Source organism: Lentzea sp. CA-135723 (genome assembly GCF_050936595.1).
In the GTDB taxonomy this organism is placed as follows: Bacteria; Actinomycetota; Actinomycetes; order Mycobacteriales; family Pseudonocardiaceae; genus Lentzea.
This window is the reverse complement of record NZ_JBNJMK010000001.1, coordinates 1,431,650-1,886,960: the sequence shown is the minus strand read 5'-3', so window position 1 is coordinate 1,886,960 and position 455,311 is coordinate 1,431,650. Positions and strand designations below refer to the sequence as shown.

398 protein-coding genes, 1 tRNA gene and 1 pseudogene (2 of these 400 cut by a window edge) are annotated in these 455,311 nt (G+C 70.9%); 241 read left to right on the top strand and 159 right to left on the bottom strand.

Translation table 11 applies throughout. From position 1 onward, the window contains the following. Positions 1-610, bottom strand: partial view of a crotonase/enoyl-CoA hydratase family protein gene (locus ACQEU1_RS08210; protein ID WP_433197920.1) — the 5' portion only. Its footprint begins 167 nt before the window's first position; the window shows 610 of its 777 coding nt (coding positions 1-610); its start codon is at positions 608-610; its stop codon lies off the left edge, out of view. Between the two features lie 56 nt (positions 611-666). On the opposite strand from ACQEU1_RS08210, the gene ACQEU1_RS08205 reads away from it, so the two are divergent. From ACQEU1_RS08205 to ACQEU1_RS08190, 4 genes are read left to right on the top strand one after another with little or no spacing between them, the layout of a single operon-like run. Continuing rightward, positions 667-1,266, top strand: a complete 600-nt coding sequence (locus ACQEU1_RS08205) for a sulfite oxidase-like oxidoreductase (RefSeq protein WP_433197918.1) — start codon at positions 667-669, stop codon at positions 1,264-1,266. Next, positions 1,236-1,976: a ferredoxin reductase gene (locus ACQEU1_RS08200; RefSeq protein ID WP_433197916.1), complete on the top strand. Its 741-nt coding sequence runs from the start codon at positions 1,236-1,238 to the stop codon at positions 1,974-1,976. The genes ACQEU1_RS08205 and ACQEU1_RS08200 overlap by 31 nt, the downstream gene beginning before the upstream one ends. A gap of 13 nt (positions 1,977-1,989) precedes the next feature. Next, complete coding sequence (locus ACQEU1_RS08195; protein ID WP_433197914.1) at positions 1,990-2,250, top strand: DUF6510 family protein; 261 nt, start codon at positions 1,990-1,992, stop codon at positions 2,248-2,250. A gap of 23 nt (positions 2,251-2,273) precedes the next feature. Beyond that, positions 2,274-2,921, top strand: a complete 648-nt coding sequence (locus ACQEU1_RS08190; protein ID WP_433197912.1) for an HAD-IA family hydrolase — start codon at positions 2,274-2,276, stop codon at positions 2,919-2,921. An 83-nt stretch (positions 2,922-3,004) separates the two neighbouring features. Here the strand turns inward: ACQEU1_RS08190 and ACQEU1_RS08185 are convergent, their stop codons facing one another. Continuing rightward, complete coding sequence (locus ACQEU1_RS08185) at positions 3,005-3,412, bottom strand: cupin domain-containing protein (RefSeq protein WP_433197910.1); 408 nt, start codon at positions 3,410-3,412, stop codon at positions 3,005-3,007. 241 nt (positions 3,413-3,653) lie between these two features. Here ACQEU1_RS08185 and ACQEU1_RS08180 point away from each other — a divergent pair, with 241 nt between their 5' ends. The 8 genes from ACQEU1_RS08180 to ACQEU1_RS08145 are packed head-to-tail and all read left to right on the top strand — an operon-like array spanning position 3,654 to position 12,423. Further along, positions 3,654-4,670: a LacI family DNA-binding transcriptional regulator gene (locus tag ACQEU1_RS08180; protein WP_433197908.1), complete on the top strand. Its 1,017-nt coding sequence runs from the start codon at positions 3,654-3,656 to the stop codon at positions 4,668-4,670. 46 nt (positions 4,671-4,716) lie between these two features. Continuing rightward, positions 4,717-5,991: a sugar ABC transporter substrate-binding protein gene (locus ACQEU1_RS08175; protein ID WP_433197906.1), complete on the top strand. Its 1,275-nt coding sequence runs from the start codon at positions 4,717-4,719 to the stop codon at positions 5,989-5,991. Further along, the gene (locus tag ACQEU1_RS08170; protein WP_433197904.1) at positions 5,988-6,881 is read left to right on the top strand and encodes a carbohydrate ABC transporter permease; all 894 of its coding nucleotides are present in this window, start codon (positions 5,988-5,990) and stop codon (positions 6,879-6,881) included. The genes ACQEU1_RS08175 and ACQEU1_RS08170 overlap by 4 nt, the downstream gene beginning before the upstream one ends. Before the next feature lies 1 nt (position 6,882). Further along, positions 6,883-7,695 (top strand): carbohydrate ABC transporter permease, encoded by an 813-nt coding sequence (locus ACQEU1_RS08165; RefSeq protein ID WP_433197902.1) that lies wholly within the window; start codon positions 6,883-6,885, stop codon positions 7,693-7,695. Positions 7,696-7,715: 20 nt separating this feature from the next. Continuing rightward, the gene (locus ACQEU1_RS08160) at positions 7,716-9,284 is read left to right on the top strand and encodes a glucoamylase family protein (protein ID WP_433197900.1); all 1,569 of its coding nucleotides are present in this window, start codon (positions 7,716-7,718) and stop codon (positions 9,282-9,284) included. 20 nt (positions 9,285-9,304) lie between these two features. Continuing rightward, the gene (locus tag ACQEU1_RS08155; RefSeq protein WP_433197898.1) at positions 9,305-11,119 is read left to right on the top strand and encodes a glycoside hydrolase family 3 protein; all 1,815 of its coding nucleotides are present in this window, start codon (positions 9,305-9,307) and stop codon (positions 11,117-11,119) included. A gap of 23 nt (positions 11,120-11,142) precedes the next feature. Next, on the top strand, positions 11,143-11,643 hold the full coding sequence (locus tag ACQEU1_RS08150) for a methylated-DNA--[protein]-cysteine S-methyltransferase (RefSeq protein ID WP_433197896.1): 501 nt from the start codon (positions 11,143-11,145) through the stop codon (positions 11,641-11,643). 15 nt (positions 11,644-11,658) lie between these two features. Next, complete coding sequence (locus ACQEU1_RS08145; protein WP_433197894.1) at positions 11,659-12,423, top strand: SDR family NAD(P)-dependent oxidoreductase; 765 nt, start codon at positions 11,659-11,661, stop codon at positions 12,421-12,423. 1 nt (position 12,424) lies between these two features. On the opposite strand, the gene ACQEU1_RS08140 is transcribed toward ACQEU1_RS08145, so the two are convergent. Further along, positions 12,425-15,133, bottom strand: a complete 2,709-nt coding sequence (locus tag ACQEU1_RS08140) for an EAL domain-containing protein (RefSeq protein ID WP_433197892.1) — start codon at positions 15,131-15,133, stop codon at positions 12,425-12,427. Between the two features lie 195 nt (positions 15,134-15,328). Between ACQEU1_RS08140 and ACQEU1_RS08135 the strand changes: the two genes are divergently transcribed. Then, a complete protein-coding gene (locus ACQEU1_RS08135; RefSeq protein ID WP_433197890.1) occupies positions 15,329-16,489 on the top strand; it encodes a beta-ketoacyl synthase N-terminal-like domain-containing protein in 1,161 nt (386 codons plus the stop codon). On the opposite strand, the gene ACQEU1_RS08130 is transcribed toward ACQEU1_RS08135, so the two are convergent. Continuing rightward, positions 16,490-17,275, bottom strand: a complete 786-nt coding sequence (locus ACQEU1_RS08130; protein WP_433197888.1) for an endonuclease/exonuclease/phosphatase family protein — start codon at positions 17,273-17,275, stop codon at positions 16,490-16,492. Positions 17,276-17,417: 142 nt separating this feature from the next. Between ACQEU1_RS08130 and ACQEU1_RS08125 the strand changes: the two genes are divergently transcribed. Together ACQEU1_RS08125 and ACQEU1_RS08120 are read left to right on the top strand one after the other, a co-directional pair. Further along, positions 17,418-17,615, top strand: a complete 198-nt coding sequence (locus ACQEU1_RS08125) for a hypothetical protein (protein ID WP_433197886.1) — start codon at positions 17,418-17,420, stop codon at positions 17,613-17,615. After that, entirely contained in the window at positions 17,615-18,703 is a 1,089-nt protein-coding gene (locus ACQEU1_RS08120) for a YeiH family protein (RefSeq protein ID WP_433197884.1), read from the top strand. The genes ACQEU1_RS08125 and ACQEU1_RS08120 overlap by 1 nt, the downstream gene beginning before the upstream one ends. Here ACQEU1_RS08120 and ACQEU1_RS08115 read toward each other — a convergent pair. Beyond that, positions 18,693-19,583 (bottom strand): LysR family transcriptional regulator, encoded by an 891-nt coding sequence (locus tag ACQEU1_RS08115; RefSeq protein WP_433211386.1) that lies wholly within the window; start codon positions 19,581-19,583, stop codon positions 18,693-18,695. The genes ACQEU1_RS08120 and ACQEU1_RS08115 overlap by 11 nt on opposite strands. A gap of 82 nt (positions 19,584-19,665) precedes the next feature. Between ACQEU1_RS08115 and ACQEU1_RS08110 the strand changes: the two genes are divergently transcribed. Both ACQEU1_RS08110 and ACQEU1_RS08105 read left to right on the top strand, forming a co-directional pair. Continuing rightward, the gene (locus tag ACQEU1_RS08110) at positions 19,666-20,307 is read left to right on the top strand and encodes a LysE family translocator (RefSeq protein WP_433197882.1); all 642 of its coding nucleotides are present in this window, start codon (positions 19,666-19,668) and stop codon (positions 20,305-20,307) included. A gap of 34 nt (positions 20,308-20,341) precedes the next feature. Continuing rightward, on the top strand, positions 20,342-20,848 hold the full coding sequence (locus tag ACQEU1_RS08105) for an SMI1/KNR4 family protein (protein WP_433197880.1): 507 nt from the start codon (positions 20,342-20,344) through the stop codon (positions 20,846-20,848). A gap of 168 nt (positions 20,849-21,016) precedes the next feature. On the opposite strand, the gene ACQEU1_RS08100 is transcribed toward ACQEU1_RS08105, so the two are convergent. Together ACQEU1_RS08100 and ACQEU1_RS08095 are read right to left on the bottom strand one after the other, a co-directional pair. Then, positions 21,017-21,637: an ankyrin repeat domain-containing protein gene (locus ACQEU1_RS08100; RefSeq protein ID WP_433197878.1), complete on the bottom strand. Its 621-nt coding sequence runs from the start codon at positions 21,635-21,637 to the stop codon at positions 21,017-21,019. 14 nt (positions 21,638-21,651) lie between these two features. Then, positions 21,652-23,040: a carotenoid oxygenase family protein gene (locus ACQEU1_RS08095; RefSeq protein WP_433197876.1), complete on the bottom strand. Its 1,389-nt coding sequence runs from the start codon at positions 23,038-23,040 to the stop codon at positions 21,652-21,654. 119 nt (positions 23,041-23,159) lie between these two features. Between ACQEU1_RS08095 and ACQEU1_RS08090 the strand changes: the two genes are divergently transcribed. Next, positions 23,160-23,747, top strand: coding sequence for a TetR/AcrR family transcriptional regulator (locus tag ACQEU1_RS08090; RefSeq protein ID WP_433197874.1), 588 nt, complete (start codon positions 23,160-23,162; stop codon positions 23,745-23,747). On the opposite strand, the gene ACQEU1_RS08085 is transcribed toward ACQEU1_RS08090, so the two are convergent. Further along, positions 23,744-24,697 (bottom strand): threonine ammonia-lyase, encoded by a 954-nt coding sequence (locus ACQEU1_RS08085; protein ID WP_433197872.1) that lies wholly within the window; start codon positions 24,695-24,697, stop codon positions 23,744-23,746. The two genes, ACQEU1_RS08090 and ACQEU1_RS08085, sit on opposite strands and share 4 nt — an antisense overlap. A 9-nt stretch (positions 24,698-24,706) precedes the next feature. After that, entirely contained in the window at positions 24,707-25,180 is a 474-nt protein-coding gene (locus ACQEU1_RS08080; protein ID WP_433197870.1) for a molybdopterin-binding protein, read from the bottom strand. A 132-nt stretch (positions 25,181-25,312) separates the two neighbouring features. On the opposite strand from ACQEU1_RS08080, the gene ACQEU1_RS08075 reads away from it, so the two are divergent. The 10 genes from ACQEU1_RS08075 (at position 25,313) to ACQEU1_RS08030 (ending at position 35,869) form a co-directional block, all read left to right on the top strand. Beyond that, entirely contained in the window at positions 25,313-25,711 is a 399-nt protein-coding gene (locus ACQEU1_RS08075; RefSeq protein WP_433197868.1) for a TOBE domain-containing protein, read from the top strand. Positions 25,712-25,716: 5 nt separating this feature from the next. Further along, the gene (gene modA, locus ACQEU1_RS08070) at positions 25,717-26,511 is read left to right on the top strand and encodes a molybdate ABC transporter substrate-binding protein (protein ID WP_433197866.1); all 795 of its coding nucleotides are present in this window, start codon (positions 25,717-25,719) and stop codon (positions 26,509-26,511) included. Next, positions 26,508-27,308 (top strand): molybdate ABC transporter permease subunit, encoded by an 801-nt coding sequence (modB, locus tag ACQEU1_RS08065; protein WP_433197864.1) that lies wholly within the window; start codon positions 26,508-26,510, stop codon positions 27,306-27,308. Before modA ends, modB begins: the two co-directional genes overlap by 4 nt. Next, complete coding sequence (locus ACQEU1_RS08060) at positions 27,305-28,351, top strand: ABC transporter ATP-binding protein (protein ID WP_433197862.1); 1,047 nt, start codon at positions 27,305-27,307, stop codon at positions 28,349-28,351. Before modB ends, ACQEU1_RS08060 begins: the two co-directional genes overlap by 4 nt. Before the next feature lie 612 nt (positions 28,352-28,963). Next, positions 28,964-29,173, top strand: a complete 210-nt coding sequence (locus tag ACQEU1_RS08055; RefSeq protein WP_433197860.1) for a TOBE domain-containing protein — start codon at positions 28,964-28,966, stop codon at positions 29,171-29,173. An 89-nt stretch (positions 29,174-29,262) separates the two neighbouring features. Beyond that, positions 29,263-29,889: a hypothetical protein gene (locus ACQEU1_RS08050; protein WP_433197858.1), complete on the top strand. Its 627-nt coding sequence runs from the start codon at positions 29,263-29,265 to the stop codon at positions 29,887-29,889. Next, positions 29,886-31,052, top strand: coding sequence for a PrsW family intramembrane metalloprotease (locus ACQEU1_RS08045; protein ID WP_433197856.1), 1,167 nt, complete (start codon positions 29,886-29,888; stop codon positions 31,050-31,052). Before ACQEU1_RS08050 ends, ACQEU1_RS08045 begins: the two co-directional genes overlap by 4 nt. Before the next feature lie 57 nt (positions 31,053-31,109). Continuing rightward, on the top strand, positions 31,110-34,010 hold the full coding sequence (locus tag ACQEU1_RS08040) for a tetratricopeptide repeat protein (protein WP_433197854.1): 2,901 nt from the start codon (positions 31,110-31,112) through the stop codon (positions 34,008-34,010). A gap of 17 nt (positions 34,011-34,027) precedes the next feature. Continuing rightward, complete coding sequence (locus tag ACQEU1_RS08035) at positions 34,028-34,801, top strand: three-helix bundle dimerization domain-containing protein (protein ID WP_433197852.1); 774 nt, start codon at positions 34,028-34,030, stop codon at positions 34,799-34,801. Between the two features lie 45 nt (positions 34,802-34,846). Beyond that, entirely contained in the window at positions 34,847-35,869 is a 1,023-nt protein-coding gene (locus ACQEU1_RS08030; protein WP_433197850.1) for an LLM class flavin-dependent oxidoreductase, read from the top strand. A gap of 10 nt (positions 35,870-35,879) precedes the next feature. Here the strand turns inward: ACQEU1_RS08030 and ACQEU1_RS08025 are convergent, their stop codons facing one another. From ACQEU1_RS08025 to ACQEU1_RS08015, 3 genes are read right to left on the bottom strand one after another with little or no spacing between them, the layout of a single operon-like run. Then, positions 35,880-36,641: an NYN domain-containing protein gene (locus ACQEU1_RS08025; protein WP_382442691.1), complete on the bottom strand. Its 762-nt coding sequence runs from the start codon at positions 36,639-36,641 to the stop codon at positions 35,880-35,882. Positions 36,642-36,662: 21 nt separating this feature from the next. Further along, complete coding sequence (locus ACQEU1_RS08020; RefSeq protein ID WP_433197848.1) at positions 36,663-37,478, bottom strand: RNA polymerase sigma factor; 816 nt, start codon at positions 37,476-37,478, stop codon at positions 36,663-36,665. Next, positions 37,475-38,323 carry a haloalkane dehalogenase gene (locus ACQEU1_RS08015; RefSeq protein WP_433197846.1) on the bottom strand — a complete coding sequence of 283 codons (849 nt, stop codon included), beginning with the start codon at positions 38,321-38,323 and terminating at the stop codon, positions 37,475-37,477. Before ACQEU1_RS08015 ends, ACQEU1_RS08020 begins: the two co-directional genes overlap by 4 nt. Positions 38,324-38,477: 154 nt before the next feature. Between ACQEU1_RS08015 and ACQEU1_RS08010 the strand changes: the two genes are divergently transcribed. From ACQEU1_RS08010 to ACQEU1_RS07990, 5 genes are all read left to right on the top strand, one after another. After that, positions 38,478-38,870 (top strand): hypothetical protein, encoded by a 393-nt coding sequence (locus tag ACQEU1_RS08010; protein ID WP_433197844.1) that lies wholly within the window; start codon positions 38,478-38,480, stop codon positions 38,868-38,870. Between the two features lie 13 nt (positions 38,871-38,883). After that, positions 38,884-39,729, top strand: a complete 846-nt coding sequence (locus ACQEU1_RS08005) for a hypothetical protein (RefSeq protein WP_433197842.1) — start codon at positions 38,884-38,886, stop codon at positions 39,727-39,729. A 67-nt stretch (positions 39,730-39,796) separates the two neighbouring features. Next, positions 39,797-41,185 (top strand): flavin monoamine oxidase family protein, encoded by a 1,389-nt coding sequence (locus ACQEU1_RS08000; protein ID WP_433197840.1) that lies wholly within the window; start codon positions 39,797-39,799, stop codon positions 41,183-41,185. A gap of 29 nt (positions 41,186-41,214) precedes the next feature. Next, entirely contained in the window at positions 41,215-42,060 is an 846-nt protein-coding gene (locus ACQEU1_RS07995; protein WP_433197838.1) for a TetR/AcrR family transcriptional regulator, read from the top strand. Between the two features lie 45 nt (positions 42,061-42,105). After that, positions 42,106-42,585 (top strand): RrF2 family transcriptional regulator, encoded by a 480-nt coding sequence (locus ACQEU1_RS07990; protein WP_433211383.1) that lies wholly within the window; start codon positions 42,106-42,108, stop codon positions 42,583-42,585. Between the two features lie 75 nt (positions 42,586-42,660). Here the strand turns inward: ACQEU1_RS07990 and ACQEU1_RS07985 are convergent, their stop codons facing one another. Next, positions 42,661-43,329, bottom strand: a complete 669-nt coding sequence (locus ACQEU1_RS07985; protein ID WP_433197836.1) for an epimerase — start codon at positions 43,327-43,329, stop codon at positions 42,661-42,663. A 104-nt stretch (positions 43,330-43,433) separates the two neighbouring features. Here ACQEU1_RS07985 and ACQEU1_RS07980 point away from each other — a divergent pair, with 104 nt between their 5' ends. Continuing rightward, a complete protein-coding gene (locus tag ACQEU1_RS07980) occupies positions 43,434-44,027 on the top strand; it encodes a DedA family protein (RefSeq protein ID WP_433197834.1) in 594 nt (197 codons plus the stop codon). Between the two features lie 4 nt (positions 44,028-44,031). Here ACQEU1_RS07980 and ACQEU1_RS07975 read toward each other — a convergent pair whose 3' ends face one another. Continuing rightward, entirely contained in the window at positions 44,032-44,964 is a 933-nt protein-coding gene (locus ACQEU1_RS07975) for an EamA family transporter (protein ID WP_433211380.1), read from the bottom strand. An 89-nt stretch (positions 44,965-45,053) separates the two neighbouring features. Between ACQEU1_RS07975 and ACQEU1_RS07970 the strand changes: the two genes are divergently transcribed. Beyond that, positions 45,054-45,608: a CGNR zinc finger domain-containing protein gene (locus ACQEU1_RS07970; protein ID WP_433197832.1), complete on the top strand. Its 555-nt coding sequence runs from the start codon at positions 45,054-45,056 to the stop codon at positions 45,606-45,608. 72 nt (positions 45,609-45,680) lie between these two features. Here ACQEU1_RS07970 and ACQEU1_RS07965 read toward each other — a convergent pair whose 3' ends face one another. Further along, positions 45,681-47,096 carry an aldehyde dehydrogenase family protein gene (locus tag ACQEU1_RS07965; RefSeq protein WP_433197830.1) on the bottom strand — a complete coding sequence of 472 codons (1,416 nt, stop codon included), beginning with the start codon at positions 47,094-47,096 and terminating at the stop codon, positions 45,681-45,683. Positions 47,097-47,162: 66 nt separating this feature from the next. On the opposite strand from ACQEU1_RS07965, the gene ACQEU1_RS07960 reads away from it, so the two are divergent. From ACQEU1_RS07960 to ACQEU1_RS07910, 11 genes are all read left to right on the top strand, one after another. Beyond that, positions 47,163-47,759 carry a TetR/AcrR family transcriptional regulator gene (locus ACQEU1_RS07960; protein WP_433197828.1) on the top strand — a complete coding sequence of 199 codons (597 nt, stop codon included), beginning with the start codon at positions 47,163-47,165 and terminating at the stop codon, positions 47,757-47,759. A gap of 100 nt (positions 47,760-47,859) precedes the next feature. Then, positions 47,860-49,071 (top strand): cytochrome P450, encoded by a 1,212-nt coding sequence (locus ACQEU1_RS07955; protein ID WP_433197826.1) that lies wholly within the window; start codon positions 47,860-47,862, stop codon positions 49,069-49,071. Positions 49,072-49,100: 29 nt separating this feature from the next. Then, a complete protein-coding gene (locus ACQEU1_RS07950) occupies positions 49,101-49,928 on the top strand; it encodes an SAM-dependent methyltransferase (RefSeq protein WP_433197824.1) in 828 nt (275 codons plus the stop codon). A 95-nt stretch (positions 49,929-50,023) separates the two neighbouring features. Beyond that, complete coding sequence (locus ACQEU1_RS07945) at positions 50,024-50,794, top strand: hypothetical protein (RefSeq protein ID WP_433197822.1); 771 nt, start codon at positions 50,024-50,026, stop codon at positions 50,792-50,794. Positions 50,795-50,814: 20 nt separating this feature from the next. Then, positions 50,815-51,072 (top strand): acyl carrier protein, encoded by a 258-nt coding sequence (locus tag ACQEU1_RS07940; protein ID WP_433197820.1) that lies wholly within the window; start codon positions 50,815-50,817, stop codon positions 51,070-51,072. After that, positions 51,069-52,163 (top strand): SDR family oxidoreductase, encoded by a 1,095-nt coding sequence (locus ACQEU1_RS07935; protein ID WP_433197818.1) that lies wholly within the window; start codon positions 51,069-51,071, stop codon positions 52,161-52,163. Before ACQEU1_RS07940 ends, ACQEU1_RS07935 begins: the two co-directional genes overlap by 4 nt. Next, on the top strand, positions 52,160-52,927 hold the full coding sequence (locus tag ACQEU1_RS07930) for a hypothetical protein (RefSeq protein WP_433197816.1): 768 nt from the start codon (positions 52,160-52,162) through the stop codon (positions 52,925-52,927). Before ACQEU1_RS07935 ends, ACQEU1_RS07930 begins: the two co-directional genes overlap by 4 nt. Next, on the top strand, positions 52,924-55,554 hold the full coding sequence (locus ACQEU1_RS07925; protein ID WP_433197814.1) for a phosphoenolpyruvate synthase: 2,631 nt from the start codon (positions 52,924-52,926) through the stop codon (positions 55,552-55,554). The genes ACQEU1_RS07930 and ACQEU1_RS07925 overlap by 4 nt, the downstream gene beginning before the upstream one ends. Then, positions 55,551-57,263 (top strand): hypothetical protein, encoded by a 1,713-nt coding sequence (locus ACQEU1_RS07920; RefSeq protein WP_433197812.1) that lies wholly within the window; start codon positions 55,551-55,553, stop codon positions 57,261-57,263. The genes ACQEU1_RS07925 and ACQEU1_RS07920 overlap by 4 nt, the downstream gene beginning before the upstream one ends. Beyond that, positions 57,254-57,931, top strand: a complete 678-nt coding sequence (locus ACQEU1_RS07915) for a dTMP kinase (RefSeq protein ID WP_433197810.1) — start codon at positions 57,254-57,256, stop codon at positions 57,929-57,931. The genes ACQEU1_RS07920 and ACQEU1_RS07915 overlap by 10 nt, the downstream gene beginning before the upstream one ends. Continuing rightward, positions 57,928-59,043: an acyl-CoA dehydrogenase family protein gene (locus ACQEU1_RS07910; RefSeq protein WP_433197808.1), complete on the top strand. Its 1,116-nt coding sequence runs from the start codon at positions 57,928-57,930 to the stop codon at positions 59,041-59,043. Before ACQEU1_RS07915 ends, ACQEU1_RS07910 begins: the two co-directional genes overlap by 4 nt. A 35-nt stretch (positions 59,044-59,078) precedes the next feature. On the opposite strand, the gene ACQEU1_RS07905 is transcribed toward ACQEU1_RS07910, so the two are convergent. The 4 genes from ACQEU1_RS07905 to selD all read right to left on the bottom strand — a co-directional run bounded on the left by ACQEU1_RS07905 (position 59,079) and on the right by selD (position 61,843). Next, positions 59,079-59,465, bottom strand: coding sequence for a VOC family protein (locus ACQEU1_RS07905; RefSeq protein WP_433197806.1), 387 nt, complete (start codon positions 59,463-59,465; stop codon positions 59,079-59,081). A gap of 15 nt (positions 59,466-59,480) precedes the next feature. Beyond that, positions 59,481-60,197 carry an SRPBCC family protein gene (locus ACQEU1_RS07900; RefSeq protein ID WP_433197804.1) on the bottom strand — a complete coding sequence of 239 codons (717 nt, stop codon included), beginning with the start codon at positions 60,195-60,197 and terminating at the stop codon, positions 59,481-59,483. After that, a complete protein-coding gene (locus ACQEU1_RS07895; RefSeq protein WP_433197802.1) occupies positions 60,194-60,802 on the bottom strand; it encodes a helix-turn-helix domain-containing protein in 609 nt (202 codons plus the stop codon). Before ACQEU1_RS07895 ends, ACQEU1_RS07900 begins: the two co-directional genes overlap by 4 nt. A 75-nt stretch (positions 60,803-60,877) precedes the next feature. Beyond that, complete coding sequence (selD, locus tag ACQEU1_RS07890; protein WP_433197800.1) at positions 60,878-61,843, bottom strand: selenide, water dikinase SelD; 966 nt, start codon at positions 61,841-61,843, stop codon at positions 60,878-60,880. 66 nt (positions 61,844-61,909) lie between these two features. Between selD and ACQEU1_RS07885 the strand changes: the two genes are divergently transcribed. The 4 genes from ACQEU1_RS07885 (at position 61,910) to ACQEU1_RS07870 (ending at position 66,512) form a co-directional block, all read left to right on the top strand. Continuing rightward, a tRNA-Sec gene (locus tag ACQEU1_RS07885) sits at positions 61,910-62,004 on the top strand. Positions 62,005-62,026: 22 nt separating this feature from the next. After that, on the top strand, positions 62,027-63,295 hold the full coding sequence (gene selA, locus ACQEU1_RS07880; RefSeq protein ID WP_433197798.1) for an L-seryl-tRNA(Sec) selenium transferase: 1,269 nt from the start codon (positions 62,027-62,029) through the stop codon (positions 63,293-63,295). Then, entirely contained in the window at positions 63,286-65,040 is a 1,755-nt protein-coding gene (locus ACQEU1_RS07875; protein ID WP_433197796.1) for a SelB domain-containing protein, read from the top strand. The genes selA and ACQEU1_RS07875 overlap by 10 nt, the downstream gene beginning before the upstream one ends. A gap of 254 nt (positions 65,041-65,294) precedes the next feature. Beyond that, positions 65,295-66,512 (top strand): HEAT repeat domain-containing protein, encoded by a 1,218-nt coding sequence (locus tag ACQEU1_RS07870; RefSeq protein WP_433197794.1) that lies wholly within the window; start codon positions 65,295-65,297, stop codon positions 66,510-66,512. A 112-nt stretch (positions 66,513-66,624) separates the two neighbouring features. Here the strand turns inward: ACQEU1_RS07870 and ACQEU1_RS07865 are convergent, their stop codons facing one another. The 6 genes from ACQEU1_RS07865 to ACQEU1_RS07840 form a co-directional block, all read right to left on the bottom strand. Continuing rightward, positions 66,625-67,383 carry a helix-turn-helix transcriptional regulator gene (locus tag ACQEU1_RS07865; RefSeq protein WP_382442662.1) on the bottom strand — a complete coding sequence of 253 codons (759 nt, stop codon included), beginning with the start codon at positions 67,381-67,383 and terminating at the stop codon, positions 66,625-66,627. Between the two features lie 651 nt (positions 67,384-68,034). Further along, positions 68,035-69,921: an FG-GAP repeat domain-containing protein gene (locus tag ACQEU1_RS07860; protein WP_433197791.1), complete on the bottom strand. Its 1,887-nt coding sequence runs from the start codon at positions 69,919-69,921 to the stop codon at positions 68,035-68,037. 27 nt (positions 69,922-69,948) lie between these two features. After that, positions 69,949-70,878, bottom strand: coding sequence for a DUF1702 family protein (locus ACQEU1_RS07855; protein ID WP_433197789.1), 930 nt, complete (start codon positions 70,876-70,878; stop codon positions 69,949-69,951). Next, positions 70,875-71,069 carry a hypothetical protein gene (locus tag ACQEU1_RS07850; protein ID WP_433197787.1) on the bottom strand — a complete coding sequence of 65 codons (195 nt, stop codon included), beginning with the start codon at positions 71,067-71,069 and terminating at the stop codon, positions 70,875-70,877. Before ACQEU1_RS07850 ends, ACQEU1_RS07855 begins: the two co-directional genes overlap by 4 nt. After that, complete coding sequence (locus ACQEU1_RS07845) at positions 71,069-71,917, bottom strand: class I SAM-dependent methyltransferase (protein ID WP_433197785.1); 849 nt, start codon at positions 71,915-71,917, stop codon at positions 71,069-71,071. The genes ACQEU1_RS07850 and ACQEU1_RS07845 overlap by 1 nt, the downstream gene beginning before the upstream one ends. A 65-nt stretch (positions 71,918-71,982) precedes the next feature. Next, positions 71,983-73,758 carry a hypothetical protein gene (locus tag ACQEU1_RS07840; RefSeq protein ID WP_433197783.1) on the bottom strand — a complete coding sequence of 592 codons (1,776 nt, stop codon included), beginning with the start codon at positions 73,756-73,758 and terminating at the stop codon, positions 71,983-71,985. A gap of 188 nt (positions 73,759-73,946) precedes the next feature. Between ACQEU1_RS07840 and ACQEU1_RS07835 the strand changes: the two genes are divergently transcribed. From ACQEU1_RS07835 to ACQEU1_RS07810, 6 genes are all read left to right on the top strand, one after another. Then, the gene (locus ACQEU1_RS07835; RefSeq protein WP_382442656.1) at positions 73,947-74,663 is read left to right on the top strand and encodes a nuclear transport factor 2 family protein; all 717 of its coding nucleotides are present in this window, start codon (positions 73,947-73,949) and stop codon (positions 74,661-74,663) included. Between the two features lie 36 nt (positions 74,664-74,699). Then, a complete protein-coding gene (locus ACQEU1_RS07830) occupies positions 74,700-76,196 on the top strand; it encodes a vanadium-dependent haloperoxidase (RefSeq protein WP_433197781.1) in 1,497 nt (498 codons plus the stop codon). Between the two features lie 139 nt (positions 76,197-76,335). Then, a complete protein-coding gene (locus tag ACQEU1_RS07825) occupies positions 76,336-77,289 on the top strand; it encodes an enediyne biosynthesis protein UnbU (protein WP_433197779.1) in 954 nt (317 codons plus the stop codon). Beyond that, positions 77,286-82,667: an SDR family NAD(P)-dependent oxidoreductase gene (locus ACQEU1_RS07820; protein ID WP_433197777.1), complete on the top strand. Its 5,382-nt coding sequence runs from the start codon at positions 77,286-77,288 to the stop codon at positions 82,665-82,667. Before ACQEU1_RS07825 ends, ACQEU1_RS07820 begins: the two co-directional genes overlap by 4 nt. Beyond that, positions 82,660-83,076, top strand: a complete 417-nt coding sequence (locus tag ACQEU1_RS07815) for an acyl-CoA thioesterase (protein WP_433197775.1) — start codon at positions 82,660-82,662, stop codon at positions 83,074-83,076. The genes ACQEU1_RS07820 and ACQEU1_RS07815 overlap by 8 nt, the downstream gene beginning before the upstream one ends. Before the next feature lie 32 nt (positions 83,077-83,108). Beyond that, entirely contained in the window at positions 83,109-83,846 is a 738-nt protein-coding gene (locus ACQEU1_RS07810; protein WP_433197773.1) for an SRPBCC family protein, read from the top strand. A gap of 78 nt (positions 83,847-83,924) precedes the next feature. Here the strand turns inward: ACQEU1_RS07810 and ACQEU1_RS07805 are convergent, their stop codons facing one another. From ACQEU1_RS07805 to ACQEU1_RS07795, 3 genes are all read right to left on the bottom strand, one after another. Beyond that, positions 83,925-84,527 (bottom strand): winged helix-turn-helix domain-containing protein, encoded by a 603-nt coding sequence (locus ACQEU1_RS07805; protein WP_382442726.1) that lies wholly within the window; start codon positions 84,525-84,527, stop codon positions 83,925-83,927. Positions 84,528-84,643: 116 nt separating this feature from the next. Next, positions 84,644-85,141 (bottom strand): DoxX family membrane protein, encoded by a 498-nt coding sequence (locus tag ACQEU1_RS07800; protein WP_433197771.1) that lies wholly within the window; start codon positions 85,139-85,141, stop codon positions 84,644-84,646. Between the two features lie 108 nt (positions 85,142-85,249). Further along, positions 85,250-85,681 (bottom strand): ester cyclase, encoded by a 432-nt coding sequence (locus tag ACQEU1_RS07795; RefSeq protein ID WP_433197769.1) that lies wholly within the window; start codon positions 85,679-85,681, stop codon positions 85,250-85,252. Between the two features lie 152 nt (positions 85,682-85,833). Between ACQEU1_RS07795 and ACQEU1_RS07790 the strand changes: the two genes are divergently transcribed. Then, positions 85,834-86,682, top strand: a complete 849-nt coding sequence (locus ACQEU1_RS07790) for an SRPBCC domain-containing protein (protein ID WP_433197767.1) — start codon at positions 85,834-85,836, stop codon at positions 86,680-86,682. Here the strand turns inward: ACQEU1_RS07790 and ACQEU1_RS07785 are convergent, their stop codons facing one another. Continuing rightward, on the bottom strand, positions 86,683-87,189 hold the full coding sequence (locus tag ACQEU1_RS07785) for an SRPBCC family protein (RefSeq protein ID WP_433197765.1): 507 nt from the start codon (positions 87,187-87,189) through the stop codon (positions 86,683-86,685). It lies immediately after the preceding gene. A gap of 104 nt (positions 87,190-87,293) precedes the next feature. Between ACQEU1_RS07785 and ACQEU1_RS07780 the strand changes: the two genes are divergently transcribed. From ACQEU1_RS07780 to ACQEU1_RS07760, 5 genes are read left to right on the top strand one after another with little or no spacing between them, the layout of a single operon-like run. Beyond that, on the top strand, positions 87,294-88,553 hold the full coding sequence (locus tag ACQEU1_RS07780) for an ABC1 kinase family protein (RefSeq protein WP_433197763.1): 1,260 nt from the start codon (positions 87,294-87,296) through the stop codon (positions 88,551-88,553). A gap of 32 nt (positions 88,554-88,585) precedes the next feature. Beyond that, positions 88,586-89,503, top strand: a complete 918-nt coding sequence (locus tag ACQEU1_RS07775; RefSeq protein ID WP_433197761.1) for a hypothetical protein — start codon at positions 88,586-88,588, stop codon at positions 89,501-89,503. Then, positions 89,500-89,718, top strand: coding sequence for a hypothetical protein (locus tag ACQEU1_RS07770; protein ID WP_433197759.1), 219 nt, complete (start codon positions 89,500-89,502; stop codon positions 89,716-89,718). The genes ACQEU1_RS07775 and ACQEU1_RS07770 overlap by 4 nt, the downstream gene beginning before the upstream one ends. Then, entirely contained in the window at positions 89,718-90,245 is a 528-nt protein-coding gene (locus tag ACQEU1_RS07765) for a nitroreductase family protein (RefSeq protein WP_433197757.1), read from the top strand. The genes ACQEU1_RS07770 and ACQEU1_RS07765 overlap by 1 nt, the downstream gene beginning before the upstream one ends. 40 nt (positions 90,246-90,285) lie before the next feature. Then, complete coding sequence (locus ACQEU1_RS07760) at positions 90,286-90,774, top strand: hypothetical protein (RefSeq protein WP_433197755.1); 489 nt, start codon at positions 90,286-90,288, stop codon at positions 90,772-90,774. A gap of 303 nt (positions 90,775-91,077) precedes the next feature. Here ACQEU1_RS07760 and ACQEU1_RS07755 read toward each other — a convergent pair whose 3' ends face one another. After that, the gene (locus tag ACQEU1_RS07755) at positions 91,078-91,662 is read right to left on the bottom strand and encodes a PadR family transcriptional regulator (protein ID WP_433197753.1); all 585 of its coding nucleotides are present in this window, start codon (positions 91,660-91,662) and stop codon (positions 91,078-91,080) included. Positions 91,663-91,836: 174 nt separating this feature from the next. Here ACQEU1_RS07755 and ACQEU1_RS07750 point away from each other — a divergent pair, with 174 nt between their 5' ends. Continuing rightward, complete coding sequence (locus tag ACQEU1_RS07750; RefSeq protein WP_433197751.1) at positions 91,837-93,024, top strand: FG-GAP repeat domain-containing protein; 1,188 nt, start codon at positions 91,837-91,839, stop codon at positions 93,022-93,024. 10 nt (positions 93,025-93,034) lie between these two features. On the opposite strand, the gene ACQEU1_RS07745 is transcribed toward ACQEU1_RS07750, so the two are convergent. Next, positions 93,035-93,424 carry a VOC family protein gene (locus ACQEU1_RS07745; RefSeq protein WP_433197749.1) on the bottom strand — a complete coding sequence of 130 codons (390 nt, stop codon included), beginning with the start codon at positions 93,422-93,424 and terminating at the stop codon, positions 93,035-93,037. 157 nt (positions 93,425-93,581) lie between these two features. Between ACQEU1_RS07745 and ACQEU1_RS07740 the strand changes: the two genes are divergently transcribed. Both ACQEU1_RS07740 and ACQEU1_RS07735 read left to right on the top strand, forming a co-directional pair. Next, positions 93,582-94,586 (top strand): ATP-binding cassette domain-containing protein, encoded by a 1,005-nt coding sequence (locus ACQEU1_RS07740; protein WP_433211376.1) that lies wholly within the window; start codon positions 93,582-93,584, stop codon positions 94,584-94,586. After that, on the top strand, positions 94,583-95,386 hold the full coding sequence (locus ACQEU1_RS07735; RefSeq protein WP_382442637.1) for an ABC transporter permease: 804 nt from the start codon (positions 94,583-94,585) through the stop codon (positions 95,384-95,386). The genes ACQEU1_RS07740 and ACQEU1_RS07735 overlap by 4 nt, the downstream gene beginning before the upstream one ends. A 54-nt stretch (positions 95,387-95,440) precedes the next feature. Here the strand turns inward: ACQEU1_RS07735 and ACQEU1_RS07730 are convergent, their stop codons facing one another. Next, positions 95,441-95,953 (bottom strand): ester cyclase, encoded by a 513-nt coding sequence (locus ACQEU1_RS07730; protein WP_433197746.1) that lies wholly within the window; start codon positions 95,951-95,953, stop codon positions 95,441-95,443. A gap of 180 nt (positions 95,954-96,133) precedes the next feature. Between ACQEU1_RS07730 and ACQEU1_RS07725 the strand changes: the two genes are divergently transcribed. The 6 genes from ACQEU1_RS07725 (at position 96,134) to ACQEU1_RS07700 (ending at position 101,353) form a co-directional block, all read left to right on the top strand. After that, positions 96,134-97,357: an FG-GAP repeat domain-containing protein gene (locus tag ACQEU1_RS07725; RefSeq protein WP_433197744.1), complete on the top strand. Its 1,224-nt coding sequence runs from the start codon at positions 96,134-96,136 to the stop codon at positions 97,355-97,357. A 241-nt stretch (positions 97,358-97,598) separates the two neighbouring features. Then, positions 97,599-98,504 (top strand): YncE family protein, encoded by a 906-nt coding sequence (locus ACQEU1_RS07720; protein WP_433197742.1) that lies wholly within the window; start codon positions 97,599-97,601, stop codon positions 98,502-98,504. 160 nt (positions 98,505-98,664) lie between these two features. After that, positions 98,665-99,210 (top strand): hypothetical protein, encoded by a 546-nt coding sequence (locus tag ACQEU1_RS07715; RefSeq protein ID WP_433197740.1) that lies wholly within the window; start codon positions 98,665-98,667, stop codon positions 99,208-99,210. 1 nt (position 99,211) lies between these two features. Further along, on the top strand, positions 99,212-99,736 hold the full coding sequence (locus tag ACQEU1_RS07710) for a DUF6239 family natural product biosynthesis protein (protein WP_433197738.1): 525 nt from the start codon (positions 99,212-99,214) through the stop codon (positions 99,734-99,736). Between the two features lie 136 nt (positions 99,737-99,872). After that, on the top strand, positions 99,873-100,937 hold the full coding sequence (locus ACQEU1_RS07705) for a cobalamin-independent methionine synthase II family protein (protein ID WP_433197736.1): 1,065 nt from the start codon (positions 99,873-99,875) through the stop codon (positions 100,935-100,937). A gap of 29 nt (positions 100,938-100,966) precedes the next feature. Next, entirely contained in the window at positions 100,967-101,353 is a 387-nt protein-coding gene (locus ACQEU1_RS07700; RefSeq protein ID WP_433197734.1) for an EamA family transporter, read from the top strand. On the opposite strand, the gene ACQEU1_RS07695 is transcribed toward ACQEU1_RS07700, so the two are convergent. After that, entirely contained in the window at positions 101,322-102,536 is a 1,215-nt protein-coding gene (locus tag ACQEU1_RS07695) for a putative glycoside hydrolase (RefSeq protein ID WP_433197732.1), read from the bottom strand. The two genes, ACQEU1_RS07700 and ACQEU1_RS07695, sit on opposite strands and share 32 nt — an antisense overlap. A gap of 165 nt (positions 102,537-102,701) precedes the next feature. Here ACQEU1_RS07695 and ACQEU1_RS07690 point away from each other — a divergent pair, with 165 nt between their 5' ends. Continuing rightward, positions 102,702-103,259 carry a TetR/AcrR family transcriptional regulator gene (locus tag ACQEU1_RS07690; RefSeq protein ID WP_433197730.1) on the top strand — a complete coding sequence of 186 codons (558 nt, stop codon included), beginning with the start codon at positions 102,702-102,704 and terminating at the stop codon, positions 103,257-103,259. Between the two features lie 16 nt (positions 103,260-103,275). Here the strand turns inward: ACQEU1_RS07690 and ACQEU1_RS07685 are convergent, their stop codons facing one another. Next, complete coding sequence (locus ACQEU1_RS07685; protein WP_433197728.1) at positions 103,276-104,184, bottom strand: PDR/VanB family oxidoreductase; 909 nt, start codon at positions 104,182-104,184, stop codon at positions 103,276-103,278. Between the two features lie 149 nt (positions 104,185-104,333). Between ACQEU1_RS07685 and ACQEU1_RS07680 the strand changes: the two genes are divergently transcribed. Then, positions 104,334-104,714 (top strand): hypothetical protein, encoded by a 381-nt coding sequence (locus tag ACQEU1_RS07680; protein WP_433197726.1) that lies wholly within the window; start codon positions 104,334-104,336, stop codon positions 104,712-104,714. A 5-nt stretch (positions 104,715-104,719) separates the two neighbouring features. Then, positions 104,720-105,619 carry a pyridoxamine 5'-phosphate oxidase family protein gene (locus tag ACQEU1_RS07675; protein WP_433197724.1) on the top strand — a complete coding sequence of 300 codons (900 nt, stop codon included), beginning with the start codon at positions 104,720-104,722 and terminating at the stop codon, positions 105,617-105,619. Here ACQEU1_RS07675 and ACQEU1_RS07670 read toward each other — a convergent pair. Continuing rightward, positions 105,616-105,969, bottom strand: a complete 354-nt coding sequence (locus ACQEU1_RS07670) for a MerR family transcriptional regulator (protein WP_433197722.1) — start codon at positions 105,967-105,969, stop codon at positions 105,616-105,618. The two genes, ACQEU1_RS07675 and ACQEU1_RS07670, sit on opposite strands and share 4 nt — an antisense overlap. 93 nt (positions 105,970-106,062) lie before the next feature. Here ACQEU1_RS07670 and ACQEU1_RS07665 point away from each other — a divergent pair, with 93 nt between their 5' ends. Both ACQEU1_RS07665 and ACQEU1_RS07660 read left to right on the top strand, forming a co-directional pair. Further along, on the top strand, positions 106,063-107,247 hold the full coding sequence (locus ACQEU1_RS07665) for an MFS transporter (protein WP_433197720.1): 1,185 nt from the start codon (positions 106,063-106,065) through the stop codon (positions 107,245-107,247). Between the two features lie 74 nt (positions 107,248-107,321). Then, positions 107,322-107,990, top strand: a complete 669-nt coding sequence (locus ACQEU1_RS07660; protein ID WP_433211373.1) for a mycothiol-dependent nitroreductase Rv2466c family protein — start codon at positions 107,322-107,324, stop codon at positions 107,988-107,990. 53 nt (positions 107,991-108,043) lie between these two features. Here ACQEU1_RS07660 and ACQEU1_RS07655 read toward each other — a convergent pair whose 3' ends face one another. Beyond that, positions 108,044-108,499 (bottom strand): hypothetical protein, encoded by a 456-nt coding sequence (locus tag ACQEU1_RS07655; RefSeq protein ID WP_433197718.1) that lies wholly within the window; start codon positions 108,497-108,499, stop codon positions 108,044-108,046. A 142-nt stretch (positions 108,500-108,641) separates the two neighbouring features. Between ACQEU1_RS07655 and ACQEU1_RS07650 the strand changes: the two genes are divergently transcribed. The 3 genes from ACQEU1_RS07650 to ACQEU1_RS07640 all read left to right on the top strand — a co-directional run bounded on the left by ACQEU1_RS07650 (position 108,642) and on the right by ACQEU1_RS07640 (position 112,337). Beyond that, a complete protein-coding gene (locus ACQEU1_RS07650) occupies positions 108,642-109,583 on the top strand; it encodes a hypothetical protein (RefSeq protein WP_433197716.1) in 942 nt (313 codons plus the stop codon). A 141-nt stretch (positions 109,584-109,724) separates the two neighbouring features. Then, positions 109,725-111,050, top strand: a complete 1,326-nt coding sequence (locus tag ACQEU1_RS07645) for a hypothetical protein (RefSeq protein ID WP_433197714.1) — start codon at positions 109,725-109,727, stop codon at positions 111,048-111,050. A 210-nt stretch (positions 111,051-111,260) separates the two neighbouring features. Then, the gene (locus ACQEU1_RS07640; RefSeq protein WP_433197712.1) at positions 111,261-112,337 is read left to right on the top strand and encodes a BtrH N-terminal domain-containing protein; all 1,077 of its coding nucleotides are present in this window, start codon (positions 111,261-111,263) and stop codon (positions 112,335-112,337) included. A 36-nt stretch (positions 112,338-112,373) separates the two neighbouring features. Here ACQEU1_RS07640 and ACQEU1_RS07635 read toward each other — a convergent pair whose 3' ends face one another. Both ACQEU1_RS07635 and ACQEU1_RS07630 read right to left on the bottom strand, forming a co-directional pair. Next, complete coding sequence (locus tag ACQEU1_RS07635) at positions 112,374-112,805, bottom strand: hypothetical protein (protein WP_433197710.1); 432 nt, start codon at positions 112,803-112,805, stop codon at positions 112,374-112,376. 41 nt (positions 112,806-112,846) lie between these two features. Next, positions 112,847-113,869, bottom strand: a complete 1,023-nt coding sequence (locus ACQEU1_RS07630) for a LacI family DNA-binding transcriptional regulator (protein WP_433197708.1) — start codon at positions 113,867-113,869, stop codon at positions 112,847-112,849. 175 nt (positions 113,870-114,044) lie between these two features. Between ACQEU1_RS07630 and ACQEU1_RS07625 the strand changes: the two genes are divergently transcribed. From ACQEU1_RS07625 to ACQEU1_RS07605, 5 genes are all read left to right on the top strand, one after another. After that, complete coding sequence (locus tag ACQEU1_RS07625; protein WP_433197706.1) at positions 114,045-115,328, top strand: ABC transporter substrate-binding protein; 1,284 nt, start codon at positions 114,045-114,047, stop codon at positions 115,326-115,328. Positions 115,329-115,408: 80 nt separating this feature from the next. After that, entirely contained in the window at positions 115,409-116,353 is a 945-nt protein-coding gene (locus tag ACQEU1_RS07620) for a carbohydrate ABC transporter permease (RefSeq protein ID WP_433197704.1), read from the top strand. Beyond that, positions 116,353-117,192 carry a carbohydrate ABC transporter permease gene (locus ACQEU1_RS07615; RefSeq protein ID WP_433197702.1) on the top strand — a complete coding sequence of 280 codons (840 nt, stop codon included), beginning with the start codon at positions 116,353-116,355 and terminating at the stop codon, positions 117,190-117,192. Before ACQEU1_RS07620 ends, ACQEU1_RS07615 begins: the two co-directional genes overlap by 1 nt. Further along, a complete protein-coding gene (locus ACQEU1_RS07610) occupies positions 117,189-118,778 on the top strand; it encodes a glycoside hydrolase family 43 protein (protein ID WP_433197700.1) in 1,590 nt (529 codons plus the stop codon). Before ACQEU1_RS07615 ends, ACQEU1_RS07610 begins: the two co-directional genes overlap by 4 nt. Before the next feature lie 28 nt (positions 118,779-118,806). After that, positions 118,807-121,185 carry a hypothetical protein gene (locus ACQEU1_RS07605; RefSeq protein ID WP_433197698.1) on the top strand — a complete coding sequence of 793 codons (2,379 nt, stop codon included), beginning with the start codon at positions 118,807-118,809 and terminating at the stop codon, positions 121,183-121,185. Here the strand turns inward: ACQEU1_RS07605 and ACQEU1_RS07600 are convergent. Next, positions 121,166-121,735 (bottom strand): TetR/AcrR family transcriptional regulator, encoded by a 570-nt coding sequence (locus ACQEU1_RS07600; protein ID WP_433197696.1) that lies wholly within the window; start codon positions 121,733-121,735, stop codon positions 121,166-121,168. The genes ACQEU1_RS07605 and ACQEU1_RS07600 overlap by 20 nt on opposite strands. A 99-nt stretch (positions 121,736-121,834) precedes the next feature. Here ACQEU1_RS07600 and ACQEU1_RS07595 point away from each other — a divergent pair, with 99 nt between their 5' ends. The 3 genes from ACQEU1_RS07595 (at position 121,835) to ACQEU1_RS07585 (ending at position 126,595) form a co-directional block, all read left to right on the top strand. Next, complete coding sequence (locus ACQEU1_RS07595) at positions 121,835-122,602, top strand: SDR family oxidoreductase (protein WP_433197694.1); 768 nt, start codon at positions 121,835-121,837, stop codon at positions 122,600-122,602. 88 nt (positions 122,603-122,690) lie between these two features. After that, complete coding sequence (locus tag ACQEU1_RS07590; RefSeq protein ID WP_433197692.1) at positions 122,691-125,201, top strand: glycosyltransferase; 2,511 nt, start codon at positions 122,691-122,693, stop codon at positions 125,199-125,201. Further along, the gene (locus ACQEU1_RS07585) at positions 125,201-126,595 is read left to right on the top strand and encodes a radical SAM protein (RefSeq protein ID WP_433197690.1); all 1,395 of its coding nucleotides are present in this window, start codon (positions 125,201-125,203) and stop codon (positions 126,593-126,595) included. The genes ACQEU1_RS07590 and ACQEU1_RS07585 overlap by 1 nt, the downstream gene beginning before the upstream one ends. A 40-nt stretch (positions 126,596-126,635) precedes the next feature. Here ACQEU1_RS07585 and ACQEU1_RS07580 read toward each other — a convergent pair whose 3' ends face one another. Next, the gene (locus ACQEU1_RS07580; protein WP_433197688.1) at positions 126,636-127,472 is read right to left on the bottom strand and encodes an endo alpha-1,4 polygalactosaminidase; all 837 of its coding nucleotides are present in this window, start codon (positions 127,470-127,472) and stop codon (positions 126,636-126,638) included. A 176-nt stretch (positions 127,473-127,648) separates the two neighbouring features. On the opposite strand from ACQEU1_RS07580, the gene ACQEU1_RS07575 reads away from it, so the two are divergent. The 9 genes from ACQEU1_RS07575 to ACQEU1_RS07535 are packed head-to-tail and all read left to right on the top strand — an operon-like array spanning position 127,649 to position 136,320. Then, positions 127,649-128,917 carry an ABC transporter substrate-binding protein gene (locus tag ACQEU1_RS07575; protein WP_433197686.1) on the top strand — a complete coding sequence of 423 codons (1,269 nt, stop codon included), beginning with the start codon at positions 127,649-127,651 and terminating at the stop codon, positions 128,915-128,917. Continuing rightward, positions 128,914-129,846: a carbohydrate ABC transporter permease gene (locus tag ACQEU1_RS07570; RefSeq protein WP_433197684.1), complete on the top strand. Its 933-nt coding sequence runs from the start codon at positions 128,914-128,916 to the stop codon at positions 129,844-129,846. Before ACQEU1_RS07575 ends, ACQEU1_RS07570 begins: the two co-directional genes overlap by 4 nt. Beyond that, complete coding sequence (locus ACQEU1_RS07565; protein ID WP_433197682.1) at positions 129,843-130,649, top strand: carbohydrate ABC transporter permease; 807 nt, start codon at positions 129,843-129,845, stop codon at positions 130,647-130,649. The genes ACQEU1_RS07570 and ACQEU1_RS07565 overlap by 4 nt, the downstream gene beginning before the upstream one ends. A gap of 23 nt (positions 130,650-130,672) precedes the next feature. Continuing rightward, a complete protein-coding gene (locus ACQEU1_RS07560) occupies positions 130,673-131,575 on the top strand; it encodes an SIS domain-containing protein (RefSeq protein WP_433197680.1) in 903 nt (300 codons plus the stop codon). Next, entirely contained in the window at positions 131,572-132,462 is an 891-nt protein-coding gene (locus tag ACQEU1_RS07555; RefSeq protein WP_433197678.1) for a 1-phosphofructokinase family hexose kinase, read from the top strand. Before ACQEU1_RS07560 ends, ACQEU1_RS07555 begins: the two co-directional genes overlap by 4 nt. Positions 132,463-132,476: 14 nt before the next feature. Then, on the top strand, positions 132,477-133,298 hold the full coding sequence (locus ACQEU1_RS07550) for a class II fructose-bisphosphate aldolase (RefSeq protein WP_433197676.1): 822 nt from the start codon (positions 132,477-132,479) through the stop codon (positions 133,296-133,298). Positions 133,299-133,301: 3 nt separating this feature from the next. Then, positions 133,302-134,588, top strand: coding sequence for an alpha-glucosidase/alpha-galactosidase (locus tag ACQEU1_RS07545; protein ID WP_433197674.1), 1,287 nt, complete (start codon positions 133,302-133,304; stop codon positions 134,586-134,588). Beyond that, on the top strand, positions 134,588-135,508 hold the full coding sequence (locus tag ACQEU1_RS07540) for a carbohydrate kinase family protein (RefSeq protein WP_433197672.1): 921 nt from the start codon (positions 134,588-134,590) through the stop codon (positions 135,506-135,508). Before ACQEU1_RS07545 ends, ACQEU1_RS07540 begins: the two co-directional genes overlap by 1 nt. A gap of 53 nt (positions 135,509-135,561) precedes the next feature. Beyond that, positions 135,562-136,320 carry a DeoR/GlpR family DNA-binding transcription regulator gene (locus ACQEU1_RS07535; RefSeq protein ID WP_433197670.1) on the top strand — a complete coding sequence of 253 codons (759 nt, stop codon included), beginning with the start codon at positions 135,562-135,564 and terminating at the stop codon, positions 136,318-136,320. A 1-nt stretch (position 136,321) separates the two neighbouring features. Here ACQEU1_RS07535 and ACQEU1_RS07530 read toward each other — a convergent pair whose 3' ends face one another. Both ACQEU1_RS07530 and ACQEU1_RS07525 read right to left on the bottom strand, forming a co-directional pair. Further along, positions 136,322-136,747, bottom strand: a complete 426-nt coding sequence (locus tag ACQEU1_RS07530; RefSeq protein WP_433197668.1) for a nitroreductase family deazaflavin-dependent oxidoreductase — start codon at positions 136,745-136,747, stop codon at positions 136,322-136,324. A 29-nt stretch (positions 136,748-136,776) separates the two neighbouring features. Beyond that, the gene (locus ACQEU1_RS07525) at positions 136,777-137,361 is read right to left on the bottom strand and encodes a TetR family transcriptional regulator (RefSeq protein WP_433197666.1); all 585 of its coding nucleotides are present in this window, start codon (positions 137,359-137,361) and stop codon (positions 136,777-136,779) included. A 42-nt stretch (positions 137,362-137,403) separates the two neighbouring features. Here ACQEU1_RS07525 and ACQEU1_RS07520 point away from each other — a divergent pair, with 42 nt between their 5' ends. Both ACQEU1_RS07520 and ACQEU1_RS07515 read left to right on the top strand, forming a co-directional pair. Further along, on the top strand, positions 137,404-138,177 hold the full coding sequence (locus ACQEU1_RS07520) for a class I SAM-dependent methyltransferase (RefSeq protein WP_433197664.1): 774 nt from the start codon (positions 137,404-137,406) through the stop codon (positions 138,175-138,177). A gap of 105 nt (positions 138,178-138,282) precedes the next feature. Beyond that, positions 138,283-138,576 (top strand): DUF4342 domain-containing protein, encoded by a 294-nt coding sequence (locus ACQEU1_RS07515; protein WP_433197662.1) that lies wholly within the window; start codon positions 138,283-138,285, stop codon positions 138,574-138,576. A 52-nt stretch (positions 138,577-138,628) separates the two neighbouring features. On the opposite strand, the gene ACQEU1_RS07510 is transcribed toward ACQEU1_RS07515, so the two are convergent. Genes ACQEU1_RS07510 through ACQEU1_RS07500 form a run of 3 tightly spaced genes read right to left on the bottom strand, consistent with a single transcriptional unit; the run spans position 138,629 to position 140,590 of the window. Then, on the bottom strand, positions 138,629-139,381 hold the full coding sequence (locus ACQEU1_RS07510) for an IclR family transcriptional regulator (RefSeq protein ID WP_433197660.1): 753 nt from the start codon (positions 139,379-139,381) through the stop codon (positions 138,629-138,631). 37 nt (positions 139,382-139,418) lie between these two features. Then, complete coding sequence (locus tag ACQEU1_RS07505) at positions 139,419-139,796, bottom strand: PPOX class F420-dependent oxidoreductase (protein WP_433197658.1); 378 nt, start codon at positions 139,794-139,796, stop codon at positions 139,419-139,421. Continuing rightward, positions 139,793-140,590, bottom strand: a complete 798-nt coding sequence (locus tag ACQEU1_RS07500) for an SDR family NAD(P)-dependent oxidoreductase (RefSeq protein WP_433197656.1) — start codon at positions 140,588-140,590, stop codon at positions 139,793-139,795. The genes ACQEU1_RS07505 and ACQEU1_RS07500 overlap by 4 nt, the downstream gene beginning before the upstream one ends. Positions 140,591-140,748: 158 nt before the next feature. On the opposite strand from ACQEU1_RS07500, the gene ACQEU1_RS07495 reads away from it, so the two are divergent. After that, complete coding sequence (locus ACQEU1_RS07495) at positions 140,749-140,979, top strand: hypothetical protein (RefSeq protein WP_433197654.1); 231 nt, start codon at positions 140,749-140,751, stop codon at positions 140,977-140,979. Here the strand turns inward: ACQEU1_RS07495 and ACQEU1_RS07490 are convergent. Continuing rightward, entirely contained in the window at positions 140,959-141,978 is a 1,020-nt protein-coding gene (locus tag ACQEU1_RS07490) for a LacI family DNA-binding transcriptional regulator (protein ID WP_433197652.1), read from the bottom strand. The genes ACQEU1_RS07495 and ACQEU1_RS07490 overlap by 21 nt on opposite strands. A 146-nt stretch (positions 141,979-142,124) precedes the next feature. Between ACQEU1_RS07490 and ACQEU1_RS07485 the strand changes: the two genes are divergently transcribed. Genes ACQEU1_RS07485 through ACQEU1_RS07465 form a run of 5 tightly spaced genes read left to right on the top strand, consistent with a single transcriptional unit; the run spans position 142,125 to position 149,812 of the window. Beyond that, complete coding sequence (locus ACQEU1_RS07485) at positions 142,125-143,762, top strand: alpha-amylase family glycosyl hydrolase (protein ID WP_433197650.1); 1,638 nt, start codon at positions 142,125-142,127, stop codon at positions 143,760-143,762. Positions 143,763-143,778: 16 nt separating this feature from the next. Then, a complete protein-coding gene (locus ACQEU1_RS07480; RefSeq protein ID WP_433197648.1) occupies positions 143,779-145,131 on the top strand; it encodes an ABC transporter substrate-binding protein in 1,353 nt (450 codons plus the stop codon). 4 nt (positions 145,132-145,135) lie between these two features. Next, the gene (locus ACQEU1_RS07475; protein WP_433197646.1) at positions 145,136-146,023 is read left to right on the top strand and encodes a carbohydrate ABC transporter permease; all 888 of its coding nucleotides are present in this window, start codon (positions 145,136-145,138) and stop codon (positions 146,021-146,023) included. Further along, positions 146,020-146,880, top strand: a complete 861-nt coding sequence (locus tag ACQEU1_RS07470; RefSeq protein WP_433197644.1) for a carbohydrate ABC transporter permease — start codon at positions 146,020-146,022, stop codon at positions 146,878-146,880. The genes ACQEU1_RS07475 and ACQEU1_RS07470 overlap by 4 nt, the downstream gene beginning before the upstream one ends. A gap of 34 nt (positions 146,881-146,914) precedes the next feature. Continuing rightward, positions 146,915-149,812, top strand: coding sequence for a carbohydrate-binding protein (locus ACQEU1_RS07465; RefSeq protein ID WP_433197642.1), 2,898 nt, complete (start codon positions 146,915-146,917; stop codon positions 149,810-149,812). A 33-nt stretch (positions 149,813-149,845) separates the two neighbouring features. Here ACQEU1_RS07465 and ACQEU1_RS07460 read toward each other — a convergent pair whose 3' ends face one another. From ACQEU1_RS07460 to ACQEU1_RS07435, 6 genes are all read right to left on the bottom strand, one after another. Then, on the bottom strand, positions 149,846-151,417 hold the full coding sequence (locus ACQEU1_RS07460) for a hypothetical protein (RefSeq protein WP_433197640.1): 1,572 nt from the start codon (positions 151,415-151,417) through the stop codon (positions 149,846-149,848). After that, complete coding sequence (locus ACQEU1_RS07455; RefSeq protein WP_433197638.1) at positions 151,414-151,749, bottom strand: type VII secretion target; 336 nt, start codon at positions 151,747-151,749, stop codon at positions 151,414-151,416. The genes ACQEU1_RS07460 and ACQEU1_RS07455 overlap by 4 nt, the downstream gene beginning before the upstream one ends. 107 nt (positions 151,750-151,856) lie before the next feature. Beyond that, positions 151,857-152,294 carry a YbaB/EbfC family nucleoid-associated protein gene (locus tag ACQEU1_RS07450; RefSeq protein ID WP_433197636.1) on the bottom strand — a complete coding sequence of 146 codons (438 nt, stop codon included), beginning with the start codon at positions 152,292-152,294 and terminating at the stop codon, positions 151,857-151,859. Between the two features lie 94 nt (positions 152,295-152,388). Then, positions 152,389-152,799 carry a UBP-type zinc finger domain-containing protein gene (locus ACQEU1_RS07445; RefSeq protein WP_433197634.1) on the bottom strand — a complete coding sequence of 137 codons (411 nt, stop codon included), beginning with the start codon at positions 152,797-152,799 and terminating at the stop codon, positions 152,389-152,391. 252 nt (positions 152,800-153,051) lie between these two features. Next, a complete protein-coding gene (locus ACQEU1_RS07440) occupies positions 153,052-153,492 on the bottom strand; it encodes a hypothetical protein (RefSeq protein ID WP_433197632.1) in 441 nt (146 codons plus the stop codon). 71 nt (positions 153,493-153,563) lie between these two features. Next, positions 153,564-154,154 carry a TetR/AcrR family transcriptional regulator gene (locus ACQEU1_RS07435; RefSeq protein ID WP_433197630.1) on the bottom strand — a complete coding sequence of 197 codons (591 nt, stop codon included), beginning with the start codon at positions 154,152-154,154 and terminating at the stop codon, positions 153,564-153,566. A gap of 129 nt (positions 154,155-154,283) precedes the next feature. On the opposite strand from ACQEU1_RS07435, the gene ACQEU1_RS07430 reads away from it, so the two are divergent. After that, positions 154,284-155,084: an SDR family NAD(P)-dependent oxidoreductase gene (locus tag ACQEU1_RS07430; protein ID WP_433197628.1), complete on the top strand. Its 801-nt coding sequence runs from the start codon at positions 154,284-154,286 to the stop codon at positions 155,082-155,084. 4 nt (positions 155,085-155,088) lie between these two features. Here ACQEU1_RS07430 and ACQEU1_RS07425 read toward each other — a convergent pair whose 3' ends face one another. Continuing rightward, positions 155,089-156,744 (bottom strand): hypothetical protein, encoded by a 1,656-nt coding sequence (locus ACQEU1_RS07425; protein WP_433197626.1) that lies wholly within the window; start codon positions 156,742-156,744, stop codon positions 155,089-155,091. A 52-nt stretch (positions 156,745-156,796) separates the two neighbouring features. On the opposite strand from ACQEU1_RS07425, the gene ACQEU1_RS07420 reads away from it, so the two are divergent. The 4 genes from ACQEU1_RS07420 (at position 156,797) to ACQEU1_RS07405 (ending at position 161,697) form a co-directional block, all read left to right on the top strand. Further along, entirely contained in the window at positions 156,797-157,240 is a 444-nt protein-coding gene (locus ACQEU1_RS07420) for a YdeI/OmpD-associated family protein (RefSeq protein WP_433197624.1), read from the top strand. Positions 157,241-157,259: 19 nt separating this feature from the next. Then, positions 157,260-157,613, top strand: coding sequence for a hypothetical protein (locus ACQEU1_RS07415; protein ID WP_433197622.1), 354 nt, complete (start codon positions 157,260-157,262; stop codon positions 157,611-157,613). A 53-nt stretch (positions 157,614-157,666) separates the two neighbouring features. After that, entirely contained in the window at positions 157,667-158,350 is a 684-nt protein-coding gene (locus ACQEU1_RS07410) for a DsbA family protein (protein ID WP_433197620.1), read from the top strand. Positions 158,351-158,526: 176 nt separating this feature from the next. Continuing rightward, positions 158,527-161,697 (top strand): S8 family serine peptidase, encoded by a 3,171-nt coding sequence (locus ACQEU1_RS07405; protein ID WP_433197618.1) that lies wholly within the window; start codon positions 158,527-158,529, stop codon positions 161,695-161,697. Positions 161,698-161,796: 99 nt separating this feature from the next. On the opposite strand, the gene ACQEU1_RS07400 is transcribed toward ACQEU1_RS07405, so the two are convergent. Beyond that, complete coding sequence (locus ACQEU1_RS07400; protein WP_433197616.1) at positions 161,797-162,243, bottom strand: MarR family winged helix-turn-helix transcriptional regulator; 447 nt, start codon at positions 162,241-162,243, stop codon at positions 161,797-161,799. Positions 162,244-162,298: 55 nt separating this feature from the next. Between ACQEU1_RS07400 and ACQEU1_RS07395 the strand changes: the two genes are divergently transcribed. Next, entirely contained in the window at positions 162,299-163,507 is a 1,209-nt protein-coding gene (locus ACQEU1_RS07395; protein WP_433197614.1) for a multidrug effflux MFS transporter, read from the top strand. Here the strand turns inward: ACQEU1_RS07395 and ACQEU1_RS07390 are convergent. Next, the gene (locus ACQEU1_RS07390; RefSeq protein ID WP_433197612.1) at positions 163,497-164,159 is read right to left on the bottom strand and encodes a response regulator; all 663 of its coding nucleotides are present in this window, start codon (positions 164,157-164,159) and stop codon (positions 163,497-163,499) included. The genes ACQEU1_RS07395 and ACQEU1_RS07390 overlap by 11 nt on opposite strands. Further along, entirely contained in the window at positions 164,156-165,307 is a 1,152-nt protein-coding gene (locus ACQEU1_RS07385) for a sensor histidine kinase (protein WP_433197610.1), read from the bottom strand. The genes ACQEU1_RS07390 and ACQEU1_RS07385 overlap by 4 nt, the downstream gene beginning before the upstream one ends. A gap of 149 nt (positions 165,308-165,456) precedes the next feature. Between ACQEU1_RS07385 and ACQEU1_RS07380 the strand changes: the two genes are divergently transcribed. The 11 genes from ACQEU1_RS07380 (at position 165,457) to ACQEU1_RS07330 (ending at position 176,279) form a co-directional block, all read left to right on the top strand. Beyond that, positions 165,457-166,203, top strand: a complete 747-nt coding sequence (locus tag ACQEU1_RS07380) for an ABC transporter ATP-binding protein (RefSeq protein WP_433197608.1) — start codon at positions 165,457-165,459, stop codon at positions 166,201-166,203. Positions 166,204-166,223: 20 nt separating this feature from the next. Next, positions 166,224-168,605 carry an ABC transporter permease gene (locus tag ACQEU1_RS07375; protein WP_433197605.1) on the top strand — a complete coding sequence of 794 codons (2,382 nt, stop codon included), beginning with the start codon at positions 166,224-166,226 and terminating at the stop codon, positions 168,603-168,605. A 78-nt stretch (positions 168,606-168,683) separates the two neighbouring features. Then, on the top strand, positions 168,684-169,868 hold the full coding sequence (locus tag ACQEU1_RS07370) for a trans-sulfuration enzyme family protein (protein WP_433197603.1): 1,185 nt from the start codon (positions 168,684-168,686) through the stop codon (positions 169,866-169,868). A 438-nt stretch (positions 169,869-170,306) separates the two neighbouring features. After that, positions 170,307-171,356, top strand: a complete 1,050-nt coding sequence (locus ACQEU1_RS07365) for a lysyl oxidase family protein (protein WP_433197601.1) — start codon at positions 170,307-170,309, stop codon at positions 171,354-171,356. 97 nt (positions 171,357-171,453) lie between these two features. After that, positions 171,454-172,617, top strand: coding sequence for an LLM class flavin-dependent oxidoreductase (locus tag ACQEU1_RS07360; protein WP_433197599.1), 1,164 nt, complete (start codon positions 171,454-171,456; stop codon positions 172,615-172,617). A 145-nt stretch (positions 172,618-172,762) separates the two neighbouring features. Next, positions 172,763-173,023 (top strand): Sec-independent protein translocase subunit TatA, encoded by a 261-nt coding sequence (tatA, locus tag ACQEU1_RS07355; protein WP_433197597.1) that lies wholly within the window; start codon positions 172,763-172,765, stop codon positions 173,021-173,023. 24 nt (positions 173,024-173,047) lie between these two features. Beyond that, positions 173,048-173,521 carry a YbaB/EbfC family nucleoid-associated protein gene (locus ACQEU1_RS07350; protein ID WP_433197595.1) on the top strand — a complete coding sequence of 158 codons (474 nt, stop codon included), beginning with the start codon at positions 173,048-173,050 and terminating at the stop codon, positions 173,519-173,521. A gap of 10 nt (positions 173,522-173,531) precedes the next feature. After that, positions 173,532-173,855 carry a hypothetical protein gene (locus ACQEU1_RS07345; RefSeq protein ID WP_433197593.1) on the top strand — a complete coding sequence of 108 codons (324 nt, stop codon included), beginning with the start codon at positions 173,532-173,534 and terminating at the stop codon, positions 173,853-173,855. After that, positions 173,852-174,988, top strand: coding sequence for a WXG100 family type VII secretion target (locus ACQEU1_RS07340; RefSeq protein ID WP_433197591.1), 1,137 nt, complete (start codon positions 173,852-173,854; stop codon positions 174,986-174,988). The genes ACQEU1_RS07345 and ACQEU1_RS07340 overlap by 4 nt, the downstream gene beginning before the upstream one ends. Next, positions 174,985-175,671: a hypothetical protein gene (locus ACQEU1_RS07335; protein ID WP_433197589.1), complete on the top strand. Its 687-nt coding sequence runs from the start codon at positions 174,985-174,987 to the stop codon at positions 175,669-175,671. The genes ACQEU1_RS07340 and ACQEU1_RS07335 overlap by 4 nt, the downstream gene beginning before the upstream one ends. 2 nt (positions 175,672-175,673) lie before the next feature. Further along, positions 175,674-176,279, top strand: a complete 606-nt coding sequence (locus tag ACQEU1_RS07330) for a hypothetical protein (RefSeq protein WP_433197587.1) — start codon at positions 175,674-175,676, stop codon at positions 176,277-176,279. 52 nt (positions 176,280-176,331) lie between these two features. On the opposite strand, the gene ACQEU1_RS07325 is transcribed toward ACQEU1_RS07330, so the two are convergent. Further along, positions 176,332-177,678 carry an FG-GAP-like repeat-containing protein gene (locus ACQEU1_RS07325; protein WP_433197585.1) on the bottom strand — a complete coding sequence of 449 codons (1,347 nt, stop codon included), beginning with the start codon at positions 177,676-177,678 and terminating at the stop codon, positions 176,332-176,334. Positions 177,679-177,914: 236 nt separating this feature from the next. On the opposite strand from ACQEU1_RS07325, the gene ACQEU1_RS07320 reads away from it, so the two are divergent. Continuing rightward, entirely contained in the window at positions 177,915-178,478 is a 564-nt protein-coding gene (locus tag ACQEU1_RS07320; RefSeq protein ID WP_433197583.1) for a M15 family metallopeptidase, read from the top strand. Between the two features lie 41 nt (positions 178,479-178,519). Beyond that, complete coding sequence (locus ACQEU1_RS07315; RefSeq protein ID WP_433197581.1) at positions 178,520-181,528, top strand: BTAD domain-containing putative transcriptional regulator; 3,009 nt, start codon at positions 178,520-178,522, stop codon at positions 181,526-181,528. On the opposite strand, the gene ACQEU1_RS07310 is transcribed toward ACQEU1_RS07315, so the two are convergent. Further along, positions 181,529-182,941 (bottom strand): ATP-binding protein, encoded by a 1,413-nt coding sequence (locus ACQEU1_RS07310; protein WP_433197579.1) that lies wholly within the window; start codon positions 182,939-182,941, stop codon positions 181,529-181,531. Continuing rightward, positions 182,941-184,608 carry an FAD-dependent oxidoreductase gene (locus ACQEU1_RS07305; RefSeq protein ID WP_433197577.1) on the bottom strand — a complete coding sequence of 556 codons (1,668 nt, stop codon included), beginning with the start codon at positions 184,606-184,608 and terminating at the stop codon, positions 182,941-182,943. Before ACQEU1_RS07305 ends, ACQEU1_RS07310 begins: the two co-directional genes overlap by 1 nt. Positions 184,609-184,664: 56 nt before the next feature. Between ACQEU1_RS07305 and ACQEU1_RS07300 the strand changes: the two genes are divergently transcribed. The 4 genes from ACQEU1_RS07300 to ACQEU1_RS07285 all read left to right on the top strand — a co-directional run bounded on the left by ACQEU1_RS07300 (position 184,665) and on the right by ACQEU1_RS07285 (position 187,331). Next, positions 184,665-184,931 carry a UBP-type zinc finger domain-containing protein gene (locus ACQEU1_RS07300; protein WP_433197575.1) on the top strand — a complete coding sequence of 89 codons (267 nt, stop codon included), beginning with the start codon at positions 184,665-184,667 and terminating at the stop codon, positions 184,929-184,931. A gap of 125 nt (positions 184,932-185,056) precedes the next feature. Next, the gene (locus ACQEU1_RS07295) at positions 185,057-186,217 is read left to right on the top strand and encodes an NAD-dependent formate dehydrogenase (protein ID WP_433197573.1); all 1,161 of its coding nucleotides are present in this window, start codon (positions 185,057-185,059) and stop codon (positions 186,215-186,217) included. Further along, the gene (cynS, locus tag ACQEU1_RS07290; RefSeq protein WP_433197571.1) at positions 186,217-186,660 is read left to right on the top strand and encodes a cyanase; all 444 of its coding nucleotides are present in this window, start codon (positions 186,217-186,219) and stop codon (positions 186,658-186,660) included. The genes ACQEU1_RS07295 and cynS overlap by 1 nt, the downstream gene beginning before the upstream one ends. A 56-nt stretch (positions 186,661-186,716) precedes the next feature. Further along, complete coding sequence (locus tag ACQEU1_RS07285; protein ID WP_433197569.1) at positions 186,717-187,331, top strand: cysteine hydrolase; 615 nt, start codon at positions 186,717-186,719, stop codon at positions 187,329-187,331. Here the strand turns inward: ACQEU1_RS07285 and ACQEU1_RS07280 are convergent. The 7 genes from ACQEU1_RS07280 to ACQEU1_RS07250 form a co-directional block, all read right to left on the bottom strand. Beyond that, positions 187,274-189,961, bottom strand: coding sequence for a molybdopterin-dependent oxidoreductase (locus tag ACQEU1_RS07280; protein ID WP_433197567.1), 2,688 nt, complete (start codon positions 189,959-189,961; stop codon positions 187,274-187,276). The two genes, ACQEU1_RS07285 and ACQEU1_RS07280, sit on opposite strands and share 58 nt — an antisense overlap. Next, positions 189,958-190,707, bottom strand: coding sequence for an FAD binding domain-containing protein (locus ACQEU1_RS07275; protein WP_433197565.1), 750 nt, complete (start codon positions 190,705-190,707; stop codon positions 189,958-189,960). Before ACQEU1_RS07275 ends, ACQEU1_RS07280 begins: the two co-directional genes overlap by 4 nt. A 110-nt stretch (positions 190,708-190,817) precedes the next feature. Further along, the gene (locus tag ACQEU1_RS07270) at positions 190,818-191,816 is read right to left on the bottom strand and encodes a LacI family DNA-binding transcriptional regulator (protein ID WP_433197563.1); all 999 of its coding nucleotides are present in this window, start codon (positions 191,814-191,816) and stop codon (positions 190,818-190,820) included. A gap of 56 nt (positions 191,817-191,872) precedes the next feature. Continuing rightward, on the bottom strand, positions 191,873-193,192 hold the full coding sequence (locus ACQEU1_RS07265; protein WP_433197561.1) for a GH1 family beta-glucosidase: 1,320 nt from the start codon (positions 193,190-193,192) through the stop codon (positions 191,873-191,875). Then, a complete protein-coding gene (locus ACQEU1_RS07260; RefSeq protein ID WP_433197559.1) occupies positions 193,189-194,010 on the bottom strand; it encodes a carbohydrate ABC transporter permease in 822 nt (273 codons plus the stop codon). The genes ACQEU1_RS07265 and ACQEU1_RS07260 overlap by 4 nt, the downstream gene beginning before the upstream one ends. Positions 194,011-194,012: 2 nt before the next feature. Continuing rightward, positions 194,013-194,972 carry a carbohydrate ABC transporter permease gene (locus ACQEU1_RS07255; protein ID WP_433197557.1) on the bottom strand — a complete coding sequence of 320 codons (960 nt, stop codon included), beginning with the start codon at positions 194,970-194,972 and terminating at the stop codon, positions 194,013-194,015. Next, positions 194,969-196,252 carry an ABC transporter substrate-binding protein gene (locus ACQEU1_RS07250; RefSeq protein ID WP_433197555.1) on the bottom strand — a complete coding sequence of 428 codons (1,284 nt, stop codon included), beginning with the start codon at positions 196,250-196,252 and terminating at the stop codon, positions 194,969-194,971. Before ACQEU1_RS07250 ends, ACQEU1_RS07255 begins: the two co-directional genes overlap by 4 nt. Before the next feature lie 310 nt (positions 196,253-196,562). On the opposite strand from ACQEU1_RS07250, the gene ACQEU1_RS07245 reads away from it, so the two are divergent. Both ACQEU1_RS07245 and ACQEU1_RS07240 read left to right on the top strand, forming a co-directional pair. After that, entirely contained in the window at positions 196,563-198,776 is a 2,214-nt protein-coding gene (locus ACQEU1_RS07245; protein ID WP_433197553.1) for a glycoside hydrolase family 9 protein, read from the top strand. A 28-nt stretch (positions 198,777-198,804) separates the two neighbouring features. Then, positions 198,805-199,752: a glycoside hydrolase family 6 protein gene (locus ACQEU1_RS07240; protein ID WP_433197551.1), complete on the top strand. Its 948-nt coding sequence runs from the start codon at positions 198,805-198,807 to the stop codon at positions 199,750-199,752. Here ACQEU1_RS07240 and ACQEU1_RS07235 read toward each other — a convergent pair. The 6 genes from ACQEU1_RS07235 to ACQEU1_RS07210 all read right to left on the bottom strand — a co-directional run bounded on the left by ACQEU1_RS07235 (position 199,739) and on the right by ACQEU1_RS07210 (position 203,408). Next, positions 199,739-200,314, bottom strand: coding sequence for a dihydrofolate reductase family protein (locus ACQEU1_RS07235; protein WP_433197549.1), 576 nt, complete (start codon positions 200,312-200,314; stop codon positions 199,739-199,741). The genes ACQEU1_RS07240 and ACQEU1_RS07235 overlap by 14 nt on opposite strands. Positions 200,315-200,379: 65 nt before the next feature. After that, entirely contained in the window at positions 200,380-201,318 is a 939-nt protein-coding gene (locus ACQEU1_RS07230) for an acyltransferase domain-containing protein (protein WP_433197547.1), read from the bottom strand. A 14-nt stretch (positions 201,319-201,332) separates the two neighbouring features. Next, on the bottom strand, positions 201,333-201,776 hold the full coding sequence (locus ACQEU1_RS07225) for a hypothetical protein (RefSeq protein ID WP_433197545.1): 444 nt from the start codon (positions 201,774-201,776) through the stop codon (positions 201,333-201,335). After that, on the bottom strand, positions 201,773-202,654 hold the full coding sequence (locus ACQEU1_RS07220; RefSeq protein ID WP_433197543.1) for a WXG100 family type VII secretion target: 882 nt from the start codon (positions 202,652-202,654) through the stop codon (positions 201,773-201,775). Before ACQEU1_RS07220 ends, ACQEU1_RS07225 begins: the two co-directional genes overlap by 4 nt. Further along, on the bottom strand, positions 202,651-203,007 hold the full coding sequence (locus ACQEU1_RS07215; RefSeq protein WP_433197541.1) for a hypothetical protein: 357 nt from the start codon (positions 203,005-203,007) through the stop codon (positions 202,651-202,653). The genes ACQEU1_RS07220 and ACQEU1_RS07215 overlap by 4 nt, the downstream gene beginning before the upstream one ends. A gap of 53 nt (positions 203,008-203,060) precedes the next feature. Next, positions 203,061-203,408 (bottom strand): nuclear transport factor 2 family protein, encoded by a 348-nt coding sequence (locus tag ACQEU1_RS07210; RefSeq protein WP_433197539.1) that lies wholly within the window; start codon positions 203,406-203,408, stop codon positions 203,061-203,063. A gap of 94 nt (positions 203,409-203,502) precedes the next feature. Here ACQEU1_RS07210 and ACQEU1_RS07205 point away from each other — a divergent pair, with 94 nt between their 5' ends. Beyond that, positions 203,503-204,480 (top strand): helix-turn-helix transcriptional regulator, encoded by a 978-nt coding sequence (locus ACQEU1_RS07205; RefSeq protein WP_433197537.1) that lies wholly within the window; start codon positions 203,503-203,505, stop codon positions 204,478-204,480. On the opposite strand, the gene ACQEU1_RS07200 is transcribed toward ACQEU1_RS07205, so the two are convergent. The 6 genes from ACQEU1_RS07200 to ACQEU1_RS07175 form a co-directional block, all read right to left on the bottom strand. Then, positions 204,456-206,243, bottom strand: a complete 1,788-nt coding sequence (locus ACQEU1_RS07200) for a BTAD domain-containing putative transcriptional regulator (RefSeq protein ID WP_433197535.1) — start codon at positions 206,241-206,243, stop codon at positions 204,456-204,458. The two genes, ACQEU1_RS07205 and ACQEU1_RS07200, sit on opposite strands and share 25 nt — an antisense overlap. Before the next feature lie 36 nt (positions 206,244-206,279). Then, positions 206,280-206,843, bottom strand: a complete 564-nt coding sequence (locus ACQEU1_RS07195) for a CE1759 family FMN reductase (RefSeq protein ID WP_433197533.1) — start codon at positions 206,841-206,843, stop codon at positions 206,280-206,282. Continuing rightward, entirely contained in the window at positions 206,840-207,907 is a 1,068-nt protein-coding gene (locus ACQEU1_RS07190; protein WP_433197531.1) for a CE1758 family FMN-dependent luciferase-like monooxygenase, read from the bottom strand. The genes ACQEU1_RS07195 and ACQEU1_RS07190 overlap by 4 nt, the downstream gene beginning before the upstream one ends. After that, a complete protein-coding gene (locus ACQEU1_RS07185) occupies positions 207,904-208,842 on the bottom strand; it encodes an NmrA/HSCARG family protein (protein WP_433197529.1) in 939 nt (312 codons plus the stop codon). Before ACQEU1_RS07185 ends, ACQEU1_RS07190 begins: the two co-directional genes overlap by 4 nt. An 85-nt stretch (positions 208,843-208,927) precedes the next feature. Next, the gene (locus ACQEU1_RS07180) at positions 208,928-210,874 is read right to left on the bottom strand and encodes an ABC transporter ATP-binding protein (protein ID WP_433211370.1); all 1,947 of its coding nucleotides are present in this window, start codon (positions 210,872-210,874) and stop codon (positions 208,928-208,930) included. A gap of 14 nt (positions 210,875-210,888) precedes the next feature. Beyond that, positions 210,889-211,458, bottom strand: coding sequence for a TetR/AcrR family transcriptional regulator (locus ACQEU1_RS07175; protein ID WP_433211367.1), 570 nt, complete (start codon positions 211,456-211,458; stop codon positions 210,889-210,891). 235 nt (positions 211,459-211,693) lie between these two features. Here ACQEU1_RS07175 and ACQEU1_RS07170 point away from each other — a divergent pair, with 235 nt between their 5' ends. Genes ACQEU1_RS07170 through ACQEU1_RS07140 form a run of 7 tightly spaced genes read left to right on the top strand, consistent with a single transcriptional unit; the run spans position 211,694 to position 218,002 of the window. Next, positions 211,694-212,545, top strand: a complete 852-nt coding sequence (locus tag ACQEU1_RS07170) for an STAS domain-containing protein (protein ID WP_433197527.1) — start codon at positions 211,694-211,696, stop codon at positions 212,543-212,545. After that, positions 212,545-212,910 carry an STAS domain-containing protein gene (locus ACQEU1_RS07165; protein WP_433197525.1) on the top strand — a complete coding sequence of 122 codons (366 nt, stop codon included), beginning with the start codon at positions 212,545-212,547 and terminating at the stop codon, positions 212,908-212,910. Before ACQEU1_RS07170 ends, ACQEU1_RS07165 begins: the two co-directional genes overlap by 1 nt. Then, positions 212,910-213,323 (top strand): anti-sigma regulatory factor, encoded by a 414-nt coding sequence (locus ACQEU1_RS07160; protein ID WP_433197523.1) that lies wholly within the window; start codon positions 212,910-212,912, stop codon positions 213,321-213,323. The genes ACQEU1_RS07165 and ACQEU1_RS07160 overlap by 1 nt, the downstream gene beginning before the upstream one ends. Continuing rightward, on the top strand, positions 213,311-214,348 hold the full coding sequence (locus ACQEU1_RS07155; protein ID WP_433197521.1) for an ATP-binding protein: 1,038 nt from the start codon (positions 213,311-213,313) through the stop codon (positions 214,346-214,348). The genes ACQEU1_RS07160 and ACQEU1_RS07155 overlap by 13 nt, the downstream gene beginning before the upstream one ends. After that, a complete protein-coding gene (locus ACQEU1_RS07150; protein ID WP_433197519.1) occupies positions 214,345-216,069 on the top strand; it encodes an ATP-binding protein in 1,725 nt (574 codons plus the stop codon). The genes ACQEU1_RS07155 and ACQEU1_RS07150 overlap by 4 nt, the downstream gene beginning before the upstream one ends. Continuing rightward, positions 216,066-217,625, top strand: a complete 1,560-nt coding sequence (locus tag ACQEU1_RS07145) for a SpoIIE family protein phosphatase (protein ID WP_433197517.1) — start codon at positions 216,066-216,068, stop codon at positions 217,623-217,625. Before ACQEU1_RS07150 ends, ACQEU1_RS07145 begins: the two co-directional genes overlap by 4 nt. Next, on the top strand, positions 217,622-218,002 hold the full coding sequence (locus ACQEU1_RS07140; protein ID WP_433197515.1) for an ATP-binding protein: 381 nt from the start codon (positions 217,622-217,624) through the stop codon (positions 218,000-218,002). The genes ACQEU1_RS07145 and ACQEU1_RS07140 overlap by 4 nt, the downstream gene beginning before the upstream one ends. Here the strand turns inward: ACQEU1_RS07140 and ACQEU1_RS07135 are convergent. Further along, positions 217,995-218,561 (bottom strand): dihydrofolate reductase family protein, encoded by a 567-nt coding sequence (locus ACQEU1_RS07135; RefSeq protein WP_433197513.1) that lies wholly within the window; start codon positions 218,559-218,561, stop codon positions 217,995-217,997. The two genes, ACQEU1_RS07140 and ACQEU1_RS07135, sit on opposite strands and share 8 nt — an antisense overlap. Positions 218,562-218,644: 83 nt before the next feature. Between ACQEU1_RS07135 and ACQEU1_RS07130 the strand changes: the two genes are divergently transcribed. The 3 genes from ACQEU1_RS07130 to ACQEU1_RS07120 all read left to right on the top strand — a co-directional run bounded on the left by ACQEU1_RS07130 (position 218,645) and on the right by ACQEU1_RS07120 (position 220,899). After that, entirely contained in the window at positions 218,645-219,535 is an 891-nt protein-coding gene (locus ACQEU1_RS07130) for an oxidoreductase (RefSeq protein ID WP_433197511.1), read from the top strand. 76 nt (positions 219,536-219,611) lie between these two features. Continuing rightward, a complete protein-coding gene (locus ACQEU1_RS07125) occupies positions 219,612-220,700 on the top strand; it encodes an anion permease (protein ID WP_433197509.1) in 1,089 nt (362 codons plus the stop codon). A 10-nt stretch (positions 220,701-220,710) separates the two neighbouring features. Then, on the top strand, positions 220,711-220,899 hold the full coding sequence (locus ACQEU1_RS07120; protein ID WP_433197507.1) for a hypothetical protein: 189 nt from the start codon (positions 220,711-220,713) through the stop codon (positions 220,897-220,899). 40 nt (positions 220,900-220,939) lie between these two features. Here ACQEU1_RS07120 and ACQEU1_RS07115 read toward each other — a convergent pair whose 3' ends face one another. From ACQEU1_RS07115 to ACQEU1_RS07075, 9 genes are all read right to left on the bottom strand, one after another. After that, positions 220,940-222,529, bottom strand: coding sequence for a substrate-binding domain-containing protein (locus ACQEU1_RS07115; RefSeq protein WP_433197505.1), 1,590 nt, complete (start codon positions 222,527-222,529; stop codon positions 220,940-220,942). After that, entirely contained in the window at positions 222,517-223,575 is a 1,059-nt protein-coding gene (locus ACQEU1_RS07110) for a hypothetical protein (protein WP_433197503.1), read from the bottom strand. Before ACQEU1_RS07110 ends, ACQEU1_RS07115 begins: the two co-directional genes overlap by 13 nt. A gap of 115 nt (positions 223,576-223,690) precedes the next feature. Further along, positions 223,691-224,773 carry a serine/threonine-protein kinase gene (locus tag ACQEU1_RS07105; protein ID WP_433197501.1) on the bottom strand — a complete coding sequence of 361 codons (1,083 nt, stop codon included), beginning with the start codon at positions 224,771-224,773 and terminating at the stop codon, positions 223,691-223,693. Positions 224,774-224,868: 95 nt separating this feature from the next. Next, a complete protein-coding gene (locus tag ACQEU1_RS07100) occupies positions 224,869-225,126 on the bottom strand; it encodes a helix-turn-helix domain-containing protein (RefSeq protein WP_433197499.1) in 258 nt (85 codons plus the stop codon). 14 nt (positions 225,127-225,140) lie between these two features. After that, a complete protein-coding gene (locus ACQEU1_RS07095) occupies positions 225,141-225,482 on the bottom strand; it encodes a hypothetical protein (protein ID WP_433197497.1) in 342 nt (113 codons plus the stop codon). A gap of 48 nt (positions 225,483-225,530) precedes the next feature. Next, on the bottom strand, positions 225,531-226,481 hold the full coding sequence (locus ACQEU1_RS07090) for a PfkB family carbohydrate kinase (RefSeq protein WP_433197495.1): 951 nt from the start codon (positions 226,479-226,481) through the stop codon (positions 225,531-225,533). Further along, positions 226,474-227,850 (bottom strand): purine-cytosine permease family protein, encoded by a 1,377-nt coding sequence (locus ACQEU1_RS07085; protein WP_433197493.1) that lies wholly within the window; start codon positions 227,848-227,850, stop codon positions 226,474-226,476. The genes ACQEU1_RS07090 and ACQEU1_RS07085 overlap by 8 nt, the downstream gene beginning before the upstream one ends. 44 nt (positions 227,851-227,894) lie before the next feature. After that, positions 227,895-228,899, bottom strand: coding sequence for an ADP-ribosylglycohydrolase family protein (locus ACQEU1_RS07080; protein WP_433197491.1), 1,005 nt, complete (start codon positions 228,897-228,899; stop codon positions 227,895-227,897). A gap of 1 nt (position 228,900) precedes the next feature. Continuing rightward, on the bottom strand, positions 228,901-229,626 hold the full coding sequence (locus ACQEU1_RS07075; protein WP_433197489.1) for a GntR family transcriptional regulator: 726 nt from the start codon (positions 229,624-229,626) through the stop codon (positions 228,901-228,903). A gap of 174 nt (positions 229,627-229,800) precedes the next feature. On the opposite strand from ACQEU1_RS07075, the gene ACQEU1_RS07070 reads away from it, so the two are divergent. From ACQEU1_RS07070 to ACQEU1_RS07025, 10 genes are all read left to right on the top strand, one after another. Continuing rightward, the gene (locus ACQEU1_RS07070) at positions 229,801-231,780 is read left to right on the top strand and encodes an amino acid transporter (protein WP_433197487.1); all 1,980 of its coding nucleotides are present in this window, start codon (positions 229,801-229,803) and stop codon (positions 231,778-231,780) included. Between the two features lie 994 nt (positions 231,781-232,774). Further along, complete coding sequence (gene kdpF, locus ACQEU1_RS07065) at positions 232,775-232,873, top strand: K(+)-transporting ATPase subunit F (RefSeq protein WP_433197485.1); 99 nt, start codon at positions 232,775-232,777, stop codon at positions 232,871-232,873. After that, on the top strand, positions 232,873-234,510 hold the full coding sequence (gene kdpA / locus ACQEU1_RS07060) for a potassium-transporting ATPase subunit KdpA (RefSeq protein WP_433197483.1): 1,638 nt from the start codon (positions 232,873-232,875) through the stop codon (positions 234,508-234,510). Before kdpF ends, kdpA begins: the two co-directional genes overlap by 1 nt. Further along, on the top strand, positions 234,507-236,552 hold the full coding sequence (kdpB, locus tag ACQEU1_RS07055) for a potassium-transporting ATPase subunit KdpB (RefSeq protein WP_433197481.1): 2,046 nt from the start codon (positions 234,507-234,509) through the stop codon (positions 236,550-236,552). Before kdpA ends, kdpB begins: the two co-directional genes overlap by 4 nt. 3 nt (positions 236,553-236,555) lie before the next feature. Then, positions 236,556-237,080 carry a potassium-transporting ATPase subunit C gene (locus tag ACQEU1_RS07050; protein WP_433197479.1) on the top strand — a complete coding sequence of 175 codons (525 nt, stop codon included), beginning with the start codon at positions 236,556-236,558 and terminating at the stop codon, positions 237,078-237,080. Continuing rightward, positions 237,061-239,631: a DUF4118 domain-containing protein gene (locus ACQEU1_RS07045; protein WP_433197477.1), complete on the top strand. Its 2,571-nt coding sequence runs from the start codon at positions 237,061-237,063 to the stop codon at positions 239,629-239,631. The genes ACQEU1_RS07050 and ACQEU1_RS07045 overlap by 20 nt, the downstream gene beginning before the upstream one ends. After that, positions 239,628-240,311 carry a response regulator gene (locus ACQEU1_RS07040; RefSeq protein WP_433197475.1) on the top strand — a complete coding sequence of 228 codons (684 nt, stop codon included), beginning with the start codon at positions 239,628-239,630 and terminating at the stop codon, positions 240,309-240,311. The genes ACQEU1_RS07045 and ACQEU1_RS07040 overlap by 4 nt, the downstream gene beginning before the upstream one ends. Positions 240,312-240,324: 13 nt before the next feature. Next, positions 240,325-241,203 (top strand): aminoglycoside phosphotransferase family protein, encoded by an 879-nt coding sequence (locus ACQEU1_RS07035; RefSeq protein WP_433197473.1) that lies wholly within the window; start codon positions 240,325-240,327, stop codon positions 241,201-241,203. Between the two features lie 187 nt (positions 241,204-241,390). Next, positions 241,391-241,597: a hypothetical protein gene (locus ACQEU1_RS07030; RefSeq protein ID WP_433197471.1), complete on the top strand. Its 207-nt coding sequence runs from the start codon at positions 241,391-241,393 to the stop codon at positions 241,595-241,597. Positions 241,598-241,668: 71 nt separating this feature from the next. Continuing rightward, the gene (locus ACQEU1_RS07025; RefSeq protein ID WP_433197469.1) at positions 241,669-241,950 is read left to right on the top strand and encodes a DUF3040 domain-containing protein; all 282 of its coding nucleotides are present in this window, start codon (positions 241,669-241,671) and stop codon (positions 241,948-241,950) included. On the opposite strand, the gene ACQEU1_RS07020 is transcribed toward ACQEU1_RS07025, so the two are convergent. Together ACQEU1_RS07020 and ACQEU1_RS07015 are read right to left on the bottom strand one after the other, a co-directional pair. Continuing rightward, positions 241,947-242,285 (bottom strand): MmcQ/YjbR family DNA-binding protein, encoded by a 339-nt coding sequence (locus ACQEU1_RS07020; protein WP_433197467.1) that lies wholly within the window; start codon positions 242,283-242,285, stop codon positions 241,947-241,949. The two genes, ACQEU1_RS07025 and ACQEU1_RS07020, sit on opposite strands and share 4 nt — an antisense overlap. 52 nt (positions 242,286-242,337) lie before the next feature. Next, positions 242,338-244,623 carry an ATP-binding protein gene (locus ACQEU1_RS07015; protein ID WP_433197465.1) on the bottom strand — a complete coding sequence of 762 codons (2,286 nt, stop codon included), beginning with the start codon at positions 244,621-244,623 and terminating at the stop codon, positions 242,338-242,340. 48 nt (positions 244,624-244,671) lie between these two features. Between ACQEU1_RS07015 and ACQEU1_RS07010 the strand changes: the two genes are divergently transcribed. From ACQEU1_RS07010 to ACQEU1_RS07000, 3 genes are read left to right on the top strand one after another with little or no spacing between them, the layout of a single operon-like run. After that, positions 244,672-246,585, top strand: a complete 1,914-nt coding sequence (locus ACQEU1_RS07010) for a PP2C family protein-serine/threonine phosphatase (protein WP_433197463.1) — start codon at positions 244,672-244,674, stop codon at positions 246,583-246,585. Beyond that, entirely contained in the window at positions 246,582-247,019 is a 438-nt protein-coding gene (locus ACQEU1_RS07005) for a response regulator (RefSeq protein WP_433197461.1), read from the top strand. The genes ACQEU1_RS07010 and ACQEU1_RS07005 overlap by 4 nt, the downstream gene beginning before the upstream one ends. After that, positions 247,019-247,588, top strand: coding sequence for a biliverdin-producing heme oxygenase (locus ACQEU1_RS07000; protein WP_433197459.1), 570 nt, complete (start codon positions 247,019-247,021; stop codon positions 247,586-247,588). Before ACQEU1_RS07005 ends, ACQEU1_RS07000 begins: the two co-directional genes overlap by 1 nt. Here ACQEU1_RS07000 and ACQEU1_RS06995 read toward each other — a convergent pair. From ACQEU1_RS06995 to ACQEU1_RS06975, 5 genes are read right to left on the bottom strand one after another with little or no spacing between them, the layout of a single operon-like run. Next, positions 247,550-248,539, bottom strand: coding sequence for an ABC transporter ATP-binding protein (locus ACQEU1_RS06995; RefSeq protein ID WP_433197457.1), 990 nt, complete (start codon positions 248,537-248,539; stop codon positions 247,550-247,552). The genes ACQEU1_RS07000 and ACQEU1_RS06995 overlap by 39 nt on opposite strands. Next, complete coding sequence (locus tag ACQEU1_RS06990) at positions 248,536-249,429, bottom strand: ABC transporter permease (RefSeq protein WP_433197455.1); 894 nt, start codon at positions 249,427-249,429, stop codon at positions 248,536-248,538. The genes ACQEU1_RS06995 and ACQEU1_RS06990 overlap by 4 nt, the downstream gene beginning before the upstream one ends. Further along, complete coding sequence (locus tag ACQEU1_RS06985; RefSeq protein ID WP_433197453.1) at positions 249,429-250,409, bottom strand: ABC transporter permease; 981 nt, start codon at positions 250,407-250,409, stop codon at positions 249,429-249,431. The genes ACQEU1_RS06990 and ACQEU1_RS06985 overlap by 1 nt, the downstream gene beginning before the upstream one ends. Further along, on the bottom strand, positions 250,406-251,449 hold the full coding sequence (locus ACQEU1_RS06980; protein WP_433197451.1) for an ABC transporter ATP-binding protein: 1,044 nt from the start codon (positions 251,447-251,449) through the stop codon (positions 250,406-250,408). The genes ACQEU1_RS06985 and ACQEU1_RS06980 overlap by 4 nt, the downstream gene beginning before the upstream one ends. Beyond that, entirely contained in the window at positions 251,446-253,098 is a 1,653-nt protein-coding gene (locus ACQEU1_RS06975) for an ABC transporter substrate-binding protein (protein WP_433197449.1), read from the bottom strand. Before ACQEU1_RS06975 ends, ACQEU1_RS06980 begins: the two co-directional genes overlap by 4 nt. A gap of 203 nt (positions 253,099-253,301) precedes the next feature. On the opposite strand from ACQEU1_RS06975, the gene ACQEU1_RS06970 reads away from it, so the two are divergent. From ACQEU1_RS06970 to ACQEU1_RS06950, 5 genes are all read left to right on the top strand, one after another. Continuing rightward, positions 253,302-254,498, top strand: a complete 1,197-nt coding sequence (locus tag ACQEU1_RS06970; protein ID WP_433197447.1) for an ROK family protein — start codon at positions 253,302-253,304, stop codon at positions 254,496-254,498. Between the two features lie 76 nt (positions 254,499-254,574). Then, on the top strand, positions 254,575-256,986 hold the full coding sequence (locus tag ACQEU1_RS06965; protein ID WP_433197445.1) for a glycoside hydrolase family 3 C-terminal domain-containing protein: 2,412 nt from the start codon (positions 254,575-254,577) through the stop codon (positions 256,984-256,986). Positions 256,987-256,990: 4 nt separating this feature from the next. Further along, positions 256,991-258,004, top strand: a complete 1,014-nt coding sequence (locus tag ACQEU1_RS06960) for a LacI family DNA-binding transcriptional regulator (RefSeq protein WP_433197443.1) — start codon at positions 256,991-256,993, stop codon at positions 258,002-258,004. 164 nt (positions 258,005-258,168) lie between these two features. After that, a complete protein-coding gene (locus ACQEU1_RS06955) occupies positions 258,169-260,310 on the top strand; it encodes a discoidin domain-containing protein (protein WP_433197441.1) in 2,142 nt (713 codons plus the stop codon). Further along, positions 260,307-261,047 (top strand): substrate-binding domain-containing protein, encoded by a 741-nt coding sequence (locus ACQEU1_RS06950; protein ID WP_433197439.1) that lies wholly within the window; start codon positions 260,307-260,309, stop codon positions 261,045-261,047. The genes ACQEU1_RS06955 and ACQEU1_RS06950 overlap by 4 nt, the downstream gene beginning before the upstream one ends. A gap of 2 nt (positions 261,048-261,049) precedes the next feature. Here the strand turns inward: ACQEU1_RS06950 and ACQEU1_RS06945 are convergent, their stop codons facing one another. After that, the gene (locus ACQEU1_RS06945; RefSeq protein ID WP_433197437.1) at positions 261,050-261,958 is read right to left on the bottom strand and encodes a DUF1996 domain-containing protein; all 909 of its coding nucleotides are present in this window, start codon (positions 261,956-261,958) and stop codon (positions 261,050-261,052) included. Positions 261,959-262,143: 185 nt separating this feature from the next. On the opposite strand from ACQEU1_RS06945, the gene ACQEU1_RS06940 reads away from it, so the two are divergent. After that, on the top strand, positions 262,144-264,264 hold the full coding sequence (locus ACQEU1_RS06940) for a discoidin domain-containing protein (protein WP_433197435.1): 2,121 nt from the start codon (positions 262,144-262,146) through the stop codon (positions 264,262-264,264). Between the two features lie 82 nt (positions 264,265-264,346). After that, on the top strand, positions 264,347-265,708 hold the full coding sequence (locus ACQEU1_RS06935) for an oxygenase MpaB family protein (RefSeq protein ID WP_433197433.1): 1,362 nt from the start codon (positions 264,347-264,349) through the stop codon (positions 265,706-265,708). On the opposite strand, the gene ACQEU1_RS06930 is transcribed toward ACQEU1_RS06935, so the two are convergent. The 4 genes from ACQEU1_RS06930 to ACQEU1_RS06915 are packed head-to-tail and all read right to left on the bottom strand — an operon-like array spanning position 265,705 to position 267,487. Beyond that, on the bottom strand, positions 265,705-266,007 hold the full coding sequence (locus ACQEU1_RS06930) for a hypothetical protein (protein WP_433197431.1): 303 nt from the start codon (positions 266,005-266,007) through the stop codon (positions 265,705-265,707). The two genes, ACQEU1_RS06935 and ACQEU1_RS06930, sit on opposite strands and share 4 nt — an antisense overlap. A gap of 4 nt (positions 266,008-266,011) precedes the next feature. Next, the gene (locus ACQEU1_RS06925) at positions 266,012-266,269 is read right to left on the bottom strand and encodes a hypothetical protein (RefSeq protein ID WP_382441901.1); all 258 of its coding nucleotides are present in this window, start codon (positions 266,267-266,269) and stop codon (positions 266,012-266,014) included. Between the two features lie 13 nt (positions 266,270-266,282). Further along, a complete protein-coding gene (locus tag ACQEU1_RS06920; protein WP_433197429.1) occupies positions 266,283-266,420 on the bottom strand; it encodes a hypothetical protein in 138 nt (45 codons plus the stop codon). 11 nt (positions 266,421-266,431) lie between these two features. Beyond that, the gene (locus ACQEU1_RS06915; protein ID WP_433197427.1) at positions 266,432-267,487 is read right to left on the bottom strand and encodes a M12 family metallopeptidase; all 1,056 of its coding nucleotides are present in this window, start codon (positions 267,485-267,487) and stop codon (positions 266,432-266,434) included. A 243-nt stretch (positions 267,488-267,730) separates the two neighbouring features. Between ACQEU1_RS06915 and ACQEU1_RS06910 the strand changes: the two genes are divergently transcribed. Next, the gene (locus ACQEU1_RS06910) at positions 267,731-267,934 is read left to right on the top strand and encodes a hypothetical protein (protein WP_433197425.1); all 204 of its coding nucleotides are present in this window, start codon (positions 267,731-267,733) and stop codon (positions 267,932-267,934) included. On the opposite strand, the gene ACQEU1_RS06905 is transcribed toward ACQEU1_RS06910, so the two are convergent. From ACQEU1_RS06905 to ACQEU1_RS06895, 3 genes are read right to left on the bottom strand one after another with little or no spacing between them, the layout of a single operon-like run. Then, positions 267,909-268,979 (bottom strand): sensor histidine kinase, encoded by a 1,071-nt coding sequence (locus tag ACQEU1_RS06905; protein ID WP_433197423.1) that lies wholly within the window; start codon positions 268,977-268,979, stop codon positions 267,909-267,911. The genes ACQEU1_RS06910 and ACQEU1_RS06905 overlap by 26 nt on opposite strands. Then, positions 268,972-269,637 (bottom strand): response regulator transcription factor, encoded by a 666-nt coding sequence (locus ACQEU1_RS06900; protein ID WP_433197421.1) that lies wholly within the window; start codon positions 269,635-269,637, stop codon positions 268,972-268,974. Before ACQEU1_RS06900 ends, ACQEU1_RS06905 begins: the two co-directional genes overlap by 8 nt. A gap of 39 nt (positions 269,638-269,676) precedes the next feature. Further along, positions 269,677-270,234, bottom strand: coding sequence for a VanZ family protein (locus ACQEU1_RS06895; protein WP_433197419.1), 558 nt, complete (start codon positions 270,232-270,234; stop codon positions 269,677-269,679). Between the two features lie 104 nt (positions 270,235-270,338). Here ACQEU1_RS06895 and ACQEU1_RS06890 point away from each other — a divergent pair, with 104 nt between their 5' ends. From ACQEU1_RS06890 to ACQEU1_RS06875, 4 genes are all read left to right on the top strand, one after another. Next, positions 270,339-271,346, top strand: coding sequence for a sensor histidine kinase (locus tag ACQEU1_RS06890; RefSeq protein WP_433197417.1), 1,008 nt, complete (start codon positions 270,339-270,341; stop codon positions 271,344-271,346). Then, on the top strand, positions 271,339-272,394 hold the full coding sequence (locus ACQEU1_RS06885) for a hypothetical protein (RefSeq protein WP_433197415.1): 1,056 nt from the start codon (positions 271,339-271,341) through the stop codon (positions 272,392-272,394). The genes ACQEU1_RS06890 and ACQEU1_RS06885 overlap by 8 nt, the downstream gene beginning before the upstream one ends. Continuing rightward, positions 272,379-273,023, top strand: a complete 645-nt coding sequence (locus ACQEU1_RS06880; protein ID WP_433197412.1) for a response regulator — start codon at positions 272,379-272,381, stop codon at positions 273,021-273,023. Before ACQEU1_RS06885 ends, ACQEU1_RS06880 begins: the two co-directional genes overlap by 16 nt. Before the next feature lie 96 nt (positions 273,024-273,119). Beyond that, positions 273,120-273,746: a hypothetical protein gene (locus ACQEU1_RS06875; protein WP_433197409.1), complete on the top strand. Its 627-nt coding sequence runs from the start codon at positions 273,120-273,122 to the stop codon at positions 273,744-273,746. 31 nt (positions 273,747-273,777) lie between these two features. On the opposite strand, the gene ACQEU1_RS06870 is transcribed toward ACQEU1_RS06875, so the two are convergent. Further along, entirely contained in the window at positions 273,778-274,434 is a 657-nt protein-coding gene (locus ACQEU1_RS06870; protein ID WP_433197407.1) for a response regulator, read from the bottom strand. Continuing rightward, the gene (locus tag ACQEU1_RS06865; RefSeq protein ID WP_433197404.1) at positions 274,431-275,564 is read right to left on the bottom strand and encodes a sensor histidine kinase; all 1,134 of its coding nucleotides are present in this window, start codon (positions 275,562-275,564) and stop codon (positions 274,431-274,433) included. Before ACQEU1_RS06865 ends, ACQEU1_RS06870 begins: the two co-directional genes overlap by 4 nt. Positions 275,565-275,699: 135 nt before the next feature. On the opposite strand from ACQEU1_RS06865, the gene ACQEU1_RS06860 reads away from it, so the two are divergent. The 6 genes from ACQEU1_RS06860 (at position 275,700) to ACQEU1_RS06835 (ending at position 280,486) form a co-directional block, all read left to right on the top strand. Next, the gene (locus tag ACQEU1_RS06860; RefSeq protein WP_433197401.1) at positions 275,700-277,034 is read left to right on the top strand and encodes a hypothetical protein; all 1,335 of its coding nucleotides are present in this window, start codon (positions 275,700-275,702) and stop codon (positions 277,032-277,034) included. After that, positions 277,031-277,417: a FixH family protein gene (locus ACQEU1_RS06855; protein WP_433197399.1), complete on the top strand. Its 387-nt coding sequence runs from the start codon at positions 277,031-277,033 to the stop codon at positions 277,415-277,417. The genes ACQEU1_RS06860 and ACQEU1_RS06855 overlap by 4 nt, the downstream gene beginning before the upstream one ends. Before the next feature lie 16 nt (positions 277,418-277,433). Further along, positions 277,434-278,540 (top strand): hypothetical protein, encoded by a 1,107-nt coding sequence (locus ACQEU1_RS06850; protein WP_433197396.1) that lies wholly within the window; start codon positions 277,434-277,436, stop codon positions 278,538-278,540. Beyond that, a complete protein-coding gene (locus ACQEU1_RS06845) occupies positions 278,533-279,051 on the top strand; it encodes a hypothetical protein (RefSeq protein WP_433197394.1) in 519 nt (172 codons plus the stop codon). The genes ACQEU1_RS06850 and ACQEU1_RS06845 overlap by 8 nt, the downstream gene beginning before the upstream one ends. A gap of 139 nt (positions 279,052-279,190) precedes the next feature. After that, positions 279,191-280,117, top strand: coding sequence for a hypothetical protein (locus ACQEU1_RS06840; protein WP_433197391.1), 927 nt, complete (start codon positions 279,191-279,193; stop codon positions 280,115-280,117). Between the two features lie 9 nt (positions 280,118-280,126). Beyond that, a complete protein-coding gene (locus tag ACQEU1_RS06835) occupies positions 280,127-280,486 on the top strand; it encodes a sunset domain-containing protein (protein WP_433197388.1) in 360 nt (119 codons plus the stop codon). Here the strand turns inward: ACQEU1_RS06835 and ACQEU1_RS06830 are convergent. Genes ACQEU1_RS06830 through ACQEU1_RS06815 form a run of 4 tightly spaced genes read right to left on the bottom strand, consistent with a single transcriptional unit; the run spans position 280,476 to position 284,603 of the window. Next, a complete protein-coding gene (locus ACQEU1_RS06830) occupies positions 280,476-281,924 on the bottom strand; it encodes a beta-N-acetylhexosaminidase (RefSeq protein ID WP_433197386.1) in 1,449 nt (482 codons plus the stop codon). The genes ACQEU1_RS06835 and ACQEU1_RS06830 overlap by 11 nt on opposite strands. Continuing rightward, positions 281,921-282,715, bottom strand: a complete 795-nt coding sequence (locus tag ACQEU1_RS06825; protein ID WP_433197384.1) for a Gfo/Idh/MocA family protein — start codon at positions 282,713-282,715, stop codon at positions 281,921-281,923. The genes ACQEU1_RS06830 and ACQEU1_RS06825 overlap by 4 nt, the downstream gene beginning before the upstream one ends. Then, a complete protein-coding gene (locus ACQEU1_RS06820) occupies positions 282,715-283,653 on the bottom strand; it encodes a Gfo/Idh/MocA family protein (RefSeq protein WP_433197382.1) in 939 nt (312 codons plus the stop codon). Before ACQEU1_RS06820 ends, ACQEU1_RS06825 begins: the two co-directional genes overlap by 1 nt. Next, the gene (locus ACQEU1_RS06815) at positions 283,641-284,603 is read right to left on the bottom strand and encodes a Gfo/Idh/MocA family protein (RefSeq protein ID WP_433197380.1); all 963 of its coding nucleotides are present in this window, start codon (positions 284,601-284,603) and stop codon (positions 283,641-283,643) included. Before ACQEU1_RS06815 ends, ACQEU1_RS06820 begins: the two co-directional genes overlap by 13 nt. A 253-nt stretch (positions 284,604-284,856) precedes the next feature. Between ACQEU1_RS06815 and ACQEU1_RS06810 the strand changes: the two genes are divergently transcribed. Genes ACQEU1_RS06810 through ACQEU1_RS06795 form a run of 4 tightly spaced genes read left to right on the top strand, consistent with a single transcriptional unit; the run spans position 284,857 to position 289,031 of the window. After that, complete coding sequence (locus ACQEU1_RS06810; protein WP_433197378.1) at positions 284,857-285,819, top strand: acyltransferase domain-containing protein; 963 nt, start codon at positions 284,857-284,859, stop codon at positions 285,817-285,819. A 25-nt stretch (positions 285,820-285,844) separates the two neighbouring features. Beyond that, positions 285,845-287,248, top strand: coding sequence for an N-acetylglucosamine/diacetylchitobiose ABC transporter substrate-binding protein (ngcE, locus tag ACQEU1_RS06805; protein WP_433197375.1), 1,404 nt, complete (start codon positions 285,845-285,847; stop codon positions 287,246-287,248). Beyond that, complete coding sequence (locus ACQEU1_RS06800; RefSeq protein ID WP_433197373.1) at positions 287,245-288,219, top strand: carbohydrate ABC transporter permease; 975 nt, start codon at positions 287,245-287,247, stop codon at positions 288,217-288,219. Before ngcE ends, ACQEU1_RS06800 begins: the two co-directional genes overlap by 4 nt. After that, positions 288,216-289,031: a carbohydrate ABC transporter permease gene (locus tag ACQEU1_RS06795; RefSeq protein WP_433197371.1), complete on the top strand. Its 816-nt coding sequence runs from the start codon at positions 288,216-288,218 to the stop codon at positions 289,029-289,031. The genes ACQEU1_RS06800 and ACQEU1_RS06795 overlap by 4 nt, the downstream gene beginning before the upstream one ends. On the opposite strand, the gene ACQEU1_RS06790 is transcribed toward ACQEU1_RS06795, so the two are convergent. Genes ACQEU1_RS06790 through ACQEU1_RS06780 form a run of 3 tightly spaced genes read right to left on the bottom strand, consistent with a single transcriptional unit; the run spans position 288,992 to position 291,391 of the window. Beyond that, complete coding sequence (locus tag ACQEU1_RS06790) at positions 288,992-289,378, bottom strand: glycoside hydrolase family 20 zincin-like fold domain-containing protein (protein ID WP_433197369.1); 387 nt, start codon at positions 289,376-289,378, stop codon at positions 288,992-288,994. The two genes, ACQEU1_RS06795 and ACQEU1_RS06790, sit on opposite strands and share 40 nt — an antisense overlap. A gap of 1 nt (position 289,379) precedes the next feature. After that, a complete protein-coding gene (locus ACQEU1_RS06785) occupies positions 289,380-290,396 on the bottom strand; it encodes a dihydrodipicolinate synthase family protein (RefSeq protein ID WP_433197367.1) in 1,017 nt (338 codons plus the stop codon). Beyond that, positions 290,396-291,391, bottom strand: a complete 996-nt coding sequence (locus tag ACQEU1_RS06780) for an NAD-dependent epimerase/dehydratase family protein (protein WP_433197365.1) — start codon at positions 291,389-291,391, stop codon at positions 290,396-290,398. The genes ACQEU1_RS06785 and ACQEU1_RS06780 overlap by 1 nt, the downstream gene beginning before the upstream one ends. A gap of 131 nt (positions 291,392-291,522) precedes the next feature. Between ACQEU1_RS06780 and ACQEU1_RS06775 the strand changes: the two genes are divergently transcribed. Then, entirely contained in the window at positions 291,523-292,653 is a 1,131-nt protein-coding gene (locus tag ACQEU1_RS06775; RefSeq protein WP_433197363.1) for a GntR family transcriptional regulator, read from the top strand. Beyond that, positions 292,650-293,651, top strand: a complete 1,002-nt coding sequence (locus ACQEU1_RS06770) for a Gfo/Idh/MocA family protein (protein ID WP_433197361.1) — start codon at positions 292,650-292,652, stop codon at positions 293,649-293,651. Before ACQEU1_RS06775 ends, ACQEU1_RS06770 begins: the two co-directional genes overlap by 4 nt. A 53-nt stretch (positions 293,652-293,704) precedes the next feature. Here the strand turns inward: ACQEU1_RS06770 and ACQEU1_RS06765 are convergent, their stop codons facing one another. After that, the gene (locus ACQEU1_RS06765; protein ID WP_433197359.1) at positions 293,705-294,547 is read right to left on the bottom strand and encodes a polysaccharide lyase; all 843 of its coding nucleotides are present in this window, start codon (positions 294,545-294,547) and stop codon (positions 293,705-293,707) included. A gap of 203 nt (positions 294,548-294,750) precedes the next feature. On the opposite strand from ACQEU1_RS06765, the gene ACQEU1_RS06760 reads away from it, so the two are divergent. Next, entirely contained in the window at positions 294,751-299,190 is a 4,440-nt protein-coding gene (locus tag ACQEU1_RS06760; protein WP_433197357.1) for an alginate lyase family protein, read from the top strand. 465 nt (positions 299,191-299,655) lie between these two features. Here ACQEU1_RS06760 and ACQEU1_RS06755 read toward each other — a convergent pair whose 3' ends face one another. Continuing rightward, on the bottom strand, positions 299,656-300,519 hold the full coding sequence (locus ACQEU1_RS06755; protein WP_433197355.1) for an alpha/beta fold hydrolase: 864 nt from the start codon (positions 300,517-300,519) through the stop codon (positions 299,656-299,658). Between the two features lie 41 nt (positions 300,520-300,560). Here ACQEU1_RS06755 and ACQEU1_RS06750 point away from each other — a divergent pair, with 41 nt between their 5' ends. Next, positions 300,561-303,542: a BTAD domain-containing putative transcriptional regulator gene (locus ACQEU1_RS06750; protein WP_433197353.1), complete on the top strand. Its 2,982-nt coding sequence runs from the start codon at positions 300,561-300,563 to the stop codon at positions 303,540-303,542. Here the strand turns inward: ACQEU1_RS06750 and ACQEU1_RS06745 are convergent. Further along, a complete protein-coding gene (locus ACQEU1_RS06745) occupies positions 303,531-304,298 on the bottom strand; it encodes an SDR family NAD(P)-dependent oxidoreductase (RefSeq protein WP_433197351.1) in 768 nt (255 codons plus the stop codon). The two genes, ACQEU1_RS06750 and ACQEU1_RS06745, sit on opposite strands and share 12 nt — an antisense overlap. A gap of 118 nt (positions 304,299-304,416) precedes the next feature. On the opposite strand from ACQEU1_RS06745, the gene ACQEU1_RS06740 reads away from it, so the two are divergent. After that, complete coding sequence (locus ACQEU1_RS06740; RefSeq protein ID WP_433197349.1) at positions 304,417-305,028, top strand: TetR/AcrR family transcriptional regulator; 612 nt, start codon at positions 304,417-304,419, stop codon at positions 305,026-305,028. On the opposite strand, the gene ACQEU1_RS06735 is transcribed toward ACQEU1_RS06740, so the two are convergent. The 5 genes from ACQEU1_RS06735 to ACQEU1_RS06715 are packed head-to-tail and all read right to left on the bottom strand — an operon-like array spanning position 304,997 to position 309,906. Next, positions 304,997-306,433, bottom strand: coding sequence for an acyl-CoA synthetase (locus ACQEU1_RS06735; RefSeq protein WP_433197347.1), 1,437 nt, complete (start codon positions 306,431-306,433; stop codon positions 304,997-304,999). The genes ACQEU1_RS06740 and ACQEU1_RS06735 overlap by 32 nt on opposite strands. Then, positions 306,372-307,688 carry an MFS transporter gene (locus tag ACQEU1_RS06730; protein ID WP_433197345.1) on the bottom strand — a complete coding sequence of 439 codons (1,317 nt, stop codon included), beginning with the start codon at positions 307,686-307,688 and terminating at the stop codon, positions 306,372-306,374. The genes ACQEU1_RS06735 and ACQEU1_RS06730 overlap by 62 nt, the downstream gene beginning before the upstream one ends. 12 nt (positions 307,689-307,700) lie before the next feature. Beyond that, positions 307,701-308,159, bottom strand: coding sequence for a MaoC family dehydratase (locus ACQEU1_RS06725; RefSeq protein WP_433197343.1), 459 nt, complete (start codon positions 308,157-308,159; stop codon positions 307,701-307,703). Further along, complete coding sequence (locus ACQEU1_RS06720; protein ID WP_433197341.1) at positions 308,156-309,031, bottom strand: amidohydrolase family protein; 876 nt, start codon at positions 309,029-309,031, stop codon at positions 308,156-308,158. The genes ACQEU1_RS06725 and ACQEU1_RS06720 overlap by 4 nt, the downstream gene beginning before the upstream one ends. Next, positions 309,028-309,906: an SDR family NAD(P)-dependent oxidoreductase gene (locus tag ACQEU1_RS06715; RefSeq protein WP_433197339.1), complete on the bottom strand. Its 879-nt coding sequence runs from the start codon at positions 309,904-309,906 to the stop codon at positions 309,028-309,030. The genes ACQEU1_RS06720 and ACQEU1_RS06715 overlap by 4 nt, the downstream gene beginning before the upstream one ends. A 90-nt stretch (positions 309,907-309,996) precedes the next feature. On the opposite strand from ACQEU1_RS06715, the gene ACQEU1_RS06710 reads away from it, so the two are divergent. From ACQEU1_RS06710 to ACQEU1_RS06700, 3 genes are all read left to right on the top strand, one after another. Further along, complete coding sequence (locus ACQEU1_RS06710) at positions 309,997-310,779, top strand: PaaX family transcriptional regulator (protein WP_433197337.1); 783 nt, start codon at positions 309,997-309,999, stop codon at positions 310,777-310,779. A gap of 82 nt (positions 310,780-310,861) precedes the next feature. Next, positions 310,862-311,476, top strand: a complete 615-nt coding sequence (locus ACQEU1_RS06705) for an ester cyclase (protein ID WP_433197335.1) — start codon at positions 310,862-310,864, stop codon at positions 311,474-311,476. A 111-nt stretch (positions 311,477-311,587) separates the two neighbouring features. Next, positions 311,588-313,135, top strand: a complete 1,548-nt coding sequence (locus ACQEU1_RS06700) for a substrate-binding and VWA domain-containing protein (RefSeq protein ID WP_433197333.1) — start codon at positions 311,588-311,590, stop codon at positions 313,133-313,135. A 5-nt stretch (positions 313,136-313,140) separates the two neighbouring features. Here the strand turns inward: ACQEU1_RS06700 and ACQEU1_RS06695 are convergent, their stop codons facing one another. Beyond that, positions 313,141-313,851, bottom strand: coding sequence for a class I SAM-dependent methyltransferase (locus ACQEU1_RS06695; protein WP_433197331.1), 711 nt, complete (start codon positions 313,849-313,851; stop codon positions 313,141-313,143). On the opposite strand from ACQEU1_RS06695, the gene ACQEU1_RS06690 reads away from it, so the two are divergent. Next, positions 313,835-317,980 carry an alpha-(1->3)-arabinofuranosyltransferase gene (locus ACQEU1_RS06690; RefSeq protein ID WP_433197329.1) on the top strand — a complete coding sequence of 1,382 codons (4,146 nt, stop codon included), beginning with the start codon at positions 313,835-313,837 and terminating at the stop codon, positions 317,978-317,980. The two genes, ACQEU1_RS06695 and ACQEU1_RS06690, sit on opposite strands and share 17 nt — an antisense overlap. Here ACQEU1_RS06690 and ACQEU1_RS06685 read toward each other — a convergent pair whose 3' ends face one another. After that, positions 317,981-319,156 carry a polysaccharide biosynthesis protein gene (locus ACQEU1_RS06685; RefSeq protein WP_433197327.1) on the bottom strand — a complete coding sequence of 392 codons (1,176 nt, stop codon included), beginning with the start codon at positions 319,154-319,156 and terminating at the stop codon, positions 317,981-317,983. A gap of 95 nt (positions 319,157-319,251) precedes the next feature. Between ACQEU1_RS06685 and ACQEU1_RS06680 the strand changes: the two genes are divergently transcribed. From ACQEU1_RS06680 to ACQEU1_RS06670, 3 genes are read left to right on the top strand one after another with little or no spacing between them, the layout of a single operon-like run. Continuing rightward, positions 319,252-320,856 (top strand): hypothetical protein, encoded by a 1,605-nt coding sequence (locus ACQEU1_RS06680; protein WP_433197325.1) that lies wholly within the window; start codon positions 319,252-319,254, stop codon positions 320,854-320,856. Between the two features lie 2 nt (positions 320,857-320,858). Continuing rightward, positions 320,859-321,026: a hypothetical protein gene (locus ACQEU1_RS06675; RefSeq protein WP_433197323.1), complete on the top strand. Its 168-nt coding sequence runs from the start codon at positions 320,859-320,861 to the stop codon at positions 321,024-321,026. A 4-nt stretch (positions 321,027-321,030) separates the two neighbouring features. After that, positions 321,031-322,053 carry a hypothetical protein gene (locus tag ACQEU1_RS06670; RefSeq protein WP_433197321.1) on the top strand — a complete coding sequence of 341 codons (1,023 nt, stop codon included), beginning with the start codon at positions 321,031-321,033 and terminating at the stop codon, positions 322,051-322,053. Here ACQEU1_RS06670 and ACQEU1_RS06665 read toward each other — a convergent pair. Beyond that, a complete protein-coding gene (locus ACQEU1_RS06665; protein ID WP_433197319.1) occupies positions 322,028-323,125 on the bottom strand; it encodes a glycosyltransferase family 4 protein in 1,098 nt (365 codons plus the stop codon). The genes ACQEU1_RS06670 and ACQEU1_RS06665 overlap by 26 nt on opposite strands. A gap of 138 nt (positions 323,126-323,263) precedes the next feature. On the opposite strand from ACQEU1_RS06665, the gene ACQEU1_RS06660 reads away from it, so the two are divergent. Further along, positions 323,264-323,989, top strand: a complete 726-nt coding sequence (locus ACQEU1_RS06660; RefSeq protein ID WP_433197317.1) for a class I SAM-dependent methyltransferase — start codon at positions 323,264-323,266, stop codon at positions 323,987-323,989. Here ACQEU1_RS06660 and ACQEU1_RS06655 read toward each other — a convergent pair. After that, the gene (locus tag ACQEU1_RS06655) at positions 323,973-324,929 is read right to left on the bottom strand and encodes a DUF3068 domain-containing protein (protein ID WP_433197315.1); all 957 of its coding nucleotides are present in this window, start codon (positions 324,927-324,929) and stop codon (positions 323,973-323,975) included. The two genes, ACQEU1_RS06660 and ACQEU1_RS06655, sit on opposite strands and share 17 nt — an antisense overlap. 249 nt (positions 324,930-325,178) lie before the next feature. Here ACQEU1_RS06655 and ACQEU1_RS06650 point away from each other — a divergent pair, with 249 nt between their 5' ends. Next, on the top strand, positions 325,179-326,306 hold the full coding sequence (locus ACQEU1_RS06650; RefSeq protein ID WP_433197313.1) for a hypothetical protein: 1,128 nt from the start codon (positions 325,179-325,181) through the stop codon (positions 326,304-326,306). Here ACQEU1_RS06650 and ACQEU1_RS06645 read toward each other — a convergent pair. Further along, positions 326,291-327,403, bottom strand: coding sequence for a DUF3068 domain-containing protein (locus ACQEU1_RS06645; protein WP_433197311.1), 1,113 nt, complete (start codon positions 327,401-327,403; stop codon positions 326,291-326,293). The two genes, ACQEU1_RS06650 and ACQEU1_RS06645, sit on opposite strands and share 16 nt — an antisense overlap. A gap of 262 nt (positions 327,404-327,665) precedes the next feature. Here ACQEU1_RS06645 and ACQEU1_RS06640 point away from each other — a divergent pair, with 262 nt between their 5' ends. The 6 genes from ACQEU1_RS06640 (at position 327,666) to ACQEU1_RS06615 (ending at position 365,262) form a co-directional block, all read left to right on the top strand. Next, positions 327,666-328,799, top strand: a complete 1,134-nt coding sequence (locus ACQEU1_RS06640; RefSeq protein ID WP_433197309.1) for a WD40/YVTN/BNR-like repeat-containing protein — start codon at positions 327,666-327,668, stop codon at positions 328,797-328,799. 393 nt (positions 328,800-329,192) lie between these two features. Further along, positions 329,193-329,384: an MbtH family protein gene (locus tag ACQEU1_RS06635; RefSeq protein ID WP_433211364.1), complete on the top strand. Its 192-nt coding sequence runs from the start codon at positions 329,193-329,195 to the stop codon at positions 329,382-329,384. A gap of 398 nt (positions 329,385-329,782) precedes the next feature. After that, positions 329,783-331,093: a serine hydrolase domain-containing protein gene (locus ACQEU1_RS06630; protein WP_433197307.1), complete on the top strand. Its 1,311-nt coding sequence runs from the start codon at positions 329,783-329,785 to the stop codon at positions 331,091-331,093. A gap of 100 nt (positions 331,094-331,193) precedes the next feature. Then, positions 331,194-344,648 (top strand): amino acid adenylation domain-containing protein, encoded by a 13,455-nt coding sequence (locus ACQEU1_RS06625; protein ID WP_433211361.1) that lies wholly within the window; start codon positions 331,194-331,196, stop codon positions 344,646-344,648. A gap of 14 nt (positions 344,649-344,662) precedes the next feature. Further along, positions 344,663-364,036, top strand: coding sequence for a non-ribosomal peptide synthase/polyketide synthase (locus ACQEU1_RS06620; protein ID WP_433197305.1), 19,374 nt, complete (start codon positions 344,663-344,665; stop codon positions 364,034-364,036). Then, the gene (locus ACQEU1_RS06615; protein ID WP_433197303.1) at positions 364,033-365,262 is read left to right on the top strand and encodes an MFS transporter; all 1,230 of its coding nucleotides are present in this window, start codon (positions 364,033-364,035) and stop codon (positions 365,260-365,262) included. The genes ACQEU1_RS06620 and ACQEU1_RS06615 overlap by 4 nt, the downstream gene beginning before the upstream one ends. A 104-nt stretch (positions 365,263-365,366) precedes the next feature. On the opposite strand, the gene ACQEU1_RS06610 is transcribed toward ACQEU1_RS06615, so the two are convergent. The 3 genes from ACQEU1_RS06610 to ACQEU1_RS06600 form a co-directional block, all read right to left on the bottom strand. Next, positions 365,367-369,242 carry a trypsin-like peptidase domain-containing protein gene (locus tag ACQEU1_RS06610; protein WP_433197301.1) on the bottom strand — a complete coding sequence of 1,292 codons (3,876 nt, stop codon included), beginning with the start codon at positions 369,240-369,242 and terminating at the stop codon, positions 365,367-365,369. Beyond that, positions 369,239-369,565, bottom strand: a complete 327-nt coding sequence (locus ACQEU1_RS06605; protein WP_433197299.1) for a CU044_2847 family protein — start codon at positions 369,563-369,565, stop codon at positions 369,239-369,241. The genes ACQEU1_RS06610 and ACQEU1_RS06605 overlap by 4 nt, the downstream gene beginning before the upstream one ends. 729 nt (positions 369,566-370,294) lie before the next feature. After that, complete coding sequence (locus tag ACQEU1_RS06600; protein ID WP_433197297.1) at positions 370,295-371,386, bottom strand: nucleotide disphospho-sugar-binding domain-containing protein; 1,092 nt, start codon at positions 371,384-371,386, stop codon at positions 370,295-370,297. Positions 371,387-371,532: 146 nt separating this feature from the next. Between ACQEU1_RS06600 and ACQEU1_RS06595 the strand changes: the two genes are divergently transcribed. Then, positions 371,533-372,360, top strand: coding sequence for a transposase (locus ACQEU1_RS06595; protein ID WP_433197295.1), 828 nt, complete (start codon positions 371,533-371,535; stop codon positions 372,358-372,360). A gap of 393 nt (positions 372,361-372,753) precedes the next feature. On the opposite strand, the gene ACQEU1_RS06590 is transcribed toward ACQEU1_RS06595, so the two are convergent. The 3 genes from ACQEU1_RS06590 to ACQEU1_RS06580 all read right to left on the bottom strand — a co-directional run bounded on the left by ACQEU1_RS06590 (position 372,754) and on the right by ACQEU1_RS06580 (position 375,406). Further along, positions 372,754-373,572: an SDR family oxidoreductase gene (locus ACQEU1_RS06590; RefSeq protein WP_433197293.1), complete on the bottom strand. Its 819-nt coding sequence runs from the start codon at positions 373,570-373,572 to the stop codon at positions 372,754-372,756. Between the two features lie 61 nt (positions 373,573-373,633). Further along, positions 373,634-374,221: a TetR family transcriptional regulator gene (locus tag ACQEU1_RS06585; protein WP_433197291.1), complete on the bottom strand. Its 588-nt coding sequence runs from the start codon at positions 374,219-374,221 to the stop codon at positions 373,634-373,636. Between the two features lie 198 nt (positions 374,222-374,419). Then, positions 374,420-375,406: a zinc-binding dehydrogenase gene (locus tag ACQEU1_RS06580; RefSeq protein WP_433197289.1), complete on the bottom strand. Its 987-nt coding sequence runs from the start codon at positions 375,404-375,406 to the stop codon at positions 374,420-374,422. 53 nt (positions 375,407-375,459) lie between these two features. Here ACQEU1_RS06580 and ACQEU1_RS06575 point away from each other — a divergent pair, with 53 nt between their 5' ends. Beyond that, a complete protein-coding gene (locus tag ACQEU1_RS06575) occupies positions 375,460-375,768 on the top strand; it encodes an ArsR/SmtB family transcription factor (RefSeq protein WP_433197287.1) in 309 nt (102 codons plus the stop codon). Between the two features lie 335 nt (positions 375,769-376,103). On the opposite strand, the gene ACQEU1_RS06570 is transcribed toward ACQEU1_RS06575, so the two are convergent. The 5 genes from ACQEU1_RS06570 to ACQEU1_RS06550 form a co-directional block, all read right to left on the bottom strand. After that, the gene (locus ACQEU1_RS06570; RefSeq protein ID WP_433197285.1) at positions 376,104-377,252 is read right to left on the bottom strand and encodes an MFS transporter; all 1,149 of its coding nucleotides are present in this window, start codon (positions 377,250-377,252) and stop codon (positions 376,104-376,106) included. After that, positions 377,249-378,604: an aldehyde dehydrogenase family protein gene (locus ACQEU1_RS06565; RefSeq protein ID WP_433197283.1), complete on the bottom strand. Its 1,356-nt coding sequence runs from the start codon at positions 378,602-378,604 to the stop codon at positions 377,249-377,251. The genes ACQEU1_RS06570 and ACQEU1_RS06565 overlap by 4 nt, the downstream gene beginning before the upstream one ends. Before the next feature lie 15 nt (positions 378,605-378,619). After that, positions 378,620-378,922: a putative quinol monooxygenase gene (locus ACQEU1_RS06560; RefSeq protein ID WP_433197281.1), complete on the bottom strand. Its 303-nt coding sequence runs from the start codon at positions 378,920-378,922 to the stop codon at positions 378,620-378,622. An 8-nt stretch (positions 378,923-378,930) separates the two neighbouring features. After that, a complete protein-coding gene (locus tag ACQEU1_RS06555) occupies positions 378,931-380,289 on the bottom strand; it encodes a CitMHS family transporter (RefSeq protein ID WP_433197279.1) in 1,359 nt (452 codons plus the stop codon). Between the two features lie 205 nt (positions 380,290-380,494). After that, entirely contained in the window at positions 380,495-381,370 is an 876-nt protein-coding gene (locus ACQEU1_RS06550; RefSeq protein WP_433197277.1) for a GntR family transcriptional regulator, read from the bottom strand. 148 nt (positions 381,371-381,518) lie between these two features. On the opposite strand from ACQEU1_RS06550, the gene ACQEU1_RS06545 reads away from it, so the two are divergent. Genes ACQEU1_RS06545 through rraA form a run of 6 tightly spaced genes read left to right on the top strand, consistent with a single transcriptional unit; the run spans position 381,519 to position 385,980 of the window. Beyond that, positions 381,519-381,929, top strand: coding sequence for a cupin domain-containing protein (locus ACQEU1_RS06545; RefSeq protein ID WP_433197275.1), 411 nt, complete (start codon positions 381,519-381,521; stop codon positions 381,927-381,929). Between the two features lie 19 nt (positions 381,930-381,948). After that, a complete protein-coding gene (locus tag ACQEU1_RS06540; RefSeq protein WP_433197273.1) occupies positions 381,949-383,025 on the top strand; it encodes an isocitrate/isopropylmalate dehydrogenase family protein in 1,077 nt (358 codons plus the stop codon). A gap of 1 nt (position 383,026) precedes the next feature. Continuing rightward, positions 383,027-383,674, top strand: a complete 648-nt coding sequence (locus ACQEU1_RS06535; protein ID WP_433197271.1) for a hypothetical protein — start codon at positions 383,027-383,029, stop codon at positions 383,672-383,674. Beyond that, complete coding sequence (gene otnK / locus ACQEU1_RS06530; protein WP_433197269.1) at positions 383,671-384,906, top strand: 3-oxo-tetronate kinase; 1,236 nt, start codon at positions 383,671-383,673, stop codon at positions 384,904-384,906. The genes ACQEU1_RS06535 and otnK overlap by 4 nt, the downstream gene beginning before the upstream one ends. Continuing rightward, the gene (locus ACQEU1_RS06525) at positions 384,903-385,532 is read left to right on the top strand and encodes a class II aldolase/adducin family protein (protein WP_433197267.1); all 630 of its coding nucleotides are present in this window, start codon (positions 384,903-384,905) and stop codon (positions 385,530-385,532) included. Before otnK ends, ACQEU1_RS06525 begins: the two co-directional genes overlap by 4 nt. Further along, positions 385,507-385,980, top strand: a complete 474-nt coding sequence (gene rraA, locus ACQEU1_RS06520) for a ribonuclease E activity regulator RraA (protein ID WP_433197265.1) — start codon at positions 385,507-385,509, stop codon at positions 385,978-385,980. Before ACQEU1_RS06525 ends, rraA begins: the two co-directional genes overlap by 26 nt. Positions 385,981-386,214: 234 nt before the next feature. Here the strand turns inward: rraA and ACQEU1_RS06515 are convergent, their stop codons facing one another. After that, entirely contained in the window at positions 386,215-386,712 is a 498-nt protein-coding gene (locus ACQEU1_RS06515; RefSeq protein WP_433197263.1) for a CHAP domain-containing protein, read from the bottom strand. 218 nt (positions 386,713-386,930) lie between these two features. On the opposite strand from ACQEU1_RS06515, the pseudogene ACQEU1_RS06510 reads away from it, so the two are divergent. The 7 genes and pseudogenes from ACQEU1_RS06510 to ACQEU1_RS06480 form a co-directional block, all read left to right on the top strand. Next, positions 386,931-387,308: pseudogene (locus ACQEU1_RS06510) on the top strand (adenylyltransferase/cytidyltransferase family protein); the annotation flags it as partial. Further along, complete coding sequence (locus ACQEU1_RS06505; RefSeq protein ID WP_433197261.1) at positions 387,308-387,979, top strand: SDR family oxidoreductase; 672 nt, start codon at positions 387,308-387,310, stop codon at positions 387,977-387,979. The pseudogene ACQEU1_RS06510 and the gene ACQEU1_RS06505, both read left to right, overlap by 1 nt. Before the next feature lie 56 nt (positions 387,980-388,035). After that, the gene (locus ACQEU1_RS06500; RefSeq protein WP_433197259.1) at positions 388,036-388,431 is read left to right on the top strand and encodes a hypothetical protein; all 396 of its coding nucleotides are present in this window, start codon (positions 388,036-388,038) and stop codon (positions 388,429-388,431) included. Next, the gene (locus ACQEU1_RS06495; RefSeq protein ID WP_433197257.1) at positions 388,428-389,657 is read left to right on the top strand and encodes an NRAMP family divalent metal transporter; all 1,230 of its coding nucleotides are present in this window, start codon (positions 388,428-388,430) and stop codon (positions 389,655-389,657) included. The genes ACQEU1_RS06500 and ACQEU1_RS06495 overlap by 4 nt, the downstream gene beginning before the upstream one ends. Beyond that, on the top strand, positions 389,654-390,034 hold the full coding sequence (locus tag ACQEU1_RS06490) for a hypothetical protein (protein WP_433197255.1): 381 nt from the start codon (positions 389,654-389,656) through the stop codon (positions 390,032-390,034). The genes ACQEU1_RS06495 and ACQEU1_RS06490 overlap by 4 nt, the downstream gene beginning before the upstream one ends. Next, positions 390,021-390,284, top strand: a complete 264-nt coding sequence (locus ACQEU1_RS06485) for a PRC-barrel domain-containing protein (protein WP_433197253.1) — start codon at positions 390,021-390,023, stop codon at positions 390,282-390,284. The genes ACQEU1_RS06490 and ACQEU1_RS06485 overlap by 14 nt, the downstream gene beginning before the upstream one ends. 115 nt (positions 390,285-390,399) lie before the next feature. After that, on the top strand, positions 390,400-390,627 hold the full coding sequence (locus ACQEU1_RS06480; protein WP_433197251.1) for a hypothetical protein: 228 nt from the start codon (positions 390,400-390,402) through the stop codon (positions 390,625-390,627). 199 nt (positions 390,628-390,826) lie between these two features. On the opposite strand, the gene ACQEU1_RS06475 is transcribed toward ACQEU1_RS06480, so the two are convergent. Both ACQEU1_RS06475 and ACQEU1_RS06470 read right to left on the bottom strand, forming a co-directional pair. Continuing rightward, on the bottom strand, positions 390,827-392,815 hold the full coding sequence (locus ACQEU1_RS06475) for a SpoIIE family protein phosphatase (RefSeq protein WP_433197249.1): 1,989 nt from the start codon (positions 392,813-392,815) through the stop codon (positions 390,827-390,829). A 61-nt stretch (positions 392,816-392,876) separates the two neighbouring features. Continuing rightward, the gene (locus ACQEU1_RS06470; protein WP_433197247.1) at positions 392,877-395,981 is read right to left on the bottom strand and encodes a BTAD domain-containing putative transcriptional regulator; all 3,105 of its coding nucleotides are present in this window, start codon (positions 395,979-395,981) and stop codon (positions 392,877-392,879) included. Positions 395,982-396,231: 250 nt separating this feature from the next. On the opposite strand from ACQEU1_RS06470, the gene ACQEU1_RS06465 reads away from it, so the two are divergent. Beyond that, entirely contained in the window at positions 396,232-396,702 is a 471-nt protein-coding gene (locus ACQEU1_RS06465) for a hypothetical protein (RefSeq protein WP_433197245.1), read from the top strand. 114 nt (positions 396,703-396,816) lie between these two features. On the opposite strand, the gene ACQEU1_RS06460 is transcribed toward ACQEU1_RS06465, so the two are convergent. Further along, positions 396,817-397,389: a hypothetical protein gene (locus ACQEU1_RS06460; RefSeq protein ID WP_433197243.1), complete on the bottom strand. Its 573-nt coding sequence runs from the start codon at positions 397,387-397,389 to the stop codon at positions 396,817-396,819. 409 nt (positions 397,390-397,798) lie between these two features. Between ACQEU1_RS06460 and ACQEU1_RS06455 the strand changes: the two genes are divergently transcribed. Both ACQEU1_RS06455 and ACQEU1_RS06450 read left to right on the top strand, forming a co-directional pair. Continuing rightward, on the top strand, positions 397,799-398,728 hold the full coding sequence (locus tag ACQEU1_RS06455) for a DUF6461 domain-containing protein (RefSeq protein WP_433197241.1): 930 nt from the start codon (positions 397,799-397,801) through the stop codon (positions 398,726-398,728). 16 nt (positions 398,729-398,744) lie between these two features. Further along, a complete protein-coding gene (locus ACQEU1_RS06450; protein WP_433197239.1) occupies positions 398,745-399,638 on the top strand; it encodes an SAM-dependent methyltransferase in 894 nt (297 codons plus the stop codon). A 24-nt stretch (positions 399,639-399,662) separates the two neighbouring features. Here ACQEU1_RS06450 and ACQEU1_RS06445 read toward each other — a convergent pair whose 3' ends face one another. Then, positions 399,663-401,756, bottom strand: a complete 2,094-nt coding sequence (locus tag ACQEU1_RS06445) for a transglycosylase domain-containing protein (protein ID WP_433197237.1) — start codon at positions 401,754-401,756, stop codon at positions 399,663-399,665. 253 nt (positions 401,757-402,009) lie between these two features. Here ACQEU1_RS06445 and ACQEU1_RS06440 point away from each other — a divergent pair, with 253 nt between their 5' ends. Continuing rightward, positions 402,010-402,582, top strand: coding sequence for an RNA polymerase sigma factor (locus ACQEU1_RS06440; RefSeq protein ID WP_433197235.1), 573 nt, complete (start codon positions 402,010-402,012; stop codon positions 402,580-402,582). 10 nt (positions 402,583-402,592) lie between these two features. Next, positions 402,593-403,603 carry a hypothetical protein gene (locus ACQEU1_RS06435; RefSeq protein WP_433197233.1) on the top strand — a complete coding sequence of 337 codons (1,011 nt, stop codon included), beginning with the start codon at positions 402,593-402,595 and terminating at the stop codon, positions 403,601-403,603. Between the two features lie 72 nt (positions 403,604-403,675). On the opposite strand, the gene ACQEU1_RS06430 is transcribed toward ACQEU1_RS06435, so the two are convergent. Together ACQEU1_RS06430 and ACQEU1_RS06425 are read right to left on the bottom strand one after the other, a co-directional pair. Beyond that, a complete protein-coding gene (locus tag ACQEU1_RS06430; RefSeq protein ID WP_433197231.1) occupies positions 403,676-403,978 on the bottom strand; it encodes a hypothetical protein in 303 nt (100 codons plus the stop codon). Beyond that, positions 403,978-404,283, bottom strand: a complete 306-nt coding sequence (locus tag ACQEU1_RS06425; protein ID WP_433197229.1) for a hypothetical protein — start codon at positions 404,281-404,283, stop codon at positions 403,978-403,980. Before ACQEU1_RS06425 ends, ACQEU1_RS06430 begins: the two co-directional genes overlap by 1 nt. Positions 404,284-404,364: 81 nt before the next feature. Between ACQEU1_RS06425 and ACQEU1_RS06420 the strand changes: the two genes are divergently transcribed. The 4 genes from ACQEU1_RS06420 to ACQEU1_RS06405 all read left to right on the top strand — a co-directional run bounded on the left by ACQEU1_RS06420 (position 404,365) and on the right by ACQEU1_RS06405 (position 409,409). Further along, positions 404,365-406,491, top strand: coding sequence for an ATP-binding protein (locus tag ACQEU1_RS06420; RefSeq protein ID WP_433197227.1), 2,127 nt, complete (start codon positions 404,365-404,367; stop codon positions 406,489-406,491). A 67-nt stretch (positions 406,492-406,558) separates the two neighbouring features. Beyond that, a complete protein-coding gene (locus ACQEU1_RS06415; RefSeq protein ID WP_433197225.1) occupies positions 406,559-406,960 on the top strand; it encodes an MmcQ/YjbR family DNA-binding protein in 402 nt (133 codons plus the stop codon). After that, positions 406,957-407,142: a hypothetical protein gene (locus ACQEU1_RS06410; protein WP_433197223.1), complete on the top strand. Its 186-nt coding sequence runs from the start codon at positions 406,957-406,959 to the stop codon at positions 407,140-407,142. Before ACQEU1_RS06415 ends, ACQEU1_RS06410 begins: the two co-directional genes overlap by 4 nt. 101 nt (positions 407,143-407,243) lie before the next feature. Further along, on the top strand, positions 407,244-409,409 hold the full coding sequence (locus tag ACQEU1_RS06405; RefSeq protein WP_433197221.1) for a M20/M25/M40 family metallo-hydrolase: 2,166 nt from the start codon (positions 407,244-407,246) through the stop codon (positions 409,407-409,409). Positions 409,410-409,427: 18 nt separating this feature from the next. On the opposite strand, the gene ACQEU1_RS06400 is transcribed toward ACQEU1_RS06405, so the two are convergent. Next, positions 409,428-409,739, bottom strand: coding sequence for a hypothetical protein (locus ACQEU1_RS06400; protein ID WP_433197219.1), 312 nt, complete (start codon positions 409,737-409,739; stop codon positions 409,428-409,430). Between the two features lie 111 nt (positions 409,740-409,850). Further along, positions 409,851-410,240, bottom strand: a complete 390-nt coding sequence (locus ACQEU1_RS06395; protein WP_433197217.1) for an HPF/RaiA family ribosome-associated protein — start codon at positions 410,238-410,240, stop codon at positions 409,851-409,853. 106 nt (positions 410,241-410,346) lie between these two features. Between ACQEU1_RS06395 and ACQEU1_RS06390 the strand changes: the two genes are divergently transcribed. After that, the gene (locus ACQEU1_RS06390; protein ID WP_433197215.1) at positions 410,347-413,283 is read left to right on the top strand and encodes a hypothetical protein; all 2,937 of its coding nucleotides are present in this window, start codon (positions 410,347-410,349) and stop codon (positions 413,281-413,283) included. Here ACQEU1_RS06390 and ACQEU1_RS06385 read toward each other — a convergent pair. Continuing rightward, positions 413,255-414,727, bottom strand: coding sequence for an AAA family ATPase (locus ACQEU1_RS06385; protein ID WP_433197213.1), 1,473 nt, complete (start codon positions 414,725-414,727; stop codon positions 413,255-413,257). The two genes, ACQEU1_RS06390 and ACQEU1_RS06385, sit on opposite strands and share 29 nt — an antisense overlap. Positions 414,728-414,888: 161 nt before the next feature. On the opposite strand from ACQEU1_RS06385, the gene ACQEU1_RS06380 reads away from it, so the two are divergent. Beyond that, complete coding sequence (locus ACQEU1_RS06380) at positions 414,889-415,113, top strand: hypothetical protein (RefSeq protein WP_433197211.1); 225 nt, start codon at positions 414,889-414,891, stop codon at positions 415,111-415,113. Then, a complete protein-coding gene (locus ACQEU1_RS06375; RefSeq protein WP_433197209.1) occupies positions 415,110-415,289 on the top strand; it encodes a hypothetical protein in 180 nt (59 codons plus the stop codon). Before ACQEU1_RS06380 ends, ACQEU1_RS06375 begins: the two co-directional genes overlap by 4 nt. A gap of 18 nt (positions 415,290-415,307) precedes the next feature. Here the strand turns inward: ACQEU1_RS06375 and ACQEU1_RS06370 are convergent, their stop codons facing one another. After that, complete coding sequence (locus ACQEU1_RS06370; protein ID WP_433197207.1) at positions 415,308-416,855, bottom strand: ATP-binding protein; 1,548 nt, start codon at positions 416,853-416,855, stop codon at positions 415,308-415,310. Positions 416,856-417,107: 252 nt separating this feature from the next. Between ACQEU1_RS06370 and ACQEU1_RS06365 the strand changes: the two genes are divergently transcribed. Continuing rightward, on the top strand, positions 417,108-417,386 hold the full coding sequence (locus ACQEU1_RS06365; protein ID WP_433197205.1) for an isoamylase: 279 nt from the start codon (positions 417,108-417,110) through the stop codon (positions 417,384-417,386). Here ACQEU1_RS06365 and ACQEU1_RS06360 read toward each other — a convergent pair. After that, positions 417,376-418,689, bottom strand: a complete 1,314-nt coding sequence (locus tag ACQEU1_RS06360) for a hypothetical protein (RefSeq protein WP_433197203.1) — start codon at positions 418,687-418,689, stop codon at positions 417,376-417,378. The genes ACQEU1_RS06365 and ACQEU1_RS06360 overlap by 11 nt on opposite strands. A gap of 57 nt (positions 418,690-418,746) precedes the next feature. Here ACQEU1_RS06360 and ppk2 point away from each other — a divergent pair, with 57 nt between their 5' ends. Then, on the top strand, positions 418,747-419,706 hold the full coding sequence (ppk2, locus tag ACQEU1_RS06355; RefSeq protein ID WP_433197201.1) for a polyphosphate kinase 2: 960 nt from the start codon (positions 418,747-418,749) through the stop codon (positions 419,704-419,706). Positions 419,707-419,851: 145 nt separating this feature from the next. Here ppk2 and ACQEU1_RS06350 read toward each other — a convergent pair whose 3' ends face one another. Then, the gene (locus ACQEU1_RS06350) at positions 419,852-420,247 is read right to left on the bottom strand and encodes a RidA family protein (RefSeq protein WP_433211358.1); all 396 of its coding nucleotides are present in this window, start codon (positions 420,245-420,247) and stop codon (positions 419,852-419,854) included. A gap of 91 nt (positions 420,248-420,338) precedes the next feature. On the opposite strand from ACQEU1_RS06350, the gene ACQEU1_RS06345 reads away from it, so the two are divergent. Together ACQEU1_RS06345 and ACQEU1_RS06340 are read left to right on the top strand one after the other, a co-directional pair. After that, entirely contained in the window at positions 420,339-421,304 is a 966-nt protein-coding gene (locus ACQEU1_RS06345) for a helix-turn-helix transcriptional regulator (protein WP_433197199.1), read from the top strand. Next, positions 421,294-422,496, top strand: coding sequence for an MFS transporter (locus tag ACQEU1_RS06340; RefSeq protein WP_433197197.1), 1,203 nt, complete (start codon positions 421,294-421,296; stop codon positions 422,494-422,496). The genes ACQEU1_RS06345 and ACQEU1_RS06340 overlap by 11 nt, the downstream gene beginning before the upstream one ends. On the opposite strand, the gene ACQEU1_RS06335 is transcribed toward ACQEU1_RS06340, so the two are convergent. Both ACQEU1_RS06335 and ACQEU1_RS06330 read right to left on the bottom strand, forming a co-directional pair. After that, complete coding sequence (locus tag ACQEU1_RS06335; RefSeq protein WP_433197195.1) at positions 422,497-423,780, bottom strand: SLC13 family permease; 1,284 nt, start codon at positions 423,778-423,780, stop codon at positions 422,497-422,499. It lies immediately after the preceding gene. Positions 423,781-423,863: 83 nt separating this feature from the next. Continuing rightward, on the bottom strand, positions 423,864-424,367 hold the full coding sequence (locus ACQEU1_RS06330; RefSeq protein WP_433197193.1) for a CBS domain-containing protein: 504 nt from the start codon (positions 424,365-424,367) through the stop codon (positions 423,864-423,866). Positions 424,368-424,877: 510 nt separating this feature from the next. On the opposite strand from ACQEU1_RS06330, the gene ACQEU1_RS06325 reads away from it, so the two are divergent. Together ACQEU1_RS06325 and ACQEU1_RS06320 are read left to right on the top strand one after the other, a co-directional pair. Beyond that, positions 424,878-426,731 carry an acyltransferase family protein gene (locus ACQEU1_RS06325; protein ID WP_433211355.1) on the top strand — a complete coding sequence of 618 codons (1,854 nt, stop codon included), beginning with the start codon at positions 424,878-424,880 and terminating at the stop codon, positions 426,729-426,731. A gap of 80 nt (positions 426,732-426,811) precedes the next feature. Next, positions 426,812-430,393, top strand: a complete 3,582-nt coding sequence (locus ACQEU1_RS06320; RefSeq protein ID WP_433197191.1) for a S8 family peptidase — start codon at positions 426,812-426,814, stop codon at positions 430,391-430,393. Positions 430,394-430,448: 55 nt separating this feature from the next. Here the strand turns inward: ACQEU1_RS06320 and ACQEU1_RS06315 are convergent, their stop codons facing one another. Beyond that, positions 430,449-432,245 carry an NAD(P)-binding domain-containing protein gene (locus tag ACQEU1_RS06315; RefSeq protein WP_433197189.1) on the bottom strand — a complete coding sequence of 599 codons (1,797 nt, stop codon included), beginning with the start codon at positions 432,243-432,245 and terminating at the stop codon, positions 430,449-430,451. 98 nt (positions 432,246-432,343) lie between these two features. Between ACQEU1_RS06315 and ACQEU1_RS06310 the strand changes: the two genes are divergently transcribed. Continuing rightward, positions 432,344-433,516 (top strand): transcriptional regulator, encoded by a 1,173-nt coding sequence (locus ACQEU1_RS06310; RefSeq protein WP_433197187.1) that lies wholly within the window; start codon positions 432,344-432,346, stop codon positions 433,514-433,516. Between the two features lie 53 nt (positions 433,517-433,569). Here ACQEU1_RS06310 and bdeA read toward each other — a convergent pair whose 3' ends face one another. After that, positions 433,570-434,412, bottom strand: a complete 843-nt coding sequence (gene bdeA, locus ACQEU1_RS06305; protein WP_433211352.1) for a bis(hydroxyethyl) terephthalate hydrolase — start codon at positions 434,410-434,412, stop codon at positions 433,570-433,572. Positions 434,413-434,613: 201 nt separating this feature from the next. On the opposite strand from bdeA, the gene ACQEU1_RS06300 reads away from it, so the two are divergent. The 4 genes from ACQEU1_RS06300 to ACQEU1_RS06285 all read left to right on the top strand — a co-directional run bounded on the left by ACQEU1_RS06300 (position 434,614) and on the right by ACQEU1_RS06285 (position 439,838). Continuing rightward, entirely contained in the window at positions 434,614-436,986 is a 2,373-nt protein-coding gene (locus ACQEU1_RS06300; protein ID WP_433197185.1) for a LuxR C-terminal-related transcriptional regulator, read from the top strand. After that, positions 436,979-437,410 (top strand): acyl-CoA thioesterase, encoded by a 432-nt coding sequence (locus tag ACQEU1_RS06295; protein WP_433197183.1) that lies wholly within the window; start codon positions 436,979-436,981, stop codon positions 437,408-437,410. Before ACQEU1_RS06300 ends, ACQEU1_RS06295 begins: the two co-directional genes overlap by 8 nt. Next, complete coding sequence (locus ACQEU1_RS06290; protein ID WP_433197181.1) at positions 437,407-438,504, top strand: zinc-binding dehydrogenase; 1,098 nt, start codon at positions 437,407-437,409, stop codon at positions 438,502-438,504. The genes ACQEU1_RS06295 and ACQEU1_RS06290 overlap by 4 nt, the downstream gene beginning before the upstream one ends. A gap of 200 nt (positions 438,505-438,704) precedes the next feature. Continuing rightward, positions 438,705-439,838: a S1 family peptidase gene (locus tag ACQEU1_RS06285; RefSeq protein ID WP_433197179.1), complete on the top strand. Its 1,134-nt coding sequence runs from the start codon at positions 438,705-438,707 to the stop codon at positions 439,836-439,838. A gap of 51 nt (positions 439,839-439,889) precedes the next feature. Here the strand turns inward: ACQEU1_RS06285 and ACQEU1_RS06280 are convergent, their stop codons facing one another. Continuing rightward, positions 439,890-441,251: an alpha-amylase gene (locus ACQEU1_RS06280; RefSeq protein ID WP_433197177.1), complete on the bottom strand. Its 1,362-nt coding sequence runs from the start codon at positions 441,249-441,251 to the stop codon at positions 439,890-439,892. A gap of 90 nt (positions 441,252-441,341) precedes the next feature. Beyond that, positions 441,342-442,760 (bottom strand): MFS transporter, encoded by a 1,419-nt coding sequence (locus tag ACQEU1_RS06275; protein ID WP_433197175.1) that lies wholly within the window; start codon positions 442,758-442,760, stop codon positions 441,342-441,344. A gap of 53 nt (positions 442,761-442,813) precedes the next feature. Here ACQEU1_RS06275 and ACQEU1_RS06270 point away from each other — a divergent pair, with 53 nt between their 5' ends. The 3 genes from ACQEU1_RS06270 to ACQEU1_RS06260 all read left to right on the top strand — a co-directional run bounded on the left by ACQEU1_RS06270 (position 442,814) and on the right by ACQEU1_RS06260 (position 445,458). Beyond that, entirely contained in the window at positions 442,814-443,488 is a 675-nt protein-coding gene (locus ACQEU1_RS06270; protein ID WP_433197173.1) for a TetR/AcrR family transcriptional regulator, read from the top strand. Positions 443,489-443,528: 40 nt separating this feature from the next. Next, positions 443,529-444,047, top strand: a complete 519-nt coding sequence (locus ACQEU1_RS06265) for a hypothetical protein (RefSeq protein ID WP_433197171.1) — start codon at positions 443,529-443,531, stop codon at positions 444,045-444,047. Between the two features lie 952 nt (positions 444,048-444,999). Beyond that, positions 445,000-445,458 carry a glycine-rich domain-containing protein gene (locus tag ACQEU1_RS06260; protein ID WP_433197169.1) on the top strand — a complete coding sequence of 153 codons (459 nt, stop codon included), beginning with the start codon at positions 445,000-445,002 and terminating at the stop codon, positions 445,456-445,458. Positions 445,459-445,648: 190 nt separating this feature from the next. Here ACQEU1_RS06260 and ACQEU1_RS06255 read toward each other — a convergent pair whose 3' ends face one another. Beyond that, positions 445,649-446,641, bottom strand: a complete 993-nt coding sequence (locus ACQEU1_RS06255; RefSeq protein ID WP_433197167.1) for a hypothetical protein — start codon at positions 446,639-446,641, stop codon at positions 445,649-445,651. Positions 446,642-447,107: 466 nt separating this feature from the next. Here ACQEU1_RS06255 and cmtR point away from each other — a divergent pair, with 466 nt between their 5' ends. The 3 genes from cmtR to ACQEU1_RS06240 all read left to right on the top strand — a co-directional run bounded on the left by cmtR (position 447,108) and on the right by ACQEU1_RS06240 (position 450,893). Beyond that, positions 447,108-447,425, top strand: coding sequence for a Cd(II)/Pb(II)-sensing metalloregulatory transcriptional regulator CmtR (gene cmtR, locus ACQEU1_RS06250; protein WP_433197165.1), 318 nt, complete (start codon positions 447,108-447,110; stop codon positions 447,423-447,425). Beyond that, positions 447,418-448,044 (top strand): cation transporter, encoded by a 627-nt coding sequence (locus ACQEU1_RS06245; RefSeq protein ID WP_433197163.1) that lies wholly within the window; start codon positions 447,418-447,420, stop codon positions 448,042-448,044. Before cmtR ends, ACQEU1_RS06245 begins: the two co-directional genes overlap by 8 nt. A 65-nt stretch (positions 448,045-448,109) precedes the next feature. Beyond that, positions 448,110-450,893 (top strand): BTAD domain-containing putative transcriptional regulator, encoded by a 2,784-nt coding sequence (locus ACQEU1_RS06240; protein ID WP_433197161.1) that lies wholly within the window; start codon positions 448,110-448,112, stop codon positions 450,891-450,893. On the opposite strand, the gene ACQEU1_RS06235 is transcribed toward ACQEU1_RS06240, so the two are convergent. The 3 genes from ACQEU1_RS06235 to ACQEU1_RS06225 all read right to left on the bottom strand — a co-directional run bounded on the left by ACQEU1_RS06235 (position 450,871) and on the right by ACQEU1_RS06225 (position 453,277). After that, complete coding sequence (locus ACQEU1_RS06235) at positions 450,871-451,281, bottom strand: Calx-beta domain-containing protein (protein WP_433197159.1); 411 nt, start codon at positions 451,279-451,281, stop codon at positions 450,871-450,873. The two genes, ACQEU1_RS06240 and ACQEU1_RS06235, sit on opposite strands and share 23 nt — an antisense overlap. Before the next feature lie 61 nt (positions 451,282-451,342). After that, the gene (locus ACQEU1_RS06230; protein ID WP_433197157.1) at positions 451,343-452,284 is read right to left on the bottom strand and encodes a hypothetical protein; all 942 of its coding nucleotides are present in this window, start codon (positions 452,282-452,284) and stop codon (positions 451,343-451,345) included. Between the two features lie 84 nt (positions 452,285-452,368). Then, on the bottom strand, positions 452,369-453,277 hold the full coding sequence (locus ACQEU1_RS06225; protein ID WP_433197155.1) for a DUF6891 domain-containing protein: 909 nt from the start codon (positions 453,275-453,277) through the stop codon (positions 452,369-452,371). A 90-nt stretch (positions 453,278-453,367) separates the two neighbouring features. On the opposite strand from ACQEU1_RS06225, the gene ACQEU1_RS06220 reads away from it, so the two are divergent. Further along, positions 453,368-454,693 (top strand): TrkH family potassium uptake protein, encoded by a 1,326-nt coding sequence (locus ACQEU1_RS06220; RefSeq protein ID WP_433197153.1) that lies wholly within the window; start codon positions 453,368-453,370, stop codon positions 454,691-454,693. Further along, positions 454,683-455,311, top strand: partial view of a potassium channel family protein gene (locus ACQEU1_RS06215; protein WP_433197151.1) — the 5' portion only. 34 nt of this gene lie beyond the right edge of the window; only the first 629 of its 663 coding nucleotides appear in the window; it begins with the start codon at positions 454,683-454,685; its stop codon lies beyond the right edge, outside the window. Before ACQEU1_RS06220 ends, ACQEU1_RS06215 begins: the two co-directional genes overlap by 11 nt.

Below are 455,311 nucleotides of genomic sequence, written 5' to 3'. Positions count from 1 at the left end.
GCACGCACTCGAACGGGAACCCGGCGATCTGCTCGGCCAGTTCCAGCGCGGCCTCCAGGGCCTTGCCCGGCTCGACCACCCGGTTCGCCAGCCCGATGGCCAGAGCCTCCTCGGCGTGCACCGGGCGTCCGGTCAGGATCAGGTCCAGCGCCCGGCCCAGGCCGACGATCCTGGGCAGCCGCACGGTTCCGCCGTCGATCAGCGGCACACCCCACCTGCGGCAGAACACCCCGAACACCGCGTCGCTCTCGACGACCCGCAGGTCCGCCAGCAGCGCGAGCTCCAGCCCGCCCGCCACCGCGTACCCGCTGACCGCCGCGATCACCGGCTTGCTCAGCGCGAGCCGCGTCGGTCCCATCGGGCCGGCACCGCCGCCGGACGGGTCGAGCTCGTTGCGGCGCTCCGGATCGCCGACGGACGTCAGGTCGGCGCCCGCGCAGAACGTTCCGCCCTCGCCGGTGAGCACCGCGACCCGTTGCTCTGACGCCTCGAACTCCAGGAACGCGTCTTTGAGGGCCGCGGCCATCGGCCCGTCGACCGCGTTGCGGCGGTCCGGGCGGTTCATCCGGATCACCGTCACCACGCCGACGGTCTCGACCAGCACGTCCAATGTGACCTCCGTGATCAGCAGTGGCGTTCGGCGCGCCGCTGTCGTCTACTGACACGATGCCAATCGTCTCTCCCGGTTTCACCGGGCGGCGCCAGTCACCGGACGTGCAGTTGCCGCCCGGCCAGTACCTGGCAGAGGACTTCCCGGTCCTCACGGCGGGCCCCACGCCGCGCGTGACGACCGACCGGTGGCAGTTCACGATCAACACCGAGGCGGGTCAGCGCTACGACTGGTCGTGGCAGCAGCTGATCGAGCTGCCCGCGGAGAAGATCACCACGGACATCCACTGCGTCACCAAGTGGTCGAAGCTCGGCACCCGCTGGAAGGGCGTGTCGCTCGACGTGCTGCTGGAGGACGTGGAGACGGCCGCGGACTATGCGCTCGTGCAGTCCTACGGCGGCTACACCACGAACCTGCCGCTCGAGGACCTGATCGACGGCCAGGCGTGGGTCGCCTACCGCTACGACGGCGAGGAGCTCACGCCCGAGCACGGCGGCCCGGCGCGGCTGCTGGTGCCGCACCTGTACTTCTGGAAGTCGGCGAAGTGGGTCCGCGGGATCCAGTTGCTGCTGGAGGACGAACCCGGCTTCTGGGAGAGCGCGGGCTACCACGACTACGGAGACCCATGGCGCGAGCAGCGGTATCAGGGCGACTGACCTGGCGGGTGGCCGAACTGGCCGAGGCCACCGACATCACGGCGAGTGCCCGGAGCCTCGTGTTCGACGTGCCCGGCTGGCCGGGACACCTGCCGGGCCAGCACGTCGACGTGCGGCTGACCGCGGAGGACGGCTACTCGGTGCAGCGCAGCTATTCGATCTCCTCCGCGCCGGACGGGGAGCGGTTCGAGCTGAGCGTGCAACGGGTCGACGGCGGCGAGGTGTCGCCGTACCTGTGCGACGTGCTGCCGGTCGGCGCCTCGGTCGAACTGCGCGGCCCTGTCGGTGGCTGGTTCGTGTGGCGCGCAGCTGATGCGGCGCCGGTGACGCTGGTGGCCGGCGGGTCGGGCATCGCGCCGCTGATGGCCATGATCCGTACGCGTTCTTTTGAGGGCAGCCGGGTGCCGTTCCGGTTGATCTACTCGGTGCGCACGCCTGAAGACGTCTACTACGCCGACGAGCTACGCCGTCGTGCCCGTGAGGACGCCGGGCTGGACGTCCAGTTCGTGTACACGCGGTCGGTGCCGGAGGGATGGGCTGCGCCGCCGGGGCGGCTCGGGCTGGCCGGGGTGAACACCTACGCGTGGCCCGCCGACTTCGAGCCCCAGGTGTTCGTGTGCGGGCCCACCGGGTTCGTCGAGACCGTGTCCGACATCTTCGTGGCGCTCGGCCATGATCCTCGCCGCGTGCGCACCGAGCGCTTTGGCTGACAGGAGAGCACCGATGACCCACGTGGACGGGAACGCGCTGGCCGGCGACCTGCGGGAGATCTTCGCCGTGGACCTGACCGTCGCTGTTGGACAGTGCTCGGGCTGCGGCTACCGCGGTTCGGTCGCGTCGCTGCACGTCTACCACAACGCGCCGGGCGTTGTCGCGCGGTGCCCGCACTGCTCGGAGGTGGTCCTGCGGCTGGTGCGCGGGCGTGACCGGGCGTGGCTGGATCTGCGCGGCACCGTGAGCCTGGAGATTCCGCTGCCTTCTTGAGGGTTCGTGTTCGAGGGAGAACGATGAAGCTGGGCTGTGAGGCTGTCCTGTTCGACATGGACGGCGTGTTGACCGACTCGACCGTGGCGGCCGAGCGGGCCTGGACCCAGTGGGCTTCCGAGTACGGGGTCGATCCGGCTCTTGTGCTGTCCGGGTTGCACGGGCGCCGGGCTGCGGACACGGTTCGGATGCACGTGGCCGCCGAGCTGTGGGATTCGGCGTTGCAGCGGATCAACGCGATCGAGTTGGCCGATTCTGGTGCTACCGAGGCGATTCCCGGTGCGGTTGCGTTGGTGGAGTCGTTGGGGGCCGGTTGGGCGTTGGTGACTTCGGCGCCGGTTTCGTTGCTGGAGGCTCGGTTGGCGGCGGTGGGGATTCCGCTGCCTGGTGTGGTGATCAGCGGGGATTCTGTCTCGGCCGGGAAGCCCAGTCCTGAGGGGTATTTGACGGCGGCTTCGAAGCTCGGGGTGCCGATTTCCCGGTGTGTGGTGTTCGAGGACAGCGGGAACGGGGTGGCGGCTGGGATCGCGGCCTCGCCTGCTGGTGTGGTGGGGGTCGGGGTGGGGGCGCTGGAGACTCCTGCCGAGGTCGTGGTGGCGGATTTGCGGGCTGTGTCGTGGGGTGGGGACGGGGTTTCGATTTCTGGGGCGTTGCGGGTGCCGGCTTCGTAGGTCGTGACGACGCCTGGTGGTGGCGATTGGCATGCTTGACGGTGCCCGGTGGATTCGGGGCCGATGAGGTGCACTTGGTCACGTCAGGTGGTGGGGGACTGAACCCGCAGGTGGGAGCGGGCGGCGATCTCGTCGGCGTCCAGGTACGTCATCATCGGGACGTCGGGGGCGCAGAGCATGAACACGAGGAACCTGCTCTCGACGTCGGTGCGCAGGTTGGCGGCCTGGTAGTGCACCACGTCGCCGCCGGGCTCCCAGAACGCCTCGCCGGCTCGGTATACGCGGGGTTCCTCGCCTTCGAGCTCGAAGAGGATCTCGCCCTGCAGGACGTAGCCGAAGACGGGGCCGGAGTGCCGGTGCGGGCCTGAGCCGGGGTCGCCGGGCGGGATCGTGACGGTGGCGACCATGCCCGCGGAGCCCTGGGGGATGGCGGGGGAATGGTGCAGCAGGACGTCCAGTGAGTTCGTGGACGAGGGTCCGATGACTGTCATGGATCATGACGTTAGTGACGGATTGGTCCGCGTCCGTGGTCCAGTTCCGGACCGATTTCGTGGGCATTTGACGTGCTCAGCGGCGTCGAATCGGCGGTTCTGAGCGGCGTTGGCCTTGTGCCGGTCCGCGTCACGTGCCTATATTTGCCGAAACAGCCGTATGTAAGCGCTTACATCACAAAAGGTGACATGTAAGCGCTTACATAACAGTCAGCGACGACAGAGGCGGCAGGCAGCGCGTATGGGCAAGCAGCAGGTCTCGGCCGAGGCCAGGTCCGCGGGGGCGACCATCTACTCGGTCGCCGAGCACGCCGGCGTCAGCATCGCCACCGTCTCGCGGGTGTTGCAGGGTGCGACGGTCGTGGCCGAGGCCACGAAGCAGAAGGTGCTCGCCGCCGTCGAGGAGCTCGGGTACGTGCCGCTCGGCGCCGCGCGCAGCCTCGCGGTCCGCCATCACGAGGCGCACGGGCTGGTGCTGCCGGAGCTGTCCGGTCCCTACTACGCCGAGCTGCTCATGGGGTTCGAGGCGCGGGCCGCCGAGCTGGCGCAGTCCGTCGTGCTCGTGCTCACCAACAGCCGCACCGATCTGCCCGCGGCCGTGCGGCAGCTCGCGACGCGGGTGGACGCCATCGCGGTGTTCGGGTCGGCGGCCTCGGGTGACGTGGTGCGGTTGTTGCGCGCCAAGAAACCCGTCGTCGTCATCGCCGGCGAGGCGAGCGACGGGGTCGAGGCGGTGTCGGCGGAGAACCTGGAGAGCGCGCGGGAGCTCGCCGGGCACCTGCTCGGCCACGGACGGCGGCAGGTCCTGTTCGTCGGCGACCCGGACAGCGGGCCCGACATCCGCGACCGGTACGCGGGATTCGTTGCCGCCCATCAGGATCGCGGGCTCCACGCCGTCGAACCCGTGCGCGTCGCGTTGAACGAGGCCGACGGTCTTGTGGTCGCGCGGCAGCTGCTCGACGGCGCACTCCAGGCGGACGCGCTGATGTGCGCCAACGACGAGCTGGCGCTGTCGGTCATGACCGCGTTGCAGGACGCCGGGCGCACGGTGCCCGGCGACGTGGCGGTGGTCGGCTGGGACGACGTCATGACCTCGCGGTACGTCCGGCCGGGGCTGACGACGGTGCGGCAGCCCGTGCACGAGCTCGGCGCGCTGGCGGCCACCAGGCTGCACGAGCTGGTCGGTGGTGAGGCGGCGCGGTCGCACGCGCAGACGCTGTCCACGCAGCTCGTGGTGCGCTCTTCCTGCGGCTGCTGAAGCCGCAGTCCACTTGAGACCAACTCCGAGAGGAAGCGAGAAGCCGATGGCGCGCAGCACTTCCAAGATGCTCGCGAGCGTGTCAGCCCTGGTGCTGGTGCTCTCCGCCTGCGGGCGCGGGGACGAGCAGGGCGGTGGTCAGACGGGCGCGGAGATCGGCTCTGGGCCCGCCGCCGGGACGATCACCGTGTGGGCCATGGGAGCGGAGGGCGAGAAGCTCCCGGCGCTCGCCAAGGAGTTCGAGGACGCGAACCCCGGCGTCGACGTGCAGGTGACCGCGATCCCGTGGGACTCCGCGCACAACAAGTTCACCTCCGCGATCACGGCCGGGCAGGCGCCGGACGCCGCCATGGTCGGGTCGACGTGGATGGGTGAGTTCGCCGGCATGGGCGCGCTCGACCCGACGCCGCCGTCGATCGACAAGGGCGCGTTCTTCGAGGGCGCGCAGAAGACGACCGAGGTCGGCGGGACGTCGTTCGGCATCCCCTGGTACGTCGAGACCCGGCTGCTCTACTACCGCAAGGACCTCGCCAAGACGGCCGGGTTCGAGACGCCGCCGAAGGACTGGGCGGGCGTCAAGGAGATGGCCAAGGCGTTGCAGGCCAAGGCAGGCGCCAAGTGGGGCATCGGACTGCAGCCCGGCGGCACCGGGTCGTGGCAGTCGCTGCTGCCGTTCGCCTGGTCCAACGGCGCCGAGCTGACCAAGGACGACGGCAAGGCCTACAACTTCGACAGCCCCGAGATGAAGGAGACGCTGGAGTACTACGGCTCCTTCTTCTCGGAAGGCATCGCGGACAAGGAAGCGCCCGCGCAGCCCACGACCGAACCCGACTTCGCGAGCGGCCGCGTGCCGATGTTCATCTCCGGTCCCTGGATGATGTCCGCGGTCGAGAAGGTCGGCGGCGAGGGCTTCAAGGACAGGTACGACGTCATGCCGATGCCGACCAAGAAGACGTCGTCGAGCTTCGTCGGCGGCTCGAACTTCGTGGTGTTCAAGGAGAGCAAGAACCGCGACTCCGCCTGGAAGTTCGTGCAGTGGCTCGCCGACGCCAAGACGCAGGTCAAGTGGTACCAGTCCTCGACCGACCTGCCGTCGGTGAAGAGCGCCTGGCAGGACCCGGTGCTGACCGCCGACAAGAAGCTCGCGACGTTCGGCAAGCAGCTCGACACCGCGCAGTCGCCGCCCACCTTCGCCACCTGGGAGCAGGCGATCACCGCGCTCGACACCGAGGTCGAGAAGGTGGCCAGGTCCGGTTCCGACGCGGGCACGGCGCTCAAGGCGGCGCAGGCGTCCGCGGACTCCATCGGTACCGGCAAGTGAGCTCGACAGCGGTGCGCCGCCGCGGGGCAGAACGGGCGGCGTGGTTGCTGATCCTCCCGTTCTGCCTGCTGTTCGCGGTGTTCACGGCCTGGCCGGTGGTGCAGTCGCTGTTCATGAGCTTCACCGACACCCGCAACCGCGACCTGCGCACGCCGTTCGCGGTGGAGTTCGTCGGGCTCGACAACTACGTCCAGGCGTTCAGCGACCCGCTGTTCCGCACGGCCGCGGGGAACACCGCGTACTTCGTGCTGGTCGGCGTGCCGCTCACGCTGCTCATCGCGCTCACCGCCGCCGTGGTGCTGGACAAGGGCATCAACCGGTTCCGCGCGTTCTTCCGGCTCGGCTTCTACACGCCGGTGATCACGTCGATCGTCGCGATCGCGGTGGTGTGGCGGTTCCTGCTGCAGGACGAGTACGGGCTGATCAACACCATGCTCGGCTGGGTCGGCATCGACGGGCCGAACTGGCTCGGCGACCCGGACTGGGCGATGCCGGCGATGATCCTCATGGCCGCGTGGCGCAACTTCGGCACCGCGATGATCATCTTCCTGGCCGGCCTGCAGGCGGTGCCGCAGTCGTTGCACGAGGCCGCGTCGATCGACGGCGCGGGCGCGGTGTCGCGGTTCTGGTACATCACGCTGCCGTTGCTGCGCCCCACGTTGCTGTTCGTCTCGGTGACGACGGCGATCGGGTACCTCCAGTTCTTCGAGGAGCCGTTCGTGATGACCAACGGCGGCCCGCTCAACTCGACCATCTCCGCGACGATGTACACCTACAAGCAGTTCGGGTTCGGCAACTACGGCTTCGCCTCCGCCATGAGCTACCTGATCTTCGTCGTCATCGCGATCGTCACCGCGCTGCAGTTCCGGCTGCTGCGGGAGAGGAGCTGACGTGAAGAACCGCTGGTGGCTCTACGTTCCGCTCACGGTCGCGTTCGTCGCCGTCGTCGCGCCGTTCGCCTGGATGGTGCTCGGCAGCTTCAAGGGCGACGGCGAGATCCGGCGGAACCCGCCGACGTGGTGGCCGGACAGCGCGTCGCTCGACAACTACGCGCAGCTGTTCTCCCGCCTGCAGTTCGGCACGTACTTCCTCAACTCGGCGGTCGTCGCCGTGCTGGTGACGGCCGGGAACCTGCTGTTCTGCTCGGCGGTCGGCTACGCGCTCGCGATGCTGGACTTCCGCGGCAAGAAGGCGCTGTTCACGATCGTCATGGCGACGCTGATGATCCCTGGCGTGGTCACGTTCGTGCCGTTGTACGTGCTCGTCGTGAACGCGGGCCTCGCGAACTCGCTGCCCGCCCTGATCCTGCCGTTCCTCGTGTCGCCGTTCGGCGTGTTCCTGATGCGCCAGTTCATCTCCGGCCTGCCGCGCGAGCTGCTGGACGCCGGACGGGTGGACGGCGCGGGTGAGATCCGGATCTTCGCGCGGATCATCCTGCCGCTGTGCGGGCCCGCGCTCGCGACCCTCGGCATCCTCACGTTCCTGGGCAGCTGGAACAACTTCCTGTGGCCTCTCGTGGTGGCGCAGCAGGAGAGCCAGTTCACCCTGCCCGTCGCTCTCGCCCTCTACTCGACCGGGCAGAACTCCATCCAGTACGGCCTGCTGCTCGCCGGGGCCACGATCGTCGTCGTCCCCGTGCTGCTCGTGTTCCTCGTCTTCCAGCGGCGCTTCATCGAAGGCATCGCGACCACCGGCATCAAGTGAGAAGTCCAAAGGGGAATCCTGTGACGTTCACCCGCCGAACCCTGCTCATCGGCAGCGCCGTCGCGCTCGCCGTGCCCGCCTCCGCCACCGCCGCGTCCCGGCGCTTCGACCCGGTCAGGGTCCGGGGCTGGGCCAAGGACACCTGGCGCAGTCTTGTCGCCATGACCCCGTCGAACACGGGCCTGCCCGCCGACAACATCCCCGAGTCGCTCGCGGCGGGCGACCGGTCCGGCTACACCTCGCCGACCAACATCGGCGGCTACCTGTGGTCCACGGTCGTGGCCCGCGAGCTCGGGTTCATCGGCAAGGACGAGGCGTCCGCCCGGCTCGTCCGCACTCTGTCCACTCTGGACCGGATGGAGCACCACACCCCGAGCGGCATGTACTACAACTGGTACGACGAGGAGACCGGCGAGGCGTTGCGGGCCTGGCCCGGGACCGGCGCGGTCGTGCACCCGTTCTGCTCCAGCGTCGACAACGGCTGGCTCGGTGCCGCGCTGCTCGTCGTGGCGGGCGCGGACCGCGCGGCGGCGGACCTCGCCCGGCGGATCTTCGCCCGCATGCGCTGGGACGCCTTCTACAACCCCGGTGACGTCGCCGGACACCCGGCCGTGCGTCCCGGCGGGCTGATCCACGGCGGGTTCTTCCCGTTCGACCACGACCGGCCCGGCGGCGTCTACCAGGGCACGCACATCGGCGGCGAGCCCGTGTGGCTCACCAACCACCACTACGACACGACGGTGTCGGAAACGCGGATCACCAGCTACCTCGGCATCATCACCGGGCAGGTCCCGCCGAAGCAGTACTTCGCGATGTGGCGGACGTTCCCGGCGTCGTGCGACTGGTCGTGGCACGAGATGCAGCCGGTGGGGGAGAACCGGACCTACTACGGCATCGAGGTCTTCGAGGGCGCCTACACCTACCGCGGCATGCGGATCGTGCCGGGCTGGGGCGGGTCGATGTTCGAGGAGCTGATGCCGGACGTGTTCGTGCCCGAGGCGACGTGGGCGCCGAGGTCGTGGGGCCGCAACCACCGGCTGCACGTCCGCGCGCAACGTGAACACGGGCTGCTGGAAGCGAAGTACGGCTACTGGGGCTTCAGCCCGTCCAGCAACCCCGCCGGCGGCTACCGCGAGTACGGCGTCGACGCGCTCGGCATGGGCCCCGGCAACGAACCGGGCAACGGCGCCAACGGCTACTTCTCCGACCAGGAGATGACGAACTACGACGTCGGCTTCGGCACCTGCCGTCCCGCCACCGCACCTACCCCGGCGTACGGCGACGGCGTGGTCACCCCGCACGCCGCGTTCCTCGCGATGATGCACGAACGCGACGAGGCCTTCGCGAACCTCGCGCGCGTCCAGGACGACCTGCGCGCGTACGGCCGCGGCGGCTTCTTCGACGCGGCCGCCGTGAAGTCGGGCACGATCGCGCGCCGCTACCTCTCCCTGGACCAGGCGATGGTCATGGGGGCGATCGGGAACGTGCTGTGCCGGGACGTGATCCGCAGGGCGTTCAGCACACCGGCCGTCGAACGCGCGTTGCGTCCGGTGATCGGGGTCGAGGAGTTCGGCGCGAGCCGAGTCTGATTTTCACAGGAGGTAAGGACATGCGGCCCGTGCGGCTGATCTCCGAGGACGGCGTCGAGTACCGCGACCTCAACGGCAACGGCGTGATGGACCCCTTCGAGGACCCGCGCCTGCCGGTGGCCGACCGGGTCGCCGACCTGCTGGGGCGCCTCTCGCTGGAGGAGAAGGCAGGCCTGCTGTTCCACACCGTCATCGAGGCGGGCGCGGACGGCACGGTGAAGGAGGCGCCCGGCGACATCTCGAAGTCGCCGACCAGCGTCGTCGTGACGCAGAAGCACCTGAGCCACTTCAACGTGCACGCGTTGCACGACGCGCGGATGGCGGCGCGCTGGTACAACAACCTCCAGCGGATCGCCGAGAACACCCCGCACGGGATCCCGGTGACGATCTCCACCGACCCGCGGCACGCGTTCCTCGAGAACGCCGGGGTGTCGTTCAGCGCCAAGGCCTTCTCCCAGTGGCCGGAGTCGCTGGGCCTGGCGGCGTTGCGCGACCCTGCCCTGGTGGAGCGGTTCGCGGACATCGCCCGCCAGGAGTACGTGGCGGCGGGCATCCGCTGCGCCCTGCACCCGGCGATCGACCTCGCCACCGAACCGCGCTGGGCCCGGCAGGCGGGCACGTTCGGCCAGGACTCCGCGCTGACGGCCGAACTGGCCGTGGCGTACGTGCGGGGGTTCCAGGGGCCGTCGCTCGGGCCGGAGTCGGTGGCCTGCACCAGCAAGCACTTCCCCGGCGGCGGCCCGCAGAAGGACGGCGAGGACGCGCACTTCCCGTACGGCCGCGAGCAGGTGTACCCCGGTGGCCGCTTCGACGACCACATGGCGCCGTTCAAGGCGGTGATCGACGCCGGGACCGCGGCCGTGATGCCGTACTACGGGATGCCCATCGGTCTTGAGGTCGGCGGCGAACCCATCGAAGAGGTCGGCTTCGGCTACAACCGGCAGGTCGTCACCGGCATGCTGCGCGAGGGCCTCGGGTTCGACGGCGTGGTGCTGACCGACTGGGAACTCGTCATGGACAACCACGTCGGCGACAAGGTCCTGCCCGCGCGGGCGTGGGGCGTCGAGCACCTGGACGCGTTGGGGCGCATGGAACTCATCCTCGCGGCGGGCGCCGACCAGTTTGGTGGCGAGGAGTGCGTGGACGTCCTGCTGGAACTGGTCGCGCAGGGTCGCGTGACCGAGGAGCGGATCGACGAGTCGGCGCGCCGGCTGCTGGCCGTGAAGTTCCGGCTGGGGCTGTTCGACGACCCGTTCGTGGACGAGGACCTCGCCGCGGAGATCGTGGGACGGCAGGACTTCCGCGACGAGGGGCACGCGGCGCAGGCCCGTTCGGTGACCGTCCTGCAGAAGGGCGAGCTGCCGCTGCGGCCGGGGTTGAAGCTGTACGTGGAGAACTTCTCGCCCGAGGTGGCGGGACGGCTCGGTGTCGTGGTCGCGACGCCGGAGGAGGCGGATCTCGCGCTGGTGCGGCTGATGGCGCCGTTCGACCCGCGCGCCGACCTGTTCCTGGAGTCGTGGTTCCACCAGGGTTCGCTGGAGTTCCAGCCAGGGCTCGCGTCACGGCTGGCGCGGATCGCGGCGGTCTGCCCGCTGGTGGTGGACGTGACGCTGGACCGTCCCGCGGTGCTGACCCCGTTGCTGCCCATCGCCTCGACCGTGGTGGTCAGCTACGGGTCGACGGACGAGGCGCTGGCCGACGCGTTGTCCGGGGCCATCCCACCGGCCGGGCGGTTGCCGTTCGACCTGCCGCGCTCGATGGAGCAGGTCCGGCGGCACCACGAGGACGTCGCCGGGTACGACGACCCGCTCTTCCCGTTCGGCCACGGCCTGTAGGGGCTGCCGGGCAGGGGAGGACAATGGCCGGTGTGCACCACTGCGTCATTCCCTCCCCGGTCGGGCCGCTGACCCTCGTCGGCGACGGCACCGCGTTGATCGGGCTCTACTTCGACGGCCACCTGCGCACCCCGCGCCTCGACTTCGGTCAGGAGTCGGACGCCGGGTTCGAGGACGTGCGGCGCCAGCTGGACGAGTACTTCGGCGGTGACCGCAGGCGGTTCGACCTGGAGCTCGCGCCGCGCGGCTCGGCGTTCGAGCAGAGCGTGTGGAAGCTGCTGGTCGAGATCCCGTACGGCGAGACGCGGACGTACGGGCAGCTGGCCGCCGAGCTCGGCGACCCGGCGGCGGCGCAGGCGGTCGGGAACGCCAACGGGTGGAACCCGATCAGCATCATCGTGCCGTGCCACCGGGTGGTCGGGTCGAAGGGGACGCTCACCGGGTACGCGGGCGGGCTCCAGCGCAAGCGGTACCTGCTGGAACTGGAGGAACCGCCCGCCGAGGAGGACGGCCGCCTCTTCTGACGTACGGTTCGAGGAATGTCGAACAGGGCAGTGCTGGTGACGGGTGCGTCACGGGGAATCGGCCGGGCCACCGCGCAGGCGTTCGCCGAGCTCGGAGACCGGGTCGCGGTGCACTACAGCAGCCGGCGCGACGACGCCGAGGAGACGGTTGCGTTGCTGAAGGGCGACGGACACGTCCTGATCGGCGGCGACCTCGGTGATCCCGAGGCGGCCAGGACACTCGTCGCGGAGGCCGTCGACCGGCTCGGCGCGGTGGACGTGCTCGTCAACAACGCCGCCGTCGCGCCCACAGCCGGCAACCGGCACCGCGTCGGCGAGGCGGAGTGGGACGAGTGGACCGGCGCGTGGGAGCGGATGTTCGCCGTCAACCTGCACGGCGCCGTCAACGTCACCTGGGCCGTGGCGCGGCACCTGGTCGAACGGGGTGCGCCCGGCGCGGTCGTGAACGTCGGCTCGCGCGGTGCGTTCCGGGGTGAGGCCGACCATCCGGCGTACGCGGCGAGCAAGGCGGCGCTGCACGCGTTCGGGCAGTCGGCCGCGATCACGCTCGCGCCGCACGGGATCTCGGTGACGTCGGTGGCGCCGGGGTTCGTCGCCACCGAACGCCAGGCGGCCAAGCTCAGCGGTGCGGAAGGCGACCTGGTGCGCGAGCAGAGCCCGTTCGGCAGGGTCGGCACGCCGGAGGAGGTCGCGGCCGCGATCGTCTACCTGGCCTCGCCTCGGGCCCAGTGGTCGTCCGGCGCGGTGCTCGACCTCAACGGGGCGTCCTACCTGCGCTGACTCACAGCTCGGCGATCGGCACCGGCCGGCCCAGGTAGAAGCCCTGCGCCAGGTCGCAGCCGAGGCCGCGCAGGATCTCCAGCTGCTCAGGCTGCTCCACGCCCTCGGCCACCACCGTCATGTCGACCGCGTGCGCCATGGCGATGATGCTCGTGACGATCGCCTCCGCCTCGCCGGACCGGCCGAGCCCGATCGTGAACGAGCGGTCGATCTTGAGCGTGTCCAGCGGCAGCGTCAGCAGCTGGGCGAGCGACGAGTAGCCCGTGCCGAAGTCGTCGATCGCGAGCCGGACGCCCAGCTCGCGCAACGCCGCCAGCGTGCGGGAGGCCAGCGCCGGGTCGCGGGTGAGAGCGCTCTCGGTGATCTCCAGGCACAGCGAGCTGGGCGGCAGGCCAGCCTTGTGGGTGGCGTTGCGGACCGCGGAGACGAGCCACGGGTCGTCGAGCTGACGGGCCGAGAGGTTCACCGTCAGCTGGAGCTCGGGGGCCTGCTCGGCGATCTCGCGGGTGGCGGTGTGCAGCATGTGCGCGCCGATGATGTTGATCAGGTCGCTCTCCTCGGCGAGCGCGATGAACTCCGTCGGCGTGATCAGGCCGTAACGGGGGTGCGTCCAGCGCAGCAGGCCCTCGACGGCGGTGCGCTCGTTCGTCCGCAGGTCGACGATCGGCTGGTAGGCGACCCACAGCTCGTGGCTGATCGGGGCCATCCGGAGGTCCTGCTCGAGCTGCAGGCGCCGCTGGATGCGTTCGCGGAGCTCGACGTCGAAGAACGCCGTGCGGCCGCGGCCCCGCGTTTTGGCGTGGTACATGGCGAGGTCGGCGTCGCGGAGCAGGTCGGCGCCGTCGCGGCGGTCGCCCGGCTCGGCGATCACGATGCCGACGCTCGCGTCCACGTGCAGCTGCCTGCCCGCGACGGTGATCGGGCGGTTGAGCTCTGACCGGACGTGGTCGGCGAGCGCCGCGCCCTCCTCGGGGCCGCTCAGGCCGTACGCGATCACGGTGAACTCGTCGCCGCCGAGCCTGCCGATGACGTCGCCGCGCCGCGAGCTGCGGCCGAGGCGGGTGCCGACGACGCGGAGCACCTCGTCGCCGACGCTGTGGCCGAGCGAGTCGTTGATGACCTTGAACTTGTCCAGGTCGATGAACAGCACGGTGGTGGGGCCGGACCGGTGCGCCCGCGCGGCCGGGCTGAGGCGGTTGATGATGACCGTGCGGTTGTACAGGCCGGTCAACGAGTCGTGCGTCGCCTCGTGCTCCAGCTGGCTGTCGATCATGCGGCGTTCGGTGATGTCGGTGAACGACACGACCGTCGCGGACGGCACCTCGCCGTCGGGGGACAGGGCGCGGGCGCTCAGGGACAGCCACACGTGCGTGCCGTCCGGGCGCAACGACCGCAGGATCCGGCCGTGCTGCGCCTTGCCGTTGGCGCGGGTGTTCGCGGACGGGTAGTCGCTGTGCGGGACCGGCTGGCCGGACTCGTCGTGCAGTTCGGCGAGCGACGCGGGCTTGCCGATCACCTCGTGCGCGCTGACGCCGAGGATCCGTTCGGCGGCGGGGTTGACCGACTCGACGAGGCCGGTGGGGCCGACGACGAGCACGCCCTCCTCGATGGCGGCGACGACGGCGGTGAAGTGGTGCTCGGCCCGGCGGCGCGCGGTCTCGTCCGCGCAGATCAGCACGTACCCGTCGTCCATCCTGGCGACCGACACCCTGACCGCGAGCGTCGCTCCGTCGCAGCGGCGGTGCACGGCGTGGACGACGCCGCCCGCCTGCAACACCGCCACGGGGTTCAGCGGCGCACCCACGACCTGGCCGATGGGCTGGCCGATCGCGTCGGCCGCGCTGTGCCCGTAGACGGTCTCCGCGCTGGGGTTCCAGCTCGTCACGACACCGTCCGAGGTGGTCGCGATCAACGCGTCGCTGACGTGCGCGGCGAGGGCGGCCTGGTAGCGCAACGCCGCCGCGGCCGCCTTCTGCTCGGTGACGTCCCGCATGATCACCTGGAACGCGGGCCTGCCCTCCCAGGTGGTGCGCACCGACACCGACTCGACGTCCGTGGTGCCGCCGTCGAACCGGACCAGCACGGCGTCGGCGGGGTCGCTCGCCGCGCCCGGCTCGGTCAGCTTCGCGATGCGCTGCAGCATGTCGCGCTGCGAGTCGGGGTGGACGAAGTCGGTGATCGCCCTGCCCAGCAGGTCCGCCTCGGACTTGGCCCGCACGTACTGCACCGCCGCCGGGTTCGCGTACACCAGCAGACCGGCCTCGTGCACCACGATCGCCTCGGGCGCGAGGTCGACCAGCAGCCGGTACCGGTCCGCGAGGTCGGCCAGCTCCTGCTGCTGGGTGTGCCGGCGCGTCACGTCGGCCACGACCCCGACCAGCGCCCGCGCGGAGTCGTGCGTCGAGACGCGGGCGCGGAACTGGAGCCAGCGCGTGCCGGTCGGGGTGGTCAGCGGTTGTTCGAGCTCGAAGTCCTGCCACGCCGCCGCGGCCCTGGTGGCGACGGTCAGCGGCGCCACCAGCTCGGCCAGCCGGGCCCGCACGGTGCCGGAGTCCGCGCCGGGAACGCCGATGACCACGTCGAGACCGGGCGCCCAGCCGAGCCGGTCCGTGCTCAGGTCCAGCCACCACACCACGGCGGCGCCGACCGAGAGCGCGAGGTCGACCAGCAGCTCGTGGTCGAACTCGGCGTCACCGATCAGGTCGCTCACGTCTTGGCTCCCAGATCACCCGTGTGGCTTCGGCAGGTGTGCCGTTATATCCGGTCGAAGGTACCGGGTCGTGACCAGGGTCCGTCCCTTCCAGGTCCATTGTGGACGGGGGTGGTGTTCGCTGGGAGCCCTTTCGCGCAGTTATCCTTGCAGGCAGTCGAGTCGTCGGCCCTCGGTGTGGGGGAGCTGGAAGCTATGGTCGCTCGGGGTGTCGGTATCTGCGGAATCGGCGTGGTCAGCGCGTACGGGTGGGACCGCCCGTCGCTCTGGGAGGGGCTGATGAGCGGCAAGCCCGCCGCGTCCATAGTCCCTGAGCTGGGCCGATTCCCCGGTGACACCGTCTGGGCCGCCTACGTCGGCGAGGGCGGCGACCCGGTGGACGGTCCCAGCAGGTTCGCGCGGGCGATGCGCGCGGCCGCCAGGGAGGCCATCGAGGACGCGGGCACGCGCGGCTGGCGTCCCGGTCGCCGGGTAGGCCTGATGCACGCGGTGGTGCTGGGCGAAGTGGACCTGTGGCGCGACTTCTACGTCACGCGCGGTGGCAAACTGCCCGTCCACGACTACCTTGCGTTGATGCCGTCGACGCCCATGTCGACGTTCATGCAGGAATACGGTTTCCACGGGCCCGCGATGAACGTCTCGGCGATGTGCGCGTCGGGCAACGCCGGTCTGATCACCGCGAAGGCCTGGCTGGACGCCGGCATCGTCGACGACGTGGTGTTCGTCGCCACCGACCTGTCGCTGACGCCGGAGAACGTGTCCCACTTCGTCCGCCTCGGAGTGGCCGTCGTGGACGCCGAACCGCTCGACGCGTGCCGCCCGTTCCAGGAGGGCAGCCGGGGCTTCGTGATGGGTGAGGCGTCCGTCGCGTTCGTCCTGTCGAGGCACGCCACGAACCCGTACGCCCTCACGCTCGGTGGCGCGATGTCGCACGACGCGTACCACGTGACGTCGATCGACCCGGCGCTCGACCAGATCACCACCTGCTTCGCCGACGCCCTGGACAACGCGTCGGTCAGCGCAGCGGACATCCGCTACCTCAACGCGCACGGCCCCGGCACCGCCCAGTGCGACACCGCCGAGGCCGCCGTCCTGGAGCAGCTGTTCGGTCCGGAGACCGGGATCTACTCCGTGAAGCCGCTGACCGGCCACTGCCAGGGCGCCGCGTCCGCGATCGAGGTCGCCGTGGCCGCGATGGGCTACGACAGCGGCGTGATCCCGGCACCACCGATCGTCGCGCCGGGACACCCTCGCCTGCTCAACGGCTCCACGCCGGTGCGCGATGGCCTGACGATCAAGTCGTCGCTCGGCATGGGCGGGCACAACTCCGCCGTCGTGCTGGCACCGCCCGCCTGATCACGGCTTGGTGAGCCTCACCAGCCAGCCGTCGTGGTCCGTGTAGCGCAGGCCGTACTTCTGCGTGCTGACGAACGCGTTGTCGTTGGAGAACACGACGTGCTGCACGCTGCCGTCGCCCTTGCGGACGTGTCCCGGCGGGACGCAGTTCTGCGCGTTCTCCGGATCGGACGTGTCGTACTCCAGGTTGAAGTCGCCGCCGACGACCGTCTTGCCGGTCAGGCCGACCGAGGACCGGATGCCGGGGACCACGTCGAACAGCAGCGACCGGCACTGGGCCAGCGCGACCGGTTCGCTGCTCGCCGACAGGTGCGTCGCACACGCGAGATGGTCACCCACGGCGTATGCGCACGCATAGGTGCGTTGCTCGTTGCCCGTGTCCTGCGTCGCGTACTTCCCGGTCCACGTCGTCACGCCCCGGTAGGCGGTGGCGGAGACCCGGCCGAGCACCGCGTTGCCGTAGTCCTGGCCGTTGGCGCACTTGACCGGCGTGCCGGTGTCGCGCCGGAGCGCGGGGGAGAAGAAGTGGTAGATCCGGTCGCCCGGCCAGGCGTCGGACAACGCCGGCGCGAGCTGCCCCGGCACGTCACCGGAGCAGATCTCGTTGAGCGTCACGAGGTTCGGGCGCACCTGGCGGATCAGCCCGGCGGCCTCGGGGACCGACTTGCCTCCCTCGTAGCAGCCGGCGATCCCGCTGTTGCACAGGTTGAGCTGCAACGTCCAGAACCTCTCCGCGGCGCTCGCGCCCGGTGCCGTGAGCAGGCTCGCCAGCACCGCCAAGATCATTGCTGTACCAACTCGACGCATTGCTTCCCCTCTGTGTCGTCGTGTGTGCGCTGTTGCCATATCGCGTGACGACGTCGGAGGAGGAGGTATTGCACGAGAACGCAGTGCACCTCGCAATCGGAGTAGTGGGGCCGGTTCCACGATGCGGGAGCCCTTGCCCGGCCCGCCGGTCGGCTCGGACGATGACGCACGAGCTGAGGAGGCCGGGGTGGAGACGGACGAGGGCGTGCGCCGCGAGCGCAGGCTGGCGTGGAACGAGGACTGGGCCGCGACGATCGTCGGGCTGGTGCTGCTGGCACTCGTGCTGACGCAGTTCGTCCCGGGCTGGCTGGTGCCGTGATGACGGAAGTCCAGGCACGGCAACGGTCCCAGGTCTGGTGGGCGGTCGGCGGCGTCGCCGTGGTGGTGGTGCTCGGTGCGCTCACCCGGTACCTGGAGCAGAACGTGCCGGTGTTCACCAAGGGCACCTGGCTCGGCGACATCGCGAAGAGCATCGAGTACCCGGTCTACGCGATCGTGCTCGGGTTGCTCGGCAACGCCGTGCTGACCGGTCTCGGATTCCGGGACAGGCTCGCTGCCGGGTTCCGCACCGAGTTCTTCATCAAGACCGGGCTGGTGCTGCTCGGCGCGTCGATCAACTTCGCGGTGATCGTCAAGGCCGCCGGGCCCGCGATCGCCCAGGCGTTCCTGCTGATCACCCTGGTGTTCGGGTTCACCTGGTGGCTGGGCGGCAAGCTCGGCCTGGAACCGAAGCTGCGGGCGTTGCTGTCCTCGGCGGTGTCGATCTGCGGGGTCAGCGCGGCGATCGCGGCGGCCGGCGCGGTGCAGGCCCGGCGGGAGCAACTCGCCTACACCGCCAGCCTGGTCATCATCTTCGCGCTGCCGTCGATCTTCGTGCTGCCGCTGCTGGTCGACGTGTTCGGGCTGCCGACGGCGGTGGCGGGCGCGTGGATCGGCGGCAACATCGACACGACCGCGGCGGTGAGCGCGGCGGGCGCGCTGGTGGGCGAGGAAGCCCTGCAGATCGCGACGATCGTCAAGACGACGCAGAACGCGTTGCTCGGAGTGGTCGCGGTGGCGCTCACGGCCTACTTCGCGTTGAAGGTCGAGAAGACCGGTGAGGCGAAGGTCAGCGGGCGGGCGTTGTGGGAGCGCTTCCCCAAGTTCGTGCTCGGCTTCCTGGTCGCGTCCGTCGTGGCGACGGTGTTCCTGGAGTCCGGTGGCGACAAGGCGGTGATCACGACGGTCAACGACCTGCGGACGTTGTTCCTGATCCTCGCGTTCGTCTCCATCGGACTGGAGTTCCGGGTGGCGCCGCTGCGGGAGGCGGGCTGGCGGCCGATCGGCGTGTTCGCCGGCGCGACCGTGTTCAACCTGCTGGTGGGGCTCGGGTTGGCGAGCCTGCTGTTCGCGAACTTCAGCGGCTGATCTCGCGGCGCAGCGCGGCGATCATCGTGCGGACGGGCGCGGTCCGCTCGACGGCGGGCCTCGTCACGGCGAGGACGTGCCGCACCGGCTGGTCGCGCGGGGACAACCGGCGGACGACGACCCCGGTGTGCTGCACTCCCAGCGCCAGCACGGGAATCAGCGCGAGTCCGAGCCCGGCCGCGACGAACCCCTGCGCCGGCCAGTACTCGTCGGCCTCGACCTCGCGGCGGGGCGTGAACCCGGCCGCGTGGAAGGCGGCGTTGGTCGCGGCGTGGCAGCAGCCGATCTCGCTGCGGATGTCGATCCACGGCTCGTCCGCGGCGTCGGCGAGCGACACGACCCGGCGCCGCGCCAGGCGATGGCCCTTCGGCAGGACGATCCGGAACGGGTCGGTGAGCAGCGGGAGGTAGCTCAACGCGCTGGTGTTCTCCGGGTGGTCGTGCGTCTCGATGACGACCAGGTCGAGCATGCCGGCGCGGAGCAGGTCGAGGGCGTCGTCGTGCTCGGCGATCCGCAGCGTGACGTCGAGGCCGGGCAACCGCGCGCGGGTCGTGGCGAGCGCGGGCGGGATCAGTTCGGAGCCGGCCGTCGCGAACGAGGCCAGCCGCAGCACGCCCATCTCCCCGGCCGTGAGCGCGGCCAGCGCGGCCTCGGTCTCGGCCATGCGCGCCAGCAGGTCCGCGGCCCGTTCGGCCAGCAGCAGGCCCGCCGCCGTGGGGCGGACACCGCGTCCCGACGGTTCCAGCAGGACCGTCGACGTCTGCCGTTCCAACGCGCTGACGTGCTGGCTGATCGTCGACGGCGTGTAGCCGAGCGCCTGGGCGGCGGCCCGCACCGACCCGTGTTGCACGACGGCGTGCAGTGCCTGAAGGCGGCGCATGTCCAGCACGCCGTAACTGTACGGTGATGCCGAACGGTCCGGTGGAAATCATCGCTTGTAGCTGGTGGTCCGGTGGGGTTGCGTGAACGCCGTGCCCACCCAGCAGACCCTCCTCGCGTTCGCCGTCGTCTCCGCGCTGATCATGGTGAGTCCCGGCCCCTCCAACGTGTTCGTGCTCGCGCACGGCATCGGCCACGGCCGCCGGGCGGCGCTCGCCGCCGTCGCCGGCATCTCCATGGCGTCGGCGATCCGGGTGCTGCTCGCGGCTGTCGGGTTGTCGGCGCTGCTGGCGTCGTCGGCCGTGGTGTTCGAGGTGATCCGCTGGGCAGGCGTCGCGTATCTGGCGTACCTGGGTGTGCAAGCGTGGCGCGCGCGGTGGCGGGAAGCGCCGGAAGCCGAGCTCGCCCCGGTCGCGCGGTCGGTCGGCCGGGGACTCCTGGTCGGGCTGGGCAACCCGAAGACGCTGATCTTCTTCCTCGCGTTCATCCCGCAGTTCGTGCACGCCGGGCAGGGACCGGAGGCGCGGCAGATCCTGGTGCTGGGCACCGTGTTCTGGGTGATCGGCGTGGTCTGGGACGTGGCGCTGGCCTGCGCGTCCGGCACGATCGGCGGCTGGCTGCGGGCGAGACCCCGGCTGCACGCCGTGCAGCCGCGCGTCGAGGGGCTCGCGTACCTCGGTCTCGCGGTGTGGGCGGCGGTGACCGGAACCCGGGCGATCCGGTAGCCGCGGGACGCCGCCGGACGCGAAGATGACCATCGTGACCGATCAACCAGCCGCCCTCCTGCACGAGTGGTTGCGCGTCCACGCGCCCGTCACCTTCGAGACCCTCACAGCCCGGCCGGATGCCCAGGGCATCTGGATGTTGTCCGGCCTGCGCGACCTCATCCCGCCGATGTGGGAACCGATGACACCCGAGTCCTCCGCCGAGCAACGCGCCTGGCTCGTCGAGCTGGGCGAGCGTTCCCCGCACCCGGAGGACCCCGACGGACCGGCGGGTACACCGTCGGCAGGCTTCCGCCGTCCGTTCGTGCCGATCGCGTCGAACGGCTCCGGCGACGTCCTCTACGTCGACGAACGACCGGGCCCGGAGTCGGGCTGCGTGTGCCAGTGGTGGCACGACGACTACCTGTGGGCGAAGCTCTGGCCCGGCGTCGACGCGATGATCACCGACGTGCTGCGCGCGTTGGAGACGGGCGGCGTGGTGCTGGAGAAGTACCGGGCGCAGGTGCTCGACGGCGAGGTCGACTGGCAGCACCTCGGTTAGGAACCGCGTTGCCCCCGCCCGGCACGAGTCGGGCGGCGCGGCAAGCGGCGTGACCCTCGCGAGGGTGGTGGTGCCGCCAGCGGCATGGCCTCACGGTTGTTCGAGGCGTGGGGCGGTGCCGCGAAGCGCCCCGCTGAGCGTGGGCCACCTCGCCGGGGTTGCGCGCCGCTAGCGCTCCCAGGGCGGCACCCAGCCGACGTCCGCGCCCGCTGCCGCGACCAGCTCCGCGCACTCCACCTGCCCGCCCTGACCCGCGCCCCAGTACGCGACGTTCAGCTCGTCCTGGGTCGCGGCGCCGAGCAGGTTCTCCACCCGGTCGCGCAGCCCGAGCGTCGCGGCGTCGGCGAGCGTGACCGCCGCGCCGCGTTCGACCAGCCGGTGCGCCGCCGCCCACTGCGCGAACGCCCGCGCGTCGGCCAGGGCGGTGCCGCCGCCGATGACCGCTCCGTCCGCGTCGATGTCCGCGCCGGCGTCGAGCAACGCGTCGAGCACCTCGACGTCATCGGCGCTGGCGGCCCAATGCAACGGCGTCTCCCGGTGCGGTCCCTCGAACCGTGCGTTCACATCGGCGCCTGCCGCCACAAGCACCGCCACGGCCCGTGCGCCGTTGGGACGCCGTGCGGGCCAGTCCGTCAGCACGTGCAGCAGGCTCCGTGCGTGCCCGTGGTCGTCGACGATCCGTGTGGTCGCCAGGCCGGGGTGGTCCGCGAGCAGCTGTTGCAGCGCGGGGACGTCACCCGTGCGCAAGGCGGTGACCACCGCGACGGCCAGTGGATCGTCGTGTCGCATGGTCGGGTCCTTCGCTAGGCCTCGTCGGCGATCCACGCACCGTGGAAACCGGACGGCACGCGCCGGGGGAGTCGCACGGAGGCTACCGGCCCGGCCGTCACGTCGGAGGCGTCGAGCACGAGCAGTTCGGCGGTGTTGGCGCGTTCGTTGCTGACGATGGAGAGCAGCCAGCCGCTGTCCTCGCCGGTGTCGTCGGCGGCGGGCACGAACTCCGCCTCGCCGGGGATCCAGTCGTCGGCCAGCGCGTGGGCGTGGCGCTCGCCGGTGGTGGTGTCGTACTTGACGATCGAAGGGCGGCGCACGGTGTCGAGCAGCAACGGCGTGCTGACGGCGTAGACGTAGCGGTGGCCCACACCGGTGTGCGCGTCGTTGACGGTCGGGAACTCGACGGGCAGGTCGTCGACCGGTGCCTCGGCCACGGTGCCGGTGGCCGGGTCGAGGGTCCAGCGGTAGAGGTTGCCGCCGAGGGTCGGGGTGTTCGACAGGGCGGTCGAGAGGTCCGCGTGGCCGCCGAGGCCGGCCCAGATGGTGTTGAAGCCGGCCCCGTCGTACGCCACGGCGTCCACCACCACACGGCCGTGCGCGTCCTCGAACGCGTTGCCGACGTGGAAGGCGTAACCGGGCCGCACGTCGAACCACCGGACGTCCGCGCTCGTGCCGTAGCGCGGCATCACGCCGATGCGCGGGCGGTGCTGGTCGCTCCACCGGAACGGCAGACCTGGCGTGCGGACGAGGTCGAAGTCGAACACCACGGGCAGGTCGAGCCACACGACGTGATGCTCGGTGATCGCGAAGTCGTGCATCATCGTCGCCGCCGGGACCTCGATGTCCGCGCTGTGCACGATCTCGCTGTCCGCCGTGGCCACGTGGTAGGTCACGAACGGCGGCCGCATGCCGTAGCCGAAGAAGTGCAGCTCACCGGTGACGGGGTCGGCCTTCGGGTGCGCGGTCATGGCGGTTTTGAGCCGGCCGCCGAAGTCGAACGGGCCGACGGTCGTGAGGTCCGGCGCGATCTCGGTCGGGAAGCCGTTCTCCACCAACGACAGGATGCGCCCGTTGTGGTGCAGCACGCTGGTGTTGGAGGAGTTGTTGCGCATGACCCCGTGCGGGCCGAACGGGTCGGTCCTGTCGGGGAACACGCCGTCCAGCATCGGCGTGCGCACCCAGCGGTTGCGGTACCAGCCGGCTCGGCCGTTCTCGAGGCGGATGCCGTGCAGCATGCCCTGGCCCATGAAGTTGTGGGCGGGGTACGTGCCGGGCAACGGGTTGGCGCCGTTGCGGAAGTAGCGGCCGGTGAGCTCCGGCGGCAGCGAGCCGGTCACCTCCAGTTCGACGGCCTCGACCTCGTCCGGCACGGGTGCCATGAACCCGTCGAAATACGCGGGCCTGTCCACGGTGGTCATCGTTCGTTCTCCTCGTTCGCGGAGTTTCCGCTTCCAGCATGCACCATCGCTAAACGGGTGCATAGTGAGGCTGGTCACGCGGTGATCCGCGGTATTCCGGAATGGGTACGATCTGGTTCATGACGGAAGGGGAGGCGCCTCGCCGGCGGCAGAACCGGCGCGGTCAGGGCGGTCTGCTGCGCGCCGAGATCGAGCAGGCGGCCCTGAAGCTGCTGGACGAGCTGGGCTCACCCGAGCTGGTGACGTTGCGCGGGGTGGCGCGGGCGGCGGGGATCACCGGACCGGCGATCTACCCGCACTTCCCCGGCCTGCCGGAGCTGCACGCGCGGTTGCGTGAAATCGCGTTCGCCCAGATCGCGGAGGAAACGGACGCGGCCGTCGCGGAAATCACCGAGCCGCGCGCGGAATTGATCGCGCGGTGCACGGCCTACGTCGAGCTGGGATTCACCTATCCCGCGCGCAGGAAACTGATCCTGAGTCCGGGCAACGAGGTCAGCGCGGGCGCGCGGGCCGCGTTCGAGGGGCTGGTGGACGTCCTGAAGCGCTGCGTCGCGGCAGGCGAGTCGGTCAGCACCGACCCCGTCCTCGACACCGCGCTGCTGCTGGCCGCGGTGACGGGCCTGGTGGAGACGCACGGCGCGTTCCCGCTGCCGCCGCTGGGCACCTCGATCAGCGAGATGGTCGCCCGCCTCGCGAAGCTGACCTAACGGGTCCAGCGCACGACGTCGTCGAACGTCACGTTGCCGCCGCACAGCACCAGGCCCAGGCGGGCGTCCGGCCCGACCCGGCCGAGCACCGTGCGCGCGGCCGGCAGGAGGCACCCGGCGGCGGGCTCCGCCCACACCTTCTGCGCCTCCGCCAGCGCGACCGACCCCCGCACGGCGTCCGCGTCGGACACCACCAGCACGTCCTCGACCAGCGCCGTGACGTGGTCGTAGGTCAGCTGGGAGGCGTGCGGCGCCGACAGCGTCGAGACGATCGACGTCGGCGTGATGTCCACCGGCCCGCCTGACCTGAGGGCCTGGCTCATCGCCTCGGCGCCCTCGGTCTCCACACCCCACACGCGCACACCCGGCACGAGCGCGTGGAACGCCGTGGCGACACCGGAGATGAACCCACCGCCGCCGATGCTCACCAGCACGTCGGTGACGTCCGGCGCGTCCGTCGCGAACTCCAGCCCGACGGTGCCCTGCCCGGCGACCACGATCGGGTCGTCGTAGGGGTGCACGAGCGTCGCACCGGCCTCGACCAGGTCTCCCAGCAGCGCGAACGCCGCCGCGAGCCCGTCGGTCAGCCGCACGTCGGCACCGGCGGCGCGGGCGAGCTCGACGGACCGGGCGGGCGCGGTGGACGGCATGACGACGGTGGCGGCCACCCCGAGCTCGCTCGCCGCGGCGGCCAGCGCGATGCCGTGGTTGCCGCCGCTGACGCCGACCACACCGGCCGCGCGGGCCTCGCCGGACAGCGAGAGGATCTTCGCGACCGCGCCGCGGATCTTGAACGAACCGCTGCGCTGCAACAGCTCCAGCTTCACCGTCGTCGGCACGCCCAGCAGTGCGGACAGACCGGGCGAGACGAGCGTGGGCGTGCGCAGCACCCGGCCGTCGAGCACCTCGGCCGCGGCCCGGACGTCGTCGATGGTCAGCAGCTCCGCCATGGCGACACCCTAAGGCGCGCCGAACCTCGCGATCTCCAGGCGGGCCACGTCGCGCACGAAGCGGCTGGACCGGCCGTCCCGCGGCGTGACGAGCGTCGGCCGGGTGAGCTGCCGGCCGTTGTAGCGGGTGGCGAGCATGGCGGAGCAGGCGCCGAACTCGGGGTCGACCTCCGCCCACGACAGCAGCACGCGGTAACCGTCCGCGGACGAGGCCACGACGACGAAGCTGAGCTTGTCCATCTTGCTGCCGCCGGACGTGCGCAGCCGGACCTTCGCCAGGACCTCGTGCAGCGGCACGCCCTGCACCTGGTGCACCTCGCGGACGCGCGTGGTGCGGTACTGGACGTTGACCGGCTCGCGGGCGTGCGCGTCGAGGTGGGACGTGCAGAAGACCCATTCATCGTTGATGTCTCCGGTGACCAGGACCTGGTCCTCGGACAGCGGCGTGCGCGGCGCTGGTATGCCTGCAAACGATGACGTCACGACCTCCAGAGTACGTGCGCAGGTGCGGATCCACAGGGCCATTTGTGTCAGATCTGCGGGGCGAGATCACGATTCGATCCGCAACCACCGCTGGCTCTTGTCTCCGCAAACGCGGCATCTAGGATCATCCTCGTGCCGAATCTGCGGATCAGCGAAGCCGCCACGCTGCTGGGCGTCAGCGACGACACCGTGCGCCGGTGGATCGACCAGGGCCGCCTGGAGTCCACCGTGAGCCTCAACGGCCGCAAGGCGATCGACGGCCGCGAGCTCGCCGCGTTCGTGCAGCAGATGTCGGAGAACGCCGAACCCGGCGCCACGGTCGCGGCGTCCGCGCGCAACCGGATGCGCGGCATCGTCACCCGAGTCCTGAAGGACGGGGTGATGGCGCAGGTCGAGATGCAGGCGGGACCGTTCCGCGTCGTGTCGCTGATGAGCAGGGAGTCGGCCGACGAGCTCGGCCTCGAGGTCGGCACGGTCGCGGTCGCGTCCATCAAGTCCACCCACGTCGTAGTAGAGATCCCGGAGGCCTGAAGAACATGTCCAGAATCGCGAACAGCGTGCTCGCGGTCGCCTCGGCCGCGCTGGTGCTCGCGGGCTGTGGCTCCGGCCAGCAGACCTCGTCCACGCCGACGTCCGGCTCCGAGGCGCCCAAGGTCACCGGTGACGTCACCGTGTTCGCGGCGGCGTCGCTGACCGAGACGTTCACCCAGCTGGGCAAGGACTTCGAGGCCGCGAACCCCGGCACCAAGGTCAAGTTCAACTTCGGCGGCAGCTCGGCGCTCGCGCAGCAGCTCAACCAGGGCGCGCCCGCCGACGTGTTCGCCAGCGCCGCGCCGACGAACATGAAGCAGGTGACGGACAGCAAGACGATCACGGACGCGCCCAGGACGTTCGTGAAGAACACGCTGGAGATCGTGGTGCCGAAGGGCAACCCCGGCAAGATCGCCGGGCTGGCCGACTTCGCGAACGCGGACAAGAAGATCGCGTTGTGCGCGGAGCAGGTGCCGTGCGGCGCTGCGTCGAAGAAGGTGTTCGAGGCCGCGAAGGTCACGGCGGCGCCGGACACGCTGGAGCAGGACGTCAAGGCCGTGCTCACCAAGGTGTCGCTGGGTGAGGTCGACGGCGCGCTGGTCTACAAGACGGACGTGAAGGCGGCCGGCGACAAGGTCGAGGGCATCACGTTCGCCGAGGCGGCCCAGGCCGTCAACGACTACCCGATCGCGCCGGTCGCCAAGGCGCCGAACGCGGCGGGGGCCAAGGCGTTCATCGACTTCGTGCTGTCCGACAAGGGCAAGTCGGTGCTGAGCGCGGCGGGCTTCGACAGCCCGTGACCCGTCGTCGGGGGCGGGGACGGCTGCCGGTCGTCCTCGCCCTTCCCGCGTTCCTCGGCCTGGCGTTCCTGCTGGTGCCGCTCGCCGGGCTGCTGGTCGAGGCGCCCTGGGGGAGCCTGTCCGGGCAGCTGTTCAGCGCCGAGGTCGGTGAGGCGCTCAAGCTCTCGTTGATCTGCGCGTCGCTCGCCACGGTGCTGTGCCTGGTGCTCGGCATTCCGCTGGCCTGGTTGCTGGCGCGGTCCGGGCTGCCGGGGCGCGGGTTCCTGCGTGCGCTGGTCACCGTGCCGCTGGTGCTGCCGCCGGTGGTCGGTGGCGTGGCCTTGCTGCTGGTGCTGGGCCGGCGCGGGCTGATCGGGCAGCACCTCGACGCGTGGTTCGGGGTGTCGTTGCCGTTCACGACGGCCGGTGTCGTGGTGGCGGAGGCCTTCGTGGCGATGCCGTTCCTGGTGATCTCGGTGGAAGGTGCCCTGAGGGCGGCCGATCCCCGGTTCGAGGAGGCGGCGGCGACGCTCGGTGCCTCGCGCTGGCTGACGTTCCGTCGCGTGACGCTGCCGTCCGTGCTGCCGGGGGTCGTCGCGGGGGGCGTGCTGTGCTGGGCGCGGGCGCTGGGGGAGTTCGGGGCGACGATCACGTTCGCCGGCAACTTCCCCGGTGAGACGACGACCATGCCGTTGGCTGTTTATCTTGCCCTGGAAACGGATCCGGACGCGGCGATCGTGCTGAGCATCGTGTTGTTGCTGGTGTCCGTCGGAGTGCTGGCCGGTCTGCGCGACCGGTGGATCAGCGGGCCGACGTGACCCTTTCCGCTGCGCTGCGCGTGACGCGCGGCAACTTCGACCTCGAGCTCGACCTGGAGATCGCGCCCGGCGAGGTGGTGGCGCTGCTCGGCCCGAACGGGGCGGGCAAGTCGACGGCGCTGCGGGCGCTGGCCGGGCTGTCGCCGCTGACGTCGGGGAGCATCGCGCTCGGCGAGTCCGTCTGGGACGGTGACGGCGCGTTCGTGGAGGCGGAGCGGCGCCCGATCGGCGTGGTGTTCCAGGACTACCTGCTGTTCGCGCACATGAGCGCGCTGGAGAACGTCGCTTTCGGACTGCGCGCCCGCGGCACCCGCCGGGCGGAGGCGCGGGAACGGGCCGCGACGTGGCTCGACCGGGTGGGGCTCGCCGAGTACGCCCAGCGCAAGCCCCGCGCGTTGTCGGGAGGTCAGGCGCAACGGGTGGCTTTGGCCCGCGCGCTCGCGACCGGGCCGAGTCTCCTGCTGCTGGACGAACCCCTGGCCGCGCTCGACGCGAGCACCCGGCTGCAGGTGCGGTCCGAGCTGGGCCGGCACCTGGCCGAGTTCGGCGGGCACACGTTGCTGGTGACGCACGACCCGTTGGACGCCATGGTGCTCGCGGACCGGCTGGTGATCCTGGAGCACGGCCGCGCGGTCCAGCAGGGCCCGCCCGCCGAGGTCGCCCGGCAGCCGCGCACCGACTACGTGGCCAACCTCGTCGGGCTCAACCTCTACCGCGGCACCGCGGACGGCACGGTCGTGTCGCTGGTGGACGGTGGCGCGATCACCGTCGCCGAGCCGGCGGCGGGGGAGGTGCACGTGGCGTTCCCGCCGACCGCGGTGAGCCTGCACGTGACCCGGCCGGACGGCAGCCCGCGCAACACCTGGCAGGTCACCGTGTCGGCCGTCGAACAACACGCGCACACCACGCGCGTGCGGCTGGACGGGGTGCCGTCGGTGCTGGCGGACATCACCACCGCCACGCTCGCGGACCTGCGGCTTCGGCCCGGTGACACGGTGTGGGCGGCGGTCAAGGCGACCGAGACGCACACCTACCCGGCCTGAGCTCGCCGCACTGGTGCCAGTGTGACCAGTGCGGCCTGCACGAGGACTGGCTGTCGCGGCACCTGAGCCGGCTTATGCCGGTCGACTCGCGGCTCACCGCCGCCCTGGACCTCGCCTGGCAGCCGGTCGTCTCGGAGCTGGGGTTCGCGTCGGTCCCGGCTTACCTGACGGCTCGGCACGTGGCCGGGCACCAGACCGTCCGGGCGATCAGCCTGGAGACGGGTTTCCGTTGGGACGCGGTGGAAGCGGCGCTCATCCGGCACGGCATCGAGGTCTCGCAGCACGCCGCCTCGCGTGCCCGGCGGGACCAGCGCGCCGTACGGGCCGGGTGGACGTGGCGGGCGATCGCGGCCGAGTGCGGCGATGGCGAACTCGTGCCGGTCCTGCTCGCGCACGAGGGCGAGCGTCGTCCACTCCGCCAGAGCCAGCCGGAGGTGACGAAGCCCAGGCGGATTCTTTTCTGCCGCTGGGCCTGCGGTACCGCCGACGCGTCTGCGGAACCGTGGCGGTTGCCGCCCGCGCACCTGAGGATCAAGGTCGGAACCGCTGCCGTGCCAGGGTTTCCGATCGCGCCTATGGTCCAGATGTTCCGACCATCCGAGGAGAACCCCAGTGCGCCTTTCGACCCGCAACCAGCTCACCGGCACCGTCGCCGCGATCAAGGACGGCGCGGTCATGGCCGTGGTCACCGTGGACCTGGACGGCGGCCAGCAGGTCACCGCGTCGATCACCATGGACGCCGTCGCCGACCTCGGCCTCCAGGTGGGCCAGCCGGTCACCGCCCTGGTGAAGTCGACCGAGGTGATGATCGGCGTCGAGTGAGCCCTGGCTGACCTGGCTCCCGTCTCGCCCTGCCGAGTCTCTTGATCTGTGGTCAAGTGGTGCCCGGCTGCGGAGAACGGGGGCTCGGGATGACAGAAGCGGTGCCACGGGAATGGGTGCCGGTCGAGCACCGGTTCCTCGGGCTCGACCGGCGGACGTTCGGGCCGGCCCTGAGCGTGCTGGTCATCGCGCTGGTGCTGCTGGCCGGGTTGCCCGCGGTGAACTCGCTCATCCCGTGGCACAACGAGATCCGCGCCGGGGACGTGTTGGACCTGGGCGGTGGCGCCACCGCCGTGCCGCCGGTCGGGTGGCAGCTGGAGGACGGGACCCTGACGGGTGCCGGGGTGGCGTCCGCGACGAGTCTGCAGGCCGAGCTCGCCACCGGCGGGGCGACGATCTCGTTGCGCGGCGCGGCTTTCGCCGGTTCGGCGGACGCCTTCCTGGACCAGGTGCTGCGGTCGGAGGGCAACGCCGGCGTCGACGGCCCGCGCGGCACGGTGACCACCGGGAGCGGGCTGGTCGGGGTGGCCCTGGGCAGCACCTCGCCGCAGGGCGACGGGCTGGACGTGGCGTTCAAGATGGCAGGACCATCCGGGCAGGCCGAGACGGCGCCGGCGTTGCTGGTGCGCGTGCGGACCGCACCGGGCCAGTTCGAACGGCAGCAGGACGTCGTGGGCGCCTTCGTGCGCAGCATCACCCCGGGAGCGTCCCGATGACGACAACATCTGAAATCAGGACCGCGCAGCTCGCCGCGATCGACGAGTCGGGCTGGGGACTGCCGTTCAGGTTCGTCCAGCCGCGCAACCTGGCGTTCTGGGTGTACCTGGTGGGCGTAGGAGGCGGAGCGCTCACGATCGTGCGCTACTTCGGCCCCGGCGCGCACTTCTACGGCCCGGCGCTGACCGGCGGCGTGCTGCTGTTCGGCCTGTACCTGGTGCCGTGGTTGCTGTTGCTGCGGCACCACAACCGCTACACCGCACAACCCGCGGCGTTGCTGGCGGCGGCGTTCGCGTGGGGTGGTGTGGCCGCGCCGTTCTGGATCGCCCTGCCCGCCAACACCGCCCTGCTGGAGATCTGGGCGAAGGTGGGCGGCACCGCCTTCGCCTCCGACTGGGCGGCCGGCCTCACCGCGCCGATCAACGAGGAGTTCGCCAAGGCGCTCGGCCTGGTCCTGCTGATCGGCCTCGCACCCCGCCTGGTGCGCAGCGCCTACGACGGGTTCATCATCGGCGCGTTCCTCGGCCTGGGCTTCCAGGTGTTCGAGGACGTCCTGTACGTCTACAACGGCGCCGCCCAGACCTTCGGCACCTCCCAGATCGCCTCGTCGTTCCAGATCTTCCTGATCCGCGGCGTCACCGGCATCGTCTCGCACGCCCTGTTCAGCGCCATCTTCTGCGCGGGCCTCATGTGGGTGCTGGGCCGCACCCCAGGCGACCGCCACGTCCCGCGCGGCGTCCTGACCATGCTGACCGCGATGGTGTTCCACTTCGCCTGGGACGACATGGGCGGCCTGAGCGGAGGCGTGGCGATCCTCCCGGTCCTGCTCCCGCTGGTGATCGCGGCCGTCGAACTCGTGACGCTCTTCGCCGTACTGCGCCGCGCCGCGAGCCAGGAACGCATCTGGATCCGCCAGATCCTCGGCCCGGAGGTCGACGGGGGAGTCGTGGACGCGGCACTGCTGTCGGCCGTCAGCGGCCTCCGCAAGGACCGCAAGGCGTTCCGCAAGCTGGTGGGCAACAAGAGCCGGGCCCGCCACCTCCAGGAGGCGGCGGCGGACCTGGCCCGAGAGACGGCCCGCGCCCGCGGCCACGAGACCGCCGAGGTGGCGCACGCCCGCGCCGAACTGCTCCGCCTGCGGGGTGTCCAGCCGGTCGTGTGATCGGCCGGGCGGGTGACCGCCTGTCACACCTGAGGAGCGCCCCGCGACAGGCCGGGTATGACTCGCTTGAGGGGCGCCCGCTGGTGGCACGGCCTGGTGTCGGTGCTCACCGCCGCCGGCGTCGGCGTCCTGACCAACCTGGCGACCGGCGAGTTCTCCTGGGCCCTGGTGATCGCACTGGCCGCCCTGGTCCTCGTGCAGGCGGGCCTAGCGTGGGGGCAGTCGGCCCACGACCACCGGGACCGCGTGGAAACCCGCGACGGCCTCCTCGGTGAACTCCGGCCCGCCGTCCCCGCCTCGCCGAGCACCGACGATGCCCGCGCCGTCGTCCACTGGCTGACCGCGCCGTACTCGCCGACCCCGTTGTGGGGCCGCAGCAAGGTCCACGACGAGCTGAGGACGTGGTGCACCGCTCGCGACCCGAAGGCCGAGGTCGCACGCGTGATCACCGGCCCGGCCGGCGTCGGCAAGAGCCGCCTGGCGCTGGCCGTGGCCGAGTCGCTCCAGGACGACGGCTGGGCGGCGGGCCGTCTGAAGGACCAGGGCACCACCCTGATCGACGCCATCACCGCCGCGGGCGATCCCACCCTCGTCGTGGTCGACGATGCCGACCGCGTCCCCGCCGACGTGCTGGCCGCCCTGCTCACCGGTGCCATGGCCCACCCGGACCTGGTCAGGGTCCTGCTCCTGGCCCGCACCGCCGACGCGCTGAAAGCCTTGCCGGACAACGTCCTCCCACACGTGCGCACCGTCACCGCCCTGCGCCCGGTGGGGGAGGCCGCCGACCGCCAACGCTGGTACGCCCAGGCCGTGGCGGCCTATGCCAAACACCTCCACCTGCCGAAACCCGACCTTCCCGAACGCCCGGTGGGCACCGACGAGGACACCCTCCTGGTGCTGCACGCCAGAGCCCTGCTCGCAGTGCTGGGCAGGTCGGGCACCCGCACGCACACGCTCGCCACCCTCGTCGCCGAACTGGTCACCCTCGAACAACGCACCTGGGCCGCCGCCGGCCACGACGTCGAGGTCCTCGCCGAAGCCGTCACCGTCCTCGCCCTCCTGCCCGCCGCCGACCTCGACGAAGCGGCCGACCTGCTCCGACGCGTGCCGCAGTTCTCGGCCGACGCGGCCCAGGAGTCGAGGGTCGCGGTCGCCAGGTGGGCCCGCCGCCGGTACGCGGCAGGCCCGGACCACCGCCTCGACCTGCGCCCGCACCTGGTCGCCGAACGCCTCGTGCTCGACACCCTCGCCACCAACCCCCGGCTGCTGCGCGACGACGACGTACCGGCCGCGGCGGCCTTGCTCGCTCGCGCCCACATCACCTACCCGGACGCCCTCAGCCACCTGACGGGGCTTCTGGCCCGTCAGCGCAGCACGCTCCCCGAGGCAATCGAGGTGATCCTGTCCGGTGGGGTGGGCGACCACCTGCTGGATCAGGCGCTGGCCGCACTGATCAGCACCGAGGACGTTCGGCACGACGTTCCGACGCGCGGGCGGCTGTTGCTGCTGGAACCTGCTGAGGTGTTCCTGCGTTTGCGCACGGCCCGGAGTTTCCTGGCGGTGACCCACTACCGCGAAATGGTGGCGATCGAGCCGGGACAGCATCGCTCCGAGATGGCGGGCGCGCTCCGAGATCTCGCCTCCGGCTTGTACTACCTCGGTCGGTATCAAGAGGCGTTGACAGCGTCGGAGGAGGCCGTCGGGATTCGTCGGGAGCTGGTCATGTCCGAACCTGAACAGCAACGTCCAGAACTCGTGCAGGCCTTGTCGGTGCTGGGAAGCACGTTCCACGCGCTCGGGCTGCTTCGAGAGGCGGAGAAGGCGTTGGAGGAGGGCGTCGAGATCGCTCGCGCACTGGTGGAAGAGGACGTGGCTGACTGCCAGGACAAGTTCTGCGAAGTGCTCCTGAACCTGGCGGTCGTCCTCGGCGGGTTGGGACGCAATCAGGAGGCACTGGCAGCGGCGGACGAGGTCGTGAGAGTTCGCACCGGACAGGCGAGTGCCGATCCAGAACGGTACCGCGAGTTCCTCGCCATCTCGCTGGACCGCCTGGGGCGGGCGCGGTGGTCGCTGGGCGACTTTCGCAACGCCCGGGAGGAGGCCGAGGAGTCGGTCAAGATCTATCGGGAGCTGGCAGCGGCGCATCCTGGAAAGCACTTCCCGGAGTTTCACCATTCCCTGTTCAACCTGGGCAACAACGAGATGGAGCTGCACAACTTCGACGCTGCCGCCGAGCTCCTGAGCGAAGCGGTCGACACGGGCCGGCACCTCGCCGCCGTGACGCCAGGCCGATACCGCGCACAGTTGGCGCTGTCCCTCTACCACCTGGGACTGAGCCTGGTGGAGTCGGGACGGCTGGGCGAAGCGAGGAAAGCGTCCGAGGAGGCCGTTGCGATCAGGCGTCAACTGGCTGCCGTCGAACCAGCGCGCCATCTGCCGGAGCTGGCCCGTGATCTGCACGGCCTCGCGCTCGTCCTGGGCAGGGGCGGCGATCCGGAGGCAGCGCTGGCCGCCGTCGAGGAGGCCATTCCGATCCTGCGCGCGCTGACCGGGTCCAGGCGAAGGGTCCACCTTCGCGTCGTTGCCGCGACTCTGATGGCTCGAGGTTCGTTCCTGCAGGATCTGGGGCGGGATGAGGAAGCGTTGGTGGCGGTGATGGAGTCAGTCGCGACGCACCGTGAACTCGTCGAGGCCGACGATCTGCGGCACAACGCCAAGCTCGCGGCTTCGCTTCGCAACCTGGGTGTGGTTTTGGGGGGCACGAACGACGTGGACGGTGCTCTGGACGCTCATCGCGAGGCGGTGGAGTTGTGGCGGATCTGCACGGATCAGGACGAGCAGCTCTACGGCCCGTACCTCCGTACCGAGATCGCCATCCTGCGCAAGCTGCTGGACCGCGCCGGGCGGCACGAGGAGGCTGCCCAGTTCGCGCTCGAGGCGGGCGGATCCGAGGGCTGAAGGCTTACCGTGGAGCCGTGACGACCACGGCGGAGGTTGTGAGCCAGGCCGACGCGCGGATTCGGCGCCTGGAGTCGCGGCTGGTCCGCGAGTTCGGGGACGTGCCGCCGAGTCTCGTGCACGAGTGGATCGAGCGGGCGCGGGCTCGGTTCGGGAGTGCGCGGGTGCAGGAGTTCGTGCCTCTGTTCGTGGCTCGGGAGGTGCGGGCCTCGGCCCTGGCGTTTCCGGTGGAGGCGCAGGAGAGCTCGTTCCTGGCCAGCTGGGCTCGGAACACGGCTCGCCGGCTGCTGGCGCCGGAGCTGCCCAGGAGGTGGGCGCACACGGCCGGGGTGGCGCGGCGGGCCGAGCGGGTGGCTCGGGTGTTGCCGGAGGACGAACGCGAGTTGCTCGTGGCGGCGGCCTGGGTGCACGACATCGGGTACGCGGCGGAGGTGAAGGACACCGGGCTGCACTCGTTGGACGGGGCGCGGTACCTGAAGAGGGCCGGGGTGTCCGAGCGGGTCTGCTCGCTGGTGGCGCACCACTCCGGGGCCGCGGCGGTCGCGCAGCTCGTGGGGCTCGCGGACCAGCTCGTCGAGTTCCCGGACAACCGGGGGCGGCTGCGGGACGCGCTCTGGTACTGCGACATGAGCACCGGGCCGGACGGGCAGCCCACGACGGTGCAGGGGCGGCTGCAGGAGATCCGGCAGCGCCGCGGGCCGGACGACCCGGTGGTCAGGGCGCTCGCGATCAACGGGGACGAGCGGCTGGCGGCCGTCAGGAGGACGCACCGCCTGCTCAAGGCACCGTGACGGACGCCGCTCGCATTTAGTTGAAAATTGAACTAACCTGAGGTCATGAAGAAGATCGGTTTTCTGTCGTTCGGGCACTGGACGGACAGCCCGCACTCGCAGACGCGGTCGGCGGGCGACGTGCTGAGGCAGTCGATCGACCTGGCCGTGGCGGCGGAGGAGCTCGGCGCGGACGGGGCGTACTTCCGGGTGCACCACTTCGCGCGGCAGCTCGCGTCGCCGTTCCCGCTGCTCGCGGCGATCGGCGCGAAGACCGAGCGCATCGAGATCGGCACCGGCGTGATCGACATGCGCTACGAGAACCCGATGTACATGGTCGAGGACGCGGGCGCGGCCGACCTCATCGCGGGCGGCAGGCTGCAGCTCGGCATCTCGCGGGGATCGCCCGAGCAGGTCATCGACGGCTGGCGGCACTTCGGCTACGGACCGGCCGAGGGGCAGACGGACGCCGACATGGCGCGCATGCACACCGAGCTGTTCCTGAAGGTGCTGGAGGGCGGCGGCTTCGCGGAGCCGAACCCCAGGCCCATGTTCCCGAACCCGCCGGGGCTGCTGCGCCTCGAGCCGCACTCGCCGGGCCTGCGCGACCGCATCTGGTGGGGCGCCGGCTCCAACGGCACGGCGGTGTGGGCGGCGAAGCAGGGCATGAACCTGATGAGCTCCACGCTCAAGTTCGACGAGGGCGGCGCGCCGTTCCACGTCCAGCAGGCCGAGCAGATCCGGGCGTTCCGCAAGGCCTGGACCGAGGCCGGCTGGCAGCACGAGCCGCGGGTCTCGGTGTCGCGCAGCATCTTCGCGCTGACCACGGACCTCGACCGCATGTACTTCGGCGGCGACGGCGAGAGCAGGGACTCGGTCGGGTTCATCGACGGGCCGACCAAGGCGATCTTCGGCCGGTCCTACGCGGCCGAGCCCGAGATCCTCGTCGAGCAGCTCGCCGAGGACGAGGCGATCGCCGAGGCCGACACGCTCCTGCTGACGGTGCCGAACCAGCTCGGCGTCGACTTCAACGCGCACGTCCTGGAGAACATCCTCGTGCACGTCGCCCCGGCCCTCGGGTGGCGCTGACCGGCAAGCATCAGCGGCGGCGGTCCTTGACGTAGACCGCCGACTGCTTGCCCTCGCCGTGACCGCGGCGATCGACCTCGAACAGGGTCGTCGCCGTGATCAGGTCGCTGAGCTTCGAGTAGCCGTACGTGCGCGAGTCGAACTCGGGCCGCTGCTTGGTGATGATGCTGCCGACGGCCGACAGCGACGCCCACCCGTCGTCGTCGGAGGCCGCCTCGACGGCGTTGCGCAGCAGCTTCACCAGGGTGGTGTCGCCCTTGAGCTGGGCCGCGGCCGCCACCGGCTTGCGCACCAGCGGCGTCTCGGCCGGCACCTCGGCCTCCGGCGAGACGAGGTTCTCGACGTAGACGAACTTGTCGCAGGCCGCGACGAACGGCTTCGGCGTCTTGCGCTCGCCGAAGCCGTACACCGTGAGGCCCGACTCGCGCAGACGGGCGGCGAGCCGGGTGAAGTCCGAGTCGCTCGACACGATGCAGAAGCCGTCGAAGCGGTCGGAGTAGAGCAGGTCCATCGCGTCGATGACCATCGCCGCGTCGGTGGCGTTCTTGCCGGTCGTGTACGCGAACTGCTGGATGGGCTGGATCGACTGGGCCAGCAGGTGGTCCTTCCAGCCCTTGAGGCTGGTGCCGGTCCAGTCGCCGTACGCGCGTTTGACGTGCGCGGTCCCGTACTTGGCGATCTCGGCGAGCAGCGCCTCGGTGATGGAGGGCTGGGCGTTGTCCGCGTCGATCAGCACCGCGAGCTTGACGGGGCTCTCATTGCCAGTGGCCACCCGACGAACGGTAGCCGCCGCTCACGGTTCGTCCGGCAACAGCCCGGGGTAGCGCCCGGATCGGATGAGGGTCAGCACGGCCTGGGCACGCGACTCCGGTGCCGCGTAGTCGGGGTGGGCGCGCAGCAGATCACCGACGTCGCGCAACCGGCCGAGGTCGCCGGCGGTGCGGGCCGCGCCACGGGTGGCGTGGGTCGCGAGCACCGGCGCCACCGGGTCGACCCAGCCCTTCTCGATGCCCTGGCCGATCCGCCGCGAACACCGGCAGGGCGCGGCGGGGTCGAGCAGCCCGCACCGGCCGCGCAACGCCCCGCGCACCTGGTCACGGGCGCGTTCGAGCCGTTTGCGGTAGGTCGCGGCCGGGACGCCCAGCACCCACGCGGCCTCCTGGCCGGCGAGCCCGAGCACCTCGCCCAGCACGTACGCGGCGCGTCCTGGCCGGTCGAGGCACTGCAGCAACGCCTGCGCGCACTGCAGCCGCACCTCCTCGGCCAGCACCGCGCTGTCGGGACCGTCGTAGGACGACTGCCGCAGCAGGTCCTCGCGGTAGCCGTCCAGGGTCAGGTCCTCGCGCGGCTGGCGGCGCAGGTTCAGCAGGTGGTTCACCGCGATCCGGTACGCCCAGGTGACGAGGGAGGCCTCGGCGCGGAACGAGCTCATCCGCGTCATGACCCGGATCAGGATCTCCTGCGTGGCGTCCTCGGCGTCGACCCGGCGGCCGGTCATCCGCAACGCCAGCCGGTAGACGGGGTCCTGGACGCGCCGCAGCACCTCGGCGAGCGCGTCCGAGTCCCCGGCGACGGCCGCCGCCGCGACGTCGGCGTCGGTCCCGGTCATCGCAGCCCCTCCAGCCACCGCGCCACGGCCCGCCCGATCGCCGCCGGGACCTGCTCCGGCGCCTGGTGCCCGGACTCGCCGACGTCCTCGATCCGCAGCGCGCTGACGTTGTCCCGCGCCCACGCGACGGCCTCTGGCGACCCGAGCCCGGTGGCGGGGGAGACGGTCATCAGCAGCTTCGGCACGTCTCCAGAGTCCCTCATCCACCGCCCGTAGGCGTCGATGCGCGCCGCCACCCGCGCGGGTTCACCGTCGAGGGGGAACTCGCGGGCCCAGGCGAGGATCGCGCGCCGCGCCTCGGGTTCCGGGTAGGCGGCCCGGTAGACGTCGAGGTCCTCTTCGGACATCCCCGGCACGAGCCTGCGGAAGTTGCGGTCGATGAGCACGTTGTCCTGCAGGATCATCTGCTCGCCCACACCGGGTTCGCGGACGGCGCGGAACATCTCGACGGCGCGCGGGTCGAGCTCGGCCGAGGGCACCGGCCGCAGGAACGTCTCGATCAGGGCGAGCCCGCGCAGCCGTGCGGAGCCTCCGCGCGCCGCCCAGTCCTGCGCCAGCGCGCCGCCCCAGTCGTGCCCGACCAGCACGACCTCGCCCGGCACCACCGCGTCGAGCCACGCCGCGAGGTAACGGGCCTGCTCGTCGAACCGGTACTCGATCGCGGGCTTGCCGGACTCGCCCACGCCGATCAGGTCGGGCACCAGGCACCGCACCCCGCCGACGTGCGGCAGGACGTCGCGCCACAGGTAGGACGACGTGGGGTTGCCGTGCAGGAACACCACCGCCGGTCCCTCACCGGACTCGGCGTGGGCGATCCACGAGCCGAGGACGTCGGTCTTGATCATGTTCGATCCCTTCACGAGGTTCACGAAGGGGTTGGACACGTCCCCGGCACCGGTTGTGACACCGATCCGACACGATCTCGCAAAGCAACACGAACGCCCTGTCGCCGCATTACGGTGGTGGCGGCAAAGGGACGTGAGAGAGGCGGAACCGGGCGTGACGTCCTGGGTCGATGTGATCAACTATGTCCGGCTTCGGTACGAGGTGCTGGAGGAGACCGACGACTGGCTGCGCTTCCGCCTCGACATCGACGGCGGACGCACGCAGCAGGTCTCCGTGCACCACGTGAGCGACCTCGGCGGCGCGCCGTGGGTGGAGATCTCCTCCCCGGTCGGCCGGGCCGACGACGTGGACCTGCGCCGGTTCCTCGAGCTCGCGGGCGAGTCGCAGGTCGGCGGTGCCGCCGTGGTGGACGGGCTCGCGCTGCTCAAGCACGTGGCGCCCCTGGAGGACCTGAGCGTGCGCGAGGAGTTCGAACGGCCGCTCGCGCTGCTGGTCGGCCGGGCGGACGCGATCGAGCACGAGCTGACGAGCCGCGACCACTTCTAGTGACGCGGCACCGGTGAACGAAGCCGCGGCCTGGGCTGAGCAGCAGGTGGCGGCGGTCCGCGACGACCCCGCCGGGCGCCTCGCGTTGATGGAACGCTGCTACAGCGGTCCGTTCGGGCAGGCGCCCCGGCACCTGCCGTTCCGCCGGGCCGCGCGGTCGTTCCTGCGCTGGCAGCTGAGCCGGGGCGTGCTGCGGCCCGCGACGGGCAGTCCGTGGTGGCGGGCGGTCAACGAACGCATCCTGCGCGACGGCTGCGAGGCCGTGGCGCTGACCGGCGGTCTGGCCGGCCCGCCCTCGTCGCGCACGGCGGCGGACTGGCTGGCGTTCGCGCTCGAACCCACGGCGCGCGCCTGGTACCGGGCGCACAACGGCAGCGTGGTCGCCGCCTACCTGGAGCACCGCGACCTGGCGGAGCGGGAGAACGAGCCCGAGCGGTTCTTCCTGAACGTCGTGCTGTGCCGGGTGCTCTACACGCACGCGCTGGTGGCGGCGCCCCGGCTGTCGCTGGGCTGGTTGCGCGGGCTCGCGCCGGTGCTCGGCGACCCCAGGCTGGGCATGACGGGGATCTTCCTGCAGCTCTCGCGGGTGCTGCCTGCCCAGTACCCGCTGGACGACGAGGTCGGCTACTACCTGGCGCAGGAGCACGGCTTCGCGCGGCTGGTCGACTTCGGCATGATCGTGCCGCGGCTGGAGCGGCTCTACGAGTGGTCGGCGGCGGATCTGGGGGCTCCCGGGCTGCTCGACTGCGTGCGGGACGGGGCGCTGACGTACGCGTGGCGGTTCGAGGACCGGCACGTCTGGGATCCGCCGCGTTCGGTCGTTCTGCCCCTGATCCACCGGTTGCTGCCGCTTCGGTAGGTGCGGGGAATCGCAATTCTTCGCAGAAATCTTGACTCCCGAGTCAATGTTGCCCAGGGTGTGCGGCGTGACTGAAGTGGAGCAGCGCTCGGCCGACGTCGTGGTCGTCGGCGCGGGCTACGCGGGGCTGGCGGCGGCGACGCGCCTCGCGTCCGCCGGACTGGACGTCGTCGTGCTGGAGGCCGGGGACCGCGTGGGCGGCCGGGCGTTCAGCGAGGTGCTGCCGTCCGGGGTCAGGGTCGACCACGGCGCGCAGTGGATCGGGCCGTCGCAGAAGCGGTTCCACGACCTCGCGGCGCGGTTCGGCTGCACGACGTTCCCCACCTGGGAGACCGGCAGGCACGTCGAGGTCTGGCACGACGGCACGCGCACCGACCACTCCGCCGACGAGCCCAACGCGGGGCTGGGCATCGCCGAGTACCGGCGGGTGACCGAGACGCTCGACGAGCTCGCGCGGACCGTCGACCTGGACGAGCCGTGGCGCACGCCGAGGTTCGAGGAGTTCGACGCGCAGTCCGCCGAGGACTTCTTCCTGCGGCAGACCCACGACAACGACGCGCAGCGCAGGCTGGCGCTCGCCGTGCAGGGCGTGTGGTGCTGCGAGCCCAGGGAGATCTCGTTCTTCCACGTGCTGTTCTACCTCGCGTCCGCGGGTGGGTTCGAGCAGCTGATGGAGACCTCCGGCTGCGCGCAGGACTCCCGGTTCGCCGACGGCGCGGACGCCCTCGCGGTGGCGATGGCGGCGGCGTTGCCCGGTGGCGTGCGACTCGGCGAGCCCGTGCTGACGGTCCGGCACTCCGCGCAGGGCGTGGAAGCCGTGACGGACAAGGGGATCGTGCGCGCGAAGCGGGCGATCGTGACGGTGCCGCCCGCCGCCGTGGGACGGATCGGGTTCGAGCCCGCGCTGCCGATGGCGCGCCGCGGCTGGGCGGGGCACACGCCGATGGGGCGGGTCGCGAAGATCCACGCGGTGTTCGAGGAACCGTTCTGGCGCAAGAAGGAGCGGTCCGGCATCGCCACGCTCTTCAGCCGCAGCCCGGTCGGCGTGGTGTTCGACAACTCGCCGGAGGACGGCTCGCGCGGCGTGCTGGTGGCGTTCGTCTACGGCGACCGGGTGGACCGCTGGGTCGCCGCGCCCGACTCGGCGCGCCGCGCGGACGTGCTGGAGGCGCTCGGCGAGGTGGCGGGACCGCGGGCGCGCATGCCGATCGACTACGTCGAGATGGCGTGGTCGGAGGATGGCTGGACGATGGGCGGGTACGAGTGCTTCGTGACGCCCGGCGGCTGGGCCGAGTACGGCGAGCACGGCTGGCGGCGCGCGACCGGCAGCGTGCACTGGGCCGGCACCGAGACGGCGTCGGTGTGGAACGGGTACGTCGACGGCGCGATCACGTCCGGGGAACGGGCCGCGGACGAGGTGATGGCCGCGCTGAGGATCCCCGGACAACCGGCGTGAAGGTCGTCGCGCTGCCATACTGACCCGCGATGACCAGCACAGACGGCCTCACCTCCCGCGTGCGCACGGCGCTGCGGGCGGCCACGCTGTCGCAGCGAGCGCTGGCCGGTCGCATCGGGATGGACCCCACGGCGTTGTCGAAGTCGTTGCGCGGCACGCGAAAGCTGCGGGACGAGGAGATCGCGGCGATCGCCCGCGCGTGCGAGGTCAGCGTCGCCTACCTGACGGCAGGGACGGGGCCGGAACCCGTGGTGCCGCAGGACGTCCGGGACCGCGCGCTGGCGGCACCGGACCGGCGCGACCAGATCCTCGCGGCCGCCACCGCGTTGATCGCCCGGCGCGGGTACCACAACGTGCGGGTCGCGGACATCGCCCGGCAGTGCGGCACCAGCACCGCGACCGTCCACTACCACTTCCCGACCAAGGAAGCCGCGCTGAACGGGGCGCTGGAGTACTACGCCGGGACGTTCCGCGCCCGCGTGGAACGGGAGTTCAGCCAGGCCACCTCGGTGCGCGACAAGCTGCGGCGCCTGGTCGAGGTGCAGCTGCCGGTGGCCGCCGACGACATCGACGAGTGGTCGGTGTGGGTGCAGTTCTGGGGGCAGGCGATGCTGCAACCGCGGCTGCGCCCTGCCCAGCGGCGGGTCTACTCGGAGTGGCGCCGGGTGGTCGTGGCGCTGCTGCGCGAAAGCCGGGCGGAGGGACTGTCGCCGGACGCCGACGTCGAGGCGCTGGCCGACCGGTTCACGGCGCTGGTCGACGGGCTCGCGATCCAGATCCTGGCCGGGTCGACCGAGATGCGGCCGGACCGGATGCGGGAGTTGCTGCTGCGGGCGTTCGAACCGGACCTGGTGCTCACGGATCGCCCGCGCTGAAACTTGACGTTCGTTGTCCAGGTTTCCTAGCATCGGCCGGTGCGGATGAACCAGGGCGTCGAGTGGGCGGTGCACGTGCTGCTCTCCCTCGCGTGGCTCGACGACGACCGTCCCGTCAGCACCGCCGCCCTCGCCGCGAGCTACGAGCTTCCCCAGGCCTACCTGCACAAACAGCTGCAGGCGTTGGCGCGCGCCGGCCTGGTCGAGTCGATCCCCGGTGCCCGTGGCGGCTTCCTGCTGGCCCGGCCGGCGGACAAGATCACGCTGATGGACGTCGTCACCGCCATCGAGGGGCCCGAGCCCGCGTTCACCTGCACGGAGATCCGCCGCCGCGGCATGGGGGAGGACGCGCCGAAGAGCGCGTTCCGTCGCACGTGCGCGGTGCACGGGGCCATGCAACGCGCTGAGCTGCAGTGGCGGCAGTCGCTCGCCGCGCAGACCATCGCCGACGTGAAGGCCGAGGCCGACGCGCACGCGCCGTCCGCGGCCCGCCTCGCTCGCCGCGCGTACGGCCGCGAGGGCTAGGCGGGGTCCGGCAGTTCCGCCGGGGCGACAGTGGCTCGCCCGCGCCTCTCATCGAACGACATCGCCGGGCACCACCTAGGCCTCGCCCGCCAGCCGGTTGATGGCGCGGCTGTTGAGGATCCGCTCACCCCGGCCGTCCATCGTGGACAGTGCGATCATCGCCTTGCCCATCGCGCCGATCGACGTCGTGCTGTCCGGGAACACCTTCTTGAGCAACGGGTAGAGCCACGACGTGGCGGCGTACACCACGCGCACCGCCCCGCCGCGCGGCTTGACGCCGAACATCGGGCGGATGTAGCCGGGGCGGAAGACGTAGGTGTGGAACGGGTACGCGAGCAGCTTCTGCTCGGCGCGCGCCTTCACCCGCGCCCACATCAGCTTCGAGTCGGGCGAGGCGCTGGCGCCCGACACGTAGACGTAGGTGAGCACGGGGTTGAGCGGGAGCAACGCATCCGCCGCCGCGACGGCGCAGTCGACGGTCACCTTCTCGTAGTCGGACTCGCTCACGCCCGCCGACGGCACGCCGATGCAGTAGAAGCACGCGTCCGGTGCGGTGAGGCGCTCGGCGACCGGGCGGAGGTCGGTGAAGTCGTCGTGCAGCACCACGTCCAGCTTCGGGTGGGTGATCTCCAGCTTGCGGCGGCTGATCACCGTCACCTTCTTCACGGACGGGTCCGCCAGGCAGGTGTGCAGGGCGCCCTGGCCGACCAGCCCGGTCGCGCCGAGCAGAACGACGTTCGTCAACGGAACCTCATCGTGTCGAGTTTGGTTAGCCAATCGGCTAATGAACACGCTACCGTGGATGCCCAGGGGCCGCCAATCGGGAGGCCGTCGCACAGGGAGATCCGATGCAGGCGTGGCTGTCCGAGGTGCCGGCGTTCGTCGTGTACCTGGCGGTGTTCTTCCTGATCGCGGGGCAGTTCGTGTGCCTGCCGGTGCCGGGCGGGGTGGTGCTGACGACGGCGGGGCTGCTCGCGGTGCAGGGTGCGGTGTCACCGGTGGGCATCAGCCTGGTCGCGGCGGCGGGGGTGCTGGCGGGCAGCGCGGCCGGCTACCGGCTGGGGGAGCGCGGCGGCCGGGCCGTGCTGGCCAGGCTCGTGGCGCGGTTCCCCCGGATGCTGCCGGAGAAGCGGGTGGCCTCGACGGAGCGGTTGTTCGAACGCTGGGGCGTGTGGGTGGTCGTGGTGAGCTGCTTCTCGTCGGTGCTGCGGATGATCACGGCACCGCTGGCGGGGACGCTCGGCGTGCCGGTGCGGCGGTTCGCGCTCGCGATGTCGGTGAGCGCGCTGGCGTGGTCGTTCGGCACGACGCTGGGCATCTACTACGTCGGGCAGGCCGCTGAGCAGTGGATCAACGGCCTGTCCGTGGCAGGCCTCGCGATGCTCGCCGTGGTGGTGCTCGCGTCGGTGCCGTCGTGGTTCCGGCGGCGGGCGGCGAGTTGACCCGTCACGCGATCGCCGGTGCCGCAAGGGGTTCGGCCGGCTGCCGTTCGGCACGCACGAACACGATTCCGCCGAGGATCAGCAGGCCGCCGAACAGCTGCAACGGCGACAGCGTCTCGCCCAGCAGCAGCCAGGCGAACAGCGACGCCGACACGACCTCCAGCAACGCGATGAACGACGCCAGCCGCGACCCGAGGATGCCGGAGGCCGTGATCCCGCTGGCGTACGCGAGGGCCGTGGCGACGACCGCGACGACCAGCAGCGGCACCCACCAGGCCACCGGCGTCCCGAACAGCGGGACGTCGTGGAACGTCGCGGTGAACGGCAGCAGGCCGAGCCCGCCGATCACGGCCAGCGCGGGCGCGGCCACGAGCAGCCCGGCGCCGGCCAGCGCCACCGGCGGCAGGCCGTTGCTGGGCCGCGCGGCGATCACGAAGTACCCCGAGCACCCGAGGGCGGCCCCGAAGGCGGCGAGCAGGCCGAGCGGGTCCACGGCCTGGATGGCGCCGGGCCCGATCACCAGCACGAGACCGCCGACCGCGAGCGCCGAGCCGACCAGCACCACCGGCGCGGGCGTCTTCCTGCTGGCCGCCCAGGCGAACCCGACCAGGATCAGCGGCGCGAGGAACTCGATCAGCAACGCCGTGGCGACCGGGATCCGGGCGATCGCGGCGAAGTAGAGGACCTGGGTGATCGCGACGCCGATGATGCCCATGCCCAGCACCCGCCAGCGCGCCGCGGCCAGGAGGGACCAGCGGCCTCGCATCATCACGACCACGAACGGCAGCAGCACGACTCCGGCGGCGAACGCGCGGGCCGTCACGGCGGCGGCCGGTGACCAGCCCGCCTCCAGCAGCGGTTTGACGAACGCTCCCGACATGCCGAACGAGATGAACGAGACCGCTGCCGCGATCAGGCCGGTGGACTTCGACGGCATCTCCACGCCTACCTCCCAGCTCGGAGCGATGTCATGGCCTAACCTGGCTGACGCCCCTGACGCTAGGCCGCGCTCGGTAAGGAGTCAATTTGCGTTTTGCCCCTGACACGGAGGATTCGCTCACGTTCGTCGTGGTGCTGGGCAACACCGACCCGTCGGCGTCGCGCGGCGGTGACGACGAGCTGGCCACGGTCGAGCAGCTCATGGCCCTGCTCGGCCGGTACCCCTACACCGGGCGCATCGACGGCGACGAGGCCGAGCTCGATGACGTGCACCGCACGCGCGCACTGCTCAGGCGGGTGTGGTCGCTCAGCCGCGACGACGCCGTCGAGGCCGTCAACAAGATGCTGCGCGACGCCAACGCGTTGCCCCACCTCGTGCGGCACGACGGTCTCGACTGGCACATGCACGCCACCGAACCCACCTCGCCGCTCGCCGAACGGATCCGCGTCGAGGCGGCCCTCGCGCTCATCGACGTGATCCGGATGAACGAGATGGACCGGCTGCGGGTGTGCGAGGCGGACGACTGCGCGGGGCTGCTGCTCGACCTGTCGCGCAACGGCCTCAAGCGGTTCTGCTCGGTCCGGTGCGGCAACCGGATGAACATGATCGCGTTCAGGGAGCGGCGTGCCACGGAATCCTGAGGTCGGTGGCCGAAACCGGCGAAGCCCGTTTCGGCCACCGACCGAAACCGGCTTCTAGGAGTGTCACAGCCATCAGCCGCGGCGCATTAGTGCCTGCGAGAGCTTGCGGCCCAGGTCGTGGAACGGCGGCTGCGCCAGGCGGAGCGTGTCCAGCAGGAGTGGCTTGCGCAGCACCGGCTTCAGGTGCGAGAAGGCCTGCCACGAGTAGGTGCCGTGGTAGGCGCCCATCCCGCTGGCGCCGACCCCGCCGAACGGCAGCCCGGCCGCCGCCACGTGCACCAGGCCGGCGTCGTGCACGACCGCGCCGGACGACGTGCGCTCCTCGAACAGGCGCCGGGTGCGCGCCGAGGCCGAGAAGACGTACAGCGCCAGCGGTTTGTCCCAGCCGGTGACCAGGTCGACCGCCTCGTCGACCGTGTCGACGGCGACGATCGGCAGCACCGGGCCGAAGATCTCCTCCCGCAGCACGGGATGCGCGGCGTCCGGGCCGATCGCCGTGGTGCCGCTGAGCGTCACGACCGTGGGCGCGAGGTACCGCTCCGCCCGGTCGTGCTCGCCGCCGACGACCACGTTCGTGCCGTCCAGCAACGACACGAGCCGGTCGAACTGCCGCTCGTTCACGATCCGGCCGTAGTCGGCGCTCGCCCGCGGATCGGTGCCCCACAGGTCGGCGATCGCCCTGCGGCAGGCCTCGACCAGCGCGGGCACCCGGTCCGGTGTGGTCAGCACGTAGTCCGGCGCGACGCAGGTCTGGCCCGCGTTGGTGAACTTCGCCCACACCAGACGGCGCGCGGCCTGGTCGACGTGCGCGTCGTCGTCGAACCAGGCGGGCGACTTGCCGCCGAGCTCCAGCGTCACCGGCGTGAGGTGCTCGGCCGCCGCGCGCATCACGATCCGCCCGACCGTGCCGCTGCCGGTGAACACGATGTGGTCGAAGCGTTGCGCCAGCAGGTCCGTCGTCTCCGGCACGGCACCCTCGACCACGCGCACGGCACCGTCGCCGAAGTACCGCGGCACCAGCCTCGCCATCAACGCCGAAGTGGTCGGCGCCAGCTCGCTCGGCTTGAGCACGGCCGTGTTGCCCGCCGCGAGCACGCCGACGAGCGGGGCGAGCAGGAGCAGCACCGGGTAGTTCCACGGCGCGATCACCAGCACGACACCCAGCGGCTCGGAGACGAGCTTGGCGCGCGCAGGCCACAGCACCATCGGGACCGGGCCCCGCTTGGCGCGCGTCCACTTCCTCAGGTGGCGCAGCGTGTGGCTGATCTCCGCCAGCACCACGCTGATCTCGGTCAGCTGCGCCTCGCCCGCGCCCTTGTGCAGGTCCTCCCACAGCGCGGCCTCGAACGCGGCCTCGTTCTCGACGAGCATGGCGCGCATCGCCTTGAGGCTCGCGGCGCGCACGGCGGGGGAGCGGGTGGCACCGGAGTCGAAGACCTCGCGCGCGGCGGACACGACCGCGGGGATGTCGGCTGTCGTCGTGGACATGCGCCCACCGTACACCAATACGAAAGGGATCCTTTTCGTTTCTTTCGGTCTGTAGACTCGGCGGCGATGACCACGAAGGACGCGGCACAGGGACGCCCCAAAGATCCTCGGGTGGACGCGGCCCTGATCAGCGCGGCGATCGAGGTCCTGAACGAGTCGGGCTGGGCCGCCTTCACCACGACCGCCGTCGCGAAGCGCGCCGGCGCGTCGACCGCGTCGCTCTACCGCCGCTGGCCGTCCAAACAGGCGCTCGCCGGAGCCGTCGCGCGGCACATCACCCAGGCCGAACTGTCCGGCATCGACACCGGGTCGCTCGAAGGCGACCTGCGGGAGCTCCTCGACCGCAAGCGGCAGGTCCTCGAGACCGCGACCGGGCCGGCATTGCTCTCGCTGATGGGTCAGGCCGCGCACGACCCCGAGCTGCGGCAGATCCTGCACGACGACGTGTACCTCGCCGTCCGCGAGCAGCTCGGCGCGCTCATCGCCACCGCCGTGCGGGCGGGAGAGTTGGCGCGCGAGGTCGATCCCGCCCAGACGGACGTGCTGACCCTGGTGCTGATCGGAACAGCGTTGGCCCGTTCGGTCTTCCTCGTACCGTCCGAACGCGACGCCGAGCTCCGGATGCTGCTCAGCGTGATCACCGGCGCCGCCGCTCAGGCCTGACGGCCCTCCCGGGAGCCTTGCATCGCTCGAACGCGCGTGCCTAGTATGACAATTAGTCATACAGGGCGTCGGGGGGCGTTCCCCGAGGTGAGGGGCGAGGATGACGGACTTGTCGGCGCCACGGGACAACGGCGCGCCACGGCTGACTTTCGCCGACGGAGGCACGGCCGTCTTCGGCTGGCTCAAGCACATGCGGGACGAGCGGCCGGCGTGGTTCGACGAGTCGAACGGGACGTGGAGCCTGTTCCGCTACGACGACATCGTGCGGGCGTTGCGCGACACCGACGTGTTCTGCTCGGACCCGTCCCGGTCGCTGCCGCCGGAGATCGCGGAGAACGCCGAGGGCAGCATGGTCTCGATCGACCCGCCGCGGCACGGCCGGTTGCGCGGACTCGTGTCGCACGTCTTCACGCCGCGGCTCGTCGAGCAGCTCACGCCGCGCATCGAGCAGATCGTCGAGGACCTGCTCGACCCCGTGCTGGCGGACTCCAGTGGACGGTTCGACCTCGTCGGTGACCTCGCGTACGAGCTGCCGGTGATCGTCATCGGCGAGCTGCTCGGGCTGCCGGCCGCCGACCGCGAGTTCCTGGTGCGCTGTGCCGACGAGTTCTACGCCATCGAGTCCGACGACCCGTTCGACGGCGGCTACATGGAGTCGATGCAGTCCACTTTGGACGAGCTGAACGAGTACATGCTCAGGCACGCCAAGCTGAAGCGCGACCAACCGGCGGACGACCTGATGACCGCGCTCGCGCTGGCCGAGATCGAGGGCGAGCGGCTGAGCGACCGGGAGATCCGCAACTTCGCCGTGCTGCTGCTGACCGCCGGGCACATCACCACGACCGCGTTGCTGGGCAACACGGTGCTGTCGATGTCGGAGAACCCGGAGGTCATGGCGGACTGGCGCGCGGGCACCGCCGACCCGGCCGCGGTGATGGAGGAGGTGCTGCGCCACCGCAGCCCGTTCACCGAGGTCTACCGGTTCACCACGACCGACGTGGAGATCGGCGGCGCCGTCATCCCCGCGGACCAGCTGGTGCGGGTCTGGCTCGTGTCCGGCAACCGCGACGAACGCCAGTTCGCCGACCCCGACGCGTTCCGGCTCGGCCGCACGACCGGGCGGCACCTCGGGTTCGGCATGGGCATCCACTACTGCCTCGGCGCGGGCCTCGCGCGGGCCGAGACGACCGCCGCGTTGCGCGTGCTCTCCCGGCGCACCAAGGAGATCGCGCCCGTGCACGACGAGCTCACGTTCTACGACGCCCCGGGAATCTTCTGCCTGCGGGGACTTCCGGTCACCTTCCACCGCTGACGAACCCACGAGGAAAGCGAGCTGCGTCGATGTCGACTACGGACGGCCAGGCCACCGGCGAGAAGTACGACTACAAGGCCGACGAGGACATGCGGACGGACGTGTGGGACGAGAACCTCCACGTCGGCTACTGGTCGGGCGCGGACGACACCAGCGCGGTCGAGGTGGCCACGGACCAGCTCACCGACCTGGTGATCGCCCGCACGCGGATCTCCTCCGGGCAACGGCTGCTCGACGTCGGCTGCGGACTCGGCAAGCCCGCCCGCAGGGTCGCCGCGCAGGCCGGCTGCTCGGTCGCCGGGATCTCGGACGACCCGGCGCAGGTCAAGCGCGCCACCGAGGCGGCGGGCGACGCCGACGTGCGGTTCGTGCACGCGGACGCGATGGAGCCGCTGCCGTTCGAGGCGGGGGAGTTCGACGCGGCGTGGGCGATCGAGTCGCTGGTGCACATGCCGGACCGGGAGAAGGCCTTCCGCAACATCGCGGCGGTGCTGAAGCCCGGTGCGATGCTCGTCGCCACCGACTTCTTTGAGAACGTGCCGCTCGACGGCGAGCGCAAGGAGGCCGTGGACGCGTTCCTCGGCGTCGCGAGCCTCGGCCCGATCCCGCGCCTCGACGACTACCCGGCGCTGCTGCGCTCGACCGGCTTCGAGCTGGTCGAGTTCGTCGACATCACCGAGAACACGCACCGCACCTACGCGTTGCTGCTGGAGCAGCTGTACGAGAACGAGAAGGACCTGCGCTCCGACCACGGTGACGCCGTGTTCGAAGGATTCGTCAAGGCGTTCAAGGGGTGCGCCGAGTCGCTGGTGCCCCGCTACATGCTCTTCGTCGCACGCCGCCTGGCCGACAGCTGATCTTCTAACCACCCCTGCACCACCGGTCCCGCGCGCCCATTCGGTCGTGCGTCGATGACGCGCGCGTTCATTTCCCCCACAAGGAGAACAGCCACATGAGGAAGTCATCTCTCGCCCTGTCGTCCGTGCTGCTCGCACTGGCGGCGACGCTCGTACCCGTGACCGCCCAGGCGAGCGGGTCGGTCGTCGTCACGTCGGAAGGCGACTGCCTGGAGTTCGGTGAGATCGCGCAGATCACCGCCGCCGAGGCGCGGGCACTCGTGCCGGCGCGCTACAAGGTCCGCGAAGCCGACGGCACACCGGGCAAGGTCAACGTCTACATGGGCGACTACTCGTGCTCGGGCATCTCGGTCAACGGCGGCCGCGCCAAGCCGACCATGATCACGATGGCGACCGTCGAGATCTCGCACCGCGACGGCGTCGAGCAGCCGTGGGGCACCACGCAGCCGTTGTGGTGGGGCACGAACCAGCCTGCGCTGACCAACGCGGTGCAGAAGCTCGGCGCCCCGGCCCGGCACGTCCAGGCCACCAGAAAGATCACAACAATGCCGAACGGCATGTTATTGGTGCACAACAAGTACACCGGGTCCGCTGTGGACCACGAGCGGTTCGCCGTGGTCGAGGACATCTCCTCGCTGCCCGTGACGAAGTTCCACACGCCGGTCGGCTACTACACCGGCACCCGCGGTGAGATCCAGTTCGTCTACGACATGGAGTTCCGCGCCAAGGAGCAGGCCGCGAACTCGATCCTGGTGTCCGGCCCGAACACCGACCTGGTGAAGAAGTACGGGTTCCCGGTCACGCACACCTCGAAGAACACCCTGATGACCGGCAAGTGGACCATGCGCGCCGAGCTCAAGCGCTGACCGGGCCCGAGGAGACTGCGATGGACGACGAGTCGGTGCGCGAGGCGGTGCACGGCATCCTGCGCCACATGTCGCACGGGGACTCCGCGGAGTTGTCCGACGACGCGAGAATCGCCACGGACCTCGGGTTCGACTCGTTGCGGCTCCTCGAGCTCGCGATCGTCATCGAGGAACGGTTCGAGCTCGCCGAGGTGAACGTGGACGAGGCCCTCGGCGTCTCGACCGTGCGGGAACTGGTCGACCTGGTCACCGAACGCGTGACGGGGACGGCGGCGTGAGCGGGCTGCGGGTCCTCGTCACCGGCGCGGCGGGACTCGTCGGCGCCGAGGTCTGCGCCCGCCTGGCCGAACAGGGCCACACCGTGCTGGCTCTCGTGCACAAGCGGTCCGAGATCGTGCGCAACGACGGAACGGTCGCGCGCACGGTCTCGCGGCCCGGTCCCGGCCTGGTGTCCTGTGTGGCCGGTGACGTCACGAAACCTATGCTGGGCCTGAACACCGAGCAGTACTCCTCGCTCGCTTCCGGCGTGGACCGGATCGTGCACTCCGCCGCCACCACCGACTTCGGGAGGCGGTGGGAGACCTACGAGTCGCTCAACGTCGAAGGCACCCGCAACGTCGTGCGGCTGGCGTCGGAGTGCACGGTGCCGCTCGTGCACGTCAGCACGGCGTACGTGTGCGGCGAGGGCGTCGGCCGCGTGCTGGAGTCCTCTTTGGACGCCGGGCAGAGGTTCGGCACCGGGTACGAGCGCAGCAAGTTCTTGGCGGAGCAGGAGGTGCGGGCGTCCGGGGTGCCGTTCGCCGTGGTGCGGCCCAGCATGATCGTCGGGACGCAGGAGTCCGGGGTGATCCGCGACTTCAAGAACATGTACGTGGTGCTGAAGCTGTTCACCCAGGGACGCGTGCGGTCGGTGCCCGGCTTCTACGACGCGTTGCTCGATCTCGTACCGGTCGACTACGTGGCCGCGCTGATCTGCGAGGTGGTGAACCGGTTCTGGGCCGCCGAGGGGCGCACGTTCCACGCCGTCGGGGCCCGCTCGCACACGTTGCTCGACGTGAGCAACGCGCTGGCCGAGTACCCGATGTTCCAGGTGCCGCACTACGTCTCGCCGTCCGCGTTCTCGGTCGACGCGCTGCCGGCGGACGAGCGCGTCTACTACCGGCGGATCATCGCGATGTACGAGAGCTTCTTCCGCAGGCGTGCCCGGTTCGACGCCACGAACGCCCTCGGCCTGATGCCGTGGCGGCCGACCGCCACCGGCGTCGACTACCTGCGCACGTTGCTCGACCACTGCGTGCGCGTCGGCTACCTGGGACGCGCGGAGCCGGGCATCGGCGACGTGCTGCGGATGGCCGGGAGAACGGGATGACCGCCGCCGCCCGGTACGTGCGTCTGCGGTTCCCACCGCAGACGCACGGCCTCGCCGCCGTACTGACCTACGTCACGGTCGTGGTGCTCTGCGGCGCCGTGCCGGCGCTGACGGGCGGGGCGACGTTCGTGCTGTTGTTCCTGTTCCTGCGGCTGGTGGACGACCACGACGACGGCGAGGCGGACCTTCGCGCTGGGCTTGCTGTTGTTGCTTGCCTTGTTCTCCTGCTCAACCTGCACGACCTCCAGGCCCTCGCCGTTGCCGGCGGGGCGTGCGCCGCCGCCCTCGCGGCCCCACTCCTGCCCCGTCGCGGTGTCACACACCCGGTGGTGCTCTTCGTCGCGTACGAGGTGGCGCCGCTGCTGGTGTTCGGATACGGCGCCGTGACGGCGGGAGCACCCCCGATGGTGGCCGCGGGGGCGGCGGTGTTGCTCTGGAGTGCTTACGAGTACTGGAAGTTCAGCCGGAAGCTGGACGAGCCGGGGTACGTGCCGTTCGGGCTCGGGCTGGGTGGGCGGCTGGTCGCCGCGGCGGTGCTGGCCGGGGTCGCGGTGCTGGCTTCGGTGGGGCTGGCCGTCGTCGGTGCGGTGCCGTGGGTGCTGCCGGTGCTGGTCGGGGCGATCGCTGCGGGATGGGTGGGGTCGGTGCGGTCCTGGTGGCGTTCCGGGCGGCGGGGTGCGGAGTGGTGGTCGGGGCTGACCTTCGTGCTGGCCGTCGACTTGGTGGTCCTTCTGGTGGGGGCGGTGTGGGGAGTGTGGCCATGACAGTCGTGACACGCGAGAGCGATCTGACCGGAGCCAAGGCCCGTGGGCTGCGGGAGCTGGCCGACGCCGGGTTCGTCGTGCCGCCGTGGCGGGTGATCGGCGCGGACGTGCTGCGCCGCCACCTAGCCTCCACCGGTCTTTCCGAACGCATCGAGGCAGCGCTGCTCTGCGTCACGCCGGAGACCGCCGAGGCCGTCTCGGCGGAGATCTCGGCCGCGATCCTGGAGACACCGCTCGCGCCCGAGGTGCTGGCCGAGGTCGAGGCCGCCGCCGAGGCGGTCGGCGGGCCGGTCGCCGTGCGGTCGTCCGGGCTGGACGAGGACGGGCCGAAGTTCTCGTTCGCCGGGCAGTTCGACACGTTCCTCAACGTCGGCCTCGACGCGGTGGCGGAGCACGTGCGGAAGTGCTGGGCCGGCGCGTATTCGGCGCGTGCGCTGGCCTACCGGCTCGCGCACGGGGTGCCGGTGGGTGGCGCGGGCATGGCGGTGATCGTGCAACGGCTGGTGCGCGCGGAGAAGAGCGGCGTGCTGTTCACGGCCAACCCGATGTCGGGCGAGCGGTCCGAACGCGTGGTGAGCGCCGTGTTCGGGCTCGGCGAGGGGCTGGTCGGCGGGGCCGTGGACGCCGACACGGTCGTGCTCGACGAGGCCGGGCAGGTCCTGCAGGTGACGGTGGGGGAGAAGCGCGAGCGGTACGACCCCGACGCGGGCGGTGGGTGCCGGGTCACCGAGACCGTCGCGGCGGCCAGGGAGTCGCTGGCGTTGAACGACGGTGAGCTGCGGGCGCTCAGCGAGCTGGCCGGACGGATCGAACGAGCCCGCGGCGGGCCGCAGGACGTCGAGTGGGCGATGGCGGACGGCACGCTGTGGGTGGTGCAGAGCCGGCCGATCACCGCAGGGCTCGGCGACCGGGGCGAGCTGCACGTGTGGGACAACTCCAACATCATCGAGAGCTTTCGCGGCATGACGTCGCCGCTGACGTACAGCTTCGCGCGGCGGGTCTACCAGCGGGTGTACGAGGAGTACTGCCGGGAGCTGAAGGTCGGCGACGCGCAGCTGGTGCAGGCGCAGGAGTGGTTGCCCGCGCTGCTCGGGTACTTCCACGGGCGGGTCTACTACAACCTGCTGAACTGGTACCGGCTGGTGCGGCTGGCGCCGTTGTACCGGCTGGGGCGGCGGAGTCTGGAGCTGACCCTCGGCGTCGAGGAGTCGCTCGATCCGGAGCTGGCGGACGGGCTGCACCCGTTCACGTTCGGGTCGCGGGCCGAGGAGATCCTGCGGACGGCGCGGTCGCGGGTGCGGTTCGCGAGCCGGTTCGCGTTGATCGAACGCACCGGCGAGCGGTTCATCGCCGACTTCTACCGCACCTACGAGGAGTTCGGGGCCACCGACTACGACTCGCTGACCGCGGACCAGGTCTACCGCCGCTACCAGGCGCTCGAACGCACGCTCGTCGCGCGCTGGGGCCGGGTCGCGGTGCTCGACGCCGTGATCGGGTTGTCGTTCGGCACCCTGCAGGCGCTCAACCGCAGGTGGCTGCCGGACGCGCCGATGTGGTTCACCTGGGCGGTGGCGGGTCCGGCGAACTCGGTCGAGTCGGCGGGGCCCGCCCACCGCATCGCCGAGCTGGCGGCGCTCGTGCGGGCCGACGACGAGCTGCGCCTGGTGGTCACCGAGACGCCGCCCGGGCAGGCGCGGGAGGCGTTGCTCGCGGCGGGCCACGCGACGTTCGTGTCCTATGTGGACGACTACGTGCGGCGGTACGGCGACCGGAGCCTGGACGAGCTGAAGCTGGAGTCGCCGAGCCTGCGGGACGACCCGTCGACGTTCTTCCCGATGCTGCGCGCCGCCGTGGCCGCGGTGGAGAGCACGACCGGGCGGGCCGACGCCGACGCGGTGCTGGCGTCGTTGAGTCCGGCGAGGCGGCAGGTCTACGAACGGGTGCGCGGCAAGGTGCGCCGTGCGTTGGAGCTGCGCGAACGGATCCGGTTCTGCCGCACCCGCGCGTTCGGGACGGCCAAGGTGATGATCCGCGCGATCGGCCGCAGGTTCGCCGAGCTGGGGTTGCTCGACTCGCCCGAGGACATCTTCTGGCTGTACCTGGAGGAGATCGGCGGCTGCTTCGAAGCGTCCACAGTGGACACCGACCTGCGGGCGCTGGTCGAGTCCCGCAAGGTTCGTGCCGAGTCCGACGCTCAGCTGACCGCGCCGTCGCGGTTCACCACGAAGGGCGCGGTGGGCACGAAGGCGAACCGCGTCGCCTGGGCCCGTGCCGTTCCGGGTGGGACCGCGGCCGCCGCCGGAGCCGAGCTCACCGGTGTGCCCGCCGGACCCGGCCGGGTGCGGGGGCAGGCACGGGTGGTCGACCTGCCGTCCGAGGCGGGCGGCGACATCCTCGTCACCTACCGCACCGACCCCGGCTGGGTGGCGTGGCTGCCGTCGGCGTCCGGGCTGCTGGTGGAACGCGGCAGTCCGCTGACCCACGTGGCGATCGTCGCCCGCGAACTGGGCGTGCCGACGGTCGTGCAGGTGCCGGGGCTGACCACGCGGGTGCGGGACGGCATGCGGCTCGACGTCGACGGGGCCACCGGCGTGATCCGGGTGCTGGCCGGGCCGGAGGAGTCGTGATCATCAGCCTGGAGCGGCTCACGTCGCTGCTCGACGAGACCCTGGAGATCGTGGAGGCGCCGCCGGGGTGCGGCGCCGTGCTGGAGGGCTCGATCGCGGAGGGGTTCGGGAACTCCTCGTCCGACATCGACTTCCTGCTGCTGGCCGACGACGACCACGAGCACCCGACCATGCAGACGATCGTGTTCGTGCAGGGACGGCGAGTCGAGGTGCGCACCCGTTCGTTGCGGCAGGTGCGGGCGCAGATGGACGCGGTCCCGCCGGCCGGGTTCGAGACGGTGCCGGCGGCGCTGCTCGACCGGTGCCAGCGGCTGCTCGGCGCGGTCGTGCTGCGGGACAACGACGTCGTGCGGCGGGCGCGGGACTTCCCGTTGTCGCTGGCCGAGGTGGTGTCCGGGTGGTACGGGCACCACAGCAGGCAGGCCATGCGGCACGCGGTGGCGTCGGACTTGCTGGGCCAAGCCGAGGCGGACGGGTGGGCTGCGCTGGCCGCCCGGCACGCGGCCAAGTCGTGGGTGGCGGCGCGCGGGGAGACGTACCTGGAGCCGAAGTGGCTCGACCGCCAGTTCGACCGGCTGATCGCCGGTGGGGACGCGGAGGCTGCCGGGCTGCGGGAGCGGTTGAGGGCGGGTGGATCGGTCGCGGAACGGGCCTTGCTGGTCGCGGACTTCGGGGTCGCGGGGTGTGCCGCGGACGGGCGCGAGGTCTCGGTGGGGTTGCGGCGGGGCGTCACGACGTGGCCGATCGGGGACCGGCTGCACGTGGTGCGGGAGCGGGCGGACGTGTTCGTGCTCGGTGGGGACGCGGCACGGGCGTGGCGGTCGATCGCGCCGGGGAAGCCGCTCGCGGCGGACGCGGGTGGTGCGCGGCCGCTCACGGCAGCGGGTGATGCGGCGGACCAGCCGCACGCGACGACGGGCGACGCGCCAGCGCGCTTGCTCGCGGTGACGAACGGCGACGCGGTGGCCGAGTTCCACCGGTGTGGGCTGATCGACCTCGTCTGGGGCGACACCGGCCCGATCGCCACCGCCCAGCCCTGGGCCCCTGCGGACCCGGTCACCCCGCCGCCGTCCACCCGCACCCCGGTCCTCGACCTCTCCGGTGGCGCCGCGGTCGTCCCCGAACGGCTGGCCTCGGTGCCCGCCGAGCGGGCCGCGGGCGGGCACCTGGCGTTGGTCCCCTTGCCCGCCAAGCGGTTCGCGGCCGCCGGGATGGCCCAGGTCTGGTCGAACATCATGGTCGAGAACGCCCGCGAGGACCTCACCGGCGCGCTCGACGGCGGCCAGCGGGAGGTGGCGCGCACCAGCGGGTTCCGGTTGCTGCACCACGCCTGCCGGGCCGTGCTCAGCGCGTGCGGCATGAACCCGCTGCCGCCCGACGCGGCCATCGTGGCCAGGCTCGCGTCGGCGGTGCCCGTGGATCTCGCCGACCAGGCGGCAGCCGTGGACCGGGCGCTGGCCGGTGACGACTGGGAGACGTGGGGCGAGCTGCTCGACAAGCTGGTCGCCGGGGTGCGCGACCTCGTGCGGGCCGACGTCTTCCCCGCGTCGTTCGACTCGGCCGCTGCCTGGGAGGCGACGCTGCGGATCGGGCACGACTGGATCCGGCTGGGTGCCTACCTCGACGCGGACTTCCCGATCGAGGAGGCCCGCGACCTGCTCACGTCCGGCGGGGCGCAGCCGCACCGGCAGGTGGGTCCGTGTTCCTAGCGCTGGAAGGCATCGACGGGGCCGGCAAGTCCAGCACCGCGGTGGCCGTGGCGGCACTGCTGCGCCAACGGGGCGAGGCGGTCCGGCTCGTCCGGCACAACGCCGCCGAGCCGGACGACCCGTTCGTCGCCGAGTACCTGGGTGGGTTGCGGGCGTTGCAGGAGATGTCGTTGCGGGGCCCGTACTTCCGGCTCGGCGACCCGCACTGGGTGCTGATCAGGGCGAGCTACTACGCGTTGGTCGACCGGTGCGTGATCACGCCCGCGCTGGAGAGCGGGCACGTGGTGGTGGCGGACGGCTGGTTCCACAAGTTCGTCGCGCGGGTCGCGGCCGGTGGGGTGCGGGAGAAGGGCGACTTCGACCGGCCGGAGCAGATGCTGCCGCTGTTCGCGCCCGTGCGGCGGCCGGACGGGGTGTTCCTGCTGGACACGCCCGTCGTCACGGCCGCGGCCCGCCGGATGGCGACTGTCAACCCCGGCGAGCTGGGACCGCAGAACGCCGGAACCTCCACCCCGGAGAAGGCTTTCGTGGCCTACCAGAGCGCGGTGCGCCGGCATCTGCTGGCGATGGCCGGACGGTGGCGGGTGGTGCGCACGGCGGAGAGGGACGTGCTGAGCATCGCCGCCGAGGTGTGCGCTGACCTCGACGTGCTGCGGGAGGCGGGATGAACGACTACCGCGCTAAGGTGCGCCGGGTCGTCGCCGGGTTCGTGCCCGACATGCCGCAGTGGGAACGCGACGGGCACCTGCCGGGAGAGCTGTTCCGCGAGCTGGGGGCGGCGGGCGCGTTCCACGAGCGGTGGGCGCTCGGACCGGTGGGCGGGCTGCCGCTGGCCAGGATCCTCGTCGAGGAGCTGGCGGTGCACAACGGAGGCGCGGCGCTCGCGGTCTCGTTGCACAGCGAGGTCTTCCTGCACGCCCTGCACCGGGCGGGCGGGCACGACGAGATCGTGCGGAAGGCGCTCGACGGGACCGTCATCGGGTGCGCGGCCGTGACCGAACCCGGTGCGGGCTCCGACGTGCCCGCCGTGACGACGTCCGCGACGCTCGACCAAGGCCGGTGGCGGCTGCGCGGCACCAAGTGCTTCATCACCAACGCCGGAAGGGCGACCCACGGCCTGGTGCTCGCCCGGACGGGGAACGCGCGGTTCGGTCTCTTCCTCACCGAACTGTCCGGAGTGGACAGGTTCGTGTCAACGCTCGGCGTGAAGTCCGCGGACACCGCCGTGCTGAACCTCGACGTCGACAACGCCGAAGCCGTGGGAAATCCGCGGGCCGGGCTCGTGCAACTGCTGCGGGTGCTGGACTTCGAACGGATCGCGGCCGCCGCCGGACTCATCGCCATGGCGAAGACGGCCATGGGGTTCGCCATCGCGCACATGCGCGAGAGAAACGCCTTCGGCACCAGGCTTTTCGACCACCAGGCGTTGCGGCACCGGATCGCCTGGCACTGGGCGAGGGTGGAGGCCGTCGCCACGATGCTCGACACCGCGACGACTCCCGGTCACGGGGGAGAGGTCTCGCACTCCGCCGTCGCCGCCGTGAAGCTGCTCGCCGCACGAGACTGCGCCGACGCCGTCGACGCCGCCCTGCAGGCGTTCGGCGGACGCGGCTACACCGAGGAGTTCCCTCTCGCCCGGATGTACCGCGACGTGCGGCTCACCCGGATCGGCGGCGGTACCGACGAGATGCTGTGCGAGGTGATCGCGGCCAACCTCGACGCCGACGACTCGCTCAGCGCCGCGTTCGTGCGCGACATCGCGGACAGGGGCGGGTGGTGAGGCCCGGAGCCGCGCGGTCCCGGGCCTGGCCACTGCTACTGCGCGTACGGGTTCTGCATGAGCGCGAGCGTCGCGCCCGCCGGGTCCTTGATCAGCGCGAACCCACCGGGTGCAGTGGTCGTCGGCGCCCGCAGGACCTCGCCGCCGTGCTCGGTCACCTGCGCGAGGCTCGCCCTCAGGTCGTCCACCGCGATGTAGGTGAGCCACTGGGCGGGCAGGTCCGCGTTGCCGCCCGACCGGTGGCAGACGCCCGCGACCGGTTCGCCGTTCGCCAGCATCATGTAGTCGTCGTACGAGCCCATGCTCAGCGGCTCCGGCGCCCAGCCGATCACCGAGGCGTAGAAGTCGCGGACCCCTGGCGCGTCGGCGACGGTGAGGTCGAGGCCGACGATCGTGCCGGCACGACTGGTCTGCTCAGCCATGAGAGTGCTCCCGCCTCACTTGCCGGTGTTCTCGGACCACCACTGCGACCAGCGCTTGTCCAGCAGCGAGTAGCCGTCCTCGCCGAGGCCGTACGTGCTGAGCAGCGCCATCGACGTGCCGGACGGGTCCGTCTCGGACGGGCCGGTGCCCGCGATGACCAGCAGGCCCTCGCCCCACGCGTCGACCGTCACGCCGAGCTGGTGCTCCGAGCGGAACCACACCTCGCCCTCGACGGCCTCGCCCGCGAGCGTCGCGGTGTAGCGGCTGCCGGGCTCGCCGACGCCGTCCAGCGCCAGGCGTTCGACGACGGTGCCGGAGTACGTGCCGCGGTTGCCGTAGAACAGCGTGCGGCGCGTCTCACCGGGCTTGCGCTCCAGTGCGAACCGCAGCTGGTGCAGGAACGACGTCCAGCCCTCGGTGACGTCGTCGTAGTACGCGTCCCACTCGGCGTCACCGCTCAACGGCGCGCGGGTGAGGATGATGCGCACGCCGTCGCCGTCCTCCTTGATCTCGAACTTGTCGCCGCCGTTGGGGACGAGCGTGTGGTTCGCCTCGTCCTCGACGACGTCGGTGAAGTAGATCGAGTCGAGCTCGGCCTCGAGCTCACCGGACTGCCACGCGTGCCACTGCCTGATCACGTCCTTGTCCCGCAGCGCGCGCCAGGCGGCGCCGACCGTGGTCGCCACCCGGACCTCCAGCCGCGGGGTGTCGGTGGCCTGGACGTCGTTCATTCGCTCTCTCCCTGTTCGTTCGGCTTCTCTGATGGCTTGGGGTGGCCGCTCGCGACGACCCGGTACGGGCGTCCGTCCGGCGTGTCGTACCGGGCCGCGATCTTGCGCATGGCCTCGGTCAGCTCGTCGGTGAACCTGTGCACGTCCGCGGGGCTCGCGAACCGCACGTCGCTCTCGGCGGTGAACGTGAGCAGGCGCTTGCCCGCCTCGTCCGCCTTCACCTGCATCCGCGCGACGTCGCGGACGGTGGCCGCCGCGACGTCGACGAGGTGCTCGGCCGCGTACTGGTCCTGGATCCGGTTGCGCTGGGCGGTGTCGTCCTCGTGACTCAGCACCGTCGGATCGACCACGAACGCGCCCGGCTTGGCCCGCACGATGCGTTCCACGCAGCCGCGCCGCTGCCGTTCCTCGACCAGCTCCACCAGGCCCGCCGTCTCCAGCGCGCGCAGGTGGTAGTTGACCTTCTGCCTGGGCAGGTCGAGCGCCGCCGCGAGCTGGGTCGCCGAAGCGGGCTCACGCAGCCTGGCCAGGAGTTTTCTGCGCAGCGGCGCCAGCACGACCGCCACCGCGTCGGGCTCGCCGAGGTAGTTGATGCCGCTGCTCATGGACCCATCGTTCAATTGACAATTTCATTTGTCAAATGAGGTAGCTCGATCGGAGGAACCGGCAAACCGGACAGATCAGCGGACCTCGACGAGGTGGTCGCGGCGGGCGACGAGCTCGCCGATCACCGGAGCGCCGGGGATCTCGCCCGCGAGCAGCAGCCCGCCGGACGTCTGCGCGTCGGCGAGGAGGAGCTCGGTGGTCTCGTCGGTGCGCGACTCGGTGTGGGGACGGACCCAGTCGAGGTTCCGCCTCGTGCCGCCGCTGACGTAGCCGTCCCTGACCGCCTCCCGCGCGCCGTCGAGGAACGGGACGGCGGCGGCGTCGATCACGGCGGTCAGGCCGCTGGCCCTCGCGATCTCCAGGGTGTGGCCGAGCAGTCCGAAGCCGGTGACGTCGGTGCCGCACCGGATTCCGGCGCCGAGCGCGGCTTTCGACGCCCGCGCGTTCAGCGTGATCATGGACGCGACCGCGTGCGGGAACACCTCGCCGGTCGCCTTGTGCCGGGTGTTGAGCACGCCGACGCCGAGGGGCTTGGTGAGCGAGAGCGGCGTGCCGGGGGTGCCGGAGTCGTTGCGCAGCAGGCGGTCCGGGTGCGCGATGCCGGTGACGGCCATGCCGTACTTGGGTTCGGGGTCGTCGATGCTGTGCCCGCCCGCGACCGGGCACCGGGCCTGCGCGGCGATCTCCGCGCCCCCTCCCAGGACCTCGGCGGCGATCTCCATCGGCAGCACGGTTCTGGGCCAGCACAGGAGGTTGACGGCGAGCACCGGGTCGCCGCCCATCGCGTAGACGTCCGACAACGCGTTGGCGGCGGCGATGCGCCCCCAGTCACGCGGGTCGTCGACCACGGGCGTGAAGAAGTCGATCGTCGACAGCACCGCCCGGTCGCCGTCGATCCGGATCGCCGCTGCGTCGTCGCCCGCGCCCACGAGCAGGCCGGGGAACGCCGGCAACGCCTTGGCCAGCAGGCTTTCCAGCTCGCCCGGAGGGATCTTGCACGCGCAGCCGCCGCCCGCGGCGGTCTGGGTCAGCCTCGTCATGATCCGACCTTGGCAAGCCAGGAGAAGGCGATGTTCCGCTGTCTTGCCGATCCTGGGACGCGCCGGGGAGGCGTCACCGGTCTGGTGACCGGCGCGGTCTTCAACACCGACGGGCGGCAGGACCTGCCGCCGGCGGGTTCGATTCCCGTCCGCCTCCGCCACATCCCGACGGTGGAGGCTCGCATGTCGCGGCGCACGATCCCGAGCACCGGCGCACTGCTGGCGGCCTCCCCGTTGCGGGAGGCCGTCGCGGTGCACGGCCGCGCGGCGGTGAAGTCGGCCATCCAGACGGCCCAGGAGGACGCGCGTGCGGGCCTGCTGAGCGGCGCCGAGGTGCCCGGCGCCGCTCTCGCCGCGCTGGAACGCCTTGGCGCGCAACCGGTGCTGAACGCGACCGGCGTCCTGATCCACACCAACCTGGGACGCGCCCCGCTCTCCGCGCCCGCCCGTGCGGCGCTGCTGGCCGCCTCCGGCTGGACGGACGTGGAGTTCGACCTCGCCACCGGGCGCAGGGCTCCACGCGGCAGGGGAGCGCTGGCGGCGTTGAGCGCTCTGGTGCCGGACGCGGGCGCGGTCCACGTCGTCAACAACAACGCGGCCGCCTTGCTGCTGTGCGCTCTCGCGCTGGCGCCTGGCCGCGAGATCGTGATCAGCCGGGGCGAACTGGTGGAGATCGGCGACGGCTTCCGCATCCCCGAACTGCTGGAGTCCGGCGGTGCCCGGCTGCGCGAGGTGGGCACCACCAACCGCACCACGGCCCGCGACTACCTCTCCGCCATCGGCAAGGACACCGCCTTCGTGCTGAAGGTGCACCCGTCGAACTTCCGCGTGGAGGGCTTCACGTCGGCCGCGTCCGTCTCCGAGTTGGCGGACTGCGGGGTGCCGGTGGTCGTCGACATCGGTTCTGGTCTGCTGACGCCCGACCCGCGGCTGCCGGACGAACCCGATGCCACGACGGCGTTGCGTGCCGGTGCCGCCCTGGTGACCGCGAGCGGCGACAAGCTGCTGGGCGGCCCGCAAGCCGGTCTGCTGCTGGGTTCCGCCGACCTGGTCGGGACGCTGCGGCGGCATCCCTCGGCCAGGGCCCTGCGGGCCGGCAAGCTGGTGCTGGCCGCTCTGGAGGCCGCCCTGCGCGCGCCGTCCCCGGTGCTCGCCATGCTGTCCGTGGACGTGACCTCGCTGGAACGGCGCGCTTTGTCGTTGGCAGCTTCGGTGAGCGACGCCGAGGTGGTCGAGTCGACCGCGGTGGTGGGAGGTGGTGCGGCACCGGGCTTTCGCGTGCCCAGCCGCGCCGTGTCGCTGCCGGAACGCTTCGCGGCGCCGTTGCGCGCCCACCGGGTGGTGGGCCGGATCGAGTCCGGCCGCTGCCTGCTGGACCTGCGCACGGTCGACCCGGCCGACGACGAGGCCCTCGCCCGCGCCGTCCGAGCAGTGGCCGCACCGTGCCCGTGATCGTGACCGCGGGCCACGTCGACCACGGCAAGTCGGCCCTGGTCAAGGCCCTCACCGGCCAGGAGCCCGACCGCTGGTCCCAGGAACGCGCCAGGGGCATGAGCATCGGCCTCGGCTTCGTCTGGACCCGCCTGCCGAGCGGCACCGAGGTGTCCTTCGTGGACGCCCCTGGCCACCGCCGTCTGGTCGCCACGATGCTGGCGGGTGCCGCCCCGGGCCCGGCGGTGATGTTCGTGGTGGCCGCCGACGAGGGCTGGCAGGCCCAGTCGGCCGAACACCTGGCCGCCCTGGACGCCCTCGGCACCACCTCGGGCCTGCTCGTCGTCACGAAGTCCGACCGGGCCGACCCCGGTCCCGCCCTCGCTGCCGCCCGCCACGAGCTGGCCGGCACGTCCCTGGCGTCCGTCCCGGCGTGCGCGGTGAGTGCCCGCACCGGCGAAGGTCTGCCCGCACTCCGCGACGCCCTCGACGCCCTCGTCACGCACCAGGACTCGGAGGCGGACGAGACCGCGGACGTGCGCCTCTGGGCCGACCGGTCGTTCACGGTGGCCGGCGCGGGCACGGTGGTCACCGCGACCCTGGCGAGCGGCACGTTGCGGCTCGGAGACCGCCTGAGGTGTGTCCGCACCGGCGAAGTGATGCGGGTGCGGGGCCTGCAGGTGTGCGAACGGCCCGTCGCGGTCGCCCGGCCGGTCCGCAGGGTGGCGGTGAACCTCGCCGGTGCCCGCGTGGACGTGCGCCGAGGGGACGCCCTGGTGGCCGAGGTGTGGCGGCCGGTGGCGGAGTTCGACGTGCTGTGGCGCGAGCGTCCCCGGAATCCCGTGCTGACACTGCACATCGGGACGGCGGCGGTGCCGGTGCGGGTGCGTGCGCTGGGGGAGGGGGCGGCCCGGTTGCGCGCGGAGTGCGCGGTGCCGGTGCGGCCGGGGGATCGGGTGTTGTTGCGGGATCCGGGAGGGACCGGGCCGCCGGTCGGGGCGGTGGTGGCCGACGTGGTGCCGGAGGAGCTGACCAGGAGGGGAGCCGCCGCGCGCAGGGGAGCGGAGCTCGTGGCGCTGGCATCGCGAGGGCGAGGGGAGACCTCCTCTGCGTTGGCGGCGGATCTGTTGCGCCGGAAGCGATTTCTGCGGCCGAGTGATTTTCGGGCGATCGCTCTGCCCGTTGCGGGTGAGCCCGTGGCTCCCAGTTGGTTCGCGGATCCGGTCGCCTGGACCGGCCTCGCCGCCCGCCTCCCGGCCGAGCTGGACCGCTGGCGCGCCGAAAGTCCCCTGACCCCCGGCATCCCGCTCCCCGTCCTCACCGCCCGCCTCGACCTTCCGTCCCCCGAAGTCACCCGCGCGCTCCTCCGCGCCGCCAACCTGTCCACACAGGACGACCCAGCAATCCCCGAGAACTTGCCGGAGAAAGTCGAAACAGCTCTGGCCAGGCTGACGAAATCCCTGCGCCGGAATCCTTTCCGCGCCCCGGAGGCCCAGCAGCTCGCCGCAGCGGGCCTGCGGCCACGAGAGCTCGCCGCCGCCGTCAGAGCGGGGAGGCTCCTCCAGCTCGCCCCTGGAGTCGTCCTGCTGCCCGGAGCGGACCTCCTGGCCGCCGAGGTCCTGCGAGCCCTGCCCGCGCCGTTCACCGTGAGCCAGGCGCGCAAGGAGTGGGACACGACGCGCCGCACGGCCGTCCCGCTGCTCGAACTGCTGGACCGCGCAGGGGTCACCAGGCGGCGTCCGGACGGCGCCAGGGACCTGGTGTGAGGATATTTTCGGACGTTTTTACGCTCGATTGCTCGTTTGGCCCACGTCGTTGACTGGTGTCGTCAACCCGGCTTTAGTGGAGTCAGCGTTGGAGAGCGGTCCTGGAAATCGATTCGCTCGCCCGGGATAAAAGTCCTCAACGCGAAAAGCGGATAGTCAAGTCGCTGGCCGGCGCGCAGTTCCTGCTGGTCAGGGCTTACTTGCGTCCGCAGCAAGAACCAATGTCGCTGAGCGGTTCGGAAAGGATGACCGGCATGGCACTTGAGTCTGTCGATCTGGGACAGGTAAGCGGTGTAGAGGCACAGGCTCCTGTCTGGGATCACTACCTCCAGGGTGACCCCGCACGTCTCAACAGTGATTTCGGCGAGTTCCTCAAGCGGACCGCGATCCGGCTGGACGTCCGCACGGACGAGCAGGTCGCGCAGGAGGCGCTGAACCACCGCGACCCGATGATCCGGGAGCAGTCGCTGTTCCAGTACGTGGACCGCGGCCTGCCGGGCGCGGTCGACCTGCTCACCGAGGCGATCAAGACGGACAGCGTCCGCGAGGTCCGCTGGAACGCGCTGTGGGCACTGGAGAAGATCGGCGGCCCGCGCGCGCTGAAGGCGTTGCAGAGCTTCGTCAACGACGACGACGCCGACGTCGGCGAGTGGGCGCGGCTGTTCGCGTCCGAGCTCACGACCGGGGTTCCCTCGTTCGACAGCCGTTCGTGGAAGCAGGACCCCGACCGCACGTTCGACGAGACGATCCTGCTGAACATCGACGTCGACGTGTACGTGCGGCTGGACGACACCGGCCGCCACTGGGGCAAGATCTCCCTTGCGCCCCAGGGCCTCGCGCGCAGCTACGGCCAGGCGCACGCCTGCCCGAACTCCGCCACCCGTGACCACCAGCTGGTCATCAGCAAGAACCTGGCGGGCCTGCACGACGACGGCACCCCGCACGTGGAGAACTTCCTGTTCCGCGGCGTGACCAACCACGCCAGCGCGGGCCGGGGCAGCTTCTTCTTCGAGTCGCGCGGGCTGCGGCCGATCTTCCTGTCCGGCCAGGCGGACAACGACACGCTGGGCCACCGCAACGAGATGGTCTCCGCCAAGCGGTCCGGCGAGTGGACCACCGACCCGCTGATGGAGATCAAGGGCAAGCCCGCGATCCGCTACGTCCGCGGTGCCGTCCAGACCTGGGGCTACATCAACTTCGAGACGATGCGCGGCAGCTCGCTCGAGGAGATCCTGTTCCCCGGCAACAGCATCCTCGGCACGCTGGACACCCCGACCGGCCCGATGGCGAACGCCTACATCACGGGTACGTTCAAGGGCAAGCTGATGGACTGGGACGGCGACGGCAAGATCGACGTCAACTCGCTCGACATCTACTCGACCCACGAGGCCGAGGTGGACACCAACCAGGACAACATCGCGGACGAGCCGGGTGTGCAGTTCTGCACCCGCACCAACTGGATGAACTCCTGATCCCAGCACGAGCGAAGCGGGGTGGGCGGCCTGGCCGCTCACCCCGCTTTTCGTTGCCGGCGAAGCTGTGCGCGCCCGAGCTGTCAGGGCGGAGTGCCGCGACGGGGCGGGGTCACCCGATGGCGGGAGTGGAGTGGGAGATGCGGAGAACGCGACGGCGGGCGAGGGACAACAACGGCCGCGTGAACTCGATCGGCGGGTCGAACCGGCGCTGCCTGCGCAGCGCGACCTGGAACGGGTGGCGGCACCGTCCGCCTGCCACCGTCACGGGGGACAGCCCGAACCCGACGCGGCCGAGCACGCCGATCGGGGTGGCGAGGACGTCCCGCACCGTCGCGGACGGGCCCACCGCCACCGCGATCGGCTCGTAGTCCCCGTCCGGCACCGGCGGCAGCGCGGCGAGCCGGTTGGTCGTGATCACCTGGAACATCGTGGGCAGCTCCTGCGGCCGGTTCAGCCGGAACAGCCCGAGCAACGCGTGGCACGGCTCCCCGTGCGTGCCCGTCACCGCGCCGATGGGCCCGGAGGCCGCCGCCGGCTCCGGGCCCGCCTCCACGAGCGCCTCGATGGGTATTTGACCTATCTGCTCGATCACGCAGCGAAACCGCCGCGGCGACAGGCCGGTCAGCTTGCCGAACTGGCTGATGAACGTGCCGAGGCTGGAATAGCCGATCGAGGTGCACACATCGGTCACGGTCTTCTGCGTCACCAGCAAAAGACGACGCGCCTCCGCCATTCGCAACGAGGTGAGGAAACGCGCCGGTGTCGTGGTCGTGACATCTCGGAAGATCCGGTGGAAGTGAAACGGGCTCAGCGTTCCCGCACGGGCCACGTCGCTCAGCTGGATCGGCTCCGCGAGATGTTCGATCATGTAGTCCACTGCCTTGGCGACGGACGTGATCCGGGCTGCTCCCGTGCTCTCCGCGAGACAGCGGCCGACGGTGGAGCAAAGCCCGATCTTGTCGCACTTGAGGCAGTTCGCCTCTGTTCGCCAGTGGATTGAGGAATGGCCTTTCAAGGTGAGTCTCCTACCCCTTGGTCAAAGCCCCGAACAAAGCCCCCGACGCGGATGGCCCCACCCGCGGCGAATGTTCGGCACCTGTCCTGCGCGTGGGGCTGCTGGGGCCAGGAGCACCGGCAGCGGAGCGAGAGCCTCGGCTATGTGGACGTGACTGAACAGATACCGAACGACGGTTGGCACTCTTCTTTGTTTGTCAACCTGAGCTAACCGTCTGTGACCGCGCGGAGGGTAGTCGCGATCTTGCTATTTGTCGGGATTGTGGTGATCGAGCAGTAAGGCGTGCTCGACCGTTCGGTCGGTACGGCTTCGTGCTTGATCAATTGTGCGATCGGTGTTCCTTATCACCTGGAATGGTAAGTCAACACTGCCAGTTCTGCTCTTTTCGGGCGGGTTTCACTGATCGAACTCACGGTACGTCACAACGAAAAAGCCCAGCTGCGCCGTCGGAGTGACGCAGTGGGCTGTTTCGTTGGATCTTTCGGGGGTTGCCTCTTGTCGCAGCTACTGAGTGGTGATCTTTCCGTCGTCGCCGAGCAAAACCGAATGGCTGCCCGGCGGCAGCACGATCGTGCCGGTCCTGGGGCCGGCCGGAGTCCGCCAGGTGATGGTGTATTCAGCGTCACCGGCAGAACCGGACGCGAAGAACAGCTCGGCGGAAGAGACACCCGTGTGACCATTCGCCGGATATAACTGAGAACGTTGTGCGGGCCGGTTGTCGGCTTGCGCGACGACCTGCGCGCCAATCGCCGGGGTGGTCGAACTTCCCGTGCCGGGCCGGTGCAGGCTCAGCACCGTCTGCCGAGGTTGTGAGCTGGACGTGTTGAGCAGCAGCCGCGAGTCCTCCCACTGATTGGCCAGCAGCGCGTCGGGCCTGCCGTCGGCGTTGACATCGCCGATCGCGATGCCCCGGGTGTTCACCGCCTCATCGAGGCGAAGATGTTTCGCCAAGTTGGCGTAGCGCCCGGACGCCGTTCGGGCCCAAAACGGGTTCGTGTCATGTCCGGACAGGTTTGCTTCGGGCCCGAAACGTGGCCACGAGGCCGGGTACTGCAGCAGCTGGTCATTTCCGAGAGCCAGTTCCTGGAGCAGTGCCCAGCGCCAGTTCTCGCCTTTCAGGAAGCCCGTCGCCTGCATGATCTCGTCAGTTCCGTCACCGTCGAAATCAGTCGCCTTGATGTCCCATCCCCACCCGCTGCGCGCCAGTCCGAGTTCCTCGCTGCGGTCGATGAAAGGCACCTCGCCGGACAGCAGCTCTTTTCCGGAACCGGTCGGCGTGAAAGCGAAGTTGCTCTCCTGCAGGCCCCATTCCGCGGTGATGTTGCTGACCACCATCGTCGGCATCTCGGCGCCGTCGGGATAGGTGAACGTCACGCCCATGCCCTTGAACGAGTCGTGGCCGAGAACCGTCGACTTCGGCGAAACGAGATCCCGGTCGCCCTTCACCGTCCGCAACCGGACGTTCCCCGGCGTCGACAGGTTGACCATGAGGTGGTCGGGCCCGAAGTCCTCCGCCTGGTAGATCTCGGGCAGGTGGTCGCCGGTCAGGTCCTGCAGGCCGATCGCGAGCGTCCACGCCTGCGCGGCCTCCGGCGGCAGCGACTCGCTCGCGTCGGTCCACGCCGGGGCCTGGTCCGCGCCCCGCGGCTTGCCCAGCAGCAGCCGGTTCGTGCCGGCGTTCAACGCGCGCGACATGCTGTCCTGCATCTGCATGCGCGCGTCCGGCCCCGCGGCGGGGTCGAGCACCTTGGCGTTGTCCGGGAAGTAGTTCGCCACCAGCAGGTCGAGGTTGCCGTCCCCGTCGACGTCGCCGACGTTCAGCGTGGTGGAGTTCCACACCTGCCGCGGTTCGACGAGCTCCACGGCGCGGAAACCGTTGCCCGTGTTGAGGAACTGCACGGGGGAGCGGCCCCAGTAGTGCACGACGTAGTCGCTGTCGCCGTCGGTGTCGAGGTCCACCGGCACGCAGCCCATCGGAGCCATCGTGGCGTCGTAGTCCCGCTCGGGCCGCAGCTCCACGGGTTCGAACCTGTCCCCGGTGCCCGGCACGGGGAACAGCCGCACCGAGTCGTCGCGCGGGTCGACCAGGCAGGCGTCGTCGGACCTGCCGTTGCCGTCGTGGTCGGTGAGCCCGACCGCGGCGCCGACGGCCGAGATCCACGACCGGATGTGCTCGACGTCCGGCCCGACCTCGCGCAACGACCGCGCACCCGGCGGGGCCTCGTTGAGCGGCTTGATCGCGAACTCGTACCGGGCGGCGAGGCTCGCGGCCTCGGCGTCGGAGAGCTCTGGCCGGGCGGTGGCGAAGCCGGTGGCGACGAGCAGGACCGCCGCCACCGCGGCCGGCAGCAGTCTTCCCGCGCGCCGGGCAGGGACCGAAGGTGTTGTCATGACAGTGTCTCCGATGTGTGGCGATGGTCAGAGGTGCCTGGCCGCTCGTTCGCGGATGAGGTGTTGCCAGCGGCGGTACGCGGCGATGTCGACGTCACCGGCGTGCACCTCGTGCGCCGCCACGACCGTCCACTCGACGGCCTCGACGACCGACACCCCGGCGAGCTCGCGCACCCCGGTCTCGGTGTGCGCCGGAACGTGCCCGGCGGCGCCGCGCGCACCCGCCGCGAACGCCGCTCCCTGGGCGAGAGCGACCCGGTTCGGCCCGGTCAGCGACGTGAGGTCGTCCAGCGCCGCGTCGTCGGCGCCGCCCGCGTAGCAGACGGCGAGCCCGACGCCGGACCAGAGTTCGGCGTGCGCCTCGGGTGGGAAGGTCTCGACGCGACGCCGGATCGCGGCGGGGTCGGTGCACTCCATGAACCACATGGCACGGCCGACGCCCTGGTGCAGCACCGTGTGTGCCGGCTTGGCCGACCACGTGGCACGGCTGAACCGGCGGTTCCAGCCCTTGCCGCGCAGGAACGCCCGGGAGAACCCGGCGCCGTCGAGGGTGAGCCAGCGCAGCAACGGGTCGAGTTTCGCCTTGCGCAGCACCAGCGACGGCGGCGCGACCAGCCCGACCCAGCCCGCGCCCACGTGCATCAGGTGCGGGTAGCGGTCACCGGCCAGCGCGAACAGCGCGTCGAGCGTCGTCGGACGGCCCGGCCGCAGCAGGTCGTGCGCCGCCGCCGCGAACGCCGCGCCCTCGTACGCGAACCCCTGGTCGTCGAGCGGGCACGGGTCGAGCCGGACGGCCAGCTCCTCGACCCCGTGCCGGCGCAACGTGTTGTAGCCCAGCAGGAACGCCGACGCGCGACGTTCCAGCAACGCCCGCGCGGCCGCGTTCTCGGTGCGGAACCCGCGGTTCTCGAAGTCGACCAGGCTGTTGGGCAACGGAGGCAGGATCCGTGCGCTCACTTCTTCTCCTTCAACGTGGACACCGGTGTCACCAGCCGGCGCGCCCACAGCCCGAGCACCGCGGCGAGCACGCCGACCAGCGCGCCGGTCTGCTCGGCGGTGAGCTCGACCAGCCCGAACGCGACCAGGAGGTTGATCAGCGCGAGGAACGCGGCCTGCAGGAGCACGGGTTCGCGGCGCAGGAACGACATCACGAGTCGCCCTGGGCAGGACGGCGCGCGGTGAAGCGGCCGTACGACAGCTCCCGGCGCACGAAGCTGTCCAGGTAGAACTCGGTCGACTCGCACCAGTGCGCGTACTCCTCCGCCGTGCAGACGTCCTGGATCGCCCGCTGGCGCACGGTCAGCGCCCCGGAGATGATCCGGAAGCAGTCGACAGCGGCCGCCGAGATGTCGGTGTGCACGATGTCGACGAAACCCAGGTGGCTCAACAGCTCCGCGGTGTCGGCGGGCTGCGGCAACGGCCGGATGCCGTCGTACTCCCACGCCGTGCCGCGCACCCGGTCGCTCAGCTCGCGGCCGGTCAGGATGTCGGCGAACACCAGGTGCCCGCCGGGCCGCAACGCCGCGTGCGCGACCGCGAGGGCATCGCCGGGGTCGTTCATCAACGCCAGCGAGTCGACCGCCATGACCACGTCGTAGGCCCGGTCCGGCATCCACGTGTTGACGTCCCCGCGCAGGTAGCGGACGCGTTTCTGCACGCTGGTCGGTAGTTGCCGGTGTTTGATCCTGGCGTGTTCGAGCTGCGACGCGTTGAGCTCGATGCCCGTGATCTGGCAGTCGAACCGGCCCGCGAGGTACCGGCACACCTCGCCGGTGCCGGAGCACAGTTCCAGCACCCGGTGCCCGGCGCCCAGGTTGAACTCGGTGCCGATGCTGTCGAGCAGCGCGGCGCCCGCCATGTTGGTGAACTCACGGCCTTCGTGCACCGGCTCGTACACCGCGAGGTGCCACAACGCGCCCGCGGCGGTGTCGTAGATCTTGTTCTGCGCCGGCAGCGAGTCGGACAGCCGGCCGGGCTCGACGGAGTTGTTGGTCATGCGAGATCTCCTGGTGCGTGAAGGGGGAATGGGCTGGCCACCCGACCGGGTGGGCTTCACATGCGTCATCTGCGCCGGGTGTCGACCGGGCTGCGCACCGGCCCCATGCTCCACGGCGACTGCGGCGGCACGTCCGTCCGGAGTGGACGGTCACCGGCGAGGTCGGCGATCGGCGAGTCCGGCGCCCACACGTTCTCCGCGAGCCAGTACTCGACCGTGCGGTACGTGCGGGTGAACACGACCAGCGAGCCGTCGCGCGAGGGCACCGGGTAGCGCACCGACGGACCCGCCGCGGACAGCACGCGGGCCAGGCCGTCCGGCCGTTGCTCGTGCAGCTCCTCGGCGCCGGACGCCACGAGCGAGCACAGCAGGGTGCCGTCCGGCAGCAGGCGCGGGTTGTTGCGCTCCACGTAGTCGGGGCCGGCGAGCGTGGTGATCTCGCGGGTGGCGAGGTCGAGGCGGTAGAAGCCCCACGTCCAGTCGCCGCCCCTGGTCGACATGAACACGACACCGCGGCCGTCCGGCGTCCACGACGGCGCCTCGTCCCACCACGCGTCCTCGGTCAGCCGGTGCACCTCGCCCGTGCGGACGTCCAGCACGCACAGGTCGGCCTCGAACGGCTCGGTGTCGGACTTGAAGACCAGCCGCGTGCTGTCCGGCGACCAGTCGAGCGGGCCGTGCATGCCCTTGAGGTGGTCCAGGCCCCTGGTCCACACGCGACTCTCGCCGCTCGCCAGGTCGTAGGTCGCGATCTCCCAGCGCGGCCGCGCGGGATGCCGTGCGAGGTGGGCGATCGACCGTCCGTCCGGGGACCAGGTGGGGAACGCCGCCTCGCCGAGCGGCAGCAGCCGGGGCGGTCCTCCGGCGAGGTCGCGGATCTTCACGACCGACCGGCCGGAGTCCTCCGCCGCGTACACCAGCCTGGTGCCGTCGGGACTCAACGCGCCGTAGCGCGGTTGCTCGTCCGCGCCGACGACCTGGCGGACCACACCGGTGCGGCGGTCGAGGACCCAGATCCCGATGCCGCGGTCGACCAGCCGGTGGAAGAACAGGTTCTGGCCGTCCGCCGTCCAGTTCGGCCACCGGTCGTCCGCCGCCTCGGTGACGAGCGCGCGGCCCGTGCCGCTGCCGTCCAGGCGCTGCACCCAGATCACCGACCGGCCCTCGAAACTGCGCGAGAACGCCACGACCGGGTGCGCGCTCGACACCGACGGCTTGTAGTCCCACGCGCTGCCGTCGGTGATCTGCGTCGCCGCGGAACCGTTGAGCGGCAACACGGAGATGGCCCCGGCCCCGGTGTCGTAGGAGTGCGCGACCAACGCGCGGCCGTCGGGCAGGTACGAGCAGGCGCCCGCCCGGCCGGGGGTCGCCGTCACCGGGCGGGGCCTGCCGCCCTTGGCGGGCACGACGTAGAAGTGCCGGTGCCCCCACGGCCCGCCGGCGTACGCGATCTGCGTCCCGTCCGGCGACCACTGCGGGTACTCCTCCTCGTGGTCGGCGAAGGTCAGCTGGCTGATCCGGCCGTCGCGCGACCGGTAGAGCCAGACCGCCTTGTGCCCACTGCGCGACGAGGTGAAGGCGAGGCAGCTGGAGTCCGGTGACCACTGCGCCTCGATGTCGTCGCCGGCGCCACGCGTGCCCTGGTGCCACTGGTCGGTCGCGATCTCGTAGAACCACAGGTTCAGCGACCCGGCCCGGCGCGACGACGCCACGAACCGAGCGCCGTCGGGGGAGATCGCCCCGTCACCCGCCCCCGCCGGATCCTGGGTGAGGCGTCGCAGCCGGAACTCGGGTCCACGAGAACGCATGGGTGGCAGGTATCCGCTCACGTGTTCTTCCATCGGCTTCTCTCCCCGATTGTCGAATGCGCACGACCGACAACAGGGACACTAAGTTTGATCAGCTCCTGCTCCTTCTCCTCCCTTGCGGGGAAACCGGCAGAAATCGAGCAAGCCAGAAGACGGCCACGAGGTCCCGGGCTGCTGGAATGGGTTCACAGCAACAGAGGAGAAGTCGTCACCCTCTGCGGATGACTAGAACAGACACCGAGGAAGAGCAGTCCGTCGCTACGGTCGGTCGGCTGGCGACGCTATTGATCGGAGAGTTGATTGTGACTGAGATCCAGGATTTCGGCAGGCAGCTGAGCGAATTCGCCCGCGGCCTCCTCGGCAGTTCGGGTTCGAGCGAGGGTGACGTTTTCGAGGCGGACGAGGCCGCCGAGCTCGAGGTGCGCGGATTCTTGGCCGATTTGCAGGTGGCCTATTCGCGCGGCGACATCGACTACATTCTCAACACGATCGCCGACGACTTCACCACCTACGAGCTGATCGCGGTGAACGGCGTTCCGCTGAAGATCACCGGTCGCGAGAACATGCGTGAGTACCTCACCACGCTGTTCCCCACGAGCACCGACAGCCAGATCAAGACGATCTTCGCGACGCAGGCGGTCGCGACGAAGACCCTCGGCCTCGTCAACGAAGAGGGCGACGTCATCATCACGCGCGCCGACCACAAGGAGCACCAGCCGCTGTACTCCAGCGCGCTCGCGGTGAAGACGGCCGACGGCTGGAAGTGGCGCCACTGGCACATGTCCGAGGCCGGCCCGCGCTTCCGCGTGAACCTGGGCGGTCAGCCGATCGACGACAACGGCCGCGTCATCCCCGGTGCCCGCGTCGTCGTGGAGAACGGCCTCGGCCGCGTCGTGATCGACGGTCAGCAGGGTGGTGGCGGCGCTCCGCGCGACTAGGACCGTTCGCGGCGAACGGCCAGATAGGACGAGAACATGAGCCCACCTGTCGATCGGACCGCCAAGTCCGATGTGGACGCCCTGCCGGTGATGCACGTCAGCAACGGCGAGGAGAACCTCTACCCGAACTACCTCGGCAGCTACAGCAAGGGGCTGTCGCACAACGAGTTCGGCGAGGTCGACCCTGCCGCGTACCGCGCGTACCTGCGTGCTCTCACGAGCGAGGACCCCGACCAGATCGACCGCATCACCCTCGCCGAGGGGCGTCCGCTGACGAACCCGCAGGCGGGGCTCGCGGTCGACGCGGTCGGGCCGCCGAGCAACAGCATGACGATCCCGCCCGCACCGAGGATGGACTCGCCAGAGCTGTCCGCGGAGGCGACCGAGCTGTACTGGATGGCGCTGTGCAGGGACGTGCCCTTCACCAGGTTCGCGGACGACCGCCTGGTCGCCGCGGCCGCGGACGACCTGAGCAGGCTGTCGGACTACCGGGCGGCCAAGAGGAACGGCAGGATCGAGCCGGACTTCGTGTTCCGCGGCGACACGCCGGGCGACCACGCGGGTCCGTTCATCTCCCAGTTCTTCTTCCAGCCCGTCCAGTTCGGCACCTACGTGACTGACCAGCGTCAGGACACGGTGCAGCCCAACCGCGACTACGTCACGACCTTCGAGACGTTCGTCCGGATCCAGAACGGCTGGAACAGGTCGCTCGCGGCGTCCGAGCGGGACCAGGTGAACCGCCGGTACCTCGCCACCCCCAGGGACCTGACGCACTGGGTGCACTTCGACGCCGGGCCCACGCCGGCGCAGGCGTTCATCAACGCCGCGCTGATCATGTACTACCAGAAGGTGCCGGCGGACGCGGGCAACCCGTACCTGGACTCGAAGACGCAGCTCGGGTTCAGCACGTTCGGCATCCCGCACCTGATCTCGCTCGTGACCGAGGTCGCGAACAGGGCACTGCGGGCCGCCTGGTTCCAGAAGTGGTACGTGCACCGCCGGCTGCGTCCGGAGGCGTTCTGCGCCAGGGTGCACAACCGGCTGTCGGGCAGGCGCGACTACGCGTTCCTCGACCGCGAGGTGCTCGAGTCGGACGCGGTGGACCGGGTGTTCAGCAAGTTCGGCTCCTACCTGCTGCCCCAGGCGTTCCCGGAGGGTTCGCCGACGCACCCGGCCTACGCGGCAGGGCACGCCACGGCGTCGGGCGCCTGCGCCACGATCCTCAAGGCGTGGCACGAGGAGACGGCCGTGCTGCCGAACCCGGTGCAGGCCAGCGACTCGGGCGCGGAACTGGTCCCGTACACCGGCGCGGACGCGGACCGGCTGACCGTCGGGGGCGAGCTGAACAAGCTGGCCGCCAACATCGCCGTCGGCCGCAACATGGCCGGGGTGCACTGGCGGACCGACTACAAGGAGTCGCTGAAGCTGGGCGAGAGCCTGGCGATCGAGCTGCTCCGCGAGCAGAAGTCGTGGTTCAACGAGCGGCACCGCTTCTCGGTCACCCGTTTCGACGGCACCACGGTGACCATCTGATCCCGCGGCGGTTCTGAACGGCGGCAGGCGTGGCGCGGCTCATCGCGCGCCACGCCTGCCGCTGCCGCGCCCTGGCTTTCGTGCGGCGCCTGTCGCCGCCCTTTCCCCACCCAAACCCCCTGCAGGACGGTGACCCGCGATGACAACGACGCCCGCCGGCACGACCCGACCGTCGCCCAGCCATCGGCTCGCGGCACGGCCGCCGGACAAGCGGCTGATGGCGTTGCGCCGCTTCGCCATGTCGATCACCGCCTTCAACGTCATCGGCCACCTGCTGCTCGGCTTCGAGCAGTCGCCGATCACGCCGATCGTCACGGTGCTCGTGGCCTACTCGGTCGACCTGCTGCTGGAGACGCTGGACGCGCGCGCCCACGGCCGCACGCCCGGCTACCGGGGCGGGCCGATGAAGCTGATGAACTTCCTGCTGCCCAGCCACATCGGTGGCCTCGCGGTCGCGATGCTCCTCTACGGCAACACCTCGCTGTGGCCCTACATCTTCGCGGTGACCGCTGGTGTGAGCACCAAGTACCTGCTGCGGTTGCGGGTGAAGGGGAAGAAGAAGCACTTCCTCAACCCGTCCAACGCGGGCATCGCGCTCACGCTGGTGCTGTTCCCGTGGGTGGGGATCGCGCCGCCGTACCACTTCACCAACGAACCGACCGGCGCCATCGACTGGATCCTGCCGCTCGCGATCCTCGGCGCCGGCACGATGATCAACGCCAAGCTGACCGGCAAGCTGCCGCTCATCATGGGCTGGGTCGGCGGGTTCGCGCTGCAGGCGTTCCTGCGGTGGGCGATCTTCGACCACGCCTTCATCGCGGCGCTGCTGCCGATGACCGGGCTGGCGTTCGTCATCTTCACCAACTACATGATCACCGACCCCGGCAGCACGCCGGTGAGCAAGCGCAACCAGGCGTTGTTCGGCCTGGCGACCGCGTTCACCTACGGCATCCTCGTGCTCAACGGGGTCGTGTTCGGGTTCTTCTTCGCGCTGGTGATCGTCTGCATCCTGCGCGGCGGTGTGCTGGTCGTGTCCGAGCTGCGGAACCGGAACGAGGAAAGGGTCTCGCTCGCGGGCGTTGATGGCCGGTGAGCACACCCAGGATCGCCATCGTCGGCATGGCCTGCCGCTATCCGGACGCCTCGTCGCCGGAGGAGCTGTGGCAGACCGTGCTCGGCCGGCGCAGGGCGTTCCGCGCCATCCCGCCGGAGCGGCTCGACCTCGCCGACTACGGCGGTGGACCGTCCGATGTGGACAAGACCGTCGTGCGCAGGGCCGCCGTGCTGAGGAACTGGTCGTTCGACCGGGCGGGCTTCCGGGTGCCCGGCGCGCTGTACCGCGCCGTGGACCCGACGCACTGGCTCGCGCTCGACACCGCGGACGCCGCGCTGGCGGACGCGGGCGTCCCGCACGGCGAGGGCGTCGACCGCGACCGCACCGGGGTGTTCATCGGCAACTCGCTCGCGGGCGAGTTCAGCCGGGCGGCACTGCTGCGGCTGCGCTGGCCGTCGCTGCGGCACGTCGTCGGCGCGGCGCTGGAGGAGCAGGGGATCGCGGGGGACACCGCGGCCAGGATCCTCGCCACGGCCGAACGCGTGCTGAAGGAACCGTTCCCCACCCCCGACGACGAGATGCTGGCCGGTGGGCTGAGCAACACCATCGCCGGCCGGGTGTGCAACCACTTCGACTTCCACGGGGCGGGCTACACCGTCGACGGCGCCTGCTCGTCGAGCCTGCTCGCGGTGATCACGGCGTGCGAGGCGCTGGCACGCGGTGAGCTGAGCTTCGCCCTCGCCGGCGGGGTCGACCTGTCGCTGGACCCGTTCGAGCTGATCGGGTTCGCGCGGGTCGGCGCGCTGGCGGGCGGCGACATGCGGGTCTACGACGCCAGCCCCACCGGGTTCCTGCCCGGTGAGGGATGCGGGATCGTGGCGCTGATGCGCGCCGAGGAGGCGGAAGCCCGGGGCCTGCGCGCCTACGCGCACCTCGTGGGCTGGGGGATGTCCTCCGACGGCGCCGGTGGCGTCACGAGGCCGGCGGTCGGGGGTCAGACGAGGGCACTGCGCAGGGCCTACGCCCGCGCGGGTCTGCTCCCGGCCGCCGCCGGACTGATCGAGGGCCACGGCACCGGCACCGCCGTCGGTGACCAGGTCGAGCTGGAGGCGTTGCTCGCGGTGCGCGGCTTCAGCTCACCGGTGGCGGCGCTGGGCAGCGTCAAGGCGAACATCGGGCACACCAAGGCGGCGGCCGGGGTCGCGGGGCTGATCAAGGCCGCGCTCGCCGTGTCGCACCGGGTGATCCCGCCGATGACCGGCGTGCGTGAGCCGCACCCGCTGCTCGCCACGGCGGGTGCGGGGCTGCGGCTGCCGCACGAACCCGAGCCGTGGACGCACCGCAACCCGGTCGCCGGGGTGTCGTCGGCGGGGTTCGGCGGCATCAACACCCACGTGGTGCTCGACGCGGGCGTGCGGACGGCGATCACCCGGAGCGTGCCGCGCCGGCTCGTGCCGGTGGCGCCCGAACCCGTCGTGGTGCTGCCGGCCGCGGCTCGCCGCTGGTCGGCGCCGCTGCCCGAGTGGGAACCCTTCCTGATCACCGCGGACGACCTCGCGGAGCTCGACGAACGGCTCGGCGTGCTGAGCGAGCGCTGCCCGGCCATGAGCGAGGCCGAACTGCACGACCTCGCCGCCACGCTGACCGCGCAACACGATCCGCGCGCGGCCGTGCGATGCGTGCTCGTCGCGGCGGACCCGGCCGGACTCGCCGCCGCGGCCACCGCCGCGCGCAAGAGGGTGCCGGGCTGGGACACCGCGTTGCTGGTCGACGAACCGGCGGGAGTGGTGCTGGGCAGGGGTTCCGGCGTTCGCGTCGGCCTGCTGCTGCCCGGTCAGGCCGCCCCCGTGCGCGCCACGCTCGGCCTGCCCGGCGCGCTGCTGCCGACTCCACCGTCCACTCCGGACGGACTGGTCGACGGCGCCACGGACACCGCTGTGGCGCAACCGGCCGTGGTCTGGCAGTCCCTCACCGGGCTGGCCTGGCTGCGGCACCTGGGTTGTCACCCCGTCGCGGCGCTGGGGCACAGCCTCGGCGAACTGACCGCGCTGGCGTGGGCCGGCGCGCTCACCGACGCGCAGGTGCTCGACCTGGCCGCCCGGCGCGGCAGGCTGATGGCGGACCTCGGCACGCGCGGCACCGGGATGGTCTCGGTCGCCGGGCCCACGTCGATCGCGCTGGACCTCGCGGAGAGCACGGAAGCCGTGCTGGCGGCGGAGAACGGGCCGGAGGCGACCGTGCTCGCCGGTCCCGCCGCCGCGCTCGACGTCGTGGCCCTGCGGGCCGAGGCGGCCGGGGTGCGGGTGGCGAGACTGCCGGTGTCGCACGGGTTCCACAGCGCGGCGATGTCCGCCGTGACGGGACCGTGGCGCGAGCACCTGCGGGGCGTGGAGATCGCCGTGCCGGACAAGCCCGTGTTCTCCACGGTGACCGGCACGCGGATCGGGCCGTTCGACGACGTCGGCGCGTTGCTGGTGGAGCAGCTGACCGAACCCGTGCGGTTCTTCGAGGCCGTCCGGGAGCTGGCCGCGCGCTGCGACCTGCTGGTGGAGGCGGGGCCGGGCACGATGCTCGCGACTTTGGCCGCACCGGCCGGGATTCCCGCCGTGAGCCTCGACTGCGGTGGCTCGGCGCGGCGCACGGCGTTCGCCTCGGCCGCGCTCTTCGCGTCCGCGACCGCCAAACCGCAGGCCTGGTTCGGCGACCGCGCCCACCGGGTCGTCGACCTCGGCACGCCGCTCGAGTTCCTCACGAACCCCTGCGAGCTGTTGCCCAAGAACGGGTTGCCGCAGGCGGTGCTGCCGCCGGTGGAGCAGCCGCAGACCGTGGTCGTGCCGGCCGAGGAGGGCACCGACCTGATCACGGCCGTGCGCGAGTACCTGGCGGAGGAACTGGAACTGCCCGTCTCGGCGATCACCGACGACACGATGCTGCTGTCCGACCTGCACGTGAACTCGTTGCAGGTGGTCAGGCTCGTCACGGAGATCGCCGCGCGGCACGGGCGGCAGCTGGTGCTGGACGAGTCGCTCGACGGCGTCACGGTGGGCGGGCTGGCCCGCCGGTTGCAGGAGCTGCCCGACGACGGTGGCGACGAGCCGGCGGAGCTCAGCGGCGTGCGGCCGTGGGTCGGCCTGTTCGGCCACCACTGGCAGCCGCTCGGGCTCCAGGAGGAACGCCCGGCCGCGCACGACCCCGCCGAGATGGTGGTGGACCTGCCGTCCAGTGCCGGCACGGGTGAGGTCGCCGAGCTGCTCCGGGCCGTCGCCGCGAACGCGCCGCGACGGCTGGTGCTGACGCACACCGGGCACCCGGCCGCCACGGCGGTGGGACGCGCGGTGTCGGCCGAGCTGCCCGCGTGTTCCGTGACGGTCGTCGACGCGCCGCCGGGCGAGAACGCCTCGGCCGTGAGCGCGGCGACGTCGTTCCGGCCTCCCAACGGGTACGCGGAACTCCGCGTGCGCGAGGGCGTGGTCGAACGGGTCGTCACGCGGCCGCACCTCGGCACGCCCGCGTCGGCCGCGCTGCCGCTCGGGCCGGGCGACGTGTGCCTGGTGACCGGTGGCCCCACCGGCATCACCGCGCGGTGTGCCGCCGCGCTCGCCGGGGAGTCGGGCGCGCAGCTCGTCGTGCTGGGCAGGCGCCCCGCCGACGACCCGGAGGTGGCCGCGGAGGTGGCGTCGCTCGGCGCCGACTACCTCCGCTGCGACCTCACCGACCCCGCCGCCGTGCGAGCCGCGGTGCGCGAGGCCGCGAAGTTCGGTCCGGTGCGCGGACTTCTGCACGGCGCGGGCGTCAACCGGCCGCGCCGGCTCGCCGAGGTCACCGAGGAAGGACTGGCCGCGACCGTCGCGCCGAAGGTCGACGGGCTGCTGGAGCTGCTCGACGCCGTTGGGGAGGACCTGCGGCTCGTCGTCGGGTTCGGGTCGATCATCGGCAGGCAGGGCCTCGCGGGGCAGTCCGAGTACTGCGTCGCGAACGACTGGATGCGCGTCGAGCTGGAGCGGTGGGCGCGGCGGAACCCGCGGTGCCGCACGCACCTGCTGGAGTGGTCGGCCTGGTCCGGCCTCGGCATGGCCGACCGGATGAAGGTCACCACCCAGCTGCGCCGGCTGGGGCTCGCGCTGATCGAACCGGAGCAGGGCGTGACGGCGCTGCTGGACGCGCTGACCGATCCGTCCGCACCGGTCACCCTGCTCGTCACCGGTCGCTTCCCGGTGTCCGCGACGCTGCGGGTCGACCCCGAGCACCACCCGTCGCCCGCCGGTCTGCGGTTCGCCGAGCAGCTGCCGAGCTGGGTGCCCGGCGTGGAGACGATCGCGGAGGCGACCCTCAACACCGGCACCGACCCGTACCTGGGCGAGCACCGGGTGTCCGGCGTGCTGGTGCTGCCCGCGGTGCTGGGCGCGGAGGCGATGGCGCAGACCGCCGCCCTCACCACCGGGCCGCGCGGCTCGTGGACGTTCCGCGACCTGGAGCTGCGCCGGCCGGTGACCGTCGGCGAACGCTCCGACCGCGTCATCCGGGTGGCGGCGCTGGCCAGGCGGGACCGGCAGGTCGACCTGACCGTGCGCCAGGACGGCGACCGCTTCGGCGCCGACCACCTGAGCGCCACGGTCGTCCCGTCCGCACCGCCACCCGCCCGGCGCGAACCGGTCGAGGCACCTGAAGCCGGACCTGTGCACCACGCCTACGGTTCCGTCTTGTTCCACAGTGGACGGTTCCGGCGGGTGGTGCGCTACGACCGGCTCTCGGCGTTCACGGTCACGGCCTGGGTGCACGCGCGCGAGGACACCTGGTTCGCGTCGTACCACGGCTCCCGGCTGCTGCTCGGCGATCCCGCCGCGCATGACGCGACGATCCACGCGCTGCTGCCGTGCGTGCCGCACAAGCGCGCGTTGCCGGTGTCGGTGCAGGAGCTCAACGTGTGGCGCAGGCCCGAGGGCATGCTCCAGGTGCGGGCCGTCGAACGGTGGCACTCGGCCGAGGAGTTCCTGTTCGACGTCGACCTCGTGCAGCCGGACGGCCTGCCGGTCGCGCGCTGGACCGGCCTGCGGCTGAAAGTGGTGGGGGACAACGACCTCCCCGACCCGATGCCGTTCGACCACTTCGGGCCGTGGCTGAGCCGTCGGCTGGTCGAGTGCGGCTGGGCCTACCGGGTCGAGCTGTGGGGCGAGCTGGAGGTCGACGCGGACGTGCCGGTCGGTCTGCACTTCGCGCTCGCGGACGAGGATCCCGCGACCGCGGCGGCGCGGGCGTTGGCGCGACTCGGGCTTTCTGAGCCAGTGGAGCTCGACGAGGTGACCGAGGACGGGCTGATGTCCGGGACCGTGCGCGGCATCCGGGTCGTCGTGGCCAGGAGGACGACCGACGCCGGGCCGGTGACCGCGGCGCTTGCGATGGGGGAGCGGCATGCCTGAGCATTACGTCCACCGGCACGTGGTGACGCTGGACGAGACGAACCTGGTGGGCAACGTCTACTTCGCGCACTACCTGCGGTGGCAGGGGCACTGCCGCGAGCACTTCCTGGCCGACCACGCACCCGGCGTGCTGCGCAGGCTCACCGCGGGCGAGCTGGCGATGGTGACGGTGTCCTGCCGGATGGACTACTTCGCGGAGTGCTTCGCGCTGGAGGAGATCGAGGTCCTGATGTCGTTGTCGGGCGCGGGCGGCAACCGGATCGTCATGGACTACGAGTTCCGGCGCGCCGGCGCGGTCGTCGCGCGGGGTTCGCAGACCGTCGCCTGCATGCGGCGCACGGACGACGGGGTGGCGCCCGTCGAGGTGCCCGCCGAGTTGGCGTCGGCTCTGGTGGCGTACGCACGCTAGTATGACTAATAGTCATACTTCGGGGAGGCTGCATGGCTCGGCGGATCGTCAAGGAGGTCGAGGTCGAGGCCCCGCTGGAACAGGTGTGGCAGGCGATCTCCAGCGGTCCGGGCTTCGCGACCTGGTACGTGCCGCACGCGATCGAACCGACGCCGGGCGGTCTCGTGCGCACCGACTTCGGGCCCGCCGGTGTGCGGGAGGGCGTCGTGCTGGACGCAGCACCGCCGCAGCGCCTGGTGTACGGCGGGTTCGGCGAGCCGGAGGATCCGGTGTACTGCTACGAGTTCCTGCTCGCCGCCCAGGGCGGGCACACGTCGTTCCGGCTGGTGCAGAACGGTTTCCTCGACGGCGAGAGGTGGGACCAGGAGTACGACGCGCTGGACGCGGGCTGGGACCTGTTCCTGCACAACCTGATCCTCTACCAGCGGCACTTCGCCGGCCTGCCCGCCTCGCTCGCGATGGCCATGACCCGGTCGGCGGGCGGCGAGGAGTGGGGGCGGCTGCTGGCGGCGTTGCGCGTGCCGGCGCGGTGCGCGGTGGGCGACCGGGTGGTGATCAACGTGCCCGGCGTCGACCTGGTGGAGGGCGTGGTCGACTTCCTCAACCCCGGCAGGCATCTTGGAGTGCGGACGGCGTGCGGGTTGCACCGGTTCAGCGCCGAGGGGGTGGAGCTGTGCGGGGTGAGCGTCTACCAGTACCGGTACGGGACGCCGTTGCCGCCGGACGCCGCCGCGTGCTGGCAACGGTGGCTGGACGCGAGGTTCGCCTGACCTGCCGACGGGGTTGATCGGACGCGGGACTCGCTTGACCTGCCGGTGGTGTCGGCTCGGCGCGCGGTTCGCCTGAAATCAGTCCGCGTCCGCCGGTAGCGTGCGGCGCCGGGCCGGCCGCACGCTCGGGTGCACCGCGACCACCATCCGGTGCAGCCGCCCACCCGCCGCGTCCTCGTCGTGGTACTTCGCGGCCAGCGCCGTCACCGCGGCCGACAGCTCCGTCGCGAACTGGGTCCGCGCGGCCGCCGAGGCGAAGCGGATCTCGCCGTCCAGCGCGAACGTCGCCACCTTCTTGCCCGCCCGCCGTGACCCGACGAGGAGCTCGCCGAGGTCGCGCATCAGCTGCGCGGTCACCGCGAGCAGCCAGCCGAGCGACCGCCGGTCCGGACTGTGTCTCGGGTCCGGCTGCACCTGCTCGAACACGTCCGGCGAGATGACGTACGAGCTCGACGCCTGCAGGAACCGCTCGGTGGTGTTGCGGACCCTGCGTTCGGCGACGAGCTCGATCAGCCCGTGCTCCTCCAGCGTCCGCAGGTGGTAGTTGATCTTCTGGCGCGGGATGCCGAGCAGCGGTTCGAGGGTGGTGGCGGACTCCGGGGTGGCCAGTTCCGCGAGCAGGCGCAGGCGGATCGGGTCGAGGGCGATCCGCGCGGTGCCCGCGTCGCGGATGACTTCGATCTCTTTCACGAGCGGCTCCCCACCTGATCGGACAACTTCGTCTTTATATACGACCCGGCTGGGGGAGTGGGGGAGCCGCCGCCGGGGGGAGACGGCGGCTCCGCGCGGGTCGGGGCTCAGCGGGCGCCGCGTGGGGTGAGCGCCTTGCCGGCCACGACGAGTCCCGCGGCGACCAGCACGATGTCCTTCAGGACGTACTGGCCGGTCAGGTTGGGCGTGAACGTGTCCGCGTAGAAGAGTTCGCCGGGCAGCAGGACCAGCGGTGAGAGGATGCCGGTCAACGCGACCCCGAGCACCGCGAGGCCCGTCCTGCGCAGCCTGCCGGTGATCAGCGACAGGCCGATGAACGTCTCCATCGCGGCCACAAGCACCACCGCCGCGCGGCCCGGTACCAGGCCGAACGTCAGCATCTCCACCGTCGTGCCCGCGATGTGCTCCGCGGGGCTCAGGCCGGGGAAGAACTTCAGCGCGCCGAAGGCGAGGAACACCAGGCCGAGGCTCAGGCGCAGCAACGAGACGCTGTGGCGCGAGAGCCAGCGGCCGGCCAGGTCGGCGGCGCGGGCGGTGGTGCGACCGGTGGCGCGCAACGGTTGCGTGGTGACGGCGATGCTCATGGTTGCTCCCCCTGGGGCGGAATCGGCTCTGCACCCAAGGTGACATCCACAAATGAAGCTGTCAATACAAAACTTTTTGTCCCATGAGACCCGTTGGGCCGCAACGGATCAAGCGTGGAGATCCAGTTGCTCGGCCATGCTCAGCGCGTCGTAGTAGACCGTGCAGCTCACGATCCTGCGGTCGTGGAAGCGCAGCACCTCACAGCCGCGCACGTCGAGGCGGCGTCCGGTCGCGGGGTACACCGTGCCGTCCGGCATGGTGAGCGCGCCGGTGTGCGTGCCGTGGTTGCGGACCTCCGCCACCACGACGTTCTCGTCCTGGTGCAGCGCCATCACCTCGGCCACCGCGTCCGGCAGTCCCTCGCGGCTGCGGCGCATCCACTCGCGGAACCCGTCGTGCCCGCGGATGGTCTCGCCGGTGGCCATGTCGGTGAGCTCGTAGTCCTCGGCGAGGAGGGTGACCACGCCCTCGACGTCGTTCTCGGTGAAGAGCCGGTACATCAAGCGCGCGGTGTGCGCGTTGGCCTGGGCTGTTGTCATGGCGGGACTCCCGTCTGCCGCACTGCGTTCGCCTTCCGGTCTACCTCCCGCGCGGCACGGCGTCCTTCTCGCACGTTGCGGCATCTCGCGGCGCGGTCGAGAACGGCTGGAGAACCGACGCAGCATGGAGCTGACGACGGGAGGTGCCTGCGATGGCAGACAAGGTGTTCGTGAAGGCGATGGTGTTCGCCCCCGCACCGGCGGTGTACCGGGCGATGACCAACGGGCCGTCCCTCGGCACGTGGTTCGCCGAGCACGTCGACGTCCGGCTGGAGGACGGCAGGTTCGAGTTCTGGGGGAGGCACACGCCGTTCGGTGACGTGCCGCGGCAGACGAACGTGGCCGCGGCACCGGGGCGGCTGAGGTTCGACTGGGAGATCGAGGGGATGCCCACCGCCGTCGAGATGGCGGTCCGGCGGACGGGCAGCGGCGACACCACGGTGTCGGTGGTGCACGAGCCGGTGCCGTTCTGGGGTTTCGACAAGGCGAGCATGAACGACTTCTGGGGAATCGCGGTCGGCAACCTGGCCAACTTCACCGAGGGGCGCACGCTCGCTCCCCGCCCCGACTACACGGCCGAGTGCGGGGAGACGGCGTTCGCGTCGATCGTGATCGACACCAGTGCGGACGTGGTGTTCGCCGCGCTGCTCGACCCGCTCGCGATCGACAGGTGGCTGCCCTCGGACTCGGTGGTCGAGCCGTGGGAGGGCGGCCGGTACGAGTTCGGCTGGGACCACGGCCCGATGACCGTGGTCGGCCTCGACGCGCCGCACCGGCTCGCCTACACCTGGCACAACGAGGGCTGGCCGGACACGCTGGTGAGCTGGGAGCTGACCGAACAACCGGGCGAGGGCACGCGGATCGACCTGCGGCACAGCGGTTTCGTGGACGGCAGGCCGTCCGACGGCTACCAGCTCGGCTGGCAGAACCTGCTGATCAGCCTGCAACGCATGCTGGAGATCGGGCAGCGGTGGCAGGCGCCGCAGTGGCGCCACCGCTGATCACTCCCGCAGCCAGCCGAACTCGGCCGCCATCGCCCGCAGGGTCGTGTCGATGTTGTGCAGCAACACGCCGCGCCGGAACTCGTAGAGCGACTCGGCGTGGGCGGGCTCCGTCTCCATGGCGGTGACGAGGTGGCTGCCGCCGGCCCCGTGGCGGAACGACTGCGTGATCAGCGTTCCGCCACCGGGCCGGTCGGTCAGCTCGTACCGCCAGGTGGACGAGGGGAGCGACGGGTCGTGGAGGCCGACGACGATCCAGGAGAACGTCCTCGGCCGCCGCACCTCGATCACCTCGCACGTCACGTCCCACTCCCACGAGCCTGCCTGGTTGCGGGCGGAGAACTTCGTGCCCGGCGCGGCGGCGGTGGCCCCGTCGAGCCACTCGACGTGCACGCACTCGGGACTCCACCGGGGGACTCTCGTCGGATCCTGCAAGGCGTCGAACACCTCGTTCGCCGGAGCGTCGACTTCCAGTTCGACGGTCAGAGCGAGGGCGGTCACGTCCACGGCGCTTACCTCCGGTCGATGGATCACCTTGCAGGCTAACGCAAAAGCGATCCGCGCAACCTGGAACAAGTGTTGTCCTGTCGTGGGGTCCTATAACCGTAGGCATGTTCCAGAGCGTTCAGGTGGTCCTGCGCGCGATCGCCGTGGTGTCGATCTCCCTGTGGCACTTGGCTTTCGCGCTTCCGTCGATCCTGCGGCGCGACTACGCGGGCCGGGCCCGCCGGCTGGTGGTCGCGCTGGGGCCCGCGTTCGTCAAGGGCGCGCAGTTGCTGAGCACGCGGCGGGACGTGCTGCCCGCCGCGTGGTGCGAGTCGTTGGCGGACTTGCACGACCGGGTGCCGCCCATGCCGGTTCGCGTGGCGCGGAAGGTGTTGCGTTCCGCGTACGGAGGTGAACCACCGTTCACCGTTGACTGGGACTCGGTGCGCAGCGGCAGCATCGCGTGCGTGTACCGGGCGACGCTCGACGGCCGCGCGGTGGCGGTCAAGGTGCGCAGGCCCCGTGTGCGCCGGCTGATCGAGCGGGACTTCGCGATCATGCGCGCCGGAGCGTCCGTGATGTCGAGGCTGCCCTGGTTCCGCGGGCTGCCGGCGGTCGCGGTGCTGCGGCAGATCGGGGACGCGGTGGCGACCCAGGCCGACTTCGAGGCGGAGGCGGAGGCGCTCGCGGAACTGCGGTCGCTGCTCGCCGACGTCGGCTACCTGCACATCCCCGAGCCGTTGCCCGAACTGGGCGCGGAAGGCGTGCTGGTGATGGAGTTCGTCGACGGGCTGGTCCCGCTGGTGGCCGAGGAGACGCCTGCCGAACGCCGGTCCGAACTCGCGCAGCGGGTGCTGTTCTGCGTCTACCGCATGCTGTTCCTCGACGGCCTCGTGCACTGCGACATGCACCCCGGCAACCTCTACCTGGGCCGCGACGGCCGGATCGTGTTGCTGGACGCGGGGTTCGTGGTGCGGCTGGAACCACGGGTGCGGCGGCTCTTCGCCGAGTTCTTCATGCACATGGCGCGCGGTGACGGCCCGCACTGCGCGGAGATCCTCCAGGAGAGCGCCGAGGGCGTCGCCGAGTGGGCCGACGTGGCCGCGTTCCGGCGGGGCACCATCGCGTTGATCGAGGAGTCGAGCGGGCGCAACGCCCGTGACTTCAGCCTGGTCCGGTTCGCCACGCGGCTCTTCGACCTGCAGCGCGTCAACGGGTTGTTCGCGGCGCCCGAGTTCATCTTCCCGTTGCTGGCCCTGCTCGTGCTGGAGGGCCGGATCAACGAGCTCGACGAGGAGGTCGACTTCCAGGCCGAGTCGATCCCCGTGCTGACGAAAGCCGTCATGTCCGGCCTGCTCAAGATCGGTCCGCGGGAGCGGGGCTGAGAGCCCCTTCCCCCTCCTCGACAGGAGAGAGCATGCAACCGACCCACCTCCCCGATCCCGCGTTGCGCAACAGAGGCCGGCTGGTCGCCTGGAGCGCGCTGGCCGGGTTCGTGCTGACGGTGATCTGGTCCGCGCCGTTCGTCGACCGGGTCATCGGGGACAACGTGGCGAACGCGATGCTGGGCCACGACGCGAAGGCGACGCCGCTGGACGGCGTGGTCGCGGGCGTGCTGTTCGCGTTCGTCACCGGCCTGGCGGGGTCGTTCACCGCGTGCAACATCGCGGTGTTCGGCGTGGTGACGCCGCTGGTGGACCAGGGCCGCGACCGGCCGCGCTGGAGCGACTCGCTGCGCGCGCTGTGGTGGATCTGCGTTGGCGCCGTTGGAGTTTCCGCGGTGTACGGCGCGGTGGTCGCGATCGTGGGCACGTCGATGCCGCAGTTCTCCACCGCCGCCTCGGTCGCCGGGGTGCTGAGTCCGCGCCAGGTCCAGTCGATGATCGTCTTCGGCCTGATCGGCGTCGCGTTCATCTACCTCGGGCTGGCGGCGTTGCGGCTGGTGCCGGACCCGTTCGCGCGGATCCGCCAACGGCATCCCGCCGTGCCGCTGGTGGTGATGGGCGTGCTGATCGGGGCGTTGCTGATCGGGCGGCCGTTCCCGCTGTTCCGGATGATGTTCCGGCACGCGGCGGAGAGCGGGAACGTGTTCTACGGAGTGTCGGCGTTCGTGTTGCAGTCGCTGGGGAACCTGGTGATCGCCGGGGTGGTGTTCCTGGTCCTCGCGCACGGCACGGGTGGCCGTTTCCTGCGCTGGCTCGCGGCGAAGCCCGGCCGGACCGCGCGGATCACGGCGTCGGCGTTCCTGGTGTTCGGCGTGTTCACCTTGCTGTACTGGGATCTGCGGTCGCTCGGCAGGGCCGGGCTCATCTGGTACCCGGCGGTCGGGTGGTGATCACGCCGGTGCTGCGGGTCTGCGCGGGGGTCGTGCTCGTGTCGTGGGCCGAGATGGCGTTGCGGGCGGGGCAGATCCACCTGCTCCACATCCCCGCCGACCAGGCGCGCGGTCTGCTCGGCGTGGCGTTCCCGTGGCTGCTGTCGTCCGAGTGGACGTACCTCGGCCTGGCCGTGCTGGCCTGCGCGGTGCTGCGGCTGGGAGCGGTGCCCTGATGTCCGGGCCCGCGATCCCGCAGGAGGCGTGCGCGCGTCTGTTCGAGGCGGCCAGGTGCGCGGACTCGGCCTGGAACCGGCAACCGTGGCGGTTCGTCCTCGGCCAGTGCCCCGACCCGACCTACGAGACGCTGACCGCGGCCCTGGCCGAGGACAACCGCGTCAAGGCCGCGACGGCGGTGGCCCTGGTGCTGGCCGCGGTGCGCACCACCGACGAGGCCGGCGAACGGATCCGCGGCACGGAGTACGAGCTGGGCCTGGCGGTGGGAGCGCTCACCGCCAGGGCCCGCGCCGAGGGCCTTTCCGTCCGCCAGTACGGGGGCTTCGACCGGGCGTCCGTCCGCGCGGCGTTGCAGGTGCCCGACACCCACGCCCTCGTCACCGTGATCGGCCTGCGCTGGGCCCGCCCCCGCCACGGCCCGGTCACGCGAATGCCGTTGGCAGACCTCGTCTTCTCCGGCAGCTGGGGCACCCCGGCCGATCTCGCAACCGGGAAGAGACGCTTCTCCGCCGAATCACGATACTGAGAAACAAGATCTTGATTCATTGGCCGGGGAATGGCGTGCGATGGACTTTCTGCAGCTGGGCGGGCCCGTAGCGGCGGTGATCACCGCGTTGTTGAGCTTTTTGGCGGCACGCCGGATGATCAAGCACGAAAGAGCCAAGGAAGACCTGCGCCACGCCGAACAACAACGCGAGGAATCCCAGAACCGCCAGCGCGCGGCCGACAACCTGGTCGACCAGGCCCGCGCCGCCGTCGCCTCGGAACGCGACCAGCTCCTCGGCCGCTGGCAGCAGACCCTCGACGAGGCGAACGAGGAACGGCGCCGCCTCGTCGAGGACCACCGGGTCGAGATCGAACGCGTGCGGCAGCAGGCGCGGTGGGAGATCGACCGGGTGCGGCGGGAGTCGGCGATGATCGTGACGCAGCTGCGGGCCCAGTTCGCGGAGCGGATCGACGAACGGGACGAGCCGCGCCGCGTGGAGTCCGGGCGGGAGCCGAGGCGGCTCGACCAGGGAGGGAAGCGGCGGGCGGGCGGCAGGGACCAGGGGTGAGCGCGGTGCGGGGGCGGGCTGGGCGGAGCGGAGGCGGGATCAGGTGGCGTGGGGAGAGCGGTGCGGACTCGGTGCACTGCATCGCCGGCCGGTTTCCTGCTGGGACTCGGTTCCACGCCGTGACTCGGCTCCGCGACAGGCGCCGGCGTGCCTGCGGCGCTTGGCTTGGCCACCGGGTGCGGCTCGGCCCAGCCACTCAACTTCGCCCCGCCACCCCGCGCGGCCCCGCCACCCGGCCCGGTCCACCCGCCCGCCGCCCCTCCACCTCTGCGGCGCGCGACCGGGTCGGGCGGCCCAGGCCCGTCAGGCCTGCCGCTCCTCCTCGCCCTCCATCCGGTCCAGATCCGCGAGCACCGCGTCGATCGCCGTGATCTCGGCCGCGAAGTACGACGACCCCCACGTCGCCACCAGCGCCGGGTAGGGCAGGCGCGGGTCCAGTTCCGTGCGGAGGTCGGTGAGGCCGGACGACTGCTCGACCGCCCAGTCGCGGTACTCGGTGAGCACCTCGCGCAGCCGTGCGTGGTTGGTCTGGTGGCCGAAGAACAGGCGCAGCGCCACCGAGTGCTTCAGCAGCGGCGGGCCCACCGGGGCGTGGTCGAGCCACTCGCGGAACACCTTCAGGCCCGCCTCGGTGATGCGGTACAGGCGTTTGTCGGGGCGGCTCTTCTGCTCCTCGACGTGCACCTCGACCAAGTCGTGCTGCAGGAGTCTGCGCAGCTCCAGGTAGATCTGGCTCTGCGCGGGGCTCCAGTAGAAGTAGCGCATGTTCATGGCCCACTTGCGGAGGTCGTAGCCGGTGACCTCCTGACCGAACGACAGCAGGCCCAGCACCGCGTACGCCGTGGCGGGCAGCGCCGGGTCCTGGCTGGGCACTTCTTCCTGCGCCACGGTGTCTCCTGCGTCCTGACGTGCGGTGAACGGCTTCCGGACAGTCTGCCATCTCCTGCTTTGTCCTAAGCGGACGCACGGGCGGGTTCGGCAAGGCGGGATAAGCGACGCGCGCGGGCACCGGGTTATCAATCGAGGTGAGCGAACCAGGACTACCTCGCGAGGAGAACCCCGATGACGCAACACGTGTTGGCGCGGCGCAGGAAGGCCTCCGCGGCTGTGATCGTGTTCACGGCGGCGCTCACCTGTGCCTGCACGGTGGGAAAGGACAAACCGGACGCTCCGGCCACCACCGTGACCATTCCGACCGAACCCGCGGGGAAGCAGGTGTCGTTCGCCGCCGCCGGAACCAGCGCGGTGGGGGACAACCCGCGGGCGATCTCGGTCGCCGACTTCGACCGCGACGGGGTGCCCGACCTCGTCACCGCGAACCTCGGGCCGGGCGACGGTTCCGTGCTCTTCGGTGACGGCGAGGCGGGTTTCCGGGAGGTCGTCACGATTCCATCCGGACCGGCCGCGCTGCGCAACGTCACCGCGGACGTCGACGCGGACGGCAACATCGACGTCGTGACGATCAACGTGAGCGACGAGACCGTGACGGTGCAACGGGGTGACGGCAGGGGCGGGTTCACCGCGCCCACCGTCCACACCGCGGGCGACGGTCCGTCCGGAGTGGTCGCCGCGGACCTCGACGGCAACGGGAGCCTCGACCTCGCCACCGCCAACTACGACGGCGACAACGTCAGCATCCTGCTCGCGGACGGCAACGGCGGGTTCGCCGCGCCGGTGCACCTGCCCGCCGGCAACGGTCCCGCCGACATCGTCGCCGTCGACTTCGACAACGACGGCAAGATCGACCTCGCGGCCGGCAACCACCACTCCGACGACGCGGGAATCCTGCTGGGCAACGGAGACGGCACGTTCGAGCCCGTCGTCTCCGCCAAGTCCGGAAACGGTCCACACGGGATCGTCAGCGCGGACTTCAACGGCGACGGCAACGCCGACCTCGCCACCCCCGACTACGAGGGCGACACCGTCTCCGTGCTGATCGGTGACGGCAAGGGCGGGTTCGCCGCGCCGCTGGTGCTGCCGGCGGGCGACGGGCCGACCGGCATCGCGGCCGCCGACCTCGACGGTGACGGCGACGTCGACCTCGCGTCGTCGAACTTCGAGTCCGACGACGTGTCGGTGTTCCTGGGCGACGGCCGGGGCGGCTTCGGCCCGGCGACCACGATCCCCGCCGCCGACGGCACCATCAAGATCGTCGCGGCGGACCTCGACGGCGACGGGAAGATCGACCTGGCGACCGCGAACTCCCACGCCGACAACGTCGTGGTCCTGCGCAACACGACGGCGAGCTAGCGCCACGTGGTCACGCGTCCGGCCGGGTGGGTTCCCAGAGCTCGAACCAGTTGCCCTCCGGGTCGCACGCCCAGGCGAAGCGCCCGTAGTCGTACTCCTCGACCTCGTCGCGCACCGGCGCCCCGCCTGCGCGCAGCCGCGCCAGCAGGGCGTCCAGGTCGGTCACCCGGAAGTTGATCATCACCTGCTGGGCGGGGTTGTGGAAGTACTCCGTGTCGGACGGGAACGGGCCCCACACCGTCGGGCCGGCCTGCTGGTCCCACATCCGGGTCTCCTCCCCGGTGTCCTCGCCGTCACCGGGGCTGATCGGAATGCCGAGGTTGTCGCGGTACCAGCGGGCCTGCGCCCGCGGGTCCTTCGCCCGGAAGAACACGCCACCGATGCCCTGGACCAGGTCCACGTCGCCTCCTGAAGATCATGTCCGGCATGTCCGAAGAATGCTGAATGTGTGACAAACAGTCATACCGATTGTATGATGTTTAGTCATATGCGGCCCAGTGAGGCACGCGGTGTCCGGAGGGGTGAGCGGGCTCGTCGAGCCCGGCAGAGAGGCGATGATGACCGCAGCGATCGTGGCTCGGGAAGTCGTGAAGAGGTACTCGTCGGTGACGGCGCTCGACGGCTTCGACCTCGAGGTCGCCGAGGGAACGGTGATGGGCCTGCTCGGCCCGAACGGAGCGGGCAAGACGACAGCGGTCAGGATCTTCGCCACCCTCATCGAGCCGGACAGCGGCCACGTCGAGGTCGCGGGGATCGACGTGCGGGCCAAGCCGCGCGCGGTGCGCGAGGTTATCGGCCTGTCCGGTCAGTACGCCGCGGTCGACGAACTGCTGACGGGGTACGAGAACCTGGAGCTGATCGGCCGCCTGCACCACCTCGGCAAGAAGGGCGCGAAGGCGCGCGCCGAGGAGCTGCTGGAGCAGTTCGGCCTCACCGAGGACGGGGGCAGGCGGCTGAAGGAGTACTCCGGCGGCATGCGCCGGCGCATCGACCTCGCGGGCGCCCTGGTGCGCCGGCCGAAGGTCCTCATCCTCGACGAACCGACGACAGGGCTCGACATCCGCGCCAGGGAGGCCACCTGGGACGCCATCGGGGAGCTGGTCGCGTCGGGCAGCACGTTGCTGCTCACGACCCAGTACCTGGAGGAGGCGGACCGGCTCGCGAACCGCATCGCCGTGCTCGACCACGGCAGGCTGATCGCGAACGGCACCTCGGACGAGCTCAAGGACCAGGTGGGCGGTCACCGGCTGGAGGTCGCGCTGAGCGACGCCGCCGACCTCGACCACGCTCGCACCGTGCTGGCGCCGATCGGGCTCGGCGAACCCGTGGCGGACCGGGAGGAACGCCGTCTCGTCGTGCCGATCGCGGCCGCCGGCGGCGTGCTCGTGGAAGGCGTGCGCAGGCTCGACATGGCGGGCATCGAGGTCGTCGACGCGTCGGTGCGCAGGCCCACGCTGGACGACGTGTTCCTCGCCCTCACCGGGCACAAGGTGGACCAGCCCGAGCAGAACGGTCAGGGCGTCAAGGCCGAGGAAGAGAAGAACGAGGAGCCCGTTCGATGAGTGCGGTGGGACTCGCCGTCGGTGACGGCGTGGTGCTGGCGAAGCGGAACCTCACCAGGACGCTGCGCGTGCCCGACCTGATGATGTCGTCGCTGATCATGCCGATCATGTCGACGCTGTTGTTCGCCTACATCTTCGGCAGCGCCATCCAGGTGCCCGGGGTGTCGTACACGGAGTTCCTGCTCGTCGGCGTGTTCGTGCAGACGGTGGTGTTCAACTCGGTGATCACCGGCTCGGGGCTGGCCGAGGACATCCAGAAGGGCATCGTCGACCGGTTCCGGTCGCTGCCGATCTCGCCCTACTCCGTCCTCATCGGACGGACGATCAGCGACCTCGCCAACAACGTGCTGTCGATCGTCGTGATGGTCGCGACCGGCCTGCTCGTCGGCTGGCGGGTCGACAGCTCGGTGGGGGAGGCCGCGGCGGGGTTCCTGCTCCTGCTGGCGTTCGCGTACGCGCTGTCGTGGGTGCTCGCCGTGGTCGGGCTCTCGGTGCGGGCCCCCGAGGTCGTGACGAACGCCAGCTTCATGATCATCATGCCGTTGTGCTTCATCGCCAACACCTACGTGAGCCCCGAGGGCTTCCCGTCGGTGCTGCGGGTGATCGCCGAGTGGAACCCCGTGTCGGCGGTGACGCAGGCGGTGCGCGAGCTGTTCGGCAACACCAACCCGGACTTCCCGCCGGGAGCCGCGTGGCCGTTGCAGAACTCGATCCTCGCGTCGGTCCTCTGGATCGTCGTGATGCTGGTGGTGTTCGTGCCGTTCGCGACCAGCCGATACCGCAAGGCCGTTGCCAGGTAGGGAATCCAGCCCTCCGCGCGCACCGGACCGGCTGCGCGCGGAGGGCTTTCCTCGTCAGAACTTCAGGCCGAGCTGGTTCGCCACGGTCAGGAAGTCGTAGTACAGCGTGCCCTTGCTGATCTTCCCGTCGCGGAACTCGTAGAGCTCGCAGCTCAGGCCGCGGATCCGGTTGCCCGTCGGCGGGTGCTCCCCTCCGCCGGGCAACGGGAACGGCGCGGTGTGGGTGCCCTCGTTCACGACCTCGGCGACCGCGAAGTCGCCCTTGATCACGAGCGACTGGATCGTGGTCCTCGCGTCCGGCAGGGGAATCCGGTTCGCCGCCTGCCGCTGCTTCCAGCCGGCCCGGCCGCGCACGACCTCGCCGGACGGCACGTCGATGCCCTCGTAGTCCTCGGTGAGCAGCGCGCTCGCCGCGTCGAGGTCGTTCTCGTTGAACCTGTCGTACAACGCGCGCAGCGTCTCTTCGTTGCGGAGTTCGTTCGTCACGCCGGTGTCTCCGTCCCGGCCCGCGAGCAGGCCGTGTGCGAAATCGCCGAGTTTTCGGCCGAATGATTCGATGTCGCTCATCTCTCCCCGTTTCCAGGCAGGCTCACGACCCGTTCTACGGCCCTCGCCGCGCGCTTTCTTCTTACGGCGTGCGCAATGTCCTTCGCGTGAGTTCTGCGTTATGGCAAGCCAGAAAAAGCCTGGTCCGGGCTCCGGACCTGACACTGGAACTCGCAGCGGATCGAGTGCGAGGAGAAGTACATGGGCGTCGCAGCGCGTGTTTCCCGAAAAGTGTCGGTGTCTCTGGTGGCGGTCGTGCTGGTCGCCGGCTGCACCACGAAGTCCGAGCAGCCGAACTCGCCGCCGGGCAGTACCGTGCCGTTGCCCCAGCCGACCGCGGTCGTGCCGCCGGCGGGCACCCCGGCGCCGGTGCCGCCACCCGCCACGCAGGCGTCGTTCGCCGCGGCCGTGCCGTTCAAGGCCGGTGACGCGGCGGCGGACATCCTCGCCGCGGACCTCAACGGCGACGGCGCACTGGACCTGGCGACGCCCAACTACAACTCCAACGACGTGGCCGTGATCATCGCCGACGGCAACGGCGGGTACGCCGCGCCGCTGATCCTCCCCGCGGGCCGCACCCCCAACGGTCTCGCCGCCGGTGACTTCGACTCCGACGGCAAGCAGGACCTGGTGGCGGCGAACCTCGGCTCCGACGACGTCTCGCTCTACCTGGGCGACGGCACCGGCAAGTTCGGCGCGCCCACGACGTTCCCCGCCGGCGACGGCCCGGCCCGCGTCGTGGCGCGGGACCTCAACGGCGACGGTTTCCTCGACCTCGTCACCCCGAACCTCAACGGCGACGACGTGACCGTGCTGCTCGGCGACGGCAAGGGCGCGTTCGCCCCGCCCGCGCACCACCCGGCGGGCGACGGCGCGCTGCGACTGTCCGTTGTGGACCTGAACGGCGACGGGAAGCTCGACCTCGCGGTGTCGAACTACAACTCCGGCGACATCACCGTGCTGTTCGGCGACGGCGGTGGCCGGTTCGGCCCGCCCACGGCGTACCGCGCCGGTGACACCTCGGCCGGAGCCGCGATCGCGGACTTCAACAACGACGGCGCGCTCGACGTCGTCAGCGCGTTGTACGAGGTCGACCAGATCGCCGTGCTGTTCGGCGACGGCAAGGGCGGCTTCGGCGGACCGGTCGTGCTCGGCTCCGGTGAGCACCCGTCCGACACCGGCGTCGGCGACTTCAACGGCGACGGGTTCGTGGACATCGTCGCGCCGAACTTCGACTCCGACGACGTCAGCCTGCTGCACGGCGACGGCAAGGGCGGCTTCTCCGCCCCGGTCAGCATCAAGGTGGGCGCCGGCGCGCCCGCGATCGTGGTCACCGACTTCAACGGTGACGGCAAGGCCGACTTCGCCACCGCGGACTCCCTCGCGGACACGGTGTCGGTCCTCCTCAACACCACCGGCGGCTGACGCCGGCCCCCAGGGCTCTCTCGTCCCCCCGAGCCCGGGGCCTGGCCGCGGCCGCCGCACCAGAAGGGATTCCCAGCCGAGGTGTCGACACCCTCGGCTGGGAATCCCTGTTTCCGTTGCCACGACTGCCGAAGACGGACGTGGTCGCCGTCCGCGCAGGGCCCTTCCCGCAACCGGCGAGAAGTTCCTGATCATCCGCTTGGCGAGAGTGGATCTCCGGAACTGCGGGAAGGAGCGGGCGATGACGAGCCGGCACGAACGGTTGTACGTGGCGCACACCACGGCGAACCTGGTGTCCGTTGTGGACACCGAGACCCAGGAGACGCTGAGCACGATCGAGGTCGGCGCCTCACCGTTCCGCGTCGTGGCGAGCCAGGACGGCACCCGCGCGTACGTGACGAGCATGGGCGCCGGCCGGCTGACCGTGCTCGACACGGCGACGGACGCCGTGGTCGCCACCGTGCAGGTCGGCGAACGCCCGCTGGGGGTGAGCGCGCTGCCCGACGGCTCGCGGGTGTACGTCGCGAACCAGGGTTCCGGCACCGTGTCGGTGATCAACACCGCCACACACGCCGTGGTGGCGACCATCGCCGTGCAGGACGAGCCGAACGGCCTGACCGTCGCGCGCGACGGGTCGCGGGTGTACGTCGCGAACGACGGGTCCGACTCGGTCTCGGTGATCTGCCCGGCCACGGACACCGTCGTCGCGACGATTCCCGTGGTGGACACGCCGTACACGCTCGCCACGACGCCGGACGGCACGCGCGGGTACGTGGCCGGGTTCGACGCCGGCACCGTCGCGGTGCTCGACCTCGTCGCGCACGAGCAGTGCGGGCTGATCCGGCTGGGCAGCGGGCCGTCCGGGGTCGTGATCAGTCCGGACGGGACGCGGGCGTACGTGTCGCAGTTCGCCGCCAACGCCGTGGCCGTGCTGGAGCTCCCGGCCGAGCGGGTGCTCACCGTGATCCCGGTCGGGCGGGGGCCGCTGGGGGCGGCGATCAGCCCGGACGGCGCGCGGCTGTACGTGCCGAGCTTCAACGAGGGCACGGTGTCGGTGATCGACGCGGCCTCGGGGGCCGTGACCGGTGTGCTGCCGGTGAGCAGGCCGATGTCGGTGGCCGTGGTGGCGCCTCCGAGTTCCGGGTGAGTTCCGAGTCGTTCGTGGCGACAAAGCGGGGCCCCTTCTGAATTCTGCCCATTGTGGAAAAGGCGCGCTGGTATCCGCGCAATCTGGGAGAAGGGGTGTGCTTTCTTGGGTCGGTAACGTCCGGCTGACTCGTCGCTTCCCGGATGGAGCTGACAAACCCATGACCACTCACGCCGGGGCGTGGCCGGCCGCTGGTTCGCTCAACGAGCGCTGGCACCGTCTCGCTCTCAACCTGTTCACATTCGTGGTGATCGCGCACTGGGCCGAGCACCTCGCGCAGGCGTTCCAGATCTTCGTGCTCGGCTGGCCCCGTCCGCAGGCAGGAGGTGTGCTCGGCCTCTGGTTCCCGTGGCTGGTCTCCTCCGAATGGATGCACTACGGCTATGCGATCGTGATGCTCGTCGGTTTCTTCGCGTTGGCGCGCGGATTCACCGGACGGGCGAAGAAATGGTGGAAGATCGCGCTCTGGATCCAGTTCTGGCACCACTTCGAGCACCTGCTGTTGCTCATCCAGGCGGTGACCGGGCGCAATCTGCTCGGCTATCCGCAGCCGATGAGCATTCTGCAGCTGGTGCTGCCGCGGGTGGAGCTGCACCTGTTCTACAACGCGATCGTGTTCGTGCCGATGGTGGTGGCCGTGTACTTCCACCTGAGGCCGTCGCGGGAGGACCGGGCCGCCATGCGCTGCACCTGCGCCGGCGCCTGACGTGCACGACCACGGCACGTCGGTGCCCGTGCTCGCCGGGCCGATGGTGCTCTTCCTGCTCCTGTACCTCTCGGTCCCGGTGGTGGCGGGCTACGCGCTGATGCGGGTCACCTCGCCACCACCGCGCCGGGCGGACGCGCTGCTCGTGACGGGCGCGTCCGTCACGGCGTTCGTGCTCGCGATGATGCTCGTCCCCGCGTTCCGGTTGCCGCAGCAGCTGACGGTGCTGCTGCTCGCGGGCGCGATCGTGCCGTTCGTGCTCTGGTGGAAGGGAATCCACCTCCTCGAACGGGTGATCGCGGTCGCGCCGTGGCTGCTGGCGGCGGCGACCGGCACCGCGCTGGCGCGTTTCCCCGTCGACACGGCCGGTGCTCTGACCGCCGCGCTGGCCGCCGTGTCGTGGCTGACCTTCTGCGTTCCCCGATCACGACCTGGCCGTGTACTCCTGCGCGCGGCCGCGGGAACGCTGGCGCTGACGCTGGCCGCGATCGTCGGAAGGGTCGCCGCGGCCGGTGGCTGGCTGTAGTCGCCGACCGGCAATTTGATCCACCACACGAGTGGATCACCATCGGCCGCCGATTTTCTCCATGATCACGCTGCTAGCTTCGGGCGGAATTTCCGAATTGTCACGCACGTCGCGTTCGATGCTCTAAGGGGACATCGTGCTTATTCCAACCGAGCCGATCGGCAGCATTCCGAGGCCTGCCGAGCTGGTCGGGGCACAATCCGCGTTCGCGTCCGGCCAGATCGGCCGAGACGAGCTGGACGCGGTGGCCGAACGGGCGCTGGCGGACACCATCCGCCGGTTCGAGGCCACCGGTTCGCCGATCGTCACCGACGGCGAGCAGACCAAGTCGAGTTTCGCCACCTATCCGCTCGACGGTGCCACGGCACTCGGTTCCGGCGGCGCGGTGATCCCGTTCGCCGACGGTCATTCCCGCCAGCTGCCGGTGCTGACCGAAGGCCCGTTCCGCTACGCGTCGTTCGCCGAAACGTATTTCCACGCCGCCAGGAAACACGCGAGCCTCCCGGTCAAACAGGCCGTGATCGCACCGTCCGCGCTGAGCCTGCTCTACCCGGCGGACGGCATCGCCGGATATCCGCGCGAGCAGTTCCTCGCCGACCTCGCCGACCAGAGCGAGGCCGACATCCGCCGCTGCCTCGCCGCGGGCGCCGACTCGGTGCAGCTCGACTTCACCGAGGGAAGGCTGTCGCTGAAGCTCGACCCGAGCCGAGGCCTGCTGGGCAGCTTCGTGGACCTCAACAACCAGGTCCTCGACCGCTTCACCGCCGAGGAACGCGCCCGCATCGGCATCCACACCTGCCCCGGCGGCGACCAGGACTCCACCCACAGCGCGGACGTCGACTACGCCGAACTCCTGCCGGACCTCTTCGCCCTGCACGCGGGCCGCTTCTACCTCCAGCTCGCGAGCGAACCGGACCGCCGCCGCGTCCTGGAGATCGTCCGCGACCACGCCCCGGCCGACGCGCAGGTGTTCGTGGGCGTGATCGACCCGATCGACCCGCGCGTCGAGACGGCGGAGGAGGTGCGCGACCGCGTGCTGGAGGCGGCCGAGTACATCCCGGTCGAGCGCCTCGGCACCTGTGACGACTGCGGGTTCTCGCCGTTCGCCGACGACGTGTCGACCTCGCGCGAGACGGCGTTCGCGAAGATCGCGGCCCGCGTCGAGGGCACCGCGCTGGCGAGCGCCGCGCTCGGGGGCTGAGCGTCAGGAACGTACAAGACCCCCGCGGGGTGGCGGCACTGCGGTTCGGTGCCGCCGCGCTCGTTCTCGTTGCGCTGCTGCGGTTTCGGCCCGGCGGCGGGTTCTCGTGGCGGGACGCGCGCCGGGCTGGTGGGGCCGGGCTGATCGGGGTGTTCGGCTACAAGGTGCTGTTCTTCTGGGCGGTGTCGCTGGCCCCCGCGATCGACGGGAGTGTGATCGTGCCGGTGCTCGGTCCCGTGCTGACGACCGTGTTCTTCCTGTTGTCCGGCAGGGAAAGCGCCACGCCGAGACGGGTTGCCGAGCTAGCGCTGGGGGCCGGCGAGTCGTTGACGGAGCTGCAACTCGTCGGGGCGGTCGTCACGGTGGTGGGCGCGGTGCCGGCGGTCAGCAGTTCGCGCGCAGCAGCACGCCGGTAGTGCCCGGCATGTTGACGGACGTGACGGGCTTGCCGTCGTGGTCCTGGTAGGTGCGCTGCAGGTCGACCCTGGTCGGCGGTGTGTCAGTCGGCTTCGCGTTGACCAGTGCCACGCCGCAGGTGAAGTCGCGGCGGAACAGCCGGTCGCCGATCGCCCGGTACGCGCCGGCCGGGTGGCCGAGGTTCCAGTCGTACTCCGGGTGCCACGGCGTGGGGTCGGCGTAGCCGTCGGTCTTGGCGACCTCGGCCATCGCCGCGTTGCCGGCGGTGGTCATGTAGAGGCTGGCCAGCGCGTAGCGGAACGCCCTGGTGTCGCCCGCGTCGAAGTGCGGCTGCACCCAGGTCATCTTGCCGCTCGTCTCGTTCGCGGCGATCTCGGCGACCTGGCTGCGCCAGCCCTGCGGGTAGTCCTCCAGCAGGCGGTCGCTCGAGAACGTCAGCCACCACTCGTCGAACCCGCCGTCGAGGTAGGCGCCGTACGCGTTCCAGCCGCCGTCGTGCAGGCGGGCGTCGGTGAGGTTGCCGACCGACCGCAGGCCCGCGGCGGCGAAGCCGGCCTTCACCTCGGCGAGCATGCCCTTGTAGGCCTCCTGGAACTTCGCGTTGTCCGGGTACTTCGGCGGGCACACGCCGGGGTGGTGCGCGTCGCACGTGTACAGCGCGTTGTCCAGGAACACCCCGTCGAACCCGGTGGCCTTCGACGAGCTCACGACGGCCGCCGTCCACGCCTTGCGGTAGCCGGGGTCGCCGACGTCCATCTGCCAGTGGTCCTGGTAGCCCGCGTACTCGAGCCTCTTGCCGTCCGGTCCCTTGAGGAACCAGGCAGGGTCGGCCGTGCAGTAGCCCAGTCCGGCCGGCAGCTGCGCGTCGTCCTTGCCGTTCTTGCACGCGTACGACCGCGTCGACGACAGGTCCTTGTAGACGTACACCTGCACGGACGGGTTGGCGGCTTTGAGCTTCTTGAGGATGTCGCCCTCCCACGCGTTCAGCACGACGTGGGCGCGGCGCTTGGCCTCGGTGGCGATCGCGGCGTCGGACACCGGGGTGCTGTTGAGGTGCAGCCAGAACGACTGCGTGCGGGCGACCGGTGCGGTCGTCCTGGGGGCGGTGGCCTCGACCGGTCCGGCCACGAGACCGGAGAACAGCAACGCCACCGAGAGAATCCTGCCTGAGTGCTCAAGCATCGTTCCTCCTGGTTCTGGAGACGTCCTGCTGGACTACCCCGTTCCAGAACGCGGCAGTGCCGGTGAATCGGTAAACCACCTGTTGCGGTCAGCGGCCGTCGCGAAAGGACACCGTGAGTGCACCTGCCCCGGCCTATTTGACTGATTGTTCGGTAACATGGGGGGATGGCACGACCTCCCTCCATCGACGAAGCCGACCTGCTCATCGCGCTGACCGCGGTGTTCCGCGAGAAGGGCTTCGACGGGACCGCGATCGGCGACCTCTCGACCGCGTCCGGGCTGCAGCGGGCGAGCCTCTACCACCGGTATCCCGGCGGCAAGGAGGAGATGGCGGAGACCGTGCTGGCCAAGATCGGCGAGACGTTCGGCTGGATCCTCGCGCCGCTGAAGGACGACGAGGACGTCGCGCGGGGCATGGCCGAGACCGCCCGCCGGATCGGTGACTTCTACGGCGCCGGGGCGCTGTCGTGCGTGCTGGACACCATGACGCTCGGCGGGACCCCGCAGAAGATCCGCGACCAGGCCCGCTCGCTCGCGCAGGCGTGGATCGACGCGATGGCCGAGGCCGCGCAACGGGCGGGGCGGCAGCCGGCGGACGCGGAGCGGGCGGCCAGGGAGGTCTTCCTGCGGATCGAGGGCGCGCTGGTGCTCGGGCGGGTGATGGGGGACCACACCGCGTTCGCCGAGAGCATCGAGCAGCTGCCGAAGCTGCTGATGCCCTGACGGCGCGGGCCGGGACTCAGAGGTCCAGCACCAGCCGTCCGCACCGCGAGCGCGACACGCAGATCATCATCGTGTCCACCGGCGCGGAGTGGTCGAGGTAGTCGTCGCGGTGGTCGGGCACGCCCTCGACCACCCGCGTCTCGCACGTCCCGCAGAACCCCTGCGTGCACGAGTAGTCGGCCTCGACGCCGGCCTCCAGCAGGGCGTCCAGCACCGAGACGCCCTCCTCGACCCGTACGTCCACTCCGGACACCGCGCAGTGGACCTCGAAAGCGTCCCCGTCCCGTGGCGTGTCCGCGACGAACCGCTCGACGTGCAGCGCACCGGGTTCCCAGGCGCGGCAGGCGTCCTCGACGGCCTCGACCATCGGCGCGGGGCCGCAGCAGTAGACGGCGGTGCCGGCTTCCGGGGTGCCCAGGACCTCGGCGACCGGGATGCGGCCGCCGGTGTCGCCCGGCACGAGGTGGACGCGGTCGCCCAGGGCTTCGAGGTCGTCGGTGAACGCCATCGTGGAACGGCTCCTGCCGCCGTACCAGAGGGTCCACGGGATGCTTGACCGCTCGGCCTCGGCGATCATCGGCAGGATCGGCGTGATGCCCACCCCGCCCGCGACGAACACGTACCGCTCGGCGGCGACCAGGTCGAAGAGGTTTCGCGGCTCGCTGACGGTGAGAGTGGTGCCTTCGAGTGCCTCGGAGTGGATCCACGACGAACCGCCGCGGGACGACGGTTCGAGCAGCACCGCGATCCGCCACTCCTGGTCGGCCGGGTCGCCGCAGAGCGAGTACTGCCGCGTCAGCCCGTTCGGCAGCGTCACGTCGACGTGCGCTCCGGGGCGCCACGGCGGCAGGTCGTCCGCGGACTTGAGCGTCAGGGCGACGACACCCGTCGCGACGGTGGTCCTGGCGGTGATTGTGACGTTCATGCTCGGTCCTCAGCGGTGGCTCGACAATTACCGAACGAACGGTAAAGACATACCCGCTGGTGGGCGAGGTGGGGTTGGTCACCTTGAAGTTTACCGATCGTTCGGTAATGCTGGATGGCGTCAGCTTCCGACCCGCAAGGAGAACGATCATGACCAGCAAGACCGCCGTCGTGGTGCTGTCCGACCCGTCGACCGGCTCCGAGGAGGCGCTCGGCCGCGTCGTCAACGCCCTCGCCACCGCGTGGGAGTTCGGGCAGGGCGGCGAGGCCCTCGTGGTGTTCCAGGGCACCGGCACCCGCTGGCCCGCGGTGCTCGCCGACACCGAGCACCCCGCCCACGAGCTGTACGCCGCCGTGCGCAAGCAGGTCGCCACGGTCGCGTCGGCCGGCTGCGCCACCGTCTTCGGTGCGACCGACGGTGTCGAGGGGGAGGACGTCAAGCAGCTCAGCCAGAACCAGGCGCCCGGCATCCCGGCCGGCGCGAGCATCCGCGAGCTGGTGGCGTCCGGCTACCAGGTCCTGACCTTCTAGCCGCCGTGACGGACCTCGTCGACCGGCTCGCCTTCCACCCCGGCGAGCTCGCGGCGCAACGGGTGGCCGGAACCGCCGAGCTGGCGGCGCGGGTCCACCCGATCATCTCGGACGCCATCCCGCGCGGGGCGTTCGACTTCCTGACGCGCCAGCAGATGCTGGTGCTGGGTGCCAGGGACGAGCGCGACCGGCCGTGGGCGACCACCCTGGTCGGGCCGGAGGGCTTCCTGACGGCACTCGACGCGCACACGTTGCGCGCCGGGGCGACCGTCGTGCCCACGGACCCGCTGGCGGACGTCCTGCGGCACGAGACCGACGTGGGCACGCTCGCCATCGACCTGGTGATGCGCAAGAGGTTGCGGATCAACGGCCGGTGGCGGCCCGTCGACGGCGGTGGGGAGGTGGACGTGCACCAGGCGTTCGGCAACTGCCCCAAGTACATCCAGGCCCGTGTCATGACCGAGGAGCCGCCGGAGTTCCACCCCGTCGCGCACCGGAGTGAGGCGCTCGGCACGCGGGAGTCGCTCGTGGTGTCGACCGCCGACACCTTCTTCGTCGCGACGGGCGTGGAGTCCGGTGTGGACGTTTCGCACCGCGGCGGCAACCCCGGTTTCGTCGAGGTCGTCTCGCCCACCGAGCTGGTGTGGCCGGACTACGTGGGCAACGCGATGATGATGACGGCGGGCAACATCGGCGTGAACCCGTTGACGGGCCTGCTGTTCCCCGACTGGGAGTCCGGCGCGACGCTCCAGCTGACGGGAACGGCGGAGGTCCGCTGGGCGGCCCGCGCGCAGAACGGGCCGGGCAACGGGCACGAGACGGTCTTCCGGGTCGCCGAGGCGATCTGGACCGAGAACGCGTTCCCCGCCTCGTGGACCGACCCGGCGTACTCCCGGTTCAACTAACGCCGGTTCACCGCTTCCAGGTAGTCGTCGATCGCCTGGAGGTTCCTGGCGAGGTGGGCGAGGCGTTCGGCCATGCGTTCCCGTTCCTCGCACACCCTGTTCACGAAGTCCGGTGCGGGGTAACGGGAGTCGGCCGCCTCGGCGATGCACGGCAGCACCGCCCTGATGATCTCGGTCGTCAGGCCGGCGTCCAGCAGGCTGCGAATCTGTTCCACCCGAACGAACAGGGGCTCGTCGTAGTCGCGGTAGCCGTTCTCCAGGCGCCGCGGTGTGACGAGCCCCTGTTCTTCGTAGTAGCGCAGCAGCCGCGGGGAGACGCCGGTCCGCTCGGACAGCTCCTTGATGCGCATCACAGCTCCCGCGGCTTGCCTTCACATCGATGTCAAGGTTGGAGCCTAGTCGAGTCACCGCGTTCGCGGCGACCTCGAACCAGAAGGAACATCGTGTCCACCACCCAGATCGACCGGACCGTCCACTCGGAACGGTTGCCGCTGCTGCCCCTGATCGCGCTCTTCACCGCCGGGCTCATCACCACGCTGACCGAGGCGCTGCCCGCCGGCGTGCTGCCGCGGATGAGCACCGCGCTGGGCGTGCCGGAGTCCGTGGCGGGCCAGACCGTCACGATCTACGCGATCGGCACCCTGCTGACCGCCATCCCCGTCTCGCTCGCCACCGCCTCCTGGCCGCGCCGCCACCTGCTGCTGACCGCGCTCGCGGGTTTCGTGGCCGCCAACCTCGTCACCGCCGTCTCGCTCGACTTCACCGTCACGATGGTCGCCCGGTTCCTCGCGGGCGCGTCCTCCGGTGTCGTCTGGAGCCTGCTCGGCGGGTACGCGTCCCGGCTCGTCGCTCCCGGCCTGCGCGGCAGGGCGATGGCGTTCGCGATGGCCGGCACGCCCGTCGCGTTGTCGCTCGGCGTGCCCGTGGGCGCCTACCTCGGCAAGGTGGTGGGGTGGCAGCTCACGTTCGGACTCGTCTCGGCGCTCACCGGGCTGCTGATCGCCTGGACCGCGTGGAGCCTGCCGAACTTCCCCGGCCGCCCCGCCAGCGACCGGATCCCGTTGCGCCGCATCCTGAAGCTGAACGGTCTGCGCACCGTGCTGGCCGTGACCGGCGCGTTCGTGCTCGCGCACACCATCCTCTACACCTACATCGCGCCGATCCTCGCCGAGGCCGGCCTGCAGGAGCACCTGCAGTGGGTGCTGCTCGTCTTCGGCGTCGCCTCGATCGTCAGCATCTGGCTGACCGGCGCGTTGATCGACCGCCACCACCGCAGGCTGGTCGTGCTGAGCACCTCGCTGTTCGCGGCCTCGGCGGCGGTGCTGGCCGTGGCCGCCTCCGCCCCGCTCGCGGCCTACCTCGCGGTGGCCGCGTGGGGCCTGGCGTTCGGTGGCGCGGCGACCCTGCTGCAGTCGGCGCTGATGCGCGCGGCGGGCGAGCACGCCGACGTGGCGCAGTCGTCGATGGTGACGACCTGGAACCTCGGCATCGGGCTCGGCGGTCTCGTCGGCGGCGTGCTGCTCGCGGGCTTCGGGTCCGGCTCGCTGATGGTCGCCGCCGTGGCCCTGCTGGTACCCGCCGTCGTCACCGTCGTACTTGCCCGCACACACGCCTTCCCGGCCCGATGAGTCCAGAAAGGACAACGCACGTGACCAACGCGGACATCCACTTCTACTTCGACCCCATCTGCCCGTTCGCCTGGATGACCAGCAAGTGGGTCAGGACCGTGCAGGCACAGCGCGGCTACACCGTCGACTGGCGGTTCATCTCGCTGCGGCAGATCAACGCCCACCTCGACTACGCCACGCACTTCCCGCCCGAGTACGAGGCCCAGCACACGGCCGGGCTGCGGCTGCTGCGGGTGGCGTCGGCGGTGCGGGAGCAGCACGGCCGTGAAGCGATCGGACCGCTGTACGAGGCGTTCGGGAAGCGGATCCTCGAGGTCCTGCCCGACGAGAGCAGGGCGCCGGGCTGGCAGGCGGACCGCGACCTCGTCAGCGCCGCCCTGGCGGAGGCCGGGCTGCCGGTTCTGTTCGCGGGCGCGCTCGACGACGAGCACCGCGACGCCGGGATCCAGGCCGAGTCGGACGAGGCGTTGTCGTTGACGGGCAAGGACGTCGGCACGCCGATCATCCACTTCGAACCGCCGCACGGCGTCGCGTTCTTCGGGCCCGTGATCAGCCGCCTGCCGGACGAGGACCAGGCGGCCGAACTGTGGGACCACGTGGTCGGGCTCGCCCGGTTCCCCGGCTTCGCCGAGCTGAAGCGCAGCCTGCGCGAACGCCCGCAGCTGCCGTCGTTCGGCGTGACCACCGAGGAGACGGGCCAGGTCGAGGACTGGCACGCGGGCAGCCGCCGGCTCAAGAAGTGACCACTCGGGGGTGGTGCCGGTGGACGGCGGCACCACCCCCGAGCCCCCCGCCGTTACTGGACCTGGAGCGAGTCGGTCGTCGCCGACTGGTGGTAGCCGCCGTCCTGGACCTCACCGATGCCCTGGTACGCGGCACGCGTGCGGGGAATCGCGCAGTCCGCCGTCGGGGTGCCCCTCACCGAGTGCGCGGGCACCACGAAGTTGGCGATCGCGTAGGGGCAGGCGTAGAACACCCCGCTCTTGTAGTAGTCGTTGGTGACGTAGTCGACCGACCAGGCGCTGCCGGTGGCGTTGCCGAAGTTGACCGTGAAGTACACCTCGTTGTTGTCGGCCCAGGCACAGGTCTGCCAGTACAGCTTCGAGTTGCCGGGCATGTACTTGTAACCGGTGCAGACCGAGCCGCTCTTGCCCGGCCCCACGACGACGTCCGCGGACGCCACCCCCGAGCCCGCCACCAGCGCCGCCGCGGCGAACGCCATGGCCAGAACCCCTGAGAAAACCCGTTTCACGAAACTCCCCCTTCGGTTGTGACGGTGCAATCCTCTGGGGTCCAACCGGGTGAAGGGGAGTCGTAAAAGGCGACAGCTCTGCTCGAAGATGACAGCGAGGGGCACGACTGCCGGATAGGTGACAGCCGCGGGGGAGAGCACGATGGCGGGGTCGGCCGAGCTGATCAGGGTGGAGATCCGCGCGCTGCGCAAGGGACGGGGCGTCCGCGCGGGCAACGTGGAGGCGCTGCTGGGGGAGTCGCTGCGGGAGCTGGTCGCACGGGCAGGGACGGTGGTGCCCGCCCTCGTGACGGAGCTCGACGCGTGCGCCGCCGAGCTGCCGGAGGACCTGCGCACGGCCGTGCGCGCGAGCCTCGGGCTGGCCGGCGAGACGAAGGACATGCCGCACTTCAAGGACCGCGTGTCGTGGCTCGCGGCCCAGCTGCAACGCGACGAGCGCACCGCGCTGCGCCGCATCGACGACGCCGAACGGGTGCTCGCCCGCGAGGTCGCGCTGGAGCTGAACCGACGCACCGGTGCCGGCCCGGTCGCGCCGATGGGGTGGTACCTCGACGAGCTGCGCACGTTGGTGCGCATGGACGTCGCGAGCCCCGAGTTCCACGAGCACCGTCGGATCGTGGCCACCCGCGACGGCCTGCAGGAGGTGAGGGCGTGGATGGACGTGCCGCAGGACGACGGCCGCCGCCCGGCCCTGTCCGGCGAGGTGCTCTACGGCGGCCGCATCGTGCGCCGCGAGCAGCCCACGAGCAGTCAGTTCCAGTTCGCGATCCGCTTTCCGGAACCGCTGCGCGCGGGCCAGAGCCACGAATACGGGCTGTTGCTGAGAATTCCGGAGGACCAGCCCATGCGGCCGCACTGCGTGCTCACCCCGGAATGCCAGTGCAACAGGTTCACGTTGCGCGTCCGGTTCGACCCCGCCCGCGCGCCGCGCCGCATTCGGCGTGTGGACGGCGAGACCGTGCGGAGGTTCGACAGCGCCGAACCCGTTGGTGTGCCGGTGGAACTGGACGAGGCGGGAGAGCTGGAGCTCAGCTTCGACCGGCCGGCGCTCTACCTGGGATACGGGGCGCGCTGGCAGATGTGAAAAGGGTGAAAAGCGCTGCCGTGGGTTTCCATTGTCGTGCCCTTTCGCGTTCTCGGAATTTCCTGATAAAACGAGATTAGGGGCGCGCGAACGAGCGCGGCAAAGTATCCGATCAAGTCCGATCAACGGAGGGGAAACCACGTGGACCAGCCCTGGGTGCCCGGACGAGCGGCCCTGCTGGGAGACCCTCCCGACCCCGGACGGCCCGGCACGCTCGCCGAGTTCGGCACCAGGCTGCGGGCCCTGCGCGACTGGTCGCAGATCGGGTCGCGCGAGATGCCCGCGGTGGTGGGCGACGAACGGCGCAGGCGCGGCCTCACCCGCGAGGCCACCCGGTCGTACACGACGATGTTCGACCTGTTCCGGGAGAACCGGAAGCGCTACGACGAGGACCTGCTCTTCGACACGGTCCGCGCCCTGCTGCGCGCCGGGAACCTCAGCCAGGCCAGGCTGGAGGAGCTCACCAGGAGCTGGCGCGAGGCGTACCACGCCGCCCGGCAGCGGAAACCGCGCACCGACGACTACCCGAGGTTCCGGCTCGGCCCGCTCACCACGAGCTGCCAGATCCTGGAGGGCAACGGCGAACGCGCGATCGACAGGGACTCGGTCCGCGTCGTGGTGGCGCAGGAGGACGTCGTGCTGCCGCCATACCTGGCGGCCTTCCGCGACGAGGTGGCCCGCGAGCAGGAGGAACGGCGGCGCGCGGGCAAGGAGCACTTCTGGAACGCGCCGAGGTACGCCGTCGCCGATCTGGTGGTCAGCCGCAGGGGCGCCGACGAGTCCCCGGACGTGACGCTGCACCTCAAGAACTCCGACTACTTCAACTTCATCGCCGCCCAGCAGCTCGACCGGCCACTCGAACCCGGCGGCACGCTGCGCACCCGCTACCTCGACGGCCGCGACGTCTGGGACACGCCCGACTTCCTGCGTTCCAGCTTCGGGGTCAACATCGCCGTCGTGACCGCGGACGGCCACCTGGTCGTGTCCCGGCGCAGCAGCCGGGTCGGCGTCGGCAAGAACGTCTGGAACTCCTCCGCGAACGAAGGCCTGCAACGGGAACTGGACGGCCGGGCCGGCGCGTCGCCCGACCTGCACGCGGCGGCGCAGCGCGGACTCGCCGAGGAGCTGCGGCTCGATCCCGCCGGCTACCGGCTGAGCCTGCTCGCGTTCGCCGCCGTCACGTCGAACTCGCACTGGTGCTGCTTCTTCCAGGCGGAGCTGACCACGATGACGCTCGACGGGTTCCGGGCAAACCTCGGCCGCGGGGCGCAGGACGCCTGGGAGAACAGGGGGTTCGACTTCGTGCCGTTCACGCCCGAGTCCGTCGTGACCTACCTGCTGCGCGACGACCGGCGCGACCTGTGGGCACCGGCCGCGCCGCCGTTGTTCTACCTGTCGCTCGTGCACTCCTTCGGCAGGGACGAGGTCGACCGCTGCGTCGACCGCCTGACCGGCGCGGCGGGCTGACCGGACGGCGAGTGCTCGGTTAGGATGCGTTCCGGCGCGTTCCACGCCGAACCTCCTGACCGGGTGCCCACGCCTCCCGGCTCACGCGGGGGCAAAGGGGACCTGGGTGCCTCGGGACGCCGACCTCGTCATGCCTTCCACACCAGGGCTGTCGTGACATCGGGACGCGTGGGGTTCGGGTGTCTTCCGCGACGGCCGGGGAGTTCGGCGATGACGTCACGCAAGCAGCTCAAGACCCAGGTCCGCGCCAGGATGGCGAAGACCGGCGAGCGCTACACCACCGCACTGGCCCACCTGACGGGCGCGTCGCCCGTCGCCGGCTGGACGTTGCGCGGGGGCACCGACCCGGACGCGGCCGCGGTCACCACGATGCTGGCCGCGCGGGGGATCACCGGCCTGACCGAGGCGCTGGTCTTCGGCATCGGCGGTGGCATCGGCGCCGGCTACATCCTGTGGGAGTTCAAGCAGCACAACAGCCGGCACGTCACGCTCGGCTTCTGCAACTCCTGGCAGTACGTCACCCGCCGCACGGAGAAGGCGCTGGACCGGCTGGGCATCGCCCACGAGTGGCACCGGTCGGCGAACAAGGCCGCGCAGACGTGGCTGACCGAGCAGCTCGACGCGGGCAACGCCGCGATGGTGTGGCCGGACCGCTACCAGATCGGCTACTGGGACCTGCCGGAGGAGCTCGACGGGCACGGCGGGCACCCCGTCGTCGCCTACGCCACGGCCGGCGACCAGGTGTACCTGGACGACCGGAACCTGGTGCCGTTCACGGTGGCCCGCGAGGACCTCGACCGCGCCAACGCCCGCGTCGGCACCTGGAAGAACCAGGCTGTGGTGATCACCGACTCCGACCGCGCGATCGACGTCGAGGCCGCCGTGCGGGAGGGGCTGCGGGACGTCGTCGAGCACCTGTCGCAGAAGTCCGACTCGTTCTCGCTGCCCGCGTGGCGCAAGTGGGCGAAGATGATGACCGACACCAAGGCCGCCAAGGCGTGGCCGAAGGTCTTCGCCGACGGGCAGGGGCTCGACGTCGCGTTGCGCGGGGTGCGGGAGGGCGTGGACGGCCGGTACGGCGTCACCGGCGGCAACCTGCGGCCGTTGTTCGCCGACTTCCTCGACGAGGCAGGGCATTCCGGGCAGGCGCCGCGGTGGCGGGAGATCGCCGAGATGTGGCACGCGCTGGGCGGCATGACCGAGTTCGCGGACATGGGCAAGCAGCTCACCGAGCTGTTCGAGGCCGAGACCGACGCCATCGCGCGGCTGAAGGCGGTCGTGGACTGACCTGGGCAGGGGGTGCGGGGTCGGTCCCGCACCCCCTCACTCGTCGGACTGGATGACCATCAGCCGGAACGTCGTCGACGGCGCCTTGCGGCCGCACGTCTCCAGCATGTGCCACGCCAGGTTGCCGGGGCCGTTGCGCGCCTGCGGCAGGCGTTCCCTGCTGATGCCGAGCACGCCGTCCTCGCTCTCACCCAGCAGTTCCGGCGTGCCGACGAGCACCGCGATGCCGAACGCCAGCACGTCGGCGCGCAGGTCGTCGTCGAGGTCGTCGGTGAGGCCGATCTTGCAGACCGGCCCGCCCGGCGCGTCCAGGTCGACGCCGACGAGGCCCGCGAGCCCGATGCTGTGCTTCGCGGGCAGGTCGAACACGCGGATGTTGGTGCCCATCGCCAGCGCCATCAGGCGCGCCATCGGCGTGGTGAGCATCGGGTCGTTGATGACGGGACGTTTCGGTGAGGGTGCGTCCATGATGTCACCGAACGTACTGCTTGGAAGCGCTCCGTAACCAGTCAGGCGCGTTTCGCGGTGGCCGTGCTGCCGCGCACGACGAGGTTGGTCGCGAGCTCGGCCCTCGGAGCGGTGAGCTGCTCGCCCCGGATCAGCGAGATCAGCATGCGGGTCGCGAGCGCGCCCATCTCCCGCAGCGGCTGCCGGACCGTGGTCAGCGGGGGCGCGGTCCACGGCGCGAACGGCAGGTCGTCGAACCCGACCACGCTCACGTCGTCGGGCACGCGCAGGTGGTGTTCGTGCAACGCCTGGTACGCGCCGAGGGCCTGCAGGTCGCTACCCGCGAAGATGCCGGTCGGGGGAGAGGGCAGCGCCAGCAACGCCTTGGTGTGCAGGTAACCCTGTTCGTGGCGGAAGTCGCCGTAGCGGACCAGCCGAGGATCGGGCGCGATGCCCGCGACCTCCAGCGCCGCGTGGTACCCGGCGAGCCGCGCCTTGGTGCACATCATCTGCTCGGGGCCGCCGATCACCGCGATCCGCCGGTGCCCCAGCGAGACCAGGTGCTGCACCGCCGAGTAGCCGCCGTGCCAGTTGGTGGCGCCGACCGACGGCGACGCCGGGTCCTGCCTGCCCAGCGCGTCGACCACGACGAACGGGATGGACAGCCGCTGCAGCTCGGTGCGCTGCCGGGCGCTGAGGTCCGCCAGCACGAGCAGCACGCCGCGGGTGCCGCGCGCGGTCAGCGACTCGAGCCAGCCCTTGTCCGGCGTCGGTGACTTGTGCACGGCGGTCAGCACGAGGTGCATGCCGTGCTCGCGGGCGACCTCCTCGGTGCCGGCGAGGATCTCGGTGGCCCACGAGCTGTCCAGCTCGTTGATCACGAGGTCCAGCAGGGCGGCCCGGCTGCGGCGAGGTCTGGGCGCCGTCCTCTGCGGACGTTCGTAGCCCTCCTCGGCGACGATCCGCTCGACCTGTTCGCGGGTGCTCGCGGCGACGTCCCGGTGTCCGTTGAGGACCTTCGACACGGTCGGGACGGACACCCCGGCCAGGTCCGCGATGTGCGCCAACGTGGGCTTGCCAGTCACGGTGCGGACGATAGGGGTCGCCGAGGGTTTCGGGCCAGTTTCGGAACTGTGAACTGCAGGTTTTCGGTGATCGTTCGAAACCCGCGCGCTTTTCGGATCCGAAACCTTGTCGGTTGCGAAGGCGGGTTCCTAGCGTCTCGCGGCACACACCCCGCCCTCGCCGGAGGAACCTGCCATGAGTCAACGCGGACGTCGCCTCGCCGCCGTCGTCGTCGCGGCCCTGCTCGCCGTCGCCGCCTGCGGCACCGGCTCCACCCAGACCAGCGGTCCGGTGGAGCTCACGTTCTGGACGTTCCTCGACAACAGCGCCGAGGTCGCGATCTGGAACGAGCGCAACCCGGACACGACGATCAAGGCGGAGAAGGTCCCCGCCCAGGACTACTACGCGAAGCTCCAGGCCGCGGTGAAGGCCGGCAACGCGCCGGACGTCGCCCTGGTCGAGTACCAGTTCGTGCCGTCGATGATCGCCTGCGGGTGTCTCGCGGACCTGACCGGCAAGGTCGGTGAGGGGCTGCGCGACCGCTTCCCCGAGTGGGTGTGGAACCAGGTCTTCCAGCAGGGCAAGCTCTACGGCGTCCCGCAGGACATCGCGCCGATGGGGTTGTTCTACCGCACCGACGTCTTCACCCAGTACGGCCTGACCGTGCCGAAGACGTGGGACGAGTACCGGGAACAGGCTGCGAAGCTGCACGCCGCCGACCCGTCGCGCTACCTCGCGACCTTCGCCACCAACGAGGCAGGGCAGTGGGCGGGCCTCAACTGGCAGGCGGGCGCGCGCTGGTTCGGCACCGAGGGCGACAAGTGGACGGTGTCCATGAACCCGCCGGAGTCCAAGCCCGTCGCCGATCTCTGGCAGGACCTGATCAGCCGCAAGCTGGTGAAGGCCGAGCCCGACTTCAGCACCGGCTGGGTGTCGGACCTGACCACCGGCACCGTCGCGTCGTGGGCCGCACCCGTGTGGGCGGGCTCGTACCTCAAGGGCGCCATGGCCGCGAGCGCCGGCAAGTGGGCCGTCGCGCCGCTGCCGCAGTGGGACCCTGCTAACCCGCAGGTCGGCAACTGGGGCGGCTCGTCGATCTCGGTCACCAGCAGCAGCAAGCACGCCGACCGGGCCGCGAAGTTCATCGAGTGGCTCAACACCGACCAGCAGTCGCTGAACTCGCTGATCACGAAGTCGTCGATCTTCCCGGCGGACCGCTCGGGCCTGCTCGACCCGTCGTTCTCGAAGCCGCAGGAGTTCTACGGCGGCCAGAAGATCTACGAGGTCTTCAGCGAGGCCTCGAAGCAGGTGAACCCGAACTTCACCTGGGGGCCGACGATGACGAGCGCGTTCCCGGCGTTCACCGACGAGTTCGGCAAGGTCGCGACCGGTGGGCAGACCGTGACGCAGGCGCTGGACGCGTTGCAGAAGCGGACCGTCGAGGACATGGGCAAGCAGGGCTTCGCCGTCGCCGGCTGAGGCCGCTCCAGACCCCCACCCGGTGCCGCTGCGTCCTGGGCGCGGCATCGGGTGGGCCCCAGCTCGGAAAGGCGTTGCCCGTGACCACCACCCTCGCCCCACCCCGGCCGGATCGCCGAACCCGGCCACCCACCACGCCCCGTCGTCCTCGCCGGAACTCCGCGCCACTGCTGTTCCTCGCGCCCTTCGCGGTCGCGTTCACGGCGTTCTTCCTCGTCCCCATCGGCGTCGCGGTCTGGCAGAGCCTCTTCCAGCCCCGCCGCGACGGCCTGCTCGGCACCACCACCGAGGCGTTCGCGGGCCTCACGAACTACCTCGACGTGCTCGCCGACCCGAAGTTCCACGAGGGACTGCTCAGGGTTCTCGCCTACGCGTTGCTGACCATTCCGCTGATCATGGTCGTCGCCACGGTCCTGGCGTTGCTGCTGGACTCGGCGCTGGTGCGGGCGCGGAAGGTGTTCCGGCTGCTGGTGTTCCTGCCGTACGCGGTGCCCGCGGTGATCGCGACGCTGCTGTGGGGGTTCTTCTACCAGCCGCAGTTCAGCCCGATCGTGCGCACGTTCTCGGCGGCCGGCTGGGACAGCCCCGACTTCCTCAACGGCACCGCGGTGCTGCTGTCGATGACGAACATCGCCGCGTGGGAGTGGATCGGCTACAACATGATCATCGTGCTGGCCGCTCTGCAGGCGATCCCGGTGAGCGTGCACGAGGCCGCGAAGCTCGACGGCTGCGGGGAGCTGCGGCTCGCGGTGCGGGTGAAGCTGCCGATGGTGCTGCCCGCGATCGGGTTGAGCCTGCTGTTCTCGTTGATCGGGGCGTTCCAGTTCTTCAACGAACCGGCGGTGCTCAAGCCGTTGTCGGCGACGATCACCAGCTACTACACGCCCAACGTGTACGCGTACCAGAAGGCGTTCGCGGAGGGGCAGTCCGGCTACGCGGGCGCGATCGCGGTGGCGCTTGCCGTGGTGACGTTCCTGTTCAGCCTGTACTTCCTGCGGCTCGGCCGCCGGCACGGGGTGATCTGATGAAACTGCGACTCCTGCCCGCGCACGTCGTCCTGGTGCTCGCGTCGGCGTACTTCGTGCTTCCGCTGCTGTGGCTGGTGATCTCGGCGACGAAGGGCCGCGACGAGCTGTTCAGCACGTTCGGGTTCGCGTTGCCCGAACGGTTCGCGCTGTTCGACAACATCGGCCAGACGTTGTCCTACGAGAACGGCATCTACCTGCGCTGGACGGCGAACACCCTGCTGTACGCGGGCGGCGGGGCGTTGGGGGCGACGGCGCTGGCCGCGATGGCCGGGTACGCGCTCGGCAAGTTCTCCTTCCGCGGCAACGGAACCGTGTCGTGGGTGATCGTCGGCGCGGTGCTGGTGCCCGTGACGGCGCTGGCGTTGCCGTTGTACTTCCTCATGTCGGCGGTGGGCCTGCAGAACACGCCTTGGGCGGTGTTGCTGCCGAGCCTGGTGTCGCCCATGGGGGTCTACCTCTGCCGGTTGTACGCGATCTCCTCGGTGCCCGACGAGGTGCTGGAGGCCGCGCGGATGGACGGAGCTTCGGAGTGGCGGGTCTTCCGCACGGTGGTCCTGCGGATCATGTCGCCGATCCTGGTGACGGTGTTCCTCTTCCAGTTCGTGGCGATCTGGAACAACTTCTTCCTGCCCCTGGTGATGCTGAACTCGCGCGAGCTGTTCCCGCTCACGCTCGGGCTGCAGGACTGGAACACCCAGCCCGCGGTCGGCAACCAGGTCATCTTCCACCTCGTCGTGACGGGAGCGTTCCTGGCCGTGGTGCCGCTCGTCGTGTGTTTCCTCCTGCTGCAACGACACTGGAGGCAGGGCTTGGCGCAGGGGAGCGTGGTCGCGTGACGGCGACGCGCACCGGCGTGCGGGTGGCGCGCAACCCCGTGCTGCCGGGTTTCCACCCCGACCCGTCGATGATCAGGGTGAACGGCGAGTTCGTCGTCGCCACCTCGACGTTCCAGTGGTTCCCCGGCGTGACGCTGCACCGCAGCACGGACCTCGTCACGTGGGAACCCCTGCCGCACCCGCTCACCCGGCGCGCACAGCTCGACCTGCGCGGGGTGCCCGACTCCGGCGGGGTGTGGGCGCCCGGTCTGTCGCATGTGGACGGCACGTTCCACCTCGTCTACACGAACATGCTGGGCTACAACGTCGACGGCTTCTACGACTCGCCGAACTTCCACGTGCAGGCGCCGTCGTTGCACGGGCCGTGGACGGACCCGGTGCCGTTGCACGCGCGCGGCTTCGACCCGTCGATGTTCCACCACGAGGGCCGGTCGTGGCTGCTGTCGATGCAGTGGGACCACCGGCCCGGACGGCAGCGGTTCTCCGGGATCCTGCTGCAGGAGTTCGACCGCGCGACCCGGACGTTGGTGGGTGACGCCGAGGTCGTCTTCACCGGCACCGACCTCGGGCTCACCGAGGGACCGCACGTGCTGCACCGCGACGGATGGTTCTACCTGGTGGTCGCGGAAGGTGGCACGAGCTGGTCGCACGCGGTCACGGTGGCCCGTTCCCGCGACCTGCACGGTCCTTACGAGGCGGATCCGGCCGGGCCGATGCTGACCAGTTCCGGGCACGCCGGGCTGGAGCTGAAGAAGGCGGGCCACGGCAGCCTCGTGCACGACGAACGGGACCGCTGGTTCGTCGCGCACCTCGCGGCCAGGCCGGTCGACAGCGCCGGACATTGCGTGCTGGGAAGGGAAACGTCGATCCAGCGCGTCGAATGGGTCGAGGGCTGGCCGCGAGTGGCCGGGGGAGTGCCCGCCACGGCGGTGGCCGTGCCGGACGACTACCCGGTGCAGCAGGCCGCGCCCGTCACGCCGTTCGGGCCGCAGTGGCAGAGCGTCCGGCGCGTGCCCGACCCGTCGTGGCTGTCGCGCAGCGAACGGCTCGGCGCGATCCGGTTGCGCGCCGACCAGTCACCCGCGAGCCGGCACGACGTGAGCCTGTTCGCCCGCCGCCAGCAGGCGCTGTCCGAGGACCTCACGATCGTCGTCGACGCGGCCCCCGCGCACTTCCAGCAGATGGCCGGGTTGATCCACTACTACGACTCGGCGTTGTGGCACTGGCTCCAGCTCACCCACGACGAGCGGATCGGCCGCTGCCTGACCGTGCTCACCTGCGACCACGGCACGTTGATCGACCCCCTGACCAGCCCGATCCCGTGGCCGCACGAAGGTCCGGTGCGGATGCGCGCGCGGGTCGACCGCACCGAGCTGCGGTTCGCCGTCGCACGGCCGCACGGAGACTGGCAGCCGGTCGGGCCCGTCCTCGACACGCGCCTGCTGTCCGACGAGCACGCCGCCCGCACGGCCGTCGCCGGCAGCACGGGCACCGCCGTCGAGGGCTTCACCGGCGCGTTCCTCGGCGTCTGCGCGACCGACCTCACCGGCGCCCGGATGGTCTGCGACGTGCTCGACGCCTCCTGATTCCCCTGCAATCGAAGGAGAACGCAACATGGGTCAACGACGATCTCTGTTCACCCTCGTGGTCGCCGCGGCGATCGCGCTGGGTCTCGTCCAGCCCGCCACCGCCGACCCGAACATCCCGGCAGGCGACAAGATCCGCATGTTCGTCGGCCAGGACAGCGACACGCTCTCGGACTACAAGCGCGACGTGCTCACCAGCGGCGTGCCCCAGCCCGGCGGCGTCACGCTGTACACGAACCTGGTGCTGGGCGGGAACCCAGCGCCGCTGGCCGGCATGTACGGCCCGGTCAACTGGGGTTCCGGCACGGTCGACTTCAACCGCACGCTCAGCGAGTTCCCCGGCGCCTCGCTCGCCGTGGGCCTCTACCTGTCCGACGCCACGTCCGGCTGCGGCAACCAGCCGTTGCGCGCGATCATCGGCCGCAACGACGCCGACCTGGTGCCGGGCAACCTCGTCGCCCAGTACCGGGCCAAGGTCGACGAGATGGTGAACAAGCTCAAGTCGTACAACCGCGAGATCTTCCTGAGGATCGGTTACGAGTACGACGGCCCGTGGAACTGCTACAACGCCGACTTCTACAAGCAGGCCTTCCGCTACATCAAGGGCCGCATCAACGCGTTGGGCGCCAACAAGGTCGCGACGGTCTGGCAGTCCGCGGCCTGGCCGTTGGACGAGCACACCGGCAACCCGGAGTGGAACTACGTCGTCACCGCGCCGAACCACTTCGACGTCTGGTACCCCGGCGACGACGTGGTCGACTGGGTCGGCATGTCCGCGTTCTACGGCAGCACGTACAACCGCTACCAGTGGTCCTGCAAGGCGCCGAGCACCAACCCGCGCGCTTTGCAGGACAGGGTGCTGAGCTTCGCCCGCAGTCACGGCAAGAAGGTGATGATCGCCGAGGCAGCGCCGCAGGGCTTCACCACCGGCAGCAAGACCCAGAGCTGCATCTTCAGCAAGAACCCGCAGCCGGTCAGCGGTCAGACCATTGTGGACACCTGGTTCGAGGACCTGTTCTCCTACGTCACCGCGAACCGCGACGTGATCCGGTCGGTCGCCTACATCAACACGAACTGGGACTCCCAGACCCAGTGGCAGTGCAACGGCGCCCCGGCCGGTCAGCCCGGCTGCGCCAACGGCTACTGGGGTGACTCGCGGGTGCAGGCCGACCCGGCGGTGAAGGCGCGCTGGATCGCCGAGATCCGCAAGTCCCAGTACGTCAACGGTTCCGGCACCACCACGCCACCGCCGCCCGCCGCCGGCAGGCAGCTGCTGGTCGGGCAGAGCAACACGGCCGCGTGGCAGGACCTGACCTCCGCCACCGGCGCCGACCCCGCCGGCGGCTCGGTCTACTACGGCGTGCGCGACGGCAACTTCGCCGGCCAGTCCGGGTCGTCGTCCCACGTCGCCTACGCCGACTTCCTCGCCGCCCGCGGCAAGCAGATCCAGGTCGGCATCAGCTGGAAGGACTACCCGCCCGCCTGGAACGGTGACCCGAACACGCAGCTCCAGGCGTCGCGCCAGGCCACCGTGGACATCGCGAACGGCCGGTACGACAACCAGTTCACCGCGCTGACGAACTACATCAACGCCCACCGCGGCTCGACGTTCCTGTTGCGGCTGGACTACGAGGTCAGCAGCGCGTTCCACTGCGCGAACGGCACCGACTGCTCCTCGTACCGCAACGCGTTCCGCAAGCTCGTCCAGCTGATCGACGCCCGCACCGGTGGCGCCAACGTGAAGTACGTCTACCACCCGGTGCGCGGCGAGTTCGACAAGCTCTACCCCGGCGACGACGTGGTCGACCAGGTGGGGCTGAGCATCTTCAACCAGGACCTGTGCCAGCCGTTCTGGGAGAACGGCACGGCGTACTGGAACGGCGAGCAGAACACCGCCAACCGCACGTGCCTCGGCTACTACGACGCGATCGTCAACGGCAACCGCAACGCCGTGCGGCACGAGTACCCGGTCGACCTCAACGTGCTGCGCATGCTGTGGTGGGCCAAGCAGCACAACAAGAAGATCGTGCTGTCCGAGGTCGGCGTGCAGCGGATGAACTCGGCGCTGGACGGTTCGGGAAGGCAGTCCGACGCCGACTACCGCACGTTCGTGGACCGGCTCGGCACGTTGCTGAACTACCGCGGACCGATCCCGAACGGCGTGGTCGACGGCAGGCAGACGGACTTCCTCGGCACCGGCTACGACCTGTCGGACGTGATCGACTCCGTGGTGTTCATCGACCTGGACTGGCGCTACGGCTTCGACGGCAAGGTCGGCGCCAACCCGCCATTCGGGTTCCCGGGCTCGTCTGGCTGGTTCGTGAACTCGCTGATCAGCCAGTACCCGCAGGGTCGTTCGGCGCTGTGCGGCCTGCTCGCGGCCGGCTTCACGACGCGCTGCGCGTGAGCACGTCGATCATCGCGTCGAACGGCGCCGGGTCGCGCAACGCCCGTGCGGTGATCAACGCCCCCTCGGCACCCGCCACGGTCGCGTCCGCGAGCCGGCGCGCGTCGGCGGCGGTCAGGCCGAACGCGGCGAAGTGCCCGGCCAGCGCCGCGATGATCGTCTCGAAGGACCGTCCACCCACGGCGTCCAGCTCGTCCGAGTCGCGGGTGGACTCGATCACCAGGGGTGCGATCGTGCAGCCCTGCTGGTAGTCGCTCGCCATCAGGTTGGTCCGCGCCCGTTCCAGGTAGGCGCGGACCAGCTCGGCGGGGGACGTGGCCGCGGCCGCCGCGCGGTCGATGCCGTCGACCTGCTCCTGGGAGTGCAGCGCGGCCGCCTCGACGGCGAGCTCGGCCTTGCCTCCCGGGAAGTGGAAGTACACCGAACCCCGCGGCGCCTCGCTGCGCCTGAGCACGTCCGACAGCGCCGTCGCGTGGTAGCCCTGCTCGCGGAACAGCTCGCGAGCCGCGGAAACCATCTTCTGCCTCGCGTCAGAACGCCGACCTGCCATGGGTCCGAGCGTACTCGAAAGTATGTCGTGCGACATAGCTTCTTGACATGTATGACGGCCGACATAGCATCGGAGGTACGCCGAACTCAGGAGGTCGTCATGTCGTCAGTGCTCATCACCGGTGCGTCCAGGGGGATCGGCCGCGCCATCGCGGTCGAGCTGGCCGGACGGGGTCACCGGGTGATCGCCACCGCCCGCAACCCGGAGGACCTGGCCGATCTGCCCGTGGCGCTGAGGCTGCGGCTCGACGTCACCGACCAGGCGAGCGTGGACGAGGCGATCGGCCAGGCGGGACGGGTCGACGCGCTGGTCAGCAACGCGGGCACCACGGTCCGCGCGCCGCTGGAGAGCGTCCCGGTGAGCGAGGTCGAGCACCTCTTCCAGCTCAACACCTTCGGCGCGCTGCGGGTGGCGCAGGCGGTGCTGCCCGCGATGCGCGAACGTGGTGACGGCCGGCTGGTCTTCGTGTCGAGCGTCCAGGGACGGGTGGTGCTGCCGATCATCGCCCCGTACGGCGCGAGCAAGTGGGCGCTGGAGGCGATCGCCGAGGGGCTGGCCCTCGAAACCGGTCACTTCGGGGTGAAGGTGAGCATCGTGCAGCCCGGCGCGGTGACGTCCGGTGGGGCCGAACGGGCGAAGTCGTTCTTCGCCGATGACGATCCGTACCTGCCGTTGCTGCGGCAGGTGCCCGCGTTGCGCGGTGAGTCCGTGACGCCGGAGGAGGTCGCCGCGGCCGTCGCGGACACCCTGGAAAACCCCGCGCCACCACTGCGGGTGCCCGTCGGCGCTCCCGCCGCGAACGCGTTGGAAGCCCGCAAGAAGGCTTCGGACGAAGAGCCCTTCCTGCCCGTTCCCCTTGACTGGTGAGCACTCCGGCCGATTGAGACGCGACCTGGCGGGGAAGCGCTTTCATGCTAGCTTCGAATGAGAGTGACCTCTCGGAACGGAGCAGCGAATGCCGGCTCTTTGGGGTGTCTCGTTCGACGCCACGGCCATGTCCGGCGTGGTGGTGGAGTTCCTCAAGACCGCCAGATCCTTTGCTGAGCAGGGTTTTCGCGTTCATCTCGACCTCGGTTACGACATCAAGGCCGACAAGGGAAGATTTTTCGAGCCTTATCGGCATGAACTCGTGCCGGAGTGGGTAACACTCGACCGCGTTGACGGCATCGAGCGCATTGCCGGATACGACCGGGAATTCGTGGCGGCCACCCTGGAATCCGTGAGCCGCGACGAGGTTCCCGACACCGAGCGCGTCACCGAGGCGTTGGCCGACGCGCTCGTGCGGACGTGGGAGGCGCGTGACGTCTCGCTCGTCATGGTGGAGAACGGCACGCTGCCGGAGAACGTCGCCTACACGAGAGCGCTCTACCGGGCCGTCGAACGGTACGGTGCCGCACGCGACCTCGGCCGGTTCGTGCTGTGGCGCGACCACGACCTGATGTGGCAGAGCGAACCGGTCAAGTACGGCAGCTTCCCCTATCCCGCAACGCCTCCGATGGTGAACTCCCCGCACGTCCACTACTTCGCGCTGCACGAGGAGGCCCGGCGGCGCACGCTGGAGTGGATGCCGCACCTGCGCAACCTCGACCTGCTGCCGAACACCTTCACCGCTCCGGCGCGTCCCGGCCGGGCGGACTTCCTCGAGCACCACGGCATCGCACCCGGAACACCCGTCATCGCCCGGTTCACGCGGATCATCCCGCAGAAGCGGATCGACCGCGACCTGCACCTCGTCGCGCAACTGCCGGGCACGTGCCTGTTCGTCGCCGGTGACACCGAAGAGGACCCGGCCGAGACGGCGAAGCTCCGCGCGCTGGCCGAGGAGCTGCGCGTCCCGGTCGTCTTCGGCGGCGTGCTGGAGCCGTGCGAGTCGGCGGGCGCCGGGTTCAGCGTGCGCGACCTGCTCGCGCACGCCTCTGTCGTGTCGTTCCTGACCTCGTACGACTACGAGAGCTTCGGCAACCCGATCGGCGAGGCGATTGCGGCCGGCGTGCCGTACGTCGCGAGCCGGTACGCCTTGTACGACACGGTCTACGGCGGCTACGAGGCGCCGGTGCTCGACATCCAGCGGCACGACCTGCCGACGGCGGAGTTCGCCCGGCAGGTGCACGAGCTCATGACGAACGCGGAGAGGCGGGCGGAAGTGGTGGAGCACAACAGGCGGCTCGGCACGCACACCCGCGAGGCGGCGAACGGCCTGGTCAGCGAGTTGTTCCCGCCCGCGATGGGGCCGCGCGTGCAGGTCAGCGTGGTGCTTCCGGTGCTGAACGAGGCCGCCAACATCGACGCCGTGCTGGCGTCGTTGCGCGACCAGGAGGACGTCGACCCCGAGACGTACGAGATCGTGCTGGTGGACAACAACTCCACCGATGCCACGGTCGAGCTGGCCCGCCGGTTCGCCGAGACGTCGCCGGTCGCGGTGCACGTGATCAGCGAACGCGAGCAGGGTGTGGCGTGCGCACGCAGAGCGGGCATGGAGTTCGCGGTCCGCCGCAGCCGCCACCGCAAGGACCCCGGTGAACGCTTCTACCTGCTCTCGGCCGACGCCGACTGCCAGGTGGACCGGCGGTGGATCACCGAGCTGATCGCCGTGATGGAGAAGGACAAGGCCGCGATCGGCGTCTGCGACTACTACTACAACGAAGAGCACTTCGTCGGCAGGCCCCGGCTGTGGGACGCCATCCAGCGCACGCTGCGGTGCCGCGCGGTGACGTTCTCGCTGTTCGGCGGCTTCCCGGACGGCAAGGGCTTCGCCGTCGAACGCGAGGCCTACGAGGACGTCGGCGGCATCGAGATCTTCTACCAGCTGCAGAACGGGCGGTTCGTCAACCACCTGTCCGACGACTGGGACTTCGGCATCCGGGTCGCGGGCGCGGGCCACGACATCGCCTACGCCCCGCTGTCGAAGGTCGAGATCAACCCGCGGCGCGTCAACCACGCCATCGACGAGGTGATCACCGGCCGCGCGTACGGCAACGACGGCATCATCGTCATGCGCGACATCCGGCCGGAGGCGCCGGCGAAGACCGCCGACCTCACCGAGGCCGAGGCCTTGCAGGCGTGGGAGTTCTCCATCAAGGACTTCACCCCGAAGAACACCATCCTGCCCGTGCTGCTGACACCGTCCTTTCTGGACGAGGACGCGGTGGTCGCGTTCTTCGGCGAGGACCTGGCGGCGCGGCTGGGCAGGCGCATCGCGGAGATCAAGGCCGAGATGAGCGTGACCGACTTCCTCCCGATCCACTCGTACAAGACGCCGTCGTACCGGCTCTACCTGGAGTTCCGCGATGAGATCTTCGCTCGGTTGCGCGCGACGGTCGGGGAGGACATCGGGTACCCGCCGCCGTTGCCGGAGTGCTTCGCGGACGTGCCGGAGGGCCGGTTCGCCGAGTTCGTGAAGTACTACTGCGAGGACCGCGAATCCGGGGAGGCGCACAACTACTTCGGCAATGGAGGCGTGTTCTGATGACCAGTGTGCTGTCCGAGCCCAGGGTGTGGGCGGCGTTGCAGGACCCCGCGAACGCGCACCTGCTCGACTACGTCACCGAAGATCCGTTCGGGGCGCATGTCTTCCCCGGTAACGTGCCCGGCTACGGCGTCGACGACTTCCTCGGCGACCTGAGCGCCCAGCTCACCGGGACCGCGCCGATCCACCTCTGGTCGTACATCCCCACCTGCGCCTACAAGTGCCGCTTCTGCCAGTACCCGGTCGTGCTCGTCAAGGGCGGCCGCAACGAGGAGAAGCTCTCGCAGTGGGTGGACTGGAACATCCGCGAGGCGCAGCTCTGGCTGCAACGCGTGCCCGAGCTCCGGCGCGCCCCGGTCGGCGAGTTCAACGTCTTCGGCGGCACTCCGTCGTTGCTGCCGGAGCGCGACATCCGGCGGTTGCTCGACTTCTACCGGGAGAACTTCGGGTTCACCGACGACACGACGATCCGGTTCGAGGGCGACCCGAGCACGTTCACGCCGGCGAAGCTGGAGACGTTGCGGGAACTGGGCTGCACCAAGCTGTCCAGCGGCGTGCAGTCGTTCGACGACCACGTGCTGCGCGAGTGCGGCCGTGAGCACTCGTCCCAGATGTGCGTGGACTTCGTGCGCAACGCGCAGGCCGCCGGGTTCGAGTGGATCAGCATCGACCTGATGTACGGACTGCTCGACCAGACCGTCGACAGCGTGCGGCGCGACCTGGACGTGGTGCTGGAGAACGAGGTCACGGCCGTGGTGTGCACGAAGCTGCACCTCAAGTCGTACGCCGAGACCAGGACCGGGGTCGCGGGCGAGCAGCCCGCGCCGTGGCAGCTGCCGCAGTACCGGGAGAAGCTGGTGCGGGACGGGCACTTCTGGCCGACGCTGCTGGAGCAGTACCGGATGCGCGAGGTGCTGACGGACGGCCTGCGCTCCGCCGGCTACACCGAGCACCCCACGATGTACTTCGCGCGGGACGGCCTCGGGCCGGAGAAGTGGAAGTCCATCATGGTGGACCAGGACAAGCAGGAGGCCGAGGTCGCGATCGGCCTGGGTGGCAGTTCCAGCTGCCGGGTGTCCGAGGCGATCACCGACGTGAACTGGAAGAACTACGCGCAGGCCGTCGAGGCGGGGCGGGTGCCGCTCGGGTCCGCGACCGGGTTCGACGCGGGCGCGCAGGAGGCCCGCGCGGTCAAGATGGCGCTGTCGACGTTGCAACCGGTGCGGGAGGACCTGCACCGCGCCCGGTACGGCACGTCGCTGGTGGACGGCCCGTACCGGGAGAAGTTCGCCTCGCTGGCCGCCCGCGGGCTGGTCGCGGTCGACGCGGCCGGTGTCGCGCTGACCGAGGACGGCGAGGTGCTCGTGGAAGCGATCATCAACACCGAGCTGTGAGAACGGGGTGGGCCCTGGCGGCCCACCCCGTTTCAGTTCGTCAGCAGTGGTCGAAGGCGTACGCGGAGTTGCCCGGCGCCACCAGGTAGCGGTCGCGCAACGTCGTGGTGGCCGGGGTGTCCGGGTCGTTGCAGACGTCCTCGAACGTGCCGCGCAGGTCGTCGGTGTACTCGATGTCCATCACGTGCTGGCCGTAGACATCAGAGTACGAGGAGCACTCCTCCCAGCGGTGGCACTCCTCCGAGACCGCGAAGTCGAAGCCGACCTCCGTGCGGGCGCGGGCGGTCTGCTCCGCCGAGTTCTTCTGGCCGATCGCGAGGCCGCGGTTGTGCGTGCGGTCGGCGAGCAGCTTGGCGTACGCCAGGTTGTTGTTGACGCTCAGCTTGCCCTTGGACCGCAGGTAGGAGTCGAGGTTGTCGACCTCGACGGCCTTGAAGCCCTTGTTCGCGCAGGTGTCGATCGTCGTGCCGATGATCCCGGCGAGCTCGGTGCGCTTGGCGGCCGTCGAGGTGTCGAGCAGGAACTCGTCAGGCCAGTTCGGGTCGATGATCGGCTTGCCGTTGGAACCCTTGAGGATCAGGTGTCCTCGCTGGTTCAGCCAGACGTTGCGGTCGGCCGGCTGGGTCTGGAACCCGTTGACGTAGCAGATCGAGTACATCCCGGGCGCGGGTGAGGCCGTGCTGTCGCGCGTCACGAGGTTCACGCCGGACGGCGGCGCGTACGCGGCGCCGAGCTGGTAGTCGAGCACCGCTCCGGTGGGCGGCAGCTGGATCGCCGCAGGAGCCGCCGCACTGGACGTCAGCGGCGCGACCGCGCAGGCGGCCACGGCGAGTGCGGCGAGGACTGTTCCGGCGAGGGCGCGGGCAGGGGAGGTCATAGGCGCCGAATCTCCTTGATCGCTCAGTGTTGCTGATTGGGTGTGAGCGACCGTACCGAGAATGCCCGATTCAGGCTAGCAATCAATCTCAATCGGTCACGACTCTTGCGTGTTTGAGCGATTCCGGCTTAGTGTCCCCGACCACAGAGCCGCACCCACCACGCGAGGGAGTCGACATGGCGCACGGCAGAGGGCTGAGTCGCCGCACGGTGCTGACGATGGGCGCCGCGCTCTTCATGACGGCCGCCTGCGGGACCGGGTCCGGTTCCGACGGCAAGGTGCGCGTGTGGCACGGCTACACCGACGCGGAGGCCACCGCGCTCGGCAAGCTCGCCGACCGCTGGAACACCACGCACCCGAACCAGCAGGTCGAGCTCGTGTTCAACGGCGGCAACGACAACGCGCTGCAGAAGACGCTGGCGTCGTTCGCCTCCGGCAACCCGCCGGAGGCCGCCTACCAGTACGGCTCCTCGATCACCGGCCTGACCGGCCGTTCGCAGGCCCAGGACCTGACCGACCTGCTGCGCGGCGACGCCGGGTTCGCGTGGGACGACCTGTTCCAGGCCGGGCGGGACGCGTCCACGGTCGACGGCAAGATCTACGGCGTTCCGGCGCTGGTCGACAACCTCTCGCTGGTCTACCACAAGAAGCTGTTCGACGACGCCGGGATCGCGCACCCGACCTCGTCGTGGACGTGGGACGAGTTCCGCGCGGCCGCGCGGAAGCTCACCGCGGACGGCCGGTTCGGCTGGGCGTACGTCAACGACGGCACCGAGGACACGGTCTGGCGCTTCCTCGCCCTGCTCTGGCAGGCGGGCGGTGACCTGCTCTCGGCCGACGGCAAGAAGTCGGCGTTCGCCTCGGACGCGGGGCTTCAGGCGATGCAGCTGTTGAAGGACATGGCCGTCACGGACAAGTCGGTGTACCTGGACGCAGGCGACCAGCAGTACCTGAACCTCTTCAACTCCGGCCGCATCGGCATGCTCTGGACCGGGCCCTGGGACCTCGGCGCGATCAACGACGACGTGGCGTACGGGGTGGAGTTCCTGCCGGGCAAGGTCAGCCACGCGACGATCGCCGGGCCCGACACGTTCGTCGTGTTCGGCGAGAACGGCCGCAAGAACGCCGTGCCGTTCCTGAAGTGGCTGCTGTCGGCGGAGATCCACCTCGAGTTCGCCATGGAGACCGGGCACCTGCCGATCCGGCAGTCCGAGGTGGACCTCGCGGGGTACGCGGAGTTCGAGGCGAAGTACCCCGGTACCAAGGTGTTCGTCGACAACCTGGCGAAGAACGTCACGAAGGCGCGGCCGAACATCCCGCAGTACCCGAAGATCTCGCAGGTGCTGGGCACGGCGGTGCAGTCGGTGCTGCTGGGGCAGGCGGAACCGCGGGCGGCGCTGGACCAGGCGCGCGGTGAGGTCGACCAGGAGCTGGCGGGTTCATGACGGACCTCCTGACCCGGCCCGCGCCGGCCGTCGGCGCGCGGCCGAACCGTTCCCGGAAAGGCGCCGACCACGCCGCCGGCTGGGGTTTCGCGGCGCCGGCCGTGATCCTGATCGGCGTGTTCGGCCTCGTCCCCGTCGTGTGGTCGGCGGTGCTGTCGTTCCAGCACACCGATCTCACGTCGCCCGGCACGTTCGCGGGCGGCGACAACTACGCCAAGCTCGTCGCCGACCCGCTCTTCTGGGACGCGGCCCGCCGCACGCTGGTCTACGTCGTGCTGTTCGTGCCCGTGACACTCGTCCTGGCGCTGCCGATCGCGGTGATGCTCAACCAGAAGATCCGCGGGGTGGTGCTGTACCGGCTCGCGGTGTCCGTTCCCCTGGTGACGTCGACGGTCGCGACCGGGATCATGTTCAGCTGGCTGGCGAACCCGCAGTTCGGGCTGGTCAACGCCGCGCTGGACGCCGTCGGGCTGCCGAAGCAGGGCTTCTTCGCCGACCCCGGCCAGGCGTTGTTCTCCGTGGTCGCGATGACGGTGTGGGGCTGGCTCGGGTTCGCGGTCATCATCTACCTGGCGGCGCTGCAGAACGTGCCGAAGGACCTGATCGAGGCGTCCAGTCTGGACGGTTGCGGCCGCGCCGGGTCGTTCTGGCACGTCGAACTGCCGCTGGTCGCGCCCGCCACCGGGTTCCTGCTGGTGTGGCTCACGATCAACGGGCTGCAGCTCTTCGACGCCGTCTACGTGACGACCAAGGGCGGGCCGCTGCGCGCGACGACCGTGCTCGTCTACCACCTCTACAACGAGGCGTTCGTGAGCTTCGACGGCGGGTACGCGGCGGCGATCGGCTGCGCGGTGTTCCTGGTGATCGGCGCGTTCACCCTCGTCCAGCTGCGGTTCAACCGCCGCACGTCCCACTACGAGGTCCGATGAGAAGGCCCAGCGCGCTGCACCTGATCCTGCTGCCGCTCTCGCTCGTCATGGTGACGCCGCTGGTGTGGATGATCCTCGTGTCGATCTCCACCCAGGAGGAGTCGAGGCGGTTCCCTCCCGGGCTGCCGGGCGGGATCGAGTGGGAGAACTACCTCGCGGCCGTGCGCGACGCACCGCTCGGGTCGTGGCTGGTCAACAGCTTCGTGGTGTCGGTGGTCTGCGTTCTCGGCAACCTGCTGCTCTGCTCGCTGGCCGGGTACGCGTTCGCGCGGATCCCGTTCATCGGGTCGAAAGTCGCGTTCGTGCTGATGTTGGCGACGCTGATGGTGCCGTTCCAGATCGTCATGCTGCCGTTGCTGATCATGATGCGGTCGCTGGGGCTGGTGGACACCCTGGGGGCGTTGATCGCGCCGAACCTGGCGACGGCGTTCGGGGTGTTCCTGATGCGGCAGTTCTTCACGACGTTGCCGCGGGAGCTGGAGGAGGCCGCGCGGATCGACGGCGCTTCTCGCCTGCGGACGTTGGTGCAGGTGCTGCTGCCGTTGATGCGGCCGACGTTGGCGACGCTCGCGGTGCTCACCTTCCTCCAGACCTGGAACGACTTCCTGTGGCCGTTGATCGCGGTGCAGAGCCCCGGCGTGATGACCGTCCAACTAGGACTGCAGTCGTTCCAGGGCGCGCACACCACGAACTGGCCCAAGCTCATGGCCGGCACGGTGCTCAGCCAGCTGCCCGTGCTGCTCGTCTTCTTCTTCGCCCAGCGGTTCTTCGTGCGGTCGGTGGCCGCAGCGGGCATCAAGTGACTGAACAACCAAAGGAATCCGCCATGCACACTCAGCTGCACACCACCGAGGAGATCGCGTCCCAGCCCGCGTGCTGGCGCCGGGCGATCGCACTGGCCGCCGACCCGGACACCGTGGCCGCGCTGCCGTCGCCGGGCGAACGCGTCGCCGTGGTCGGGTGCGGCACGTCGTGGTTCATGGCTCAGGCCTACGCCCGGCTGCGCGAGGACGCGGGCCTGGGCGAGACGGACGCCTTCGCCGCCTCGGAGTTCCCGTTCGGCCGCGGCTACGACCGGGTCGTGGCGTTGACGCGGTCAGGCACGACGACCGAGGTCATCGACGTGGTGCGGCGGCTTTCGGGGGTGCCCACCACGGCGATCGTCGGGACGCCCGGCACGCCGGTCACCTCGCTGGTGGACCACGTGGTGGCGTTGGAGTTCGCCGACGAACGCTCGGTCGTGCAGACCCGGTTCGCCACGACCGCCCTCGTGCTGCTGCGCGCCCACCTCGGCGAACGGCTGGAGCGCGCGGTGCTCGACGCCGAGCAGGCCCTGGCCGAGCCTCTGGGCGCCGACCTCGTGGAACGCAACCAGTTCACGTTCCTCGGGGGTGCGCCGTGGACCACCGGACTCGCTGCCGAGGCCGCGTTGAAGATGCGCGAGGCGTCGCTGTCGTGGGCCGAGTCGTACCCGGCCGCCGAGTACCGGCACGGGCCGATCGCGATCACCGACGAGGGGTCGCTGGTGTGGTCGTTCGGCACGCCGCCGGCCGGGCTGGACCTCGACGTGGCCGCCGCTGGCGGGCGGTGGATCGCGCGTGACCGCGACCCGCTGGCGGAGCTCGTCGCGGTGCACCGGCTGGCCGTGGAGGTCGCTGTGGTGCGCGGGCTCGACCCCGACGCGCCGCGCAACCTCACCCGCTCGGTGATCCTTGACGGCGCGCCGTGAGGGTTTTGACGGTCACGTTGAACGCGGCGCTGGACGTCACGTACCGCGTCGAGGCGCTGGAACCCGGTGCCACGCATCGGGTTTCCGACGTCGCGGTGCGGGCGGGCGGCAAGGGCGTGAACGTGGCTCGGGTGCTGCACGGGCTCGGGGTGTCCGTGGTGGCCTCCGGGTTCGCGGGTGGCGCGGCGGGTGCGCTGCTGTGCGATGACCTGGCCCGGGCCGGGGTGGCGCAGGCGATGTTCCCGGTCGCGGGGGAGACGCGGCGGACGGTGACCGTGGTGGGGACGGGTCAGGCGACGTTGTTCGCCGAGCCGGGACCGGTGGTCACCGCGACCGAGTGGGACGGGTTCGTGCGGCACTTCGCGGAGGCGGACGCCGACGTCGTGGTGTTGTCCGGCTCGTTGCCGCTCGGGGTGCCGGGTGACGCTTACGCGACGCTCGTGCGGGCCTCGCGGGTGCCGGTGGTGCTGGACGCGGACGGACCGGCGCTGGCGGCGGGAGCGGCGGCGGGCCCGGCGGTGATCACGCCGAACCGAGAGGAGCTCGCCGCCGCCATCGCGTCCGGCCGGCGCGAACCCGACTCGGACAGCGTGCTGACTCTCGGGGCCGAAGCCGCACTCGTGTCCGACGGCGCCCAGGGCATGACCGCCTACACCCCTGACGGCACCTGGACCGCGGCCCCGCCCGAGGTCCTCTCCGGCAACCCCACCGGCGCCGGGGACGCCGCCGTCGCCGCCCTCGTCGCCGCCTGGCACCTGCCCTGGCCACAGCGGCTCGCCGAGGCGGTGGCGCTGTCCGCCGCGGCCGTGCGCGCCCCGCTCGCCGGCGACTTCGACCGCTCCTTCTACGACCAGCACCGGGCCGCCATCGTGCCCAGACGACTCTGACGGGGACCACCACCATGCCGTTGATCCAGCTTCGCGAGATCATCGACGGGCCCGCGCCGGTGCCCGCGTTCAACGTGATCCAGGTCGAGCACGCCGAGGCCATCGCCGCCGCCGCCGAACAGACAGGTGCGGCGGTGGTGCTGCAGATCAGCGAGAACGCCGTGCGCTACCACGGATCTCTCAAGCCGATCGGGGTCGCCGCGCTCTCCGTCGCCGCGGCCGCGCGCACGCCGATCGCCGTGCACCTCGACCACGCGACGTCCGAGGACCTGGTGCGGGAGGCGGTGCGGCTCGGGTTCGGGTCGGTCATGTTCGACGCCTCCGCGTTGCCGCACGAGGAGAACGTCGCGCGCACGGCGTCGGTCGTGCGGGAGTGTCACGCGGACGGGGTGGCGGTCGAGGCCGAGCTCGGGGAGATCGGCGGCAAGGACGGGGTGCACGCGCCGGGCGTGCGCACCGATCCGCGGGCCGCGGCGGCGTACGTGGTGGCCACCGGGGTGGATCTGCTCGCGGTGGCGGTCGGGTCGTCGCACGCGATGCTCACCCGCGACGCCGAGCTGGACTTCGAGCTGATCTCGTTGCTGCACAAGGCGGTGCCGGTGCCGTTGGTGCTGCACGGATCGTCCGGGGTGGCGGACGAGAGTCTGGCGGCGGCCGTGCGGGCGGGGATGCGGAAGATCAACATTGCCACGCAGCTCAACAAGCACTTCACCGCGAGCGTGCGGACCGTGCTCGACGACCACCCGTCGCTCGTCGACCCCCGGCGCTACCTCGGCGCCGGTCGTGAGGCCATGTCCGCCGAGGTCGCTCGGCTCATCCGGGTACTGGAAGGCTGATCAATGTTCACCATCGCGTTCGTGGGCGCGGGTTCCGTCGAGTTCACCCGCCAGCTGCTGCGGGACATCCTGTCGTTCCCCGAGCTGGCCGGCTGCACGATCTCGTTGCACGACATCGACTCCGAACGGCTGGAGGTCGCCGAGCAGCTGGCCCGGCTGGCAGGGGCCTCGAACGTCCGCGGCTCGCTGGAGCGGCGGGAGGCGTTGGAGGGCGCGGACGTCGTCGTCAACATGGTCGCGATCGGCGGGCATCGGGCGACGTTGACGGACTTCGACGTGCCGGAGTCGTTCGGGCTGCGGCAGACCATCGGCGACACGCTCGGCATCGGCGGGATCTTCCGGGGGCTGCGCACGTTCCCGTTCCTGGACGGGCTGGCGGCGGACGTGCTCGCCGTGTGCCCCGGCGCGTGGCTGCTCAACTACACCAACCCGATGGCGATGAACATCCAGTACCTGGCGACCGTCGCGCCGCGGCTGAAGGTCGCGGGCCTGTGCCACTCGGTGCACTGGACGATCCACGACCTCAGCGCGCTCGTCGGGGTGCCGCACGAGGAGGTCGACTTCCTCTCCGCCGGGGTGAACCACCAGGCGTGGATCCTGCGGTGGCAGCACGAGGGCCGTGACCTGTACCCGGCGCTGGACGCCGCGATCGCCGCCGATCCCGAGCTGGCCCGGCGCGTGCGCGTCGACATGTACCGCAGGCTCGGCTACTACCCGACGGAGACGAGCGAGCACTCGTCCGAGTACGTGCCGTGGTACCTGAGGCATCAGTCCGAAGTGGAGCGACTGCGGATTCCGGTCCGCGACTACGCGACGATCAGCGCGGAGAACGTTGCCACGTACGAGAAGACGCGGGACGCGTTGGCCGCCGGTGATCCGCCGCCTCCGCTGACGGACGACGCCGTCGAGTACGCGCCGCAGGTGATCCACAGCCTCGTGACCGGGCAGCGGCGGACGATCCAGGTCAACGTCGCGAACGACGGGCTGATCACCAACCTGCCCGCCGGCGCGGCCGTGGAGGTGCCCGCCACGCTCGACCGGCTGGGCGTGCACCCGCACCACGTGGGCTTGCTGCCGCGGCAGTTGGCGGCGGTGAACCGCAGCTTCCTCAACGTGGTCGACCTGACCGTGGCCGCTGCCGTCGAGGGCGATCCCGCGCACGTCCGGCACGCGGCGTTGTGCGATCCGGCGACCGCGGCCGCGTTGACCGCCGGGCAGATCGACGACCTCGTGGCGGCGATGACGGCCGCGCACGGCGACCTGCTGCCGGTCGCGTTGCGGAGTGCGTGATGCTGGACCTCCTCGTCGTCGGGGACGCGAACCCGGACGTGCTGGTCTTCGGTGCGCCGCCTGTCCCTGCCTACGGGCAGGCGGAAACGCTGGTGGAGCAAGGGGTGCTGGCGCTCGGCGGGTCGGCGGCGATCGTCGCGCACGGTGCCGCGCGGCTGGGTCTGCGGGTCGGGCTGGCCGCGATGGTCGGGAGGGACGCGGCAGGAGACTTCGTGCTGGACGAGCTGAAGTCCGCTGGCGTGGACGTCAGCGCGTGCGTCCGGCACGAGTCGTTGCCCACGGCGCTGACCGTGTGCCTCAACCAGTTTGGAGGCGATCGCGCGATCCTGACGGCCACCGGATGTCTGGCGGAGTTCGGGCCGGAGCACGTGCCCGACGTCGAGGCGCGGCACGTGCACGCGGCGTCGTACTTCCTCCAGCCGCGCCTCGCCGCCGGGCTGCCGGAGGTGTTCCGCCGGGCCTCGGGGAGCACGTCGCTCGACACCAACGACGACCCGTCAGGTGCCTGGAGGGTGCAGCCGGAGCTGTGGCGCCACTGCACCTTCGTGCTGCCCAACCGGGCCGAGGCGGTGGCGTTGACCAGGGCCGAGGACCCGTTGGCCGCGTTCGCCGACGTGGGCGCGATCCCGGTCGTCAAGAACGGCGGGGACGGGTGCGAGGCGCTGTTCGGCGGCGAACGGATCACCGCGCGCCCGCCCGTGCTGGAGCCGGTCGACACGGTCGGCGCCGGGGACTCGTTCGACGCGGGCTTCCTGGCGGGGTGGTTGCGTGACTGGGACCTCGCCTCCGCACTGGCCCTGGGCGCGGCGGCGGGCGCGTTGTCGACGCGCGGAGCCGGCGGTACGGCGAGCCAGCCGACGTGGGCCGAAGCCTCGGCGCTGGCGCGTCAGGTCGACATAACGCGCAGGCAGGATGCGTGATTAGGTCGCAAGTTGCCGCAAAGCGAGCAACATTCGTGCGTTATAGTGATCGGATGCGTCAAGAGCAGCGGCTTGCCGCCATCCTGGGCCAGCTCGCGGACACGGGCTCGGTCACCGTCACCGGCCTCGCCGAGACCCTGGACACCTCGGTCGCCTCGATCCGCCGCGACCTCCAGGCGTTGGAGGAGCAGAAGCTGCTCAAGCGGACCCACGGCGGCGCGGTGGCCGTCGAGGTCATCTACGAGCTGCCGCTGCGCTACCGGGTCGGTCAGCAGGAGGAGAAGCGGCAGATCGCCGGCGCGGCCGCTCGGTTCGTGACCGAGGCCGTGCACTCCGTCGGGCTCAACGGCGGCACCACGACCACGGAGCTCGCTCGCCTGCTCGCGACCACCAGGTCGTTGAAGGTCGTCACGAACGCGCTGAACATCGCCTCGGACCTGTGCTCCCGCCCCACGATCGACCTGGTCGTGACGGGTGGCGGCGTGCGGCCGGAGAGCTACGAGCTGGTCGGCCCGATCGCCGACCGAGCCCTCGCGGGCATCAGTCTGGACGTGGTGTTCCTGGGCGTCGACGGCATCGACGCCCGCGCCGGCATCACCACGCACGACGAGGTCGAGGCCCAGACGGACAACTGCCTGCTGCGCACCGCCGCCCGCGTGGTCGTGCTCGCGGACGGCTCCAAGGTGGGCAAGCGGGCCTTCTCCCGCATCGCCGCCATCGCCGACGTGCACGTGCTGATCACCGACTCCTCGGCGAACGCCGAGGAGCTGGACCGGCTGCGCGCGGCGGGCGTCGAGGTCGTCGTCGCCTGAACTACTTCGGGTCGAGCACGAACACCGGGATCTGGCGCTCGGTCTTCGTCTGGTACTCGGCGTAGTTCGGGAACGCCGCCACGGCCCGTTCCCACCACGCGGCGCGCTCGTCACCGTCGACCTCGCGGGCGGTGAAGTCCTTCGGGTCGGCGCCGTCCTGCAGCACGATCTCCGGGTGCGCCTTGATGTTGTGGTACCAGGTCGGGTGCTCCGCCGCGCCGCCCTTGGACGCCACGACCGCGTAGCTCCCGTCGTGCTCGACGCGCATGACCGGCGTGTAGCGGAGCTTGCCGCTCTTCGCGCCGCGCACGGTCAGGAGCACGATCGGCCGCCCGAGGACCTTCACACCCTCGGTCGTCCCGGTCTCCAGGATCGTCTTGGTCTGGTCGTGGACCCACTCGGTCGGGCTGAGCTCTACGTCTGCCATGTCGGTGATCAACGTCTCGGGTCCCGGTCTCATTCCCGGACGACGCCCGCCAACACGGTCGTGACGACTTTCCGCACCTCGTCCGCCGTGACATCACTCGACTCGGTGAACCGCAGGTGCGCGGCGCCGATCAGCGTGGGCGCGAGGGCGCCGATGTCGGCGTCCTGGGCGATCCGGCCCGCGTGCTGCTCGGCCCTCAGGTAGTCCGCGACCAGGGCGGTGGCCTCGCCGACCAGCGGCAGCCGGGAGGTACCGGCCTCCCGCAGCCGGCGGCGCAGCCCGTCGCGGGCGATGACCAGGACGATGATCGCCACCATCACCGGGTCGAAGCCTCTGATCAGGGCATTCGTGAGGTTGTCCGCGACCGTGCCGGACCCCGCGGCGTGCTGCAGCTCGGCGGACTGGGCGCTGACCTGGGAGATCCGGTCGAGGACCAGCTCGGTGAGAAAACCGTCGAAGTCGGTGAAGTGCCGGTGCAGGACGCCCTTGGCCACGCCCGCCTCGGTCGTGACGGACCTGCTGGTCAGCTCGCTCGCGCCGTCCCTGAGCAGGACCCGAGCGGCCGCGTCGAACAGCTGCTGGCGCGCGTCGCGCAACGCCACCCCGGTGGGCACTTCGGTCTCCTCTAGTGGGCGCTTGCCCACTAGAGTGGGCGCATGGTCACTTTACCGCCGCACAGCCACCGCGCGGTGGCGGAGTCGTTCGGCACCGACCCCGCCCGCTACGACCGCACCCGTGCCGCCTACCCGGACGCGGTGCTCGACCGGCTGACCGGCCAGGACGTCCTCGACGTCGGGTGCGGGACCGGCATCGTCGCCCGCCAGCTGCTGGAACGGGGCCGCACGGTCCTCGGCGTCGAGCCGGACCGGCGGATGGCCGAGTTCGCGGCGGGCACCGGCGTCGCCGTCGAGGTGGCGACGTTCGAGGAGTGGGAACCGGCGGGGCGTGTCTTCGACGCCGTCGTCTCCGGGACGGCCTGGCACTGGATCGACCCGGTCGCGGGCGCGCGGAAGGCCGCCCAGGTCTTGCGCCCGGGAGGTGTGCTGTCCCCGTTCGGGCACGTCTACGAACTGCCCGCCGCGGTCGCTTCGGCGCTGGCCGCGGAGTTCCGCCGGCTTCTGCCGGACTCGCCGATGGTGCCCCGAACGTCCATGTTGGACGCGTACGAGGGGCTCTACATCCGGGCTGCCGACGGAATCCGCGCGGCGGGCGGGTTCGAGGAGCCCCAGATCTGGCGGCAAGACTGGGACCGCGCCTACACCCGTGCCGAACTGCTCGACCTCATCCCGACCTCCGGCGGCCTCACCACGCTGGCACCGTCTGATGTGGACTCGTTGCTCACGGCCGTGGGCGCTGTGACCGGCGACACGGTGACGCTGCGGTACGCGACGTGGGGGCTCACGGCTGTCCGTTCGGGCAACCAGACCTGAGGCTGAGGGGGATATCAGGCGATCGTCAGGGGAAACCCTGATGGCATCGTGACCGGATGCGGGCACTCTGTAGTTGTCAGGGAAACCCGCAGTGCTAGGAGAGTCATGACCGAACCCAAGCCCGAGTCCGCCCGATCCGCCGTCGACTCGGTGGTCGACGCCGTTCGCGGCCTGGTCAGCGAGGGCATCAACCGCCGCGTGGTCGTGCGGGACAGCAAGGACGACGTGGTTCTGGAGGTGCCGGTGGCTCTCGGCGTCGTGGCGGCGCTGGCCGCCCCGGTGGCCACGACGATCGGTGCCGGTGTCGCACTGGTGAGCAAGTGCGGCATCAAGCTGGAGAACCGCGAGCAGCCCGCCGCGCAGCCGCCGGCGACCACCGTGGAGTCCGAGCGCATCTGAGTGTGCTGAACCGCCGCGGCCGGAGGGACGACCCTCCGGCCGCGGCGATGTCTCAGGGCACCTGGTCGTGCAGGATCGCGCGGAGCCGCGTCATCTCGTCGACGAGCGTGCGCCCCGCCACCTCCCGTTCCCGCCGCCCGAACCGCGCCTCGGGCGCGCTGACGCTGTAGGCCGCGAGCCCGTCACCTGCCCACGGCATGGGCGCGGCGATCTCCCCGGCGCTGACCGCGTACCCGCGCACCCGGCTGGCCCGCAGGTCGGCGAGCAACGCGTCGGCACCGCCGGGCGGCGCGGGCACCTCCGGATCGTCGAGCAGAGCGCGGACCTCGTCGTCCGCCAGGTGCAGCAGCAGCGCCTTGCCCACGGCGCTTTGAGTGAGCGGGAAGTCGGTGCCGATGCCCGCCTCGACGCTGTCGGGGCGCGGCATCTCCTGCGTACAGGTGCACCGGTTGCCGAGGCGCCAGTAGATCGCGACGGTCTCACCGGTGAGCGCGCGCAGCCGGATGAGACTGGTCTGCGTCTGGGCGACGAGGGCGTCGCGGTGCAGCATCACCCCCGCCAGCCGGAGGATCTCCGGGCCGGGCCCGTAGGCACGGGTCGTGCGGTGGAAGACGAGGAAGTTCTCCGCCTCCAACGCGCGCAGCAGCCGGTACGCCGTGGGCAGGGAGTAGCCGAACAGGTCGGCGACCTCGGGCCCGGTGAGCGTGGGCCGCTCGGCGGTGAAGGCGTGCAGGATCGACAGGGCCCGGAACACGCTCTGGGTGCCGCTCACCGCGGGCTCGTCGGTCACGCGCTTCTCCGCCACGCGCCGATTCTGGCCGGGTGACCTCGTGCGTGCGACCTCAGAACGTCACCTCGACACCGACCCACGGATCCTTCTTGCGGCGCAGGGCGTACCAGGCCCTGGCGAGCCGGGCGAGCGGCGTCCTGCGTGCCATCAGCCGGTAGGCCCGCTCGGTCTCGTCGCGGTCCAGGATCCGGCCGGTGCCGTCGAGGTGCTGCGCGCCTGCCGGGATCCGTCCGGCCGAGTCGCACGGCGCGACGACCACGCGTGAGTTGGTGCGCAGTCGCTTGAGCTTGCCCGTGTTGGCGTAGCTGAGGACGTACAGCTTGCCGTCGTCGACCACGCCGCCGACAGGGGTCGCGACGGGTGTGCCGTCCCGGCGGAAGGTGGTGAGGCTGACGGTGCTGCTCTTCGCGATGGTGCCGAGCGCGGTCATGGGGTGCCTGCCGGGAGGTCGAAGGTGACGCCGGTCTGCTGCTCGGACCACGTCCAGAGCCGTTCGGCGTGGCCGGGGTGCTTGCTGACCCGCGGAGGACGGACGGGGACGGGAGTGCCCGCAGTGCCGAACTTCGGGCCGTAACAGCTTTGGGCGTCGGGGTCGCTCGCTGCGCGGACGGCGAGCAGGGCGCCCCGGTCCTTGTTCTGGATCGGCCACGGCAGGGGCGTGCCCTCGACCGCCAGGCCGGGGTGCGCGGCCAGCGACCGCACGTCCGCCCCCGATGCTCGCAGGCGCCGGTCGAGTTCGAACGCGAACAGCAGCACGGCGTGCTTCGACTGCGCGTAGGCCTTCTGCGGCGAATAGGTCCGCTGGTCGGGGTCGTAGGCGAACGCCCTGGTCATGATGCTGCCGATCGACACCACGCGGCTGCCAGGAGTCGCGGTGAGCACCGGCATCGTCAACGCTGTGAGCGCGAAGTGGCCGAGGTGGTTGGTGCCCATGGCGAGCTCGAACCCCTGCCTGGTGGACAGCCGAAGCTTTCCGGCGTTGGTGCCCGCGTTCAGGACCAGGCCGTCCAGGCGGGGGAGCGCGGACAGCTCGGTCGCGGCGGCGGTGACGGAGTCCAGGTCCGCGAGGTCCAGCCGGATCGCCGCATTCCCGGCGTCGCGGCAGAGGACGAGCACGTCGGCTCCGGCTTCGGCGAGCCGGCGCACGATGAAGCGTCCGATGCCGGCGTTGCCACCGGTGACGGCGTAGGTGCGGCCGCCCAGATCGGGTGGTTCCCAGGTCATGGCGCGAGTGAACGGGCGTGCCAAGGGCCTGTCAAAGTTCGATCACATCGTGATCGGCGAGCCTTCACCGGGTCACATCGTGACAGCGAGTCGGTGCGGGCGTTCACGGGACGACAATTCTTTGAGGGCACCGGAAAGCGTGGCTAGCGTGCGTCCACATGAGACCGTTGCTGGAGTACCGCGCCGCCGACTGGACCGTGGCCGTGGCCGGGGTGGTCGCCTTCGGGCTGGGCGTGCTGGGGCTGGTGGACCAGGACAGCCAGTTGAGCGCCGTCGGGCTGGACCCCGCCGCGCATCCGGCCGCCGACCCGTTGCGCCGCGCAGGCGGCCGGGTTCCTCCCGGTGCGTTGTGGTGGGACCGGCGGCGGTCAGCGCGCGGGGGCCGTTGAGCCTCGTTCGACCAGGCGGACGTCCAGTACCAGGGGGTCGGTGGGGCGGTCGCCGCCGTCGATGAGGGCCAGCAGGCGGTCCACGGCGTGGGTGGCCTTGCCGACGATGTCCTGGGCGATGGTCGTCAGCTTCGGCGTGATGTACGCGCTGAGGTCGAGGTCGTCGAAGCCGACCACGGACACCTGGTCCGGCACGCTGACGCCGGCCTGGAGCATGCCCTCGATGATGCCGATCGCGAGGATGTCGGCGGTGGCGAACACGGCCGTGGCGTCCGGGTGGGTCTCGGACCAGCGCTTGCCGAGGGCCACGCCGTTGTCGTGCGTGGTGTTCAGCGTCTCCACGGGACAGTTCTCAGTGGACAGACCGGCTTCCTCGAAGGCCTTCCGGAAGCCCAGGAAGCGTTCGTGGACGACGCCCACGTCGGTGAAGGACGGGCCGGCGAAGACGATTCTGCGGTGGCCGAGGGACAGCAGGTGTGCGGCGGCCAGGCGGGCGCCGGTGAAGTCGTCGGACCGCACGCCCGTGGTGAGCGGGTTGGGGGCGTAGCTGTCGATCGCGAGGACCGGGGTGGTGCCGGTGACCTGGCGGCGCAGGTCGGCGATCTCCTCGTCGAGGAAGCCCAGCAGCACGGCGCCGTCGAGGCTCCAGGAGCGGAGTGCCTCGCCGATCTCGGACGTGTCGGCGACGCCGCGCAGCAGCAGGTGGTAGCCGCGTTTGCGGAGGCGGCGCTCTATCTGGCCGATGATCGCGATGTTGTGCGGGCTGATGGCGAGGCTGTCCTCGCTGGCCGCCGGGACCAGCAGGCCCACCAGGCGGGACTGGTTCGCGGCGAGGCTGCGGGCCGACGCGCTGGGGACGTAGCCGCGTTCGTCGATGATCCGCCGCACCCGTTCGACGGTGTCGGCCGAGACGCGCGCGCTCTTGCCGTTGATCACGTTGGACACCGTCATCACGCTGACGCCGGCCGCTTCGGCGATGTCCTTCAAGGTGACCCGCAAGTGCTGCCCCTCCGATTCCGTCGTTGACACCTTCCGTGCCGCAGGCTAGCTTTCCACACCACGATGATTTAGCGCTATACCTACTCTGATCAGCGATGATCGGCGCGGTGTTGCGCGCCTCAAATCGAAAGAGGGGATTCGCAGCCGTGACGACGGACCCGCCCTGGTGGCGCACCGCGGTCATCTACCAGATCTATCCGCGCAGCTTCGCCGACGCGAGCGGTGACGGGGTCGGCGACCTCGCCGGCGTGCGAGGAAGGCTCGGTCACCTGCGCGACCTCGGCGTGGACGCCATCTGGTTCACGCCCTGGTACCTCTCGCCGATGGCCGACGGCGGCTACGACGTGGCCGACTACCGCGCCATCGACCCCGCCTTCGGCACGCTCGCCGACGCCGAGGCGCTCATCGCCGACGCCGCCGCGCTCGGCATCCGCACGATCGTGGACGTGGTGCCGAACCACGTGTCGAGCGAGCACGCCTGGTTCCAGGCCGCGCTGGCCGCCGGGCCCGGTTCGCCGGAACGCGAGCGCTTCTGGTTCCGCGACGGTGATGCCGCGCCGACGAACTGGCGCTCCAGCTTCGCGGGCGGCACCTGGACCCAGGTCGCCGACGGCCAGTGGTACCTGCACCTGTTCGCGCCGGAGCAGCCCGACCTCAACTGGAACCACCCCGACGTGCGCCGCGAGCACGAGGACGTGCTGCGCTTCTGGTTCGACAGGGGCGTCGCCGGCATCCGCGTCGACTCGGCGTCCATGCCGGTCAAGGACCCCGCGCTGCCCGAGGTGCCGGAGACGCACGCCGACGGCGAGCACCCGTTCATCGACCGCGACGAGCTGCACGACATCTACCGGGCCTGGCGCGCCGTCGCCGACTCCTACGCCGAACCGCGCGTGCTCGTCGGCGAGGTGTGGCTGGACGACCAGAAGCGCTTCGCCCGCTACCTGCGCCCCGACGAGATGCACTCCGCGTTCAACTTCGACTTCATGGGCCGCCCGTGGGACGCCAAGGAGCTGCGCGACTCGATCGCGTCCACTTTGGACGCCCACGCCCCGGTCGGCGCGCCCGCCACGTGGGTGCTGTCCAACCACGACGTGACCAGGCCCGTCACCAGGTACGGGCGCGCCGAGACGTCGTTCTCCTTCCTGGCCAAGAGGTTCGGCGAGCCCACCGACCTGGGGCTGGGGGAGCGGCGGGCGCGGGCGGCGGCGTTGCTGACGGCGGCGCTGCCCGGTGCGCTCTACCTCTACCAGGGCGACGAGCTGGGCTTGCCCGAGGTCGAGGACCTGCCGCTGGACGTGCTGCAAGACCCGATGCACTTCCGGTCCGGCGGTGTCGACCCCGGCCGGGACGGGTGCCGGGTGCCGTTGCCGTGGACGCGGGACGGCCGGTCGTACGGCTTCGGGCCCGAGGACGGTGCGCCGACGTGGCTGCCGCAGCCTGCCGGGTGGGGGAGCCGGTCGGTCGAGGCGCAGCAGGACGACCCGGACTCGATGCTCGCGCTCTACCGGGCCGCGCTGGGGGTGCGGCGGGCCGAGGAGGGGCTGCGCGGGGAGTCGTTCGAGTGGGTGGACCTGGGGCCGGACGCGATCGCCTTCCGCCGCGGTGACGTGGTGTGCGTGGTCAACTTCGGGCCCGAGCCGCTCCCGCTGCCCGCACACCGGGAGGTCCTGCTCGCCAGCGCGCCGTTGGAGGGGATGGCCGTGAACGGTCCGCTCACCTCCACCCCGCCGACCTCCACTCCGCTTCACCTGCCCGCCGACGCCGCCGCATGGTTCCGCGCGTAAGTCCCCAGGAGAGACAATGAAGTCCCACCGCCTGACACTCATCGCCCTCGCGCTGACCCTCGCCGCCTGCTCCACCGGCGACGACGAGCTGAACGCCGACGGCAAGGTCGTCCTCACCGTCGCCATGGACGCGGGCCTGGAGGCCAAGGCGATCGAGGCGTTCAACGCCCGCGTCGCCCAGTTCGAGCAGGCCAACCCGGACGTGGACGTCAAGCCGCAGGAGTACACCTGGACGGCGGCGACGTTCACCGCCCAGCTCGCGGGCGGCACCGCGCCGGACGTGCTCACCGTGCCGTTCACCGACGGACGGGGCCTCATCGAACGCCGGCAGATCGCCGACATCAGCACTCAGGTGTCGACGCTGCCGTACGCGAAGGCGCTCAACCCGACCGTCGCCAAGGCCGGCCAGTCGTCGGACGGCAAGCAGTGGGCCGTCCCGATCGCGGCCTACGGCCAGGCGTTGCACTACAACCGCACGCTGTTCACCCAGGCCGCGCTCGACCCGGACAAGCCGCCGACGACGTGGGCCGAGGTGCGCACCGCCGCCAAGCAGATCGCCGACCGGACCGGCCAGGCCGGCTACGCCCAGATGACCCAGGGCAACACCGGCGGCTGGATCCTCACCACGCTGGACTACGCGTTCGGCGGCCGCACCGAGAAGATCAGCGGTGACACCGCGGAATCCACAGTGGACACGCCGGAGATGGCCGAGGTCCTCAAGGCCCTGCGCGCCATGCGGTGGGAAGACAACTCGATGGGCGCCAACTTCCTCTACGACTGGGCCGGCATCAACCAGGACTTCGCCGCGGGCCGCATCGGCATGTACGTGTCGGGCGGTGGCAACTACGGCAACCTGGTGACCCAGAACGGGCTCAAGCCCGCCGACTACGGCGTGGCCGCGCTCCCCCTCGCGGACAAGCCCGACGCCGGGGTGCTCGGTGGCGGCACGCTCGCCGTCGTCAGCTCGAACGCGGGCGAGAAGGCCAAGGACGCCGCCGTGAAGTGGATCGACTTCTACTACATGGGCAAGCTGACGAACCAGGACGCCGCCACCGCCGACGCGAAGACGCTCGCCGACACCAAGCAGCCCGTGGGCGTGCCCGCGCTGCCGGTGGTGGACCGCGCGACCTACGACAAGCAGCAGGAGTGGGTCAAGCAGTACGTGAACGTGCCGTTGCAGCAGATGAAGCCCTACACCGACGCGATGTTCGGCCAGCCGCTCGTCACCGAGCCGACCAGGTCGACCCAGGAGGTCTACAAGATCCTGGACACGACGGTGCAGAAGCTGCTGACCGAACGGGACGCCGACATCGCCGCGCTGCTGAAGACGGCCGACGCCGACGCGCAGGCCACGATCGGCCGGGGCTGACCAGGTGGTCACGTGGGTCCGTCGCGGTGGGCTGACCACGCTGCTGTTCCTGCTGCCGTTGCTGCTGGTGTTCGGGGTGTTCTCGTGGGCGCCGATCGTGCAGTCGGTGATGATGAGCTTCCAGCGGACGAACCTGGTCGGGCCGGTCGAGTTCGTCGGCCTGGACAACTTCGCCCAGGTGTTGAACGACCCTCTCCTGTGGACAGCGGTCACCAACACGGTGTGGTTCGCGGTGCTGGCACTGCTGTTCGGCTATCCGATCCCGCTCGTCGCCGCCGTGCTGATCAGCGAGGTGCGGGCGCGCAGAGGGTTGTTCAGCGCGTTGGCCTACCTGCCCGTCGTGGTGCCTCCGGTGGTGGCGGTGCTGCTGTGGAAGTTCTTCTACGACGCCAGTCCGTCCGGGGTGTTCAACACCGTGCTCGGGTGGGTCGGGCTCGGGCCGTGGCAGTGGCTGCAGAACCCCGGCAGCGCCATGCCCGCGCTGGTGCTCGAGGCAACGTGGGCGGCGGCCGGCGGCACGGTGATCATCTACCTCGCCGCGCTCGCCGGCGTGCCCGCCGACCAGTACGAGGCCGCCGAGATCGACGGGGCCGGGATCTGGCGCAAGATCTGGCACGTCACGTTGCCGCGGTTGCGGGGAGTGCTGCTGGTGACGTTCATCCTGCAGATCATCGGGACCGCGCAGGTGTTCCTCGAACCGTTCCTGTTCACCGGCGGCGGTCCGGCCAACTCGACGATGACGGTGCTCCTGCTGATCTACGACTACGCGTTCGCCAGCAGCCTCGGCGGTGACTACGGCGCCGCGACCGCGTTGAGCATCATGCTCGCCGCCGTGCTGGCCGTGCTCTCTGCGCTCTACCTGCGGATCACGAAGTCCTGGAGCGTGTCGTGAAGCGCGGGCTGATCTCGCCGTCGGAACGCAAGACGCCGACGATCAGAGCAGCACTGCGCGTCGTGCAGTCGGTGCTGCTCGGAGCGTTGCTGCTGACCGGGCTCGGGCCGATGCTGTGGCTGGCCAAGGCCGCGATCACGCCGACTCAGGACACGTTGCGCACGCCGCTCGCGTTCTTCCCGGCCGGTCTCGACCTCACGAACCTCGTCACGGCGTGGACGCGGGTGGAGATCGACAGGTACTTCCTCAACACCGTGGTGATCGCCGCCGGCTCGTGGCTCGTGCAGCTCGTCGTCGCCACCACGGCCGGGTACGCGCTGGCGGTGCTGCGGCCCCGTTACGGGCCGTTGATCACGGCGATCGTGCTCGGCACGCTGTTCGTCCCGGCGATCGTGCTGCTGGTGCCGCTGTACCTGACGGTCGTGCGCGCCGGGATGATCAACACGTTCTGGGCGGTGTGGCTGCCCGCCGGTGCCAGCGCGTTCAACGTCGTGCTGGTGCAACGGTTCTTCGCGAACCTGCCCCGCGAGGTGCTGGAGGCCGCCAGGGTCGACGGCGCCGGTCCCGTGCGGGTGTTCTGGTCGGTGGTGCTGCCGCTGTCCCGCCCGATCCTGGGCGTGGTGTCGGTGTTCGCGGTGGTGGCCAGCTGGAAGGACTTCCTCTGGCCGTTGCTGGTGCTGCCCGACCCGGTGGTGCAGCCGCTGTCCGTGCGGCTGCCCGCGTTGCAGCGCTACGTCGAGCTCGACGTGTTCCTCGCCGCGCTCGCCATCTCGTCGGTGATCCCGGTGGCGCTGTTCCTGGTGTTCCAACGGCTGTTCCTGAACAGCGGCGCGCTCGAAGGCGCGGTCAAAGGCTAGGCCCCCTGTCCCCAGTCCCAGGAGAACAACAACGATGTTGTCGAAGATCCGCGCGGCCCTGGTGGCCGTCTTAGTCGTCGGCGGAATCGCCGTCACACCAACGGTGTCGGCCGCCCCCACCGTCTACCAGGCCGAGTCCGCCGCGTTGTCGGGCGGCGCCCGTGCCGAGACCGAGCACGCCGGGTACACCGGCTCCGGTTACGTCGGCGGCTTCGTGGACACCAACCGCGGCGCCGCCCTCACCGTCACCACGAGCGGTGCGACGGCGGGCTCGAACCAGCTGGTCCTGCGCTACGCCAACGGAACCGGCTCGACCCGCACCGTCACGCTCTCCGTCAACGGCTCCGCCCGCCAGGTCTCGCTCCCGGCCACCGCGGGCTGGGCGTCGTGGGGGAGCGCCACCCAGAACATCACGCTCAACGGCGGTGCCAACACCCTCGCGGTGTCGTACGGCAGCGCCGACAACGGCAACGTCAACATCGACTCCCTGTCGGTCGAGCCCGTCGCGCTGACCGCGGGCGAGGCCGAGTCCGCCGTGCTCTCCGGCGGTGCACGGGTGGAGTCCGAACACGCCGGGTACACCGGCTCGGGCTACGTCGGCGGTTTCGTGGACGCGAACCGGGGCGCCGCGGCGACGTTCTCCGTCACGGGCACGGCGGGCCGGTCCAGCCTGACCCTGCGCTACGCCAACGGAACCGGCACCTCCCGCACCATGACGGTGACCGCGAACGGGACCGCACAACAGGTCTCGCTGCCCGCGACCGCCTCCTGGGCCGAATGGGCCACCACGAGCGTCTCGGTGGCCTCCGTCGCGGGAGCCAACACCGTCGTGGTGTCCTTCGGCGCCAACGACAACGGCAACGTCAACCTCGACAACATCGCGCTCACCCCGGAGACCACCACCCCCGAGGGCACGATCGAACTGGAGACCGGCTTCCTCGGCGGCGGCGCCGTCACGACCGCGCCGGCGGGTGCCACCGGGTCCTCGGCGGTGTCCCTCCCGGCCACCTCCGCCCGCGTGATCAGGACGATCAACCAGACGGCGGCCGGCACCGCGACGATCACCTTGCGCTACACGGGGTCCGCCGGCACAGTGACCAGCTACGTCAACGGCATGAAGGGCACCCAGCTCTCCCTGTCCGGCGGCAGCGGCTGGCGCACCGTCACGCACACCGCCGTGCTGCGCGCGGGCGTGAACCTCATCGGCTACCAGAACGCGACGGGCGCCGTCCTCGACAACATCGCCGTCACCGGCTCGGCCGCCCTCAACGCCCGAGGCGCCACCGTCCCGTTCACCACCTACGAAGCCGAGTCCGGCACCACCACCGGCACCGAGCTGACCCCGACCCGCACCTACACCGCCGAGGCCGCCGAAGCCTCCGGCCGCGGTGCCGTCAAGCTCACCGGCACCGGCCAGCACGTCCAGATCACCCTGACCAAGCCCGCCAACGCCCTCACGGTCCGCGCGAGCGTTCCGGACGGCACCACCGCGCCGCTCGCCGTGTACGCGGGCGCCACGAAGGTCGCCGACCTGGCGCTGACCTCGAAGTACAGCTGGATGTACGGCGCCTACCCGTTCGCGGAAGGCCCAGGCGGCGCCCGTCCACACCGCTACTTCGACGACGCCCGCGTCCTGCTCCCGCAGACCTACCCGGCCGGCACGGTGATCCGCCTGGCCAAGGAGACGACCGCGTCCGCGTACATCACCGTGGACCTGCTGGACGCGGAGATCGCCACCGCGACCACCGCACCGGCGGGGTACGTGGACGTCCGCACGCACGGCGCGAACCCCGGCGACGGCGCCGACGACAGCGCGGGCATCCGTGCGGCCATCACGGCGGCACAGGGGACCACGGCCAAGGGCGTGTGGCTGCCCGCAGGTTCCTACAACCTCAACAGCATCGTGAACGTCAGCGGCGTGGACGTCCGTGGCGCCGGCATCTGGCACACGGTCCTCAACGGCGCCTCCCGGCGCGGCGGCTTCGCCATCACCGGTGCCGCCACCATCGCCGACCTCACCTTCGACGGCGACGTCACCACCCGGGACCCCGACGACGCCCCGAACTCCGACTCGTTCATCGAGGTCGAGAACGGTTCGGGCGCAACGGTCTTCAACGTGGCCACCAACCACGCCAAGACCGGCCTGTGGCTCAAGCAGGGTGACGGCTTCTACGCGGCGGCCCTGCGCGTGCGCAACACCATGGCGGACGGCCTGAACATCAACGGCAACAACGGCCCCACCACCAACGTCCGCGTGGAGCAGAGCACGTTCCGCAACACCGGCGACGACGGCATGGCCATGTGGTCGTGGAACCCGAACAACGCCGTCTCCCGCAGCGTGTTCGCGTTCAACACCATCGCGCTGCCGATCCTCGCGAACGGCGCCGCGATCTACGGCGGCACCGACAACCGCGTCGAGGACTCGCTCATCTCCGACACGGTCTTCAACGGCTCCGGTGTGATGGTGTCGAGCTGGCACGACGCCAAACCGTTCGGGGGCACGACCTCCGTGCAGCGCACCACGTTCACGCGGGCGGGTACTCGCAACTGGGACTGGAACACGCACACCGGCGCGGTCTGGGTGTTCGCGGAGAAGTCCGACATCACCGGAGCGTTGGTGCTGAAGGACCTGGACATCGTCGATGCGAGCTATCACGGGATCCTGTTCAGCTGGAACAAGGCGATCACCAACCTGACGGTGGCCGACGTGCGGATCACCGGGACGGGCGGCGCGACCGACGCGTTCACCGACGACAAGGGCGTGGCGGTGTCCAACGCGGGCTCGCACGGCCTGCACTTCAACCTGGTGTCCGGCACCGGGCGCTTCGACCGGGTGACGGTCGGCGGCGTCAAGGGAACCGGCAGCCAGGGCATGGCCAACGACGAGAACCGCTACACGATCCAGCGGGGGACCGGTAACTCCGGCTGGTAGAGCGGCTGGGGCCCACTCGCGTGGGCCCCGGCCTCACTTGATCCGCATGCCCCTCAACGTGCCGCGTTCCACCATGCCCCGGTCGGGATGGATCTCGACCGGTTCGAACAGCGGGTCGAACTTCCGCTTCACGTCCCGCGCCCAGGGCTCCTCGATGCCCTTGTCGCCGGTCTTCACGTCGTAGACGGTGACGACCTCGTGCCCGTACTGCGGCAACGAGTTCGCGCCACCGTTCCACTTGGGATTGGGGATCTCCCGTTCCAGCACGATGTCCGCGCGCCGCGACCCGTCCGTGCCCCACGGCACCTCGGCCTCGGGATTCATGAACGCGACCTGCCCGCGCAGTCGCCAGCCGCTGCCGGGGTCGATCAGGCTGTCGTGGTTGTCCTGCACCCACTGCCCGACGCGCTTGTCCGTCTCGGTGCCGATGACCCGCTGGTTGCTCCAGTCGGCCGGGTAGTCCTTCCGCACGTTCGGCAGGTCGTGCGCCACCTCGTCGCGCATGCCGTTGGTGAGGTCGATCAACGTCTCCTCGAGCTGGTGGTGGATCTCCTCGGCCGCTTCCTGGATCTCCTCGCGGTCCTTGGGCTTGGAGCGGTCCAGCCCCGGCTTGTTCTTCGGGGTGGGCCGCAGCTTGCTCAGGTCGAACGGGTCGGTCTTGCGGCCGGTGACCTTCTGCGCGCTGCCGGGCGAGCCGACCGGGCGCCCGATCGAACCGGGCCTCGGCGTGCTGGGCCTGCCGCCGGGTTTCGACCCCGGCCGGGCGGTCGGGCGCCAGGTGTTGCGCCAGCCACCGGCGGCGGCCACCTGGACGCCCCTGGTGTCGCCGGTTCCGCTGGAGCCGCCGTCGAACGACGCCTTGACCAGGTACGGGTCGCCGAGGGAGACCCCGCCGGCCGCCTGCGTGAAGTCGGACGCGCCCTGACCGGCAGGGAGCACGAAGGCCTGGCGCAGCCCGGTCAGCACCTCGGTCGCCTGGCCCACGCCGGACGGGCCACCGAGCTGCCGTGCGGTCAGCCGCAGCATCTCCTCCAGGCCGGCCACGGGTCGTGCGTAGGAGGCGACGAGCGACGCGGCCTCGGCGCGGATGGCGACGGAGTTCCCGCCCTGCGCGGACATGGCCAGCTGCACGTAGGAGATGAGCTGGCTGACGCAGTGGTCGAGCAGCGCGTCGGCCTGCGCCCGCGCCGACCCGACGGCAGCGCCCATCAACCGTGCCGCCGCGCCACCGGCCGCCAGCAGCCGCGACACCCCGGCGAGCGCCTGGCTGACCGCCGCCGCCCGTTCCCGGTAACGGTCACCGGCGTCCCCGGTCCACTCGGCCTCGGCCGCCGTCGCGGCGCGCACGAACTCGCGCCCGACCTCCTCGACGGCGGTACCGGCGCGCTGCACCGCCTCGGTGAACGCGGCGACCGACCCGTCGACCACCATCCGGTCGACGGCCTGCTGCATCGGCTCGATCAACGACACGAGGTCGCCGAGCCCCGCCGCGACCAGCCGTTGCGCCGGCCGCGTGCCGTTCTGGGGCACCGCACCGTTGCGCAGCCCCGACGCGACCCACTCGCCGCCGGAGACGGTGGTCGCCAGCTGTTCCGCGGTGGTCATACCGCGAGTCCTGGCTGTTCGGCCGGTTCCCCGAGCGCACCGAGGTTCGTCACCGCGTCGGTCTCGTGCCGCTCGTACTCCTGCGCCGTCGCCCGCAGCCGGGAACCGGTCTCCGTCAACGTGTTCAGCGCGGCGACCACCGCGTCGAGCACGTCGGCACCGAGCCGGTCCAGTGCCGGAACCGCTTCGCCGGCGGCCTCCCCGAACGCCGTGGGCGTCAGCGCGATCGAGCCGGCCGCGTCGGCCGCCGCCCGCAGCTCGGCCGCCAGCTCACCGACCCTGCGCGCCTGCTCCACGAGAACTGAGGCCGAAACGCTGTAGCCATCACGCATTTCCGCTCCCGGTGTCACCCCACACCCGTCGCCGTCAACAATGGCCCAGGCACAACCCGTGACGACACCGCCACCGCCGAAGTTGGGCCGTACAGCGCAGAGCGGGTTCAGCCGCGTTCGAAGATCTCCGGGCCGTCCCAGTCGTCGCCGTCCTGGGCGGGACGTGCCGGCGGCGGTGCGGGTGCGTCCCCGCTTCGGGGAGCGGGCGGTGCGGGAAAGCGCTCTCTCGTCTCGGCCAGGATCAGCTGCGCCGCGGGGTCGTGCGGGCCGACGGTCTCCGCCATCGCCTGGCCCATCAGCTCCGGGATCCGCGCCTGCGCACGGCGAACGCAGTCCATGACCTGCGCCGCGATCACCGGCAGCGGCTCGCGGAACCGTCCCTCGCGCAGGACCAGCCCGGTGAGCGCGCCGCTGGTGGCCACGCTCACCTCGACCGTCCCGTCGCGAGAGACCTCCCGGATCGTCTGCGCGGACAACCGATCCCGCAACGCCCCGAGCCGGCGCGCGTTCTCCGCGACCTCACGCTCCCACGTGGCCCCAGTCATGCGTCCGATCATTCTCCCGCCGCGGCAGGGACACCAGGCTCTGCCGGGCCGAAAGTCGTTGCACCCCAACGTAGGCCACCTGGCCGAGGGGAACTCACCGGTGCAGTTTCTCGGTCCAGTCGGCGGGAACGCGCCCGGCGGGACCGGGTGCGGGCTGGTCGAGCGGGTGGTGGGCGGGCGCGGCCAGCTCAGGCCCGTTCTCGAACCCCTGCTGCGTCTCGAAGTCCCAGAACCACTCCTCGCCGGGTTCGAAGCTGCGCAGGATCCGGTGGCCGGTGGCGTGGAAGTGCGCCGTGGCGTGCTGGGACGGCGACGAGTCGCAACAGCCGATGTGCCCGCACTGCGCGCACCGCCGCAGGTGGAACCACCAGCCCCCGGCCGTCTCGCAGTCGGTGCACCCGGTCCCGCTCGGCGCCGCCGCCGGGTCGACGCCCGCAGTCGTGTCCGCCATGTCCGTGCTCCCGTCGAGGTCGGTGTCGGTCGGCTCCATCCTGGACCTGCGCACCGGCCCGCAGCGTCCGTCATTTGACGGGCGTGTCGCTCACAACGCGTGCTCACCGTCGTCGGCGACGGCCGCCGCCAGGTCCCGCACGGCGGACCCCGCGACCGGGCCACGAGCGGCAGTCCGAGCACCTCGCCGTAGAAGTTCGCCAACGCACTCGCGTGCCTGGTCTTCGTGCCGAGCCAACCCAGTCCGGTGATCTCCATGGGGGCAGCGAACACGCTCCAGTTCGGTGGAGGTCAAGGCACGCCGGACTCAGCCGTAGATCGTCAGCAGCACCAGCGTGATGACCACCGCCAGCACCAGGAGTGCGACCGCGGCCAGGTTCCAGCGTCCCCGGATCTCCTGCCGGCGCCACATCCTCTGCGCCTGCCGCAGAGCCTCGCGGCCTTCGTCGGTGTCCCTGCGCCACCGGGGTTCGAGCACCGCCGTGCCGTCCGCGATCGCGTCGGCGACCCGTTGCACGTCCTGCGCGTCGTAGTCGTCCCACGTCGTGGTGCCGTACGTGCCGGTGGCGTGGTGGGTCCTGGTCCGCACCCCGTTGGCGCGGAGGACCGCCGGGTGGTCCCAGACGACCGGCCACGCCCTGGCGACCTCGGACCTGGCGAGACACCCGTCGTCGACGTCGGGACCGCCGGGCAGTCGTTGCGCGATCAGGTCGGCCACCGGGACGGGTGCGGGGATGGGCGGCTCCACGAGGCACCTCCAGCCACGTTGCGCCCCACCACGTTCCCGCGCGGCCGAAGCCCTCGCAAGGTCCGTCCGGGTCAGCGGTGGCCGAGCGCCCCGAGGACCGTCGACACCTGGAGCTCGGTGCGTGCGGCGAGGTCGTCGCCGTCGCCCAGCTCGGGCGCGCCGGCCGGCAGCTGGTGGACCTCGTCGAGGATCGCGAGGTAGACGCGCAGGCACCACGACGGGTTCGCCGCCGTGATGGTCCCCGCCTCGTGCAGGCGGGCGAAGAGCGCCCTCGCCCTGTCCTGGACCTCGGCGCTCAGGAACGAGTGGCCGACGCCGCTGCCGTTCACGATCTCCACGGCCAGCCGGTGCCGGAACTTGATCTCGATGACCAGCTCGGTCACCCGGTGCAAGGCGACGAGCGGGGGCGTGGACTCGGCCCTGGCCTCGTTCAGCGCGTGCACGTACTGGTCGTTGAGCTGCGCGAACAACGCCTCCAGCAGCGCTCTGCGGGAGGAGAAGCGGCGGTGGACGGTGGCGCGGGCGAGCCCGGCCTCGTCCGCGATGCGTTCCAGCGACGCCGTCGGGTCGTCGGCCAGGACGATCTTGGCGGCCTCCAGGATGCGCGTCACGTTGCGTTCGGCGTCCGCTCGGACCGGCCGGGGCGGGGTGGGCGCGCTCATCTGACCTCCATGGTGGTGACCCAGCCTAACGACCAGGATAAATGCAACACGCAAGTCTCACTTGTTGACAGAAGTGAGACGTCGGTGTTGCATTTAGGGCATCGGTCAGTCGACAAGGAGCTGAGAGTCATGGATCTGAACCTCGCCGGGAAGCGCGTGCTCGTGACGGGCGCGAGCAAGGGCATCGGGCTCGCGATCGTGCGGGCCTTCCGCGCGGAGGGTGCCGAGGTCGTGGCGGTGTCCCGCCGCGTGACGCCCGAACTGGAGGCCACCGGCGCCACCTTCGTCGCGGCCGACCTGTCCGAAGTGGACGGACCGCGCCGGGCCGTCGAGGCGGCGCTGGCGGCGAACCCGAGGCTGGACGTGCTGGTCAACAACGCCGGTGGCGGGGACGGGCTGCCGGACGGCTCGTTCGGCGACGTGCTCGACGGCGGTGACGAGATCTGGCAGGACGTCTTCGAGCTGAACCTGCACGCCACCGTCCGCGTCACCAGGGCGGCGCTGCCGGCGTTGGTCGAGGCGCGCGGGGCCGTCATCAACATCAGCTCGGACAGCGGACGGCGCATCGGCGCGCCCGGAGCCACCCCGCTGCCCTACGCGGTGGCGAAGTCGGCGATCAACATGTTCACCCGCGCCCTCGCCGAACGCGTCGGCCCGGAAGGCGTGCGCGTCAACGCCGTGTCGCCGTCGCTCACCCGCACGCACACGATCGCGGGGGAGGGCGGCTACATGTCCCAGGTCGCCGGGGCGATCGGCGTCGCGCACGCGGACATGCTGGCGGCGCTGCCGAAGGAGCTCGGCATGCTGACCGGCCGGATGATCGAGCCGGACGAGATCGCCCGCGCGGTCCTGGTGCTCGCGTCGCCGACGATGCCGAGCGTCATCGGCTCGAACTGGGCGGTCGACGGCGGCTCGACCAAGGTCGCCTGAGGAGTCAGTCCGCCCACTCGGCGAGCTTCGCGGCGCGGACGTCCGGGGGCAGCACCTCCGCGATCTCCCTCAGCAGCGGCAACGGCACCGTCGAGTACCGCGGGAACCGGTGGTAATGCTGGACCATCGGGTGGAAGCGGTCGTCCAGCCCGCCTGACCGGGCGAGTGCCGCCAGCGCCGTGCCGATGCGCTGGCCCGGCACCTTGAACGCCAGGTCGTGTCCCTCCACTTCGGACACCACCGGTAGCCACCCGTCGAGGAACGCCTCGGCCTGGGCGCGGTACCCGCCCAGGGCGTCGGCGAAGAGCGAGCACAGCGCGAGGGTCGCGGTTTCCTCCCTGCCGTCGCCGTAGAAGTGGCGCACGGTCAGCGTGATCTTCTCGGCCTTGCTGTCCTGCCGTGGCGCGGCGAACACCTCGCCGAGCGCGGTCCACGCGTTCACCTCGGCCAGCGCGGCGAGCGCGGGCTTGGTGTCGCCCTGGCCGAGCAGGGCGTCCTCCAGCACGAACCACAGCAGGCCGGACGACGTGCGCCGGGCGAGCTCGCCGGTCGCGGTGCCGAGCAGCCGCCGCACCGCGGGCACCGAACCCGGCACGTCGAGCCAGCGGTAGGTGATGTCGGCGCCGGTGATCGTCTCGGGCGAGGACCGCAGGGCGGTCTCCAGGGTGGTGCGCTGGTCCGCCGTCAGGTCGTCCGGCGCGATCGGCCGGTAGACGTCGCCGGACCGCCGGAACTGGCGCGTCATCAGCTCGAGCAGTCTGGAGTGGAGGTTCGGCTTGGTGTGTGAGGGCGTGCTCAGCAGGCCGTCCTCGGTCGTGCCGAACGTCCACGCCGCGGCGGCCAGGTCGGCGAGGTCGCCCGTCCACGTGTCGAACACCGGGTACTCGCCCTGCGCCAGGTGGTGCAGCAACGCCAGCGCGTGCTCGTCGGCGAACCCGGAGTACACAATGGACGCTGCCGCAGCGCAACGCACGTGCAGCGACGGGCTCGACACCATCAGCTCCCGCGCCGCCGCGACGTGATCCGCCCGCACGTCGGCAACCCTCGACCCACCAGGGGTGACGCCGTTGGCACGTGCGGCCGCGAAACCGTGCGCCAGACACGAGCCGGCGGACGCGACCGGAGGCAGTTCGGGCGCGCGGTCCAGCAGGACCAGCAGCCGCAACGCTTCGTCGTCACCGGTGCGCGTCCACATCGCCTCGACGTCGGCGGCGAACTCCGCCACGGCGCCCGCGTACCGGGTCGTGGCGTCGCGGACGTCGTCGGGCCGCGTCACGAAGTGCGTCTCGCCGACCGCGATCCTCGCCAGGAACTGCACGGCCATCGGGTTGTCGCGGCGGACCAGGTCGGCGAGGAACGGGATCGCGGCCTCGGACGCCGTGTAGACCGACCCCTGGTGCGTGGTCGCCGAGTACAGGCCGTACAGCCCGAAGCCGCGGTCACCGGCGTCGTCGCTGGTCAGCGCCTCGATGAACAACGGTGTCTGCTCGGCCGTGTCGTAGGCGTCTTCGAGAGTTGCCCAGTCGACCTCGTCCATCCCGGTAGGCGGAGAGGTGGTGCCTCGGAACGGCGGCCGCTCGTCCCCGTCCGGCTCTTCCTCGTCGAACGTCGGCGGCTCGTAGGCGGGCAGGTCGGCGGCGTCGAACGCGGTCCCGGGCACGGCCGCAGCATATGTGCTTCCATGCGGGCACCCGATCTCCGGAGGACCGCCCGTGACGCGCCATTCGTTCACCAGCCTGGTCGAGCTCAACGGCAAGACCGCGACCGGGCTCCGCGTCCCGGCCGCCGTGGTCGAGGCGCTCGGACAGGGCAAGAAACCCAGGGTGTCGGTGACGATCGGTGCCCACACCTACCGCAGCACCGTCGCGGTCATGGGCGGCGACTTCATGCTGCCGCTGAGCGCGGCCAACCGGGAGGCCGCTGGCGTTGCGGCGGGGGAGACGGTCGAGGTGACGCTCGAACCCGACCTCGCGGAACGCACGGTCGACGTGCCCGACGACCTCGCGGCGGCACTCGACCGGCACCCCGGCGCCAAGGCCGCGTTCGCCGCGCTGTCCTACAGCAACCAGCGGCAACGGGCCGAGGCGGTGGCCGCGGCGAAGCAGCCGGAGACCCGCGCGCGGCGCATCGAGAAGATCGTCACAGAGCTGTCCTGACACCCGCTAGCCTGGGCGCGTGGTCGGCACGATGAGGAAGATCGCGCGAGTGGGTCTCGTGCGCGTCTTCGCCGTGCTCGCGCTCGCCGTGGGGATCGCGATGCTCCAGGGCACGCCGTGCGAAGGCGACCTCGTGCCGTCGGCGGAGTGCTCGATCACCAGCGTCCAGGTGCTGGCCGACCCCGGTGACCTCGACGGTCTCGGCGCCGTCCCCGAGATCTGCCTGGCCCTGCTGTTCGCCGTGCTGCTGGTGGCCGGCGGACTCAAGCTGCCCACCTTGTTTCCCGTGATCGTGTCGGCGCCCGTCCGGCGGAGTGGTCCGCCCAGGCGCCCGGAAGTGCGACTCACCCAGCTCTGCGTGCTGCGGACGTAGACCGAGCCCGTTCTCGCGCTCGGTCCACCCACCACTCGCAGAGGTATGCCTTCATGACCAAGAACGCCCGCATTTCGTTGATCATCATCGCCACGGTCGTCGTAGTGGTCGGCGGTTTCATCCTGATGAGCAGGCTCACCAGCCCGGCACAGCCCCAGGCCGGGAACACCAAGGCGGCGGGACCCGTCGCCGCCGCACCCGCCGAGCTGCTCGTCCGTCCCGACAGCCACAAGCTGAACGACGTGCCGAACGCCGAGGTCACGCTCGTCGAGTTCCTCGACTTCGAGTGCGAGTCCTGCCGGGCCGCCTACCCGAGCGTCGAGCGGCTGCGTGCCGAGTACGGCGACCGCGTGACGTTCGTGCTGCGGTACTTCCCGATTCCCAGCCACCGCAACGCCGAGCTGTCGGCCACCGTCGTCGAGGCGGCGAGCAGGCAGGGCAAGCTCGAGGCGATGTACAAGCGCATGTACGAGACCCAGGCCGAGTGGGGCGAGAAGCAGGTCGAGCAGCGCGACCTGTTCGTCGGGTTCGCCCGCGACCTCGGCCTGGACATGGCGAAGTTCGAGGCCGACCTCAACGACCCCGCCACGCTCGACCGGGTGCTGAAGGACCGCGCGGACGGCTCGACCGTCGGGGTGCAGGGCACGCCCACGTTCTTCGTCAACGGCACCAAGTTCACCGGCCGGGCGAGCTACGAGGGCCTGAAGGCGGCGCTCGACCAGGAGCTCGCCAAGTGATCACCCGCACGGCGGTCGGGCCCGCCGATCGCGCAGGAGCACCTCGGCACGACCGGGCCCGCGTTGCCGCCGGCCAGCTAGAGGTTTAGACCAATACTGGCAACTGGCAAGGCGTGGAAAACGTTCTCCAAGCCAGTAGATCTCTACCTGGGCGCCCGAACCTCTGGAGGGGTCGTATGAGCGACAGGTGGAGACGGTCGGTCGCGGTGGCCGTCATCGCGGCGACGGGCCTCGCGGGACCGGTGACGCCGGCGACCGCGGCGCCGGTCGCACCGCCGGCGCCGGACGGCGAAGGACGCCTGGTCACCCTCGTCACGGGAGACCAGGTCGTCCTGACCGGCGGTCACGCTCGGGTGCGTCCGGCGCAGGGCAGGGAGAACATCGGGTTCATCACCCGCACCGACCCCGACGGCGACGTCAACGTCACGCCGTTCGACGCACTCGGCATGCTGCGGAACGGACAGCTCGACCCGAGGCTGTTCAACGTCACCGAGCTCCTCGGCACCGGCTACGGCGACGCCGACCGCGCGGACATCCCGTTGATCGTCACGCAGCCGCGCACCCTGACCGCGCGGACCGTGCGCGACCTGCCGAGCATCGGCGGGGCGGCCGTGGTCGCGGCCAAGGACACGGCGTTCTGGAAGACCAGGGACGCCACCCGGATCTGGCTCGACGGACCGGTGAAGGCCGTGCTGGACAGGAGCGTTCCGCAGATCGGCGCGCCGGCGGCGTGGCAGGCGGGGCTCACCGGCCAGGGCGTCACGACCGCGATCCTCGACACCGGCATCGAGCCCAGCCATCCCGACCTCACCGACGCGGTGGTCGAGGCGAAGGACTTCACCGGCAGCGCCAGCGGAACCGTCGACAAGCACGGTCACGGCACGCACGTCGCGTCGGTCGTCACGGGCGACCACGCCCAGTACAAGGGCGTCGCGCCGGACACGAAGCTGTTGGTCGGCAAGGTGTTGAACGACGCGGGCAGCGGCACCGAGTCCGGCATCATCGCGGGCATGGAGTGGGCCGCGACCAGCGGCGCCCGCGTGATCAACATGAGCCTCGGCAGCGACGCCGCGAGCGACGGCAGGGACCCGCTGTCGCAGGCCGTCAACGAGATCACCGCGCGGACCGGCGCGCTGTTCGTGATCGCCTCCGGCAACAGCGGACGGACGCCGGGCTCGCCGGCCGCCGCCGACGCGGCGCTCACCGTCGGCGCGGTCGACCACACCGACGCGCTGGCCGAGTTCTCCAGCCGCGGCCCGCGTCTCGGCGACAACGCGATCAAGCCGGAGATCACCGCGCCGGGCGTGGCGATCGTGGCCGCGCTGGCGAAGGACAGCATGATCAGCCGCCGGTTCCCGCCGGTGGGGGAGGACCACGTCGCGCTCGACGGCACGTCGATGGCCACCCCGCACGTGGCGGGCGCGGCCGCGATCCTCGCCGGCCAGCACCCGGACTGGAAGGCCGCGGACCTCAAGGCGGCGCTGGTCGGCAGCGCGAAGCCGCACCCGGCGCAGACCGTCTTCGAGCAGGGCGGCGGCCGGGTCGACGTCGCCAAGGCGGTGGCGTCGGCCGTGCACGCGTCCGTCGCGAGCATCAACAACGGGATCGTGCAGTGGCCGCACACCGACGACGCGCCGATCCCCACGGCCGTGACGTACCGCAACACCGGCACTTCCCCGGTGACGCTGAACCTGGCCGCGGACGTCAAGGACCCCAGCGGAAAGGCCGCCCCTGCCGGGATGTTCACCGTCTCGCCCGCGACCCTGACGATCGCACCCGGCGCGGCGGCGCAGGCCACCGTCACCACGAACACCAAGGTCACCGGCGCGGACGGCATCTACAGCGGCGTGATCACCGCCGGTGACGTGCGCACGCCCATCACCGTGACGCGCGAGGTGGAGAGCTACGACCTCACCGTGAACGTCCTCGGCTCCGACGGCAAGCCCACGCCGGACTACGCGTTCCGGCTCGTCGACCTGGCCAAGCCGGAGATGCGGGTGCCGTACGACGCGTCCGGCGCGGTGACGCTGCGCGCGCCCAAGGGGCACTACTACTTCGAGTCCCAGGTGTCCACTTCGGACGGAAAGCTGGTGGTGGCCGTCGAGCCCGACGTGAACCTCAGCGCGAAGACCGCGATCACCGTCGACGCGCGCCAGGGCAAGCCGGCCGGGCTCGTGCTCGACCACAAGAACGCCAGGGCGGGCGAGAAGTTCGTCGAGTTCGCCCGCTCGACGACCTACGGCGGCAAGGACTTCCTGCTCACCAAGATCAGCCCGCCCGAGTTCGGCGACGTCCTCGTCAGCCCGTCGAAGACCTCGGCACCCGGCCAGTTCCGCTACTCGACCGGCGGCAGGTTCGCCGAGCAGGACGCCACCGGCAGCTTCGACGCCAGCCCGTACCTCTACAACGTGCGCGGTGACGTCACCGGCCGCGTGCCCGCCGACCCGGTGCTCCGGGTGCGGGACAAGGACCTCGTGAAGGTCCGCACGACGCACGCCGCCACCACGTCCGGCACCACCGGCAACCGGGAGGGCATGATCACCAAGCCGCTGCCGTTCGTCCTCGACGAGCTCTACTCGCCGGAAACCCCGTGGCTCAACGAGTTCACCGAGGTGACGGCGGCAGGGGAGTACCGGTCGCGGCTGTTCTCCAGCGGCCCCAGGACGTTCCCGCGGGTGAAGACCGCCACCGACTCGTTCAACCAGGCGGTGTTCGGCCCCGACCTGCCGAAGAACCCGGGCAGGCCGACGAGGTACGCGAGCCGGTCCGGCGACACGATGATCTTCCAGATCCCGCTGTGGACCGACTCCGGCAACGACCGCGAGGGCTTCTCCGCGCACACCGGCAGCTCCACGCTGTTCCGCGACGGCCAGGAGATCGGCAAGCTCACCAGCACCAGCGGTCTGCTGGAGGCGCGGCCCGGCGCGGCCACCTACCGCCTGCACACCGAGGCGACCAGGGACCGCACGCTGACCAGCAGGATCGTCGCCGACTGGACGTTCAGGTCGGACACGGTCGTGGACGGACAGCAGGCGCTGCCGTTGATGGCCGTGAAGTTCGCCCCTGCCCTGGACGGCCACAACAGGGCGAGCCGGGCGGCGTCGACGATCGTGCCGGTGGCGGTCAACCACAACACCGGCGCCGCCGCGAAGCCCACCAGCGTCCAGGTGTCGCACGACAGGGGCGTCACCTGGCGGACCGCGCCGCTGTTGTGCAGCAACGGCAAGTGGTTCGCCGTCCTCAGCCACCCGAAGGGCGCCACCTCGGTGTCGCTCAAGGCCTCGGCGAAGGACGACGCGGGCAACTCCGTGACGCAGATGATCGTGGACGCGTTCCTGCTGAAGTAACCCCGGCGTGGCGGGCACTCCTCGCGCGAGGAGTGCCCGCCACCTCGCGGAGTGCGGCCGGTCCGGCGGGAAGCGGGCCGGCTTCGCCGCCGCCGAACGCTAACGACGTGCGCGGGTCTTCTCGGCTATCCCGGTCTCCAGCCGCCGCAGCAGCGCGATCACGGCGTCGACCTCCTCCTCGTCGGTCACCAGGCCGTCGAGCAGGTCGCTCCAGATGTCGTTGAGGCGCTTCAGGTGCTCCTGGGCGCGGGCGGTGGGGTAGAGGCGGACCCGGCGGGTGTCCTCGGGGTCGGTCTCCCGGCGCACGCGGCCCTTCTCCTCGAGGCCTCGCAGCGACCGGCTGAAGTTGCTGGAGGTCTGCTGGGTGGCGTCGGCGGCCGCGCGGGCGGACGTGCCGGGGTTGCGGTCGACGTACCGCATCACCGCGATGTCCGAATGAGACCACGCCTCCTTGGTCACGCCCTCCTTGGTGGCCTGGATCTGCCGCCCGACCGCCGCGATGAGGTCGGCGAGCTCGAACAACCGCGCTTTCTGAGCCTCGTCCACCCGCCCATGGTACTTTTGCTCTCACTTGATAGCTATCACCTGAGAGGGGATTGCGGTGGACGCGCCCTCGCGCAGCACCATCCCGACACCGTTGCTGCTCGTGCTCGCCCTGCTGGCGAGTGTGGCGCCGTTCGGCATCGACCTGTACCTGCCCGCGTTCCCGCGCATGGCCCTCGACCTGCAGACGAGTGACACGTCCATCCAGCTCACGCTGACGATGTTCCTGCTCGGCCTGGCCGCCGGTCAGCTCGTGTTCGGGCCGATCTCCGACCGTTTCGGCCGGCGTGGGCCGTTGCTGGTCGGCTCCACGGTCTTCGTCGGCGCGAGCGTACTCGTCGCGCTGGCTCCCACGATCGAGGTCCTGCTGGCCGGACGGCTCGTGCAGGGCCTGACCGCCGCCGCGGGCATGGTGATCGGCCGCGCGGTCATCGCCGACCTCGCCACCGGCAAGGCCGCCGCCCGCGCGTTCAGCCTGATGATGATCGTCGGTGGCGTCGCGCCGGTCGTGGCGCCGCTGCTGGGCAGCCTGCTGGTGGACGGCATCGGCTGGCACGGCGTGCTGTTCGTGCTGGCCGGACTGGCGGTGGCGATGCTCGCCGGATCCGCGACGGTCGTGCCGGAGACCCTGCCCGGGGAACGCCGCGGGGGTGGCAAGGAGGGGCGGTTCCGGGCGTTGGGGCACCGCGCCTACCTCACCGCCACGGTCACGTTCGTCTTCTCGTTCGCCGTGCTGATGGCCTACATCTCGGCCTCGCCGTTCCTGTACCAGGTGGTCATCGGCATGAGCCCGGTGAGCTACGGCCTGTTCTTCGCGTTGAACGCGGTGGGTCTGGTCACGAGCAGCGCGACCGCCTCACGCCTGCTGCGCACCCGCCACCCGCGCCAGGTCCTGGCCATCGGTCAGCGCTGGCTCCTCGCCGCCGCCGCGGTGCTGCTGGTGGTCGCCGTGCTGCCGATCAGCCCGATCTGGCTGGTGGCGCCGATCTTCTTCGTCATCGCGTCGCTCGGCTTCGTCATGGGCTCTGCCACCGCGCTGGCGCTCGACGCCGTGCCGGGCGCCGCCGGGACGGGATCGGCCGTGCTGGGTGCCGCGCAGTTCGGGTTCGGTGCGGCCATCTCGCCGCTGGTGAGCGTCGGCACCGGGCACTCCGCGCTGCCGATGGCGATCGTCATCGCCGTGCTGGCCGTGCTCGCCAACGGCGCGTTCGCCCTGCTGACCACGCGGGAACCCGACGAGGTCAAGGTGCCCGTGCTCAGCGGTTGACGACGCCGGTGCGCCACGCCCAGGCCGCCACCTCGACGCGGTTGCGGACGGACAGCTTGCGCTGGGCGTTCGCGAGGTGCGTCTTGACCGTGGCGACGGAGACGTAGAGCTTGGCCGCGATCTCTTCGTTGGTGTTGCCGTTCGCGACGAGCCGCACGACGTCCAGTTCGCGGTCGGTCAGCGGTTCGGGCAACGGCCGGTGCGGCGCCGGTTCCGCCTGCCGGTTCGGCGCGAGCTTGGACAGCAGCCGCACCGTGATGGCGGGGGAGATCAGGCTCGTGCCGGTGGACGCGGCGCGCACGGCCTCGACCAGCAACGCGGGGGACATGTCCTTGAGCAGGAACCCGCACGCGCCGTTCTGCAACGCCCGGTAGACGTACTCGTCGAGGTCGAACGTGGTCGCGATGAGCACGTTGAGCGGCGCGTCCACGCCCGGCCCCGCGAGCAGCCGGGTGGCCTCCAGGCCGTCGAGCGCGGGCATCCGGATGTCGAGCAGGCACACGTCGGGACGCAGCCTGCGGGCCTGGGCGACCGCGCTCTCGCCGTCCCCGACGCTCGCCACGACCTCCATGTCGGGCTGCGTGCCGAGGATCATCCCGAACGCCGAGCGGATCATCTCCTGGTCGTCGGCGATGAGCACCCGGATCGTCATGCGCCCGAGGATGGCAGAAGCGCCGTGACCGCCCACCCGCGACCCGCCGGGCCCGCGCTGAGGCTGCCACCGGCCGACTCGACCCGTTCCGCGAGCCCGACCAGGCCGAACCCGCCCTTGGGCAGGCCGTTGTCGCTCGCCTGACCGTCGTTGGTGACGCTGATCTCCACCTCGTCGCCCCTGGACCGCGCGCTGATCATCACCTGGGTGACGCGGGTGGCGTGCCGGTGCACGTTCGTGAGCGCCTCCTGCACGACGTGCCTGGCGGCGTCCAAAGTGGACCCGGGCAGGTCGAGATCGGCGATCGCCGGGTCGATGTTCGTGCTGACCGGCGGGCCGGTGAAGCCGGCGGCGAGGTCGTTCACCATCAGCGTGAGCGCCTGGTGCGGGTGCATCGGGGCGTTGTCGTCGCGCAGGACGTCGACCATGGTCCGCATCGACGTCAACGCCTGCGAGCCCGCCTTCTCGATGCCGTCGAGCATCTTGTCGAGCACCGCGGGGTCCGGCACCTGCCCGCTGCCGGTGGCGAAGCGGACCGCCTGGGTCTGCACGACGATCGCGGTGACGTGGTGCGCCACGAAGTCGTGCAGGTCGCGGGCGTACTCCAGCCGCTGCGTCTGGCGGGCGAGCTGGAACGAGTCGGTGCGCGTGCGGTCGTGCAACCGCATGACCAGCCCGAGCAGCTGCACGAACGCCAGCACCACGGCGATGAAGAACCCCATCGCGGGGGTGAGGTCGGGGTCGAGGTCCGCCAGCCGCAACGGCGTCGTGACCGCGGCGAGGCCGAGCAGCACGCACAGCCCGGCCGCGCGCCAGGCGGGGAACACCACCAGCGCCCGGACCGACAGGCACGCGAGCCCGATCAGCTCGAACAGGCCGAACGTGTTGTCGAGGTGTCCGGGTAGGACGGTCGCGCACACCACGGTGAAGACCATCGACAGCACCGCGATGCCCGCCACGGCGAGCGCGGTGAGGTTCCTCGCGAACAACGCCGCCGACGGCAGGACCCCGCACAGCACCAGGCCCACCGCGCCGTAGACGGTCGGGGAGCTGAACGCCTCCACGGTCAGGAGCGCGCCACCGGCCGCGATGATCAGCCAGAAGGCGACCCGCTGCCACCAGGTGAGCCGCGTGAGGATGCCTGTCATGGTGGCGACGGTAGGTCAGAGCCGTCCGCCGGGGCCTCAACCTTTTGGTGGAGTGGCCGCGAAGTCACTCAACAGTGCGGTGGATCCGCGTGATCGCTCGCGTCAGCAGGCTGGGTGCCGTTCCCCCGAGTCGACGAGAACGGTGTCCGATGGATCAGCGAACGGTGGCGGTGGCCGACCAGCTCGGCAAGGTGTACGGGTCCGGGCAGGCCGCGGTGACGGCGCTGGCCGGGGTGTCCGCGCAGTTCCGGCGCGGCGAGTTCACCGCCGTGATGGGGCCGTCCGGCTCCGGCAAGTCCACCCTGATGCACTGCCTGGCAGGGCTCGACACGCCCACCTCCGGCAAGGCGTGGGTCGGCGGCGCCGACCTCGGCGCGCTGAAGGAGGCCGAGCTCACCCGGCTGCGGCGCGACAGGATCGGGTTCGTCTTCCAGTCGTTCAACCTGCTGCCCACGCTGACGGCGTGGGAGAACATCGTGCTGCCGCTGACGCTGGCCGGCACCAAGCCCGATCCCGACTGGACGCGGCGGGTGATCGACGCCGTCGGGCTGGGAGACCGGCTGGGGCACCGGCCGTCCGAGCTCTCCGGCGGCCAGCAGCAGCGCGTGGCGTGCGCACGGGCGTTGGTGTCGCGGCCGGAGATCGTGGTCGCCGACGAACCGACCGGCAACCTCGACTCCCGCACCGGCGCGCAGATCCTGGCGTTGCTGCGCCGGTGCGCGAAGGAGTGGGGCCAGACCGTGCTGATGGTGACCCACGACCCGATCGCCGCCGGCTACGCGGACCGCGTGCTGTTCCTCGCCGACGGCCGGATCGTGGACGAGATGGCGGCTCCCACGCCCGACCTGGTGCTGGACCGCATGCGCCACCTCGACGGTCAGGCGGTGCGCGGATGATCCGGGTGGCGTGGAGGTCGATGACCGACAACCGGCTGCGGTTCCTGCTGCCGGCGATCGCGATCGTGTTCGGCGTGGCGTTCGTGACGGGCTCGCTGGTCTACGGCGACACCGTGCGCGCGGCCGTGGAGGGCACTCCCCGGGACTTCGCCGTGCAGGCGGAGCGCGACGACAACGAGCCACTGCCGGCCGCGGCGGTCGACCAGCTCCGCGGTGTGGCCGGGGTGGGCGGCCTGCGCGCGGTCGCCGAGGGGCCGGCGTTCCTGGTGGGCAAGGACAAGACGCTCGTCGGCACGCCGGGCGCGGCGGGCGGCGTGAACTTCGACGCGCAGCGCCACGAGCTGGTCAGCGGGTCGGCGCCGGTCGCGCCGGACGAGATCGCCCTCGACAGGTGGGCCGCCGAACGCACCGGCTACCGGGTCGGCGACCAGGTGCGGGTCGTGGTGGCGGGCGCGGCACGCGACGTGCGGCTGAGCGGCGTGTTCGACTTCCAGAACACCGCGATCGTGCAGGGCGGCACGCTCATCGCGTTCGCGGAACCGGCCGCGCGCGAGCTGTTCGCCGCCGGTGGGTACACGTCGGCGTTGCTCACGACCTCGCCCGGCACCGGGCAGGGCGCGCTGGCCGCCGCGGTGGAGCAGGCGTTGCCCGATCTCCGCACCTACACGGCGGACGAGCTGACCGAGCAGGAGGCGAGCAGCAACAACAAGCTGACCATGATCCTGCTGATCTTCGCGGGTGTGGCGCTGTTCTCGTCGGTCTTCCTGGTGGCCAACACCTTCACGATGCTCGCCGCCGCCAGGTCCCGCGAACACGCGCTGCTGCGGGCGGTCGGCGCCGGACGTCGTTACGTGCTGCGGCTGGTGCTCACCGAGGCGACGCTGCTGGGTGGCGTCGCGACCGTCGCCGGCTACCTGCTGGGCGTCGGGGGAGCGGCGCTGCTCAAGTCGCAGTTCGCCGTGTTCGACGGTGCTCCGGTGCCGTTGCGGCCGTTCACGCCGACGACGTTGCTGGCGGCGTTCGGCGTCGGTCTGGGCGTGACCCTGCTGGCCGCCTGGATCCCGGCCCACCGCGCCGCCGCCGTCCCGCCGGTCGCGGCCCTGCGCACCGGCCTGCCGCCGACGCCGAAGTCGTTGCGGCTCAGGAACATCACGGGCTTCGCGGTCACCGCGCTCGGCACGGCGATGGTCGTGCTCGGCCGCGGCGAGGAGACCATGATCTACCTCGGCGCGCCGACGATGCTGATCGGCCTGATCGTCCTGACACCGTTGCTCGCGTCGGGCCTGACCGCGGTGCTGCGCGGCCCGCTGACCCGCGTCGCCGGCCTCACCGGCACCCTCGCCGTGGAGAACACCCGCCGCAACCCGCGCCGCACCGGCGCGACGGCCAGCGCCCTGATGATCGGCCTCTCGGTCTGCGCCGCCGTCACCGTGCCGATCGCGTCGATCTCCGCGAAGGCGGAGCAGACCGCGAAGTCGTGGAACAACGCCGACGTCCGGCTGGAGGCGCTGCCGTTCGCGGACATCGGCCCGAGCGTGGCCGACGAGATCGCCGCGGTGCCCGGTGTCACGCACGTCACCGCGCTCCGGCAGGCGTTGCTGCCACTGGACAAGGGCTCGTTGCAGGTGACCGCGGTGAACGCCGGCGCGATCAGCGCGCTCGTGCCGTTGCGGATCCGCGAAGGCTCGCTGGACGGGCTCCGTTCCGGTGTCGCGGTGGCGAGCAGCGTCGCCGCGGAACACGGCTGGACCCTGGGATCGGAGGTGGGCGAGGAGAAGCCGCTGCCGGTCGTCGCGATCTTCGACGCCCCGGAGGAGTTCGGCGCCGAGGCCCTGGTGGACACCGCGAACGTCCCTGCCGACGAGCTCTGGAACCGCGAGGTGCTGGTCAAGACCACCGGCTCTCCCGACCAGGTGCGGGACGCCATCCGCGGCGCCCTGGACAACCCGGCCCTGCTGGTGCAGACCCGCGACGAGTACGTCGAGGCCCAGGCCTCCGAGTACGACCTGTACCTCAACCTGCTCTACGCGATGCTGAGCGTCTCGGTCCTGATCGGCGCGATGTCCGTGGTCAACACCATGACGATGTCCACGATGGAACGCATCCGCGAGATCGGCCTGCTGCGCGCCATCGGCCTGGCCCGCTCCCAGGTGGGCTCCGTGCTGCGGATCGAGTCGGTGATCATCGCCGTGATCGGCGCACTGGCGGGCGTCGTGTCCGGCTGCGTGATCGGCGCGATGACGGTGAGCGGCCAGGCGAACACCACCCCGGTGCTCCCGTGGGACCGCCTGGCCGTGTTCATGCTGATCACCGTGGCGATCGGGGTGGGCGCGGCCTTCGTCCCCGCCCGCCGGGCGGCCCGCATCCCGATCCTGACCGCGATCAAGACCGACACCGAGTAGCGCGAGGTTTCGGCCCTTGAACCTTACCGATCGTTCGGTAATCATGGGGTCATCCCGAGACTGAAGTGGACGGTGCCGATGAACGACCGCTCTCACCTGACGACCCGAGCCGCACGGGCGGGCGCCCACGTCGCCCCGGGAGCCGCCCTGCCGCTGGTGCCCGCCCTGCACCAGACCACGGTCTACGGCTACCCGGACCTGGAGTCGCTGCACCGGGTCAACAACGGCGAGGAGCGAGGCCAGGCCTACTACCGCTTCGGCCACTACAACGGCCAGGTGCTCGAACAGGCCGTGGCGGACCTCGAAGGCGCCCAGGACGCCGTCACCACGGCCTCCGGCATGGCCGCGATCACCGGCACCGTCCTCGCCCTGGCCGGCACCGGCGACCACGTCGTGGCCGACCGCAACGTGTACGGCGGCACCCGCAGCCTCCTCGAGACCGACCTGCCCCGCCTGGGCATCGAGACCACCCTCGTGGACGGCGCCGACCTGGCCGAGGTGGGCAGGGCCCTGACCCCGCGCACCAGACTCGTGCTGGTCGAAGCCCTGACCAACCCGACCGTGCGAGTGCCGGACCTCCCGGCCCTGTCCGCCCTGGCGGGCCACGTGGGCGCCAAGCTCGTCGTGGACGCCACCTTCGTGACGCCCGCCCTGCTCCGCCCGCTAGAACACGGCGCGGACCTGGTGTGGCACAGCGTTCCCAAGTACCTGGGCGGCCACTCGGCGGCGATGGGCGGCGTGGTCGCGGGCCCCGCCGACCTGACCACCAGAATCCGTCAGTCGATCGTCCACCTGGGCGCCACCGTGGGCCCCTTCGACGCCTGGATGGCCCTGCTGGGCCTGAAAACCCTGGGCCTGCGCATGAAGGCGCACTCGGCAGGCGCCACCGCGGTGGCCGAGTTCCTGGCCGCACACCCGGCCGTCACGAAGGTCAACCACCCGTCGCGCCCCGACCACCCGCAGGCCACCACCGCCGCGAAGCTCTACCCCGACGGCACCGGCGGCATGCTCTCGTTCGAACTGGAGGCCGGACGCCCGGCAGTCGACCGGCTGATCACCCGTCTGAACGGCACGATCCCGCTCTCGCCGAGCCTCGCCGACGTCTCCACGACGATGATCCACCCGGCCACCACCACCCACAAGGACCTGCCGCGCGAGGAACTGGACGCGCTCGGCATCACCGACGGCCTGATCCGCCTGTCGGTCGGCATCGAGGACCCGGCGGACCTGATCGAGGAACTGGGCGCCGCGCTGACGGCCTGAGACGGGCTGGACGCGCGCTCTCAGCCGGACGGTCGTCAACGCAGGTCGACGGCGTACGCAAGCCCGGCGCGCGCACACAACCGCACTCGCCAACGCAAGGCACCCCACGCACGCAAGCCCGGCGCGCGGTGCCAACCGGACAGCCGTCAACGCAAAGCCAACCACCTACGAGTCCTGGCACGCGATGCCGCAGGCGAGCCCGAACGGGCTGATGCCCGGCTGGTCAGCGGTAGGCCCCAATCGCCACCCACGGGCTTCGACAGGACCCGCGCAAACGCCCTCACAACCGCAGCCCAACCAACAAAACGCGACCAACCCCCGCCACAACAGGAACCGGCCCACGAAACCGACCCACGAAGGCGGCACCCGTTCACTCGCCCAGGTACACCTTCCGCGGAAATGCCGGTCGCACCACCACCCACCCCTACCTTGTCCCCCATGGGTTCTGGCAAGACGTGGAGCGCGGCAGCCCTCTCACTGACTCTCACCGCGGCACTGGCACAACCGGCCACCGCCGCCGCTCCGCTCCTGCCCGACCTCCGCCAGGCCCCGGTGGGCTGCCCCGGCGGCTACACCGGCGACCCGTCGCTGTGCCGTGACTGGGACGTCTGCGTGGTGACGGACCCCAAGGCCCCCAACGGCGACTGCGTGACGTCAGGCGAGATGAAAGCAGTCCGGATCCGCTTCACCACCGCCGTGGACAACGCCGGCGACGGCCCCCTCATGCTGCACGGCCGCCGCCCCAACAGGTCCTCGAACGACATGGACGTCCGCCAGGCCTTCCAGACCGCCCGGGGTGCCGCGATCCCCGCCACCTTCGACGACGCGCGACGGGCCACCGCCACCTCGATGTACTACGAGCCCACTCCGACCCACCTGCACTGGCACCTCATGGGGTTCGCCCGCATGCAACTGCGCACGCCGAACGGCCGGATGGTGGTCGCCGACCGCAAGAACGGCTTCTGCCTGGGCGACCGCTACCGCACCGCCGACGCCGACCGGCTGCCCGGCGCGCAACGGGACGCCGCCAGTCCGGAAGGCCTGCTCGCCGAACGCCTGAGGAAGAGCAACTGCGGCCGCAACGACCCGGACGCCACCGAGATGTTCGAGGGCATCTCGGTCGGCCAGGGCGACGACTACCGCAAGGGCGTCGACTTCCAGTGGCTCGACCTCACCAACGTCACGTCCGGCACCTACGACCTCGTCAACACGGTCAACTCCGACCGCACCCTCGTGGAGTCGCGCTACGACAACAACTCCTCGTCCATCTCGATCTCCGTGCAGTGGCCGGGTGGTGCGAAGCGCCGGCCCGCCGTGATCACCGAGGCCCCCGCCGTCACGCTCCTGAAGAGCTGTCCTGGCACCGATCGCTGCACGGACCAGTCCCGGCAGGCCGGACTCGCGCGCAGCGGTCCTGTCCACGAGCCCGCGCCCGCCAGGCCGGAGTGCGGAACGGACCCGAGCTGTTGCTGCTGCGCCTGCGAATGACGTTGCTCCGTCCCGGGCCAGTTGTATTGGTCGAGTAACGAGTCGGTCGCTCTCAGAGACATCAGCCTTGGTGTCCGCACGAGGCGAGGGTGTGCCGATGAAGATCGACCTGTTCAACGAGATCCAGAACCCCGGCCCTGCTCCCGAGGAGTTCCGCTTCCGTCAGGCCCTCGACCAGGCACGACTCGCCGACGAGCTGGGCTACGGCTGCTGGTGGCAGGTCGAGCACCACGGCGCGGGCGAGTTCAGCCTGTCGTCCGCGCCCGAGTTGATGCTCGCCGCCCTCTCCCAGGCGACCTCCCGCATCCGCCTCGGCCACGCCGCCGTGCTCGCCCCCGGCAAGTTCAACCACCCGATCCGCGTCGCCGAACGCGCCGCCACCCTCGACCACCTGAGCGGCGGCCGCGTCGAGCTCGGCCTCACCCGGTCGACCATCCCCGAGTGGAACCTCTTCGGCGTCGAGCCCGCCGACGCGCGCGCCCAGACCGCGGAGGCGTTCGAGATGGTGCCGAAGATGTGGACCACCGACCGCTTCTCCCACAGCGGCGCGCACTACGACATCTCCGACGTCTCCATCATCCCCAAGCCGCTGCAGAGCCCGCACCCGCCGCTGTGGCAGGCCGCCGCGTCCCCGACGTCGTTCGAGGAGGCCGGCCGCCGGGGCGTGGGCGTCCTCGGCACCACCATCTGGGAGTCCATCGACCGGGTCGCCCGCATGATCGACCTCTACCGCGCGGCCGCCGCCGAGTGCACGAACCCCGTCGGGTCGTTCGTGAACGACCAGGTCGCCTACTTCACCTTCGTGCACTGCGCCGAGACCGACGAGCAGGCCATGCGCAACGGTGCCGCCGCCGCGGCCGCCTGGTACACGGTGACCGCGCTGCGCTTCTTCAACGCCGCAGCCGAGTTCGCCGCGACCATGCAACGCCACCAGGACGTCCTCGCCGCAGGTGACGGCGGCCTCACCGGCGAGTTCCTGCGCGCCGAGGTGGACGCCGCGCCGACCGACGCGCAGCTCGTGATCGGCCGGATCATCCAGGGCGAGGACGTGCCGGAGGACGAGGTGTTCGAGGTGCTGTCGGCGCAGCAGTCGCTCATCGTCGGCAGCCCCGACACGTGCCGCAAGAAGCTGCGGGCCTACGCGGACCTCGGGATCGACCGGCTGATGTGCCTGCAGCAGATCGGGCCGATCGGCGCCGACGAGGTGATGACGAGCATCCGGCTGATCGGGGAGCTCATCCCGGAGTTCGACCGGACCTGAGCCGAGCGGGACGACGAACGGGCGGTTCTGTCCCCGCAACCGCCCGAACGTCCGTTATGGACGTTCTGACCCGTTGCTGCCGGTGCCCGATCTCCTTGTGGCACAAGCTATCGTCGAGTCGGGCACAACCGGAGGAAGTGAGCTCATGGGCAACCTCGGAGCAACCGAACTGCTGATCATCGCGGTCGTCGTCGTGTTGTTGTTCGGCAGCAAGAAGCTGCCGGAGATGGCGCGCTCGCTCGGCCGTTCGGCGAAGATCCTCAAGGCCGAGTCGGCGGGTCTGCAGGAGGAGACGCGCGCCGACACGACCGCGGAGCCCACCCAGGTCGCCAAGCTGCAGCAGCAGATCGACGACCTCCAGCAGCAGCTCAAGAACGCCCAGAGGGGCAGCAATCCGACGGGCTGAGGTCGAGTTCCGGGGGGAGTTGGCGTGACGAACCGCCAGGAGCGCATGCAGTCGCTGATGCGCTCGTTCGAGGAGCAGGCGAAGAAGGCCGGTGCGCTGCAGCAGGCGATGAAGGACCTGCGCGGCGTCGGCCGCAGCCGGGACGGGGCGGTCACCGTGACCGCGGCCACCTCCGGTGCCGTGCTCGGGTTGCAGCTGCAGCCGAACGCCATGAACCGATCACACGTCCAGCTGCAGCAGGAGATCCTCGACGCCATCAGGATGGCGACGCAGAACGCCGCGCAGCAGCTCGAGCAGGCCGTGGCGCCGATCCTCGGCGACCAGCTGCAGCAGTTCAAGGACGGCATGCTCGCGTCGGGCGTCGAACCGATCATGCCGTCGGCACCTCCGCCACCGGGCCCGCAGCAAACGCAGCCGCAACCTCAGCAGCCCGCGCGGAACCGGCCGGCCCAGGAGCACGTCGACGAAGAGGAACCGCCGAGCACGTACCTGAGGTAGGGGGAACCAGGTGAACTTCCAGATCCAGCCGGACGCGCTGACCGCGTTCGCGAAGGGCAGCGACAGCCTCGCGGACAAGTTCGGCGCACTCGCGAAGCTGCTCGAACAGGCGCGGGTCGACGACCAGTGCTTCGGTCCGATCGGCGACGCGGTCGGGCTCTCCAGCGGGTACTTCAAGAGCCTGCAGGAGTGCCAGCAGCTCGCGGCGGACGCGCAGGGCTTCCTGAAGCAGACCGGCGCGCAGCTGCAGGAGACGTTCGACGTGTACCGGGGTGTCGACCAGGGGCTCGGGCAGGCGTTCGGGCAGCTCGGCAAGGGACTCGGGGCCTCGTGAGCGGGCCCGGCACGTTCGCCGGCCTCAACGACGGCGACCAGAAGAACTGGTTCGAGCAGGCCGCAGGGCGCGGCAGCTCGGCCTACAGCGCGATCTCCGATCTCGCGGACGCCACCTCGCCGCCGCAGATGACCGCCGCGACGATCTCCGGCCGCCTGGAGCTGCTGCAGACGCTCGCGAGTCCCGGGCAGGCGTTGCTGGACAACGGGCTCGGCTTCCTCGTGTCGATCGTGCTCAGCCCGCTGATCGAGCTGGCGGAGTGGGCGATCGGCGACCCGGAGCAGATGCGCGCGACCGGCGAGGGCTGGGAGGAGGTCGCGAAGTGGCTCGACGAGGTCGCCGAGTCCGAGAAGAAGCGCGGCGCGGCCACCGCCGGGATGTGGGTCGGCGCCGCGGGTGACGGGTTCCGCAAGCAGGTCGACGAGTTCGCAGGGGGAGTCGAGGCGCTCGCGGAGGACATCCGCGGCCTGAAGCAGACCCTGGAGACCATCGCCGAGCTCTTCGACATGTTCGTCGAGTTCGTGATCCAGGTGCTCACCGAGCTGATCATCGGGTTGATCGTCCAGTGGCTCGCCGCGCTGGCCGCTTCGTGGATCACCGCGGGCGGGTCGGTCGCGGCGGCGGGTGCGACGACGACCGTGCAGGTCGGCAGCACCGGCGTGCGGATCACGATGCGCGTGTCGAAGCTCCAGATGGAGCTCTTCAAGGCCGTGCAGCAGATCGAGAAGCTGCTGGTCCGGCTGCGCGGCCCGCTGCGCCAGGTCATCCAGCGGATGAACGGCCTGCGCGGCGGCAACATGGCGCAGCAGTTCGCCGGCCGCCACCTCGGGTCGAACCCGATCGTCAACGTCCTCACGCGGGCGGACGGCAGTTCGCTCGCCTCGACCACGGCGAACCGGTTCATGCAGGGCGTCACCGGCGAGGGGGCGCTCGCGAGCAACGTCGCGCAGACCGTGCTCACCGGCGCGCTCGGCGGCCAGACGAGGATCACCGGCGCGCTCTTCGACGCGGGCGTCGGCACGGCGGTCGACGGTGCCGTCAAGTTCGGCAGCCAGGAAGCCTACGACGCTGCGCGGAACAAACCGTCCGAAGAGGAGCGTCGCGACGCTCAGGAACGCGGGTTCAGCTGGTGAAGCTCGACGGCGTGCTCGCCCTCCGGCAGTCCTGGTGCCAGGCGGGCGAACCGATCCTGCTGTGCGTCGGCACCGACGTCGCGAGCACCAGGTTCGACCTCAAGGGGCTCGACTGGCAGGGCCGTCCGGAACGCAGCGGCCTCGGCAGGGTCGCCGGAGCGTTCGGCAACGCGGCGGCGGGGGTCCTGGACGCCGCGCTCGCGGGCAGCGGCCCGGAGGACGGTGGCGCCGACGTCCCGCACGTCGTGGCCTGGGGACCGCACGCCGGCACCACCACTCAGCTCTGTCAGCCGGTCGCCGGAGTGTCCTGGCTGGTGCTGACGCCGGGCAGGCTCGCACGGGTGGCGCTCGTCGAGGAGCCCGCCGAGCCCGAACCCGAGGACAAGAGCCTCCTGGGCCGGGTGAGCAGCTTCGCGAAGAGCGCGAAAGAGGTGTTCAGCACCAAGAGCCCATACCCTCCTCACCAGCCGATCGAGACCGCCGACGTCACCACGGTCGCCGAGGTGACGCGCGACCGGATCGCGTCCGTCGGGCTCGCCGAGCGGAAACTCCCCAAGCAGTACCAGATCCGCGACGTCCACGTGCTGCGCGTGTCCTTCGTGGACGGTTCCGGGCTCGACGTGGTCACCTCGTCGCCGGAGAACGCGCGGCGCCTGCTCGCCATGGCCAACGGACAGGGGTGACCGTGCCCAGGGACAGGTTCAAGCTCGCCGAGATCGCCCAGAAGCACTGGGCCCGGCCCGGTGAGCAGATCGTGTGGGCCGTCGAACGCAAGGGCCACGTCGGCTCGGCGGGCACGGCCCCGCACCGGATCGTGACCGCGGTGCCGGACGCCGGGATCGCCGATCCCGAGTGGCCGTTGCCGACCGCCGCCGTGAGCAGCGGGCGGTTCGGCGACGACGAGTGGGCGCACGACCCGGCGGTGTGGGGCTGGGCGCACGCACGAGCACCCGAGCAGATCTCCGTGCGGTGGGCGGACCTGTTCACCGCCGGCCGTGACGAGTGCTGGCTGCTGCTGAGCAACCAGCGGCTGGGCCTCGTCGTCGAGGGCGAGGTCCTGGCGCCGGAACGCGGTGGCCTGTTCAGCCGGTCCCGCGAACCGCAGCCCGAGCCGTTGGTCACCTGGTGGGAGGCCCCGGTCGGCACGGCGCGCAGGTTCGTGGCGGTGCCGCTCGGCCGGCAGGTCGAGCCGGAGTGGTTCGTGCGGATCGAGTTCGCCGACGGGTCCGCGTTCGACTTCCGGGACCCGCAGGCGGAGCAGTCCGTCCGCACGGCCCACGCGAACCTGTAGACGGCGAAGGGCGCGCCCGGCGAATGCCGGACGCGCCCCGTGGGTCACGTCACTACACGATCTTGTCGAAGGTGTTCCAGCCCTGGCCGATCTGGCGCGAGGCGCTGTAGGCGTCGCCGTTGTCGCGGTTGATGTTGTTGGCGTAGAGCCACAACGTGCCGTCGGTGCGGCGGGCGACGAGGTCGGTGTAGCCGTCGCCGGTGACGTCGGCCGGGATGATGTCGAGGTTGCCCCAGCCCTGGCCGATCTGACGGGACGCGCTGTAGGCGTCGCCGTTGTCGCGGTTGATGTTGTTGGCGTACAGCCACAACGTACCGTCGGCGCGGCGGGCGATCAGGTCGGTGTAGCCGTCGCCGGTGACGTCGGCCGGGATGATGTCGAGGCCGCCCCAGCCCTGGCCGATCTGCCGCGAGGCGCTGTAGGCGTCGCCGTTGTCCCGCACGAAGTTGTTGGCGTACAGCCACAGGGTGCCGTCGGCCTTGCGGCCCACGAGGTCGGTGAAGCCGTCACCGGTCACGTCCGCGCCGATGATCTTGTCGAAGACGTTCCACCCCTGGCCGATCTGACGGGACGCGCTGTAGGCGTCGCCGTTGTCGCGGTTGTAGTTGTTCGCGTACAGCCACAACGTGCCGTCGGCCTTGCGCGTCACCAGGTCGGTGTAGCCGTCGCCGGTCACGTCGGCGTTGATGATCTCGGTGAAGCCGTCCCAGCCGTGGCCGAGCTGGCGGGTGGCGCTGTAGGCGTCGCCGTTGTCGCGGACGATGTTGTTGGCGTAGAGCCAGAGCGTGCCGTCGGGCTTGCGGGCCACCAGGTCGTGGTACGAGTCGCCGGTGACGCTGTGGCCGGCCTTCTCCTCAGGGCCGCTGCCGCCGGAGCCGACGCCCGCGGGGGAGATGTAGCCGTCGATGTCCCCGTTCGAGAGGCTGTAGTTGGCGCGGGTGACCCTGCTCGCGTCGCCCTGGTTGCCGCCGATCGTGTAGACGCGGGAGCTGGTGGAGCTCGTCACGATCGCGACGTGGTCGATCGGGTGGTCGTCACCGGAGCGGTGGTCCCAGTCGAAGACGATCGCGTCGCCCGGTTGTGGCTTGTAACCGCTCGACCGGGAGTGGTACAGCCCGCGCTTCGTGCCGTACGTCTTGAACGACTGCGCCCAGCCGTCCAGGCCCTTGAGGTCCGAGACGCCTGCCCGGTCCCACACCCAGCGGGCGAACTCGGCGCACCAGGCCATGCCGCAGCTGTTGAAGTAGCCCGGGTTGCACGCCGAGCCACCGATCTGGCCTGCCGCGATGCTGACGATCCCGTCTCTGGACGGGGCGGCCTGGGCGGGCGGTGCCATCAGCAGCGCGCCGGACGCCATGGCGATCGCGGCGGCCAGCATCCGGATTCCTGACTTCTTCACGGGATCTCCCTCTGGAGTGGGGCGGCTCGGTGGTGGCCGGGCCGCTGACAGATCCCAAGGTCGCGAGGCGGGGTTTCAAGATGGTTCAGGAATCCTTTATCCGCTGGACGAACGCGGTGGCGGCCGCCTCGTCGCAGCGACGGGTGCGCCACCTGGGGCAACAGCCCGCGTCCGGACGGCGTTCGGCGCGTTAAAGAAAAATTCCAGGACCCGCGGGCACCCTCTGGCGACCACGCGTGAAGCAGGAGGAGCACGTTTTGGAGAAGGTGTCGCTGGCGGATCCCGCGGTCGCGGCGATCCCGGTGCGCGAACGCGACGAGCCCCTGGTCGACCTGCGCACCGTCGCGGCCCTCAAGCTCGACCGCCGCTTCGCCGACGACGAGGGCCGCTACGCCCAGTTGCGCATCGGCGTGGTGGATCGGCTCGTGACGGCGCAAACCCTGCTGCCCCAGGGGTTCCGGCTGCTGGTCGTCGAGGGGTACCGGCCGCTCGCGCTGCCGAGGTCGTTCGAGCCGGCCGCCTCTGGGTTCGGGTCTCCGCACGTCGCGGGCGCCGCGGTCGACGTGACGCTGTGCACCGTGGACGAGGTCGAGCTCGACCTGGGAGCGATCGACTCCGTCACGACGGAGAGCGGTTACACGGCCGAGGCGCGGCACAACCGGGACGTCCTGGCGGAGGCGTTGCGGGGCGCGGGACTGGTGAACTGCCCCAGTGCGTGGTGGCACTGGTCCTACGGCGACCGGTACTGGGCGTACCTGACCGGGTCGCCCCAAGCCTGGTACGGACCGGCACTGCCCTGAACCTGCCCGAACGGGCGGGCGATCTGATCTACTTCCCCTTGGTGACACCGGGGAGGTCGCGTCTTTTGCTGGAGTTCCGGTTGCTCGGCCCCGTCGAGGCCGTGATCGGTGGAACGTCCGTACCACTCGGCGGCCTCAAGCCGCAGGTGCTGCTCGCCGCACTGGTGCTGGAGCGGGGAAAGGTCGTCTCGACCGGCCGGCTCGTCGAGCTGGTGTGGGGCGAGGACCCGCCCACCAGCGCCCGGTCGCTCGTCCAGACGTACGTCTCGAAGCTGCGCAAGGCGCTGGCCGACCACGGCGCGCCCGACGTGATCGTGTCGAGGTCGCCCGGCTACCTGGTCCGGCTCGACGGCGCCCAGGTCGACGCCGACGTGCTGGCTCTCCTGCTCTCCCAGGCGAAGCAGGAGAGCCAGGCGCACGCCGCGCGGCTGCTGAACGAGGCGGTCTCGTTGTCGCGCGGCCCCGCGTTGTCGGGGTTGCAGGACACGTTGCTGCGCGGCGAGGCCAGGCGTCTCGACGAGCTCTTCGTGTCCGTGCAGGAAGAACGCTTCGCCACCGAACTGGGTCTCGGCCGGGTCGACCACCTCGCCGAGCTCACCGGCGCGGTGACGAGGCACCCGGCGAACGAACGGCTGCGCGGCCAGCTGATGGTCACGCTCTACCGGCTGGGACGGCAGGCCGACGCGCTGGCGTGCTACCGCGAGGGCAGGGACGCGCTCGTCGACGAACTGGGCGTGGAGCCGGGTTCCGAGATCGTCGCCATCCACTCGGCGATCCTGCGCGGCACGCTGGAGCTCGTCCCTGCCGAGGTGGCACCGGTCGCCCAGGCCGCCGTGGTGCCCGCGCAGCTGCCCGCGTCACCCGCCGACTTCACCGGCCGCGTCCACGAGCTCGCCGCGCTGGCCGCAGGGCTCTCCGGCGAGGCGGCCGCCGTGCACGTCGTTGCGGGACAAGGCGGATGCGGCAAGTCCGTGCTGACGGTCCGCGCCGCGCACGAGGCCTGCGGCTCGTTCCCGGACGGCCAGCTGTACGCCGAACTGCGTGGCACCTCGGACGTTCCGGCGACGCCCGGTGAGATCCTGGGCCGGTTCCTGAGCGCGCTGGGCATCGAGACCGCGCAGCTGCCCGAGTCGACGCAGGAACGCCAGGAGCTCTACCGGACCCTGGTGTCCGGCCGCAGGGTGCTCGTCGTGCTGGACGACGCCGCGTCCGAGGAGCAGGTGCGGCCGCTGCTGCCGGGCGCGGCCCGGTGCGCCGTGCTGATCTCGTCCCGCGACCGCCTCGCCGGGCTGGCCGGCGCGCTGTTCACCGAGCTGGACCTGGTGACGCCGCAGGAGGCGCACGACCTGCTCGCGCGGATCGCGGGCGACGCCCGGCTGGCGGGTGAGGAGGCCTCCGCCCGCCGGATCGTCGACGCCTGCGGCCGATTACCCCTGGCGTTGCGGATCGCCGGAGCCCGCCTCGCCTCGCAACGCCGGCTGCCGTTGCAGGTGCTCGCCGACCGCCTGACCGACGAACGCCGCCGCCTCAACGAACTCTCCGCGGGCGACCTGGCCGTGCGCAGCAGCATCTCGCTGAGCTACCGCGCCCTCGACGCCGCCGCGCGCACCGCCCTGGGCCGCATGGGACACCTGGGCCTGCCCGACTTCTCCACGTGGGTCGTCAGCTGGATGCTCCAGACGTCCGAGGCGGAGGCCGAGAAGGTGCTGGAGGTGCTGGTCGACGCGCAGCTCGCGACGTTGTCCGGCGCCGACGCGACCGGAGTCCTGCGCTACCGCCTGCACGACCTGGTCCGCCTCTACGCCCGCGAACGGGCCGAGGCGGACGAACCCGCGGAGCTGACCGCCTCCACCGCCCGCGTCCTCGACGGCTGGATCGCCCTGCTCGGCCGCGCCACCCGCAAGAACCCTCCCGCGGAGTCCACCTGGCACCCCGCCGCCGGCCACCGCGACCCCGACGACATCGCCGACCTGGCCGCCCGCCTGCCGGTCGACCTGGACTCCTGGATGCAGGGCGAGGAGCCTGCCCTCGCCGTGGCCGTGGAACGCGCCGCGGCGACCGGCCTGCACCGCCAGGTCTGCGACTTCGTGGCGGCCCACACCGCCATCGAGCAGGTGACCAACCGCAAGGACCTCCGCGACCGCCTCATCGCCCTCGCGATGACGTCCGCGCAGCACACCGGCGACCCCGCCGTGCAGGCCGACGTCCTGGCCCAGCTGGCCCGCCTGCGCTACGCCCAGGACCGCTTCGCCGAGTCCCGCCAGCTCTTCGGCGAGGCGCTGAGCCTCTGCCGCAACCTGCACGACGTCCGGGGCCAGGCCGCCGCGCTGGCGGGCATGGGCGTCGCCTGCAGGGAACCGGGCCACCTCACCGAGGTCGTGCACTTCCTCAGCCAGGCCGCCACCCTCTCGCACGCCCTGGACGACCAGGTCCGCATCGGCCAGGTGCTGCGCATCCGCGGCTCCGTCCACCTGGAACTGGGCGACTACCCGGCGGCCTGGTCGGACCTGGAGGAGTCCCTCGCCGCCTACCAGCGCGCCGGCAGCCGGCGAGGAGTCGCCCTGTCGTTGCGCAGCATGGGTCTCTACCACCGGGCCCGCGGCGACTACGACGAGTCCATGGCCGCCTGCGCCGACGCCGCCACGATCTTCGCGGAACTGGGCGACGACCTCATGCACTCCTACGCCGTGCGGGCCCACGCCAAGGCCCAGCTGCGCGCGGGTTTCGCCGGTGAGGCGTTGCCCCGCCTGGAAGCCGCCCTCGCCACGGTCCAGGCCAACGACGACCGCTGGGGCCAGGCGGCCACCCTGCGCGTGCTGGGCCAGCTGCACCTGGCCGAAGGCCGGCTGGACCTCGCCGAGGACTACCTGGACGCCGCGATGTCGTTGTGGGACAGCATGGAGACCCTGCTCTGGAGGGCGCGCACCGAACACGACCTCGCCCAGCTGCACCGCGCCCGCGGCGAGACCGACCTGGCCGACGCCGCGTTCGCCCGCGCACGGGCCGTCTTCCACGCGCGCGGCTCGCGCGAGGACAAGGAGAACCGCTGACTAGGTCGTCGGAGCCTCCAGCGGCAGCCGCACCTGGAAGCGCGTGTCACCGGGTACCGACTCCACGCGGATGTCGCCGTGGTGCTTGTTGACCACGATCCGCCACGAGATCTCCAGGCCGAGCCCCGTGCCCTCGCCGACCGGCTTGGTGGTGAAGAACGGTTCGAAGATGCGGTCCTTCACCCCGGCCGGGATGCCGGGCCCGGTGTCGCCGATCTCCACGACGAGGAGGTGGTCCTGCCCGAACGTGCGCACGGTCAGCGTGCCGGTCCCGCCCATCGCGCTCAGCGCGTTGTCGATCATGTTCGTCCACACCTGGTTGAGCTCACCGGCGAACGCGGAGATGCGCGGCAGCGTGCGGTCGTAGTCCTTGACCACCCGCACGTCGCCGAGCTTGCCGCCGAACATGACCAGGGTGGAGTCGAGCAGCTCGTGCACGTCGACCACCTGGAACGGCGCGCGGTCCATCTGGGAGTACTGTTTGGCCGCGCCGACCAGGGTGGACACGCGGGTGGTGGCGTCCTCGATCTCGTTCATCAGCATCTCGGTCTCGACCGTGTACCGCAGCCAGTAGACGGCCGAGCCGGTCATCGCGGCCGGGCACTGCGTCAGCGACGTCTCCAGCCACTCGACGTCGAGGCCGCCCGCGACCAGGACGGGCGCGAGCTCCCAGCCGCCGCTGATGTCGTGGTCGTCGAGCCAGTCGGAGACCTCGTCCTCGGCGTCGCTGGTCTCGAGCGGGCTGAGCTTCGGCGCCTTGGCGACCCGTTCGACCGCCTTCTCCTGCAGCTTCACCAACGCGGGCAGCTCGGCCGGGTCGAGCGCGCCCTGGGCCAGCAGCGCGAGCTTGTGCCGCATGCCCGCGACCCGTTCGCGCAGGGCGGCGGTCGCCCGGACGGCCGCGGCGGCGGGGTTGTTCAGCTCGTGGGTGAGGCCCGCGGACAGCGCGCCGAGCGCGGTGAGGCGTTCGTGCTGGCCCACGGTCGCCTGGGTGTTGCGCATGCCCCAGAACAGGCCTTCGAGCAGGTGCATCGCCATCGGGAACCAGGTGCGGATCATCGGCCCGAACTCGTCCGCGTCGAACTGGAGCATCGACGTGGCCGTGATCGACTCGACGGTCATCTGGTAGGTCGGCTGGTCGAGCTCCAGGTACGCCTGGGTGGCGCCGAAGTACGAGCCGCGCTGCTCGCTGCGGCTCACCTCGATGCGCTGGCCGCCGATCGTGCGGCAGAGCGCGACCGTGCCTTCCAGCAGCACGAAGAAGCACGTCGCGGGCTCGCCCTCGGTGAGCACGGGCGTGCCGGCCGGGCGGGTCTCGATGTGGCCGTGCCCCGCGAGCCACTCCAGCTGGGCGTCGTCGAGCTTCTCGAACAGGAACAGTTCGCGCAGCTGCGCGGGGGTGAGCCTGTCCATCAGGACCTCTCCAGGTAGCGGTGGACCAGGGTGACGGCCATGGCGCCCTCGCCGACGGCGGACGCGACGCGCTTCACCGAGTCGGCGCGGACGTCGCCCGCCACGAACACGCCCGGCACGTTCGTCTCCAGGTGGTATGGCGCCCGGCCGAGGTCCCAGCCGGGCGGTGTGGTGCCGAGGTCGGGGCCGGCGAGCAGGAAGCCGCGGTCGTCGCGTTCCAGTGTGCCGTCCAGCCAGTCGGTGCGCGGGGCGGCGCCGATGAACGCGAACAGCCAGCTGGCCTTGACCGTCGTCCGCTCGCCGGTCTTGTTGTGCAGCAACGTGAGCGTCTCCAGGTGGTCGTCACCCGTGCCGGAGCAGACCTCCGTGTGCGTGCGCACCTCGACGTTCGGGATGGCGTCGAGCTGGTCGATCAGGTACCGCGACATCGACTGCTCCAGCGAGTCGCCGCGCACCAGGATCACGACCTTGTTCGCGTGCCCGGAGAAGTAGACGGCCGCCTGCCCCGCCGAGTTCGCGCCGCCGACGAGGTAGACGTCCTGACCGGCGCAGTTCGGGCCCTCGGTGGTGGAGGCGCCGTAGTAGACGCCGCGCCCGGTCAGCTCGCCGAGTCCCGGCGCGTCGAGCAGCCGGTACGACACGCCGGTCGCGAGGATGACGGTGTGCGCGGCGAGCTCCGTGCCGTCACCGAACCGGACGACACGGGCGGAACCCCGGCGTTCCAGCGAGACGACGTCCCGCGTGGTGAGCAGCTCGACCCCGAACTTCACCGCCTGCCTGCGGGCGCGTTCGGTCAGCTGCCCGCCGGACACGCCGTCGGGGAAGCCCAGGTAGTTCTCGATGCGGCTGCTGGTGCCCGCCTGGCCGCCGGTCGCGATCCGTTCCACGAGGACGGTCCGCAGCCCCTCCGACCCGCCGTACACCGCGGCGCCGAGCCCCGCCGGTCCGCCACCGACGACGATCAGGTCGTAGAAGTCGGCCGACGGCTGCGTGCTCAGCCCCACCTCGGCCGCCAGGTCCGCGTCGGACGGGTCCACCAGCGCCTTGCCCTGCGCCGTGACCACGACCGGCAGGACCGTGCCGTCCTGGTGCGCCGCCGTGAGCAGGCACTGCGCCTCCGGTTCCTCCAGCGCGTGCCAGACGAACGGGACGCTGTTGCGCGCCAGGAAGTCCCGCACCTCGTAGGACCGCGGCGACCACCGGTGCCCGACCACCCGCACCCGCTGCGGCGGCTGCCGGTCGCTCACCGCCCACGCCCGCAGCTGCTCGTCGAGCACGGGGTAGAGGTTCTGCTCCGGCGGGTCCCACGGCTTGAGCAGGTAGTGGTCGAGGTCCACGACGTTGATCGCCTGGATCGCCGCGTCGGTGTCCGCGTACGCCGTGAGCAGCACCCGGCGGGCCTGCGGGAACACGTCCATCGCCTGCTCGAGGAACTCGATGCCGCTCATCTGCGGCATCCGGTAGTCGGCCAGCAGCGCCGCGACCTCCTCGCCGCGCAGCTTGATCTCGTGCAGGGCCTCCAGCGCCTGCGCGCCGGACTCCGCCCGCACGATCCGGTAGTGCTCGCCGTACTGACGGCGCAGGTCGCGCGCCACGGACCGGGACACGGCCGGGTCGTCGTCCACCGTGAGAATCGAAGGCCGCGCGACGCGACCGGCAGTCGTCATGCGTCCAGTCAAACACCAGAAGTTGTCGATGTCCGCAACAGAGGTAACGTCGTCCCGTGACCACCAGTACCTGTGCCCACGTCGCCGAGCTCGGAGCCGAGCCCACACCGTCCACGTTGGAGGGCTGCGAGGACTGCCTGGCCGTCGGCGGCCGGTGGGTGCACCTGCGCCTGTGCCTCGGCTGCGGCAAGGTCGCCTGCTGCGACTCCTCGCCCGCCAAGCACGCCTCCAAGCACTTCGCCGACGAGGGCCACCCGATCATCAGGTCGTTCGAGCCCGGCGAGACCTGGCGCTGGTGCTTCGTGGACAACACCCTCGTCTGACCCGCCCGCTCGCCTGATAGTCGCCGGCTATCAGGCGATAGAAACGTTCGTTTGGACAGTGGATCCCTTGCCGGAGGAAGGTCGGAATCGCTCGGCCAAGACGATTCCGGCAAGGGAGACCCGCAATGGCGAAGGTCCTGTGCGTCCTCTACGACGACCCCATCAACGGCTACCCCAAGACCTACGCGAGGGACGGCCTGCCGCACCTCGACGGCTATCCCGGCGGCCAGACGCTGCCCACGCCGTCCGCGATCGACTTCACCCCCGGCCACCTGCTCGGCAGCGTGTCCGGTGAGCTGGGGCTGCGGCAGTACCTGGAGAGCCAGGGCCACACGCTCGTCGTCACCTCGGACAAGGACCGCGACGGCTCGGTGTTCGACCAGGAGCTCACCGACGCGGACGTGGTCATCTCCCAGCCGTTCTGGCCCGCGTACCTGACTGCGGAACGCATCGCCCGCGCGCCGAAGCTCAAGCTCGCGCTGACGGCGGGCATCGGGTCGGACCACGTCGACCTGGACGCGGCCATCGCGCACGGCGTCACGGTGGCGGAGGTGACGTACTGCAACTCCATCAGCGTCGCCGAGCACGTGGTGATGTCGATCCTCAACCTGGTGCGCAACTTCGTGCCGTCGCACCAGATCGTGCTGGACGGCGGCTGGAACATCGCGGACGCGGTGGCCCGGTCGTACGACGTCGAGGGCATGCACGTCGGCACGGTCGCGGCCGGGCGCATCGGCCTCGCGGTGCTCAAGCGGCTGGCGCCGTTCGACATGCACCTGCACTACACCGACCGCCACCGCCTGCCGGAGAGCGTCGAGCGCGAGTACAACCTCACGTTCCACGAGAGCGCGGCGGCCATGGTCCCGCACTGCGACGTGGTGACGATCAACGCGCCGCTGCACCCCGAGACCGAGAGCCTGTTCGACGACGAGCTGATCGGCACCATGAAGCGCGGCGCCTACCTGATCAACACCGCCCGCGCGCGCATCGCCGACCGCGACGCCGTGGTCAGGGCGTTGCAGAGCGGCCAGCTCGCCGGCTACGCGGGCGACGTGTGGTTCCCGCAGCCCGCGCCCGCCAACCACCCGTGGCGCACCATGCCGAACCACGGCATGACCCCGCACATCTCGGGCAGCTCGCTGTCGGCGCAGGCCCGGTACGCGGCCGGCACGCGGGAGATCCTGGAGTCGTTCTTCGCCGGCACGCCGATCCGCGACGAGTACCTGATCGTCGACGGCGGCAAGCTCGCCGGCACCGGCGCGCACTCGTACTCCACGAACAGCTGATGACCGCGAAGACCGAAGCGGCGCAGGCGGTCCTGGCCGCCAAGGCACGGCTCGGGCTCAGCTGGGCCGCGATCGCGGACGCGCTGGACCGGCCGCTGGTGTGGACGACCTCGGCGCTCCTCGGCCAGCACCCGGTGCCGGCCGACGTCGCCTCCGCGGCGGGCTCGTTGCTGGAGCTGTCCACCTCGGAGGTAGCGGCACTGGTGGCCCAGCCGACCAGGGGCGCACTGGACACGGCGGTGCCGGTCGACCCGACGATCTACCGGTTCTACGAGGTCATCCAGGTCTACGGGCCGACGATCAAGGAACTGATCCACGAGCAGTTCGGCGACGGGATCATGAGCGCGATCAACTTCCGGATGAACGTCGAACGCGTCGAGGACCCGGCGGGCGACCGCGTGGTCGTCACCCTCGACGGGAAGTTCCTGCCCTACCAGTGGTGACCGAACACCCGGTTCGGTGATTGCCGCAGCGCGGGCGGCGGACGTTCGATGGGCACATGAGCGAACTGACGCTGGACCCGAAGACGACCGCGGTGGTGCTGATCGAGTACCAGAACGACTTCACCAGCGAGGGCGGCGTGCTGCACGGCGCGGTGTCCGAGGTGATGGACAGGACGGGAATGCTCGGCAAGACCATCGCGGTCGTCTCGGCGGCACGTTCCGCCGGAGCGACGATCATGCACGCGCCGATCACGTTCGCCCAGGGTTACCACGAGATCTCGTCCCACCCGTACGGGATCCTGAAGGGCGTCGTGGACGGCAACGCGTTCGTCAAGGACAGCTGGGGCGCGGCGATCACCGACGAGCTCGCGCCGCAGCCGGGTGACATCGTGGTCGAGGGCAAGCGCGGGCTGGACACGTTCGCGAGCACCAACCTCGACTTCATCCTGCGCAGCAAGGGGATCACGACGATCGTGCTCGGCGGGTTCCTGACGAACTGCTGCGTCGAGTCGACCATGCGCACCGGCTACGAGAACGGCTACCGCGTCATCACGCTGACCGACTGCGTGGCCGCGACGTCGGTGGCCGAGCACGACAACGCCCTCACCTACGACTACCCGATGTTCTCCCTCCCGGTGAGCGCGGAGAAGGTGATCGCCGCGCTGGCCTGACGTTCCCGCAGGGCCAGCCACACGCGGTCACGGGTGAGCGGGAGCCCGGTGAACCTGATCCCGGTCGCGGCGCGCACGGCGTTCGCGAGCGCGGGTGCCACCGGGTTGAACGGGCTCTCGCTCATCGACTTGGCCCCCAGCGGTCCCAGCGCGTCGTCGGTCCGGGTGAAGCAGACCTCGGTGGGAGGGACGTCGGCCAGTTGCGGCAGCCGGTACTGCCGGAACGCCGCGGTGGTGACCCTGCCCTCGTCGTCCGTGCGGACGTGCTCGAACAGCGCGGCCCCGAGCGCCTGCGCCACCCCGCCCTCGACCTGGCCGCGGCACTGCATCGGGTTCATCACCTGGCCCGCGTCGGCGGCGTGGACGCTGCGCAGGATCCTGATCTCGCCGGTGCCGGGGTCGACCGCGACCCGGAACCAGTGCGTGTTGAACGCCACCGAGCGCGGCGTGCCCTCGAAGTGCCCGTGTGCCAGCAACTCCCGTCCGGCGCCGATCGCGGCCTGGTGGAGCTCCTTGAGCAGCAACGGTTTTCCGTCGCACCGGACGGCCTCGTCGACCAGGACGCATTCGGTCGCACCGGTGTGTTCTCGGGCGAACGCCACGATCTTTTCGGCCAGCGCGGTCGCCGCACGCAGGACCGCCTTGCCCGCGACGACGATGCCGGTCGACCCGAACGCCCCGGTGTCGTGCCGCACCACGTCGGTGTCGGACTGCCGGACCGCGAACCTGTCCACGGTCGTGCCCAGCGCGCCGGCCGCGATCTGGCGGTGCACGGTGGTGGTGCCGTTGCCGAACTCGGCCGTGCCGACCGCGATGTCGAACGTGCCGTCGGCGAGCAGCGCGACCGAGGCGTCGGCGAAGTGGCCGCGCGGGGGAGTGGTCGCGATCATCGCGAGCCCGGTGCCTTCGCCTGTCAGCCATCCCGCCGGCGCGTCGTCCTTCGTGGACTGCGCGGCGCGCACGATCTCCAGGCACTGGTCCAGTCCGTAGCTGCCGACGACCAGGTCCTCCTCGACGCCGTGGGCGCTGATCATCGGGTCGCCTGCCCGCAGGACGTTGCGCTCCCTGACGTCCAGCGGGTCGAGCCCGAGCCGGTGCGCGATCTCGTCGAGCGCCGACTCGACCGCGAACATCACCTGGCCTAGCCCGTACCCCCGGAACGCGCCCGCCGGAACGTTGTTGGTGTAGACGCACCACGCGTCGGCCTGCTTGTGCGGCGCCCGGTACATGGCCAGGGACTCGCCGCACGCGTGGAACAGCACGCCAGGCCCGTGGTTGCCGTACGCGCCGGTGTCCGACAGCACCCGCAACCGCAGCGCGGTGAGCGTGCCATCCTGCTTCGCGCCCGCCGTCACGCGCACGTGGAACGGATGCCGCGTGGTCGCGCCATGGAACTGCTCGGCACGGGTGAACTCCAGCTTGACGGGCCTCCTCAGCCTGAGCGCGGCGAGCACCAGCACATCCTCGACCAGCATCTCCTGCTTGCCGCCGAACCCGCCGCCCACCCGTCCCGCCACCACCCGCACGGAGTCCTCGTCGAGGCCGAACACCCGGCACAGCGCCCGCCGGGTGAGGAACGGGACCTGGCTGCTCGTCCGCACGACCAGCCTGTTCGTCTCGTCCTCGAACCACACCACGGCGCCGTGCGTCTCCAGGTGTGCGTGCTGCACCCGTTGCGTGTGGAACTCCTCTTCGTACACCACGTCCGCCTCGGCCAGCCCGGCCTCGACGTCACCCGTGCCACCGTGCAGCTCGGCCACGACCTTCCCCAGCCGCAACGCTTCTTCGGCGTCCAGCACCACCGGCAACGGCTCGTACGTCACCTCGATCCGGCCCAGTGCGTCCTCCGCGGCCGCCTCGCTGTCCGCCACGACGGCCGCGACCCGTTGCCCGACATGGCGCACGACGTCGTCCAGCACCCGCGTGTCGTCAGGGTCGTCGGTGTGGTGCTCGTGCTGAGCGCTGGAGAACCTCATGTCCGGCGCGTCGTGGTGGGTGAGCACGAGATGCACGCCAGGCACCTCGTACGCCCTCGTCGTGTCGATGTTCGCGATGCGCGCGTGGGCGTGCGGCGAACGCAGGAGCTTCATGTGCAGCAACCCGGGCACGTCCACGTCGAACGTGAAGCGCGCCCTTCCGGTCACCACCTCGGGCCCGGCGGGCGCGGGCAGGTTCCGCCCGACCGCCTCGCCCGCTCCGGGTTCCTCGACGTGCTTCACCCCGCGGACAGCGTCCTGGATCGCGCGGTATCCCGTGCAGCGGCAGAGGTTTCCCTTGAACGCCCGCGGCAGGTCAGCCCGTTGCCCTTCATCGAGCTTCGCCGTGGTCATGATGAACCCGGCCGTGCAGAACCCGCACTGAAACCCCTGTGCGTCAAGGAACCTCTGCTGCACCGGATGCAGCTCGTCCTGCGCGAGCCCCTCGATGGTCGTGACGTCCTTGTCCCGGGCCCGCTGAGCCGGATACAGACAACTGTGCACCGGCCGGCCGTCCACGTGCACGGTGCACGCCCCGCAGTCACCGGCGTCGCACCCCTTCTTGACCCCGAAACACCCCTGCTCCCGCAGGAAAGTCCGCAAGCACTGCCCAGGCCTCGGTGCCGCGTCGTGCGCGTGGCCGTTGATCCTCACGACAGCTCCCGCCGGATCTCCTCGGCCAGCCGGAACGTCATGTGCCTGCGCCACAACGGATGCCCGTGCACGTCGTCGAACCAGTCGTTGATGAGCGCGATCTCGTCACTCAACTCCGCTTCGGACGGCACCCGGTCGAACGCGAGCACGTGCGGCCTCGTCGTCGAAGCCGTGACGGTCAACCGGAACCCGTCGCCGAGCGTGCCGATGACCAGGGCCGCCGACCGCCCCAGCCCGTACAGCGAACACTGCCGGAACGCCGTCCGCTCATGCGGCACGACCGTCACCGACCGCAGGTACTCGCCCTCACCGAGATCCCTGAGTCCCGCGCCCAGCACGAAGTCCCTGGTCCACCGCTCGGTCCCGTCCTGCGCCACCACCCGGCACTCGCCCCCGAACGCGGTGGTCAGCGAGATCATCGGCCCGGCGGGCAACGCGTTGCAGAGGTTCCCGCCCACCGTCGCCACGTGCCAGATCTTGAACGACGCGAGGAACGCCTCCGCGCACTCCCGCACCAACCTGACCGGCACGCTCTCGACGAGTTCCTCGATCGTGCAGGTGGCCGCGATCTCCACCCGGCCGCCGTGGTCCAGGACCGGTTCCCAGCCGTGCAGGGTGAGGTCGACCAGCCGGCGGACGTGCGGCTGCGGTTCGGAGAACAGGTACGTCCCGCCCGCGAGCCACGCGTCACCCGGCAACCACGGCCCGCCCGGCGCGCACACCTCCGCCACCGTGTTCAGATCCACCGGCCCACCTCCGCAAGTGCAGTGACCAGAGGAGTGTGCGGCCGCAGTTTCGGTAGTTTGTCGTCAGAAACTCCGCGTTAACGGAAACGCAATCTGTGCGATCGCACAACTCACGCCGAGTCGCGGACGATCAGTTCGGTCGGCAGGATCAGCGACGTCGGCTGCTCCCCGTTCAGCAGCCTGATCAGCATCCGCGTCATCTCCCGGCCCAGCGCCTCGATCGGCTGGCGGACGGTGGTCAGCGCGGGCTGGGTGTGTTGTGCCGTCACGATGTCGTTGAACCCCACGACGGCAACGTCCTCAGGCACGCGCTTGCCGGCGGAGCGCAGGACGGTCAGCGCGCCGGTGGCCATGGCGTCGGAGGCCACGAAGACCGCGTCCAGATCCGGGTGTTCTTCCAACAGCAACTTCATGCCGGCGGCGCCGCTGGTTTCGCTGAAGTCGCCGTGGGCCACGCGCTTGTCGCTCAGGCCCGCCAGTATCACGGCTTCGCGGTAGCCCAGGTAGCGGGACATGCCGGCGTGGGTGTCGAGTTCGCCGGTGATGGTGGCGATGTTCTTGCGGCCGGTGGCGATGAGGTGTTCGACGGCGGTGCGGGCGCCGCCCCGGTTGTCGGCGTCGACGTACCACTGCGGGGCCTTGTCCAGGGAGCGGCCGCCGTGCACGGCTGGGAGGCCGCTGTCCTCCGCCATCTTGGAGAGCGGGTCGTTCTCCTTCAACGCCAGCAGCATGATGCCGTCGGCGCCCCTCGACTGGATGACCTGGGCGAACCTGTCGCGGCCTCTCGGGGAGGCGGCGAGCAGGAGCATGAGGTGGAGGTCGGTCTCTTCGAGGGCCGCGTTGACGCCGGTGATGGCCTCGGCGAAGAAGAGGTTGGCGAAGAGGGCCGGGTCGTCGCTGGAGATGACGAGGACGACGACGCCTCGGCGTTGGGTGGCTAGGGAGCGGGCCGCGGTGTTGGGGACGTAGCCCAGGTCGGCGATGGCGCTCTGGACGGCCAAGCGGGACTTTTCGCTGACGTGGCGGGCGTTGTTGATGACGCGCGACACGGTGCCGGTGGAGACGCCCGCGCGTTGCGCCACCTCCTCCAGGGTGGGAGGTCTGGTCATCGTGGGGTCCCCCTGTGTGCGTCGGCGTGCTGGCAGCGTAGCAACTCTGTAAGCGCTCACAGTCCGCCACGCCGGATCACGGCGGCGTACCAGTGCGCGCTGTCCTTGATCGTGCGTTCCAGCGTCTGGTAGTCGACGTGGACGAGGCCGAAGCGTTGGGCGTAGCCGTAGGACCACTCGAAGTTGTCCAGCAACGACCAGGCGAAGTAGCCGCGCAGCCGGACACCTCGCGCGACGGCCTCGGCGCAGGCTCGGACGTGGCCGTCGAGGTAGGCGATGCGGGCGGCGTCGTGGACCTCGTCGTCGAACGCGGCGCCGTTCTCGGTGACGTGCAACGGGATCGCGGGGTAGTCGGAGTCGAGGCGCAGCAGCAGGTCGAGCAGGCCGCGGGCGTCGATCTCCCAGCCGATCGACGTGCGGGCCCTGCCGCCGTCGAGGTGGGTGACGTGCTCGGAACCGACGTACGCGGACGGGCCGGTCGAAGTACCGTGGCCGACGAGCATGGGGGAGTAGTAGTTGACGCCCAGGAAGTCGAGCGGCGCCGCGATGGTCTTGAGGTCGTCCTCCTGCACGAAGCCGAAATCGGTGACGCGAGCCAGGTCCTCCACCACGTCGGACGGGTACTCGGCCAGCAGCACGGGATCGAGGAACAGGCGGTTCTGCAGGCCGTCGATCCGGCGCGCCGCGTCCTGGTCCGCAGCCGACCGCGTGCCCGGGGTGACGTGGGTGAGGTTGAGCGTGATGCCGACGGACGCGCCGGGCATGGCTCGCGCGGCCAGGCCGTGGCCCAGCAGCAGGTGGTGGGCTGCGCGGACGGACGCGGCGGGATCCTGGCGGCCCGGCGCGTGCCTGCCGGTGGCGTAGCCGAGGAACGCCGAGCACCACGGTTCGTTCAGGGTCGTCCAGTGCGTGACGCGGTCGCCGAGCGCCTCGTGGACGATCTGGGCGTACTCGGCGAACCGGAGCGCGGTGTCGCGTTCCGGCCAGCCGCCCGCGTCCTCCAGCGGTTGGGGGAGGTCCCAGTGGTAGAGGGTCGGCCACGGCTGGATCCCGTTGTCCAGCACCGTGTCCACGAGCCTGCGGTAGAAGTCGAGGCCGCGTTGCTCGACGGCGCCGGAGCCGAGTGGCTGGACGCGGGGCCAGGCGACGGAGAACCGGTACGCGCCGAGGCCGAGCGACCGCATGATCGCGACGTCCTCGGGGTAGCGGTGGTAGTGGTCGGCCGCCACGGCGCCGGTGTCGCCGCCGTCGATCTTGCCCGGCGTCGCGCAGAAAGTGTCCCAAATGGACGGAAGGCGGCCGTCGACGGCGACGGCCCCCTCGATCTGGTAGCTGGACGTGGCCGCGCCCCACAGGAAACCGGGTCCGAAACTCATGACTTGACCGCCCCCTCCATGATGCCGCCGATGATCTGACGGCCGAACGCGACGAACACCAGCAGCAACGGCACGGTCGCGACCAGCGCCCCGGTGAACATGAGCGTGTAGTCGGTGTAGTAGGTCGTGGACAGCTGCGACAGCGAGAACTGCACGGTCGGGTTGTCCGCCTCCAGCACGGCCAGCGGCCACAGGAACTCGTTCCAGGTGCCCATGAACGTGGTCAGCGCGAGCACCGCGGCACCGGGCCGCAGCGCCGGCAGCACGATCGACCAGAAGATCCGGAACGTGCCGCAGCCGTCGATCCGCGCGGCCTCGACCAGCTCGTCCGGCACGGCCTGCGAGGCGTACTGCCGCATCAGGAACACGCCGAACGCCGACACCAGCGACGGCACGACGATCGCTTCCATCCGGTTCTGCCAGCCCAGCTCGACCATGATCATGTACAGCGGGATGATGCCCATCTGCACGGGGATCATCATGGTGGCGAGGATGACCAGCAGCAGTCCGTTGCGGCCGCGGAACTTCAGCTTGGCGAACGCGAACCCCGCCAGCGACGAGAAGAACACCACCGACACCGTGACGACGGCGGACGTCAGCAGCGAGTTCCCCAGGCCCAGCAGGAAGTTCGCGTCCTCCGCGGCGAAGAGCCTGCCGAGGTTGTCCCAGAGGTTCCCGCCGGGCACCAACGGCGGCGGCCAGTCGCCGACCACGTCGTTGGAGCGGGTCGCGACGACGAAGAGCCAGTACAGCGGGAACGCCGACAGGACGATCCCGAGGAGCAGGGTCGCGTAGAGCAGAGGCTGGGTCTTGCGCATGACTACCGGGACCTCCGCGTGATCAGCAAGTTGACGACCCCGAGCAGCGTGATCAGCAGGAAGATCATCCACGCGACGGCGGAGCCGTAGCCGTAGTCGAAGTCCCGGAACGCCTTCTCGAACATGTACATCGACACCGTCTGGAACTGGCGCAGGCTGCCGCCGGAGATCGCGAAGCTGCCCTGGCCGAAGATCAGCGGCTCGGTGAACAGCTGCATCCCCGCGATCGTGGACATGACGACGGTGAAGATGATGGCGGGCCGGATGTTCGGGACGGTGATGCTCCAGAACTGCCGGATCTTGCCCGCGCCGTCCACGGTGGCCGCCTCGTACAGGTCACGCGGGATCGCCTGCATGGCCGCCAGGTAGATCAACGAGTTGTAGCCCGTCCACCGCCAGTTGACCATGGTCGAGATCGCGGCCCAGGACGACCACTTGTCCGCGCGCCAGTCGACCGCGTCCACGTTCACCAGCCCCAGCAGGCCGTTCACCAGTCCGGCGTCGCGGTCGAAGATCTGGCTGAACACGATGCCCACGGCCGCCACCGACGTGACGATCGGCAGCAGCACGCCCATCCGCAGGAACGTGACGGCGCGCAGGTGCTGGTTGAGCAGGCTCGCGAGCACCAGCGCCATCAGCAGCTGTGGCACGGTGGCGAGCACGAGCATGCCGACCGTGTTGTAGACCGAGTTCCAGAAGTCCGGGTCCGCGAACAACGTGACGTAGTTGTCCAGCCCGACGAACGCGCCCGCGCCGGTGATGTCCCAGTCGTGCAACGACACCCAGGCCGTGTAGGCCAGCGGGAACAGCCCGAAGACCGCGAAGATCACGAAGAACGGCGCGATGAACAGGTAGGGCGACCACCGCACCTCGACGCGCGAGACGCGATCCCGCAAGCTCGGTCGCTCAGGGGGCGTGCGCCCGGCGCTGGTGGCCGGGCGCTCCCGCAGGTCGACCGTCACTTCGCCAGGCGCTTCGCGTCGTCGACGGCCTTCGCCCAGGCCTCGTCGGGCTGGAGCTTGCCCTGTTCCACGGCGAGCAGCGCGTTGCCGACGCGGTCACCGATGGCGTTGTTGTCCGGGCCGAGGTAGACGGGCTTCAACGCCTTGACGCTGTCGCCGAAGATCTTGCCGACGGGCGCGTCGTTGAAGTACGGGTTCTTGAAGTCCTGCACGACGGGGTCGTCGATGGCCTGGGGCGAGGACGGGAAGTTGTTCTTCGCCTTGAACGCCGCGGTCTGGCCCTTCGCGCTGGTCAGGAACTTCGCGAGCTCGGCGGCCTCCTTCTGGTGCGTGCTCTGCGTCGGCACCGCGAGGAACGAACCACCGCGCACCGCGCCGTTGCCGGGCACGCGGGTGACGTCCCACCTGCCCTTGTTCTCCGGCCCCGCCTGCTTCTCGATCGTGCCGAGCATCCAGGACGGGCACGGGATCGTGGCGAACGTGCCGTTCTTGAAGCCCGCGTTCCACTGCGGGCTCCACTGCTCGATGTTGGCGGACAGCCCGGCCTTCACCATGTCGATCGAGGAGTTCCACGTTTGCCTGACGGCCGCGTTGGAGTCGATGACGAGCTTGTTCGTGGCGTCGTAGTAGGTGTGGTCGCCGGACTGCATCAGCATGTTGAGGTAGACGCTGCCGGTCGAGTCGTAGAAGCCGACGTCGGGCTTCCTGGCCTTGAACGTCTTGCCGGTCTCCAGGTACTTCTCCCAGGTGGGCCAGAGCTTGCCGACCTCTTCACGGTCGGTGGGCAGGCCGGCGGCCTCGAACAGGTCCTTGCGGTAACACATGCCCTGCGCGCCGACGTCCGTGCCGAGACCGATCACCTTGCCGCCGTCCGAAGTGGACGCCTGCTGCCACTTCCACGGCAGGAAGTTCCCGGAGAGGTCCTTCGCGCCGTGGTCGAGCAGGTTCACGAACTGGTCGGGCTTCGCCATGAACTGCGAGAGGATGCCCTCCTCGATCGCCACGACGTCGCCCGCGCCCTTGCCGGTGGCGAGCCACTGCTGCAGCTTCGGCGTGTAGTCGCCGAGCTTGCCGATGTTCTCTTCCTTGATCTTCACGCCCGGATGGCTCGCCTCGTACTCCTTGTAGAGCTCGTCGTAGCCGAACTGGCTGAACGTCTTGACGACCAGCGTCACGTCCCCCGACGCGGAGCCGGCAGTGCCGCCACCGCACGCGGACACGGCCACCAGTGAGCCGAGCAGTGTTGTGGCGAGCAGCGCGCGCCTCGGTCGAACACCCATCGAAGAACCTCCAGTCGGCGGATGGTCCGCAAGCGCTAACGGTCGGAATCGTGCGCTTGACGGACCCCTGGAACACCGTTCACCTGCTGCGACGCTGCGGCTTCGGCCGGTGTGCGCCCAGCGGGATCGGGGGAGACTGTGAGCGCTTACAGGACTTTAACCACGAGTTCACCGGGATGGGAAGACCTGGCCCGGATCACGTTTCGATGACGCGGAGTCGTTGACACCGAGGGTCGGGTGGGTGAACATTCGCTCCGACGCTGCGGTCGTGCCGGCAGACCTTCGAACCGAAAAGGGCTCCGGTATGTCCGTGAAGACCAGGCTGACCGCGGTCGGCCTCCCGCTGGTCCTGATAGGTGCGCTCGTGCCCTCCGCCAACGCGGCCGAGGCCTACGAGCGGGTGCTCAACGGCACGTTCGACTCCGGGAAAACCCCGTGGTGGAGCAGTGGAACCGCTCCGTCCACAGTGGCCGGCGGCAGGCTGTGCGCGCAGATCCCCGGCGGCACCGCGAACCCGTGGACGGCGATGATCGGCCAGAACGACGTTCCGCTCGAAGCCGGTCAGCCGTACACGTTGCGCTTCACCGCCACCGCGACGAAGAACGTCACGGTCAGGGCCGCCGTCGCGCTCGCCTCCCCGCCGAACACCACCGTGCTCAACAAGCCGGCCGCGCTCACCGGCACCCCCAGGACGTTCGAGTTCACCGGAACGTCCACAGTGGCCACCCGCACCGGCGGCCAGGTCGCGATCCAGGCCGGTGGCGTGTCCGCCGAGCCCTACACGCTGTGCATCGACGACGTGTCGCTGACCGGCGGCATCGTCCCGCCCGGTGGTGGCTGGGACTACGGCTCACCCGTGCGCACGAACCAGTACGCGTACCCGACGACCGGCACGAAGCGCGCCTCGATCGTCAGCAGCTCCACGACACCGCTCGACTGGCAGCTCAAGGATGCGGCGGGCAAGGTCGTCCAGGCCGGAAAAACGCAGGTCAAGGGCAAGGACGCGATGACACGCGACGACGTGCACATCGCCGACTTCTCGTCGTTCCGGAAGGCTGGAAGCGGTTACAGCCTGACCGTCGGGACCGACAGCAGCTACCCGTTCGACATCACCGACAAGCCCTACGACCAGCTGCGACGTGACTCGCTGGCGTACTTCTACCACAACCGCAGCGGCATCCCGATCGAGGCGAAGTACGTCGGTGACGCCTACGCGCGGCCGGCGGGCCACGTCGGCGTCGCCCCCAACCAGGGCGACGTCTCCGTCCCGTGCCTGCCGGGGGAGTGCGACTACGCGCTCGACGTGAGCGGCGGCTGGTACGACGCGGGCGACCACGGCAAGTACGTCGTGAACGGCGCGCTCGCCGCGTGGCAGCTGATGGACACCTACGAGCGTTCTCTCTACACGTTCGACGTCGAGGGCATCCGCGACGGCCTGCTGAGCATCCCCGAGCAGGACAACCGGCGGCCCGACGTGCTCGACGAGGCGCGCTGGGAGATGGAGTTCCTGCTGAAGATGCAGGTGCCTGCCGGCAAACCGTTCGCGGGCATGGCCCACCACAAGATCCACGACCTGGCCTGGACCGCGCACCCGATGCTGCCGGGCAACGACCCGCAGCCGCGCTACCTGCACGCCCCGTCCACCGCCGCCACGCTGAACCTCGCCGCGGCCGGTGCCCAGTGCGCCCGCGTCTTCAAGATCTGGGACCGCGCGTTCGCCGACAGGTGCCTGGCCGCGTCCGAGACGGCGTGGAAAGCAGCGCTGGCCAACCCCGCGAAGTACGCCCCGGACGAGGACAGCGTCGGCGGCGGCGCCTACGACGACACCAACGTCACCGACGAGTTCTCCTGGGCCGGCGCCGAGCTGTACGCGACGACGGGCAAGCGCGAGTACCTGAGCAAGGTCACCACGAAGCTGACCTCGGCAGGGTTCTCCTGGAAGGACACCGGCGGCCTCGCGGACCTCACGATCATGCGCCTGCCGCTGAGGTTCCCGCTCGACCGCGTGATCACCGCCCGCGCACGGCTGATCAACGTCGCCGACGGCCACCTCAGGGACCTGAAGTCGCAGGGCTACCCGAACCCGTCCAAGCCCGCCGACGGCCAGTACGCCTGGGGCTCGACCAGCGCCACGCTCACCGCGTCGATGATCATGGCGATGGCCTACGACACCACGCTGAACCGCAAGTACAGCGACGGCGTGCTGGAGTCGATGGACTACCTGCTCGGCCGCAACGGCCTCAACCAGTCGTTCGTCAGCGGCTACGGCGAGCAGGCGAGCCACAACCAGCACCACCGGCACTGGGCGCACTCGGTCAACGCGGCCTACCCCAACCCGCCCGCCGGAGCACTCGCCGGCGGCCCGAACTCGGGCCTGCAGGACCCGGTCGCGCAGCAGAACCTGCCCGGCTGCGCCCCCGCGAAGTGCTACATCGACGAGCTGGGTTCCTGGTCCACCAACGAGGTCGCCATCAACTGGAACTCCGCGCTCGCCTGGGTCGCGGCGTTCGCCGACACCCGCTGAACCCCACCCGTCCGAGAGGAGATCCACAATGAGGTGGATTGTCCGTTCCACCGTCGCCGTCCTGCTGTTACCGGTCCTGGCCACGCCCGCCGGCGCGGCCAGCCCGATCGGCATGACGAGCGGCTGGTACGTCAACCCCGGCTCGGCCCCGGCCACCTGGGTGCAGAACAACCCGAACGACGCACGGCGCACCCGGATCCAGAACTCGATCAGCTCCAAGCCGATCGCGCGCTGGTTCGGCAACGACGCGAACATCGCCTCGACCGTCGCCAACTACACCGGCGCCGCTGACGGCCAGGACAAACTGCCCGTCCTGGTCGCCTACAACATCCCCAACCGGGACGCCTGCGGCGGCCACTCCGGCGGCGGCGCCGGCAGCGCGGGTGCGTACCGGACCTGGATCGCGAGCTTCGCGGCCGGGATCGGCGCCAAACCCGCGGTCGTGATCATCGAACCGGACGCGCTCGCCGCCTACGGCTGCCTGACCCAGGCGCAACGCGACGAGATGGCGGGCCTGCTCAGGTACGCCACCGAGCAGTTCAAGGCCAAGGCGCCCAACACCTACGCCTACCTCGACGCGGGCAACGCCGGCTGGGGCACCCCGTCGACCATGGCGTACCGGCTCAACGAGGCCGGGGTGGCCAACATCCGCGGGTTCTCCGTCAACGTGTCCAACTACTACACGACCAGCCAGTCCATCACCTACGCCAACCAGGTCAACGGCTTCCTGCCCGCCGCGAGGCCGTTCGTGGTCGACACGAGCCGCAACGCCAACGGCCGCAACTCCGACCCGAACGGCTGGTGCAACCCGGCGGGGGCCAAGCTCGGCGTCACCGCCCAGACCGGTGGCGGTGCGGAGATGTCGTTGTGGGTGAAGACACCTGGCGTGTCCGACGGGCCGTGCGGCATCGCGCCGACGACCCCGGCCGGGACGTTCAACCCCGACCTGGCCGTCCGGCTGATCAACGGGACCTGAGCCGCTCGTAGGTCGCCACGATCACGCCCTTCGGCGTGCTCACACTGCTGGTCAGCTCGAACTCGGTCACCGGCGCGGGCCCGTCGAACAGGCGCGCGCCGGTGCCGAGCGTCAGCGGGTGGATCACCAGCGTGAACCGGTCCACCAGCCCGGCGGCGTGCAACGACCGCACCAGCGCCGCGCTGCCGATGATCGACAGGTCCTCGTCCAACGCCGCCACGTCGTCGACGCCGCGCAACAGCACCGAGTTCTCCCACGCGCCCGCGTCGGCGAGACCCGACGACACCACGTACTTCCGCGCGGCGTTCATGTGCGTGCTGAACGGGTTCCCGTCGGTCGCCGACGCCCACACGCCGATGAAGTCCTCCCACGTGCGCCGCCCGAACAGCATCGCCCCGCTCTGCGCCATGCCCTTGCCCATCTCGGCGCCCAGCACCTCGTCGTTGTACTGCGCACCCCACCCGCCGTGGGTGAAACCGCCGCGCGTGTCCTCGTCCGGGCGGCCGAAACCCTGCACCACACCGTCGAGCGTCACGAACATCGTTGCCGAGATTGAACGCATCACCGCACCCCTTAGGAAGTCGAAGTCACCCCCTAAACGAACGGCTCACTGCAGTTTCGACACGCTTAGAAAGGAAATCTTCCGACTCGCCACTGCCAGTGGTGACCTGCGGCGAGGCGGTCGAGGACCACGCGTTGGAGCAGCGTGCGGCGGGGCAGTCGATCAAGTGGCGTGGTCAGGGTGCGGAACACGAACCGCAGCACCTCGACGTCGGCGTCGATCCCCTCCAGCTCCTCGTGCGGTTCCAGCTCGAACCGCCGCTGGAACCGCACGATGTTGGAGTCGGCGGGCAGGTGCTCCAGCAGTTGTGGGTCCAGCAGCCACGACCCGCAGGAAAACGACGAGTAGCGCTCGTCGGGGAAGTGGCGAGGGAAGAAGGCGCGAGCCGCGGCGAGCGAGGCGTCGACCGCCTCAGGTGTCAGGGGTCCGGTGTCCGGCACGTGCAGCGAGAGAGCGGTCTCACCGCGCTGGTGCTGCAACCGGCCGAGCTCGTAGACACCGCCGCGCGCGTGCAGCGTCAGCCAGCTCTGCATGACCGGCCAGCCCTCGCCGCCCATGCGCCGGTCGACCGCGAGGTTGCGGCCCAGGTCCGCGAGGGTCGTCCACGACACCTCGTCGGGGATGCCGTGGTCGCGGTGATAGCCGCGCACGACGTCGACCAACGCCAGGTAGACGTACACGTAGAAGTGCCGCCACGCCGGGCCGCGGTCGCGTGGCAGCTCCGGTCCCGGCGGCAGCCAGCCGAACCCGCCGAGGTCGGCGCGGACCAGCGCGATCGACCGGTCCAGCAACCAGTTCAGCTCCGGTGTCCACAGTGGAGTGCCCGGCCAGCCCTCCACGATCTCGGCGGCGTCGGCGGTAGGTACGCCGAGCCGGGCGAGCAGCGCGGGTGCCTCGGCCCGGGCGGGCAGGGGAGCGGCCGGCCGGTCACCGGCGAGGTCGCGCACGCGGTCCAGTTCCGCGAAGGGAACACCGAGCAGGCTGGCGGTCTCCTTCAGATCCACGGGAACGACCCTACCTAGAACGCGTCCTCGGTGAAGTCGCTCGGCAGGTCGTCGTCGTAGTCGCCGCGTGACGGCCGGGCGCGCTGCTGACCGGCCGCGACGATCTCGTCGAGGTTCTGCCCCTCCTTGATCCCGGTGTACGCGCGTTTCAGCGACGGCATGCTGGTATGCATCGCCCGCTGCACCTCGGGATCGTGCACGGCCCGGCCGGAAGCGATGTCCTGCCAGGAGAACGCTCCCGAGTCGACCTTGCGCTGGAGGTCCTTCAACGCGTTCGGAGCGTCCTTCGACTTCGCGAACTTCTCGATCTCGGCGAGGTCGGCGGGGGAGAGCTCGCCGCCGCGGCTCTGCACCCGCGACGCTTCCAGCGCGACCTTCTCCAGCTGCGCGCCGCGCGCGTCGAGATCCTTCTGCCACGCCTGCAGCTGCTGGCGGGCGCTCTCGTACGGGAACGTCATTCCGCACCGCCCGAGGTGGCCTTGTCGGCCCAGCGCTCCTCTTTGGCTGCCTCGTTGAACTTGCTGCGCCCCTTGTAGCCGCTCTTGACCACGCCCCACGCGCCGCCGCCCGCCGCGGACGCGCCGTCGCCGAACTTCTCCTTGCCGTCCTGCCACGCGTCGACCACGTCGAAGAAGTCGTTGACGTCGCGGACGTCCGGGATGCGAGCGAGAGCGGTGCCCATCAGCTTGATGCCGTTGATCATGCCCTGGACGCCCTCGATCAGCGTCTGCATCGACTGGATGAGCTTGCGGACCTGGTCGACGATGTTGACGACGTCGTAGACCATCCACACGGCACGGCCCCAGCCCACGAGCGGGATCCACGCCGTCATCGCGGCCTTCATCAGCTTGTCGCAGATCTTGTCGAGCAACGTCAGCGCGAGCTTCGCCGCGGAACGGCAGGAGCTCGCCATGTTCTTGAAGCGGTCGCCGATGAACTTCGCGATCTGCGAGTCCCACTCGATCGCCGTGGTCCACGTGCGGCGCACGCGGTTCTCGAAGCTCTGGGCCGCGCCGCCGTCCCAGTGCGGCGAGAGCTCCTCGATGCCGTTGTTCACGTTGTGCCGCACGTTGTCGAGTGCCTTGGCGATGCGGTCCCACGCGGCGGCGTTCGCGTCGATCTTCTCGAAGTCGCCCGCCAGCGGCATGACCAGGTCGCGCACCAGGTCGTCGCCGGTGACCTGCTGGTAGATCCAGTTGACGCCCTGGATCTTCCAGCCGGCGGCCTCGATCAGCTCCTTGACCGTCTGCCTGCCGGGCCGGTCCTCCGGCGCGGCGCGCAACGCGACGGCCGGGTCCTCGACGTCCTGGTACCCGTTGCAGACCCCGGCGCTCATCCGCCCAGCCCCAGGAACCGGCCCAGCCACGACGGGGCCTCCATCTGCCCGCCGGCCGTGTCGAGCAGGCAGACACCCACCGCGTCCGCCTTCTCGTAGGCGTGGGCGGACTTCACCAGCGACTCGGCGTCCTGCGTCATCTTCTGGCCGGCCGCCGTGAGCGTCTCGCCGTAGAGCTGCGCGACGCCGATCACGACCGGGTCGAGCAGGGACAGCAGCCCGGTGAACCCGGACGTGTCCCCGCCCTTCTCGATCGCGTGCTCCCTGATCGTCAGGAAGTGCTCGGCCTGGCGTTCGAGCAGGCCGCTGTACCCGCGCAGCTCATCCGGCTCGACGTGGAACTTCTCTCCCATAACCGGGAAAGTCGTCCGTTGTCGCCCGCCGATACATAGAGATTCCTTATGGCTCAGCCTTGGGCCTTCAGCATCGGCGCCATGTCGAACACGCTGATCACGTGGCTGATCTTGCCGTCGGTCACGGTGAGGTACTCGGTGCCGTGCACGTTCTGCACGAACGGCAGGTCGATGGAGTAGACGGTCACGGCACGGCTGTCGCGCGCGAGCACGTCGAGCACCTCGCCCCTGGTGAGCCTGCCGACGAACGGCGCCAGGAACCGCCGGTAGCCCTCGATCCCCTCGATGCGCCCGGTGGGTGCCTCGCACACGACGTCGTCCGCCACGAAGCTCAGCGCCTTCTCGGCGTCGCCGCCCGTCCAGGCCTGCACGTACTCCTGAGCGATCATCTGCGCGGTCATGACTCGGTGGTTCCTCTCGTCGATCTGTTTGCACCAGAGTCTTGACCGCCGTATATGTCATCTCCTGTCATATAGGTGGAGGAGATTTCCTGACATGAAGTCCGACCGCCTGCTCTCGATCCTGCTGCTCCTGCGGACCCACGGACAGCTGTCCGCCGCCGACCTGGCCGGACGGCTGGAGGTCTCGGCGCGCACGATCATGCGCGACTTCGAGGCCCTGTCCGCGGCGGGCGTGCCGGTCTACACGGTGCGCGGTCCCCAGGGCGGCATCGCACTGCTGCCCGGCTACCAGACGGACGTCACCGGCCTCACCGCCGACGAGTCCCGCGCGCTGTTCGTCGTGCTGGCCGGCTCCGCGCACGCCGACCTCGGCCTCGGCCAGGCCCTGGGATCGGCGCTGCGCAAGGTGATGGCCGCCCTGCCCGCCCCGCACCAGGGCGGTGCCGACCTGACCAGCAGGCGCGTGCTGATCGACCCCGTCCGCTGGCGAGGAGCCCCCGGCGCGGCCTCGGACCTGGAGGTCTACCAACGGGCCGTGTTCGCCGACTGGCGGCTGCGGCTGCGTTACCGGCACGGTCGCGACAACCGCGTGCGCAGCTACACCGTCGACCCGTACGGCCTGGTCAACAAGGCGGGTGTCTGGTACCTGGTCGCTGATTTCCAGGGAGAGCCCCAGCTCTACCGCGTGGACCGGGCGCAGTCGGCCGTCGTCGTCACCGAACCCGTGCGGCGGCGGGACGGTGTGGAGCTGGACGACGTGTGGGAGTCGTTGCGGCGCAGGATCGACGACCTGCCGTCGTCCGTGGCCGTCACCGCGCTGGTGAGCGACGAGGTGCTCGCGTTGTTCCTGCGCGTGCACCAGGGAGACATCGCGGACTCACCCGTGCCGCGCAGGGCCGGCTGGAGCGAGGTCGAGCTGCGCTTCCGGTCGTTGCGCGCCGTCGAGCAGCTGCTGGCGTTCGGTCCCGGCGTCGAGGTGCTCGCGCCGGACGAGGCCCGCGAAGCCCTTGCGCGGCAGGCGAAAGCGATCGCCGGCCTCTACGGTGCTCAGGCCGGCACGCCGTCGCGCTGAGCGCTGTAGAACCTGACCAGCCTGGTCAGCGCCTCCTGGTACGCCTCGGGGCCGTCGTCGGTGTAGGCGCGGCCGCGGGCGAAGTGCCGCACCGGTTCCGGGTAGACGTACCGGTCGCCGCCCGCGGAGGCGATGAGGTGCACGTCCACCAGCGACTCGACCAGCAGGGCCGTCTCGCGGGCCGGCAGGTCCAGCACCGCGGCGGCCGCGGGCAGGCTGATGTCCGGGCCGTCGCCGATCGCGAGGAGCCGGAACGCGCGGGCCTGGGCGGGCGCGAGCTCGTCGAGCGCGGAGACGAAGGGCTCCTCGATCACCGTGCACTCCGGTGGCCGCACCACGGCGTCCTCGCGGGGCCTGCCGAGGCGGGACAGCGCGTCGGGGAGTGTCCACTCCGGACGGGAGGCGATCCTGGTGGCGATGCCGGCGATCACCTGGGGGAGCCCGGCGGTGCGGGAGACCAGGACGCGGGCCGTGTCGGGGTCGCGGCGGACGCGGTCGCCGACCAGTTCCTCCAGCAGGGCGAGGGACTCGTCCGGGCGCAGGCCCGTGAGGCGCAGCCAGTGGCCGTACGGGAGGCTGTAGAGCCGTTGCCGGGCGGTGATCAGCACGGCAGGGCCGCCGGTGCCGGGCAGCAGCGCGCGGACCTGGTGGGTGTCGCGGGCGTTGTCCAGCACCACGAGCAGCCGCCGTCCCGCCGTGCTGGAGCGCCAGAGCGTCGCGCGTTCGGCTTCCGAGGCGGGCAGGTCGGTGTGGCCCAGGGCGCGCAGCAGGGCGGACAGCGGGTCGGTGGTGCGGCCCAGGTCGGCGAACAGCTGGCCGTCGGGGAAGCGGGCGGCGACCGTGTGTCCGATGTGGACGGCCAGGGCGGTCTTGCCCACGCCCGCCAGGCCTTCCAGGCCGAGCAGCGGGACGCTCGCGTCCGCCGGGTTCAGCGCGTCGACCATGCCGGACATGAGCTCGGACCGTCCGACGAAACGGGGCAGGTCCGGTGGCAGCTGGGCGGGGTGGCGGTGGTGCGCGGGCTGGTCGCGGACGAGCGCCGGGTCGGAGGTGAGGATGCGGCGTTGCATCTCGCGCAGCTCGGGGCCGGGTTCCAGACCCAGTTCGTCGTCGAGGCGGCGGCGGACGTCGGCGAACACGGCCAGCGCGTCGGCCTGGCGGCCCGCGCGGTAGAGGGCGTGCATGAGCAGCTCGCGCGGGCGTTCGCGGAGGGGTTCGCCCGCGATGACCTCGTCGAGCGCGTCGGCGGCCTCGACGTGGCGGCCCAGTTCGATGTCGGCGGCGGCCAGGTCCTCGATCGCCGCGAGGCGTTGTTCGGTCAGGCGGACGCGTTCGGACTCGGCGTAGTCGCCGTTGACGCCCGCGAGCGGGACGCCCCGCCAGAGGTCCAGCGCGGCGCGCAGGTGGGTGGCGGTGGCGTGGGCGGTGCCGGCGGCGCGGGCCTCGGCGAGGTGACGGCTGAAGTCCGTCGCGTCGAGGCTCGTCGGTGGCAACGCGTAACCGCCGCCGACGGAGGTGATGACGCCGGCGGGCAGCACGCGGCGCAGGCGGGAGACGTACGACCGGATCATGCCGGTGGCCGCCTGCGGTGCCTCGGGACCCCACACGGCGCTGATCAGCTGGTCAGGCGTGACGGAGCGGCCACCGCGCAGCAGCAGGATGCCGAGGATCGCTCGTTGCTGGGGTGGCCCGAGCGGGATCTCGATCTCGCCCAGCCACGCCCGCACCGGTCCGAGCACCTCGAACCGCAACCCTTCGCGCACCGGCGATTCCTCTCCGCAGCCTCACGTCGCACAACATCAGCCGCGTACCGGGTATTCCTGCGCGATCATCCGTCCGGTGAGCTCCGCCGCGGCTCGCTGGACGCGGCCGTGCAGCACGTCCGGGGCCGCCGCGCCGCTCCAGTCCTCCGGCGCGGCGAACACCGAGGTCGGCACCACGTCGGCGCGCAGGTAGGCGAACAACGGCCGCAGCGCGTGCTCCAGCACCAGCGAGTGCCTGGCCGTGCCGCCGGTGGCACCCAGCAGCACGGGCTTGCCCGCCAGCGCGTCCTTGTCGAACACGTCGAAGAACATCTTGAACGGACCGCTGTACGAGCCGCTGATCGTCGGCGTCACCGCGATCAGGCCCGTTGCCTCGGTGACAGCGGTGAGGGCCTGGTTGAGCGGCTCGGACGGGTAGCCGGTGACGAAGTGGTCGACGAGGTCGTGGCCGAGGTCGCGCGTCTCGACCACCGTCACGTCGGCCGAGGTCAGCGGCGCCGTCGCGCCGAGCGCCGCCAGGACGCCTGCGGCGAGGCGGTCGGCCAGCAGCCGGGTGGACGACGGGTGCCGCAGCCCCGCCGTCACCACCGCGAGCCTCACGACCTCACCGCCGGGTGCAGCGGAGCGTCCGGCACGTCGGCGGGCCGGCCGAGCGCGAACTCCCTGCGCAGCACCGGAACCACCTCCTCGCCGAGGAAGTCGATCTGCTCCAGCGCCGCCTTGTGCGGCAGCCCCATGCCGTCGACGTTGAACAGCTGCCGCTGGTAGTCGCCGAACGTCTCGCGGAACGTCAGCGTCCGGTCGATCACCTCCTGCGGGCTGCCGACCGACAACGGTGTCCGGCGCATCGTCTCCTCCAGCGACGGCCCGCCGCCGTACACCGCCGACTTGGCGAAGTACGGCTCGAACTCGCGCCGGGCGTCCTGCGAGTTGCGGCGCATGAACACCTGACCGCCCAGCCCGACGATCGCCTGCTCGGGCGTGCCGTGACCGTGGTGCGCGAACCGTTGCCGGTACAGGTCGATCAGCCGCGCGGTGTGCTCGGCGGGCCAGAAGATGTTGTTGTGGAAGAAGCCGTCGCCGTAGAACGCGGCCTGCTCGGCGATCTCCGGGCTGCGGATCGACCCGTGCCACACGAACGGCGGCACGTCGTCCAACGGCCGCGGTGTGGAGGTGAAGCTCTGCAACGGCGTGCGGAACCGCCCCTCCCAGTCCACCACGTCCTCCCGCCACAACCGGTGCAGCAGCGCGTAGTTCTCGACGGCCAGCGCGATGCCGTCGCGGATGTCCTTGCCGAACCACGGGTAGACGGGACCGGTGTTGCCGCGCCCCATCATGAGGTCCACCCGCCCGCCGGCCAGGTGCTGCAGCGTCGCGTAGTCCTCGGCGATCTTCACCGGGTCGTTCGTGGTGATCAGCGTGGTCGACGTGGACAGCACGATGCGCGACGTCCGTGCCGCGACGTACCCGAGCAGGGTGGTCGGCGAGGACGTGACGAACGGCCGGTTGTGGTGCTCGCCGGTCGCGTACACGTCCAGGCCGGCCGCCTCGGCGCGCAGGGCGGTCTCGACCATCCGCTGGAGGCGTTCGTGCTCGGTGGGCGCCCGTCCCGTCACCGGGTCGGGCGCGATGTCGCCCACCGAGAAGATGCCGAACTGCGTCATGACGCGAACTTGTCGCCGTTGGCGGCCAGCCACGTGGAGAAGTCCTTGAGGCGCGGGTTGAGCGTCCGGACGAACTCCGGGTCGCGCGCACCGGCGAAGAACTCCGCGTGCTCGGCGTAGAAGACGAACATGTTGGCGATGTCGTCGGCTCCCGGCGCCCCGCTGTTGCGCACGTCGTCGTCGCTGATCGCGACGTACGCCACCTCCTCGCCGAGCTGCGCGGTGAACGTCGCGGCGTACTCGGCGCCGGTCAGGTTCTCGCCGGACACGCTGATCGTCTCGCCGACCAGCTCGGTGCCGCGCTGGAGGATGCCGTAGGCGGTGCGGCCGATGTCCTCCGACGCGATGCCGGGCAACGGGCTGTCCCCCATAGGCAGCGCGAGCGCCAGCTTGCCGTCCGCACCCCGCTGCGGGCGGAAGAAGTCGAGGAACGCGTCGAAGTAGAAGGTGGTGGACAGGAACGTGGTCGGCACGCCGGCCTCGCGGAAGAAGCCGTCGATCTCGGCCTTGCTGTCGAAGTGCGGGGTCTTGTAGCTGCCGTGCAACGTCGGCACGCGGTCGGCCGGCAGGTGGTCGCGGGTGTCCGGCAGCGTCGACCAGATGACGTGCTGCAGGCCCACCGCCTTGGCCGCGTTCACCATGGCCCTGGCCTGCGCCTGCTCGCGCGCGACGTCGTTGTACTCCCAGAACGCCGTGACGAAGTAGGCGCCGTACGCGCCTTCGAGAGCGGAGCGCAGGCTCTCCTCGTCGTCGACGGACACGGTGACGACCTCGGCGCCGCTCGCCGCGAGCTCCTTGGCGGCGGGGGAGTCAGCGTTGCGGGTCAACGCCCGGACGGCGAACCCGCCGTCCGGGTCGTCGAGGATGGCGCGGGCCAGGCCACCGCCCTGCTGTCCGGTGGCGCCGACCACTGCGATGATCTTCTTGCCGGTCATCGGGACTCCTCGGGGTTGTTGTGGATGTCTGAACCCCATGGAAGTCCCGCGACGTTGGCGTTCTGTGCACGTCTGATGCACGCCGCTAGCTCGGCACCTCGTCCAGGTACGCCTGCGCCTGCAGCGTGAACAGGTCCGCGTACCCGGCCTTGGCCGCCATCAGCTCCTCGTGCGTGCCGTACTCGGCCACCTTGCCGTGCTCCAGCAGCAGGATGCGTTCGGCCTGCCGCACGGTCGAGAACCGGTGCGAGATGTACAGCGTCGTCCGGCCCTCCGACAGCTCGCGCAGCCGGGCGAACAGGTCGTGCTCGGCCTGCGCGTCGAGGGCCGAGGTCGGTTCGTCGAGCACCAGGATCGGTGCCTCCCGCTGGAACGCCCTGGCCAGCGCGATCTTCTGCCACTCGCCGCCGGACAGGCTCACGCCCTGGTCGAACCAGCGGCCGAGCGGGCTGTCGTAGCCGCGGGGGAGTCGTTCGATCCGCTCGTCGGCGCCTGCTCGGCGGGCCGAGTCCTCGATGTGCGGCCGGTCCTCCAGCCTGGTCAGGTCGCCGAGGCCGATGTTCTCGGCCGCGGTGCCCTGGTAGGTCACGTAGTCCTGGAACATCGCGCTGATCCGGGTTCGGAGTGCGACCGGGTCGTACTCGCGGATGTCCACGCCGTCGAGCAGGATGCGGCCGCCGGTCGGGTCGTAGAGGCGGCAGAGCAGCTTGAACAACGTCGACTTGCCCGCGCCGTTGCGGCCCACGACCGCCACCGTCTCGCCGGGGCGGATCTCGAAGCTCACGTGGTCGAGCGCGGGTTCCTGAGCGCCGGGGTAGGTGAAGGTCACCCCGTCGAACCTGATGTGTCCCTCCACTGTGGACGGCATCGGGCGCGGTTCCGCGGGGGCGGTGATCTCCGGCTTGGTGTCCAGGAACCGGTACAGCGTGTCGAGGTAGAGGTTGTTCTCGTACATGCCGGAGAACGCGGTGAAGAGGCCCGACACCGACGCCTGGACGGACGCCGCCGCGGCCGTGTAGAGCGCCAGGTCTCCCAGGGTGAGGCGGCCGCCGACCGCTTCCAGTGCGATGTACAGCGTGATCGCGGAACCTGCGGCGGTGCTGAGCAGGCCCCACGACGTCGAGCTGACGTTGCGGTTGATCGTGAGCTTCCGCGAGCGCTCGTAGGCCACGGTGCCGAGCCGGCGGAACCGGTCGACGAAGTACGGGCCGAGCCCGAAGAGCTTGGTCTCCTTGGCGTACGTGTCCGTCGTGACCAAAGAGGACAGGTAGTCCATGCGCCGCTTGATCGGCGACATCATGAACGTCAGCCAGAACGCGCGCGAGCCGTACTTCGACTGCGAGATGAACGCCGGGATCGGCGCCAGCAACGCGACCAGGGCCAGCAGCGGGCTGATCGCCACGAGCAGCGCGATCATGCTGCTGAACGTGATCAGCGTGCGCAGCAGGCCCAGCGCGGAGTTCATCATCGCGAGCGGCCGCGTCGGCGCCTCCTGCGCGGCCTGGCGCAGCATGTCGTACGACGTCGAGCCCTCGAAGTACGCGAGGTGCAGGTCGCTGGCGTGCGCCATCACCCGGTGCCGGATCGTCAGCGTCATGCGCTCCTGCAGCAGCGACTGCGCGATCGACGTCAACGCGCTGCTGACGGCGGTCGCGGCGAGCACGCCGAACTGGAACAGCGCGACGTCGACGATGTCGCGGGTGGTGCCGGTGCCCTGGATCGCCGCGACGACGGAGTCCAGCAACAGCTTCGCGATGTACGCGGTCACGGTCGGCAGGAGCCCCGCCAGCAACGTGATCAGCGCCAGCACGATCGTCAGCGCCGGGCTGGCCTGCCAGGTCAGCCGCGCGACCTTCGGCAGGCCGCGGACCGTGCCCGCCACGGACGTCCGCACGCGCTTGAGCCGCGACCGCAGGTCCTTCGGTTCGTCGTCCTGCGCCGGTTCCGGGATGTCGACGGGCCCCGTGAGCCCGCTGTCCGGCACCGTCGACGCGCGCCGGCGGCGGTTGCGCCGCCCCAGCGCGAACTCCATTCCTCCGCCCGGGATCATTCAGCCTCCACAGCGCCGTGCAGGAAGAAGTCGACCACCTGGCGCGTGGTGGGCGCTTCGACGTCCGGCGCCAGCCTGCGGCCGCCGAACAGGAGGGTCAGGAACAGGCCGGCGAGCTGCTCGGGTGGGAGCCTCAGCCGGTCCTTCTCGGGGTCGAACAACTCGACCATCGCGCCGCGGATGGCGGCCATCGACTCGCGGCGCCCGCCCTTGCGGGGGCTGCCGGGGTCGCGGTGCTTCACGCGGCCGGACGCGTGCAGGGCGCTCATCAGCGCGCCCATCCGTTCGAGGTGCGCGCCGAGTGCCTCTGCGGCCTCGACGAGCCGGTCCTCCAGGGGCTGGCCGGCGGGGATCTCGGCGATCGCGTCGAGCACGTGGTCGGGCTTGAGGGCCTCGGCCGTGCAGGCGTCGAGCAGCTCGTCCTTGTCCTTGAACGCGCGGAAGATCGTGCCCTCGCCGATGCCGGCCGCGCGGGCGATCTGGCTGCTCGTGACGTTGGCGCCGTGCTCGACCAGGAGCGGCAGCACCGCGTGCACGATCATGGCGCGCCGCTCTTCGACGCTCATGCCCGGCGCTCGGCGCCGGGTCTCGGGTGCTGGTGTCATGCGCCCATGATGCGGAGTGAGCGCTCACTCCGTCAAATGGGTTCGCTGGAGGCGGACTGATACGTGCGCCACACGTGCCGGGATTCCGCCCCGGAAGATCGCCTGTAGGCTGCGGGCGGCAGGTGAGCGTCAAGCAGTCGGCGCAGCGGTGTTCCTGCCGGGATTCGACGTGTGCCGACTGCCTGAGGAGACCTGTGTGACTGCGGACGCGGAGCGCGCCCAGACCCTGACCGACCTGCTGCGGGCCAACGCCGAACCCCTGATCGACCAGTGGGTGGGCGTGGTCGCCGCGCTGCTGCGCGGGCGGTCGACGAGGGTGGAGCTGGAAGCCGACTTCAGGGAGTTCTTCGCGGCGCTGCTGCCCCTGGTCGGGCGGGACGGCAAGGACACCGCGGGACCGGAGTTCGGCGAGATCCGGTCGTTGCTGGAGGAGTACTCGCGGGCCAGGGTGCGCGCGGGCTTCACCCCGTCCGAGACCGCGGCGAGCGTCTTCTCCCTCAAGCGCGAGGTCTTCGGCCTCACCGAGAACAGCGAAGACCCGCAGATGTTCCGCCAGCTGATGGCGTTCTCCGGGCTGCTGGACGCGCTGGGGCTGCTGACGTTCGAGTTCTACGCCCGCGCCCGCGAGGAGATCATCCGGGAGCAGTCGGAGCAGCTGCTGGAGCTCACCACGCCGGTGGTGAAGATCTGGGAGGGCGTGCTGGCGGTGCCGCTGGTGGGCACGCTCGACTCCGCGCGCACGCAGGTCGTGATGGAGAAGCTGCTGGAAGCGCTCGTGGAGACCGGCTCCGAGCACGCGATCATCGACATCACCGGTGTGTTCGCCGTCGACACGCAGGTCGCGCAGCACCTGCTCAAGACCGTGGTCGCGGCCCGGCTGATGGGTGCGGAGTGCATCGTGTCGGGCATCCGGCCGCAGATCGCGCAGACGATCGTGGCGCTGGGCATTGAGTTCGGCGACATCGTCACCAAGGCCTCCCTCGCCGACGCCCTGCGGCACGCGCTGCGCCGCGACGGCGTCGACGTCGTGCGCCGCGAGGCGCAGTGATGGAACGCGTCCCGATTCTGAAGATCGGTGGCGTGCTGCTCGTCTCCATCCAGATCGACCTGCAGGACCAGAGCGTGCTGGCGCTGCAGGAGGACCTGGCCGAGAAGATCAGCGCCACCGGTGCGCACGGCGTGATCATCGACATCTCCGCGGTGGAGATCGTCGACTCGTTCATCGGGCGGATGTTCGCCACGATCGCGGGGATCTCGCGGCTGTTCGACGCCGACACCGTGGTCGTGGGCATGCGCCCGGCCGTGGCGATCACGCTGGTGGAGCTGGGTCTCACGCTCGGCGGCGTGCGGACCGCGCTCGACCTCGAACGCGGCATGAAGATCCTGGGACAGCTCCGAACGCGGGACGCCTGATGCCGCCCCGGTCCGAAGGGCCGGAGGAGGTACCGATCAGCGGTGACGACGACGTGGTGCGCGTCCGTCAGCTCGTGCGCACGTACGCCCAGGACGCGAAGCTCTCGCTGGTGGACCAGACGAAACTGGTCACCGCGGCGAGCGAGCTCGCCCGCAACACGCTCATCTACGGCGGGGGCGGGTTCGCCCGCGTCGAGCAGGTCGGCGACGGCCGCCGCGCCGGCGTGCGCGCCTCGTTCCACGACGAGGGGCCCGGCATCCCGGACCTCACCCTCGCACTTGCCGACGGGTGGAGCAGCGGCAGCGGTCTCGGCCTCGGGCTGAGCGGCGCCCGCCGTCTCGTCGACGAGTTCGACCTCGACACCGAGGTCGGCCGCGGCACGGTCGTGACGGTGACCAAGTGGAAGAGGTGACCGCGCCGCAGTGCCTGCCGCTGGTGCGCGACGAGTCGTGGCTGGCGCTGGAGGAGACCGCCCACGTGGGCAGGGTCCGCCGGGCGGCCACGTCGCTCGCCGAACGGCTGGGGTTCGCCGCGAACCGCGTCGCGGAGATCGGCCTCGCCGCCACCGAGATCGGGACGAACCTGCACAAGCACGCCCGCGACGGCGTCGTGCTGATCCGCTCGGTGCGCGGCGAGCGCGACGCGGCCGTGGAGATCGTCGCGATCGACCGCGGGCCGGGGATCGCCGACCTGGCGCTGGCCTGGGAGGACGGGCACTCGACGACCGGCACGCTCGGCGTGGGCCTGGGCACGGTGGCGAGGCTCGCGACGTCGTGCGCGATGACCTCCCGGCCCGGCGCGGGCACGGCGCTGGTGGCGAGGTTCGCGCCCGTCCTCGACTGGACGCCCGAGTGGGGTGACGAACCCGCGGCCGGGCTGACCAGGCCGATCGGCGGTGAGGAGATGTGCGGCGACGCCTACGCGGCCTGCCGCACCGCCGACCGCATGGTGTTGATGATGTGCGACGGCTCGGGGCACGGGCCGCTCGCGGCGGCGGCGTCGGACATCGCGGTGCGGTTGTTCCGCGAGCAGCCCTTCCTGCCGCCGGAGCAGGCGGTCGCCCGGCTGCACGCTGCGCTGCGGGGCACGCGGGGAGGCGCGGTGGCGGTCGCCGACGTCGACCTCGCCGCGCGGACCGTCCGCTTCTGCGGGCTCGGCAACATCGCCGCCGCCGTGCTGGCCGACGACCGCAAGCAGGGCATGATCTCGGTGCCCGGCGTGGCGGGCCACCAGGCGCGCACGATCCGCGCGTTCGACTACCAGCTCCCCGACCGGGCCGTGGTGGTGCTGCACTCCGACGGTCTCACCGAACGCTGGGGCGCCGACCACGGCAGCGACCTGCGCACCGATCCGCCCCTGCTGATCGCGGCGACGCTGCTGCGCGAGGCGGGCGTGCGCAAGGACGACGCCTGCGTGCTCGTGGCCAGACCGGCATGACGAGCGACCTGCTGCGCCTCGTGATCGGCGAGGAGCCGGACGTGTTCCTGCTCCGCCAGCGCGGCCGCCAGGTCGCGGCCTCGGTCGGGCTCGACGGGCAGGACCAGATCCGGGTGGCGACGGCGCTGAGCGACCTCGGCCGGGAGCTGGTGCGGCAGGACGTGAGCACGACCGCGGTCTTCCGGTTGCGGCGCGCCCCGGTCGCGGCGTTGCTGGTCGAGCTGACCTGGCACGGGCCGGTCGTCGCGGCAGGCCCAGGCTGGGACACCGCCCGCAGGCTGATGAACGAGATGCTCACGACGTCCTCCGGCGTGACGCTCGTGAAGCACGTGCCGCACGCCGTCGTGCCCGACGACGGACTGCTGGACGACCTGCGCGACAGCAGCGGCACCACCGCGCTCGACGAACTGCGCACGCAGAACCAGGAACTGCTGGAGACGCTCGAGAACCTGGAGGCCAAGAGCAAGGAGCTGGAGCGGCTCAACGAGGAACTGGAGGAGACCAACCGCGGTGTCGTCGCGCTCTACCAGGAGCTGTCCGAAGAGCTGGAGCAGACGAACCAGGGTGTGGTCGCGCTCTACGCGGAGCTCGACGCCAAGTCCGCGGAACTGCGCGAGGCGGCCGCGGCCCGGATCCGGTTCTGGTCCAACATCAGCCACGAGCTGCGCGGCCCGATCAACTCGGTGGTCGGCCTGACCCGGCTGCTCGCCGGGCCGGGCGGCGATCCCATGACCGACGACCAGCGCCACCACGTCGACCTGATCAACGAGTCAGCGGCGACGTTGCTCGCGCTGGTGAACGAGCTGCTCGACACCGCCAAGGCCGAGTCCGGCAGCCTCCAGCCGCGGCCCGCGCCCGTCGCGCTCGACTACGTGCTCACCCAGCTGCGCTCGGCGGTGCGGCCGCTGCTGCGGTCCGGCGACGTGCGGCTGGTCGTCGACGACGTCCCGGAGGTACCCCCGCTCGTCACCGACGAGACGATGCTCGTGCGGATCCTGCGCAACGTGCTGTCCAACGCGGTCAAGTTCACCAAGCGCGGCGAGATCCGCTTCACCGCCGAGGCGGGCCCCGGTCCGGACGAGGTCCGGTTCGTCGTCGTGGACACCGGCATCGGCATCCCCGAGGGCGAGCAGACGAGGGTGTTCGAGGAGTTCTACCAGGTGCCGAACGCGTTGCAGGTCGGGGCGAGCGGCACGGGCCTCGGCCTGTCCTACGCGCGCAAGCTCGCCGAGATCCTCGGCGGGACGCTGGTGCTGAGCAGCTCGGCGGGCGTCGGCACGGAGGTCGTGCTGACCCTGCCGACCGCGAAGGACGAGCTCGTCCAGGCCGCGCCGGTGGCGTGCGCGTTGATCGCGGACGGCGACGAGGCCAACCGCGGCCGGCTGCGCGCCGCGATGACCGGCATCGCCGCCGAGGTCCTCGAGACCGAGGACGGCCGCAGCGCGCTGAACCTCGCGAAGCAGCGGCGGCCCGACCTGCTCGTGGTGAACGCGAGCTCGCCGTTGATGAGCGGCAGCGCGGTGTTGTCGGTGCTGAGGCTTGATCCAGATCTGGCCGGGGTACCTGTGGTCATCGTGTGCGGCGACGATCCCGGTGGTCTCGCCCGCAGCGTGCACGGTCTCGGCGCGGCGATGCTGCACGAGGCCCGGATCTCGCCGGAAACGGTGTCCAGGGCGATCAGGGACGCCCAGCTCACCGCACGCAGAACGGACAGCCGATGAACCCGACAGCCATGAGCGGCGGACCGGCCAGGGTCCTCGTGGTCGACGACCTCGAGGCGAGTCGCTTCATCGCCTGCACCTGGTTGCGCCGCAACGGTCACACGGTTGTCGAGGCGACCACCGCCGCCGAGGCGCTCGTCGCGCTGGAGGGCGACTCCTTCGACCTGATCCTGCTCGACGTGCACCTGCCCGACATGAGCGGCTACGACGTCACGGAGCGGATCAAGGCGGATCCGCGCACGAGCTCGATCCCGGTCGTCATGCTCTCGGCGACCTACATCGAGCCCGAGGACAAGGTCACCGGCCTCACCAGGGGCGCGGACGCCTACCTGACCGAGCCCGTCGACCCGGGCGAGTTGCTCGCCAACGTCGAGGCGGCGCTGCGCTACCACCGCGCCCGCGCTCTCGCCGAACACCTGGCCGCCCGGCTGACCCGGCTGACCACCGCCACGTTCGCCATCAACGCCGCGACGACGTTCGACGCGCTCGCCGAGGCCGCCGCGATCGGGGCGGCGGACGTGCTCGGCGCGGCGGCGACCGCAGTCCTCACCGCGCCGTCCGACTCGCTGCGGGTGGCGGCGGCGGGCGTTACCGCGCCGTCCCGGCCCGACACCGCCGAGATCGAGGAGTGGATGTCGGCCCGGCTGCGCGGGGTCGGTGTCACCGTGGTCGAGGACGGCCCGGCGCCGTGGCACCCGGTGCAGCCCGCCGCGGTGGTGCTGGTGCGCACGAGGCCTCGCCGGCCGCCGATCGGCATCGCGGTCGCGTGGACGGCCGTGACGAGCGACGAGGACCGGAACCTGCTGCGCCAGCTCGGCCAGGCGACCGCGCTCGCGGCGGAGGGGCTGCACACGTTCGCCGAGGAGCACTCGCTCGCGCTCACGTTGCAACGCAGCCTGCTGCCCCGCACGTTGCCGCGGCACCCCGCGCTGCCGATGACGGCCAGGTACGTGCCGGCGTCGAGCAACGCCGAGATCGGCGGCGACTTCTACGACGTCATCGAGCTCGACGACCACGTGCTGATCGCCATCGGGGACGTGTGCGGCCACTCGATCGAGGCGGCGACGATCATGGCGGAGGTGCGGCACACGCTGCGCGCGTACGCCGTCGAGGGGCACCGGCCGGCGGAGATCCTGCGCCGGGTCGACGCCCTGCTCCAGCGCTTCCACCCGACCGGCGGCCTGACCACGATGTGCCTGCTGCGCGTGGACCTGGCCGCGGGCACGATGGAGGTCGCGAACGCGGGCCACGTGCCGCCCCTCGTGGTCGACGGGCAGGGTGCCCGCTACGCCCGCGTCCACGGCCCGTTGCTCGGCATCGGCCTGAACCGGCCGGAAGCCACCGAACTGCCGTTACCACCGGACACCACGGTGCTGCTGATCACCGACGGCCTGGTCGAACGGCCGGGCGTCGACCTGGACGAGGGCATGGAGAAGCTGCGCGCCACCGTGTCGAACACCGCGGACATGGACGATCTCGCCGACCGCCTGCTCGCCGAACTGGGCCAGGGCAAGCAGGACGACATCGCGCTGCTGTTGCTGCGACGGCTCGCATGACGGCGCTGCTGGCCGACCTGCCCGTCGAACGGGGCATGTCGATGTCGTCGCTGCGCCGGCAGCTCACCACGATCCTGCGGATGCTCGGCGAGGACCACCTCTACGACGTCCAGCTCGTGGTGACCGAACTCGTGACGAACGTCCTCGACCACACGCCGAGCACCGGCCGCCTGCGCCTCCTGCACGACCACGACCCGTGCGAGGTGACGGTGGAGGTCGACGACGACTCGCCCACCCAGCCCGTGTACGGCCGGTCCCGCCTCGGGGAGCACCGGGGCAGGGGGATCGTGGTGGTGGACAACATCTCCCGCGAGTGGGGGTGCCGGCCGGGCGAGCACGGCAAGACGGTCTTCGCCGTGGTGGCGTGCGTCAGCTGACGACCCGGTACCGCAGGTGGTCGACGGCGGGGGAGGCGTGGGTCGCGATCCGTTCGAGCTCGATCGCGGACCCGAGCGCGGCGAACAACGGCGTGCCGCCGCCGAGCAGCAGCGGCACCACGTGCACGAAGATCTCGTCGACCAGGCCGAGCGGCAGGGCCTGCTGCGCGACCGTGGCACCGTGCAGGCCGACCCGCCTGTCGGCCGCGGCCTCCCGAGCCTGCTCGATCGCGCTCGCCACGCCGTCGGTGACGAACGTGTAGCCCTCGTGGGCCTGCGCGGGAGCGTGGTGGGTGACCACGAAGTTGGGCGTGCCGGGAACGGGGCCGCCGGGACCCCACTCGTTCACCGTCTTGTCGAACGACGTCCTGCCCATCACGATCGCGCCGCAGTGGGCGACCGCGTCGTCCAGGAGCCGGCGGTCCTCGTCGATCGGGTTCTGGAACATCCAGTCGTGCAGGCCGCCCGCGCCGTCGCCGAACGGGTTGGCGCGGCTCGCGTTCGGGCCGGTGACGTAGCCGTCGAGCGAGATCGACATGTCGCAGATGACGAGTGCCATGGTGGAGGTCCTTTCCGGTTCGTTGCCTCTACGTCGATCGGGCGAGGCCTGGTTCGACAGCGGCGCCTGCCTAGACTGCGATCATGACGACGCACCGGTGGACCGCAGCGGACCTTCCCGACCTGACCGGTCGCACCGTGGTCGTGACCGGTGCCGCGAGCGGGGTGGGCAGGGGCACCGCGACCGCCTTCGCCGCGGCGGGCGCGCGGACGGTGCTGGCGGTGCGCGACGTCGCGGCCGGCGAGCGCGTGGCGGCCGGACTGCCGGGCACCACCGAGGTCCGCGCGCTGGACCTCGCGAACCTGGCGTCGGTGCGCGCGTTCGCCGAGGGCTGGCAGGGCGAGATCGACGTGCTGGTCAACAACGCCGGGGTGGCGCTGACGCCGTTCGGCCGCACGGCGGACGGGTTCGAGCTGCAGTTCGGCACCAACCACCTCGGCCACTTCGCGCTCACCAACCTGCTGCTGCCGTCGATCACCGGCCGCGTGGTGACGGTGGCCTCCGGCGCGCACAAGGTGGGCGTGCTCGACCTCGACGACCTGGACCTCGCGCGCTACCGGCCGCAGAAGGCCTACGGCCGTTCGAAGCTCGCGAACCTGCTGTTCACGCTCGAGCTGGACCGCCGCCTGCGGCAGGCGGGGTCGCCGGTGCTCGCGGTGGCGTCCCACCCCGGCTACACGGCGAGCAACCTCGGCACCAAGGGCCGCAACCCGCACCTGGTGAAGGTCGCGCACTTCGTGGGCCGCCACCTCGCGCAGACCGAGGCGCAGGGCGCGTGGCCGTCGCTGTACGCGGCCACCCAGGACCTGCCGGGCGCGAGCTACGTCGGGCCGGACGGGAGGTTCGAGCTGCACGGCCACCCCACGCTGGTGGGGAGGTCGGCGGCGGCGAGCGATCCGGTGCTGGCGGGGCGGTTGTGGGAGACGTCGGAACGGCTCACCGGCGTGACGTTCCCGCTGGCGGCGCAGTCCTGAGCAGAACGGCCGGGTGAGCCCCCAGAGTTCATCCGGCGGTGCGGCTGCGTTCATCCGGTGTGGAACTCCGACCGGCATGGAAGTCATTGTTGTGGTCGTGGTGGTGACGGCGTTGGTGTTCGACTTCACCAACGGGTTCCACGACACCGCCAACGCCATGGCCACGTCGATCGCGACGGGTGCGTTGCCGCCGCGGGTCGCGGTCGCGGTGTCGGCGGTGCTGAACCTGGCCGGTGCGTTCCTGTCGATCGAGGTGGCGCGGACGATCGCCGGCGGACTGGTCGACGAGACGCGGATCGGGCCCGCCGTGGTGTTCGGCGGGCTGGTCGGGGCGGTGGTGTGGAACCTCGCCACCTGGTTGCTGGGCCTGCCGTCGAGCTCGTCGCACGCCCTGTTCGGCGGTCTCATCGGGGCGACGTGGGTGGCGGCGGGATCGGACGCCGTCCGGTTCGGGGCGGTCGTGGAGAAGGTGCTCGTGCCCGCGGTCGCGTCCCCGCTGATCGCAGGTCTCGTCGCGGGCGTTGGAACCTATCTGGCGTACACGATCACGAAGCGGGCCAAGACGGCCACGCGCGGGTTCCGGTACGGGCAGATCGCGTCGGCCTCGCTGGTGTCGCTCGCGCACGGCACGAACGACGCGCAGAAGACGATGGGCATCATCACCCTCACGCTGATCACGGCCGGGTCGCTGCCCGCGGGTGCCGGGCCGCCGCTGTGGGTGATCATCTCGGCGGGGCTCTCCATCGCGCTCGGCACGTGGCTCGGCGGCTGGCGGATCATCCGCACGCTCGGCACCCGCATCACCGACATCGAGGCGCCGCAGGGGTTCGCGGCGGAGGCGTCGGCGGCGACGGTGATCCTCACGTCGTCGCAGATGGGGTTCGCACTGTCCACAACGCACGTGTGCGCGGGTGGCGTGGTCGGTGCGGGCGTCGGCAAGAGGCTGGCCGACGTGCGGTGGACCGTCGCGGGACGGATGGCCGTCGCGTGGCTGCTCACGTTGCCCGCCGCCGCGATCGTGGGCGCGATCGCCGGGCGGACCGCCGCCCAGGGGACGGTCGGCGTGACCGTGGTGGCGGTGGCCGGTGCCGCCGTCGGCGTGGCGTGCTGGGTGCTCTCGCGCCGCAATCCCGTGGGCGCGCACAACGTCAACCAGGCAGCGTGAGGAGTTCGCCGTGCAGATCGACTGGGCCGCTCTCGGCTTCGTGCTGATCGTCTCGCTCGTGCTCGGCGCGGGCACGGTCGCGGTGTTCTCGGCGGGGATCGCGGCGGCCGCGCGCGGGCAGCGCGTGCTGCCCGCCGCGAGCTACCTGGTGTGCGCCGCCATCGCCGGGTACGGCATCTACCTGGTGGCAGTGCATTGAGATCCGGTGGCGGTGCGTTGTCGCACCGCCACCGGCGTGCTCACTGGTAGCCGCGGATCTGGCAGAACACCTTCGCCAGGTCACCGCCGCGCGCGTCCCAGACCTCGCCGCCGGTCTTCGCCGCCACCTCCCGCATCTGCGCCTCGGCCGCCTCGCCGAACAGGATCGGGAACACCCGCACCTGCTTGCCCGCCGCGAACGCGGTGAAGTCGGCGAGCGACCGGCCGGTGTTGCTCTCTCCGTCGGTCATCAGCACGACGCTGAGGAACCGGTCGGTGCCGGTCAGCTCGTCGTACGCGCGGATCAGGCTGTCGTAGACGGCGGTGTCGCCGGCCGCCACCAGGCCGTCGATCGCGGCACGGATGGCGTCGCGGGACGGCTGCGGGTTCTGCGCGTCGACGGTGAACGTGCGCAGCGGCAGCGGTGCCTGGTTGAACGGCAGCAGCACGACGTCCTCGCGGCTGCGGAACCGGCAGTACTTGCCCGTCAGCGAGGTGTCGACGCCGGTCAGGCCGCTCAGCGACTTCTTGAGCGCCTCGATCCGCTCGCCCTGCATGGAACCGGACGTGTCGAGCACGTACACGGTCCGCGACGGACGGCGCAGCCGGTCGAAGTACGCGGTGAGCAACGCGTCGACGGCGTCCCGCGTGCCGGGGAACGGCAGTTCGCTCAGCTTGTCCGGCAACCCGGAGGGCAGCGCCACACCGGGAACGGCCGGGCGGCGCGCGGTCTGGTCGGCGATCTTCCGTTGCGTGCCGGGGAACCGCAGGTAGTCGCCGAGCCGCTTGTGCGCGTCGCGGGCCGCGTCACCGGAGCCGTTCAGCAGGGTCAGCGGGTAGTCGGCGCTGACCACGCCGTCGCGCGGGTAGACCAGCGTGAGCTGTTCCGGCAGCTTGCCCGACTTGTTCAGCGCCACCAGCGACGACTCGTAGTTGATCAGGCCGTCCAGCGGGGGCTGGGTGTTGTGCGCGACGAACGCGTCGGTGAGAAAACCCGACGAGCCCGCGGTGACCCGTTGCGCGGCGAAGAAACCGGCCAGTTGCGGCGCCACCCGGTCGATCGCCGCCGCGTCGAGCGCGCGGCCGCTGCCGTCCAAGGCGGACGCGATCGCGACCAGGGCGGAGAAGCCGGTGTTGGACGCGGCCGGGTCGGTCATGGCGAACGTGAAGTCGCCCTTGCCCGCGGCGGCCGCGATCTCCGCCCAGCCCGGCTGCTTCGTGCTCCAGCCCAGCCGGTCCGCGACGGGCTTGCGCAGCCCGAGCACGACCGGCGAGCCCATGATCCGCGCCGAGGAACCGAGCCGTCCGCGCGCTTCGGGAATCGTTTCGAGGTAACGGTTCGAGGAGAACCACAGCGCGTCGAACGTGCCGTCCGCCTTGCCGTCGGCGACGGTCTGCGCGCCCTCCAGGCTGCCGGTGAAGGTGAACTTCACCGTGACGCCGGTGGCGCGCGCCGCCTCCTCGAGGATCGGCTGCAGGTCGGCGAGCTCACTGCCGGCGAGCACGCGCAACGTCGTCGCCGGACCGCTCACGTCGGGCAACGGCGTCTCGGGCGGAGGCGGGGGAGTGGTGGTGCAGGCGGCCAGGACCAGCGCGGACAGGAGTACGGCTAGACGCTTCACTTCGCGCATCTCCTGGCGTTCTCGGTGGAGGGGGCGACGGCGGCGAGCATCGACTCGAACACCTCGTAGGAGGGCGAGTCGACCACGTCGACGGGCGGCGTGCGCCTGCTGACGGGGTTGTCGATCGGGCGTTCGGGGCGGAAACCGTGTTCGGCGGCCAGCCGCGCGAGCTCGGGGTCGTCCCGCAACGCCTGCACGACCCGGCGGCCGGTGTCGTCGATCGGGATCACGGTGTGCCGCGAGTACACCGTCGGCTTGGGGAACAGCATCACCATGTCGTCGCTGAGCTGCGGCTTCAGCCCGGGAGCCTCGGCGACGAACTGGGCCTCGTAGATCAGCCCGAGCGGCACCTGGCCCGCCCCGCCGGTCAGGTAGGTGTTGAAGAGCACCTGGCTGGTGTCCACCTGCTCGCCCTGGTCGAAGACCAACCGGCACAGCGCCGGCATCAGCTTGCCGATCTGCTCCGGCGTCGTCACCACGGACCCGCCGTTGGCGACGTGCGACACGATCGACAGGAACATGAGCCCCGAGTTGGAGTCCTGCGGGTCGGTCGTGCGCAGCAGCACCGTCTTGCGTTGCGCGTACTCGGTGTTGCCCGGCAGCTGGTCCCACGCCGTGCTCTGCTGCGCGAGGTCGATCAGCTTCGCGACGTCCACGGCGTCACGGCCACCGCTCGGCACGATCGCTCCCGCCCTGCGCAGCACCTCGACGATCGGCTTGAACGTCGCCACCGCCATCGGCGAGGAGAACGGCGTGTAGGAGTCGGTGAGCTGCCGCTCGGTCATGATCTTCTGAGCGGTCGCGCTGCTGCCGGGGAACGCGAACCCGTAGCGGTTGTTCTTGAGCGCCTGCACCATCTCGAGCGACCCGGTCGTGTCGATCGTGATCCGCAGGCCGGCGCAGGCGAACCTGTCGCGCACCCGCTGGTCCGCGAAGTACGCCTCCTTCTCCGACCCGATCACGCCCCGGACGTCCGTGAGCTCCTTCGCGCAGCCTGCCTGCTGCCCTGTCTGGTAGCGGTCCAGCACCACGAACCCGACCGTTGCGATGAGCACGACGCCTAACGCGATCGAGATGTACCTTACGAACCGCAGCCTGTCGCGCCGCGCCATCGTTCCTCCGAGAATCCGGTTGCCGGGTAAGACGTTCTGGCCGCCCCGCCCGTTCCGTTCACGACCGCCGGTTCAGGTCCTGCGTCGGTTCCGCGGCCGAGGAGTCGCCGCCCAGCGCGCCGAACGCGAGCAACGCCCCGGCCACCGCGAGCGCCACCGGCGTCACCGGCCGCCACAGCCCGTCGACCAGCCCTGCCAGCACCAGCCCGAGCCCGGCGCCGGCCCCGGTGAGCGCGGCCACGGCACCCCACACCAGGCCGCGCGGCGTGCGCTTGACGGGTGGTGGAGGTGGTGGTGGCACCCTCTCCATGATGATCGTGTCGATGGCCGCGCGTGCCGCCGCGCCGAGCTCACCGGCCGACTGGTAGCGCCGTTCCCGGTCCTTCTCCAGGCCCTTCATCACGACGTGCCGCAGCGCCGCCGGGACGTGCTCCGGCAACGGGTCGGGCTGGTCGAGCACGTGCGCGGTGAGCACCGCCATGTCGTTGTCCCGCACGAACGGCCGCCGTCCGGCCAGGCACTCGTAGAGCATCACGGCGAGCGAGTAGACGTCCGCGCGGTGGTCGGCCTTCTGGCCGGACTGGAGTCGTTCGGGCGCGATGTAGCCGGGCGTGCCGACGATCTGGTCCAGCCGGGTCACCGGTGCGGCGCCGCCGGTGTCGATCGGCTGCGCGATGCCCCAGTCGAAGAGCCACGCGTGGTCGGCCCCGCGCCGCGCGCCCGGTTCCAGCATCACGTTGGACGGCTTGACGTCGCGGTGCCGCAGGTCCTCGCGGTGCGCGGCGTCGAGCGCCGACCCGATCTGCTCGACGATCGTGACCGCGCGCTCCGGGCTCAGCGGGCCCTGGTCGATCACCGACGCGAGGTCGACGCCGTTGATGTAGCGCATGACGAAGTACGGCGGGTCGTCGGTCGAGTAGTCGTAGACGGGCAGCACGTGCGGGTGGTCGATCTGCGCCGCCATCCGGCACTCCAGCCGGAACCGCCGCGCGAGCTCGGGGTCGCGCAACGCCTCGTCGTTGGAGAGCAGCTTCAGCGCCACCCGTCTGCCCGTGCGCGAGTTGACGGCGAGGTAGACCTCTCCCATGCCGCCGCGGCCGAGCAGCTCGCGCAGCTCGTAGGAGCCGAACTGGTTGGACACCGATCACCCCGTCGCGCGGTCCGTGCTGGACGCGGTGATCGTACGTCGGCGAAACGGGGAGCGGTTCCACTTCACTCGGATGCGCTCGTCCGGTCTCACAGCCAGCCGCGGCGTTCGGCGAGACTCCCCGCCTGGAACCGGGACGACGCGCCGAGCTCGTTCATCAGCCGCTGGAGCCTGCGGTAGGTGGTCCGGGTGCTCCAGCCGTTCGCGCGGGCGATCGCCGTGTCGGTGAGGCCCGCCTTCATCATCGTGAGCAGGGCTCTGGTCTCCTCGTCCGGGTGCGCGCCGTCGCCGACGTCCGGAGCGGCCACGTCGAGCGGGGCGGCCTGGGCCCACTCGCCCTCGAACAACGCCTCGAGCGCGGTCAGCAGCGGGGAACGCCGGACGAGGTAGGCGACCTGCAGGCCTGGCCGGCGCGCAGCAACGGCGGCAGGCCGTGTGCTTCGGCGACGCTCGTGAGCAACGCGCGTTTGGTGGCCAGGGGCACCAGGGCGCTCGCGGCGTTTCGGGACGGAACAGGGATGGCTGCCGGGTTGATCGGCGGAAGCGGTGTGGCGGCCGAGTCCTGCGGTGGGAGCGGTGCGGCGGCCGAGTCCTGCGGCGAGAGCGGGTTGCCTGCCGAGTTCTGCGGCGGAACCTGGATGCCCTGGTCGGCGAGCCCCTCCCGCACCGCCGCGACCAAGGCCCCGCTCGCGAACTCGTCCACCCTCGTCACCCCCTTCCGGTCCGGCCGGGGACAACGCTAGGCCCGCGGCTACCGGCTGTCTTGAACGATCGCGCCGTCCAGGAACGCGTCGATCTCGGCCGTGCCAGGACTGGTCGCCGGACCGGCCTGCGTGACGGCGAGGGCGGCGGCCGCGTTGGCCCGGCGAGCGGCCTCCTGGGGGCTCAGGCCCGCGGCGAGCCCGGCCGCCAGCACCCCGGCGTGCGCGTCGCCCGCGCCGTTGGTGTCGACGGCGTGCACCCGGAAACCCGGTACCAGCAAGGGTTTCCGGCCGATCGCGGCGCCGGCCAGCCAGCAGCCCGCCGCGCCGTCCCTGACCACGACGAGCCCGCCGGGGCGGATGCGGTCCACCAGCGCCGCGGCGGCCTCGGCACCGGACAGTCCCGTCGCGATGGTGGCTTCGCGGGCGTTGGCGCTCAGCACGTCGGTGCGCCGCAGGACCGGGCCGAGCACGGCCGGGTCCAGGTCGCCGACGAGCGGGGACGGGTCGGTGATCACCCGCGTGCCGGTGGGCAGGCCGGGCAGCCAGCCGGACAGCGCCTCCGCGTTGACCGGGTGGGCCAGGCTGTAGCCGGACACGTGCACGAGGTCGTGGTCGGTGACCTGGACGCGGTCGAGGTCGGCGCGGGTCAGCCTGCCCTCGGCGCCGACCGTGGTGACGAACGTCCGCTCGGCGGTCGGGTCGACCAGGACGACGCAGTAGCCGCTGTCCACGTCGTCGAGTCCTGTTTGGACGATCTGCGCGCCGCTCTCGTCCAGCGCGGCGCGCACGACGTCGCCCATCGGACCGGTGCCGTACTGGCCCGCGAACACGACGGGCAGCCCGGCGCGCTGGGCGGCGACGAGGGTGTTGAGGCCGCCGCCCGCGGTCGTCCGCGACCCGGTGGCGATGACGTCGCCGCCCGGTTCCGGCAGGTGGTCGACCGTCAGCACGAGGTCGACGATGACGTTGCCGGTCGAGATCAGCCTGGGCTCAGTCACGGGCGCCGCCCAGGGCGAAGTAGCCCGCCGCGGCCACGACGAACGTGACGATCCAGCCGATGGAGCTGAGTCCGTTGGCCAGCAACAGGTATCCGATGACGAGGGCGACGGCCCATGCCGTGGTCGCCCGCCATTCGACGCCGCCGCGGTACCAGTAGACGCCCTGCCGCGACATGTCGAGCAGCCCGGCCGGGTCGTAGTGGCGGCGCTTGATCATGTCGACGAGGAACACACCGAGCCACGCCGTGATCGGGATGGCCAGCAACGAGATGAAGCCGATGAACGGGCCGTAGAAGTTGTCGGCCAGCAGCATGAAGTAGATCGCGCCGAGGAACGTGACGGTCACGTCCAGCGCCACCGCGTACACCCGCGGCACCCGGACGCCGAGGGTGAGCGTGGTCAGCCCGGCCGAGTAGACCGACAGGTGGTTCGACAGCAGCAACCCGCCGAACGCCGCGATCAGGTACGGCACGGCCATCCAGGACGGCAGCAGGTCGCGGATCGCGGCGACAGGGTCGGAGGCGGACGCCAGGGAGTCGTCGCCCGCCGTGAGCAGGGCGCCGAGACCGATCAGCAGCACCAGCGGGATGCCGGCGCCGGCCGCGCTCGCGCTGATCAACCGGCCCGCCCGGACGCTGGTCTTCTGGTAGCGGGCCATGTCGGCGCCCGCGTTGGCCCAGCCGATACCCGTGCCGCCCGCGATCACGCCGATGCCGGCCAGCACCGCCGTGACCGGGCCCGCCGGCATCGCGGCGACGGCGCTCCAGTCCACAGTGGCCGCCAGCACGACGCCCACGACCACGTTCAGGGCGCCGAAGATCCACGTCGCCCACTTCTGGATCACCAGGATCGCGGCGTGCCCGAGCCCGGAGACGAGCAGCGTGCACAGTTCGAAGATCGCGATCGCGACGATCGTGAGCACCGGCACCGACTTGGCGTCCGCCGCCGTGCCGAACGCGATCGTGAACAACGACAGCAGCACGAACGCGCCGGTGGTGGTGTTCACCGTCTCCCAGCCGAGGCGGGACGCCAGGGCGACCAGCGTCGGGCCCGCGTTGCCGCGCGTGCCGAAGACGGCGCGGGACAACGTCATGCTCGGCGCGCCACCACGCCGTCCGGCCACCGACACGACACCGACCACCGCGAACGAGCCCGCCGCGCCGACCGCCGCGACGATCAGCGCCTGCCAGACGTTGAGGAACTGGAACGCGACGAGCGTGGCGCCCAGCGGCAGGCCGAGGATGGAGATGTTGGCGGCGAACCACACCCAGAACAGCTGCAGGGGGTTGCCGTTGCGGTCGGCGTTCGGCACGGGCTCGATGCCGCGCTGCTCGACGGCGCTCAGCGCGCCGCGGGTGGTGGTGGACATGGCTGTCTCCAGACGACGGTGGTGGAAACGCTTCAGGGGTCGGTTCAGAGGCCTTTCTCGAGCGGCCTTTCGCGGAGGTCGAGCAGCTTGCTCACGAGCGGGTCGAGGTCCAGTTCGTTGACGCTCCGGATGGTCGCGAGCGCGTCGGCGGGCCAGATCTCGTTGCCGTGCACCGCACCGAGCACGGCGCCCGCCATGGCGGCGATCGTGTCGGTGTCCCCGCCGAGGCTCGCGGCCTGGCAGAGCGCGGCCCACGGCTCGTCGGCCAGCGCCGCGAGGGCGAGGGCCGCGACCACGGACTCCTGCGCGGCCACGGAGGTGCCGACTACGTTGATCAACGCCTCTTCCCGGGCCATGGCGTTGAGCGACGTCAGGTAGGGGAGCGCCCAGCGCAGCCGGGCCGCGATCGTGCCGCCCGCCACCCAGTGCCCGCGCCTGCCACCCTCCTCGGCCGCGGCGATCGCGACCTCGACGGCCTCCGGCAGGCTCGCCCCGCCCACGCCGGCGCTCACCGCGGCCCCGACGGCGGCGGCGGCCCCGATGCCCAGGCCCGTGTTGTGCGTGGGCGCGCTGGTGTGCGCGACCACGTCCACGAAGGACTCCAGGTGGGCGGCGTCCGCGGCGATCCCGACCGGGGTGATCCGCATGGCCGCGCCGTTGGTGGCGCCGTTGCGACCGGCCTCGTCCGCCGGCACGCCGTCCTCCAGCCGTGCCAGTGCCGCCTTCGTGGACGGCCCGAGCAGGTCGAGCGACCCGCGCTCGCGCATCCGGTCCTCCCACGCCAGCAGCCGCCGCGCCAGTTCGACCGGGTCGACGACCCCGTCGTTCTCGACCAGCAGCTCGGCGAGCAGCACGGCCTGCTCGGTGTCGTCGGTGATCGACCCGGCGACCATGCCGGCCGCGATCCGCTGCCGTGGCCCGGCGTCCGCGAGCCCGGTGATCGGCCCGTGGTCGGCGAGGATCTCCGCGCGGGACATCGACTGCGTGGGCATCCCCAGCGCGTCGCCGAGCGCCAGCCCCCAGAACGCACCGAGCGCGTTGCTCTTCATCTCAGCCCCCGAAGCTCACGTGCAGCCGGAACCGCTGCGGATCGAGCCAGCTCACGACCTTCTCGACGAAGTTCCCGTCCGCGTCCCGCGCGATCCGCGTGGTGTGCAGGAACATCTCGCCCGGCTCCCGCCCCAGCAGCCGCGCGTCGGCCTCGCCCAGCGCCGCCACCGCGATCCACTGGTCCCCGCGCGCCGGCACCAGCCCGGAGGCCGTCATGGTCTCCGCCAGCGAGTCGTCGGTGAGCCCGTGCTCGGGCACCTGCCTCAGCGCGCCGACCGCCGGCACCCGGCTGCGTTCGAGCGACACGGCCGTGCCGTCCCCGACGAGCCGCCGGATCCGGTCGAGCGCCAGGAACTCCAGGGCACCGGCCCCGACCGTGGCGGCGAGGTCGGGATCGACCACCCGTTCCGCGCGCACGATCTCGGCCCTGGTGTGCACCCCGGTCATCGCGAGCGCGAGACCCCAGCTCGGCGACTCGTCGAGCGACCGGCCGTCGAACGTGACGAACGAACCGACGCCGGTCTGGGTCTCGATCAGGTTGTCGCGGGCGAGCCCTTCGAGCGCACCTCGGATCGTGCTGCGGCTGACGGAGAACCGCCGCGCCAGCTCGTTCTCGCCGGGCAGCAGCGTCCCGGCCGGGTGCTCACCCGAGTGGATCGCCTCGCGCAGCCGGTCGGCGACCTCCTGGCGCTTGAGCGACGAACGCCCGCGACTCTGCTTGTCCATACCTGGACCGTACCTGTCCGGTACCTGTATGGCTAGGTCTGTTTCGGTCACCCGAATGCCCGGGCCGTTTTTACGCGATCTTGATGCCGGACCCCTCCTGCCTTTACGAGGGCCGGACTTCACGCGAAGTTGACTCGCTCCCAAATGACTGCACACCACCACGGGGGCACCGGCATGACCGAAACGGCGCAGTTCGCCATACCCGAACGCGTGGACAGCCCGGTGCGCCCGGCTGCCCCCGCGACCGGGCTGGGGCGGTGGCTGCTGAAGCACCGGGTGCAGCCGGTCGTGGGCCCGGAGAGCGGCGAGGCGCACGCCGTGCCGCAGTCGTGGTGGAAGGTGATGTGCCTGACCGGCGTGGACTACTTCTCCACGCTGTCCTACCTGCCGGCCATCGCGGCACTGGCCGCCGGCGCCGTGTCACCGCTGGCCACGTTGCTGATCGTGGCGCTGACGCTGCTGGGCATGCTCCCGATGTACCGCCGGGTCGCTCGCGAGAGTCCGCACGGCCAGGGCTCGGTGGCGATGCTGGAGAACCTGCTGCCGTTCTGGCGCGGCAAGCTCTTCGTCCTGGTGCTCCTGGGTTTCGTGGCCACGTCGTGGATCATCACGATCACCCTGTCCTCAGCCGACGCGACCGTGCACCTGCTGGAAAACCCTTTGGCACCAGGCTTCCTGCACGGCCACGAGGTCGCGGTGACCGTTGTCCTGCTGCTCGTGCTGGGCGGAGTGTTCCTGCTCGGCTTCAGCGAGGCGGTGGGGGTGGCGATCCCGCTCGTCGCGGTCTTCCTGCTGCTCAACGCCGTGGTAGTGGTCGCGGGCGTGGCGCAGGTCGTGGCCGAGCCCGTCGCACTGGACCGCTGGCTGGACGCCCTGACGGCGACCGGCGGCGTCACCGGCGCGGTGGGCCCGGCGATCCTCGCGTTCCCGTTGCTGGTGCTGGGCCTGTCGGGCTTCGAGACCGGCGTGAGCATGATGCCGCTGGTGGCGTCCAAGGGCGAGAACTCCGAGGAACGCCTGGCGGACCGCGTGCGCAACACCCGCAAACTCCTGACGGCGGCAGCCCTGATCATGTCGGTCTACCTGATCGCCACGAGCTTCGTCACCACGGTCCTGATCCCGGCGGAGCAGTTCCGCCCAGGCGGCGAGGCCAACGGCCGCGCCCTCGCCTACCTCGCCCACGAACTGCTCGGCGAGGGCGTGGGCACCGCCTACGACATCAGCAGCATCCTGATCCTCTGGTTCGCGGGCGCCTCCGCGATGGCGGGCCTGATCAACATCGTGCCGCGCTACCTCCCGTCCTACGGCATGGCACCAGAATGGTCCCGCGCCGTACGCCCGGTGGTGATCGTCTACACGGCCATCTGCATCCTGGTCACGATCGTCTTCAACGCCGACGTCAACGCACAGGCAGGCGCCTACGCAACGGGCATCCTGGCCATGATGGTCTCGGCGTCCGTAGCCGTCGCCATCTCGGCGGCCAAACGCCGTCAACGCACAGCGATCGCGTTCGTGGTCCTGACCCTCATCCTGCTCTACGCCCTGGTGGAGAACGTGATCGAGAAGCCCGACGGCCTCACGATCTCGCTGTTCTTCATCCTCGGCATCATCGCGATCTCCCTGGTCTCCCGAGTGACCCGCACCACCGAACTGCGGGTGGAACACATCGAGTTCGACGAGACAGCCCGCCGCTTCGTGGCCGACACCCTCGCCCACGACGGAGCAGTAACGCTCATCGCCAACCGCCGCCAGGCAGGCGACGCCGCCGAGTACACCGAGAAGGAAGCGGAGCAACGCGGCATGAACCCGGTCCCAGGCACCGCGGACGTGCTGTTCCTGGAGATCGACGTGGTAGACCCGTCGGACTTCAGCGAGGTGCTCCAGGTGCGCGGCGTGGAAGTCGACGGCCACCGCATCCTGCGCGCCGGCAGCCCAGCCGCCCCCAACGCCATAGCCGCGATCCTCCTGGCCCTGCGCGACTGCACGGGCGTGCGCCCGCACTGCCACTTCGCGTGGAGCGAGGGCAACCCGCTGGGCCACCTGTTCCGCTACCTCCTGCTGGGCCGAGGCGACACGGCGCCGGTGGTGCGGGAGATCATCAGGGCGAGCGAGCCGGACCCCGACCGCAGGCCGGGCATCCACGTGGGCGGCTGACGGCGGGGCGCGGGGGAGCGGGCCAGGGCTGCTGGAGAGCAGCGCTGCTGAGGGCAGGTCTGCTGGGGCAGCTCTGCTGGGAAGCGGCGCCGGGGGATGGGGCCGCTAGGGAACGGGCTGCCAGGGACCGGGTCGCTGGGGAATCGGGGTTGCTGCAGAGCCGGGTTGCTGCGGAGCGAGGTCGTCGGGCGCGGGTCGCCGCGAGGCGAGGTCGCTGAGCGCGGGGCCCGTGGTGAGCAAGACGGGTCGACGCAAGACGGGTCAAGGCAAGACGGGTCAAGGATGGCTTTAGGGCCTGGCGATGCCGAAGGCGAGCCCGTATGAGCGCAAGCTTCGCGATGGCGCAGCCGAGCTCGGCCAAGACCCAACGCAATGCCGAAGGCGAGGCGTCACTCCTGGAACCGCTGTCCAAGCGGTATCGGTGACGTGCCAACGCAACTCAGCCACGCACGCGAAGAGATTGGGGCTTGACTTTGGGTGCGAGGTGCTACCACTTGTGGCTCGGCCGGGCCTCTTTTCAGCCCGGCCTTTTCCGGTCCGACAAGCGCCTCGCAAGGGCCCCGAAGTCAAGCCCCAATCTCTATCGTCGCGAAGCGGCGATGAAATGACCCGGCTCGTCAAAGGTCTTTGCACCCCAACGCAACCACAAACAAGAGGTGACAGACCGGAGCGACCCCCCCGCATCGAGTGAACACCGGCACCCCAACCAACCCCCTCACCAGCGGCCCAGGTCACATCCCGTAACCCAAGACGACCCCAACCGAGTGAGACCCAGCTCGCACCGCGTCAAGATCCCGTCAAGGAACCCACCGCCGGTGTCAAGGTGTTGTCAGGCAGCGCTGACCTGCGACTTCTCCTGATGCACGCTTCCGACCGTCAAGGTCACATCGTTGAAGTCGGAAGGGAGCCGCGCCATGGCCGACCTGGCCTACGCGTTGCTGCTGATCGTGAGTTTCCTGGTCCTGGGACTCACCGTGCGCGGACTGGAGAAGCTGTGAGCACCGGTCTGATCGCGAACGTCATCGCGGGCGTCCTCGCCCTCGCGCTGATCGTCTACCTGTTCGTCGCACTAGTCCGGCCGGAGAAGTTCTGATGTCACCTCTAGCGGCCGGCCTGGCACAGGTCGGCATCCTCGTCGCCGCGCTGGCGGTGGTGTACCGCCCGCTCGGCGACTACATGGCCCGCGTGTTCCGCGTGCAGGAAGCCGCGCCACAAAAGCACTCGAAGGTCGAACGGGCGATCTACCGCTTCGCGCGCATCGACCCCGAGGCCGAGCAGAAGTGGAGCACTTACGCGTACGGCGTGCTGGGCTTCAGCTTTGTCGGCATCGTGTTCCTCTACGTCGTCCAGCGGGTCCAGAGCGTCTTACCGTTCGACTTCGGCCGCGGGAACGTGCCGGAAGGCATGGCGTTCAACACGGCGATCAGCTTCGTCACCAACACGAACTGGCAGTCGTACGTGCCGGAAGCCGTGATGGGCCACACGGTCCAGATGATCGGCTTGACCGTGCAGAACTTCGTGTCCGCCGCGGTGGGTCTCGCTGTCGCGGTCGCGCTGATCCGCGGCTTCGTCAGGCACCAGACGGATCGGCTCGGCAACTTCTGGGTCGACCTCACGCGCGGCACGCTCAGGATCCTGCTGCCGATGGCCGCGGTCTTCGCGATCGTGCTGATCGCGCTGGGCGTCACGATGAGCCTCAAGTCCGGTGTGGACGTTGACGGCCAGACCATCGCGAACGCGCCTGTGGCCAGCCAGGAGGCCATCAAGGAGCTCGGCACCAACGGTGGCGGCATCCTCAACGCCAACTCCGCGCACCCGTTCGAGAACCCGAACGAGTGGAGCAACCTCGTCGAGATCTTCCTGCTGCTGGTGATCCCGGTCGCGCTGACCCGCACGTTCGGGCAGATGGTCGGGCAGAGGAAGCAGGGGTACGTGCTGCTGGGTGTCATGGGCACCATCTGGGCCGGGATGCTCGCGGTCATCTGGGCGGCCGAGGCGAACGGCATCAGGCCCTTGGAGGGCAAGGAACTCCGGTTCGACGTCGCCGCCAGCGCGCTCTTCGCGAACTCCACCACGGGCACGTCGACCGGCGCGGTCAACTCGTGGCACGACAGCTACACCGGCCTCGGTGGTGGCGGCACGTTGCTGAACATGTTGTTCGGCGAGATGACGCCCGGCGGTGTCGGCACGGGTCTCTACAGCATCCTGGTGATGGCGATCATCGCGATGTTCCTGGCGGGTCTGATGGTCGGCCGCACGCCGGAGTACCTCGGCAAGAAGCTGGGGCGCAAGGAGGTCACGGCCGCGGCGGTGTCGATCCTCGCGATGCCGACCGTGCTGCTGATCGGCGCGGGCATCGCCGCGATCCTGCCGAGCACGCAAGGCGCGTTGAACAACTCCGGTGAGCACGGCCTGTCGGAGATCCTCTACGCCTACGCGTCGGCCTCCAACAACAACGGCAGCGCGTTCGGCGGCATCACGGTGACCAGCGACTGGTTCCAGTCGTCTCTTGGCCTGTGCATGCTCTTCGGCCGGTTCGTGCCGATCATCGCGGTGCTCGCGCTCGCCGGATCGCTGGCGGCGCAGAAGAAGGTGCCGGTCACGGCGGGCACGCTGCCCACCACCGGCCCGCTGTTCGCCACCCTGCTCGGGGCCAGCATCGTGCTGGTCGCCGCGCTCACGTTCGTTCCCGCTCTCGCACTCGGTCCCATCGCGGAGGCATTGCTGTGACCGGCACACTTCAGCGGACTCCCGAGGAGACCCGCGACCGGCACGCCGAGAACCTGGGCCACCAGGTCGGCGCCGGTGTCTTCGACCCCAAGCAGCTGCTCAGGTCGCTGCCGGACGCGCTGCGCAAGTTCGACCCGCGCCACCAGCTGCGCAACCCCGTCATGTTCGTCGTCTGGGTCGGTTCGCTGCTGGTCACGTTCTTCGCGGTCGCCGAACCCAGCGTCTTCACCATCGCCGTGACGTTGTGGCTGTGGTTCACGGTCCTGTTCGCGAACCTCGCCGAGGCCGTCGCGGAGGGCCGCGGCAAGGCGCAGGCCGAGTCGTTGCGCAAGACCAAGAAGGACGCCGTCGCGCGGCTCGTCAACGGCGACGTCGTGGCCGGCACCGACCTCAAGATCGGCGACCTGGTCGTGGTCGAGGCGGGCGAGGTGATCCCCGGCGACGGTGACGTGGTCGAGGGCATCGCGACCGTGGACGAGTCGGCGATCACGGGCGAGTCCGCTCCGGTGATCCGCGAGTCCGGCGGCGACCGTTGCGCGGTCACGGGTGGCACGACCGTGCTGTCGGACCGGGTGGTCGTCAAGATCACGACGAAGCCCGGCGAGTCCTTCGTGGACCGCATGATCGCACTCGTCGAGGGCGCGGAACGGCAGAAGACGCCGAACGAGATCGCGCTGACGATCCTGCTGTCCACGCTGACGATCATCTTCATGCTCGCGGTCGTCGCGTTGCAGCCGTTCGCGATCTACTCCGGCGGCGAGCAGTCGGTGGTCGTGCTGACCGCGTTGCTGGTCTGCCTGATCCCGACGACGATCGGCGCGCTGCTGTCCGCGATCGGCATCGCGGGCATGGACCGGCTGGTGCAGCGCAACGTCCTCGCGACGTCCGGCAAGGCCGTCGAGGCGGCCGGCGACATCGACACGTTGCTGCTGGACAAGACCGGCACGATCACCTGGGGCAACCGGCGGGCGACCGAGTTCATCGCGGTGAACGGCACCGACGACGCGACGCTGGCGGCGGCGTGCCGCCTGTCGAGCCTGGCCGACGGCACACCGGAGGGACGCAGCGTCGTCGAGCTGTGCGTCGAGCGGTACGACCTGTCCGCCGAGGCGAGTGACCACGAGAAGACCGGCGAGTTCGTGCCGTTCACGGCGCAGACCCGCATGTCCGGCATCGACCTCGACGGCCGCCGCATCCGCAAGGGCGCCGCGTCCGCGTTCGAGCTGACCGACACGGCCCGCGAGATCGTCGACCAGATCAGCGCGGACGGCGGCACGCCGCTCGTCGTCGCCGAGAACGACGTGGTGCTCGGGGTCATCCGGCTGAGCGACGTCGTGAAGCCTGGCATGAAGGAACGCTTCGCCGAGCTGCGCGCGATGGGCATCCGCACGGTCATGGTCACGGGCGACAACCCGTTGACCGCCAGGGCGATCGCGGCCGAGGCGGGCGTCGACGACTTCCTCGCCGAGGCCAAGCCCGAGGACAAGATGGCCCTGATCCGCAAGGAGCAGGAGGGCGGCCGGCTCGTCGCGATGACCGGTGACGGCACGAACGACGCACCGGCGCTCGCGCAGTCCGACGTCGGCGTGGCGATGAACACCGGCACGTCCGCGGCCAAGGAGGCCGGGAACATGGTGGATCTGGACTCGGATCCCACCAAGCTGATCGAGATCGTGGAGATCGGCAAGCAGCTGCTGATCACGCGGGGCGCGCTGACGACGTTCTCCGTCGCCAACGACCTGGCGAAGTACTTCGCGATCCTGCCCGCGATGTTCGCGGCGATCTACCCGGCGCTGGACAAGCTCAACATCATGCACCTCGCCACGCCGCAGTCCGCGATCCTCTCGGCGGTGATCTTCAACGCCCTGGTGATCGTGGCGCTGATCCCGTTGGCGCTCAAGGGCGTCCGGTACCGGCCGTCCAGCGCTTCGGCGTTGCTGCGGCGCAACCTGCTGATCTACGGCTTGGGCGGCGTCGTCACGCCGTTCGCCGGGATCTGGCTGATCGACCTGCTCGTGCGACTCATCCCCGGGATCGGCTGAACCATGGACAACTTCTTCAAGCAGGCGTGGGCGGGACTGCGGGTCCTGCTGGCGCTGACGGTGATCCTCGGCGTGGCCTACCCGGCCGTCGTGTGGGGCGTCTCGCGCATCCCCGGCCTGCACGGCAACGCCGAGGCTCAGGACACCTCTCTCGTGGCGGTGGTGCGGGAAGGCGACAAGTACTTCGTGCCGCGCCCGTCCGCCGCCACGCTGCCCGCGTCCGGTGGCACCAACAAGAGCGAGATCAACGAGGACTACACCAAGGTGATCGCCGAGCGCCGCACGGAGATCGCGCAACGCGAGGGCGTGGCCGAGGACCAGGTGCCGCAGGACGCCGTCACCGCGTCGGCCTCCGGCCTCGACCCGGACATCAGCCCGGCGTACGCGGAGCTCCAGGTCCCGCGCGTGGCCAGGGCTTCCGGGCTGCCGGTCGAGAAGGTGCGCGAGCTGGTGGCGGCCGCGACCGGGGGCACGTTCACCACGACCGTCAACGTGACGGCGCTCAACCGTGCCCTCGACGCTGCCTGAGCGGCGCCGCGGCGAGCTGAGGATCTACCTCGGCGCGGCTCCCGGTGTCGGCAAGACCTTCGCCGTGCTGGGCGAGGCTCACCGGCGCCGGGAGCGCGGCACCGACGTGGTCGTCGGCCTCGTGGAGACGCACGGCCGGGAGAAGACCCGCAACCTGCTGGACGGCCTGGAGATCCTGCCGCGCCGGGAGTTCCGGCACCGGGGCGTCGACTTCTCCGAGATGGACGTCGACACCCTGCTGGCCCGCGCGCCCGAGGTCGCCGTCGTGGACGAGCTGGCGCACACCAACGTGCCCGGCTCGCGCAACGAGAAGCGGTGGCAGGACGTCGAGGAACTGCTCGAAGCGGGCATCGACGTCCTGTCCACGGTGAACGTGCAGCACCTGGAGTCGCTGAACGACGTCGTCGAACGCATCACCGGGGTGCGGCAGCAGGAGACCGTGCCGGACGAGGTGGTGCGCAGGGCCGACCAGCTCGAGCTCGTCGACATCACCCCGGAGGCGCTGCGGCGGCGGCTCGCGCACGGCAACGTCTACGCGGCGCACAAGATCGATGCCGCGCTGGGCAACTACTTCCGGGTCGGCAACCTGACGGCGTTGCGGGAGCTCGCGTTGCTGTGGGTGGCCGACCAGGTCGACGTCGCCCTGCAGCGCTACCGCAGCGAGCAGCGCATCACCGACACGTGGGAGACGCGCGAGCGGGTCGTCGTGTCGGTCACCGGCGGGGCGGAGAGCGAGACGCTGATCCGCCGCGCCCGCCGGATCGCGTTGCGGGCGGGCGCGGAACTGCTGGTGGTGCACGTGCTGCGCGGCGACGGCCTCAGCGGCGCGACGCCCGAGCTGATCGCGAAGTGCCGCAAGGTCGCCGAGGACCTCGGCGCGACGTTCCACCAGGTCGTCGGGGACGACGTGCCGACGGCGCTGCTGGAGTTCGCACGCGGGGTCAACGCGACCCAGCTGGTGCTGGGCACCTCGCGCCGGTCCCGGCTCGCGCGGGCGTTCGACGAGGGCATCGGCGCGTCGGTGGTGCAGGAGTCCGGCGCGATCGACGTGCACATGGTCACGCACGACGAGTCGCACCGCGGGCTGCGCTGGAAGATCGGCCGCAACGCGCTGAGCCCGTCCCGGCAGCTCGCTGGCTGGGTGGCGTCGGTGCTGCTGCCCGCCGCGACGACGGTGCTGGGCCTGTTCGGGCGCGACGACGTCACCTACTCGACCGACCTGGTCGGGTTCCTGCTCGCCACCTGCGTGGTCGCGCTGGTCGGCGGGCTCGGACCGGCGCTGGTGAGCGCGTTCCTCGGGGCCGGGCTGCTCAACTACTACTTCACCGAGCCCTACTACAGCCTGGCGGTGAACTCACCGGAGAACGTGATCACGCTGGTGGCCATGGTGATCGTGGCGACGATCGTCGCGCTGGTGGTCGACCGCGCCGCCCGGCTCGGCGAGCAGGGCGCCCGTGCCCGCACCGAGGCCGCGTTGCTCGCCTCCTACTCGCGCACGGTGCTCACCTCGCCGTACCCGCTGGCCCGGTTGCTGGAGAAGATCCGGGAGAACTTCGGGCTGGAGTCGGTGGCGTTGCTGGAGAAGCGCGGCACGGACTGGGAACGCGTCGCGTGCGTCGGGGCGCGGCCGTGCGACGAACCGGACGAGGCCGACGCCGACATCGCCGTCACCAGTGACATCCACCTGGCCTTGAAGGGCAGGACCCTGCCCGCGAGCGACCAGCGCGTGCTGGAGGCCGCCGCCGGGCAGGCGCTGATGGCGTTGCGGCAGCAGCGGATGGCCGACGAGACGCGCGACGCCCAGCGCAAGGTCGAGACGACGGAGCTGCGCACGGCGTTGCTCTCCGGCGTCGGCCACGACCTGCGCACGCCGCTGACGTCGATCAAGGCCGCGATCGGCAGCCTGCGCGACCGCGACCTCGCACTGTCCGAAGAGGACGTTGACGAGCTGATGGAGACCGTGGAGGAGTCCGCCGACCGCCTCAACGGACTGGTGGACAACCTGCTCGACTCCTCGCGCCTCGCCACCGGTTCCGTGGCCCCGATCCTGCGGCCGGTCGGCTACTACGAGGTCGTCGCCAGGGCGATGTCGGCGGTCGACGAACGCCGCGCCGTCACCGTCGACGTGGACGAGGACCTGCCCGCCGTCGACGCGGACATCGGCCTGCTCGAACGCGTGGTCGCCAACGTCATCGACAACGCGCTGCGGCACGGCCGGATGTCCCCGCGCCGCAGCGTCGACGTGGACGGCGACGGCCGCATCACCCACGACGAACCGGAGGTCGCCGTCCGCGCGAGCACGCACGGCGCGTTCGTCGAGCTGAGGGTCGTCGACCACGGCCCCGGCCTGCACAAGAAGGCGCTGGCCGGCGTCTTCACCCCGTTCCAGCGCCTGGGCGACCGCGCCGCCACCCCCGGCGTCGGCCTGGGCCTGAGCGTGGCCAAGGGATTCACCAACGCGATGGGGGGCGAGATCACCGCCGAGGACACCCCCGGCGGTGGCCTGACCGTCGTCATCTCGTTGCCGGTGCACAAGGAGAACCGCGAATGACTTCCGTGCTGGTGGTCGACGACGAACCGCAGATCGTGCGCGCCCTGAGGATCAACCTGAGCGCCCGCGGCTACACCGTCATGACGGCCTACGACGGCAGAACCGCCCTGAGCATCGCCGTGGAGAGCAAACCGGACGTCGTCGTCCTGGACCTCGGCCTCCCGGACCTCGACGGCGTGGACGTCATCGCAGGCCTGCGCGGCTGGTCCTCGGTCCCGATCATCGTCCTGTCGGCCCGCACCGACTCCGCCGCCAAGGTGGAGGCCCTCGACGCAGGCGCCGACGACTACGTCACCAAGCCGTTCGGCATGGACGAACTGCTCGCCAGGCTGCGCGCCGCCGTCCGCAGGAAGTCCACCACCGTGCGCGTGCCGGACGAACCGGTCGTGCGGACGTCGACCTTCACCGTCGACTTCACGGTCAAGCGCGTGCACCGCGGCGAACGCGAGGTGCACCTCACCCCGACCGAGTGGGGCATCCTCGAGATCCTCGCCCGCAACCCGGACCGGCTGGTGACGCAGAAGCAGCTGCTGCAGGAGGTGTGGGGCCCCAAGCACCTCAACGAGACGCAGTACCTGCGGGTGTACATGGCGCAGCTGCGGCGCAAGCTGGAGAAGAACCCGTCGCACCCGCAGCACCTGATCACCGAACCGGGCATGGGCTACCGCTTCCAGGCCTGACGGCGCCGGTAGCTTGGTCGTCGTGTCCGGTGAACGAATCGCTGAGCGGGAGTGGCTCGCCGGGCTGCCGGACCATGTCGCGCTGTGGTGCGAGAGGTGGTCGCTGGAACCGGACGGCCCGCCGCGCTCGGGTGAGGCGGCGCTGGTCCTGCCGGTGCTGCGCCCAGGAGGCGGACCGGCCGTGCTGCGGTTGCAGATGCCCAAGGCGGAGACCAGGGCCGCGCTCGTCGGGCTGCGGGTGTGGGACGGCGAGGGCATCGTGCGGTTGCTCGACAGCGACCCGGTGACGTGCGCGATGCTCCTGGAACGGCTCGACGACTCGCGCACCCTGGCGGACGTCGAGGACGACGACGAGGCGATGACCGTGCTCGCCGGTCTGCTGCGCCGGCTGACCTCGGTGACCGCTCCCACCGGCGTGCCGCACCTTCGTGAGATCGCCGCCGACATGCTGGCGCGGACCCCGGAGGCGCTGGCCTCGCTGGCCGATCCGGCGGACCGGGAACTGCTCTCCTCCTGCGCCGCCGTCGTGGGGGAGCTCGTCGGCGAGCCGGGAGACCGGTTGCTGCACTGGGACCTGCACTACGGCAACGTGCTCGCGGCGCAGCGCGAACCATGGCTCGCGATCGACCCGGAGCCGCTGGCCGGGGACCCGGGCTTCGACCTGTGGCCGGCACTCGACAGCGCTTGGGACGTGACCGTTGACCCGGTCAGGCTGGTGCGCCGGCGGTTCGACCTGCTCACGGAGGCGTTGGAGCTGGACCGGGAGCGGGCGGCAGGGTGGACGCTGGGCAGGGTGCTGCAGAACTGCCTGTGGGACGTGGAGGACGGCGCGACCGCGCTGGACCCGCGCCAGGTGACGATGGCGCAGGCCATGGGTGCGCCCGAAGCCTGAACCGCGCTCGCCGTGGTCGACGTGCCCCATCGCAGTGGCCCGGACCGATGAGCGTGCCCCCGGTCCGCAGATCCGGGGACACGCTCCGGCAGCCGGGTGATGTGTCGGAGCACCCACTGCCTCGGCCCGTTATCGCCAGTGTTTCGCAACAGCCATATGATCGCAAGTGGATCGAGGGGTGGTTGCGATGCATGGAGTGGGCGGCGCCTTGCTGCTCGCGGGGGCGTCCCTGCTGGTGGGTTCCGCTGCCTTCCTGCTGGCGTTCGCGCTGGTCAAGGGCGAGCCGGCGACCCGGAGGACGGCCAGGCGGCTCGCCGTGAAGGTGCGCGTGACCCAGGTGGTGGCGGTGCTGGCCGCGGTGGCCGTGTGCGCCGGTTTCTGGCTGGACCGGTAGAGAGGGGAACCTCGGGCCGTTTCGTGCGTTGGTTCTGGTGAACGCCCAGCGATCCACCGGGAGGACCGGACGTGAAACTGCCGGACCACGAGCAGCGCGAACTGGAAGAGATCGAGCGAAGACTGGCCGAGGACGACCCCAAGTTCGCGGCGAAGCTCAACCGGCCCGCGCCGCGGGTGCCGCGCCGGACCCTGGTCCTGGCCGGGGTGCTCGCGTTCTACGTGGCGGGGCTGGTGGTCGTGATGACCGGGGTGAGCCTGGCCTCCGTGGTGCTCATCGCGCTGGGGGCCGCCATGGTCCTCGCGGTGTTCGGGTGGTTCGCCGTCCGGGTCTGGCGCACCCACCAGGACTAGCGGTCGAACGCTCCGCGCACCTTCGCCGGGGCCTTGATCCGCCACGCCTGCTCGACCAGCTCGGCGAGCTGGTCCGCGTCGACGTGCGCCAGATCGACCAGGATCGCGCCGTAGCCGTCGTAGTGCGGCGTCGTGTAGAACGCCGGGTCGCCGGACGCGAGCAGCGCCGCCTTCTCGTCGAGGCCGCACATCAGCACCAGCCCGCCCTCGGCCTCGCTGCGCAGCCGCGCGAAGCCCTTGCCCGCCACTTTCAGCGACGGCGTGCGGTACCAGGTCGACTCCTCGACCTCCGGCAGCCGCGTGCCCATCGTCACCACGTCGTCCCAGGTAGCCATGCCCGCCATCGTGGCAGCGGGCAGGGCGGCGAGCCTTGGACGAATGGAAACTTCAGCGCGGCAGCGTGAACACCACGGTCGTGCCACCGCCGGGGGTGGCCCGCAGCTGCACCGAACCGCCGTGACGTTCGACGATGCGGTGCACGATCGCGAGACCGGCACCGTGCCCGCCGCCGTGCGCGTCCCGCTTGTGCAGGCGGCGGAACAGCCGCAGCACCTCGGTGCGGTGCTCGGGCGCGATGCCGATGCCGTTGTCCCGCACGTGCACCGCGTCGCCGTCCAGGAGGACCTCCACGGTCCGCTGCCCCTCGGCACGGGCGTACTTCGCGGCGTTGACCAGCAGGTTCACCAGGACCTCCGACAACCGGTCGGCGTCGGCCCACACCAGCAGACCCGGCGGCGGCAGCACGACCTCCACCTCGCGCTCGGTCAGCCTGGGGCCCGCGATCTCCAGCGCCGCCAGCACGGCGTCGCGCAGGTCGAGCTCGGAGCGCCGCAACGACCCGTGGCCCAGCTGGGCGAAGTGCAGCAACGAGTTGATCAGCTCGTCCATCCGCTGGGCCAGGCGCTGCACGGTGTCGAGGCGGCGGACCGTCGTGTCGTCCAGGTCGGCGGCGTCCTCGCGGATGAACGCCGTGGAGTTGAAGATGCCGCGCAGGGGTTCCTTCAGCTCGTGCGCGGCCACGTGCGCGTAGGTGTCCAGGTCGCGGTTCGCACGGCTGAGCTCGTCGTTCAACGACGTCAGACGCGCGTGGTGGCGCAGCACCATCGTGGTGACGGCACGGCCGAACTCGCTCGCGACGGCCTCGTCGGTGGCCGTCCACGGCACGCAGTGACCGCGCGTCACGGCCTGGTAGACGGCCGACGAGCCGCGCGGCGTGAGGCGTTCGCCGCGCTCACCCAGCTGCACGGGCCTGTTCGGGTCCGTCGCCCACGTGCGGCTCGCCCGGCGTTCGGGCCGCACCCACGCGATGAGGTCGTCGGTGCCGCTGGCCAGCGCGAGCACCAGCACGCCGCTGAGGTGCTCGGCGTGCGGTGCCAGCGCGTCGGCGTGCGCCGAGAGGTTGTCGGTGCTCCACACCTCGCCGGCGTTCAGATCGGGCACGACCTCCCACAACGCGTCCAACGCGGGCAGCAGGGCCTCCCGGTCGCCGGTCACGACCGTCGTCGACCCCTCCAGCCGCAGCACGACGGCCTGGGCGTCGATCAGCTCGTGCAGCAGGTCCACGCTGGTCGACACGGACTGGGTGATGTCCGTGCTCAGCTCGGTGACCAGCCGGGACAACGCCGTGCGGGTGTCGTGCCGGGCCCGCGAGGTCTGCGCCTCCTCCAGCGCGGCGAGCTGCAGCGAGAGCGTCACGCCGAAGAACTCGCAGGCCGCGCGCACCTCGGGGTCGAGCCGGCGCGGCGCGACGCCGTGGCACGCGATGAGCCCCCACAACGACCCGGAGTGCAGCAGCGACACCGACATCGAGGACGCCACCCCGATGTTGCGCAGGTACTCCAGGTGGAACGACGACACCGTGCGCAACGCCGAGTCGGACAGGTCCAGCGGCGCCGACGTGCCCGGCAGCACCTGGGGCAGCAACGTGGCCGTGGCGTCGTCCACGTCGTGGATCACCCGGATCCAGTTGCGCTCGTACAGCCGCCTGGCCTGCGGCGGGATGTCGGTCGCCGGGAACCACAGCCCGAGCCACGCCTCGAGCCCGTCCGCCACCGACTCGGCGATCACCTCACCCGGACCGGCCTGCCCCTCGAACCGGTACGCGACCACCCGGTCGTACCCGGTCAGGGCGCGGATCTCGGCCACCGCCGACGCGCACACGTCGACGACGGTCCGCTCGTGCTGGAGCTTGGTCAGCGAGGCGCGCAGCCGGGGGAAGAACTGGGAGAACCGGAACGCCTCCTGCGCGGGCCGCGGCTCGAACTCCAGCACCGTCCGGCCGTCCGCGCGGTAGACGGTGACGTCGAAGTGGCCGCCGTCCAGCTCCAGCCCGACCAGCCCGCGGTCCCCGGTGGGGGCCTCCAGCGTCGACCACACCGCCGCGACGCCCTCGGCGTCGATCAGCGCCTCGACCGGCGTGCCGAGCAGGAGCTCCGGCGCCACGCCGAGCACGGCCGTCGTGTTCGCGCTCGCGACCTCGACCACGCCGGCGTCGTCCACCGCCAGCAACGCGCCGTAGGACTGGATGCCTCCCAGCAGGTGGATCGGCTCGGTCAGGCACACCGTGAGGTCGAACGACGTCGTGCCCGCCTCCGCCTCCGCCCGCGCGGCCTGGGCCCACTCCGGCCCCAGCGCGATGTCATCGGTACCGGGACCTTCTTGATCGTCGTGCATACTCGTTCCTGCTCCCGGTGGACGTGCGGAAAGGAGGTGCCGGGCCGAGTGACCGAGCGAGAAGCGCCGAGCTGGCCGGACCTCCTGCACGCGTTGTGGCGGGCCGCGTTCGCGGCGGGCAGCACCAAGGTCTTCGCCAAGGAACTCTACTTGGGGTTGCTGGAGCTGCCGCACGTCCGCGGCGTGCTCGGCGCCCGCATCGGCCCGGCGGGGGACGTGCTGGTCGTGAGGTGGGCCGACCACGATCGTGGCGTGCTGAGCGGCCCGCCGGGGCTCGCGGCGGACGTCCTGCCGTGGGTCGGGAACTCACCCGAAATCGTGACGCGGGACGTCGGTCAGACGAAGATCGCGGACCTCGCCGTGGCCGAGGTGGCCGCGTTCGCCCCGGCGCTGGCCGAACGGATGAGCGAGGTCGGCGGACAGTCCGTGGTGGCCTCGTCGTTCCGCGCGGCCGGCGGTGACCGAGCCCTGCTGGTGGTCGCCCTGGACGCCGCGCCGCAGGACGGGACGGTCACGACCGCGTTGCGGCAGATCGCCGACGTGGTGATCGCGGCCGACGACCGGATCGCCGACCAGGCGTTGCTCGACACCCGGCTCGCGGCGGACGCGGTGCTGGCCGAGGTCTCGCTGCGGCTCGCCCGGTCGCTCGACGTCGAGGAGACGCTGCGCGCGGTGGTGCGGATGGCGGTGCCCGCCCTCGCCGACGGCGCCGCCGTGCACGTGCCGCGCGACGACAAGTTCGTGCAGATCGCGGCCGCCCACGTCGACGTGCGCCGGGAGCGCCTGCTCAACGAGCACCTGCGCGACGGCAGGTGGGCCGGGGTGCAGGCGTCCGGCGACGAGATCGACGCGATGCCGTCGCTGCTGCCGGCCGACGTGGGACTCGAGCTGATGACCAGCGCCGTGCTCCAGGCGCGCGGCCGGGTGCTCGGCGTGCTGACGTTCTTCCACCGGGCCGGGGCGCGCCGCGTGCCCACCCGCGAGTTCGTGCGGGACATCGCGGCACGGGCGGCGCTCGCCATCGACAACTCCACCCTCTACAGCCGGCGGCGCGCCGAGGTCGAGGAGCTCCAGCTGCACCTGCTGCCGTCGGTGCTGCCCGACCTGCCCGGCGTCGAGATCGCCACCGGCTACAACGTCGCGGGCCACCTGCTGGACGTCGGCGGCGACTTCTACGGCGTCGTGCGGCAGCCGGACGGCTTCACCGCGCTCATCGGCGACGTGTGCGGCCGTGGCGCGGCCGCGGCGGCGTTGACGGGACTGGCCCGGCACACCGTCGAGACCATCCTGGAGGAGGGCGGCCGGGCGGAGGACGCGGTGCGCCTGCTCAACGCCAAGATGCTGCGCAACGAGGTCACCAAGTTCCTCACGCTCGCCACGGTCACGTTCGGCGCACCGAGACCGGACGGCCTGCCGCTGCACGCGCTGACCGCCGGCCACCCGCCACCGGTGATCATCCGCAGGGACGGCGGGATCGAGGAGACCACCTGCCGCGGCCAGCTGGTCGGCGTGCTCGACGACCTGACGTTCACCCCGGCGGACGACGTGCTGCGGCCAGGCGACGCGGTGATCCTCTTCACCGACGGGCTGGTCGAGGCCCGCGACGCGTCCGGCGCGTTCTTCGGCGACACCGACCTGGAGCCCACGCTGGCCGCGTTGCACGACCTCCCGCTGTCCCAGATGGCGAGCACGCTGGTCGCGGGCGACGGCCGGTACGCCGTGGACGACGACGCGGCCGTGCTGCTGATCAGGTACCTGGGCGACCGGGCGCTCGACACGACGCTCCCGGCGGAGCAGGCGCTCGACGCCGCCCTCGCCGCGGTCCGGTCGCTGGGCAGGCCGGTCGACCGCCTCACCACCTCGCTCGGACCGGGCGACGTGCGGATCACCGTGGACGGCGGCGCCGAGTGGGCGCGGGTCGAGTTCCACCAGGACGAACAGACGTGGTGGGAGGTCCTGTGACGACCGGCGAGGAACAGGTCGTGCTGGTCGTCGAGGACAGCGACGAGGACCGGGAGGCGATCCAGCGCGCCCTCTCCCGCTCGCACCCCGAGCTGGTGCTGGAGTTCCTCCCGGACGGAGACCAGGTCGCGGACCGGCTGCGGGACGCCTCGCGGTCGCTCCCCGCGTTAGTGCTGCTCGACCTGAACATGCCGGGAGTGGACGGGTACCGCGTGCTCAGCGACCTGCGCGCCGACCCCGATCCCCGGCTGAAGGACGTGATCGTCGTCGTGTTCACGTCCTCGACGACGTCGTCTGACATCGACCGGTGCTACGAGGCCGGCGCGGACAGCTACGTCTACAAGCCGGTGAACTTCACGCTGTTCCGGACGGTGCTCCAGGGGGCCGTCGACTACTGGCACACCAACGACTTCGTGCGTCCCGGCACGGACTGATGACGCTGCTCGCGCGCCTGCGCACCGAGACCCGGGCGGCCCATCTCGCGCTGGAGGACGACCTCGCGTTCGGTCCGGGAACGATCTCGCTCGCGCGGTACGAGGACCTGCTGGCGACCTTCCTCGGCCTCCACGAACCACTGGAACGGGCGGTGGCCGCCGCGATCGCGGAGCACGGCCTGCACTGGGAACTGTTACCCGGCACAGCGAATCTTCGTTCAGACCTGAGTGGACTCGGCTGGAGCCCTGAGCGGATCAGCGCGGTGCCGCGCACGGCGCCACCGGACGTGAGCACGCTTCCGGCGCTCGTCGGCGCGCTGTACGTCGTCGAAGGCGCGCGGCTCGGCGGCCAGGTGATCACGCGCTGGGTCGCGGACGTCCTCGGGCCGGTGCCGGTCGCGTTCTTCGGCGGCGACGGGGACGCGCGGCGCCGGTTCCGGCGGTTCGGGGTGATGGCGGAGGCCGCCCTGCCCGCCGCCGGCGCCGCGGCGGCGTGCGAGGCGGCGAACGCCTGCTTCGCGGTGTTCCGGTCAGGGCACCGCGACCGGGTGCAGCCAGCAGGCCACTGACCGGTCGTTCCTGCTCTGCCCGAGAGCCGGGGTCTGGCTGTCGCAGACGTCCATCGCACGGGGGCAGCGCGGGTGGAACGCGCACCCGCTCGGCATCGACCGCAGGTCCGGTGGCGAGCCGGGGATGCCCGCGAGATCCCGCCTCGGTCCCTTCAACGCGGGGAACGACCGCAGCAGCCCGTCGCTGTAGGGGTGCAGGGGAGTGCGGTACAGGTCCGCCGACTGCGCCTCCTCGACCACCTGGCCCGCGTACATGATCGCGATCCGGTCGGAGAACTCCACCAGCAGCGACAGGTCGTGCGTGATGAACACGACCGAGAACCCGAGCCGTTCGCGCAGGTCGACCAGCGTGCGCAGGATCTGCCGCTGCACCACCACGTCCAGCGCGGTGGTCGGCTCGTCCATGATCACGACGCGGGGTTGGAGGGCGAGGGCCATCGCGATCATCACCCGCTGCCGCATGCCGCCGGAGAGCTGGTGCGGATAGCTGTGCAGCCGGTCCGTCGCGATGCCGACCAGGGTGAGCAGCTCCCGCGCCCGGTCCTGGCGGGTGCGCGACGGCGTGCGCGGCGAGTGCGCCTCGAGCACGTCCATCAGCTGGGTGGAGATCCGCTGCACCGGGTTGAGCGAGTTGATCGCGCCCTGGAAGACGATGGCGATCTCGGACCAGCGCAGCCTGCGCAGGTCCGCGTCGGGCAGGCGCAGGAGGTCGACCTGCGAGCCGTCGTCCAGGTGGTAGATCACCTCGCCGCCCGTGACGACGCCCGGCGGGGGCAGCAGCCTGGTCATGCCGTAGGCCAACGTGGACTTCCCGCTGCCGGACTCTCCCGCCAGGCCCAGCACTTCGCCCTTGTGCAGGGTGAGGTCGACGTCGCGGACCGCGCGCACCGCGTCGTCGCCCAGGCCGTAGCCGACGTTCAGCCCCCGCACGTCGAGGATGCGGTCCTTCATGACGACTCCTTGGTCAGCGCCGGGGTCAGCACGGGGGTGAAGCCGACGCGCATGCGCACGCCCCGCAGGGACGACCGGGTGCGCAGGCGCGGGTTGACGTACTCGTCGATGCCGAAGTTGACCAGCGACAACGACGTGCCGAGCAACGCGATCGCGAGACCGGCCGGCACGAACCACCACCACGCGCCCTGGGCCAGCGCCTGCTGCGACTGGGCCCAGTAGAGCACCGTGCCCCAGTTCCAGCCGCCCGCGTCGGACACGCCGATGAACGCCAGGGTGATCTCGGAGATCACCGCGAACAGCACGGTGCCGACGAACCCGGACGCGATCACGGCGTACAGGTTCGGCAGGATCTCGAAGAGGATGATCCGCCACGTCGACTCGCCGTTCGCGCGCGCCGCCTCCACGTAGTCCCTGCGCCGCAGCGACAACGTCTGCGCGCGCAGCACGCGGGCGTTCCAGGCCCACGACGTCAGGCCGATCACCAGCGCGATCGTGAGGTTGCTGGTCTCGGGCAGCGACGAGGTGATGATGACGATCAACGGCAGCGCCGGGATCACCAGGAACACGTTGGACAGCGCGGAAAGCCCCTCGCCGGCCGATCCGCTGAGGTACCCGGCCGTGACGCCGACCAGCACCGACAGCACGGTCGCGACGACACCCGCGACCGCGCCGACGAACACGACGCTGCGCGTGCCGGCCAGGACCTGGCTGAAGATGTCCTGGCCGAGGTGGGTGGTGCCGAACCAGTGTTCCGACGACGGCGGCTGCAACAGGGCGTTGCTGCGCCCCGACGGTTCGAACGGCGCGAGCCACGGACCGACGACCGCCAGCACGGCGAACACGCCGAGCGCGACGAGTCCGGTGAGCGCCTTGGGGTTGTGGCGCATCAGGCCTCCCTGCGGGTGCGCGGGTCCAGCGCCAGGTAGGCGACGTCCGCGAGGAGGTTCGCCAGCAGCACGGACAGCGTGATGATGAGGAAGATGCCCTGCAGCAACGGGTAGTCCTTGGCGCCGACGGCCTGGAAGAGCTGCAGGCCGAGTCCGGGGTAGGAGAACACGATCTCCACCAGCAGCGTGCCGCCGACGATGAACCCGAGCGCCAGCGCGAAGCCGGACACGTTGGGCAGCAAGGCGTTGCGGGCGGCGTAGGCGAGCATGACCCGGCGTTCGGGCAGGCCCTTGGCGTGCGCGACGGTGACGTAGTCGTCCGACGACACCGTCACCATCATGTTGCGCATGCTGAGGATCCAGCCGCTGACCGACGACACCAGGATCGTGAACGCGGGCAGCAGGCCGTGCTGGACGGTGCTGCCGATGAACTGCCAGTCCCAGTTGGGGACGAGCCCGATCTCGTACGCGCCGGACGCCGGGAAGAAGCTGCCGGGGCCGGTGAGCAGCGCGATCGCCACCAGGCCGAGCCAGAAGTACGGGATCGACGAGACGAACGTGGTGACCGGGATGAGCGAGTCCGCCCACGTGCCGCGCCGCCAGCCCACCACGGCGCCCGCGGCGGTGCCGAGGAAGAAGCCGATCACGGTGGTGATGCCGACCAGGCCGACGGTCCACGGCAGGCCGTCGCCGATGACGTCCGCCACCGGGCTCGGGAAGAACGTGAACGACATCCCGAGGTCGCCGCGCAGCAGCTGACCGAGGTACGAGAAGTACTGGCTGGCCAGGCTCTCGTTCTTGTCCAGTCCGAAGAGGACGTACAACGACCTGACGGCCTCGCTCGTCATCTGCCCGCGCTGCTTGGTGATCAGCGCCTGCACCGGGTCGCCCGGGATCATCCGCGGCACGAAGAAGTTGATCGTGACCGCCGCCCAGACCGTGAGCAGGTAGAACCCGAGGCGTTTCAGCAGGTAGCTCACGACGCCTCCTGCTCGCCGTGCTCGCCGTAGAGCCAGCAGGCGGCGTAGTGCCCGTCGCCCAGCTCGAAGCGCGGCGGCACGTCCGTGCGGCAGACGTCCATCGCGAACGGGCAGCGCGGGTGGAACCGACAGCCCGGCGGTGGCTCGATCAACGACGGCGGTTCGCCGGCTCCGCCGTCCTTCTCTTCCACCGCCGGCCTGTCGGGGTCGGGGGCCGACTCGATCAGCAGCTGCGTGTACGGGTGCGCGGGCCGTTGCGTGACGGTCTCGCTGTCGCCGCCCTCGACGATCTGGCCCGCGTACATCACGATCGTCTCGTCCGCGAAGTAGCGCGCGGACGCGATGTCGTGCGTGATGTAGAGGATCGAGAGGTGCAGGCGTTCCTTCAGGTCCCGCAACAGGTTGAGCACGCCGAGCCGGATCGAGACGTCCAGCATGGACACCGGTTCGTCGGCCAGCAGCACCTCCGGGCTCGCCGCCAGCGCCCGCGCGATCGCCACGCGCTGCCGCTGCCCGCCGGAGAGCTCGTGCGGGTACCGGTCGAGGTAGCGCTCGGCGGGCGTCAGGTGCACTCGGGTCAGCAGGTCCGCGAGCGACGTCTCCAGGTCGTCGCCGCGGTTGCCGTGGATGGTGAGCGCCCTGGTCAGGTGGTAGCGGATGGTGTGCACGGGGTTCAGCGACGCGAACGGGTCCTGGAAGATCATCTGAACCCTGCGGCAGTACGCGCGGAACCTCCTGCCTCTGGACAGGCCTCCCGTCACCGCGACGTTCGCGCCGTGCATCCTGATCTCGCCGGACGTCAGCGGGTAGAGCTGGGCGAGCAGCCGCGCGACCGTCGACTTGCCAGAGCCGGACTCGCCGACGAGCGCGGTCACGCTCGCCCTGCGCAGCTGGAACGACACCCCCTCGACCGCGCGCACCGCCTTCCTGGTGCGCGCGAACGGCTTGCTGATCGGGAAGTGCTTGGTGAGGCCGTCGGCCTCCAGGACGATCTCCGAAGAGACCGTCCCGGAGACCGCCGGCGCTGCCTCGGCCGTCACGAGGCAGGCCTCAGCTTCAGCACGATGTCGAGGGCGTTTTCGAGGGTCGGCTGAACGGGGGCGTACTGGTCGGAGTCGCTCGGCCAGCCCACCCAGTTCTTGGTGCTGTACTGCCCGCCGCCGTTCGCGGCCGACGTGATGATCACCGGCATGTCCTGCACGAAGATCTTCTGCAGCTCCTGCAACGCCGCGTTGCGCACCGACTCGTCGGCCGCGTTCGCGAAGTCGTCGAGCGCCTTGGTGGCGGCGGGGTTCTCGTAACGGCCGTAGTTGCCGTTGACGCCGGGCGTGCCGATCGGCTTGTACAGCGCACCGTCCATGATGGACTGGTAGATGTCGTACAGCGTCAGGCCGTTGTTGGTCCAGTGCATCGCGGCACCGAAGTCACCGGTGTCGAGCGCCTTGGTCCACGCGTCGGCGTTCTGCAGGTTCACCGTCGCGGCGATGCCGATCTTGGAGAAGTTGTCCTTGATGATCTCCAGGTCGGTGACGTAGTCGGACCAGCCGGACGGGACGGTGAGCGTGATCGTGACGGGCGCGCCGTCCTTGCCCTTCAACGTGTTGCCGTCGAACGTGTAGCCCGCGTCGGTCAGCGCCTTCTTCGCGCCGTCGACGTCGACGGTCATCTTCTTGTCCTTGAACTGCGGGGCGATGAACGACTCACCGGCGGGCGTCGGGATGCCGGTGATGTTGTCGACCTTCGGGTAGAAGTAGCCCGCCTCGCCCTGCATGAAGATGTCGTCGCGGTTGACGACCATGTTCGCGGCCCGGCGCAGGGCGGGGTCGTCCCACGGCTTCGCCTTGGTGTTGAACCAGAGTCCGTGCACGCCGAGCACCGGCGGGAACCACAGCTTGTGGTTCTTCGGGTCCTTGCTGGTGTACGCGGCCTCGTAGTTGGGGATGAAGACGAAGCTCCACTCCGCTGCGCCCGTGGCGAGCGCGTTGGTCTGCGCGTTGTTGTCGCTGTAGGAGGTGTAGCGCAGCTCCTTGACCTTCGGGAGCTCCTGCCAGTACTTGTCCCGGATCGACAGCGTCACCGTCTGCGGGGTGAACGACTTCAGCGTGTACGGGCCGCTGCCGATCGGGTCCTTCAGCGTCTCGGTCGACGGGTTGGCGAACGTCGACCACTGGTGCTTGGGCACCACGAACTGCTCGAGGATCTTCTTCTGGTTGACGAACTGCGACTTCGGGAAGGTGACGGTGACCTCGCTGCCGGAGAACGAGATGTCCTGGTACGGCACACCCTCGATGTTGAGCCCCGGGTTCTTCTTGAGGAGCTCGAAGGTGTACGCCACGTCCTCGGCCGTCAGCGGCTTGCCGTCGGACCACGAGACGCCGTCGCGGATGGTGAGCGACAGCTTCTGGAAGTTGTCCGACCAGGTGAACTTCGTTGCCAGCCAAGGCTTCGGCTGGTCTGTCACCTTGACCTCGTTGACCATGGCGAGCGGTTCGAAGAGCAACCGCCGGTAGCCGAGCGACGAGGACGCCGACGAGTTGAGGAACGGGTTGTTGTTCTCGGTCTGGGGTCCGTTCGGCATGCCCACGTTGAGCACGCCGGCGGAGTTGCCCCCACTGCCTGGATTTGTGGCTGAACAGGCACCGGTGAACGCCAGGGCGGTCGCGGTGACGGCAGCGCAAACACGCCTCATTCTCATGGAAACTCCTTGTTCTCCAACGAAAGCGAGAAGAATCAAGTGAGCGCTTGGAAGAAGGTGACCGCGCGTGCCATCGCGGGTGAGGCCGTTGTGGCCCCTGGTCGCCGTAGAGTAGACGCCTGACCTCTTGCGCAAGTCAATAACGAAGAGGTCACGACCCGAGGCTTATTTTTAGGCGCGAACTAACCTCGGCGCCCATGGTGCGTACTCGGGCGACGGTGCGGGACCTCCGCCGGCAGAACCGGTCGGTGCTCCTGACGGCCCTGTTCCTGGACGGCCCGCTGAGCCGGCTGCAGCTCAGCGCGGCCACCGGGCTGAGCGCGGCGACCGCCAGCACGATCACCGGCGAGCTGCTCGACGAGGGGCTGCTGGTGGAGGCCGGGTCGGTCGACTCCGACGGCGGCAGGCCGCGCGTGCTGCTGCGGGTGAACCCCGCGTTCGGGCACGTCATCGGGGTCGACGTGGGTGAGACGGGGATCAAGGTCGAGCTGTTCGACCTGGCCATGACCCGGTTGTCCACTGTGGATCTTCCGTTGACCTCGCTGGAGCCCGGCGCGGTCAGTTCGTTGATCGCCTCGGGCGTCTCGGAGGTGCTCGACGCGGCGGGCGTGGCGGCGGTGTCGGTGCTCGGCGTCGGCGTCGGCGTGCCGGGCACGGTCGAGCAGGGTCCGCCGGCGGTCGTGCACGCGCAGACCATCGGCTGGGACGCCGTTCCGCTGGAGAAGATGATCCGCGCGGCGGGCGTCGACCTGCCGTTGCTGGTGGAGAACGGCGCGAAGACCCAGGGCCAGGCCGAGATGTGGTTCGGCGCGGGCCGCGGCGCCCGGCACGCGGTGATCGCGCTGGTCGGCTCCGGCGTCGGGATCGCGGTGGTGACCGGCGGCGTCGTGCACCGGGGCGCCACGAGCAACGCGGGGGAGTGGGGCCACACGACGATCTCCTTCGGCGGCAGGCGGTGCCGTTGCGGAGCGCGCGGCTGCCTGGAGGCCTACGCCGGCGCGGACGCGATGCTCGCCCGCTACCGGGAGGCGAGGCGCGGTGCGGACCTGCCGCCGGACGAGCAGACCGCGCTGGCCGAGCTGCTCGGGTCGCGGTCGGCCGTGGCCCGCCGGGTGGTGGACGAGTCGGTGGGCTATCTGGGGGCCGGGATCGCGAACCTGGTGAACCTGTTCAACCCGGAACGCGTCGTCCTCGGCGGCTGGGCCGGACTCGCGTTCGGTGCGCTGAAACTGGACGAGATCATCGCCGCGACCGCCTCGCACGCGCTGCGCCACCCGTTCGGCCAGGTCCGCATCGAACTGGCCCTGACCGGCCCGGACGCCGTGGCCGTGGGCGCGGCGACCCTCCCGCTGGCGGTGCTGCTGGACACCGGAGCCGACCCCCGCGTCGGCTGAGAAGGGACCTTCCGCCGCATTGACAGCGGCGCCCCCGCACCCCGACTCTTTGGAGAGCGCTCTCCAAGGAGGTTTCGTGCACGACGACCACGACCTGGTCAAGCTGGTCGGCAAGCTGGACCTGCGTGCCAAGGTGCGCCTGCTCTCCGGCGGCTCGGTCTGGCGCACCGCCGCCGAACCGTCGATCGGCCTGCGCGCCCTGACGTTCTCCGACGGCCCGGCCGGAGTCCGCGGCCCCGGCTGGGACGAACGCCGCACGTCCCTGGCCCTGCCGTCCCCGACGGCCCTGGGCGCCACCTGGGACGAGGACCTGGTCCGCCGCCTGGGAGCCCTGCTGGCCGACGAGTCCCGCCGCAAGGGCGTGGACGTCCTGCTGGCGCCGGTCCTCAACCTGCACCGCACCCCCTACGGCGGCCGCCACTTCGAGTGCTTCGCCGAGGACCCGCTCCTCACCGCCCGCCTGGGCGTCGCCTACGTCTCGGGTGTGCAGTCCGGAGGCGTCGCGGCGGCCCCGAAGCACTTCGTGGCCAACGAGACCGAAACCGACCGCCTCACCCACGACGTCCAGGTGGACGACCGCACCTTGCGAGAGCTGTACCTGGCCCCGTTCGAGGCGGTCGTGGAAGCCGGCGCGTGGGCGGTGATGTCGGCCTACAACGGCGTGAACGGCCACCCGATGTCGGAGAACCCGCTGCTCACGGACGTGCTGAAGGACGAGTGGGGCTTCGACGGACTGGTGGTGTCTGACTGGGGCGCGGTGCGGACGACGGTCGCTTCGGCGGCGTCCGGGCAGGACCTGTCGATGCCGGGACCGTGGGGGCCGTGGGGCGACCTGCTGGTGGCGGCGGTCGAGGCGGGGGAGGTGGCGGAGAGCGCGATCGACGACAAGGTGTTCCGGCTGCTGCGCCTGGCCGCACGGGTGGGCGCGCTGGAGGGACAAGGGGACATCGAGGGAGGCAGTGCACCGGAGGACGTTGCCGGTGGTGAAGAATTCGCGCCGGCTGAAGGCTTGCTGCCCGAGGCGGCCTCCGGCCTCGCTCTGCTCCGCGAAGCGGTGTCGGCGAGCACGGTCCTGCTGCGCAACAACGGCATCCTCCCCCTCCACCCCGGCCGCACCATCGCCCTGATCGGCGCCGGCGCCGCCACCCCGCGCGTCCAGGGCGGCGGCAGCTCCGGCCTCTACCCGGCAGCCGAGAACTCCCTGCTCGACGCCCTCCGCACCCGAGCCGAGGTGGTGCACGCACCCGGCGTCCGCATCGACGACCAGCCGACCCCGGTCCGAGCACCCGTCCAGGTCCGCGTGCTCGGCGCGAACGACGAGGAGCTGTTCCGCGAGCACCGCCTCACCGGCCGCATCCTCGAAACCGAGGAGGTGCCCGGCGCCGAGGTCCTGGAGATCAGCACCACCCTGCACGTCACCGAGACCGGTCCGTGGCGGCTCGCGGTCGCGGGCTACGGCCGGCTGACCCTGGACGTCGACGGCACCAGGGTGCTCGACGAGGTGCAGCCCGTCGACACCGACGACCCCGCCGTGAAGCACCTCCGCCCGCCCCATCACGCGGTCGAGGTGCAGCTCACCGAAGGCACGGCGGAGCTCGTCGCGCGCCGCGAACTGGGCGAGGACAGCGGGATGGCGTCGTTGCTCGCCGCCGACCCGCCCAGACCGGACGCCGAGCAGGAGTTCGGGGCCGCCGTCGAGGCGGCGAGCCGGAGCGACGTCGCGATCGTCGTCGTCAGCACCACCGACGCGATCGAGGGCGAGGGGCGCGACCGGAGCACCCTCGCGTTGCCGGGGGAGCAGGACGCGCTGGTCACGGCCGTGTGCCTGGCCAACCCGAACGCGATCGTCGTGGTGAACTCCGGCGGTCCGGTGCTGTTGCCGTGGCGCGAGGACACCGCCGCGGTGCTGCTCACCTGGTTCCCCGGGCAGGAGGGTGGGAACGGGCTCGCGGACGTCCTGTTCGGCACCGGTGAACCCGGCGGCAGGCTGCCGACCACCTGGCCCGCGCGCGAGACCGACGTGCCGGTCGCGAACTTCCTGCCAGAGGACCAGAAGCTCGGCTACGGGGAAGGGCTCGACATCGGGTACCGGGCGTGGGCCGCGCACGACGTGGAGCCCGCGTACTGGTTCGGGCACGGGCTCGGCTACACCACCTGGGACTACCTGGACGCGAAGGCCGAACGCGGCGTGGTGCGGGTCAGGCTGCGCAACACCGGCCGCCGGCGGGGGCGGGAGGTCGTGCAGGTCTACCTGTCCCGCGAGGAGAGCGCCGTGCGGAGACCCCTGAGGTGGCTGGGAGGGTTCGCCAGGGTCGAGGCCGAGCCGGGGGAGACCGTGGAGACGACGGTGGAGATCTCCGCGCAGGCCACGCGGCACTGGGCGGGCGAGTGGGTCACCGAGTCCGGCGGGTTCACCGTCCACATCGGACCCGATGCGGGGACGACGCGGATTCGCCTGGCGGCCAGGCACGTCTTGAGGCCGCGGTAAGAGAATGATCAGGGGCATCCCGACGCTGGAGGACGTCGCGAGGGTCGCCGGGGTGTCCCGCGCGACCGTGAGCCGCGTCGTCAACGGCACCCGCAACGTCGACCCGCAGCTCCAGGAGACGGTGCGCGACGCGATCGAGCTGACCGGGTACACGCCCAACCACGCCGCCCGGTCGCTCGTCACCCGGCGGACCGGGACCGTCGCCCTGATCATCTCCGGCGCCGGAGGCGGGTCCGACGTGTTCGTGGACCCGTTCTTCGGGCGGGTCACGGCCGGGGTGGTCGACTTCCTGCGCGAGCACAGCGTCCACCCGGTGCTCATGCTCGCGGACACCGACGACGCACGTGCCGAGGTCGTCGAGTTCCTCAAGCAGGGCAGCACGGACGGGGCGTTGCTGGTCACGACGCACGCCGCCGAGCCGTTGCCCGACCGGCTGCTGGAGGCCGGGGTGCCCGCGGTGCTCTACGCGCGGCCCGGCAGGCCGTTGCCGGTCAGCTTCGTCGACCTCGACCACCAGGCGGGCGGACGGCTCGCGGCCGCCCGCCTCGCCGCGATCGGGCGCACCAGGGTCGCCGCGATCGCCGGACCGCTCGACGTGCTCGCCAGCCAGGACCGGCTCACCGGGTTCCGGGATGCCATGGCGCGCAACGGTTTCCCGTACGTGCCGGTGGTCGAGGGCGGGTTCACGGCGGGGAGTGGCGCGGCGGCGATGCGCCGGCTGCTCGCCGAGCACCCCGACGTGAACGGGGTGTTCGCGGCGAACGACCTGATGGCCCAGGGAGCCGTGGAGGTGCTCCAAGCTGCGGGAAAGCACGTTCCCGGGGACGTCGCGGTAGTCGGGTTCGACGACAGCGCGCCCGCCGCGTCCTGCCGCCCTCCGCTCACCACGATCCGGCAGCCCGTCGAGCAGATGGCCGCGAAGATGGCGGAAGTGCTGCTCATGACCCTGGACGACCCCGAGGCGCGGCCGCGGTCCATCATTTTCGAACCGGAACTCGTCCTGAGGGCGTCCGCATGATTGACCTGTCCGTCATCGCGAGTTAATCTGCGGGAGAGCGCTCTCCCGACGCCCGGTGCCACGGGCGTCACCGTTCGGGCTCACTCGCCCCAAAGGTGTCAGGCAGGCTCATGAGCTCTCCCCTGTCCAGGGCGGCCGGTCTCGCGGTCGCTGCCTTGTGTCTCGTGACCACAGCAAGCATCAGCTTTCCCGCCGGAGCCGCCGCGTGCGGCACCACCAACGTCGCACTCAACAAACCAGCTTCGGCCTCGTCTGTCGAGGGTGGAGGCACTCCCGCCAGTGCCGCCGTCGACGGCAACACCGGAACGCGCTGGTCGTCTCAGTTCGCCGACCCGCAGTGGCTCCAGGTCGACCTCGGCTCCACGCAGCAGGTCTGCCGCGTCGCCCTGAACTGGGAGACGGCGCACGGCAAGGCGTTCCAGGTCCAGGTGTCGGACACCGCGGCCGCGAACTCGTGGCGTGACGTCTACTCCACGACCACGAGCACCGGCGGCAACCAGTCGCTCGACGTCACCGGTTCCGGCCGGTACGTCCGGGTCCTCGGCACGCAACGCGGTACCGGCTACGGCTACTCGTTGTGGGAGCTCGGGGTCTTCGCCACGACCCCGGACGTCCCCGGCGTCACGCCGACCGACCCGCGCAACCCCGACTTCGGCCCGAACGTGTACGTCTACGGACCGGGTTCGTCACAACAGGAGATGCAGTCGCGCCTCGACGCGATCTCCGCGCAGATGAAGACGAACCAGTTCGGTCCGCAACGGCACGCCGTGCTGTTCAAGCCCGGCACCTACAACGCCGACGTCAACCTGCGCTTCTACACGCAGATCGCCGGCCTGGGCCTGATGCCGGACGACGTCAACATCAACGGCCACATCCGCGTGGAAGCCGACTGGCTCCAGCAGGGCAACGACCCGAACAACCTCGGCAACGCCACCCAGAACTTCTGGCGCGGCGCGGAGAACCTGTCCGTCACGCTGCCGGCGAACCAGATCGAGCGCTGGGCCGTCTCGCAGGCCACCGCCTACCGGCGCATGCACCTGCGCGGCCAGCAGCACCTGTGGAACGGCTACGACGGCTGGGCCAGCGGCGGCCTGATCGTGGACAGCAAGATCGACGGAACCGTCATCTCCGGCTCCCAGCAGCAGTTCCTCACCCGCAACAGCAACCTCGCCGGCGGCTGGTCGGGCTCGGTCTGGAACATGGTCTTCGCCGGCACCCAGGGCGCACCGCCGAACAACTTCCCGAACCCGTCGCACACCACCGTCGACACCTCGCCGGTGACCCGCGAGAAGCCCTACCTGTACTTCACGAACGACGGTGAGTACCGGGTGTTCGTCCCGGCGCTGCGGCAGAACTCCCGCGGCACCAGCTGGGAGAACGGCAACCCCGGCACGTCCGTCTCGCTCGCGGACTTCTTCATCGTCAAGCCCGGCACTCCGGCCGCGACCATCAACGCGGCTCTCCAGCAGGGCAAGCACCTCCTGCTCACGCCGGGCATCCACCAGCTCGACGACACCATCCGCGTCACGCGCCCGAACACCGTCGTTCTGGGCCTCGGCCTCGCCACGCTGACGCCGACCACCGGCAAGGCCGCGCTCACGACGTCCGATGTGGACGGTGTGAAGCTCGCGGGCTTCCTCGTCGACGCGGGCGTGCAGAACTCCCCGGTGCTGCTGGAGATCGGCGACTCGACCACCACCGACCACACGGCGAACCCGACGTCCATGCACGACGTGTACCTGCGCGTCGGCGGGTCGCAGGCCGGCAAGGCGACGACGAGCCTGCGCGTCAACAGCCGCAACACGATCATCGACCACACCTGGGTCTGGCGCGCCGACCACGGCGAGGGCGTCAGCTGGACGGCCAACCCCGGCCAGAACGGCGTCGTCGTCAACGGCGACAACGTGATCGCGTACGGTCTGTTCGTGGAGCACTACCAGCAGCACAACCTGGTGTGGAACGCGAACGGCGGCAAGGTCTACCTGTACCAGAACGAGCTGCCGTACGACCCGCCGAACCAGGCCGCCTGGATGAACGGCTCCAAGCGCGGCTGGGCCGGGTACAAGGTCGCCGACAACGTCACCACGCACGACGCGTACGGTGTCGGTGTGTACGCCTTCAACCAGGCCGACCCGAGCATCGTCACCGACAACGGTTTCGAGGCGCCCAACCGGTCCGGCGTGCGCTTCACCCACCTGGTCACCGTCTCGCTCGGCGGCGTGGGCACGATCGCCAACGTCATCAACGGCACGGGCGGCGTCGCGAACACCGCCAACCAGGTCCGCTACCTGGTGAACTATCCGTGAGTCTGATCGGCGTGCTCTCCCGGGACACCCTTCCCGGTGAGAGCACGCCCGCTCTGGCGGGCATCGGACACGCGGCGCACAGGGCGGGCAGCGGCCTGCTCCTGTGCGCCGATCTCGACTTCGTGGACACCAGGGACGTGGCCCTGAGCGGCTGCGTCCTGCTCGACCGCACCGCCGACGAGCACGACCTCGCCTGCCTCGCCGACCACAAGATCCCGTTCGTGTCGATCGGCAGACGGGACAGCACGTCCAGACAGGTCCCTTATGTGGACGTCGACTACGCCGCGGGCGTGCGCGATCTCGTCGCGCGCACCGCGGCGCTCGGTCATCAGCAGGTCGTCTACATCGGACTGCCGAGCGGCAGGGCCTCCGCCGAACGCCTGCACGGGTTCCGCGCGGCGGCGGAATCCCTGAACGTCAGAGGACTGCACGCGCCGGCGGTCTGGCTCGACCAGCTCGTGCGCATCGGCGTGACGGCCGTGATAGCGGAACACCCCGACGACGCCACCGCACTCGTCCGTGCGGCGCGTCGCCGGGGCATGTCCGTTCCCGGAGATCTCTCGGTGCTGGCGCTCGACGTGCCGGAGACCGATCTGCTGGGCCTCACCGGACTGCGCGTGCCGAGGTGGGAAACGGGCAGGCGGGCCGTGTACCTGCTGGCCCGCCTGCCCCAGAAGCGTTCTCACGAACTCATCGCGTGCGAGTTCGTCGAGGGAACCACCCTGTCAGCCCCCTGAGGTCACCGCGGCAGCCGGTAGTCCGGCCCGAGCGCGGCACCCCGGTGGGGCTTGTACTGGTCGTAGCCACGCGGGTCGCACTGCAGGCCGCCGTTGATGCAGTGGCGGACCAGCGCGGCCTGGGTGGGCGCGTCCCAGGCGTTCATGAAGTCGTAGTGCCAGGTGTACCCGCGACCGCTGGAAAGCCTGACGCGGGACATGTCCCCTGACACCGGGAACGCCATCTTGAACTCGATCATCGGCACCGCCACCGGATGTGACGGCGGGCAGACCAGCGTCGCCCGGTCCGGGTAGGCCATGTGCGACTTGTGGTCCGCGGAGTCCAGATCACGGCCGTTCCAGCAGCTCGGCGCCTGGAAGCGGACGTTGAGCTGGCTGCCGGGGGCGCACCAGGACGGGATGTCCCAGTTCTTGGCGCTGTCCCCGCACTCGAAGCCCTCGATCGCGCCGGGGTGGTCCCGGAACTGCTCCAGCGTCGAGGTGGGACTGCCGACCACGAACCGCATGCCCGGCGGGAACGGCACGACGTCCTGGTACTTCAGGATGCCCGACTTGTAGTAGACGACCTGGTTGCCGGTCGGGCGCACGACCTGGTCGCCGTTGAGCACGGACGGGAACCAGTACGCCGACTTGTCGTCGGGGGTGATGCAGTTGGTGCTGCCCTGCCGGAGCGAGTCGTTGGTGCTGTTCGCGTTGATGGAGTTGTTGCCGAGGAAGGTGTGCAGGTGCGACGCGCCCGGCAGGCCGGGGAAGACGATCGGGTCGTCCGGGCGGTCCGCGGCGAAGGAGCAGTTCGCCTGGAACTCGTGGTGGCTCACGTAGTCGTCGGCCTGGGCCGACTGGGTCGCCACCGCGAGCGTGGCGGCGAAGAGGCCGGCCGCAAGGGCCAGCGCGCTGATTTTTCGGGACAACTGTGTCCTCCTGCCGATGGGGAAACCGGCTGGGAGAGCGCTCTCCCAAGAAGGGTCCCGCTCGTGCCCCGAGGTGTCAAGGGGCCAGGTTGACATCGTCGAAGTCCGTTCGTAACATTCGCCGGCAGGGTTGGGAGAGCGCTCTCCCGCACTTCAACCCCCTCACTTCCCCTGCAGGAGACGCCATGTACCGCCTCCGCTCTGCCGGCACGGTCATCGCCGTGCTGGTGGGACTCGCAGTCGTGCCGGGCCCGGCCAGTGCCGCGCCCTCGCTGCTGTCCCAAGGCAAACCCGTCACCGCGTCGTCGATCGAGGGCTCCGGCACTCCGGCCACGGCCGCGGTCGACGGCGACCCCGGCACGCGCTGGTCGAGCACGTGGAGCGACCCGCAGTGGTTGCGCGTCGACCTCGGCGCCACCTCGACGGTGACCCGCGTCGAGCTCAACTGGGAGGGCGCCTACGCGACCGACTTCCAGCTCCAGGTGTCCGACAACGGCGACTCGTGGACCACGATGCGCTCCGTCGTCGGCGGCACCGGTGGCAACCAGGGCTTCGACGTGTCCGGCACCGGCCGCTACGTCCGGATGAACGCGACCAAGCGCGCGAACGGCTACGGCGTCTCGCTGTGGGAGTTCCGCGTCTTCGGCGAACAGGGAGGCTCGAACCCGCAGCCCGGCTCCGGCGTGCGCGTGACCGGCTCGCAGGGCAACTGGCGGCTCACCGTCGACGGTCAGCCGTGGACGGTCAAGGGCCTGACCTGGGGTCCGCCCGCCGCCGACGCCGCCCGGTACATGCCGGAGCTGAAGTCCATGGGCGTCAACACGTTGCGCACGTGGGGCACGGACGCGTCGACCCGTCCGCTGCTCGACGCCGCCGCGGCCAACGGACTCCGCGTGATCAACGGGTTCTGGTTGCAGCCGGGCGGCGGTCCCGGTTCCGGTGGTTGCGTGAACTACGTGACCGACACGGCCTACAAGGCGGACATGCTCGGGCAGATCCGGCAGTGGGTCACCACGTACAAGGACCACCCCGGCGTGCTGATGTGGAACGTCGGCAACGAGTCGATCCTCGGCCTGCAGAACTGCTACTCGGGCGCCGAGCTGGAGACGCAGCGCGTCGAGTACGCCAAATACATCAACGAGGCCGCGCGGGCCATCCACGCCATCGACACCAACCACCCGGTGACGAACACGGACGCGTGGACCGGCGCCTGGGTCTACCTGAAGGCGCACACGCCCGACCTGGACCTGTACTCGGTGAACTCGTACGGGAACGTGTGCAAGGTGCGGCAGGACTGGATCTCCGGTGGCTACACGAAGCCGTACATCCTGACCGAGGCCGGACCCGCCGGTGAGTGGGAGGTTCCCAACGACGCCAACGGTGTTCCGGCCGAGCCGACCGACATCCAGAAGCGCGACGGCTACACCCAGGCGTGGAACTGCATCATCGGCCACACCGGGGTTTCGTTCGGTGGCACGTTGTTCCACTACGGCACGGAGTACGACTTCGGCGCTGTGTGGTTCAACCTGACGCCGGCGGGCAAGAAGCGGTTGTCGTTCTACTCGGTGCAGCGGGCGTTCGGCGGTGCGACGCCTTCCAACACCCCGCCGGTGATCTCCGCGATGAACCTGCCGCAGACCATCGCGGCCGGTGCCCCGTTGAACATCGACGTGGCCGCGTCGGATCCGAACGGTGACGCGATCACCTGGTCGGCGGCGTTCAACAGCAAGTACATCGACAACAGCGGCGGACTCGCTGGTGCGCCCGTGCAGGTGAACGGCAACCGCCTCACCGTCACCGCGCCCGACCGGCTCGGGGTGTGGAAGGTGTACGTGATGGCCGAGGACGGGCGCGGCAACATCGGCATCGAGACCAAGTCGGTCCGGGTCGTGGCGCCGCAACCGGCGGGCACGAACGTGGCTCAGGGCAAGCCGACCACCGCTTCGTCGTACCAGCAGGTCGGTGACGGGGCGCCGTTCCCGCCGTCCAACGCGGTCGACGGCAACCAGTCCTCCCGCTGGGCCACCGACTGGGCCGACCCGCAGTGGCTCCGGGTCGACCTGGGCGCGGTGACGACGTTCCAGCACGTGCAGCTGGTGTGGGAAGGCGCCTACGGCCGTGCCTACGAGATCCAGGTCTCGGACGACGGCAACAACTGGCGTTCGGTGTACGGCACCACCACCGGCAACGGCGGCGTCGACTCGATCGACGTCACGGCGACCGGCCGGTACGTCCGGCTGCACGCCACCCAGCGCGGAACCGGCTGGGGCTACTCGCTGTACGAGTTCGGCGTGTACCGGCGGTGAGTTGCGGCGACCGGGTGGAATCCGTGACCGCATGAGGTGAATGTCGTTCTCCGGCCCCGACGTCATGACTAGCTTCGGCGCAATGACTGTCGACGTGGCGTTGGGGCCGGGATCGAGCACGTGGGAACGCCTGGGCCAGTGGCGGTACCTGCTCGTGATGCACCGCGCGTTGGTGTTGCAAGCGGCCCATCCCGCCGTGGGTGCCGCCGTTGCCGAATACTCCGTATACAACGCACGGCCGTGGCGGAGGTTGTTCCGCACCATCGAAAGCCTGCACACGTACGTGTACGGAAGTCCGTCCGAACAGCGCCGTGAGCTCGCCCGCCTCGAACGCCTCCACCGCCGCATGCAGGGCACCGACGGCTACGGCCGTGCGTACGACGCGGGTGACACGAAGGCCAGGGCGTGGGTGCACCTGACGTTGTTCGAGGCGGTACTGACCATGCAACGCCTCGGCGGCGATCCGTTGTCGTCGGAGGAGACCGGCCGCTTCTACGACGAGTGGCGCCGCGTCGGCCGCCGGTTCGGGTTGCGCGAGGACGACCTGCCCGCGACGACGCAGGAGTTCCAGGCCTACTTCGACCACGTGACCGCCGAGGTGCTGGAGGACAACGCGACGGTCCGGGACCTGTTGTCCGGCAGCATCTACCGCATCCCGCCGCCTTCCGGCCTGCCGATCCCCGGCCTGGTGTGGTCGCCGCTGCGGTTCGCCGTCGTCACCGCCGCCGTCCAGGCCACGACCGCCACCCTGCCGCGCGCCTACCGCGAACGGCTGCGGCTGGCCTCGGTGCCGGGCTCCGAGCTCGTGGTGAACGGCCTGCACCTGGCCGTCCGGATGATCACCGACGTGCTGCCGAAACCGTGGCGGTACATGCCGTTGGCGGCGGCCTCGATCAGGGCGGCGGAGACGCCGGCCCAGGCCGTGGTGCCGGAGTCGTTCTTCCGCACCGTGCTGGACCAGAGCGGTGACGGCGTGCTGCGGTGGAGCGACCTGCTGGCCATGGCGCGGGAGCTCAGCACCCACCTGGACCTCGACGAGAAGGACGAGGACGCGGTCCACGACGCCTTCCGCTCCTGGTGGGAGCAACTGGCCGGGGCGACCGGAACGCCGCTGGACGGCAGCGTGACCGAGGCGGCCTACGCGGTGGCGCTGGCGGACCGCGCGTATCCCGGCGAGGCCGACCGGGAACGCGGGTACGGCGCGGTGGCGGCCGTGGTGCGCCGGCTGATCGACCGCGACGGCAACGGCGAGGTGCGGCAGGCCGAGTACACCCGGCTGCTCGACCACAGCCCGCGCCGGCACGAGCTGATCGCGGCGTTGCGGGAGCTCGACCACGACGGGGACGGCACGGTGCATGGCGACGAGCTGGAGCAGGCGGTGCGGGAGTTCCTGGTGGGGGAGAGGGACTTCGAGGCGGCTCGCCACCTGCTCGGCCGCGTTTAGGCGAGTTCCACCGGGACCGTCGCCCCGTCCACCGCCTCCACGGCCCTGGTCGTGACCAGATCTCCGCGGCTCACCCGTCCGTCGCCGCTCACGTCCACGTGCGCGGCGACGTCCCCGCCCTCGCCGTCCAGCTCGAACGGCACCCGCTGCTCGCCGGTCGCCTCTCGTGAGAACTCCCTGTCGTACGAGGCTTTCGTGACCGCCGCGGCATCGGCCAGGGTGACGTCGAGCAGCCGCACCCGCAGCACCGCCCGCCCGAACGCGGGGGTGCCGGCGGGGATCACGACGGTGCCGCGCACGCCGTCAGTTCAGCACGGCGAAGCGCGCCTCGAAGTCCACCGGGCCGCCGGTGAGGTTGCGGATCTCGATGAAGTACTTGAGCAGCCCGGCCGCCTGCCGGTCCACCTGGACCTTCCACTCGATCTGCGGGTTGCCGTCGACCATCGGCCACGTCGGCACCACCATCCACACGACCCGCCAGCCCTCCGGCCAGCTGTGCGTGAACCAGCGCCGCGACGTACCGCCGGGCACCTGTCCGCGGAACTGCACTCCCAGTCTCATCGCGGTTCTCCTCTCACGCTTCGGGTTCCGGGGCGGGGCCGGCGTCCTCGGCCTCCAGCGGGACGTCGGCGTCGTCGTCGGGGACGCCGAGGGTCTCGGTCAGGTCGTCCAACGAAGCGGGCGCGGGCCCGCCGTCGAAGTCGGCGCTCACGGCTGCTCCTCTCACAGGGCGCCCGGCGACCAGCCGAGCACGTCGTAACGGGCCTCGACGTCGACGGGGCCGCCGGTCAGGTTCGTGATGGTGATGAAGTACTTGAGCAGTCCGCCGGACTGCCGCGTGACCTGCGTCGTCCACTCGACCTGCGCGTTGCCGTCGACGACGGGTGCGGTCGGCACGACGGTCCACAGCACGTACCAGTGCGCGGGCCAGCTGTGGGTGAACCAGCGTTTTGTCCCGCCGGCCGGAACGGAACCGGTGAACTGCACGCCGCGGAACACCGCCGCCGGTTCGAGACCGCTGTACATCGCGCGGACGGCCGCGCAGTCGCCGGGACTGAGGCCCTCCCGCTGGCCGATGTCCACGTTCTGGGTCGGCGTGATCGTGTCGCGGCTGGTGTCGATCGCGAACGCGCGCCGCGGGTAGTGCATGATCGAGTGGTAGTCGTACGGGCCGACGTCGTCGCCGTCGGTGATGTGCTGGTTGAAGTTGTGCGCGTTCTGCTGCTGCACGTTCGTGAAGTCGATCGTGACGAAGTTGCCCCGGTCCTCACGACTCTGTTCGTGCCACAGGCCGACGCTGTGCCCGATTTCGTGAATGGTCGCGCCGGTCGGGCAGGTCGCCGCCAGCGTGATGTTCTGCTGGTTTCCGCGCATGCCCACGGGCGAGCTGCAACCACCGCCCGGCTGGAATCGGACGAAGTTCCGGTGCGCGTTGTCCGCCGGGTTCCGCGGCACGAGACGAATGCGCGTGTTGCGTTCCCAATGCGCGATCGCGTTGTGCACGCGGGCCTGGTCGGGCAGGGCCGGGTCGATCTCGAACGGCACCAGCCCACCCGGCCACCGGAACTGCTGACCGGGGATGATGACACCCGCGGCGTGGATCTCGCCCTCCTGGACGAGGGTGAGCACGATGTCACCCTCGACCATCGGCGCCCCGTCGACCACGGTGTACTGGACGGCCTTCGCGCCCTGCCCGCCCGTTTCGATCAATCCGGTCAGCAGCTCGGGGCCGACGCGGAACTGGCCGCTCCCGGACACCCCGTCCTTCGGTTCGGTCATCGTTCCCTCCCCTTCGCGTGCGGACGAACAATCGTGCGCCGGGAACGCATTGCGGCCGTAGGGTCGAAAGCCTCCGTGGCATCCGCGGAGTTGATGGACTGTGCAAAGTGGTGCTGTAACAGGAAAGCGCCGGACGGCGACCTCCCCGTTCGGCCTAAGGTGCGCGCGGTGTTCTCGATGCCGCCTGCAGCGGAGGGATTCGGCTAGGAGCGCGTCGGGTGCACGTCCGCGCCGCGCCTGGGTGTGACGCCGACCCTGGACCTCCAGGTGTGCCTGCCGGATCTGGCCGCGACGCCGTTCGTGCCGGCACGCGGATCCCGGCCTGACTCGCCCTGCGTGCACCGCGACGCGCGGTGCCGGGGTGACCACGACGATTACACGCGTGCCAAGTCGGCGTTCTTCGCCGAGATCGAGCCGGCGCTCACGCGCTGGGCAGCCGGACCGTGACGCGCAGGCCGCCTTCCCTGCGTGGCGCGAGATCCAGCGCGCCGTCGTGGGCGCGCACGACGCTGTGCACGATCGCGAGGCCCAGCCCGACACCGGCGTGGTCGTCGGTGCGGATGCGCGACCCGCGTTGGAACGGTTCGGCGAGTGTCGGCACGAGGTCGGGCGGCAGGTGTCCGCCGGTGTTCTCGACGCGCAGCACGCAGGCCCGGTGCTGTGGTTCGGCGTGGACGGTCACCGAGCCGCCGGGGACGTTGTGGACGATCGCGTTCTGGACGAGGTTCGTGACCACCCGCAGCAACAGCTCCGGCGAGCCGGTCGTGGGAGCGTGCTCGCCGGTGACGTCGAGCGTGACGCCGCGCTGTTCGGCCAGGGGCAGCAGGGTTTCCGCCGCTTGCTCGGCGATCAGGGAGAGGTCGACGGGCTCGCGCTGGAACGTGCCGCGTTCGCCGCGGCTGAGCAGCAGCAACGCCTCGGTCAGGTCGATCGCGCGGCGGCTCGCGGTGTGCAGCCGGTCGAGCAGCTCGCCGTCGACCTGGGCCGGGTCCCGCCGCGCCAGGTCGAGCAACGACTGCGAGATCGCGAGCGGCGTGCGCAGCTCGTGCGAGGCGTTGGCGGCGAACCGGCGTTGCTCCCCGACGTGCGACTCGAGCTGTTCCAGCATGGTGTCGAAGACGTCCGACAGCTCGCGGAACTCGTCTGCCTTGCCCGGCAACCGGATCCGGTGCGCCAGCGACCCCTGCGCGGCCAGCCGGGCGGCGTCGGTGATCTTGTGCAGCGGCGCCAGCATCCTGCCCGCGAGCAGCCAGCCGCCGACGAGCCCGAACGCGACCAGCGCGACCATGGCGACGGCGGCGACGCGGCCGAAGATCATGGTGAGCAGCGCGCGGTTGGGGCTGATCCCGATCAGTCCCTGCGGCTTGTCCGGCAGGTACCGCAGCAGGAAGAACCACACCAGCACCAGCAGGACCGCGCCGGACACGATCACGATGCCCGCGTAGCTCAGGGTGAGCTTCATCCGGGCGCTGAGGCCGGGCGGTCTACGCATCCGCGTCGATGCGGTACCCGACCCCCGGCACCGTCGCGATCAGCCACGGCTCGCCCAGCCGCTTGCGCAGCGCGGAGACCGTGATGCGCACGGCGTTGGTGAACGGGTCGGCGTTCTCGTCCCACGCGCGTTCCAGCAGCTCCTCGGCGCTCACGACCCCGCCCTGGGCACCGACCAGCACCTCCAGCACCGCGAACTGCTTGCGGGTGAGCGCCACGTACTGCCCGTCACGGAACACCTCCCGCCGGAACGGGTCGAGCCGCAGCCCGCCGATCTCGCTGATCGGCGGTCGCGCGTACGCCCTCCTGCGGGCCAGCGCCCGCAGCCGCAGCACCAGTTCGCGCAGCTCGAACGGCTTGGTGAGGTAGTCGTCCGCGCCGAGCCCGAACCCCGACGCCTTGTCGTCGATCCGGTCGGCCGCGGTGAGCATGAGGATCGGCATGCCGCTGCCGGACGCCACGATCCGCCGCGCCACCTCGTCCCCGGACGGCCCGGGGATGTCGCGGTCGAGCACGGCCAGGTCGTAGGAGTTGACGCTCAGCAGCTCCAGCGCGGTGTCGCCGTCGCCCGCGATGTCGGCGGCGATCGCCTCCAGCCGCAGCCCGTCCCTGACCGCCTCGGCCAGGAACGGCTCGTCCTCCACGATCAGCACGCGCATGCGGCCCAGCCTAGGCAGCGGCACATATCGCGCGCATATCTAGACGGCGACCAGCTGCCGTTCCTCGCTGACCTTCCTCGGCCGCCACCAGAACCAGGACAGCACCGAGGCGAGCGCCGCACCGGTCGCGTTGAGCAGCACGTCGTCCACAGAGGACACCCGGTCGAGCAGCAGCACGAACTGCAGCACCTCCAGCGTCGCCGAGCAGGCCGCCGCGAACACGAACACCCGCCACACCGACCTGAGCCTCTCGAACCGCAACGGCGCGAAGCACCCCAGCGCGGCGAACACCAGCATGTTCCCGATGATCTGCCCCTTGTCGCCGTGCGCGACGAGGTCGGCGATGTCCGCGAACGGCACGAGGCTCAGCTCGCCGGCCGTCCCCGGCTCCGCACCCGGCAGCATGATGACCCAGACCCACGGCACGGTCCCGTAGACCATCCCGACGTCGGCCAGCGCCGTCCGCCACCGCCCGGTCCCGCGCTTCCGGCGCAGCGCCAGCAACGGCACGGTCAGCAGGGCGACCGGCAGCGCCATCGCGGAGAGGAGCACCACCCCGGTCTCCGTTCCGACCCACTCCTGCCAGGTGTTGAGCACGCTCTCTCCATTTTCCGGTCGTGAAGGTGCCCAGTGAAGCCGCGCGCGCGTTGCCGGGGCGTACGCGTTTTTGGATACGCGGACGATATGTGCAGAATGCGAGCGTGCTGGAGGCGAGACTGCTTGCGACCGTGTCGCGCCTCGCGGGGCCCGTCCGCGGCGCCGGCGTCGCGCTGATCAGCCTCTTCGGCGCGTTCTCGCTCAACTCGGCCCTCGGCTGGGGCCTGTTCGCCGTGGTCGCGCTGAGCACGGTCGCCGACTTCCGGCTGCCCCGCGTGGCGCTGCCGGTGGCGTTCCTGCGGGTCGTGCTGCTGTCGGTGCTGCTCGGCGCGGACGCCGACCAGTGGGTGCTGACCGTCCTCACCTCCACGTTGATCACCTGGCAGTGGCAGTGGCCGCTCAAGGTCACCGTGCCCGCGACGGCCGTGCTGCTCGCCGTCCAGGTCGTGACCACGGGACCGGGTGTGCTGGTGCGCGCGGTCCTCGAGTCGGTGCTCGCGCGCCTCGCCTACGAGCTGCTGCGCCGGTCGAGCAGGCGGGTCGACGCGCTGCGGGAACGGGCCGCCGCGCAGAGCCGGGCCGCCGCCGTGGCCCTGGACCAGGTCCGCCGGGAGCGCGAGTACCTGGCGTTGCTGCACGACACGGCCGCGTCGACGTTCCTGATGGCGGCGCACGGCGGCGACCCCGGCGAGGTGGCGGCGCAGGCCCGGCGGGACCTGGTGGTGCTGGCCGAGCGGGACGTGCCGGGGACCGTCGACCTCGGGGCCGCGTTGTCGGCGGTGGCGCGGGACTCCGGGGTCGAGGTGCGGGTGGAGGCTCCGGTCGTGCCGGTGCCGGCCGGGGTGGCGCTGGCGCTGGTGCGGGCCGTGCGGGAGTTGCTGACCAACGTCGAACGGCACGCGGGGACCGGGCGGGCGGACCTCGAGGTGTCGCCGGGGGTGGTGGTCGTGGCGGACGAGGGCCGCGGGTTCGAACCCGCCGACGTGCCGGAACACCGCCGGGGGTTGAAGGGGTCGGTGGCCGGGCGGATGGCGGCGGTCGGAGGGACGGCCGTGGTCGAGTCGGCGCCGGGGCGGGGGACGAGGGTTCGGCTGGAGTGGCCCCGTGGCTGACGACGCGGTTCTCACCATCACCCGGCGGGTCCTGCTCGTCGTGGTCCTCGCCATCCAGCTCGTCCTGATGCTGCCCCAGCTCCTCGACCACCCCCACGGTCAGCTCTCGTGGGTCGCCTACGCCCTGCTCACCGCCGTGCTCGTCCCCGTCGCCGCCTACGTGGCCGCCGGGCACCCGTCCGTCCCGCCCTGGCTCGCGGTCGCGCCCCTCGCCGCGTCCGTGCTCGCGACCACCGCGCTGCCGGACGGGGCGTCGCTCGGCCCCGCCGACTGGGGCTTCGGACTGGTCGGCTGGTACCTGCTGCTCGTCCTGGTCGACCGGCCGCCGGCGCTGATCGCCGCGCTGGCCGCGCACATCTGCTTCAGCGTCGCCTGGTTCGCGCACGACGGGAACGGCGACGCCGGCACGGCGGGGGTCGTGATCCTCAGCGGCACCAGCTTCCAGCTCGGCGTGCTGGTGATCACCCGCGTGCTGCACCGCGACGCGCGGCTGGCTGCCGAGGCCGCGGCCGAGCACGACGCCGCCCGCACCCGCGAAGAGCTCGCCCGCAGGCGGGAACAGGACCTGCGCGCCGGGTTCGAAGGGCAGCTGGGCGCCTTGCTGCCGTTGCTGGCGGACCTCGCCGATGAACGCGCGAGCGTCGAGGAGCAGGAGACCAGGCTCAGGTGTTCGGTGGCCGCGGTGCAGCTGCGCAGGTTGTTCGCGGAGAACGACGACGTGCCCGACCCGTTGCTGCACGAGCTGACGGCGTGCGTGGACGTGGCCGAACGGCGGGGCGTCGTGGTCCAGCTCGCGGTCAGCGGCACGGCCACCCCGGTGCCGACGGAGATCAGGCGAGAGCTGGTCGCGCCGATGGCCCAGGCTCTGGCCGTCGCGCACGGGCGTGCGAAGGTGAGTCTGCTGCGGACGGCCACCGAGGTGCGGGTGGCGGTGGTGGCGGACGCGCCGGAGGCGTTGCCGCAAGCGGGAGAGCCGGCCGTGGTGACGGTCGAGACGAGTGTCCACAGCGGACTGGTGAGGAGTGAGGCGCGATGGCGGACGGCGTGACGGCGGTGCTGGTCGACGACCACCCCGTGGTGCGGGCGGGCGTCGCGCACTGGCTGTCCACCGCGGACATCGAGCTCGTGGCGTCCGGCGAGGACCCCGAGGTGGCGTGGCGGGGACCCGGTGCCACGGCGGACGTCGTCGTGCTCGACCTGCACCTCAACAGCGTCACCCCGGCCGTCGCGGAACTGCGCAAGCTGGTCGAGGACGGCCGCAGCGTCATCGTCTACTCGATGCGCTCGGACGACGAGATCGCGTTGCAGTGCCTGGAGATCGGCGCGCTCAGCTACCTGACCAAGGCCGAGGGCGCCGACCACCTCGTGCAGGCCGTCAAGGCGGCGGCACAAGGCCAGTCGTACACGCCGCCGGCCCTCGCGGGCGCGCTGGCGGGGGACAGGAGCGAGACGCGGCCCGCGTTGTCGCCGCGCGAGACCGAGGTGCTGGTCGAGTGGTTCCAGTCCGAGTCGAAGGAGTTCGTGGCGCAACGCCTGAACATCACGCTCAGCACGGTCAACTCCCACCTGGAGCGGATCCGGGTGAAGTACGCGGCGATCGGCAGGCAGGCCCCGACCAAGGCGGCGCTGGTGGCGAGGGCGATCCAGGACGGCCTGATCGGCCTCGACGACCTCTAGCCCGGCGTGTGGTGTGATCGACCGATACCGCCGCTGCGGCATCCGGCCTAACCTGCTGGGCATCCCCAGGTTCCGCAGCCGGATGGAGTTCCGCCAGTGACGCACGCCCGTGGCCCCCTGTTCATCGCCGCCGTGGCCTCGGCCCTGCTGGTGACGGCCTGCGGTGCGGAGACCACCGGAACACCCACCGCCGCAACGCAGACGACGCCCGAGAGCACGACCGGCACGACGAGCCCCACGAGCTCCTCGAAGCAGGACACCCCGGTCGCGGCGGGCGGCGACGTCACCGCACCCGGCACCAAGCTCAAGGTCGGCGCCCGCGCCGTCCTCCCGATGGCCTCCGGCGACAAGACCGGCACGATCGCCCTCACCCTCACCGCCATCGAGGCGGGCGCCAAGGAGGATCTGGCGAAGTTCGGCGACAAGGCCAAGAACGTCACGCCGTTCTACCTGCGCGTCAAGGTCGAGAACCTGAGCGGCACGGACCTCAGCTACACCTCGGTCTCGTTGCGCGGCCTCGGCACCGACGGCAAGGGCACCGGCGTGATCATCAGCGGCGACACCCCGAAGTGCGACTCCACCAGCGCCCCGAGGACGTTCAAGTCGGCCGGCGAGACCTACGAGACCTGCGTGCTGACCGCGGCGCCGGACGGTTCGGCGGTCACGGGCGGCGAGTACAACCGCGGCGACTACGGCAAGTCGCCGGTGGTCTGGGAGAGCTGAGCCGCGGGGTACGACGAGGGGTCCCCGCGGCTCAGCGGTTCTGCACCAGCCCGTTCATGTGCGCGTACGCCACGGCGTGCACCCGGTCCCGCAGCCCGAGTTTCGCCAGCACGCGGGACACGTGCGTCTTGACCGTCTCGTCCCCGACGTGTAGCCGTGCGGCGATCTCCGCGTTGCTGTGCGCCGCCGCGACGAGCTGGAGCACCTCGCGTTCGCGCGCGGTCAGCAGTGCCAGCTCTGGCGGCGTCGGGGGAGGGGCGAGGCTGACGGCGAACCTCGCGATCAGCCGTTGCGTCACGGACGGGTCGATCAACGCGTCCCCGCGCGCAGCCACCCGCACCGCCGAGATCAGCTCCTCCGGCGGCAGCGACTTCAGCAGGAACCCGCTGGCACCTGCCTTCAGGGCGCGGTAGACGTACTCGTCGGTGTCGTACGTGGTGAGCAGCAGGACCTTCGTGCGGTTGCCGGGATCGGCGAGGATCCGTTCCGTGGCACCGAGTCCGTCGAGCTTCGGCATCCGGATGTCGAGCACCGCGACGTCCGGCCGCAGCCGCGCGACCTCGGCCACCGCCGCGTGGCCGTCCGCGACCTCGGCGACGCACTGCAGGTCGTCCTGGGTGTCGAAGATCGCGCGCATGCCCGAGCGCAGCATCGCGTGGTCGTCGGCGAGCAGCACCGACAGCGTCATGACGCCTCCAGGGGGAACGTGACGACGGTGCGCCAGGTGCGGCCGTCCGCTTCGAGTCCTGACCGGGTGGTGCCGTCGAACATGCCGGCGCGGTTGCGGATCCCGACGAGCCCGCGGCGCACCGAACCCGAGTCGTCGACGGGTCCGACGACGTTCTGCGCGGCGACGGTCAGCGAGTCCGGCCCGTACTCCAGCGTCACGGTCACGCCGGACGCGTCGCCGTGCCGCAGGGCGTTGGTCAGCATCTCCTGGATGATCCGGTAGACCGTGATGTCCAACGACTCCGGCACGTCCCGCCGGTGCCCGCTCACCTCCAGCCGGGCCGGGGTGCCCGCCGCGCGGATGTTGTCGAGCAGCTCGTCGAGGTTGTCCAGGCCCGGTTGCCGCGCACCCTCGGACTTGTCGCCGTGCAACAGGTCCAGGAGGTGCCGCAGGTCGACCATGGCCGCGCGGCTGGACGTCTCGACCGCGCGCAACGACGTCATCAGCTTCGGGTTGCCCTCGGGCGTGCCGAGCCGGGCGGCGCCGGCGTGCAGGTTGATCGCGCTCACGTGGTGGATGATCACGTCGTGCAGGTCGCGGGCTATCGCGCCGCGTTCCTCGGTCACCGCCTTCGTGACCGCCGCCTTCGCGTCCTTCTCCGCCATCGCCGACTGCTTCTCCAGTTCGGCGAGGTAGGCGCGGCGGGCCGTGGTGTAGCGGCCGACGAGCCACGGCAGCAGCGCGCCCTTGCCCGCGACGAGCACGGCGACCAGCAGGCCGTGGCCGTTGATGAACATGGTGGCCATGAGACTCGCGGTGAGCACCCCGAGCGCCGCCCACGCGGGCACGCCACGCAGCCACGCCCCGGCGCGGTAGCCGGCGATCAGCAGGCCGGCGTCGTTGGAGTCGGCGCCGTTGAACCACGTGAGCAGGACGATCACCGGGACGGCGGCCTGCGCCACCGCCACCCACAGGGACAGGCGCGCGGGACCGGCCAGCATCGCGTCCACGGCGAGCGTCATCAGCAGTACAACCACGGTTTGAGGCATCGGTTCGCAGTCGAGCAGCACGAACCCGCCGTCCACGACCATGCACACGGCCGCGACCAGCCACGACTGGTGCTTCAGGGGAAGTTTGACGAGATCCATCGCCCTGAATACTGCCCCATGGGGTCCCTGAGAACCTCCCGCTTCGCAGGGGTCGCGGGTCCCCCGCGCGGGGGACCCGGTTTCAGTCTCGGCAGTGACGCGCGGGGCCGGGCATGATCGATACGTTCGGTCGCGATGAAACGACGTGTTGTGACCATGCTGCTCGTGCTGGGGGCGATCTTCGCGGTCGCGTCCCCCGCACTGGCCGACGGCGCCCAGAACGGTGCCGACGTCCACGTCGCGCAGAGCCTCGGCGACCGCGACCTCACGGTGATCATCCGGCGGGTCGCGGAGGTGCCGGGGCCGGTGCACGTGGACGTCGTGACGCACGCCGGCACCCCGGCCGGCGAGCTGTCTTTGACGTTGCGCTCGGCCGGGGCTCAGTCCAGTGACACCAAGGTGGTTCTCGGTGCCACGCCGGGGTTCTACTCCGGCCGGCTGTACGTGGACCGGCCCGGTCCGTGGGAGCTCGCGGTCGACGAGGCGACGATCCCGTTCGTCGTGCCCGCTCTCGTGCCGTCGCCCTGGGAGAACGCCACCTACGGCGGGTTCATCGCGGCGGGCGTGCTGCTGCTGGCAGCGCTCCTGCTGGCGGTGCTGGGCAAACCCGGGTTCGCGCTCGTGCCCACGGCCGGGATGGTCGCGGCGATCGCGGTGGGGGTGACGGCGGCGCTGCTCTCGCCGAGCATCCCGCCGGTTCCGGCGCCCGGCACGCAGCTGGACCCGACCTACGACACCGTGATGAACCCGTACGAGCGAAACTCCATTGTGGACTTCTCGCGGCCGCCGGTGAACCTGGTGCCGCGGATGGACGGCCGGGACCTGGTGCTGAGCCTGACCGACGGCTCGTCCGGACGGCCGGTCGACGACCTGCTCGTGCACGACAGCGCGTTCGTCCACCTGGTCGTGGTGTCATCGTCCGGGCACCTGCGCCACCTGCACCCGGTCCGCACCGCGCCCGGCGAGTACCGGGCGCGGTTGCAGGACCCCGAACAGGGCGTGCACGCGATCGCCGCGGAGATCGCCCGCCGAGGCGGGGGAGTGCAACTGCTGCGGTCCAGTGTGGACGTTGCCGGAGGTGGCGTGATCGCCGAGCACGACGGGAAAGCCGATACGGCGATGGAGATCCGCGAGGCCGGGCGGCCGAGCACGATCACCGCGAAGTTCGGCGAGCGCGACCTGCAGCCGTGGCTGGGCATGCTCGGCCACATGATCGTCGTCGGCCCGATCACCGACGGCCCCGCGACCGCGCCGATCTGGGCGCACGTGCACTCGATGCTCCCGCCCCGGCCGGGGATGCCCGACCAGCCGGACGAGAGCGTCGCCGCGTACGGGCCGGACGTGCCGTTCACCTACTCGTTTCCGTTGCCGGGCAAGTACCTCGTGTGGATCCAGGTCGAACGCGACTACTCGGTCGTGACCGTGCCCAGGACCGTCGAGGTGCAGGCGGGGAAGGCGGCTGTGAAGTGAAGCGATCAGTCATAGCGGTCGTCGCGGGCGTTCTCGCGGTGGTCGCGGCGGTGGTGGTGCTGTGGCCGCGCACGGTCGAGGCCCAGCCGCACCTCGCCGAGAGCAGCGACCTGCGGTTCGAGCTCACCCCGGACAGCACCAGGTCCGGCAGCAACGCGTTCGACCTGCGCATCACCGATCGTTCCGGCAACGCCGCCGACGGCGACGTCACGGTCGAACCGGCGATGCCGCAGATGGGCCACGCGCTCGCCCCGATCACGGCGGCGGCGCAGGCACCCGGCCGGTACCGGGTCGCGGGCGTCGACCTCACCATGCCGGGCCAATGGGAAATCACCGTGTCACTGCGCGGCGAGCGGGTCGTCATCCCGCTGCTGCTCACCTGAAGGGGGAGGAAGAACCTTGACCACAGCGGACATCACCGCGGCGACTTCGGTGTCATCGTCGCGGACCGTGCCGAGGGGGCTGGTCCCGGCGAGCGTCGTGCTCGGCGGCACCCTGCTCTCGTTGATCGGCCTGACCTGGGACATCCAGTGGCACAGCGACGTCGGTCCGGACACGTTCTTCACCATGCCGCACCTGTTCCTGTACGCGGGCAGCGCGATCTCCGGCCTGGCGAGCCTCGCCGTCGTGCTGCTGACGACCGCGAACGCCCGGCGGGAGAAGGAGATCGACCCGCTGGTCGGCGGCCGCGCGGTCGGCGTCTTCGGCCGCACGTTCTCCGCGCCCGTCGGCTACCTGGTCTCCGGCATCGGCGCCGCGCTGTTCCTGGTCTACGGCCTGTGGGACCAGTGGTGGCACGGCCTGTACGGGTTCGACGCGGTGATCGACTCGCCGCCGCACATCGGCCTGCTGCTGTCGATCTCGATCACCATGGTCGGCGCGGTCATGATCTTCGCGGTCGCCCGTGACCAGGGCTGGGGCGTCTACGGCGTCGCCGGCGCGGCGGGCACGCTGCTCGCGTTCAGCATGGTCACCGTGCTCGGCCTGCGCGCGTTGCCGGGCGGCCCGGTCAACACGGTCAGCGCCGGCAGCGCGTTCTTCTCGGTGATGATCCTGTTCATGGGCGCCTACGTGCTCAACCGGCGCGGCGGCGCGATCGCCGTCGGGGTCGTGGTCGCGGTGCTGCAGGCGGTGTTCTGGTGGTTCTCGCCGTGGGCGACCGAGCTCTACGCCGACGCCACGGGCCTGCCGTTGCGCGACTACGTCGACGGCGTGCCCGGCCTGCCGAACATGATCCCGATGAGCCTGCTGCTCGTCGCGGTCGCCGTGGAACTGCTGCGCGGCCTGCCCGCGTGGATCGTGGGCGTGGTCGGCGGCGTGATCATCACGGCGCTCTCGCCGGTGCAGCGGATGATCACCTACGGCGCCGGGTTCCCCGCCGCCGAGCGCTACATCGCCACCGTCGTCGCGGGCGCGGTGTTCGGCGCGCTGGCCGGGATGCTCGGCAGGCGGTTCGGCCACATGCTCCGTCACCTCGCACCAGCAAAGGACAACAGCCATGCGTAAGACCCTGCTGGCACTCGCGGGCACGGCCGCGCTGCTGTTCGGGCTCGCCAGTCCTGCGCTGGCGTTCGAACCCGTCAACGTCGTGCACACGGAGAAGGTGCAGGCCGGACCGTACGACCTGACGATCGGCTTCAGCACGTGGCCGGTGAAGGCCATGCAGTCGCTGGACTTCACCTTCGCGCCGGAGAACGGGATCGACGGCAAGAAGGGCACGCTCACCCTGTACCGGGAGGGCAAGGAGGCCGACGACAGCCCGCTCGCGCGGCACCCCCGCAAGCGCGAGGTGTGGGGGCTCGACATCTTCGCGCTGCCCGAGCAGGGCACCTGGTCGATGAAGTTCGACGTCGACGGCCCCGCCGGACCCGGCAGCGGCGAGCTGAGGAACCTCCAGGTGATGGAACAGCCCGGCCCGCCGATGGGCCTGTCCTGGGCGATCAGCACGATCCCGCTCTTCGGCCTGATCGCGTTGATCGTGATCGCGTGGCGCCGGACGCGGACCGTGGTGGACTGACCCGGTGCGGACTTCACCCGGCCACCTGACCGGGTGAAGTTCTGCCCGAATGGCTGTACGAGCTGGATTTCCGGAGTCGAGGTTCGGTAGCCAGTTCGCCGTGCGTTTGCCTCACGCGGTTTGGATTGGCGGGCTCCTGGTGCCCGCGTTGCTCGCCGCCACCGGCGTGTTCGTCTACGGCGGTGGCATCGAGCGGGACCTGCACGCCGAAGTGCGTGCGGCGCTCGGCAAGGCCGGCTACCACGGCGTCGTCGCCGTCGAGGGCCGGTCCGTCGTGGTCAGCGAGGTGTCGCCGCGCTCGGTCGACGCCGTGCGGGCCGTGGTGTCCGACGTGTCCGGCGTCGGCAGCGCGGACGTGCGGCAGGCCGAGCCGGAACAGCTCCTCGTGGCCGTGCGCGGCGGCGAGATCCTGGTGTCCGGCGCCGTCGCCGACGACACCGAGCGCCGCGCCCTCATCGAAGCCGTCCAGTCGGACGGCCACCACGTCACCGCCGCGTTGCGGCTGGGCGGCACCCTGCCGATCCCACCGGCCGTGATCGGCAGGGTCGTCACCGCCGCCCTGTCCGCCAAGGTGTCCGACGTGACCACCACCGTCCACAACGGACAGGTCGTGGTCGCCGCCCGCGTACCGGACGAGGAGCGCGCCTCGGCGGTGCGTGACGCCGTCAAGCAGGCGGCCAACGGCCTGCAGGTCACCGACCGCATCGAGGTGGGCCCGTCCACCACCGCCGGCGACCTGAACGTCGAGGCGTTGCACGACTCGATCTCGCGCCTGGTCAACGGCAACGGCGCCATCCGCTTCGTGCAGGGCACCACCGCCTACGAGGGCCACGGCACCGTGCTCATCCAACGCGTGGGCCGCATGCTGCTGGTAGCACCCCGCGCCTCCATCACCCTGGTGGCCCACGGCACCGACCCGGTCATGGCCAGGACGCGCGGCGAGATGGTCCGCGACGTCCTGGTGGGCCAGGGAGTGTCCCCCGCGCTGATCGCCATCGAGACCCGTCCAGCCCCCGGCGGCGAGTACGACCCCGCCACCCGCCAGGTCGACGTCGCAGTCCGTTAGGAGAGTCCTGTGCTCTGGTTGTTCTCGCAGATGTTCCTGCTGTGCCTCGCGTCCTTCGCCGTGGGCGTGCTGGTGACGTGGCTGTCGGTGCGCAACCGCCTGCAGCCCGAGCGCCCGAAGACCCGCCTCGCCCTGCCGGCCCCGCGCCCGGCCGCCGAGCAGGTGGTGATCGCCGAACAGCCCGTCGCCCCGAAGCACCCCGCGCCGGAACCGTTGCCGGTCAAGGGCAACTCGAAGACGATGGTCTACCACACGCCCGATTCGCCCTACTACCGGCGGATGAAGGGCGACATGGCGTTCGGCTCGGAGGCCGAGGCCGTGTCGGCGGGCTATCGCATGTGGACGACCAAGGGCCGCATCAAGGCCTGACCGCCAACGGGCGGTGGTGCGGTGCTATCTGGGCGAGCATCGGCGCGTGCACGGTGAGGCGGTCGAGGAAGTCCGGCCAGGACCGGTCCGCCGACCACGCCGACTCGGCCAGTGCGCAGAGGCGTGGGAACGCCAGGTACTCGGCGTGTTCCGGGGTGCGCACGAACTCGGTCCACAGCTGGCCCTGCGTGCCGAGCACCCTCGCCGCGCACTCGGCGTCCCACTCGGGCGGCACCGGTTCGTTGCGGTAGACGTCCTCCAGCGACACGACGGCGGCCGGTTGGCCGGGCGGTTCGTCGCCGTCGCTCTGCGGGTGGTCGAGGTAGGTGCTGCGGAACGGGGCCATCACCAGGTGGTGGCCGCGGCGGGCGGCTTCGAGGCCGTGCTTCGGGTCCCGCCAGATCATCACAGCGGCGGCTGGCGGGAGGCCGTGCGGGTTCTCGCCGTCGTCCCAGCAGATCGGGTGACGGCCGTGCGACACCAGGAACTCGCTGATCCGGCCGAGGAACCAGCCGTGCAGCGCGGTGGCGTCCGGCAGGCCCTCCGATATGACGCGGCCGGCGGCCGGCTCGCTGGTCAGCCACTCGACGGCCGGGCATTCGTCGCCGCCGATGTGGACGTGCGGGGACGGGAAGACCTCCATCACCTCGGTGAGCACGTCGTGCAGGAAGCTGAAGGTGTTGTCCTGCACGCCGAACAGCGCTTCGGAGACGCCCCAGCCCGTCCACACCGGTAGCGGGCGCGACGGGAAGTTGCCCAGGTCCGGGTAGGCGGCGAGGGCCGCTCGGGCGTGGCCGGGCATCTCGATCTCGGGGACGACGGTGACGCCCAGCGAGGCGGCGTGGGCGACCAGGGAACGCAGTTCGGACTTGGTGTAGGCGCCGCCGTGCGGGGTGTTGTCGTAGGTGGTGCTGCCGGCCGGGCCGATCATGCTCTCGGTGCGCCACGCGCCGGTCGAGGTCAGGGCGGGGTAGCGGTCGATCGGCATCCGCCAGCCCTGGTCGTCGGTGAGGTGCAGGTGCAGGACGTTGAACTTGTACAGGGCGATCTGGTCCACCAGGCGGTGCAGGTAGGACACCGGCTGGAAGTGGCGGGCCACGTCGAGCATCACGCCGCGCCAGGCGAAGCGGGGTTCGTCGCGGATCTCCACCAACGGCACGTCGGGGCCGTGGGACATCAGTTGGCGCAACGATTGGACGGCGTGCAAGAGGCCTGCGACCGAGCCACGAAGGCGGATGCCGGACTCGGTCACGGAGAGCGTGTAGGCCTCGCCCGAGCCGGACGCCTCCAGCACGACGTCCCCGTCCGGGGACAACGGCAGGGTCACGGAGGACTGGAGGAGCTGGGCCGCGGCCAGAGCGTCACCGGTCGCCGCGATCGCGGACGGGCGGTAGGTGCCGGGGGAGCGGACGAGGTGCAGCGGCTTGGGGATGATCATGCGATGGCCTTCGCGGTGGCGGCGAGCAGGTGGATCGGGCGCAGGAGGTCGTCGTGGCTGACGGGCGCGGTGCCGGTGGAGGCCATGGTCAGGAACGCCTCCAGGCCCGGCACGAAGTAGTGCTCGTCGAGTTCCAGCACCTGAGTGGCGGAGTCGGCGGAGACGGTGAACGGGGCGTCGCCGAGCAGGAGGTTGATCTCGACCTCCGTCGTGCTCACCTCGGCCGTCACGACGATCCGGTCGGCCGACCGGGTCACGTCGCACGAGGACACGTGACCAGGCGCCAGTCGCAGAGCCACGTCCACCGGGTGGATGCCGTAGAAGAAGATGCCGCCGTACGGGCTGGCTGGATCGACCGGGCCGGACGCCACCACGCGTCGGAACGGGCCCGCGGCCGCGAGTGCGTCGACGGCGGGTAGCCAGCGCAGGGCGGAGAACGACGTCAGCGGGGCTTTCCCGGCTTGCGCCTTGGCGATGATCGCGGAGGCGTCCTCGACGGTGCAGGCCAGGGGTTTGTCGACGAACACCGGCAGGCCCTCGCGCAGGAACGGGACGGTGTGCGCGCGGTGCAGATCGCCGTGGCGGTCGGCCACGACCACCGCATCGACCAGGCCCAGCAGGTCCTCCGGCCGGTCCACCAGGCTCAGACCCGGGGATCCCTTGGCCTGCAACGCCCTGTTGCGCGGCGTGTCCCCGCCGCTGAGCGCCACCACGCGGGACGGCCCGGCCGCGAGGTGGTCGACGATGTGGTCCACGTGGCTGTTCTCGGTGCCGATGATGCCGATGCGCACTAGAGGTCTCCGTTCAGCGCGACGGGGGTGCCGGTTCGGGCGGACTCGTAGACGGCCAGCACGACGGCGAGGGCTCGACGGGCGTCCGCGGTCGTCACCAGCGGAGGGCGGCCTTCTTGGACGGCCTCCAAGAAGTCGGTGTACTGGGCCAGGTGGGCGACGTCGAGCGCGTCGCCCTCGCCGATCACCACGCTGGCGCGGTCGCCGTGCACCGCGACGCGGACGGGGTGGCCGGGATTGGCGGCGGTGGTCGCGGTGATCGTGCCCAGGGCGCCGCTCGCGAACGTCACCACGGCGGCGACGGTGTCCTCGACCTCGATCCGGTCGTGCGCCAGGCAGGCGGCGCGGGCCAGCACCTCGACGGGCTCGCCCATCAGCCACAGCAACAGGTCCACGGCGTGGATGCCCTGGTTCATCAACGCCCCGCCGCCGTCCAGCGCCCACGTGCCGCGCCACGGCTTGGCGTCGTAGTACGACTGGGGCCGCCAGAACGTCGACTCGGCGATCCCCGACGTGACCAGGCCCAGTTCGCCGGCGGCCACGCGCCGTTGTGCCGCAACGGCCTCCGGCTGGAACCGGCGCTGGCTGACCACGGCGGCGGTGCGGCCGGACGCGCGTTCCGCGGCGATGATCCGGTCCGCCGCCGGCAGGGTGATGTCGATCGGCTTCTCGATGACGACGTGCTTGCCCGCCTGCAACGCGCGCACGGCGGCGTCGGCGTGGGCACCGCTCGGCAGGCAGACGCTCACCGCGTCGACCAGGTCGAACGCCTCGGTCAGCGACGTCAGCGGGGTGCCGCCGAACGCGGACGTGATGCGGCGCGCCCGCTCCAGGTCGTTGTCCACGACCGCGGTCAGCGAGGCCGACGCGGCGATGAGGCCGGCGTGCACCTCCCCGATCACCCCGGCTCCCACCAGCGCGAACCTCAGGCCGCCCATCGGTGCACCACCCCCGAGTTGTCCGCGCTGTCCTGGGCCAGCAGGGCGATCCGGGTCGCCAGCAGGCTCGCCGCCGTGCTGATCGGCGGCTCCACGCCCGCCACGAACGCGTCCAGCGCGGCGGCGGCTGGGCGCTCGCCGCCGGGCAGCGCGACGCTCCACAACGGACGGTCGTGCGTCTCGGCCACGAGTTCCTCCCGCGACCACAAGAGGTCCGCGGTCCCGCTGGTGCCGGTCAGCCGCATGCGGTAGTCGCCGTGCCACGGAGCCGAGGCGGGCGTCAGCCAGCTGACCTCGATCGTCGCCGCCACGTCGCCGGCGCGCAGCAGCACGGCGCCGTGCCACCGGCCACCGACCGCGCTGACCGTGCCCTCCAGAGCGCCGGACAGCCACAGCACCAGGTCGATGTCGTGCACCGCGAGGTCGCCGATCACGCCGCCGTAGGTGCCGGGGTCGAGGAACCACGACGGCCGGCTGTCGCGGTTCAGCTTGTGCGGCGCCGAGGCCGCCACCAGCGTCAACGCACCGAGTGTCCCCTCGGCGAGCAGCGAGCGCGCGGCCAGCGTCCCGGGGTGGCCGCGCTTCTCCAGCAGCAACGAGACGGACCGTCCCGTCTCGTCCTGAGCACGGGCGATATCGTCCAAAGAGGACAGCTTGGTGCACAGGGGTTTGTCGGCCAGCACGTGAGCACCGGCGCGCAAGGAGTCGGCCACAACTGCGCCGCGCTCGGAGTAGATGCCCGCCACCGCAACGACATCAGGCCGTTCGGCGGCGAGCAGCGACAGGTGGTCGCGGTAGGCGGGAACGCCCAGCGAGCGGGCCAGTGACGGATCAGGGTCGCTGACGCCGACGAGCTGGACGTCGGTGCGGAGGGCGAGTTCGTCGAGGACGTAGGAGACGTGCGGATGCGCTGCCCCGGCCACTGCGAGCCGGAGAACGGGAGCGGGCATGCAGTCCATTGAAATGCGCGGCCGATTGCCGAGTCAACGGTATGAATCCGCGCTCGAAGGAATGAATCCTCACGCACGGCAAGCCTCGGACCTGGGGGAATGAGCGCACGGTAGTCATTCTTCAGCTGTTCGTGTGACCTGCGAAGAATCATTGACGTGCAGGAGGTCACACATAATGATGTGCCGAACCAGGGCAAGACACGCCATATTCATTCCCTTTTCGGGGAAGGAATCTCCGAAAGCAGGTGCCGCCATGAGCGAGACCGGCGACTGGATCGCCGCGCTGCTGAAACAGCCCGGGGCCGACGTCCCGGACCTGGAACCGGTGACGACGGACGAGGCCGCGAGGCGGCTCGAGGTGCTCGGCGTCCCGGACGTCGACCGTCCCGGCGTGCTGGCGACGCTGCCGAGTCCACACCGGACACCCGAGCTGTGGGAGGCGCTGCTGCGCTGCCACCAGGTCCTGTACGCGCCGAACCCGATCCCGAACCACCGGATCCGCTGGAAGAACGCTCCGGCCGAGCTCGGCGAGGCGGGCAGGTACTTCTACGTCCACCTCTTCCTGCTCGCGCTGCCGTCGCTGCTCACCCTGCACCGCGGGCTGGACATCCCGTACGACGTCACCGAGGCGACCGTGCGGGACCTCGGCGCCAAGGTCGTCAGCTACCGCAAGTACTACGACACCGGCGGTTTCGACCGGCAGGGCTGGCTGGTCCGGCACTTCCGCGGCACGCTCTTCCGCCTCGGCAAGCTCCAGTTCGACCGCGCCGTCCTCACCGTCGACGAGTACGAGGGCGAGTCCGAGACCGGGCCGAAGGACGGCACGCCCGTCCTGGAGGTGCACATCCCCGGCGACGGGCCGATGACACCGGAAGCGTGCGACGAGTCGTTCCGCAGAGCCAGGCCGTTCTTCGCCGCCCACTTCCCGGACGAGCGGTACGAGCACGGCACCTGCCGCTCGTGGCTGCTCGACCCGCAGCTCGCCGGCCACCTGCCCGAGACCTCGAACATCGTCCGGTTCCAACGCCGCTGGACGACGTTCGGCCCGGCCCCGGACTGCGACAGCGACGTCCTGGAGTTCGTCTACCACCTCCCACCCGGCACCGGAGACCTCGCAAAGCTCCCCACCGAGACCACCCTGCAGCGCGCCATCGTCAGCCACCTCCAGTCGGGCGGCCACTGGCGCCAGGGCTGCGGCTGGCTCGCGCTTCCCTGACCCCACGACAAGAAACGGACCCGTCATGTCCTCCACCGAGTTCTCGCGGCGCACCATGCTCAGAGCGGCCGCCGTGCTGGGCCTGTCCGCACCCGCGCTGGCCGCGTGCGTCACCGCCGGCGGCAACGGCGGCCAGACGCAGAGCACCGGCGACAAGAGCGCCACGAACCCGTTCGGCGTCAAGGCGGACGCCCCGCTGGAGGTCGTCGTCTTCAAGGGCGCCTACGGGGACGACTACGTGCTCGCCGCGGAAGGCGTCTACAAGAAGCAGTTCGGCGCCGCCGTCATCGACCACAAGGGCATCCAGAAGGTCGGCGACACGCTGCGGCCGAGGTTCGTCGCGGGCAACCCGCCGGACGTCGTCAACAACACCGGCGCGGGCCGCCTCGACATCGCCGCGCTCAACCAGTCCGGGCAGCTGGAGAACCTCGACAAGCTGCTCGACGCGCCGTCGTGGGACGACCCGGACGTCAAGCTGCGCGACACGTTGCTGCCCGGCGTGGTCGAGGACGGGATCTACGACGGGGCGTTCGTGCGCTTCAACTACGCCTACACCGCCTGGGGCCTCTGGTACTCGAAGCCGCTGTTCGAGAAGAACGGCTGGATGTGGCCGCAGACCTGGCAGGAGATGCTCGACCTCTGCGAGGACATCAAGAAGACCGGCGTCGCACCCTGGACCTACCAGGGCAAGTTCCCCGAGTACATGACCGACCCGTTGCTGGTCATGGCGGTCCGGGGCGGTGGCATGGACCTGCTGAAGTCCATCGACAACCTCCAGCCCAACGCCTGGCGGCACGAGTCGGTGAAGGCCGCCGCGGAGGCGATCACCGAGCTGTCCGCCAAGGGGTACGTCATGCAGGGCTCGGAGGCGTTGTCCCACACCGAGGCGCAGGCCGCGTGGTGCCAGGGCAAGGCCGCGATCATCCCGAGCGGCTCCTGGCTCGAGGCCGAGCAGAAGTCCGTGACGCCCGCCGGGTTCGACATGGTGATGGGCTCGGTCCCGTCGCTGGGCGACAGCAAGCTCAAGACGAACGCCATCCACGCGGCCAGCAGCGAGGCGTACCTCGTGCCGAGCCAGGGCAAGAACGTCGCGGGCGGCCTGGAGTTCCTGCGGATGTTGTTCTCCCGCAACGCCATGAAGGACTTCGCGAAGTCCGTCGGCACGCTGCCGGCGGTCAAGGGCGCCACCGACGGCCTCACCATGTCACCGGCGCTCAGCTCGGTCGCGGAGGCGGTGAAGAAGGCCGGCGACGACACCATCAACTACCGGCACCGCATCTGGTACCCGACGCTGACCAAGGCCGTGGACGACGCGGTCGCCGAGCTGGTGACGCGCCGGATCACCCCGTCCGAGTGGGTCGACCGCGTGCAGAAGGCCGCCGACGACCTCGCGAAGGACACCAGCATCAAGAAGTACGAGCGCAAGTGAGCGTGCTGACCAGGCCGGCGGAGCGGGCAGCGGCGCCCGCTCCGCCCAGGCCGTCGCGGCGCCGCAAGCTCAACCGCGGGTACGGGTTCGTCATCGGCGCCCTCGCACCCGCGTTGATCCTCCACGTCGTCTTCGTCGTCTCCCCGTACGCGCAGGCGTTCTACCTGTCGCTGACGGACTGGAACGGCGTCGCGGGCAAGGCGAACTTCGTCGGGTTCGACAACTTCACCCGGCTCGCTGGCGACTCGCTCTTCCTCGACGCGATCAAGAACAACCTGCTGCTGTTGCTGCTGATGCCCGCGGCGACGATCGGCATCGGCCTGTTCCTCGCCACGATGATCCAGCGCGGCGGCAGGAACGGCCGCACCGGCGTGCGGGGGTCGCGGTTCTACGAGATCGTGTTCTTCTTCCCGCAGATGCTGTCGGTGGCGATCGTGGCCGTGCTGTGGGGTTTCGCGTACAACCCGAACAACGGCCTGATCAACGGCGTGCTGCGCGCGATCGGCCTCGACGGGCTGGCGCGGAGCTGGCTCGCCGAACCCTCGCTCGCGCTGTTCGCCGTGATGGCGGTGATGATCTGGTCCGGCGTCGGCTTCTACATGGTGCTGTTCAGCGCCGCGATCGACGGAATCCCGAAGGAGATCTTCGAGGCCGCGCTGATCGACGGGTCGTCGGGCTGGACCACGTTTCGGCGGATCACGCTGCCGTTGCTGCGGGACAACGTCCAGGTGGCGTTCGTCTACCTCGGCATGGTCGCGCTGGACGCGTTCGCGCTGGTCCAGATCATGACGGTCGGACCGGGTGGGCCGGACGGGTCGACCGAGGTGATGGGCCTGTCGCTGTACCGGACGGCCTTCGAGTACGGCAGGTTCGGCTACGCCTCGGCGATGGGCGTCGCGTTGTTCTTCGGCACGCTCGTGTTCGCGCTGGTGGCGTTGCGCGGCAACAAGAACCGGACGGAGCTGGCATGAAACGGTTCCCGCTGCACATCGCTTTGGGCTTCTGGGCGGTCGTCACGGCTTTTCCCTTGCTGTGGGCGGTGACGAGCTCGGTCAAGTCCGATGCCGAGATCCTGTCGAGCCCGTGGACGGTGCCGTCCGAGATCCGCTGGGACAACTTCGGGCGTGCCTGGAACGAGGCGTCGATCGGGCAGTACTTCCTGAACTCGGTGATCGTCGTCGGCGGGGCGTTGTTCCTGACGATGCTGTTCGGCGGCATCGCGGCGTACGCGCTGGCCCGCTATCGCTTCCCGGGCAACAGGTTCGTCTACTACCTGTTCGTGACGTCCCAGTTCTTCCCGACGTTCCTGGCCCTCGTGCCGTTGTTCTTCACGGTCGAGCAGATGGGTCTGCTGGGCACCAAACTCGGGCTGATCCTCGTGTACGCGACGTTCGCGACGCCGTTCACGATCTTCTTCCTGCACGCGTTCTTCCGCACGCTGCCGTCCGCGATCGCCGAGGCGGCGTTCATCGACGGCTGCACGCACTGGGGCGTGTTCTTCCGGGTGATGCTGCCGATGGCGCGGCCGGGCCTGGTGTCCGTCGCGATCTTCAACTTCCTCGGCCTGTGGAACCAGTACCTGCTGCCGCTGGTGCTCAACCCGGACCCGGAGAACTACGTGCTGGCGCAGGGACTCGCGGCTTTGTCGACGTCGCAGGGATACCAGAGCGACTGGAGCGGCCTGTTCGCCGGGCTCACCATCGCGATGCTGCCGGTGCTGCTCGCGTACGTGTGCTTCCAGCGCTACATCCAGGCCGGTGCCACGGCCGGGGCGGTCAAGTGAGTGAGGTCGGTCGCGGGCACCGTTCCGCCGGCATCGAGTAGCCGGCGGAACTGCTCGACCCCGTTCAGCAGCCCTGCTGGAGTGGCCGCGCGCAGCATCACCGCGTTCGGGCTCACCAGCAGGGCGTAGCCGTCCTCGCCGAGGCCGCGCATGGCCGGTTCGTGCGTGACCATGACGATGCCGTCCGGCGAGTTGCCGAGCACGATCCCGGTGGTCTCGCGGACGTGCGCGCGCAGGAGGCGGGCGGCCTCCTGCGCGTTGCCGATGGCCCGGATGCTCATGCCGTCGCGCAGCAGGAACTCTCCGGTGCGGCGGCGGGGTTCCTTGCCGTGCCTGCGGATCGCCATGTCAGTGCAGCTCGGGGTAGGCGGTCTGGACTCGGATGATCTCCTCGGCCTGGCCGGGGGAGAGCGTCTCGTCCGGATCGAGGCACCAGATGCCCTTCAGGACTCCGTCGCGCCTGAGCACCTCGTGGACGCCGGCGATCACGCCCTTGAAGCCGTTGCGGACGTCGAAGAGCGCCGCGTTGGCGTCGATGCACATCGCGTTCAGCGCTTCCAGGCGGGAGCGTGCCTCGGTGTCGCCGGCCACCGCGGCGTGGGCGTCGCCGAGGATCTGGACGGCCGAGCGGGTCCAGACCGCCCAGTGGCCGAGGAGGCCACCGACGAACCTGCGGACGCCGCCGTTGACGTGGAACGGGGTGAGCAGGTCGCTGATGATGTTGTCGTCGTTGCCGGTGTAGAGGGTGACCTCGTGGCCCCGGTCGGAGTCCGCCACGCCTTGGACGAGCTCCAAGGTGCGGTAGCGGTCGAAGGGTGCCGCCTTGACCGCGACTGTCGAGGGTTGGTCGGCGAGGCGGCGCCAGTAGGAGCGGGGGAGGTAGCGGCCGCCGACGGCTTCCTGGAGGTAGAAGCCGATGGTGGGCAGGACCTCGCCGACGGCGGCGCTGCGGTCGAGGAGGTCGTCGGTGGTGAGGTGGGGGAGACCGCCGGGGGAGACAAGGACGGCGTCGTAGCCGAGTTCGCGAGCGATCTCGGCTTCCTTCACGGCCTGATCGGTGGGGCCGGCCACCCCGGCCACGCGGACGAAGGGGCTGAGTGGAACCGAATCCTCGGTGCCGAGTCCAGCCTGGGCGGCGATCTCCTCCGCCGCCAGTTCCAGCACCGGGCGGTAGAGCCCGTGCTCGCGGATCTCGAACTGCGTCGTGTGCACCCCGACCGCGAGCCCGCCCGCCCCCGCCTCCAGGTAGTAGCGGGTCAGCGCCCGCTGCCGGTCCTCGTCCAGCGTGCGCCGTTCGTCCAGCGCGAGCGGGTGCGCCGGGATCACCGTGCCGCGGCGCAGCAGTGCGGCTGTCTCGAAGTCCATCAGAACCGTCCGTCCCGTCGTTCGAACTTGGTCGGCTTGGCCCACAACGCCCCGCCGTCGCGCAGCCAGGCGGCCTGCAGGTCGATCAGCTGCCCGAGCGTGCGGTCGGGGTAGCCGAACAGCTCGTGGCACGTCGTCGCGTCGCTGAGCAGCGAGGTCTCCGGCAGGTAGCCGGTGAACGAGGCCTCGACGCCGAGCCGTGCGGCCAGCCGGACGGCGATCGAGCGCACGGAGGCGGTCTCCGGGCCGGTCAGGTTGAGCACGAACGGCGCGTCCGAGGTGTGCGCGATGCTGCGCAGCACGACCTCGTTGGCGTAGCGCTGCCATACGACGTTCACCGCGCCGGTGGTCAGGTCGATCGGCTTGCCGTCGAGCAACCGCCGCGCCAGGTCGGCGAGCACGCCGTAGCGGGGTTCGCAGGCGTAGTTGAGCCTGATCAACGCCACGGGCGTGCCACGCGTGCGGGCCGCGTGGGTGAAGACCTGCTCACGGCCGTGGCACGTGATCGCGTAGTCGCCGTCGGGGCGGGGTTCGTCGGTCTCGACGCTGCCGCCGGTGACGGGCGTGGTCATGCCGTAGACGTTGCCGGTGGACAGCGCGACGATCCGCGCCTTCGGGTAGCGCTCGGCCACGTACGCGGGCAGCACGGTGTTCGTCATCCACGCCTGCGAGGGCTCACCGGCCGTGCCGAACTTGGCGCCCACCAGGAAGATCACCGTGTCGGCGTCCGGCAACGCCGACACCGCGGCCGGATCGGACAGGTCGGCCGTGACCACCGAGACGCCCTGGGCCTCGACGCGCCGGCGACCGTCCTCGTCGGACCAGCGCGAGACGGCGTGGACGACACCCGACCCCGCGCGCCTGGCCATGCCGGCGATGCCGGAGCCCGTCTTGCCGCCCGCGCCGAGCACGACGACGTCACCCCAGCCGCCCGCCTCCGCGAGCAGCGCGGGAGACGGCCTGCTGAGTTCTTCTTCGAGGTCTGCCTCATTCATGAGGGCGCACTCCCAGCATGGGACGAATTCATTCTCTGAAAGGAATGAATTTTTGGCCTGATGTGGTCTGTGCACACAAAATCACAGGTCACCTCTTGCGGCAAGGAGCATCATCAGTCATTCTTCCCGGCATGACATCAGCTGAATCGGAGGATTCATTCCTTCATTCCTCCGCTCGCCCGAAATGGCAGTGGGCGGCTGACCGTCTGCGCAAGGACATCGCCGACGGGGTGTGGGGACCCGGCGACCAGCTGCCGGTCGAACGCGAGCTCGCCACGACGTTGAACGTCAGCATCAACACCATCCGGCGGGCCGTCGGCCAGCTCGTGCACGAGCACATCGTGCTGCGCAGGCAGGGTGCGGGCACCTTCGTCCGGTCAGAGTCGGCGCCGATCATGACCGGACGGCCGCTCGTCGGCGTGCTGGTGCCGTCGACCACCTACTACTACCCGCGCGTGATCGACGGGCTGCAGCGCGTGCTGAGAGGTGCCGGCGTCGGGGTCGTGCTGGTGTGCTCGAAGTACGACCTGGACGTCGAACGCGACGAGCTGCGCACGATGCTCGAAACCGGCGTGCAGGGCCTGCTCCTGGTGCCGAGCCTGCACCTGATGGACGACCCTCAGTCCTACGTGGACGGACTGCGCGCCCTGCCCGTCCCGTACGTGCTCGCCGAACGACGCCCGCCGTCACCGGAACCGGACGATCCCACGACGTTCGTCGGCACCGACCACGCGGGCGGGGTGTGCAAGGCGGTCCGGCACCTCCAAGAGCTGGGGCACCAGCGGATCGGGTTCCTCGGCCGGGTCAGCACCGGCACGTCCGAGCAGGTCGCGGCCGGGTTCGAGCAGGCCGTCGAGCTGCTGGAGGTCGACGCCGCCGCCACCTCGTGCCGCCTGCTCTGGCAGGCCCAGGACATCTCCGCCTACGCCCGGCGCTGCGTCGAGTCCGGTGTCACGGCGGTGTTCTGCCACGGCGACCGCGACGCCGCCGCGTTGATCGTCGCCGCCCGCAGGCTCGGCCTGTCGGTGCCAGGCGACCTCGCCGTGGTGGCCTACGACGACGAGGTGGCCGAGGTCGGCGACGTGCCGCTGACCGCCGTCTCGCCGCCCAAGACCGAAGTGGGCGCGCTCGCGGCCCAGCTCCTGCTCCACCGCATCGACGGTGGCCGCACCGTTCCGTCCCAACAGGTGCTGATCCAGCCGCGGCTCGTCGTCAGGGCGTCCTGCGGTTCGGCGGTGCTTCACGAGAAAGCGGGAACATGACGTCATTCCGGATCGGACTCCTGGGTGCCGGCGCCGTCGGCGCGCATCACGTCCGTGCGGCGGCCGGTGCTCACGGGTACGCGATCGCGGCGATCTGCGACGTGCGGCGCGAGGCGGCCGAGGCGCTCGCGGCACCGGGCGTCGAGGTGTACGACGACTACCGGGCGATGATCACCGAGGGGAACCTCGACGCCGTCATCATCACGACGCCGCACGCGTTGCACGCCCAGCAGGTCGTGGAGGCCGCCGAGGCCGGGCTGCACGTGCTGGTGGAGAAGCCGATGGCGACCACCGTCGAGGACTGCTCGCGGATGATCGAGGTCTGCCGGGACGCGGGCGTGCTGCTCGCGGTCGCGCACGTCATCCACTTCGACCCGGTGGCGCGGGAGGCCCGCGCGCTGATCGCGTCCGGGGAGTTCGGCGCGCCGCTGCTGATCGCGCACCGCCGTTCCGCGCACTACGAACCGAACTCGCGCCCCGCCTGGTTCTTCGACCCCGTGCTCGCCGGCGGCGGGATCGTGCTGAACGTCGGCACGCACGGCCTCGACCGCATCCAGTGGTTCGGCGGCGGCACGGTGCGGCGGGTCAGCAGCGTGGTGCGCGGCAGGGACGGCATCGACGTGGAGACCGACTCGCTGGCGTTGATCGAACTGGCCAACGGCGTCACCGCGAGCGTAGTGCTGACCAGCCGTGGAACGCCGTACTACGACGAGACCGACGTCGTGATGCCGGAGGTGACGTTGCGGGTGAGCGCGAGCGACGGCCTGTTGTTGTTGCGGGACGGGAACATCACGACCCTGGTCGGCGCGAGCCCGGGACACCTGCGCGACGCCTTCCGCAGCCAGCTCGACGGCTTCGTCTCGGCCGCACGGGGCGAGGACGGGGAGTACGTCGACGGCGCGTACGGGCGGTCAGTGGTGTCGGCGGCGCTCGCCGTCTACCAGGCGGCCGATCGCGGCAACCCCGTCGACGTGCCCCGCCCCGCGGTGCGCCCGTGACCAGCCGCCGCGGTCTGCCCGCCGCCGGACCGGCGGCGGGCAGACCGCCCAGCTCAGATCGGGTTCGTGTTCACGCGCAGGTCGTCGTACCAGATGTAGCCGGTCCTGGTCGGCGCGAACGTCGCGTCCCCGCCGCCGGCGAACGACGACAGGTAGGCGCGGTCGATCAGGTCACCGTTGCGGACGAACTTGATGCCGGTGATCAACGCGGCCGAGCGGCCGTTGAACCACACCTGGATCTCGCCGTCCGGGTTGGCGTTGCCGTTGGTGACGGTGTTGACCTTGACCCGTTGCACGATCTCGACCCACTGGCCCGGCGGGTAGTAGACCGGTTTGCCGTCGAGGGAGAGGTCGCGGTAGTCGCCGTACTGACCGGCGTGGTCCATGCTGTAGTAGTAGATCGCCGCTTTGCCGCCGCTGCGCCAGATGAACCGCGACGTGAAGCCGTTGTAGCCGTCGCACGGGATGCCGCCCGAGCACGAGGCGCCCGCGCCGAGCCCCACGCCCACCTTGCCGGCGAAGTTCGTGTTGCCCCAGCTGAAGTCCGGGCTGAACCGGACCCACTGCGCCACGTAGTACTGCCGCGCCCGCGGGATCGCGAACGGGGCCTGGGCGCCGGACGTCTCCGGGCCGAACTTGCCGGCCGGGTAGGTCACCCGCAGCGACTTGCTGCCGCTGCGCTTCACGCTGGAGTCGACGTACGTGCGGGTGTCGAGGCCCTGGTGCCAGGGCGCGTTCCAGCCGTCGGCCGCCCATTTGGACAGGGTGTACGAAGATCCGGCCGCAGGGGTTTCGAAGTAGTTGTTCAGGGCCGCCGCCATCGCGCTCGGTGCGGCAATGGTCGACGCGATTATCGCTGCACTGCTCGAAAGCGCGAGCAACGTCATTGTTCGCATGCACTTCCTCCACTTGTTCGAGGGTTCGGGCAGTATCGCCACGTCAGGCGCGGTGAGTCAACGTTTGGCGGAGTCATTCCGGGAATGATTCCACGGGTGAAATCCGGGCATTGACTGGACTTCTGCGATGTCGCAGTATTTCGGCCAGGTGCGGGGGTCGCGCAATTCCTTCTGTCTCGTGGAATGAATTCTGGAGGAACCCGATGAGAAAGCCTGTCGCGGTTTTGCAGGTGTTCGCGGTGGTGGCGGCGATGGCCGTCGCCACCAGCGCGACCGCCTCGGCCGCACCCGGACCGCCGGCGCCGGACACGCCGGTCGCGCACGAGCTGCTGCGGGGCGGCGGCTTCGAGAACGCCACGACGTCGTGGACGCTCTCGGCCGGGGCGAAGCGGGAGGCCGGCGCGCTCGTCGTGTCCTCGGCCACCGGAACCGCCTGGGAGGGCGCGACCTCCGCGTCGTTCGCGCTCGACGTGCGGCGCGTCAGTTCGGTGAAGGTGGCCGGGCGGGTGCGGCTGGAGAACGTCGTGCAGGGCGCCACCGCCGACAACGCGGCCAAGATCAGCATCGCGTTCGTGGACGCCACCGGCAAGCGCACCTGGAAGGGCGTCAACCTCACCGGCACGCAGGACTGGGCCTCACGCGAGAACGTCCACACCGTGCCCGCCGGAACCGTGTCGGCGTTCCTCTCCATCGCTCTGGACCGGGCGAAGGGCACCGTGCGGTTCGACGACCTGACCGTGCGCGCCGAGTCGTGGGTGAACCTGGTCAACAACCCGGGCTTCGAGCTCACCTCACCGTCCACAGAGGCCTGCCCGGCGCCTGCCTGGTGCACGCCGTACCTCAGCGCCACCTACAAGGTCGACACTCAGACCGCCTTCCAGGGCACCAGGTCGTTGCGCATCGACGCCTCGCCGACGCAGAAGATCGGCGGGTTCGTCACCGTCCCGCTGGACCACCGGACGTGGCCGGTCGTGCACGTGTCGGCGAAGGTCAAGCTCGACCGCGTCGAGACCGCCGACTACACCGACTTCCCCGGTGGACTCCGGGTCTCGGTCGGGTTCCTCTACACCGACGCGGCCGGCGCCAGCGTGTACGCCGCGTCCGGGCTGCTCAACGGCGTGCTGACCGGCTCGCGGGACTGGACGACGATCTCCGGCACGTTCCGGGTGCCGCCGCTGATGACGAAGCTCCAGATCATCCCGGCGATCCAGAACGCCACCGGCACCGCGTGGGTCGACGACGTGCGGGTCACGCCCGAGTCGCCGTGGATCGCGCCGGACAGCCAGACCAAGAGCGCGGCCGCCGGCGCGTCCGCGAAGTTCCTGACCACCGTCACGAACCGCCGTGCCGTCGCCGACTCGTTCCAGCTCGCGGTCGACGGACCCGGTTCGGTCGCGCCCGCGACGCCGGTGCTCCAGCCGGGGGAGTCCACCGTGGTCTCCGTGACGGTGCCCGCCGGGGCGTCGACCGTGCTGACGGCGACGCCTCTCGGTGACGTCACGTTGGTGCAGCAGGCGAGTTTCAAGGCTGCCGAGGCGACTTCTCCCGGTGGTGCGCCGCGGGTCTACAGCACGCCGGCGCAGCTGGACGCGGTGAAGCAGCGGATCGCCGGGCAGGACTGGGCGCGCAAGGCGTTCGACTCGGTGGTGAAGGCGGAGGCGGACGCGTGGCTCGCCCGGCCGCTCGACCAGCCGGTGAACCACGGCGGCTGGAGCGGCAACTTCAAGTGCCCCGGCACGAACACATCGCTCGAGTTCAACTACGACTCGCCCAAGCTGCACCGATGCCCGATCGACGGCAAGTCTTACACCGGCGACCTGCTCGACGCCGCGTGGGTCGAGATCTGGCACAACAACGCCGCGCAGGCCGTCGCTGACCTCGGGCTGGCGTTCCGCGTCACCGGCGACCAGCGCTACGCGACCAAGGCGCGGGACGTCCTTGCCTACTACGCCGAACGCTTCCTGTCGGTGCCGATGAACCAGCTCTACGGCCGGGTGCACTACCAGTCGCTGGACGAGGCCGTGGCCGCGATCGGGTTGATCGACGGGTACGACCTGATCCGCGAGGTGCTGCCCGAGTCCGACCGGGTGGACATCTCGCTGAACCTGCTCAAGCCGCTCGCCGAGCTCGTGCAGGCCTATCCGACGGTGACGTCGAACTTCCAGGCCTGGACGGTCGCCGCCGTGCACGGTGCCGGATCGGCGATCGGCGACGAGGGTCTGCGCAAGTGGGCCCTGGACGATCCCGAGATGGGCACGGAGTTCCTGCTGAACAAAGCCCGGCTGGCGGACGGCTGGTGGTGGGAGGGCGCCGCGAGCTACCACGTGTACGCGTTGCAGGCGTTGACTTCTCTCGCGATGTCGGCGCGCAACCTGGGCGAGCGCGACTACACGACCGACGAGCGCTTCCGGTCGATGCACACGACGTTGCTGCCGTACCTGTACCCGGATCTGACGATCCCGGCGGCCGGTGACGGCGGCACGTGGGGCCGCCGGTTCGGGCCGAGCTTCGCGGCGATGGCCGAGTGGGCGTACGCGGAGTACGGCTCGCGTGACTTCGCGACGGGGTTGTCCTACGCCTACGACAACCTCGGCCGGCCTCGGTCGGACCGGTGGGCGTTGCGCTTCGGCGTGGACTCGCTGCCCCGGTTGAGCGGGCCCCGGCAGCCCAGCGCGACGTTCGGCGGGCTCGGTGAGACGGTGCTGCGGTCGTCGGACGCGGTGAACCTCGTGCCCAACCCCGGTTTCTCGGACGCGTCGCTGGCCGATGCCGGCAAGCCCGCGTTCTGGAAGCTCGACGGCGGCAAGGTGGTGGACGGCCGGTTGGCCGGTGCGGCCTCGCAGACGTTCCCGCTCGACGGCACCCGGCTCTCGCACCTGACGTTGCAGGCGATGACGAAGGGCAAGGGCAGCATCGAGGCGGTGTTCCTGAACGACCGCTGGGAGGTCGGCCGGGGCGCGTTGACCGTCGACGGCGCGTGGGGCGCCAGGGAGACCGGGCTGGACGTGCCGCCGCTGGCTCGCGCGGTGAGGTTGTCGGTTCGCGGGGACGTCACGGTCGACGACGTCGACCTGTTCTCCGACGACCTGCTGGGGTCCGGTGGGTTCGAGGACGGCGGCTGGACCCGTGAGGGAGCGGCGGAGCTGTCGCCGGTGCCGTACCGGGGCAAGTCGTCGGCGAAGATCACCGGTGGGCTCAACCGCAGCGCGTGGACCGTTGATGTGCCGGTGACCGGTGGAAACGTGTCGTCGGTGCAGTTGGCCGCACGGACGTTCTCGCCGCTGTTGCCGTTGCGTCCCGGTGGTGGCGCGCGGATCGAGTTGTCGTTCGTCGGACCTGGCGGCGCGACTCAGCCCGTCTCGGCCACGTTCCACGACCTGCTCGGGTGGAAGTCGCGGACGTTGAAGGCCGACGTGCCGAAGGACGCGATCGCCGCGCGGATCTCGCTGGTCGTGGAGAACGCGGCGGGGGTCGCGTTGTTCGACGACGTGCGGCTGGGCTTCTCCGGCGCGGTGGACCCGTTCCAGGCCAACGCTGTGCGCTTGGACCACGGCGTGGCCGGCGGTACTCACGGGCACGCGGACAAGCTGCACCTCGACGTCGTCGGCGGGGGAGGGCTCCAGTCGACCGACCTCGGCCAGATCTACGGCGCCGACAACGCCGACCTGACCAACAACTGGTACCGGGAGTCGGTGTCGCACAACACGGTCGTGGTCGACGGCAAGAGCCAGGACCGCAACATCCGCGGTGCGCTGGAGTTCTTCGGCACCACGCCGCGGCTGAAGGTGGTCGACGCCCGCGCGGACAAGCCGTACGCGGCGATGCCGGACGTGTCGCTGCGCCGGGCCGAGCTGATGACCGACGAGTACACAGTGGACGTTTTCGACGCTCGTGGCTCGTCGGCGCACCGGTTCGACCAGTCGTGGCACGGTCTCGGCGACCTGGCCGTGTCGGGTGTCGCGCTGACCCCGCCTGCTTGCGGGACGTGCGTGCTCGACCCGGCCGACAAGGACTTCGGCTACGACAAGCTGCGGGTCGTCGGTGAGGGCGCCGGTGCGGCCTGGCAGGCGGAGTGGAAGACGCCGCAGTCGGTGCTGTCGATGCGCGCTCTGGAACCGTCGTCCACCCGTGTGGTGCAGGCGACGGGGCCGGGGCTTGCCACCGACGGCAAGCAGATCCCGTTCGTGCTGGCGCGGCGGGAAGGGACGTCGACTCGGTTCACCACGTTGCTGGAGACCCGGTCGGCGGCCGCGCCCAGTGCGATCGTGTCGGCTGAGCAGGTGCGGGACGGGCACGTCCGGGTCGCGCTGGCCGGTGATCGGCGGGACGACGTGCTGTACGACGGCGGGTACGCGTTGGTGCGCCGCGCGGGCTCGACCCCGTTGAGCATCGACGTGCTGGGCCGTCAGTCGGTCGAGGTCGACGGCCGCACGTGGTTCTCGGCGTCGAAGAAGCTGGAGAACGCCTCCGCGGTGTTCGACGGGAGCACGGTGCGGCTCGCCGTCGGGCGCCCGGTGGACCGCGGGCCGGTGACGATCACCGTGCACGCCCCTGGTGTCCGCACCGTCGAGCTGAACAACCAGCCGGTCAGCTCGGTCACCCGGCACGGCGATCTGCTGAAGGTGACGTTCACGGTCGGATAGGCGAAAGGCCGGGGTTTCTAGGAGCCCCGGCCTTTCGTTTCCTACTAATGACTTGTCTGCACGCGCACGTCGTCGTACCAGATGTACGAGTTGCGCGTCGGTGCGAATTCAGCTCGATCCACCGCCCGCGCGGGTAGGCGTACCCGCTGCCGTTCGGGCTGAGCTGGAAGGAATCGCCGAACTTCCCCGTCTTGCCCATGTGGTAGGGGAGACAGGATCGCCTTGCTATCGCGGCCCCACGCGAACCGGACCGTGAAGCCGTTGTAGCCGTCGCAGCCCTGCCCGCCGGAGCAGCGCTTGCCGCCGGCGAGGCCGATCTTGCCGCCGAACTCCGTTCCGCCCCAGCTGAAGTCGGGGAGAAGCGGACGTGCTGGCGCAGCCAGTACTCCCGCGCCCTGGGCACGGCGAGGTCCGCCGACGCGCCCGACAGCTCGGGACTGATCTTGCCGGCCGTTTGCAAAGGAATTACCGCTTCAGCAGGTCGCGGATGGTGCGTGCCATCTCCTGTGGCGCTTCCTCGGCCATGAAGTGTCCATAGGGGACGGTCTGGTGGTCGAGGTCGGCCGCCCAGGCGCTCCACAACTGCTTCGCGTCGAAGCCGAGGGCCGCGCCCCAGTCCTGTTGCAGCACGGTGACCGGCATCTCGATCCGGTTCCCCGCCGCCCTGTCCGCGGTGTCGTGCTCGACGTCGATCGTGGCCGACGCCCGGTAGTCCGCGACGATCGACGTGACGGCCTCGCGGCTCGCCCTGAGGTACTCGTCCTTGATGTCCTTGGGGAACGGCGTGGCGCCCCACGCGTCGAGGAAGTGGCCGAAGAACGCGTCGGGACTGGCGCCGATGAGCTGTTCCGGCAGGCCGGGCGGCTGGGCCATGAGGAAGAGGTGGAAGCCGACCGCGGCGGACGTGCCGCGCATGACGTCCCACATGTCCAGCGTCGGCAGCACGTCGAGCGAGGCGAGGTGGGTGATGGTCTTCGGGTGGTCGAGCGCGGCGCGGAACGCGACCAGCGCGCCTCGGTCGTGGCCCACCAGCGCGAACCTGTCGTGCCCCAGAGCCTTGGCGACGTCGACGACGTCCTGCGCCATCGTCCGCTTCGCGTAGGTGAGCCCGGTGTCCTGCGGCTTGTCGCTGTCGCCGTAGCCGCGCAGGTCGGGCATGATCACGGTGTGGTCGGCGGCCAGGCCGGCGGCGACGTGCCGCCACATGAGGTGGGTCTGCGGGAAGCCGTGCAACAGCACGACGGGCGTCCCGCCGCCGGTCGTGGCCACGTTCAGCCCGATGCCGCCGGAGACCTGAACGCGCTGGTAGTCGAATGCGGTGTGGTTCACCTGGCCACTGTGCGCCGGCCCGATCAGCAACGAGTCAGCGAATGGTGAGCTTCGGCGTGCTGGGCCCGCTGACCGCCGGCTCCGCCAGGCTGGGCGGCCCGAAACAACGCGCCGTGCTGGCCCGCCTCCTGGTGGCCCGCCGCCGCGTGGTCCCGGTCGACGTTCTGGTGGCCGACCTCTGGGACGACCCGCCTTCGGGAGCCCTCGGCACGGTGCAGACCTTCGTCGCCGCTTTGCGGAAAGCCCTGGAACCCGACCGTCCCCCGAGGACTCCCTCGACGCTGCTGGTGACGTCCGGCGCCGGGTACGCCCTGCTGGCCACGGACGTCGACGCCTGGCGGTTCGAGTCGCTGCTCGACGGCGAGCTGTCCGCTTTGGACAGTGCGCTGGCGTTGTGGCGCGGCCCGGCCTACGCCGAGTTCGACTTCCCCTGGGCCCGCGCCGAGATCACCCGCCTCTCCGAACTGCGCCTCGTGGCCGTCGAACGCCGCGCCGCCGCCCTGCTGGACCTGGGCCGTTCCGCCGAAGTCGTCGCCGACCTGCGCGCCCACCTCGCCGACCACCCGTGGCGTGAGAAGGCCTGGAGCCAGCTTGGTCTGGCCCTGTACCGGGAGGGACGCCAGGGCGACGCGCTGGAGGCCGTGCGCGCGGCACGTGCGGCGCTGGCCGAGAACCTGGGCGTGGACCCCGGCCCGGAGCTGCGTTCCGTCGAGGCCGACATCCTCGCCCACTCACCCCGGCTGGCGTTGCCGTCGCCGCTGGTGGGACGGTCAGCGGAACTGGCCGCGCTGTTCTCCGCCGTGCCTTCCGCAGGACTCGGCCTTGCCCTGGTGACGGGCGAGGCCGGCGTGGGCAAGACCGCCCTGGCCGAGGCGTTCGCCACCCGCCTCGGCTGGACCACCGTCTGGGCCCGCTGCCCGGAGGACGCCCCGACGGCCTGGCCCTGGCAGCAGGTCGTGGAGTCACTGGGCTCCCACCTGGACACCGCCGACCGCTTCCACCTGCGCCGCTCCGTCGTGTCCGCGGTGGAAGCTGCCTCTCCCGCACTGGTGGTGCTCGACGACCTGCACCAGGCCGACGACGAAACCCTGGCGGTACTGGCGGCCTTCACCACCGCCAGACTCTCCGGCCGAGTGCTGATCGTCGCCACCTCCCGCACCCCCGTGCCCCTGGAAGCCCTGGCCCGCGCCGAACCGGTCCGCGTCCCGCTGCACGGCCTGGACGAGACCGCGGTGGCGGCACTGATCAGGCCCATCACCGCCGCGGCCGACCCGAGTGCGATCCACGCGCGCAGCGACGGCAACCCGTTCTACGCCAAGGAACTGGCCCGCCTGTACGCCGCCGAAGGCGCCCTCGGCGTACCCGCAGGCGTGCGCGAGGTGATCCGCCACCGCCTGGCCGCCCTGCCCGCCGACACGGTCGAGGTCCTGCGCCAGGCATCGGTGCTGGGCCGGGGCATCGACGTGGACCTCCTCTCCGCCGTCGCCGGTTCGGACGTGCTGGACGCACTGGACCTCGCCCTGGAAGCCGGTTTCGTGGTGGAGGAGGCCCCAGGCCGGGCCCGCTTCACCCACGCGCTGGTGCGGGACACGGTGTACGCGGACCTGTCGCTGACCCGCCGAGCCCGCTGGCACGAGCACGCGGCGGCAACCCTGGAGTCATTCCGCCCCGACGAGGTCTCACTACTCGCACACCACTACCTGGCAGCGGGTTCGAGGGGCGAGGCGGCAGTGCGTGCACTGGCGGGGGCGGCGGAGGCGACGCACTCGCCCCGCGACGCGGTGAGGCTGTGGAGGGCGGCGATCGCGGCGGCGGGGGAGGAGCGGGTCGGCCTGCTGACCGGCCTGGGCAGGGCGCTCGCGGTGAGCGGCGACCTGGAGGCGGCACGAAAGCAGAGGTCAACCGCACTACGCCTGGCCACCGCCACAACGCTGGCCACACCCCGCCTCGCCACCGCCGCATCCGCCATGCCTGCCTCGCGGCCAGCCGATGCGCCTGCTTCGCCGCGCGGCACCGCTACCAGCACGTCCGCGCCGTCGGCCGGTGCGCCCACCGCCGGGCCCACATCGCCTATCGGCGACCCGAGTGTGGTGGCCGAGGTCATCGGGTCGTTCGACGTCCCCGGCATCTGGACCACCAACGACGACCCCGCCCACTCCGCCGAACTCGTCGCCGCCGCCCGCCGCACCCTGCCCGCGTTCCCCGCCCCGACCGCCACTCGAGCCCGCCTCCTCGCCACCATCGCCATGGAGGACCGCGGCACCGGGGCTCGTCTGCCGGAAGCCGTCGAGGCCGAGGCCATCGCCCGCGACCTGGACGACCCAGCCCTGCTGGCGTTCGCCCTCAACGGTCGCTTCATGCACACCTTCCACCGCACCGGCCTGGCCCCGGAACGCGCGGCCATCGGGCGTGAACTGGTCGCGGTCTCGGCTGCGCACCACCTGGTGACCCACGAGGTCCTGGGGCACCTGATCCTCGTCCAGGCCAACGCCGCCCTCGCCGACTTCCAGGCTGCCGACGAACACGCGCGCCACGCTGACGGCCTGGCCGAACGGCACGACCTGCCGCTGGTCGGTGTGTTCACCGAGTGGTACGCGGCGTTGAAGCTGGCGGCCGCCGGCGACAAGGCGAAGGCGGACAGGGCCTACCGAGCGGCGGCCGAGCGCACTGGCGGGACCGGGATGTGGGGCATGGAACGCGGGCTGCTGCCGTTGGCCCTGTTGAGCCTGCACGGTCCGTCCACTGTGGACCTTGACGACGACTGGGGGCCGCACCGCGAGTGGGTGGCGCCGCTGGTGTTGCCGCCGGACGAGGCGGTGGTGGCGGCGCGGGCGTTGCCGGACGGGCCGAAGGACCTGCTGGCCGAGGTGCGCGGGTGTTTGTTGCACCTGGCGGCGGTTCGGTTGGGTGATGACGGGCTTCGTCGGCGGGCGCGTCCGGTGTTGTTGCCCGCCAAGGGTGAACTGGTGGCGGGGACTGGGCTGTTCACGTTCGGGGCGGTCGCGGACTACCTACGCCGCTAGGGCCGGGCCCAGGAGGAGGCCGCCGTCCAGGACGAACTCGGAGCCTGTGGCGAAGGCGCCGTCGGCGGAGGCCAGGTGCAGGACCAGGGCGGTGACCTCTTCCGGGGTGCCCAGGCGCGGGACGGCGAACGGGGCGGGGGAGTAGAGGTCGCCGATCGCCGGCTGGTCGGCGATCGGTTCGGTGATCAAGGGGGTGGCGACGACGCCGGGGTGGACGGAGTTCACGCGGATGTTGTCGCGGCCCAGTTCCAGGGCGGCGGTGCGGGTCAGGCCGCGCAGGGCCCACTTGCTGGCGACGTAAGGCGCGTAATAGGCCTGGCCGACGTTGCCCATGGTCGAGGCGATGTTGATGATCGAACCGCCGCCGGCCGCCCGCAACGACGGGGCGGTGTGCTTGATGCCCAGGAACTGGCCGGTCAGGTTCACCGCCAGGGTCTGCTGCCAGACCGAGAGAGGTGTGTCCTCGATCAGGGCGGCCGGGTGTTGCGCGCCCGCGTTGTTGACCAGTACGGACAACGGGCCGAAGTGGGCTGAGACCGCGTCCAGGGCTGCGATCCAGTCCTGTTCGGACGTCACGTCCAGGCGCACGGCGAACGCCGACGGGCCCAGGTCGGCGGCGAACGCGCGGCCTGCCTCGTGGTTGCGGGCGGCGATCACGACCTGGGCGCCCTCGGCCACGAAGCCGCGGACGTGGCTCGCACCCATTCCGCTGGTCGCGCCGGTGACGAGCACGGTCTGGCCGGCGAAGCGTGCCATGGTGTCCTCCGAGTGGTGAGTTGAGTGACTCACCTCGGAACGCTAGCCAGAAGACCGATGGCGAGTCAAGTGACTCACCTCATGGCAGAATGGCCGGGTGCCGACCTACCACGAGCGCATGGCTGAGCAGAAGCGCGCGGCGATCGTCGACGCCGCCACGACGTTGTTCCTGGAGTCCGGGTACGACAAGACGTCGCTCGCGCGCATCGCCGACGCGGCCGGGGTGTCGAAGGCGACGCTGTTCAAGCAGTTCCCGACGAAGGCCGAGCTGTTCGACGCCATCGTCACGGACTACTGGCGCACGGAGGAGGGCGCGCTCACGCCGCAGCCCGGTGATCCGCGCAGAGGACTGACCGCGCTCGGGCGGCGGTACGTGGCGTTGCTGACGCGGCCGGGCATGGTCGCGTTGTTCCGCATCGTCATCGCCGAGGCGCCGCGGTTTCCCGAGCTCGGGCAGACGCAGTTCAAGCTCGGCAAGCAGCCGTTCTTCGACGCCGTGCGCGACTACCTGGAGCTGGAGCACGACGAGGGCACGCTGGACGTCGCGGACCCGGTGCTCGCGGCCACGCAGTTCCTCGGCATGATCTCGAACTTCGCGTTCTGGCCGAGGATGCTGCTGATGAACTGGTCGCCCACCGAGAAGGCCATGGCCCACGCGGTGGACGAGGCGGTCCACACGCTGCTCGCCCGCCACGAGGTCAGAGAGGCAGCCGGCGCAAGGCGGGCTTGAGCACCTTGCCCGAACCCGTGCGCGGCAACGAGTCCACCACGTCCACGTGCACAGGGATCTTGTACCGGGCCAGCCGAGGCAACAGGAACGACCGCAGCCCCGCGACGTCGAACGCGACCCCGTCGTGCGGCCGGACGAACGCGCGGCCCACCTCGCCCCAGCGGGCGTCCGGCACCCCGACGACCGCCACCTCGGCCACGTCTGGGTGCGCGGAGATCGCGTTCTCCACCTCCGCCGGGTAGACGTTCTCGCCGCCCGAGATGAACATGTCCTTCAGCCGGTCGAGGACGAACAGGTGGCCGTCGACGAGGCGCCCCAGGTCGCCGGTGCGGAACCAGCCGTCCGGGGTGAACGCCGACCCCGTCGCCACCGGGTCGTTCCAGTAGCCCGGCGTGACGTTCGGTCCCTGCACCTCGATCTCACCGGTGGCGGCGAGCCGGATGTCGCCGAAGAACACGCACGGACCGGCCGATCCCGCGTGCGCCACGCTGTCCCAGGCCTCGAGGAACGTGGCACCGGGCGCGGTCTCGGTGAGCCCGTAACCCTGGCAGAACACCAGGTCCCGGTCCTGGAACGACCGGATCAGCGAGTCCGGCACGGCCGCCCCGCCGCACAGCAGCACGCGCAACGACGACAGGTCGGCGTCAGGCCACGACGGCGACGACGCCAGGTCGGCGTACATCGTGGCCACCCCGAACATCCACGTCACGCCGTTGTCCTCGATCAGGGACAGGCACTCGGCGACGTCCCAGCGCGAGGTGATCACGCTGTGCCCGCCCTTGATGAAGGAGGGCAACAACGTCTGGGTGAGCGCGGCGACGTGGAACAACGGCGCGGTGACCAGCACGACGTCGTCCGAGCGCAGGTCGACGCCGATCATCAGGTTGAACGTGTTCCACAGCAGGTTGGCGTGCGTGAGCATCGCGCCCTTGGGCCTGCCGGTCGTGCCGGACGTGTAGAGGATCAACGCCACGTCGTCCACGGACACCGGCTCGTCCAACGGCTCATCTGAGCCCGAAGCCAGAAACTCCTCGTACGCCGACAAAGACACGGCGCGAGGGTGAGAGACGACGTGCGAAGCGGAGTGCACCACCACGGACGCACCGCAGTCGGCCAGCTGGTAGTCGATCTCCGCCGGGCTGAGCCGGAAGTTCAGCGGCACGAAGATCGCGCCCAGCTGGTGCGCGGCGAACATCGTCTCCACGAACGACGGGTGGTTCGGCCCGAGGTACGCCACCCGGTCGCCGTGCCGCACGCCCAGCGACCGCAGCTGCCGCGCCAGCCTGGTGACCCGCAGCGCCAGCGAACCGTACGAGACCGAAACCCCTTCGTACGTCAGGGCTTCACGCTTCGGCGCCATGCGCGCGCGGCGGTGTGGCCAGCTGCCCAGTCCCGCGTTCCGCATCCCCGTCTCCCGTCAGGCTGGTCCTGCTGGTCTCCCGCAACGCCACCGTGCACACGACCGTGAGCACGCAGAAAGCCGCCAGGATGAACGGGATCGCGCCCGTGCCCGCCGACCGCTGCACCTGCGCGAACAGCAACGGCGCGAGCCCCGCGCCCAGTCCGGCGAGCTGGTAGCCGAGCGACGCGCCGGTGTACCGGCTGCCCGTGCTGAACAACTCGCTGTACAGCGCGGCTAGCGGCCCGTACATCATCGGGTGGATCACGGCCTGGCCGAGCACCAGCGCGACCACCACGTACCCGTTGTCCACCAACGGGAACAGCGCGAACCCGAACGCCGCCATCAGCACCGCGCCCGCCAGCACGACGGGCCGCCGCCCGAACCGGTCCGACGCCGCCGACCAGCTGATGATCCCGATCACCGCGAGCGCCGAGGACAACGTCAGCGCGTTGAGGATCATCTGCCGGCTCTCACCCGCCTGCACGCCGTAGGCCAGCACGAACGTCGTCAGCGTCGACTGCGCGACGAACGCCGCGAGCCCCACGCCGATGCCCAGGGCGAGGGTGCGCGGGTGGTTGCGCAGCACGTCGAGCAACGGCATCGAGCCGCGCCGGCGCGAGGCCTGGAACACCGGCGTCTCCTCGACCTTGAGCCGCACGAACAGGCCGATCCCCAGCAGCACCAGGCTCAGCAGGAACGGCACCCGCCAGCCCCACTCCAGGAACGCCTGCTCACCGACCAGCGCGGCGGTGCCGGTCAGCGCCAGCGTCGACAGCACCATGCCGCACGGCGCGCCCGCGTTGGTGAAGCTCGCCCACAGCCCGCGCCGCGACGTGGCGTGCTCGGCGGACATCAGCACCGCGCCGCCCCACTCGCCGCCGACGGAGACGCCCTGCACGACCCGCAGCAGGATCAGCCCGGCAGGAGCGAGCCAGCCGGCCTGCGCGTAGGTCGGCAGCAGGCCGATCAGGAAGCTCGCCACGCCCATCAGGCTCATGGTCAGCACGAGCATCCTCTTGCGCCCCAGCAGGTCGCCGTAGTGTCCGAAGAGGACACCGCCGAGCGGCCGGGCGAGGTAGCCGGTGGCGAACGTGCCGAAGCTCGCGATCGTGCCGACCAGCGGGTCCAGCGACGAGAAGAACACCTTGTTGAACACGATCGCGGAGGCGGTGGCGTAGAGCAGGAAGTCGTAGTACTCGATCACGCTGCCGAGGAAGCTCGACGCGACGGCACGGCGTAACTGCGTTGTTGGCGCCATGACTTCACACCCTCATGTGTAGTGGCGGTAGACGGCACGGGCGACGCAAGCGGGCTTCGGTGAGCCCTCGATCTCGACGGTGAAGTCGACGGTGAGCTGCACGCCGTCGCCCGGCACGTCCTCGACGGTGTCGACCTTCCCGGTCAGCCGGATCTTGGCGCCGACCGGCACGGGCGCGGGGAACCGCACCTTGTCCAGGCCGTAGTTGAGGCTCATCCGCACGCCGGAGACGTCGAGGAGCTCGGTCATCAACGGGATGAGCAGCGCCAGTGTCAGGTAGCCGTGGGCGATCGTGCCGCCGAACGGCCCGGCGGCGGCGCGTTCCGGGTCGACGTGGATCCACTGGTGGTCGTCGGTGGCGGCGGCGAACGTGTCGACGCGCGACTGGTCGATCTGGAGCCAGTCGGTGTGGCCGAGGCTCTTGCCCGCCAGGCCTTTCAGCTCTGCGGTTCCCTGCACGGAGATGGTCACGCGTCCTCCTTCACGAGTCCGAGCAAGCGGGCGGCGTTGAGCTTGAGGATCTTGGGACGGACGTCGTCGGAGATGTCGAGCTTCGCGAAGTCCGCGAGCCAGCGGTCCGGGGTGATCACCGGGTGGTCCGAGCCGAACAGCACCTTGTCCTGCAGCAACGTGTTCGCGTACCGGACGAGCTGCGGCGGGAAGTACTTCGGCGACCAGCCGGACAGATCGATGTGCACGAACGGTTTGTGTGTCGCGACGGCCAGCGCCTCGTCCTGCCACGGGAACGACGGGTGTGCCAGCACGATCCGCAGGTGCGGGAAGTCCACGGCGACGTCGTCCACCAGCATCGGGTTGGAGTGCTTGAGCCGGATGCCGCCGCCACCGGGCACGCCGGCGCCGATCCCGGTCTGTCCACTGTGGAACAGGGCGGGCACGCCGAGCTCCTCGATCACCTCGTACAGCGGGTACGCCATCCGGTCGTCCGGCGAGAAGTCCTGCAGGCTGGGGTGGAACTTGAACCCGCGCACGCCGTGCTCCTCGACCAGCCTGCGCGCCTCCCGGACGGCGGCGCGGCCCTTCCACGGGTCGACGCTCGCGAACGGGATCAGCACGTCGGCGTGCTCGGCGCAGGACGCGGCGACCTCCTCGTTGGAGATCCGCGGGTGGCCGGTGGCGTGCTCCGCGTCGACCGTGAAGATCACCGCGGCCATGTTCCGCGAGCGGTAGATCTCCGCCGTCTCGGCGATCGTCGGCTGCCGGTGGGCCGTCCTGAAGTACTTGGCCGAGGCCTCGACCAACTGCGGGCTGAGAGAGCTGTGGCCGTCGCGCGAGATCTCGGCGTGCGTGTGGACGTCGATGGCGACGAGGTCGTCAACGTTCATGGCGCGACCGGTGCCGGAATGCCATAGCTCTCGGGCTCGAACTCCGCGAAGCTCGCCGCGATCCCGTCGGCGGTCCAGCCCCCGTCGGCGAACTGGACCTGCTTCTCGGCGGGGTGCGACCAGAGCGCGAGCCGGTCGCCGCCGATGCCGATCGCCTGTCCGGTCACGCCCTTCGAGGCATCCGACGCCAGGTAGACCACCAGCGAGGTGACGTCCTCGACGGTGCCGAGACCCTCGTCGCGGCGCACCCACGCGGGCAGTGGTTCGCCGGTCCGTTCTGACTCCTCGATCAACGGCGCGAACGCCGGAATCGTCCTCGTCATCTCGGTCGCGGCGACGGGCACGATCGCGTTCACGGCGATGTCGGAGCGGGCGAGCTCCAACGCCCAGGTCCGTGCCATGGCGGCGATTCCGGCCTTGGCGGCCGCGTAGTTGGTCTGGCCGAAGTTGCCGCGCTGACCGGCGGGGGAGGAGACCAGCACGAGACTGCCGCCGGTGCCCTGTTCGCGCATCCGCACCGCCGCGGCACGAGCACAGGTGAACGTGCCGCGCAGGTGCACGTCGATCACCGCGTCGAAGTCGTCGTCGCTCATCTTCCACAGCACCCGGTCGCGCAGGATGCCGGCGTTGGTGACCAGCACGTCGAGCCGTCCGAACTCCTCCACGGCGGCCGCGACGAGCTGGTCGGCGGTCGAGGCGGGCCCGACCGGGGCGACCACCGCGACACCGCCGACGCTCTCCGCGACCTCCCGCACGGACTCGTCCACGTCGTTGACGACGACGCTCGCCCCGTTGCGCGCCAAGGCTTCCGCGTACGCCCGGCCCAGCCCGCGGCCGGCGCCCGTGACGATCGCGACCTTTCCCGACAGGTCCATCAGGCGAGTCCTCTCCTCGGCGTCGCGACCCAAAGTAGGGCACATTGGTGACGCTCGTCTAGATGCTGCCCAACATGTATCGTGAGCTGCGTGACGCCCCAGTCCTTGATGCTCAACTTCCTGGGCCTGTACGTGTTCGGCCGCGACATCGCGGTCTACTCGGGCAGCGTGATCGACGTCTTCGGGCGCGTGGACGTCTCGGAGGAGGCCGTCCGCTCGACGCTGACCCGCATGACCTCACGAGGCCTGCTCGCCAAGCGCCGCAACGGCCGCAAGGTCTACTTCGGACTGACCCCGCGCGCGACCGACGTCCTGCGCGACGGCGAGCGGCGCATCTGGCAGCGCGGCGCGGTGAACAGGGACTGGGACGGCACCTGGACGCTGGTCGGCTTCTCGCTCCCGGAGGGCCGCCGCGGCGAACGGCACGACCTGCGCTCCCAGTTGCAGTGGGCAGGCTTCGGCCCGGTGCAGAACGGCCTGTGGATCGCGCCGGGCACTCGCGACGTCACCGCGCTGGTCGAGCCGCTGGCCGAGAACGTCACCGTCTTCACCGCCCAGCACGCGAAGCCGACCGAGGCCGCCGACCTGGCGCGCCGGGCGTTCGACACGGCCGCGATCGGCGCCCGCTACCAGGCCTTCCTGACCCGCTGGCGCAACCCGCTGGACGCGCCGGACGACCTGGCCCGCCAGCTCCTCCTGCACGGCGACTGGCTCGACCTCGTCCGCCAGGACCCGCACCTGCCGGCCGAGCTGCTGGACCGCGACTGGCCCGCGATCGAGGCCGAGCAGCTGTTCCAGTCCCTCGCCACCCGCTACGCCGAGACCGCCACCCCGATCGCCGAGGAGATCATCGAGTCGATCCCTGCTAGCTAGATCACAACGCCATCTAGGGGATAGCGCTAACGAAAAGTTAGTGCAAAGCTCTCGTGCACCAGCCCAGAGGAAGGTGCCCGAGATGCTCAACCGTCGCTCGCTCATCACCCGAGGCAGCACCGCCGCGTTCGGCGCGATGGCCCTGGCCGCCGTCACCGGCGGCGCAGCCGAAGCCGCCGCCCCGGCGGGCTACTCGCCGTGGACGCCCATGCCGGACCCCGCCACCACGCGCGTGCCGAACCCGCCGTTCGCCAAGGACCTGACCAGGGAGGAACGCGACAACCTCAGGACGTTCGACGAGCTCGACTTCGACGTCTTCAGCCACGAGAAGTGGGCCAGGCTGGGCGAGAGCCACGCCCGCAACATCCGCGTGCACTGGCCCGACGGCCACTACACCGACGGCATCGACAAGCACGTCGAGGACCTGAAGGCGCTGTTCGTGTGGGCGCCCGACACCCGCATCGAGTCGCACTACCTGCGCGTCGCGAACGGCGGCCTGACGGCGGTCGCGGGCGTCATGCAGGGCACGTTCACACGGCCCATGCCGGACGGGAAGGGCGGGTTCATCGCGCCGACCGGCAAGAAGTACGCGATCAACATGGCCACCATCGGGCTGTGGAACCGGCGCGGCACGATGGACGAGGAGTTCCTGTTCTGGGACAACCAGACCTTCTACTCCCAGATCGGACTCGGCTGAGGTCCACCGGAACCGGGCGGCTGCCTCGGCAACGGGTTCTGGCAACCCGCCCTCGTAATCGGAACGCCTGGGTTCTGGTGACGCCGGTGCCGGTTGTCTAAGGTGGCCGCCATGGTGCGACCACGGCGGGTGACGGCGCCCGTCGTCGGGCTTTCGGTGCTGCTCGTGTTGTCCGTCGTCGCCTGGATCGGCGGTGACGCCGTCATCGACCGGCTCAACGCGACCCGCTGCACGGATCCGGCGACGGTCCTGGTCACCGCCGCGCCCGCGGTGGCGCCCGCCCTCAGCGAGATCGCGGACCAGGTGGGCACGAGCGAGGAGTGCTACCGCGTCGAGGTGAAGGCGGAGCCCGCGCGCGAGACCATGACCAGGCTGGTCGACGGCACGGGATCGCCCTCGGTGTGGGTGCCCGAGTCGACGATGTGGTTGCGGCAGGCGCGGGACTCCGGCGCGTGGCGCGTGCCCGAGTCGGGCACCTCGGTGGCGCTGTCACCGGTCGTGCTCGCCGTCAGGGATCCGGCGAAGGGCAAGAACTGGCGCGAACTGATCGGGCCCGGCGCGAAGGCCGTCGGCGGTATCGCCGATCCGGCCAGGGATCCGGCCAGCCTGTCGGCGTTGCTGGCGATGCGCGGGTTCGCGTCGGGGGAGAAGGACCCGGCGGCGGCGACGGTCGCCTCGATCAGGCCCGTGTCCGCCGACTACGCCGAACGCGCGGACGACCTGTTCGCGCGGCCGCTCGACGTGTTCCCGACGTCCGAACAGGCCCTCGAACGGCACAACTCCACACCCGGCGCGGCCCGGCTCACGGCGGTCGCGCCGGAGAACCCCGTGCCACCGCTGGACTTCCCGTACGTCGTGCTGCCCGACGCGGGGGAGGCGCAACGGGTCGGCGCGGAGAAGTTCCTGTCGCGCCTGCGGTCCGCGCCGGACCTCGGCAGGTTCGGCCTGCGCGGGCCCGACGACAAGGCCGCTGGGCTGGACCAGGGTTTCGTGGACGAGACGCTGCGCCTGTGGAGCGGGCTCACGCTGACCGCGCGGGTGCTGGGCGTGCTGGACGTGTCCGGCTCGATGAACCAGGTCGTGCCCAGGACGGGGACGACGCGGATGGCGCTGGCCGTCGCGGCGGCCGAGCGCGGCCTCGGCATGTTCAAGCCCGGCACGCAGATCGGCCTGTGGAAGTTCTCCACGAGGCTGGACGGCGACAAGGACTACAAGGAGATCATCCCGTTCGCGTCGGTCAAGGACCACCTCGCGAGCGGCCAGGCCGTGGCCGCCGTCCGGGCGACGCGCGCGACCGCGAACGGCGCCACCGGCCTCTACGACACCACCCTGGCCGCCTACCGGGAGGCCAGGAAGAACTGGGAGCTCGGGCGCATCAACATCGTCGCGATCATGACCGACGGCCGCAACGAGGACCCCGACTCGATCAGCCAGCGCGAGCTGCTGGACGAGCTGGCCAAGCTGCAGGACAAGCGCAGGCCGTTGCCCGTCATCGCGATCGGCATGGGTCCCGACGTCGACGTGGACGAGCTGGCGCGGATCGCGGACGCCACCGGAGGCCGGTCCTTCACGACCGTCGACCCCGCCGGCATCAGCGACATCTTCGCGCAGGCGCTCAGCACGATGCTCTGCCAGCCGCCCGCCTGCCGTCCTCAGTAGACGGATCAGTACGGGTCGTACGCCCCGTCGTGGCCGAAGAGCCGCGCGACCGGCCGCAGCCGCAGGCGGAGCAGCACCTTGATCCCCACGTTGCGCAGGAACCAGGGCATCTCGGCCAGCACGCGCCTGCGGTCGGCCCAGCGCGGCTGCGCCAGACGGAAGCGTGCGAGTGAGCCCGCCCGGTCCACGTACACGTACCGCTTGCCGCACAACACCTTCGCCAGGATGCCGCTGGTGACCCCGATGGACGAGAACGCGTCGTGCACCAGGATCTCGCCGCCCGGCACGAGGTTCTCCGACCACAGCATGTCGTCGGTGTAGGTCCAGTAGTCGTGCTTGCCGTCGATGTACAGCAGGTCGATGCGCTCGTCCCAGCGCCGGCGCAACTCCGTGCTGTAGGACGCTTCGAGCCGCACGACGTCCGTCAGACCCGCACGGGCGACGTTCTTCTCGAACCGGACGCGGGTCGGCGTGCCGCCGAACAGCTTGCCCTCGACGAACGGGTCCACGGCGACCACCGTCGCGCCGACCGACCTGGCCGCGATGCCGAGCACGGTGGTGGATCGGCCCTGGTGGCTGCCGATCTCGACGATCCGCGCACCGGGGCCGAGGCGGGACGCGGCTCTCCACAACGCGGTCGCCTGGTCGGCCGTCAACCAGCCGGGAACCTGGTCGCCCAGCTCCCACGCTTGCTCGAACGTGGTCGAAGAAGTCATCGCCACCTGCCTGGACGTGCCCCCAGAACGGTCGTGGTGGCCCAAGATAGCGATAGTCGCCCGCGAGCACTACCCGGTGGTAACTTCCTGCGCCATCAAGAGCCTGAAGATCGCACACCGGAACCCGACGACGTGGGTGCTCCTCGCACTCGCGGTGCTGTCGTTCGCCCAGCGCTTCGGCACGGCCACGTTCGACACCAAGCTCGACCTGGTCGTCAACCCCGTCGGCTTCCTCGGCAGGGCGTTGCACCTGTGGAACCCCGCGGCGACGGCGGGCGAGCTGCAGAACCAGGCGTACGGTTACTTCTTCCCGATGGGACCGTTCTTCGCGGCCGGCCAGATCCTCGGCGTACCCGCGTGGATCACCCAACGGCTCTGGTGCGCGCTCCTGCTCTGCCTCGCCTTCTACGGGACGCTGCGACTCGCCCGTGCGCTCGGCATCGGCCAGGAGCCCACGAGGTACGCGGGCGCAATCGCCTACGCCCTCGCTCCGCGCGTGCTGACCGAGATCGGGCCGCTGTCGGCGGAGATGCTGCCCGCCGTCATGCTGCCGTGGGTGCTGCTGCCGCTGGTGCTGGCGGACAGGATCGGCTCGCCCCGCCGGGCGGCCGCCCTGTCCGCGCTCGCGGTGCTGGGCATGGGCGGCGTCAACGGCGCGATGGTCGTGATGGCCCTGGTCCTGCCCGGGATCTGGCTGCTGACGCGCACGTGGAACCGCGCGCACGTGAAGCTCGTGCTGTGGTGGGCGGGCTCGGTCATCGCGGTGGCGCTGTGGTGGATCGTCCCGCTGCTGCTGCTCGGCCGGTACAGCCTGCCGTTCCTGGACTACATCGAGTCCGCGGCGAACACCACCGCGCCGATGTCGTTGTTCCAGGTGCTGCGCGGCACGAACCAGTGGGTCGCGTACGTGCTGCAGGGCGAACCGTGGTGGCCCAACGGGTTCATCCTCGTCGACAACCCGGTGCTGATGGCCGGCACGGCGGCGGTGGCGCTCGTCGGGGTCGTCGGCCTGGCCCGGCTCGGGCTGCCGGAGCGCCGCTTCCTGGTGCTGGGCACGCTCGCCGGGCTGACGCTGCTGACCGTCGGTTACGTCGGCTCGCTCGACTCGCCGCTCGCGGAGGTCGTCCGCGGCCTCCTGGACGGGCCGCTCGCGCCCCTGCGCAACGTGCACAAGTTCGAACCCGTGCTGCGGTTGTGCCTGGTCCTCGGGTTCGTGCACGGCCTGCACCTGTCCCGGCCGACCGGGGTGCGGGCCGCCCCCGAGCACTGGCGGCGGCGCGTGCGCACCGGTGTGGCGCTGCTGCTGATCGCGGTCGTCGCGGCACCCGCGTGGCTGCTGACCCTGCGACCGGGACTCGGCTGGGCGGACGTGCCGGGCCACTGGCGCGAGGCGGCGGGGTGGCTCGCCGAGAAGGACGCCCGCGCCAGGACGTTGCTGCTGCCCGCCACCGGTTTCGGCCAGTACACCTGGGGCAGGACCGTGGACGAGCCGATGCAGTCGCTCGCGGAGGCGCCGTGGGCGGTGCGCAACCAGGTGCCGCTCGGTTCGGAGGGCAACACCCGGTTCATGGACGCCGTGTACGACGCGCTCGCGGACGGCCGCGGCTCGGCGGGTCTCGCCGACTTCCTCGCCCGCGGGGGATACCGGTTCCTGCTGCTGCGCAACGACATCGCCCGCGAGCAGACCGGCTCGCCACCGCTCACCGTGCTGCGCCAGGCACTCCAGGGCTCACCGGGCATCGAGCGCGTCGCGGAGTTCGGCCCCGAGGTGCGGATGAGCGACCAGCGGCTCGTCAGTTCGGTCGACGCGGCCGCGGCCGGCAGGTCGCTGGAGATCTTCGAGGTGAAGCGGCCTGTCCCGGCCGTGACGGCGGTCGACGCCGCGGACGTGCCGACGGTGAGCGGCGGGCCGGAGTCGTTGCTGCCGCTGCTGTCCCAGGGGCTGCTCCAGGCCGACCAGCCCGCGATCCTCGCCGGTGACTCGACGGAGAAGCCCGCCGAAGTGCTCGTCACCGACGGCCTGCGGCGCAAGGAGCGCAACGTCGGCAGGGTGACCGACAACCTCAGCCAGACGATGTCCGCGGACGAGGCGTCCCGGCAGGGGCGCGTGGCGCTGGACGTGTCACCGTTCCAGGACGTGCGGCACCAGACCGTGGCGGAGTACCGCGGCATCCGCGCCGTCCGCGCGTCCACGTCGACCGCGTACGCCGACGCGGCGGGGGCGATCGACCCCGCCAACTCGCCGTTCGCCGCGGTGGACGGCGACGGTGGCTCCGCCTGGCACTCGTCGAGCTTCACCGGCCCTGCCGGGCAGTGGCTCGAGATCGACCTGGACACCCCGCGCTCGGTCGGCGAGGTGACGCTCGACCTCGTCGACGACCTGCGGGTCGGGTGGGCGGTCACCCGGATCAGGATCACCACCGACACGGGGGCGACCGACCACGACGTCCCGGCGGGCGGCGGACCGCACGCCTACCCCGTCAGCGCCGGGCTGACCGGCAGCGTGCGCGTCACGGTCCTCGGTGTCGCGGCGGACCGGCAGGACGGCAACGTCGGCGTCAAGGAGCTGAGCGTGCCGGGCATGACGGCGCAACGGGCGCTGCGCGTGCCCCGCGACCAGGAGGCGGGCACGCCCGGTTTCTCGTTCACCAGGGGCAGCCAGTCGCGGCCTGCCTGCTACCGGACCGACGGCGCGGTGCGCTGCGACTCGTCGCTGTCCCGGCTCGGCGAGGAGGTCAACGGCCTCACCCGCCTGTTCCGCACCTCGGCCGCCGGGAAGTTCGTCGTGAACGCCACCGTCGTGCCGGCCGCCGGTGCGCGGAACCCGGTGACCGCGGACGGCGTCGCGGTCACCGGCACGTCGTCGCTCGCCGGTGACGTCGCGGCGAGCCCGCTGTCCGCTGTGGACGGTGACCTGGGCACGGCGTGGGTGCCGGACGTGACGGACCTGCGTCCGACGCTCACCCTGGCCTGGAAGGGAAAGCGGACCGTCTCCGAGTTCCGCGTCGAAGGCCGCTCGGGCTCCAGGACTCCCGTGGAGCTGGAGGTGCGCACCGACGCGGGCACCGAGGTCGTGCGCGTCGGCGCGGAGGGGCTCGTCGCGATCAGGCCGGCGGACACCGAGAAGCTCGAACTGGTCGTGCGCGAGTCGGGCGGCAGCGGGCCCGCCGAGATCGGTGAGCTCCGGGTGCCCGCGCTGGACGGCGTGCTGAAACCGGTGCCCGCCGAGACGCCGTTCACCGTTCCGTGCGGCAGGGGACCGGTGATCGACGTCGACGGCGCCAAAATCAACAGCTCGGTCACCGGAGTGCTCGGCGACGTCGTGAACCACCGCCCGCTCAAGGCCGTGCTGTGCGACGACGACCTGGCCACGGCGCTGGAGCTGCCGGCGGGCGACCACGTGCTGACGACCTCGCGGTCCGACTCGTTCGTGGTGCAGGACGTGTCCGTGACCCACGTCCTCCTCGCGAAACCCGGTGCGACGCACCGGGAGGTGACCATCGGGAGGTGGGACGCGACCGACCGGCGGGTCACCGTCGCCTCGGGTGCCCGCGCGCTGCTGGTGGTGCCCGAGAACGTCAACGACGGCTGGACGGCGACGCTGAACGGCCAGGTGCTGGAGAAGGTCAGGGTCGACGGCTGGCAGCAGGCGTACGTCCTGCCCGAGGGGGACGGCGGCGTGGTGGCGCTGGAGTTCGGCCCCGACGCGAGGTACCGGACGGGCCTGCTGGCCGGCGCGCTCGGCGTGCTGGCGGTCCTCGTGCTCGCCGCGATCCCGGTGCGGCGGCGGGTGGCGTTGGTGGCGCCGTCGGCGAGCCGCTGGCTGATGGTCGCGATGCTCGTGCTGCTGGCCGTGCTCGGTGGGATGCTGCCGATCGTGGCCGTCATCGCGTGCCTGCTGGCGCGGGAGTTCTGGGCGGCGGCGCCGAAGGTGATCGCCGTCGGCGGGATGGCTCTGGGGTCGGTGGTGGCGGTGCTCGGGCGGATCCTCGGGCACGGGCAGGAGTGGGCCTACGTGCCGGTCGCGCAGGCCGCGTTGCTGGTGGCGGTGTCGGCGGTGGTGGCGGCCGCGTTCCGGCCGTTCGGGCGGCGCGACGATCCCGGAGCGGCGGACCCGGTCACCGAGTGATCAGGCCCGCCGGGTCCCGCGCGCCTCGATGACCGCTCCCGCGACCACGAGACCTCCGGTCGCGAGCAGCGCGCCCGTCACCACCTGTCCGACGGACCCGTTGAGCCACACCGTGATCAGCGCGATCTCGACGGCGACCGCGATCCACACGGCCACGGTCGACCGCCGGTCGCCACTCGCGATCCGGGAGAACAGCAGCAGCTGCACCAGCGCCAGGCACGACCCCACGAGGGCGAACTGCCACAACGGGATCGCGTCGCCGCGGTAGTTCGCGCCGCCGATCAGCGACACGCCCAGCGGTCCGAACAGGGCGCAGCCCGCGACCACGAACGCGTCGAGGCCCGCGCACACCGCCAACGCCCTGGGCAGCATGCGGCGGCGGTCGTCCGCGTCGGCCATGCGCGGCAGCACCAGCACCCCGACCGCCTGCGGCAGCCAGTACGCGATCTTCGTGACGACCGCCCCGACGGCGTAGCCGCCCGCGAGGTCCGCGAGCTGGTGCCGGGCCAGCACGAGGTCGAGGTTGACCAGCAGCACCAGTGCCAGCATGGCCTGGGAGGCGTGCAGCACGTCGGGGCCGCCCGCGGGCCTGGCCGGGCGGGGCGAGCCGCAGAGCCGCCATCCGGTGAGCACGACCAGGAACGAGCCGATCGCCGTGCCCGCGAGGACCGAGGTCGAGGTGGGGGAGAGCCACAGGCCGATCACTCCGCCGCCGACCTTGCCGAGCCCTTCCAGTGACACCAGCAACGCCAGCGCGCCGAACCGGTGCGTGCCCTGCAGGAGACCGTGCAGCACGCCGAGCACCGTGAGCGGGGCCAGGGAGAGCGCGAGCCACACGACCGGCCACGGTCCGTCGAGGTGCAGCAGGCGGGTGAGCAGCGGCACGAGCGCGAGCGTCAGCACCGTCATGCCCGCGCTCACGCCGAGGCCCAGCCCGAACAGCGGGCGCGGGCCGAGGCTCGTCACCCGCAGGGCGGCGACGGTCTGCAGGCTCATCGCGGACACCACGCCGATGACCACGAGCGCGAGCAGCGCGCTGAGCTCACCGAACACCGCGGGCGCCAGGGCCCGCGCGGCCGCGATGGTGAGGACGTAGCTGGCGGCGTTGGCTCCCAGCAGCGCGCCGGTGATCAGCAGGGCGTCCAGCCGGGTGGTCGTCGGCGCCGGAGCGGACACGCGAGATCCTTCCGGTGGACGGCAGGGCTACCGGTGAGTACTACTGGCCGGTAGTTTCGGCGACTGTAGCCCCGGCGCCACCGGAGGGGGAGCAAGTGCGGCCGAACGGACTGACGCTCTACGCCACGTGCGCGGCGTTGGCTCTGGCCGCCCTCGCGCCCGTGCTGTGGCCGGGCCACGTCCTCGTCTACGACATGGTGTTCACGCCGGAACAGCCGCTCACCGCGACGGCGTTCGGACTCGGGGACGCCTTGCCGCGAGCGGTGCCCGTCGACGCCGTCGTGGCGCTGCTGACCCAGATCGTGCCGGGCCAGCTGGTGCAGAAGGTGGCTCTGCTCGCGATCGTGTTCGCCGGTGCGCTGGGCGCCGGGCTGCTGGTGCCGACGGAGAAGACCGGCGTGCGCGTCGTCGCCGCCGTCGCGTACTCGTGGAACGCCTACGTCGCCGAACGGCTCTTCATCGGCCACTGGACGCTGCTGCTGGGCTACGCGGCCCTGCCGTGGATCGCCATGGCAGGACTGAGGATGCGCGACGGCGTGCCGCACGCGTGGACCCGGCTCGTGCTGGTGAGCCTGCCCGCCGTGCTCTCGGCACCGGGCGGGATCCTCGCGCTGGGCACCGCGCTCGCCACCGCCGGGCGCAGGAAGGCCTGGCAGGTCCTGGCGGTCGGCGTCGTGCTGAACTCGCCGTGGTGGGTGCCGTCGTTGCTGCACAACGGACTCTCCGATCCCGCCGGCGTCGAGGCGTTCAGCGCGCGTGCCGAGAACTGGGGCGGCCCGGTGCTGAGCGTGCTGGGGCTGGGCGGGATCTGGAACGCCGAGGTCGTGCCCGCGAGCCGGGCCAACCCGGCGCTCCCGGTGATCACGCTGCTGCTCCTGGGGGCGGCGGTCCTGGGGCTGCGGGAGCTGTCGCAACGCCTGCCCGTGTGGCCGTTGGCGGGTCTGGGCGTGCTGGGCGCCGTGCTGGCCCTGATCGCGGTGCTGCCGGGCGGGGTCGCCGTGCTGGAGGCGTTGATCGAGCACGTGCCGGGCGCCGGACTGCTGCGGGACGGGCAGAAGTGGGTCGCGTGGCTCGCGCTGCCGTTCGCGCTCGGGCTCGCGGCGGCGGTGGAACGGCTGCGCGCCCGGCTGCTCGTGGCCGTGCTGCTGCTGGGACTGGTGCCGGACCTCGTCTGGGGTGGCCTGGGGCGGCTCGAACCCGTGGACTACCCGGCGGACTGGGCCGCGGTGCGGGAGGAGCTCGTGGACCAGCCCGGTGATGTGGCGGTGTACCCGCTGTCGGCGTTCCGCCGGTTCGACTGGAACGACCGGCGCACCCAGCTCGATCCGGCGCCGCGCTACCTGCCCGGCACCACCGTCGTGGACGACTCCCTGTCGGTGGGGGGCAGGATCGTCGCGGGGGAGGACCCTCGGGCGGCACGGCTGCGCGACGGCGACCTGAGCGGCATCGGCTGGGTGCTGGTCGAGCACGGCACACCGGGCCGGGTCGATGAGAACCTGCTGGCACGACTGGAGAAGGTCCACGACGGGCCCGAGCTCGCGCTCTACCGGGTGCCGGGAGCAGTGCCCGCTGACCCGAACGGACCAGCGGCCGCACCCGTTGTGCTGGCCTGGGTCGCGGCTGTGTCACTGATCGGCGCCAGCCTGTTGTGGAGATGGTTACCGGTCGGTAGATTCGCGGCACCCCGACGTGAGGAGTAGACGTGGAACTGGTTTCGGTGCTGGTGGCGATCGTTGCCGGGGCCGCACTCGCCGGAGGGGTCGGCGTGGTCGTCGTCGAGCAGAACAACCCGGACAAGGTGGTCGAGCAGCGGATCGAGGAAGGCGTGCGGGCCCAGGAGCCCGAGGTCCTCGACTACGGCTCCCGCTGACCGGGTGACCGTGGCCTTCTCCGGGGACCCGGCGGCCTCCTGGAGCATCCTGCTCGAGGCGACCCTGCGCGCGGCGCCGGATCCCGCGGCGGTGGCCGCGCGGATGTCCCGTGCCAGTGCGGAGTTCCCGAACCTCGGTCCTGCCGCAGTCGTGCTCCGACCGTCCGATTGGGACCTGACGCGCGCTGAGTTCGCCGACGGTCGTTACGGCGCGGGCGATCCGCTCGTCCGGGTCGCGGTCGCCGGCGAGTCACTCATGATCGCGGCGCACCACGGCGCGGTCGACGGGCTCGGACTGGTCGCGTTGCTGGGCATCGCGCTCGGCGAGCCCGTGCGGAGCTCGGCGACCGGGGTGGCACTGCGCAGCCCGGACCGGCCGTACCTCCTGAGCGCGCTCGACCGCGTGCGCGAGGCGGTGTGGACGCCTCCCACGCGCATCCAGCCCTCCTTGCAGGGCAACGACTCCGGCGACCACCTGGTGTCCCGTGCGCTGCCGGCGGTCAAGCTGGGCAGCGCCAGGCTCACGTCGGCCGCGCTGGAGGCGACGCGGCAGTGGAACGCTGCCAGAGGTGCCGGGCACGGCCGTGTCGTCGCCGCGGTCGGCGCATCCTGGCGCGGTGGCGCGGATCCACGTCCCGAGGCCGACAGCGCGCTGCTGAGACTGCGCCTGCCCGCCGGAGCGGGCGAGGACGACGTCCGCGCGCTGCTGGCAGCCTCGGCACCGGAGGCGGGCTTTCCCAGCGCGCACAACCCGGTGGCGCGGTGGGGGATGCGGGTGCTGGCGTCCCGGCTGGGCAGCACCTTCCTCGTGTCGAACCTCGGCGTGGTCGAGGCGAACGTGGCCGCGCTGCGCTTCTACCCCGCGGCGAGCGGCCGGTCCGGCGTCGCGTTCGGCGTGGTGACGACGGGGGAGGTCACCACGGCCACCGCGCGCGTGCGGCGCCGGGACTTCGGCGCGGACGCTGCCGCGGGGCTGCTCGACCTGCTGTGCGAGGCGGCGCTCACCGGTCACGAGGCGCGGCGGTAGCCGGCCGCAACGCGCTGTGGACGGCGCTCTCGAACGCGTCGAGGCTCTCCTCCCAGCTGAACCGCTGAGCACGCTCCCGGCCCGCCGCGCCCATCGCCTTGCGCAACGGCTTGTCCCGCAACAACTTCTTGGTGTGCCGGACGAAGTCGCCGAAGTCGTCGGCCAGCAGACCCGTGCGGTGCTCCACGATCGCCTCGGCCACGCCGCCCGCCGAGCGGTACGCGACCGTCGGCACGCCGTGCGAGGCCGCCTCCATGATGACGATGCCCCAGCCCTCCTTGACCGACGGGCACACGTGCACCCAGGCGCCGGCGAGGATCTCGTGCTTGGTCTGCTCGTCGACCCAGCCGTGGATGACGACGCTGTCCTCGACGCCGCGGTCGATGGCGTGCCGGCGCAGCACGTCCTTCCACGGGCCCTCGCCGACGAGTTCCAGCCGCAGGTCCGGCCACTTCGGACGGAGCTCGGCGACCAGGTCGATCGCGTGCTCCAGCCGCTTGTGCGGCACCAGCCGGGACACCGCGACGAGCACCGGGGCCTCGGCGCGCCGCGCGGTGACGGCGGGGGGCGCGTCCAGCCCGTTCGGCACGACCACCGTGCGCCGCAGCTCGACGCCGAGGGCGCCGAGCTCGTCCCGCGTCACGTTGGACACGGTGATGTAGCGGCATTTCCGGTACAGCCGGGGCGCGAGCCACGACTCGATCCACCAGCCGATGCGGCCGAAGAACGGGCCCAGCGCGCTGTGCCACTGCTCGCGGTGCACGTGGTGCACCAGGACGAGAACGGGGCAGCGCGCGACCAGGCGGCTGAAGAAGGGCATGCCGTTCTGCACGTCCACGATGACGTCCGCGTCGGAGCGCAGGATCGCCAGCAGGGCGTGCAGGTAGACGGTGAACTTGTTGCCGCGCCTGCGGAAGCGGACGCCGGCCACCCAGTCGCCGGACGGGGCCCGGTTGTGGTCCGCGCACTGGATCGCGACCCGGTAGCCGAGCCGCGCCAGCCCTTCGGCGATGCGTTCGACGTACCGCTCGGAACCGCCGCCCTCGGGATGTCTCGTGTCGCGCCAATTCACCAGCAGAATGCTCGGCCGGTAATCAGGGCAACGCGACATCTGCCTCTCCCGGTGCTAGGTTACTGTCAAGTAGCCATGGTAGACGGAATGCGGGAGATGGCAATGGTCGAGATCGGTTCAGTTTCGACCCCTGGAAAGTTGCGGAAGCCAACTTTCCAGCGTTCTGTTCGGCTTTTTCGCGCATTTCTGAAAGAACAGTCCGACCCCGACCACTTCTACCGGATCCTGGCGGACGACTCGGTCGCCCAGGTGTCGTCCTACGTGTCCCTGGAGGGCGCGGTCGTGCTGGACGTCGGTGGCGGTCCCGGCTACTTCGCGGAGGCCTTCCGCGGCGCCGGCGCGCGGTACGTGGGGCTCGACCCGGACGTCGGCGAGCTGTCGGCACGGGGTGAGCCCGACCCCGGGATGATCAGGGCGAGCGGGACGGCGCTGCCGTTCCGCGACGGTTCGGTGGACGTCTGCTACTCGTCCAACGTCCTGGAACACGTCGGCGACCCGTGGCTCATGCTGGCCGAGATGATGCGTGTGACCAGGCCGGGAGGCACCGTCTTCATGTCGTACACCCCGTGGTGGTCGCCCTGGGGAGGCCACGAGACGGCGCCGTGGCACTTCGTCGGCGGTCACTACGCGCGACGGCGTTACGAGCGCCGCAACGGCAAGCCGCCGAAGAACGCGTTCGGCACGTCGCTGTTCCCGGTGGGCGTCGGAGCGGTCCGGCGGTGGGCTCACCGCCAGACCGTCGCCGACGTGGTCGAGACGTTCCCCCGCTACCACCCGTGGTGGGCGAAGTGGATCACCCGCGTGCCGGTGGTCAGGGAGGTCGCCTCGTGGAATTTCGTGGTCGTTCTCAGGCGGCGTGCCTAGCGCGCCGCCCGATGACGCCGACCGCGATTCCGGCGAGCAGCAGCACCAGGCCGGCGGAAAGCAGGACGATCGGTCCGGTGCTGCTGATCAGGGTCAATTTGTCGCGCGCTTCCGAGGCGCGTTCGACCGATTCTTTGACGGTCTTCTCGTTGAACGTCAAAGTGGCGTCGAGCAGCACCGTTCCTTCTTTTCCGTCCGGCCCGACGAGCACCTGCCGCTGCTGTTCGGAGCCCTTGATGATGATGCCGCTGGCCGGCTCCACCCACATGGTCCGGGTGTTCTGGTAGCGGCGCTCCGCCTTGACCGAGGCCTCGGTGCTGTTCACCAGGGTGCCGGGCACCTCCTGGTCGCGGAACCTGGTCGACGGGATCTTCTGGACGAACTTGTAGACCTCGAGACCGTTGAGCTGCTCCGTGCCCTCATACCGCGCGGGCGACGCCTTGCGCAGCGTGGTGTCGAAGTACTCGTAGTCCTGCGGCTGGGTGCCGAACGGGAACTTGTAGTTCAGCCCCTCCTGGTGGACCTTCTTGTCCTCCTCGGTCGGGTCTCCCTCGGCGTCGGTCACGTACTGCTGCGTGCAGTTCTGCAGCGCCATGTTCGTCCGCCGGTCGAGGCACACGCGGTGCTTCATCGCGGAGACGAGCTGGTTCTCCGAGTCGGTGACGACCAGACCCTGGTCCCACACCATCACGTCGCCGTCGACCTTGGCCTCCGGCCTGGTCAGGTTGCTCTCGACCTTGCGGGTCGCGGTCAGGCGCGCGTCCCTGACGACGAGTTCCTTGGGGTAGAAGACCTTCGCCGCGCCCTCCGCGACGGATTCCGTCTTCTGGTCGAGCGGCACGATGGCGAGCTCTGGGTACACGTAGAAGCGCAGGACTGCTCCGAGCGCCAGCGAGAAGATGCCCAGGCCTACCAGCACGAGGCTCGCAACACGTCGCACTCGTCCTCCTTCTAGGTGTGTGCCGACTGTGAGAGGGAGGTCACAGTGGCGAGGAAACTACCGGACAGTAACCTCTGCGCAACCCTTTGGTCCGGGTGACTCAGGTCATCTTGATCGGTCCGCGTGGAGAAAGAAGCTACTCGGCCGCCGGAGCGTGGAGCCGTTCGGCGGTATCCCTGCTGTCCAACGGGTAGCGGCTGAATGAAGGAGTTCCTTACTCGTCGGCGACGATGCCGGAGGAAGAGACACGTGGAAGAAACCCCTGTGTGCTATCCCGGAGCAGTTGAGCAGGCCCGGCTGCTCGCGCGCGGTACGACGACCGCAGCAGAACTCCTTGCGACGGCGGAACATCGGCTGGGTTCCCGCCGTCACGTCTTCACAGATGTCGATTTGGAGGCCGCCCGGCGCAGTGCCGAGGAGGCCGATCGGCGGTTGGCGGCGGGGGAGCGCGGGCGACTGCTCGGCCTGCCTTTGGCGGTCGAGGACTCCTTGCCCCGTTCGGCTTTCGACGCACTGCTGGCGGCAGGAGCCGTCGTGATCGGACGGACGTCGTCGGCCGAACGTCACCGCAACCCCACGCCGGGCATCGCCGTCACGGCGTTGGACCCCAAGGTGTCCGGCACCGCGGTCGCCGTCGCCACCGGCGTCGTGTCCGGGGTCCTGGCCCGCCGTGCGCCCGGAGCCGGGCAGGTGCCCGCGGGTGGTGCCGGCGTGGTCGGCTTCGAGACCTCCGGCGGATCCGGCGTGGTGGCGAGGAAGGTGGCCGACGTGGCGCACGTCGTGCGCGGGCTCGGCTGGGAGGTCGCGCCGGCGGAGCGTCCACTGAGGATCGGCGTGTCGTTGCGCGGTCTCTCGGTGACCACCCGCACCCGTGCTCCCATGCGGCGGGTCGTCGAGGACGTCGCCGCGCTGTTGTCGTTGCACGTCGACGAAGTGGTGGACCACGACCCGCACCTCGCCAGCGAGGCCCGGCTCCTGCTGGCGCCGCACCTCGCGGCCGGACCACGGGAACTCGAACTGCTCGGCCGGGTCGTGCCCTGGCCGCTGCGGGGTGTCTGCCGATCGCTGCGCGCCGCGGAACGGGAGATGCTGAACCACATGTTCGCGGGCGTCGACGTGCTGGTGACACCGGGGCACACCGGCCCGGCCGAGACGACGTCGCTGCCCGGCGGTGTCCTGGTGCGCAACGGCGCCACCTCGCCGTTCACTCCGCTCTGGCGGGTCAGCGGCTACCCGGCCGTGTCCGTGCGCGCGGGTTCCGACGCCGACGGCAACCCGTTGCCGGTGACGCTGATCGCGGTCCCGAGGGCGGAGGGCGAACTGCTGAGGGTCGCCCGGATCGTCGAGGCGGAAGGCGGTGCTCATCGCAGCCCGTAGTCGACGGTGGACGACGACACGACGTTCTTGAGGTCGAGCGAACCGTCCGGATCGCTGGCGTTGGTGACGCCGTAGGTGATCGCGCCCGCGAGGCACGCGCCCAGCACCAGCGTCAGCGCTCCGGCCACGAGCCCGCGGCGCCACCGGAGCAGCAGCACGACGCCGGCCACGAGCAGCGCGGCTCCGGTGACGAGCAGCACCGCGGGCAGTGCGGTGATCATGAAGAGCTTCGGCAGGTTCTGCCTGACCTGGTCGACGTTCGCGGTGACCGAGGCGTTGGTCAGCCCGAGTTCCCCTGCGAACACCGGGGTTCCCGCGCCCTCGGGCTGCGTGCCGGTGCGCAGCTCCTGGCGGATGTCCTCGCGGACCGAGAGCACGGCGCCGGTCCTGGGCTCGACCAGCAACGTGCGCGTGACGCCGTAGTACTGGGTGACGTCCACCGACGCCTCGGCGCTGCCGACGAGCGAACCGGGAACCGCGAACCGGCCGAGCTCCGTCGGCGGGATCGTGTGCGCGAACCGGTACACGTCGAGCCCCTGCAGCAGCTGCTCGCCGGCGAAGTGGACGGCGACCGGGCGGTTGAGAACCGTGTCGTACCAGCGGTAGTCGCGCTGCTCGGTGCCGAACGGGAACACGAAGTTGAGGCCGGGCTGCAGGAGTGACCTGCCCTCGGCGGTGATCCGCTTGCCCTGTTCGGTCTCGTAGAACTCGCCCCGGCAGGGCGCGACCGCCTCGCCGGTGCGGCGGTCGAGGCAGACCTTGCGCACCTCGGCGCTCAGCACGAGTCCGTCCTCGTCCTCCTTGACGATCGTCGCCCGCTTCCACACGGTGACGTCGCCGTCCTCCTTGACCTCCGGCGCGGCGAGATCGCCCTCCACGCGCGTGGTCGCGGTGAGGCTGAGGTTGTGCCGGACCTCCGGCGCGCCACCCGGCGGGTACACGACGGCGGTGACGCCTTCTCCTCGCGAGATCGAGACGGTGTTGATGTCGTGCTGCAGCTTCGCCAGCAGGGGATAGGCGTGCAGCTGCAGCACGAGGCCCGCCGCGGCGGCGAAGGCGCCGAGTCCGAGCAGGGCGGCGACGACTGCGGTTCGCACAGGTCCTCACAAGTATTCGGTTGGCAGGGAGGCATGTCCGTGAGGCGCGATTTCCGGTAACCGTGCGTTCAGTTGTACCCGGTTCGTGAGGTAGATCACAAGGACATACCTGAATCCCATTCGGGTTACCTCGTCGCGACGGCTGGGACACGATCACCGCTCGGTTGCGTCAAGGCGCGGGGAACCCCTGGCGCGCAACCGGATCGCCTGGCTGGATCGACCGCGCACCAGTCCTGTTCGACTCGAAGAGCTTGGGGGTTCCATGAGAGTTCGAAAGTGGCCGGCCGTTGTCCTCGCCATCGCGGCCGTCGTGTCCGCCGCCGGTCCGGCCGCCGCGCAACCCGCGTGGCGCCTGGCCCAGATCCCGCCGACCGCGGTGACGAGCTTCCTCCAGGACGTCGCCGCCCTCGACGCCGGGAACGCCTGGGCGGTGGGAACGGAAGCGTTCGACCCGGCCCAGGAGAGCACGACCGGCGTTCCCCTGATGCTGCGGTGGAACGGGAAGACCTGGTCCCGCACCTCACTCCCGGTCACGCAGGAGCGCGTGGTGTTCCAGCGCGTCGCGGCGTCGTCCGCCAAGGACGTCTGGGTCAAGGGATCGCCGCTGTACCCGAACGGCAGCGCGGTGCTGCTGTGGCGCTACGACGGCGTGACGTGGACCGAGGTGCCGTACCCGCCAGGAGCCACGCCGAGCAACCTGTCGATCCGCGACCTGTCCGTTGTGGACGGTCACGCCTGGCTGGTGGGCCACCGCGGCAACGCGCCGGTCTTCCACGAGTGGAACGGGAGCACCTGGCTGGAGCACCAGCCGCCCACGGAGTGCGTCGCCGGGGGCAGCTTCCCGAACTTCTGCTTCGCCAACACCGTCAAGGCCTTCGCCCCCGACGACGTGTGGGCGGCGGGCAACGGCTGGTGGAACGGTTTCATGGGCCCTGTGCTGTTCCACTGGAACGGCACCGCGTGGCGCACCGTCGACATCGGACTGAACCAGCAGCAGCTGACGATCCAGTCGCTGGACGGACTGTCCTCGAAGGACATCTGGGCGGTCGGCGACAGCGGGGGCATGGGTTCCGGCAACGTGGTCGTGCGAGGAGACGGCACCACGTGGCAGACCGTGGACGGCCTGCAGACCCCCAGCACCCCCGCCGTCGCCGTGGGGTCGAACGGCGTGCCCTGGGTGGTCGCCCGCATTCCGCTCCCGACGTTCCGCTCCCACGGCCCGGCGGGCTGGGCGATGGCGATGGCACCCGTGCCGGCGGGCGCGTCCGGCGTGGAGTACGCGGCCATCACCGGGGTGCCGGGAACGAACCGGATGATCGCCGTCGGGTATGCGGGCGTGCAGGGCACGAATCCGCTCCGATCGCAGGCGGTGATCGCCGAGTACGCCAGGCGGTGATCGTCGAGCAAGTGAGGCGTGAGTCCCGTGCCGCGGCCACCCGTTCCAGCGGGTGGCCGCGGCCGTTTCGGGTTGATCGCGCCCATCTCCCCGGAGGACTCGGCCAGGCCGGTCGGCGCGGTCGAAAGTGAAGAACTCTCGGGTAGGGCCGGTTGCCCGTTCGTGAATCCTGATAAACATCCGGTTTGTTGATGGGAAATTAGCGCCAGTCGCGGATGCTCCCTTCGGCGGTGTCTGCGGTGCTATTGGCGCGCCACGGTTGTATTCGGTCGCGAGGGCGGCCGGTACTCACGTGTTCTTGTCGGTGTCTGCCGGTAATCCGGAATATCACGCATGTCCGGCTTGGTGTCCGATGAGTGAAGTCGGGAAGGGAAGTACGTGAACGACGACGGCATGTACCAGGTCCTGGTCAATGACGAGGGGCAATACTCGCTGTGGCCGCTGGCCAAAGAGGTTCCCACTGGGTGGACACAGGCGGGAAAGGAAGGGACGAAGCAGGAGTGCATGGATCACGTCGACGAGGTCTGGACCGACATGCGGCCTCGCAGCCTGCGGGAACGCATGGCCGGCGACCTGCGGTCCTGATCTTCGCCGACCTCCGGGGGAGCCTGGTGCGACCTGTCGCGCCAGGCTCTCTGGTGTGAATTCGGCCAAACATGGCGTTCGGGTGAATTGTTTTTCGGGGGTGTCACCCTCTGTTCAGGTGTATCGATGTGCAATTCATGTCAAGTTCGCGGCGAGGACCCGTCACTGCGGCCGGAGATCGTCGTTGGAACTCTTGAGGGCAATGGTCGGCATTTCGTAGCCGACTGGAATTCGTGATCCTCCGCGTTGTGCGTGTCAACGTCTTGGGGCGCGGGTAGGAGTTATCGCGCGGTCTGAATTTTCTGGGGTGGCCGCGTGGGTGTGTTCTGTTCGTGCGAGGTGACTTCGAAGGGTTGGTCGGGAAAGTGCTCGGTAGTTCCCCGGTGAGGGGCGGAATGATGGATCATTTGTCCGAGCCGCTGAGAAGAGCGGCGCTGCACCACGACGTACCGGGTGCGCAGCTCGTCGTCTGGCACGACGGGGTGGCCGCGGAGTTCGAGTTCGGCGAGGAACGGCACGGTTCGGGGCGTGCGGTGAGCCGGGACAGCAAGGTGCCCATCGGGTCCATCACGAAGACCTTCACCGCGACGTTGCTGATGGTCCTGGTGTCCGACGGCGACGTCGACCTGGACGCGCCGGTCGTGGAGTACCTGCCCGAGCTGCGCGACGCCCTGGGCGGCACCGCCGACGTGCTCACCGCGCGGCACCTGCTCAGCCACACCGGCGGACTGCACTCCGAGGTCGTCGCCGAGGGCGGCCCCGCGCTGGCGCGCTCGGTGGAGGACCTCGTGCAGCCGCCCGGCGCCGGATTCTCCTACTCCAACGCCGGCTACGCCCTCATCGGCCGCCTGATCGAGGTGGTGACCGGCATGACCTGGGCGGAGGCGGTCAGCACGATCCTGGTGAAGCCGCTCGGCATCGACCTGGGCTTCGTCGCCGGGCCGGAGAGCGCCGCGTCGGCCACCGCGAGCGGCCACACCGTCAACCGGGCGCTCAGCCTGGTCCGGCCCGTCGAACAGGACCTGATGGCGGTCGAGGCGCCTGCGGGCGGACTCGCCGCCAGCGCCGCGGATCTGGTAGCGCTCGCGAAGATGCACCTCACGCCCCGGCACGGCGGCATCGACCCCGGCCTCGTCGACCCCGACCACCTCGCCGAGATGCGCCGTCCGGTGCCGGGTGCCGACCCCTTCGGACTGGCCGACGGCTGGGGTCTCGGACTCGCGCTCTTCGACGGCGGCGGGACGGGCTGGCTCGGTCACGACGGCACGGCCGACGGCACCTCCTGCCACCTCCGGCTGGCCCCGGACTCCGGCACGGTCGTGGCCCTCACGGCCAACTCCGCGACCGGCGCGGCCCTGTGGTGCGACCTGCTGCCCGAACTCCGCGCGGTGGGCATCGACCTGACCGACAGCGCCCCCGCCGTCGACGCACGGCCCCAGGCGGCCATCCCCGGTGACTGCACCGGCACCTACGTCAACGGCGACACCGCCTACTCCGTGGTGGTCCGCGACGACGAACTGCACCTCGTGGTCGACGACGAACCGGCGGCGCGGCTGGCCGTGCGCGACGGGTTCGTCTTCTCCGTGACGGACCTGACCAACGGTGCCGCCGGTCGCCCCGGCCGGTTCCTGCGCGACCCCCGCAGCGGCCGGATCGACCGGATCCAGATCGGCGGACGGGTCGCGGGCCGCCAACGCGACGTGGCCTGACCCCAGCACCTCCGCACACCTCCCCCGGTAGCCGTGGCGCTGCAGCGCGCCCGAAAAAGGTTGGACGGCGATGACGTTCCCCTCCGAGCAGCACGACACCGTGATCGGCCTGTTCGCCGCGCAGGTCCGGCGCGCCCCCGCGGCCGTGGCGGTGGTCGCGGAAGACGGCGAGCGGACCTACGCCGAACTGGACGCGGCCTCCGACCGGCTCGCGCGCCGCCTGGCGTGGGCGGGGGTCGGCCCGGAGAGGACCGTGGGCGTGCTGGCGGAACGCTCCGCGGACCTGGTCGTGGCACTGCTCGCGGTGCTCAAGGCCGGCGGCGCGTACGTGCCGCTCGACGCCCGCGCGCCGGACGAGCGCCTGGCGACCGTTCTGGCCGAGGCCGGGGTGTCGGTGCTGGTGACCGACGACGCGTGGCGGGCCGTCGCGCGCCGCGTCCACGACGGCCCCGTGCTGGTCGTGGCCGAGGAGTCGGACGAGGCCGCGCCCGGCGTGACCGTCCACCCGGACAACCTGGCGTACGTCGTCTTCACCTCCGGGTCGACGGGGGTGCCGAAGGGCGTGGCGGCACGGCACCGCGACGTCGTGACCCTCGTCCGCGACCAGCGGTTCGCGAACGGGGCGCACGACCGCGTGCTCCTGCACTCGCCGGTCGCGTTCGACGCGTCCACCTACGAGGTGTGGGTGCCGCTGCTCACCGGCGGCACCGTCGTGGTCGCGCCTCCCGGTGACGTGGACGGGCAGGTGCTGCGGAACGCGACCAAGCACGGCGTGACCGGGCTCTTCCTGACCTCCGGGCTGTTCCGGGTGCTGGCGCAGGACGACCCGGGGTGCCTGAGCGGGACGCGCGAGGTGTGGACCGGCGGTGACGTGGTGCCCGCCGCGGCGGTGCGGCGGGTGCTCCAGGCCTGCCCCGGCACGACCGTCGTCGACGTCTACGGCCCGACCGAGACCACCACGTTCGCCACCTCGTACCCCCTGTTCGACGTCGCCGGCGTGCCGGACGTGCTGCCCATCGGCACGGCACTGGACGACGTCCGCCTGCACGTGCTGGACGACGACCTCGACCCGGTGCCCGACGGGGAGACCGGCGAGCTGTTCATCGCGGGAGCGGGTCTCGCCCGCGGCTACCTGCACCGGCCCGCCCTGACCGCCGACCGGTTCGTGGCCGACCCGTTCGGCCCGCCGGGGGAGCGGATGTACCGCACCGGCGACCTGGTGCGGTGGACGCGCGACGGGACCGTCGACTTCGTCGGCCGCGCGGACGACCAGGTGAAGGTCCGCGGTTTCCGGATCGAGACCGGCGAGGTCGAGGCCGTGCTGGACCGGCACTCCGAGGTCGAGCAGGTCGCCGTGCTCGCTCGGGTGGACCGGGCCGGGACCAAACGCCTGGTCGCGTACGTGGTGGGCACGCCGTCCGACGACGACCTCCGCGCCCTCGTGCTGCGCTCGCTGCCCGACTACATGATGCCCTCGGCGTTCGTGACGCTCGATCGGCTTCCCTTGAGCGCCAACGGAAAGGTCGACCGCAAGGCGCTGCCCGAACCCGACTGGGACGCCGGGCGGACCGTCGAGCACGTCGCACCGAGCACCCCGGCCGAGAAGGCGGTCGCGACCGCGTGGGCCGAGGTGCTCGGCGCGGACCCCGGGCGCATCGGCGCGCGGGACGACTTCCTGGCCCTGGGCGGGGACTCCATCCAGGCGCTCCGGGTGGTGTCCCGGTTGCGGGCGGCGCTCGACGTGCCGCTGTCCACGAAGGACCTGTTCGGCGTGCGTACCGTGGCGGGCCTCGCCGAGCTGGTCGCCGACCGCCTGCCGGTCGCGCAGGACGACCGGATCACCCCCGCTCCCCATGACGCGGTGGTGCCCCTTTCGCCGGCGCAGCAACGGTTGTGGCTCCTGCACCGGCTCGACCCCGCGGCCACGGACTACAACACCGGCGTCGGCCTGCGGCTGCGCGGCCCGCTCGACCTCGACGCGTTGCGCGTCGCGCTGGACGGGCTGGTGCGACGGCACGAGACCATGCGGACCACGTTCGACGAGGTCGACGGCCAGGGAGTCCAGGTCGTCGCTCCACAGGGGACGATCCCTCTGCGGGTGGCGGACGGGGACCTGGAGCGGGTGTTCACCGAGGAGCTGACCACGCCGTTCGACCTGCGCACGGGACCGCTCGTGCGCGCCGTGCTCGCCGAAGTCGCCGACGACGACCACGTGCTGCTGCTCGACCAGCACCACATCATCACCGACGGCTGGTCGGTGCGCATCCAGGTCGACGACCTGCTCGAGCTGTACCGGGCCGCGGTCCGAAGAGCCCCGGCCGACCTGACACCACTTCCCGCGCGGTACGCGGACTTCGCGGTGTGGCAACGCCGCCGCCTCGACTCCGGCACGACCGGCGACCTGGACCACTGGCGCCGGGCGCTCGCCGGCCTGGAACCGCTCGACCTGCCCACCGACCGGCCTCGCCCCTCCCAGCGCACCACGGCGGGTGCCGTGCACCGCGAACCCCTGCCGGGCGACCTGGTGCGGCGGCTGACCGAGATCGGCCGCGCCGGCGGCACCACGCTGTTCACCACCCTGGCGGCCGCCGTGCAGGTGCTGCTGGCCCGCTACACCGGCCGGCGCGACGTGGCGGTGGGCACCGCGTCCGCAGGCCGCGGGCGGCCAGAACTGGACGACCTGGTCGGGTTCTTCGTCAACACCCTGGTTCTGCGGTCCACAGTGGACCCTGGCGTGCCGTTCAGCGGGTTCCTCGCCGACGTCCGGGACACCGTGCTCGACGCGTTCGCCCACGACGAGACGCCGTTCGACCGCGTCGTCGACGAGCTGCGGCCCGACCGCGACCCCAGCAGCACCCCGCTCGTGCAGGCGCTCGTGGTGCTGCAACAGCAGATGGTGCGGCCGGCGACGATCGGCGCGCTGCACGTCGAGGAGCACCACCTGCCGCGGCCGCGGGCGCGGTTCGAGCTGCTGCTGGAGTTCTGGCCCCGCGACGGCTCGCTGGACCTCTCGATCGAGTACAACACGGACCTCTGGGACGCGACCACGATCCGGCGGATGGCGGGCCACCTGAGGGTCCTGCTGTCGGCGGTCGCCGCTGACCCGGACTCCCCGCTGAGCGCGCTCGACCTGCTCGGACCCGAGGAACGCCACCAGGTGCTGGAGGCGTTCAACGACACGGCCCACGAACGGCAGCCGGTCGCGGTCACGGCCCTGTTCGCCGAGCAGGTCCGGCGAACACCCGGCGCGGAGGCGGTCGCCGGCGACGGCGCGTCGCTCACCTACGCCCAGCTGGACGCCCGCGCGAACCGCCTCGCCCACCACCTGCTGCGGCTCGGGGTGAGCGCCGAAGAACCCGTGGCGCTGCTGCTGAGCCGTTCGCCCGAGATCGTGGTGGCCGAACTGGCCGTGCTCAAGGCAGGCGGCGCCTACGTGCCGCTGGACGTCAGGGCACCCGCCGACCGGCTCGCCCTGCTGCTGAAGGAGAACGGCGCCGGGATCGTCCTCACCGACCAGGCGTGGCACGCCACCGCGGCGCAGATCCACGACGGCCCGGTGGTCGTGCTGGACGCGGACGACCTGACCGCGGAGCCGAGCACCGCCCCGGACGTGGTCGTGCACCCGGACCAGCTGGCGTACGTCATGTACACCTCGGGATCCACCGGCGTGCCCAAGGGCGTCGCCGTGCGGCACCGCGACGTGACCGACCTCGTGCGGGACCGCCGGTTCGCCCGACCCGCTCACGACCGGGTGCTGTTGCACTCCGCGCCCGCCTTCGACGCCACCACCTACGAGCTCTGGGTGCCGTTGCTGCGCGGCGGCGCGGTCGTGGTCGCCCCCGCCGGCGACCTCGACGCGGACCGGCTCCGCGAGCTGATCGCCCGGCACCGCCTCACCGGCCTGTGGCTCACGGCGGGGTTGTTCCGCGTGGTCGCGCAAGACGATCCCGGTTGCCTGGCCGGGTTGCACGAGGTGTGGACCGGGGGCGACGTCGTCCCCGGGGCGGCGGTGCGGCAGGTACTCGGCGCCTGCCCCGGCATCGTCGTGGTCGACGGCTACGGGCCCACCGAGACCACCACGTTCGCCACCTCGCACCGCATGACCGACGCCGCCGCCGTCGGTGACGTGGTGCCGATCGGACGTCCGCTGGACGGCATGCGCGTCCGCGTGCTCGACGAGTCCCTCACACCGGTTCCCGTCGGCGTGCCCGGTGAGCTGTTCATCGCGGGCGACGGCCTGGCGCGCGGCTACGCGGGCAGGCCGGGCCTGACCGCGGCGCGGTTCGTCGCCGATCCGTTCGGGGCCTCGGGTGAGCGGATGTACCGCACGGGCGACCTGGTGCGGTGGCGGGCCGACGGCGCGGTGGAGTTCGTCGGCCGGACCGACGACCAGGTCAAGATCCGCGGGTTCCGCGTCGAACCGGGCGAGGTCGACACCGCGCTGGCGGCGCACCCCGGCGTCGCGCAGTCGGTGACGGTCGTGCGCCTGGACGACAGCGGCCGCAAGCGCCTGGTGACCTATCTGTCCTTTGTGGATGAACAGGTCGAGGTGGCCGAGTTCCTCGGCCAGAGGCTGCCGGACTACCTCGTGCCCACCGCGTTCGTCGTCGTGGACGCGTTGCCGCTCAACGCCAGCGGCAAGGTGGACCGAGGCGCCCTGCCCGACCCGGTGTGGGCCGCGTCCGCCGGCCACGTCGCGCCCGCCGAAGGCACCGAGGCGCTGCTGGCCTCGATCTGGGCCGACCTGCTCGGCCTCGACCGGGTGGGAGCGCGGGACAACTTCTTCGAGCTGGGCGGCGACTCCATCCTCAGCATCCAGGTGGTGTCCCGTGCCCGCAGAGCAGGGTTGACGCTCGCCCCCGGCGACCTGTTCCGGCACCCCACGGTGGCGGCGCTCGCGGCCGTGACCGGGGTCGCGGGCCCGGCGACCGCGGACCAGGGCCGGGTTTCCGGTGACGTGCCGCTCACCCCGGTGCAGCGGTGGCTGTTCGCCACGAACCCCGGCCATCCCGAGCACTTCACCCAGTCACTCGTCGTGGAACTGGCCCCCGGCGTGGACACCGAAGCCCTGCGCCGGGCCCTCGCGGCGCTGGTCGAGCACCACGACGCGCTGAGGATGCGGTTCGAGCGCACGGATTCCGGCTGGCGGCAGCACAACGCACCGGTCGAACGGGCCGAAGTCCTGACAGCGCACCGGTCCGCGGGCTTCGACCTCGCCACCGGGCCGCTGCTCGAAGCCGTGCTGGACGGGCGTGCGCTGCGCCTGTCCGTGCACCACCTGGTCGTGGACGGCGTGTCGTGGCGCATCCTGCTGGAGGACCTCGTCACCGCCTACGACCAGGCGGCGCGCGGGGAGCCCGTGCGGCTGGCGGCCAAGACCACGTCGTTCAAGGACTGGTCGCACCGGCTCGCCCGGCACACCGCGGACGGCGGGTTCGACGACGAACGCGAGCACTGGGCCTCGACGGCCGAAGCGGACCCGTCACTGCCGGTCGACCGCGACGGCCCGAACACCGCCGGGTCCACGCGCGTCGTGTCCGTCCGGCTCGACGGGCAGACCACGAAAGCGTTGCTGCAGGACGTTCCCGGCGTGTACCGGACGCAGATCAACGACGTGCTGCTGAGCGCGGTCGGCCGGGTGCTGGCCGACTGGACCGGACGCGGCCGGGTTCCGGTCGACCTGGAGGGGCACGGTCGTGAGGACCTGTTCGACGACGTCGACCTCTCCCGCACCGTCGGGTGGTTCACGTCGATCTTCCCCGTGGCACTGGACCTCCCCGACGGGGACTGGGGAACCGTCCTCAAGTCCGTCAAGGAACAGCTGCGTGCAGTGCCGCGCAAGGGCATCGGCCACGGCGCCGTGCACGAGCCCGGCTCGGGCGGCCCGCTCGTCAGCGTCAACTACCTCGGGCGGATGGACTTCTCCGCGGTCGAGGGCGGCGTGCTGCACGCCGTGCGCGGGGGCCTGGAGCTCGACAGCGCACCCGAGGCCCCGCGACCGCACCTGCTCGACGTGGTCGGCGTCGTGGAGCACGGCTGCCTCGACCTCACCTGGTACTTCAGCGACCAGGTGCACGACGAGACGACGGTGCGCGGCCTGGCTGACGCCGCGGCGGAGGCGTTGCGCGAGATCGTGGCGCACTGCGCGCGCCCGGACGCCGGTGGCCGCACGCCGTCGGACTTCCCGCTGGCACGGCTGGACCAGGCGGCCGTCGACCGGCTCGCCGGCGACGGCCGCGAGGTGGAGGACGTCCACCCGCTGACCCCGATGCAGGCGGGCATGGTGTTCCACGGCCTCGTCGACGGCGCGACCTCCGGCGCCTACTTCAACCAGGTCCGGTTCCGGCTCACCGGGGTGTCCGACCCGCGGGCGCTCGGCGAGGCCTGGCAGCGGGTCGTGGACCGCAACTCCGTGCTGCGCGGCGAGGTGGCGTGGGACGGGCTGCCGGAGCCGGTGCTGGTGGTGCGCCGGCACGTCACCCTGCCCGTCACCCACCTCGACTGGCACGGCCTCGACGTCGAAGAAGAACTGCGAACCCTGCAAGAACGCGACCGGGCCGCCGGGATGGACCTCGCCGACGCGCCGCTGATGCGCGTGACCGTGGCCCGGCTGACGGACGACGAGGTGCTGGTGCTGTGGACGTTCCACCACATCCTGATCGACGGGTGGAGCGCCGCTCAACTGTTCACCGAGGTGTGCGAGCACCACGGCGCCCTCACCCGCGGCACGGCCGGTCCCGCCACCGCCAGGCCGCCGTTCGCCGACTACCTGCGCTGGCTCGACCGGCAGGACGGCGGCGAGGCCGAACGGCACTGGCGCGGCGTGCTCGACGGCTTCGGCGAGACCACCCCGCTGCCCTACGACCGCCTCCCGGTGCAGGCGCACCGCGCCGAGTCCGGCGGCACGGTCCGGTTCGAGCTCAGCGCCGAGAACACCGAACGCCTGCGCGTGGCGGCCCAGCGCCACGGCCTGACGGTGAACACCGTCGTGCAGGGCGCGTGGGCGTTGCTGCTGTCCCGCTACGCCGGTACGTCCGACGTCGTGTTCGGCACCACCGTGTCGGGCAGGCCCGCCGACCTCGCGGGCGTCGAGTCGACGGTGGGCATGTTCATCAACACCGTGCCCACCAGGGTCGCCGTCGACCGCGGCCGCGACCAGCTGTCCTGGTTGCGCGAGCTGCAGGCGGACCAGGCCGAGTCGCGGCGCTTCGAATACGTGCCCCTGGCGCAGCTGCGCGGCTGGAGCGCGCTGCCCGGCGGCGCCGCCCTGTTCGACAGCATCCTGGTGTTCGAGAACTACCCGTTCGACGACGACGCCATGGCCGCCCACGGCCTGCGGCTGCACGACGTGCGGGCGCACGAGCCGACGAACTACGCGCTCACCGTCGTGGTGTCGCCCGGCCCGCGCCTGGTGATCGACCTCGACCACGACCCGGCGTTGTTCGACGCGCCGACGGTGCAACGGCTGGGCCGGCACCTGGGGATGCTGCTGGACGACGTGCTGGTCGATCCGGCGCGGCCGCTCGGCGAACTCCGGTTGCTCGACGAGACCGAACGCGAGCAGGTCCTCGTGGCGTGGAACCCCACCGGGCGGGACTTCCCGGTGGACACGCTGCCCCAGTTGTTCGCGGAGCAGGTCCAGCGCACGCCCGATGCCATCGCCGTGACGTGCGAGGACGAGCACCTGACCTACGCCGAGCTGGACGCCCGCGCGAACAGGCTCGCGCACCTGCTGGTCGACGCGGGCGCGGGGCCCGAGGAGTACGTGGCGTTGCGCCTGCCCCGGTCCACCGACCTGGTCGTGGCGGTGCTGGGCGTGCTCAAGTCCGGTGCCGCCTACCTGCCGATCGACCCGTCGTACCCGGAGGACCGGATCGCGGGGATGGTCGAGGACACCCAGCCGGTGGTCGTGCTGACGGAGCTGCCGGACCTGTCGGGCGGTCCTCGCACCGCGCCGGAAGTCACGCTGCGGCCCGAGAACGCCGCCTACGTCATCTACACGTCCGGGTCGACGGGCAGGCCCAAGGGCGTGGTCGTCCCGCACGCCAACGTCGCGCGGCTGTTCTCGGCGACCGGCGCGTGGTTCGGGTTCGGCCCCGACGACGTGTGGACGTTGTTCCACAGCTACGCCTTCGACTTCTCCGTCTGGGAGCTGTGGGGACCGCTGCTGCACGGCGGACGGCTCGTGGTCGTGCCGCACGAGGTCTCCCGCTCGCCGGGCGAGTTCGCGGCGCTGCTCGCGCGGGAGCGGGTGACGGTCCTCAACCAGACGCCGTCCGCGTTCTACCAGCTCATCGCCGAGAAGCCGGCCGGACTGAGCCTGCGGTACGTCGTCTTCGGCGGCGAGGCGCTGGACGTGCGCAGGCTGGCCGCCTGGGACGGTCCTGGCGAGCTGGTGAACATGTACGGCATCACCGAGACCACGGTGCACGTCACGTGGACGCCCGCTGACGGCACCGTCGGCGAACCCATCCCGGATCTGCGCGTGTACGTCCTCGACGAGGACCTGCGACCCGTGCCGCCCGGTGTCGTCGGCGAGATGTACGTCGCCGGAGCGGGACTGGCGCGCGGGTACCTGAACCGGCCGGGCCTCACCGCGTCCCGGTTCGTCGCGGACCCGTTCGGCGACCCCGCCACGCGCATGTACCGCACCGGCGACCTGGCGCGGTGGAAGGACGGCAGGCTCGACTACCTCGGCCGCGCCGACCACCAGGTCAAGATCCGCGGGTTCCGCATCGAGCTCGGGGAGGTCGAGGCCGCGATCGAGGCGCACCCCGAGGTGACCGCGGCGGCGGCCGACGTCCGCGAGCACGCGGGGCGCAAGGTCCTCGTGGGTTACGTCGTCGGTCCCGTGGCGGGCCTGCGGGAGCACCTGTCCCGGACGCTGCCCGAGCACATGGTGCCGTCCGCGTTCGTGCCGCTGGACCGGCTTCCGCTGACCGGCAACGGAAAACTCGACCGCAGGGCGCTGCCCGCACCGGAGTGGGAGTCGACCGGCGCCCGGCACGTCGAGCCGCGCACGGAGGCCGAAAGCGTGCTCGCCGGCATCTGGGCTCAGGTGCTGGGACTCGACCGGGTCGGCGTGCACGACGACTTCTTCGAGCTCGGCGGCGACTCGATCATCAGCATCCAGGTCGTGTCGCGCGCCCGCCAGGCCGGCTATTCCCTGGTGCCGAGGGATTTGTTCAGCTGCCCGACGGTGGCCGCGCTCGCCGCCGCGGTTCCCGCCGTCGTGGCAGGGCAGAGGGTGCCGCAGGGGCCGGTGACCGGCGAGGTGCCGCTGACGCCGATCCAGCGCTGGTTCCTCGACACCGAACCGCCGCGACCGGAGCACTTCGACCAGTCCGTGCGGGTCGAGTTCACCGACGAGGTCGACGTGGAGGCGTTGCGCACGGCGTTGGCGGCCTTGGTGGAGCACCACGACGCGTTGCGGATGCGGTTCGAGCGCACGGAATCCGGCTGGCGACAGCACAACGCGCCCGTCGGCCCCGCCGACGTGCTGTCCGAAGTGGACACCGGGTTCGACCTCGCTGGGGGACCGCTGCTGCGGGCCGAACTCCGCCCGGCGCGCGAGCTCCTGATCACCGCGCACCACCTGGTGGTGGACGGGGTGTCCTGGCGGGTGCTGCTGGAGGACCTCGAGACCGCCTACCTCCAGGCCCGGCGGGGCGAGCAGGTCGTCCTCGGCGCGAAGACCACGTCGTTCCGCGACTGGGCGCTGCGACTGGCAGAGCACGCCGCGGCCGGCGGGTTCGCCGACGAGGCGGACCACTGGGCTGGGGTGACCGGTGATCCCGGCGTCCCCGCCGACCGCCACGGCACCGGCACGACCGGTTCCGTGCGCGGTGTCACCGCCGAACTGGACGCCGACCTGACCCGCGCGCTGCTGCAGGACGTGCCCGCCGTGTACCGCACGCAGATCAACGACGTGCTGCTGAGCGCGCTCGGCCGCGTCCTCGCCGGGTGGACCGGCCGCGACCGCGTCCTGGTCGACCTGGAGGGGCACGGCCGTGACGGCGACTTCCTCGACGGCGTCGACCTGTCCCGCACGGTCGGCTGGTTCACCTCGGTGTTCCCGGTGGCGCTGGACGTCACCGGCGACTGGGGCGAGCTGCTGAAGGCGACCAAGGAACGGCTGCGCGCCGTGCCCCGGCGCGGGATCGGGCACGGCGCCGCGCACCGGTCCGCTGGCCCGGCGGTGGCGTTCAACTACCTCGGTCAGTTCGACGGCGCGGCGGGCGGGGAGGTGTTCCGGACGATCGGCGGACTGTCCGCCGGCGCCGCCCCCGACACGCCCCGGCCGCACGTGCTCGACGTCGTCGGCGCGGTGGAGGCCAAGCGGCTCCGGCTGACCTGGTACTACAGCGAGGAAACGCACGACGAGCCGACCGTGCGGGGGTTGGCGGACGCCATGACGGCGGCGCTGCGGGAGATCGTCGAGCACTGCGCCCGGCCGGACGCCGGTGGCCGCACGCCGTCGGACTTCCCGCTGGCGGGCCTGGACCAGGCCGCGGTGGACCGGATCGCGGGCGACGGCCGGGACGTCGAGGACGTCTACCCGTTGACGCCGATGCAGGCGGGCATGGTGTTCCACAGCCTGTCGCACGGTCACGAAGGCCTTTACACCGAACGGATCTCGTTCGTGCTCGACGGCGTCACGGACGTCGACGCGCTGGCCCGCGCGTGGCGGGAGGTGATGGCGCGGACACCGGTCCTGCGCAGCCGCGTGGTGTGGGAGGGCGTGGACCGGCCGGTGCAGGTCGTGTGCCGCGAGGTCGACCTGCCGATCACCTCCGACTCCGCGGAGCTGGATCTCGGCACCGCCCCGCTGATGCGGCTGGTGCTGGAGCGCGAGTCCGGCACGGCTGTGCGGGTCGGGTGGACGTTCCACCACGTCCTGCTCGACGGGTGGAGCACGTTCCAGGTGCTGTCCGACGTCCTCGCCTGCTACGCCGGCCACGACGTTCCGGCACGGCGCCCGTTCGGCGACTACCTGAGCTGGCTGTCCACTCAGGACTCCGCCGAGGCAGAAACCCACTGGCGCAAGGCACTCGACGGGTTCTGCGCGCCGACGCCGCTGCCGGTCGACCGGCCCGCCGAACCGGGGCACGCCGCCCGGACCTCCGCGTGGACCACGGTCACGGTGCCCGGCGGCGGGCTGCGGGACTTCGCCCAGCGCAACGGGGTGACGCTCAACGCCGTCGTGCAGGGCGCGTGGGCACTGCTGCTGTCGCGCTACAGCGGGCAGACCGACGTGTGCTTCGGTTCCACCGTGTCCGGCCGACCGGCCGACCTGCCCGGCGCGGACGCCATCACGGGCATGTTCATCAACACCCTGCCCGTGCGGACCGAGGTCGCCGAGGACGAGCCGGTCGCGGAGTGGCTGCGGCGGTTGCAGGCGGAGCAGGCGGAAGCGCGGCGGTTCGAGCACGTGGCGCTCGCGGATCTCCAGGCGTGGAGCGGAACCGAGCTGTTCGACAGCATCCTCGTCTTCGAGAACTACCCGGTCGACGAGGCCGGGACGCACGGCGTCACCGTGCGCGACCTGGACGCGGTGGAGACGACCAACTTCCCGCTCAGCCTGGGCGTCCGTCCCGGCGAGGACCTGGAGTTCCGGGTGAGCTTCGACCCGGCGCTGTTCGACCTCGCCACGGCCGAGCGCGTCGCCGGCCACCTGAAGACCGCCCTGCTCGCTCTCGCCGCCGACCCCGGCCGTGCGGTGGGGGAGATCGACGTCCTGGGCGAGGCCGAACGGCGGCTCGTCCTCGCCGAGCGCGTCGGGCCCGGCCCGCGCGACACCACGATCATCGACCTCTTCACCGAGCAGGCCGACCGGACACCGGACGCGACGGCGGTCGTCGCGGGCGGAACCTCGCTCACGTACGCGGAACTCGACGCCCGCGCGAACCAGCTGGCACACCGGCTGATCGCGCTCGGCGTCCGTCCGGAAGAACGCGTCGGACTGCTGCTGACCCGATCGGCCGACGTGGTGGTCGCGGTGCTCGCCGTGCTGAAGGCGGGTGGTGCCTACCTGCCGTTGGACGAACGCGCTCCCGAGGAACGCGGTCGCCTCGTGCTGGAGCAGGCCGGCGCCCGGATCCTGGTCACGGACCGGGAGTTCGCGTTCGACGGCCAGGTCGTCGTCCCCGAGGACGGCACGGCGGACCGGCCCGAGGTGGCCGGGCACGCGGACGGCCTCGCCTACGTCGAGTTCACCTCCGGGTCCACCGGAACGCCCAAGGGCGTGGCGGTGCGGCACCGGGACGTGGTGGCGCTGGCGCTCGACTCCCGGTTCGACGGCCCGGCTCACCGCACGGTGCTCGTGCACTCGCCGCTGGCGTTCGACGCCTCCACCTACGAGCTCTGGGTCCCGTTGCTGCGCGGCGGCACGGTGGTCGTCGCCCCGCCGGAGAACCTCGACGCGGCCGCGCTGCGCGGGCTCGTCGCCGCGCACGGCGTGACCGCGCTGTGGCTCACCGCCGGCCTGTTCCGGGTGCTGGCGCAGGACTCGCCGGACTGCTTCGCGGGCGTGACCGAGGTGTGGACCGGTGGTGACGTCGTGCCGGCGGCCGCGGTGCGTCGCGTCCTGGAGGCCTGTCCCGGCCTGGTCGTGGTCGACGGGTACGGGCCGACCGAGACCACGACGTTCGCGAGCGCCCACCGGATGCCCGACCTGGCGCACGTGCCGGACACCGTGCCGATCGGGACACCGCTGGACGGCATGTCGGCCTACGTGCTCGACGCCCGGCTGCGGCCGGTGCCGGTCGGCGTGCCCGGCGAGTTGTACGTCGCGGGCGCCGGCCTGGCTCGCGGGTACCTCGACCGGCCCGGCCTGACCGCGTCCCGGTTCGTCGCCTGCCCGTTCGGAGCGCCGGGGGAGCGGATGTACCGCACCGGCGACGTCGTGCGGTGGCTGCCGGAGGGCGTGCTGGAGTTCGCCGGTCGCGCCGACGACCAGGTGAAGCTGCGCGGGTTCCGGATCGAGCTCGGCGAGGTGGAGGCGGTGCTGGGCCGCCATCCCGGCGTGGGCGGCCTCGTCGTGGTGGTGCGGGAGGACGAGCTGGGCGGCAAGCGACTCGTGGCCTACGTGGTGCCCGCCGGTCAGGTGCCGGAGGCGGCGGAGCTGGCGGCGTTCGCCGGACGCGGCCTGCCCGACTACATGGTGCCCTCCGCGTTCGTCGTGCTCGACGCGTTGCCGTTGAGCGCCAACGGAAAGGTCGACCGGGCCGCGCTGCCCGCCCCCTCCGCGCCCGTGCCGGCCGAACGGTACGTGCCGCCCGCGACCGACACCGAACTGGTGATCGCCGAGATCTGGGCGGACGTGCTGGGGCTCGGCCGGGTGGGCGCGCAGGACGACTTCCTCGCGCTCGGCGGCGACTCCATGCGCAGCCTGCTGGTCACCTCCCGCTGCCGGGCGGCCTTCGACGTCCCGCTGACCCCGCACGACGTCCTCACCGCCCGCACGGTCGCCGAACTGGCGCGGCTGGTGGAGGAGAAGGTCCTGCTCGAACTCGAACGAGTCGCGCTCGATGACGGCGCCCCCACCGAACTCTGAGGAGAAACCACACCATGTCGTCGTCGATGGAGGACCGGATCGCCGCGCTGCCCGCACACCTGCGGGAACAGATGCGCCGCCGTCTCTCTGGCCGGTCCAGCCAGGCAGGCGCCATCCCGCGCGCCGACCGGGACAAGCCGCTGCCGTTGTCGTTCCCGCAGCAACGCCTGTGGTTCCTCGACCGCTTCCAGCCCGGCGGGTCGGGCTACAACAGCGCGTTGCCGCTGCGCCTCACCGGACGGCTCGACGTGACCGCGCTGAGAGCCGCGCTGACCGGGCTGGTGGCGCGGCACGAGTCGTTGCGCACCACACTCGACGAGGCGGACGGCGTCGGCGTGCAGGTCGTGCACCCGGCGTTCGAGCCCGCCCTGCCGGTGGTGGACCTGCCCGAGCGCCACGCACTGGACGACCTGCTGACCGAGGAGTACTCCCGCCCGTTCGACCTGCGACGCGGTCCGCTGGTGCGGGCGCTGCTCGTGCGGCTCGGCGCGGACGAGCACGTGCTGCTGCTGACCGTGCACCACGTCGTCACCGACGGCTGGTCGATGGGCGTGCTCACCGAGGAGCTGGGGGAGCTGTACGGCGCGGCGGTGGACGGGCGGCAGGCGGCGCTGCCCGACCTGCCGATCCAGTACGCCGACTTCGCCGCCTGGCAACGCGAACGGCTGTCCGGTGACGCGATGCGCGGCCAGCTCGACCACTGGACCCGGCGGCTGACCGGCGTCGCCCCGCTGGAGCTGCCCACCGACCGGCCCCGGCCCGCGGTGCGCACCAGCGCCGGGGCGGCGCACGCGTTCACCGTCCCCGCCGAGGTCACCACGGCGTTGCGCGAGCTGGCGCACGAGCGCGGCACGATCCTGTTGTCCGTGCTGCTGGCCGGCTGCCAGGCGCTGCTGGCCCGGTACGCCGGGCAGGACGACGTCGCCGTGGGCACCGTGACGACCGGACGCGACCGGCCCGGCCTGGAACGGCTGGTCGGGTTCTTCGTCAACACCGTCGTGCTCCGCTCCACAGTGGACGGCTCGGCCGCCTTCACCGCGTTCCTGGATCAGGTCAAGGACACCGTCAAGGACGCGTTCGCGCACGACGAGGTGCCCCTGGAACACCTGGTCGACGCCCTGCACCAGAACCGCGACGTCAGCCGCAACCCGCTGTTCGACGTCATGGTGCTGCTGCAGAACGCCGAACGCACCCCGCCCGCGCTCCCTGGCCTGGAGGTCGAACGGGTCGGCCTGTCCCGGCGCGCCGCGATCTTCGACCTGACCATCGAGTTCCAGGAACGCGACGGCTTGCTGGAAGGCCTGGTGGAGTACAACACCGACCTGTTCGACGCCACCACTATCACCCGGTTCGCCGACCACCTCGTGCGGCTGCTGAGCGGCGTGGCGGCCGATCCGCACCGGCCGCTCGGGGAGCTGCCGTGGATGTCGGACGCGGAGATCGAGCAGGTGCTGACCGGCTGGAACGATCCCTGCGGAGCGGTGTTCGAGGGCACGATCCCCGGCCTGTTCGCCGCGCAGGCGAGCCGGATGCCCGGTGCTCCGGCGGTGATCGAGGGTGACGTGGTCCTCACCTACGCCGACCTGGACTCCCGCGCGAACGGCCTCGCGCACAGGTTGATCGACCTCGGCGTCGCGCCGGAGGACCCGGTGGGACTGCTCGTGGAGCGCTCCGGCGGCCTGGTCGTCGCCGAACTGGCCGTGGCGAAGGCGGGCGGGGCGTACCTGCCGCTGGACGGTCGCGCACCGGCCGCGCGCCTGCGGAAGGTGCTCTCCACGTCCGGGGTGGGCGTGGTCGTCACCGATCCGGCCAACGAGGCACTCGCCCGATCCGTCCACAACGGACAGGTCGTGGTGCTCGGCGACGCCGACCCCGGCGCGGCCGATCCCGGTGTGGTGATGCGCCCCGGCCAGCTCGCCTACGTCATGTACACCTCGGGTTCCACCGGGGAACCCAAGGGCGTCGCCGTGCGGCACGGCGACGTGGTGGCGCTGGTGCTGGACTCCCGCTTCGACGGCGGCGCGCACGAACGCGTGCTGCTGCACTCGCCGCCGGCGTTCGACGCCTCCACCTACGAGCTCTGGGTTCCGTTGCTGCGCGGCCACGAGGTCGTCGTCGCGCCACCCGGTGACGTGGACGCGGACACGATCAAACACGCCGTCACCGCGCACGGTGTGACCTCCATCTGGCTGACCGCCGGGCTCTTCCGGCTGATCGCCCAGGAGGCACCGCAGGCCTTCGCCGGGCTGTGGCAGGTGTGGACGGGCGGTGACGTCGTCCCCGCCGCGGCCGTGCGCGGTGTGCTCGACGCGTGCCCGGGGCTGACCGTGGTCGACGGGTACGGCCCGACCGAGACGACGACGTTCGCCACGTCGTTCCCGATGACGGCCGGCGTGCCCGACGTGATCCCCATCGGACGCCCGCTGGACGGCATGGCGGCGTACGTGCTGGACGGGGGACTGCGGCCGGTGCCCGTGGGGGTGCCGGGCGAGCTGTTCCTCGCGGGCGCCGGCCTGGCGCGCGGGTACCTCGGCGCGTCCGGCCTGACCGCGGAACGATTCCTGCCCAACCCGTTCGGCTCGCCCGGTTTCCGCATGTACCGCACCGGTGACGTCGCCCGGTGGCGCGCGGACGGCACGCTGGAGTTCGTCGGCCGCACCGACGACCAGGTCAAGATCAGGGGATTCCGGGTCGAGACGGGGGAGATCGACGCCCTGCTCGTGCGGCACCCCGCGGTCACCCAGGCGATCACCGTCGCCCGCACCGAGAATGGCCTCAAGAGGTTGGTGGCCTATCTCGTGGTGACGGCGGAGACGGACCACGCCGAGCTGCGCACGTGGCTCAAGCGCGAACTGCCTGACTACATGGTGCCGTCGGCGTTCGTCGTGCTGGACGCGCTTCCGTTGAGCGGCAACGGGAAGGTCGACCGGCGAGCCCTGCCCGCACCGGACGCGCGGCCGGAAGGCACGCGGCACGTCGAGCCCACCAGCCCCGTGGAACGGGAGCTGGCGCGAGTCTGGGCCGAGGTGCTGCGCGTCGACCGGGTCGGGATCGAGGACGACTTCTTCGAGCTGGGCGGCGACTCCATCCTCAGCATCCAGCTCGTCGCCCGCGCCCGCCGGGCCGGAGTGCGGCTGTCGTCCAAGGACGTGTTCCTGCACCCCACCATCGCGGAGCTGGCGGCGGTCGTCACGGAGGTCGAGGCCCCCGCGCCGGACGCCCCGGCCGCGGGACCCGCTCCGCTGACACCGATCCAGGAGTGGTTCTTCGACAGCGCGCCCCCGAGCCCGCACCACTTCACGATGTCCACGCACGTCGAGCTCGCCCCGGACGTCGACGAGCAGGCGCTCGCGACGGCACTGGACGCGGTCGTGGCGCACCACGACGCGTTGCGTGCCCGGTTCACCCGTGTCGACGACCGGTGGAGCCAGGACCTGGCGCCGACCGCGCCGACGGGCGTGCTGCGGGTGTGCGACCTGTCCTCGCTCGGGGAAGCGGCCCGCGAGGAGGCCGCGCACGCCGAGGCGCTCGCCGCGCAGTCGAGCCTCGACCTCGGCGAGGGCTCCCTCGTGCGGGCCCTGCTGTTCCGGCTCGGCGCAGGCCGTTCTCGGTTGTTCCTGAGCGTGCACCACCTCGTCGTGGACGGCGTGTCCTGGCGGGTGCTGCTCGACGACCTCGACACCGCCTACCACCAGGTGACGCGAGGCGAACCCGTGGAGCTGGAGCCGGTGACCACCGCGTTCGGCACGTGGGCGCGTCGCCTCGCCGACCGGGTGAGCGCGGGCGAACTGGACGCGGACCTCGTGCACTGGACCGGTTTCGCCTCGTCGGCGGTCGCGGAGCTGCCGGTGGACCACGAGGGCGGTGACCCGGCGCAGGACGTGCGGTCCGTGACCGTCCGGCTCGGACGCGCCGACACCGACGCGGTGCTGCACCACGTGCCGGCGGTCTACCGCACGCAGGTCAACGACGTCCTGCTCAGCGCGCTCGGCCGGGCGCTGGCCGGCTGGACCGGCCGCGACCGCGTGCTCGTCGGACTGGAGGGGCACGGGCGCGAGGACGTCCCCGACGACCTCGACGTCTCGCGCACGGTCGGCTGGTTCACCAGCCAGTTCCCCCTCGCGCTGCACGTGCCCGCCGGCGGATGGGGCGACGTGCTGAAGTCGGTCAAGGAGCAGCTGCGCGCGCTACCCCGCCGCGGCCAGAGCTACGGGGCGTTGCGCTACCTCGGCTCCTCGGACGTCCTGCGCGACGACCCGTACCCGGCGATCACCTTCAACTACCACGGTCAGTGGGACGTGGCCGCGCAGGACGACGGGCTCTACCGGGCCCGCTGCGCCCCGATCGGCCAGGACACCGCGCCCGGCAACACCCGCGCGCACCTGATCGACGTCGTGGGCCTGGTGCAGGACGGCGAGCTGGAGCTCACCTGGCTGTACTCCGGGCAGGTGCACGACGAGCCGACCGTGCGCGCCGTGGCCGACGCCGTGCTGGCCGGTCTGTCCGAGATCGTGGCTCACTGCGCGGCACCGGACGCCGGTGGTCGCACGCCGTCGGACTTCCCACTGGCACGGCTGGACCAGGCGGCGGTGGATCGCCTCGCCGGCGACGGCAGGGACGTGGAGGACGTCTACCCGCTGACGCCGTTGCAGGAGGGCATGCTGTTCCACGGCCTGGCGGACCCGTCGTCCACGGCGTACTTCGACCAGGTGCGGCTCCGGTTGACCGGGGTGGACGACCCGCGCGCGCTGGGCGAGGCCTGGCAACGGGTCGTGGACCGCACGCCGGTGCTGCGCGGCGCCCTCGAGTGGGAGGGCGTCGACCGGCCGGTGCAGGTCATCCGTTCCCGCGTGGACCTGCCCGTCGCGCACCACGACCTGCGTGGACTGTCCGAAGAGGACTGGGAACCGGACGCCGCGCGGCTCGACCTGCGGCAGGCGCCGCTGATGCGGATCGACCTGGCCCGGCTGTCCGGCGACGAGGTCGTGCTCGTGTGGACGTTCCACCACGTGCTGCTGGACGGGTGGAGCCTCGCGCAGGTGTTCGCCGAGGTGTGCGAGCTCTACCGGGCGATCACCGCCGGACGCGCGCCGGAGGTCGTCACCCGGCGGCCGTTCCGCGACTACCTGCGCTGGCTGGACGCGCAGGACCGGTCCGAGGCCGAACGTCACTGGCGGGGCGTGCTCGCAGGTTTCTCCTCTCCCACCGCGCTGCCCTACGACCGTTCACCTGGACGCGACCACGCCACCGAGTCCTCGACGACCGTGCCGGTGGCCCTCACCGCCGAGCAGACCGACCGGCTGCGCCACACCGCCCGCCGCCACGGCCTCACGGTCAACACCGTGGTCCAGGGAGCGTGGGCGCTGTTGCTGGCGCGGCACAGCGGCGAGTCCGACGTCGTGTTCGGCACCACGGTCTCCGGCCGCCCCGGCGACCTCCCCGGCGTGGAGCAGATCGTCGGCCTGTTCATCAACACCGTGCCCGCACGGGTCGTCGTGCGCGACGACGCCGACGTCATCGCCTGGCTGCGCGAGGTCCAGGCGGCGCAGCTGGAGTCGCGGCGGTTCGACTTCGTGTCGCTGGCGGAGCTGCGGTCGTTCAGCGACGTGCCCGCGGGGTCGTCGTTGTTCGACAGCGCCGTGGTGTTCGAGAACTACCCGCTCAACGACGTCGCCGAGGTCGGTGGCATCCGGGCGACCGAGACGCGGGCGCGGGACACGACCACGTTCGCGCTGACCCTGAGCGCCGTGCTCGACGAACGGCTGCGCCTCGACCTCGCCTACGACCCGCACCTGTTCGACGCCGGCACGGCACGACGCCTCGCGGACCGCCTGGTGCTGGTGGTCAACTCGATCGCCGAGGAGACCGAGCCTGCGCTGCTGACGGAGGACGAACGGCACCGCGTGCTCGTGGAGTGGAACGCCACGGACGGCGAGGTGCCGGACGCGACGATCATCGACGTGTTCCAGGAACGGGCCCGGTCGACGCCGGACGCCGTCGCGTTGGTGGTGGGGGACAGGTCGTTGTCGTTCGCGGAGCTGAACGCGTGGGCGAACCGGGTGGCCCGGGAGTTCGTCGCGTCGGGGGTGGGGCCGGAGCGGCTGGTGGCGTTGGCGTTGCCGCGCTCGGTGGAGTTCGTGGTGGCGTTGCTGGCGATCTGGAAGGCCGGTGGCGTCTACCTGCCGGTCGACCCCTCACTGCCCGAAGACCGTGTCGAGTTCCTGCTGAGCGACGCCGACCCGGTGCTGGTGGTGCGGGACCTGCCCGGCGTCGACGGCCACGACGCGGACGACCTGGCGCCGGTGCGGCCGGACCACGCCGCCTACGTGATCTACACGTCCGGCTCGACCGGCAAGCCGAAGGGTGTGCTGGTCGAGCATCGCAGTCTGGTGAACCTGCTGGTGAACCACCGCGAGGACTTCGTTGCCGGAGAACGGTTGCGGGCGGCGTTGTCCGCGGTCTTCTCGTTCGACACGTCGCTCGAAGGCATCGTGCTGATGGCCGACGGCCACGAGCTGCACGTCCTCGACGACGAGGTGCGGCTGGATCCACCCGCGCTCGTCCGTTACGTGACCGAGCGGCAGATCGGCTTCCTCGACCTGACCCCGTCCTACGCGCGCCAGCTCCTGGAGGCGGGATTGCTGGACGGCGAGCACCGGCCGGAGGTGCTGATGCTGGGCGGCGAGGCGATCGCCGACGACCTGTGGCGACGGCTGGCCGCCACGCCCGGCACCAGGAGCTACAACTTCTACGGCCCGACCGAGTCCACAGTGGACGCCCTGTCGTGCCGGATCACCGGTGCCGGCCGGCCGGTGGTGGGACGGCCGCTGCGCAACGTGCGGGCGTACGTGCTGGACGAACACCTGCGCCCCGCACCCGTCGGAGTGCCGGGCGAGTTGTACCTGGCCGGTGTCCAGGTCGCCCGCGGTTACCTCGGCCGGCCAGGCCTGACCGCGGACCGGTTCCTCGCCGATCCGTTCGGCGGGCCGGGTGAACGCATGTACCGCACCGGGGACCGGGCGCGCTGGACGCCGGACGGCACGGTGGAGTACCTGGGGCGCACCGACGACCAGGTCAAGATCCGCGGTTTCCGGGTCGAGCCGGGCGAGGTCGAGGCGGTCCTGACCGGGCACCCCGACGTTCGCGAGGCCGTGGTGGTGGCGCGGCAGGACGGCGGTCACCAGCGGCTCGTCGCCTACGTCACGACCGGTGCGGACGTGGACCTGCGGTCGTGGCTGGCCGAGCGCCTGCCCGACTACCTGGTGCCCTCGGCGTTCGTCACCCTGGACGCGATTCCGTTGAACACCAACGGAAAGGTCGACCGCCGCGCGCTGCCCGCCCCCGACTTCGGCGGCGACCGCGCCGATCACGTCGTACCGCGCACGGAGGCGGAGCGGAAGGTGGCCGACATCTGGTCGGAGGTGCTGGGCGTGCCGGCGATCGGCGTGACGGACAACTTCTTCGACCTCGGTGGCGACTCGATCCTCAGCATCCGGGTGATCTCCCGGTTGCGCGCCGGGTTCGACGTGGAGATGTCCCCGCGCGCCCTGTTCTCCCACCCGACCGTCGCCGGGATCGCCGAGCTGGTCTCCGCGTCGGCGGGCGCACGGCTGGCCGACATCCCCGTGGCGTCGCGGGAGAACGTCCTGCCGCTGTCGTTCGCCCAGCAGCGCCTGTGGTTCCTGGACGAGTTCGAGCCCGGCGGCGTCGAGTACCTGACGCCGTCGATCCTGCGGCTGCGCGGCCCGCTGGACGTCGGCGCGCTCGAGACCGCGCTGACCGCGCTGGTCGCGCGCCACGAGTCGTTGCGCACCACCTTCGACACCGTCGACGGACACGGCGTGCAGGTCGTCCACCCGCCCCACCGGGTCGAGGTTCCGGTGCTCGACGTGACCGAGCAGGAGCTGCCGCGGGTTCTGACGAGGGAGACCACCACACCGTTCGACCTGCGCCGCGGCCCGCTGCTGCGGGTGCTGCTGGCCCGGCTGGGCGAGGACGACCACGTCCTTTCGCTGGTGCTGCACCACATCGTCACCGACGGCTGGTCCAACGGCGTGCTGCTCGACGAGCTGGGCGCCTGCTACGAGGGCGGCGCGACGCTGCCCGACCTGCCCGTGCAGTACGCGGACTTCGCCGTGTGGCAACGAGAGTCGGCGACCGAGGAGGCGCTGGAGGAGCACCTGGCGCACTGGCGGCAGGCGCTCGCCGGGGTGCGCCCGCTGGAGCTGCCCGCCGACCGGGCCCGCCCGGCGACCAGGGGCAGGCAGGGCGCGCTGGTGGAGTTCCAGGTGCCGGCCGAGGTCACCGGCCGGCTCAAAGCCCTGGCACGCCACCACGACGGCACCCTGTTCATGGCGCTCGTCGCGGTGTGCCAGGCGCTGTTCGCCCGCTGGTCGGGGCAGCGCGACGTCGCCGTCGGCACGGTCGTCTCCGGCCGTGACCGCACGGAGCTGGAGGGCTTGGTCGGGTTCTTCGTCAACACCCTGGTGCTGCGCTCCGACGTCGATCCGCACGAGGGTTTCGGGCACCTGCTGGACCGGGTCCGCGAGACCGTGCTGGACGCCTTCGCCCACCAGGACGTTCCGTTCGAGCAGGTCGTGGACGCGGTGCAGCCGGAGCGCGATCCCAGTCGCACCCCGTTGTTCCAGGCGATGGTCGTGCTGCAGAACACGCCCGGCGACGGACCGCGGCTGCGTGGTCTCCAGGTCGAGGAGCTGCCGCCGCCGTCGGTCGCGGCGAGCTTCGACGTGTCGTTCCAGTTCCAGGAGGCCGGCGACCACCTGGAGGCGGTGCTGACCTACGACACCGCGCTCTTCGACACCGCCACCGCCGAACGAATGGTCGCGCACCTCGGCACGTTGCTCGCGGGCGCCACCGCCGACCCCGGCCGCGCGGTGGCCGGGCTGCCGTTGCTCAGCGACGACGAGCTGCGGTTCGTGCTGCACGACTGCAACGACACGGGCGTCGGTGGCCCGGAACCGGCCTACCACGAGGTGTTCCAGGCCCAGGCCGCGCGCACGCCTGACGCCACGGCACTGGTCGACGGTGCCCGGTCGTGGACCTTCGCCGAGGTGAACGCGCGTGCCAACCGGATCGCCCACCACCTGATCGCCCAAGGCGTCGGACCGGAATCGGTGGTCGCCCTGGCGTTGCCCGCGTCGGCGGACCTGGTGTGCGCCGTCCTGGGCGTGCTCAAGGCAGGTGGCGCCTACCTGCCGGTCGACCCGGCCCACCCGGCGGAGCGGATCGCGTTCCTGTTGGAGGACGCGCGACCGGAGCTCGTGCTGACCCCGGAAGGGCTGCGGCCGGACGATCCCGCGCTGCCCGTGACCGACCCGTCCGACGCCGACCGGATGGCTCCGCTGCGACCGGAACACCCGGCGTACGTGATCTACACGTCCGGCTCGACCGGTCGTCCCAAGGGCGTCGTGGTCGAGCACCGCAACCTCGCCGCGCTCGTCGCCGACCACCACGCCCGGTTGCTGCCCGGCGACGGGACCCGGTTGCGCGGCATCGCCACGGCCGCCTACACCTTCGACGCGTCCTGGGAGGGCCTGCTCCTGCTCGCCGCGGGGCACGAGCTGCACCTGCTCGACGAGTCCGTCCGGCTGGACCCGCGCGCCGTGGCCGAGCACGTCGTGCGGCACCGGATCGACTTCCTGAGCTGCACGCCGTCCTACTTCCAGCAGCTGCTGCCCGAAGGGATCCTGGCTCCCGGACGGCACCGGCCGCGCATGATCGCGCTGGGGGGTGAGGCGATCGGCGAGGCGCTGTGGCGGGTACTGGCCGAGACCGACAGGGTCACCGGGGTCAACCTGTACGGCCCCACCGAGTGCACTGTGGACTCGGTGTGGACGGAGATCACCGGCCGTGGACGACCGGCGATCGGCACGCCGGGCCGCGGGCTGCGCGCCTACGTGCTCGACGACGGACTGCGGCCGCAGCCGATCGGCGTGCCCGGCGAGCTGCACGTGGCGGGAGCCCAGGTGACCCGCGGCTACCTGCACCGGCCTGGCCTGACCGCGGACCGGTTCGTCGCGGACCCGTTCGGGGAGCCCGGCAGCCGGATGTACCGGACCGGCGACCTCGCCCGGTGGACCGCCGACGGGGTGCTGGAGTACCAGGGCCGTGCGGACGACCAGGTCAAGATCCGCGGCTACCGCGTCGAGCCGGGCGAGGTCGAGGCCGTGCTGCTCGGCCTGCCCGGCGTGACGCAGGCCGTGGTCGTGGCCCGCGAGGTCGAACCCGGCACGCACCGCCTCGTGGGCTACGTCGTGGGCACGGCCGCGCCGGACGACCTGCGGGCCGGGCTGAAGCGACTGCTGCCGGACCACCTGGTGCCGTCGCTGTTCGTGGTGCTCGACGAGCTGCCCACGACCGACAGCGGCAAGGTGGACCGCCGTGCCCTGCCGGAACCCGACGCGCGGGCCGGAGCCGAACGGGGTTACGTGGCACCGCGCACGCCGGTGGAACGGGAACTGGCGCGGATCTGGGCCGACGCGCTGCGCGTGGACCGGGTCGGCGTGCACGACAACTTCTTCAGCCTCGGCGGCGACTCGATCCTGAGCATCCAGATCGTGTCCCGGTCCCGCCAGGCCGGACTGGAGCTGGCCACCAAGGACGTGTTCACCCACCAGACGATCGCCGAGCTGGCCACGGTCGTGCGCACGCGCGGTGCCGCCGCCGCGGCGCCGGAGATCGCCGGACCCGCGCCGCTCACGCCGATCCAGCGCTGGTACCTCGACTCCGAACCCGGGAACCCGCACCACTTCACCATGTCGTCCTACCTGGAGCTGGCCGAGGACGTCGACCCGGCGGCCCTGGCACGGGCACTGGACGCCCTCGTGGCGCACCACGAGGGCCTGCGCACCCGGTTCACGCGGGTGGACGGTGGCTGGGTTCAGGAGGCCACTGCCGCCGAGGTCGTGCTGGAGGAGCACGACCTGTCCGATGTGGACTCGGCGGACGCCGGTCTGGACATCGGTCGCGGCCAGGTGATGCGCGCGTTGTTGTTCTCCCGCAGGCGACTTCTCCTGGTCGTCCACCACCTCGTCGTGGACGGGGTGTCCTGGCGGATCCTGCTGGAAGACCTGGAGACCGCCTACCGCCGGGCCGTTGCGGGACAGCGGCCGGAACCGGCGCCCGTCGGCACCCGGTTCACGCAGTGGGCGCACCGGCTCGCCGAGCACGTGCGGTCGGGCGCGTTCGACGCCGAGCTGCCGCACTGGAGCGAGGCGCTCGACGTCCCGGACCTGCCCGTCGACCACGCCGGACCCAACACGGCGGGCTCGACTCGTGTGGTGTCCGTGCGGCTGGACCGCGAACGCACCGACGCGTTCCTGCACCACGTGCCGGACGTCTACCGCACGCAGGTCAACGACGTCCTGCTGAGCGCGCTCGGCCGGGCGTTGTCCACGTGGACCGGAAACGACCGCGTGGCGGTCACGATGGAGGGCCACGGCCGTGAGGACGTCCTCGACGGCGTCGACATCTCACGCACCGTCGGGTGGTTCACCACGCAGTACCCGGTCGCGCTCACCGTGCCGTCCGGTGACTGGGGAACGGTGCTCAAGTCGGTGAAGGAACAGCTGCGGGCCGTGCCGGGCCGGGGTTTCGGCTTCGAGGCCCTGCGTCAGCTGACGTCCGGTCTCGCCGGCACCGCGCTGCCGCCGGTCAGCTTCAACTACCACGGCCGCTGGGACGGGGCGGCGTCCGGCGAAGGCCTGGTGCGGGCGCGGCTCGACAGCCCGGTGGCCGACGCGGACCCGGCGAGCACCCGCTCGTTCCTGCTCGAGGTGGTCGGCGGCGTGGAGGACGGCGAGCTCGTGTTGTCCTGGCACTACTCCGAGAACGTGCACGACGAGTCGACTGTGCGGACCGTGGCCGACGCCGTGGTGCGCGCGCTGGCGGAGATCGTGGCGCACTGCGCCGAGCCGGGCGCGGGTGGCCGCACGCCGTCGGACTTCCCGCTGGCGCACCTGGACCAGGCGGGCGTGGACCGCCTGGCCGGGGACGAGGTCGAGGACATCTACCCGCTGACCCCGTTGCAGACGGGGATGCTGTTCCACACGCTGGTGGACGACACCTCCACGGCGTACTCGAACCGGTTCCGGCTGCGGCTGGCCGGGGTGTCCGACCCGGACGCGCTGGCCGAGGCGTGCCGTCGCGTGGTGCACCGCACGCCGGTGCTGCGCGGTGCGGTGGTGTGGGAAGGCGTCGAGGCGCCGGTCCAGGTCGTGCGTCACCGGGTCGACGTCCCGATCGTCCGGCACGACTGGCGGCGCCTTCCCGCCGAGGACAGGCAGGCCGGGCACGACGACGAGCTCGACCTCACCACGCCGCCGTTGCTGCGCCTCGCGATCGCCAGGCTGACCGACGACGAGGTCGCGCTGTTCTGGACCGCGCACCACATCCTGCTGGACGGGTGGAGCTTCGCCCAGGTGCTGGCGGAGATCTGCGCGCAGTACGCGGCCCTCGTGCGCGGGGAGGAGCCTGAGCTCGTGTCCCGCCGGCCGTTCCGCGACTACCTGCGGTGGCTGGCCGGGCAGGACACCGGGGCGGCCGAACGGCACTGGCGGCAGGTGCTGGCCGGCGTCGAGTCGCCGACACCGCTGCCGTGGGACCGGCCGCCGGTCGAGGCGCACCGGGCCGAGTCCAGCGCGTCCGTCCACTGTGAACTGGACGACGCGCGGTCGGCCGACCTGAACCGGGTCGCCCGCGGCGCCGGGCTGACGGCCAACACGATCGTGCAAGGCATGTGGGCGTTGCTGTTGTCGCACCACAGCGGCGAGTCCGACGTGGTGTTCGGCACGACGGTGTCCGGCCGGCCGGAGGAACTACCGGGGGTCGGAGCGATGATCGGCATGTTCATCAACACCGTGCCGACCCGTGTCCGCGTCGACCCGCACGCCTCCGTGTTGCCGTGGTTGCGCGAGGTGCAGGCGGCGCAGCTGGAGTCGCGGCGGTTCGACTTCGTGTCGCTGGCGGAGCTGAGGTCGTTCAGCGACGTGCCCGCGGGGTCGTCGTTGTTCGACAGCGCGGTGGTGTTCGAGAACTACCCGGTGGACGAGCTGCTCGACGCCGAGCAGGGCGTGCGGGTGCTCGACGTCGAGGGCGACGACACCACGAGCTTCCCGCTCGCCCTCAGCGCCAACCTCGGCGACCGGCTGCGGCTCGAGCTGGACTACGACCCGCGCCTGTTCGAGCCCGCCACGGTCGAGCGCCTCGCCGCGCACCTCGTGCTGCTGCTGGAGGAGGTGGCGGCCGATCCCGGCCGGTCGCTCGCGCAGTTGCCGCTGATGACGGCGGACGAGCGTCACCAGGTGGTCGTGGAGTGGAACGCCACGGACGGGGAAGTGGCGGAGCGGTCCGTCATCGAGGTGTTCGAGAAGCACGCGCACTCGGACGCCGTCGCGTTGGTGGTGGGGGACAGGTCGTTGTCGTTCGCGGAGTTGAACGCGTGGGCGAACCGGCTGGCTCGGGTGTTCGTTGCCTCAGGTGTCGGACCGGAGCGGGTGGTGGCGTTGGCACTGCCGCGGTCGGTGGAGTTCGTGGTGGCGTTGCTGGCGATCTGGAAGGCCGGTGGTGTGTACCTGCCGGTCGATCCTTCGCTGCCCGCTGATCGCGTCGAGTTCCTGCTGCGGGACGCCGGTCCGGTGCTGGTCGTGCGCGGCTCACTGCCGCCGTCCGACGACCAGGACTCCGCGAACCTGCCGCCGGTGCGGCCGGACCACGCGGCGTACCTGATCTACACGTCCGGTTCCACGGGAACTCCGAAGGGCGTGCTGGTCGAGCACCGCAGTCTGGTGAACCTGCTGGTGAACCACCGCGAGGACTTCGCCGGCGGAGAACGGTTGCGAGTGGCGTTGTCGGCGGTGTTCTCGTTCGACACGTCGCTGGAAGGCGTCGTGCTGATGGCGGACGGCCACGAGCTGCACGTGCTCGACGAGGACGTCCGGCTCGACCCGCCCGCGCTGGTGGACTACGTCGTGGACCGGCGGATCGACTTCCTGGACCTGACCCCGTCCTACGCGGGGCAGCTGGTGGACGCCGGACTGCTGGACGGCGAGCACCGGCCGAAGGTGCTGATGCTGGGCGGAGAGGCGATCGGCGAGGCGCTGTCGCGGCGGCTGGCCGACGTTCCCGGTACGGCGGTCCACAACTTCTACGGACCGACGGAGTCCACAGTGGACGCGGTCTCGTGTCGCGTCACGTCTGATTCCCCTGTGGTGGTAGGCCGTCCGCTGCTCAACACGCGGGCCTACGTGCTGGACGCGAACCTGCGGCCGGTCCCCGTCGGCGTGCCGGGAGAGCTGCACCTGGCCGGTGTCCAGGTCGCCCGCGGTTACCTCGGCCGGCCGGGGCTGACCGCGGACCGGTTCGTGGCCGATCCGTTCGGCGAGCCGGGTGAACGCATGTACCGCACCGGGGACCGGGCGCGCTGGACTCCGGACGGCATGCTGGAGTACCTGGGGCGCACCGACGACCAGGTGAAGATCCGCGGTTTCCGGGTCGAACCGGGCGAGGTCGAGGCGGTCCTGACCCGGCATCCCGACGTGCGCGAAGCCGTTGTCGTCGCCAGGGAGGACGACGGTCACCAGCGGCTCGTCGCGTACGTGACCACAGGCGCGGCCGCGGACCTGCGGACGTGGCTGGCCGAACGCCTGCCCGACTACCTCGTGCCCTCGGCGTTCGTCACCCTGGACCAGATTCCGTTGAACTCCAACGGAAAGGTCGACCGCCGCGCCCTGCCCGCCCCTGACCTGCGGGCCGACGACTCGGCCTACCGCGCTCCCCGCACCCCGGCCGAGGAGCGGGTCTGCCGCATCTGGGCCGACGTGCTGGGCGTGCCGCGCGTCGGGCTCGACGACAACTTCTTCGAGCTGGGAGGTGATTCCATCCTGAGCATCCGGGTCGTGTCCCGGCTGCGCGCCGAACTGGACGCGCCGGTGTCGCCGCGGGTGCTGTTCACCTCGCCCACGGTCGCCCGGCTGGTCCAGGAGATCGGTGCGGGGCAGGAGGAGTACGAGGTCATCCCGCGCGCACCGCGCGAGGCTGCGTTGCCGTTGTCCTTCGCCCAGCAGCGCCTGTGGTTCCTCGACCAGTTCGAACCGGAGAGCACCGACTACCTGTCCCCGTCGCTGCTGAGGCTGCGCGGGCAGCTGGACGTGCACGCCCTGAGCACCGCGCTGACCGCGCTCGTCGCGCGGCACGAGTCGTTGCGCACGACCTTCGAGACCGTCGACGGGCACGGAGTGCAGGTGGTGCACCCGCCGCGGCCCGTCGAGGTCCCCGTGCTGGACGTGACCGAGAACGAGTTGCCGGAGGTGCTGGAACGGGAGTGCGCCCGGCCGTTCGACCTCGCCAGGGGCCCGCTGCTGCGTCCGTCGCTGCTGCGCGTCGCCGAGGACGACCACGTCCTTCTCCTGCAGGCGCACCACATCGTCACCGACGGCTGGTCCAACGGCGTGCTGACCGCCGAGCTGACCCGGCTCTACCGCGGTGGCGAGCTGCCCGACCTGCCGATCCAGTACGCGGACTACGCCGTGTGGCAACGGCAGCGGGTGGCCGGGCCGGTGCTGGACGAGCAGCTGGCGTTCTGGCGAGATCGCCTCACCGGTGCCACGCCGCTGGAACTGCCGGCCGACCGGCCCCGGCCCGCCGTCCGCGCCAACCGGGGCGCGGTGCACCTGTTCACCGTCCCCGCCGAGGTGTCGGACGGGCTGAAGGCCTTGGCGCGCAGGCAGGACGGCACCCTGTTCATGGCACTGGTCGCCGCGTGCCAGGTGCTGTTCGCCCGCTGGTCGCGGCAGGACGACATCGCGGTGGGCACCGTGACGTCGGGCCGCGACCGCGCGGAGCTGGAGGGCCTGGTCGGGTTCTTCGTCAACACCGTGACGCTGCGTTCCACAGTGGACGGTGGTCGGTCGTTCCGCGAGTTCCTCGGCGAGGTCCGCGACACCACGCTGGACGCGTTCGCCCACCAGGACGTGCCGTTCGAACGCGTGGTGGACGAGCTGCGGCCCGAACGCGACACCAGTCGCACCCCGCTGTTCCAGACGATGGTGATCCTGCAGAACACCCCGGAGCCCGCGCCGGACCTGCCTGGCCTGCGCGTCGAGGACCTGCCGCTGCCCGCTGTGGCGGCCAACTTCGACCTGACCTGGGAGTTCCAGGAGGCCGACGACGCGTTGCACGCGGCGGTCAACTACAGCACCGACCTGTTCGACGCCTCGACCGCCGAGCGGATGGCCGAGCACCTGCGGGTGCTGCTCGCGGGCGTCGTCGCCGACCCCGACCGGCCGCTCGCCGACCAGCCGCTGATGGACGTCGAGGAGGAGCACCACGTCCTGCACGCGTGGAACCACACTGCTCACGCCGTGCCGGACGCCACGATCACGGACCTGGTCGAGGCCCAGGTGGCCAGGACGCCCGACGCGATCGCGGTGGTCGACGCCGGCACGTCCCTGACCTACGCGGACCTGAACGCCCGTGCCAACCGGACGGCCCACGCGCTGATCGCGCGGGGCGTCGGCCCCGGCGAGCACGTGGCGATCTCCCTGCGGCGCTCCGCCGACCTGCTGGTGGCCGTGCTGGCGGTGCTCAAGACCGGTGCCGCGTACGTGCCGCTCGAACCGGACCAGCCCGCCGACCGGGTCGCGTTCGTGCTCGACGACGCGCGGCCGGTCCTGGTGCTGGACGGCCCGGACCTGGTGCGCGTGGCCGACGGGCGTGTCGACAACCCCGCGGTCGCCGGCCGGACACCTCTCGACCCGGCGTACGTGATCTACACGTCCGGGTCGACCGGCCGTCCCAAGGGCGTCGTCGTCGAGCACCGGTCCGTGGTCAACTACCTGACCTGGGCCACCGAGGTCTACCCCGGCCTGCGCGGCGCCGCGGTGCTGCACTCGCCGGTCTCGTTCGACCTCACCGTCACGACCCTGTTCGGGCCGCTGCTGACCGGCGGCCGCATCCTCGTGAGCGACCTGGACGAGGACGCGGTCCCGTTGGGACAGGCGACCTTCCTCAAGGCCACGCCGAGCCACCTGCCGCTGCTGGGCACCGTCCCGGCCGCGCTGTCGCCGTCCGGGGACCTGGTGGTCGGCGGCGAGCAGCTGCTGAGCGCGCCGGTGGACGAGTGGCGGCGGGAGAACCCGGCGGCGACCGTGATCAACGAGTACGGGCCGACCGAGACGACCGTCGGTTGCATGGAGCACCGCGTCGAACCCGGTGTGCCGCTGGAACCCGGCCCCGTCCCGATCGGCCACCCGGCCTGGAACACGCGGCTCTACGTCGTCGACGAGCTGCTGCGGCCGGTTCCGCTCGGGGTGCCCGGCGAGTTGTGCATCGCGGGCGCCGGCCTCGCGCGCGGTTATCTCGGCAGGCCGGGGCTCACGGCGGGGCTCTTCGTGGCGTGCCCGTTCGGTGCGCCGGGGGAGCGGATGTACCGCTCCGGCGACCTCGTCCGCAGGCGTGGGGACGGCGTGGTCGAGTACCTCGGCCGCATCGACGACCAGGTCAAGATCCGCGGTCACCGCGTCGAGCCGGGCGAGGTCGAGTCAGCGCTGCTGAGCCATCCGCGGGTGACCGCGGCCGCCGTGGTGGCCAGGAAGGAGGGGCAGACTCGCCTGGCCGCGTACTTCGTCGCCGACGTTGACGCCGCCGAGCTGCGCACGTTCCTCGCCGACCGCCTGCCGTCGTACATGGTGCCGTCGGCCTTCGTGCCGTTGCAGGTCCTGCCGGTGACCCCCAACGGCAAGCTGGACCGGGCGGCGTTGCCGGTCCCGGATCCGGCCACCGGCAGCGAATCACGTCACGTGCCGCCGAGCACGCCCGTGGAGAAAGTGCTCACGGACGTGTGGGCGGCCGTGCTGGGTGCCGATCGCGTCGGGGTGCGGGACAACTTCTTCGAGCTCGGCGGTGACTCGATCCTGGTGATCCAGGTGGTGTCCCGCGCCAGGAAGGCGGGGCTGGCCCTGACGACGAAGTCGTTGTTCCGCAACCAGACGATCGAGGCGCTGGCGCCGTTCGTCACCGAGATCGACACCGAGCCGGTGTCCACGGCCGAGGTCGTCGGTGACGTGCCGCTCACCCCGATCCAGCAGTGGTTCTTCGGCACGCGCACGGTCGCGCCGCACCACTTCACCCAGTCGATGCTGCTGGAGCTGGGGTCCGATGTGGACGAAGGCGCGCTGGAGACCGCGCTGGCCGCCGTGGTGGCCCATCACGACGCGCTGCGCATGAGGTTCGTGCACGAGGACGACCAGTGGCGGCAGCACAACGCCCCTGTCGGCCAGGGAGTCGTGCTGGAACGGCACGACCTCACCTCGATCGGCGAGCAGGAACGGCACGTCCACCTGGTGAAGATCGCCGACGAGGCCCACGCGGGCTTCGACCTCGCCGCGGGACCGTTGTACCGGGTCGTGCTGTTCCACGCGGACAAGGCGCCGCTGCTGTTCCTGACCGTGCACCACCTCGTGGTGGACGGCGTGTCGTGGCGGATCCTCCTGGACGACCTGGACACCGCCTACCGGCAGGCCGCCCGCGGCGAGACGGTGGACCTGGGCGCCAAGTCCACCTCGTTCCGCGACTGGGCGGACGGTCTGGCGCGGCACGTCGCCGGAGGAGCCCTGGACCACGAGGTGGACCACTGGGCGTCGGCGCTCGACGTGGCCCCGCTGCCCGCGGACCACGAGCAGCCGGTCCCGGGCACGCCCGCCGCCGAGGTGCGGGTGGTGCTGGACGCCTCGGACACCGACGCGTTGCTGCACGACGCCCCCACCGCCTACCGCACCAGGATCAACGACGTCCTGCTCGCCGCGCTGGCACTGGCCCTCGCCCGCTTCACCGGGCAGCGGACGGTGTCGCTCGACATGGAGGGCCACGGCCGCGAGGACGTGCTCGGCGCCGACCTGTCCCGCACGGTGGGGTGGTTCACCACCCTCTACCCGGTCCGGCTCACCCTGCCGGACGACGGTGCCCCGTGGCGCGACCTGGTCAAGACCGTGCGCCGGCAGCTGCGCACGGTGCCGGGCAACGGTTTCGGGTTCGGGGCGCTGCGGTACCTGGGCACACCCGAGGTGCGGAACCGGCTGACCGCACCAGGTCCGCAGATCGCGTTCAACTACCTGGGCCAGTCCGGCAGCACCGCCGACGATGCCGGCGACGGCCTGTACCGGACGGTCCTCGACCCGGTCGGACAGGACGGCGACCCGACCGATCGCGGGCCGCACCTGCTCGAGGTGGTCGGCGGCGTCGCGGCGGGCGAGCTCCGCTTCACCTGGCACTACCAGCCGGACCGGCACGAGGAGGCCACCGTGCGGCGGGTCGCGGAGCACTTCCTCGACGCGCTGCGTGGCATCGCCGCGGACTGCCGGGGTGACCGGTGACGACGTCGTTGTCGCGCAACCGCGACTACCGCCTGCTGTGGGTCGGCCAGGCGCTCTCCGAGGCGGGCACCAGCGCGTCGATCATCGCGTTGCCCCTGCTGGTGCTCACGCTGACCGACTCGGCGGCGGCCTCCGGCCTCGTGCTCGGCGTCGCCGCCGCCACGCAGCTCGTCGTCGGGCTGCCCGCCGGAGCCCTGGTCGACCGGTGGAACCGCAGGACGGTGATGCTGGTCTGCGAGGCGATCCAGGCGCTGGCGGTGGGGCTGCTGGTGCTGGGCCTGTGGTGGCACGTCGTGGGCGTGCCGCACGTGGTGCTGGTGGTGGTCGTGCTCGGGATCTGCCGGTCGCTGTCAGAGCCCGCAGAGGACGCCGCTCTGCCCGCGATCGTGCCGGAGGAACAACTTCCGGACGCCGTCGCGATGAACGCCGCCCGCGGCTACCTCGGCCAGCTCTCCGGCACGGCACTGGGAGGCGCGCTGTTCGGCCTGGCGCGCTGGCTGCCGTTCGCGGTGGAGGCCGTGACCCACCTGGCGACGTTCCTGTCGCTGCTGTTCATCCGCGTCCCCGCACGAGAGAGGGAACCGGCGCCCGTCAGCCGGTTCCACCACGAGATCGGCGAAGGCCTCCGCTGGATGTGGACCCAGCCGGTGGTGCGGGTGGTCGCCTTCTGCGCGGTCGGCCTCAACCTGTTCTTCCAGGCCTTCTACCTGCTGATGATCGCCATCGCGCACCAGGAGGGCGTTCCCGCCGGCCAGATCGGCATCATGGGCGCGATGCTCGGCGCGGGAGGAATCCTCGGCTCCCTCGCGGCCCCGCGGCTGCACCGGGTCCTCCGCCCGCACCGAGCCATCGTCGGCGTGTTCTGGGCGATCACCGCCCTGATCCCGCTGGCCCTGTTCGTACGACCGGGACTCCCGACAGGCGTCCTGTTCGCCGCCGCCGCGTTCCTGGCCCCCACCGCGAACACCACCATCACCACGTACCAGCTGCTGCTCACCCCGGACGAGCTGCGCGGCCGCCTGAGCAGCGTGATGGGCGTGGCGCTGGGCGTCGCGGCGGTGGCCGGACCGGCGGCGGGCGGCCTGCTCGTGGAGTTCCTGACACCCTCGCAGGCGATCCTCACGTGCGCAGCGGGAGCCGGCCTGCTGACCCTCTACGCCACCGCGAACCCGACGCTGCGGAGGTTCTCCCGCGAACAGCCAGGCCCGCAGCACGAAAGCGGGTGAGCGAAGGCGTCGGCCGATCGCGGTGGAGCGCTCCTGGCTTCGCAGGAAGAAGAGGCTCTTTGGGCGTTCCACCGCTCACCGCATCCGTGCGCCCAGTCGCCAGGTCAGCCGGTGCAGGGGCGTTCGGTGCTGACGCCCTGAGGCAGGGCGTCCTTCTCCGCCTGGGTGAACTCGCGGTTCGCGAGGCCGCAGAGTTCGCGGAACCACTGCGCGGCGTCGAGCGTGATGGACTCGCGCCGCCACGGCTGGTTGTTGACCAGGAACCTGTCGCCCTCGACGGCTTGGACGAGCTCGGAACTGGGGAACTTCACGGCGACCAGCTGGCGGCGTTGCTTCCAGTTCCAGACCACCAGGTCGTTGAAGGTCTTGGTGAACAGGTAGTCGCCGTAGCTGTTGATGATCGTCTGACCTGGGGCGTTCAGCGGTGGGAGTGCCCGCATCGTGGTCAGGTCGACCAGCGTCAGCCGGTCGGCGCCCGACGCCGCGGCGATCGACCCGTCCGCGGAGGTCTGCGCCACCTCGGCGTAGCCCACGTCGAAGCGGTGCAGCTCGGCGAGGGTCGAGGAGTTCCACACGGCGAGGTCGGTCCCGATGCCGACGAGCAGGTGCTCGCGGTGTCGTGGCCGCGGCATCACGGCTGGTCCTCCGCGCAACGCCTGCCAGTCCTCGGCGGTGTTGTCCACCGCGGTCAGGGGAGGTCGCGTCTGCGTGCCGGTGTGAAGGTCCCAAGTGGACACGATGCCCAGGTGCGCGACGTAGGTCTGCCCGTCCGGGCCGGGGCTGACCGAGGAGTGGCTGGTCTCGTACAGCTTCTGGCCGCTCCGACCGGGTGGCGTGGGGAGGGCTGCTTCCCGTTCCAGCACCATCCCGTCCGTGCGGTAGATCTGGAGCGTCGGCCCGTTCACCACGAGCACGCGCTCTCCGGTGACGTCGAAGGCGACCGCGTCGGGCACGACCGGCACGGGGCGGCTGTGAAGGAAGGTGCCGTTCTCGTCCACGAGGACGATGGAGTGTTCTTTGTAGCCGGGGTCGTCCAGGTATGCCACGAACCGCTTGTTGTCCGGGGTGTGGTCCTGCCAGTTGGTCGAGAGCTTCGGCCTCGGCACGTAGTCCCTCGTGGCGACGGACCTCACCTCCAGAGCGCGGCTTCGCAGGGTGATCGTCCGCAGGCCGCCCTCCGCGGGGGTGATGACCGAGTCGTTGTCGGCGACCGTCCACGCCAGGGAGAGGTTCTTCCTCTCCAAGGTCTTCAGGTCGAGGAGTGCGGGCGGTTCGGAGTTCTCCGTGGGGTAGCCGCTGATCAGGTAGCGGCCGGTGGCGTCGTTGCTGAACCTGACCGGGCATTGGGGTTCGGGGAACTCGCGCGCCGGAGCGCCTGGAAGCGCGGCGATCAGCTTCGTCGTGCTGTCGGCGCACGTGATGATGCCTGTGCCGTTGCCGACGAGCCGCAGGGGAGTGGTGCCGGAGGCCCGGAACACGAGGGTGCCCGCGCCGGTCGCGCGATCGCGGAGCATCGCTTCCGCCGGGGTCGAGTCGGAATCCTCGACGGCCACCACCGCCGAACCGTCGGACGTCGGGTACGCCTCGACCAGACCTGGCTCCTGTGGTCCGTAGACCAGGTCGCTGGGAAGTTCCCGCGCTGTGTCCAGGTCCCACACGCGGACACGGGATGACGAGGAGCCCCTCAGCACGACGAACTCCTCCGCCGCCAGGTACCGGCTGTTGGCGCTGAACGTGGCGGGCCGGAGCGGGGCGGTGGCCTCCAGCACGACCGGATCGCTCTGGCGGGTCAGGTCCCACACCCGCAGGGACGGTCTGCCGGTGCCCGCCTCGACGAGCCGGCGACCGTCCGGGCTCAGGGTGAACGAGGACGCGCCCGGCAGGCGCGGCAGGTCGCGATGCCTCGCGTCCGGTCCGAGCAGGTCCCACCAGACCGTCAGGGTGTCGTTCCTGCGCAGCACGACCACCCGCCCGTCGGCGCTGGCGCTCAGTGCCATGACGTCGGTGAAGAGCTCGTCGGTCAGCACGCGGTCGACGCCGCGCCAGTAGATCCGTTGCTGGAACAGCGCTCCGTAGGCGTCGGCGCTGCCGGGTTTCTCGCGGTAGGCGGCCAGCGCCTGCTGCAACGCCTCCACCGGCCGTTGCTCGGTGTCGCGGTTCGCGGCCTGGGCGAGCGACAGGGCGTTGTTGGAGCGGAGCTGGTCGTCGAGCTCGGCGAGGTTGCGCACCACCACCCCGGCGAGCAGCGACGCGAGCAACCCGAACGTGACGGACACGGCCGTGATGACGCGCCAGCGGCGTTGGGTCCGGCGCTGGGAGGTCTGGCTCTGGCGGATGAACGCGCGCTGCGGCGCGGGAATGGCGTCCTCCCGCCCGCGCAGCCAGTCGGACGCCTCGACCAGTGGCGCGCCGACGAGCTGACCGCCGGAGCCGTGCAGGTCGTGGAGCTTCGCGAGCCAGGTCAAGAACTCCGCGTCCTCGGCGAGCCAGTCCCGCAGCGTCGGCCAGTGGTCGATCAACGCCTGGTGGATGAGGTTGACGGTCTGCTCGTGGATCACGACCAGCCGCTTGCCCGCGAGGTCGTGGGCGATGTCCCGGATCTCCGGGTCGAGATCGGGCAGCAGCGCGCTCCGCCGCGCGTACCCGCCCTGGGTCAGCCCGGTCAGGAGCGTGCGGGCCGCGGTGCGGCCGGCGGGTGTCAGGGACGCCAGCACGTCGTCCGCCGCGTTGCTCAAAGCTCCCTGCACGCGGCCCAGCTCCTCGTAGGCCTGGTGGGCCAGCCAGCCGCCGTACCGGTGCCGCCACAGCTGGTCCAGCACCAGCGAGACGAGCGGCAACGTGCCAGGCTCGTCCCGGGTGTCGTCGAGGATCCGTTGCACCAGGCCGGATTCGAACGCCAGACCGCCCACCGCCGCCGCGGGCCTCTCGATGGCCGCGGCCAGCTGCCCGCGCGACATGGGTTCGAGGAACCACACCGCGCGGTTGAGCTCGGCGACGGTCTCCCTGGTGATCAGATCGTCCAGCGACCGCGAGCGGAGCGTCAGCACGGCCCGCACCGCACCGGGTCGCTGAGCCCGGGCAGCGACCAGCCGGGTGATCGCCGCGAGCTTCTCCTTGGCAGCGGCCGGGTTCGCCACCACGACCTCTTCGAACTGGTCCAGCACCAGCACGGTGCCGGGCTCCGGATCGCCGGGGACCTCGTCGTCCGCGCCGAGCTCGACGATCTTCGCGCCGGCCGCGCGAAGCCGGGGGAGCAGGCCCGCGCGCACGAGGGACGACTTGCCGCTGCCGGACGGCCCGGCGATCGCCACGACGTCCTGGCGTGCCAGCAGCTCCGCGAGCCGATCGGCGTCCTCGTCACGCCCGTGGAAGAGCGACGCGTGCTCCTCTTCGAACGGACGCAGGCCCCGGTACGGGTTCTGGGCGGGCGTCGTCCACACGTGCCCGAGAGCGGTCGTGGGAACCAGGTGCGCAGTGGTGTTGTTGCGCGCCGTGTAGGTGACGACCATGCCGACGACGCCGGCGAGTTCCTCGTCCCACACCGGCGCGCCGCTGAAGCCGGGTTCGATCCGCCAGTGGTCGGGATCCTGCGCCATCTGGATCCGCCCGGCACCCTGAGCGCCGACCAGCCGGCCGGTCACCCAGATGCCGTCCGGCAGGTCGTGCGGGAAGCCGAACGTGCGGAACCGGTGGTCGCGGACGTCGCCGGTGATCCGGGCAGCGACCGGCAACGCACCCGCGGGCGGATCGGCCAGCCGCAGGATCGCGACGTCCGCCTCGTCGTCCCGCTCCAGCACCTCCACGGCGTGGTCGCGACTGCGCAGCAACGGGAAGTCCGCGACCACGGCCTCGTCACCGAGCACGTGCGCGCAGGTGGCGGCGATGTCCGGCGCGACCAGGAAACCCGCCCCCACGATCCGGGTCCCCGCGCGCAGCCGGATGACGGCGGGATCGAGCGGGTCAGCGCCGAGGCCACTCATAGGGCCTGGCCGGCGTCGTTCCACTCGATGGTGACGGAGAAGTTCGCCTCGGCCGCCGACGCCGCGACCACGAACTCGGCATCGGCGGTGACCTTGACGCCGAACCGCACCGCCACCTTCGACGGCGGCTCCTCGGTAGAGCGCAGCTCGGTCAGCACCTCGTCGGCGGCGGCACGAATACCGCCCATGGCCTTCCGCACGGTGTCGGACGCCTGCACGACGACCTTCCCAGCACCGCTGACCGGGACCGACCCCAGCCCGCCCGCCGCTTCGATCAGCAGCGCGCCGCCGTTCTCCAGCGGAACGCTGACCAGTTGCGCCATGACCTCGACCCCCTGAGGTTCGTCGTTTGGGTCAGATCGACGCTAGCTCAGACGAAGGGCTCGCCGGGGGCGTTCGGGCGATGTCAGCCCGCGTGGACGCCCAAGCGCACGATGATCGCCTGGCCCCACAAGGTTCATCACCACCCACACCTTCATGGGCTTCGGCTACTACCGGGTCGCCCTCGGCATCCTGCTCATCGTGCAGGACGACAGATGCGCCGGACCGAGCACATGCGCGGACCAGCTCGGTGAAGGCGCAGAAGACCACAGAAGGAGAACTATGGCTGTGGATAGCTCCGAGCTGGCCAGGGGCGCGAACCTGCTCAAGGGCGAGGACCGGCCGATGGTACTGCCCGCGGACAAGCTGCCGACCGAGCTGCGCTATCCGAATCAGCGCTTCGGCGTGGGACGAGCGCGGTCAGCCGCACGTGTCGCCGCAGGCGGTCCCGGTGTTCCCCCAGGTCACCTCGCCAGCGCAGGCGCCGGACGCCGACGGGCGGATGCCTCGGCGGCGGTTGGACTTCGAGCCCGACCGTCTGCACGCCCGCAAGCACAACGAGATCTACCGGCGCGGCGACCGGCCGTGGCTGCGCACGGTCGCGGTGACCGGAACGCTGCCGCGTTCGGTTGAGTCCTCCTCGGTCCGTGCCGTGTCGGGGCAATGTCCACCGCCCCCGCTCAGACCCCCGTCGCCGCCCCTCGGTGTTCACCCCGGATCACCAAGCCGGATCAGCTCACCAGCGCGACGAGCTTCGACACCAGCTCCGATGGCAGGGGGCGAGCGGCGTTCTCCGCACGGAGTCGCTCGCACGCCGCCCTGATCTCCTTGTCCTCCAGCAGCTTCGTGAGATGCGAAGCGTCCACGGTGGCGTCTTCGAGCCACAGGCCGATACCAGCGTCGCGGACGAGTGCCGCGTTGTCGAACTGGTCGGCGGCGTGCGGAAGCAGCAACTGCGGCACTCCGGCGGCCAGCGAGGTGAAGGTGCTGCCGGAGCCGCCGTGGTGCACGATCGCGTCGCAGTGCTCCAACAGGGCGTTCAACGGGATCCACTCGACGAGGCGCACGTTCTCCGGCAGTTCGCCCAGTTCCGCGACGTCGGAGTCGCCGAGCGCGAAGATGAATTCCGCGTCGATCTCCTTGGCCGCCTCGACGATCTGGCCCAGCGCGCCGACGGACATCAGGCCGACCGCGGTGCCGAGGGTGACGCACACCCTCGGCCGTTCCCGCTCGGCGAGCAGCCACCCCGGCAGCACCCCGCCCGCGTTGTACGCGACGTAGCGCATCGGCCACCCGATCTGCGGGGTGCCGAGCCCCTCGGTGGCGATGTCGATGATCGCGTCGGCCTGGGTCGGCCGCGTCACGCCATGCCGGTCGTAGGCGTCGGTGTACTTGGCGTACAGCGCGAGCTCGTCGGTTCCGCGCGCCGCGCCGAAGTTGTGCTGCACGGCGGGAATTCCGAGCTTCGCGGCGATGAACGGGCCCGCGGAGTCCATCTGCTCGAAGACCACCAGGTCCGGCCGCCAGCCCTGGGCGGCGGCGAGCATTCCCTCGGTGAGCCGGTCGCCGAGCGCGGCGAACACCCGCGCGACGAGCTCCGTCGCCCGCCGCGGGTCCTCCACGAACAGCTCGTGGATCGCGGCGAAGTCCCCGAACCGCTCGTTCTCCCGCACTGCAGTCCCGAAGAACGTCATCGTGTCCAGCCCCGGCGCGGCCTTCACCGCGGGCAGCCCAGCTTGCGCGGCGCGCTCGACGACGTCACCGGTGCTGGCGACCAGCACCTCGTGACCCCCGGCCCGCAGCGCCCAGGCGAGCGGGATCATCGGAAACAGGTGGCCAAGCCCCGGCGATGACGAGAAAAGAACTCGCACGACTTCCTCCCCAGGAGTCTGCTGGCGAATGGTGCGGGTCGGTCGTGAGCGTGAAGGCATGAAGGTCGGGCTTCTGGTAATCGAGACGTACCACCAACGTGATCACCAAAAGCCCCAGGACGTCTGTCTACCGTGTCGAGGCCGCGAAGGCGAGCTGTGGCGTGTCTGGTCGCGCATGTCGTGACCGGACACGTCGGTATCCGTCTGATCTGACCGATGAGCAGTGGCAGGTGCTGGAGCCGCAAGCGCTGGCGGTCATGGCCGAGTTGCGCAAGAGCCCTGCCGGAGCGCCAACGAAGCACGACCTGCGTGCGATGGTGGACGCGATCGGCTGTCTGACCCGCTATGGCATCGAGTGGCGGGCGTTGCCGGTCGACTTCCCGCCCGTGGCAGCCGACGGCGCCGACTATGGCGAACCCGGAGATGAGATCGACCTCGGTGGCGCCAGCCTCGTTGGCGGCGAGGCCGTCGAGCAGGATGTCGGTGATGTGCTGGACGCGAGGCCGCATCCCGGTGACCGCACGGCTGGTGAAGGCCCGGTTGACGAGCTTGCGAAGCCGGGTGTGATCAGGCGGGTCCATGTTCAACAGGTGCGCCGACAAGTCGGGGTTGAACGCCGTGAGCTCGGCACTGCGGCCCGCGCCGACCTGGTGCTTGGCGAGCACCGTCGCACCGAGCTGGATGTCCTTGACCAGCGGCGGATCGCCGAGCGCCGTCTGGGCCTCGGCGTGGCCGGTCACCAGCCAGGCCTCGATGCCCGTCGGCAGGACTACGTGGTGCACCGTCGAGTCGCCGAGCGCGCGGTACACCTCGTGCGGATTCCGGAGGAAGTCCTCGGGCAGCGCGACTGGTTTGAGGCTGTTGCTGGTGGTACTCGTCATTTCCGGGTCCTGTGTGGTGGGGTGCCGACCGTCTGCGGGCGATGAGCGGTCGTGGAGCCACTCGCAGAAGTCGGGCCTCGCCGAGGTGGACCGGAGTGCCCTGGGCATCGCCACGATTCGAGGTCAGCCGCGTCTGGTCACCCTCCACGCCGTGCTGTGGTTCACCGCGAGAAGGCTGCAGAGATCCAGCGCGGGAACGACTACGTCAAGGCTCGGGAAGCCGCGCGGAAAAACAGTGTCCGTGAACGGGTCGTCGCGCCGGGTGGTGCGGTGCTCCTGGAAGCGTCCTCGCCGTTGCTGCAACTGCCCGAAGTCGATCTGGCCCGCCTCTCATTGCCGCCGATGGCGCGGTTTCGAAGTCGTAGATTTCAGTGATCTGGTGAACGAACGCGAGCTCACACGCTCGGGGTGCTCGCCGCACCCCGAGCGGAAGCTGTCTCAGCTCTGGTCGGTGGAGCGGGACGTCTCTTCCCACTTCGCCCACGTGGCCAAACGCTGGTTGTAGAGGTGGCGGGCGACCTCGAAAGCCTGACCCGACAACAACAACCGCAGTGGCGGGTTCTCCGCGTCGACCACGGCGAGAATCGCCTGGACCGTGGCGTCGGGGCCTGGCCGGTGGGCTGCGCCGCGCTGGGCCGCCCTGGCGTCGCGGATCGGCTGGTATGCGGGGTTCGGCTCGGAGTGCACGGCGGAGTCGGTCGCCCAGTCGGTGGCGAACCCGCCTGGCTCGACGATGGTGACCTTCACGCCGAACGACGACACCTCGTTCGACAGCGCCTCGGAGAAGCCTTCCAACGCCCACTTCGAGGCGTGGTAGATGCCGAGGCCGGGGAACGCGCCGACGCCGCCGATGCTGGAGATCTGGATGATGTGCCCGGATCCCTGTTCCCGCAGCAACGGCACCGCGGCCTGCGTGACCCAGAGCGCGCCGAAGACGTTGGTCTCGATCTGGGCGCGTGCCTCGGCCTCGGAGAGTTCTTCGATGAACCCGAAATGGCCGTAGCCGGCGTTGTTGACGACGACGTCGAGAGAGCCGAAGTGCTGGTGCGCCTGCTGAACCGCGGCGATGGCGGCGTCGCGGTCGGTCACGTCCAGCGTGATCGGCAGCAGCGCGTCGCCGAACTCCTCGGCCAGGTCCTTGAGGGTGCTGATGTCGCGGGCGGTGGCCGCGACCTTGTCCCCGCGGCTCAGTGCGGCCTTCGTCCAGCTGTGGCCGAAGCCGCGGGATGCGCCGGTGATGAACCAGGTCTTGCTCATGAGGGCACGTCCTTACCGCGCCGCGGCGGACGCGGCGCTGAGGGGGATTTCGGTTGTGGGACTAGCCGGCGTCGAAGCCCTTGCCGACGCGGTCGAAGCACTCCTGGGCGACGGCGCGCAGGCGTTCGAACCCGTCCTCCGGCGACCACAGGGCATAAGCGGTGCTCAGGGCGGAGAAGGCGGTGTTGACCATCAGCGTCGTCGCCACCGGGTCACCCGGCGCGTGGCCGTGGGCCCACTCGCGGACGTCCGCGTGGAACTGCGCGCCCATCTCCCTGGTGGACTCGGCCAGCTTCGGCGAGGCCGCCTTCAACCGCTTCTGGATCACGAGCCGATCGGCCATGGACCCGAGGTAACCGAGCTGGACCTCCCGCAGGGAGGCCCACAGCGGCTCGCCGCCGGGCCGGGCGCGCAGCAGCGCCCGCCACACCTCGGGCTCCTCGGGATCCGGGTCCAGGACGATCGCTTCCTTGGTCGGGAAGTAGTTGAACAACGTGCTGCGCGAGACGTTCGCGGCCGCGGCGATCTCCTCGACGCTGACCGCCTCGAACCCGCGCTCGCCGATCAGCTCGAACGCCGCCGTCCGGATGGTGCGCCAGGTCTGGAGCTTCTTGCGCTCGCGCAGACCGCCGTTGCCGCGTGGTGTCACGACTCCGAACGTAGACCTAAAATTGGATCGAGTGCAAGTTTGGATGGAGTTCAAATTCGGAGACGCGACAGCTTGGTCAAGTGCGGTCCGCAGGGGCGCGACGGACTGCGGTCGCCGAGGCCCAGGTCTTGCCGCCGATTCCAGGGTTGAGTTCGCAGTGAAACAGCGCGATGTGCTCGCGCACGTCCGGTGTGGTGGTCAGTCCTGGGATACGGCGATGGCGATCTTGCCGCGTGGGCGTTTGCGGGCCTCGCCTGGAGTGTTGCCTTCGAGCAGTGTGTGCGCCTGCGCTATGTCGGCGAGCGGCAGCACGGCGCCGATCACCGGCCGGAGCTCGCCCTTCTCGACCAGCCGGCCGAGGGCTTCGAGTTTCTCCCGGCCGGGTCGCACGAACAGGAAGTGGTACGTGGCGTTCACATTCCACGCGGCGAGCAGGTTCTGCGGCTGGGGAATGTCCACGATGGACACCACGCGGCCACGGTCGGCGAGGACCTCCGGGCTGCGGGACAACGTGTCGCCGCCCAGCGTGTCCAGCACGACGTCCATCTTGCCCAGCGCGCGGACCCGCGGTACGTAGTCGCCGACCGAGAAGTCGATCGCGGTGTCGGCCCCCAGCCCGGTGACGAACTCGTGGTCCCTGGCCCGTGCGGTGGTCACCACCTCGGCTCCCAGCGCGGCGGCGACCTGGATGGCGACCGAGCCGACCCCGCCCGCGCCGCCGTGCACCAGGACCCGTTCCCCGGCCCGCAGGCCGGCGCGGTCGACCAACGCCTCCCACACCGTCACGCCCACCAGTGCCAGGCCAGCGGCTTCGGTGTGCGACAACCGTTCTGGCTTGCGGGCGACCAGTGCCTGGTCGACCACGTGGAACTCGGCGTAGGTGCCCTGCCCGGCGAACGTCGGCGCCAGGTACCAGACCTCGTCGCCCGGCTGGAAGTCACCCGCGCCGGGGCCCGTCTCGACCACCACGCCGGACACGTCGTTGCCGATCACCGCGGGCAGCGCCACCTGGTCGCGGTAGTCGCCGCGCCGGGTCTGCAGATCGAGAGGGTTCACGGACGTGGCCATCACGCGCACCAGCACCTGGCCCGGTCCCGGAACGGGTTTGGGCAGATCACGAGTGACGAACGCGCTGTCCGCCTCGCCGAACCGGACGAGTTCCACCGCACGCATCGAAGTCGACATGCCGCCATCTTGTATCTACATATCGCGAATTGTCAATTTGTTAGGATCACCGGGTGTTCTCGGAGGAGGAGTTGCAGGCGGTGTTCCGGGCCCTGTCCAACCCGACCCGCCGGGAGATGCTGGTGTGGCTCAAGGATCCGATGAGCTTCCCCGGCCAGGAGCTCGACGACGTCGAGATCGGCGTCTGCGTGACCGACATCCAGCAGCGCGCGGGCTTGGGGCAGTCGACCACCTCGCAGTACCTCGCGATGTTGCGGCAGGCGGGACTGGTGGTCGCGACCCGGCGAGGCAAGTGGACCTACTACCGCCGCGACGAGGCGAACATCGCCCGCCTCCTGGGGACCCTGCGCGACGTGTTCTAGCCGAGCACGGTGCGAGGCGGCAAGAGGAACCCTCCCGTTCTCCTGGCCAGCGGTGCGCGACGGCGAAGTCGTCGAACGCGGGACCGGCGTTGAAGGCGCGAACCCCGTTGGCACCACTGGTGAAGCTCGTGTCGATGACGGAGATCTTCGGTGTGGTCGGGTCGCCGACGTACACCTTGATCGACGAGCCGACGGCCTCAACCCGCAGGTGGTGCTGGCTCTTCGCGTCCTGTGCCCGGACCCTCGATCCAAGCGGACCCCGACCAGGAAGCACGTGACGCTCAGCTGCGAAGGGCGAGCGAGCGGCGTTGACAGCAGGGGGCCCGCTGACTGTCTCAGGTCCGCCGTCGCGCCAGGGGTGTGACGGCGGCGAGGGCGGCGGCCGTGGCGCAGAGGACTCCGGCCGCCCCGGTGCTCACCGCGAGCGCACCGACCGCGCTCGGCAGCACGACCTGGCCGAGCCGGTTACCGGTGAGGCGCAACGACATCGCCCGGCCGCGCAGGCCTGGCGGGGTGGAGTTGGCGAGCCAGGCCATGGTGAGCGGCTGGCCGACGCCGAGGCCGAGGCCGAGCGTGACGACCAGGCACGTCATCGCGGCGGGCGGCAGCGGCAGGGCGAGCGCGGCCATGGACAGCGCGGACAGGCTGGTCGTGCCGACCATGAGGCGGTGCCGACCCAGGAGCTCGACCAGCCTGCCCAGGAAGAACCGCGAGATCATCGACGCGACCGCGCGCAGGGTCAGCAGCAGGCCGACGAACCCCGCGGTGAGGCCGCGGTCGGTGCCCAGCGCGGGCAGGTAGACCAGCGTGATGTCGATGGCGACGAGCACCACGCAGCTCACCAGCAGGGCCTGCGGCAGTCCTGGCAGCCGCACCAGCGTCCGCATCCCGCCCGCTTCGTGCTCGCGGGCGGTGTGTGGACGGGCCGGTATGCGGAGGAAGACAGCGCTCAGCGTCAGCGCGAGGCCGATGGCGATCGACGCCGCGAACAGCACACCGGTGTCCGGGACGGCCTGACCACCTCCGGCCAGCATGATCAGGCCCGGTCCAGCGGCCTGCCCAAGGGACGCGGCGAACGTGTAATAGCCGAACGCCGTGTCGAAGCGGTCCGGTGGAGCGGAGTTGGCGACGGCGGCCTGCTGACCGACCACGCAGAGCAGGTGTCCGGTGCCGAGGACGACGATCCCGGTTGCCAGCCCGGCCGGTGATGACCCGGTGAACAGCAGGATCGCGGCCGAGGCCGTCATCAAAAGCGCGCCCGCGGTCATCACCCGTTGTTCGCCGAAGCGGTCGGTGGCCTGTCCGGACGGGACGGCCAGCAGGAGCGGCACGACCGCGAACGACGCTGCCAGCGCGCCCAGCCACCCGCCGGGTACGTCGAGCTCGATCGCCCGGTAGGTGACGGCGGGGCGCAGGACGAACGTGATGGCCTGGGTGAGGACGCAGTGGACGAGCAGCAGGGGGAGTAGCCGCCGAGAGGTCACTCCGCGATCCAGTAGGTGCGCACGGTGGTGAACTCGCGGATGCCGGCGGCGGCCAGTTCGCGACCGTGCCCGCTGCGTTTGGTGCCACCGAAGGGAAGGCGTGGGTCGGAGGCCGCCATCGAGTTGACGAACACCGCGCCCGTGGTCACCTTGCGCGCCAGTCGCTCCGCGCGTTCGGTGTCCGCGGTCCAGATGCTCATCGCGAGGCCGTAGTCGCTCGCGTTGGCGAGGTTGGCGAGCGCGTCGTCGTCTGGAGCGGTGGCGAGGGCGGCGACGGGCCCGAAGGTCTCCTCGTCGAAGGCGACGATGCCTGGTCTCGTGCTCCCGAGGACGGTGGGTGCGTAGAAGTAGCCGGGGCCGTCGACCGGAGCGCCACCGAGCAGCAGCGACGCGCCCTGCCCCACGGACTTCTCGACCTGTGCGTGCAGTTGGTCGCGCAGGTCTTCGCGGGCCAGCGGGCCGATGCTCAGCGTGCGGGCTCCCTCGACGAACTTGGCCGTGAACTCTTCAGCGATGGCGTCGTGCAGGAGGAACCGCTTAGCGCACACGCAACTCTGACCCGCGTTGGTGAACCGGGCACGCACGGCGGCGGCCGCGGCGGCGTCCATGTCGGCGTCGTCGAGCACGATGAACGGGTCGGAGCCGCCGAGTTCGAACACGGTCTTCTTGACGGCGCGGCCTGCCGCGGCACCGACGGCGGCACCCGCGCGGTTGCTGCCGGTGAGGGTGACGGCGGCGACGCGGTCGTCGGCGATGATCCGTTCGCTCACCACCGGGACGTCGGGTTCGGCGATGACCAACGTGGTCAGGGCGTTTGCCGGGAAGCCCGCGCGGGCCAGCAGGTCCTGGATCGCGAGGGCGCTGCCGGTGACGTTGGGGGAGTGCTTGAGCAGCACCGCGTTGCCGGCGGCGAGGGTGGGGATGGCGAAGCGCATCACTTGCCACAGCGGGAAGTTCCACGGCATCACGGCGAAGACCACGCCGAGCGGTTCGTAGCTGATCCTGGCTCGCGCGTCGGGACCGACGTCGACGGGTTCGTCGGCGAGGATCTGTTCGGCGTTGGCCGCGTAGTACTCGGCGGTGAGAGCGGACTTCTCCACCTCACCCAGCGCCTCGTCGACGGGCTTGCCCATCTCCGCGGCGATGAGGTCGGCCAGCGCGTCGCGGGACGCCCGCAGCTCTCCGGCCAGCACTCGCAGATGAGCGAGACGGCGGAGCAACGGCGTGGCACCCCAGACATCTGCCGCGGACCGGGTCGCGGCGATCGCGGCGTCCACTTCGGACTTCGTGAAAGCCTTGTACTCGGCCAGAGTCGCCCCGGTGGCGGGATTGACGGTGGTGATCGTGCTCATCGAGGCGCTCCCGGCTCAGACGTGGTGCAGCAAGCGGTGGGTGACCGTGTTGACCTGACTGCCCGGCACCACGTGTTCCCCCGCAGCCTCCCGCCAGATCGCGTAGTGCGGAGTGGTGCGGTGGGCCTCGACCGCGGCCAGGTCGGTGTAGAGCTCGTAGAACACGAAGCGGTGGTCGTCGGTGGTGTCCACGGCCACGTCGAAGCCGACGCAGCCGGGTTCGTCGGTGAACGTCCGCTCGGCCTGGCGGGTGATGGCCGCGAGGAACGCCTCCCGGTGCCCGGGTTTGACGTTGAGCGAGACGGTGAGCGCGATCATGGTTCTCCTCAGAAGATGCCGATGGCACCGGTGAGCACGGCGAAGACGATCCAGGCCAGCGACGCGAGCGTGACCGGAAGCAGGCTGAACCGCTGGAAGTCGCCGAGGTCGCGCTTGACCAGGCCGAGCAGCACCCACAGCGGTGCGGAAGCCGGGCCGACGGAGTGCAGCATCTGGCCGATGACACCGGCGCGGGCGATCTCGTCGGCGTGGATGCCGAAGTGGGAGGCGGACTCGGCGAGGACGGGCAGGACGCCGAAGAAGTAGGCGTCGTTGGACATGAAGAAGCTCAGCGGCAGCCCGATGACGGCGGTGAACACCGGGATCAGGTTGCCCATCCCCTCGGGCACGATCGAGAGCATCGACTTCGCCATCGCCTCGACCATGCCGGTGTCGCTGAGGATGCCGGTGAAGATGCCGGCGGCGAGCGCCAGCACCACGACCGGCACCGCGCTGGCCGCATGCCGTTTGATGACGTCGCTCTGGTCGGCGAGCTTCGGATGGTTGACCAGCAGGGCGATGACGAACCCGGCGATGAACAGCGTGACCAGCGGGGCGACGCCCAGCACGAGCAGGACCAGCAGCAGCGCGGTGAGGCCCGCGTTGAACCACATCCGCCACCGCGGGGTGACCGGTTCGATGTCGTCGTGGTCGCCCGCGTTGGCCGAGCCGCCGGTGATGGTCGTCGTGCCGCCACCACTCTGGGTCCGGCTCGCGGCGATCTCCTTGGCCACTTCGGCGATCACCAACGGGTCGATCCGCCGACGCTGGCGCACGCCCAGGACGTAGGCGACGAGGATGATGAAACCGCTGGTCAGCGCGAGCGAGGGCAGGAAGGGCACGAAGTAGGAGGTGGCGTCGAGGTGCAACACGCTGATGGCCCGCGTCGCCGCGCCGCCCCACGGGGTCGAGCCCGAGACAGCCCCCAGGGCCATGGTCGCGATGGTGGCGATGACCAGCGGGTTGATGCCGAGCCTGCGGTAGATCGGCAAGAACGCCGAGCAGATGATCATGTAACTCGTGGTGCCGTCGCCGTCGAGCGCGACCAGCAGCGCCAGCACCGCCGTGCCCACGCAGATCCGCACGGGATCACCCTTGGATACGCGGATGATCGCGCGGGAGACCGGGTCGAACAGCTTGGCGTCCATCATGACGCCGAAGTAGAGGATCGCGAACAGCAACAGGATCGCGGTCGGCGCCACGGTCTTGATGCCGCTGACGGCCATGTCCCCGAGATCACCACCCCGTCCGGCGAGGATCGCGAAGAACACCGGTGCCGCGATGATCGCGACGAACGCCGTGGCGTACTTGCGCAGCACGAGCACCATGAAGGTGCCCAGTGTGAGAAAACCGAGAACGGCAAGCATCTTTGCTCTCCACTCGCGCGGATTGAGTGCGTCGGCCGGGGATCGGTGCGGGTCGTGCCGCGCCGACCGGCCGTCAGGTCCGGGAAACGGTGAAGGCGACGGTAGGTGCCGTCTCGGTATTTTACAAGTAGGAAGTACCAAGAATCTTGGTCGTAACAACTCCGGACCTGGTGATCGTCGATCACCCGACGGAGTGTTTTAGCTGCTAGGAGCCAGTCTTCTCAGCGGTGACGGTGCTGAGGTGCTCGCGCATTCGCTCAGCGGCTTCCTGGCGGCGGTCGGCCAAGAGCAGGTCGGCGATCTCCACGTGCTCGCGGCAGCGCACGACGCCGCTGTCCCTGGGCAGTGAGCGGCGGTATTCGACCAGGCGGCGCAGGTGGTCGACTCGGCGCAGTGCCTCGATGAAGAACTCGTTGCGGCTGCACTCGGCGATCGTCTCGTGGAAGACGTGGTTGATGTTGAACAACTCGATGTTGTTCAGCTCGTGGATCCAGCCGTCCGCGAGTCGCTGCTGCTGCTCGCGCACGTGCTCCATCGCTGGGCGGTCCAGCGCGAACGTCGGCTCCAGGATCGCCGCCGGCTCGATGGTGAGGCGGAAGCGGTAGCTGTCCGCATAGGACTTCTCGGAGGTCAGGGTAGGCCTGAACTCCCAGCCGTAGCCGGGAAGTCGCTCGATCCAGCCCTCGGAGGACGCCCGGCGCAGGATGCGGTTGAGCTGCGCCGGGGTGAGTCCGTACTGCCGGATCAGCCCGCTCTCGGTGATGCGGTCGGGCAGTTCGCCGTCCAGTCGGTCCGAGGCGATGGCCAGGTAGACGGCCTCGTCGACGCCGTCCTCCGCGTCCTCGGTGAGACCCAGGTCGAGATCGCCGGTGTCGAGGACGGTGTAGCCGCCGCGTTCGGCCTCGGCGACCGCGCCCGAGTCGGCGAGCAGGCGCAGGGCGTTGCGCACTGGCGACCGGGAGACGCGCAGCTGGTCGGCCAGGGTGCGTTCGACCAGGCGCGTACCGGTCGCGACCTGTTCGGTGCGGATGTAGTCGACGATGCGCGCGGCGACCTGACGGGTGAGCTGAGTCGGCGGCATGCGTCCATCCTCGCGGGCGTTGTGCGTTCGCCGCAGTCTACGGGCCGGCGTGGAGACGCGGACCACAGCGTTGGTATTACTTGTTGGCAAAATACCAAGACCGGGTTACGGTGGCGTCACCATCAAGCACACCGGATCGGATCCCCCGATGAACGAGCCCTTCCCCGCCTCGGTATTGCGCGTCGCCGAGCTGACCGCGTTCTCCCGTGGTGGTGGCGCCAGCACGATCCCACTCGTGACGAGTGCGCGCGGCGCCGAAGTGTTCCTCAGCGGGCAGACGCTGTTCGAGGGCGGTGCGGGTATCTCGCTGCACACCCACAACTGCCCGGAGAGCGTCGTGATCATCGAAGGCGACGCGATCGTGGAGGTCGACGGTGAGGAACACCACCTCACCCGCTTCGACACCACGTACGTCGACGCCGGTGTGCCGCACCGCTTCCGCAACGCCTCCGACACCGCGCCCATGCGCATCCTGTGGACCTATGCCTCGGTCGAGGCCACTCGCACGATCGTCGCCACCGGCTTGACCACCCGTGTCGACGCCGAGCACTCCCGTTGAGATGAAAGGCAGATCCGTCATGACCAAGCCCTACCGCCTCGGTGTGCTGCACGGCGACGGCATCGGCCCGGAGATCGTGCCCGCCACCGTCGCGATCATGGACGCGGCTCTGCAGGCCGCCGGCGTCGAGCCCTTCGAGTGGACCGAACTCCCGTTGGGGGCCGCCGCGATCGAGTCCCATGGCGCCCACACGCCGCAGGAGACCCTCGACGCACTGGCCACTGTGGACGGTTGGCTGCTCGGCCCGCACGACAGCGCGGCCTACCCGCAGCCGTTCCGCTCGCAGCTCAACCCCAGCGGCACGATCCGCAAGCACTTCGGCCTGTACGCGAACATCCGCCCCGCCAAGGCGTTCCCCGGCGGCAACGCGGTCGTGCCCGGCACCGACCTGGTGATCGTGCGGGAGAACACCGAGGGCTTCTACGCCGACCGCAACACCTTCGCGGGCACCGGCGAGTACATGCCCACGCCGGACGTGGCCGTCGCGATGGGCATCATCACCCGCGCCGCCACCGAACGGATCGCGCGCACCGCGTTCGAGCTCGCTCTCCAGCGCGACAAGCGGGTCACGATCGTGCACAAGGCCAACGTGCTCAGGCTGACCACCGGCCTGTTCCGCGACGTCTGCCGCGAGGTCGCCGCGAAGTACCCCGAGGTCACCGTGGACGACTTCCACATCGACGCCATGACCGTGCACCTCGTCCGCAGGGCCGACAAGTTCGACGTGATCGTCACCGAGAACATGTTCGGCGACATCCTGTCCGACCTCGCGGGGGAGATCGCCGGGTCGCTGGGCATTGCGCCGTCGGTGAACTCCTCGGACATCCACGCGATGGCGCAGGCCGCGCACGGCTCCGCGCCCGACATCGCCGGGCAGGACGTCGCCAACCCGATCGCCATGATCCAGTCGGGAGCCATGCTGCTGGAGTGGTTGGCGGGCAAGCACGACGACCCGCGCCTGCGCGACGCCGCGGCCCGTGTCGAGGCGGGCGTGACCGCCACGGTCGTCGGCGGCACCAGCACGCGCGACCTCGGCGGCACTGCATCCTGCAGCGGCTTCACCCAGGCCGTTGTCACCGCGATCGAGAACGCCTGACATGGCTCTGATCGCACTGGTGCACGCCACCCCAGCACCTATGGCACCCGCCGCTGAGGCGTTCGCCGCTGCGATGCCGGGGGCACGGCTGTGGAACCTGCTCGACGACACCCTGATCACCGACGCCGAGCAGGCCGGCGGGCTCACTCCCGAGCTGCGGCAGCGGATGCGCACCTTGATCGGCTATGCCGTGGGCCACGGTGCGGACGCCGTGCTGCTGACCTGCTCGATGTATGGCCCTGTCGCCCAAGAATCGGGCTACCAGGTGCCCGTGCTGCCGTCCGACCTCGCCTTGTTCGACGAGGTCGCGCGGCTGCAGCCGGCCAAGGTGCTCGTGCTGGGCCCGATCGAGGCGGGAACACAGGACACCGTCACCAGGCTGAGGACGCACCTCGGACCTGCCGTGTCGGTGAGCGGCAGCACGGTGGCGGGCGCACGCGGAGCTTTGGCCGCGGGCGAGGTGGAGCACGCCGCCGAGCTGCTGGCCAGGGCCGCCCGCGCACACGTCGCCGACGTCGTGGTGCTCGGCCAGTTCTCACTGGCCCCGGCCACCGAGCAGGTCCGTGCGCTGCTCAACGTGCCGGTTCTCAGCCCTCCGGACCTCGCGGCGCAGGCGATCCACACCGCGCTGACCGAGGTGGCACGGTGAGTCCCGTGCTCGGCTGCATCGCCGACGACCACACCGGCGGCAGCGACGTCGCCGCCGCCCTGCGCAGGGCCGGTCTGCGCACCGTGCTGAGGTTCGGCGTTCCGTCGTCTGCCACCGTGGTGCCCGACTGCGACGCGATCGTCGTGGCGCTCAAGACTCGTGCTCTCCCCGTGGACGAGGCCGTGGAGCAGAGCACCGCGGCCCGGCGGTGGCTGGCGTCGCAAGGTGTGGAGCGCTTCTACGTCAAGTACTGCTCCACCTTCGACTCCACCGACGAGGGCAACATCGGACCCGTGGTCGACGCACTCGCTGGCGACGCGTTGACGTTGATCTGCCCCGCCACCCCGGAACACGGCCGCACGACCTACTCCGGGCACCTGTTCGTCAACGGCGTCCTGCTCTCGGAATCGCCGATGCGCCACCACCCGCTGACCCCGATGACCGACTCCAACCTGGTGCGCGTGCTCAGCCGCCAGACACCGCACCCCGTCGGCCTGCTACCGCTGGACGTCATCCGCGGCGGCTCTGTGCGCGACCACCTGGACTCGCTGGCGGACAACGGGATCCGGCACGTCGTGGTCGACGCCACCGAGGACGGCGACCTGCTCACGGTCGCCCGCGCGACCGCGCACCTCCCAGTGGTCACCGGTGGTGCCGGACTCGCCGGCGCGATCGGCAGGACCACGACGACTTCCCGCCCGGACGAGACGACCCCACTGCCGTCCGGTCCCACTGTGGTCCTGGCCGGCAGTTGTTCGACCGCCACCCTCGCTCAGCTCGAACAGGCCATCTCCCGGTTCCCCGCCTACCGCCTCGACCCGGCCGCCACGGCCGACCCGGAAGAGCTCGCGCTCAAGGCGTTCGCCTGGCTCGACGAGCACTTCGGCGACGGCCCGGTGGTGCTCTACTCCTCGGCCAACCCGGAGCAGCGCGAGCAGGCTCGCGCCGCGATGGGTCCGCGGACGTCGGAGATCCTGGAACGCGTCATCGGGCGTCTGGCCGAGCGGGCGGTGAAGCTGGGCGCACGCCGAGTGGTCGTGGCCGGAGGCGAAACGTCAGGCGCGGTCACCACGGCGCTGGGCGTGGACCAGGTTCTGGTCGGCAAGGAGGCCGACCGTGGCGTGCCGTGGTGCGTGACCACTGGAGACGACCCCATCGCACTGCTGCTCAAGTCGGGCAACTTCGGCCGCCCCGACCTGCTCGTGCGCGCTGCCCTGGACGGCTCACCGTGACCGCCGCGCAGCTCGTCGCCCTCGGCGCGTCCTTGTTCGACCGGAGACTCACCCACGGCCGCACCGGCAACCTCAGCTTCCGCGACGGTGAGCGAATCGTCGTGACGCCCACCGGCGCGAGCCTGGGCGATCTGCACGCGGACGCGCTCTCGGTGATCGACACCGAAGGCCGGCACGTCAGCGGCCCGCCTCCCACCAAAGAGGCGTTCCTGCACGCGGCGGTCTACCGGGCCAGGCCCGAGGCCGGCGCGGTGGTGCACCTGCACTCGACCTACGCGGTCGCGGTCTCGTGTCTCGCCGACGTCGATCCTTCCGACGTGCTCCCTCCACTCACCGCGTACTACAGGATGCGAGTGGGGAAGCTGCCCCTGCTGCCGTTCCGCGCTCCCGGCGACGCGAGCCTGGGCCCGATCGCCGAACAAGCCGCTCGCGACCACCACGCCCTGCTGCTGGCGAACCACGGTTCGCTCGTCGCGGGGCCGGACCTCCTCACCGCCGCGGACGCCGCGGAGGAACTCGAGGAGACTGCTCGAATCCACCTTCTGCTGCAGGGCCACCGCACCACGTCGGCTCCAGCGAACGAACCGGAGGAGAGACCCGGTGATCACCCCTGTCACGACGGCTGACCTTGTCGACGAGCACGGCGACGCGCTGCGCGTGTGCGACCTCCAGTTCCGCTCCTTCGGAGGCCGCGCCCAGTTTGCCGGACGGGTCCGCACGGTGCGCTGCTACGAGGACAACGACCTCGTGCGCTCGTTGCTGCGCACTCCAGGCGAGGGCAACGTGCTCGTGGTCGACGGAGGAGGTTCCCTGCGCACCGCGCTCACCGGCGACCTGATCGCCGCCGCAGCAGTGGAGAACGGCTGGGCGGGGCTCGTGCTGCACGGCGCGGTCCGCGACAGCACCGCCCTCGTGGTCATGGACCTCGGCGTCAAGGCCCTCGGCACCATCCCGCGCAAGAGCGGGAAGACCGGCGCGGGAGAGGTGGACGTTCCCGTGACCTTCGGCGGAATCGAGTTCAGGCCGGGCGACGTGCTGCACGCGGACCAGGACGGCGTGGTCCTGTTGCCCTGACGCCTAGCAGTAGTTCGTGTCGGGCCATCACCAATACCGTTGCGACCCTCGTGATCGGTTCGGCGGTGCTCGCGACCTTGCGCCGTGCGTCCTGCAAAGCCTCCTATGGAGCGATCCCGACTTTCTGCGAGCGCTGACGACGAAGCAACGTGAAGCGCGGCTGCGGCGTCGTTGACGCTGCAGCCGCGCTTCGAGGTGCGAGCCGGGACGTTGCTCAAGACCCGACGTCGTTGGTCACGGTGCGAGGATGTAGCTCATGCCGACGACGTCCTGGATCGTGCGGTTGCTCCACTTCCCTGGGCCGGCGGCGCCGTTCATCTCGGTGATGCTGATCCACCTGGTGCCGTCAGGTCGCATCTCAACGTTGTCGACCCACGCCACGTGCCCGTAGGTGGGGTCGGCGCCCTGCACGCCGGGCGCGAACACCACGATCGAGCGGACTTCGGCGTCAAGCACGACCGTCCAGCCGTTGTTGCGGGCCGATGCACTCCAGTCGGCGGCGTTGCCGCTGAACAGGGGCCAGCGCTGGGTCGCCTCGTGGAACTTCTCGTAGGCGCCCCACGTGCACTGGCCGTCGAGCCCGAGGTTGTGGTCGGTGGTCGCGCCCACCGCGCGGTCGGCTTGAACATGCGTGACTGCCGACACCGGAGCGGGGGCCGCGATGGCCGCAGCCGGGACGCCGAGTGCGACCGCGGCGCCTAGCGCCGCAGCGAACACGATGTGCCTGGTCATCTTCACTCTCCCTGGTGGTTCCGAGTAGGACACATCCAGGTGAGCAGCTCGATCGGTGTGCGTACCAGAGTACGGAACGGACCCGCACGCTCCGCACGCAACTTCGCCTCTGACCAGCGTGAACGCAACTGTGTGCGGCGCGCGTGCGGGTCGTTCAGCACACCGCGAGACCGGAGACGGTGCTCTTGCCGTCGGTGGGTGACAGGTCGGTGTAGACGTGCTTCGACGTCCTGCACACGGGTCACGTGCGCATGCTGGCCGCGGCACGGGCGTTGGGCGACTGCCTGGTGGTGTGCCTGAACTCCGACCTGTCCGTGCGGCGGCTGAAGGGCGACGGCAGACCCGTCAACCGCGAGGCCGACCGCGTCGAGGTGTTGCGCGCGTTGGCATCCGTGGACGACGTGGTCGTGTTCGGCGAGGAGAGCCCCGAGAACGTGCTGCGGCTGCTGCGCCCCGACGTGTGGGTCAAGGGCGGTGACTACACCACCGAACTGATGCCGGAGACGGCCGTGGTGCGGAGCTGGGGCGGCCGCTCGGTCGTGGTGCCGTACCACCGCGGCCGTTCGACGACCGAGATCCTGACGAGGAGGACCTGATGCTGGGCAACGTGTTGATCAGCGGGGGCGCGGCAGGTCTGGGCGCCGCCGTCGCCGAGGCCGTGCGGGACAGCGGCGGCACACCGCTGGTGCTGGACAAGTCGGCGCCGGCCACGGGCGAGTTCGAACTGGCCGACCTGACCGACGGACGCGCCACCGCGACCGCCGTGCGTGCGCTGGCCGGCCGCTGCGGAGGCTTCGACGCCGTCGTGACCGCCGCGGGCGTCGACAGGTGCGGCACGCTCGCCGAGGTGCCCGCGGCGGAGTGGGAACGCGTCGTCCAGGTCAACCTGCTCGGCACCGCCGCGGTGATCAGGGCGGCGCTGCCGCACCTCGACGGCGGGCGCGTCGTCACGATCGGCTCCACCCTGGGGTTGCGCGCCGTCAGCGACGCGACCGCCTACTGCGCCTCGAAGTTCGGTGTCGTCGGGTTCACCCGTGCTCTCGCGGCGGAGACCGCGGGGCGGATCGGGGTGACGCTGGTGGTGCCCGGTGGCATGCGGACGGGCTTCTTCGACGACCGCGCCGAGCAGTACCGGCCCAAGGACCTCTCCAAGCTCAACCCGCCGGACCGGGTGGCGGAGGCGATCGTGTTCGCGCTCGGCCAACCGAAGGACTGCGAGATCAGGGAACTGGTCATCGCACACGCCGAGGAACCGTCCTGGCCGTAGCGATGTTTCACCCGCCCTGAGCCGGGTAAGCGAGCCGGGTGCGGATGCGTGGCCGGATGGTCTTGATCGGGCTGGGAGCGGTGCTGCTCGCCCTCGTGCTGTTCGGGGTGTGGCCGGAGACCGCGGGGCAGTACCGGTCCGCGGTCGAGTCGAGCGTTCAGGACGCCTTGTCCTCGGTCGGCACCGCCGCGCTCGTCCGGCGAACCTCCCAGGACGGCGGGACGTTGAGCCCCTACGAATCCACCGCGCTCGACGACGCCCGCGAGAGCGTCACGACGGCGCTGTCGCAGGTCCTCGACTCGGAGGCACCTGACGAGGACTCCCGCCGGCTGCGCGCCGAGGTGGTACCTCTGCTGGAGGAGTCCGCCCAGCTGATCGGTGACGCGGGGCGGACCGAGGAGCTCAGCGCGCTGGCGGCGAAGCTCGGGACCGTGCTGGCAGGCCTGCGGTGAAACGACTTCTGGCCGTCACGCTCGGCATCCTCACGGCGATCGGCGGGTTCGTCGACATCGGCGACCTGGTGGCGAACTCCGAGACCGGTGCCCGGTTCGGGATGAGGCTGGCCTGGGTCGTGATCGTCGGTGTCATCGGCATCTGCGTGTACGCGGAGATGGCGGGCCGGGTGGCCGCGATCAGCGGTCGTCCGGTGTTCGACCTGGTGAGGGAACGGCTCGGGCCCCGCGTCGCGCTGGCCAACCTCGCCGGCTCCTACCTCGTCACGCTGCTGACGCTCGCGGCGGAGATCGGCGGCGTCGCGCTCGCGATCCAGCTCGCCACGAGCGTGCACTACCTGCTGTGGGTGCCGATCGCCGCGTTCGTGCTCTGGGTCGTGCTGTGGCGGGTCAAGTTCGAGCCGATGGAACGCGTCTTCGGTCTCGCGGGCCTCGCCCTCGTGGTGTTCGTCGTGGCGTTCTTCGCGCTCGATCCGCCCTGGGGGCAGCTCGCGGACCAGGTCACGAGCCTCGGTCCGCCGTCCACCGAGGACTGGGGCACCTACGCGTTCTTCGCCGTGGCGCTGTTCGCTGCCGCCATGACGCCCTACGAGGTGTTCTTCTTCTCGTCCGGCGCGGTGGAGGAGAAGTGGACGCCCCGCGACCTCGCCACCGAACGGGTCAACGTCTTCGTCGGCTTCCCGCTGGGCGGCCTGCTCTCGCTCGCGATCATGGGCTGCGCGGCCGTGGTCTACGCGCCCGCCGGGATCCGGGTGGACGCGCTCAGCCAGACCGCGCTGCCGGTGGCGATGGCACTGGGCAAGCTCGGCCTGGTCGTCGTGATCCTCGGGTTCTTCGCGGCGACGTTCGGCGCCGCACTGGAGACCGGGCTGTCCGCCGGCTACGCCGTGGCGCAGTACTTCGGCTGGCAGTGGGGCAAACTCGTGCGGCCGAAGCAGGCGGCGCGGTTCCACGTCGTCGTGCTCATCAGCATCCTGCTCGGCGTCGCGATGCTGCTCACCACGGCCGACCCGATCGCGATCACGGAGTACTCGCTGGTGTTCAGCGCGATCGCGTTGCCGCTGACCTACCTGCCGATCCTGATCGTCGCCAACGACCGCGACTACCTCGGCGACCACGTCAACGGCCGCCTGACCAACGCACTGGGCATGGTCTACCTGGTGATCATCCTCGTGGCCGCGGTCGCCGCGGTGCCGCTGATGGTCCTCACCGGGATGGGAGGGTGAGCGTGCGGATCGACTTCGACCTGCTGGACCGCCAGATCGTCGACCTGGACGGCTACCTCGTCGGCAAGGCCGACGACGTCGAGCTGGGAGTGGACGAGGACGGCCGGCCGCACGTGGTGGCGATCCTCGTCGGGCACCACGCGCTCGGCACGCGGATCGGGGGAGCGGTCGGCCGGTGGATGGCCGCCGTCGCCCGGCGGCTGCACACCACCGGTGATCCGCGCCCCCTGCGGATCCCGATCGACCGCGTCGCCGACATCGGCAGTGCGATCAGGCTCGACGTCCGGCACGAGCTGCTGGACACCCCCGCGCTGGAGCTGTGGTTGCGGGACAAGGTGATCGGCCGGATTCCGGGAGCGACCGATGCGGGCCAGTGACCTGCTGGGACGGACCGTCCACGACCACGCCGGGCGCGAGCTGGGCCGGGTGGCCGACCTGCTCACCGAAACCGACGAGCAGGGCAGGCACCGCGTGGTCCGGGTGCTCGTGGCACCGCGGCGGCGCGGACGTCTGCTCGGGTTCGAACGGCCGGGCATCCAGCCGCCGTGGCTGCTCGAACGCCTGTCGGACGTGGTGCACCGCGGGATGCGGGAGGTGCCGTGGGAGGACGTCGACTGGTCGCGGTGACCGGCCGGACCTGTGCGCACCGCTCGCGATCGGCCTGACGGGAGTGGGTGGTCCCGCTGCGGGAATCCGACCCGTGCACAGCGGTTATCCCTGTTCGCCCGGGGTATCTGGGGCCATGACAGCAAGAGGGAGAACCGTCACCGAGCTGCTCCGCGACGGCGCCGTCGTCACGTACTTCGACGACTCACCCACCGCGGAGGACGTGTTCCGCCGTGCGGTCGCGATGGGGCCGGAGATCGTCGATCCGGGCACGAACCTGCGCTGGATTCCTCTGATCCGCACCGATTCGCGGATCGACCTGGTGCCGTGGGCGACGGTCGTGGACATCGCCCCGCACGACTGAGGCACTTTGTGACCGCGTTGCGTTTCGGCAGACGAGCTGGTGATTCCCTCGGTCGCCGTTGGCGCTGCGAATGCGCGCCACAAAGTAGTTGTCGTTGAGCTGTGCGTCCACAGTGCTGCGACGGGCCCTGGGCGTGGCCGGAGACCGAGCCGGTGCTCGCCTTGGTGGTGAACGCCGTGCCGGACGCGCCAGTGGTCGGTCAGGATCGGTGTTCGAGGTCGACGAGATCCAGCACCAGCGCGGCCGGGCCACCTGCGGGTGCGATGAGCGTGGCCTTCCGCCGGTGGGCGGCGAGCTGGTCGACGACCTCGAACAGCACCCGCACGCCCGAGCTCGCGAGGTGGGTGATGCCGGCCAGGTCGACCGTGAGCGGCATGGTGCCGCCACGTGACACCTTGAGCAGGTCGCGTTCGAACGCCACCCCGGAGGCGGCGTCGACCGATCCGAAGACCCGGATCAGCTGACCTCGGTCGTCCGCGACGACCTCGGAGCGGTACGGCGTCGTTCCGTCGCCGCTGGGTGACGAGGTGGTGGCGGACGCGAGCATGGCCGGGCGGTTGAGGTGGTGGCGGACGGTCACGGTGGTGCCGCGCGCTCCTTCTGGCTCGCCGGCGCGCTGAGGTGGGTGGGTCAGGGTGAGTTCGTCCACCAGTTGTTCGCAGAGCAGCAGCCCGTGCCCGCGCCTGTGGTCGCCGGGAACCGGGTCGCGCCACCGGCCCTCGTCGGCGACGCGCAGCTCGCAGACGCCGTCCGGCTGCAGTTCGGCGGTGAGGTGCACCGGCCCCGGTGAGTCGGGGTAGGCGTGGTCGACCGCGTTGGTGAAGGTCTCGCCGACGACGAGCTCCAGCGCGTCGTGGTCACCGCGTCCTGTGTCCACTTCGGACAACCAATGCCGGATCGCCCTGCGCGCCAGGGGAAGCTGCTCCAGGGTCGCGGTGAAGTGCGCCGACAGCGGCGCCACGGGGGTGGCGAGGCGCTGGAACGCGAGGGTGGTGACGTCGTCGCGGTAGCCGGAACGGGTCAGCAGCTCGACGGTCAGCTGGCAGACGCGTTCGGTGGCGGAGTCCGCGGAACCCTTGGGCAGCACGCGGTTCATCGCCGCGTCGGACGCCACCGTGGCCAGTTCCGCGGCGCTCTCGACCAGTGTCCGGTTGGGACGTTCGATCAGCCCGTCGGAGTAGAGCAGGACGAGGTCGTTCTCACCGAGCTGCCCGCTCGCCACGACCGGGGTGCGCCCGACGCCGAGCGGCCCGCCGGTCGAGTCGTCCAGGTACGACGTCGACCCGTCGTGGTGGAGGACGAGCGGCGCGGGATGACCGCACAGGCTGTAGGTGAACCGCCCGGTCCGCGGGTCGATCCGAAGCACCGCGAGCGTGCACGCGCGCAGGGCCTTCTCCCGCCGCGCGAAGGCGTTCACCTGCTCCAGCACGGCGCTCAGGTCGTCGGTGGTGAACAGCAGGTGCTTGAGCACGGCCCGCAGCTGCCCCATCGCCGCGGAGGCCGCGACGCCGTGCCCGACGACGTCACCGACCACGAGCGCGACGGTCCCGTCGGGCAACGCGATCGCGTCGAACCAGTCACCGCCTGCGGCCTGGTCCTGCGCCGCGATCAGGTACCGGGCGGCGATCTTCGCCTGCGGCAGCACCGGCAACGCGGTCGGCAACAGCGCCGCCTGCAACTCGGCGACGACATCGCGCGCCCGTTCGTACCGCGACTGCGCCTCGCTCGTGCGCTGCTCGGCGGCCCGCCGCTGGTTCACCTTGTCGGTGACGTCGATCGCGTACCCGACCGTGCCGGCGATCCGGCCCTCCCCGTCGAAGTACGGGTCGAGCACCATGTCGAGGAAGACCTCCTGCGGCGCGCCGTCGTCGTCCTCGCCGATCTGGATGCGCCACTCGCGCCCGGACTCCTGCTTCCCGCTGCGGAACACCCGTTCGACCAGCGCGAGGATCTGCTGCGCCTCGAACCCCGGCAGGATCTCGCGCACCGGCTTGCCGATCGGCTCGGCGGCCTGCGTGAACTGCCGGTACATCTCGTTCGCCAGGACCACGACGTGCTCAGGTCCCTCGTACGCGCCGATCATCAGCGACAGCTGGTCGACGCAGTCCCGGAACACCTCGGCGGACCCCGTCCGGCTCGCGCGCGGATCGTCGCCGTCAGAACCGTGCTGCCGCGAACTGAGCTCCATACTCCGCCAACCTACCCACGGCGCGGGGCTCCGACCGATCAGCTGTCCGGATCGGGCGGCTTCACCGTGGTGACGGCAACGGCAATCGGGCACGTGCGCGCCGCGTTCGTTCAAGACCGAGCCGGTATCCGGACAGCCGATGCAGATCATGAGCTTCGGCCAGCAACCTGGCGGCCTCCGCTGACCGGTGCCGGCCGAGCGCCTCCTCCCCGAGAACCCTGAGGCTCTCCGCCTCGATCAGCCGGTTCCCCGTCGCCCGGCTGAGGTCGAGCGCTTGCCCGGCGAACTCGCGCGCGAGCTCGGGCCGGCCCAGGTCGAGGTGCAGTTCGGCCAGCGACACGAGAGCGTCACCCTCGCTTCGCCTGTTCGCGGCCTTCAGCGCGAACGTCAACGCGAGCCGCAGCTCCGCCAACGCTTCGGAATGCCTGCCCATCAGGCGGTAGGTGCTGCCCAGCACGTGGTGGCTGGACGACTGCGATTTGGGTGTGTTGAGCTCGGTGCCGACCAGCAGACCCTCGGACGCGACGCGCACCGCGGCCGGGTGGTCGCCCATGTCGCGACGGGTGCCCGCCAGGTTGTTCAGGATGCTGCTCAGCACGGCCGGCTCGTTCAGTTCGTGGCACAGCTCCTGCCCTGCCTCGAAGTGCTCGACGGCCTCGTCGTACCGGCCGAGCGCCTGGCAGGTCCGGCCGAGCTGGAACACGCCGGTCAGCACGGCGGCACGGTCTCCTGCCTCCTCGGCCAGGCGCTTCGCCTCGGTCAGCAGGCGGTGTGCGTCCACCAGCTCGCCCAGCTCCCACAGCATGTCGCCTTCGCACAGGAGGTTGATCGGAACCACCAACGAGTGTCCGACTTTCCGAGCGCATTCGACCGCGTTGCGGTAGTGGTCGACCGCGGCGCGCGGCCTCCCCGCGGCCGCGCACATGCGTCCGAGGTGGTTGAACACCATGCTGCCCAGATCGGAGACGCCCTCCCGCTCCACGATCCGGCGGGCCTCCTCCATGTGCGCCTCCGCCCGGTCGTACTCGCCGACCAGGCAGAGAGTGGCGCTGAGCGACCACAGCGCGTGGACCTGCCCGGAGAAGTTGTCCGTGGCGCGGGTCCAGGACAGCGCGGTCTCGGCGAAGTCGAACGCCTTGACCGCGTCGCCGTGCCGGTCCAGGACCTGTCCGGTCACGTGGACGAGGAGCGACCCGACGACGGACTGGCCGAGGGCTCCCGCGAGGTGGGTGCTGGGAACCAGGTTGGAGATCTCGGCGTCGAGCCACCTGGTCGCTGCCGCGCTGTCGGCGAACGTCGGGAGCTCGCACTCGACGGTGAGCAGCGGCCGGTACGCACGGGGGACGATGGCCTCCATCGCCGCTCGTGCCGCCATCGCGTAGAAGAGCAGAAGGCGGTGCTGCGCCGCGGTCCGTTCGCTGGCCTCGCACTGTTCCGAGGCGGCCAGCCGGAGCAGGTCGTGGAACGTGAACCGGCCGGGCGCGTGCTCCTCCACGAGATGCGCGGAGGCGAGCGAGCGCAAGGCGTGCTCGGTGGCGACCTGGTCCGCGCCGGACAGCGCGGCCGCGGCGGCGACGGTCACGTCCGGCCCCGGGATCAGCCCGAGCAGGCGGAAGAGCCTGCCGGTCTCCGGTTCGAGGCTCCGGCACGACAGGTCGATCGCGGCGCGGACCGCCGTGTCCGGGTCGCCCCGCGCTTCGAGCTCGGTCAGCCGGTCGCCGGTGCGGAGCTCGGTGACGTAGTCCTCGATCGACGAGCCGGGCCTGCCGGCGACGTTCGCCCCGGCGATGCGCAACGCGAGCGGGAGCCGGGCGCACAGGTCGGCCAGCCGGCCGGTGGCCTCCGGCTCCGCGGCCGTTCGCTGCCTCCCGAGGAAGTACTCCAGCACTCCTCGGGCCTCGGCCGGGTTCAGGAGGTCCAGCACGAACAGCCGGGCACCGTCACGAGCGACCAGCCCGTCCAGCCGGTTCCTGCTGGTGACCAGCGTCAGGCAGCAAGGCGTGCCCGGCAACAGGAGACGGACCTGCTCGGCCGTCACCGCGTTGTCGAGGAGCACGAGGATCCGGCGGTCCGCCAGCAGTGAGCGGTACAGCGCGGCGGCTTCCGCGGGATCGGCCGGCACCCTGCTCTTGTCCACCCCGAGCGTCGCCAGCAACGCGGCGAGCGCGAGGCCGGGGGTGAGCGGTTCGCCTCCGCCGTGCCCGCGGAGGTTGAGGTACAGCTGGCCGTCGCCGAACCGCGAGCGGACCCGGTGCGCCCACTGAACCGCGACCGCCGTCTTCCCGATCCCCGCTGTTCCGGTGATGACGGCGACGACCGCGGACGTGCTCACGTCCGGCAGGAGACCGTCCAACGAGCGCAGCACCTCGGCACGCCCGGCGAACCCCGGCGCGGCCGCGGGCAGCTGAGCGACCGCGACGGACCTGATCCGGACCTCCTCCTCACCGACGTCGGCGAGCACGTCGGCGTGCGCCCGCACCAGCCGCGCGCCGGGTGCGACACCGAGCTCCCGGTCGAGGAGCGCCCGGACCTCCTGGTAGGCGGCGAGCGCGTCCGCGCGACGCCCCGACCGGTGCAGGGCCGTCACCAGATCGCTCCACAGCTGCTCCCGCAGCGGATGCGCCGCCGTGAGCCTGCGCAGCTCGGGAACGACGTCGGTGTGTTCCCCCAGCAGGAACCGCGCCGCCACGTAGTCGCAGACCAGGCCGTGGTAGCGCTCCTCCAGCCCCGCGGCCTCGGCGGCGAGCGCCGGTCCAGCGGCAAGCCCCTCGAAGGGGCGGCCGCGCCACAACCGCAACGCCCGGCCGAGCAGGTCCGCCACCGATCTGGGGTCCTCAGCGCCTTGGGCCCGCGCGGCGAGCCGGTCGAACTCCAGCAGGTCGAGTTCGGCCTCCTCCACGCGCAAGAGGTAACCGCCGGGTCTCGTCACGAGCCGGTCCGCCTCCGCGCCGAGGTGCCTGCGCAGCCCGCTCACGTACGTCCGCAGGTTCCCCTCCGGCCGAGCAGGCGGCCTGTCCCACGCGGCGTCCGCCAGGTACTCGACCGACACGACCTGGTTCGCGCGCAGGAGCAGCGCCGCGAGCACGGCGCGCTGGCGGGGCCCTCCCAGCGGTTGCGGCTCTCCGCCGGTCCGCGCTTCCAGCGGACCCAGCACCAGGAACCTCATCGGACGGTCCCGGCGGCCGGAACGAGACGTGCTGACACCCAGAGCTCCACTCACTCAGTGTGCACGGCCGGTCACAGGACCTGGGCGAGATCTGGGCACGCCGTCCCCGAGAGTGCTCCTGACCTGCCCGTGCAGACGGGCCGAACCAGAGGGGGGCCGACTCGTGGAGCTCAGGAAACCTGCGAGAACTCCGCAGGACTCGATCGCCAACGTGCTTGCGCGGCACTCCACCGTGCAACGAGGAGGAAACGTGTTCAAGAGGATCACCGCGGCGCTCGCCGTGGCGGGGGCGGTGCTGCTGGGCCTGGCGGCACCGGCGTCGGCGGGAGCCGAGGCGAACCCGGACTGCCAGAACGACAGGGGCTTCCAGACCGTCGTGGGCACCGGGCCGATCAAGTCCATCTCGACCGGCGACCGCATCGGCACGATCTACCTCTGCCGGGAGGGCAGCCTGTACTTCGCGTTCGCGCTGTACGAGACCACGTTCGTCACGAACCAGACGGCGCAGGTCTGGCTCCAGCGCTACGACAACGGGAACTGGGTCGGTGAGGTCAACTGCGACACCGAGCCGGGCGGCAACCAGCACATCCGGCCGGGGGAGCGGCGCTGCTGGACCCCGAACCTGAACGGCGACGCCGCCAGGTACACGTTCCGCGCGCTGTCGCAGAAGTACATCGGCGGCAACCTGATCGCCGACGGCGCCACGGCACGCCAACGCTGATCCGGGCACTGCTGCGGTTCGAGGTGCGCCGGACTCGAGGTCCGGCGCACCCCTACGCGCTGATACTCGCCGGCCGAGTCTTTGGACCTGGGTTCGGCGGTGTCACGCAGGTATCTAGAAGACTGACGTCAACTTCGGCGCCAGTGCCAAGAGCGCTCCAATCGCGAAGATCAGCTGAGTGAGCGCCTTCTCTGTCATTTGATCGCGAACCTTGGCGAAAACTGCTCTCAGCGACCCGGTGGCAACGGGCGCCGAGCCGCCCTCGACGCCGGCGTCGGTCGAAGGGGCGGGCCAGTCCTTGAAGTGACGAGCGGCGATCAACTTGCCGAGGGCGTCAATCAGTGCTTTTCGGGTGTCGTTGTCATTCGCGCGCAGCCAGTCCTGCTCGGCCGAGGCCAGTCGATCGGCTGCCTCCGCGAACGACCGCGACAGAACACTTCGGCTTCCGCGGCTTGCCGCGTAGATTTCACCGTGTCGCCTGCTCAAGAGGACGCTCTCCAATGCGGGCAGCACTTTGAGGAGGTAATCCCTCGTGTCCGGCGAGTTTCGCCGGAGACGATCGACGCAAGCGGAAGCGTAGTAGTCCAAGGCCATCCGAGGCGCAGAGTGACCGAGCAACGGACGCCAGCCAAGAATGCCGACCATCATCGCCAGGATGACGGCTGAGAAAAGGGTCCAGTAGGTCATCCCGGGAAGGGAGGCGGCGTGTTGTCCAAGGAGTGCAGCCAAGGGCAGACCGGCGGCGACAGGCAGAATCGCGGAGTACGTGAACAGCCGCCCGTGGCGTCGGACCTCAGCTGAGACTCGACGAGCGTCCTGGATAGGCTCCTTGCCGCCCAGGGATGCTGTCCACCGCTGAATGTCGTCGTCCGCGGGGTACGTGAACCGGTTCGCCATCGAACACCTCTGGGTCTGTCGCCATCGTGGCCGTGGTGTCGAAACAGCGAGCCGACTTGTTACCAACGTTGGTCGCGGTCCGGCGCACCCGATCCGCGCGGGGACGGACGCGGCTCGACAGCGTCACCTCGGACGCGCTACCAATTGACCTTGAACGGACTGCGCGGGTGAGGAATCCGCGACCTTTCTGGGGGACCACTTGGCAGAGCGCGACCTGTCCTGGGCGGACGCCGGTCACGGCGATCCCGCGTTTCTCGGCGAGATCTTCTCGCTCGCGTTCGTGCGCGGTGTCGAACCGCTCGACGCGTTGCGGCGCATCGGCGGCCTGGAGGACACCCTGGCGCACCGAACGCCCGCGGAGATCGCGGCGGCCCACACGTTCGACGAGGGCTATCCCGAGGTGGCCTCGGCGTTCGCGCTGGGGGAGTGGACGGTGCTGGTCCAGCCGACCAGTCACACGCTGGGACCGCTGGTGGATGCGCTCTCACGCGGCACCGAGGCGTTGGCTGTCGTGCGGCACGACTACGCGTCGCCGCGCTTCGAGCACGCGATCGACGGCACCGTCACCACCTGCTTCAACCTCAACTACCCGGAGGACCGCGCCGGCTCGGACCCGGACCGGTTGCTCCCGCTGATCCGCGAGGCGGGCTTCGACCCGGACTACGAGGACTCCGACGACGAGGACGACGAGGACGACGAGAGCTGGCTGCACCGCTACGAGGGTGTTGTGGGCCGCGGCATGGCGCTGGCCGGTCGGATCATCGGCGCTCCGCCCACGTTCGAGCAGGTCAGCGCCTCCCTGCCGAGCATGCACGTCGACAGCTGGTTCAGCCGCACCACGCCGGAGCACGTCGAGGACGCCCCCGCCGAGGCGGCCCGGCTCGTCGCCGAACTGGACGTGGCCGCCACCCCCGGTCTCGCCGCCGCCCTGGCCGCCGCGCCCGTGGTCGTCACCCCGGACAGCGACCTGGGCCGGCACGTGCGCGAGTGGTCGGCGCTGGCACGGCGGGCGAGCTGGTCGCTCAACCTCGAACGCAGCCGCATGACCGACGAGCAACGCGCCCGCGGTCATCGCTTCGGCCACCTGACCAGGGCGCTGGCCGCCACGTTCCGCGCCGACCTGGCCTGACCGGGGGAGAAACCCGATGCCGGACCTGAAGATCCCCGCCGACGGCCTGAGCCACACCGCCCTCTACACCGCCTGGGTCCGGCACGTCGAGGCTTCCCAGCCACATCCGCTCTTCACCGATCCGCTGGCCGACTTCCTCGTCGCAGAGCTGGAAGGTCATCCGGCGTTGGAGGCGTTCATCGCGCAGATGGGCGTCACGTCGAGTGGTTTTCCCTCGTACCACGTGGTGCGCACGCGGTTCTTCGACGACCGGATCGCCGAGGCGCTGGACAGCGGTGTGCGTCAGGTCGTGACGCTCGCCGCAGGTATCGACGGACGCACGACGCGCCTGCCGTGCCCGGCCGGTACGCGCTGGTTCGAGCTCGACTTGCCGGGCATGACCGAGTTCAAGACCGCCGTGGTCGCGCGCTCGGGCCTGACGCCGGCGTGTGAGCGCGTCGGGGTGGCCGCGGACCTTGCCGCGGACTGGACGGAGCCGTTGCGCGCGGCCGGGTTCGACGCGGAGCAGCCGACCGCGTGGCTCGTGGAGGGTGTGCTGATGTACCTCACGCCGGCCCAGGGCGACGCGTTGCTGGCCGAGGTGACCGCGCTGTCGGCTCCTGGCAGCCACCTGCTCCTCGAGCACCTGCAGGTGTCGATGCTCGACGAGCAGGGGGCTCAGGTGCGCGAGGGGCTGGGCAAGCACGGGGTGGTCTTCACGGCGGCGCGGGACGACATCGGGGACTGGCTCGGTGCCGCCGGATGGGAGGCGAGCGTCCACGAGGGTGTGGACCCCGCGATCGGCCACGGTCGGTCCGTCTCACCAGTGCCCGCGGCGTGGCTCGCCGCCGCGACCAGGGGCGCCGGAAGTGACGACGAGCGTCAGGTTCCGGCGGCGACCCAGGCCGGGACTCCCTCGCCGCAGGCTTGAACCGGCGGATTTCCTGCGGTCGGGCTACCTGTACTTGGCCGCTGCCGGCTTCAGCTGTTGCACCGGCAGGCCTTCGTGGATCACCTTCATGGCGTTGAACCAGGTCGGTGCGGCGCCCTGGCCGCCGAAGATGCCGTTGCGGTTGCCCGGGCAGAGGCGGATCGGGTCGCCGCAGATGACCTGCGGGTTGTTGCCGTCGGCGTAGGTCATGGCGGCGCCCGCGTACTGCGGGGTCGCGGCGAGGAAGGCCACCGACTTGTGCTCTTCGGTGGTGCCCGTCTTGCCGATGATCGGGCGGTTCCAGCGCGCTCCGCCGGCCGCCCCGGAGGCGGTGCCGCCGGGGGCGATGTCCTGCGACATGGCTTGTGCCAGGGAGTCGGCGAGGGCGGGCTCCACGGCCTGTTCGCATGGGGCTTCCTTGAGCGGGACTGGCTTGCCGTTGCGGTCGAGGACCTGTTCCACCGGGGTGGGTGGGCACCAGGTGCCGCTGGAGACGATGGTGGCGGCGACGTTGGCGAGTTCGAGGACGCTGGTGGCGCCGGGGCCGAGGGTGTAGGAGCCCGCGTTGTTCTGCTTGGTCCAGTCGCCCTGGGAGGGGCCGTTGGAGCCGTCGGACTTCAACGGTTCGGCGCCGCGGTTGACCTTGGAGAGGGTGTCGCGCATGCCGAGCTTGTAGGCCATGTCGACCACGTTGTTGAGGCCTGCTTGCTCCTGCAGGATCACGAAGCCGGTGTTCGGCGACTGCGCGAGTGCCTTGGTGAGCGTCATCTCCTCGTCGTAGGTGCCCGAGTTCTTGACCTGCCAGGCCTGGCCGCCGTTCGGGTAGACCCTTGACGCGTACGTCTTCGGCACCTTGATCTTGCGGTCGATGCCCGTGATGCCGCGTTCCAGCGCCGCGGCGGCGGTGAAGATCTTGTTCACGGAACCGGGGCCGAACGGCAGGACCTCGGCGGGTGCGGGGCGGGCGACCTGGCCGAGTTCGGCGTTGTTGCCGAAGTCGCGGGAGGCGGCCAGCGCGCGCACGCGGTGCTTGTCGGTGCCTGGCTGGACGATGGAGATGACGTTCGAGACGCCGTCCTGGGTCTTGCTGACCTGCTGCTCGGCCGCGTCCTTCGCGGCCTTGGTGGCCTTCGGGTCCATCGTCGTCTTGATGGTCAGGCCACCGCGCTGCAGCTGCTTGTCCGTGATGCCCGCGTCGCGCAGGTAGTCGAGCAGGTAGGAGCAGAAGAAGCCGTAGATCGGGCCGTCACCCGCGCCGACGCAGCCCTTCGGCAGGATCCGCAGGCCTTCGGCGACGCCCAGCGGCGACGCCTTGAACTCGTCCGCCTTCTTCCTGGCCTCGGTCTCGTCCGCGCCGAACGCGCCGTTCTCGCGCATCTTGTCGATCACGAGGTTGCGGCGCTCCAACGCTTTCTCCGGAGAGGCACCGGGGTTGAGCGACGACGGGCGGTTCGCGATCGCGGCGAGCAACGCGGCCTGCGGCACCGTCAGCTTGTCGGCCGTGGTGTTGAAGTACGCCTTCGCGGCCGCGCCGACGCCGTAGGTCTGGTTGCCCAGCGGCACGATGTTCAGGTAGCCGACCAGGATCTCGTCCTTGCTCATCTGCTTCTCGAGTTGCAGCGCCACCCGAGCTTCGCGGAGCTTGCGGCCGACGGTCGCCTCGGTGGCCTTCTCCCAGGCCTCCTGCTCGTTGTCCGCGCCGAGCACGAACGCCACGTAGTTCTTCACGTACTGCTGGGTGAGCGTCGACGCGCCCTGCGTCGCCCCACCGTCCACACCGGCCTTGGCGGCGGCACGGGCGATGCCCTGCCAGTCCACGCCCCGATGCTCGTAGAAGCGCTTGTCCTCAATGGCCAGGATCGCGCCCTTCATGGTGTCCGCGATCTGCGTCGACTCCAACGGGATGCGGTACTGGTCGTACAGGTAGGCGATCGCGTCGCCGTTCATGTCCTGAATGGTGGTGACGAGCGGCAGCTCGCCCTTCGCGAGATCACCGGACGTCTGGTCGACCGTGTCGGCCGCGCGGTTGGACGCGAGCCCGAGACCTCCGACGAACGGGAACACCATCGCGGCGAGGAGCACACCCGCCGTCAGGCACAACCCCAACAACTTGACCAAGCCTGACGCGCGTGCGGCGAACAACCCGCGACCCCTTCCGAACAAACCCCCGGAAACTCCCTTACCGGTATAAATCGCACCGGAGCCCGGTCAGGTTGCATCCGCTGCTCGACCGTGACCGCAGTTCCTCGGCAGCATCGCGCCCACAACCCGTTGACCAGCGCTCTTGGCGAACGGCGGACGCAACCTGAACGGTTTCGCGCCGCGTTGGCAAGTACAGGTTGTAAGGCGGAAGCGAAACCCGAGGAGCTTCATGTCGTCAGACGCGGAACTGATCGGCAGATCGCTGAGCGGAGACACCCGTGCCTTCGTCGAGGTGGTCAACCGGCACGAGGCCGCGATCGGGGACTACCTGGCGCGCAGAGCGGGGCGGCAGGCGGCCGAGGACCTGCTCGGCGAGGTGTGGGTGGCGGCCTACGAGGCGCGTGCGGGCTACGACCGCTCGCACCCGGAGGCCCGGCCCTGGTTGTTCGGCGTCGCGCTCAACAGGCTGCGCCGGCACTGGAGGGGCGGGCCCGCGGCGGAACCGGCCGCGGACCTCACGCCCGCGGTGAGCGACTGGGATCCCTGGCCGGAGGTGGACACCCGCGTGGACACGCAGGCGTTGCTGCGCCGGGCTCTGGCACGGCTGAAACCGGACGAGCGCGAGGTGCTGAGCCTGGTCGCCTGGGAGGACCTGACGGTCGCCGAGGCGGGACGGGTGCTCGACCTGCCCGCGGGCACGGCCCGGCGGCTGTTGCACCAGGCCCGCAAGGCGTTGCGCGACGCCCCCGAGGTGACCGCGCTGCTGGATGTACCGACAACCGAAAAGACAACCCATGGATGAGATGGATCTGATGAAGCAGATGCGTGACGTGCAGTCCCCGCGGCCCGAGGCCTACGACCGCGCTCGCGCGGCTCTCGACGCCGCGATGGTGGAGCCGGAGAGCACGGTGGTGCGGCCGCGGCGCTGGTTGTCCTGGCCGAAGGTCAGCGTGGCCGCTCTGGGCGCGGCCGCGGTGGTGACCGCCGTGGTGATCGGCACGACGACGGGTGGTGGCGTGCCGGCGAACGAGCCGGTCGCGGCGCCGCCGGCGGTCGACTCGCCGCTGGTGAAGCTCGCCTCCCAGGTGCAGGCGGCGGGCGCGCGGACCGGTGACGCGTCGTTGATCATCAAGTCGGTGGTCGCGAAGGACGGCTCGCCGTACACCTTCTACACCGTCTACACCGACAACGGGCAGACCTTCCACGGCGAGAAGCCGTCGGACGTGACGGCCGCGGTCAGGAAGGGGCAGAACCAGGCCACGCCGTTCGACGCGAAGGTGATGGAGGCGGCCCGTCTCGCCGCCGACCCCGCCAACGTGGACAAGGCCAGGATCGCCATGATGGATCCCCTGGGCAGCAAGGGACTCGGCCTGAGCCCGGCCGAGCAGGACGCGCTGTGGGAGAAGGGGTACGCGGAGAAGTCCAGGTCGATCACCGAGGCGGGCGGGCAGGCACCGGCGCCCAAGCCGCGGCCGACCGGCAAGGAGTGGGAGAACCTCCTCAGCAACCACCTGTGGAGCAACTCCACGTACGCGCTGTTCATCGGAGCAGCCAACCCCGAGGTGCGCGCGGGCGTGCTGAACCTGCTCGCCACGATGCCGGAGGCCAAGGTCGGCAAGGGCGAGGTGGACGGTCAGGCGACGCTGATCCTCACCGGGGACGCCTCGATCCAGGGCGGCAGCGGTTCGCACGTGGTGACCATCGACGCGGGCACCGGTCTGCCGATCCGCTCTGAGGTCGTCCCGGGCACCGACAAGCAGTCGGTGGCGAACTACAGGTCGTCGCGGGTGAACCTCGGCGACGTGGCGGCCGGCAAGATCTGATCAACGACCGGAGGACAGCCCGAAATGGACCGAGGACGACCTCGGTCCACTTCGGACTGTCTTCCGGCAGGGTCAGACGTGCCCGCCCGTCGCGTGCTTCACCACCGCGCCGAGGTCGCACCACACCGTCGACGTTCCCCCGTCGGCCGCGATCGGTCCGTAGTGCGCGTAGCGGTAGCCGTTGTCGATGCGCTCGCAGTCGGCCACGGCCTTGAAGCGGCCGATGCCGACGCAACGCACGATGGCGCCGTTGTGGCCGGCGCTGCCGTGCGTGCCGAACCACTCGCACCCCGCGGCGGAAGCGGGTGCCGCGGTCAGCACCACACCGCCGAGCACGATCGCCCCGGACGCGACCAGAGCCGCGATGCGCGCCATCAGATGTTGATCCCGGTGGCCGAGACGACCACGGCGTTGAGGTCGCACCACACGGTCGAGGTCCTGCCCTGACCCACCATCGGTCCGAAGTGGGTGTACTGGAAGCCGTTGTCGGTGCGGCGGCAGCGTGCCGACGCCTGGAACGTGCCGAGGTCGTAACAGGTGACGGCGGCGCCGTTGTGACCACCGCTGCCTCGCACGTTCTGCACGCTGCACGACGCGGCGGAGGCGGGCGCGGCGACGAGCGCCAGGCCACCGGTGGAGAAGGCGAGTGCGACCAGTGCGGCCGCGATCTTCTTCGTCATGACCACGATCCTGCGAGGTTCGGCCGGTGCGGAACAGGGCACCGACCGGTCACGTGTGACCGGTTCTGATAGGAAAACGTGGTGGCAGAACAGTTCGCCGCGGCGGTGCGCCGGTTCCGGCTCCGCGCGGGACTCACCCAGGAGGCGCTGGCCGAACGGTCCGGCGTCTCCGTCAGCACCATCCGCGGCATCGAGACGGGCAAGCGCGGCAACCCGCAGCTGGCCTCCGTCCGCCAGCTCGCCGAGGCACTCGGCCTGCCACAACAGGAACAGGACGCCCTGCGCGCACCTCGTCAGCTGCCGCCGGAGCTCCCCGGTTTCGTCGGCCGCGCGGAGGTGCTGCGCCGGTTGGACACAGTGGACGGTACCGGCATCACCGTCATTTCGGGCACGGCGGGCGTGGGCAAGACTACGACGGCGCTGCACTGGGCGCACCGCGTCGCGCACCGCTTCGCCGACGGCCAGCTGTACGTGGACCTGCGCGGCTTCGACCCGTCCGGCTCCGTGCTGGCGCCGGACGAGGCGCTGCGGATGTTCCTGGACGCGCTCGGGGTGCCGTCCAGGTCGGTCCCGGACGAGCAGGAGGCCCGGACCGCGCTGTACCGCACGCTGATGGCGGGCCGCTCGATGCTGCTGGTGCTCGACAACGCCCGCGACGGCGCCCAGATCCGCCCGCTGCTCCCCGGCGCGCCGGACAGCCTCGTGATCGTCACCAGCCGCCACGACCTGACCGGCCTCGTCGCGACGACCAGCGCCCGCAGCGTCCCGCTGGACCTGCTGAACGGCGAGGAGGCCCGCGCCCTGCTCGCCGACCGCCTCGGCGAGGCACGGGTGGCCGCCGAACCCGGCGCCGTCGCGGAGATCGTCGACCGCTGCGCCGGCCTGCCGCTGGCCCTCGCCGTCGTGTCAGCACGGGCAGCGCACACCTCGTTCTCCCTCACCGCGTACGCCGAGGACCTGCGCTGGAGCGGGCTGGACGGGTTCGACAGCGGCGACGAGGCGGCGGACCTGCGCGCCGTCTACGCCTGCTCCTACCGCGCCCTCAGCCCGGCCGCGGCCAGGACGTTCCGGCTCCTCGGACTCCATCCCGCCACCGAGATCGCCCTCCCGGCCGTCGCGAGCCTGACCGCCGACCCGGCACCTCGGCGCGCGTTGCAGGAACTGGTCCGCGCGCACATGCTCACCGAACGCACGCCGGGCCGTTACGCGTTCCACGACCTCCTGCGCGCCTACGCGGCCGAACAGGTCGACCCGGACGAACGGCAGGAAGCACTGCATCGCCTCGTGGCGCACTACCGGCACAACGCCGAAAACGCCCGCGCCATCACGAAGCTGCGGCCGGGATCTCCGCCCGCGCCCGGGGTCGTCACGATCACGCACGCCGACGCCACCGCGGCGAACTCGTGGCTCACCACCGAGATGCCCGTGCTGCTCGCGATCGCCCGGTCCGCGGACGGGTTCCCGGACGAGGTCCTCGCCACCATCCGGGTCGTGGCGAACGTCCTCGACTCCACCGGCGGGCTCGCCGGCAACGCCGATGTCCTGGCCAGGGGCGAAGCCCTCGCCGTCCGGCTGGGCGACCGCGCGGGCCAGGCCGCGATGTGGAAGATGACCGCACGCCTGCACATGCGCCTGGGCGAGCGCGCCGAGGCGGAAGCGTTGCTGCTCAAGGCACTGGAGGCCGACGAGGACGACCTGGACGCGCGTGCCTACACCCAGGTCGGCCTCGGCATGCTCTACGGCGAACAGGGCAGGCACCGCGAGGCGCTGGAGCACGCCCGGCAGGCCGCGGAGGGCTTCCACGCGGCGGGCAACCGCCACGCCGAAGCCGAGTCGCTCAACGGCATGGCCTGGTGCCACGCGACGCTCGGGGAGTTCGACGAGGCGGCCGGACACGCCCAGCGGGCACTCGCGATGAAGACCGCGCACCGCTCCGACGTGCTGGACACCCTCGGCTACGTCGAACACCGCCGGGGCAACCTCGACGCGGCCGTCACCCACTACCTCGCGGGCGTGGCCGAGGCGGAGGAGGAGGGCGACCTCTACTCGCTGGCCGAGGTGCTCGCGCACCTGGGCGACGCCCACCAGGACCCGGCTGAGGCGCGCCGGTGCTGGCAGCGGGCCGCTGACCTGTACGAGGAGCTCCACTCACCGCTGGGCAAGGCGGTCCGCAAGCGCCTGAACGACGACCAGCGAGGCGGGGCGTAGGCGACCGTCTCGAAGGTGATGCCGGTGACGGCAGCCGTGTCAGGGGCACCGGCTAGCGTTGCCGACCATGACCGACCGCGCCGACGTGCCACCCGAGGTGCTGGCAGCCCTGCGCGACATCTGCGCCGGCCTGCCGGAGAGCTACGAGGAACCGGCCTGGATCGGCACGAGATGGCGCATCCGGCAGCGCACCGTCCTGCATGTCTTCACGGCACATCCGGACAGCACCGGCGCGTTCAGCCGTGCCGCCGGACTGACCGAACCCGCCGTGGTCATGACGTTCCGGGCACAGGCCGAGGAGTTCGACTCGCTGGTCGCCGTCGGCCCGCCGTTCTTCCGCGCCGCGTGGGGAACCGACGTGGTCGGCATGATCATCGAGCCCGACGCCGACTGGGCCGAGATCAGGGAGCTGCTGACCGAGAGCTACCGCGTGCAGGCCCCGGCGAAGCTCGGGCGCCTCCTCCCGTGAGCGGCCGCAGTCGTCAGCAGCTCGTTCTGCTGGCCCTGGGCACGATCCCGCGCAAGAGCGGCAAGACCGGAGCGGGAGAGGTAGACGTCCCGGTGACGTTCGGAGGCGTCGAGTTCAAGCCGGGCGACGTGGTGCACGCGGACTCCGATGGTGTCTCGTTGCTGCCGGATCGCCGGAGTTGACGCGGTTCGGCACCCTGTCTTGAGTTCCGCCCGTCCACCGTCATCGTTCGCCGACCGCACGCCGACAATTTCCTGACATCCACGTCCTAACGTCGCCCCACATGCGACTTTCTCTCGCGTTGACGAACGTCGTGGTGACGGCCGCGGGGTTGGTGGCGGTGGCCGGTTCGAGCGCCGCTGCCGGCAGCCCCGCGGTCACCTACCAGGACGTCCTTCCGCATCTTCAGAAGTTCCAGTCCATCGCTGAGCAGAACGGCGGGAACAGGGCGCACGGAACGCCTGGGTTCAAGGCGTCGCTCGACCACGTGAAGTCCACACTGGACACCGCGGGGTACGTGACGCGGGTGGACTCGTTCGAGCAGGACGGCGCGACGGGGTACAACCTCGTGGCGGACTGGCCGGGCGGGGACGAGGACCACGTCGTGATGCTCGGCGCCCATCTCGACAGCGTGCCGGACGGGCCCGGGATGAACGACAACGCCTCGGGGTCCGCGGGCGTGCTGGCCACCGCGCTCGCCGTAGCGAGAGAGCGCCCGCAGACCGGCAGGCACCTGCGGTTCGCGTGGTGGGGTGCGGAGGAGACAGGACTCAACGGGTCCAGGCACTACGTCGCCGGCTCGTCCGCCGCGGATCTGGCGAAGATCGACGTCTACCTCAACTTCGACATGGTCGCGACCCGCGACGAGGACCAGTACTTCAACCTCGACGCGGGCAGCGCCGAGGCTACGGAGGCGTTTCGGACGTACCTGGGCGAGCACGGCAAGCAGACCTTCGAGGTCGGCGGTGGCGAAGGGTCGGACAACTGGCCCTTCCAGCAGAAGGGGGTGCCGGTCGGAGGTTTCGCGACCGGGCTCGACCCGTGCTACCACAAGGCGTGCGACGACCTCGCCAACATCGATCCGGCCGTGCAGACGCTGAGCACGAACGCGATGATCAACGCGTTGTGGCGGCTGAAGGACCTCCCCGCCCAGGACGTGTCCGGGGTCGGCGATCCCTACTTCCCGAAGGACGGGAACGCGGGGTACGACGTCGAGCACTACGACGTGAAGCTGCAGTACGACCCGGCGAAGCCAGACCTGCTCACCGGTGACGCCACGATCACGGCGACCGCGACCCGGGACCTCCCCCTGTTCCACCTCGACCTGCTGGGCTTCGAGATCGTCGAGTCCACAGTGGACGGTGGGACCGCCGTCAGCAGGAGGGAGGACGAGCACGAGCTGGTGCTGACTCCGGAGCACGCCGTGCGCAAGGGGCAGAAGTTCACGACCCGGATCCGCTATCAGGGCAAGCCGGCGGGGGTGGGCTGGCATCCGATCGAGGGAGGCGGGTTCGCCGCGTACGGTGAGCCGCACTCGGCGACCAGCTGGTTCCCGGCCAACGACCATCCCAGTGACAAGGCCACGTTCGCCCTGACGGTGACCGTGCCGGACGGGTGGAGCGTGATGGGCAACGGCCTGCCCGGCGAGACGACCAGGGCCGACGGGCACAGCACGTTCCGGTGGCACGAGGACAAGCCGATGGAGACCACGCTGGCGACCGTCGCGGTGGACAGGTTCACGATCCACGAGCGCACCGTGGCCGGCGTGCCCGCCTACTTCGGGTACGGCTCCGGCGTGACCGTGTTGCCGGAGTCCGAAGAGCTCCTCGATCCGATGCTGAGGTTCTTCAGCGAGCTGTACGGGCCGTACCCGTTCTCCAGCACTGGGGCCATCGTCGTGCGGGCCAAGACCGGGCACCCGGCGATCGAGACGCAGAGCCGGCCGACGTTCAACGGCACGATGTTCGACGCGAACATGGCGCACGAGTTCACGCACCAGTGGTTCGGCAACAGCGTGTCTGTCGCGGACTGGCGCAACGCCTGCATCAAGGAGTGCGTCGCGCAGTACGCGAACCAGCTCTGGGACGAGCACAACGGCGCCGACCTGGACAAGGGCTTCTACCCGGCGATGTACGAGGAGAGCCACGGCAGGCCCGAGTTCTGGGCCACCCGGCTCTACGACCCCGGACCGGGCAAGGAACTGGATCCCGCGCTGTACTCCAAGGGATCCATGATGATGCACGCGCTGCGCAAGGCGATGGGCGACGACGAGTTCTTCACCCTGCTCCGCACCTGGCTGCGGGACCACCGCTACGGCAACGCCACCTGGCCGCAGTTCGAGGAACTGGCCCAGCGCACGGCCGGCAAGGACCTCAGCGGGTTCTTCCAGGCGTGGGCCCACTCGACCACGGAACCGGAAGAGGAGTACCTGTTCCCCGCTGGACGTTGAGGCGGTGATCGTTTCCTTCTAGGTGGAAGGTGGTGCGAGCGCGTCCAGGCCGTCCTGCCACCGCTGCCGCCGTTGGCCGGGAGTCTGTTCCCACCACGGGGTGCCGCGCTCGCCGAGTGCGATCTTCGCGCGGTGGACCCGTGCGCGGGCATCCCGCTCCGCCTCGGTGTCCTGGGCGCGGAGGGCGGCGCCGACGTCGCGGCGAGCCGCCATCAAGAGGCTGCGGAGCCGTGCGGCCTGCTCGGACGGGATCTCGGGGTCGGAGGCGCGCCGCCGCCTGCCGTTGATCACCACGAAGTGCCCGTCCGGGGTGTGCTCCGGTTCCGCCATCACACCAGGGTCGCACCGGTCGGGGCCGCTGGCCTGGTGGCGCCGCCGAAGCACGCATCCCTGGACGAACACGCGTGCTTCGGCGGCAGACCGCTGAGCCACCGGACCTGATCAGCCCTGCGGCTTGTCCTCGATCGCGTCGATCAGCTCCGGGTCCTCCGGAGCGGGCATGTGGCGGATGCTTTCGCTGCCCTTGTGGTCGTGGGCGCGGTCGTAGCGGGAGTCCAGCACCCTGCCCAGCTTGTGCGCCGCGCCGGTGTACGCGTCCTCCACGGTGGTCGCGTGGTGGGTCACCGCGACCGGCTGCTTGCCTCCCGGTCGCGCCTCGATGACGCACTTCTTGTCCTCCGGCTTGCCGGCGCCGTCCTCGCTGAGGTGCACCTCCACGCGGGTCACCCAGCCGCTGAACCGGGACAGGCTGCTTTCCAGGTCGGTGGTCACATAGGTGGCCAGCCGTTCGCCACCGTGGACGTTGTGGTCGGTGTTGACCTGGATCTGCATGAGCACCCTCCGGAACGAGACAGAAATGGTCTTGGTCGATACCACGGGAGCGGCCGGTTCAAACCAACGGCACCTCCAGGCGCTGATCTGATCAGGTGATTGGCGAATGTCGGAGTGCTTCGCGGAGGACGGGCTCTCCTATGGTCCCGGCGTGAAGCCCTACGACGTCCGGCATCTCGTCGCGCACCTCGTCCTGTCGACGCGTGCCGACGACGTGCACGAGTTGCTCGCCGCGGAGGAGAGCGACGGCCGCAACCTGTGGTTCGCGCTCAAGGACGCGCACAGCGACATCGCGGGTTATCGGGCGGACGTCGGGCTTGCGTTGAGGCACGTCCGGGACCACGGTGCCGTGGGCACGAGGATCGGCAGGGAGATCCGGTACGCGCTCATCCTCGGCTCCACGCGGGAACACGCGGTGATCATGCCGCCCTCTCTCGTGGCCGCGCTGGTCGAGAAGGGGGTGTGGACGCCGGAGGCCGGGCTGGCCCACGCCCGGCAGATCCCCGATCTGGACCGGAGGGTCCGCACGCTCGCCCTCACGGCACCGCACCTGCCGCCGCCGGTGCTCCGCGCCGCCGTCCAGCAGGAGCTGGTCGCGTTGCGCCGGCCAGGGGCGGAGCACGGGTTGTCCTTCACCTTGGTCATGGGCGAGCTGTGCGCGTTCACCCCCGACGACCTGGTCGACGACGCGCTCACGACGGCCGCCGCTCTGCGAGAGGACATCTACCGCGCCGATGTGCTGCAGGGACTGGCTTCGCGCCTTCCGGAGGACCGGTTCACCCGTGCTCTGGGGCTGCTCACCGGGATGAAGGACGAGTACAGGGCGCGGGTGCTGGGTGAGTTCGGGCGGTACGTGCCCGACGGCGCGTTGGACCTGGTCCTGAAGGCGATCGACGACATCGGGGATCCGGGTTTCCGGGTGAGCGCGATGGCTTCTGCCGCGCGCCGGACGCCCTTGGACAGGGTGAAGGCCGGCCTGCGGGCGATGCCGGAGGTTCCCGGTGGGTGGGCGGAATGGCGGGCCATCACCGCGATAGGGCCGGAACTGCCCGAGGAACTCGTGCCGGTCGCGTTCGCGGCCGCGTCGGGCATCGGTGACGAGCGGTACCGGATCAACGCCGTGATCGCGCTCGCGCCGCGGCTGACCGCCGATCTCGCGGGGAGAGCGCTGGCGACCATGTGCTCCGAGCAGGCCGACGAGGAGGAGCTGCTCGCCGCGCTCGTGCCCCGACTGTCCGATGAAGACCTTCCGCGCGCGCTGGAACTGGCGCGGTGCTTGAAGTCCTCGTTCGACCGCGTCCTGGTGTTGACCGCGTTGGCCTTGCGGCACAACGGTGAGGACCGGGACCGGCTCTTCGCCGAGGCGTGGCGGAACGCGGAGGAACGCGGTCCGTACCTTGTGTCCGATGTGGACGCTCTGGCTCGGCTCGTGGAGGTCCTCCCCGAGCCGATGCTGGACGACGCGGCCAGGTTCGTGCAGGCCGGGGGGAACTACGCCTCCCTCACGTCGGCACGGGTCGCGGTGGCGCGCCGCCTGACCGGGCAGCGCCGCGAGGCCGCGCTGCGCGAGACGCTGCACAGCCTTCGCGGCGTCACCGACGAGTTCGGCATGCGCGCCGGTGAGACGCGGGTGCTGGCTCCCGCCCTGTCCAGGCCGTTGCTGTGGGAGGCGATCGAGGAGGTGCAGCAGGGTGCTGGAGACCGGTGGGAGGTGCGGGCCCGGCTGGAGCCTCTGGTGCCCTTCCTCGACGCCGAGCAGCTCACAGCGGCGCTCTCGATCGCCCGTGAGGTCCACGACTCGGTGCCGAGGAGCCGGGCACTGGCCGCGTTGGTTCCGCACCTGGGCGCGCGCGGTCGTGCGACCGCCCTGCGGCACGTTCTCGACCTCGCGGGGCGCACCGCGGACCTGGAACGCCGCGCCGAGGTGCTGGCCGCGATCGCGCCGCACCTCGGTGACGACCTGTGGGACGAGGCGCTGGCGGCGGTCGATCGGATTCGCTCCGAGCGGGCTCGATCGCAGGCCGTCGCCGGCCTGAGCGCGTTCGTGCCGGAGTCGGTGGTGGACCGCGCGACGGCGCTCGTCGAACCGATCGGCTACATGTCATGGGCGGCGCTCGCGCTCGTGCGGCTCAGCGTCCACGGCGACGACGACCGGCGTGCCCGGCTGGTGCGCCGCGCGCTGGAGTCGGCACGCCAGGTGAACAACAGCGAACTCGGCGCCGACGAGACCCGGGTGTTCGCGGAAGTGCTGCACGCGGTCGCCGACCTGGCACCGGAACCGCTGCTGCCGGAAGCCGTCGAGGTGGCCTCACGGCTCTCGGCCGAGGACCAGGCGGCGGTGCTGACCGCGGTCGTCCGGCGCGCCGGCGACGAGCACCGGGCGACGTGGCAGGCCGAAGCGGTGCGGGTGGCCAGGGGGATCCGCGACCTCGGCTGGCGAGCACGCGCGCTGGGACGGATGAACGCGGCCGCACCGGAGGTCCGGGAGGCCGTGGCGAAGATCGCCGACGTGCGGTGGCGCGGCTTCGCGCAGGCCGAACTCGGCCACGGCCTGCCGGAGGAGGCGCTGGCCGAGGCCGAACGCGCGTTGGGGAGTCCCTCGCGGGAGGAAGGCTGGACGTCCTGGACCGATCAGACCCTGTACGTCGGGCTGCTGCCGCACACCCCTGCCCGGTTGGTGCCGCGCGTTCTGGAGACCCTGTCCCGGCTGGAGTCCGCCTACGGCCGGGCGGAAGCCGTGGCGGCGCTGGCCCCGAGACTCGCCGACCACCACCTGCCCGCGGCGCTCGAACTGGTGGACGGCAGCAGGGATCGCGACGCACTGGACGCGCTCGCCGCGCTCGCCCGGCGGTACGACCCGCTGCCGCTGCCACAGCTGGAACCGTTGTGGGCGCGGACGTGCGCGGTGCTGGACAGGGCGTCCCGCGAGGACGTCCTCCACGGCGTCACCGTGATGGCCGGCTTTCTCGCGCGGCTCGGCGGCCGGGATGCGGCGGAGGACGCCGCCGAGTCGGTCAGGCAGGTCGGGAGCTGGTTTCCGTGATCGCGATCTTGGCCAGCGCCGACGCGCTGACGCTGGTGTGGTAGTCGGCCAGCCCGATCTCCTCGCGCAGGAAGTCCTGGAAGCTGGAGTGGTAGATCCGGTACCGGGTGTCCGCGCCGCCGCCGTCGGTGTTGAGGTACTCGCGCCACTGCCGCACGACCTCCAGGACCAGGTACTGCCGCACCCTCGTGCCGTCCCAGCCGTTCGCGGCCCAGTGTTCGCGCACCCACTCGGTCACCTGGCCGGCGGTGACGGGTTCGCGGGCGGTGGCGAGCAGGCAGATCGTGGGTTCCTGGAAGCGCAGGAAGTGCTCCGCGTCGCGGGCCCGCATCCGGTTCCAGTGGGTGCGGTAGTAGTCCCTGAGGCCGTTCGGGAGGGTGTCGACGTCCGAAGGGGTCAGGACACCCGCGAGGATGTCCCGCAGCACGTGCTTGACGTACATGAAGTTGCCTTCGCTGCGCTCCACCAGCACGTCGACGAGCTTGTCGGGCCTGTAGCCGGTGAGCCGTCCGTCGCCCGTGCGCAGGACTTCGCTGACGTGGTCCGTGATGTCGGCGATGTTGCGAGGGTCGTCGTCACGCAGCATGACGTCCCGGCGATCCTCCACGAGCAAACGGAGATCGTGCTGCTCGCGCGTGCTCACGACGAAGTGCACGCCACGCGGCAGGGTGGACGGCAGGAACAACGTGTTGGTGCCGTCCGGCGCCTCCTCGGCCTCGTCGAGGGCGTCGACCACCACCAGCACCGGGTGGCGGACGGCCGCTTCGGCCAGCAGGCGGCTGAGGAAGCCGCCGTCGCGCGAGGCCGCGGCGGGCAGGTCCGCGTGGTCGAGCCCGTACCGCACGATGAGCTGCGCGCACACGTCGGCGAGGAAGGCGTCCGCCGACCGGATGCCCTCGGTCGCGATGTTGAAGTGGTGCACGCAGCCGTGCCGCCGGATGAGCTCGGCGAGGACCGTGGTCTTGCCGATGCCGGGTTCGCCCTGCAGGACGACGTAACCGGAGGCGAAAGCCGGGTCGCCGAGGAACCCCTCGATGGCGTCGAGCACGAAGCCGCGGCCGGTGAAGCGCCGGGTCCGCTCCTCGATGAGGGTGCCGAACTCCCTGATGTGGGCCTGGAGAGGCGAGAGCGGCGCGCCGGTGTCCTCGGCGCCGGCGGCGTCCCGCCAGGCCCACCACGGACCGGTCTCGCCGTCGTCCAGGAGGTGCGCGTGCTCGTCCGGCAACGGCCGCCGGTTCCTCGCCCTTCCCGCCAGGCGGACCATGGCGCGCACGATCTGCCGCAGCGAGGAGCGTCCGGGGACGTGCTCACCCCGCAACCAGGCCCCGACCCGGCGTTCGTCGACGCCCGCGGCCGCCGCGATCTGGCGGTTGGTCAGCCCGAAGTGGTTCTTCAACGCCCGCAGCCCGACCGCCAGCTCGCTGTGCTGGTACCTCCCGGCCAACCGTCCTCCCTCGTCCGGTACCGGTCCGGTACACCGGTGAACCTCCTGCGACCAGGCGACTTCTCCCGCGTCGGAGACCGGTGTCCACCACGTCGGCGCTCGGCGAGCCAACGTTACGGCGGTCGAGGTGCTCGACCAAGGCCGGACCGAGGAGGCTTTTCATGAGCGGCACGCTGCTCACCGCGGTGTTCGCGACCGTGATCGTTCTGAACGGGGCGAGGGGAGTTCCCGCCGCGGCGACCAGGTTCGTCCGGGCGCTGATCCCGCTGGTGCGCGTCGTGCGGGCGTTGCGCACGGAGATCCGCGGCGACACCACGCACGCGTTCACCGGGACCGCGCTCGGGGTAAACGAGGCCGTGGACGACGAACGCGGGGGAGAACGATGAGTCGCGGAACGGCGTGGTCGGCCGGTGTGGCGGTGCTCGCTCTGGTCCTGCTGGGGGTGTTGCTGCCCAGCCTGCGAGCGGGCGGGTTCGCCGTCAGCGTCCCGACGCTGGTCACCGTGGCGGTGGCGGCCGTCATCGCCGGCACCGTGCTGAGCCTCGGCACGCGCAGGCGGTAGCAGGACCTCGCGAACCGCTCAGCCGGTCGGCACGAGCGAGTGCGCGTCGGCGTTCGGCAGGGTGAAGCGGATGGTCGTGCCGGTGGTGACGGTGGTGTCGAGCCAGATGCTGCCGCCGTGGTGCTCGACGATCTTGCGGCACATGGCCAGGCCGATGCCGGTCCCCGGATACCTGTCCTTCGTGTGCAGGCGCTGGAAGATGACGAAGATCCTCTCGGCGTACTGCTCCTCGACGCCGATGCCGTTGTCCCGCACGGAGAACACCCACATGCCGGCGTCGCCGCGCTCCGCGTCGATCCGCACGTGCGGAGGTTCGGCGCCGCGGAACTTCACCGCGTTGCCGATCAGGTTCTGGAACACCCCGACGAGGAGCCTGGCTTCCCCGCGCACCTCAGGCAGGTCGCCGACCTCGACCTCGGCGCCGGACTCCTCCAGCGCCTGGGCCAGGTTGCGGCGTGCCTCGCCGACCAGGTCGCTCGCCGCGACGACGACCTGCTGGTCGCGCATGCGGCCGACGCGGCTGAACGCGAGCAGGTCGCTGATGAGCAGCTGCATGCGCTTCGCCCCGTCGACGGCGAAGTCGATGTACTGGACGGCGCGGTCGTCGAGCTGGTCGCGATAGCGCTTCTCCAGCAGCTGGCAGAAGCTCGCGACCTTGCGCAGCGGCTCCTGGAGGTCGTGGGAGGCGACGTAGGCGAACTGCTCCAGCTCGGCGTTGGAGCGGCGCAGCTCCTCCGTGGCGGCGTCCAGGGCGACGTTGCGTTCCTGCGCCTGGTCCAGCTCGTCGACGATGCGGGTCCGCATCCTCTCGACGTCGTGGCCCAGCGCGCGGAGCTCGACCGGCCCGCTGGAGGTCACCGTGTGCGCGAAGTCGCCGCCCGCCACCTGCCCGACCTCGCCGCGCAGCCGGGTCAGCGGCCGGACGACGTACACGAGCAGCGCCGCGACGCAGGCGAGCACGGCGATGAGCAACACCGCCATGGCGACCACGCACGTGATCGCCATGCTGCTCGCCGAGTTGTTCAACGCCGTGCGCGCGTTCGCGCGTTCAAGGGCTATTTCGGCCTGCAACGCCGAAAGGGCCGTGCGGACCTGGTCGAACCGCTGCTTGCCGCTAGCTTCGTCGGGAACCGGGGTTCCACCGCGCACGGCGGTGATGGTGGGGTCGGCGTACTCATCGCGCCAGGCCGTGAGTGCCGAGTCGAGGGTCGTCACAGCTTCGACGACCTTCGGAGTGCCCAGGATCTTGACCACGTCCACTGCGGCGGACTGCCGGCCGAGACCGTTCTCGTAGGGCTTGAGGAAGTCCGTGCTGCCGCTCAGCACGTAGCCGCGGATGCCGTTCTCCTGGTCGACGACGTCGGTGCCGAGCTGCTGCGCGCTGACCACGGCGGGACCGACCACGTCCAGCAGTCTCGACCGCGCCTGCGTCAGGCTGTCGATGGCCATCAGCACCGCCGCGGTGGACGCCAGGAGCACCACGACCAGGACGGTCGACACCAGCACCGACCACCGCTTCAACGACGGACCGTCAGCCTCGGCGCCGGAACCCTGACTCCCGTGCACTGGTCCTCCCGGAGTGCGGCGCGAAGGCGCCCTGCTCAACACACGATCAGCCGCGCAATCGTACGGTCGCCTCGACGACGACCGCGCCGGACCCGTCCACCCGCCCGCACCGTCCACAGAGGAACGTCCCGCTGGACCACTCGATCAGGCGGTTTGCCCGTCGCGCGGCGCGTCGGCGCGCTCGCGGTCACGGCTCGGCGGCAGTCTGGAAATCCAGGTCGACCGAAGAAGTGCGGAAGGAACGACGACTCGATGATCCGGATCCTGCACACCAAGGACCAGCAGGTGCGAGTGACGTGGGCGCTTCCCCGGCACGAGCCGCCAGGGCCCGTCAGCGTGGTCGGTGACTTCAACGGCTGGACGCCGGGAACGACCGCGCTGCGGGCTCGCTCCAACGGCAGTCGCACCGCCTCCGTCGTCGTGGCGCGGGGTACCACGCTGTGCTTCCGCTACCTCGGTCCGGACGGCCACTGGTTCGACGACGAGGACGCGGCGGACCGCGACCACCAGGGGTGCCTGATCACCGTGTGACGCCGGTTCCGCTGAGCACGTCGGCGGTCTGCTCCAGCACGGCGACGATCTCGTCGACGTGGAGCGGCACGACTCCCTCGCGGTCGGCGACGCCGTCGATCCGCGACCGCAGCCGGTACCGGACAGTGCCGTCCGGGTCCGACTCGGTGGCCAGGTCCTCGGTGGTGGGGCCCCACCGCGCGAAGTCCGGCGTCCGCCCCGCCCGGTAGCGGCCGGCGTCCAACCGCAGCGAGTGCACGAACTGCGGCACGTACGCCGTGTTGTCGAACGGCGTGGCGATGGCGCCGTCCAGCCACAGCGTGCAGGTGCGCAGCCGCGGCCCGTCCGGGTCGGCCGGGCCGATCTCGAACGCCAGGCGCGCCCGGTCGCCGATCACCAGGTCCATCGCGCACCACCGCGCCACGTCCGCGTCGAAGTCGACCGCCGCGGTCACGGCCGCCAGCGTCGCCGCGGTCGTCTCCTCGTCGAGCGCGACGGACTCCGGCAGATCGGTGAAGCCCAGCTGCTCCAGCGCGTCGCGCAGGTTCGGGTAGTCGGCATGCGCGCCGAAGTTGCGCAGCGCCGGTACGTGCAGCCGGTCCGGGCCGGGCAACCGGGTGCCGGCAAGGTGCACCCGCGCGGCCCTGAGGTGCGGTGCGCGGTGGTCGGCGGCGTCCAGTTCGACGGCGAAGCTCTCCCGGTCGCCCCAGGCCCCGGCGGTCCGCGCGGTGACCGCGCCGAGCAGCTCGTCCGCGACCGCCCGCCACTGGGCCGGTTCCTCGCCGGTGACGCGGCCGAACGCGCGGAGGTCCGCGATGTCGGTCTTCCTCCCGGCCAGCCGCAGCAGCCCGTTCGCGCTGTGGTGGCGCACCAGGGACTCCTCGTCGAGCATCCCGCGGTGCAACGCCGCCGCCGAGCGAGGTGTGACCGGCAGCGACGGCAGCGCCAGGGCCGCGTCGATCCGGTCACCCCAGTGCCCGAACCCCTCCAGCACCGCGGCGACCTCGGACACGGTCTCGTCGTCACCGGTCATCTCGCACAGCACCTGCGCGGTCCGGACCCGGAACTTGCCGTCGGCAGAAGGAAGGACGGCCCGCAGCACGGCGACCGCGTCGGACGTGGCCCGGCCGAGGCGGGCCAGCGCTCCCAGGGACTCCACCGCGACGTGGTCGTGCTCGGCGACGCCCAGCCGCACCATCCGCTCCACCCGTTCGGGCTCGCGCGCGTGCTCGGCGGTCAGCGCGCCGACGTCGGCGCCCTCGTGCCACACGAGGTACGGATCGCCGAACACCTCTCGCCGGAACTCGTGCCAAGGTTCGCCCACCCGCGTGAGGCTAGCGCTCACGATTGGGGGGCGATTGCGTCGGGTATGTACGATTTCGTGACCGACGTGACCTTCGCCTCCGGAGACCTCCTCGTCGAGGGCTACACAGCCGACTTCTCCGACGCGGACCAGCCGACCCTGTTGGACGCCAACGGTTCCGCCGTGACCACCTGGCGGGAGAACTACCCGTACTCCGAACAGATGCCGCGCCCGGAGTACGACCGGCTCAAGCGGCTGTTGCAGATCGAGCTGCTGAAGCTGCAGTACTGGGTGGCCGACACCGGGCAGCGGCTGGTGATCCTGTTCGAGGGCCGGGACGCCGCCGGCAAGGGCGGCACGATCAAGCGGTTCACCGAGCACCTCGACCCGCGTGGCGCGCGGACGGTCGCGCTCGGCAAGCCCAGTGAGCGGGAACGCGGCGAGTGGTACTTCCAGCGCTACGTCCGCGAGCTGCCGACGGCCGGCGAGATCGTGCTGTTCGACCGCTCCTGGTACAACCGCGCCGGCGTCGAGCACGTCATGGGCTACTGCACGGACGAGGAGTACGAGCTGTTCATGCGGCAGGCGCCGTTGTTCGAGCGGATGCTCGTCGACGACGGGGTGCTGCTGGTGAAGCTGTGGTTCTCGGTGTCGCGCGACGAACAGCGGACGAGGTTCGTCATCCGCCAGATCGACCCGGTGCGGCAGTGGAAGCTCAGCCCGAACGACATCAAGTCGCTCGACCGCTGGGACGACTACACGGAGTCCAAGGTGGCCATGCTGCGCGCCACGGACACCCGGACGGCGCCGTGGACCGTCGTCAAGAGCAACGACAAGAAGCGGGCGCGGATCGAGGCGATGCGCAGCGTGCTCGCCCGGTTCGACTACGCCGACAAGGACGTCGAGGCGGTCGGCACGCCGGACGTGCTCGTGGTCGGTGCCGCCGACACGCTCCTGGAGGAGGGGGAGGACGCCACCAGTCTGAGCCCCACCCCGATCGCGCCCGCGGCGGAACCGGGACCGGGCCTGCACCCGTGACGGAGGTTCTCAGGGCAGCGCCGCCCGGACGGGAGCCAGGTCGGCGCTGCCGCGGAACTCGCTGACGTAGTGCTGGACGTGCGCGGTGGCGAGGACCTGGCGGGCGCGCTTGCCGACGCCCTGCCGATCGTCACCACCCCTCGGGTCACGCCACCGCCGTCCCTTCCAGCTCGATCATCAGCTCCGGCAACGCCAGCCGGGTCACGCCCAGCATCGTCGTCGGAGGCGACACCCGCGCCTGGCCCAGCCGGGCGGCCAGCACGCCGTAGTGCTGGAACAGCACGTCGACGTCGGTGGTGTAGACGGTGAGGCGCACGAGGTCCGCGAACGTCATGCCCGCCTCGGCGAGCACCGCTTCCAGGTTGTCGAGGCTCAGGGACAGCTGCGCGGCCATGTCACCGGCGTGCTCTGGCTTGCCCTCGGCGTTCATCGAGGTCTGGCCGGCGCAGTACAGCGTGCGGGTCTGGCCGGTGACGACCTCGCCCTGGTGGTAGCCCAGCTGCGCCGACCACGGCCACGGGTTGACCGGCGTTCGTTCCACTGCCACAACGACTCCTTCTTCTTTGAGGACCGTCGTAGCCTCGCAACCAATACACGACGTCCTGTGTCATGTATTCCCGTAGGGTTTGCGGATGCGTGCCGACCGCCTGGTCTCGCTGGTCCTGCTGCTGCGGCGGCACGGACGGTTGTCGGCCACGGCGCTGGCCCGTGAGCTGGAGGTGTCCACGCGGACGGTCCTGCGGGACGTCGAGGCGTTGTCGGCGGCGGGTGTGCCGGTCTACGCCGAACGCGGGCGGCACGGCGGGTTCGCGTTGCTGCCGGGCTTCCAGACCGAGCTGACCGGGCTCAACCACGACGAGGCGCTCGCGTTGCTCGTCGCCGGGTCGCGGCGGGGTGCGCATGTGTTCGGGCTCGGGTCGGCGTTGGCGTCGGCGATGTTGAAGGTCGTGGACGCGCTGCCGGAGAGCTATCGGCGGACCGCGGCCGGTGCGGCCGAGCGGCTGCTCATCGACCCCGAGATCGACCTGCTGGCACGGCGTTCCGCCGAGGAGGAGCTGCCGGACGACGTGGTGGCCGAGGTGCGGCGCGCGGTGTTCGGCGGGCGGCGGCTGCGGATCCACTACGCGGCCAGGGACGCCGGACCGCGGTGGCGCACGGTCGACCCCATCGGGCTCGTGACCGTGCGGGAGCAGGGATATCTGCTGGCCACGCGCGAGGGCGAGGACCGGACGTACCGGCTGTCGCGGATCCTGGCGGCCGAGGAACTGGACGAACCGGCGCGCCGCCCCGAGCGCGTCGATCTGGACAAGGCCTGGCAGGAGCGGAGCACCCGGTTCCGCGCCGGGGGTGATCAGGTCGTCGTCCGGGTGCGGGTGCACCCGGCGCGGCGGGAGGAGCTGGCCGGGACGGCGGTGGCCGTGCTCGCCGAGGAGGACGACGTCGTGGAGGTCGCGTTCCAGGACGCCCGGCACGCCGAGTGGGCGGTGTGGCGGTTGTCGACCGGGGCCGAGGTGCTGGAGCCGCCGTGGTTGCGGGCCGCGCTGAGGGAACGGGCGCTGGCCATCGCCGCGCGCTACGAGGAGACCGGTGGACACTGACTTCAGGCGGTACCTGAACGCGCGCGTGCTGTCGGTCACCGGCGCCGTCGTGTCGGCGGTGGCGCTGCCGGTCCTCGTCTACCAGCTGACCGGGAGTGCGGGCTGGACGTCCGCCGTCACGGCCGCGGAAGCGTTGCCGTACCTGGTGTTCGGGCTGCTCGCGGGCGCGCTCGCGGACCGGGTGGACCGCCGCCGGCTCATGGTGGCGATGGACTTCACGGTCGCCGCCGTGCTGCTGAGCGTTCCGCTGGCGTGGCTCGCGGGGGCGCTGACGGCGCCGCACGTCGTGGCCGTGGCGTTCGCGACGCAGACGGCGTTCGTGTTCTTCGACGCGGCCAACTTCGGCGCGCTGCCGACGTTGGTGGGCAAGGAGAAGCTCGCCACCGCCTACTCGACCGTCTTCGGGCGCACGACCGTGGTGGAGCTCGTGGTGCCGGGCGTGACCGGGCTCGTCATCGCGGTCGTCGCACCGGCGAGCCTGCTCGTGGTGAACGCGCTGACGGCGGTCGGGTCGGCGTTGTTGTTGCGGTCCATCACCAGGAGCCTGTCGATCGCGCGGGCAGAAGGCGGCCGAAGCGACCTCGTCGCGGACGTGCGCGAGGGGCTGCGGTTCGTCTGGCGTGAACCGGTCATCCGGCTGCTGACCCTCGTCGGGGCCACCCACTCCGTCGTGGGCGGCGCGTGGATGGCGATGCTGGTGCCGTTCGCCGACCAGGTGCTCGGCGTGGCGCCGAAGGGGGACGCGCGGCTCGCCGTCCTGTTCTCCTGCTGGGGTGTGGGCGCGGTCATCGGGTCGCGGCTGCTGCCGAAGGTGACGGCGCGCTGGGGCAACGCGCGGGTGTCGCTGGTCGCGTTGCCCGTCTCGCTGTTCGTCGGGGTGCTCGTGCTGGCCAGCGGGCATTGGCTGGTCCTCTGCGTGACCGCGACCTGCTGGGGTGTCGCGGGCGCGGTCGTCGTGATCAACGCGATCACCTACCGGCAGCAGGTGTGTCCCGACGAGCTGCAGTCGCGGGTCAACACGACGGCGCGGATGATCGCCTGGGGCCTCGGCCACCCGCTCGGCGCGGGACTCGCGGGCATCGCGTCGGTCGCGGCAGGCGACCCGCGAGCCGGGCTGGGCGCCGGGCTCGCGGTGTTCCTCGTCGGCGTGGTGTGGGCCTGGGCGTCGCCCGTCCTGCGACGCGCCGCGTGATCAGAAGTAGCGCAGCCACACGTACCCCCAGGCCATCGCGGTGCTCACCAGCGTCACGACGATGCCGTAGCGGGTGAACTGCCAGAACGTGATCCGGTGCCCGGCTCGGGCCGCGATGCCGAGCGCCACGACGTTCGCGCTCGCCGCGACCGCGGTGCCGTTGCCGCCGAAGTCCGCACCCAGCGCGAACGCCCACCACAACGACTGGCCTGTAGCGGCGTCCGGGATCTCGGCGACCATGCCCTCGACCACCGGCGCCATCGTTGCGACGTAAGGGATGTTGTCGAAGAACGCGCCGAGCACGCTGGAGCCGAACAGCAACGCCGAGGCGGCCGCGAAGTGGTTGTCGCCGAACGCGGAGATCGCCCACGTGCCGATGGTCTCGATGACGCCCGTGTGCACGAGGCCCGCCACCATGATGAACAGGCCCATGAAGAACGTGAGCGTCGGCCACTCGACCTCGGCCAGCACGTCGTTCACGTCGGCGCGCGTCACCAGCAGCATCACGCCCGCGCCGACCAGCGCGACGACCGCCGGGTCGAGGTGCAGCACCGAGTGCAGGCCGAACCCGAGCACCACGCCGGTGAACACGATCAGGCACCGCCGCAGCATCGCGGGGTCCGTGATCGCCCGCCGTTCCTGCAACGCCATGATCGACTCGACGTGCTCGGCGTTGTACTGGAACGACTTGCGGAACAACACCTTCGTCAGCAGCACGAACACGACGAACACGACCGTGACGACCGGTGCCATGTGCACGAGGAAGTCCATGAAGGACAGTCCGGCCCGGCTGCCGATGATGATGTTCGGCGGGTCGCCGATCAACGTGGCCGCGCCGCCGATGTTGGACGCGAGCACCTCGGCGATCAGGTACGGCTGCGCGGCGATCCGCAGCCGGTTGCACACCACGATCGTGACCGGCGCGACCAGCATGATCGTGGTGACGTTGTCGAGGAACGGCGACGCGATCGCCGTGATGATCATCAGCATCACCATCAGCCGGTACGGCCGGCCGCGCGCCCGTTTGGCGGCCCAGATGGCGAGGTAGTCGAACACGCCGGTCTGCTTGACGATCCCGACGATGATCATCATGCCGAACAGCAGGAAGATGACGTTCCAGTCGATGCCCGCGTGTTCGGAGTAGAACACCTCGGAGCCCGGGACCAGGCCGAACACGGCCATCAGCCCGGCGGCCACGAGCACGACCTTGACCTTGTTCGCCTTCTCCGTGGCGATGAAGAAGAACGCGACGAGGAAGATCGTCAGGGCGAGTGCGGCGCTCACGGATCTCCCAACCCGATGCGTGTCACCGCCGGCGCGAGTTCAGCGCGCCGGCGGTGACGGGGGACAGGTGGTCAGGTGGGGGTTCAGTCCTCGCCGCTGTAGACGGCGAGCGAGGTGATGAGCCGGTCGAGGGTGATCGCGCCGACGAGCGTTCCCGCCTCGTCGACCACGGCCACCAGCGGACTGTGCTGGCGCGCCATCAGGGCGGCGACCTCCAGCAACGTGGCGTCGGCCCGCACGGTCGCGGGTTTGGCGCGCTGGTGCGGCGCCACGTCACCGACGGTGCGGTCGGTCAGCTCCAGCCAGAACAGGTCGGCGCTGCTCTCGTCGACGACCCGGCACAGCGCCGGATCCTCCTGAAAGGACTGCGGCACCGCGAGCCGCAGCACCTGCGTGCCCGGCAGCACGGTCCACGGCCGTGCGTGGTCGTCCACCACGATCAGTCCCGGCAACCGGTTGACCGCCATGACCCGCACCGCCTTGGTGACCGGGTCGTCGGCCGTCACGGTCGGGACGTTGATGGCGATGTCGCGTGCCTGCATGGCATCAGCCCGTTCGAGGTGTCCGGCGAGTCCCGCTGTGGACATGGCGCCTCCCGTCTCCAGCCAGGTGTCGGTGGAAGTCTGTGCGGGACGGCGTTCCGGAACCATCGGGTGCAACACCCATTTCGGACGTTCCGGGCATGTAGAGGTCAGCGGCGGTGGTCGAGGCCGACGAAGCCGGCGACGAGGAGACCCGCGGCGAGGACCACCGCGTGGGGTGCGGCGATGCCGGCGACGAGCAGGGCGAGGGCCACGCCCAGGAAGACCCAGGGCAGGGGGCGGCGGGTGCGGTGATCGGCAGGACGGTCGGTGCGCTGGGGTGGGATCGTGGTGTGCGGCAGGAGTTTCGCCTTCCGGTGAGCGGGACGCCTCGACGTGAGGCCCTGGCACCTCCTACGATCTCCCGTTCGCGCACTCGTGGGCGATCCGTCCGGTTGCCCAACTTCTGTCCGTCCGAGGGGTCGGCGCGGGGCGAATTTGGGTGCTGCCACGGATGTACGCGGGCGGGGGTGAGTCGTCAGCCTCGCAGGCGTGCTGGCCAGTGAACACGACGCGATGGCGCGCGCCTCGGCGCCGGAGCGGACCTATCGCCCGGAACTGCAGGGTCTGCGTGCTGTCGCCGCACTCCTCGTCGTGGTCTACCACGTGTGGCTCGGCCGGGTCTCCGGCGGAGTGGACGTCTTCTTCCTGATCTCCGGGTTCCTGGTGACCGGGCAGCTCGTGCGGGCGACGCGACGTGGGCGGCTCGACCTGCCGGCCGTGTGGAGCAGGATGGCGAAGCGGTTGCTGCCGGCCGCGTTCGTGGTGCTCGGGGTGACGCTGGCCGTCGCGGCGTGGTGGTGGCCGGAGAACCGGTGGGCGCAGACGGTGCGGGAGATCGTCGCGTCGGCGTTGTTCCTGGAGAACTGGCAGCTGACGGCGGACTCCACCGACTACTACGCCCAGCACGCACAGGCGAGCGTGGTGCAGCACTTCTGGTCGTTGTCGATCCAGGGGCAGTTCTACCTGGTGTGGCCGTTGCTGGTGCTGGTGGTGACGCTGCTCCGGCGCGAGCTCTCCCGGGTGTTGTCGGTGGTTTTCGCGCTGTCGTTCGGTTTCTCGGTGTGGCTCACGGCGGTCGACCAGCCGCTGGCGTACTTCCACACGGCGACGCGGATCTGGGAGTTCGCGTTCGGCGGCCTGCTGGCGATCGTCATCTCCCGCGTCGAACTCTCGGGTCCACTGAGGACGGTGCTCGGGTGGGCGGGCCTGCTGGGGCTCGTGGTGTGCGGGATGGTGCTGGACGTCGGCGCGGGCTTCCCCGGCTACCTGGCGTTGTGGCCGACGGCCTGCGCCGCCGCCGTGATCGTCGCCGGTGCGACGGGCAACCGGTTCGGTGCGGACCGGCTGCTGGCGAGCGAACCGTTGCGGTACCTGGGAGATCTCAGCTACGCGCTCTACCTGTGGCACTGGCCGGTGCTGGTGGGCTGGCTCGTGCTGGGCGGCCGCACCGAGGTCGGGCTCGTGGACGGCGTGGCGATCATCGGCGCGTCCCTGGTGCTCGCGGCGGCCACGCACCACTTCGTCGAGGAACCCGTGCGCAGGTCGAAGGTGCGTGCGCGGGCGATCACGGCCGCGCTGCTGGTGGCGCTGCTGACAGCGGCTTGGATCGTCCAGCCCAGCGGGCCGAAGGAGGTCGCCGCGCAGGTCGCGGCCACGGACTTCGCCGCGCTCGACGGGCAGCACTGCGAGAAGCCGGACGAGGTGCTCGACGTCTGCTACGGGCCGGTGGAGGGCCCGCCCGCCAAACGGGTCGTGCTCGTCGGCGACTCGCACATCCAGCAGTACGTGGCGGCGTTCGCCCCGATCGCCGAACGCAGGAACTGGCAGCTGATCACCATGCTGAAGGGCGCCTGCCCGTTCTCCACGCGGTCGGAGAAGAACCCGGAAGACGTGTCGTGCGTGCGGTTCAACGACAGCGCGGCGGCCGAGATCGTCGCGCTGCGCCCCGACTTCGTCTTCACCCTCGCCAGCCGCAACGTCCAGGTCGGACTGACCGAGGTGACCCCGCCGGGTTTCGTCGAACGCTGGCGGCAGCTCGACGCCGAGCAGATCCCGGTGATCGCGGTGCGGGACAACCCGAGGTACAGCTTCTCGGTCCTCGACTGCGTGCAGGTGCACGGCCCCGTCGACCGGTGCGGCGCGCCCAGGGCGGACCTGCTGTCACCCGTGCCGCCGTACGCCGCGCTCGACGTGCCGGCCAACGTCTCGTTCGTGGACTTCAGCGACCAGCTGTGCACCGAACGGCAGTGCCCACCGGTGATCGGCGACCTGCTGGTCAACTTCGACGACAACCACGTGAGCGCCACCTACATGCGCTCGATGTCGGACGCCGTCGAGGCCGCGCTGGACGCGGTCACCGGCGCGTAGAACCGGGAAAGTCCCGGTTGTTGTGAAGAGGTCATGAAGATCGCGGACAGGACGATTCGGTCGCCCTAGCTTCTGGGGCCATGTACAGAAAACGAAGCGCGGCACTGTCCGCCGCGCTCCTCGTGTCGCTCACCGCGGCCACGCCCGCGTCGGCGTCGGACCCCGCCGTGCCGCAGGCCGCGGGCACACCCGGCACGGTCACGCTGATCACCGGTGACCAGGTCGACGTCACGGGCGACCAGGTGGCGAACGTGCGGATGGCCAAGGGCCGCGAGCAGCTGCGCGCGTGGCGCTACCGCCTCGACGGCCACGACCACGTCGTGCCGCAGGACGCCGTCGCCGACCTCCGGGCGGGCAGGCTCGACGCCAGGTTGTTCGACGTCACCGGTCTCGTTCAGCAGGGCTACGACGACCGCAACGAGCCCAGCGTGCCGACGATCGTCACCGGCACCGCGGCGCTGACCTCGGCCTTGAACGCCGTCGACATCCCGAAGACCGAGGCCGCCGCCAGGTGGCGCGACCGCGGGGCCGCCCGTCTGGCCGCGCCGGAGAAGATCTGGCTGAACGGCCGGGTGCGCGCGTCACTCGACGAAAGCGTGAAGCAGATCGGCGCGCCCGCCGCGTGGCAGGCCGGGTTCCGCGGCGACGGCGTCAAGGTCGCCGTGCTGGACTCCGGCTACGACCAGGCGCACCCCGACCTGAAGTCCGTTGTGGACGGTTCCGCCGACTTCACCGGCGAGGGCGTGCAGGACGTCGACGGCCACGGCACGCACGTGGCCAGCACCATCGCGGGCAGCGGTGCGGCCTCGCAGGGCCGCTACCAGGGCGTCGCGCCGGGTGCGAAGCTGTTGGTGGGCAAGGTGCTCGGCGTGTACGGCGGCCGGGAGTCCTGGATCGTCGACGGCATGCGCTGGGCCGTCGAGCAGGGCGCCGACGTCGTCAACATGAGCCTCGGCGGCGGTGTCGGCGACGGTCTCGACCTGATGTCGCAGACCCTGAACGAGCTGTCCGCGTCGAGCGGCACGCTGTTCGTCGTGGCCGCGGGCAACAACGGCGTGCGCGAGTCCGTCGGCTCGCCCGGTGCCGCCGACCGCGCGCTGACCGTGGCGAACGTCTCCAAGAAGGACCAGCTCAACGCCACCTCCAGCCAGGGCCCTCGGCGCGGCGACTTCGGCCTGAAGCCCGAGATCGCGGCACCCGGCACGGACATCGTGGCCGCCCGCGCCGCCGGCACGTGGGACGAGTACGCGGTGGGCGCGCACTACGCGCAGGTCTCCGGCACCTCGATGTCGTCGCCGCACGTCGCCGGTGCCGCCGCGATCGTGGCGCAGCAGCACCCGGACTGGACCGGCGACCAGATCAAGAACGCGCTGATCGGGTCGTCGAAGCGGCTGCCAGGAATCTCCACGCTCGCGCAGGGCGCGGGCAGGCTCGACGTCGCCCGTGCGGTCGCCCAGCGGGTGCGGGCCGAGGGCGTGGCCGGGTTCGGTGCCACCTACGGGTCCGCCGAGACCAAGCGGGAGATCAGGTACGTCAACTCGGGCACCACGCCGGTCACGTTGGCGCTGGAGCTGGACACCAACAACAACGCGCTCTTCACGGTGCCCAAGTCCGTGGTCGTCCCTGCCGGCGGGACGACGGTGGTCGACCTGGTCGCGCGCCCCGGTGCCCAGCCGCCCGGCGAGGTCAGCGGGGCGTTGCTCGCGCGGGCCGGTGACGTGGTGCTGACGACGCCGGTGACCGGCCAGTTCAACACCGAGCGCCAGACGCTGACGGTCGAGGTCCCGACGAGGTCGGGCACGCCGTTCCAGACCCTGGTGATCGTGCAGAACGAGCGCACGGGCGTGGGCTACCAGGCGTTCACCGACACGGAGACCGTGAGCCTCAGCGTGCCGCGCGGGACGTACCGGGTGCTGGGCTACATCGGCGACCTGGTGGGCGGCGACACGATGTTCGTGCAGCGCGCGGACGTCGCGAAGGACACCACGGTCGCGGTGGACACCAGGTCGGGCAGGCCCGTCACCGTCGGCGTGGACGACCCCGACGCGCGGGCGCAGCTCGGCGGCGGGTTCGGGCTGGTCTCCGACCCCGACGAGGGCGGACCGCTGGAGGCGGCGGCCATCGTGCGCGGCGGCGGCGTGCCGAGGGAAGGCGCCCGGCTCCACAGCGTTGCCGCACCGGCGATGCGCGGCCTGTCGCTGACGAACCTGAGCTACTTCAACCACCCGTGGGCGTTGACGACGCTCGCCGGCGCCGGCGGGTTCGAGATCGGCGAGACGTACTTCCCGTGGGCGCGCGACTTCTCCGGCACGTACACCGGCAGGCTCGTCGCGGTCGGCGAGGCGGACAAGGCCTCGATCGACGCGGCCGGTGACGTCTCCGGTGCCGTCGCGGTGATCGCGCCGAAGAACTGGGACGACCCGGTGTTCCCGCCGGACGGCCAGGTGGCCGCGGGCATCGAGCTGCTCGAGGCACGCGGGGCGCGGGCGGTGCTCTCGTACTTCACCGCCACGGGCCCGGACGGCCGCGGCGTGGAACCCGCGCTGCCGCTGGGCCTCGTCTTCAACTCCGCCGAGCTGCGGAAGGTCCAGGAGCTGATGGCGCAGCGGACCGTCGAGGCCACGATGACCGTGCGTCCCGACAGCCCGGTGTCGTACTTCCTCGCCGAGGAACTGAAGGGCCTGCCCGCCGGACACGCGTTCCAGTACGCGAAGTCCCGTCTCGGCCGGTTCGAACGCACGCTGGTGGACACCATGCCCGCCGACACCTACCGGTTCGGCAGCGCGTCGTGGTCGCTCGGCGGTATGCGTGCCGGCGCGGACGTCGAGTCGAAGTGGCCGCAGCGCCGCACCGACTACGTGAGCCCCGGCGCCGGGGTGACGCTGTTCGACTCGGGGTCGTTCCTGGACAACGGCGACCTGGGCTACCTCGAGATCACGTCGCCGGTGCCGTTGCGCGCGGGCGAGAAGCGGACGTCCCGGGTGTTCTCGGCGCCGTTCGGGCCGGAGCTCACCACCCAGCCGGTGTCGCGCGAGGACGGCAGGCCGATCCCGTGGGCGTACCGCAAGGGCGACCGGATCAGCCTGATGGTGCCGATGTTCGCCGACAGCGACCCCGGCACGATGAGCTCCTACAACCCGTCCAACACCGGCACGACCGTGTTGTCCGGGAACGGCAGGGAGATCGCCCGCGGTGACCGTCCGGCGCTCGGGTCGTACGACGTGCCGGCCGGCCCTGGCTGGCTGACGCTCACCGCCGAGGCCTCGCGGGCCACGGGCAACATGACGCCCGCCCTGTCCACGAAGGTGCGGTCGGAGTGGAGGTTCCACACGCGGTCCGGCACCGACGAGCGGACGCCGTTGCCGTTGCTGGACATCCGGTACGCGCTGGAGCTCGACGACCACAACACCGCGCAAGGTGCGGTGCGGGGCACGGTGTCCGTCGCGCACCAACCGGGTGTCGCTCCGGCCAAGGCGCGGTCTCTCGAGGTCGAGGTGTCGTTCGACGACGGTGTCTCGTGGCAGCGGGTCAGGGTGAACGGCCACGGGAGGCTGGAGATCCCGGCCGGGCCGGCGGGCTTCGCGTCGTTGCGGGCCAAGGCGGTCGACCTGCTGGGCAACTCGGTGACGGAGACGATCACCAGGGCCTACGCGGTGAAGTAGGGAACCGGGGTGCCCCGCTCGGGGGCGGGGCACCCCACCGGCAACCTCGGCGCCGTCAGGCGAGGTGGTGCACCTCCTGCAGGCCGTAGACCGGCGTCGGGAGGCCCTCGAAGCGCGCCTTCAGCTGCAACGCCAGGAAGAGCGAGTAGTAGCGCGACTGGTGCAGGTTGCCGCCGTGGAACCACAGGCCGGGCTGCTGGGTGGGCTTCCACATGTTGCGCTGCTCGCCCTCCCACGGGCCGGGGTCCTTGGTGGTGCCGGAGCCGAGGCCCCAGCACTTGCCGACGCGGTCGGCCATCTCCTGGCCCGCGAGGTCGGCGACCCAGCCGTTCATCGAGCCGTAGCCGGTGGCGTAGACGACGAGGTCGGCCTCCAGTTCGGTGCCGTCGGCGAGCACCACGGTGTTCTCGGTGAGCCGGTCGACCTGGCCGCGGACCAGCTTGATCTTGCCGTCGGCCACGAGTTCCGAGGCACCCACGTCGATGTAGTAGCCGGAGCCGCGCCTCAGGTACTTCAGGAAGAGGCCGGAGTCGTCGTCGCCCCAGTCGAGGTCGAAGCCCGCTTTCTCAAGGCGTGCGTAGAAGTCCGCGTCGCGTTCCTTGATCTGCTGGTACACCGGGATCTGGAACTGCGGCAGGATCCGGTACGGCAGGGAGGCGAAGATCGTGTCGGCGCGGTCGGTCGTGACGCCGGCGGCCACGGCGCGTTCGGAGTAGAGGTCGCCGAGGGCGATGTCCATCAACGAGTCCGAGCGCACGATGTGCGTCGAGGAGCGCTGCACCATCGTGACATCGGCGCCGTGTTCCCAGAGGGCCGCGCAGATGTCGTGGGCGGAGTTGTTGGAGCCGATGACGACGGCCTTGCGTCCCGCGTAGGCCTCCGGGCCGGGGTGCTGGGACGAGTGGTGCTGGTCGCCCTCGAAGAGTTCCGCGCCGGCGAACCTCGGGACGTTCGCCTTGCCGGACATGCCCGTCGCGAACACGAGCTGTTTCGGGTGCAGCGTCACGGTCTCGCCGTCGCGGTCGACCACGACCGTCCACTGTGCACCGTCGAACGTCGCTTCCTCGACCTCCGAACGGGTCCAGTAGGGGACCTCCATCACGCGGGTGTACATCTCCAGCCAGTCCGCGATCTTGTCCTTCGGCGCGAACACCGGCCAGTTGTCCGGGAACTGGAGGTACGGCAGGTGGTCGTACCAGACGGGGTCGTGCAGGCAAAGGCTCTTGTACCGCTTGCGCCACGAGTCGCCCGCCCGGTCGTTGCGCTCCAGCACCAGCGCGGGCACGCCGAGCTGCCGCAGCCGTGCGCCCAGCGCGATGCCGCCCTGCCCGCCGCCGATGACCACGACGTACGGCTGCTGCTCGTACCCGAGTTCCCGGGTCTCGCGCTCGCGTTCCTCGGCCCACGACCTGCGGTCCTCGATCACGCCGTGCCGCACGCCCTTGGGCCTGGTGTCCTTCTTGCGCTCCTCGAACCCCTTCAGCTCGTACAGGCTCGTCAGCAACGTCCACGCGCCCTCGTCGTTGAGCCGCAGGTGTCCGCGGCACCGCCCGGCCGCCGTCTCGAACTCGAGCCACGCCTCGACGACGCCGTCCGCCTCCGTCGGCGTCTCCGTGGTGCGGAACCTCTCCGGGGCCGTGCCGTCGAGGCACGCGCTGAGCAGGTCCGCGACGCCCTCGCGGCCCTCGACGGTCTTGATGTTCCAGGTGAAGGCGACCAGGTCGCGCCAGTAGCTGTCGGTGGAGAACAGCCCGGCGGCGGCGTCGACGTCCCGTGCTTTGAGGGCGGCCTCGAACTGTTCCAGCCAGGCGTTCACCCGAGCTTGCGCCGTGCGTTCCGCGGTCTGCGTCATCGGCCACTCCTCGTCGCTCGTCCTGCCCCGATTCACCTCCTCACCGCGCTCGCGCGAAACCGTTGCACCGGATTGCACGCCTGGGTCATGCTCGACCGGTGAGCGTGCCCAGGGCAGTGCCGCCCGGTCAGCACCTGCCCACGTATGCCCGCGAACTCGTGCGCATGCACGACGCGGTCATCGCGGGCAGCCGCTCCGCCCTGCGCCCGCGAGCCCTGGTGTCCCGCTCCTGGAACCGCGTGCTGGACCTGGGCCTGCGCGCCGACGGCGTCAACACCCGCGACTGGCTCGGCGAAGCCGAGATCGCGCGCCGCCAGGAGGAGTCGCCGTTGCGCGAGGTCGTCCCGGACCTGCGTGCGGTGGTCGGCGGGCTGGCCGACGCCTCGCAACTGCTGCTGGTCGTCACCGACCACGAGGGCGTCATCCTGTGGCGCTCCGGCACCCCGGCCGTCCGCCGCCGGGCCGACACCCTGGGGTTCTTCGAGGGCGCGGACTGGACCGAGAGCCGCGTGGGCACCAACGCCATCGGCACCGCGCTGGCCGAGGCCGCGCCGGTCGAACTCCTGGCGGGCGAGCACTTCGAGCAGGGCCAGCACCCCTGGTACTGCACGGCTACCCCGGTCCACGACCCGCGCACCGGCGCGTTGCTCGGGGTGATCGACGTGAGCGGCCCCGCGTTGACCCTGCACCCGGCCATCGGCGCGTTGGTGGAGACCGGGCGCATGCTCGCCGAGTCACGGCTGTGGCGCTACCACCGGGAACGTCTCGAACGGCTGCGCTCGGCCGTGCTGCTGACCGGGCCGTCGCTCGTCGTGGACGACCACGGCTGGGTCGCGGCCTCGCACGGAGTCGCGGTGGGCGAGCGCATCGCCGCTCCGATGGCCGGGCAACCCCTCGCGGTGCCCGGCCTCGGAGCCTGCACCCCGGAACGCCTGGCCAGTGGGTGGGTCATCCGGCCGTGCTCCGCGGATCGGTCCCTGCTGCTCGAACTCGACCTGACCCGCACCCCGCAGGTGCGGCTGTCCGGCGGTGACGCGGAATGGCGCCGCACCGTCACGCGCCGGCACGCGGAGATCCTCGTGCTGCTGCACCGGGCCGGCCGGGCGGGTCTGTCCGCCGAGGCGTTGAGCAACGCGCTGTACGGCGACGCCGAGCACGTCGTCACGGTGCGGGCGGAGGTGTCCCGGCTGCGACGGCTGCTCGGCGCGTTGGTGGAGACGCGGCCCTACCGGTTGTCGAGCGACGTGCGGATGTCCGTGGTCGAGCAGTAGGTCGGGTCGCGGCGCCCCGCGCTCGGTTGACGCCGCGACCCGTGCTCGGTGAGCTAGGACGAGTGCGGGCAGGTGTCGCGGTACTCCTCGATCAACGTGCTGCGGCCCGGTGCCGGGCAGAGGAACTGCTCGTAGCGGGTGTCGTTGTCGATGAACCTCTTGAGCCACGAGATGCTGTACTTCGCGATCGTCGTGTTGGGTGAGTTCGGGGCGAAGTGCGAGGCGTTGTTCAGCTCCAGGTACGCCTTGTCCAAAGTGGACGGCAGGGAGTTGTAGAACGGCTCGGAGTGCGAGGAGACCGGGGCGACCGAGTCGCTCTCGGCGCCGACCACCAGGGTCGGGACGCGGACCGACGACCAGTTCTTGGTGGTGTGCCAGCCCGTCAACGGGATCGCCGCCTGCAGGGCCGGGCGCTGGCTGGCCGCTCGGAGCGTGCCGCCGCCGCCCATCGAGTGGCCCATCACGCCGAGGCGGGACGAGTCGATGCGGGTGCGGACGGTGCTCTGCTGGGTCAGGTAGTCGAGGGCCGCCAGCAGCTGGGAGGCGCGGCTGTCGGGCTGGTCGTAGATCGTGTTGGTGTCGATGGTGAAGACGACGAAGCCCTGTGAGGCGAGGCGCGGGCCCAGCCACGAGATGCTGGACTGGGTGCCGGTGTAGCCGGGGGAGATGGCGACCGCGCCGAACGTGCCGGCCGAGGTGCTGGTCGGGTAGTAGATCGTGCCGCCGCCGAAGCCGCTCACCAGGGAGGACACCGAGGTCTCCGAGACGGCGAACGAGCCGCGGGAGGCTTCGATGCTCGAGTTGGTGGGGGCGGGGCCTCGTTCGTACGGGTTGGCCGCGGCCTGGGCGAGCGTGCCGCCGCCCAGGAGGACCAGGGACAGCGCGACGGGGAGCAGAGTGCGGAGTTGCACGGCGTTGTACACCTCATTCGGCAGGGGAACGGGGGAACGGTCTCGACCCTGCAACCCCGGACGAGCGGTGCGCATCGGTGCAACCACCGGTCTCGGTGAACAGCTTCGATGGCAAAACTAACGGTGGTAGGTGAATTTGGCCCCTACCTCTTCCGGTGGAGCCGTTTCCGCCATAAGACTGGACCGATGCTGCGTGGCCGAGAGCGGCAGCGCGTCGCCGTGGACGCGTTGGTCGACCGTGCGCGCGTTGGGCGCGGCGGGGCGATCGTCGTGCACGGCGAGGCGGGGTCGGGCAAGACCGCGCTGCTCAACGCCATGAAGGACACCTACGACGCGTTGTTGTGCGTGGACGTCGTTGAGATCGACGACGAGCTCCTCCAGCTCGCCCGTGACGTCGAACGGACGCGGGCCGCGCTGGTCATCGCCACCGAAGGCGAGCCGTGCGGGCTGCCGGCCGTCGCGCTCGACCCGCTGGACGCCGCCACGAGCATGCGGGTGCTGCACGACCTCGTTCCCGGCCTGCCCGCCACCCTCGCCGCCGACCTGACCGACCTCGCCTGCGGCAACCCCCTGGCGCTGGTCGAGCTGGCGGGTTCGCTCACGTCCGCGCAGCTCGGAGGCATCGCGCCGGCTCCGGAACGGCTGCCGGACACCAGCTCGCTCCGGCAGCGGTGGCGGGCCCGGTTCGAGGCGTTGTCGCCCGAAGCGCGGCACGTCGTGGCGCTGGCCGCGGTGGACGAGGAGATCGACCCCGAGACCCTCGACCTGGACGCCGTCACCGAGGCGGGCCCGTTGTTCGACACGCGCAGGCTGGTCAGGTCGGCTTTCCAGGCCGACGTGCCGCGCGCCCTGCTGCGGCACGCCCACGCGACGCTCGCGGAGTCCCTCCCGCCCGGCGCGCGCCGCACGTGGCACCATGCCGTCACCACCCACGACGAGAACCTCGCCCAGACGCTGACCGACCACGCCGAGCATGCACGCAGGTGCGGCGACTTCGCCCGCGCTGCCCGTGACCACGACCGGGCCGCGAGCCTCACGACGGACCCCGAGCACAAGGCGCACAACCTGCTCAAGGCCGCCGCCGACCACTGGGCCCACGGCGCACCGCACCGCGCCAGAACCGTGTTGCGCACGGCGACCCGGATGACCCACACACCCGAACTCAGGGCGTTGATGGATCTCGTCGTCGGCGGCATCGACCTCGGCGAAAGCCTCCCGGACGTGGCCGCGGACCGGCTGATCCGGGCGGCGAAGGGCCTCGCCGGAACGCGCAGGGTGCTCGCCGTCGCGGCGCTCGGGTTCGCGGGCGAGGCCGCCAGCATCGCGGGCGATCTGCGCCGGTACACCGCCGTCGCCGAGTTCGCCCGGCACCTGCGGCAGCCCGGCGAACCGGCCGCCACCCGGCTCACGCTCGACCACCTCACCGGGATGCTGGCGACGTTCGACGGCCGGCACGACGAGGCGCTGCCCGCGCTGCGCACCGTCGTCGACCTGGCGGACCAGGTGCCGGGGCCGCAGGCGCGGATCTGGGCCAGCCAGGCCGCCTACGTGCTCGGCGACGCCACGCGGTCGCACGAGATGGCCACGAGCGCGGTCACGGCGGCGCGCGAGAGCGGGTTCACCGCGCTGGTGCCGTGGGCGCTGGTCTACCGGGCGCTGTCGGCGTTGCTGCTGGACCAGCACGCTGCGGCGCTGAACGCGGCGACCGAGGGCGTGCACGCGGCGACGGCGATCGGGCAGCACAACGCAGTGGTCGACCACCTGACGATCCTCGCCCTGCTGGCGGCGTTGCGAGGCGACACGGACACGGCGCTGGACCGGATCGACACCGCGACCGAGCACATCACCCAGCGCGGGCTGATCAGGCCGAGCACGTTCGGCGCGTGGGCGTTCGCGTGCGTCGACCTCGCCCGCGACCGGCCCGCCGACGCGCTGGACCGGTTGCGGCTCAACCCCGGCCACGCGGGCATAAAGGTCATGGCGGCGCCCCACGTGGTCGAAGCGGCGGTGGCATGCGGCAGACCGTCCACAGGGGACAGAGCGCTGCAGCCGTACGAGAAGTGGGCCGGTGCCACGGGAAGCACCGCCCGGCTCGCCCTGTCGCACCGCTGCCGCGGCCTGCTCGAACCCGGCACCGCCGACGAGCACTTCGAGGAGGCGATCCGGCTGCACCGCGCCAGCGGCACGGCGCTGGAGCTCGCGAAGACCGAGCTGCTGTACGGGAACCGGCTGCGCAGGGGCCGCAAACCCAAGGCCGCGCGCGAACACCTGCGCGACGCCGTGCGGATCTTCCAGTCCTACCAGGCCGATCACTGGGTCGGCCGGGCCCGTGCCGAACTGCGCGCGGCCGGCGACTCCACGCGCGAGCCGAAGGGCAGCCTGGACCTCACGCCGCAGCAGGCGCAGATCGCGAGGCTGGTCGCGGAGGGCGCGACGAACCGCGAGGTCGCCGCCCGGTTGTTCCTGAGCCACCGCACCGTCGAACACCACCTGCGCAACGTCTTCGCGCGGCTCGGCGTGCGGTCGAGGGTCGAGCTCACCAGGAGACTCGATGACTGATGGAGGTCGTGTGCGCGAGCAGTACCGGCACTGGCAGCGGATTCCGACCCGGTGGGCGGACAACGACGTCTACGGGCACGTGAACAACGTCGTCCACTACGCGTTCATGGACACGGTGATCAACACGTGGCTGATCGGCGCCGGGCTGGACATCCAGGCGGGGCAGCAGATCGGGCTGTGCGTGGAGTCGCACTGCAACTACCGCGCCTCCGTGTCGTTCCCCGAGGCGATGGACGCCGGGCTGCGCATCGGTCACCTCGGCCGCTCCAGCGTGCGTTACGAGGTCGGGTTCTTCTTCGAGGACAGGGACGACGTCATCGCGGAGGGTCACTTCGTGCACGTCTTCGTGGACCGCGCGACCCGCAAACCCGTCGAGATCCCGGCGGACCTGCGCACGGCGATGGAAGGGCTGGTGGTGGCGTGAAGACGCGAGGCGCGGTGCTGAGCGCGGTCGGCGGGCCGCTGGAGGTCGTGGACCTCGAGCTCGACCCGCCCGGCCCCGGCGAACTGCTGGTGCGCGTGCACGCCACCGGCCTGTGCCACTCCGACCTGTCCGTGATCGACGGTTCGCGCGTGCGGCCGTTGCCGATGGTGCTCGGGCACGAGGCGGCGGGCGAGGTCGTGGAGGCGGGCCCGAACGCCGAGTTCCGGCCCGGCGACCACGTGGTGCTGTCGTTCGTGCCCGCCTGTGGGGCCTGCAGGAGGTGTGCTTCCGGCCGGCAGGCGTTGTGCGAGCCGGGCGCTCTGGCGAACCGCGACGGCACGTTGCTCAGCGGTGAGCGGCGCTGGACCCTCCCGGACGGCACGCGCCCGCACCACCACCTCGGCGTGTCCGGGTTCGCCGAGTACACGGTGATCTCCGGCCGTTCCGCGACGTTGGTGCCTCCCGACCTGCCGCTCGACATCGCCGCGCTGTTCGGGTGCGCCGTGCTGACCGGCGCCGGGGCCGCGTTCTACAGCGCCGAGGTCAAGCCGGGGGAGAAGGTCGCGGTCTTCGGGCTCGGCGGGGTCGGGCTCGCGGCGGTGCTGGCGGCCGTCACGGCGGGTGCCACGCAGGTCGTCGCCGTGGACGTCGTGGAGCACAAGCGCAAGCTCGCCCTGACGCTCGGCGCCACGCACGAGGCCGCGGGTGGGCCATCGGTGGTGGAGGCCGTCCGCGAGTTGACCGGGGGCGGCGCCGACAAGGTCATCGACACCACCGGCGTCGCGGCCGTGCTCGAACAGGCTTATGCCGCGACGGCCGTCGGCGGCACCACCGTCACCGTGGGCCTGCCGCATCCAGACCGGACCGTCAGCCTGCCCGCGCTCAACCTGGTCGCCGAGGAACGCACGCTCAAGGGCAGCTACCTCGGGTCGTGCGTGCCGCGCCGGGACGTGCCCAGGTTCGTCGACCTCTACCGCGCGGGACGGCTGCCGGTGGACGGCCTGCTCTCCGGGCGCCTGGGCCTGCACGAGATCAACGACGGGTTCGCGAAGCTCGCCTCGGGAGAGGCGGTCCGGCAGGTCGTGGTGATGTAACCGGTTCCGAGGGGTCGTCCGCCCTCGGGACAACCCCCTCGATTGCCCGATCGAGCCCACACGGGCATGAATCGGGCAGGACAGTTCCGGTGTCAGCTGTTGACCACCGAGGACTCCTTGCGTCACGGTGAGAGCGCTCTCATGTTCGTCGCTCCCCGCAACGGGGCGGGTAGCGATCCCTGCCGGACAAGGAGAAGAGCATGCGCCTCACCGTGCCCAGAATCGTGCCCGCGCTGGCACTCGTGCTGGTCGGGACCACCTTCACCGCGCCTGCCCAGGCGGCGGAGAAGGAGCTGTCACCCGGCCTCCTCACCGCGATGAGCTCGGCGTTCGGGCTGACCGAGGCCCAGGCGCGCCTGCGCCTGGAGAAGGAACAGCGCGCGTCGCTCATCGCGCCGCGCGCGGAGACCGAGGCCGGCACCTCGTACGCGGGCAGCTGGTTCGACGAGACGAAGAACCGCCTGGTCGTGGCCGTGACGGACAAGGCGGCGGCCCGCAAGGTCGAGGCCACCGGCGCCGAGACGGTCGTCGTCAGCCGGTCGTCGGGGTCGATGGTGGCCCAGAAGAACAAGCTGGACGCCATGTCCGCGGCCGGTTCGGTGCCGGCGGCGGTCGCGAGCTGGCAACCCGACGCGCGCACCGGCACCGTCGTGATCAGCGTCGAGGCCGGCAAGCAGACCGCCGAAGTGGCGTCGTTCCTGGACAAGGCCCGCCAGCTCGGTTCGATCACGGTCAAGACCGACGGCGTGCAGCAGCCGCAGACGTACGCGGCGGGCACGGTCGGCGGCGACCCGTACTACACCGGCAACGTCCGCTGCTCCATCGGCTTCTCGGTGCACGGCGGCTACGTCACGGCGGGCCACTGCGGCGGTGGCGGCGCGGCCGTCTACGGCTGGGACCGCTCGTTCCAGGGCAACTTCGCCGGTTCGTCGTTCCCCGGCAACGACTACGCGTGGGTGCGCATCGGCGGCGGCTGGTGGACCGTGCCGGTCGTGCTCGGCTGGGGCCGGGTGCCGGACGCGCTGGTCCGCGGCTCGTGGGAGGCGCCGGTCGGCACCTCGGTCTGCCGCTCGGGTTCCACGACCCAGTGGCACTGCGGCGTGATCCAGGGCCGCAACGAGACCGTGAACTACGCGCAGGGCGCCGTCTACCAGATGGTCGGCACCTCGGTCTGCGCCCAGGGCGGCGACTCCGGCGGCTCGTTCATCACCGGTGACCAGGCGCAGGGCGTCACGTCCGGCGGCTACGGCAACTGCACCAGCGGCGGTCGCACGTGGTTCCAGCCGATCAACGAGATCCTCAACGTCTACGGCCTGAGGCTGCACACCGCCTAGTAGAAGCTCCCGGCCGGCCACCGTTTCGCACGGTGGCCGGCCGGTGATCTGTCAGCGGGCGTTCACGTGCAACGCGAGCGCGGTTCCGGCGCCGAGCGTCGTGGTGAAGCGTCCCGAGGAGTCGATCGTCACGCGGACGCAGCCGTTCTCCTGGACGTTGCAGTAGCTCCCGGCGGGCAGCGCCGTCTGGAACGTGCGGGTCACCGCGAACGTCTCGCGGTTGATCGCCACGAAGCCCTTGTTGCCGCGGCCGAACGCGATCAGGTCGAACCCGTTGTCCTGCCAGTTGTTCACGTCCGTGCCGGCCACGGTGTTGCGGAACTGCACCATGTTCGCGATCTGCGTCCACAGGTGCTGGCACTTCCAGCCGCTGAAGCACGCGTTGTTGCCGGGCGGGCCCGCGTCCTTGTCGGTGAACTCGTAGCCCGAGTACACCTGCGGCGCACCGTAGTTCCAGGCCAGCATGAACACGTTCGCGAGCGTGTAGGTGGAACCGTCCTTGTACGTCAACGTGGACCCGTTGCGCTCGGTGTCCCAGTTGTCGACGAACGGCCGCGCCTGGCCGGACGGCAGGAAGCCCCACGACTGCCCGAACGTCTTGAGGTAGGCCAGGTTCTCGTTGTTGAAGATCCGCTTGACGTCGTAGGCGTAGCGGAACTCGTCCACGTCCCCGGACCCGGTGTACTCGCCGGGCTGCACGGCCTCGCCGGCACCGTAGATGACCTCGTGCACCCAGAAGATGCCGGGGTTGCTGAGCTTCCCCTTGATCGCGGCCATGTCGGCTGCCGGGATGTGCTTGGCCGCGTCGACCCGGAACCCGTCCACACCCATCGAGATCAACCGGTTGAGGTAGGCCGCGATGGTGGTGCGCACGTAGTCGCTGCCGGTGTCCAGATCGGACAGACTGACGAGCTCGCAGTTCTGGACGTTGAACCGGTCCTGGTAGTTGCTGATCGGCGTGCGGCAGCCGTGGAAGTCCCAGTCGCTGTAGTAGCCGGGGTAGTTGTACTTCGAGTACCCCGACCCGCCGGTGCCCGTGCCCGAGCCGGCGCTCATGTGGTTGATCACCGCGTCCGCGATGACCTTCACACCCGCGTTGTGGCAGGTGGTGACCATGGTGCGGAAGGCATTCTCGTCACCGAGCCTGCCCGCGATCTTGTAGCTCACGGGCTGGTAGCTCGTCCACCACTGCGGGCCCTGGATGTGCTCGGTGGCGGGGGAGACCTCGACGTAGCCGTAGCCCTTGGGGCCGAGGACGTTCGTGCATTCCGACGCGACCCGGGAGAACGGCCACTGGAACAGGGTGACGGTGACGTCCTTGGCACCTGGTGGCGCCGCAAGACTTTGCACCGGTGTGGACAGTCCGGCGATCAACAGCACCACGAGAAGGGTGCGCGAAACCGAGGAAACCACGTTGTCTCCTTGTGTGCAGGGGTCCCCCGTTCGTAGCACTGACGGGCATACCGGGCAAAGCGTTGCAAGAACTTTCCGGAGCAATTCGTCCTACTGCGCACGCCGCGCCCGGAAGTACGCCCACGCGACGAGCGCGGCGGCCATCGTGGTGAGGGCCAGGCCGCCGATCGTCACGGCGCTCTCGAACTGCGCGGTCTGCGCCGCGCTCCAGCCGGGCTGCGCGATCCCGCCCGCGAACAGCACCGCCAGCACCGTGCCGCTGACGGCGACACCGGCGGCCGAGGTCACCTGGGACGCGGTGTCGACGAGTGCGGCGCCGATCGAGGTGCGGTTCTCCGGCAGGCCTTTGAGGACGTTCACGCCCGCGACCGCGCCGACCACGCGGATGCCGATGGCGACGAGGACGAGCGCGGCGGCGACCGGGACGTAGTGGAGGCGGCCGAGCGTCGCGTAGACGGCCAGGCCGGCGACGACCGCGAGCGCGCCCAGCCAGACGGCGCGGTCGAGGCCCACCCGGTTCACGAAGCGGTTGACCACCGGACCGGCGGCGATCAGCACCGCGACCTGCGGCAGCATGCCGGCGGCGGCGAGTGCGGGGGACCAGCCCCAGTCGAGCTGGAGTTGCAGCGTGACGAGGTAGGTGAGGCCGGCTGCCGCGAGGCCGGTGGCGGCCTTGTAGGCGAGGCCGCTCGACACCAGCGGGTGCCGGACGAGCTTCAGGTCGAGCAACGGGTGGCTGGTCGTGCGTTGCCGCACCACGAAGAGCACGCCGGTCAGGACGGTCAGGGCGGCGGCGGCCGACCCGAGCCACGGGTGGCCTTCGGCGAAGAAGGTGGGCACGACCAGAGCGAGGACGATGGTGGCCGTGCCCAGCACGCCGCCCAGGTAGTCGGCGGGGTCGCGGTGCAGGTCGTCGTCAGGCCCGATGCCGCGGCCGATGCCGAGGAACGCGAGCGCGGCGATCGGGACGTTGATCAGCAGCAACGCCTGCCAGGGCGCGACGGCGAGCAGGAAGCCGCCCAGCGGCGGGCCGACGGCGAGGCCGACCAGTCCGACGGTCGAGATGAGGGTCATGGCGCGGACGCGCAGGTCGTCGGCCTGGAAGAGGCGGAACGCCAGCGCGATCGAGCCCGGCGTGGTCATGGCGGCGGCGATGCCCATCACGGACCGCACGGCGATGAGGCCCGCCACCGACGTGACGAACAGGGTCGCGAGGCTGGCGAGACCCAGCAGGGCCAGGCCGGCGAGCATCACGCGGCGGCGGCCGTAGCGGTCGGCGACGGCGCCGAAGACGAGCATCAGGCCGCCGAACACGACGGCGTAGGAGTTCGAGACCCACTGCAGGGCGGTGGTCGAGGCGTGCAGGTCGCGGCCGATCGTGGGCAGCGCGACGTTGAGGATCGAGTTGTCCAGCATCTCGAAGAGGAAGACGGCGGAGAGGCCGGCGAGGGCGATCCACGCCTCTCGCAGCGACCGCGGTGAGCGCAGGGCGAGGTCGGAGGTAGTCACGAACACTGTTCTACTCACGAACACTGTTCGGGTCAACTGGTAGGGTGGCGGGTATGAGCAGGAACTCGTCCCGCGAGGAGTGGGCCGCGCAGATCGCCGCGCTGGACTCGGCCCCGGCGCGCAAGGAGCCGATCACGGTCGGCCGGATCGTCGGCACGGCGCTGGCGCTGGTGGAGGCCGAGGGGTTCGACGCGCTGACCATGCGCCGCGTCGCCGCCGCGCTGGGCACCGGCCCCGCGTCGCTCTACGCCCACGTGCGCAACAAGGCCGACCTCGACGACCTGCTGATCGGCATGCTCAGCCGCGAGATCGCGCTGCCGCCGCCGGACGGCTCGCGGTGGCGCTCGCAGGTCGTGGACGTGTGCAGTCAGTTGCGCGACCAGTTCCTGCGGTATCCGGGGATCGCGCGGGCGGCGTTGAACGCGCCGCCCACCAACCTCGACACGCTCCGCCTCACCGAGGGGCTGCTCGCGTTGTTCGTGGCGGGAGGCGTATCGGTGCAGAAGGCGGCGTGGGCGATCGACGCCCTGCTGCTGTACGTCAGCGCCTACACCTTCGAGTCGTCGCTGCGCGGTTCGGTCGACCGCGACGAGATGCTCGCGCGGCTGGAGATGCTGCCGGCCGGTCGGTTCCCGCTGGTCGTCGCGCATGCCTCGTCGTTGAACTCAGGTGAGGGGCACGAGAGGTTCGAGTTCGCGCTGCGGCTGATGCTCGACGGGCTGGGGTAGGGGCCGAGCAGGACGAAGAGAATCGAGTTTCCTCCGCCCGGTGAGCGAGAAGTGCGGGCAGTTGCTCGCCCTCCTGGGGCGGTACACCGGCGATCCGCAACGGCTCCGCGACGCGGTCGTCGCTCTCGACCTCGACCCGCGCGACATCGAGGGTGAGGCCGGGCTCGCGGACGTTCCGGCGATCGTCGCGACCGGGCGGCATGGGCATTCAATGCCTTGCTGCGGATTCCCGGTGCCGAGCAGGACGCCGCGGATCGCCGACTGGGTGCGGTCGAAGGTGCGCCCTGGCAACCCGGCGCGCAGGGTCGCTCAGGCGCGCGACCTGCTGCGGTCGCTGGACCAGTTCGACGTGCCGGACCGGCCGTGGGACCAGGCGGGCAGGCTGTTGCACGGCATGGCCCGCACGCCCGGCCACTCAGTGCTCGAACGCTACGCGGACGGGGTCGCCGTTTGCCGCCGCTGGGTCGGCTTGGCCCACCTCCGCCCCGCCACCCCCCGAACGCCTCGTCGCCTTCGTCGACGAACTGGCCACCGGCTACGCGGCCCTGGTGCTCGGTGACCAGCGCGCCGACCTGGTGGCGACCCTTCGGGACGTCGCCTCTGCCTGGATCGAGGAGCTCAATCCGGTCCATCCGTGGGCGGTCCACCGAGTGGCCGCGCTGGACGTGCCAGGGTCCGGGTTCGCCGTGCGCGTCGTGACGTCACCACCCGACCCAGTGAGCTTCGCCGAGGCCAGGGTGGTGATCGATGGCGTGCCGATCGCCGCACGCGTGTTCACTGCTTCCGGGCCGACGCCCCCGAGGACCTCCTGCCCCGCCTCGTCGCGACGACCGAGCCGCGCGAGATTGTCGTGGACGACAACGAGAACATCGAGCTGAGGGTCACGATCGTGCGCGAGGGCAACGAGGTCGTGTGGCGCGACTGGAAGTGTCAGATCGACCGTCGGTTGCCGGGGACTATCGGTTCGACGCGGCCGCTTATGACCGCGAGGTCGCTCGTGTGGCGAAGGACCATAGCGGGGAGTGGCCCGCGCGGACGGTGGCGCGGCTGGTGAACGAACGGCTGCGCGCCGACCCGTCGATCCTCGGTCGGTGGGGGTGTGGGGACGGCTCTTGCCGGTCCACCTCGAGAGCCCGGATCCCGCTGAGTTCTGCTTTTCGTACCCGGAGCGGAGTCGTTCTCCGATCCGCACGTCAGGTTCCGGATGCGGATCGACGTGGCAGGGCGGTTGCCGGCAGCGGTGGTGGACGAGGTGATCGCGGGGGTTGCTCGCCGACTCGAGGAGCACGGTCGTAATGGTCGGGGTGGACGGAGAGGAACGTGCCGGGCTGGTCGGACGCACCTGCCGCCCGTACCGGTCGTGACCGGTAGATGCCCATTAATCGTCCTCAAACGATGCTGTTCTCGAAGCAGGCCGAGGGGCGTGGTCGGCCCCGGTCATTGGCTCGTGACGGGCGTCGAGTACTTTTCTGACCTTCTCGCGGAACTGTGCTTGTCGTGAAGGGTGAGATATGACCTCGGCGCTCCCGCGCACTTTGGTGGACCGCTCGTGGTCTGCTCAGGAGCTCATCGACGATCAGTTGCGGGCACGGCTGGTGGCCCGCATCGCCAGAGAGCACGGGGTCGATTCGCCGTACGCGATGAGGATCGTCGACCAGGCGCTCGGGTTCCTGCTGTTGTGCGCCGAACGGCCTGGTCAGGGGTATGCGCCCGCGCCAGAAGTTGATCTTGGTTGGCACACCTTCATTCTCTACACCGCCGAGTACGCGGACTTTTGCCAGCGAGTCGCGGGCCGCTTCATCCATCATTCGCCGAACGACGAGCCCGGACGCCCGAAGGACGTCACCAGCGTGCCCCGGACCGTCAAGGCGTTGCGCTCGCGGGGATTCGTCGTGGACGAGCAACTCTGGCAGGTCGCATTCGGTGAAGGTGCGCACTGCGATGACGACGACTGCCGCAACGGCCGTTAGCGGTCAATGGTCTTGAAAAAGGTTCTCCGGGGTATGCGGTACTGCACAAGTCGTCCGTCCTGAGTTTCGACATCAAGTTCCACCCATTCGGGGTCGACGACGCGAGCGGCCTGGTACCAGGCGTCCTCGTCACTCGCGTTGGTCTCGACTTCACGGGATGCCGAGCCGTTGGTGTTGGACATTGTTTTCCTCAGTGTTCTGGTGTCTTCTCAGTGGTGGCCCGCACGTCTGCTGTCTGGCTGGCGCGAAACCTGTGGAGAGCCAAGTGCAGAACTCCGCAGAAGGCGGTGCCGATCGGTACGTCGAAGGTCTCGTTGAACGCGCCGACCGCGGGAGTGTCGACGCAGAGAAAGCCGATGACCTCGCGACGTTCGTGGTTCTGGGTGCCGAGCGGACGGGCTCGTGCGATCGGCCAGACGATGGCGCTCCGGTACCTGAAGTCGCCTGACTTGATCGTGGCGGAGTCCCAGTGTGAGTTCTGGTAGCCGTTGGCCAGCTCTGCCGGCAGGTCGTTGCAGAAGAAGCAGTGTGCGTTGCCCTCGAAAATCTGCCTGAAGTCGCTGTTGTTCCTGATGCTGTCGCCGTTGCGGACCTCCTCTGATGGCTCGATCGCGTCGCTCTCGTCGCTTCGGCAGAGCGTGTAGACGAGTGGATCGCGGATGTGCATGCCTTGTACCTGTACGTACGTCATCTTGATGACAGTGCGACACGGCTGATCCGTCACCAGGCTGAATGCTTCCGCCAGGAACTGAAGTGCGTCACGGAGATGGCGGATGAACGACTCCTCGGAGCCGTCGCCCTCGACCATCGTCCAGGTGGCGTTCCCGAGGCAACCGTACGCTTTGCGGAGGGGAACCATCGCTGGCGCATAACGGCTCGCGCGGCCGGTGCGGAGTTCTTGTTCGATCACCTGGTCGTGGTGGAACCGCTCCTGCGCGATGATCTCGTTGTGGTGCCGCCGATCGTTCCTGATCAACAGCAGTAGCAGTGCGGTGGTGAGCAGGCAGAGATAGGCGCCGAGCACGATCGCCGGAACGCGGCTGTCCGGCTTCAGCAGGATCGCGATCACGGAGGCGATCGGCGTCACGATCGAGACGACTGCGGACGAGGTGGTCAGGATCGCGATCGTTCTGGAGCCGCGGCCATCGGTGGTGCCGCCGGTCAAGCTCTGTGCGAACCTCATCGTCACCGCACCTCTCCGGTACGCGTCGATCTCGTAGGTTGTGCGTCGCTCCGGCCTGGATGCTCGTTACCGGGCAAAGCGCCCAGGTCATTCAGATGAGGGTAGTGACTCGAACAGCGATCGTCTGTCCGCCGCGCGAGCGTGAGTCAGCGATGGCTTCGCACCCCCGTGCCGCTCTGCTTGGTTGATCTCCGCGGTGAAGTGGCTGGTCAGCGTGCTGTGATTGCGCCTTCTTTGCAGTTTCGCTTAAGGGACCATCAAGCCTTCCCCAAATGAGATGCGGTGACCGTCGTACGGTCCCTAACCTCAACTCATGAGGCTTGTGCTCTGGATCACAATCGCTGGCGTGTGCGCGCTCAGCGGTGACCACGTGCTCGCGGCCGTCCTGGGTGTGCTCCTGGTCGGTTGCGCGACGGACCGCGTCCGTCCCTAGAAACAGTTCAGCCAAGGCTGTACTGTTCGACGCATGCTGACCTGTGAGACTCGGGAGGCGGCGCTGGCGAGGCTCGGCCGTGCGTTGGCCGATCCGACCCGGTGCCGCATCCTCATCGCTCTGCTCGACGGCCCCGGCTATCCGGCCAGGCTCGCCGAGTCGTTGGAGTTGACCAGGTCCAACGTGTCCAACCACCTGTCGTGCCTGCGGGGCTGCGGTCTCGTGGTCGCGACCTACCAGGGTCGTCAGGTCCGGTACGAGCTCGCTGATCCGCATCTGAAGGTGGCGATCAGCGCGCTCGTGGACGTCGTGCTCGCCGTCGAGCCCGGACCGGACTGCGCCGATGAGTGACGCCTGCTGCGCGCCCGCGCCTGTCAGCGAGCGAAAGCTCGTTCTTCAGCGCCGGGTGCGGATGTTCGTGGCCGCGACGATCACCTACAACGTCGTCGAGGCGGTCATCGCGCTGGCGGCGGGGACGGTGGCGGGGTCCACGGCGCTGATCGGGTTCGGGCTCGACTCGGTGATCGAGGTGGCCTCGGCGACGGCGGTGGCGTGGCAGTTCGCCGGGCGCGATCCGGAGCAGCGGGAACGGACCGCGCTCAAGGTGATCGCCGTGTCGTTCTTCGCGCTCGCGGCGTACGTGGGCGTGGAGTCGATAACCGCACTGGTGCAGATGGAACGGGCCGAGCACTCGACGGTCGGGATCGTGCTGGCGGCCACGTCGTTGCTGATCATGCCGTGGTTGTCGTACGCGCAACGCAAGGCCGGGCGGGAGCTGGGGTCGGCCAGCGCGGTGGCGGACTCGAAGCAGACGTTGTTGTGCACCTACCTGTCCGCGGTGCTGCTCGTCGGGTTGGTGGTGAACAGCCTGTTCGGGTGGTGGTGGGCGGATCCGTTGGCGGCGCTCGTGATCGCCGCGGTGGCGGTCAAGGAGGGGCGCGAGGCCTGGAAGGGGCACCACTGCTGCTGAATTGCCGGTTTCGTCCCACGTTCAGCGCTACGACCAGCGAAAGCCGCGGGCTAACGTAACGCGATGTGCGGCGAACTGACGGTGAGGTGCGGATTCTCGGGCCAGTAGAGGTGCGCGGGCCGCAGGGGACCGCGGTGCTCACCGGGGCGCGGCAGCGCAGCATCGTCGCGGTGCTCGCGCTCAACGCCGGGTCGCCGGTCGCGATAAACCGCCTGGTGGACGTGTTGTGGGGGGACGATCCGCCGCGCACGGCCGTGCGGTCGTTGCACAGTCATGTCGCACGGGTGCGGCAGGCGCTTGCGGACTGCGGGATGCCCGGCGCGCTCATGACCAAGCCGGGCGGGTACCAGCTCGACGCGGACGTGGACGCGGCGGCGTTCGACCGCACCAGGGACCTGAGCCTGTGGCGCGGGGAGCCGCTGGCCGACACGGAGCTGTTCGGGTGGGGGCGCGCGGAGATCGATCGGTTGCGGGAGCAGCGGATCACGGCGCTGGAGACGTTCTGGGGCGAGCGGCTGGAACAGCGCGACGCGATCGAGGAGCTCGAACGGCTGGTGGCCGGCCACCCCACCCGCGAACGGCTGGCCGGGCTGCTGATGCGGGCGTTGCACCACGACGGCAGGCACGCGGACGCGCTGGAGGTGTTCCGCAGGCTCAGGCAGCGGCTCGCGGACGAGCTCGGCGCCGACCCCGGACCGGAGATCAGTGCCCTGCACACCGCGATCCTGCGGCGCGATCCGTTGCTGCACAGCGCGAAACCCGCCCAGCTGCCCGCCCGCGCCGGGCACTTCACCGGGCGCGAGGCCGAGCTGAAGGAACTGGAGAGCCTGCCGCCGATCGTCGTCGTCTCCGGGGTCGCGGGCGTCGGCAAGACGGCCTTCGCGGTCGAGTGGGCGCGGCGCGTCGCCGACCGGTTCCCCGACGGCCAGGTGTTCCTGGACCTGCAACGGCTCACGCCCGCCCAGGCGTTGACGGAGATGCTGCACAGCCTCGGCGTCCCCGCGGACCGGATGCCGGCCGACCCCGCGCCGCTGTACAGGACGTTGTTGCACGGCAAGAGAATCCTGATCCTGCTCGACGACGTCCGCCGCGCGCGGGACGTGCTGCCGCTCGTTCCCGGTGACCAGGGCAACCTGCTGCTGATCACGAGCCGGGACGCGCTGTCGGCGCTGGGCACGCGGCACGCCGTGCACACCGTGAGCCTCGGCCTGCTCAGCCGGGAGGAGTCGCGCGACCTGCTGACCGGAATCCTCGGCGAGGCGCGGACCGACGCCGAGGCCGCCGCCACCGCCGACCTCGCCGTCCACTGTGGACGGCTACCGCTCGCGTTGCGCATCGCCGCCGCCCGGCTGGCGATCAGGCCCGGCCGCAGGATCGCCGACCTCGTTCGCGAGCTCACCCGCAACGACCCGCTGGACGTGCTGTCGGTCGACGGCGACGACCGCACGGTCCGCACCGTGTTCGCCAGCGCGCACCGCACGCTCAGCCCGCAGGCCGCGACGCTGTTCCGCGTCCTCGGCGAACACCCCGGCGCGAGCTTCCCCGCGGACCTCGCCGACGCGCTCGGGCCGGGCCTGGACGAGCTCGTCGCGTCCCACCTCGTCAGCGAGACGGGCACCGGCCGGTACGCGCTGCACGACCTCATCCGGTTGTTCGCGCGGCAGAGCGGCGACCTCGGCGACGGCGTGGCGCGCCTGCTCGACCGGTACCTGACCATCGCCCACGCGGCGGGCCAGGTGCTCAACCCCCGGCACGACCTCGTGAGCCGCCGGCCGTGCGACGACCTGCCGTTCGGCGACGACCGCGCCGAGGTGCTCGCCTACCTCGACGCCGAACGCGACAACCTCCTGCCCGTCATCCGGCTGGCGGCCAGGGAGAACCTGCACCGCGAGACCTGGCAGCTCGCCTACCTGCTGACGAGCTACTTCGAGGCGCGCGGCAACTGGGCGGCCCGCGTCGAGCAGTGCGAGCACGCCGTCGACGCCGCCCGCGCTCTCGGCGACCAGCGCGCGGAGGCTGAAATGCTGCGCGGACAGGGGATCGCGCTGCAGATGACGTCCCGCACCGCCGAAGCCATGATCGTGCAACGGCAGGCGCTCCGGCTGGCCAGGGAGACCGGCGACCTACGCGGGGAAGCCAGGCTGCACAACAACATCGGCAACGCCCACTCGGGACTCCGCGCGTTCGGCGAGGCGCTGAAGTCCTACCAGGCCGCCATGGACGTGCACGGCGCCGCGGGCGACGAGGTGGGCGTCGCGCTCGCCCGTCGCAACCTCGGCTACACCTACGTCAGGATGGGCAGGCCGGACCAGGCCGCCGCGCCGCTGTTCAAGGCGCTGGACACGTTCCGCGCCAAGGAGAACAGGCGTCTCGAGGCGGCCACGCTGATGACGCTCGGCGACGCCTTCCACCGGCTCGCCGACCTCGCCCCGGCGCTGCTCTACTTCGGCGACGCCCTGAAGATCAGCCGCGAGATCGCCGACCGCCGTTTCGAGGCCGACGCCCTGACCGGCCTCGGCGTCACCCAGCTGGCCCTGAAAGATCCCGGAGCGGCACGGGAGAACCTCACCCGGGCGCTCGAAGTCTGCCGCGACCTCGGCGACGGTCACCGGGAGGCCTCGACGTTGCGCGACCTGGCGGAAGCCGAACTGGCGCTGGGCCGGCGGGAAGCGGCCCGCGAGCACCTCACCGAGGCGCTGCACGCCCGGACCCAGGCCCCTGACGAGTTCGAACAGGCCCTGGTCCACCGCACGTTCGCCGACCTGGAGGGCCGGAACGGGCGGTGGACCAGAGCCGCCGAGCACTGGGCTCAGGCCGTCAGGCTGTTCACCTCTTGCCGCCGATCGTGAACACGGCGACCCGCTTGCCGATCTGGCCCTGCTTCACCGACGTGATCTCCAGCGTGAACTTCTTCTCCTGACCCGTCACCCGGATCACCTTGTACGGCACGCCGCCCTGGCTCGCGCCCGCCTTGATGACGACCGTGCCGCGCGGCGCCGCCGAGTAGTCCTCACCCAGCTTCGCCGTGCCGTCGACGAACCGGTACCCGACCTCGACGTCCTGCTTGGCCGGACCGTTGCGCAGCTTCAGCGTCGCCGTGTACGAATCCGCCGACTCGTGCACCGGTCCGTCGATCGCGTCCACGACGACCGGGCAGTCCGGCGGTTGGCAGTCCGCTGCTCCGTGCGCGGGCACGATCCCGAGCAGAAGCAGCAACAACACCATGATGGTCTTCATTGACAACCCTTTCGGTGGGTCCGTCTCCGAGTAACGGAGACGGACCCACCGGGGTTGATACTCAGTCCTTCTCGTTGATCAGGTACTGGGCGCCGCCGAGGTCCGCGCCCTGGGCGTCGAGCTGACGCACGTGCAGCTCCGCCGGACCGGCCTCGCGGTCGGTCGCGAACGTCAGCGCGGTCTCCACGCGCTCCTCACCCTTGAGCACGATGCCGTCGAAGCGGGCCTTGGTGTCGGCGAGCTGGAACTGCGTCTCGCCGACCTGCTTCACACCGGCGGCCCGGCCACCGGCGGCCTTCCAGCGCGCGGTCAGCTCCTGGCCGAGGTCGAACGTCACCGTGCCCGCGAACGGCCGGGGCGCCTCGATCAGCAACGCCTGCCGGGCGTCGGCGCGGTCAGGGTTGCCGATCGTGTACGGCACCTTGACCGGCTCGAACGGCCGCACCCGCACCGAGTCGACGTTGCGCCACGCGATGTTGTTGTTCCGCTGGGCGTTGAGCTGCGTGTTGGGGCCCTCGGCGAACGTCATCGGGTCGGCGTTCGACACCCACCGGGCGAGCAGGCAGAAGTGCGCGGGGCCGGGGACGTTCGCGCCGTTCCAGGTGATCATCACGGTGGTGCCGGCCACCGGCACGCTCGCCCCGCTGACGCCGATGAAGGTCCAGCCACCCGGCCACGCCGTGCCGCCGCCCAGGTTGCTGCGGTACAGGTACAGGGCGCCGTCGATGTTGCCGATGGCGCCCGCCTTGCGTCTCAAGTTCACGAAGACGTAGTTGTTGACGCCCACGATCGGGTTCTGGGACACGGCGCACGGCACCGGCGTGTGGCACACCTTGATGTCCGGGCTGTAGTAGATGCTGCCGGTGCTGGGCTCGTTGCCGACGTCGCTCACGTTGTCGCGCACGAAGACGTCGCGCTGGTACGGCGTGGCGCTCGCGGCCGGCGCGATGAGCGTGGCGATCGCGAGCAGCCCCGCCAGCACCATTGCCAGTTTGGCTTTCACCATGTCCTCCTCGGTTGTGGTCCTACGACCGAAGGAGTACCGGCGTGCTGTTGTGGCGAGGTTGTCGCGCTGTTGTCCGGGTTGTCAGCCGACGAGGCGGCGGCGCCAGTCGAGCGGCACGGTGATGGTGCGGTTGGGGTCGCGGTCCCACTCGGCGTTCAGGCCCACGGCCCGCAGCGCCGCGACGACCTCGTCACCGATCGCCGTCGTCGTCTCGGCCGTGCCGTCGAAACCGCCGTAGAGCAACGTCAGGCCGTGGCCCTTGGCGGCGTGTTCGGTGCACTGGTTGTGGAAGTAGACGAACCCGCGTGCGCCCGGCGCGGCCTCGTCACCGATCTCGTCCTGACCGCAGGTGCGGCAGCAGGTGAAGTTCTCGCGGGCGGTGACGCCGTCGCTGTCGAGGGCGGCGAACGCGCGGGTGATCCGTTCCGGGTCGGTCTCGCCCTGCCAGACGCTTTGCTGCTCGACGCGTTCGACCCACAGCCGGTCGGCGAGCGCGCGTGCCTGCTCGGGGGAGACGGGCCTGCGGTCGCCGTCGACCAGGTACTCCTCGGCGAGCTCCGCCAGCTTGACGCGCGAGGTGTAGCCGCCGGCCAGCTCGGTGCGGACGCGGTCTTCGAGTTGCCGGAGTTCGTCGTCGGCGAGGTCGAGCGGCGGGACCTCGGGGGCGGCCGGCAGCTCCAGCGGTGCCCAGACGAGCGCGGAGTCCCAGCCCGCGGCCTCGTTCGCCCAGCCGGTGAGAGCCGTGATCACCGCGTTCAGGTCCGGGGTCGACGTCTCGAACTGCCCGTCGCCGTCGCGGTGCTCGACGCTGTACAGGCCGCCGTTCTCGTGCCAGATCTGGGCGAAGACGTTCGGCCGGTCCGGAACCCGCTGGAGCACCAGGAACCGGTCGCCCTCGCCGCCGACGCGCCGGACCAGGTCGGCGAGGTCCGCGGCGGACGGGCGGACGTGCCGCTCCCAGTTCTCGGTCTCCACGACGATCGCAAGCATGCGCCGACTCTAAACGGGGGGCTGGGGGCCGATGTCCGTGACATGACCGGCCGTCCGACATGTCCCGGATGGACGATCTAGGCTGTCGCGGTGATCACCGGGTGGCGGCACCCCGCCCGCCTCGTCGTCCTCGCCTTCCTGGCGGCCACCGCGGCCGGCACGGCGCTGCTGATGCTGCCACTGGCCGCCGAGACCGGTGAGACGACCGGGTTCATGACGGCGCTGTTCACCGCGGTGTCCGGCGTCTCCGGCACCGGCCTGGCGGTGGTCGACACCGGGTCGCACTGGTCGGTGTTCGGCGAGGTCGTGCTGCTGGTGCTGTGGCAGGTCGGCGGCTTCGGCATCATGACGCTCGCGTCGCTGCTGGCGTTGCTGGTGTCGCACCGGCTCGGCCTGCAGATGCAGCTCACCGCCAAGACCGAGACCAACACGCTGAACCTCGGCCAGGTCCGCCGGGTCGTCCTCGGCGTGGTCGTGGTCAGCCTGGTGGTCGAGGCGATCGGCGCCGTGCTGCTCATGCTGCGGTTCTGGCTCGGCTACGGCGAGTCGTTCGGCAGCGCGCTGTACTCGGGCGTGTTCCACTCGATCTCGGCGTTCAACAGCGTCGGCCTCGCGCTCTACCCGGACAGCTTCATGAGGTACGCGACCGACCCGTGGGTGTGCTTCCCGATCATGGCGCTCTCGGTGACCGGCGGGCTGGGGTTCCCGGTGCTGTTCGAGTTCCTGCGCCGGCACCGCAAGCGGTGGTCGCTGCACACGAAGATCACCGTGCCGGTCTACCTGGGGCTGATGGCGTTCGGCACGCTGACCGTGCTCGTCGTCGAGTGGGGCCGCGCCGGCACGCTCGGGCCGTACGGCTTCTGGGAGAAGCTGCTGATCGGGCTGTTCCACGGCGTCATGCCGGGGACGGCCGGGTTCAACACCGTCGACGTCGCCCAGCTGCAACCCGCCACGATGCTGGTGAACGACATCGCGATGTTCATCGGCGGTGGGAGCGCGAGCACGACCGGTGGCATCAAGGTGACGACGTTCGCGCTGCTGGCGTTCGTGCTGCTGGCCGAGGTCCGCGCCGAACCCACCGTGCACGTCATGGGCCGCCGGATCAGCGCGGAGGTGCAGCGCCAGGCCGTCACGGTCGCGCTGCTCGGCGTCGGCGTGGTCATGGCCGGGACCATGATCATGCTCGCCACCAGCACGTTCAGCCTCGACGACGTGCTCTACGAGACCACGGCGGCGTTCGGCGGCGTCGGCATGTCCGCCGGGATCACCCCGCAGCTGTCCGTGACGGGACAGCTGGTCATCATCGTGCTGATGTTCATCGGCAGGGTCGGGCCGATCACCCTGGTGTCGGCCCTGGCGTTGCGGGAACGCCGCCGGCGCTACGAACTACCCGAGGAGCGACCCATTGTCGGATAAGCAGTCGTCCCGCGTCGTCGTGCTCGGACTGGGCCGCTTCGGCAGCTCGCTCGCGCTCGAACTCGTCGCGCAGGGCGTCGAGGTCATGGCGATCGACTCGGACCCGAAGCTCGTGCAGCGGCACGCCGACGACGTCACGCACGCCGTCGTCGCCGACACCACCGACGCCGAGGTCATGCGGCAGCTCGGCGTGGACGAGTTCCAGCGCGCGGTCGTCGGCATCGGCACCGACCTGGAGGCGTCGATCCTGACCACCGCCGTGCTGGTCGACTTCGAGATCCCCAACATCTGGGCCAAGGCGATCAGCCGCGAGCACGGCCGGATCCTCGAACGCATCGGCGCGCACCACGTCGTGCTGCCCGAACACGAGATGGGGGAACGGGTCGCGCACGTCGTCACCGGCAAGATGCTGGACTACATCGAGTTCGAGGACGACTACGCGATGATGAAGGCGCTGCCGCCGCACGAGGCGATCGGCAAGCCGCTCGGGCAGAGCAAGCTTCGCGGGAAGTACGGCGTGACGGTGGTCGGGGTGAAGCGGCCGGGGGAGGGCTTCACCTACGCCACGGCCGAGACCGTGATCGAACGCGGGGACGTGCTGATCATCGCGGGCAAGGT

What these genes read in the sequence shown, in the direction of transcription:
- ACQEU1_RS08205 (WP_433197918.1), top strand. Translation starts at nt 667, where the DNA reads ATGCCAATCGTCTCTCCCGGTTTCACCGGGCGGCGCCAGTCACCGGAC.
- ACQEU1_RS08200 (WP_433197916.1), top strand. Translation starts at nt 1,236, where the DNA reads ATGGCGCGAGCAGCGGTATCAGGGCGACTGACCTGGCGGGTGGCCGAA.
- ACQEU1_RS08195 (WP_433197914.1), top strand. Translation starts at nt 1,990, where the DNA reads ATGACCCACGTGGACGGGAACGCGCTGGCCGGCGACCTGCGGGAGATC.
- ACQEU1_RS08190 (WP_433197912.1), top strand. Translation starts at nt 2,274, where the DNA reads ATGAAGCTGGGCTGTGAGGCTGTCCTGTTCGACATGGACGGCGTGTTG.
- ACQEU1_RS08185 (WP_433197910.1), bottom strand. Translation starts at nt 3,412, where the DNA reads ATGACAGTCATCGGACCCTCGTCCACGAACTCACTGGACGTCCTGCTG.
- ACQEU1_RS08180 (WP_433197908.1), top strand. Translation starts at nt 3,654, where the DNA reads ATGGGCAAGCAGCAGGTCTCGGCCGAGGCCAGGTCCGCGGGGGCGACC.
- ACQEU1_RS08175 (WP_433197906.1), top strand. Translation starts at nt 4,717, where the DNA reads ATGGCGCGCAGCACTTCCAAGATGCTCGCGAGCGTGTCAGCCCTGGTG.
- ACQEU1_RS08155 (WP_433197898.1), top strand. Translation starts at nt 9,305, where the DNA reads ATGCGGCCCGTGCGGCTGATCTCCGAGGACGGCGTCGAGTACCGCGAC.
- ACQEU1_RS08150 (WP_433197896.1), top strand. Translation starts at nt 11,143, where the DNA reads ATGGCCGGTGTGCACCACTGCGTCATTCCCTCCCCGGTCGGGCCGCTG.
- ACQEU1_RS08145 (WP_433197894.1), top strand. Translation starts at nt 11,659, where the DNA reads ATGTCGAACAGGGCAGTGCTGGTGACGGGTGCGTCACGGGGAATCGGC.
- ACQEU1_RS08135 (WP_433197890.1), top strand. Translation starts at nt 15,329, where the DNA reads ATGGTCGCTCGGGGTGTCGGTATCTGCGGAATCGGCGTGGTCAGCGCG.
- ACQEU1_RS08130 (WP_433197888.1), bottom strand. Translation starts at nt 17,275, where the DNA reads ATGATCTTGGCGGTGCTGGCGAGCCTGCTCACGGCACCGGGCGCGAGC.
- ACQEU1_RS08125 (WP_433197886.1), top strand. Translation starts at nt 17,418, where the DNA reads ATGCGGGAGCCCTTGCCCGGCCCGCCGGTCGGCTCGGACGATGACGCA.
- ACQEU1_RS08120 (WP_433197884.1), top strand. Translation starts at nt 17,615, where the DNA reads ATGACGGAAGTCCAGGCACGGCAACGGTCCCAGGTCTGGTGGGCGGTC.
- ACQEU1_RS08115 (WP_433211386.1), bottom strand. Translation starts at nt 19,583, where the DNA reads ATGCGCCGCCTTCAGGCACTGCACGCCGTCGTGCAACACGGGTCGGTG.
- ACQEU1_RS08100 (WP_433197878.1), bottom strand. Translation starts at nt 21,637, where the DNA reads ATGCGACACGACGATCCACTGGCCGTCGCGGTGGTCACCGCCTTGCGC.
- ACQEU1_RS08095 (WP_433197876.1), bottom strand. Translation starts at nt 23,040, where the DNA reads ATGACCACCGTGGACAGGCCCGCGTATTTCGACGGGTTCATGGCACCC.
- ACQEU1_RS08090 (WP_433197874.1), top strand. Translation starts at nt 23,160, where the DNA reads ATGACGGAAGGGGAGGCGCCTCGCCGGCGGCAGAACCGGCGCGGTCAG.
- ACQEU1_RS08085 (WP_433197872.1), bottom strand. Translation starts at nt 24,697, where the DNA reads ATGGCGGAGCTGCTGACCATCGACGACGTCCGGGCCGCGGCCGAGGTG.
- modA (WP_433197866.1), top strand. Translation starts at nt 25,717, where the DNA reads ATGTCCAGAATCGCGAACAGCGTGCTCGCGGTCGCCTCGGCCGCGCTG.
- ACQEU1_RS08050 (WP_433197858.1), top strand. Translation starts at nt 29,263, where the DNA reads ATGACAGAAGCGGTGCCACGGGAATGGGTGCCGGTCGAGCACCGGTTC.
- ACQEU1_RS08045 (WP_433197856.1), top strand. Translation starts at nt 29,886, where the DNA reads ATGACGACAACATCTGAAATCAGGACCGCGCAGCTCGCCGCGATCGAC.
- ACQEU1_RS08040 (WP_433197854.1), top strand. Translation starts at nt 31,110, where the DNA reads ATGACTCGCTTGAGGGGCGCCCGCTGGTGGCACGGCCTGGTGTCGGTG.
- ACQEU1_RS08030 (WP_433197850.1), top strand. Translation starts at nt 34,847, where the DNA reads ATGAAGAAGATCGGTTTTCTGTCGTTCGGGCACTGGACGGACAGCCCG.
- ACQEU1_RS08020 (WP_433197848.1), bottom strand. Translation starts at nt 37,478, where the DNA reads ATGACCGGGACCGACGCCGACGTCGCGGCGGCGGCCGTCGCCGGGGAC.
- ACQEU1_RS08015 (WP_433197846.1), bottom strand. Translation starts at nt 38,323, where the DNA reads ATGATCAAGACCGACGTCCTCGGCTCGTGGATCGCCCACGCCGAGTCC.
- ACQEU1_RS07995 (WP_433197838.1), top strand. Translation starts at nt 41,215, where the DNA reads ATGACCAGCACAGACGGCCTCACCTCCCGCGTGCGCACGGCGCTGCGG.
- ACQEU1_RS07990 (WP_433211383.1), top strand. Translation starts at nt 42,106, where the DNA reads ATGAACCAGGGCGTCGAGTGGGCGGTGCACGTGCTGCTCTCCCTCGCG.
- ACQEU1_RS07980 (WP_433197834.1), top strand. Translation starts at nt 43,434, where the DNA reads ATGCAGGCGTGGCTGTCCGAGGTGCCGGCGTTCGTCGTGTACCTGGCG.
- ACQEU1_RS07975 (WP_433211380.1), bottom strand. Translation starts at nt 44,964, where the DNA reads ATGCCGTCGAAGTCCACCGGCCTGATCGCGGCAGCGGTCTCGTTCATC.
- ACQEU1_RS07965 (WP_433197830.1), bottom strand. Translation starts at nt 47,096, where the DNA reads ATGTCCACGACGACAGCCGACATCCCCGCGGTCGTGTCCGCCGCGCGC.
- ACQEU1_RS07960 (WP_433197828.1), top strand. Translation starts at nt 47,163, where the DNA reads ATGACCACGAAGGACGCGGCACAGGGACGCCCCAAAGATCCTCGGGTG.
- ACQEU1_RS07955 (WP_433197826.1), top strand. Translation starts at nt 47,860, where the DNA reads ATGACGGACTTGTCGGCGCCACGGGACAACGGCGCGCCACGGCTGACT.
- ACQEU1_RS07950 (WP_433197824.1), top strand. Translation starts at nt 49,101, where the DNA reads ATGTCGACTACGGACGGCCAGGCCACCGGCGAGAAGTACGACTACAAG.
- ACQEU1_RS07945 (WP_433197822.1), top strand. Translation starts at nt 50,024, where the DNA reads ATGAGGAAGTCATCTCTCGCCCTGTCGTCCGTGCTGCTCGCACTGGCG.
- ACQEU1_RS07940 (WP_433197820.1), top strand. Translation starts at nt 50,815, where the DNA reads ATGGACGACGAGTCGGTGCGCGAGGCGGTGCACGGCATCCTGCGCCAC.
- ACQEU1_RS07930 (WP_433197816.1), top strand. Translation starts at nt 52,160, where the DNA reads ATGACCGCCGCCGCCCGGTACGTGCGTCTGCGGTTCCCACCGCAGACG.
- ACQEU1_RS07925 (WP_433197814.1), top strand. Translation starts at nt 52,924, where the DNA reads ATGACAGTCGTGACACGCGAGAGCGATCTGACCGGAGCCAAGGCCCGT.
- ACQEU1_RS07910 (WP_433197808.1), top strand. Translation starts at nt 57,928, where the DNA reads ATGAACGACTACCGCGCTAAGGTGCGCCGGGTCGTCGCCGGGTTCGTG.
- ACQEU1_RS07905 (WP_433197806.1), bottom strand. Translation starts at nt 59,465, where the DNA reads ATGGCTGAGCAGACCAGTCGTGCCGGCACGATCGTCGGCCTCGACCTC.
- ACQEU1_RS07900 (WP_433197804.1), bottom strand. Translation starts at nt 60,197, where the DNA reads ATGAACGACGTCCAGGCCACCGACACCCCGCGGCTGGAGGTCCGGGTG.
- ACQEU1_RS07895 (WP_433197802.1), bottom strand. Translation starts at nt 60,802, where the DNA reads ATGAGCAGCGGCATCAACTACCTCGGCGAGCCCGACGCGGTGGCGGTC.
- selD (WP_433197800.1), bottom strand. Translation starts at nt 61,843, where the DNA reads ATGACGAGGCTGACCCAGACCGCCGCGGGCGGCGGCTGCGCGTGCAAG.
- selA (WP_433197798.1), top strand. Translation starts at nt 62,027, where the DNA reads ATGTCGCGGCGCACGATCCCGAGCACCGGCGCACTGCTGGCGGCCTCC.
- ACQEU1_RS07870 (WP_433197794.1), top strand. Translation starts at nt 65,295, where the DNA reads ATGGCACTTGAGTCTGTCGATCTGGGACAGGTAAGCGGTGTAGAGGCA.
- ACQEU1_RS07865 (WP_382442662.1), bottom strand. Translation starts at nt 67,383, where the DNA reads ATGATCGAACATCTCGCGGAGCCGATCCAGCTGAGCGACGTGGCCCGT.
- ACQEU1_RS07860 (WP_433197791.1), bottom strand. Translation starts at nt 69,921, where the DNA reads ATGACAACACCTTCGGTCCCTGCCCGGCGCGCGGGAAGACTGCTGCCG.
- ACQEU1_RS07850 (WP_433197787.1), bottom strand. Translation starts at nt 71,069, where the DNA reads ATGTCGTTCCTGCGCCGCGAACCCGTGCTCCTGCAGGCCGCGTTCCTC.
- ACQEU1_RS07845 (WP_433197785.1), bottom strand. Translation starts at nt 71,917, where the DNA reads ATGACCAACAACTCCGTCGAGCCCGGCCGGCTGTCCGACTCGCTGCCG.
- ACQEU1_RS07840 (WP_433197783.1), bottom strand. Translation starts at nt 73,758, where the DNA reads ATGGAAGAACACGTGAGCGGATACCTGCCACCCATGCGTTCTCGTGGA.
- ACQEU1_RS07835 (WP_382442656.1), top strand. Translation starts at nt 73,947, where the DNA reads ATGACTAGAACAGACACCGAGGAAGAGCAGTCCGTCGCTACGGTCGGT.
- ACQEU1_RS07830 (WP_433197781.1), top strand. Translation starts at nt 74,700, where the DNA reads ATGAGCCCACCTGTCGATCGGACCGCCAAGTCCGATGTGGACGCCCTG.
- ACQEU1_RS07825 (WP_433197779.1), top strand. Translation starts at nt 76,336, where the DNA reads ATGACAACGACGCCCGCCGGCACGACCCGACCGTCGCCCAGCCATCGG.
- ACQEU1_RS07815 (WP_433197775.1), top strand. Translation starts at nt 82,660, where the DNA reads ATGCCTGAGCATTACGTCCACCGGCACGTGGTGACGCTGGACGAGACG.
- ACQEU1_RS07810 (WP_433197773.1), top strand. Translation starts at nt 83,109, where the DNA reads ATGGCTCGGCGGATCGTCAAGGAGGTCGAGGTCGAGGCCCCGCTGGAA.
- ACQEU1_RS07800 (WP_433197771.1), bottom strand. Translation starts at nt 85,141, where the DNA reads ATGAGCATCGCCGTCACCACGCAACCGTTGCGCGCCACCGGTCGCACC.
- ACQEU1_RS07795 (WP_433197769.1), bottom strand. Translation starts at nt 85,681, where the DNA reads ATGACAACAGCCCAGGCCAACGCGCACACCGCGCGCTTGATGTACCGG.
- ACQEU1_RS07790 (WP_433197767.1), top strand. Translation starts at nt 85,834, where the DNA reads ATGGCAGACAAGGTGTTCGTGAAGGCGATGGTGTTCGCCCCCGCACCG.
- ACQEU1_RS07780 (WP_433197763.1), top strand. Translation starts at nt 87,294, where the DNA reads ATGTTCCAGAGCGTTCAGGTGGTCCTGCGCGCGATCGCCGTGGTGTCG.
- ACQEU1_RS07775 (WP_433197761.1), top strand. Translation starts at nt 88,586, where the DNA reads ATGCAACCGACCCACCTCCCCGATCCCGCGTTGCGCAACAGAGGCCGG.
- ACQEU1_RS07765 (WP_433197757.1), top strand. Translation starts at nt 89,718, where the DNA reads ATGTCCGGGCCCGCGATCCCGCAGGAGGCGTGCGCGCGTCTGTTCGAG.
- ACQEU1_RS07760 (WP_433197755.1), top strand. Translation starts at nt 90,286, where the DNA reads ATGGACTTTCTGCAGCTGGGCGGGCCCGTAGCGGCGGTGATCACCGCG.
- ACQEU1_RS07750 (WP_433197751.1), top strand. Translation starts at nt 91,837, where the DNA reads ATGACGCAACACGTGTTGGCGCGGCGCAGGAAGGCCTCCGCGGCTGTG.
- ACQEU1_RS07740 (WP_433211376.1), top strand. Translation starts at nt 93,582, where the DNA reads ATGACCGCAGCGATCGTGGCTCGGGAAGTCGTGAAGAGGTACTCGTCG.
- ACQEU1_RS07735 (WP_382442637.1), top strand. Translation starts at nt 94,583, where the DNA reads ATGAGTGCGGTGGGACTCGCCGTCGGTGACGGCGTGGTGCTGGCGAAG.
- ACQEU1_RS07730 (WP_433197746.1), bottom strand. Translation starts at nt 95,953, where the DNA reads ATGAGCGACATCGAATCATTCGGCCGAAAACTCGGCGATTTCGCACAC.
- ACQEU1_RS07725 (WP_433197744.1), top strand. Translation starts at nt 96,134, where the DNA reads ATGGGCGTCGCAGCGCGTGTTTCCCGAAAAGTGTCGGTGTCTCTGGTG.
- ACQEU1_RS07720 (WP_433197742.1), top strand. Translation starts at nt 97,599, where the DNA reads ATGACGAGCCGGCACGAACGGTTGTACGTGGCGCACACCACGGCGAAC.
- ACQEU1_RS07715 (WP_433197740.1), top strand. Translation starts at nt 98,665, where the DNA reads ATGACCACTCACGCCGGGGCGTGGCCGGCCGCTGGTTCGCTCAACGAG.
- ACQEU1_RS07695 (WP_433197732.1), bottom strand. Translation starts at nt 102,536, where the DNA reads ATGCTTGAGCACTCAGGCAGGATTCTCTCGGTGGCGTTGCTGTTCTCC.
- ACQEU1_RS07690 (WP_433197730.1), top strand. Translation starts at nt 102,702, where the DNA reads ATGGCACGACCTCCCTCCATCGACGAAGCCGACCTGCTCATCGCGCTG.
- ACQEU1_RS07685 (WP_433197728.1), bottom strand. Translation starts at nt 104,184, where the DNA reads ATGAACGTCACAATCACCGCCAGGACCACCGTCGCGACGGGTGTCGTC.
- ACQEU1_RS07680 (WP_433197726.1), top strand. Translation starts at nt 104,334, where the DNA reads ATGACCAGCAAGACCGCCGTCGTGGTGCTGTCCGACCCGTCGACCGGC.
- ACQEU1_RS07670 (WP_433197722.1), bottom strand. Translation starts at nt 105,969, where the DNA reads ATGCGCATCAAGGAGCTGTCCGAGCGGACCGGCGTCTCCCCGCGGCTG.
- ACQEU1_RS07660 (WP_433211373.1), top strand. Translation starts at nt 107,322, where the DNA reads ATGACCAGCAAGTGGGTCAGGACCGTGCAGGCACAGCGCGGCTACACC.
- ACQEU1_RS07650 (WP_433197716.1), top strand. Translation starts at nt 108,642, where the DNA reads ATGGCGGGGTCGGCCGAGCTGATCAGGGTGGAGATCCGCGCGCTGCGC.
- ACQEU1_RS07640 (WP_433197712.1), top strand. Translation starts at nt 111,261, where the DNA reads ATGACGTCACGCAAGCAGCTCAAGACCCAGGTCCGCGCCAGGATGGCG.
- ACQEU1_RS07635 (WP_433197710.1), bottom strand. Translation starts at nt 112,805, where the DNA reads ATGGACGCACCCTCACCGAAACGTCCCGTCATCAACGACCCGATGCTC.
- ACQEU1_RS07625 (WP_433197706.1), top strand. Translation starts at nt 114,045, where the DNA reads ATGAGTCAACGCGGACGTCGCCTCGCCGCCGTCGTCGTCGCGGCCCTG.
- ACQEU1_RS07615 (WP_433197702.1), top strand. Translation starts at nt 116,353, where the DNA reads ATGAAACTGCGACTCCTGCCCGCGCACGTCGTCCTGGTGCTCGCGTCG.
- ACQEU1_RS07605 (WP_433197698.1), top strand. Translation starts at nt 118,807, where the DNA reads ATGGGTCAACGACGATCTCTGTTCACCCTCGTGGTCGCCGCGGCGATC.
- ACQEU1_RS07600 (WP_433197696.1), bottom strand. Translation starts at nt 121,735, where the DNA reads ATGGCAGGTCGGCGTTCTGACGCGAGGCAGAAGATGGTTTCCGCGGCT.
- ACQEU1_RS07595 (WP_433197694.1), top strand. Translation starts at nt 121,835, where the DNA reads ATGTCGTCAGTGCTCATCACCGGTGCGTCCAGGGGGATCGGCCGCGCC.
- ACQEU1_RS07590 (WP_433197692.1), top strand. Translation starts at nt 122,691, where the DNA reads ATGCCGGCTCTTTGGGGTGTCTCGTTCGACGCCACGGCCATGTCCGGC.
- ACQEU1_RS07585 (WP_433197690.1), top strand. Translation starts at nt 125,201, where the DNA reads ATGACCAGTGTGCTGTCCGAGCCCAGGGTGTGGGCGGCGTTGCAGGAC.
- ACQEU1_RS07580 (WP_433197688.1), bottom strand. Translation starts at nt 127,472, where the DNA reads ATGACCTCCCCTGCCCGCGCCCTCGCCGGAACAGTCCTCGCCGCACTC.
- ACQEU1_RS07575 (WP_433197686.1), top strand. Translation starts at nt 127,649, where the DNA reads ATGGCGCACGGCAGAGGGCTGAGTCGCCGCACGGTGCTGACGATGGGC.
- ACQEU1_RS07570 (WP_433197684.1), top strand. Translation starts at nt 128,914, where the DNA reads ATGACGGACCTCCTGACCCGGCCCGCGCCGGCCGTCGGCGCGCGGCCG.
- ACQEU1_RS07565 (WP_433197682.1), top strand. Translation starts at nt 129,843, where the DNA reads ATGAGAAGGCCCAGCGCGCTGCACCTGATCCTGCTGCCGCTCTCGCTC.
- ACQEU1_RS07560 (WP_433197680.1), top strand. Translation starts at nt 130,673, where the DNA reads ATGCACACTCAGCTGCACACCACCGAGGAGATCGCGTCCCAGCCCGCG.
- ACQEU1_RS07550 (WP_433197676.1), top strand. Translation starts at nt 132,477, where the DNA reads ATGCCGTTGATCCAGCTTCGCGAGATCATCGACGGGCCCGCGCCGGTG.
- ACQEU1_RS07545 (WP_433197674.1), top strand. Translation starts at nt 133,302, where the DNA reads ATGTTCACCATCGCGTTCGTGGGCGCGGGTTCCGTCGAGTTCACCCGC.
- ACQEU1_RS07540 (WP_433197672.1), top strand. Translation starts at nt 134,588, where the DNA reads ATGCTGGACCTCCTCGTCGTCGGGGACGCGAACCCGGACGTGCTGGTC.
- ACQEU1_RS07535 (WP_433197670.1), top strand. Translation starts at nt 135,562, where the DNA reads ATGCGTCAAGAGCAGCGGCTTGCCGCCATCCTGGGCCAGCTCGCGGAC.
- ACQEU1_RS07530 (WP_433197668.1), bottom strand. Translation starts at nt 136,747, where the DNA reads ATGGCAGACGTAGAGCTCAGCCCGACCGAGTGGGTCCACGACCAGACC.
- ACQEU1_RS07520 (WP_433197664.1), top strand. Translation starts at nt 137,404, where the DNA reads ATGGTCACTTTACCGCCGCACAGCCACCGCGCGGTGGCGGAGTCGTTC.
- ACQEU1_RS07515 (WP_433197662.1), top strand. Translation starts at nt 138,283, where the DNA reads ATGACCGAACCCAAGCCCGAGTCCGCCCGATCCGCCGTCGACTCGGTG.
- ACQEU1_RS07505 (WP_433197658.1), bottom strand. Translation starts at nt 139,796, where the DNA reads ATGACCGCGCTCGGCACCATCGCGAAGAGCAGCACCGTCAGCCTCACC.
- ACQEU1_RS07500 (WP_433197656.1), bottom strand. Translation starts at nt 140,590, where the DNA reads ATGACCTGGGAACCACCCGATCTGGGCGGCCGCACCTACGCCGTCACC.
- ACQEU1_RS07495 (WP_433197654.1), top strand. Translation starts at nt 140,749, where the DNA reads ATGAGACCGTTGCTGGAGTACCGCGCCGCCGACTGGACCGTGGCCGTG.
- ACQEU1_RS07480 (WP_433197648.1), top strand. Translation starts at nt 143,779, where the DNA reads ATGAAGTCCCACCGCCTGACACTCATCGCCCTCGCGCTGACCCTCGCC.
- ACQEU1_RS07465 (WP_433197642.1), top strand. Translation starts at nt 146,915, where the DNA reads ATGTTGTCGAAGATCCGCGCGGCCCTGGTGGCCGTCTTAGTCGTCGGC.
- ACQEU1_RS07460 (WP_433197640.1), bottom strand. Translation starts at nt 151,417, where the DNA reads ATGACCACCGCGGAACAGCTGGCGACCACCGTCTCCGGCGGCGAGTGG.
- ACQEU1_RS07455 (WP_433197638.1), bottom strand. Translation starts at nt 151,749, where the DNA reads ATGCGTGATGGCTACAGCGTTTCGGCCTCAGTTCTCGTGGAGCAGGCG.
- ACQEU1_RS07450 (WP_433197636.1), bottom strand. Translation starts at nt 152,294, where the DNA reads ATGACTGGGGCCACGTGGGAGCGTGAGGTCGCGGAGAACGCGCGCCGG.
- ACQEU1_RS07435 (WP_433197630.1), bottom strand. Translation starts at nt 154,154, where the DNA reads ATGAGCGCGCCCACCCCGCCCCGGCCGGTCCGAGCGGACGCCGAACGC.
- ACQEU1_RS07430 (WP_433197628.1), top strand. Translation starts at nt 154,284, where the DNA reads ATGGATCTGAACCTCGCCGGGAAGCGCGTGCTCGTGACGGGCGCGAGC.
- ACQEU1_RS07410 (WP_433197620.1), top strand. Translation starts at nt 157,667, where the DNA reads ATGACCAAGAACGCCCGCATTTCGTTGATCATCATCGCCACGGTCGTC.
- ACQEU1_RS07405 (WP_433197618.1), top strand. Translation starts at nt 158,527, where the DNA reads ATGAGCGACAGGTGGAGACGGTCGGTCGCGGTGGCCGTCATCGCGGCG.
- ACQEU1_RS07390 (WP_433197612.1), bottom strand. Translation starts at nt 164,159, where the DNA reads ATGACGATCCGGGTGCTCATCGCCGACGACCAGGAGATGATCCGCTCG.
- ACQEU1_RS07385 (WP_433197610.1), bottom strand. Translation starts at nt 165,307, where the DNA reads ATGACAGGCATCCTCACGCGGCTCACCTGGTGGCAGCGGGTCGCCTTC.
- ACQEU1_RS07380 (WP_433197608.1), top strand. Translation starts at nt 165,457, where the DNA reads ATGGATCAGCGAACGGTGGCGGTGGCCGACCAGCTCGGCAAGGTGTAC.
- ACQEU1_RS07375 (WP_433197605.1), top strand. Translation starts at nt 166,224, where the DNA reads ATGACCGACAACCGGCTGCGGTTCCTGCTGCCGGCGATCGCGATCGTG.
- ACQEU1_RS07370 (WP_433197603.1), top strand. Translation starts at nt 168,684, where the DNA reads ATGAACGACCGCTCTCACCTGACGACCCGAGCCGCACGGGCGGGCGCC.
- ACQEU1_RS07365 (WP_433197601.1), top strand. Translation starts at nt 170,307, where the DNA reads ATGGGTTCTGGCAAGACGTGGAGCGCGGCAGCCCTCTCACTGACTCTC.
- ACQEU1_RS07360 (WP_433197599.1), top strand. Translation starts at nt 171,454, where the DNA reads ATGAAGATCGACCTGTTCAACGAGATCCAGAACCCCGGCCCTGCTCCC.
- tatA (WP_433197597.1), top strand. Translation starts at nt 172,763, where the DNA reads ATGGGCAACCTCGGAGCAACCGAACTGCTGATCATCGCGGTCGTCGTC.
- ACQEU1_RS07310 (WP_433197579.1), bottom strand. Translation starts at nt 182,941, where the DNA reads ATGGACAGGCTCACCCCCGCGCAGCTGCGCGAACTGTTCCTGTTCGAG.
- ACQEU1_RS07305 (WP_433197577.1), bottom strand. Translation starts at nt 184,608, where the DNA reads ATGACGACTGCCGGTCGCGTCGCGCGGCCTTCGATTCTCACGGTGGAC.
- ACQEU1_RS07295 (WP_433197573.1), top strand. Translation starts at nt 185,057, where the DNA reads ATGGCGAAGGTCCTGTGCGTCCTCTACGACGACCCCATCAACGGCTAC.
- cynS (WP_433197571.1), top strand. Translation starts at nt 186,217, where the DNA reads ATGACCGCGAAGACCGAAGCGGCGCAGGCGGTCCTGGCCGCCAAGGCA.
- ACQEU1_RS07285 (WP_433197569.1), top strand. Translation starts at nt 186,717, where the DNA reads ATGAGCGAACTGACGCTGGACCCGAAGACGACCGCGGTGGTGCTGATC.
- ACQEU1_RS07270 (WP_433197563.1), bottom strand. Translation starts at nt 191,816, where the DNA reads ATGACCAGACCTCCCACCCTGGAGGAGGTGGCGCAACGCGCGGGCGTC.
- ACQEU1_RS07265 (WP_433197561.1), bottom strand. Translation starts at nt 193,192, where the DNA reads ATGAGTTTCGGACCCGGTTTCCTGTGGGGCGCGGCCACGTCCAGCTAC.
- ACQEU1_RS07260 (WP_433197559.1), bottom strand. Translation starts at nt 194,010, where the DNA reads ATGCGCAAGACCCAGCCTCTGCTCTACGCGACCCTGCTCCTCGGGATC.
- ACQEU1_RS07250 (WP_433197555.1), bottom strand. Translation starts at nt 196,252, where the DNA reads ATGGGTGTTCGACCGAGGCGCGCGCTGCTCGCCACAACACTGCTCGGC.
- ACQEU1_RS07240 (WP_433197551.1), top strand. Translation starts at nt 198,805, where the DNA reads ATGAGGTGGATTGTCCGTTCCACCGTCGCCGTCCTGCTGTTACCGGTC.
- ACQEU1_RS07235 (WP_433197549.1), bottom strand. Translation starts at nt 200,314, where the DNA reads ATGCGTTCAATCTCGGCAACGATGTTCGTGACGCTCGACGGTGTGGTG.
- ACQEU1_RS07225 (WP_433197545.1), bottom strand. Translation starts at nt 201,776, where the DNA reads ATGACGTTCCCGTACGAGAGCGCCCGCCAGCAGCTGCAGGCGTGGCAG.
- ACQEU1_RS07220 (WP_433197543.1), bottom strand. Translation starts at nt 202,654, where the DNA reads ATGAGCGCCGGGGTCTGCAACGGGTACCAGGACGTCGAGGACCCGGCC.
- ACQEU1_RS07215 (WP_433197541.1), bottom strand. Translation starts at nt 203,007, where the DNA reads ATGGGAGAGAAGTTCCACGTCGAGCCGGATGAGCTGCGCGGGTACAGC.
- ACQEU1_RS07210 (WP_433197539.1), bottom strand. Translation starts at nt 203,408, where the DNA reads ATGACCGCGCAGATGATCGCTCAGGAGTACGTGCAGGCCTGGACGGGC.
- ACQEU1_RS07205 (WP_433197537.1), top strand. Translation starts at nt 203,503, where the DNA reads ATGAAGTCCGACCGCCTGCTCTCGATCCTGCTGCTCCTGCGGACCCAC.
- ACQEU1_RS07190 (WP_433197531.1), bottom strand. Translation starts at nt 207,907, where the DNA reads ATGACGCAGTTCGGCATCTTCTCGGTGGGCGACATCGCGCCCGACCCG.
- ACQEU1_RS07185 (WP_433197529.1), bottom strand. Translation starts at nt 208,842, where the DNA reads ATGACCGGCAAGAAGATCATCGCAGTGGTCGGCGCCACCGGACAGCAG.
- ACQEU1_RS07180 (WP_433211370.1), bottom strand. Translation starts at nt 210,874, where the DNA reads ATGGAGTTCGCGCTGGGGCGGCGCAACCGCCGCCGGCGCGCGTCGACG.
- ACQEU1_RS07175 (WP_433211367.1), bottom strand. Translation starts at nt 211,458, where the DNA reads ATGAGCGTCGAAGAGCGGCGCGCCATGATCGTGCACGCGGTGCTGCCG.
- ACQEU1_RS07165 (WP_433197525.1), top strand. Translation starts at nt 212,545, where the DNA reads ATGGAACGCGTCCCGATTCTGAAGATCGGTGGCGTGCTGCTCGTCTCC.
- ACQEU1_RS07160 (WP_433197523.1), top strand. Translation starts at nt 212,910, where the DNA reads ATGCCGCCCCGGTCCGAAGGGCCGGAGGAGGTACCGATCAGCGGTGAC.
- ACQEU1_RS07150 (WP_433197519.1), top strand. Translation starts at nt 214,345, where the DNA reads ATGACGAGCGACCTGCTGCGCCTCGTGATCGGCGAGGAGCCGGACGTG.
- ACQEU1_RS07145 (WP_433197517.1), top strand. Translation starts at nt 216,066, where the DNA reads ATGAACCCGACAGCCATGAGCGGCGGACCGGCCAGGGTCCTCGTGGTC.
- ACQEU1_RS07140 (WP_433197515.1), top strand. Translation starts at nt 217,622, where the DNA reads ATGACGGCGCTGCTGGCCGACCTGCCCGTCGAACGGGGCATGTCGATG.
- ACQEU1_RS07135 (WP_433197513.1), bottom strand. Translation starts at nt 218,561, where the DNA reads ATGGCACTCGTCATCTGCGACATGTCGATCTCGCTCGACGGCTACGTC.
- ACQEU1_RS07130 (WP_433197511.1), top strand. Translation starts at nt 218,645, where the DNA reads ATGACGACGCACCGGTGGACCGCAGCGGACCTTCCCGACCTGACCGGT.
- ACQEU1_RS07125 (WP_433197509.1), top strand. Translation starts at nt 219,612, where the DNA reads ATGGAAGTCATTGTTGTGGTCGTGGTGGTGACGGCGTTGGTGTTCGAC.
- ACQEU1_RS07115 (WP_433197505.1), bottom strand. Translation starts at nt 222,529, where the DNA reads ATGCGCGAAGTGAAGCGTCTAGCCGTACTCCTGTCCGCGCTGGTCCTG.
- ACQEU1_RS07085 (WP_433197493.1), bottom strand. Translation starts at nt 227,850, where the DNA reads ATGTCCACCACCACCCGCGGCGCGCTGAGCGCCGTCGAGCAGCGCGGC.
- ACQEU1_RS07080 (WP_433197491.1), bottom strand. Translation starts at nt 228,899, where the DNA reads ATGAAGAGCAACGCGCTCGGTGCGTTCTGGGGGCTGGCGCTCGGCGAC.
- ACQEU1_RS07075 (WP_433197489.1), bottom strand. Translation starts at nt 229,626, where the DNA reads ATGGACAAGCAGAGTCGCGGGCGTTCGTCGCTCAAGCGCCAGGAGGTC.
- ACQEU1_RS07070 (WP_433197487.1), top strand. Translation starts at nt 229,801, where the DNA reads ATGACCGAAACGGCGCAGTTCGCCATACCCGAACGCGTGGACAGCCCG.
- kdpA (WP_433197483.1), top strand. Translation starts at nt 232,873, where the DNA reads ATGTCACCTCTAGCGGCCGGCCTGGCACAGGTCGGCATCCTCGTCGCC.
- ACQEU1_RS07050 (WP_433197479.1), top strand. Translation starts at nt 236,556, where the DNA reads ATGGACAACTTCTTCAAGCAGGCGTGGGCGGGACTGCGGGTCCTGCTG.
- ACQEU1_RS07040 (WP_433197475.1), top strand. Translation starts at nt 239,628, where the DNA reads ATGACTTCCGTGCTGGTGGTCGACGACGAACCGCAGATCGTGCGCGCC.
- ACQEU1_RS07030 (WP_433197471.1), top strand. Translation starts at nt 241,391, where the DNA reads ATGCATGGAGTGGGCGGCGCCTTGCTGCTCGCGGGGGCGTCCCTGCTG.
- ACQEU1_RS07020 (WP_433197467.1), bottom strand. Translation starts at nt 242,285, where the DNA reads ATGGCTACCTGGGACGACGTGGTGACGATGGGCACGCGGCTGCCGGAG.
- ACQEU1_RS07015 (WP_433197465.1), bottom strand. Translation starts at nt 244,623, where the DNA reads ATGCACGACGATCAAGAAGGTCCCGGTACCGATGACATCGCGCTGGGG.
- ACQEU1_RS07000 (WP_433197459.1), top strand. Translation starts at nt 247,019, where the DNA reads ATGACGCTGCTCGCGCGCCTGCGCACCGAGACCCGGGCGGCCCATCTC.
- ACQEU1_RS06995 (WP_433197457.1), bottom strand. Translation starts at nt 248,539, where the DNA reads ATGAAGGACCGCATCCTCGACGTGCGGGGGCTGAACGTCGGCTACGGC.
- ACQEU1_RS06990 (WP_433197455.1), bottom strand. Translation starts at nt 249,429, where the DNA reads ATGCGCCACAACCCCAAGGCGCTCACCGGACTCGTCGCGCTCGGCGTG.
- ACQEU1_RS06975 (WP_433197449.1), bottom strand. Translation starts at nt 253,098, where the DNA reads ATGAGGCGTGTTTGCGCTGCCGTCACCGCGACCGCCCTGGCGTTCACC.
- ACQEU1_RS06970 (WP_433197447.1), top strand. Translation starts at nt 253,302, where the DNA reads ATGGTGCGTACTCGGGCGACGGTGCGGGACCTCCGCCGGCAGAACCGG.
- ACQEU1_RS06960 (WP_433197443.1), top strand. Translation starts at nt 256,991, where the DNA reads ATGATCAGGGGCATCCCGACGCTGGAGGACGTCGCGAGGGTCGCCGGG.
- ACQEU1_RS06940 (WP_433197435.1), top strand. Translation starts at nt 262,144, where the DNA reads ATGTACCGCCTCCGCTCTGCCGGCACGGTCATCGCCGTGCTGGTGGGA.
- ACQEU1_RS06935 (WP_433197433.1), top strand. Translation starts at nt 264,347, where the DNA reads ATGACTGTCGACGTGGCGTTGGGGCCGGGATCGAGCACGTGGGAACGC.
- ACQEU1_RS06925 (WP_382441901.1), bottom strand. Translation starts at nt 266,269, where the DNA reads ATGAGACTGGGAGTGCAGTTCCGCGGACAGGTGCCCGGCGGTACGTCG.
- ACQEU1_RS06915 (WP_433197427.1), bottom strand. Translation starts at nt 267,487, where the DNA reads ATGACCGAACCGAAGGACGGGGTGTCCGGGAGCGGCCAGTTCCGCGTC.
- ACQEU1_RS06905 (WP_433197423.1), bottom strand. Translation starts at nt 268,979, where the DNA reads ATGCGTAGACCGCCCGGCCTCAGCGCCCGGATGAAGCTCACCCTGAGC.
- ACQEU1_RS06900 (WP_433197421.1), bottom strand. Translation starts at nt 269,637, where the DNA reads ATGCGCGTGCTGATCGTGGAGGACGAGCCGTTCCTGGCCGAGGCGGTC.
- ACQEU1_RS06880 (WP_433197412.1), top strand. Translation starts at nt 272,379, where the DNA reads ATGGCGGACGGCGTGACGGCGGTGCTGGTCGACGACCACCCCGTGGTG.
- ACQEU1_RS06870 (WP_433197407.1), bottom strand. Translation starts at nt 274,434, where the DNA reads ATGACGCTGTCGGTGCTGCTCGCCGACGACCACGCGATGCTGCGCTCG.
- ACQEU1_RS06865 (WP_433197404.1), bottom strand. Translation starts at nt 275,564, where the DNA reads ATGGATCTCGTCAAACTTCCCCTGAAGCACCAGTCGTGGCTGGTCGCG.
- ACQEU1_RS06860 (WP_433197401.1), top strand. Translation starts at nt 275,700, where the DNA reads ATGAAACGACGTGTTGTGACCATGCTGCTCGTGCTGGGGGCGATCTTC.
- ACQEU1_RS06845 (WP_433197394.1), top strand. Translation starts at nt 278,533, where the DNA reads ATGCGTAAGACCCTGCTGGCACTCGCGGGCACGGCCGCGCTGCTGTTC.
- ACQEU1_RS06830 (WP_433197386.1), bottom strand. Translation starts at nt 281,924, where the DNA reads ATGATCATCCCCAAGCCGCTGCACCTCGTCCGCTCCCCCGGCACCTAC.
- ACQEU1_RS06820 (WP_433197382.1), bottom strand. Translation starts at nt 283,653, where the DNA reads ATGGGCGGCCTGAGGTTCGCGCTGGTGGGAGCCGGGGTGATCGGGGAG.
- ACQEU1_RS06815 (WP_433197380.1), bottom strand. Translation starts at nt 284,603, where the DNA reads ATGCCCGCTCCCGTTCTCCGGCTCGCAGTGGCCGGGGCAGCGCATCCG.
- ACQEU1_RS06810 (WP_433197378.1), top strand. Translation starts at nt 284,857, where the DNA reads ATGAGCGAGACCGGCGACTGGATCGCCGCGCTGCTGAAACAGCCCGGG.
- ngcE (WP_433197375.1), top strand. Translation starts at nt 285,845, where the DNA reads ATGTCCTCCACCGAGTTCTCGCGGCGCACCATGCTCAGAGCGGCCGCC.
- ACQEU1_RS06795 (WP_433197371.1), top strand. Translation starts at nt 288,216, where the DNA reads ATGAAACGGTTCCCGCTGCACATCGCTTTGGGCTTCTGGGCGGTCGTC.
- ACQEU1_RS06790 (WP_433197369.1), bottom strand. Translation starts at nt 289,378, where the DNA reads ATGGCGATCCGCAGGCACGGCAAGGAACCCCGCCGCCGCACCGGAGAG.
- ACQEU1_RS06785 (WP_433197367.1), bottom strand. Translation starts at nt 290,396, where the DNA reads ATGGACTTCGAGACAGCCGCACTGCTGCGCCGCGGCACGGTGATCCCG.
- ACQEU1_RS06780 (WP_433197365.1), bottom strand. Translation starts at nt 291,391, where the DNA reads ATGAATGAGGCAGACCTCGAAGAAGAACTCAGCAGGCCGTCTCCCGCG.
- ACQEU1_RS06775 (WP_433197363.1), top strand. Translation starts at nt 291,523, where the DNA reads ATGACATCAGCTGAATCGGAGGATTCATTCCTTCATTCCTCCGCTCGC.
- ACQEU1_RS06770 (WP_433197361.1), top strand. Translation starts at nt 292,650, where the DNA reads ATGACGTCATTCCGGATCGGACTCCTGGGTGCCGGCGCCGTCGGCGCG.
- ACQEU1_RS06765 (WP_433197359.1), bottom strand. Translation starts at nt 294,547, where the DNA reads ATGCGAACAATGACGTTGCTCGCGCTTTCGAGCAGTGCAGCGATAATC.
- ACQEU1_RS06760 (WP_433197357.1), top strand. Translation starts at nt 294,751, where the DNA reads ATGAGAAAGCCTGTCGCGGTTTTGCAGGTGTTCGCGGTGGTGGCGGCG.
- ACQEU1_RS06750 (WP_433197353.1), top strand. Translation starts at nt 300,561, where the DNA reads ATGGTGAGCTTCGGCGTGCTGGGCCCGCTGACCGCCGGCTCCGCCAGG.
- ACQEU1_RS06745 (WP_433197351.1), bottom strand. Translation starts at nt 304,298, where the DNA reads ATGGCACGCTTCGCCGGCCAGACCGTGCTCGTCACCGGCGCGACCAGC.
- ACQEU1_RS06740 (WP_433197349.1), top strand. Translation starts at nt 304,417, where the DNA reads ATGGCTGAGCAGAAGCGCGCGGCGATCGTCGACGCCGCCACGACGTTG.
- ACQEU1_RS06735 (WP_433197347.1), bottom strand. Translation starts at nt 306,433, where the DNA reads ATGCGGAACGCGGGACTGGGCAGCTGGCCACACCGCCGCGCGCGCATG.
- ACQEU1_RS06730 (WP_433197345.1), bottom strand. Translation starts at nt 307,688, where the DNA reads ATGGCGCCAACAACGCAGTTACGCCGTGCCGTCGCGTCGAGCTTCCTC.
- ACQEU1_RS06720 (WP_433197341.1), bottom strand. Translation starts at nt 309,031, where the DNA reads ATGAACGTTGACGACCTCGTCGCCATCGACGTCCACACGCACGCCGAG.
- ACQEU1_RS06715 (WP_433197339.1), bottom strand. Translation starts at nt 309,906, where the DNA reads ATGGACCTGTCGGGAAAGGTCGCGATCGTCACGGGCGCCGGCCGCGGG.
- ACQEU1_RS06705 (WP_433197335.1), top strand. Translation starts at nt 310,862, where the DNA reads ATGCTCAACCGTCGCTCGCTCATCACCCGAGGCAGCACCGCCGCGTTC.
- ACQEU1_RS06700 (WP_433197333.1), top strand. Translation starts at nt 311,588, where the DNA reads ATGGTGCGACCACGGCGGGTGACGGCGCCCGTCGTCGGGCTTTCGGTG.
- ACQEU1_RS06695 (WP_433197331.1), bottom strand. Translation starts at nt 313,851, where the DNA reads ATGACTTCTTCGACCACGTTCGAGCAAGCGTGGGAGCTGGGCGACCAG.
- ACQEU1_RS06640 (WP_433197309.1), top strand. Translation starts at nt 327,666, where the DNA reads ATGAGAGTTCGAAAGTGGCCGGCCGTTGTCCTCGCCATCGCGGCCGTC.
- ACQEU1_RS06635 (WP_433211364.1), top strand. Translation starts at nt 329,193, where the DNA reads ATGTACCAGGTCCTGGTCAATGACGAGGGGCAATACTCGCTGTGGCCG.
- ACQEU1_RS06630 (WP_433197307.1), top strand. Translation starts at nt 329,783, where the DNA reads ATGGATCATTTGTCCGAGCCGCTGAGAAGAGCGGCGCTGCACCACGAC.
- ACQEU1_RS06620 (WP_433197305.1), top strand. Translation starts at nt 344,663, where the DNA reads ATGTCGTCGTCGATGGAGGACCGGATCGCCGCGCTGCCCGCACACCTG.
- ACQEU1_RS06610 (WP_433197301.1), bottom strand. Translation starts at nt 369,242, where the DNA reads ATGAGTGGCCTCGGCGCTGACCCGCTCGATCCCGCCGTCATCCGGCTG.
- ACQEU1_RS06605 (WP_433197299.1), bottom strand. Translation starts at nt 369,565, where the DNA reads ATGGCGCAACTGGTCAGCGTTCCGCTGGAGAACGGCGGCGCGCTGCTG.
- ACQEU1_RS06600 (WP_433197297.1), bottom strand. Translation starts at nt 371,386, where the DNA reads ATGATCCCGCTCGCCTGGGCGCTGCGGGCCGGGGGTCACGAGGTGCTG.
- ACQEU1_RS06590 (WP_433197293.1), bottom strand. Translation starts at nt 373,572, where the DNA reads ATGAGCAAGACCTGGTTCATCACCGGCGCATCCCGCGGCTTCGGCCAC.
- ACQEU1_RS06580 (WP_433197289.1), bottom strand. Translation starts at nt 375,406, where the DNA reads ATGTCGACTTCGATGCGTGCGGTGGAACTCGTCCGGTTCGGCGAGGCG.
- ACQEU1_RS06565 (WP_433197283.1), bottom strand. Translation starts at nt 378,604, where the DNA reads ATGAGCACGATCACCACCGTCAATCCCGCCACCGGGGCGACTCTGGCC.
- ACQEU1_RS06560 (WP_433197281.1), bottom strand. Translation starts at nt 378,922, where the DNA reads ATGATCGCGCTCACCGTCTCGCTCAACGTCAAACCCGGGCACCGGGAG.
- ACQEU1_RS06555 (WP_433197279.1), bottom strand. Translation starts at nt 380,289, where the DNA reads ATGCTTGCCGTTCTCGGTTTTCTCACACTGGGCACCTTCATGGTGCTC.
- ACQEU1_RS06550 (WP_433197277.1), bottom strand. Translation starts at nt 381,370, where the DNA reads ATGCCGCCGACTCAGCTCACCCGTCAGGTCGCCGCGCGCATCGTCGAC.
- ACQEU1_RS06545 (WP_433197275.1), top strand. Translation starts at nt 381,519, where the DNA reads ATGAACGAGCCCTTCCCCGCCTCGGTATTGCGCGTCGCCGAGCTGACC.
- ACQEU1_RS06540 (WP_433197273.1), top strand. Translation starts at nt 381,949, where the DNA reads ATGACCAAGCCCTACCGCCTCGGTGTGCTGCACGGCGACGGCATCGGC.
- ACQEU1_RS06535 (WP_433197271.1), top strand. Translation starts at nt 383,027, where the DNA reads ATGGCTCTGATCGCACTGGTGCACGCCACCCCAGCACCTATGGCACCC.
- ACQEU1_RS06515 (WP_433197263.1), bottom strand. Translation starts at nt 386,712, where the DNA reads ATGACCAGGCACATCGTGTTCGCTGCGGCGCTAGGCGCCGCGGTCGCA.
- ACQEU1_RS06505 (WP_433197261.1), top strand. Translation starts at nt 387,308, where the DNA reads ATGCTGGGCAACGTGTTGATCAGCGGGGGCGCGGCAGGTCTGGGCGCC.
- ACQEU1_RS06500 (WP_433197259.1), top strand. Translation starts at nt 388,036, where the DNA reads ATGGTCTTGATCGGGCTGGGAGCGGTGCTGCTCGCCCTCGTGCTGTTC.
- ACQEU1_RS06485 (WP_433197253.1), top strand. Translation starts at nt 390,021, where the DNA reads ATGCGGGCCAGTGACCTGCTGGGACGGACCGTCCACGACCACGCCGGG.
- ACQEU1_RS06480 (WP_433197251.1), top strand. Translation starts at nt 390,400, where the DNA reads ATGACAGCAAGAGGGAGAACCGTCACCGAGCTGCTCCGCGACGGCGCC.
- ACQEU1_RS06475 (WP_433197249.1), bottom strand. Translation starts at nt 392,815, where the DNA reads ATGGAGCTCAGTTCGCGGCAGCACGGTTCTGACGGCGACGATCCGCGC.
- ACQEU1_RS06470 (WP_433197247.1), bottom strand. Translation starts at nt 395,981, where the DNA reads ATGAGGTTCCTGGTGCTGGGTCCGCTGGAAGCGCGGACCGGCGGAGAG.
- ACQEU1_RS06460 (WP_433197243.1), bottom strand. Translation starts at nt 397,389, where the DNA reads ATGACCTACTGGACCCTTTTCTCAGCCGTCATCCTGGCGATGATGGTC.
- ACQEU1_RS06450 (WP_433197239.1), top strand. Translation starts at nt 398,745, where the DNA reads ATGCCGGACCTGAAGATCCCCGCCGACGGCCTGAGCCACACCGCCCTC.
- ACQEU1_RS06440 (WP_433197235.1), top strand. Translation starts at nt 402,010, where the DNA reads ATGTCGTCAGACGCGGAACTGATCGGCAGATCGCTGAGCGGAGACACC.
- ACQEU1_RS06435 (WP_433197233.1), top strand. Translation starts at nt 402,593, where the DNA reads ATGAAGCAGATGCGTGACGTGCAGTCCCCGCGGCCCGAGGCCTACGAC.
- ACQEU1_RS06430 (WP_433197231.1), bottom strand. Translation starts at nt 403,978, where the DNA reads ATGGCGCGCATCGCGGCTCTGGTCGCGTCCGGGGCGATCGTGCTCGGC.
- ACQEU1_RS06425 (WP_433197229.1), bottom strand. Translation starts at nt 404,283, where the DNA reads ATGACGAAGAAGATCGCGGCCGCACTGGTCGCACTCGCCTTCTCCACC.
- ACQEU1_RS06415 (WP_433197225.1), top strand. Translation starts at nt 406,559, where the DNA reads ATGACCGACCGCGCCGACGTGCCACCCGAGGTGCTGGCAGCCCTGCGC.
- ACQEU1_RS06405 (WP_433197221.1), top strand. Translation starts at nt 407,244, where the DNA reads ATGCGACTTTCTCTCGCGTTGACGAACGTCGTGGTGACGGCCGCGGGG.
- ACQEU1_RS06400 (WP_433197219.1), bottom strand. Translation starts at nt 409,739, where the DNA reads ATGGCGGAACCGGAGCACACCCCGGACGGGCACTTCGTGGTGATCAAC.
- ACQEU1_RS06395 (WP_433197217.1), bottom strand. Translation starts at nt 410,240, where the DNA reads ATGCAGATCCAGGTCAACACCGACCACAACGTCCACGGTGGCGAACGG.
- ACQEU1_RS06390 (WP_433197215.1), top strand. Translation starts at nt 410,347, where the DNA reads ATGTCGGAGTGCTTCGCGGAGGACGGGCTCTCCTATGGTCCCGGCGTG.
- ACQEU1_RS06380 (WP_433197211.1), top strand. Translation starts at nt 414,889, where the DNA reads ATGAGCGGCACGCTGCTCACCGCGGTGTTCGCGACCGTGATCGTTCTG.
- ACQEU1_RS06375 (WP_433197209.1), top strand. Translation starts at nt 415,110, where the DNA reads ATGAGTCGCGGAACGGCGTGGTCGGCCGGTGTGGCGGTGCTCGCTCTG.
- ACQEU1_RS06365 (WP_433197205.1), top strand. Translation starts at nt 417,108, where the DNA reads ATGATCCGGATCCTGCACACCAAGGACCAGCAGGTGCGAGTGACGTGG.
- ACQEU1_RS06345 (WP_433197199.1), top strand. Translation starts at nt 420,339, where the DNA reads ATGCGTGCCGACCGCCTGGTCTCGCTGGTCCTGCTGCTGCGGCGGCAC.
- ACQEU1_RS06330 (WP_433197193.1), bottom strand. Translation starts at nt 424,367, where the DNA reads ATGTCCACAGCGGGACTCGCCGGACACCTCGAACGGGCTGATGCCATG.
- ACQEU1_RS06325 (WP_433211355.1), top strand. Translation starts at nt 424,878, where the DNA reads ATGGCGCGCGCCTCGGCGCCGGAGCGGACCTATCGCCCGGAACTGCAG.
- ACQEU1_RS06320 (WP_433197191.1), top strand. Translation starts at nt 426,812, where the DNA reads ATGTACAGAAAACGAAGCGCGGCACTGTCCGCCGCGCTCCTCGTGTCG.
- ACQEU1_RS06315 (WP_433197189.1), bottom strand. Translation starts at nt 432,245, where the DNA reads ATGACGCAGACCGCGGAACGCACGGCGCAAGCTCGGGTGAACGCCTGG.
- ACQEU1_RS06300 (WP_433197185.1), top strand. Translation starts at nt 434,614, where the DNA reads ATGCTGCGTGGCCGAGAGCGGCAGCGCGTCGCCGTGGACGCGTTGGTC.
- ACQEU1_RS06295 (WP_433197183.1), top strand. Translation starts at nt 436,979, where the DNA reads ATGACTGATGGAGGTCGTGTGCGCGAGCAGTACCGGCACTGGCAGCGG.
- ACQEU1_RS06285 (WP_433197179.1), top strand. Translation starts at nt 438,705, where the DNA reads ATGCGCCTCACCGTGCCCAGAATCGTGCCCGCGCTGGCACTCGTGCTG.
- ACQEU1_RS06270 (WP_433197173.1), top strand. Translation starts at nt 442,814, where the DNA reads ATGAGCAGGAACTCGTCCCGCGAGGAGTGGGCCGCGCAGATCGCCGCG.
- ACQEU1_RS06260 (WP_433197169.1), top strand. Translation starts at nt 445,000, where the DNA reads ATGACCTCGGCGCTCCCGCGCACTTTGGTGGACCGCTCGTGGTCTGCT.
- ACQEU1_RS06255 (WP_433197167.1), bottom strand. Translation starts at nt 446,641, where the DNA reads ATGAGGTTCGCACAGAGCTTGACCGGCGGCACCACCGATGGCCGCGGC.
- cmtR (WP_433197165.1), top strand. Translation starts at nt 447,108, where the DNA reads ATGCTGACCTGTGAGACTCGGGAGGCGGCGCTGGCGAGGCTCGGCCGT.
- ACQEU1_RS06245 (WP_433197163.1), top strand. Translation starts at nt 447,418, where the DNA reads ATGAGTGACGCCTGCTGCGCGCCCGCGCCTGTCAGCGAGCGAAAGCTC.
- ACQEU1_RS06235 (WP_433197159.1), bottom strand. Translation starts at nt 451,281, where the DNA reads ATGAAGACCATCATGGTGTTGTTGCTGCTTCTGCTCGGGATCGTGCCC.
- ACQEU1_RS06225 (WP_433197155.1), bottom strand. Translation starts at nt 453,277, where the DNA reads ATGCTTGCGATCGTCGTGGAGACCGAGAACTGGGAGCGGCACGTCCGC.